Annotated in this window: 397 protein-coding genes, 7 tRNA genes, 3 rRNA genes, 18 pseudogenes and 3 riboswitches (2 of these 428 running past the window's edge); of the genes and pseudogenes, 163 read left to right on the top strand and 262 right to left on the bottom strand. The window is 70.1% G+C overall.

The genetic code is table 11. The features are described from left to right. From J8M50_RS18390 to mug, 10 genes are all read left to right on the top strand, one after another. Positions 1 to 1085 carry the end of an ABC transporter permease gene (locus J8M50_RS18390; protein WP_010360403.1) on the top strand. It extends 1483 nt beyond the left edge of the window, so 1085 of the gene's 2568 nt are visible here — the last part of the coding sequence; its start codon lies off the left edge, out of view; it ends in the stop codon at positions 1083 to 1085. Between the two features lie 78 nt (positions 1086 to 1163). Next, the gene (locus J8M50_RS18385) at positions 1164 to 2090 is read left to right on the top strand and encodes a TIGR03621 family F420-dependent LLM class oxidoreductase (protein WP_010360404.1); all 927 of its coding nucleotides are present in this window, start codon (positions 1164 to 1166) and stop codon (positions 2088 to 2090) included. Positions 2091 to 2097: 7 nt separating this feature from the next. Further along, positions 2098 to 2520: a GNAT family N-acetyltransferase gene (locus tag J8M50_RS18380; protein WP_010360405.1), complete on the top strand. Its 423-nt coding sequence runs from the start codon at positions 2098 to 2100 to the stop codon at positions 2518 to 2520. Positions 2521 to 2723: 203 nt separating this feature from the next. Beyond that, positions 2724 to 4055, top strand: a complete 1332-nt coding sequence (locus J8M50_RS18375; protein WP_010360406.1) for a hemolysin family protein — start codon at positions 2724 to 2726, stop codon at positions 4053 to 4055. After that, on the top strand, positions 4052 to 5071 hold the full coding sequence (locus tag J8M50_RS18370) for a hemolysin family protein (protein WP_010360407.1): 1020 nt from the start codon (positions 4052 to 4054) through the stop codon (positions 5069 to 5071). Before J8M50_RS18375 ends, J8M50_RS18370 begins: the two co-directional genes overlap by 4 nt. A gap of 227 nt (positions 5072 to 5298) precedes the next feature. Then, the gene (locus J8M50_RS18365; protein WP_010360408.1) at positions 5299 to 6927 is read left to right on the top strand and encodes an IS200/IS605 family element transposase accessory protein TnpB; all 1629 of its coding nucleotides are present in this window, start codon (positions 5299 to 5301) and stop codon (positions 6925 to 6927) included. A gap of 23 nt (positions 6928 to 6950) precedes the next feature. After that, positions 6951 to 7739: an SGNH/GDSL hydrolase family protein gene (locus tag J8M50_RS18360; protein WP_010360409.1), complete on the top strand. Its 789-nt coding sequence runs from the start codon at positions 6951 to 6953 to the stop codon at positions 7737 to 7739. After that, on the top strand, positions 7739 to 8080 hold the full coding sequence (locus tag J8M50_RS18355) for a DUF4326 domain-containing protein (RefSeq protein ID WP_010360410.1): 342 nt from the start codon (positions 7739 to 7741) through the stop codon (positions 8078 to 8080). Before J8M50_RS18360 ends, J8M50_RS18355 begins: the two co-directional genes overlap by 1 nt. A gap of 89 nt (positions 8081 to 8169) precedes the next feature. Next, positions 8170 to 9612 (top strand): adenylosuccinate lyase, encoded by a 1443-nt coding sequence (gene purB, locus J8M50_RS18350; protein ID WP_010360411.1) that lies wholly within the window; start codon positions 8170 to 8172, stop codon positions 9610 to 9612. Beyond that, positions 9609 to 10154, top strand: a complete 546-nt coding sequence (gene mug / locus J8M50_RS18345; protein WP_075661415.1) for a G/U mismatch-specific DNA glycosylase — start codon at positions 9609 to 9611, stop codon at positions 10152 to 10154. The genes purB and mug overlap by 4 nt, the downstream gene beginning before the upstream one ends. Positions 10155 to 10175: 21 nt before the next feature. Here the strand turns inward: mug and J8M50_RS18340 are convergent, their stop codons facing one another. Further along, on the bottom strand, positions 10176 to 10859 hold the full coding sequence (locus J8M50_RS18340) for an ABC-2 transporter permease family protein (protein WP_010360413.1): 684 nt from the start codon (positions 10857 to 10859) through the stop codon (positions 10176 to 10178). Between the two features lie 9 nt (positions 10860 to 10868). Beyond that, positions 10869 to 11780 carry an ATP-binding cassette domain-containing protein gene (locus J8M50_RS18335; RefSeq protein ID WP_029184662.1) on the bottom strand — a complete coding sequence of 304 codons (912 nt, stop codon included), beginning with the start codon at positions 11778 to 11780 and terminating at the stop codon, positions 10869 to 10871. Between the two features lie 109 nt (positions 11781 to 11889). Between J8M50_RS18335 and J8M50_RS18330 the strand changes: the two genes are divergently transcribed. Next, positions 11890 to 13038 carry a sensor histidine kinase gene (locus J8M50_RS18330; RefSeq protein ID WP_010360416.1) on the top strand — a complete coding sequence of 383 codons (1149 nt, stop codon included), beginning with the start codon at positions 11890 to 11892 and terminating at the stop codon, positions 13036 to 13038. A 14-nt stretch (positions 13039 to 13052) separates the two neighbouring features. Then, a complete protein-coding gene (locus tag J8M50_RS18325; protein WP_010360417.1) occupies positions 13053 to 13703 on the top strand; it encodes a response regulator in 651 nt (216 codons plus the stop codon). Positions 13704 to 13779: 76 nt separating this feature from the next. Here J8M50_RS18325 and J8M50_RS18320 read toward each other — a convergent pair whose 3' ends face one another. Next, on the bottom strand, positions 13780 to 14217 hold the full coding sequence (locus tag J8M50_RS18320) for an ATP-binding protein (RefSeq protein WP_029184663.1): 438 nt from the start codon (positions 14215 to 14217) through the stop codon (positions 13780 to 13782). Between the two features lie 162 nt (positions 14218 to 14379). Here J8M50_RS18320 and J8M50_RS18315 point away from each other — a divergent pair, with 162 nt between their 5' ends. The 3 genes from J8M50_RS18315 to J8M50_RS18305 are packed head-to-tail and all read left to right on the top strand — an operon-like array spanning position 14380 to position 16712. Continuing rightward, complete coding sequence (locus J8M50_RS18315; RefSeq protein ID WP_010360419.1) at positions 14380 to 15255, top strand: helix-turn-helix domain-containing protein; 876 nt, start codon at positions 14380 to 14382, stop codon at positions 15253 to 15255. Next, entirely contained in the window at positions 15252 to 15494 is a 243-nt protein-coding gene (locus J8M50_RS18310) for a DUF397 domain-containing protein (protein ID WP_010360420.1), read from the top strand. The genes J8M50_RS18315 and J8M50_RS18310 overlap by 4 nt, the downstream gene beginning before the upstream one ends. 48 nt (positions 15495 to 15542) lie before the next feature. Next, on the top strand, positions 15543 to 16712 hold the full coding sequence (locus J8M50_RS18305) for an ROK family transcriptional regulator (protein WP_010360422.1): 1170 nt from the start codon (positions 15543 to 15545) through the stop codon (positions 16710 to 16712). A gap of 1229 nt (positions 16713 to 17941) precedes the next feature. Here the strand turns inward: J8M50_RS18305 and J8M50_RS18295 are convergent. Continuing rightward, the gene (locus J8M50_RS18295) at positions 17942 to 18697 is read right to left on the bottom strand and encodes a GntR family transcriptional regulator (RefSeq protein WP_010353998.1); all 756 of its coding nucleotides are present in this window, start codon (positions 18695 to 18697) and stop codon (positions 17942 to 17944) included. Positions 18698 to 18931: 234 nt separating this feature from the next. Between J8M50_RS18295 and J8M50_RS18290 the strand changes: the two genes are divergently transcribed. Continuing rightward, entirely contained in the window at positions 18932 to 19762 is an 831-nt protein-coding gene (locus J8M50_RS18290) for an alpha/beta fold hydrolase (RefSeq protein ID WP_010353999.1), read from the top strand. A gap of 482 nt (positions 19763 to 20244) precedes the next feature. On the opposite strand, the gene J8M50_RS18285 is transcribed toward J8M50_RS18290, so the two are convergent. Further along, on the bottom strand, positions 20245 to 21162 hold the full coding sequence (locus tag J8M50_RS18285; RefSeq protein WP_050987228.1) for an EamA family transporter: 918 nt from the start codon (positions 21160 to 21162) through the stop codon (positions 20245 to 20247). Positions 21163 to 21209: 47 nt separating this feature from the next. Here J8M50_RS18285 and pdxR point away from each other — a divergent pair, with 47 nt between their 5' ends. From pdxR to J8M50_RS18265, 4 genes are all read left to right on the top strand, one after another. Beyond that, positions 21210 to 22688 carry a MocR-like pyridoxine biosynthesis transcription factor PdxR gene (gene pdxR, locus J8M50_RS18280; protein ID WP_029183897.1) on the top strand — a complete coding sequence of 493 codons (1479 nt, stop codon included), beginning with the start codon at positions 21210 to 21212 and terminating at the stop codon, positions 22686 to 22688. A 152-nt stretch (positions 22689 to 22840) separates the two neighbouring features. Then, on the top strand, positions 22841 to 24427 hold the full coding sequence (locus tag J8M50_RS18275; RefSeq protein WP_010354002.1) for an alkaline phosphatase D family protein: 1587 nt from the start codon (positions 22841 to 22843) through the stop codon (positions 24425 to 24427). Positions 24428 to 24600: 173 nt separating this feature from the next. Further along, entirely contained in the window at positions 24601 to 25827 is a 1227-nt protein-coding gene (locus J8M50_RS18270; protein ID WP_010354003.1) for a GNAT family N-acetyltransferase, read from the top strand. A 127-nt stretch (positions 25828 to 25954) separates the two neighbouring features. Beyond that, positions 25955 to 27643, top strand: a complete 1689-nt coding sequence (locus J8M50_RS18265) for a DUF885 domain-containing protein (protein ID WP_010354004.1) — start codon at positions 25955 to 25957, stop codon at positions 27641 to 27643. A gap of 29 nt (positions 27644 to 27672) precedes the next feature. Here J8M50_RS18265 and J8M50_RS18260 read toward each other — a convergent pair whose 3' ends face one another. Continuing rightward, positions 27673 to 28137 (bottom strand): rhodanese-like domain-containing protein, encoded by a 465-nt coding sequence (locus tag J8M50_RS18260; RefSeq protein ID WP_010354005.1) that lies wholly within the window; start codon positions 28135 to 28137, stop codon positions 27673 to 27675. 93 nt (positions 28138 to 28230) lie between these two features. On the opposite strand from J8M50_RS18260, the gene J8M50_RS18255 reads away from it, so the two are divergent. Further along, entirely contained in the window at positions 28231 to 28677 is a 447-nt protein-coding gene (locus J8M50_RS18255; protein WP_010354006.1) for an Lrp/AsnC family transcriptional regulator, read from the top strand. Here J8M50_RS18255 and J8M50_RS18250 read toward each other — a convergent pair. From J8M50_RS18250 to J8M50_RS18230, 5 genes are all read right to left on the bottom strand, one after another. Beyond that, positions 28671 to 31655: an AAA family ATPase gene (locus J8M50_RS18250; RefSeq protein ID WP_010354007.1), complete on the bottom strand. Its 2985-nt coding sequence runs from the start codon at positions 31653 to 31655 to the stop codon at positions 28671 to 28673. The genes J8M50_RS18255 and J8M50_RS18250 overlap by 7 nt on opposite strands. Then, complete coding sequence (locus tag J8M50_RS18245; RefSeq protein ID WP_010354008.1) at positions 31652 to 32806, bottom strand: exonuclease SbcCD subunit D; 1155 nt, start codon at positions 32804 to 32806, stop codon at positions 31652 to 31654. Before J8M50_RS18245 ends, J8M50_RS18250 begins: the two co-directional genes overlap by 4 nt. 79 nt (positions 32807 to 32885) lie before the next feature. Next, a complete protein-coding gene (locus J8M50_RS18240) occupies positions 32886 to 33512 on the bottom strand; it encodes a YigZ family protein (RefSeq protein WP_010354009.1) in 627 nt (208 codons plus the stop codon). Between the two features lie 24 nt (positions 33513 to 33536). After that, the gene (locus J8M50_RS18235; protein WP_029183898.1) at positions 33537 to 34091 is read right to left on the bottom strand and encodes a SixA phosphatase family protein; all 555 of its coding nucleotides are present in this window, start codon (positions 34089 to 34091) and stop codon (positions 33537 to 33539) included. Positions 34092 to 34147: 56 nt separating this feature from the next. Beyond that, positions 34148 to 34876: a hypothetical protein gene (locus J8M50_RS18230; RefSeq protein WP_010354011.1), complete on the bottom strand. Its 729-nt coding sequence runs from the start codon at positions 34874 to 34876 to the stop codon at positions 34148 to 34150. 182 nt (positions 34877 to 35058) lie between these two features. On the opposite strand from J8M50_RS18230, the gene J8M50_RS18225 reads away from it, so the two are divergent. Both J8M50_RS18225 and J8M50_RS18220 read left to right on the top strand, forming a co-directional pair. Further along, a complete protein-coding gene (locus tag J8M50_RS18225; RefSeq protein ID WP_010354012.1) occupies positions 35059 to 35469 on the top strand; it encodes a CoA-binding protein in 411 nt (136 codons plus the stop codon). 39 nt (positions 35470 to 35508) lie between these two features. Then, positions 35509 to 36708 (top strand): 4-hydroxybenzoate 3-monooxygenase, encoded by a 1200-nt coding sequence (locus J8M50_RS18220; protein WP_010354013.1) that lies wholly within the window; start codon positions 35509 to 35511, stop codon positions 36706 to 36708. Between the two features lie 23 nt (positions 36709 to 36731). Here J8M50_RS18220 and J8M50_RS18215 read toward each other — a convergent pair whose 3' ends face one another. Next, positions 36732 to 37088, bottom strand: a complete 357-nt coding sequence (locus J8M50_RS18215; protein WP_010354014.1) for an ArsR/SmtB family transcription factor — start codon at positions 37086 to 37088, stop codon at positions 36732 to 36734. A 68-nt stretch (positions 37089 to 37156) separates the two neighbouring features. Between J8M50_RS18215 and J8M50_RS18210 the strand changes: the two genes are divergently transcribed. Beyond that, positions 37157 to 38215 (top strand): cation diffusion facilitator family transporter, encoded by a 1059-nt coding sequence (locus tag J8M50_RS18210; RefSeq protein ID WP_010354015.1) that lies wholly within the window; start codon positions 37157 to 37159, stop codon positions 38213 to 38215. 61 nt (positions 38216 to 38276) lie between these two features. Here J8M50_RS18210 and J8M50_RS18205 read toward each other — a convergent pair whose 3' ends face one another. Genes J8M50_RS18205 through J8M50_RS18195 form a run of 3 tightly spaced genes read right to left on the bottom strand, consistent with a single transcriptional unit; the run spans position 38277 to position 40277 of the window. Then, positions 38277 to 38837 carry a YbaK/EbsC family protein gene (locus J8M50_RS18205; protein WP_010354017.1) on the bottom strand — a complete coding sequence of 187 codons (561 nt, stop codon included), beginning with the start codon at positions 38835 to 38837 and terminating at the stop codon, positions 38277 to 38279. A 57-nt stretch (positions 38838 to 38894) separates the two neighbouring features. Beyond that, positions 38895 to 39467: a helix-turn-helix domain-containing protein gene (locus J8M50_RS18200; RefSeq protein ID WP_010354018.1), complete on the bottom strand. Its 573-nt coding sequence runs from the start codon at positions 39465 to 39467 to the stop codon at positions 38895 to 38897. A gap of 45 nt (positions 39468 to 39512) precedes the next feature. Next, positions 39513 to 40277, bottom strand: coding sequence for an acyltransferase (locus J8M50_RS18195; RefSeq protein WP_010354020.1), 765 nt, complete (start codon positions 40275 to 40277; stop codon positions 39513 to 39515). 100 nt (positions 40278 to 40377) lie between these two features. Here J8M50_RS18195 and J8M50_RS18190 point away from each other — a divergent pair, with 100 nt between their 5' ends. Further along, complete coding sequence (locus J8M50_RS18190; protein WP_010354021.1) at positions 40378 to 40908, top strand: gamma carbonic anhydrase family protein; 531 nt, start codon at positions 40378 to 40380, stop codon at positions 40906 to 40908. Between the two features lie 57 nt (positions 40909 to 40965). Here the strand turns inward: J8M50_RS18190 and J8M50_RS18185 are convergent, their stop codons facing one another. Continuing rightward, positions 40966 to 41616 (bottom strand): DedA family protein, encoded by a 651-nt coding sequence (locus J8M50_RS18185; protein WP_010354022.1) that lies wholly within the window; start codon positions 41614 to 41616, stop codon positions 40966 to 40968. A 161-nt stretch (positions 41617 to 41777) separates the two neighbouring features. On the opposite strand from J8M50_RS18185, the gene J8M50_RS18180 reads away from it, so the two are divergent. Further along, on the top strand, positions 41778 to 42065 hold the full coding sequence (locus J8M50_RS18180; protein WP_040836612.1) for a hypothetical protein: 288 nt from the start codon (positions 41778 to 41780) through the stop codon (positions 42063 to 42065). A 3-nt stretch (positions 42066 to 42068) separates the two neighbouring features. On the opposite strand, the gene J8M50_RS18175 is transcribed toward J8M50_RS18180, so the two are convergent. Continuing rightward, the gene (locus tag J8M50_RS18175) at positions 42069 to 44405 is read right to left on the bottom strand and encodes a beta-glucosidase family protein (protein WP_010354024.1); all 2337 of its coding nucleotides are present in this window, start codon (positions 44403 to 44405) and stop codon (positions 42069 to 42071) included. 145 nt (positions 44406 to 44550) lie between these two features. Continuing rightward, a complete protein-coding gene (locus J8M50_RS18170) occupies positions 44551 to 46644 on the bottom strand; it encodes an RICIN domain-containing protein (RefSeq protein WP_010354025.1) in 2094 nt (697 codons plus the stop codon). 428 nt (positions 46645 to 47072) lie between these two features. Between J8M50_RS18170 and galU the strand changes: the two genes are divergently transcribed. Continuing rightward, positions 47073 to 48002 carry a UTP--glucose-1-phosphate uridylyltransferase GalU gene (gene galU, locus J8M50_RS18165; RefSeq protein ID WP_010354026.1) on the top strand — a complete coding sequence of 310 codons (930 nt, stop codon included), beginning with the start codon at positions 47073 to 47075 and terminating at the stop codon, positions 48000 to 48002. 46 nt (positions 48003 to 48048) lie between these two features. Here the strand turns inward: galU and J8M50_RS18160 are convergent, their stop codons facing one another. Beyond that, a complete protein-coding gene (locus J8M50_RS18160) occupies positions 48049 to 48501 on the bottom strand; it encodes a DUF4442 domain-containing protein (RefSeq protein ID WP_010354027.1) in 453 nt (150 codons plus the stop codon). Positions 48502 to 48638: 137 nt separating this feature from the next. On the opposite strand from J8M50_RS18160, the gene J8M50_RS18155 reads away from it, so the two are divergent. Then, entirely contained in the window at positions 48639 to 49751 is a 1113-nt protein-coding gene (locus tag J8M50_RS18155; protein WP_029183899.1) for a DUF8017 domain-containing protein, read from the top strand. A gap of 78 nt (positions 49752 to 49829) precedes the next feature. Then, positions 49830 to 51104, top strand: coding sequence for an MFS transporter (locus J8M50_RS18150; protein ID WP_010354029.1), 1275 nt, complete (start codon positions 49830 to 49832; stop codon positions 51102 to 51104). Here the strand turns inward: J8M50_RS18150 and J8M50_RS18145 are convergent. Together J8M50_RS18145 and tuf are read right to left on the bottom strand one after the other, a co-directional pair. Continuing rightward, complete coding sequence (locus J8M50_RS18145; protein ID WP_050987229.1) at positions 51066 to 51845, bottom strand: spermidine synthase; 780 nt, start codon at positions 51843 to 51845, stop codon at positions 51066 to 51068. The genes J8M50_RS18150 and J8M50_RS18145 overlap by 39 nt on opposite strands. A 144-nt stretch (positions 51846 to 51989) precedes the next feature. After that, positions 51990 to 53162, bottom strand: coding sequence for an elongation factor Tu (tuf, locus tag J8M50_RS18140; RefSeq protein WP_010354031.1), 1173 nt, complete (start codon positions 53160 to 53162; stop codon positions 51990 to 51992). Between the two features lie 320 nt (positions 53163 to 53482). Between tuf and J8M50_RS18135 the strand changes: the two genes are divergently transcribed. Further along, complete coding sequence (locus tag J8M50_RS18135; RefSeq protein WP_010354032.1) at positions 53483 to 54223, top strand: TVP38/TMEM64 family protein; 741 nt, start codon at positions 53483 to 53485, stop codon at positions 54221 to 54223. Between the two features lie 16 nt (positions 54224 to 54239). Here the strand turns inward: J8M50_RS18135 and J8M50_RS18130 are convergent, their stop codons facing one another. Next, positions 54240 to 55409, bottom strand: coding sequence for a thiolase family protein (locus J8M50_RS18130; protein WP_010354033.1), 1170 nt, complete (start codon positions 55407 to 55409; stop codon positions 54240 to 54242). 109 nt (positions 55410 to 55518) lie between these two features. Here J8M50_RS18130 and J8M50_RS18125 point away from each other — a divergent pair, with 109 nt between their 5' ends. Beyond that, on the top strand, positions 55519 to 55986 hold the full coding sequence (locus J8M50_RS18125; RefSeq protein WP_010354035.1) for a winged helix-turn-helix transcriptional regulator: 468 nt from the start codon (positions 55519 to 55521) through the stop codon (positions 55984 to 55986). Between the two features lie 24 nt (positions 55987 to 56010). Here the strand turns inward: J8M50_RS18125 and J8M50_RS18120 are convergent, their stop codons facing one another. The 4 genes from J8M50_RS18120 to J8M50_RS18105 are packed head-to-tail and all read right to left on the bottom strand — an operon-like array spanning position 56011 to position 59483. Beyond that, positions 56011 to 56694, bottom strand: coding sequence for a hypothetical protein (locus J8M50_RS18120; protein WP_010354038.1), 684 nt, complete (start codon positions 56692 to 56694; stop codon positions 56011 to 56013). A gap of 37 nt (positions 56695 to 56731) precedes the next feature. After that, positions 56732 to 57442 (bottom strand): cupin domain-containing protein, encoded by a 711-nt coding sequence (locus J8M50_RS18115; RefSeq protein WP_029183900.1) that lies wholly within the window; start codon positions 57440 to 57442, stop codon positions 56732 to 56734. After that, the gene (locus tag J8M50_RS18110; protein WP_010354041.1) at positions 57436 to 58350 is read right to left on the bottom strand and encodes a DUF6807 domain-containing protein; all 915 of its coding nucleotides are present in this window, start codon (positions 58348 to 58350) and stop codon (positions 57436 to 57438) included. The genes J8M50_RS18115 and J8M50_RS18110 overlap by 7 nt, the downstream gene beginning before the upstream one ends. Beyond that, positions 58347 to 59483 (bottom strand): Gfo/Idh/MocA family protein, encoded by a 1137-nt coding sequence (locus J8M50_RS18105; protein ID WP_010354042.1) that lies wholly within the window; start codon positions 59481 to 59483, stop codon positions 58347 to 58349. The genes J8M50_RS18110 and J8M50_RS18105 overlap by 4 nt, the downstream gene beginning before the upstream one ends. A gap of 334 nt (positions 59484 to 59817) precedes the next feature. Between J8M50_RS18105 and J8M50_RS18100 the strand changes: the two genes are divergently transcribed. Next, positions 59818 to 60693: an undecaprenyl-diphosphate phosphatase gene (locus J8M50_RS18100; protein WP_010354043.1), complete on the top strand. Its 876-nt coding sequence runs from the start codon at positions 59818 to 59820 to the stop codon at positions 60691 to 60693. Positions 60694 to 61509: 816 nt separating this feature from the next. Here J8M50_RS18100 and J8M50_RS18090 read toward each other — a convergent pair. Together J8M50_RS18090 and J8M50_RS18085 are read right to left on the bottom strand one after the other, a co-directional pair. Continuing rightward, positions 61510 to 62382 carry a class I SAM-dependent methyltransferase gene (locus J8M50_RS18090; RefSeq protein WP_029183901.1) on the bottom strand — a complete coding sequence of 291 codons (873 nt, stop codon included), beginning with the start codon at positions 62380 to 62382 and terminating at the stop codon, positions 61510 to 61512. A 129-nt stretch (positions 62383 to 62511) separates the two neighbouring features. Next, positions 62512 to 63102, bottom strand: a complete 591-nt coding sequence (locus J8M50_RS18085) for a helix-turn-helix domain-containing protein (protein WP_010354046.1) — start codon at positions 63100 to 63102, stop codon at positions 62512 to 62514. Between the two features lie 96 nt (positions 63103 to 63198). Here J8M50_RS18085 and J8M50_RS18080 point away from each other — a divergent pair. From J8M50_RS18080 to J8M50_RS18045, 8 genes and pseudogenes are all read left to right on the top strand, one after another. Then, positions 63199 to 64192, top strand: a pseudogene (locus J8M50_RS18080) (NAD(P)/FAD-dependent oxidoreductase). Between the two features lie 126 nt (positions 64193 to 64318). Then, the gene (locus tag J8M50_RS18075) at positions 64319 to 65911 is read left to right on the top strand and encodes an MFS transporter (RefSeq protein WP_010354049.1); all 1593 of its coding nucleotides are present in this window, start codon (positions 64319 to 64321) and stop codon (positions 65909 to 65911) included. Positions 65912 to 66042: 131 nt separating this feature from the next. Next, positions 66043 to 67315 (top strand): annotated as a pseudogene (locus J8M50_RS18070) (IS256 family transposase). A gap of 333 nt (positions 67316 to 67648) precedes the next feature. Continuing rightward, on the top strand, positions 67649 to 68011 hold the full coding sequence (locus J8M50_RS18065) for a MaoC family dehydratase (RefSeq protein ID WP_075693505.1): 363 nt from the start codon (positions 67649 to 67651) through the stop codon (positions 68009 to 68011). A 904-nt stretch (positions 68012 to 68915) separates the two neighbouring features. Then, positions 68916 to 69344, top strand: a complete 429-nt coding sequence (locus tag J8M50_RS18060; RefSeq protein ID WP_078480794.1) for a nuclear transport factor 2 family protein — start codon at positions 68916 to 68918, stop codon at positions 69342 to 69344. After that, positions 69341 to 69895: a TetR/AcrR family transcriptional regulator gene (locus tag J8M50_RS18055; protein ID WP_029183902.1), complete on the top strand. Its 555-nt coding sequence runs from the start codon at positions 69341 to 69343 to the stop codon at positions 69893 to 69895. The genes J8M50_RS18060 and J8M50_RS18055 overlap by 4 nt, the downstream gene beginning before the upstream one ends. A 217-nt stretch (positions 69896 to 70112) precedes the next feature. Next, entirely contained in the window at positions 70113 to 70955 is an 843-nt protein-coding gene (locus J8M50_RS18050) for an alpha/beta fold hydrolase (protein WP_029183903.1), read from the top strand. 126 nt (positions 70956 to 71081) lie between these two features. After that, the gene (locus tag J8M50_RS18045) at positions 71082 to 71534 is read left to right on the top strand and encodes a DUF1569 domain-containing protein (RefSeq protein ID WP_010354054.1); all 453 of its coding nucleotides are present in this window, start codon (positions 71082 to 71084) and stop codon (positions 71532 to 71534) included. A gap of 434 nt (positions 71535 to 71968) precedes the next feature. Here the strand turns inward: J8M50_RS18045 and J8M50_RS18040 are convergent, their stop codons facing one another. From J8M50_RS18040 to J8M50_RS18020, 5 genes are all read right to left on the bottom strand, one after another. Then, on the bottom strand, positions 71969 to 74095 hold the full coding sequence (locus J8M50_RS18040) for a glycoside hydrolase family 2 protein (RefSeq protein ID WP_029183904.1): 2127 nt from the start codon (positions 74093 to 74095) through the stop codon (positions 71969 to 71971). A gap of 245 nt (positions 74096 to 74340) precedes the next feature. Continuing rightward, on the bottom strand, positions 74341 to 77355 hold the full coding sequence (locus tag J8M50_RS18035) for a glycoside hydrolase family 2 TIM barrel-domain containing protein (RefSeq protein ID WP_010354056.1): 3015 nt from the start codon (positions 77353 to 77355) through the stop codon (positions 74341 to 74343). Positions 77356 to 77395: 40 nt separating this feature from the next. After that, complete coding sequence (locus J8M50_RS18030) at positions 77396 to 78337, bottom strand: carbohydrate ABC transporter permease (protein WP_010354057.1); 942 nt, start codon at positions 78335 to 78337, stop codon at positions 77396 to 77398. Next, positions 78334 to 79356 (bottom strand): carbohydrate ABC transporter permease, encoded by a 1023-nt coding sequence (locus J8M50_RS18025; RefSeq protein ID WP_010354058.1) that lies wholly within the window; start codon positions 79354 to 79356, stop codon positions 78334 to 78336. The genes J8M50_RS18030 and J8M50_RS18025 overlap by 4 nt, the downstream gene beginning before the upstream one ends. Next, a complete protein-coding gene (locus J8M50_RS18020) occupies positions 79353 to 80663 on the bottom strand; it encodes an ABC transporter substrate-binding protein (protein ID WP_010354059.1) in 1311 nt (436 codons plus the stop codon). The genes J8M50_RS18025 and J8M50_RS18020 overlap by 4 nt, the downstream gene beginning before the upstream one ends. Positions 80664 to 81159: 496 nt before the next feature. Between J8M50_RS18020 and J8M50_RS18015 the strand changes: the two genes are divergently transcribed. From J8M50_RS18015 to J8M50_RS18005, 3 genes are all read left to right on the top strand, one after another. Next, positions 81160 to 82224, top strand: coding sequence for a LacI family DNA-binding transcriptional regulator (locus J8M50_RS18015; protein WP_178865351.1), 1065 nt, complete (start codon positions 81160 to 81162; stop codon positions 82222 to 82224). Between the two features lie 268 nt (positions 82225 to 82492). After that, positions 82493 to 84550, top strand: coding sequence for an RICIN domain-containing protein (locus J8M50_RS18010; RefSeq protein ID WP_010354061.1), 2058 nt, complete (start codon positions 82493 to 82495; stop codon positions 84548 to 84550). Positions 84551 to 84660: 110 nt separating this feature from the next. After that, positions 84661 to 85965 carry a sensor histidine kinase gene (locus tag J8M50_RS18005; RefSeq protein ID WP_050987227.1) on the top strand — a complete coding sequence of 435 codons (1305 nt, stop codon included), beginning with the start codon at positions 84661 to 84663 and terminating at the stop codon, positions 85963 to 85965. Between the two features lie 69 nt (positions 85966 to 86034). Here J8M50_RS18005 and J8M50_RS18000 read toward each other — a convergent pair whose 3' ends face one another. Genes J8M50_RS18000 through J8M50_RS17990 form a run of 3 tightly spaced genes read right to left on the bottom strand, consistent with a single transcriptional unit; the run spans position 86035 to position 89587 of the window. Then, positions 86035 to 86838, bottom strand: a complete 804-nt coding sequence (locus J8M50_RS18000; RefSeq protein ID WP_010354063.1) for an alpha/beta fold hydrolase — start codon at positions 86836 to 86838, stop codon at positions 86035 to 86037. Beyond that, positions 86835 to 88427: a glycoside hydrolase family 43 protein gene (locus J8M50_RS17995; RefSeq protein ID WP_010354064.1), complete on the bottom strand. Its 1593-nt coding sequence runs from the start codon at positions 88425 to 88427 to the stop codon at positions 86835 to 86837. The genes J8M50_RS18000 and J8M50_RS17995 overlap by 4 nt, the downstream gene beginning before the upstream one ends. An 11-nt stretch (positions 88428 to 88438) precedes the next feature. Then, the gene (locus J8M50_RS17990) at positions 88439 to 89587 is read right to left on the bottom strand and encodes an alginate lyase family protein (RefSeq protein WP_010354065.1); all 1149 of its coding nucleotides are present in this window, start codon (positions 89585 to 89587) and stop codon (positions 88439 to 88441) included. A 37-nt stretch (positions 89588 to 89624) separates the two neighbouring features. Here J8M50_RS17990 and J8M50_RS50090 point away from each other — a divergent pair. Then, positions 89625 to 89696: pseudogene (locus tag J8M50_RS50090) on the top strand (hypothetical protein); the annotation flags it as partial. Here J8M50_RS50090 and J8M50_RS17980 read toward each other — a convergent pair. The 4 genes from J8M50_RS17980 to J8M50_RS17965 are packed head-to-tail and all read right to left on the bottom strand — an operon-like array spanning position 89672 to position 96289. Beyond that, the gene (locus J8M50_RS17980; protein ID WP_010354066.1) at positions 89672 to 93085 is read right to left on the bottom strand and encodes a hypothetical protein; all 3414 of its coding nucleotides are present in this window, start codon (positions 93083 to 93085) and stop codon (positions 89672 to 89674) included. The pseudogene J8M50_RS50090 and the gene J8M50_RS17980 overlap by 25 nt on opposite strands. A gap of 10 nt (positions 93086 to 93095) precedes the next feature. Then, on the bottom strand, positions 93096 to 93962 hold the full coding sequence (locus J8M50_RS17975; RefSeq protein ID WP_010354067.1) for a carbohydrate ABC transporter permease: 867 nt from the start codon (positions 93960 to 93962) through the stop codon (positions 93096 to 93098). Beyond that, complete coding sequence (locus J8M50_RS17970; protein ID WP_006379128.1) at positions 93959 to 94912, bottom strand: carbohydrate ABC transporter permease; 954 nt, start codon at positions 94910 to 94912, stop codon at positions 93959 to 93961. The genes J8M50_RS17975 and J8M50_RS17970 overlap by 4 nt, the downstream gene beginning before the upstream one ends. A 48-nt stretch (positions 94913 to 94960) precedes the next feature. Next, positions 94961 to 96289 (bottom strand): ABC transporter substrate-binding protein, encoded by a 1329-nt coding sequence (locus J8M50_RS17965; RefSeq protein WP_010354069.1) that lies wholly within the window; start codon positions 96287 to 96289, stop codon positions 94961 to 94963. A gap of 378 nt (positions 96290 to 96667) precedes the next feature. Here J8M50_RS17965 and J8M50_RS17960 point away from each other — a divergent pair, with 378 nt between their 5' ends. From J8M50_RS17960 to J8M50_RS17950, 3 genes are all read left to right on the top strand, one after another. After that, positions 96668 to 97681, top strand: a complete 1014-nt coding sequence (locus tag J8M50_RS17960; RefSeq protein WP_029183908.1) for a hydroxyacid dehydrogenase — start codon at positions 96668 to 96670, stop codon at positions 97679 to 97681. Between the two features lie 115 nt (positions 97682 to 97796). Beyond that, a complete protein-coding gene (locus J8M50_RS17955) occupies positions 97797 to 99761 on the top strand; it encodes a glycoside hydrolase family 127 protein (RefSeq protein ID WP_010354071.1) in 1965 nt (654 codons plus the stop codon). A 106-nt stretch (positions 99762 to 99867) separates the two neighbouring features. Next, positions 99868 to 100986, top strand: coding sequence for a LacI family DNA-binding transcriptional regulator (locus J8M50_RS17950; protein ID WP_075693499.1), 1119 nt, complete (start codon positions 99868 to 99870; stop codon positions 100984 to 100986). Positions 100987 to 101430: 444 nt separating this feature from the next. Here the strand turns inward: J8M50_RS17950 and J8M50_RS17945 are convergent, their stop codons facing one another. Continuing rightward, entirely contained in the window at positions 101431 to 102981 is a 1551-nt protein-coding gene (locus J8M50_RS17945) for an endo-1,4-beta-xylanase (protein ID WP_223786310.1), read from the bottom strand. Between the two features lie 215 nt (positions 102982 to 103196). Further along, positions 103197 to 104630, bottom strand: coding sequence for a GH1 family beta-glucosidase (locus J8M50_RS17940; protein ID WP_010354074.1), 1434 nt, complete (start codon positions 104628 to 104630; stop codon positions 103197 to 103199). 384 nt (positions 104631 to 105014) lie between these two features. Here J8M50_RS17940 and J8M50_RS17935 point away from each other — a divergent pair, with 384 nt between their 5' ends. Together J8M50_RS17935 and J8M50_RS17930 are read left to right on the top strand one after the other, a co-directional pair. Beyond that, positions 105015 to 106043 (top strand): LacI family DNA-binding transcriptional regulator, encoded by a 1029-nt coding sequence (locus J8M50_RS17935; RefSeq protein WP_223786227.1) that lies wholly within the window; start codon positions 105015 to 105017, stop codon positions 106041 to 106043. Beyond that, positions 105925 to 106338 (top strand): cutinase family protein, encoded by a 414-nt coding sequence (locus J8M50_RS17930; RefSeq protein ID WP_223786226.1) that lies wholly within the window; start codon positions 105925 to 105927, stop codon positions 106336 to 106338. The genes J8M50_RS17935 and J8M50_RS17930 overlap by 119 nt, the downstream gene beginning before the upstream one ends. A gap of 137 nt (positions 106339 to 106475) precedes the next feature. Here the strand turns inward: J8M50_RS17930 and J8M50_RS17925 are convergent, their stop codons facing one another. Next, positions 106476 to 107123: a TetR/AcrR family transcriptional regulator gene (locus J8M50_RS17925; protein ID WP_006379142.1), complete on the bottom strand. Its 648-nt coding sequence runs from the start codon at positions 107121 to 107123 to the stop codon at positions 106476 to 106478. Positions 107124 to 107391: 268 nt separating this feature from the next. On the opposite strand from J8M50_RS17925, the gene J8M50_RS17920 reads away from it, so the two are divergent. The 6 genes from J8M50_RS17920 to J8M50_RS17895 all read left to right on the top strand — a co-directional run bounded on the left by J8M50_RS17920 (position 107392) and on the right by J8M50_RS17895 (position 116966). Beyond that, positions 107392 to 108666 carry an ABC transporter substrate-binding protein gene (locus J8M50_RS17920; RefSeq protein ID WP_006378806.1) on the top strand — a complete coding sequence of 425 codons (1275 nt, stop codon included), beginning with the start codon at positions 107392 to 107394 and terminating at the stop codon, positions 108664 to 108666. Between the two features lie 71 nt (positions 108667 to 108737). Next, positions 108738 to 109817: a carbohydrate ABC transporter permease gene (locus tag J8M50_RS17915; protein WP_223786225.1), complete on the top strand. Its 1080-nt coding sequence runs from the start codon at positions 108738 to 108740 to the stop codon at positions 109815 to 109817. Beyond that, positions 109814 to 110728: a carbohydrate ABC transporter permease gene (locus tag J8M50_RS17910; RefSeq protein WP_029183909.1), complete on the top strand. Its 915-nt coding sequence runs from the start codon at positions 109814 to 109816 to the stop codon at positions 110726 to 110728. Before J8M50_RS17915 ends, J8M50_RS17910 begins: the two co-directional genes overlap by 4 nt. 127 nt (positions 110729 to 110855) lie before the next feature. Then, positions 110856 to 112691, top strand: coding sequence for a glycoside hydrolase family 3 protein (locus J8M50_RS17905; protein ID WP_006378679.1), 1836 nt, complete (start codon positions 110856 to 110858; stop codon positions 112689 to 112691). Between the two features lie 43 nt (positions 112692 to 112734). Further along, entirely contained in the window at positions 112735 to 115152 is a 2418-nt protein-coding gene (locus tag J8M50_RS17900; protein WP_223786224.1) for a glycoside hydrolase family 3 N-terminal domain-containing protein, read from the top strand. Positions 115153 to 115352: 200 nt separating this feature from the next. After that, complete coding sequence (locus tag J8M50_RS17895) at positions 115353 to 116966, top strand: GH35 family beta-galactosidase (protein WP_006379260.1); 1614 nt, start codon at positions 115353 to 115355, stop codon at positions 116964 to 116966. Here J8M50_RS17895 and J8M50_RS17890 read toward each other — a convergent pair. From J8M50_RS17890 to J8M50_RS17860, 7 genes and pseudogenes are all read right to left on the bottom strand, one after another. Then, on the bottom strand, positions 116960 to 117730 hold the full coding sequence (locus J8M50_RS17890; RefSeq protein WP_010354077.1) for an SDR family NAD(P)-dependent oxidoreductase: 771 nt from the start codon (positions 117728 to 117730) through the stop codon (positions 116960 to 116962). The two genes, J8M50_RS17895 and J8M50_RS17890, sit on opposite strands and share 7 nt — an antisense overlap. 55 nt (positions 117731 to 117785) lie before the next feature. After that, positions 117786 to 120638: a glycosyl hydrolase gene (locus J8M50_RS17885; RefSeq protein ID WP_086759895.1), complete on the bottom strand. Its 2853-nt coding sequence runs from the start codon at positions 120636 to 120638 to the stop codon at positions 117786 to 117788. Between the two features lie 226 nt (positions 120639 to 120864). Next, positions 120865 to 121089 carry a hypothetical protein gene (locus J8M50_RS17880; RefSeq protein WP_075693497.1) on the bottom strand — a complete coding sequence of 75 codons (225 nt, stop codon included), beginning with the start codon at positions 121087 to 121089 and terminating at the stop codon, positions 120865 to 120867. Beyond that, a complete protein-coding gene (locus J8M50_RS17875) occupies positions 120992 to 121240 on the bottom strand; it encodes an alpha/beta fold hydrolase (RefSeq protein ID WP_231885298.1) in 249 nt (82 codons plus the stop codon). The genes J8M50_RS17880 and J8M50_RS17875 overlap by 98 nt, the downstream gene beginning before the upstream one ends. 243 nt (positions 121241 to 121483) lie before the next feature. Then, positions 121484 to 122287 carry an IclR family transcriptional regulator gene (locus tag J8M50_RS17870; RefSeq protein WP_010354078.1) on the bottom strand — a complete coding sequence of 268 codons (804 nt, stop codon included), beginning with the start codon at positions 122285 to 122287 and terminating at the stop codon, positions 121484 to 121486. Between the two features lie 224 nt (positions 122288 to 122511). After that, entirely contained in the window at positions 122512 to 122946 is a 435-nt protein-coding gene (locus tag J8M50_RS17865) for an FAD-binding protein (RefSeq protein WP_306080762.1), read from the bottom strand. A 196-nt stretch (positions 122947 to 123142) separates the two neighbouring features. After that, positions 123143 to 123445: pseudogene (locus J8M50_RS17860) on the bottom strand (FAD-binding protein); the annotation flags it as partial. A gap of 264 nt (positions 123446 to 123709) precedes the next feature. On the opposite strand from J8M50_RS17860, the gene J8M50_RS17855 reads away from it, so the two are divergent. Then, complete coding sequence (locus J8M50_RS17855; protein ID WP_006378900.1) at positions 123710 to 124711, top strand: MarR family winged helix-turn-helix transcriptional regulator; 1002 nt, start codon at positions 123710 to 123712, stop codon at positions 124709 to 124711. Here J8M50_RS17855 and J8M50_RS17850 read toward each other — a convergent pair. From J8M50_RS17850 to J8M50_RS49135, 3 genes are all read right to left on the bottom strand, one after another. Then, positions 124698 to 124994, bottom strand: coding sequence for an oxidoreductase C-terminal domain-containing protein (locus tag J8M50_RS17850; protein WP_006378921.1), 297 nt, complete (start codon positions 124992 to 124994; stop codon positions 124698 to 124700). The genes J8M50_RS17855 and J8M50_RS17850 overlap by 14 nt on opposite strands. A gap of 114 nt (positions 124995 to 125108) precedes the next feature. Then, a complete protein-coding gene (locus J8M50_RS17845) occupies positions 125109 to 125357 on the bottom strand; it encodes a hypothetical protein (protein WP_223786222.1) in 249 nt (82 codons plus the stop codon). Between the two features lie 340 nt (positions 125358 to 125697). Beyond that, positions 125698 to 125823, bottom strand: a complete 126-nt coding sequence (locus J8M50_RS49135) for a hypothetical protein (RefSeq protein ID WP_010354081.1) — start codon at positions 125821 to 125823, stop codon at positions 125698 to 125700. Between the two features lie 102 nt (positions 125824 to 125925). Between J8M50_RS49135 and J8M50_RS17840 the strand changes: the two genes are divergently transcribed. From J8M50_RS17840 to J8M50_RS17830, 3 genes are all read left to right on the top strand, one after another. Beyond that, positions 125926 to 126219: a hypothetical protein gene (locus tag J8M50_RS17840; RefSeq protein ID WP_037727451.1), complete on the top strand. Its 294-nt coding sequence runs from the start codon at positions 125926 to 125928 to the stop codon at positions 126217 to 126219. Between the two features lie 165 nt (positions 126220 to 126384). Then, positions 126385 to 127005 carry an enoyl-CoA hydratase/isomerase family protein gene (locus tag J8M50_RS17835; RefSeq protein WP_010354083.1) on the top strand — a complete coding sequence of 207 codons (621 nt, stop codon included), beginning with the start codon at positions 126385 to 126387 and terminating at the stop codon, positions 127003 to 127005. A gap of 25 nt (positions 127006 to 127030) precedes the next feature. After that, positions 127031 to 127441 (top strand): hydrolase, encoded by a 411-nt coding sequence (locus J8M50_RS17830; protein ID WP_223786221.1) that lies wholly within the window; start codon positions 127031 to 127033, stop codon positions 127439 to 127441. 97 nt (positions 127442 to 127538) lie between these two features. Here the strand turns inward: J8M50_RS17830 and J8M50_RS17825 are convergent. Further along, positions 127539 to 128414: pseudogene (locus J8M50_RS17825) on the bottom strand (helix-turn-helix domain-containing protein); the annotation flags it as partial. Between the two features lie 455 nt (positions 128415 to 128869). Between J8M50_RS17825 and J8M50_RS17820 the strand changes: the two are divergent. Next, complete coding sequence (locus J8M50_RS17820; RefSeq protein ID WP_010354086.1) at positions 128870 to 130009, top strand: IS110 family RNA-guided transposase; 1140 nt, start codon at positions 128870 to 128872, stop codon at positions 130007 to 130009. A 567-nt stretch (positions 130010 to 130576) separates the two neighbouring features. Then, positions 130577 to 131803, top strand: coding sequence for an IS110 family RNA-guided transposase (locus J8M50_RS17815; protein WP_061335571.1), 1227 nt, complete (start codon positions 130577 to 130579; stop codon positions 131801 to 131803). Positions 131804 to 131938: 135 nt separating this feature from the next. Here the strand turns inward: J8M50_RS17815 and J8M50_RS17810 are convergent, their stop codons facing one another. The 4 genes from J8M50_RS17810 to J8M50_RS17795 all read right to left on the bottom strand — a co-directional run bounded on the left by J8M50_RS17810 (position 131939) and on the right by J8M50_RS17795 (position 136292). Next, positions 131939 to 132376 carry a VOC family protein gene (locus J8M50_RS17810; RefSeq protein ID WP_010361140.1) on the bottom strand — a complete coding sequence of 146 codons (438 nt, stop codon included), beginning with the start codon at positions 132374 to 132376 and terminating at the stop codon, positions 131939 to 131941. Between the two features lie 84 nt (positions 132377 to 132460). After that, positions 132461 to 133756 carry an ISAs1-like element IS1629 family transposase gene (locus J8M50_RS17805; protein ID WP_006378747.1) on the bottom strand — a complete coding sequence of 432 codons (1296 nt, stop codon included), beginning with the start codon at positions 133754 to 133756 and terminating at the stop codon, positions 132461 to 132463. Between the two features lie 476 nt (positions 133757 to 134232). After that, the gene (locus J8M50_RS17800) at positions 134233 to 134547 is read right to left on the bottom strand and encodes a hypothetical protein (RefSeq protein WP_223786220.1); all 315 of its coding nucleotides are present in this window, start codon (positions 134545 to 134547) and stop codon (positions 134233 to 134235) included. Between the two features lie 449 nt (positions 134548 to 134996). Next, positions 134997 to 136292 (bottom strand): ISAs1-like element IS1629 family transposase, encoded by a 1296-nt coding sequence (locus tag J8M50_RS17795; RefSeq protein ID WP_006378747.1) that lies wholly within the window; start codon positions 136290 to 136292, stop codon positions 134997 to 134999. A 337-nt stretch (positions 136293 to 136629) separates the two neighbouring features. On the opposite strand from J8M50_RS17795, the pseudogene J8M50_RS17790 reads away from it, so the two are divergent. Beyond that, positions 136630 to 137867 (top strand): annotated as a pseudogene (locus J8M50_RS17790) (IS256 family transposase). A 224-nt stretch (positions 137868 to 138091) separates the two neighbouring features. Here the strand turns inward: J8M50_RS17790 and J8M50_RS17785 are convergent. Beyond that, the gene (locus J8M50_RS17785) at positions 138092 to 138862 is read right to left on the bottom strand and encodes a recombinase family protein (RefSeq protein ID WP_006379225.1); all 771 of its coding nucleotides are present in this window, start codon (positions 138860 to 138862) and stop codon (positions 138092 to 138094) included. Positions 138863 to 138996: 134 nt separating this feature from the next. Then, positions 138997 to 139272, bottom strand: a pseudogene (locus J8M50_RS50395) (zinc finger domain-containing protein); the annotation flags it as partial. A gap of 133 nt (positions 139273 to 139405) precedes the next feature. On the opposite strand from J8M50_RS50395, the gene J8M50_RS17780 reads away from it, so the two are divergent. From J8M50_RS17780 to J8M50_RS17760, 5 genes are all read left to right on the top strand, one after another. Then, entirely contained in the window at positions 139406 to 140221 is an 816-nt protein-coding gene (locus J8M50_RS17780) for an oxidoreductase (RefSeq protein ID WP_010358267.1), read from the top strand. Between the two features lie 82 nt (positions 140222 to 140303). After that, a complete protein-coding gene (locus J8M50_RS17775; protein ID WP_010358266.1) occupies positions 140304 to 141209 on the top strand; it encodes an alpha/beta hydrolase fold domain-containing protein in 906 nt (301 codons plus the stop codon). 74 nt (positions 141210 to 141283) lie between these two features. Next, on the top strand, positions 141284 to 142297 hold the full coding sequence (locus J8M50_RS17770) for an NADP-dependent oxidoreductase (RefSeq protein WP_006378619.1): 1014 nt from the start codon (positions 141284 to 141286) through the stop codon (positions 142295 to 142297). Positions 142298 to 142434: 137 nt separating this feature from the next. Beyond that, the gene (locus J8M50_RS17765; protein ID WP_006378871.1) at positions 142435 to 143025 is read left to right on the top strand and encodes a TetR/AcrR family transcriptional regulator; all 591 of its coding nucleotides are present in this window, start codon (positions 142435 to 142437) and stop codon (positions 143023 to 143025) included. A 182-nt stretch (positions 143026 to 143207) separates the two neighbouring features. Beyond that, a complete protein-coding gene (locus J8M50_RS17760) occupies positions 143208 to 143357 on the top strand; it encodes a hypothetical protein (protein WP_162138053.1) in 150 nt (49 codons plus the stop codon). 8 nt (positions 143358 to 143365) lie between these two features. Here the strand turns inward: J8M50_RS17760 and J8M50_RS17755 are convergent, their stop codons facing one another. The 6 genes from J8M50_RS17755 to J8M50_RS17730 form a co-directional block, all read right to left on the bottom strand. Beyond that, positions 143366 to 144061 carry a Tn3 family transposase gene (locus J8M50_RS17755; protein WP_006378841.1) on the bottom strand — a complete coding sequence of 232 codons (696 nt, stop codon included), beginning with the start codon at positions 144059 to 144061 and terminating at the stop codon, positions 143366 to 143368. 373 nt (positions 144062 to 144434) lie between these two features. Continuing rightward, on the bottom strand, positions 144435 to 146945 hold the full coding sequence (locus tag J8M50_RS17750; protein ID WP_006378563.1) for an ABC transporter permease: 2511 nt from the start codon (positions 146943 to 146945) through the stop codon (positions 144435 to 144437). Between the two features lie 80 nt (positions 146946 to 147025). Next, on the bottom strand, positions 147026 to 147805 hold the full coding sequence (locus tag J8M50_RS17745; RefSeq protein ID WP_006378852.1) for an ABC transporter ATP-binding protein: 780 nt from the start codon (positions 147803 to 147805) through the stop codon (positions 147026 to 147028). 1299 nt (positions 147806 to 149104) lie between these two features. Continuing rightward, entirely contained in the window at positions 149105 to 151396 is a 2292-nt protein-coding gene (locus J8M50_RS17740; protein WP_223786219.1) for a DUF6351 family protein, read from the bottom strand. A gap of 102 nt (positions 151397 to 151498) precedes the next feature. Next, the gene (locus tag J8M50_RS17735; RefSeq protein ID WP_010358260.1) at positions 151499 to 152506 is read right to left on the bottom strand and encodes a Gfo/Idh/MocA family protein; all 1008 of its coding nucleotides are present in this window, start codon (positions 152504 to 152506) and stop codon (positions 151499 to 151501) included. A 456-nt stretch (positions 152507 to 152962) separates the two neighbouring features. Next, a complete protein-coding gene (locus tag J8M50_RS17730) occupies positions 152963 to 154252 on the bottom strand; it encodes a glycoside hydrolase family 1 protein (protein WP_010358259.1) in 1290 nt (429 codons plus the stop codon). Positions 154253 to 154591: 339 nt separating this feature from the next. Here J8M50_RS17730 and J8M50_RS17725 point away from each other — a divergent pair, with 339 nt between their 5' ends. Further along, positions 154592 to 155599 (top strand): LacI family DNA-binding transcriptional regulator, encoded by a 1008-nt coding sequence (locus tag J8M50_RS17725; protein ID WP_010358258.1) that lies wholly within the window; start codon positions 154592 to 154594, stop codon positions 155597 to 155599. Positions 155600 to 155851: 252 nt separating this feature from the next. Here the strand turns inward: J8M50_RS17725 and J8M50_RS17720 are convergent, their stop codons facing one another. After that, a complete protein-coding gene (locus J8M50_RS17720; RefSeq protein ID WP_006379224.1) occupies positions 155852 to 156283 on the bottom strand; it encodes a TetR/AcrR family transcriptional regulator in 432 nt (143 codons plus the stop codon). A gap of 154 nt (positions 156284 to 156437) precedes the next feature. Between J8M50_RS17720 and J8M50_RS17715 the strand changes: the two genes are divergently transcribed. Next, positions 156438 to 156719 (top strand): metal-sensitive transcriptional regulator, encoded by a 282-nt coding sequence (locus J8M50_RS17715; RefSeq protein WP_010358257.1) that lies wholly within the window; start codon positions 156438 to 156440, stop codon positions 156717 to 156719. Positions 156720 to 156831: 112 nt separating this feature from the next. Here the strand turns inward: J8M50_RS17715 and J8M50_RS17710 are convergent, their stop codons facing one another. From J8M50_RS17710 to J8M50_RS17695, 4 genes are all read right to left on the bottom strand, one after another. After that, positions 156832 to 157407, bottom strand: a complete 576-nt coding sequence (locus J8M50_RS17710; RefSeq protein WP_010358256.1) for a rhodanese-like domain-containing protein — start codon at positions 157405 to 157407, stop codon at positions 156832 to 156834. Between the two features lie 136 nt (positions 157408 to 157543). Continuing rightward, the gene (locus J8M50_RS17705; RefSeq protein ID WP_006378575.1) at positions 157544 to 158287 is read right to left on the bottom strand and encodes a sulfite exporter TauE/SafE family protein; all 744 of its coding nucleotides are present in this window, start codon (positions 158285 to 158287) and stop codon (positions 157544 to 157546) included. Then, a complete protein-coding gene (locus J8M50_RS17700) occupies positions 158284 to 158649 on the bottom strand; it encodes a rhodanese-like domain-containing protein (RefSeq protein WP_010358255.1) in 366 nt (121 codons plus the stop codon). Before J8M50_RS17700 ends, J8M50_RS17705 begins: the two co-directional genes overlap by 4 nt. A 35-nt stretch (positions 158650 to 158684) precedes the next feature. Continuing rightward, positions 158685 to 160049, bottom strand: coding sequence for an MBL fold metallo-hydrolase (locus J8M50_RS17695; protein ID WP_006378722.1), 1365 nt, complete (start codon positions 160047 to 160049; stop codon positions 158685 to 158687). Between the two features lie 196 nt (positions 160050 to 160245). On the opposite strand from J8M50_RS17695, the pseudogene J8M50_RS17690 reads away from it, so the two are divergent. Then, a pseudogene (locus tag J8M50_RS17690) lies at positions 160246 to 160634 on the top strand (DUF302 domain-containing protein); the annotation flags it as partial. A gap of 52 nt (positions 160635 to 160686) precedes the next feature. Here J8M50_RS17690 and J8M50_RS17685 read toward each other — a convergent pair. The 5 genes and pseudogenes from J8M50_RS17685 to J8M50_RS17665 form a co-directional block, all read right to left on the bottom strand. Further along, a pseudogene (locus J8M50_RS17685) lies at positions 160687 to 160962 on the bottom strand (hydroxymethylglutaryl-CoA lyase-like TIM-barrel protein); the annotation flags it as partial. Beyond that, positions 160959 to 161411: pseudogene (locus J8M50_RS17680) on the bottom strand (acetaldehyde dehydrogenase (acetylating)); the annotation flags it as partial. The pseudogenes J8M50_RS17680 and J8M50_RS17685, both read right to left, overlap by 4 nt. A gap of 243 nt (positions 161412 to 161654) precedes the next feature. After that, positions 161655 to 162293, bottom strand: a pseudogene (locus J8M50_RS17675) (LutC/YkgG family protein). Beyond that, a pseudogene (locus J8M50_RS17670) lies at positions 162290 to 162882 on the bottom strand (lactate utilization protein LutB domain-containing protein); the annotation flags it as partial. The pseudogenes J8M50_RS17675 and J8M50_RS17670, both read right to left, overlap by 4 nt. Before the next feature lie 180 nt (positions 162883 to 163062). Further along, the gene (locus J8M50_RS17665) at positions 163063 to 165333 is read right to left on the bottom strand and encodes an MMPL family transporter (RefSeq protein ID WP_006379207.1); all 2271 of its coding nucleotides are present in this window, start codon (positions 165331 to 165333) and stop codon (positions 163063 to 163065) included. 242 nt (positions 165334 to 165575) lie between these two features. Between J8M50_RS17665 and J8M50_RS17660 the strand changes: the two genes are divergently transcribed. Beyond that, on the top strand, positions 165576 to 166304 hold the full coding sequence (locus tag J8M50_RS17660) for a response regulator transcription factor (RefSeq protein WP_006378898.1): 729 nt from the start codon (positions 165576 to 165578) through the stop codon (positions 166302 to 166304). Continuing rightward, positions 166298 to 167401: a sensor histidine kinase gene (locus J8M50_RS17655; protein ID WP_010358252.1), complete on the top strand. Its 1104-nt coding sequence runs from the start codon at positions 166298 to 166300 to the stop codon at positions 167399 to 167401. The genes J8M50_RS17660 and J8M50_RS17655 overlap by 7 nt, the downstream gene beginning before the upstream one ends. A gap of 986 nt (positions 167402 to 168387) precedes the next feature. Here J8M50_RS17655 and J8M50_RS49695 read toward each other — a convergent pair. The 3 genes and pseudogenes from J8M50_RS49695 to J8M50_RS17640 form a co-directional block, all read right to left on the bottom strand. Further along, positions 168388 to 168630, bottom strand: a pseudogene (locus J8M50_RS49695) (ArsR family transcriptional regulator); the annotation flags it as partial. 6 nt (positions 168631 to 168636) lie between these two features. Next, a complete protein-coding gene (locus tag J8M50_RS17645) occupies positions 168637 to 169503 on the bottom strand; it encodes a hypothetical protein (protein ID WP_010358250.1) in 867 nt (288 codons plus the stop codon). Positions 169504 to 169612: 109 nt separating this feature from the next. Beyond that, positions 169613 to 171196, bottom strand: a complete 1584-nt coding sequence (locus J8M50_RS17640) for an ATP-binding protein (RefSeq protein WP_010358249.1) — start codon at positions 171194 to 171196, stop codon at positions 169613 to 169615. A gap of 698 nt (positions 171197 to 171894) precedes the next feature. On the opposite strand from J8M50_RS17640, the pseudogene J8M50_RS17635 reads away from it, so the two are divergent. Then, positions 171895 to 172035 (top strand): annotated as a pseudogene (locus tag J8M50_RS17635) (UDP pyrophosphate phosphatase); the annotation flags it as partial. Between the two features lie 718 nt (positions 172036 to 172753). Here J8M50_RS17635 and J8M50_RS17625 read toward each other — a convergent pair. Further along, positions 172754 to 173266: a DinB family protein gene (locus J8M50_RS17625; protein WP_029184415.1), complete on the bottom strand. Its 513-nt coding sequence runs from the start codon at positions 173264 to 173266 to the stop codon at positions 172754 to 172756. A 133-nt stretch (positions 173267 to 173399) separates the two neighbouring features. Here J8M50_RS17625 and ung point away from each other — a divergent pair, with 133 nt between their 5' ends. The 3 genes from ung to J8M50_RS17610 all read left to right on the top strand — a co-directional run bounded on the left by ung (position 173400) and on the right by J8M50_RS17610 (position 175048). After that, complete coding sequence (gene ung, locus J8M50_RS17620) at positions 173400 to 174086, top strand: uracil-DNA glycosylase (RefSeq protein ID WP_029184414.1); 687 nt, start codon at positions 173400 to 173402, stop codon at positions 174084 to 174086. Between the two features lie 144 nt (positions 174087 to 174230). Further along, entirely contained in the window at positions 174231 to 174716 is a 486-nt protein-coding gene (locus tag J8M50_RS17615; protein WP_010358241.1) for a hypothetical protein, read from the top strand. 152 nt (positions 174717 to 174868) lie between these two features. After that, the gene (locus J8M50_RS17610; protein WP_075662633.1) at positions 174869 to 175048 is read left to right on the top strand and encodes a hypothetical protein; all 180 of its coding nucleotides are present in this window, start codon (positions 174869 to 174871) and stop codon (positions 175046 to 175048) included. A 92-nt stretch (positions 175049 to 175140) separates the two neighbouring features. Here J8M50_RS17610 and J8M50_RS17605 read toward each other — a convergent pair whose 3' ends face one another. After that, positions 175141 to 175878: an SDR family oxidoreductase gene (locus tag J8M50_RS17605; protein ID WP_010358239.1), complete on the bottom strand. Its 738-nt coding sequence runs from the start codon at positions 175876 to 175878 to the stop codon at positions 175141 to 175143. A gap of 426 nt (positions 175879 to 176304) precedes the next feature. Here J8M50_RS17605 and J8M50_RS17600 point away from each other — a divergent pair, with 426 nt between their 5' ends. Further along, positions 176305 to 176898 (top strand): hypothetical protein, encoded by a 594-nt coding sequence (locus J8M50_RS17600; protein WP_010358238.1) that lies wholly within the window; start codon positions 176305 to 176307, stop codon positions 176896 to 176898. A gap of 122 nt (positions 176899 to 177020) precedes the next feature. Here J8M50_RS17600 and J8M50_RS17595 read toward each other — a convergent pair whose 3' ends face one another. Further along, on the bottom strand, positions 177021 to 178289 hold the full coding sequence (locus J8M50_RS17595; protein ID WP_010358237.1) for a hypothetical protein: 1269 nt from the start codon (positions 178287 to 178289) through the stop codon (positions 177021 to 177023). A gap of 560 nt (positions 178290 to 178849) precedes the next feature. On the opposite strand from J8M50_RS17595, the gene J8M50_RS17590 reads away from it, so the two are divergent. The 3 genes from J8M50_RS17590 to lnt all read left to right on the top strand — a co-directional run bounded on the left by J8M50_RS17590 (position 178850) and on the right by lnt (position 181852). Beyond that, the gene (locus J8M50_RS17590; protein ID WP_029184413.1) at positions 178850 to 179443 is read left to right on the top strand and encodes a DUF4291 domain-containing protein; all 594 of its coding nucleotides are present in this window, start codon (positions 178850 to 178852) and stop codon (positions 179441 to 179443) included. A 213-nt stretch (positions 179444 to 179656) separates the two neighbouring features. Further along, positions 179657 to 180130 carry a nuclear transport factor 2 family protein gene (locus tag J8M50_RS17580; protein WP_010358235.1) on the top strand — a complete coding sequence of 158 codons (474 nt, stop codon included), beginning with the start codon at positions 179657 to 179659 and terminating at the stop codon, positions 180128 to 180130. A 48-nt stretch (positions 180131 to 180178) separates the two neighbouring features. Then, positions 180179 to 181852 (top strand): apolipoprotein N-acyltransferase, encoded by a 1674-nt coding sequence (gene lnt, locus J8M50_RS17575; protein ID WP_010358233.1) that lies wholly within the window; start codon positions 180179 to 180181, stop codon positions 181850 to 181852. Here lnt and J8M50_RS17570 read toward each other — a convergent pair. From J8M50_RS17570 to J8M50_RS17545, 6 genes are all read right to left on the bottom strand, one after another. Further along, entirely contained in the window at positions 181785 to 182681 is an 897-nt protein-coding gene (locus J8M50_RS17570; protein WP_010358231.1) for a Gfo/Idh/MocA family protein, read from the bottom strand. The genes lnt and J8M50_RS17570 overlap by 68 nt on opposite strands. 84 nt (positions 182682 to 182765) lie before the next feature. Beyond that, positions 182766 to 184337, bottom strand: coding sequence for an ABC transporter substrate-binding protein (locus J8M50_RS17565; protein ID WP_263303528.1), 1572 nt, complete (start codon positions 184335 to 184337; stop codon positions 182766 to 182768). 195 nt (positions 184338 to 184532) lie between these two features. After that, positions 184533 to 185288 carry an SDR family oxidoreductase gene (locus J8M50_RS17560; protein ID WP_010358228.1) on the bottom strand — a complete coding sequence of 252 codons (756 nt, stop codon included), beginning with the start codon at positions 185286 to 185288 and terminating at the stop codon, positions 184533 to 184535. A 10-nt stretch (positions 185289 to 185298) separates the two neighbouring features. After that, on the bottom strand, positions 185299 to 186060 hold the full coding sequence (fabG, locus tag J8M50_RS17555) for a 3-oxoacyl-ACP reductase FabG (RefSeq protein WP_010358227.1): 762 nt from the start codon (positions 186058 to 186060) through the stop codon (positions 185299 to 185301). Between the two features lie 134 nt (positions 186061 to 186194). Next, positions 186195 to 186614 carry a DUF3037 domain-containing protein gene (locus tag J8M50_RS17550; RefSeq protein WP_223786308.1) on the bottom strand — a complete coding sequence of 140 codons (420 nt, stop codon included), beginning with the start codon at positions 186612 to 186614 and terminating at the stop codon, positions 186195 to 186197. A gap of 17 nt (positions 186615 to 186631) precedes the next feature. Beyond that, positions 186632 to 187390 carry a HipA family kinase gene (locus J8M50_RS17545; RefSeq protein ID WP_010358224.1) on the bottom strand — a complete coding sequence of 253 codons (759 nt, stop codon included), beginning with the start codon at positions 187388 to 187390 and terminating at the stop codon, positions 186632 to 186634. 198 nt (positions 187391 to 187588) lie between these two features. Here J8M50_RS17545 and J8M50_RS17540 point away from each other — a divergent pair, with 198 nt between their 5' ends. Beyond that, positions 187589 to 188089 carry a Rieske (2Fe-2S) protein gene (locus J8M50_RS17540; protein WP_010358223.1) on the top strand — a complete coding sequence of 167 codons (501 nt, stop codon included), beginning with the start codon at positions 187589 to 187591 and terminating at the stop codon, positions 188087 to 188089. Here J8M50_RS17540 and J8M50_RS17535 read toward each other — a convergent pair. Continuing rightward, on the bottom strand, positions 188076 to 188696 hold the full coding sequence (locus tag J8M50_RS17535; RefSeq protein WP_010358222.1) for a cysteine hydrolase family protein: 621 nt from the start codon (positions 188694 to 188696) through the stop codon (positions 188076 to 188078). The genes J8M50_RS17540 and J8M50_RS17535 overlap by 14 nt on opposite strands. A 176-nt stretch (positions 188697 to 188872) precedes the next feature. Between J8M50_RS17535 and J8M50_RS17530 the strand changes: the two genes are divergently transcribed. Continuing rightward, positions 188873 to 189337: a pyridoxamine 5'-phosphate oxidase family protein gene (locus J8M50_RS17530; RefSeq protein WP_010358220.1), complete on the top strand. Its 465-nt coding sequence runs from the start codon at positions 188873 to 188875 to the stop codon at positions 189335 to 189337. A gap of 57 nt (positions 189338 to 189394) precedes the next feature. On the opposite strand, the gene J8M50_RS17525 is transcribed toward J8M50_RS17530, so the two are convergent. Further along, entirely contained in the window at positions 189395 to 190297 is a 903-nt protein-coding gene (locus tag J8M50_RS17525) for a LysR family transcriptional regulator (protein ID WP_010358218.1), read from the bottom strand. Positions 190298 to 190371: 74 nt separating this feature from the next. Between J8M50_RS17525 and J8M50_RS17520 the strand changes: the two genes are divergently transcribed. After that, positions 190372 to 191301: a DMT family transporter gene (locus tag J8M50_RS17520; protein ID WP_010358216.1), complete on the top strand. Its 930-nt coding sequence runs from the start codon at positions 190372 to 190374 to the stop codon at positions 191299 to 191301. On the opposite strand, the gene J8M50_RS17515 is transcribed toward J8M50_RS17520, so the two are convergent. After that, on the bottom strand, positions 191298 to 192623 hold the full coding sequence (locus tag J8M50_RS17515) for an aminotransferase class I/II-fold pyridoxal phosphate-dependent enzyme (protein ID WP_029184412.1): 1326 nt from the start codon (positions 192621 to 192623) through the stop codon (positions 191298 to 191300). The two genes, J8M50_RS17520 and J8M50_RS17515, sit on opposite strands and share 4 nt — an antisense overlap. 35 nt (positions 192624 to 192658) lie before the next feature. On the opposite strand from J8M50_RS17515, the gene J8M50_RS17510 reads away from it, so the two are divergent. Continuing rightward, on the top strand, positions 192659 to 193357 hold the full coding sequence (locus tag J8M50_RS17510; RefSeq protein ID WP_029184411.1) for a pyridoxamine 5'-phosphate oxidase family protein: 699 nt from the start codon (positions 192659 to 192661) through the stop codon (positions 193355 to 193357). Positions 193358 to 193878: 521 nt separating this feature from the next. Here J8M50_RS17510 and J8M50_RS17505 read toward each other — a convergent pair. The 4 genes from J8M50_RS17505 to J8M50_RS17490 form a co-directional block, all read right to left on the bottom strand. Beyond that, positions 193879 to 194775, bottom strand: coding sequence for a DMT family transporter (locus tag J8M50_RS17505; RefSeq protein WP_029184410.1), 897 nt, complete (start codon positions 194773 to 194775; stop codon positions 193879 to 193881). Positions 194776 to 194957: 182 nt separating this feature from the next. Next, positions 194958 to 195239 (bottom strand): hypothetical protein, encoded by a 282-nt coding sequence (locus J8M50_RS17500; RefSeq protein WP_141655638.1) that lies wholly within the window; start codon positions 195237 to 195239, stop codon positions 194958 to 194960. Between the two features lie 402 nt (positions 195240 to 195641). Further along, positions 195642 to 196637 carry an EamA family transporter gene (locus J8M50_RS17495; RefSeq protein ID WP_075661843.1) on the bottom strand — a complete coding sequence of 332 codons (996 nt, stop codon included), beginning with the start codon at positions 196635 to 196637 and terminating at the stop codon, positions 195642 to 195644. 171 nt (positions 196638 to 196808) lie between these two features. Beyond that, on the bottom strand, positions 196809 to 197357 hold the full coding sequence (locus J8M50_RS17490; protein WP_029183431.1) for a Clp protease N-terminal domain-containing protein: 549 nt from the start codon (positions 197355 to 197357) through the stop codon (positions 196809 to 196811). Positions 197358 to 197581: 224 nt separating this feature from the next. On the opposite strand from J8M50_RS17490, the gene J8M50_RS17485 reads away from it, so the two are divergent. Next, positions 197582 to 197761, top strand: a complete 180-nt coding sequence (locus J8M50_RS17485) for a hypothetical protein (RefSeq protein ID WP_029183430.1) — start codon at positions 197582 to 197584, stop codon at positions 197759 to 197761. 78 nt (positions 197762 to 197839) lie between these two features. Further along, positions 197840 to 198271, top strand: coding sequence for a type II toxin-antitoxin system Rv0910 family toxin (locus J8M50_RS17480; protein ID WP_010350799.1), 432 nt, complete (start codon positions 197840 to 197842; stop codon positions 198269 to 198271). A gap of 57 nt (positions 198272 to 198328) precedes the next feature. Here J8M50_RS17480 and J8M50_RS17475 read toward each other — a convergent pair whose 3' ends face one another. Next, positions 198329 to 198925, bottom strand: coding sequence for a PadR family transcriptional regulator (locus J8M50_RS17475; RefSeq protein ID WP_029183429.1), 597 nt, complete (start codon positions 198923 to 198925; stop codon positions 198329 to 198331). A gap of 176 nt (positions 198926 to 199101) precedes the next feature. On the opposite strand from J8M50_RS17475, the gene J8M50_RS17470 reads away from it, so the two are divergent. The 4 genes from J8M50_RS17470 (at position 199102) to J8M50_RS17455 (ending at position 204284) form a co-directional block, all read left to right on the top strand. Then, the gene (locus J8M50_RS17470; protein WP_029183428.1) at positions 199102 to 200442 is read left to right on the top strand and encodes a cytochrome P450; all 1341 of its coding nucleotides are present in this window, start codon (positions 199102 to 199104) and stop codon (positions 200440 to 200442) included. 12 nt (positions 200443 to 200454) lie between these two features. Further along, positions 200455 to 201561, top strand: coding sequence for a hypothetical protein (locus J8M50_RS17465; protein WP_010350795.1), 1107 nt, complete (start codon positions 200455 to 200457; stop codon positions 201559 to 201561). Positions 201562 to 201655: 94 nt separating this feature from the next. Continuing rightward, on the top strand, positions 201656 to 201889 hold the full coding sequence (locus J8M50_RS17460) for a hypothetical protein (RefSeq protein ID WP_010350794.1): 234 nt from the start codon (positions 201656 to 201658) through the stop codon (positions 201887 to 201889). Between the two features lie 34 nt (positions 201890 to 201923). After that, on the top strand, positions 201924 to 204284 hold the full coding sequence (locus J8M50_RS17455) for an ATP-binding cassette domain-containing protein (RefSeq protein WP_010350793.1): 2361 nt from the start codon (positions 201924 to 201926) through the stop codon (positions 204282 to 204284). A 52-nt stretch (positions 204285 to 204336) separates the two neighbouring features. Here J8M50_RS17455 and J8M50_RS17450 read toward each other — a convergent pair whose 3' ends face one another. Next, a complete protein-coding gene (locus J8M50_RS17450) occupies positions 204337 to 205224 on the bottom strand; it encodes an NAD-dependent epimerase/dehydratase family protein (RefSeq protein ID WP_010350791.1) in 888 nt (295 codons plus the stop codon). A gap of 80 nt (positions 205225 to 205304) precedes the next feature. Between J8M50_RS17450 and J8M50_RS17445 the strand changes: the two genes are divergently transcribed. Continuing rightward, positions 205305 to 206114 (top strand): PhzF family phenazine biosynthesis protein, encoded by an 810-nt coding sequence (locus tag J8M50_RS17445; protein ID WP_010350790.1) that lies wholly within the window; start codon positions 205305 to 205307, stop codon positions 206112 to 206114. A gap of 1 nt (position 206115) precedes the next feature. On the opposite strand, the gene J8M50_RS17440 is transcribed toward J8M50_RS17445, so the two are convergent. Next, positions 206116 to 206907, bottom strand: a complete 792-nt coding sequence (locus J8M50_RS17440) for a CPBP family intramembrane glutamic endopeptidase (RefSeq protein WP_010350789.1) — start codon at positions 206905 to 206907, stop codon at positions 206116 to 206118. A 146-nt stretch (positions 206908 to 207053) separates the two neighbouring features. Between J8M50_RS17440 and J8M50_RS17435 the strand changes: the two genes are divergently transcribed. Next, a protein-coding gene (locus tag J8M50_RS17435) for an IS5 family transposase (RefSeq protein WP_370516800.1) occupies positions 207054 to 207880 on the top strand; the annotation gives its coding sequence in 2 pieces (ribosomal slippage) (positions 207054 to 207410 and positions 207413 to 207880; 825 coding nt in all). A gap of 201 nt (positions 207881 to 208081) precedes the next feature. Here the strand turns inward: J8M50_RS17435 and J8M50_RS17430 are convergent. Further along, positions 208082 to 209599, bottom strand: coding sequence for a glutamate-cysteine ligase family protein (locus J8M50_RS17430; RefSeq protein WP_010350788.1), 1518 nt, complete (start codon positions 209597 to 209599; stop codon positions 208082 to 208084). Positions 209600 to 210187: 588 nt separating this feature from the next. On the opposite strand from J8M50_RS17430, the gene J8M50_RS17425 reads away from it, so the two are divergent. The 3 genes from J8M50_RS17425 to J8M50_RS17415 all read left to right on the top strand — a co-directional run bounded on the left by J8M50_RS17425 (position 210188) and on the right by J8M50_RS17415 (position 213205). Beyond that, on the top strand, positions 210188 to 210772 hold the full coding sequence (locus J8M50_RS17425) for a hypothetical protein (protein WP_010350787.1): 585 nt from the start codon (positions 210188 to 210190) through the stop codon (positions 210770 to 210772). 283 nt (positions 210773 to 211055) lie between these two features. Next, a complete protein-coding gene (locus J8M50_RS17420; protein WP_050370934.1) occupies positions 211056 to 211262 on the top strand; it encodes a DUF5999 family protein in 207 nt (68 codons plus the stop codon). 761 nt (positions 211263 to 212023) lie between these two features. Continuing rightward, positions 212024 to 213205, top strand: a complete 1182-nt coding sequence (locus J8M50_RS17415) for a LacI family DNA-binding transcriptional regulator (RefSeq protein ID WP_010350786.1) — start codon at positions 212024 to 212026, stop codon at positions 213203 to 213205. 8 nt (positions 213206 to 213213) lie between these two features. Here the strand turns inward: J8M50_RS17415 and J8M50_RS17410 are convergent, their stop codons facing one another. Genes J8M50_RS17410 through J8M50_RS17395 form a run of 4 tightly spaced genes read right to left on the bottom strand, consistent with a single transcriptional unit; the run spans position 213214 to position 217412 of the window. Next, positions 213214 to 214266: an endo-1,4-beta-xylanase gene (locus tag J8M50_RS17410; protein ID WP_010350785.1), complete on the bottom strand. Its 1053-nt coding sequence runs from the start codon at positions 214264 to 214266 to the stop codon at positions 213214 to 213216. Between the two features lie 46 nt (positions 214267 to 214312). Beyond that, complete coding sequence (locus J8M50_RS17405; RefSeq protein ID WP_078480443.1) at positions 214313 to 215077, bottom strand: carbohydrate ABC transporter permease; 765 nt, start codon at positions 215075 to 215077, stop codon at positions 214313 to 214315. Positions 215078 to 215133: 56 nt separating this feature from the next. After that, complete coding sequence (locus J8M50_RS17400) at positions 215134 to 216120, bottom strand: carbohydrate ABC transporter permease (RefSeq protein ID WP_010350783.1); 987 nt, start codon at positions 216118 to 216120, stop codon at positions 215134 to 215136. Beyond that, on the bottom strand, positions 216117 to 217412 hold the full coding sequence (locus J8M50_RS17395) for an extracellular solute-binding protein (RefSeq protein ID WP_010350782.1): 1296 nt from the start codon (positions 217410 to 217412) through the stop codon (positions 216117 to 216119). Before J8M50_RS17395 ends, J8M50_RS17400 begins: the two co-directional genes overlap by 4 nt. A gap of 426 nt (positions 217413 to 217838) precedes the next feature. On the opposite strand from J8M50_RS17395, the gene J8M50_RS17390 reads away from it, so the two are divergent. The 5 genes from J8M50_RS17390 to J8M50_RS17370 all read left to right on the top strand — a co-directional run bounded on the left by J8M50_RS17390 (position 217839) and on the right by J8M50_RS17370 (position 223806). Beyond that, a complete protein-coding gene (locus J8M50_RS17390) occupies positions 217839 to 219794 on the top strand; it encodes an APC family permease (protein ID WP_010350781.1) in 1956 nt (651 codons plus the stop codon). 29 nt (positions 219795 to 219823) lie between these two features. Next, on the top strand, positions 219824 to 220216 hold the full coding sequence (locus J8M50_RS17385) for a TOBE domain-containing protein (RefSeq protein ID WP_010350780.1): 393 nt from the start codon (positions 219824 to 219826) through the stop codon (positions 220214 to 220216). A gap of 139 nt (positions 220217 to 220355) precedes the next feature. Beyond that, positions 220356 to 221168, top strand: coding sequence for a molybdate ABC transporter substrate-binding protein (gene modA / locus J8M50_RS17380; RefSeq protein ID WP_010350779.1), 813 nt, complete (start codon positions 220356 to 220358; stop codon positions 221166 to 221168). Positions 221169 to 221199: 31 nt separating this feature from the next. Continuing rightward, positions 221200 to 222012 carry a molybdate ABC transporter permease subunit gene (modB, locus tag J8M50_RS17375; protein ID WP_010350778.1) on the top strand — a complete coding sequence of 271 codons (813 nt, stop codon included), beginning with the start codon at positions 221200 to 221202 and terminating at the stop codon, positions 222010 to 222012. A gap of 624 nt (positions 222013 to 222636) precedes the next feature. After that, positions 222637 to 223806 (top strand): ABC transporter ATP-binding protein, encoded by a 1170-nt coding sequence (locus J8M50_RS17370; RefSeq protein WP_078480435.1) that lies wholly within the window; start codon positions 222637 to 222639, stop codon positions 223804 to 223806. An 8-nt stretch (positions 223807 to 223814) separates the two neighbouring features. Here the strand turns inward: J8M50_RS17370 and gcvP are convergent, their stop codons facing one another. Further along, positions 223815 to 226697, bottom strand: a complete 2883-nt coding sequence (gcvP, locus tag J8M50_RS17365; protein WP_010350776.1) for an aminomethyl-transferring glycine dehydrogenase — start codon at positions 226695 to 226697, stop codon at positions 223815 to 223817. A 60-nt stretch (positions 226698 to 226757) separates the two neighbouring features. Further along, positions 226758 to 226871, bottom strand: a riboswitch (glycine riboswitch). Next, positions 226872 to 226966: riboswitch (glycine riboswitch) on the bottom strand. It abuts the riboswitch before it with no gap. Between the two features lie 171 nt (positions 226967 to 227137). Here gcvP and J8M50_RS17360 point away from each other — a divergent pair. Next, entirely contained in the window at positions 227138 to 227512 is a 375-nt protein-coding gene (locus J8M50_RS17360; protein ID WP_029183424.1) for a PRC-barrel domain-containing protein, read from the top strand. Here the strand turns inward: J8M50_RS17360 and J8M50_RS17355 are convergent. The 13 genes from J8M50_RS17355 to J8M50_RS17295 form a co-directional block, all read right to left on the bottom strand. Then, a complete protein-coding gene (locus J8M50_RS17355) occupies positions 227509 to 228864 on the bottom strand; it encodes a DNA polymerase IV (RefSeq protein ID WP_010350774.1) in 1356 nt (451 codons plus the stop codon). The genes J8M50_RS17360 and J8M50_RS17355 overlap by 4 nt on opposite strands. A 59-nt stretch (positions 228865 to 228923) precedes the next feature. Next, positions 228924 to 229571 (bottom strand): MerR family transcriptional regulator, encoded by a 648-nt coding sequence (locus J8M50_RS17350; protein WP_075661834.1) that lies wholly within the window; start codon positions 229569 to 229571, stop codon positions 228924 to 228926. A gap of 234 nt (positions 229572 to 229805) precedes the next feature. Then, entirely contained in the window at positions 229806 to 230279 is a 474-nt protein-coding gene (locus J8M50_RS17345; protein WP_004934251.1) for a bifunctional nuclease family protein, read from the bottom strand. 83 nt (positions 230280 to 230362) lie between these two features. Continuing rightward, positions 230363 to 231100 (bottom strand): transcriptional regulator FtsR, encoded by a 738-nt coding sequence (gene ftsR, locus J8M50_RS17340; protein ID WP_010350772.1) that lies wholly within the window; start codon positions 231098 to 231100, stop codon positions 230363 to 230365. A gap of 41 nt (positions 231101 to 231141) precedes the next feature. Continuing rightward, positions 231142 to 232023: an FHA domain-containing protein gene (locus tag J8M50_RS17335; RefSeq protein WP_075693438.1), complete on the bottom strand. Its 882-nt coding sequence runs from the start codon at positions 232021 to 232023 to the stop codon at positions 231142 to 231144. An 82-nt stretch (positions 232024 to 232105) separates the two neighbouring features. Further along, positions 232106 to 232936 (bottom strand): DUF881 domain-containing protein, encoded by an 831-nt coding sequence (locus J8M50_RS17330; RefSeq protein WP_010350770.1) that lies wholly within the window; start codon positions 232934 to 232936, stop codon positions 232106 to 232108. Between the two features lie 4 nt (positions 232937 to 232940). Next, the gene (locus J8M50_RS17325) at positions 232941 to 233273 is read right to left on the bottom strand and encodes a small basic family protein (RefSeq protein WP_003977440.1); all 333 of its coding nucleotides are present in this window, start codon (positions 233271 to 233273) and stop codon (positions 232941 to 232943) included. Next, a complete protein-coding gene (locus J8M50_RS17320; protein ID WP_010350769.1) occupies positions 233270 to 234106 on the bottom strand; it encodes a DUF881 domain-containing protein in 837 nt (278 codons plus the stop codon). Before J8M50_RS17320 ends, J8M50_RS17325 begins: the two co-directional genes overlap by 4 nt. Before the next feature lie 167 nt (positions 234107 to 234273). Continuing rightward, positions 234274 to 236769 carry a mannose-1-phosphate guanyltransferase gene (locus J8M50_RS17315; protein WP_010350768.1) on the bottom strand — a complete coding sequence of 832 codons (2496 nt, stop codon included), beginning with the start codon at positions 236767 to 236769 and terminating at the stop codon, positions 234274 to 234276. A 113-nt stretch (positions 236770 to 236882) separates the two neighbouring features. Continuing rightward, positions 236883 to 237491, bottom strand: coding sequence for a cardiolipin synthase ClsA (clsA, locus tag J8M50_RS17310; RefSeq protein WP_010350767.1), 609 nt, complete (start codon positions 237489 to 237491; stop codon positions 236883 to 236885). A 108-nt stretch (positions 237492 to 237599) separates the two neighbouring features. Beyond that, positions 237600 to 237716, bottom strand: a 5S ribosomal RNA gene (rrf, locus tag J8M50_RS17305). Between the two features lie 86 nt (positions 237717 to 237802). Beyond that, a 23S ribosomal RNA gene (locus J8M50_RS17300) occupies positions 237803 to 240926 on the bottom strand. Between the two features lie 281 nt (positions 240927 to 241207). Then, positions 241208 to 242733 (bottom strand): 16S ribosomal RNA (locus J8M50_RS17295). The 16S, 23S and 5S rRNA genes sit together here, the layout of an rRNA operon. 673 nt (positions 242734 to 243406) lie before the next feature. Here J8M50_RS17295 and J8M50_RS17290 point away from each other — a divergent pair. Both J8M50_RS17290 and ptsP read left to right on the top strand, forming a co-directional pair. After that, positions 243407 to 243856, top strand: coding sequence for a PTS sugar transporter subunit IIA (locus tag J8M50_RS17290; RefSeq protein WP_010360568.1), 450 nt, complete (start codon positions 243407 to 243409; stop codon positions 243854 to 243856). Positions 243857 to 243955: 99 nt separating this feature from the next. After that, positions 243956 to 245626: a phosphoenolpyruvate--protein phosphotransferase gene (ptsP, locus tag J8M50_RS17285; protein WP_010360567.1), complete on the top strand. Its 1671-nt coding sequence runs from the start codon at positions 243956 to 243958 to the stop codon at positions 245624 to 245626. An 87-nt stretch (positions 245627 to 245713) separates the two neighbouring features. Here the strand turns inward: ptsP and J8M50_RS17280 are convergent, their stop codons facing one another. After that, positions 245714 to 246610, bottom strand: coding sequence for a DUF8829 domain-containing protein (locus J8M50_RS17280; RefSeq protein ID WP_010360566.1), 897 nt, complete (start codon positions 246608 to 246610; stop codon positions 245714 to 245716). A 28-nt stretch (positions 246611 to 246638) separates the two neighbouring features. Next, a complete protein-coding gene (locus J8M50_RS17275) occupies positions 246639 to 247913 on the bottom strand; it encodes an MFS transporter (RefSeq protein ID WP_276145586.1) in 1275 nt (424 codons plus the stop codon). Positions 247914 to 247958: 45 nt separating this feature from the next. On the opposite strand from J8M50_RS17275, the gene J8M50_RS17270 reads away from it, so the two are divergent. Then, a complete protein-coding gene (locus tag J8M50_RS17270; RefSeq protein ID WP_040838765.1) occupies positions 247959 to 249278 on the top strand; it encodes an aminotransferase class I/II-fold pyridoxal phosphate-dependent enzyme in 1320 nt (439 codons plus the stop codon). A 21-nt stretch (positions 249279 to 249299) separates the two neighbouring features. Here J8M50_RS17270 and J8M50_RS17265 read toward each other — a convergent pair whose 3' ends face one another. Further along, positions 249300 to 251267, bottom strand: coding sequence for an acetoacetate--CoA ligase (locus J8M50_RS17265; RefSeq protein ID WP_010360562.1), 1968 nt, complete (start codon positions 251265 to 251267; stop codon positions 249300 to 249302). Between the two features lie 179 nt (positions 251268 to 251446). Between J8M50_RS17265 and J8M50_RS17260 the strand changes: the two genes are divergently transcribed. Beyond that, positions 251447 to 253831 (top strand): glycoside hydrolase family 31 protein, encoded by a 2385-nt coding sequence (locus J8M50_RS17260; RefSeq protein WP_010360561.1) that lies wholly within the window; start codon positions 251447 to 251449, stop codon positions 253829 to 253831. Here J8M50_RS17260 and J8M50_RS17255 read toward each other — a convergent pair. Next, the gene (locus J8M50_RS17255) at positions 253822 to 254358 is read right to left on the bottom strand and encodes an NUDIX domain-containing protein (RefSeq protein ID WP_029184680.1); all 537 of its coding nucleotides are present in this window, start codon (positions 254356 to 254358) and stop codon (positions 253822 to 253824) included. The genes J8M50_RS17260 and J8M50_RS17255 overlap by 10 nt on opposite strands. Positions 254359 to 254405: 47 nt before the next feature. Further along, the gene (locus J8M50_RS17250) at positions 254406 to 255206 is read right to left on the bottom strand and encodes a M15 family metallopeptidase (RefSeq protein ID WP_010360559.1); all 801 of its coding nucleotides are present in this window, start codon (positions 255204 to 255206) and stop codon (positions 254406 to 254408) included. A gap of 102 nt (positions 255207 to 255308) precedes the next feature. Here J8M50_RS17250 and J8M50_RS17245 point away from each other — a divergent pair, with 102 nt between their 5' ends. From J8M50_RS17245 to glpK, 3 genes are all read left to right on the top strand, one after another. Further along, positions 255309 to 255746 (top strand): Zn-ribbon domain-containing OB-fold protein, encoded by a 438-nt coding sequence (locus J8M50_RS17245; RefSeq protein ID WP_010360558.1) that lies wholly within the window; start codon positions 255309 to 255311, stop codon positions 255744 to 255746. Further along, positions 255743 to 256933, top strand: a complete 1191-nt coding sequence (locus J8M50_RS17240; RefSeq protein ID WP_010360557.1) for a lipid-transfer protein — start codon at positions 255743 to 255745, stop codon at positions 256931 to 256933. Before J8M50_RS17245 ends, J8M50_RS17240 begins: the two co-directional genes overlap by 4 nt. Positions 256934 to 257452: 519 nt before the next feature. Beyond that, positions 257453 to 258955, top strand: coding sequence for a glycerol kinase GlpK (gene glpK / locus J8M50_RS17235; RefSeq protein WP_010360556.1), 1503 nt, complete (start codon positions 257453 to 257455; stop codon positions 258953 to 258955). Positions 258956 to 259022: 67 nt separating this feature from the next. On the opposite strand, the gene J8M50_RS17230 is transcribed toward glpK, so the two are convergent. The 4 genes from J8M50_RS17230 to J8M50_RS17215 form a co-directional block, all read right to left on the bottom strand. Beyond that, complete coding sequence (locus tag J8M50_RS17230) at positions 259023 to 259628, bottom strand: GTP-binding protein (RefSeq protein WP_010360555.1); 606 nt, start codon at positions 259626 to 259628, stop codon at positions 259023 to 259025. Between the two features lie 379 nt (positions 259629 to 260007). Beyond that, positions 260008 to 260403 (bottom strand): DUF742 domain-containing protein, encoded by a 396-nt coding sequence (locus tag J8M50_RS17225; protein WP_010360554.1) that lies wholly within the window; start codon positions 260401 to 260403, stop codon positions 260008 to 260010. A 1-nt stretch (position 260404) separates the two neighbouring features. After that, the gene (locus tag J8M50_RS17220; RefSeq protein ID WP_010360553.1) at positions 260405 to 260845 is read right to left on the bottom strand and encodes a roadblock/LC7 domain-containing protein; all 441 of its coding nucleotides are present in this window, start codon (positions 260843 to 260845) and stop codon (positions 260405 to 260407) included. Next, positions 260842 to 263517: a nitrate- and nitrite sensing domain-containing protein gene (locus J8M50_RS17215; protein ID WP_010360551.1), complete on the bottom strand. Its 2676-nt coding sequence runs from the start codon at positions 263515 to 263517 to the stop codon at positions 260842 to 260844. The genes J8M50_RS17220 and J8M50_RS17215 overlap by 4 nt, the downstream gene beginning before the upstream one ends. Before the next feature lie 418 nt (positions 263518 to 263935). Between J8M50_RS17215 and J8M50_RS17210 the strand changes: the two genes are divergently transcribed. Beyond that, a complete protein-coding gene (locus J8M50_RS17210; protein ID WP_075662529.1) occupies positions 263936 to 264373 on the top strand; it encodes a hypothetical protein in 438 nt (145 codons plus the stop codon). A gap of 1030 nt (positions 264374 to 265403) precedes the next feature. Here the strand turns inward: J8M50_RS17210 and J8M50_RS17205 are convergent. From J8M50_RS17205 to J8M50_RS17190, 4 genes are all read right to left on the bottom strand, one after another. Beyond that, a complete protein-coding gene (locus J8M50_RS17205) occupies positions 265404 to 269954 on the bottom strand; it encodes a coiled-coil domain-containing protein (RefSeq protein ID WP_059046947.1) in 4551 nt (1516 codons plus the stop codon). A 79-nt stretch (positions 269955 to 270033) separates the two neighbouring features. Further along, on the bottom strand, positions 270034 to 270912 hold the full coding sequence (locus J8M50_RS17200) for a hypothetical protein (protein ID WP_010358007.1): 879 nt from the start codon (positions 270910 to 270912) through the stop codon (positions 270034 to 270036). 18 nt (positions 270913 to 270930) lie between these two features. Next, on the bottom strand, positions 270931 to 272457 hold the full coding sequence (locus tag J8M50_RS17195; protein WP_010358006.1) for a hypothetical protein: 1527 nt from the start codon (positions 272455 to 272457) through the stop codon (positions 270931 to 270933). Positions 272458 to 272528: 71 nt separating this feature from the next. Next, the gene (locus tag J8M50_RS17190; RefSeq protein WP_010358005.1) at positions 272529 to 273233 is read right to left on the bottom strand and encodes a GntR family transcriptional regulator; all 705 of its coding nucleotides are present in this window, start codon (positions 273231 to 273233) and stop codon (positions 272529 to 272531) included. A 135-nt stretch (positions 273234 to 273368) separates the two neighbouring features. On the opposite strand from J8M50_RS17190, the gene J8M50_RS17185 reads away from it, so the two are divergent. Genes J8M50_RS17185 through J8M50_RS17165 form a run of 5 tightly spaced genes read left to right on the top strand, consistent with a single transcriptional unit; the run spans position 273369 to position 277819 of the window. Beyond that, complete coding sequence (locus tag J8M50_RS17185) at positions 273369 to 274628, top strand: MFS transporter (protein ID WP_010358004.1); 1260 nt, start codon at positions 273369 to 273371, stop codon at positions 274626 to 274628. Continuing rightward, positions 274625 to 275512: a putative hydro-lyase gene (locus J8M50_RS17180; protein ID WP_010358002.1), complete on the top strand. Its 888-nt coding sequence runs from the start codon at positions 274625 to 274627 to the stop codon at positions 275510 to 275512. The genes J8M50_RS17185 and J8M50_RS17180 overlap by 4 nt, the downstream gene beginning before the upstream one ends. Next, positions 275509 to 276258, top strand: a complete 750-nt coding sequence (locus J8M50_RS17175) for a LamB/YcsF family protein (protein ID WP_010358001.1) — start codon at positions 275509 to 275511, stop codon at positions 276256 to 276258. Before J8M50_RS17180 ends, J8M50_RS17175 begins: the two co-directional genes overlap by 4 nt. 56 nt (positions 276259 to 276314) lie before the next feature. Then, entirely contained in the window at positions 276315 to 276953 is a 639-nt protein-coding gene (locus J8M50_RS17170) for a 5-oxoprolinase subunit B family protein (RefSeq protein ID WP_010357999.1), read from the top strand. Next, complete coding sequence (locus J8M50_RS17165; protein ID WP_010357997.1) at positions 276950 to 277819, top strand: 5-oxoprolinase subunit C family protein; 870 nt, start codon at positions 276950 to 276952, stop codon at positions 277817 to 277819. The genes J8M50_RS17170 and J8M50_RS17165 overlap by 4 nt, the downstream gene beginning before the upstream one ends. A 133-nt stretch (positions 277820 to 277952) precedes the next feature. Here the strand turns inward: J8M50_RS17165 and J8M50_RS17160 are convergent, their stop codons facing one another. From J8M50_RS17160 to J8M50_RS17140, 5 genes are all read right to left on the bottom strand, one after another. Then, complete coding sequence (locus J8M50_RS17160) at positions 277953 to 278804, bottom strand: SGNH/GDSL hydrolase family protein (RefSeq protein WP_010357995.1); 852 nt, start codon at positions 278802 to 278804, stop codon at positions 277953 to 277955. Further along, positions 278801 to 279943 carry a glycosyltransferase gene (locus J8M50_RS17155; RefSeq protein WP_029184398.1) on the bottom strand — a complete coding sequence of 381 codons (1143 nt, stop codon included), beginning with the start codon at positions 279941 to 279943 and terminating at the stop codon, positions 278801 to 278803. The genes J8M50_RS17160 and J8M50_RS17155 overlap by 4 nt, the downstream gene beginning before the upstream one ends. Before the next feature lie 83 nt (positions 279944 to 280026). Further along, positions 280027 to 281157 (bottom strand): glycosyltransferase family 4 protein, encoded by a 1131-nt coding sequence (locus J8M50_RS17150; protein ID WP_010357993.1) that lies wholly within the window; start codon positions 281155 to 281157, stop codon positions 280027 to 280029. 224 nt (positions 281158 to 281381) lie between these two features. After that, positions 281382 to 282800: a HEAT repeat domain-containing protein gene (locus tag J8M50_RS17145; RefSeq protein ID WP_010357992.1), complete on the bottom strand. Its 1419-nt coding sequence runs from the start codon at positions 282798 to 282800 to the stop codon at positions 281382 to 281384. A 336-nt stretch (positions 282801 to 283136) separates the two neighbouring features. Then, positions 283137 to 283529 (bottom strand): ankyrin repeat domain-containing protein, encoded by a 393-nt coding sequence (locus J8M50_RS17140; protein WP_010357991.1) that lies wholly within the window; start codon positions 283527 to 283529, stop codon positions 283137 to 283139. A 272-nt stretch (positions 283530 to 283801) separates the two neighbouring features. On the opposite strand from J8M50_RS17140, the gene J8M50_RS17135 reads away from it, so the two are divergent. After that, entirely contained in the window at positions 283802 to 283996 is a 195-nt protein-coding gene (locus tag J8M50_RS17135) for a hypothetical protein (protein WP_010357990.1), read from the top strand. 34 nt (positions 283997 to 284030) lie between these two features. Continuing rightward, positions 284031 to 285593, top strand: a complete 1563-nt coding sequence (locus J8M50_RS17130; RefSeq protein WP_010357989.1) for a P-loop NTPase family protein — start codon at positions 284031 to 284033, stop codon at positions 285591 to 285593. A gap of 65 nt (positions 285594 to 285658) precedes the next feature. Here J8M50_RS17130 and J8M50_RS17125 read toward each other — a convergent pair whose 3' ends face one another. Beyond that, positions 285659 to 287158, bottom strand: a complete 1500-nt coding sequence (locus J8M50_RS17125; protein ID WP_010357987.1) for an SCO1417 family PLP biosynthesis transcription factor — start codon at positions 287156 to 287158, stop codon at positions 285659 to 285661. Here J8M50_RS17125 and yczE point away from each other — a divergent pair. The 4 genes from yczE (at position 287157) to J8M50_RS17105 (ending at position 290706) form a co-directional block, all read left to right on the top strand. Beyond that, positions 287157 to 287921: a membrane protein YczE gene (yczE, locus tag J8M50_RS17120; protein ID WP_223786217.1), complete on the top strand. Its 765-nt coding sequence runs from the start codon at positions 287157 to 287159 to the stop codon at positions 287919 to 287921. The genes J8M50_RS17125 and yczE overlap by 2 nt on opposite strands. Beyond that, entirely contained in the window at positions 287918 to 288685 is a 768-nt protein-coding gene (locus tag J8M50_RS17115; RefSeq protein ID WP_010357984.1) for a glycerophosphodiester phosphodiesterase family protein, read from the top strand. The genes yczE and J8M50_RS17115 overlap by 4 nt, the downstream gene beginning before the upstream one ends. Positions 288686 to 288724: 39 nt before the next feature. After that, positions 288725 to 290065 (top strand): MFS transporter, encoded by a 1341-nt coding sequence (locus J8M50_RS17110; protein ID WP_010357983.1) that lies wholly within the window; start codon positions 288725 to 288727, stop codon positions 290063 to 290065. 266 nt (positions 290066 to 290331) lie between these two features. Beyond that, positions 290332 to 290706 carry an RNA polymerase-binding protein RbpA gene (locus tag J8M50_RS17105; protein WP_010357981.1) on the top strand — a complete coding sequence of 125 codons (375 nt, stop codon included), beginning with the start codon at positions 290332 to 290334 and terminating at the stop codon, positions 290704 to 290706. A 123-nt stretch (positions 290707 to 290829) separates the two neighbouring features. Here the strand turns inward: J8M50_RS17105 and fxsA are convergent, their stop codons facing one another. From fxsA to J8M50_RS17085, 4 genes are all read right to left on the bottom strand, one after another. Further along, entirely contained in the window at positions 290830 to 291390 is a 561-nt protein-coding gene (gene fxsA, locus J8M50_RS17100; RefSeq protein ID WP_010357980.1) for an FxsA family membrane protein, read from the bottom strand. A gap of 80 nt (positions 291391 to 291470) precedes the next feature. Further along, positions 291471 to 292295: a polyprenol monophosphomannose synthase gene (locus J8M50_RS17095; RefSeq protein ID WP_010357979.1), complete on the bottom strand. Its 825-nt coding sequence runs from the start codon at positions 292293 to 292295 to the stop codon at positions 291471 to 291473. A 607-nt stretch (positions 292296 to 292902) separates the two neighbouring features. Next, complete coding sequence (locus J8M50_RS17090) at positions 292903 to 294492, bottom strand: amidohydrolase (RefSeq protein WP_010357978.1); 1590 nt, start codon at positions 294490 to 294492, stop codon at positions 292903 to 292905. A 103-nt stretch (positions 294493 to 294595) separates the two neighbouring features. Next, positions 294596 to 295036 (bottom strand): Lrp/AsnC family transcriptional regulator, encoded by a 441-nt coding sequence (locus tag J8M50_RS17085; protein WP_010357977.1) that lies wholly within the window; start codon positions 295034 to 295036, stop codon positions 294596 to 294598. A 265-nt stretch (positions 295037 to 295301) separates the two neighbouring features. On the opposite strand from J8M50_RS17085, the gene J8M50_RS17080 reads away from it, so the two are divergent. Next, positions 295302 to 295763 carry a hypothetical protein gene (locus tag J8M50_RS17080; RefSeq protein WP_010357975.1) on the top strand — a complete coding sequence of 154 codons (462 nt, stop codon included), beginning with the start codon at positions 295302 to 295304 and terminating at the stop codon, positions 295761 to 295763. 215 nt (positions 295764 to 295978) lie between these two features. After that, the gene (locus tag J8M50_RS17075; protein WP_075661823.1) at positions 295979 to 296158 is read left to right on the top strand and encodes a hypothetical protein; all 180 of its coding nucleotides are present in this window, start codon (positions 295979 to 295981) and stop codon (positions 296156 to 296158) included. 60 nt (positions 296159 to 296218) lie between these two features. Here the strand turns inward: J8M50_RS17075 and J8M50_RS17070 are convergent, their stop codons facing one another. The 3 genes from J8M50_RS17070 to J8M50_RS17060 form a co-directional block, all read right to left on the bottom strand. Then, positions 296219 to 296881: a TetR/AcrR family transcriptional regulator gene (locus tag J8M50_RS17070; protein ID WP_010357974.1), complete on the bottom strand. Its 663-nt coding sequence runs from the start codon at positions 296879 to 296881 to the stop codon at positions 296219 to 296221. 106 nt (positions 296882 to 296987) lie between these two features. After that, the gene (locus J8M50_RS17065) at positions 296988 to 297128 is read right to left on the bottom strand and encodes an SCO1431 family membrane protein (protein WP_010357973.1); all 141 of its coding nucleotides are present in this window, start codon (positions 297126 to 297128) and stop codon (positions 296988 to 296990) included. A gap of 46 nt (positions 297129 to 297174) precedes the next feature. Further along, on the bottom strand, positions 297175 to 298503 hold the full coding sequence (locus J8M50_RS17060) for a C39 family peptidase (protein WP_010357972.1): 1329 nt from the start codon (positions 298501 to 298503) through the stop codon (positions 297175 to 297177). A gap of 139 nt (positions 298504 to 298642) precedes the next feature. Between J8M50_RS17060 and J8M50_RS17055 the strand changes: the two genes are divergently transcribed. Next, positions 298643 to 299245, top strand: coding sequence for a uridine kinase family protein (locus J8M50_RS17055; protein WP_050987361.1), 603 nt, complete (start codon positions 298643 to 298645; stop codon positions 299243 to 299245). A gap of 450 nt (positions 299246 to 299695) precedes the next feature. After that, the gene (locus tag J8M50_RS17050; protein ID WP_010357970.1) at positions 299696 to 301558 is read left to right on the top strand and encodes an AAA family ATPase; all 1863 of its coding nucleotides are present in this window, start codon (positions 299696 to 299698) and stop codon (positions 301556 to 301558) included. 110 nt (positions 301559 to 301668) lie between these two features. Here J8M50_RS17050 and J8M50_RS17045 read toward each other — a convergent pair whose 3' ends face one another. From J8M50_RS17045 to J8M50_RS17005, 9 genes are all read right to left on the bottom strand, one after another. Then, complete coding sequence (locus J8M50_RS17045; protein ID WP_010357969.1) at positions 301669 to 302718, bottom strand: hemolysin family protein; 1050 nt, start codon at positions 302716 to 302718, stop codon at positions 301669 to 301671. Next, positions 302715 to 304040 carry a hemolysin family protein gene (locus J8M50_RS17040; RefSeq protein WP_010357968.1) on the bottom strand — a complete coding sequence of 442 codons (1326 nt, stop codon included), beginning with the start codon at positions 304038 to 304040 and terminating at the stop codon, positions 302715 to 302717. The genes J8M50_RS17045 and J8M50_RS17040 overlap by 4 nt, the downstream gene beginning before the upstream one ends. Before the next feature lie 215 nt (positions 304041 to 304255). Beyond that, complete coding sequence (locus tag J8M50_RS17035) at positions 304256 to 304696, bottom strand: PH domain-containing protein (RefSeq protein WP_010357967.1); 441 nt, start codon at positions 304694 to 304696, stop codon at positions 304256 to 304258. Positions 304697 to 304707: 11 nt separating this feature from the next. Beyond that, positions 304708 to 305565: an ATP phosphoribosyltransferase gene (hisG, locus tag J8M50_RS17030; RefSeq protein WP_010357965.1), complete on the bottom strand. Its 858-nt coding sequence runs from the start codon at positions 305563 to 305565 to the stop codon at positions 304708 to 304710. 44 nt (positions 305566 to 305609) lie between these two features. Next, complete coding sequence (locus J8M50_RS17025) at positions 305610 to 305882, bottom strand: phosphoribosyl-ATP diphosphatase (RefSeq protein ID WP_010357964.1); 273 nt, start codon at positions 305880 to 305882, stop codon at positions 305610 to 305612. Between the two features lie 33 nt (positions 305883 to 305915). Continuing rightward, positions 305916 to 306401: a 6,7-dimethyl-8-ribityllumazine synthase gene (gene ribH / locus J8M50_RS17020; protein WP_010357963.1), complete on the bottom strand. Its 486-nt coding sequence runs from the start codon at positions 306399 to 306401 to the stop codon at positions 305916 to 305918. Beyond that, complete coding sequence (locus tag J8M50_RS17015) at positions 306398 to 307789, bottom strand: bifunctional 3,4-dihydroxy-2-butanone-4-phosphate synthase/GTP cyclohydrolase II (RefSeq protein WP_010357962.1); 1392 nt, start codon at positions 307787 to 307789, stop codon at positions 306398 to 306400. The genes ribH and J8M50_RS17015 overlap by 4 nt, the downstream gene beginning before the upstream one ends. Then, entirely contained in the window at positions 307786 to 308409 is a 624-nt protein-coding gene (locus tag J8M50_RS17010; protein ID WP_010357961.1) for a nicotinamide mononucleotide transporter family protein, read from the bottom strand. The genes J8M50_RS17015 and J8M50_RS17010 overlap by 4 nt, the downstream gene beginning before the upstream one ends. Further along, positions 308406 to 309014, bottom strand: a complete 609-nt coding sequence (locus tag J8M50_RS17005; RefSeq protein WP_010357959.1) for a riboflavin synthase — start codon at positions 309012 to 309014, stop codon at positions 308406 to 308408. Before J8M50_RS17005 ends, J8M50_RS17010 begins: the two co-directional genes overlap by 4 nt. Before the next feature lie 159 nt (positions 309015 to 309173). Further along, a riboswitch (FMN riboswitch) is annotated at positions 309174 to 309304 on the bottom strand. Between the two features lie 123 nt (positions 309305 to 309427). Between J8M50_RS17005 and J8M50_RS17000 the strand changes: the two genes are divergently transcribed. Next, positions 309428 to 310162 (top strand): SDR family oxidoreductase, encoded by a 735-nt coding sequence (locus J8M50_RS17000; RefSeq protein WP_010357957.1) that lies wholly within the window; start codon positions 309428 to 309430, stop codon positions 310160 to 310162. Between the two features lie 10 nt (positions 310163 to 310172). On the opposite strand, the gene J8M50_RS16995 is transcribed toward J8M50_RS17000, so the two are convergent. Continuing rightward, complete coding sequence (locus J8M50_RS16995) at positions 310173 to 311396, bottom strand: ROK family transcriptional regulator (RefSeq protein WP_010357956.1); 1224 nt, start codon at positions 311394 to 311396, stop codon at positions 310173 to 310175. A gap of 115 nt (positions 311397 to 311511) precedes the next feature. Between J8M50_RS16995 and J8M50_RS16990 the strand changes: the two genes are divergently transcribed. Next, a complete protein-coding gene (locus J8M50_RS16990) occupies positions 311512 to 312699 on the top strand; it encodes an MFS transporter (protein ID WP_010357955.1) in 1188 nt (395 codons plus the stop codon). A 73-nt stretch (positions 312700 to 312772) separates the two neighbouring features. Beyond that, entirely contained in the window at positions 312773 to 313462 is a 690-nt protein-coding gene (locus tag J8M50_RS16985; protein WP_010357953.1) for a DUF5995 family protein, read from the top strand. Positions 313463 to 313464: 2 nt separating this feature from the next. Here J8M50_RS16985 and J8M50_RS16980 read toward each other — a convergent pair whose 3' ends face one another. The 11 genes from J8M50_RS16980 to fmt form a co-directional block, all read right to left on the bottom strand. Beyond that, on the bottom strand, positions 313465 to 315162 hold the full coding sequence (locus J8M50_RS16980) for a flavin monoamine oxidase family protein (protein ID WP_010357952.1): 1698 nt from the start codon (positions 315160 to 315162) through the stop codon (positions 313465 to 313467). A 14-nt stretch (positions 315163 to 315176) separates the two neighbouring features. Beyond that, complete coding sequence (locus tag J8M50_RS16975) at positions 315177 to 315962, bottom strand: carbon-nitrogen hydrolase family protein (RefSeq protein ID WP_010357950.1); 786 nt, start codon at positions 315960 to 315962, stop codon at positions 315177 to 315179. 184 nt (positions 315963 to 316146) lie between these two features. Beyond that, positions 316147 to 316587 (bottom strand): Lrp/AsnC family transcriptional regulator, encoded by a 441-nt coding sequence (locus J8M50_RS16970; RefSeq protein WP_010357949.1) that lies wholly within the window; start codon positions 316585 to 316587, stop codon positions 316147 to 316149. A 21-nt stretch (positions 316588 to 316608) separates the two neighbouring features. Beyond that, on the bottom strand, positions 316609 to 317109 hold the full coding sequence (locus tag J8M50_RS16965; protein ID WP_010357948.1) for a GNAT family N-acetyltransferase: 501 nt from the start codon (positions 317107 to 317109) through the stop codon (positions 316609 to 316611). Between the two features lie 54 nt (positions 317110 to 317163). After that, positions 317164 to 318606, bottom strand: a complete 1443-nt coding sequence (locus J8M50_RS16960) for a GuaB1 family IMP dehydrogenase-related protein (protein WP_010357947.1) — start codon at positions 318604 to 318606, stop codon at positions 317164 to 317166. A gap of 78 nt (positions 318607 to 318684) precedes the next feature. Then, the gene (locus J8M50_RS16955) at positions 318685 to 318939 is read right to left on the bottom strand and encodes a barstar family protein (RefSeq protein WP_010357944.1); all 255 of its coding nucleotides are present in this window, start codon (positions 318937 to 318939) and stop codon (positions 318685 to 318687) included. Next, entirely contained in the window at positions 318936 to 319343 is a 408-nt protein-coding gene (locus J8M50_RS16950) for a guanyl-specific ribonuclease (protein WP_010357942.1), read from the bottom strand. The genes J8M50_RS16955 and J8M50_RS16950 overlap by 4 nt, the downstream gene beginning before the upstream one ends. 40 nt (positions 319344 to 319383) lie before the next feature. After that, positions 319384 to 320394, bottom strand: coding sequence for a sugar-binding transcriptional regulator (locus J8M50_RS16945; protein ID WP_010357941.1), 1011 nt, complete (start codon positions 320392 to 320394; stop codon positions 319384 to 319386). Positions 320395 to 320502: 108 nt separating this feature from the next. After that, positions 320503 to 321183, bottom strand: coding sequence for a ribulose-phosphate 3-epimerase (gene rpe, locus J8M50_RS16940; protein ID WP_010357940.1), 681 nt, complete (start codon positions 321181 to 321183; stop codon positions 320503 to 320505). A 73-nt stretch (positions 321184 to 321256) separates the two neighbouring features. Continuing rightward, positions 321257 to 322603, bottom strand: a complete 1347-nt coding sequence (locus J8M50_RS16935) for an RsmB/NOP family class I SAM-dependent RNA methyltransferase (protein ID WP_010357938.1) — start codon at positions 322601 to 322603, stop codon at positions 321257 to 321259. A 127-nt stretch (positions 322604 to 322730) separates the two neighbouring features. After that, positions 322731 to 323663, bottom strand: a complete 933-nt coding sequence (gene fmt / locus J8M50_RS16930; protein ID WP_010357935.1) for a methionyl-tRNA formyltransferase — start codon at positions 323661 to 323663, stop codon at positions 322731 to 322733. A gap of 241 nt (positions 323664 to 323904) precedes the next feature. On the opposite strand from fmt, the gene J8M50_RS16925 reads away from it, so the two are divergent. Further along, complete coding sequence (locus J8M50_RS16925; protein ID WP_010357934.1) at positions 323905 to 324438, top strand: hypothetical protein; 534 nt, start codon at positions 323905 to 323907, stop codon at positions 324436 to 324438. A gap of 85 nt (positions 324439 to 324523) precedes the next feature. Here J8M50_RS16925 and J8M50_RS16920 read toward each other — a convergent pair whose 3' ends face one another. Further along, on the bottom strand, positions 324524 to 326665 hold the full coding sequence (locus J8M50_RS16920) for a primosomal protein N' (protein ID WP_029184393.1): 2142 nt from the start codon (positions 326663 to 326665) through the stop codon (positions 324524 to 324526). A gap of 103 nt (positions 326666 to 326768) precedes the next feature. Between J8M50_RS16920 and J8M50_RS16915 the strand changes: the two genes are divergently transcribed. After that, entirely contained in the window at positions 326769 to 327431 is a 663-nt protein-coding gene (locus tag J8M50_RS16915; RefSeq protein WP_010357932.1) for a hypothetical protein, read from the top strand. A 60-nt stretch (positions 327432 to 327491) separates the two neighbouring features. Here the strand turns inward: J8M50_RS16915 and metK are convergent, their stop codons facing one another. From metK to pyrR, 13 genes are all read right to left on the bottom strand, one after another. Continuing rightward, positions 327492 to 328700 (bottom strand): methionine adenosyltransferase, encoded by a 1209-nt coding sequence (gene metK, locus J8M50_RS16910; protein ID WP_010357931.1) that lies wholly within the window; start codon positions 328698 to 328700, stop codon positions 327492 to 327494. A 241-nt stretch (positions 328701 to 328941) separates the two neighbouring features. Beyond that, on the bottom strand, positions 328942 to 330144 hold the full coding sequence (gene coaBC / locus J8M50_RS16905) for a bifunctional phosphopantothenoylcysteine decarboxylase/phosphopantothenate--cysteine ligase CoaBC (RefSeq protein ID WP_010357930.1): 1203 nt from the start codon (positions 330142 to 330144) through the stop codon (positions 328942 to 328944). A 105-nt stretch (positions 330145 to 330249) separates the two neighbouring features. Next, on the bottom strand, positions 330250 to 330519 hold the full coding sequence (rpoZ, locus tag J8M50_RS16900; protein ID WP_010357929.1) for a DNA-directed RNA polymerase subunit omega: 270 nt from the start codon (positions 330517 to 330519) through the stop codon (positions 330250 to 330252). A 68-nt stretch (positions 330520 to 330587) separates the two neighbouring features. Continuing rightward, positions 330588 to 331181: a guanylate kinase gene (gene gmk, locus J8M50_RS16895; RefSeq protein WP_029184392.1), complete on the bottom strand. Its 594-nt coding sequence runs from the start codon at positions 331179 to 331181 to the stop codon at positions 330588 to 330590. 59 nt (positions 331182 to 331240) lie between these two features. Beyond that, positions 331241 to 331564 (bottom strand): integration host factor, encoded by a 324-nt coding sequence (locus tag J8M50_RS16890; protein WP_003977346.1) that lies wholly within the window; start codon positions 331562 to 331564, stop codon positions 331241 to 331243. 247 nt (positions 331565 to 331811) lie between these two features. Further along, a complete protein-coding gene (pyrF, locus tag J8M50_RS16885) occupies positions 331812 to 332648 on the bottom strand; it encodes an orotidine-5'-phosphate decarboxylase (protein ID WP_010357925.1) in 837 nt (278 codons plus the stop codon). Next, positions 332645 to 333745, bottom strand: a complete 1101-nt coding sequence (locus J8M50_RS16880) for a quinone-dependent dihydroorotate dehydrogenase (RefSeq protein WP_010357924.1) — start codon at positions 333743 to 333745, stop codon at positions 332645 to 332647. The genes pyrF and J8M50_RS16880 overlap by 4 nt, the downstream gene beginning before the upstream one ends. Positions 333746 to 333815: 70 nt before the next feature. Then, positions 333816 to 337124: a carbamoyl-phosphate synthase large subunit gene (carB, locus tag J8M50_RS16875; protein WP_010357923.1), complete on the bottom strand. Its 3309-nt coding sequence runs from the start codon at positions 337122 to 337124 to the stop codon at positions 333816 to 333818. Then, positions 337117 to 338259, bottom strand: a complete 1143-nt coding sequence (gene carA, locus J8M50_RS16870) for a glutamine-hydrolyzing carbamoyl-phosphate synthase small subunit (protein ID WP_010357922.1) — start codon at positions 338257 to 338259, stop codon at positions 337117 to 337119. The genes carB and carA overlap by 8 nt, the downstream gene beginning before the upstream one ends. Beyond that, positions 338256 to 338825 carry a PH-like domain-containing protein gene (locus J8M50_RS16865; RefSeq protein WP_010357921.1) on the bottom strand — a complete coding sequence of 190 codons (570 nt, stop codon included), beginning with the start codon at positions 338823 to 338825 and terminating at the stop codon, positions 338256 to 338258. The genes carA and J8M50_RS16865 overlap by 4 nt, the downstream gene beginning before the upstream one ends. Beyond that, a complete protein-coding gene (locus tag J8M50_RS16860) occupies positions 338822 to 340108 on the bottom strand; it encodes a dihydroorotase (RefSeq protein WP_010357920.1) in 1287 nt (428 codons plus the stop codon). The genes J8M50_RS16865 and J8M50_RS16860 overlap by 4 nt, the downstream gene beginning before the upstream one ends. A gap of 4 nt (positions 340109 to 340112) precedes the next feature. Next, on the bottom strand, positions 340113 to 341102 hold the full coding sequence (locus J8M50_RS16855; RefSeq protein ID WP_010357919.1) for an aspartate carbamoyltransferase catalytic subunit: 990 nt from the start codon (positions 341100 to 341102) through the stop codon (positions 340113 to 340115). Positions 341103 to 341188: 86 nt separating this feature from the next. Next, a complete protein-coding gene (gene pyrR, locus J8M50_RS16850) occupies positions 341189 to 341746 on the bottom strand; it encodes a bifunctional pyr operon transcriptional regulator/uracil phosphoribosyltransferase PyrR (protein ID WP_010357918.1) in 558 nt (185 codons plus the stop codon). Between the two features lie 252 nt (positions 341747 to 341998). Here pyrR and bldD point away from each other — a divergent pair, with 252 nt between their 5' ends. After that, positions 341999 to 342499 (top strand): transcriptional regulator BldD, encoded by a 501-nt coding sequence (bldD, locus tag J8M50_RS16845; RefSeq protein ID WP_010357917.1) that lies wholly within the window; start codon positions 341999 to 342001, stop codon positions 342497 to 342499. A 219-nt stretch (positions 342500 to 342718) separates the two neighbouring features. Here the strand turns inward: bldD and nusB are convergent, their stop codons facing one another. The 17 genes from nusB to J8M50_RS16760 form a co-directional block, all read right to left on the bottom strand. Next, entirely contained in the window at positions 342719 to 343144 is a 426-nt protein-coding gene (nusB, locus tag J8M50_RS16840) for a transcription antitermination factor NusB (protein WP_010357916.1), read from the bottom strand. A 2-nt stretch (positions 343145 to 343146) separates the two neighbouring features. Next, complete coding sequence (gene efp / locus J8M50_RS16835; protein ID WP_010357915.1) at positions 343147 to 343713, bottom strand: elongation factor P; 567 nt, start codon at positions 343711 to 343713, stop codon at positions 343147 to 343149. A gap of 46 nt (positions 343714 to 343759) precedes the next feature. Beyond that, positions 343760 to 344851: an aminopeptidase P family protein gene (locus J8M50_RS16830; protein ID WP_010357914.1), complete on the bottom strand. Its 1092-nt coding sequence runs from the start codon at positions 344849 to 344851 to the stop codon at positions 343760 to 343762. A gap of 123 nt (positions 344852 to 344974) precedes the next feature. Next, the gene (locus tag J8M50_RS16825; RefSeq protein WP_029184391.1) at positions 344975 to 345865 is read right to left on the bottom strand and encodes a Pro-rich N-terminal domain-containing protein; all 891 of its coding nucleotides are present in this window, start codon (positions 345863 to 345865) and stop codon (positions 344975 to 344977) included. A 240-nt stretch (positions 345866 to 346105) separates the two neighbouring features. After that, positions 346106 to 347182 carry a 3-dehydroquinate synthase gene (gene aroB / locus J8M50_RS16820; protein ID WP_010357912.1) on the bottom strand — a complete coding sequence of 359 codons (1077 nt, stop codon included), beginning with the start codon at positions 347180 to 347182 and terminating at the stop codon, positions 346106 to 346108. Next, on the bottom strand, positions 347179 to 347694 hold the full coding sequence (locus tag J8M50_RS16815; protein WP_010357911.1) for a shikimate kinase: 516 nt from the start codon (positions 347692 to 347694) through the stop codon (positions 347179 to 347181). Before J8M50_RS16815 ends, aroB begins: the two co-directional genes overlap by 4 nt. Next, positions 347691 to 348875 (bottom strand): chorismate synthase, encoded by a 1185-nt coding sequence (gene aroC / locus J8M50_RS16810; RefSeq protein ID WP_010357910.1) that lies wholly within the window; start codon positions 348873 to 348875, stop codon positions 347691 to 347693. The genes J8M50_RS16815 and aroC overlap by 4 nt, the downstream gene beginning before the upstream one ends. A gap of 168 nt (positions 348876 to 349043) precedes the next feature. Then, complete coding sequence (locus tag J8M50_RS16805) at positions 349044 to 349367, bottom strand: hypothetical protein (RefSeq protein ID WP_010357908.1); 324 nt, start codon at positions 349365 to 349367, stop codon at positions 349044 to 349046. Positions 349368 to 349421: 54 nt separating this feature from the next. Continuing rightward, positions 349422 to 350261: a shikimate dehydrogenase gene (locus J8M50_RS16800; RefSeq protein ID WP_010357906.1), complete on the bottom strand. Its 840-nt coding sequence runs from the start codon at positions 350259 to 350261 to the stop codon at positions 349422 to 349424. 15 nt (positions 350262 to 350276) lie between these two features. Further along, complete coding sequence (mltG, locus tag J8M50_RS16795; protein ID WP_086014061.1) at positions 350277 to 352013, bottom strand: endolytic transglycosylase MltG; 1737 nt, start codon at positions 352011 to 352013, stop codon at positions 350277 to 350279. A gap of 106 nt (positions 352014 to 352119) precedes the next feature. Beyond that, positions 352120 to 352572: a Holliday junction resolvase RuvX gene (gene ruvX, locus J8M50_RS16790; protein ID WP_010357904.1), complete on the bottom strand. Its 453-nt coding sequence runs from the start codon at positions 352570 to 352572 to the stop codon at positions 352120 to 352122. Next, entirely contained in the window at positions 352572 to 355244 is a 2673-nt protein-coding gene (alaS, locus tag J8M50_RS16785) for an alanine--tRNA ligase (protein WP_010357903.1), read from the bottom strand. Before alaS ends, ruvX begins: the two co-directional genes overlap by 1 nt. Further along, positions 355244 to 355576, bottom strand: coding sequence for a hypothetical protein (locus tag J8M50_RS16780; RefSeq protein ID WP_010357902.1), 333 nt, complete (start codon positions 355574 to 355576; stop codon positions 355244 to 355246). Before J8M50_RS16780 ends, alaS begins: the two co-directional genes overlap by 1 nt. Before the next feature lie 8 nt (positions 355577 to 355584). Beyond that, entirely contained in the window at positions 355585 to 356001 is a 417-nt protein-coding gene (locus tag J8M50_RS16775; RefSeq protein WP_010357901.1) for a DUF948 domain-containing protein, read from the bottom strand. Positions 356002 to 356153: 152 nt separating this feature from the next. Beyond that, positions 356154 to 356768 carry a 30S ribosomal protein S4 gene (gene rpsD / locus J8M50_RS16770; RefSeq protein WP_010357900.1) on the bottom strand — a complete coding sequence of 205 codons (615 nt, stop codon included), beginning with the start codon at positions 356766 to 356768 and terminating at the stop codon, positions 356154 to 356156. 314 nt (positions 356769 to 357082) lie between these two features. Beyond that, a complete protein-coding gene (locus tag J8M50_RS16765; RefSeq protein WP_010357899.1) occupies positions 357083 to 358438 on the bottom strand; it encodes a replication-associated recombination protein A in 1356 nt (451 codons plus the stop codon). 43 nt (positions 358439 to 358481) lie between these two features. Next, complete coding sequence (locus tag J8M50_RS16760) at positions 358482 to 359141, bottom strand: vitamin K epoxide reductase family protein (protein WP_010357897.1); 660 nt, start codon at positions 359139 to 359141, stop codon at positions 358482 to 358484. Between the two features lie 145 nt (positions 359142 to 359286). Here J8M50_RS16760 and J8M50_RS16755 point away from each other — a divergent pair. From J8M50_RS16755 to J8M50_RS16740, 4 genes and pseudogenes are all read left to right on the top strand, one after another. Continuing rightward, positions 359287 to 360190: pseudogene (locus J8M50_RS16755) on the top strand (ABC transporter ATP-binding protein). Next, entirely contained in the window at positions 360187 to 361002 is an 816-nt protein-coding gene (locus tag J8M50_RS16750) for an ABC transporter permease (RefSeq protein WP_010357892.1), read from the top strand. Before J8M50_RS16755 ends, J8M50_RS16750 begins: the two are co-directional and overlap by 4 nt. After that, positions 360999 to 362171 carry a sensor histidine kinase gene (locus J8M50_RS16745; protein ID WP_010357891.1) on the top strand — a complete coding sequence of 391 codons (1173 nt, stop codon included), beginning with the start codon at positions 360999 to 361001 and terminating at the stop codon, positions 362169 to 362171. The genes J8M50_RS16750 and J8M50_RS16745 overlap by 4 nt, the downstream gene beginning before the upstream one ends. Positions 362172 to 362180: 9 nt before the next feature. After that, a pseudogene (locus tag J8M50_RS16740) lies at positions 362181 to 362830 on the top strand (response regulator). Positions 362831 to 362839: 9 nt separating this feature from the next. On the opposite strand, the gene hisS reads toward J8M50_RS16740, so the two are convergent. Further along, entirely contained in the window at positions 362840 to 364102 is a 1263-nt protein-coding gene (gene hisS / locus J8M50_RS16735; RefSeq protein ID WP_010357890.1) for a histidine--tRNA ligase, read from the bottom strand. 3 nt (positions 364103 to 364105) lie between these two features. After that, positions 364106 to 364813, bottom strand: coding sequence for an MBL fold metallo-hydrolase (locus J8M50_RS16730; RefSeq protein WP_010357888.1), 708 nt, complete (start codon positions 364811 to 364813; stop codon positions 364106 to 364108). 172 nt (positions 364814 to 364985) lie between these two features. Here J8M50_RS16730 and J8M50_RS16725 point away from each other — a divergent pair, with 172 nt between their 5' ends. Together J8M50_RS16725 and J8M50_RS16720 are read left to right on the top strand one after the other, a co-directional pair. Continuing rightward, a complete protein-coding gene (locus J8M50_RS16725) occupies positions 364986 to 365813 on the top strand; it encodes a peptidylprolyl isomerase (RefSeq protein ID WP_010357886.1) in 828 nt (275 codons plus the stop codon). Positions 365814 to 365959: 146 nt separating this feature from the next. Beyond that, a complete protein-coding gene (locus tag J8M50_RS16720; RefSeq protein WP_010357885.1) occupies positions 365960 to 367189 on the top strand; it encodes a DUF349 domain-containing protein in 1230 nt (409 codons plus the stop codon). 61 nt (positions 367190 to 367250) lie between these two features. Here the strand turns inward: J8M50_RS16720 and J8M50_RS16715 are convergent, their stop codons facing one another. The 16 genes and pseudogenes from J8M50_RS16715 to pgsA form a co-directional block, all read right to left on the bottom strand. Further along, on the bottom strand, positions 367251 to 369839 hold the full coding sequence (locus tag J8M50_RS16715; RefSeq protein WP_223786215.1) for a RelA/SpoT family protein: 2589 nt from the start codon (positions 369837 to 369839) through the stop codon (positions 367251 to 367253). Between the two features lie 247 nt (positions 369840 to 370086). After that, positions 370087 to 370626 carry an adenine phosphoribosyltransferase gene (locus J8M50_RS16710; RefSeq protein ID WP_010351281.1) on the bottom strand — a complete coding sequence of 180 codons (540 nt, stop codon included), beginning with the start codon at positions 370624 to 370626 and terminating at the stop codon, positions 370087 to 370089. Then, complete coding sequence (secF, locus tag J8M50_RS16705; protein ID WP_010351282.1) at positions 370623 to 371726, bottom strand: protein translocase subunit SecF; 1104 nt, start codon at positions 371724 to 371726, stop codon at positions 370623 to 370625. Before secF ends, J8M50_RS16710 begins: the two co-directional genes overlap by 4 nt. Before the next feature lies 1 nt (position 371727). Continuing rightward, entirely contained in the window at positions 371728 to 373494 is a 1767-nt protein-coding gene (gene secD / locus J8M50_RS16700; protein WP_178855046.1) for a protein translocase subunit SecD, read from the bottom strand. Between the two features lie 137 nt (positions 373495 to 373631). Continuing rightward, the gene (gene yajC, locus J8M50_RS16695; RefSeq protein ID WP_010351284.1) at positions 373632 to 374150 is read right to left on the bottom strand and encodes a preprotein translocase subunit YajC; all 519 of its coding nucleotides are present in this window, start codon (positions 374148 to 374150) and stop codon (positions 373632 to 373634) included. A gap of 212 nt (positions 374151 to 374362) precedes the next feature. Next, positions 374363 to 375421 (bottom strand): Holliday junction branch migration DNA helicase RuvB, encoded by a 1059-nt coding sequence (gene ruvB, locus J8M50_RS16690; RefSeq protein WP_010351285.1) that lies wholly within the window; start codon positions 375419 to 375421, stop codon positions 374363 to 374365. 119 nt (positions 375422 to 375540) lie between these two features. Beyond that, the gene (gene ruvA / locus J8M50_RS16685) at positions 375541 to 376146 is read right to left on the bottom strand and encodes a Holliday junction branch migration protein RuvA (RefSeq protein ID WP_010351286.1); all 606 of its coding nucleotides are present in this window, start codon (positions 376144 to 376146) and stop codon (positions 375541 to 375543) included. Then, complete coding sequence (ruvC, locus tag J8M50_RS16680) at positions 376143 to 376673, bottom strand: crossover junction endodeoxyribonuclease RuvC (protein ID WP_029183510.1); 531 nt, start codon at positions 376671 to 376673, stop codon at positions 376143 to 376145. Before ruvC ends, ruvA begins: the two co-directional genes overlap by 4 nt. 117 nt (positions 376674 to 376790) lie before the next feature. Beyond that, complete coding sequence (locus J8M50_RS16675) at positions 376791 to 377543, bottom strand: YebC/PmpR family DNA-binding transcriptional regulator (protein WP_010351288.1); 753 nt, start codon at positions 377541 to 377543, stop codon at positions 376791 to 376793. Positions 377544 to 377590: 47 nt separating this feature from the next. Then, positions 377591 to 378196, bottom strand: coding sequence for a pyridoxal 5'-phosphate synthase glutaminase subunit PdxT (gene pdxT, locus J8M50_RS16670; RefSeq protein WP_010351290.1), 606 nt, complete (start codon positions 378194 to 378196; stop codon positions 377591 to 377593). Between the two features lie 5 nt (positions 378197 to 378201). Next, positions 378202 to 379107, bottom strand: coding sequence for a pyridoxal 5'-phosphate synthase lyase subunit PdxS (gene pdxS, locus J8M50_RS16665; RefSeq protein WP_010351291.1), 906 nt, complete (start codon positions 379105 to 379107; stop codon positions 378202 to 378204). A gap of 111 nt (positions 379108 to 379218) precedes the next feature. Beyond that, a complete protein-coding gene (locus J8M50_RS16660) occupies positions 379219 to 379620 on the bottom strand; it encodes a DUF6210 family protein (RefSeq protein ID WP_010351292.1) in 402 nt (133 codons plus the stop codon). Beyond that, positions 379617 to 380162: a LemA family protein gene (locus tag J8M50_RS16655; RefSeq protein ID WP_075661817.1), complete on the bottom strand. Its 546-nt coding sequence runs from the start codon at positions 380160 to 380162 to the stop codon at positions 379617 to 379619. The genes J8M50_RS16660 and J8M50_RS16655 overlap by 4 nt, the downstream gene beginning before the upstream one ends. Positions 380163 to 380199: 37 nt before the next feature. Further along, positions 380200 to 381384, bottom strand: a complete 1185-nt coding sequence (locus J8M50_RS16650; protein WP_010351295.1) for a glycosyltransferase family 4 protein — start codon at positions 381382 to 381384, stop codon at positions 380200 to 380202. Beyond that, on the bottom strand, positions 381381 to 382289 hold the full coding sequence (locus J8M50_RS16645; protein WP_010351296.1) for a phosphatidylinositol mannoside acyltransferase: 909 nt from the start codon (positions 382287 to 382289) through the stop codon (positions 381381 to 381383). The genes J8M50_RS16650 and J8M50_RS16645 overlap by 4 nt, the downstream gene beginning before the upstream one ends. Further along, positions 382286 to 383012, bottom strand: a pseudogene (gene pgsA, locus J8M50_RS16640) (phosphatidylinositol phosphate synthase). Before pgsA ends, J8M50_RS16645 begins: the two are co-directional and overlap by 4 nt. Before the next feature lie 201 nt (positions 383013 to 383213). On the opposite strand from pgsA, the gene J8M50_RS16635 reads away from it, so the two are divergent. After that, complete coding sequence (locus J8M50_RS16635) at positions 383214 to 385409, top strand: elongation factor G-like protein EF-G2 (RefSeq protein WP_010351298.1); 2196 nt, start codon at positions 383214 to 383216, stop codon at positions 385407 to 385409. A 167-nt stretch (positions 385410 to 385576) separates the two neighbouring features. Continuing rightward, the gene (locus J8M50_RS16630; protein ID WP_010351299.1) at positions 385577 to 387238 is read left to right on the top strand and encodes an AbeC-like domain-containing protein; all 1662 of its coding nucleotides are present in this window, start codon (positions 385577 to 385579) and stop codon (positions 387236 to 387238) included. 19 nt (positions 387239 to 387257) lie between these two features. Here J8M50_RS16630 and J8M50_RS16625 read toward each other — a convergent pair whose 3' ends face one another. The 4 genes from J8M50_RS16625 to J8M50_RS16610 all read right to left on the bottom strand — a co-directional run bounded on the left by J8M50_RS16625 (position 387258) and on the right by J8M50_RS16610 (position 391766). Then, positions 387258 to 387809, bottom strand: coding sequence for an HIT family protein (locus tag J8M50_RS16625; RefSeq protein WP_178855045.1), 552 nt, complete (start codon positions 387807 to 387809; stop codon positions 387258 to 387260). An 80-nt stretch (positions 387810 to 387889) separates the two neighbouring features. Further along, on the bottom strand, positions 387890 to 389866 hold the full coding sequence (gene thrS / locus J8M50_RS16620; protein WP_010351301.1) for a threonine--tRNA ligase: 1977 nt from the start codon (positions 389864 to 389866) through the stop codon (positions 387890 to 387892). Between the two features lie 104 nt (positions 389867 to 389970). Next, a complete protein-coding gene (locus tag J8M50_RS16615; RefSeq protein ID WP_075825335.1) occupies positions 389971 to 391203 on the bottom strand; it encodes a hypothetical protein in 1233 nt (410 codons plus the stop codon). Beyond that, positions 391200 to 391766 (bottom strand): DUF4365 domain-containing protein, encoded by a 567-nt coding sequence (locus J8M50_RS16610; protein ID WP_010351303.1) that lies wholly within the window; start codon positions 391764 to 391766, stop codon positions 391200 to 391202. The genes J8M50_RS16615 and J8M50_RS16610 overlap by 4 nt, the downstream gene beginning before the upstream one ends. 169 nt (positions 391767 to 391935) lie before the next feature. Between J8M50_RS16610 and J8M50_RS16605 the strand changes: the two genes are divergently transcribed. Further along, positions 391936 to 392664, top strand: coding sequence for a 3'-5' exonuclease (locus J8M50_RS16605; protein ID WP_010351304.1), 729 nt, complete (start codon positions 391936 to 391938; stop codon positions 392662 to 392664). Between the two features lie 47 nt (positions 392665 to 392711). On the opposite strand, the gene J8M50_RS16600 is transcribed toward J8M50_RS16605, so the two are convergent. The 10 genes from J8M50_RS16600 to J8M50_RS16555 form a co-directional block, all read right to left on the bottom strand. Continuing rightward, positions 392712 to 392783: transfer RNA gene (locus J8M50_RS16600), tRNA-Val, on the bottom strand. A 39-nt stretch (positions 392784 to 392822) separates the two neighbouring features. Then, complete coding sequence (locus tag J8M50_RS16595; RefSeq protein ID WP_010351305.1) at positions 392823 to 393269, bottom strand: SRPBCC family protein; 447 nt, start codon at positions 393267 to 393269, stop codon at positions 392823 to 392825. A 114-nt stretch (positions 393270 to 393383) separates the two neighbouring features. After that, positions 393384 to 396119, bottom strand: coding sequence for an exo-rhamnogalacturonan lyase family protein (locus J8M50_RS16590; RefSeq protein WP_010351306.1), 2736 nt, complete (start codon positions 396117 to 396119; stop codon positions 393384 to 393386). Positions 396120 to 396235: 116 nt separating this feature from the next. Next, positions 396236 to 396829 (bottom strand): hypothetical protein, encoded by a 594-nt coding sequence (locus J8M50_RS16585; RefSeq protein ID WP_010351307.1) that lies wholly within the window; start codon positions 396827 to 396829, stop codon positions 396236 to 396238. Between the two features lie 5 nt (positions 396830 to 396834). Beyond that, the gene (locus J8M50_RS16580; protein ID WP_050987143.1) at positions 396835 to 397695 is read right to left on the bottom strand and encodes a carbohydrate ABC transporter permease; all 861 of its coding nucleotides are present in this window, start codon (positions 397693 to 397695) and stop codon (positions 396835 to 396837) included. Between the two features lie 8 nt (positions 397696 to 397703). Beyond that, the gene (locus J8M50_RS16575) at positions 397704 to 398705 is read right to left on the bottom strand and encodes a carbohydrate ABC transporter permease (protein ID WP_010351309.1); all 1002 of its coding nucleotides are present in this window, start codon (positions 398703 to 398705) and stop codon (positions 397704 to 397706) included. Beyond that, a complete protein-coding gene (locus tag J8M50_RS16570) occupies positions 398705 to 399994 on the bottom strand; it encodes an ABC transporter substrate-binding protein (RefSeq protein WP_010351310.1) in 1290 nt (429 codons plus the stop codon). Before J8M50_RS16570 ends, J8M50_RS16575 begins: the two co-directional genes overlap by 1 nt. Positions 399995 to 400320: 326 nt before the next feature. Beyond that, a complete protein-coding gene (locus tag J8M50_RS16565) occupies positions 400321 to 401058 on the bottom strand; it encodes a glycosyltransferase family 2 protein (protein WP_010351311.1) in 738 nt (245 codons plus the stop codon). Between the two features lie 63 nt (positions 401059 to 401121). Further along, positions 401122 to 401193 (bottom strand) — tRNA-Val (locus J8M50_RS16560). A gap of 123 nt (positions 401194 to 401316) precedes the next feature. Then, a complete protein-coding gene (locus tag J8M50_RS16555) occupies positions 401317 to 401751 on the bottom strand; it encodes a TIGR02611 family protein (RefSeq protein WP_010351313.1) in 435 nt (144 codons plus the stop codon). A 189-nt stretch (positions 401752 to 401940) separates the two neighbouring features. On the opposite strand from J8M50_RS16555, the gene J8M50_RS16550 reads away from it, so the two are divergent. Further along, complete coding sequence (locus J8M50_RS16550) at positions 401941 to 402354, top strand: SsgA family sporulation/cell division regulator (RefSeq protein ID WP_010351314.1); 414 nt, start codon at positions 401941 to 401943, stop codon at positions 402352 to 402354. Positions 402355 to 402576: 222 nt separating this feature from the next. Continuing rightward, positions 402577 to 403137: a CGNR zinc finger domain-containing protein gene (locus J8M50_RS16545; protein ID WP_010351315.1), complete on the top strand. Its 561-nt coding sequence runs from the start codon at positions 402577 to 402579 to the stop codon at positions 403135 to 403137. Positions 403138 to 403192: 55 nt separating this feature from the next. Here J8M50_RS16545 and J8M50_RS16540 read toward each other — a convergent pair whose 3' ends face one another. Next, entirely contained in the window at positions 403193 to 403345 is a 153-nt protein-coding gene (locus J8M50_RS16540; protein WP_010351316.1) for a hypothetical protein, read from the bottom strand. Between the two features lie 151 nt (positions 403346 to 403496). Beyond that, positions 403497 to 403949, bottom strand: coding sequence for a hypothetical protein (locus J8M50_RS16535; RefSeq protein WP_010351317.1), 453 nt, complete (start codon positions 403947 to 403949; stop codon positions 403497 to 403499). Positions 403950 to 404149: 200 nt separating this feature from the next. Here J8M50_RS16535 and J8M50_RS16530 point away from each other — a divergent pair, with 200 nt between their 5' ends. Continuing rightward, entirely contained in the window at positions 404150 to 404665 is a 516-nt protein-coding gene (locus tag J8M50_RS16530; RefSeq protein WP_010351318.1) for a DsbA family protein, read from the top strand. A gap of 7 nt (positions 404666 to 404672) precedes the next feature. Here J8M50_RS16530 and J8M50_RS16525 read toward each other — a convergent pair whose 3' ends face one another. Genes J8M50_RS16525 through J8M50_RS16515 form a run of 3 tightly spaced genes read right to left on the bottom strand, consistent with a single transcriptional unit; the run spans position 404673 to position 407424 of the window. Further along, positions 404673 to 405509 carry a GNAT family N-acetyltransferase gene (locus tag J8M50_RS16525; RefSeq protein WP_010351320.1) on the bottom strand — a complete coding sequence of 279 codons (837 nt, stop codon included), beginning with the start codon at positions 405507 to 405509 and terminating at the stop codon, positions 404673 to 404675. 52 nt (positions 405510 to 405561) lie between these two features. Further along, positions 405562 to 406383, bottom strand: a complete 822-nt coding sequence (locus tag J8M50_RS16520; protein ID WP_010351321.1) for an aminotransferase class IV — start codon at positions 406381 to 406383, stop codon at positions 405562 to 405564. Between the two features lie 21 nt (positions 406384 to 406404). After that, positions 406405 to 407424, bottom strand: coding sequence for a chorismate-binding protein (locus J8M50_RS16515; protein ID WP_010351322.1), 1020 nt, complete (start codon positions 407422 to 407424; stop codon positions 406405 to 406407). 155 nt (positions 407425 to 407579) lie between these two features. Here J8M50_RS16515 and J8M50_RS16510 point away from each other — a divergent pair. The 5 genes from J8M50_RS16510 (at position 407580) to J8M50_RS16490 (ending at position 408038) form a co-directional block, all read left to right on the top strand. Then, a tRNA-Gly gene (locus J8M50_RS16510) sits at positions 407580 to 407652 on the top strand. Between the two features lie 42 nt (positions 407653 to 407694). After that, positions 407695 to 407768: transfer RNA gene (locus J8M50_RS16505), tRNA-Cys, on the top strand. Between the two features lies 1 nt (position 407769). After that, positions 407770 to 407841, top strand: a tRNA-Val gene (locus J8M50_RS16500). A 21-nt stretch (positions 407842 to 407862) separates the two neighbouring features. Continuing rightward, a tRNA-Val gene (locus J8M50_RS16495) sits at positions 407863 to 407934 on the top strand. 32 nt (positions 407935 to 407966) lie between these two features. After that, positions 407967 to 408038 (top strand) — tRNA-Val (locus J8M50_RS16490). Between the two features lie 48 nt (positions 408039 to 408086). On the opposite strand, the gene J8M50_RS16485 is transcribed toward J8M50_RS16490, so the two are convergent. The 4 genes from J8M50_RS16485 to J8M50_RS16470 all read right to left on the bottom strand — a co-directional run bounded on the left by J8M50_RS16485 (position 408087) and on the right by J8M50_RS16470 (position 410150). Further along, on the bottom strand, positions 408087 to 408380 hold the full coding sequence (locus J8M50_RS16485; protein ID WP_029183512.1) for a TFIIB-type zinc ribbon-containing protein: 294 nt from the start codon (positions 408378 to 408380) through the stop codon (positions 408087 to 408089). A gap of 81 nt (positions 408381 to 408461) precedes the next feature. Beyond that, positions 408462 to 409343 (bottom strand): aminoglycoside phosphotransferase/kinase family protein, encoded by an 882-nt coding sequence (locus tag J8M50_RS16480; RefSeq protein WP_010351325.1) that lies wholly within the window; start codon positions 409341 to 409343, stop codon positions 408462 to 408464. A 158-nt stretch (positions 409344 to 409501) separates the two neighbouring features. Beyond that, complete coding sequence (locus J8M50_RS16475; RefSeq protein WP_010351326.1) at positions 409502 to 409678, bottom strand: hypothetical protein; 177 nt, start codon at positions 409676 to 409678, stop codon at positions 409502 to 409504. 196 nt (positions 409679 to 409874) lie between these two features. Continuing rightward, a complete protein-coding gene (locus J8M50_RS16470) occupies positions 409875 to 410150 on the bottom strand; it encodes a DUF8836 family protein (RefSeq protein WP_029183513.1) in 276 nt (91 codons plus the stop codon). Positions 410151 to 410345: 195 nt separating this feature from the next. Here J8M50_RS16470 and J8M50_RS16465 point away from each other — a divergent pair, with 195 nt between their 5' ends. Continuing rightward, positions 410346 to 411644, top strand: a complete 1299-nt coding sequence (locus J8M50_RS16465) for a serine/threonine-protein kinase (protein ID WP_040835546.1) — start codon at positions 410346 to 410348, stop codon at positions 411642 to 411644. Between the two features lie 196 nt (positions 411645 to 411840). On the opposite strand, the gene J8M50_RS16460 is transcribed toward J8M50_RS16465, so the two are convergent. The 3 genes from J8M50_RS16460 to cobT form a co-directional block, all read right to left on the bottom strand. Then, on the bottom strand, positions 411841 to 412659 hold the full coding sequence (locus tag J8M50_RS16460) for a TrmH family RNA methyltransferase (protein ID WP_010351328.1): 819 nt from the start codon (positions 412657 to 412659) through the stop codon (positions 411841 to 411843). Between the two features lie 65 nt (positions 412660 to 412724). Next, positions 412725 to 413957, bottom strand: a complete 1233-nt coding sequence (cobA, locus tag J8M50_RS16455; protein WP_010351329.1) for a uroporphyrinogen-III C-methyltransferase — start codon at positions 413955 to 413957, stop codon at positions 412725 to 412727. 581 nt (positions 413958 to 414538) lie between these two features. Continuing rightward, positions 414539 to 418612, bottom strand: coding sequence for a nicotinate-nucleotide--dimethylbenzimidazole phosphoribosyltransferase (gene cobT / locus J8M50_RS16450; protein WP_223786214.1), 4074 nt, complete (start codon positions 418610 to 418612; stop codon positions 414539 to 414541). Between the two features lie 96 nt (positions 418613 to 418708). On the opposite strand from cobT, the gene J8M50_RS16445 reads away from it, so the two are divergent. Then, on the top strand, positions 418709 to 419038 hold the full coding sequence (locus tag J8M50_RS16445; protein WP_143569349.1) for a hypothetical protein: 330 nt from the start codon (positions 418709 to 418711) through the stop codon (positions 419036 to 419038). 1245 nt (positions 419039 to 420283) lie between these two features. On the opposite strand, the pseudogene J8M50_RS50085 reads toward J8M50_RS16445, so the two are convergent. The 7 genes and pseudogenes from J8M50_RS50085 to J8M50_RS16410 all read right to left on the bottom strand — a co-directional run. Beyond that, a pseudogene (locus tag J8M50_RS50085) lies at positions 420284 to 420475 on the bottom strand (hypothetical protein); the annotation flags it as partial. 344 nt (positions 420476 to 420819) lie between these two features. Further along, a complete protein-coding gene (gene cbiE, locus J8M50_RS16435) occupies positions 420820 to 422019 on the bottom strand; it encodes a precorrin-6y C5,15-methyltransferase (decarboxylating) subunit CbiE (protein WP_010351334.1) in 1200 nt (399 codons plus the stop codon). Between the two features lie 82 nt (positions 422020 to 422101). After that, entirely contained in the window at positions 422102 to 422740 is a 639-nt protein-coding gene (locus tag J8M50_RS16430) for a GNAT family N-acetyltransferase (RefSeq protein WP_010351335.1), read from the bottom strand. A 131-nt stretch (positions 422741 to 422871) separates the two neighbouring features. Further along, on the bottom strand, positions 422872 to 423687 hold the full coding sequence (locus J8M50_RS16425) for a MetQ/NlpA family ABC transporter substrate-binding protein (protein WP_010351336.1): 816 nt from the start codon (positions 423685 to 423687) through the stop codon (positions 422872 to 422874). 25 nt (positions 423688 to 423712) lie between these two features. After that, positions 423713 to 424549, bottom strand: coding sequence for a MetQ/NlpA family ABC transporter substrate-binding protein (locus J8M50_RS16420; protein WP_010351337.1), 837 nt, complete (start codon positions 424547 to 424549; stop codon positions 423713 to 423715). 77 nt (positions 424550 to 424626) lie between these two features. Continuing rightward, entirely contained in the window at positions 424627 to 425352 is a 726-nt protein-coding gene (locus tag J8M50_RS16415; protein WP_010351338.1) for a methionine ABC transporter permease, read from the bottom strand. Further along, positions 425349 to 426383 (bottom strand): methionine ABC transporter ATP-binding protein, encoded by a 1035-nt coding sequence (locus J8M50_RS16410; protein WP_010351339.1) that lies wholly within the window; start codon positions 426381 to 426383, stop codon positions 425349 to 425351. Before J8M50_RS16410 ends, J8M50_RS16415 begins: the two co-directional genes overlap by 4 nt. Before the next feature lie 392 nt (positions 426384 to 426775). Here J8M50_RS16410 and J8M50_RS16405 point away from each other — a divergent pair, with 392 nt between their 5' ends. Then, positions 426776 to 427135: a hypothetical protein gene (locus J8M50_RS16405; protein WP_010351340.1), complete on the top strand. Its 360-nt coding sequence runs from the start codon at positions 426776 to 426778 to the stop codon at positions 427133 to 427135. Beyond that, the gene (locus tag J8M50_RS16400; RefSeq protein WP_029183515.1) at positions 427116 to 427544 is read left to right on the top strand and encodes a hypothetical protein; all 429 of its coding nucleotides are present in this window, start codon (positions 427116 to 427118) and stop codon (positions 427542 to 427544) included. Before J8M50_RS16405 ends, J8M50_RS16400 begins: the two co-directional genes overlap by 20 nt. Positions 427545 to 427609: 65 nt before the next feature. Here the strand turns inward: J8M50_RS16400 and J8M50_RS16395 are convergent, their stop codons facing one another. Continuing rightward, positions 427610 to 428107, bottom strand: coding sequence for a GNAT family N-acetyltransferase (locus J8M50_RS16395; protein ID WP_010351342.1), 498 nt, complete (start codon positions 428105 to 428107; stop codon positions 427610 to 427612). Between the two features lie 109 nt (positions 428108 to 428216). Further along, complete coding sequence (locus tag J8M50_RS16390) at positions 428217 to 429374, bottom strand: glycerophosphodiester phosphodiesterase (protein WP_010351343.1); 1158 nt, start codon at positions 429372 to 429374, stop codon at positions 428217 to 428219. Between the two features lie 221 nt (positions 429375 to 429595). Here J8M50_RS16390 and J8M50_RS16385 point away from each other — a divergent pair, with 221 nt between their 5' ends. Beyond that, positions 429596 to 430267, top strand: coding sequence for a lysophospholipid acyltransferase family protein (locus tag J8M50_RS16385; RefSeq protein WP_010351344.1), 672 nt, complete (start codon positions 429596 to 429598; stop codon positions 430265 to 430267). 353 nt (positions 430268 to 430620) lie between these two features. Here the strand turns inward: J8M50_RS16385 and J8M50_RS16380 are convergent, their stop codons facing one another. The 6 genes from J8M50_RS16380 to J8M50_RS16355 all read right to left on the bottom strand — a co-directional run bounded on the left by J8M50_RS16380 (position 430621) and on the right by J8M50_RS16355 (position 437354). Then, positions 430621 to 432141, bottom strand: a complete 1521-nt coding sequence (locus J8M50_RS16380) for an MFS transporter (RefSeq protein WP_010351345.1) — start codon at positions 432139 to 432141, stop codon at positions 430621 to 430623. Next, on the bottom strand, positions 432138 to 432689 hold the full coding sequence (locus J8M50_RS16375; protein WP_010351346.1) for a TetR/AcrR family transcriptional regulator: 552 nt from the start codon (positions 432687 to 432689) through the stop codon (positions 432138 to 432140). Before J8M50_RS16375 ends, J8M50_RS16380 begins: the two co-directional genes overlap by 4 nt. A gap of 76 nt (positions 432690 to 432765) precedes the next feature. Then, complete coding sequence (locus J8M50_RS16370; protein WP_010351347.1) at positions 432766 to 433713, bottom strand: aldo/keto reductase; 948 nt, start codon at positions 433711 to 433713, stop codon at positions 432766 to 432768. A gap of 53 nt (positions 433714 to 433766) precedes the next feature. Then, positions 433767 to 434591, bottom strand: coding sequence for a hypothetical protein (locus tag J8M50_RS16365; protein ID WP_010351348.1), 825 nt, complete (start codon positions 434589 to 434591; stop codon positions 433767 to 433769). Between the two features lie 53 nt (positions 434592 to 434644). Beyond that, entirely contained in the window at positions 434645 to 436075 is a 1431-nt protein-coding gene (gene argH / locus J8M50_RS16360) for an argininosuccinate lyase (protein WP_010351349.1), read from the bottom strand. A gap of 85 nt (positions 436076 to 436160) precedes the next feature. After that, positions 436161 to 437354 (bottom strand): argininosuccinate synthase, encoded by a 1194-nt coding sequence (locus J8M50_RS16355; protein ID WP_010351351.1) that lies wholly within the window; start codon positions 437352 to 437354, stop codon positions 436161 to 436163. Positions 437355 to 437578: 224 nt separating this feature from the next. On the opposite strand from J8M50_RS16355, the gene J8M50_RS16350 reads away from it, so the two are divergent. From J8M50_RS16350 to J8M50_RS16320, 7 genes are all read left to right on the top strand, one after another. After that, on the top strand, positions 437579 to 438481 hold the full coding sequence (locus J8M50_RS16350; protein ID WP_059048214.1) for a hypothetical protein: 903 nt from the start codon (positions 437579 to 437581) through the stop codon (positions 438479 to 438481). Positions 438482 to 438640: 159 nt separating this feature from the next. Then, positions 438641 to 443464, top strand: a complete 4824-nt coding sequence (locus J8M50_RS49130; RefSeq protein ID WP_010350229.1) for an HD domain-containing protein — start codon at positions 438641 to 438643, stop codon at positions 443462 to 443464. Positions 443465 to 443472: 8 nt separating this feature from the next. Further along, positions 443473 to 443820, top strand: coding sequence for a hypothetical protein (locus tag J8M50_RS16340; protein ID WP_010350230.1), 348 nt, complete (start codon positions 443473 to 443475; stop codon positions 443818 to 443820). Continuing rightward, positions 443820 to 444434: a hypothetical protein gene (locus J8M50_RS16335; RefSeq protein WP_010350231.1), complete on the top strand. Its 615-nt coding sequence runs from the start codon at positions 443820 to 443822 to the stop codon at positions 444432 to 444434. The genes J8M50_RS16340 and J8M50_RS16335 overlap by 1 nt, the downstream gene beginning before the upstream one ends. 116 nt (positions 444435 to 444550) lie before the next feature. Next, complete coding sequence (locus J8M50_RS16330) at positions 444551 to 445933, top strand: ferredoxin reductase family protein (RefSeq protein ID WP_010350232.1); 1383 nt, start codon at positions 444551 to 444553, stop codon at positions 445931 to 445933. A 64-nt stretch (positions 445934 to 445997) separates the two neighbouring features. Further along, entirely contained in the window at positions 445998 to 447104 is a 1107-nt protein-coding gene (locus J8M50_RS16325) for an FMN-binding protein (RefSeq protein WP_059045713.1), read from the top strand. 49 nt (positions 447105 to 447153) lie between these two features. Next, positions 447154 to 447891: an FAD:protein FMN transferase gene (locus tag J8M50_RS16320; RefSeq protein ID WP_040835225.1), complete on the top strand. Its 738-nt coding sequence runs from the start codon at positions 447154 to 447156 to the stop codon at positions 447889 to 447891. Between the two features lie 106 nt (positions 447892 to 447997). On the opposite strand, the gene J8M50_RS16315 is transcribed toward J8M50_RS16320, so the two are convergent. From J8M50_RS16315 to J8M50_RS16290, 6 genes are all read right to left on the bottom strand, one after another. Beyond that, positions 447998 to 448522, bottom strand: a complete 525-nt coding sequence (locus J8M50_RS16315) for an arginine repressor (RefSeq protein ID WP_010350234.1) — start codon at positions 448520 to 448522, stop codon at positions 447998 to 448000. Between the two features lie 17 nt (positions 448523 to 448539). Further along, on the bottom strand, positions 448540 to 449724 hold the full coding sequence (locus J8M50_RS16310; protein ID WP_010350235.1) for an acetylornithine transaminase: 1185 nt from the start codon (positions 449722 to 449724) through the stop codon (positions 448540 to 448542). Continuing rightward, positions 449721 to 450644, bottom strand: a complete 924-nt coding sequence (gene argB, locus J8M50_RS16305; protein WP_010350236.1) for an acetylglutamate kinase — start codon at positions 450642 to 450644, stop codon at positions 449721 to 449723. Before argB ends, J8M50_RS16310 begins: the two co-directional genes overlap by 4 nt. Next, positions 450641 to 451792 (bottom strand): bifunctional glutamate N-acetyltransferase/amino-acid acetyltransferase ArgJ, encoded by a 1152-nt coding sequence (argJ, locus tag J8M50_RS16300; protein WP_010350237.1) that lies wholly within the window; start codon positions 451790 to 451792, stop codon positions 450641 to 450643. The genes argB and argJ overlap by 4 nt, the downstream gene beginning before the upstream one ends. After that, the gene (argC, locus tag J8M50_RS16295) at positions 451789 to 452817 is read right to left on the bottom strand and encodes an N-acetyl-gamma-glutamyl-phosphate reductase (RefSeq protein ID WP_010350238.1); all 1029 of its coding nucleotides are present in this window, start codon (positions 452815 to 452817) and stop codon (positions 451789 to 451791) included. The genes argJ and argC overlap by 4 nt, the downstream gene beginning before the upstream one ends. 144 nt (positions 452818 to 452961) lie before the next feature. Continuing rightward, positions 452962 to 455832 carry a YfhO family protein gene (locus J8M50_RS16290; RefSeq protein WP_010350239.1) on the bottom strand — a complete coding sequence of 957 codons (2871 nt, stop codon included), beginning with the start codon at positions 455830 to 455832 and terminating at the stop codon, positions 452962 to 452964. A 274-nt stretch (positions 455833 to 456106) separates the two neighbouring features. Between J8M50_RS16290 and J8M50_RS16285 the strand changes: the two genes are divergently transcribed. Beyond that, positions 456107 to 456481 (top strand): VOC family protein, encoded by a 375-nt coding sequence (locus J8M50_RS16285; protein ID WP_010350241.1) that lies wholly within the window; start codon positions 456107 to 456109, stop codon positions 456479 to 456481. A 28-nt stretch (positions 456482 to 456509) separates the two neighbouring features. After that, positions 456510 to 457142 carry a hypothetical protein gene (locus J8M50_RS16280; RefSeq protein ID WP_010350243.1) on the top strand — a complete coding sequence of 211 codons (633 nt, stop codon included), beginning with the start codon at positions 456510 to 456512 and terminating at the stop codon, positions 457140 to 457142. Between the two features lie 96 nt (positions 457143 to 457238). Here J8M50_RS16280 and J8M50_RS16275 read toward each other — a convergent pair whose 3' ends face one another. Further along, a complete protein-coding gene (locus J8M50_RS16275; RefSeq protein WP_040835196.1) occupies positions 457239 to 457829 on the bottom strand; it encodes a CGNR zinc finger domain-containing protein in 591 nt (196 codons plus the stop codon). A gap of 81 nt (positions 457830 to 457910) precedes the next feature. Here J8M50_RS16275 and J8M50_RS16270 point away from each other — a divergent pair, with 81 nt between their 5' ends. Next, positions 457911 to 459143 (top strand): cysteine desulfurase, encoded by a 1233-nt coding sequence (locus tag J8M50_RS16270; protein ID WP_010350245.1) that lies wholly within the window; start codon positions 457911 to 457913, stop codon positions 459141 to 459143. 64 nt (positions 459144 to 459207) lie between these two features. Further along, positions 459208 to 459639 carry a carboxymuconolactone decarboxylase family protein gene (locus tag J8M50_RS16265; RefSeq protein WP_010350246.1) on the top strand — a complete coding sequence of 144 codons (432 nt, stop codon included), beginning with the start codon at positions 459208 to 459210 and terminating at the stop codon, positions 459637 to 459639. Here the strand turns inward: J8M50_RS16265 and J8M50_RS16260 are convergent. Next, positions 459626 to 461373 carry the 3' portion of an alpha-L-arabinofuranosidase family protein gene (locus J8M50_RS16260; protein WP_010350247.1) on the bottom strand. The gene runs 727 nt beyond the window's last position, so 1748 of the gene's 2475 nt are visible here — the last part of the coding sequence; the start codon falls outside the window, past its right edge; it ends in the stop codon at positions 459626 to 459628. The genes J8M50_RS16265 and J8M50_RS16260 overlap by 14 nt on opposite strands.

The raw sequence follows: 461373 nt of genomic DNA, 5'->3' as shown, positions 1-461373 counted from the left end.
CGGCGTCCGCGCTGATGGTGGGCCTCGCGCTGGTCGGCGGGATGTCGGTGGCGAGCGCGTCGATGTCGGCCTCCTTCGACCAGCAGATCGACAAGACGCTCGGCGCGGACTTCGTCGTCCAGAGCGGCAACTTCACCCCGTTCACGAAGGAGGTCACCGACAAGATCCGGGCGACGGAGGGCGTCGGCCTGACGGTCCGCGCCCGCTTCGCGCCCCTCGCGGTCCGCCTCCCGGACGGCAGGCGGGTCGAGACGACGGCCGCGGGCTACGACCCGCAACTGGACGAGGTCGCGCACATCACGTACGCGCAGGGCGACACGGCGGCGGCGCTGGCTGCCGGGCACGTGGCGATGGACGTGGACTTCGCGCGCGAGCACGGCGTACGGATCGGCAGCGTCCTGCCGACCGAGTTCCCGGGCGACCGGCGTACGGAGCTGACGGTCGGCGCGCTCACCGACCAGGACGCCGCGGAGGGCTTCGGCGCGCAGGGCGGGCTGTTCCTGGGGCTCGCGACGGTCGAGCGGTTCGTGCCGGGCGGCCAGGAGTCGGCGGTGTACGTGGACGCGGCGCCGGGGACGGGCGCGGACGCGCTGCGCGGGGCGCTGGAGCGGACGCTGGACCCGTACCCGCAGGTGCAGGTCCGCGACCAGGCCGACTACAAGAAGCTGGTGCACGACCAGATCGCGGTGCTGCTCTACCTCGTGTACGCGCTCCTGGGCCTGGCGATCGTCATCGCGGTGCTCGGCGTCGTCAACACGCTGGCTCTGTCGGTGGTCGAACGGACCCGGGAGATCGGCCTGTTGCGGGCGATCGGGCTGGCCCGGCGGCAGTTGCGGCGGATGATCCGGCTGGAGTCGGTGGTGATCGCGGTGTTCGGCGCGGTCCTGGGCCTCGCGCTGGGGCTGGTGTGGGGGGTGTGTATCCAGCAGGTGCTGGCGTTGCAGGGGATGGGGGTGCTGGCGATCCCGTGGGGGACGGTCGTCGCGGTGGTGGTCGGCTCGGCGGTCGTCGGGGTCGTGGCGGCGCTGCTGCCGGCGCTGCGGGCGTCGCGGATGAACGTACTGGCGGCGATCGCGCACGAGTGATGGGATGCGGATGACCGTTCGAGTTGTTCGACGACACGTCGGTTACGAAGACAAGTCGCTTTTGTACAGGGGGAGTTCATGACGCGTCCGTTCCGTTTCGGGGTCAACCTGCTGGAACCCACACCGCTCGACGCGTGGCGGGCCAAGTGCCGCCGCGCCGAGGAGCTGGGGTACGACATCCTGCTGGTCCCGGACCACCTGGGGATGCCGGCGCCCTTCCCGTCGCTGGTCGCGGCGGCGGAGTCGACGACGCGGCCCCGGGTGGGCACGTTCGTCCTCAACACCGGTTTCTGGAACCCGGTCCTGCTCGCCCGCGAGGTGGCGACGACCGCCGCGCTGACCGGCGGCCGGCTCGAACTGGGCCTCGGCGCCGGGTACGTGGAGGCGGAGCACGAGGAGGCGGGCCTCCCGTGGGGCTCGCCGGGCGAGCGGGTGACCCATCTGCGCAGCACGGTCGAGGAGTTGAGGAAGCGCCAGGACAGCGACGTACAGGTCCCGTTGCTGATCGGCGGCAACGGGAACCGCATGCTGCGGCTGGCGGCGGAGCACGCCGACGTCGTCGCCTTCGCGGGCGCGCGCGTCGTCGAGGGGAGCGCGACGGGGCAGATAACTCCCCTGTCGCCGGAGGAGCTTGACGAACGGGTCGCGAAGTACGACGAGTTGGCGTCCGGCCGCAAGGAAGCGGCGGAACGGAACCTGCTGGTGCAGCAGGTCGTCGTCACGGACGACCCGGAGGCGGTCGTACAGCCGCTCCTCGAACGCATACCGGGTCTCACCGCCGAGCAGGCGCTCGCGCTGCCGATCCTGCTGATCGGTTCGCGGGAGGAGATCGCGGCGAAGGTGCGGGCGCTGCGGGAGCGGTACGGGTTCACGTACTTCACCGTGCTGGAGGCGTTCATGGAGGCGTTCGGGCCGGTGCTGGCGGACCTCCAGGGCAGGGAGCCGGCGGCGCAGGGCCGTCCGGATGCCGGAATGTCCGTCGAGGGGGTGCCCGGCGTGCTGTGATCGCCGTATGCATGATCTGCACATAAGGGCCGCGTCGCCCGAGGACCTCGACACCGTGCTGGCCTTCTGGCGGACCGCCGCCGAGGGGACGAGCATCAGCGACGACCGCGCGGGCGTCGAGCGGCTGGTCGCCCGCGACCCCGAGGCGCTGATCCTCGCCGAGTCCGGCGGCGAGCTGGTCGGCACGGTGATCGCCGGGTTCGACGGCTGGCGCTGCCACCTGTACCGCCTCGCCGTCCACCCCGGCCGCCGCCGCCAGGGCATCGGGTCGACGCTGCTGGCCGCCGCCGAGGAGCGCTTCGTACGGCTGGGCGGGCGCCGGGGCGACGCGATGGTGCTGACGCGCAACGAGACGGCGCACCATGCCTGGGCGGCGGCGGGGTACTCGCCGGAGGAGAAGTGGCGGCGATGGGTGAAGCCCCTGGTCTAGCGGGGTAGCTTTGCCCATCCTTTACTCTTGAGGGAACTGTGCATTCTTGAGGGGGCCGCGCGGCGCGCGGCCCCCTCCGACTCCCACGAAAACGAAAGGTGTGAGCGTCCGCCCATGGGCGAGCCTCCCAGTACCCGACCTCACGGCATGCGACATCGCGCGTCCCTCCCCGCCCTGCCCGATCATGGGACGGAGGTGACCCGATGACCGAAGTGCTCCTCCTGCTGGTGGCGGTCCTGCTGTCGTTCGCGTGCGGTGCCTTCGTCGCCGCCGAGTTCTCGCTGACCACCGTCGAGCGCAGCGAGCTGGAGCGGGCGGTCGAGCGCGGCGAGCGGGGCGCGTCCGGCGCCCTCAAGGCCGTACGGAACCTGACCTTCCAGCTCTCCGGTGCCCAGCTCGGCATCACCGTCACCAATCTGGTCGTCGGCATGCTGGCCGAACCGTCGATCTCGAAACTCCTCTCCGGCCCCCTGGAGTCGGCCGGTCTGCCCGGGAGCGCGTCGCGGTCGGCGGCGCTGGTGATCGGTACGGCGCTGTCGACCGTGTTCCTGATGGTCGTCGGCGAACTGGTGCCGAAGAACTGGGCGATCTCCTCGCCGCTGGCGGTCGCGAAGAGCGTCGGCAACGCGCAGCGCTGGTTCAGCGCCGCGTTCCGGCCGTTCATCACGCACCTCAACAACACGGCGAACCGGATCGTGCGCCTCTTCGGCGTCGAGCCCACCGAGGAGCTGGCCGCCGCGCGCGGGCCGCAGGAACTGGCCGCGCTGGCCCGGCACTCCGCGAAGGAGGGCGCCCTGGAGGCCGACACCGCCGAGCTGTTCGTGCGCACGCTGAACCTGGCCGACCTGACCGCGGAGAACGTGATGACCCCGCGCGTGCAGGTGATGGCCCTGGAGGCGCAGGCGACCTGCGAGGACGTCGCAAACGCGACCCGCGCGAGCGGGCTGTCCCGCTTCCCCGTCTACCGCGGCAACCTCGACTCCGTCGTCGGCACGGTCCACATCAAGGACGCGCTGGCCGTCCCCGCCGAGCGCCGCGCGCGCGTGCCGGTCGCCGAGATCATGCGCGAGCCGCTCCTCGTCCCCGAGTCCCTGACCGTGGACCGCCTCCTGGACCGCCTCTCCGGCAAACGCACGATGGCCGTCGTCATCGACGAGTACGGCGGTACGGCGGGCGTCGCGACGCTGGAGGACATCGTCGAGGAGGTCGTCGGCGAGGTCCGCGACGAGCACGACCCGCACGAGACGTCCGACCTCGCCCCTGCGGGCACCGACGAGGCCGGACGCGCCCTCTACTCGGCCGACGGGGCCGCCCGTACCGATCAGCTCGCCCGCGTCGGCCTCAGGGCCCCTGAGGGTCCGTACGAGACGCTGGCAGGCCTCGTGGCGACCGAGCTGGGGCGCATCCCCGCCGTCGGCGACAGGCTGGACGTCGCCGGGTGGCGGCTGGACGTCGTCGACGCCGCCGGGCACCGCGCCGCGCGCGTCCTGCTGCACGCGCCCCTGCACGACGAGGAAACGGAGGAGGAACGATGACCGCGATCCAACTGCTGATCGGGCTGGCGACGCTGGTCGTCAACGCCTTCTTCGTCGGCGCGGAGTTCGCGCTGATCTCGGTGCGCCGCTCACAGATCGAGCAGTATGTCGAGGGCGCGCAGGGGGACCGGCGTGCGCGCAGTGTGCTGTGGGGGCTCGAACACGTCTCCGCGCTCATGGCCGCCGCCCAGCTCGGGATCACGCTGTGCACGCTGATCCTCGGTGTCGTCGCGGAACCCGCCATCGAGCATCTGCTGGAGCCGGTGTTCCACGCGGCCGGTGTCCCTTCCAGTGCCGGGCACGCGGTGTCGTTCGTCATCGCCCTGGTCGTCGCGACGTATCTGCACATGCTGCTCGGCGAGATGGTGCCCAAGAACATCGCCCTCGCCGAACCCGTGCGCAGCGCGCTGCTCCTCGGGCCGCCCCTGGTGACCCTCGCGCGCGCGTTGCGGCCGGTCATTTTTACGATCAACGCCTTCGCCAACACGCTGCTGCGGCTCCTGCGCATCGAGGCCAAGGACGAGGTGACGGCGACCTTCTCCGGCGCCGAGCTGGCGCAGATCGTCAAGGACGCCGGGGAGGCGGGTCTCATCGACGACCGCGCGCAGGAGCGGCTGCACGACGCGCTCGAACTCGGGCGTCGTCCGGTGCGGGACGTCGTCCTGCCGCTCGAACGCGTCGTCTACGCGCGCGTAGGGGTCACTCCCGAGGGCCTGGAGGAACTCTCCGCGTCCTCCGGCTTCTCCCGCTTCCCCGTCGTCGACGAGGGGCGCCGGATCGTCGGCTATCTGCACGTCAAGGACGCGCTCGACGCGTCGCCCAGGGACGTGCCGTTCCGGCTGCGGGATCTGCGGGCGATCGCGCGGGTGCGGGAGGCTACGCCGTTGGACGATGTGCTGACGGCGATGCGGGGGAGTCGTACGCATCTGGCGGCGGTCATGGAGGATGACGGGCGGCTGGCGGGGATGGTGACGATGGAGGACGTGTTGCGGGAGTTGTTCGGGCAGCAGGCGTGAGGGAGGTTACCTCGGGCACCGGGGTGACCGACTGCCCGGGGTTGTGGACTGCCGCGGTGGAACAGCACGGGAGTGTGTTCTGGCCGCACAGGGGTGTGTCCAAGCCCTGGCGAGTGCTTCACGCGCGAGGGAACAAAGTTTCTTTCGTCGAACGTGTGACCTTTCCCGGTGGTGGTCGTTGAGGGTGATGGGGAAGGTCTTCGGTTCCGGAGGGGAGGGTGATCGGGATGAGCGGGCTGCGGGAGGTGGCGGCTCCGTTCGTGGTGCCCGGCCCCGCCGGTGTGGCGATACGTGCCCGTCTGAAGGGCCTGACGCCGGAGGACGAGGAGGTGCTGCGGCTGGTGGGTGCGCATCTGGGCTCGCTCGCCTCCCGGGATCTCAAGGTGCGGTGTGCTGACGGGCTGGAGCATTCGGCCGAGACGTGGGCGGTCCGTAAGCGGGAGCTGACGCCGTTGTCGTCGTCGCGCTGGGCGGGGGCCATCACGAAGGCCACGCATGATCAGTGGGCACTCGCCCGGCGCGGACAGGCCGCTCACATCCAGTCCCTCGAAGCCGGCATCCGCACGATCCGGCACCGGCTGTCACTCCCCCTCGGGGAGAAGGGCAGCAAACGGGCGCCGGGCGGCTACCGCTCGCAGGGGGAGTGGTTCCACAAGTCCCGCCGCCTGCACGTCCTGCAAGACCGGCTGACCGCTGTGCGTGCTGATCGTGAGGCCGGTGTCGTCCGCGTGGTGAGGGGCGGCAGGCGTCTGCTCGCCACCCGTCACCACCTCGACGCCGCCCGGCTCACCGAGGCCGGGTGGCGTGAGCGGTGGGAGGCCGGGCGCTGGTTCCTCCAAGCGGACGGGGAGTCCGGCAAGCCCTACGGCAACGAGACCATCCGTGTCACCCCGGACGGCGAGGTGAGCATCAAACTCCCCAAACCTCTCGCCGCGCACGCCAACAGCGGGCACGGCCGGTACGTCCTGGCCGCGCGGGTGTCCTTCCCGCACCGGGCAACCGAGTGGGCCGACCGCGTCGAAGTGAACCGGGCTGTCGCCTACCGCATCCACCGGGACACGGTGCGCGGGCGCTGGTACCTGACCGCCGCCTGGACCTTCCCCGTCACCCGGACGATCCCCCTGGCGGCAGCTCTCGCCGAGGGGGTGATCGGTGTCGACACCAATGCCGATCACCTCGCCGCCTGGCGCCTCGACCCCCACGGCAACCCCATCGGCAGCCCGCGCCGCTTCTTCTACGACCTGTCCGGCACCGCCGACCACCGCGACGCGCAGGTCCGCCACGCCCTGACCCGCCTCCTGAACTGGGCCAGGTCATGCGGCGTCAAGGCGATCGCTGTCGAGGACCTCGACTTCACGGCGGAGAAGACCCGCGAGAAGCACGGTCGCAGGAAACGCTTCAAGCAGATCGTCTCCGGTATGCCGACCGGGAAGCTCCGTGCTCGGCTGACGTCGATGGCCGACGCGACCGGCATCGCGATCATCGCTGTCGACCCGGCGTACACCTCGATGTGGGGCGCGCAGTACTGGAAGAAGCCCCTCACCACGAAGAACCGTCAGACCACCCGTCACGATGCCGCGAGCATCGCGATCGGGCGACGCGCCCAAGGGCATCCGATCCGGCGTCGGACGGCACCGCCCCGCGACGACCGGAGTGATCGTCGCGGGCATCGGACCGTCCAGGCCCGACCGGAGACCCTCGGGCGTGAGGGACCCCGCCCCCGCGTTCCCGGACCACGCACACGATGCGAGCCACCGGACGCGGAGCGAACGCGGGCGACCAGGACACCCAACACCGTTCGGGATGTCCGCAGTGATCAAGTTTGGGTCCAAGACCCACTCCTGCTCACTGAATAGGAACGGTTACCATCTCTGACGCCATGCAGACACACCCCACTCCCCCGTACAGCAGCCTCGTCGCGGTCGGCGACTCCTTCACCGAGGGCATGTCGGACCTCCTCCCCGACGGCACCTACCGAGGCTGGGCCGACCTCCTCGCGGCCCGCATGTCCGCCGAGACCTCCGGCTTCCGGTACGCCAACCTCGCCGTACGTGGCAAGCTCATCGGCCAGATCGTCGAGGAGCAGGTGGACGTCGCGGCCGGCATGGGCGCCGACGTCATCACGCTGGTCGGCGGCCTGAACGACACCCTCCGCCCGAAGTGCGACATGGTCCGCGTGAAGGACCTCCTCACGGAGGCGGTGGAACGCCTGGCGCCGAGCTGCAACCACCTGGTCCTGATGCGCAGCCCCGGCCGCGAAGGCCCCGTACTCGAACGCTTCCGCCCCCGCATGGAGGAACTGTTCGCCTGCGTGGACGACCTGGCATCGAAGCACAACGCCCTGGTGGTGGACCTCTACGGCGCCCCCTCCCTGGCGGACCCCCGCTCCTGGGACGTGGACCGCCTCCACCTCACGACGGACGGCCACCGCAGAGTGGCGGAGGCGGTCTGGCAAACCCTGGGCCACACCCCGGAATTCCCGGACTGGCGGGCCCCCATCCCGCCCACGCCCCCACCCACATGGACGTCCCGCCGCCTGGCGGACGCCCGCTTCACCCGCCAATACCTGCTCCCATGGATAGCCCGCCGCCTGACGGGCCGCTCCTCGGGAGACGGCCGCACACCGAAGCACCCGGAACTGCTGCCGTACGAGGGCCCGGCCTCCTGATGCCCACCCGGGTCGTCAACCTGCGGGGCCGTATCCACGAGTACGGCCCCCGCCTGGAACACGCTCCGGCGGACGTGACGTACGTCGGCCGCCGCTGGACCCTCGGCGGCTGGGACCTTCCCCGCCACCCGCTGTACAACCCCTACGCCTACGACACCCCGCAGAAGAAACGCGACGGCACGCGCGCGGAGGTGATGGCGATGTACCGCGCGTACCTGCTGGAACACCCCGGCCTCCTGGGCCTGGTCGACGACCTGCGCGGACGGACTCTGGCCTGCTGGTGCGCGCCGGAGCTGTGCCACGGGGACGTCCTGGCGGAACTGGCCGACAGCTCCCGCTGACCGGACCGTGCCGTGACCCGCGTCTCGTACCTTCCCACCAACCCCACCCCGGCCCTGGCCTGCGTGAATCGACAGTAGAATCCCGTCACGTGACTTCCGCTCCCGCAAAGCCCCGTATCCCGAACGTCCTCGCCGGACGGTACGCCTCCGTCGAGCTGGCCACCCTGTGGTCGCCCGAGCACAAGGTGAAGCTGGAGCGGCAGCTCTGGCTCGCGGTGCTGCGGGCTCAGCGGGATCTCGGGATCGAGGTGCCGGAAGGGGCGATCGAGGACTACGAGCGGGTGCTCGACACCGTTGATCTCGGGTCGATCGCCGAGCGCGAGAAGGTCACCCGGCACGACGTGAAGGCCAGGATCGAGGAGTTCAACGACCTCGCCGGGCACGAGCAGGTGCACAAGGGGATGACGTCCCGGGACCTGACGGAGAACGTCGAGCAGTTGCAGGTACGGCTGTCGCTGGAGCTGATCAGGGACCGCGCGGTCGCGGTGCTGGCCCGGCTCGCGAAGCTCAGCTCGGAGTACGGCGAGCTGGTGATGGCCGGCCGCTCGCACAACGTGGCGGCGCAGGCGACGACCCTGGGCAAGCGTTTCGCGACGGCGGCGGACGAACTGCTCGTGGCGTACGCGCGCGTGGAGGAGCTGCTCGGCAGGTACCCGCTGCGCGGCATCAAGGGCCCGGTCGGCACCGCGCAGGACATGCTGGACCTCCTCGGCGGCGACGCGGCCAAGCTCGCGGACCTGGAGGGCCGTATCGCCGGTCACCTGGGCTTCTCGCAGGCGTTCACGTCGGTCGGCCAGGTCTACCCCCGCTCGCTGGACTACGAGGTCGTCACGGCCCTCGTACAGGTCGCGGCGGCCCCGTCCTCGCTGGCGAAGACGATCCGTCTGATGGCGGGCCACGAGCTGGTGACGGAGGGCTTCAAGCCGGGCCAGGTCGGCTCCTCGGCGATGCCGCACAAGATGAACACGCGCTCCTGCGAGCGGGTCAACGGCCTGATGGTCATCCTGCGCGGGTACGCGTCGATGACGGGCGAGCTGGCGGGCGACCAGTGGAACGAGGGCGACGTGTCGTGCTCGGTGGTCCGCCGCGTCGCCCTCCCGGACGCGTTCTTCGCGCTGGACGGCCTGCTGGAGACGTTCCTGACGGTGCTCGACGAGTTCGGCGCGTTCCCGGCGGTCGTCGCGCGCGAGCTGGACCGCTACCTGCCGTTCCTGGCGACGACGAAGGTCCTGATGGGCGCCGTACGCGCGGGCGTGGGCCGCGAGGTCGCGCACGAGGCGATCAAGGAGAACGCGGTCGCCTCCGCGCTGGCGATGCGCGAGCAGGGCGCCGAGCGCAACGAGCTCCTCGACAAGCTCGCCGCCGACGACCGCATCCCCTTGGACCGCGCGCAGCTCGACGCGCTGATGGCCGACAAGCTGTCCTTCACGGGCGCCGCCGCCGACCAGGTCGCGTCGGTGGTCTCCCGGATCGAGGAGATCGTCAAGCAGCGCCCGGAGGCCGCCGGTTACACCCCCGGGGCGATCCTCTGACCCGCTTCACCCAGGCCGAGCTGGAGGCCGCGCGCGACCGCCTCGTCCCCGACGTGGCCGCGCCCGGCCTCCGCGTACTGTTCTGCGGCATCAACCCCGGCCTGATGACGGCCGCGACGGGCCACCACTTCGCCCGCCCCGGCAACCGCTTCTGGCCGGTCCTGCACCTCTCCGGCTTCACACCCCGCCTGCTGAAACCGGCGGAACAGGCGGAACTCCTGTCGTACGGCCTCGGCATCACGAACGTCGTCGCCCGCGCGAGCGCGCGTGCGGACGAACTCTCCGCCGAGGAGTACCAGGAGGGCGGGCGCGTCCTGACCGCCAAGGTGACCCGCCTGAAGCCCCGCTGGCTGGCGGTCGTCGGCATCACCGCCTACCGCGCCGCCTTCGACGACCGGCACGCGCGCGTGGGACCGCAGGAACGCGTCATCGGCGACACGCGCGTGTGGGCACTGCCGAACCCCAGCGGGCTGAACGCGCACTGGACGGCGGCGACGATGGCGGAGGAGTTCGCGCGGCTGCGGGAGGCGGCGGAGGGCTGACGCGGCTTGGAGGGGAAACGTTCACGCGTCCCTCCTCCGCACCCGCCACACCCCCGCCCCCAGCGCCACCGCGCTCCACAGGGCCGTCACCAGCAACCCCATCCACGGATCGACAGCCGGCTCACTGTGCAGCACCGCCTGTCCCGCCCGGTCCGGGAACCAGTCCGCGACCGTCCCGGACATGTCCCCGACGACGAACGACACGATCAGCAGAAACGGTACGACGATCCCGAGCGTCGTCACCCCACTGCGCAGTACGGCGGTGAGCCCCGCCGCCAGCAGCGCCATCAGCGTCAGATAGATCCCGCAGCCCACAGCACCCCTGATCCCCTCGGCCCACCCCACACCGTCACCGGTCAGAAGGGTGACGGTGCCGGTGAGGAGCCCGACGGCCAGTACGGGTACGGCGATCGCCGTCACCTTCGCCGTGAACCAGCGTGTCCGGTCGGGCACGGCCGCGAGGGACGTCCGCAGGGCGCCGTCACGGAACTCCGCCGCCATCGCGTTCGTCCCGAAGGACACGGCGGCGACCTGGCCGAAGGTGACGCCGAAGTAGGCCGAGAAGAGCGGGTCGTCACCGGAGGCGTCGAGCCCGGCGAGTGCCGAGAAGGCGAGCGTGGTGAGGAGGATCGCGGCGAGGGCGACGAGCTGCGAGCGCAGGGTGCGGATCTTGAGCCACTCGGCGTGGAGAGCGGAAACGTACATGCGGGGCTCCTAGAGGTGTGCCGTGAACTCGGTCTCGCCGGCCGTCAGATCGAAGTACGCCTGCTCCAACGTGCCCTCCTCGGCGGCGAGTTCGAGGAGGGTGACACCGGCGTCGGAGGCGAGACGGCCGACGTCGTCCACGCGCGCGTGCTGCACGGTCCAGTGCCCGTCGGGGTGTTCGTCGGCGCGATGCCCCGCGCGCGCAAGGGCGTCGACGAGCGCGGCCTGGTCGGTCGTACGCACCCGTACGCGCGGGTGCACGCGCGCGTCGACGAACTCCTTGAGCGGCGTGTCCGCGAGGAGGCGGCCCCGGCCGAGGACGATCAGGTGGTCGGCGTAGGCGGCCGTCTCGTTCATGAGGTGGCTGGAGACCAGGACCGTACGGCCCTCCCCCGCGAGGCGGCGCAGCAGGCCGCGGATCCAGACGATGCCCTCCGGGTCGAGGCCGTTGGAGGGCTCGTCCAGCAGGACCGCACCGGGGTCGCCGAGCAACGCGGCGGCGATGCCTAGGCGTTGACGCATGCCCAGGGAGTACGTCCGTACGCGCCTGCGCGCAGCGGACGCGAGGCCGGTCTCCTCCAGGACCTCGTCGACCCGGCGTACCGGGACGCGGTTGCTCGCGGCCAGCACGCGCAGGTGGTCGCGGCCGGTGCGGGCGCCGTGCGCGGCCTGCGCGTCGAGCAGCGCGCCGACGTGGCGCAGGGGTTCGGTGAGCGCCGCGTACGGGCGGCCGTCGAGGGTGGCGCTGCCCGAGGTGGGGTGGTCGAGGCCGAGCAGGAGGCGCAGGGTCGTGGACTTGCCGGCGCCGTTCGGGCCCAGGAAACCGGTCACCCGGCCGGGGCGGACGCTGAAGGTGAGACCGTCCACGGCGCGGCGGGTGCCGTGGACCTTGGTCAGGTCGCGGACGTCGATGCTGGTCATGTCCACCACCCTGGCCTCCGGCCCTGGTCAGGGGCTTCCCCCGGGGGTGGGAACCGTCTCCCCCGCTCGGGGGAGGCCCGTTGTCAGTGGTGCCTGTCACGATGTCCGTATGGCCCGGTTCCTGAGCCCGCTGCTGCGGGGGACGACGTACACACGGCTCCTGCATCTGTGGGTGCCGATGCTCGTGGTGAGCGTGTGGATGTTCATCGATCCCCGGCGGCCGTGGGTGGTCGCCCTGCTGGTGGCCCCGCTCGGGCTGATCGCGGGCGTGCGGACGGGTGAGGGCGTGCAGGCGCGCTGGATGCTCACGCCCGGCGAGGAGGACCCCGGGTTCTCGATCGCCCCGTCGGCGACCTGGCGGGACCGGCTGCGGACGGTCGTCTGGCTCGAAGTGCGGCTGCTGCTGGGGGTGTCGACGACGTTCGTGTGCGTGTGGATGCTGTCGCTCGTGTACGACCTCGTACGGCTGTCCCTGGGGTACCCGAGCGACCTGGTCGCCTGGTACCCGTCCCCGCACTGGTCGTACGCCCTGCTGGCGCCGTTCCCGCTGATCGTGCTGTACGGCGCCGTCGTCGGCCTCGGGCACCTCGTGACCGTCGCCGCGCGCGCCCTCCTGGGCCCGTCCGCCGCCGAGCGGCTCGCGGCGCTGGAGGAGCGTACGGAACGGCTGCTGGAGCGCACGCGCATCGCCCGCGAGTTGCACGACTCGATCGGGCACGCGCTCACGGTGGCCGTCGTGCAGGCGGGCGCCGCGCGCGCGGCGGGTGATCCGGCGTTCACCGCGCGGGCGTTGGAGGCGATCGAGGAGACCGGGCGGGCGGCGCTGGAGGATCTGGAGCGGGTGCTCGGGGTGCTGCGGGAGTCCGAGCGGCCGGCGAGCGGGCGGCCCACGCTCGCGGAGGCGGACCGGTTGCTGGAGTCCGCGCGGGCGTCGGGGGCGCTGGTCGACGCGGAGCTGTCGGGGCCGCTGGAGAAGGTGCCCGGGCCGGTGTCCCGGGAGAGCTACCGGATCCTCCAGGAGGCGCTGACGAACGTGCTGCGGCACGCGGGGCCGGTGCCGGTGAGCGTCCGCGTGGGCGTCGAGGCGGACGTTCTCCGGCTTGAGGTGCGCAATCCGCTGGCCGCGCGCGTCCCCGGGCCCGGGCGCGGCAGCGGACTGCGCGGCATCCGCGAGCGCGCCGCGCTCCTCGGCGGACACGCGTCCACCGGGCCCGATGCCGGGGACTGGCGGGTGCGCGCGGAGCTGCCGTTGGGCTGATCTACGCTGGCCGGATGCCGGTCACTGTGCTCCTCGTCGACGACGAACCGCTGGTCCGCGCGGGGTTGCGGGCCGTCCTTGAGGCCCAGCCCGACATCACGGTCGTCGGCGAGGCGGCCGACGGAGCCGCCGTGATCCCCCTCGTCCGGCAACTGAGGCCCGACGTCGTCGCCATGGACGTACGGATGCCGCTGCTCGACGGCATCTCCGCGACTCGCGCCGTTCTGCGGGGAGTTGACGCGCCGCCGAAGATCCTGGTGGTGACGACCTTCGAGAACGACGAGTACGTGTACGAGGCGCTGCGCGCCGGGGCCGACGGGTTCCTGTTGAAGCGGGCGCCGGCCGCGGAGATCGTCAACGCGGTGCGGGTGGTGGCCGCGGGGGAGTCGCTGCTGTTCCCGGCGTCCCTGCGGAAGTTGGCAGCGGAGTACGGGGATGGGGACGCGCGGGACCGGCTGGAGTCGGCCGGGCTGACCGAACGGGAGGGCGAGGTGCTGCGGTTGATGGCCCGGGGGCTGTCGAACGCGGAGATCGCCGGGGAGTTGGTGGTGGGGGCGGAGACGGTGAAGTCCCATGTGAGCGCGGTGCTGGGGAAGTTGGGGGCGCGGGACCGGACTCAGGCGGTCATCGCGGCGTACGAGTCGGGGTTCGTGGCGCCTCGGTGAGTGGAGCGTACGGCTGCGGCTTTGGTGCGGGCCGAGTTGGAGCCGTCTTCGCAGCCGTACGAGGAGACGGGCGGCGCTATCGGGCGGGCTGGCGGAGGTCGAACTCCGCCCACACCGTCTTGCCGCTCGGTGGATACGGGATGGTCCCCCAGCGGTCCGCCAGCGCCGCGACGAGGACGAGGCCGCGGCCCGACTCGTCGTCCGGGTTCGGCTGCGGCCAGGGGAGCCGGTCCCCGCGCGCGTCCGTGAGCGCCGCGCGCAGGATGCCGGTCGTCTTGTCGAGCGCCAGGCCGACACGGAAGTCGCGTCCCTGGACGCGGCCGTGCAGCGCCGCGTTCGACGCGAGTTCGGCCACGACGTGCTCGATGCGCTCCGTGTGTGACGGGGGGACGTGCCACGCCTGGAGGCGCTCGACCGTGAGGAGCCGGGCCAGCCGGGCGCCCCTGCGCGTGGACGACAGGAGCTGGTCGAAAGTGTGTACGGTGTCGGGGAGTTGGGGAGTCGTGGTGTTCATGAGGCCAAGGTGGAGGGCGCGCGGGGGCGCGTTCCAGACCTGAGGCCCGTACGCTGCGTCAGCGTACGGGGGCATTCCGTAGACGGTACGAGGTTCTTGACGTCACCCTGGGCGGGTCGATCGCGGGGAACAACGCACGTACACACCCGGAGGTGGCCGCGTATGACCGACGGCGGGGAGATCTTGGACGAGGACGGGGTGGAGGCGGTCGACGACGACCACGAACGCGAACCCGATCCCTCCGACAGTCTGAAGACGTTCGGGGCTGTCGTCCAGGGTCTGCGGGAGCATCAGGGGCTCAGCAGGGAACAATTCGGGTTGCTCATCGGGTACTCCAAACACACGGTGGAATCGGTGGAGTTGGGGAGGCGGATGCCGGATGAGACGTTCGTGGACAGGGCGGAGAACAAGCTGGGGAACACGGGAGCGCTGCGGAAGGCGGCGCCGTTCCTGACGCGGGGCGAGGCCGGGTTGGCGGTCTGGTTCCGGAAGTGGGCGCGGCTGGAGAAGAAAGCGGTCAGCCTGGACACGTACGAGTGCCGGATGGTGCCGGGCTTGTTGCAGTCGGAGCCGTACGCGCGGGCCGTGTTCAGTAACAGCATCCCGCCGTTGTCGGACGAACAGGTGGAATACCAGGTCGCGGCCCGGCTGGAGCGTCAGCAACTGCTGTACACCCGGCCGAACGTCCCCTTCAGCTTCATCGTCGAGGAGCACCTGTATCGAAGGCGACTGGGTGGGGTCGAGGTGACTCGGAGTCTTATCGATACGGCGCTGGAACTGAGTTCCCTGCGCAATGTGACGCTCCAGATCGTGCCTCTGGAGGCTGAGTTCCACGCGTGTCTGGATGGACCTCTGCGCCTGCTGGAGAACCCGGCCCGCAAGAGGTTCGCCTACTCGGAAGGCCAGCAGAACGGCCGTCTGATCAGCGACCCGAAACGAGTAAGCCTCCTCTATCAAAGCTATGGCACACTGCGCTCGCAGGCCCGGAACCCCAAAGAATCCCGGGACTTGTTGGAGCGACTGCGAGGAGAGCTATGAGCACGACCGATCTCGCCTGGTTCAAGTCCAGCCATAGTGGGACGCAGGGTGACAGTTGTGTCGAGGTCGCCTTCTGGTTCAAGTCCAGCTACAGCGGCACTCAGGGCGACGACTGCGTCGAAGTCTCCATCGTCGAAGAAGCCATCTGCGTACGGGACTCCAAAGACGTGACCCTCCCCCACTTCTCCGTCGGCCGCGACGGCTGGACCCACTTCGTGGGGTTCATGTCGGAGGCCTGAACCCGGGACGTACCATCCGCCCACACTCGACTGGCAGGGAGGACGCGCGTGGGGCGGCTCATCGGTGGGGATCCGTCGCTGTTGCGGCGGATCAACTCCGCAGTGGTGCTGCATGCGTTGCGTGCGGCGGAGCGGGCGACGTTGACCGAGGTCACGCGGGTGACCGGGCTGTCGCGGCCGACGGTGGAGGGGGTGGTGGAGGATCTGATCGGGGCGGGGCTGGTCGTCGAGGAGGCGGCCGATGTGACGGTCGTGCGGCGGCAGGGGCGGCCCGCGCGGCGGTTCCGGTTCCGGGCGGAGGCCGGGTATCTGCTGGGGCTGGACATCGGGGCGCACCGGGTGTCGGCGGTGGTCGCGGATCTGGACGGGCGGGTGTTGGGGGCGCAGGACAGGGGGGTGGCGGAGAGTGCGTCCGCCGAGGAGCGGTTGGAGCGGGCGCGGACGGTTGTCGCGGAGTTGCTGCGGCGGGCCGGGGTGCCGCGCAGTGCGCTTCGGGCGGTCGGCGTGGGGACGCCGGGGATCGTCGAGACGGACGGGACGGTGCGGCTGTGTGCCGCGTTGCCGGAGTGGACGGGGTTGCGGCTCGGTGAGCGGCTCAGCCGGTCGTTCAAGTGCCCGGTGCTCGTGGAGAACGACGCGAACGCCGCGGCCGTCGCCGAGCACTGGAAGGGCGCCGCGGTCGACTCCGACGACGTGGTGCTGGTCCTCGCGGGGCTGAGTCCGGGGGCGGGTTCGCTGATCGGGGGGCGGCTGCATCGCGGGTACGGCGGGGCTGCGGGGGAGATCGGGGCGCTGCATCTGCTGGGGCGCGAGGTCACTCCCGAGACGCTGCTGTCCACGACTGACGTGCCGCTTCCGCCGCTCGACCATCAGGCGGCGATCGAGGTCTTCACGCGCGCGGGGGACGGCGATCCCGGCGCCTGTGCGGCCGTCGACCGGTTCTTCCGACGCCTGGTCCACGACGTCGCGGCCCTCGCGCTCGCGCTGGACCCGGAGCTGGTCGTCATCGGCGGCGCGACGGCGGGCCTCGCGGACCTCCTCGGGCCTCTGCGCAACGAACTCGCCCGTTACTGCTTGCGCCCGCCGAGGGTCACGCTGTCGTCTCTGGGGGAGGCGGCTGTGGCCATGGGCGCGCTGCGGCTGGCGCTGGACCATGTGGATCAGCAGTTGTTCGCGGTGGAGGGGACGGTGACGGGGAGGCAGGGGTTGGGGTGGTGAGGGGACGGCTGGCGGTGACGGGGTGGCAGGGGCGGGGGTGGTGAAGGGATGGCTGGCGGGGACGGTGACGGGGCGGCAGGGGCTGGGACGGTTGCGGGTGGCGGTGGGCGGGTGGGGCGGCGGCGTGTTGTCCCGGCCGGAAGGGGCTCCTCGCCCGGAGGCGCTCCTGGCTTGAGTGCTCCTCGCTTGTCAGCGGAACGGGCGTCGTCTCGGGGAAGTTCCCGGGGCGTGAGACCGCGGCGGCTGCCGGACACCACGCCGCCTCCGGATTGTCGAAGTTCCCGGGGGGCGTGAGGCTGCGGCCCTGCCGGGTCCGCGCGGCATTCTCCCCCAGGTGAAGTTCCCGGGGGTGTGAAGCCGCGGCAAAGCGTTCGGGACCGGCACGGGCGCGCAAGCCGCAGGGGCCTACTCCCCGGGGAGGCGGCTGTGGCACAGGGGATGGGGCGTGTCCGCGACGACCGCCTGCTTCTTCCCCCGGGGAGGCGGCTGTGGCCATGGGCGCGCTGCGGCTGGCGCTGGACCGGGTGGATCAGCAGTTGTTCACGGCGGAGGACGGTAACGGGCCGCAGGGCCCTCTCCCTGAGCAGCCAACTCCGGGGCCACCGAGCCGTACCGCCCACCCCGCGTCCTGCCACCCGCCCCCACCGACGGGATACCCAGCTCGGCGGGGCACCCGACCCGGCGTTCAGCCGAGAAGCTGGACGCCCCACGCAGGCTCAGGAAACCCTCTCCCCCCGAGCAGCCAACTCCGGGACCACCGAGCCGTACCGCCCGCCCCGCGTCCTACCGCCCGCCCCCAGCGGCGAGGTGCCCGACCCGGCGGGACGCCCGACCCGGCGTTCAGCCGAGAAGCCGGGCGCCCCGCGTCGGCTCAGGAAACCCTCTCCCCCGGCAGCCAATTCCGGGGGCCACCGAGCCGTACCGCCCGCCCCGCGTCCTACCGCCCGCCCCCACCGCCGGGGCACCCGACCCGGCGGGACGCCCAACCCCGCAAGGCACCCGGCCCGGCGGGACGCCCAACCCCGCAAGGCACCCGGCCCGGCGGGACGCCCAACCCCGCAAGGCACCCGGCCCGGCGGGACGCCCGGCCCGGCGGGACGCCCGGCCCGGCGGGACGCCCGGCCCGGCGGGACGCCCGGCCCGGCGGGACGCCCGGCCCGGCGGGACGCCCGGCCCGGCGGGACGCCCGGCCCGGCCTACAGCCGAGAGGCCGGGCGCCCCGCGCGGGCTCAGGAAACCCTCTCCCCCAGCCCTTCCTCGATCTCCACCCCGCCCGCCGCGCCGAACGTCAGGCGGCACGTGTCAGCTCGGTACGTCGCGATCGAGAGCGCGGCGACCCGGTCGGCGGCCATGAAGTGGGTCGTGACTACCAGGACCGGAGCCCCCGGCAGCCGGTCGAGCTGCTTCGCGTCGTCCGCGCGCGCGGAGCCGAGTTCCACGGAGCGGTTCTGGGCCGTGAGGTCCAGGTGGTGGAGTTCGCGGAGCAGGGCACGCGCGCGGGCGGGGCCCGAGAGGGCGTCCGTGGGCGGGAGCGCGGGGACGGAGGTCTCCGGTACGTAGAGGAGTTCCGCGGCGACCGGGTGCCCGTGGGAGACGCGGGAGCGGCGGACGACGTGGACGGCGAGCCCGCGCGGGAGCGCGAGGGCGGTGGAGACGGCCGCAGGGGGCGCCGTCAGGTCGCTGTCGACGGGCTGCCAGGTGTCGTCGCTGGGCCAGGCCCTGCCCTCGGGGCCGACGTCGACGCCTACGCGCGGGGGCGCGACGGTTGTGCCGACGCCCCGTCGGCGGTGGAGCCGTCCCTCCAGTTCGAGTTGCTCCAGTGCCTGCCGGAGTGTCGCGCGGGCGACGCCGAAGCGGGCCGCGAGGTCGCGCTCGTTGGGCAGCACCTCCCCCACCGTGAACTCCGAGTCGAGTGCTTCGCTGAGCACTGTCCTCAGATGCCAGTACTTCGGTTCCGGCACCGTTTCCAGCTGCGTGGTCCCCACCCTGTCCTCCACCCCGCCCCGTGGCTCAGGCCCTTTACGCGCCCTTGTTTATTAAAGGTTGTTTCACTTGTCAGCGACCATAGGGCGGCCCCCAACCTTGGTCAATACCAATGGGGGAAACCGCTTTCGGCCAGGCGGGACTTGGCATCGGCAGCCGGGGTCTACCCGTCGGTAGCAACAACTGACAAGCTGTCCACGGAGTTTCACCGCTGAGCTCAGACGAGGAGCACCCGCATGTCCGCCACCGTCTCCTTCAAGGTCCCCTCCGCGCGCGGGCCACAGCCGGTCACCGTCTCCTACGCGCGCGTAGGTCACGGCGAGCCGCTGCTCCTGCTGCACGGCATCGGCCACCACCGCCAGGCCTGGGACCCGGTGACCGACATCCTGGCGACCGAGCGGGACGTCGTCGCGGTGGACCTGCCCGGCTTCGGCGCGTCCCCGGGTCTCCCGGAGGGCCTCGCCTACGACCTCCCGACGACGAGCGCGGTCTTCGCGGCGTTCTGCGAGACCCTGGGCCTGGACCGGCCGCACGTCGCGGGCAACTCCCTGGGCGGCCTGATCGCCCTGGAGCTGGGCCGCGAAAACCTCGCACGGTCCGTCACCGCCCTGTCCCCCGCCGGTTTCTGGACGGAGGCGGAGCGCCGTTACGCGTTCACCCTGCTGCTGACGATGCGCCGCATCGCGCGCGGGATGCCGCTCCCCCTGGTGGAACGCCTGTCCCGGTCGGCGGCCGGCCGTACGGCGCTGACGAGCACCATCTACGCCCACCCCGCACGCCGTTCACCGGAGTCGGTGGTCGCCGAGACCCTCGCCCTGACCGGCGCGACCGGCTTCGACGCGACCCTGCGCGCGGGCGGCTCGGTCCGGTTCACGGACGACGTCCGGAACGTCCCCGTGACGATCGCCTGGGGCACCCGGGACCGCGTACTCCTGCGGCGCCAGGGCGTACGCGCGAAACACGTCATGCCTGAGGCGCGGTTGATCCGCCTCCCGGGCTGCGGCCACGTGCCGATGAGCGACGATCCGGCGCTGGTGGCGCGGGTGATCCTGGACGGGAGCCGCTGAGGACGGGCGGCCGTCGAGAACGGGCTGTGGCTGGAGGCGGACTGCCGCGAAGCGCAGGCTGTCGCAGGGAGCGGACTGCCGTTGCGCGAGCCTGCCGCTGGGGCACAGGCGGTCAGGGGAGCGGGCCGTCGTCGAGAGCGCCTGTCGCCGGGGGCGGGCTGTCACGGCGAGCCGACTGCCGCCGGGGACTGGCTGTCACAGCGAGCCCGCTGCCGCCGAAAGCTCCCGCCGCCGGAAAGCGGCTGCCGCCGAGACCGGCTGCGGGCCGCCGCCACGAGCGCCTGGCCGCCAGGAGCAGGCTGCCGCCGGGGACGGGCTGTCACCACGAGCCCGCCGCCGCCGAAAGCTCCCGCCGCCGGAAAGCAGGCTGCCACCGGGAAGCGGCTGCCGCCGAGACCGGCTACGGGCCGCCGCCGAGGGCGGGCCTTCGCCGCACGCCGACTGCCGTCGAAGGCCCCCACCCCGGAACCGCAGACCACCCCTCACCCCACCTCCCCCACCCCCGCAGCCAAGCCACCCCTCCCCGCGCCCCCAGACGCCCGTCTGAGCGCTCCGGAGCCCGCCGCCACCCCGAGACCCACCAGCACGCTCCCCAGCGCCTGAGCGGCCCCGTAGGAGCCCGCGCCGACGACGGGTGCCGTCGCGGCGGCGGCGACCGGGATCAGGCCGGAGAAGAGCGTCGCCCGCTCGGCGCCCAGCACCTGCATCCCCCGGTACCAGCACACGAACCCCACGACGGTCACCACGACGGCCTGCCACAGCAGCGCCGCAGCCTCGCCCCCGTCCGGCCACCGCACCCACCCACCCCCGTCGAGCACCACCCCCAGCACCGCCGACTCGACCGCGGCCACCCCGCACACCGTCGCCGACGTCAGCAGCGGCCCGAGCGCGCGTAGCACCGGCGTCGCCAGTACCGCGAACCCCACCTCCCCGACCAGCGCGCACGCGGAGAACACGAGCCCGGCACCGTCCGTACGCCCCCACCCCTGCACGACGAACGCGCCCGAAGCCACCAGCGACGCACCCCACAGGCGGGGCCGGCGCCCCTCCAGGAGCGGCACCAGGACGGCGACGACGACCGGCGCGCACCCGACGAACACCCCGGAGACGGCCGGTTCGGCGGATCGCTCCGCCGCGAGGACGGCGAGGTTGAACCCGACCATGCCGACGCCCGACAGCAGTGCGACACGCAGCCATTGACGGAGGGGCAGACGACGCAGGCGCTCCCGCGCGCCCTGACGGGCCAGGGGCGCCAGCAGCAGGAAGGCGAGGGCGTACCGGAGCGCCTGCCCGCCCGCGTACGGATAGCCGCCCAGCACGCTGTTGGCGGTGAAGGAGGCCCCGACAAGGAGACAGGCGAGCGCGGCGAAGAGCGCTCCGCGCGCGGAAGTGGCGTTCATGAACGGGACGTTAGGGACGGCGGCGGCCCGCATTAAGGTCCACTTCCATGGCGTCATCGGGGACCAGTCCATGGGAGGTGCTGCGGCCTGCGGTCACCGCACCCGCACGCACGCGGGGACGTGCGGTGCAGGAGGCCCTGCGGGAGGCGATCCGCGCGGGACGGCTGGCCGCCGGGACCCGGTTGCCGTCCAGCAGGGACCTCGCCGCCGATCTGGGCGTGTCGCGAGGGCTGGTGACCGAGGCGTACGAGCAGTTGACGGCCGAGGGATACCTCCGCAGCGGGCGCGGCGCGGGCACCTGGGTCGGGGACGCCGTCCGCGCGGCGGCGCCCCGCGCGCGGGACCGTGCGCCGCGCTCACCCGGCGCCCGCGCCGACTTCGTGCCCGGCTCCCCCGACCTGTCGCTGTTCCCGCGCGCCGCCTGGTCCGCCGCCCAGCGTGCCGTGCTCGCCGGACTCCCCCACCAGGACCTCGGCTACCCCGACCCGCGCGGCCTGCCCCGCCTGCGCACCGCCCTCGCCGCCCTCCTGACCCGGCGCCGGGGAGTGGTCGCCGATCCGGAGCGGCTGATCGTCGTCTCCGGCGTCGCGCAGGCGCTCGCGCTGCTCGGCGGGGCGCTCCACGCGCGCGGGATCCGCGAGGTCGGCGTCGAGGCCCCCGGGAGCCCGCCGCACGCGGCCCTGTACGAAGCCGCCGGTCTGGACGTCGTACCGCTGCCCCTGGACGGCGACGGGCTCGCCCTCGGACCGCTGCACCACGCGCGCGTGCGCACGGTCGTCACCACGCCGGCCCACCAGTTCCCCACCGGCATCGCGTACGCGCCCGAGCGCCGTACCCGGCTCCTGGAGTGGGCGCGCGCGGTGGACGGGTTCGTGCTGGAGGACGACTACGACGGCGACTTCCGGTACGACCGCGACCCCGTCGGCGCGCTCCAGGGGCTCGACCCCGAGCGCGTCGCCTACACCGGGTCCGTCAGCAAGTCCCTCGCGCCCGGACTGCGCCTGGGCTGGCTGCTGCTCCCCGAGGCGCTCGCCGAGGACGTCACCGAACGCAAGCGCACCGCCGACCTCGGGCATCCCGCCCTCGACCAGGCCGTCTTCGCCCGCTTCGTCGAACGCGGCGACTACGACCGCCACCTGCGCCGCTGCGGGCGCGCCTACCGGGAACGCCGGGACACCCTCGTAGCGTCCCTCGCGGAGCACTTCCCCGGCACGGAGGTCTCGGGCATCGCCGCCGGGCTGCACGTCATCGCGACGCTGCCGGAGCGGTACGGGCCGCAGGAACGGTTCCTGGAGAGGGTCACGGAGGCGGGGGTGGAGGTGCGGGCGCTGACGGAGTACGGGCACGCACGCGTGGACGACGATTCCCACCTCGCCCCCTCATCCTCGTACCCACGCGCACGCGTACAGAGCGACGTACGCCCCTGTACCGACGTACGCCCCCGTCTCGTCCTCGGATACGCCCACCTCACGCCGATACGCATCCGTACCGGCGTGGCACTGATGGCGCAGGCGGCCGACGGGTGACGCCAGGCCCGTACAGAGCCCCATAAAGCACCCGACCCCCAAGCCACTCCCTGGGGCGTCCCACTGTTCATCCCGCATTTCCGAACCGGCCCTCCGCCCCCCGTAGGTCTGACTGTGCAGCCCGGCCCCTTCCCCTTTCCGGAGGCTCTGTCATGCCGTCCTTCCCCTCTCCCAGCCGTCGCGGCGTCCTGCGCGGCTCGCTCGCCGCGTCGGCGGCGCTGTCCCTGCCCGGTGCGCTGGGCGCCGCGCCCGCGTTCGCCCTGTCGGGGCGGCCCGGCGCGAAGTGGGGTGTGCAGACCGGGGACGTCGGCGCGCACTCGGGGCTGGTGTGGGTGCGGTCGGACCGGCCCGCACGGATGATCGTCGAGACGGCGGCCACCGAGTCGTTCCGCAACCCGCAGCGCTGGCACGGGCCGCTGCTCGGCGCCGGTACGGACTTCACCGGCACGACCCGGCTGCACGGGCTGCCGTCGGGCGAGCAGATCCACTACCGGGTGCTGCTGGCGGACCCGGACGACCCGCGTCGTACGGGTGAGCCGGTGGCCGGGACGTTCCGGACGGTGTCCGAGAAGCGGCGGCAGGGCGTCAAGTTCCTGTGGTCGGGCGACCTGGCCGGGCAGGGCTGGGGCATCAACCAGGACATCGGCGGCTACCGCATCTACGACGCGATGGCGAAGCTGGACCCGGACTTCTTCCTGTGCAGCGGCGACAACATCTACGCGGACGGGCCGATCGCGGCGACGCAGGCGCTGCCGGACGGCCGGGTGTACCGCAACCTGGTGACCGAGGAGAAGTCGAAGGTCGCCGAGACGCTCGCGGAGTACCGGGGGAACTTCCGGTACAACCTGCTGGACGAGAACCTGCGCCGGTTCAACGCGCAGGTGCCGTCGATCATCCAGTGGGACGACCACGAGGTCCGCAACAACTGGTACCCCGGCGAGGTGATCGCCGACACGGACGCGCGGTACACCGAGAAGAGCGTGGACGTGCTCGCCTCGCGCGCGCGTAGGGCGTTCAGCGAGTACTTCCCGGTCTCGACGCTGACGCCGGGCGCGAAGCAGGGGCGCGTGCAGCGTGTGATGCGGCACGGGCCGCTGCTGGACGTGTTCGTGCTGGACATGCGCACGTACCGCAACGCGAACTCGACGGACGTCCAGACGACCGACCCGCAGGGCATTCTCGGCCGGGAGCAGCTGGAGTGGCTGAAGCGGGAGCTGGCGTGCTCGCGCGCGGTGTGGAAGGTGATCGCCGCCGACATGCCGCTCGGGCTCGTCGTGCCGGACCCGATGGAGAACAAGCCGAACTTCGAGGCCGTCGCGCAGGGCGACCCGGGGCAGCCGCTGGGGCGCGAGCTCCAGATCGCAGAGCTGCTGCGGTTCGTCAAGCACCGCCGGATCACCGGGACGGTGTGGCTGACGGCGGACGTGCACCACACGTCGGCGCAGCACTACCAGCCGTCGCGGGCGGCGTTCAAGGACTTCGAGCCGTTCTGGGAGTTCGTCTCCGGGCCGCTCAACGCGGGTGCGTTTCCGGCCAATGATCTGGACGGCACGTTCGGCCCCGAGCGGGTGTTCGTCAAGGCGCCGACGACCGCGAACGTCTCGCCGGCCGACGGGTTCCAGTTCTTCGGCGAGGTCGACATCGACGGCCACAGCGGGGAGTTGACGGTCCGGCTGCGCGAGTCGGACGGAACTGTCCTGTACACGCAGGTACTTCAGCCGGGACGTGTCGGCCAGTAGGGCGCGGGTCCCGTAGGCTCGGCGGTGGGCCGCGTACCGGCGTCATCCCCCGGTGCGCGGTGTCCCTCTTTGGCCGGAAAGAAGCGGTCCGCACCGAAAATACGAAATGGGCTTTTACCCATCGGTCACAGTACGTTCGTGATCACGCAACACCGTTCCCGCACAGTGGATGCATGACTCAGAAGACGACTGCTGTCACCCGTTCCGTCGCGGCCCTCCGAGCCGCCGTGCACGCCTGGCGATCACACGGCCACGATCTGGCGCCGCCCGGGGGTGATACCGGTCCCCGGCCGCTCGCCGGGGACACCGACACCTTCGCGGGCACGCTGTGGCGGATGCGGACGACCGTGACGGACGCGCCCGGCTCGCTGGCCGCGCTGTGCGCCGCGCTCGCCGGGCACCGGGTGGACATCCTGAGCCTCCAGACGCACCCGCTGGGCCTGGAGACGGTCGACGAGTTCCTGCTGCGCGCGCCGGGCGACCTCACCTCCGCCGAGATCACCCACGCGGTCGCGGCGGCGGGCGGCGCCTCGACGTGGATCGAGCGGGCCGACGCGCACGACCTCGTCGACGCGCCCACCCGGGTCCTCGGCCTCGCCACCCGTACCGCCCTGGACGCGGCGGAACTCCCGCTGGCGCTGCGGCAGTTGCTCGGCCGGTGCGCGATCCGTTCGCTGCCGGGCGCGCACGACGTGCCGGCCGAAGGGGTCCTGGAGGAGACAGTGCTGCGCCTGCGGGCGCCGGAAGGCGGAGTGATCACCGTGGAGCGGCCGTACCTGCCGTTCACCCCGACCGAGTTCGCGCGCGCCCGCGCGCTGGTCGAACTGGACACGCGGCTCGGGCCCCGGGTGCCGCGCGGCCTCGACGTCCTGACGCTCCCCGAGGGCGCCGACATCACCGTCGGCCGCGCCGACCAGGCCGATCTGGACGCCGCGAGGGCCATGCACGAGCGGTGCTCCGCGCAGACCCTCACGATGCGCTACCACGGGCCCGTCGGCGACGCCGACCGCTACCTGAACCACCTGCTGAGCCCCCGCTTCGGCCGCACCCTCGCCGTCCGCACCGCCTCCGGCCGCGTCGTCGGCCTCGGCCACCTCCTGTGGGACGGCGACGAGACCGAGATCGCGCTCCTCGTCGAGGACGACTGGCAGGGCCGCGGCATCGGCGGCGAACTGCTGCGCAGGCTGGTGCGGATGGCCGTCGAGACGGGCGGCGAGAGCGTGTACGCGGTGACCCGCTCCGGCAACACGGCGATGGTCGCGGCGATGCGCTCACTGGGCCTGCCGCTCGACTACCAGATCGAGGAAGGCACGCTGGTCATCACGGCCCGCCTGGAGGGGCTGACGCCGCAGACGCTGCCGTTCGAGGTGCGCGCGCAGGAGCGGATCGGGCGGGAGTAGGGGCACGGGGGCGGCGCCGGTCTCTTCGTACGCCGGCGCTCGGCTCTCGGCGAAATCCGGCCTCCCCCGGACCGCTCCCGCACAATCCGGGCTGACGTGACACCGCTATCCGTACGAGGATGTCCGCATGTCAGAGACGAACAGCCCGCTGCCCCGCGAGGTCGCCGACGCGTATGTCGACGGTCTCATCGCCCTCGATCCGGTCACCGGTACCTACCTCGGCGCGAAGGAGAGTTCCCGCCTGATGCCGGACCTCTCGCCCGCCGGTCAGGAGGCGCTGGCGGACCTCTCGCGCCGGACGCTGGCCGCGCTGGACGAGGCGGAGCTCAGGCCCGGCGCGGACAGCGACGTGGAGCGGCGGTGCGCGCGGCTGCTGCGGGAGCGGCTGACGGCCGAACTCGCCGTCCACGAGGCCGGGGAGGGGCTGCGGTCGGTCGGCAACCTGGGGACGCCCGCGCAGCACGTGCGCGAGGTGTTCACGGTGACCCCGGCCGACACGGACGAGGACTGGGCGGCGATCGCCGAGCGGCTGCGGGCCGTGCCCGAGTCGCTGCGCGGCTACCGCGAGTCCCTCGAACTCGGCCTGGAACGCAAGCTGTTCGCGGCCCCGAGGCCCACGGCGACGTTCGTCGAGCAGCTCGGCGAGTGGGCCGACACGGGCGAGGGGAAGGGCTGGTTCGAGGACTTCGCCGCGTCCGGCCCCGACGCGCTGCGTGCCGAACTCGACGCAGCGGCAAGGGAAGCGACCGCCGCGGTCGTCCAACTCCGGGACTGGATCCGGGAGGTGTACGCCCCGGCGATCGAGGACGCCCCGAACGTCGTCGGCCGTGAGCGGTACGCGCGCCTGTCGCGCTACTACAACGGCACCGACCTCGACCTGGACGAGGCGTACGCGTACGGCTGGGCCGAATACCACCGTCTGCTGGGCGAGATGAGGAAGGAGGCCGAGAAGATCCTCCCCGGCGCCGCGACCCCGTGGACGGCGCTCGCGCACCTCGACGAGCACGGCCGGCACATCGAGGGCGTCGACGAGGTCCGCGACTGGCTCCAGAGCGTGATGGACCGCGCGATCGAGTCCCTGGACGGCACGCACTTCGAACTCGCCGAGCGGGTACGGAAGGTGGAGTCCCGCATCGCCCCGCCGGGCAGCGCCGCCGCGCCGTACTACACGGCCCCCTCGGAGGACTTCTCGCGGCCGGGCCGCACCTGGCTCCCGACGATGGGCCAAAGCCGGTTCCCCGTCTACGACTTGGTGTCCACCTGGTACCACGAGGGCGTCCCCGGCCACCACTTGCAGCTCGCGCAGTGGGCGCACGTCGCGGAGAACCTCTCCCGCTACCAGGCGACCGTCGGCATCGTCAGCGCCAACGCCGAGGGCTGGGCCCTGTACGCGGAGCGCCTGATGGACGAACTCGGCTTCCTGGCCGACGCGGAGGAGCGCCTCGGCTACCTGGACGCACAGATGATGCGCGCGGTCCGCGTCATCATCGACATCGGCATGCACCTGGAGCTGGAGATCCCGGCGGACTCCCCGTTCCACCCCGGCGAGCGCTGGACGCCCGAGCTGGGCCAGGAGTTCTTCCTCTCCCACAGCAGCCGCCCGGCCGACTTCGTGGTCAGCGAACTCACCCGCTACCTGACGATCCCCGGCCAGGCCATCGGCTACAAACTCGGCGAGCGCGCCTGGCTGTTGGGACGTGAGAAGGCCCGCGAACGCCACGGCGACGCGTTCGACCTGAAGGCGTGGCACATGGCGGCCCTGTCGCAGGGTTCGCTGGGCCTGGACGACCTGGTGGACGAACTGGCGGCGCTGTAAGGGGTCCTGACGGTTCGCCAAGTCCCCGGTCAGCAGCCACAGTTGTCGGAACCGACAGGTGCGGTCAGCGGATCGGGGACTTGGCGTTCCACCCCCTGCCAGGTCTCGAACGCGAAGCCCTCGCGCACCCAGTACTCGAACCCGCCGAGCATCTCCTTGACCTGGTAGCCGAGTTCGGCGAGCGCGAGGGCGGCGCGGGTGGCGCCGTTGCAGCCGGGTCCCCAGCAGTAGGTGACCACCGGCACGCTCTTGTCGAGGAGTTGCTCCGCCTGCTCGGGGATGAGCGCGGTCGGCAGGTGGACCGCGCCGGGGACGTGCCCCTGGTCCCACGCCTCGGTGGAGCGGGAGTCGATGACGACGAACTCGTCGGTGGGGAGCGCGGCGGCGACGTCGGAGACGTCCGCGTGGAAGGCGAGGCTGGCGCGGAAGTAGGCGGCTGCTTCGGCGGGGGCGGCGGGCGCGGTGCGCAGGACCGGGTTCGTGATCGTCGTCATGGCGGAAAATCTACGGTCGCAGGCGCCGGGCCTGAAGGCCGCTTCCCCGGCCCTGACCTTGATCGGCCGAGGATTCCCCGGCACTCTGACCCCATGACCACGTATTCCCCGGACGCCACCGACTGGCGCATCCTCGACGTCCTCCAGCGCGACGGCCGCGCCTCGTTCGCCGACCTCGCGCGGGCCGTGTCGATGTCGCCGAGCGCGGTGACGGAGCGGGTGCGGCGGCTGGAGGAGGCCGGGGTGATCCAGGGGTACGCGGCGGTCGTCGACCCGGAGCGGCTGGGCCTGCCGATCCTGGCGTTCGTACGGCTCAGGTACCCCAACGGCAACTACAAGCCGTTCCACGACCTGGTGGCGGTCACCCCGGAGATCCTGGAGGCGCACCACGTGACGGGCGACGACTGTTTCGTCATCAAGGTCACCGCCCGTTCGATGCGGCACCTGGAGGAGGTGTCGGGGAAGATCGGCGCGCTCGGGTCGGTGACGACGAGCGTCGTCTACTCCTCGCCCCTGCCGCGCCGCCCGCTCGGTCAGTGACCGCGCCTGCGCAGGGTCGACCCGGTCCGCCCCTTCACCACCTCCAGCTGCGCGTGGATGCGCCGCCGCAGGTCCGCGACGTGGCTGACGATGCCCACGCTGCGGTCGCGCTCGCGCAGTGAGTCCAGGACGTCGAGGACCTCGTCGAGGGTCTGGTCGTCGAGGCTGCCGAACCCCTCGTCGATGAACAGGGTGTCGAGCCGCACCCCGCCCGCCTCGTCGGTGACGACGTCCGCGAGCCCCAGCGCGAGCGCGAGGGACGCGAAGAACGTCTCCCCGCCGGACAGCGTCGCCGTGTCGCGCTCGCGCCCGGTCCAGGCGTCCACGACGTGCAGCCCGAGCCCGCTGCGCCCACGCCCGGAGCGGTCGGCGGAGTGGACGAGGGTGTAGCGCCCGGACGACATGTGCTGGAGCCGTACGGTCGCGGCGGCGGCGACCTGCTCCAGGCGCGCGGCGAGCACGTACGCCTCCAGGCGCATCTTGCGTTCGTTGTCCGCCGAGGTGCCCGCCGTGAGCCCCGCGAGCCGGGCCACCCGGTCGTACTCCCGGCGCAGGGGCGCGAGGGCGCGTACGCCGCTCTCCGCGCGCGTGGAGAGGCGGTCGAGTTCCTCGCAGCGGCGGGCGGCGGCGTCGCGCGCGGAGGCGGCCACTTGGAGTGCCTCGGCGGCTGCGGAGGCGCGGTCGGCGGCGCCGGTGACGTCGGCGGGCGGGCGGCGGGCGGCTGCGGCCGTCCCGGGTTCGGCGAGGACGGCCCGGACGGCGGACTCCTCGGCCTGCCAGGCGTCCAGGCGGTGTTGCAGGTCGCGGTGGACGTCGGGGGCGAGGAGGGCGTCGGCGGCCTCGCGGGGGGTGCCGAAGCCCGCGCGGTAGGCGGCCTCGGCGAGCCGGCCGTCGGCGTCCTTGAGGCGGCTCGCGCTCTCCTCGGCCGTACGGACGGCGTCCGCCGCGCCGGTCAGCAGGTGGGCGCGCCGCTCCAGGTGGGCGGCTCGCGCGGCCACGCTCTCGGCTGTGCCGCGCGCCCGCGCCAACTCCTGTTCAAGGTCGGCCTGTTCGCGCTCCAGGTTCTCGCGGTGGACGGCGCGCGACGCGACGCGTACGGCCGCGTCGCGCTGGACGGCGGTGCGGTGCTCGTGCTCCTGCTCGGCGCGGCGGAGTTCCTCGCGGGCGGGGTGGAGGTCGGACGCCTCGTGGCGCGCGTGCGCGTATTGGCGTTCCAGGTCCTCGAACTCGGCGGTGAGGGTGGCGGTGGGGGTGTCGCCGGCCTCGGCGGAGGCGGCGGCGAGGGCCTGGCGGGTGTCGTTGAGGTGCTGTTCGTCCCGCTCGTGCGCTTCGGCGGCGTGCTGGGAATTCTCGAACGCCTGCTCCTCGGCCGCGCGGTCCACGTGTCCGGCGTCCTTGCGCGCGGGCGCGGGGTGCTCGGTGGCGCCGCAGACCGCGCAGGGGGCGCCGTCGACGAGGCTCGCGGCGAGTTCGGCGGCGATACCGTCGAGGCGCTGCTCCTTGAGGTCGAGCCAGTGCGCGCGGGCCTGCTGGGCGGCTTCGCCGGAGGTGAGGGCTTGCTGTTGGGCGGTGTCGATGTCGCGGGTGAGGCTGTCGCGGAGTTCGGCCGCCGTGAGCCGCCTGCGTGCCGGTTCGCGGCGCTCGGCGAGTTTCTCGGCCCGTGTCGTGGCGTCCTGCGCGGCGTCGATACGGGTCTGGAGGGCCTCGCGGGTCGCGTCCCAGCCGGTGAGCCAGGCTTCCGCGTCGGTGAGGTCGGCGGCGTCGGCGCGCTCCTGGCGGTCCAGGGTCGCGCGGTCGCCGGCCAGTTCGGCGAGCCTGCGTTCCGCTCTGCGGGCGGACTCCAGGCCGCCGAGTTCCTCGGTGGTGCGGCGGGCGGCTGCCGTGAGGGAGGCGGCGTCGGCCTCGCTGTCGGGCTGCGGGAGCAGCGCCCGCGCGCGGGCCTCGTCGCTCGCAGCTCTGGCGTGCTCCGCGTCGGCCTGCTCACGCAGGGCCAGCGCCGGTTGGACCGCCTCCGCCTTCCGCGCGCGGTCCATGCGGGCGCGGGCCTCCTCGTAGGCGCCGGAGCGTTCCTGGAGCAGCGCCGCGCGGGCCTGCGCCTCGCCGAAACGGCGCTGGAGTCCGGCGAGTTCGCGTACGTCGTCCAGCGCGCGTTGTGCCGCGTTCTGGGCCGACTCCGCCGCCGCGCGTCCGCAGTGGGCGATCGTGAGCTGTTCGCGGGCCGTGCTGCGGGCGATCGCTGCCGCGGCGAGGACCTCTTCCGCCAGCCCCGGTTCGCCGGGGGTGAGGTCGGGGAGGTCGAACGTGTCACCGGCCGCCTGCTGCATGCGGTGCGCGTCCGCGAGGAGGGTGGCGTCGCCGTCCTTGACGCGGGCTTCCGCGGTGCGGCGGCGGTCGGCGAGGCGCTGCTCCACCTCGGCGAAGCGCCGGGTGTCGAAGAGGCGGCCGAGGAGCTTGCCGCGTGCTTCCGCGTCCGCGCGCAGGAAGCGGGCGAAGTCGCCCTGCGGGAGGAGGACGACCTGGCAGAACTGTTCGCGGCTCATGCCGAGGAGCTGGGTGATCTCCTCGCCGATCTCCTGGTGGGAGCGGCTGAGGTCCTTCCAGGTGCCCGCCTTGTGCTCCCTGAGCCAGGTCTGGGCCTTGTCGAGGGTGGTGCCCGCGCCGCGCTTCTTGGGGCGCTGCCACGGGGGTTGCCGGGTGATCTCCAGCCTGCGTCCGGCCACGGTGAGGTCGAGGGTGACCTCCGTGCGGACGTCCGGGGCGGCGTGGTCGCTGCGCAGGGTGAGTCCCTGGCCGCTCTGCCGGTCCCCGGGGACGACGCCGTACAGGGCGTAGCAGACGGCGTCCAGGACGGAGGTCTTGCCCGCGCCGGTGGGGCCGTGGAGGAGGAAGAGGCCGGCGGTGGAGAGGGCGTCGAAGTCGACGGTCTGGGAGGCGCCGAAGGGGCCGAAGGCGGTGAGGGAGAGCCGGTGCAGCCTCATCGGACCACCGCCTCTTGCGTGCGCACCGCGTCGAACGCCGCCCTCAGCACGCCCTGTTCGTCCGAGTCCGGGCCCGCTCCGCGTACGTGCGTCACGAAGTCCTCGGCGATCTCCTGGTCCGTGCGGCCCGCGAGGCGGCGCGCGTACGACGCCTCGGGGTCCTCCGGGGTGCGGTCGGGGGCGAAGGCCAGGTTCAGGGTGTGGGGGAAGCGGGTGGTGAGGCGGGCCATGGGGTCGGTGGGGCGGACCGGGTCCGTGAGGGTCGCCTCCACCCACGCGTCCTCGTGCCGGGTCAGCTCCGGGTCCAACAGGAGGTGCTCCAGCGTGCCCCTGATGCGTGCCAGGGCCCTCGGGACGGGGCAGTCCACGCGGTCCGCCGTCACCTCGCCGTCCGCGCCCAGGTCGATCAGCCACATGCTCTTGCGGTGGGCCGACTCCGAGAACGAGTACGGCAGGGGCGAGCCGGAGTAGCGGACGCGGGGCGTGAGGGTCTGGGCGCCGTGGAGGTGGCCCAGCGCGACGTAGTCGACGCCGTCGAAGACGCCCGCCGGGACGGACGCGACGCCCCCGACCGTGATGTCCCGCTCGCTGTCGCTGGGCTGTCCGCCGGTGACGAAGGCGTGCGCGAGGACGACGGAGCGGGTGCACGGCGCGCGGGTGGCGAGGTCGGCGCGGACGCGGTCCATGGCGGCGGCGAGGACCGCTTCGTGCCCAGCCTTCTCGACGCCGAACTCGTCCTTCACGAGGGCCGGTTCAAGGTACGGGAGGCCGTAGAAGGCGACGTCCCCGTGCGCGTGCGGGACGATCACCGGGGTGCCCGCCGACGCGGGGTCCGTGCGCAGGTGGATGCCCGCGCGGTCGATGAGCCCGGCGCCGACGCCGAGGCGGCGGGCCGAGTCGTGGTTGCCGGAGATCAGCACCGTCGGCACGCCGAGGTCGGCCAGCCGGTGCAGGGCGTCGTCGAACAGCTCCACCGCCGCGAGGGACGGGACCGCGCGGTCGTACACGTCCCCCGACACCACCACCGCGTCGACCTCGCGTTCGCGCGCGGTCGCCACCAGGTGGGCGATGAATCCGGCCTGGGCATCGAGCATGTCCACCCGGTGGAACGCCCGGCCCAGATGCCAGTCGGAAGTGTGCAGGAGCCTCATGCTCACCGAGGTTAACGGCCGGGTCTGACATCACGTGCGGCGTCGGTGACACCAGCGCTTTCCGGGGCCCTCACCTGCCTCACACCTCCCCGTACGCCTCCCCGCCCAGTTCGAACCCCGCCGTCCCCGCCGTCGCGTCCGCGAGCCAGCCCCGGAACGCGGGCACATCGGCGTCGGGCAGCCCGATCTCGATGGTGACGGCCTCCTCGTACCGGACGTCGCGGACCTCGCGCCCGGTCGCGCGCAGGTCGTTCTGGAGCTTCCCGGCGCGCTGGTGGTCGACGGTGAGGGTCGCGAGGCGGAAGCGGCGCCGGGTAATCGTGCCGAGGGTGTCGATGGCCTCGCCGACGGCGCCTCCGTAGGCCCGGATGAGGCCGCCCGCGCCGAGTTTGACGCCGCCGTAGTAGCGGGTGACGACGGCGACGACGTACCGCATGTCCCTGCGGGTCAGCATCTGGAGCATGGGGAGCCCGGCGGTGCCGCCCGGTTCGCCGTCGTCGCTGGCCTTCTGCACGGACGCGTCGGCGCCGATGACGTACGCCCAGCAGTTGTGCGTGGCGTCGGCGTACTCCTTGCGGACGGACGCGACGAAGTCCTGGGCCTCGCGCTCGGTGGCCGCCGGTGCGAGCGCGCACAGGAAGCGGGAGCGGTTGACCTCGGTCTCGTGCACGCCCGCGCGGGCGACGGTTCGGTACTCGTCCTGCATCCGGTCAGCCTACGGGGCGGCCGGTCAGGGCTTCTTCCCGCGCGGGACGGTCACCGAGGTCAGGAGCGCCGTCCCGCGCGCGAGCGTGCGCCAGGTCGTCGCGTGCCAGGCGAGGACGGCGATCGCGGAGGTGGGGAACTTCACGGCGACCCGCTCCAGGGTGTCGTCCACGCCGTCGCCCGCGAGGTCCAGGACCAGGTCCTCCAGGCCGGGGTTGTGGCCGACCAGGAGGAGCGTCTCGACCTCGGGCGGCGTCTCGCGCAGGACGTCGAGAAGCTCGGGGACGTCGGCGCCGTAGAGGCGCGGGTCGTGGCGTACGGGAGGCGGGGTGGCCCACTCGCGCGACGCCAAGTCCCAGGTGCGGTGGGCACGTTCGGCGGTGGAGCACAGGGCGAGGTCGGGAAGGCAGTCGGCCTCGGCGAGGGCGCGTCCGGCGGCGGGGGCGTCGCGCAGGCCCCGGGGGCCGAGGGGGCGGTCGTGGTCGGGGACGCCGTCGGGCCAGGCGGACTTGGCGTGCCGCAGGACGACGAGGCGGCGCAGGGGGCCGGTGCCGGCGGGGACGAAGGCGTCCCCGACCACGACCGCCCTCTCGGCCCCCGCGTAGGCGCGCGGCACCTCCTCGCCGCCCCGCGCGCTCACGCCAGGCTCCCGAGGTCGCGTGCGAGGTCGAGGCCGAGGAGGCGGTCGGCGTACGCGTACGTCTCGAAACGGGCGCCGTCGGGGAGGGCGGGGTCGGTCTCCACGTCGCGCAGGACGCCGAGGACCGCCGGGACGTCGAGGTCGTCCTCCCAGGCGTGGCGCAGGCGCGCGCGTACGGCGTCGGGGACCGGGCGCGAGGGTCTGCGGGCCCAGTCGGCGACGGCGTGCCGCCAGCGCGCCAGCGTCTCGCGGGCCTCGCGCACCGCGTCCTCGTCGAGCCTGAGGGCCGTCCCCCGGCGCGCGGCGAGCAGCGCGAGGCGCAGGACGGCCGGGTCGGTGTCCCAGGCCGCCGAGGGGCTCGTCACGCCCTCCACGGGGGCCACGGTGAGCACCAGCCCGTCGGGCCTGGCGCCGTCCTCCCGCGCGACGTGCACCACCTGGGCCTCCCCGAGTCCCGCCCCGACGTCCCGGCTGTCCTCGAAGGGCCGCGTCCCGAGCGCCACCGCCCCGGCCCGCAGCTCGGCCTGATCACGCTCCCCGGTGAGCAGCGTCCACACGGGCGTGCCGCCGAGTTCGAGCGCCCGCACGAGGAGGTCGGCGACGAGCAGCACGCGCAGGGAGCCCGTCCCGTACCCCGAGGCGTGCACCTCGACGCGGGTGAGACCACGGCGGACAGGGGCTGCGGCGACGGGCTGGCCGGTACGGGCGTCGATGATGCGGAGCACGGGGCGAGCGTAGGCGGCCCGGCGCCCGCGCGCAGTGCGATGGAGGGGAACGGCGGGAAAGTCGCGGAAATCAGGACACCGGTGGAGCGCCCCGCGCGCGCGTACGGGCCGCCCGGAATCCCCCGCCCCCTCCGGCGGTTGGCACCAGCGACACTTCTTCCCGCGCCCCTCTGGAGGCCCCCGTGTACGGCGACGAGGCAACGGTCCGCAAGATCCTCACCGAGAGCGGCGACACCTGGGCCGTGGTGGGCCTGTCGACGAACCCCACGCGCGCGGCGTACGGGGTCGCCGAGGTGCTCCAGCGGTTCGGGAAGCGGGTCGTGCCGGTGCACCCGAAGGCGGAGACGGTGCACGGGGAGCAGGGGTACGCGTCCCTCGCGGAGATCCCGTTCGCCGTGGACGTGGTGGACGTCTTCGTGAACAGCGACCTCGCGGGCGCGGTGGCCGACGAGGCGGTGGCGAAGGGCGCGAAGGCGGTGTGGTTCCAGTTGGGCGTGGTCGACGAGGACGCCTACGCGCGTACGCGTGCGCAGGGCGTCGACATGGTCATGGACCGCTGCCCCGCGATCGAGATCCCGAGGCTGGGCCGCTAGGCCGGAGGCGTTGTCGGACCCGGCGTCCATACTGGCGGTGTGAACTCACCGTCCCCCGAACGCGTTCCGGTTGTCGTCATCGGCGCAGGGCCCGCGGGCCTCGCCGTCGGCACGATCCTGCGGGCCGCGTCGGTGGACTGCGTGGTGCTGGAGGCGCAGAGCAGGGCATTCATCGAACAGCGCCCGCGCGCGGGGGTGCTGGAGGAGTGGGCCGTGCGCGCGCTGGTCCGGCGGGGCCTCGCGCACCGTCTGCTGGAGCGGGCCGAGCGGCACTCGGCGTGCGAGTTCCGCTTCGGGGGCGCCGGATACCGCTTCGCGTACGGCGAGCTGACGGGCCGCCACCACTACGTCTACCCGCAGCCGTTGCTGGTCACGGACCTCGTCCGGGAGTACGCGGACGTCCGCGCGGGGGACGCCCGCTTCGGGGTCCGGGACGTCGAGATCGGCGATCTCACGACAGCGCGCCCGACGGTGTCGTACACCGATCCCACGGGTGAACGGCGGCTGCTGCACTGCGACTTCGTGGTGGGCGCGGACGGCGCGCGCGGGGTGAGCCGTCCGGCGATACCGGAGGGCCACGCGCGGGTGGCCCGGCACGACTACGGCATCGGCTGGCTGGCGCTCCTCGCGCAGGCGCCGCCGTCCTCGGACTGCGTGCTGTTCGGTGTGCATCCGGACGGGTTCGCCGGGCACATGGCGCGCAGCCCCGAGGTGACCCGGTACTACCTCCAGTGCCCGCCCGGGGACGACCCGGACAACTGGCCGCCGCAGCGCGTGTGGGCGGCCCTGCGGACGCGCCTGGAGGCGGCCGGTGCCCCCTCGCTCACCGAGGGCGAGCTGATCGAGAAGCGTGTCCTGGACATGCACGACTACGTGGTCGAGCCGATGGCGTACGGGCGGCTCTTCCTCGCCGGGGACGCGGCGCACCTGATCGCCCCGATCGCCGCGAAGGGCATGAACCTCGCGCTGCACGACGCGTTCCTGCTCGGCGACGCGCTGGTGGCCTACCTGCTGCGGGGCGACGGGCGGGGGCTCGACGGGTACTCGGACGCGTGTCTGCGCCGCGTGTGGGACTACCAGGAGTTCTCGCAGTGGCTGTCGGAGGTCTACCACGGCTCCGCGACCGGGGACCCCTTCCGCGCGGGGACCTCGTTCGCGCGGCTGCGGCGGCTGTTCACGTCACCGGCGGCGGCCTCGGCGTTCGCGGAGCAGTACTTGGGCAGCGCCGAGCACTACTGAGCCGAGCACCCCTGAGCCGAGCACTACTGAGGCGCCGGGTCCGGGCCCGTCTCGGTCATCCGGTGGTCCGCCACGTTCAGCGCCTCCGCGACCAGCCGCTCCAGGTGGCTGTGGCGCAGCGAGTAGATCACCCGCCGTCCCTCCTTGCGCGTGCTCACGAGCCCGGCCAGCCGCAGCCGCGCGAGGTGCTGGCTGACGGCCGGACGCGCGGCGCCGCACACCTCCGTGAGCGTCCCGACGTCCGCCTCGCCCTCCTTCAGGGCGTGCAGCAGGGTCAGGCGGGTGCGGTCGCCCAGCAGCGCGAGGAGTTCGGCGGCTAGGGCGAACTGTTCCTCGCCGGGGGTGAGTGGGTGCGCATGGTGTGCAGATGAAAGGTGCATGCGTGCGCTCATACGCACATAATGCGGCGGGAGGCTGGGTAAGTCCAGGGCGAGGGAAGGGGAACGCGATGAGCGGACAGCACCACCAGGGGCACGAGCACCCGCACGAGCACCCGCACGGACATGAGCACGCACACCCGCGCCCCCTCCGCCACCGCCTCGCGCACCTCTTGCGCCCCCACTCCCACGAGACCGCCGACAAGCTGGACCCCGCCCTGGAGTCCTCCGCGCGCGGCATGCGGGCCCTGTGGATCTCGCTCGCGATCCTCGGCGCGACCGCCCTCACCCAGGCCGCCGTCGTCGCCGTCTCCGGCTCCGTCGCCCTCCTCGGCGACACCGTCCACAACGCGGCGGACGCCCTCACGGCCGTTCCGCTGGGCATCGCCTTCGTGCTGGGCCGCCGCGCGGCGACCCGGCGTTTCACGTACGGCTACGGCCGGGCCGAGGACCTCGCGGGCATCGTGATCGTGCTGACGATCGCGGCGTCGGCGGCGTTCGCGGGGTGGGTGGCGCTGGACCGGCTCCTGGACCCGCGTCCCGTCGACCACGTCGGGGCGGTGGCCGTCGCCGCGCTGGCCGGTTTCGCCGGGAACGAGTGGGTGGCCCGCTACCGCATCCGCGTCGGCCGCGAGATCGGCTCGGCCGCGCTGGTCGCCGACGGACTGCACGCCCGCACGGACGGGTTCACCTCGCTCGCGGTGCTGCTCGGCGCGGGCGGCTCCGCGCTGGGCTGGCAACTCGCCGACCCGATCGTGGGGTTGGCGATCACGGCGGCGATCGTCCTCGTCCTGCGCGACGCCGCGCGCGAGGTGTTCCGGCGCGTCATGGACGCGGTCGACCCGGCCCTCACGGACCGCGCGGAAGCGGCCCTCCGGGAGGTCCAAGGGGTGCGTGACGTGGGCGAGTTGCGCCTGCGCTGGATAGGCCACCGCCTGCGCGCGGAGGTCGCGGTCGTGGTGGACGGCGAGGCGACGGTCCGCGAGGCCCACGAGATCGCGGTGGCGGCGGAACACGCGCTCCTGCACGCCGTACCCCGCCTCACCGCAGCCCTGGTCCACGCGGACCCGGCACCACAACAGGGCTTGGCGGACCCGCACTTGGGGCTGGCGCACCATGCGCGGGCGTGAACGCGACGGGGCACGCCCGAGCGGCGTCGAGCGGGGTCTCACCCCGCCCTCCGACTCGCCTTCAGACCCGAACCCCCAACCCCTCCACCACCACAACCCCCGCCAGCTCCCCGAACGCCTTCCCCGGCACCAGCAGCTTCCCCCTCCGCCGCCCGCTCCCCACCAGCACCCACGGCAGCTCCACCACCGCCGCGTCCACCAACACCGGCCACCCGCCCGGCAGTCCGATCGGCGTGATCCCCCCGTACTCCATCCCGGACTCCCCGGTGGCGACGTCCATCGACGCGAACGACGCCTTGCGCGCGCCCAGTTGGCGGCGGACCACCCCGTTGACGTCCACCCGCGTCGTCGACAGCACCACGCACGCGGCCAGGGTCGTCTCCCCGCCCCGCTTCCCCGCGACCACGACACAGTTCGCCGACTGCTCCAGCAGCTCGCGCCCGTAGTGCTCGACGAACACGGCGGTGTCGGCCCACTGCGGATCGGTGTCGACGTACAGGATCTGGTCCGCGGGAACGTTCGCACTCCAGCCGCGTACGGCGTCGGCGACCGGGCCGACCAGGTCGTCGAGGCAGTCGGGGGCAGGGGTCGCGGTGTCGAAGTCTCCGATGGGTGCGCGCATGGCCGCACGCTAACAGCAGGCGCCGCGACCGCCGGACACGCCCGGGATGCGACCGCCTCAGGACACCGGCGGCACCGAGACCGCGAGGACCAGGACAGCCGGTACGGGACCCTGATTGCCGTACGTGTGCGGGTTGTTGGCGTCGAACGTCGCGCTCGCGCCGGTCGGTACGCGGTACTCCGTGTCGTCGACCGTGAGGGTCAGCTCGCCGGAGGTGACGTGGAGGAGTTCGACCGTCCCGGCGGGATGCGGCTCGGACGTACTGCTCTCGCCCGGCATCAGCTTCCATTCCCACAGCTCGACGGGGCCGGGCGCCTCCGTGCCCGCGAGGAGCCGGCTGTAGCTGCCCGCGTCGGTGTGCCAGAGGCGTACCGCGGCCTCGCCGGGGACGATGCGGACCTTCGCGCCCCGCTCGTAGTCGAGCAGCGTCGTGATGCTGACCCCCAGCGCGTCGCCGATCTTCACGACCGTGCCGATGCTCGGGTTGGTGCGGGCCTGTTCGATCTGGATGAGCATCCCCCGGCTCACCCCGGCCCGCGCGGCGAGGACGTCGAGGGTGAAGCCGCGTACGGCCCGCCAGTGCTTGACGTTGCGTGCCAGGTACTGGGTCAGCAGTTCGAGGTCCGCCACGATCCATCCACTTCAGGGCCGGTACTTGGGAAGCGCCGAGTCTACTCAGCGCTCCGGTTCGAGCCGCGCCAGCCCCGCCACGGTCTCCTCGTCGAGACCGGACAGCGCGACGAGTTCCTCGGAGGTGACGCCCTCGGGGATCGGCACGGGCGGGGGCGTACGCAGGGGCGGCTGCCAGCCCTCGGCGGGGGTCCAGCGGCGTACGACCCGCGCGGGCGCGCCCGCGACGACGGCGTGGTCGGGGACCTCGCCCCGGACCACCGCCCCGGCGGCGACGACCACGTTCCGGCCGATCCGCGCGCCCGGGAGGATCACCGCGCCGGTGCCGATCCAGCAGCCGGGGCCGATCTCGACGGGCTCCATGCGGGGCCACTGCTTGCCTATGGGCTCGTGGGGATCGTCGTACGAATGGTTCGTGGACGTGACGTACACGTACGGCCCGAAGTAGCAGTCCCTGCCGATCGTCACCGTCGTGTCCGCGATGACGTGGCTGCCCCGGCCGAGGACGACGCCGTCGCCGATGCGCAGGATCGGGTCGGGGCCGAGGTCGAGGCCGGGCATGAGACCGGCCGTCAGCGTGACCTGTTCGGCGATGATGCAGTAGGAGCCGAGGTGGATCCAGGGCTCGCCGAAGACCGTGCCGAGCGGAAACGCGAGGCGGGTGTGCTCGCCGATCGCGCCGAAGCGCAGGCGGCCGGGGCGCTCGGCGGTCACCGCGCCCGTGCTGCGCACCCACTCCCACCCGGCGTGCACGGCGCGCTGGGCGAGACGACGCCGCCAGGACGAGAACGTGTTCTTGGGCTTCGGCACGCGCCCACCGTAGTCGCCCGCGCACGACCCCGCCCTGTGATCTTCACCCCACACCCGGTGGCGTACGGTGCGGTGACACCAGCGACACGAGGAGGCGTCGATGACGCAGCGGGCTCTGATCACGGGCATCGGGGGCAGGGAGCCGAAGATCGACGGCGAGGCGTTCGTCGCGCCGACGGCGACCGTGATCGGCGACGTGACGCTCGGGGCGGGCGCGAGTGTCTGGTACGGGGCCGTCCTGCGTGGGGACGTCGAGTCCATCGCGGTCGGCGCGGACAGCAACGTCCAGGACAACTGCACGCTGCACGCGGACCCCGGGTTCCCGGTGCGCATCGGGGAGCGGGTGTCGGTCGGGCACAACGCGGTCGTGCACGGGGCGACGGTGGAGGACGACTGCCTGGTCGGGATGGGGGCGACCGTCCTCAACGGCGCGGTGATCGGGGCGGGTTCACTGATCGCCGCACAGGCGCTGGTCCCGCAGGGGATGGTGGTCCCGCCCGGGTCGCTGGTCGCGGGGGTCCCGGCGAAGGTGCGGCGCGAGCTGACGCCGGAGGAGCGCGAAGGGGTCACGTTCAACGGCACGGTGTACGCGGAACTGGCCAAGGAACACAAGGGAGTTCACGAAGCCTGACCCCATTACGGCGCGGGCGCCCAAAACCTCACAGCGCCCGGCCCCCAGCACGCGCCCTCACTCCGCCGCAGGCACCGGCTCCGCACCCTCCGCATCCCCCTGCGCCTGCGCCTTCTTCGCCTTCCGCTTCAGCACCAGCATCGACGTGACCCCGATGAGCAGCGCGAGGACCAGCCCCAGCCACGAGAACCGCTTCAGCCAGTCCTCGGCGACGATCCCGACGTAGTAGATGACGGCGGTGGTGCCCCCGGCCCAGACGATCCCGCCGAGGACGTTCGCCGTGAGGAACTTCCAGTACGGCATGTGCAGCACCCCCGCGAGGGGCCCGGCGAAGATCCGCAGCAGGGCGATGAAGCGGCCGAAGAAGACCGCCCACATGCCCCACTTCTCGAAGGAGCGCTCGGCGGTCGCGATGTGCCCGGCGCCGAAGTGGCGGGGGAACTTCTTGCCGAGCCAGGCGAGCAGCGGCCGTCCGCCCTTGCGGCCGATCGCGTAGCCGATGGAGTCACCGACGACGGCGCCGACGGTCGCGCAGGCGCCGAGGATGATCGGGTTGACCCCCGCGTGCTGGGAGGAGAGCAGCGCGGCCGAGACGAGGATGATCTCGCCGGGCAGCGGGATGCCGAGGCTCTCCAGGCCGATGACCAGCCCCACCACGGCGTATACGGCGGCCGGGGGCACCGAGTCGAGCCACTCCTGGACGTGCACCGCCGGGTTCCTTCCGTTGGACGTCGACGAACTCCGCGAGCCTACCGAACGCGCGGGGTGTAGCGGGCTACACCTCGGGTCCGGGTGCGCGCTCCCTCGTGCGGGCCCCCGGCCGACGGGATCGTAAGGAGCACCACCGACCGAAGGGCTCCTCCGTGATCATGCTCCGCCACCGCCGCCTCGCCACCCTCGCCTCGGCCGCGGCCGTCGTTGCCCTGTCGGCCACCCTGCTCACCGGCTGCGAGTGGGGCGACGCCTCCGACTGCCTGTCCAACGCGGACACGACCAACCACGAGAAGGACTGGGACGGCAGCAAGGCCGACAAGGCGGTGGACGACCTGAACCGCGCGATCCAGGACTACAACCGCGACATCCTCGACGGCGACTCCCCCGACTCCACGGAGATCGACCGAGCCGCCGAACACCTCAAGGACGTCTGCACGAACTGACCCTCACACCTCCGCCCGCCCCCTCAGCCTCAACTCCCCCGCAGACGCCCCCACCCACACCGTCCGCACCCCCGTCCCCAGCACCCACCGCCCCTCCCCGGCGTCCCACGACGACAGCGTCCGCGCCGCCACCTCCACCCGGACCCGCCGCCGCTCCCCCACCCGCAGCGCCACCCGCCGGTACCCGGCCAGCACCCGCACGGGCTGCGCGAGGGCGACGTCCGGCGAGGGACCCACGTACACCTGCGGCACGTCCACCCCGTCCCGCCCGCCCGTGTTGACGACCGTGAACTCCACGCCGATACCCCGCCCGTCGGCGTCCACCGCGAGGTCGGTGTACGCGAACGACGTGTACGACAGCCCGTGCCCGAAGGGGAACAGGGGGCGCACGCCCTGCGCGTCGTACCACCGGTAGCCCGTGTGCACGCCCTCCGAGTACTCGACGACCCCGTCCGCACCGGGGTAGCGCCGCGCGTCCCCGGCGACGGGGTGGTGCGTGTCGTCGACGGGGAACGACTGGGTGAGCCGTCCGCCCGCGTCGCAGTCCCCGGCGAGGACGGCGGCCGTCGCGGCGGCGCCCTCCTGGCCGGGGTAGTACATCTGGAGCACGGCGCCGGTCCGCTCCAGCCACGGCATGGCCGTCGCGGAGGACGTGTTCAGGACGACGGTCGTACGCGGGTTGGCCTGCGTCACCGCCTCGATCAGGCGCTCCTGGTTGCCGGGGAGGGCGAGGGTCGTGCGGTCGAGGGACTCGGTGGCGTCCTCGTACGCGAACAGGACGACCTGGTCGGCGGCGCGGGCCACGGCCACGGCTTCGGCGACGTCCCGCGCGCGGGTCGCTTCCGTGATGTGCCGGAGGCGGAAGCGCTGTCCGCCGGTGATCTTGAGGGTGTGTTCGCCGGGTGCGAGGTGCCGGGTGGCGCGGCGGACGGTGAAGCCGTCGGGGGCGGTGGTCGTGAGGCCGCCGACGAAGTACTCGCTCCAGCCGGGGGCGAGCGGGAAGAGTTCCTCGCCGTCGAGGAGGACTTTCGGCCGTTCGACGGGAGAGCCGGTGAAGTGCAGGACGAACGTGTGCTCGCCCTCGCCGGTGAACACCCCCGGCACCATGTCCTTCCCGAACAGGTCCTCCCCGAGCGCGTACGTCACGTTCCCCATCCGCCGCTCGATCGCCTTGAGCGGGCTCTGTGCCCCCGCGCTCACGACATGCGCGCTGCCCCCGCCGCTGACGAACGGGTAGTCGGCGCTGGCCCCGATCACCGCGACCGATTCACCGGCCCGCAGCGGCAGGGTCCCCCGCTCGTTGCGCAGCAGGGTCGCCCCCGCCTTGGCGACCTCCAGTGCGACGGCCGCGCCCGCCTCGGCGTCCCGCGCGGGCCGTACGGCTCCGTCGAAGTGCCCGAACCGCTCCCGTACGGCGAGTACCCGCCGTACCGCCCGGTCGACGTACGCCTCCGGCACCTCCCCGCTCGCGACCGCCGCCTTCAGCGCGGCCCCGAAGTACGCCCCGTCCGGCATCTCCATGTCGAGCCCGGCCCGCAGGGAGGCGGCGGTGCTGTGCGCGGCGTTCCAGTCGGTCATGACCCAGCCGGTGAAGTCCCAGCGGTCGCGCAGGACGCCGGTGAGGAGGCGCTCGTTCTCGCAGGCGTAGGTGCCGTCGACCTTGTTGTAGGCGCCCATGACACAGCCGACGCGTGCGGCGACGGCGGCTTCGAAACCGCGCAACTCGACTTCGTACAGCGTCTGTTCGTCGACCCTGACGTCGATGTTCTCGCGGTTCGCCTCCTGGTTGTTCAGCGCGAAGTGCTTGACGGTGGCGATCAGCCCCTCGCCCTGGATGCCCTCGATCTCGGCGGCGACGAGGTCGGCGGCGAGCAGCGGATCCTCGGTGAACGTCTCGAAGTTCCGGCCCCCGTACGGGGTGCGCAGCAGGTTGACCATCGGCGACAGCAGCACGTCCTGCCCGAGCGCCCGCCCCTCACGCCCGATGACCTGCCCGTACCGGCGCGCGAGATCCGGATCGAAGGCGGAGGCGAGCAGCACGGGCGCGGGCAGCGCGGTGGCGCTCGCGGCGACCCTCACCCCGGCCGGCCCGTCGGCGAGCCGCAGGGGCGGAATGCCGAGCCGGGGTACGCCGGGGAGGTAGCCGGCCTGCCCGAGGGGGTCGGGGTCGGGGGCGCCGTGCAGGAGGCTGAGCTTCTCGTCGAGGGTGAGACGGGGTACGAGGCTGTCGACGCGACTGTCGGCCACGGCCGCCCCCTCTTCCTCACCGGCCGCGAGGGAGGCGAACCCGGAGACGGCCAGCAGGGTGAGGAGGGTACGCCGGGAGAGAGGGGAGGGCATGAGGGCGCGATTCCTTCAGGGCGGGGGCGTCGGGCAGGGCGTCGAAGCTGATCGTCGGACCTTGCACGGCACTATGCGCCGACACCGGCCCGACGATCAGCCGGACACACCACGAACCCGCCGAACCACCCCGCCCCTCGCCCCGTCAGCCCTTGGCCACCCCGCGCGTCAGCCCGCCGAGCACGTCGGCCACCTGCCCGACGCCCTTGGACGCCTGCCCGGCCACGACGGGGGCCTGCCCCACGTCCCCGGACGCCCGCCTGGCCACCACGGGAACCTGCCCCGTGACCCCGGACGCCCGCCCGACCACCGCGGAAACCTGCCCCGCGAGCTTCCCTACCGGCTCCCGCACGGTCGAGGTCACCCGCTCCACCACCCCGCTCACCGAATCGGGAAGCGAGGCCGGAGCCGAACCCCAACCCTGGCCCGAGCCCGAGTCCACCGTCCCGGGCGCCCCGACCTGGACCACCCGAGTGCGATAGCGCGGAGCCTCATCCCCGCCACCCCCCTCGGACCCGCCCTGCGCACCCGCCCCACCACTCGCACCGGACCCACCGGCCCCTCCGGAAGAAGCCCCGGGAGCCGCAGAATCCCCCTCCGAACCCTGCGACCCCCCGGACCCCTTCCCTTCCGGCCCCACCTGGGGCCGCCCCGTGTCCGGAGCCGTCCCACCGGACGGCCCGGGAGTCACCTGACCGGAGGTCCCGGCGGGCGAGTCGAACACCCACCGCTGCCCGGCGGACCCGTCCCGCCGGGTCACCACGACCCCCATCCCCTCCCGGCTCTCCCCCGGCGCCACCACCAGCCCCCCACTGCGCCGCAGCAACAACTCCCCCCGCACGGTCAGATCGAAGAACACCTCCCCGGAGTGCACGACGCACCCGGCGAGAACGGCCGCCCCCTGATGCCCATCGGCATCGGCGGCCAGGCAGAGGGTCGGCGAGGAAGCACTCCGCAGCAACCCGTCCGCCCGGTACGACCACTGCTGCGAGGCGGCGGCGGAACAGTCGGCCAGCACGGCGCGCGCCCCGTCCCCGACCTGCCCGCCCTCGCTGTCCATGCAGAGCCCGGCGGACGGCGCGAACAACCGCCCGTGGGCGATCTCGGCAGGCTGCTGCTCGACGGACGCGGGCGACGCGGCACCGGAGGCGGACGGCTCGGCGCTCCCCGACGCCGCGGCGAAGCCGGGCCCCCCGACGGGCGCACCCCAAGTGACCTGCGGCCCCGGCCCGTTCCCCCCGCCGGACCACCCCGACCCGACCAGCACGCTCCCGATGAGCACGAGTGAGGTCACCCCCGCCCCGATGAGCACGGCCTTGGCCCGCCGCCCGGCGAGATCGACGATCCTGGCGCTCCGGTGCCTCCCGCTGTGGACCGGCGTCGCGGCGACCCCATGGCCGCCCCCACCCCGCCCGGCCCGCGATTCGAGATACCGCCGCCCACCCCACCCCAGCACGGTCTCCGCCAGCAGAATGTCCAACGCGTCGTCGAAGAAGCTGAGTTGCTCGGCGGCATGCCGGCAGTACCGGCACTCGGCGAGATGATCACGGACATCGGGCAGCAGGGACCCGCCCCGCCGCAGCGGCACATCGAGGAGCCGGTTGTAGAACCGGCATCGGTCGGACGGCGCGAGTTCGCGGTGCGCGCGCACGCAGGCGGTCCGGAATTGGGTCCGCGCCTCCCGCAGCCCGGCGCCCGCCGTCAACTCGTCGACACCCAGCAGACCAGCGGGTATGGATATGGGCTCGGCTTCCACTTCCGCGTGCCACAAGAGGCATTGAGAGGCGGCGGGCAGTGATCGGAAAGCTGCTTCCGCGAGTTTCCGCCTTTCCGGCGTACCGGCCCGGGAGGCCCTGAGGCCCCGCCCGCCGACGGTCTTGCCGAGTTCCGGCAGCGCGGCGGGTACGGCGTCGGCTCCGGCCCATTCCCGCACGATGTCCCGTACGGCGACGAGGAATTGGGGACGCAGCGCGCCGCCGGTACGGCCCGCGGCGAGCCGGCCGAGTACACGATGGAAGGCCGCCGCGGCCACGAGTTGCGGGGACTGGCCCCGGGCGGCGAGACAGATCGCCGCGTACTCGTGGGTGGCGCGCCAGTGCCGGGCGAGCAGCAGGGCGACGGCGCGGGAACTCCCGTCGCCGGCCGCGCCGATCTGGGCCACGAGGTCGCGGTCCGAGTCGCCGGGGTGCCGGCCGGGACGGGGCGGATAGGGCGGACGGGGTGGGTTGGGCGACTGCACGGAACCATTTCCTTCCAAGCCGGCGCCGGCCCACGGAAAAGGGCGCGCCGGAAAAGCAGGTGCGTGATTGGTGCGTACCTGTGGCCGGATCAGCTCGCTTGGCCTGAACCGGCCCCCCTTAAGGGACGCTTACCTTCGCACATACGCCTCATTGGAAACAAGAAGTTCGGATGACCGAAGTTCAAACAGCCGTAATTTCAGATAAGTTACCGCCGGTATCCGCACCGGCATTCGAAAACTTCCGCCACGCTCCCGGAAGGCGGACCTCAACTTGTGCGCGCACCTCGGTGGATGGCACACGAAATCTTCAACCTCCGTACGGCGGCCCGTCGTTCGCCGCTCGTTCCGCATCCACCCCGGCGCGGATCCACAGGTTTCTCCGATCCGGCTCTCGGCGTACTCCCAAACCGGCGGTCCAGCATGGCCGCATGACCACCCCCCGCCGCCCCGCGCCCACCGTCCGCAAAGCCGTCGTCCCGGCCGCCGGCCTCGGCACCCGCTTCCTGCCGGCGACGAAGGCGACCCCGAAGGAGATGCTCCCGGTCGTCGACAAGCCGGCCATCCAGTACGTCGTGGAGGAGGCCGCAGCGGCCGGTCTCGACGACGTCCTGATGGTGACCGGCCGCCACAAGCGCGCGATCGAGGACCACTTCGACCACGCCTTCGAGCTGGAGCAGGCCCTCTCCGCAAAGGGCGACACCGTCCGCCTGGACGCCGTGCGCGACCCGGCCCGGCTCGCCGACATCCACCACATCCGTCAGGGCGACCCCCTCGGCCTCGGCCACGCGGTCCTGTGCGCGAAGCACCACGTCGGCGACCAGCCCTTCGCGGTCCTGCTCGGCGACGACCTGATCGACGCCCGCGAGAACCTGCTCACCGAGATGCTGGAGGTCCGCGAGCGGTACGAGGGGAGCGTCGTCGCGCTCATGGAGGTACCGGCGGAGCAGGTCCATCTGTACGGCTGCGCGGCCGTGGAGCCGACCGGCGAGGACGGCGTCGTCCGCGTGACGGGCCTCGTCGAGAAGCCGGCGCGCGAGGACGCGCCCAGCCGGTACGCCGTGATCGGGCGGTACGTCCTCGACCCGGCCGTCTTCGGCGTCCTGGAGCGCACCCCGCCCGGCCGGGGCGGCGAGATCCAGCTCACCGACGCACTCCAGGAACTCGCGGCGGGCGGCACGGTGCACGGCGTGATCTTCGAGGGGCTGCGCTACGACACCGGCGACAAGGCGGACTACTTGCGGACGGTGGTGCGGCTGGCGTGCGCGCGGGACGATCTCGGGCCGGAGTTCATCGCGTGGCTGAAGGAGTTCGTCGCCGGGTTCGGGGAGGGGGTCGGGGGGAAGCGGCTGGCGGCCTGAGACGGCGGAGGGGTCCGGCTCGGGGCCCCTCCGGCGTCGTACGGCGTCAGTTGTTGGGGCGTAGCGTCCAGACGACCGTCATCTCGCCGGTCACCGCGCCGTCCTCGCGCTGGATCTCGATCGTGACGGGGAACTCGGGGCGTCCGCCCTCGTCGAGTTCGGCGATGACCTCGGTGGCCGGGCGGCCGAGGGTGGCGGTGGCGGTGACGCGGCCCATCGCGAGTTTCTTGTACGCGATCTGGGCGCTGACCGCGAGGGGGACCGCGCGGGAGAGCTGGTCGCCGAAGGCCGCGAGGACGATGGCGCCGCTCGCGGACTCGCCGAGGGTGAACATCGCGCCGGCGTGCGGGCCGCCGACGTGGTTGTGGAAGGCGCCCTGGTCCGGGAGGGCGAGGACGGCCCGCTCCCGGCTGGTCTCCAGGAACTCCAGGCCGAGGGTCCGGACCAAGGGGACGGTGGCGGCGAGCTGCTCGCCGAGGGTTTTCTGGTCAGCGCTCATGGGCGCGATGTTACCCACGAGTAGCGAACGGCGGCCAGGGTGGTACGGGCGTACGAACCGTCCGAGTCGTGATCGAACCGTGAGCGTCCGGGGGTGGTGGCCGAAAGGCGACCCCGGCGCCACTAGGGTTTCTCCGCATGTGGCAAGGACAGCAGCCGCCCGGGGGAGAGCAGAACCCGCAGGCGCAGAACAATCCGTATCAGCAGCCGGGCTTCCAGCAGGGCAATCCGTATCAGCAGGGCGGGTACCAGCAGCCCGGTGCCCAGCAGCCGGGGGCTCCGCAGCCCGGTCCGGCCCAGCCGGGGTACCCGCAGCCCGGTTACCCGCAGCCTGGGGCTCAGCAGCCCAACCCCTATGCGCAGCAGCCCGGTTGGGGTGCGCCGACCGCCGTGGGCGGTCCGCAGGCGCCGTCGGGAGGCGGTGGCGGTGGCCGTAACCGGACGAAGCTCGTCGCGATCGTCTCCGCGTCGGCGGTCGTGCTGACCGCAGCGGTGACCGGGTTCGTGGTGCTCGGCGACGACGGCGGGACGAAGAACGAGGCGAAGAAGAGCGACACGAGCGCCTCCGCCTCGCCGACGCCGACACCGTCCGTGTCCACCGACGCCGGGTCCAACCCGCGCAGCGGTGACAGCGAGGAGAAGCCGACGGTCGCGGGGTGGAAGGTCGTCGTCAACCCCAAGTGGGGCACCGCGTTCGACGTGCCGCCCGAGTGGGAGGTGCAGCCCCCCGGCACCGCGCTCGGCTACGAGTGGGAGGACAAGACCAAGCCCACCGGCTACGACTCGGTCATCATGTCCGGCGCCGCCGCGCTGAAGCCGAAGTGGTGCACGTCCGACCCCGACAAGGACGGCAAGACCAGCGACTCGCGGCTCGGCGTGACCGGCACGAAGGGCGCGTCCGGGGCGAAGAACACCGACGAGATCGCCGTGAACACGCCCGCGTGGTGGGTGTTCGGCGGGTACACCAACCCCGACAAGAAGAGCATCACCTTCGACAAGAAGGGGACGCCGTACACCACCGCCGCCGGGATCGCGGGCAGTTACGGGTGGGCGCGGTCCGCGAACAACCCCACGAAGGGGAAGTGCGCGGCGGACGGCAAGGCGATCACGTTCGGGTTCAAGAACTCGAAGGGCGACTTCGTGTCGTGGACGCTGTCCACGGCGAAGGGGGTCAAGGACGAGGTGCCGGACGCGACGATCATGAAGATTCTGAGCACGGTGCGGTTGCACGGGGATCCGGTGGAGGGCTGACCGCACTGCACGAGGGGATGGTGACGCAGGCCGATAATCCGTTTGTCGGCCTGCATACCCAGCCGCGATAGTCACCCGGTGACCCGAGCCGCCTCCCCCCGCATCCGCAGACCCGCCTGGGCCGGCCGCAACTACACCCTCCTCACCACCGCCACGTTCGTCACGAACCTCGGTGCCCAAGGCGCCCTGATCGCCGCCGCGTTCGCCGTGCTCGGCACCGGCGGCGACGGCGGTGACGTGGGCCTGGTCGCGGCGGCCCGCACCCTCCCGCTGGTCCTGTTCCTGCTGATCGGCGGCGCGGTAGCGGACCGTCTCCCCCGCCACCGCGTGATGGTCGCCGCGAACACGCTCAACTTCCTCTCGCAGGGAGCGTTCGCCGCGCTCGTCCTGCTCGGCGAACCGAAGCTGTGGCAGATGATGCTGCTCAGCGCACTCGGCGGCACCGGCCAGGCGTTCTTCAACCCGGCGGCCGAGGGGATGCTCCTGTCCACGGTCTCCGGCGAGCATGCAGGCCGAGCGTTCGCGGTGTTCCGGATGTCGATGCAGGGCGCGGCCCTCGGCGGCGCGGCGCTCGGCGGCCTCATGGTCGCGGCGGTCGGCCCCGGCTGGGTCCTCGCGGCGGACTCGGCGGCCTTCGCCGTCGCGGGCGCGCTCCGGGCGTTCCTGGACGTCAGTCACATCCCTCAACGCGGCGAGGCCCAGGGCCTGTTGGCGGACCTCCGCGAAGGCTGGCAGGAGTTCAGCAGCCGCCCTTGGCTGTGGGGCATCGTCCTCCAGTTCTCGATCGCCAACGCCCTGGTGGGAGCGGCGGATTCGGTCTACGGCCCCCTGGTCGCCCGCGACCACCTCGGCGGCGCCGCCCCCTGGGGCCTGGCCCTCGGCTTCTTCGGCGCGGGCACGGTCGTCGGCGCCCTCCTCATGATCCGCTGGCACCCTCAACGCCCGCTCCTGGTCGGCACGTTGGCCGTCTTCCCGCTCGCCCTCCCCTCGGCCGCCCTGGCGGTCCCGGCACCGATCGCCGTCCTCTGCGCGGTGATGTTCCTCAGCGGCCTGACGGTGGAGACCTTCGGCGTCAGCTGGATGACCGTCGTCCACCAGGAGATCCCGGAGGACAAACTCTCCCGGGTCGCCGCCTACGACTGGTTCGGCTCGGTCGCCCTGGTCCCGTTGGCGCTGGCCCTGGCGGGCCCGGCGGAAACGGCGTTCGGCCGGACCTCCGCGCTCTGGGGCTGCTCGGTGCTGATCGTCGCGGTGACAGCGGCGGTCCTGTTCATCCCGGACGTACGAAACCTCAGACGCCGTACGCCTGTTGAGTCACCCGACCCCGAAAGCGCCGTCGGGCGGCTCGGGTGAGGCAACGGCTTCCGCGTCCGGCACGGGCCGCGCATCGCCGATCAACTTCCGCACACCGGGCCCGTGTTCAACCCGCGCGGGAAACGCGTCGGAGGCGGTACGCCGGGCCAGCGCGACCAGGTCGAGAGGCTGCCGCGAACCAATAAGAACGACGTTCCCGAACCGCCTCCCCCGCAACACCGCCGGCTCCGCGACCACCGCCAGCTCCTCGAACACCTCGGCGAACCCGGCGAGTTGAGAACGCAGGAAGCCGAAGGGGGCGGAGTCGGCGAGGTTGGCGAGATAGACGCCGTCGGGACGGAGAACGCGGGCGACCTCACGGACGTACCCGGTGGACGTCACTTGCGCAGGCACCCGGGACCCGCCAAAAACGTCGGCGACGATGACATCGGCGGAGGAGTCCGGCGCCGACGCGAGCCACTCCCGAGCATCGGCGGCGTGAAGGCTGAAGTCCCCTTCAGGAAGGGGAAGTTGCTCGACGACGAGGTCTAGAAGCCCCCGATCGAACTCGACGACGTGTTGCCGACACCCGGGCCGCGTGACGGCGAGATAGCGGGGCAGGGTGAGCGCACCACCACCGAGATGGACGACGTCCTCAGGCTCGACAAGAACATCGAGCGCGTGCCCAAGCCGACGGACGTACTCGAACTCAAGGTGCTCGGGCTCGTCGAGATCGACGTACGACTGAGGAGCGTCATCGACGGTGAGCAACCAGGCCCGCTCCCGATCAACGTCAGGCATGAGCTTGGCAAACCCATGATCGACGGACCGGAAGACGGGGATGGGCTCGGGGTTCACCCCTCCATTGTGCCTGGTGCTGCGTGTCTTTTAGGGGCGCGGGGAACTGCGCGACCAGCCACAAACGGCCCGCAGTCCCCCACTCACCTAACCCAACACGGCGGTGATAGTCCCAGCCCCCACGGTCCTGCCACCCTCACGAATGGCGAACCCCAGACCGTCCTCCAACGGCACATCCCGCCCCAACTCGACGGTCATGTCAACCCGCTCCCCCGGCCGCGCAACGGCAACCTCACCAAGGTCGACGTCCCCCACCACATCCGCCGTACGGATATAGAACTGCGGCCGGTACCCGGAAGAAACAGGCGTCGTACGCCCCCCTTCACGAGCCGAAAGCACATAAACCTGCGCAGTGAACCTCCGCCGAGGCACCACACTCCCCGGCGCCGCGACAACATGCCCCCGCCGAACGGAGTCCCGAGCAACTCCCCGCAGCAGCAAGGCGACATTGTCCCCGGCCTGCGCCTCATCCATCGGCTTCCCGAAGGTCTCCACGCCGATGACAACCGTGTCGACCTCCGCACCGAGCACTTCGACCCGGTCACCAACTCGAACGGTCCCCCGCTCAACAGCCCCGGTGACAACGGTCCCGCGCCCGGTGATGGTCAGCACGTTCTCGACGGACAGCAGAAACGGCGCGTCGAGGTACCGCTCCGGCATAGGCACGTACGTGTCGACCGCGTCGAGCAGAGCCTCGACGGAGGCAACCCAACGGGGCTCCCCCTCAAGGGCCTTGAGCCCGGACACCCGGACGACGGGCGCGCTGTCACCCCCGTACCCATGAGTCGTGAGAAGGTCCCGAACCTCCAACTCGACCAGTTCGATGAGCTCTTCGTCGGCGCCGTCGGCCTTGTTGAGCGCGACCACGATGTGGTCGACCCCAACCTGCCGGGCCAGCAACACGTGTTCGGCGGTCTGCGGCATGATCCCGTCGAGCGCGGAGACGACGAGGATCGCCCCGTCGAGCTGCGCCGCGCCGGTGATCATGTTCTTGATGAAGTCGGCGTGACCGGGCATGTCGACGTGCGCGTAGTGGCGCGTGTCGGTCTCGTACTCGACGTGCGAGATGTTGATGGTGATGCCGCGGGCGGCCTCCTCGGGGGCGCGGTCGATGCGGTCGAACGGCACGAACGTGCCGGTGCCGCGGTCGGCGAGGACCTTGGTGATGGCGGCGGTGAGCGTGGTCTTGCCGTGGTCGACGTGACCCATCGTGCCGATGTTGAGATGCGGCTTGGTGCGTACGTACGCGGTCTTGGGCATGGCTGTACCTCGAAGCGTGTCCGTGGGAAAAGAAGGGAACCCCGATCGACCGTCCGACCCTCCCCCTGCGGGGTTCGCCGGACTTTCCGGGGAGGGTCAGCTTCGGGCGCCGTCGACAGCGGCCGTGAAATGGGGGACGGCAGCCTTCGGCGCATCCGCGACTGCGGATGCTGCGAGGTGGAAGGCGTACCGGAACATGTCTCGATCCTCGTCGAAGGAACGTCGTACGTCGAACGGTTTTCCGCGCCGCGCCGTTCAGGGCCGTCCCGGTGAGAAGACCCATACGGCGATCAGACAGCTCCGTGGGCTACCGTCACGGAATGCTCGATGCCACCACCCGCTCTGGCGGCACCGCCACGGCCGCTCCCCCGGTCACCCCCGAACTCGTCGTGCCGGTGTCCCTCGGCACGCGGCTGCTGTCCCCGTGGTCGCGCCTCTTCCTGCTGGTCGTGCTGCTCGCGGCGGCCGGGGCGAGCGTGCTGCTGTTCGAGCCGCAGAGACTCCTCCAGGACGGCTGGCCGCCGCACCTCACGGGCGCGTCGGCCGCCGCCGTGTTCACGGTCGCGTACGGGCTGTGCACGGTCGCGTTCGTACCCCGGCCGCTGCTGAACCTCGCGGCGGGCGCGCTGTTCGGCTGGGAGGTGGGGCTCGTCACAACGCTCGCGGGTACGGTGCTCGGCGCGGGCGTGGCGTTCGGGCTCGGGCGGGTGCTGGGGCAGGACGCGCTGCGGCCCCTGCTGCGGGGGCGGCTCCTGAAGGCGGCGGACGGTCAGCTGAGCCGGCACGGTCTGCGGTCGATGCTCGCCGCGCGCCTCTTCCCCGGGATGCCGTTCTGGCTGGCCAACTACGGCGCCGCCGTCTCCCGTATCGGCTGGTTCCCGTTCCTGTTCGCGACGGCGGTGGGGTCGGTGCCGAACACGGCCGCGTACGTCGTCGCGGGGGCGCGGGCCTCGTCGCCCACGTCGCCGGTGTTCCTGATCGCCGTCGCGGCTATCGCGTTGCCGTCGGTGGCGGGTGCGGTGGTGGCGTGGCGGAAGAGGCATCACCTGCGGGGGAAGTAGTTCTCATACGGAGGTTTCATACGGCCTCCAGGATCATCGCGTTGGCCAGTCCCCCCGCCTCGCACATGGTCTGCAACCCGTACCGCGCCCCGCGCTCCCGCATCGCGTGCACCAGCGTCGTCGTCAGCCGTGTCCCGCTGGCCCCGAGCGGATGCCCGAGCGCGATCGCACCCCCGTTGACGTTGACCTTCGCGAGGTCCGCGCCGGTCTCCTGCTGCCAGGCGAGGACGACACTGGCGAACGCCTCGTTGACCTCGAACAGATCGATGTCCCCGAGGTCGAGCCCGGCCCGGCGCAGCACCTTCTCCGTCGCGGGGATGACGCCGGTCAGCATGAGCAGGGGGTCGGAGCCGGTGACGGCGAAGTCGCGCAGGCGCGCGAGGGGGCGCAGGCCGAGGCGTACGGCCGTGTCGGCGCCGGCGATCAGGACCGCGCTCGCGCCGTCGTTGACCGGGCTGGCGTTGCCCGCGGTGACGTTCCACTCGATCTGCGGGAAGCGTTCGGCAAAGGCGGGGTCGTAGTAGGCGGGCTTGAGACCGGCGAGGATCTCGGGGGTCGTGCCGGGTCGTACGGACTCGTCGCGCACGGCGTCGTCCAGCGGGGCGACCTCGGCGTCGAAACGGCCCCGTGCCCAGGCGTCGGCGGCCTTGTGGTGCGAGGACGCGGCGAACTCGTCCATCCGCGCGCGCGTGAGGGACCACTTCGCGGCGATCAGCTCCGCGCTGACGCCCTGCGGGACGAGGCCCTCAGGGTAGCGCCGGGCGATCCCCGGGCCGAAGGGGTCCTTGCCCTCCGGGACGTTCGACCACATCGGTACGCGGCTCATCGACTCGACGCCGCAGGCCACGACCAGGTCGTACGCGCCCGCCAGCACGCCCTGCGCGGCGAAGTGCACGGCCTGCTGGGAGGAGCCGCACTGCCGGTCCACCGTCGTCGCCGGCACGGACTCGGGGAGACCGGCGGCGAGGGCGGCGTACCGGGTCGTGTTCATCGCCTGCTCGCCGACCTGGTCGACCGTGCCGCCGATGACGTCGTCCACGAGCGCGGGGTCTATGCCGGTGCGGTCGACGAGGGTGCGCAGGGTGTGGGCGAGGAGGTCGACGGGGTGGACGTGGGAGAGGGAGCCGCCGGGTTTGCCCTTGCCGACGGGGGTGCGGACGGCTTCGACGATGACGGCGTCGCGCATGAGGTGCCTCCACGGGGAGTCAGTTTGAAATCCAAACCCACACTAACTCCAGAATGGCGTCCCTGACCAGCTAAGTTGGAAATCCAAACCTTCACCTAAACTGGACCACATGCCCGCCCCCAAGGACCCCCGCCCCTGTTCCATCGCCGACGCTCTGTCCCTCGTCGGCGAGAAGTACACCCTCCTGATCATCCGCGAGGTCCTCCTGGGCAACGGCCGCTTCGACCAACTGGCCCGCAACATCGGCGCCCCCAGGGACGTCCTGTCGTCCCGCCTGCGCCGCCTGGTGGACGAGGGCATCCTCACCAAACACACCTACTCGGACCGCCCCCGCCGCCACGAGTACCACCCCACCCGCGCGGGCCTGGACCTGGGCCCGATCCTCCTCACGCTGATGGCCTGGGGCGACCACCACCTACGCCACGACACCAACCGCCCGATGGTCGTAGAACACACCTGCGGCCACGAACTCCTCCCGGCGGTCACCTGCCGGGAGTGCGGCGTGAAGGTGACGGAAGCGGACATGACCCACCACTCGGAGTCGCCGGGGTGGACGGTGGCGGGACCGGTGGCGTAACACTCCGATGTTCCTGGCGACGCCCTAATCAACCAGCGCTTCAGCCACCCCGAACACCGCCTCGCACTCACCGCAACGGGCCCACCCGAAGAGCCGAGTCAGCGACACCGCCAGTTCGCCCTGCCCACCCTGGAGCGCCAGGGTGTGCAACCGGGCGCCGGTGTCGGAGAGTTCGGCGGGATCCGCCGCGAGGAGTTCGACGCCGAAGTCCTCGTGGTCCTCCCCCACCGACGTGGCCCACTGGTCCCCGCACTCGGGACAAGCGACCTCGAACTCCTCCAGCAGCAGCTCCAGTTCGGTCGACCAGAAGGGGACGCCCTCGAAGGCGAGGAGCCCTTGGAGGTGGTAGACGAAGTCGCCGGGCGCGTCCGCCGGTATGCCGGCGAGGAAGTCCCGGGCCACGGGGAGGAGTTCGGCGATCTGGGCCTCGTACAGCTTCCGTTCGTCAGCCCCGCCCGCGCCGACGACGAGCCCGGCCATGAGGAGCGCTTCGTTGCGGGCTCCGGGCGAGCGGCCCGTGGCGATGTCGGTGAGCAGGGGGAGGGCAGCGAAACTCGCGTCGTAGACGGTCCCTTGGTGGCAGAGGGACGACCAGAGGTCGGCCCAGACGTCCTTGTCACCGGGACCGCCGTCGAGGCGGGCGAAGAGGCCGGGGGTGTCGGCGGCGGAACCGTAGGCGTGGGTGAGCTGGGCCCAGTCGGTAGTCATGGGCCGGGATTCTGCCGGACCCCGGCCCCCGAGCCCCTCACGCCTCCAGCTTGTACACGTCCAACCGTCCGCACATCCCGAACTTCCCCTCCTCGGACGGCTGTTCAGCCCGCACGACCGCGTCACGCAAGTGCGAGGCATCCCCCCGCCCGAGCCGATCGAGCTGGTCCCCCGTGGCCTGGGCCGCCGCCAGCGCCCCCCGCTCCCAGCGCTCCCGCCACTCCCCCAAGCGAGGCCGGACCAGAGCTGCGGCGGACGTATGGAAGGCGGCCAGGGCGTCGGGGGACTCGCGCAGGACCCGGTAGCCCTCCAGTGCCAAGTCCCGGCGTTTGCGGGCTACTTGCTCCTGTTCCTCGCGCGGCGCGTCCACCGGGATGCGGGTCACCGAGGCGTACGTGTCGGGGTCCGTCAGGTACTCGGGGGGCAGCGTCAGGACCGCGTCCCCCGCCTCCGGGAGCCCGCTGTTCTGCATGAGGACGGCGATCTGGAGGTCGTCCTCGTTGACGAGGCGGTGGATCGTGCCGGGCGTGAACCAGGCGATCGTGCCCGGCGTCAGGGGGGTGACCTCGTAGCCGGACGACGTCAGGGACTGGACCGCACCCCGGCCGCCGGTCACGACGTACCCCTCCGAACAGGCCAGATGCATATGGGGAGTTCCGCCGGAGAGCCCGTCGGCGGCAGGCCAGTCGTACACGCACAGCCGCGACACCCCGACCCCACCCGGCAACCCCGCGAAACCACTCACCAGGGCCGCCCCTCAAGGTACTTGGCGATATCGTCCCGCTCCCAGGCCCCGTCGGCGACGACGACACGGTAGCGGCGGGTCAGCGTCTCCCCCGGCGGCAGCTCCAGTTCCTCGTAGAAGGCCCAGGAGGGAGCGATCGCGGCGAAGGGCTCGTTGCGGACGAACCAGTGCGCGGGATGCCCGCCGGCGTTCTCGGGAGCGTGGGCGAAGACGACCGTCGCGTACCCGTCGGCCCCGTCGTGCTCACCGGAGAGCGCGAGCCATTCCCCTTGCGTACCCATGAGTTCGGGCCCCTCCCCGTCGGGCCCGATGATGCGCCCGTCCCGGAAGGCACGGGGCCCGCGCCAGAACAGCCCGGTGTACCCGGCCATTTCACGCCCGGCGGTGGTGGGGCTCCCGAACAGCAGAGGTTCTGTACGCCGGTTGGTGATGGCGCTGGTCCAAGTCAGTGCCCAGGACCGGGAGTCGAGGTCGACGTCGTGGATCTCGACGCGCCGCGTCTCCTCGGCCCACAGCTCACCGTCGTACGGATGCCAGGTGAGCCGCTCGGCGATGACGACGCGCCCGGCGTCGGCGGACACCTCGTCGAAGGCGACGTGCCGCATGGACCCGACGCGTTCGGGGAGCGCGAGGTAACCCTCGCCGTGGACATAGGAGTTGCCGCCCCAGAGGTTCGCGCCGGAGAGGTGCGAGGCGGTCAGCGAGAGCCCCTTGTGCCACCGGTGGTCGTTGGGCCGGTAGTCGGTGACGACGTCGCCGGCGAGCGTGCGCAGGGGGTGGAGGTACGGCTTGGGCGCCTCCCAGTCGGCCTCGGCACGGTAGACGTACGAGAGGAGTTCGACGCCGGTGACGGGCTCGGTGACGGTGATGTGGTCACCGTGCGCGTGGACGACCCGCAGTTCCTCGCTCACGCGGACCCCTCCTCGGGCGCCCAGCCGGCCGCGTCGCCGTGCAGGGCGGTGTAGTACGGGTCACCGGAACCGATCTCGCCGCGCCGGACGGTGACGTCGGTGAACGCCGACTTGTAGAGGGCGCTGATGAGTTCGAGGCTCGCGCGCCCCTCCTCGCCACTGAGCCGCGGCCGTTCACCGGCACGCATGCTGGCGACGAGTTCCCGGAGCTGTTCGAGGTGCGAACTCGGCACGTCCGTACCGAAGTCGAGCCAGTCGGCGAGTTCCTCCTCCAAGACGCCGGGCGCGGGGGTGATGCGCCAGTTCGCGTTGGAGTGCCCGTAGAGGTGGACGAGTTCGACGGTCGCGCGCTCGCAGTCGATGCGGATACGGCTGACCTCGTCGGGGCTGAGGACGCTGTTGACGACGGTCGCCATCGCGCCGTTCTCGAACCGCACGAGCGCGGTGGAGACGTCCTCGGTCTCGACGTCGTGCACGAGCCGTCCGGCCATCGCGCGGACCTCGCTCCAGGGCCCGAGCAGATCGAGCATGAGGTCCATCTGGTGGATGCCGTGTCCCATCGCGGGCCCGCCGCCCTCGGTGGCCCAGCGCCCGCGCCAGGGGACGGCGTAGTACGCGGTGTCGCGGTACCAGGTGGTCTGGCAGTGGACGACGAGCGGCCGGCCGAGCGCCTTCTCGGCGAGGAGGCGACGAATGTGCCGGGTGCCAGAACCGAAACGGTGCTGGAAAACGATGGAGGAGTAGGGACCCGTCTCCGTGCCTTCCTCGGCGGCGACGGCGTCGTACTCGGCAAGGGTGAGGACGGGCGGCTTCTCGCACAGCACCCAGGCGCCACCGCGCAGCGCGGCCTGGCTCTGGGCGCGGTGCAGGGTGGGAGGGGTACAGATGGTGACGAGGTCGGGGCGCTGCTCGGCGAGCATCAGCTCCAGGTCGGTGTACGGATGCGGGACGCCGTTCTCCGTACAGAACTTCTCGACGGCGCCGGCATCGATGTCGACGGCCGCGACGACCTCGACCTCGCCCTCGGCGGCGAGTTCCTGGAGCGCGGGGAGGTGGGAGCCGCGGGCGATGGCGCCGGTGCCGATGACGGCCACGCGGATCCTTCGGCCGGTGAGGGGAGCGGTCGGGGGCATGGGGGTGATCAGCACTCCTCGGTCTGGCGGCCGTACGCGCGAGCGGGAGACGGCATCAACCTCCGCAGCAAGCGCTTTCTCTCGCCAGCAACGTATGCGTCGGTGGCAGGGTGGGTCAACAGGTCAAAGGGGGCGAGAAGGGGCGGACGGGCGCGCTGGTACGACCATCGCACGGGCTGTCCGTGCGGCCCCTGTGCCGGGCCTGTCCGCGCGGGACGCTACGCTGCCCCCTGCACCCGTTGATCTCCGCGCGCGGCACGCTGCCCTGTCGCCGGCAGCCGTCGCAGCCGCGTTCCTCGTCTGTTCCCGATCGCCACTTGGACTCCGTAACCTCATGTCTTGGTTTGAATCCCTCATCCTCGGACTCGTCCAGGGGCTGACCGAGTTCCTCCCCGTCTCCTCCAGCGCGCACCTGCGGCTCACCGCGGCGTTCTCCGGCTGGGAGGACCCCGGTGCCGCGTTCACGGCGATCACCCAGATCGGTACGGAAGCGGCGGTGCTGATCTACTTCCGCAAGGACATCGGGCGGATCATCGGGGCCTGGTCCAAGTCGCTCTTCAAGAAGGAGATGCGCTCCGACCACGACGCGAAGATGGGCTGGCTCGTCATCGTCGGCTCGATCCCGATCGGCGTCCTGGGGCTCACCCTCAAGGACCAGATCGAGGGCCCGTTCCGCGATCTGCGGATCACCGCGACGATGCTCATCGTCATCGGCGTCGTCATGGGTGTCGCCGACCGGCTCGCCGCCCGCGACGAGGCCGACCGCAGGCACCGCGCGCCCAAGCAGCGCAAGGCCCTGGAGAACCTCGGCGTCAAGGACGGCCTGATCTTCGGCCTCTGCCAGGCCTGCGCGCTCATCCCCGGCGTCTCCCGCTCCGGCGCGACCATCACGGGCGGCCTCTTCATGGGCTACAAGCGCGAGGCCGCCGCACGCTACTCGTTCCTCCTCGCGATCCCGGCCGTCCTCGCGTCCGGCCTGTTCGAGACGAAGGACGCGCTGGAGAGCGACCACGTGTCCTGGGGCCCCACGATCTTCGCCACCGGCATCGCCTTCGTCACCGGCTACGTCGTGATCTCGTGGTTCATGAAATTTATTTCAACCAAGTCGTTCATGCCGTTCGTCTACTACCGGATCGCGCTCGGTGTGGTGGTGATTGTGCTGGTCAGCATGGGTGCGCTGAGCCCGCACGCGGGCGAATCCGGCGGCTGAACCAGGGCCGCGCAGGTAGCGTTGTCTAGCATTTCCTAGCGCCTGATTGCAGCACCACGCCATGATCATCTCCCACTTGTCTCCCACTCGTCTCCCACCGGGGAGGCGGGATACGCCCCACCAGGGCGTGTGCGTCCGCAAAAGTAGGGGATGACGCGGAAGGGCCCGCACGTCCGTGTGGGCCCTTCCGTACGGAGGGTGGAGCGGGTCAGCTGGGGTTCATGTCCGGCCTAGGCCGCGACCCTCGCCACGAGGAAACGCAGCCGCTCATCCACCGTGTCCCAGGCATCGCCCGGTGAGGTCATCTTCGAGTTCCGATGGTGTCCCTGAGGAGACATTTTGCTGCCACGGCCGGACGCGACAACGCCACTGATCGCCGAAGCCCCGAGCACGACACCGATGAGACCCGTCGATGCACCAGCCGGGACACGCATCGGCCTCCACCAAGACCCTTGACGGCCTCACACGAGTACGCCCAGTCCCCGACGCGGAACAGCGGCGCGGGAGCGGTCAGCCGGTTCGCCACCAGTACATCGATGACCTGGCCGTGCGTCAGGTCCGCCCGCGAATCCGGTGGCCGCAGCCCGTCGACGATCCCCGCGACGTCCACCCGACGCAGAAACTCGGCAGCGACAGGCAGGGCGCCCAGGCGCTTGGTCACCACGGACGTCACCACCACATCAAGGCGCTGACGCTGAGACCGAGGCCGCGGAGACCGGGAAGTCATCGACACACCCCACCCAACGCCACACGACCGGCCCAGGGCACCCCCGGCCCGGTCAGACCATACGAATCAACGACCCGCGAAGTACGGGACTAGATGCGGCGGGCGGCCCAGACGGTGCGCTCGGTGCGTACCGTCAGGTCGTCGCGGCGCGCGATGCTGTGCGGGCTGCTGGTGTCGAGGAGCTGGTCGAGCGCGGTGAGGTCCTCGGGGGAGAATCTGTCTGCGATGACGCTGCGGATGCGCTGCAGGACGCCGGTGGCGTAGCGGCCGATCGCTTCGTTGCGCGAGCCTTCGAAGTTCACGGCGATGGTGCGTTCGCCCTCGACGGTGAATCCGGCGGCGGTCAGCATCGGGCCCCAGTCGGCGCCGCGGTGGGGCATGTGTTCGGCTTGGCGGCGGTCGGCGGCGGCGTGGACGCGCTCTTCCAGGCCGGGCCTGTCCGCGGGGGCGTTTTCGGGCAGGAAACGGGGGTGGCCGGCCAGTTCGACGACGGCGAACAGGCTGCCGGGCGCGAGCGTGTCGTGGACGTTGCGCAGTGCGCGGTCGGGGTGAGCCATGTGGTGCATCGAGGCCGATGCCCAGACCAGGTTCGGTGAGCCGAGGTCGGGCCAGGCGCGGTCGTCGAGGTCGGTCTGCACGGTGCGTACGCGCTCCTGGACGCCGCGGGTGCACGCCTTGGTGCGCAGGCGCTGCAGGTGTTCGGCGGAGGCGTCGACGGCGGTGACGTGCGCGTCGGGGAAGCGGTTGAGGAGGGCGAAGGTGCCCGCGCCCGTGCCGCAGCCCAGGTCCACGATGTGGTGCGGGGTGGTCTGCAGCGGCAGCCATGCAGTGATGGAGGCGGTGTGCTCGGCGAGGACCTCGGCGTCCAGGTCGAGGATCTCCGCTTGGCCGTCCATTGCGTGCTCGTGGTGGTGACCGTGCGAAGCGCCATGGTCGGGGGTGTGGGTGAGTGCGTGGTTCATGCTCTTCACACTAAAGGTGGGTATGCTCCTGCAGCACGAAGTGTCCCTGTTTACGCAAGATGATGGTCGAGGGCGCTGCCCGACGCGCAAGATGTCACCGCCAGGGAAGGCCGTCGCGCTGCCTCACGATCACTCGGGAGCGCCTTGGGTGTCGTCGTCGCTGTCGCCCTGGTGGCCGCGGCGGGCGTCGCGGTCGAAGATGCCAAGGATCTCGCAGGGTCCGCCGTCGGCGCCGATCGCGTGCGGCATCATCGTGGGGAACTCGGCGGCCTGGTTGGTCTCGAGGCGGAAGCGGCGGTGGCCGAGCATGAGGATCGCGGTGCCGGACAGGACGACGAGCCATTCGCGCCCCGGGTGGGCGCGCATGCGCGCCGGGTTCTCGGGGGGCGGTTCGGTCATGCGCTGCCGCACCACGCTCATCCCGGGGTCGGCCTTGATGGTCCAACGCATCCGACCGTGGGTGCTGTCGATTGTCGGGCTGGTGACGACGTCGTCGGTGGCGGTCTCCACGAGCTGATCGAGCGTGGTGTCCAGGGCGCGGGCGAGGGTGACCAGCTGATCCAGTGCGAGGCGGCGCTGGCCGTTCTCGATGCGGCTCAGGGAGGACTGACTGAGGTGGGCGCGGGAGGCCAATTCCTCCAGGGACCAGCCCTGCGCCACCCGCAAGGCGCGGATGCGTTTGCGTACGAGGCTGTCCAGATCTCCATCTTCTTGCTTCATAGGCAACAGTGTATGCCTATGAAGCAACTCCACTTAGCGTCGTGTGCAGATGGTCCGCAACGTCTGGGACCAGTGCACGAGGAAAGGCAGGAGGCCATGGCTGTGACAACTTCTCCGTACGCGAGTGACGCACTGCCCGAGGGGACCGTCGATGTGGTGGTGATCGGCGGGGGCGCCGCAGGGCTGAACGGAGCGCTGATGCTCGCCCGCTCCCGCCGCTCGGTCGTCGTGATCGACAGCGGCTCCCCGCGCAACGCGCCCGCCGAGGCCATGCACGGATTCATCGTCCTGGACGGCACCCCGCCGCCCGAGCTCCTTCGGCGGGGGCGGGAGCAGGTGCGCCAGTACGGAGGGCGCGTCGTCTTCGGTGAGGTGACCTCGGCCGAGCCCGCCGCTCTGGCGACGGACGGGGATCTGCGGTTCACCGTCACCTTGGCCGACGGACGGAGCATGAGTGCGCGCCGGGTCCTGGTGGCCACCGGCCTGAAGGATGTACTGCCCGAGGTCCCTGGCCTCGCCGAGCACTGGGGCCGGGGTGTGGTGCACTGCCCGTACTGCCACGGCTGGGAGGTGCGCGATGAGCCCATAGGCATCCTCGCCACTGGCCCGGCCTCCATCGGCCATGCGTTCCTGTTTCGGCAGTTGACCGAGGATCTGACCTTCTTCGCCCAGGACACTGACCTGGATGAGGCCACCCGCGTCCGGTTCGCGGCCCGCGGCATCCGCATCGTCGACACCCCGGTGCAGGAGGTCGTCAACAACGAGGACGGCACCGTCGCCGGCGTGCGCCTGGCCGACGGCCATGTCGTGACCCGCAGCGTCCTCGCAGTCGCCACCCAGATGGAGGCCCGTACCGAGGGCCTGGAGGGCCTGAAGCTGCCGATGCACGACCTGCCCGACGACATGGGCCGCGGCTTCGCCTGCGGCATGGCTGGCGCCACCGAGGTGCCGGGTGTCTGGGTGGCGGGCAACGCCACCGACCTTGCCGCGCGCCGCCGCAGCGGCCGGCGCCCACATCAACAGCGTGCTGGCCACCGCGGACACCGACGCGGCTCTCGCCGCAGCCCAGGGCGAAACTCCCGCCCTCTGACATCCGGCGCGGCACCGGCCGCCGCACGCCCCCGATGTGTGCGGCGGCCTGGGCCCCACCCGCCCCTTCACCCAGCGACCGGTCCTGCTCCGGCGCTGACTCGGCATACCGTTATGAGAGGAATCCATGAGTACGAACCAGCCCGTACCTGCCACACCGGCCGGCGGCCGGGGCGCACCCGACGCGCGTCAACTGCGCACGATCCTGATCACCGTCTCCATCGCCCTGATGGCGGTTATCGCCTCGGTGACCGGGCTGAACGTCGCGCAGACCCATATGGCCGTGGAATTCGGCGCTTCCCAGAGCACGGTCCTGTGGATCATCAACATCTACACCCTCGCCCTGGCCGCGCTGCTGCTGCCGCTCGGCGCCCTGGGCGACCGCCTGGGCCGCAAGCCCATGCTCATCGCCGGACTGAGCGTTTTCGGCATCGCCACCGTGGTCGCGGGCCTGGCCCCGACGGCGGAGGTGATGCTCGCCGCCCGCGTGGCCAGCGGCATCGGCGCCGCCATGATCATGCCGATCACGCTCGCCGTCATCACCTCCACCTTCCCCGAAGAGCAGCGCGGCAAGGCGATCGGCGTGTGGACCGGTATCGCCGGAGGCGGCGGCATCCTGGGCATGTTCCTCTCCGCACTCCTCGTCGACGTCGCCGACTGGCGCTGGCTGTTCGTCCTGCCCGCGGTCCTGGTCCTCGTGGCCCTGGCCATGACGCTGAAGTCGATTCCCAACTCCCGCGAGACCTCGGCCCATCGATTCGACACCGTCGGCGCGCTGGTCTCCATCATCGCTGTCGTCGGCCTCATCTTCGTCCTGCAGGAAGGCCCCGAACGCGGCTGGACCGCGCCCGAGACGCTGATCAGTCTGACCGTCGGCCTCATCGCCACCATCGGGTTCGTGGCCTGGGAGCTGCACCGCCGCGACGCCTCACTGCTGGACGTGCGGCTGTTCCGGGAGCGCGGACTGTCGGGCGGCTCGATCACGCTGCTGGTGGTCTTCGGTGTTCAGGCGGGCATCGGCGTGGTCCTCTTCCCGTTCTTCCAGGCCGTACTCGGCTGGTCGGGCCTGCTGTCCACGGTCGCGATGATGCCCATGGCCCTCGCGATGATGATGGCCTCCGGCCTGGCGCCCAAGCTGGCCGCAGGGATCGGCGCACGCTCGACCATGGTCGTGGGCATCGCGCTGGCCGGCGTCGGCATGGCGCTCATGGCCTTGTTCGTCTCCGTCAGCGGCGGCTACCTGTCCGTCCTGCCCGGCCTGCTCGCCATGGGCGTCGGCATGGGCCTGTCGATGACCCCGTCCACGGAGGCAATCACCGCCTCCCTGCCGCGCGAGAAGCAGGGCGTCGCCTCCGCCCTCAACGACGTCACCCGCGAATTCGGCACCGCACTCGGTGTCGCCCTGCTCGGCGCACTCGTGTTCGCCGGCTACCGCAACGCCATCGACGACAAGCTGCACGGCATCCCCCAACGCGCCGCGGAGACCGCCCGCGAGGGCGTCGCCAACGCAGTTGAGGTAGCGGGCACCACCGGACCACACGCACCAGACGTGCTCCACGCGGCGCAGCAGTCCTTCGTCGACGGCTGGCAGCAGGCCATGGGGGCAGGCGCCGTCATCATGGGAGCCCTCTTCATCTACATCACCCTCCGCGGACCCAAGAACACTGCCTCCGCGGTCGCGGACGAGACAGACCACGCTGAGGCTGTCTCCGCCGGCTGACCGCACAAGAGCCGGACCACAGCAAGCAGACCGCCCCGCGAGCGTGTCTGAAATATCGTGTAAGTCCGTGATGTGGCAGCCTGGCCCGGGGCTCGGCCTCGGGCTCTTGGGCCGGGCGGATCGGACGAGTCATGTCAGACAAGACGGAACCGGTTGCCTCTGCGGCCGGGGACGAGTTGGTGAATGAGGTCGCCGGGCGGTTGCTCAACAAGGCCGATGCTTCCGGGGTGGCTCTGCTCGGTGAAGGCGGGCTGCTGACGGAGATCACCAAGGCTGTTCTGGAGCGGGCTCTGGAAGCCGAGATGAGCGAGCATCTTGGCTATGAGCGGGGCGATCTCGCTGGTCACGGGTCGGGGAACTCCCGCAACGGCACCTCGCCCAAGACGGTCCTCACTGACGCCGGCGCGATTGCTCCGGCGGCGCCGCGGGACCGCAACGGCGACTTCGAGCCGCGCCTGGTTCCCAAGAACGCCCGTCGGCTCTCCGGGTTCAACAACCGGATCCTGTCGCTTTACGCCCGCGGGATGAGCGTGCGCGACATCCGCTCCCACCTGGCCCAGATCTACGGGGTCGAGGTCAGCCCAGACCTGATCAGCAAGGTCACTGATGCCGTGGTCGATGAGCTCGTGAGCTGGCAGAACCGGCCCCTGGACGCTGTCTGGCCGATCATCTACATCGACGCGCTGTGGGTGAAGATCCGCTCGGGTTCGGTGACCTCCAAGCCGGTCTACCTGGCCGTCGGCGTCGACATGGACGGCCGAAAAGACGTCCTGGGCCTGTGGGTCGGCGCCGAGGGCGAGGGCGCTAGTACCTGGATGGCCGTCCTGTCAGAACTACGGAACCGGGGCGTCGAGGACGTCTGCATCGTCGCCTGCGACGGTCTGAAAGGTCTGCCGGACGCGATCACCGCGACCTGGTCCAAGGCCACCGTCCAGACCTGCGTGATCCACCTGACCAGGGCCTCGCTCCGGCTGTCCTCGGCGCGGGACCACCCCAAGCTGGTGCCGGCCCTCAAAGCGATCTATGCGGCCCCGACCGAACAGGCCGCCGAGCAGGCTCTCGACGATTTCGAGGCGTCTGACCTGGGGCAACGCTATCCGGCGATCGTCCGGACCTGGCGGTAGGCGTGGCCGGAGTTCACGCCCTACCTGGCGTTCCCGCCGGCCATAAGGACGGTGGTCTACTCCACGAACATGGTGGAGTAGACCAACTCCCGGCTCCGCAAAGCCACCCGCAACAGCGGCCATTTCCCCTCAGAGCAGGCCGCGTTGAAGGTTCTCTACCTCGCGGTCCGCGAGCAGATCAACCCCAAAGCGCGCGACGCGAACCACGTCGCCGCACCACTGGAAAGAGGCACTGAACCAGTTCTCCCTGTTCTTCGAGGACCGGCTCAGCATCCAATGACACCAACCGACTTACACACGATTGCTGACACGTCCTCAGGCCGATGAACAGGGGCAGCCACGCGCCGTGGACCATTACTGGGCATTCCGGGTCAGCGGGTGCGGGCCACCAGTGGCGGTGCTGGTGGAGAAGGCGTCAACACTGAAGGGGCGGCAGCGCCAGGCCACCCAGGCTTCCGGGGCTCGTCCAGCGAGCGGTGCAGCAGGCGCCCAACGTTGTGGACCAGGTACGCGACGACGCCAGCAGCGTCACATTGCTGTGTTCAGGGGACCGCGTCCGGCACCTGAACAGCGGTGGCGGTGAGTGCCGCCGTAGCGCCCGCCCCAGAATGACATCGACCGTTTCGCCGATGTCACCGGCGATCACCAGTGGATCCACCTCGACCCGAACAAGGCCGCGAAGGGCCCGTACGGAACGACGGTCGCCCACGGCTATCTGGTCCCGTCCCTCGTCCCCATGCTCCTGTCGGAAGCCGCGCGGACCGAGGGGCTGACCGCCGCCATCAACTACGGCAGCAACAAGGTCCGTTGCCCGGCCCTCACACCCGTGAACTCCCAGGTGAGGGGCATGGTGGAGCTGACGGAACTGCGGCGCGGACCGCAGGGAGCCCAGGCCGTCCTCCGCGTCACCGTCGAGCGGCGGGGCGGCGACAAGCCTGTGTGCGTCGCCGAAGTCGTTGCAGTGCTCTTCGAGTGAACCCACAGAGGAGAAAGCTGACATGAGAACCCCTCACTCATGGCGGAGGGAGGCATCACCCCGTCGGCGACCTCCTCCCCACGGAGAGCAGCCGCGGCATCTTCCCCTTCGGCGGCGTCACCACCCCACCGTTCGACCCGGTCTGCCTCCGGCCAACCAAGGCAGCGCCCTCCTCGACAAGCGGCGGCTGGGCGAACTGGCCGTCCAGCAAGTCGGCCAACTCCCCGCAGGCGAACTGCCACCCCCTATCGTCCCGATACCAAACTTGGATGTCCGCGGCACGCCGTGACTCACCCTTTACCTCGATCCGGCAGCGAGGTTCGGGCGCTGAGCGACTCGGCGGTTCGCTCGCAATGTCCCCTGCAGTCGGGGGTGGGCCGTCGCGTGACGCTGCGGCTGCGCCGGGCTCCACGGGCCCGGGGTGGTGCGGGTCTCCCCCGTTCTGGTCTTCGTCGGGACAGGACCGACGGTCGGGTGACGGCGGGAAGTTCAGAGAGTCGCCGCCCGCAGGTGGTGAACGCGTTGGCCCAGGGCCAGGTGGCCTCGATACGGAGCAGGCGGCGGGCGTGCTTCGCGATGCGGGCCCGCAGGCGGCAGAGGCGAAAGCGCCTGGTGCCGGGCTCGGCATCGACCAGATCGGCGTGGTCGCGCAGCGCCAGGAGCCTCACCCAGGCGTCGAGGTCGGCAGTCAGGTTGGCGGAAAGCATCCAGCCGCAGTTCCCATCCCAGGACTCGGGCGGGAGGTCGCGCAGGCCCATCGCCTCGTTCGTGGGGCACCCAGTCCTCAGTTCGCTTCGCTGTGGTCGTCATCGCGGAAGATGCCCGAAGGCAAGCCCTCACCTTGGGCCGACCGGCCCTTGCAGCGCTTCTTACTTACTTGTAAGTTAGAAGAATGGTTACCACCGTGGCCGAAGTGGCCGCATCAGACATCAAGGCCCTTGAGGCGTTCTGCGATCGATGGGAGAGGGCTTGGAACGAGCACGACGGCGATGCCGCGGCGGCGTTGTGCGCCGAAGACCTGGTGTACGACGAGCCGGCGCTGGGTGAGACGGCACACGGCCCCGACAGCATCCGCGACTTCGTGACGCAGATGGCACAGGCCTTTCCCGACTACTCGTTCACGCGTATGGGGTTGTACGGGGAGGTGACGCGGCGGGCCGTGCTGGTGGCGTGGCGCTTCTCGGGGACCCTGGCCGGCACGGATCAGCGCGTGGAGTTCCACGGTGACGACCGTCTGGAGCTGGGAGAGGACGGGCTGATCCACGCCTACCGGTGCCTGTACGACCACCGCTTCGTGCTGAGTCAGATCGGCCGCGCGAAGGCCGAGCAGTGACCGAGCCCGGCCGCACTCGTAAGCCGGCGGCGGTGCGGCGGGCTGAGATCATGGAGGCGGCCGACGCGGAGTTCGCCCTGAAGGGACTGTCGGGGGCGGGCATCGAGGCGATCGCCGCACGGGTCGGTATCTCCCATCCCCGCATCGTGCAGATGTTCGGCTCGAAGCGTGATCTGTTCCTTCAGGTCGTACACGCGGCCTACGACGGGATCGAGGCCACCTTCGAGAGCGCCGAACCGACGCTGAGCGCGCTCGGTGACGCCTACCGGCATCTCCTGCAGAGCCGACCCACTGTCGGCCTCGTCCTGTTGCAGGCTTACGCCGCGTCAGGCGACGCGGTGGTCCAGGAGTCGGTACGGCGGCGCCAGCTCGACCTCCAGCAGACCATCACCCGTCTGACGGGCGCCGACCCGATGCAGGTGCGCTCCTTCTTGGCCACCGGTCTCGTCCTGACGGTCTCCACCGTGCTGGACCTGCCTGAACGGCGCGCCGACACGGAGTGGGGCGCCTGGATCATCGGCCGCGCGGACCCACCCACCGACGAGCCATGAGGCGCAAGCGGCGAGAGAACTGATGCGCCCTGGGGGGCACCCGCAGCACCGCGACACCGCGCGATCGACGAGCCGTCACCCTAGGTCGCCGCAGCTGTCGCCGCATCTCCACCCGCCGGCTCGTCCTGGCGGTGGCTCTTTCGGCGCTGCTCGGCAGCGGACCGTTCGTGGGCACGATGCCCCGACGGGGCGCCCACCTTCCCGAAAAGGATGCACCATGACAGAACACCTTGAAATCCCATCGGCTTCAGGCACCTTCGACGCGATCGCAGCAGGACCCGCAGACGGGCGCCCCGTCCTGCTCCTGCACGGCTTTCCCCAGACCGCCGTCCTCTGGGAAGAACAAGTGGCCGCGCTGGGTGACCAGGGCTTCCGCGCGGTCGCGCCCGACACCCGCGGCTATTCGCCGGGTGTGCGCCCGATGCGTGCCGACGCGTACGGGGTGAGCGAACTGGTCGGGGACGTTCTGGCGGTGGCCGACACACTCGCCTGGAACCGCTTCGACCTCGTCGGACACGACTGGGGCGGTGCCATCGCCTGGTGGACCGCGGCCCGGCACGCCGAGCGACTGCGCACGCTCACCGCCGTGTCGACGCCGCATCCCAGCGCGCTGAGGGAGGCACATCGCACCGACGACGAGCAACGCCGTCGCTCCCAGTACCAGCAGGACTGGCGCAGCCCCGGCACAGAGGCCCGCTTCCTCGCGGAGGACGCCGCGCTCCTGCGTTCCCTCTACCAGGGCAAGGTTCCCGACCATCACGTCGACTCATACGTACAGCGTCTGTCCGAACCCGGTGCGCTGAGCGCGGCCCTCAACTACTACCGCGCCGACCGGCCTGACGCCGCGGTCGGGAAGATCCAGGTACCCACGCTCTACGTCTGGGGCACCGAGGACGTCGCGCTCGGGTCCACCGCAGCTCATGCCACAGAAAAATGGGTGAGCGGCCCCTACTCGTTCCACGCACTGCAAGGCATCAGTCACTGGGTCCCCGATGAGGCTCCCGAGGTCCTCACCAGCCTGATCATCGGCCACCTGAACGAGCATGAACCGGCGCTCTGACGCAGTGGTCGGTACAAGTGCTTGCCCAGCGCGCGGGGAGAGTGCCCGGCATTGCGCCTGCCGCCAGGGGCGGGACCGAGGTCGGGGCCCTGGCCGACGACCATGCAGGAAACGGAATCTTGCGATATGACCTCACTCCCCCTCGTCCAGCTCACTGAACGGCTCCGCAAGGACCTCGGTCGCCCCGAGCGTGACCTGCTGGCGCCGGGCAGCGCCTGGAACCTGTCCCAGACACTGCAGCACTGTGCCCAGACCGTCCGCTACTCCGTCTCCGGATATCCCAAGCTCAAGCCCGCCCTGTTCCGGGCGACGGCAGGCCCTCTGGCCAAGTGGGTCTTCCTGCGCCGCGGAGCGATGAAGCACCCGCTCGGCGCGGAGATCGACGGAGCGCCGCCGCTGGACCCGGGCCTGCCGGTGAGAGAGGCCGCGTCCGGCTTCGCGGACGCGGTGGCCCTGTTCACCGGCCACACCGGAGAACACGCCCCCCACCCCGCCTACGGCCGCTGCACACACGACGAGTTCGCGCGGCTGCATACCATGCACCTCGCCGAACACCTCCCGGGACTGGCCCATGCCTGACACTGCTCCCGCCGGTGCTCGTTCATCGTGACGCAGGACGTGCGCGACGCCGTTCTGCGGCCGGGCGAATTTCACCCTCCGCACGAAGCTGACAGTTCCCGTCGAACGGGCCATGGCTCGCCCTGCCGTGATCATGGCCCCGACGGCAGTCGCACGACGCTGACGCCGTGGGCGACTCGGCGTGACACGCGGCGGCGGACTGCACGGCACATCGAAGCTCCGGTCGGGCAGAACGACCTGACAGGTCACCCTGCCCACCGGAGCTTCGTCGCGTACGCCGTGTGCCACCTGGCATCGTCACGCCGCCGAGACCCGCACACCTACGAGATCGTCGCGGTGGTCATACGGCCACCCGAGAACTGTGGCATCGCCCGCCCTGCCCCTGTAGCGCCTGTGCCGCGTGCGGACCGGGCGCGTGTCGAGGGGCGGGGTTCTCAGCCGAGTGTCCAGTTGACGCTGTCGGTATGGGTGGAGCCGTTGATGGTCGCGGTGACCGTCACGGTGTTCTGGCCGGGCCTCAAGGTGATGCTGGGCCATCTGAAGATGTGGTCACTGCTGCTCCGGGTTCCCAGGGAGGTGCCGTTGAGGGTGGCGGTGACCTGGCCCGCGTTGGAGTAGACCTTGAGTTCGGTGGTGGCATCGGTGCGCTGGGTCCACCGACGGCTGGTGATGTGGAGGGTGGGAGTGGCGGCCCAGTTGGCCTTGTACCAGTAGAAGGCGTCCTTGCGGATCTGCCGGTCGCGGGTGACCAGGCCCTTGTCGTTGATGCCGGGCTGGCCCCCTTCGCCCCGGCCGTCGGAGGGGAAGTCGAACATGGCCCAGACGAACGTGCCCCAGATGAAGGGACGGGCGGCCAGCTGCTTCCAGGCCGCTTCGTGGAACAGCGACTGGTACTCCTCGGGGTGCCAGGATCCGCCCGGAGCCGGCTTCGGCGGGTTGAGTTCGTGCTGGGTGGTGCTCGCGCCGACCCCGTACTCCGACATGGCGATCCTGCGGGACGGGGAGTTCGCGTGCAGGTTGTCGGCCCACGCGCCGAGGTCGCCGTCCTTGGAGCCGTAGTACCAGCCGTAGTACTTGTTGAACCCCGTTGTCTGCGTGTGCAGGCCCGCCTGCGCGTTGTCGGGGTCCTCGCCGCGGACCGCGTAGGTGGAGAGCCGGTCCGGGTCCTCGGCTTCGACGATGTCGGCCAGTGACGCGAGCAGCGTGTTCGTGGCGGTGCCGTTGTAGTCGATCTGCTCGTTGCCGATGCCCCAGAAGGCGATCGAGGGGTGGTTGTAGTTCTGCCGGATCAGTTCCCGCAGTTGGTTCTGGGTGCTGGTGGTGAAGGCGGCCGAGTTGGTGACGAGGTCGACCAGGGGGATCTCCGCCCACACGATCATTCCGCGTTCGTCGGCGAGATTGTAGTCCTTCTGGTCGTGCTGGTAGTGCGCCATCCGGACGGTGTTGGCGCCGATCTCGCTGATGAGGTCGAAGTCCTGGGTGTGATCGGCGTCGGATATCGCCCAGCCCTTGCCGGCCCGGCCCTGGTGCAGGTTCACGCCGTGCAGGTGAAGGTGGCTGCCGTTGAGGCGGAAGCCTGTGTTGGCGTCGACGGCGATGGAACGAAGACCCAGGCGTTCGGTCACCACATCCGTGATCTGGTCCCCGCCCCCGGTGACGTCATGGATCTCGACGCCGGCGTTGTGGAGGTAGGGATCCGCCAGGCCGTTCCACAGGTGCGGGTTGCTGATGTGGAGAGTCTGCTGGACCTCCGTGCCGGTGGCCGCGGGGACGGTCTGCGCGGTGCTGCTCGTCTCCGCGACGATGGTCCCGCTTTTGTCCGCGATGACGCTGCGCACGACCACCGATCTGGTGGTGGTGCTGTCGTTCCACAGCTTCGTCGTGACGGTCACCGTGGCCGAGGCCGCGCTCACGTTGCTCTGCCGGAGGTAGACGCCGGGGCCCGCGTAGTCCGTCATCCGGACGTGGAGGTCGTCGACGGCCCACAGGCTCACGTTGCGGTAGATGCCGCCCTGGAAGGTGTAGTCCGCGCTCAACGGGGCGATGCCGGTGTCGCGGGCGTTGGTCACCTTCACCGCGATGACGTTGTCCCCGCCCGGGACGAGCGCGGCCGTGGCGTCGAACCTGAAGCGGGAGTACCCGCCCTTGTGCTGCCCGAGGTACGTGCCGTTGACCCAGACGTCGGCGACCTGGTTGACCCCGGCGAACTGCAAATACAGCCTCTTTCCGGCGAGTTCGGCCGGCACGGTGTAGTGGCGGCGGTACCAGCCCACTCCGCGGTAGTAGTTGTTGCCGCCGTCGGCACCGTCAGCGGCGTTCCAGGTGTGGGGTGTGTTGACCGTCGTCCAACCGGAGTCGTTGAACCCGGGAGCCTGCGCGCCTGCGACATCCGACCTGATGAACCGCCACCCGTTGTTGAGGTGGATCCATACCCGCGGATCCGGCGCCGTGTACGTCACGGCGGCGGACGCGGCACCGGCATGCGGGATCCCGGCCAGCGTGGCCAGTACTCCCGCTGCCGCCCCGCCGAGTACCTGTCGGCGACTGGGCAAACCTGTCATGTCAGAACTCACTGTCCGTGGGGTCGAGAAGGAAATTGACTTGGCGCGGCATTACGCCGACGACCGTGGCGGGCCGGGCAGCACCCGGATCGGGCTGACGGCCTGTCTCAGGCGACCGGGAGGAGTGCCCCGGCCCGCCTCGCGTCCAGTCGGCGCTTCTCCCGGACAGCGGCGCCGTAGCCCGCAGCGCCCGGTCGGCCCGCCGGCCCTCGGCGGGCAGCACCGTCGCCGGCGGGCTCTGTTGCTCAGGCGCCCGGTGTGATGCGCAGCCTGATGGTGCGGGCTTCGGGGCGCAGCACGAACTCCGGCCACACGTCCGGCCCGCAGGACCGGGAGCCGAGTCCGTGCTGGACGGCGTCGATGATCAGGTGGCTCGTGGTCGACTCCGGCAGCTCGAAGGGGTGTGCGGCCCCGGCGATCTGCTGGGGGGTATGGCGGCCGAGGGTGAAGCCGGGGCGCCGGCCGCGGGCGTCGGGGAGGGCCACGAGCCGCAGTACCTCGGTGCCGCCGCTGGTCAGCGTGAGGCGCCGCATCCGGGAGCGGTGGCCGGTCTCCTGGGGGCGCGCGTAGGCGACCGCGAGGTCCCCGATTCCGGAGGAGAAGCGGCCGGTGCGGGCCGCGCGGAGACTGTCGGGGTAGGACTCCAGCGGGCCCAGGCCGAACCAGTCAGCGCCGTCGACGGGTGCCGTCCCGTCGGGCAGTTCGAAGCGCACCCCGATCCGCGGCCACACCGACCGCCAGCCGCGCGACGGCTCGATCTCCACGCGCAGTTCGAGTTCGCCGTCCTCGATCGACCAGACGGACTCCACGGTCACCGAGAGGGCGGAGTCCGCGGCGGAGACCCGGTCCACGGTGCGCAGTGCGTCCGCGGCCTGCTCGACGCCGAGGCGCCGCGTGGTCAGCCGGTCCAGGCCGTCGCGGCGCCACGTGTCGGCGCTGGACACCCCGAGGACGCTGTTGTCGCTTCCCTCCAGCCGGTCGGCCCGGCTCTCGTCGTTGTCGGTGGGCGCGCGGAACAGTTCCAGGCGTGGGCCGGTCACGGGGCGCCCGGCGAGGCGGGTGAGGGAGCCGCCGGTGAACTCGGCGATGCCGAGCGTGAGCGTTCCCTCGCCGGCCCGCCAGTCGCGCCGGGGCCGGGCGACGGGCACCGGCCGCCGTATCGAGCGGTCGAGTTGGGCGGTGGCGATCTCATGCCGCTCCGGTGCCCAGGCGGTCGCCGTCGCCAGCACCGCCTCGACCGTCAGCCAGGTCTCGCCGTCCGGGGCCACTGCGACCGGCGGCAACGGCACCCGCCCCGACTCGCCCGCCGCGAGGACCGGGGCATCCCACTCCCCCGAGTCCACGAGGTTCCCGTCGTGCTCGACTCGCCAGCAAAAGCGCAGGTCGGACGTGTCGGCCGAGTGCCGAAGGTTGGTGATCACGAGCTTGTCGCCGTCGAAGGCGAAGCGGATCGGCTGCACGACCGCCTTGAACTCGTGCAGGCTCGGCGTCGGCACGTCGTCGCTGAGCACCATCCCGTCCATCACGAAGTTGCCGTCGTGCACGACCTCCCCGAAGTCACCGCCGTAGGCGTAGTACGGCGTCCCGTCCCGGGCCGTGGCCAGGATGCCGTGGTCGCGCCACTCCCAGACGAAGCCGCCGTGCAGCCGCGGGAACCGGTGGACCAGTTCCTCGTACTGGTCGAGGGCACCCGGCCCGTTGCCCATCGAGTGGGCGTACTCGCACAGCAGGAACGGCTTGGTGCGCTGCCGGGCGCCCTGCGCGGGGGTGCAGCCGAGCAGCGGCGCGCCGGAACCGTCCGTGCCGATCTGCTCGATCTCCGGGACCGTCGGGTACATGCGGGAGTAGACGTCGGTGTACTCGCCGGTGTAATCACCTTCGTAGTGCACGGGACGCTCGGGATCGCGGGCGTGGACCCAGGCCGACATGGCGGCGAGGTTGACGCCGGTTCCGGCCTCGTTGCCGAGTGACCAGATCACGACGCCGGGATGGTTCTTGTCCCGCTCGACGGTGCGCTGGACACGGTCCAGATAGGCCGCGCGCCAGGCCGGGTCGTCGCTCGGGTTGTCGGCCCAGTCGACCTTCTCGAAGCCGTGGGTCTCCAGATCGCATTCGAGGACGACCCAGAAGCCGAGTTCGTCGGCGAGGTCGAGCAGCCGGGGATGCGGGGGGTAGTGACTGGTGCGGATGGCGTTCACGTTGAACCGCTTCATACGGGCCAGGTCCGCACGGGCGTGCTCCTCGTCGAAGACCCGGCCGCGCTCGGGGTGGGCCTCGTGCCGGTTCATCCCGTGGAAGACGACACGACGGCCGTTGACCAGGAACCGGTCGCCGCGGATCTCGACCGTGCGGAAGCCCACCCGCAGGGCGATGCTCTCCGCGGCCGAGGACACGGTGACGTCGTACAGGCGAGGCTGCTCGGCCGACCACGGCTCCACGCCCGCGATGTCAAGGGGCGCCACGTCGGCCGGGGTGGCCCATACCCTCTCGACGCCGAGTTCGGGGATGCGCAGGGTGACGGGGAACGCGGCCGGGTCGGCGGTGACCTCCGGGTCGATACGGCCGTTTCCATGGTCGTAGCCGGTACGCAGCCATACATCCTCGACGCCCCCCACCGGCCGGGCGAGCAGGGTGACGTCCCGGAAGATACCCGGCAGCCACCACTGGTCCTGGTCCTCCAGGTAGCTGGCGGCCGACCACTGGTGCACCCGTACGGCGACGACGTTGTCGCCCGGTCGTACCGCGGACGTCACGTCGAACTCGTGGGCCAGCCTGCTGCCACTGGCGCTGCCGATCTCGACGCCGTTCACCCAGACCCTGAACAGCGACTCCACGCCGTCGAACCGCAGCAGGACCCGCTCGGCGTCCGACCAGTCCTCGGGGACGTCGAAGCGGCGGCGGTAGTCGCCGGTGGGGTTCTCGTCGGGGACGTGCGGCGGGTCGATCGGGAACGGGTACTGGACGTTCGTGTAGATCGGCCGGCCGTAGGCGCCGTCGCCCTCCAGCACCCAGTGCGCGGGCACCGGGATGCTGTCCCAGCCCCGGTCGTCGAAGTCCTCGGAGGCGAAGTCCTCGGCGACGGCCGCCGTGGGCGACAGACGGAACTGCCAGGGGCCGTTGAGCGACTGGGAGGGGGCGTCGGAGTGCAGCCAGGAGCGGGCCGGGCGCAGGGCGCCCCGCCACGGTGCGGTGTCCGACACGTATGTGGAGAGCTGGGAGGGCAAGGGGCTCAGAACCTTGTTGGGGCGTTCGGTGCTCACAGGTGGTGCTCCGGGGAAGTGTGGGGAACGAGTGGGGGGTTCAGCCCTTGTTGGCGCCCAGCGTGAGGCCGCTGACGAACTGCCGCTGGAGCACGAAGTACACGATCAGCGTGGGGATCGCTGTGAGCAGGGCGCCGGCGGCGACCAGGTTGGGGTCGGTGAAGTACTGGCCGGAGAGGTTGTTCAGTGCCGAGGTGATCGGCATGTTCTCTCCGGTGGAGATCAGGACGAGGGCCCAGAAGAAGTCGTTGTAGATCCAGATGGACAGCAACGTCGCCAGGGCGGCCATCGCCGGCTTGCACAGGGGCAGCACGATCTGCCAGTACAGGCGCCACACCGAGGCGCCGTCGACAAGGGCGGCCTCGGTCAGCTCGTGCGGCAGGGAGCGCATGTAGTTGGCCAGCACAAAGGCGCAGAACCCGGACTGGAACGCCACGTGGATCAGCACCAGGCCCAGCGCCGAGTCGTACAGCTTGCCGCTCATGGTGATGCCGGGCAGGTCGATGAGCAGGTACAGGCGGTACAGCGGGGTGATGATGACCTGCTGCGGCAGCAGGTTGCCGGCCGTGAACACCAGCAGCAGAAACAGATTGACCCGGAAGTCGAAGCGGCTGACGTAGAAGGCGACCATCGACGACAGGAACAGCGTCAGCAGCACCGCGGGGATCGCCACCAGCAATGTGTTGCCGAAGTAGTGCAGCATGTCTGACTGCTGGAAGGCGTTGGTGAAGTTGTCGAGGCTCAGTTTGTCGGGCCAGGAGACGTAGCCCTTGGTGCTGGTCTCGGCGTACGGGCGCATCGCCGCGTACATCGCCCACAGCAGGGGTGCGAGCCAGGCCAGCGCTGCACCGGCGAGGAAGACGCGCAGCAGGATCCGGGCAGGGCGGACTGGGGTGCGCTGCTTGGCCGGCGCGGCAGAGTTCGAAGGGGTGGCGCGAGGCGCCTCGTTCAGGGTGGTGGTGGGCGACGGGTGGGAGCTCATGCGCGCCGCTCCTTCCGGAAGGTCGCGATCAGGTACGGGATGATCACGGCGAGCGAGATCACCAGCAGGACCACGGCGATCGCGGAGCCGTATCCGATGCGGCTGGACTCACCGATGATGTTGTTGGTGACCAGGATCGACAGCAACTCGGTGCCCTCGGCGCCCTTGTTGAAGACGAAGACCAGGTCGAAGGCGCGCAGCGCCTCGATGATCGTCACGACCAGGACGACGGTGTTGGTGGGGCGCAGGGTCGGGAAGATGACGTTCTTGAACGTCTGCCACTCGTTCGCCCCGTCCAGCGAGGACGCCTCCCGAAGCGCCGGGTCGACACCCTTCAGGCCGGCCAGGTAGAGAATCATCATGTAGCCGGTGTGGCGCCACGACGCGGCGATGAGGACGGACCACAGGTTGAGGTCCGGGTCGCCGATCCAGTCGATGTAGTGGCCGGGCTCATTGGCGCCGATGATGCTGTTGATCAGGCCGGTGTCGGGGTTGTAGACGAGCTGCCAGACGAAGCCGATGACCGCCATCGACAGCACGACGGGCAGGAAGAACGCGGTCTGGTACACCTTGCTGAACCGGATCTTCTTGTCGAGCTGCACGGCCAGGAACAGGCCGAGCGGCGTCGGGATCAGGATGAGCACGACGAACCAGACGACGTTGTGCTCGACCGCCGGCCAGAACTGCGGGTTGTTGGTGAGCAGTTCCCTGAAGTTGTCCAGGCCGACCCACTTGAGGGAGTCGAAGCCGATGCCGTCCCAGGTGGTGAAGGCCAGCGCGATCGAGGCCAGCGCCGTGAGCCAGACGAGCAGGACGTGCAGGATCGTCGGCACCCCGGCCATCAGGCCGAGGGTGAGGCGGTCCCGTCGGGTGAGCAGCCGTCGGTGGCCCAAGGGGGCGCGCAGCCGCTTGGTCTGATTCTTGGTCACATTTTTCGGGTTGCCCGGGGGCGGCACTGCGGCCGTCCCCGGGGTGCTGGTGGTGCCGGTCCCGGTACCGGTGTTCGTGGTGACGGTCATGCGGACGCGAAGATCGTCTTCTTCTGGCGCTCGATCGACGCCAGCAGGCTGTCGACGCCCTTGGGGTCGCGGATGAACTTCTGCAGGGCGGGCTGCATCACCGTGGAGGTGAAGTCCGGGCGGCTGTCGCGGTCCATGAACTGGGTGAGGTGCTTGGCGCCGGCGATCGTCTCGTACGCCTTCTTCTGCAGCGCGGTGTACGAGGAGGTGTCGGCCTTGTTGGACGCCGCGACCAGGCTCGGGTCGGACTTCAGGTAGATCTCCTCGGCTTCCGGGGTGCCCAGGAACTCCAGGAGCTTGAGCGCGCCGGCCTTGTTCTTCGGGGCCTTGGAGAGCATGAAGCCGTCGGTGGGCGCCTCGACGGTGTCCTGCCCGTGCGCGGAGTTGATCTCCGGGAAGGGGAAGAAGTCGAGGTCGTCCAGGTCGGCTTTGTTCGTGAACTGCTGTGCCACGAAGCTGCCGAACAGGTACATGCCCGCCTTCTTCGAGATCAGCGTCTGGGCCGCGTCCTGCCAGGTGCGGCCGACCGCGCCCTCCTGGTGGTAGGGCAGGATCTCGGCCCAGTGGTCGAAGGCGGTGCGGACCTTGGCGTCGGTCCAGGACGCCTTGCCGGCCATCAGCTCGACGTGGAAGTCGTAGCCGTTGGTACGGAAGTTGATCTGGTCGAAGGTGCCGAGCGCGGGCCAGGCGTCCTTGTCGCCGAAGGCGAACGGGACCAGGCCGTCCTTCTTCATCTGCTTGCACAGGGCGACGAGTTGGTCCCAGGTGGTGGGGACCTCGTAGCCGTACTTCTTGAAGACGCTCTTGCGGTAGAAGACGCCCCAGAGGGACGTGGAGATCGGCACGAAGTAGTACTTGCCGTCCGCGCCCTTGCTGAGCGCCTTCATCGCCTCGGGGAAGTTGCCGCCGATCTTCTGCCACACGTCGTCGATCGGGCTGGCGAGGCCCTTGGCGGCGAAGAACTGCATGCGGTAGCCGGCGAACCAGTTGAACACGTCGTCCGGGGTGCCCTGGAGGTAGGAGTTGATCTGCTCCTGGAACGTGTTGTGGTCCTTGGTGTTCACGTCGACCGTGATCCCGGACTGCTTCGTGAACGCCGCGTAGATCTCGGCGAACGCCTTCTTCGGCACCGCGTCCGACGCGTTCGACCCGAGGGTGACGGTCTTCGGGTCGGATGCCGTGCCGCTGCCGCCGCAGGCGCTGAGCAGCGGTATGCCGGCGCCGAGGACGGCTGCGCCACCAATACCGCGCAGGACGGTGCGGCGGCTGGCGGCAGGTGTGGGCCGACCGAGGGAGGAAGAGTGCATTTCGGCTCCTGACAGGGCGGCCGTGCCCAGGCGGCACGTCGGCCCGGCGGGGTGTGACGGGGAAGCGGTCGTCCACGCGACCAAGACTCAACACGATCGAACAAATCCGACCGGCGGTTGCGAGGAAGACTGAACGCTCCAGGGAGTCGCTGTCAAGCCCCGTCGACTTGGCCTCAGGGCTGACCGTACATGCCGGCAGGACGGCCGGCCTACCGTCGGACGGGAACGACGACCTCTTTCCATGAGCGGGGCTTGCGAGTGAACTTCTGCAGTTTGACCAGGATGTATACCCGACAGAGGTGACCCCCTCCAGGCGGCTGCCCAACCCGTTGCCGACCAGCCGCCCGCCATCGGATCCGCCGCCGCCCACCGGAATCGACACTGCGGGGACCCTTGACGTACAGCTGTCGGCTACGTAGACATGACCACGCGGTCAGACCGCGTGGTCATACAGTTGACCTCCTTCGATGCAGACGTACGGCCGTCGGGAGACTTCATGGCAGCAGTGGTGGGACGGAGCGAGGGCTCCGCTGTGCCGCGCAGCGCGGACGTGGCCCGCATGGCCGGGGTGTCACGCAAGACGGTGTCCCGGGTCCTCAACAACGAGCCGTATGTGTCCGAGGAGGCCCGCACAAAGGTCCTCGCAGCCGCCGAGGAACTCGGCTACCGGCTGAACCAGGCGGCCAGAACACTGGTCTCCGGGCGTACCGGCTCGATCGGTGTGGTCGCCCTGGGCACCGCCGGGTACGGGACCGCTTCACTACTCGTGCACATCGAGCGGGCCGTGCGCGACGCGGGCTACGCGCTCCGCGTGGTCAACACGCCCGACGGCGACCCGACGGGTATCGCGGGTGCCGTGGAGTCGCTGCTCGAGCAAGGGGTGGACGGCGTCATCGTCTCCGAACCCATCGTGGAAGGGGACGTCAGCGTCCGCGTCGGCGTCCCCGTCCTCTTCCTGGGGGCACCGCCCGCTTTCACCGCCACCCGCACCGTGACCATGGGTGTGGGCGCACACGAACTGGCGCGGGCGGCCACCGAGCATCTGCTGGACCTGGGACACACGACCGTTCATCATCTCGCCGGTCCGCGGCGCTGGTACGCCGCCAAGGACCGCATCGAAGGGTGGCGGGCGGCGCTCGCGGCGCGGGGCGCGCACGAGCCGCCACTGCTCAACGGTGACTGGTCGGCTGCCTCCGGCCATGCCGTGGGCCGGGCGCTGGCGTCGGACAGGTCCGTGACCGCTGTCTTCGCGGCGGGCGACGAGATGGCCATCGGGCTCATCCACGCCCTGCGGGAAGCCGGGCGCCACGTACCCGAGGACATCAGTGTCGTCGGCTTCGACGGCAACCCGGTCTTCGCCTACGTCTCCCCTCCCCTGACCACCGTGCGCCAGCCCTTAGAGGCCGCGGCCCGAGAGGGCATCCGCCTTCTCGTGCACGCGATCGAGAAGCCCGACACCGACCTGCCGCAGGCGAGCGACCCACCGGTCGAACTCGTCGTCCGCGGCTCGACCGCGCCTCCGCCGTCACACAAGGGCCAGAGCCCTTTGCACACCGCCTGAGCACCGCCCCGAGCAACCGGCCGAAGCGGGGAACACGCCGCACGCACCGCGGCACCCCGCGCCCAACGGCCATCGATCCCGCAGCCGTCCCACCCCAGGGCTACCGCGCCGCCGTCCCATCACACGGCCACTGACCATGCCCTTTTGTCGCGAGGTCGCCCGGCCCTGCCGCCGACCGACCCTCCCCTGAACCCCCGCCGCCCCACCTGATCATCCGGGGGGGGCGGCGGGCCCGTAGAAAGAACCACGCCCGCCATCGGAGCCGCATATGTCCCCCATACGAGCAGGCGCCAGACCCGGCGCCGCCCCGCGTTCCGTCCCCGCCACTCTCCTGTTCCTGCTGCTGGCCCTGGCCGTCGCGGCAGCGACGCTGGTCCTGCCCGGCGCGGGCAGGGCGGACGCCCTCTCCCGCCCTGCCCAGACGCTCTACACCCCGCCCTCCGACGCCCTCTCCCCCGGAAGCTACTACCCGCGGGCCATGCGCCTGCAGCACAACGGCCCGGCCAACGGCACCCTGCTCGCCACGTTCGAGCAGTACCGCGTGGACATGCCCGTCTTCCCGATCTACCGCAGCACGGACAACGGCGCTTCCTGGACGAAGATCTCCGAGGTCGCCGACACCCAGAACGGCTGGGGCATGCGCTGGCAGCCCGAGCTGTTCGAACTCCCCAAGGCCATGGGCGGGTTCCCCGCCGGCACCATCCTCGCCGCCGGTGACTCGGTGCCGTACGACCGGAGCGGCAGCAAGATCGACCTGTACGCCAGCACCGACCGCGGCCAGAGCTGGACCTTCGTCACCAATATCGCCACCGGCGGTAAAGCCACGGACGTGAACGGCAACACCCCCGTGTGGGAACCGTTCTTCCTGATCTCCGGCGACAAGCTCATCGTCTACTACTCCGACCAGCGCGACACCGACCACGGCCAGAAGATCGTCCACCAGGTCTCCACGGACGTCCGCAACTGGGGCCCGGTCGTGGACGACGTGGCGATGCCCACCTACAGCCAGCGCCCCGGCATGCCGACCGTCGCCAGGATGCCCAACGGCAAATACATCATGACGTACGAGTTCGGCGGTTCCGCCGCGGGCAACTTTGCCGTCCACTACAAGATCTCCTCCGACCCGGAGGCGTTCGACTCCGTCACCGGCATCCCGCTGCGCACCACCGACGGCCTGGTTCCTCAGGGAACGCCCTACATCACCTGGCTGCCCACCGGCGGCCCCAACGGAACCCTCGTCACCACCGCCCACAGCAGCGACGACCTGTTCGTCAACACGCAGAACGGCGCCGCGGACACCTGGACGCGGATGCCCTCCAACGTCGGTGGCGGCTACAGCCGCGGTCTGCTTCCGCTGGCCGACGGCCACAGTCTGATGGTGTTCAGCGCGGGCTTCGGCGGCGACAACCGCCGCAACCCGGTCACGTACAGCACGGTCGACTTCGGCGGCAGCATCTCCGACGGTGCCACCTACACCATGACCAACGCGAACAGCGCCCTGAACCTCACGATCGTCGGCGGCTCCGCCACCAACGGCACCACCGCCACCCAGCAGAACCCCACCACCTCCACCAACCAGCAGTGGCGCTTCGAGCAGCAGTCCTCGGGCTACTTCAAGATCTTCAACGTCGCCAGCGGCAAGGTCCTCGGCGTCCAGAACCAGTCCACCGCCAACGGCGCCACCATCCCGCAGTGGGATGACAACGGCACCCTCGACCACGAGTGGGCCATCGCACCCCACCCGGCCGGCGGGTACAGCATCACCAACCGCATCAGTGGCAAGCTCCTCGAAATACCCAGCGCCTCCACCACCGTCGGCACCGCCGCCGTCCAGTGGAGCAGCACCAGCTGCGGCTGCCAGCGCTGGAACCTCACCCAGACCGCCCTTCCGCCCCTGGGCACCGGCCAGTACGTCCTGGTGAACAAGAACAGCGGCAAGTACCTCGACATCCCGAACGGCTCCACCACCGCCGGCACCGCCGCCAACCAGTGGCAGAACACGGCCTGCGCCTGCCAGCTCTTCACCTTCCAGTCCGCCGGCAGCGGCGCCTGGACCATCAAGAACACCAAGAGCAACCTCAACCTCGACATCCAAGGCTCCTCCAGCGCCGCGGGCGCGGCCGTCATCCAGAACACCGCCTCCAGCGCCGACTCCCAGAAGTGGACCCTCACCGACGCGGGTGGCGGTTACTACAAACTCCGGAACGTGAACAGCACCCTCGTCGCCGGCGTCGCCCAGTCCTCCACCGCCGACGGGGCAGCCGTCATCCAGTGGGGCAGCGCCAGCCTCGACGACCAGCTCTGGAAGATCGTCCGGATCAACTGACCGTCCCACCGAGCCATGACCAGGCGCGGGAACCGCCGGCGAAGCGGTTCCCGCGCCTGGCGTCCGCCTCGGCCGATCGGCCGAGGCGCGGCTGACCGCTTCTCCCTACAGTGAACGATGTGAATCTCCTGCCTGCGACTGCCTACCCCACCACGACGCGGTCCCGTCGGCAGGGCTGCCTGCGTGCGGTGGGTATCACCACGCTGGTCCTGCTGTCCGCCACGGACGTGCTCATCGCCGTCGTCAACGACAAGACGTTCTGGCCGGTGCTCGTGCTCCTGTCGCTCGGCCTCGCAGCAATTCTCTGGCCCTCCGCCTCTCGGCCCGCGTGGCTCACCCCCCGACTACGCGCCGCCGTACCAGCGGGTGTTTCCCTGGCCTTGACCGCCGTCGCCAGGACGACCGAGCCGATACGCATGTTCGGCCCAGGTGAGGTGGCGGTCCTGCTCTGCCTGCTGATGATCGCCGTCCGTACCTGCCCACCACGATGGGCGTGGCTGTGTGCCGTACTCACCGGCGGGGCAGCCATCGCGGCGCCGCTGCGCTTCTACGCGACCGGCACCCAGGACGACCTCCTGATCCTGGGTATCGCGCTGGTTGTAGCGCTGCTGGCCGGCGTCGTCGCCGGCATCGGCGGCTACCTGCGCTCCCTGGACCACAGACGCGGCGTCGCGGTCGCCGAGACCCGCCGCTTGGAACGCCTCGCCATGGCGGCCGACCTGCACGACTTCGTCGCCCACCACGTCACCGGCATCCTGGTCCAGACACAGATGGCCCGCATGATGGCCACCACCGAACCCGACCGTCTGGACCCGGTCCTGGCGGGAATCGAGCACGCCGCGACCCAGGCGCTCGACTCCATGCGCTTGACCGTCGGCATCCTGCGCGAGGGCCCGGAGCAAACGGCCCCGCTCGAGCCAAGCGGGGGCCGCCCGGTGGGCGACCTGAGCGCCCTCGCGGAACTGGTCGACGGGTTCGGCGGTCCGACCGGTCCGAAGGCCGAACTGCACCGCGACGCCTCAGTGCCCCGGAACCTGCCCCACGAAGTGCAGGCCGCCGCCTACCGCGTCGTCCAGGAAGCCCTCACGAACGTACGGCGCCACGCCGCCGACGCCACCGAAGTCACCGTCGCCCTCGCTCACGCCGACGACACCTTGCGCGTGACGGTGCGCGACAACGGCCGCGCAGGCGCCCCGATGCCATACGCCGCCCGCGGCGGAGGCTTCGGCATCGTCGGCCTCACCGAACGTGTCACCGCACTCGGCGGCACACTGCACACCGGCCCACGCAAGGACCACGGCTGGGAGGTCATAGCACTCCTCCCCACCATGCGACGAGCGGGCCCCGGCAGGGCCGGGCATCGCGAAGGGCGCCGCCAACTCCCGCGGTCCACCCGCCCCCCGGCACCGGACTGAGGTCTGACCGCCGGGGCGAGCAGGTGCTGCGTCCAGTTGCTGGAGCCGGTGAACGGGCGCAGGCACCTCCTACCGGGTCCCTTGTCCAGCCGTCGCCCAGTCCTCCAACAGGCGCACTGTGCGTCCGACATGTTCCTCGTGCAGGTAGTGCCCGGTGTCAGGCCAGTGTTCGACGCGGGAGCCGGGGACATGCAGGGTGCCGCGCTCCCAAGTGGCCGCTTGCGCCGAGGTCCACACGGTGAGCGCGGGCTGGCTGCGCCGGCGCAGATACGCCTCGCTGTGCGGGCGGACGCCGACCGCGCCGGAGTCGGTGTACATGCCGGCGTACGCCTGGGCGATGACGTGGTCCGGGGTGCCGAGCATGGTGCGGACATGTGCCGTACGCAGCCCGGCCGGAGCGCCTGCCGGGAAGGCGCCGGCGATGAACTCGGCCGCGGCGCGCGCCCCGCGCTCCCGGTACTCCGCGAGCCGGGCCGGAATCCCCTCCACTTCCGCCCCGTGCGCGCCGTGAGCCGGATCGAGGGCGACGACCGAGCGGACCAGCTCCGGATGCCGTACCGCGAGCAGGTTGACGACCTGGCCGCCCATGGAGTGGCCCACGGCGATCGCCGGCCCGGTGCCCAGGTACCGGAGCAGCGCGGCGAGGTCGTCGGCCATCTCCGTCGGCGTGTTGCCCTCGTCGGGGACGTCCGACCGGCCGTGCCCGCGCAGGTCGGGGACGATCACACGGAACCGGCCGGCCAGCGCCTCGGCGTGCGCGGACCACTCCCGGCCGTCCCCGCCCCAGCCGTGCACCAGCAGCAGCGGGGCCGCCCGGTCGGGCCCGAATGTGGTGCAGAAGAGGTGGACGCCCTTCAGGTCGATGATCGTCATGCGCGACCGTCCTCAGAGGTCCGGTACGTGGCATAGGCGAAGTCCGCGTGGACACCGGCGCCGTCGAGGTCCTGCACCCACAGTCCCCACATGGCGCCGGTGAAGCCGAGAACGCGCAACTGGCCGTCGTGGAACTCGTCGGCGTGCTCGTCGGACAGGACGGTGGCGTCGAGCTCGATCGGGAGCGCCTGGACTCCCCCACCTGTGTCGTACGTGAAGTGCAGGGCCGGAACGTCGAGTTCGGCGTGCAGGACGACCGGGCGTCCGGGCTCGAGCGGTACGGTCGGCTCGTGTGCGACGAGACGGCCGGCCTCGCAGCTCAGTGCCCGCAGGGCCGGGGAGCCGTCGTCCTCGGCGGTGACGTACAGGTAGTGCCAGTTGCGGGTGTTGTAGTAGGCCGTCAGACCCGCCAGGTGGTCGGGGGTGCGGGGCGAGAAGATCAGGCTGGTCTCGAAGGAGCAGCGCGGGGCGGTCACCCGCCGGGCCAGCAGACTGGGGGTGCGGCGGCCCACCGGCGACTGACCGCCCCGGATGCGCAGCCGCCCCGGTGCCGGCTCGATCCAGTCGTCGCCGGCCGGGCGGCGCAGCGTGGACCAGTCGGGGCCGAGGACGGGAGCGTCGAAGCAGTCGTTCGCCGGTGGTTCGGCGACGGGCGCCGGTGACAGCGCGGGTGCCGGTACCGCGACGGCGGGTACGGCGCCGGGGATGCGGGGCCAGCCGTCGTCGGTCCAGGTCACCGGTTGCAGCGCGGTCTCCCGGCCGAGCACGCACCGGCCCCGCTCCGTGTGGGGGCGGGCGGCGATGTGCGCGGCGTACCACTGTCCCGTCGCCGTCTCGACGAGGGAGCAGTGCCCGGCCTTCTGCAGCTCCAGGGCCGGGTCGTGCCGGGACGTGAGCAGGGGGCCGGCCGGATCGGCTTCGTACGGGCCGAGCAGGTCGCGGGAGCGGGCCACGGCCGCGCCGTGTTCGTATCCGGTGCCGCCCTCCGCGTGCACCAGGTAGTACCAGCCGTCGCGCCGGTAGAGATGCGGGCCCTCGGCGACACCGACGGATGTTCCGGTGGTGATGGTGCGGGGTTCGCCGAGCAGAGCCTGGGTCTTGCGGTCGTACTCCTGGATCTCGATCCCCGCGAACCCCTCGCGGTCCGGACGCCAGTCGAACCGCATGTTCAGCAGCCAGCTGCGGCCGTCGTCGTCGTGGAACAGGGACACGTCGAAGCCCCGGCCGTGCAGCGGCACCGGGTCGGACCACGGCCCTTCGATCGAGGCGGCCGTGGTGACGTAGTTGGGGAGGTCCTTCCAGCCCTCCGCGTAGGTGTCGACGACGGTGAAGACGAGGTGGAACAGGCCGTCCGCGTACGACAGTCCGGGCGCCCAGATGCCGCCGGAGTCGGGGACGCCGGTGAGGTCGAGCAGGCGCGTGCTGTCCAGAACCCCGCCCAGCGACCGCCAGTCGACCAGGTCCCTGGAGTGGTGGATCCGGACGCCCGGATACCACTCGAAGGTCGAGGTGGCGAGGTAGAAGTCGGCGCCGACGCGGAGGATCACGGGGTCGGGTTCGAAGCCGCGCAGCACGGGGTTGTGGATCACGAAAGCTCCGCTCAGAGGGTGAACAGCAGGGTGCCGAAGCCCACGTGGTCACACTGGAACGCCGCGCCCTCCGGGCTGATGTTCCCGATGGCCGCGTACGTCCAGGGGGCGGGCAGGCCGCGGCGTTTGACGTAGTGGTTGAAGGCCATCTCGTAGATCGGGCGCAGATTGCCGCGCTCGATGGTGGAGAGGGAGTTGAACGTGAGCCGGCAGGAGCCCCAGACGGTGTACGGCACGTCGTTGCCGGTGTTGTACTTCGCCGTGTACTCGAAGCCGGCCAGCAGCCGGTTGGAGGAGGCGGAGTACAGGTCCTGGCCCTGGACCCAGGCGATCTCGCAGGCCTCGGCCATGCTGCCCAGGATGAGTTGGGTGTGGGCCTGGTCGCGGCCGCTGTCCACGCACTGACCGGAGTCCCTGATCACCCGGCTGATCTTGCAGCAGTCGTGCAGGTGGAAGGCGTCGACGGCGGCGTTGTAGAGGGAGGTGTCGTTGCAGAACACTCCGAACGCCATCATCGCCTTGATGCAGTTGGTGCCCCAGCCCGCGTCGCCGAACGTCCTCACCAGGGGCACGAAGACGTTTCTGAAGAGGTTCTCGGTCTGGGTGATCTCGGCCCCGGACCAGCTGCCCGAGGGGGCGGTGTACCGCATCAGCTCGGCTGCCGCCGCGAGTTTGAAACCGTAGATGGAGGCCGCGAGCTGGGCGTCCTTGCCGGTGATCGAGGTGAGGGTGGAGGACCATGCCTTGATGATCTGCAGCGCCTTGGTGGCGTGGGCGGTGGTGCCCGTCAGGTTCCACATCAGGGCGTTCTGGTAGGCCGCGTTGCAGTCGTTCCAGAACTCCCAGTTGCCGATCTCGGTGGTGCCGCGGTCGATGGTCGTGAGCGGGCCCATCATGGCGTAGTTCGACTGCGAGTACGCGTTCGACCTGAACACGTGCCAGCCGCTGAGCCAGGGCTCGGTTCCGGCCGCGATCCGGGTCTTCATCCGCTGGATGTCGGAGAGCTTGTGCAACACCCCGGGGTGGATGAAGGAGGTCAGTGCGTCCGCGGTCGGGATCGCGGCGATCCCGGTGGCGGCCGCCGTGGTGCCGACGGCGGTGATCTGCAGGAAACGGCGGCGGCTCGGGGACGCGGGCGTGATGGGCTGTGACTCGGACATGCGTCTTCCTCTTTCACTCGACGTTGAGTGTTAGGGGGTGGCAGATGCGGGGGAACCGGGCATCGGCCCGGCTCCCCCGGGCGGTCAGCCGGCCGCGCGCCGGCCCCGGTACAGGACGAGCGTGCTGCGCGGGCCGACCTTGGGACGCTGTCCGGCGCCGATGTTCTCGCCGGTGGCGAGGTCGCGGGCGGGGCCGAAGTCCTGGCGGGCGGGCAGGGTGTACGTACGGTCGGTGCTGGTGTTCATGGCGATCAGGTAGTCGCCGTATTCGCACAGATAGAACGGCGCGCGTCCGACGAGCATGGTCTCCACGCCCTCGAAGTGGACACCGAGCGCCGGGTCCGGGACGTCCGCGGGGACCGGGGCCAGGTGGAGGACGTCACCGGCCAGCGACTGGTGCAGGGTGTCGCCGGGCGGAGGGAAGCCGCCAGGCGGGATGTGCCCGGCCCCGGGGTCGTTGATCGCGTAGTCCCACAGGATCCAGTCGTTGACCGTGTACGTGTCGTCGGTGGCGCCCGCCGAACGCTGGCGGATCGTCGCGGAGCGCTGGTCGGTGGGGGTGAGGTGGTGGATGCGGGCGTAGTCGTTGACGCCCTGCCGGGCGCGCCAGTACAGGGAGGCGAAGAGGAGTTCCGTGCCGTTCTTCACAGCCAGGACGCCGTTCTCCTCGTCGGTGAAGACGAAGTCGGGCCGGTCCCAGGCGGTGGGGATGCGCCCCGGGCGGGCCGGGAGGGCCTGGAAGGCGTCCCAGTCACGGGAGACCAGGCGCAGCGCGGCGAGGCCGACGCGGGTCCACGTGTGGTGGACGAGCAGATCGAGCTGCCGGTAGAACTGCCCGTCGTCGACCATCTCCTGGGTCCAGCCGACGATGTCCGGGTCCTTGAACACCACCGCCGACATCAGCGGGTGCGAGTCCCAGGCCGTGCGGGAGGCGTAGGCGACCTCACCGGGGTAGACCTCGTTACGCCAGCCGACGACGGTCTCGATGCGGGAGACACGGGCGCCCGTCTCGTCGACGTCAACCACCCGGAACCGCCCCCGGGCCTTGATGATCTTCACCATCTGCTCGCGCAGCTCCGGCGCCTCCTTGCCCCGGTATCCGCGCGTGACCGACTCGTACATCATGACCAGCCAGTCGTGGACCTCGCCGTAGCTGCCCACGTACCCCAGTTCGCGGGTCAGACCGGCCCGGCTGACCTGGTGGTAGCTCTCGCCGAGCGGCTTGGTGGGGTTGCCGTCCTTGTCCTCCTTGCCGAGGTAGGGCTTCATGCCGAGCGACTGGTACATGTAGTCGCGGGCCTTCTCCTCCGGCAGGGCGAGGTCGGGGGCGAGCAGGCCGAGGCCGCGGTTGGCCTGGTAGATGCCGATGGCGCAGATCTGCGACTGGTTGGTGTAGTGCGGGAAGTGCTGACGCCAGTAGTCCCGGCTCGACTTCAGCATGTCGACGTACGCGGCGCACCGCAACGGCTGCTCGGGGGTGCCGGTGTCCGCGGGCGGGGTGACGGTCAGGTCGTCGAACCAGGCGGTGCCCGGGCCGCTCAGCCGGAGATGGAACTCCACCTGGGTGGCGCCGGCGGGCGTCTCCAGGTCGACGGAGATCTGCTCCCAGTCATGGGTGCCGGCGGCGGCGAACTGGCGGTGGTCGCCGCCGACGAGCTTGCCGCTCGCGTCGAAGAACAGCGGGTCGATGTGGGCACCGGCGGCGGTGACCCCGTCGGTCCTGATCCAGGCGCTGTAGGTGTACTTCCCCTTGCCGACCTGGAGCTTCGCCGTGTTGTACGCCGTGACGAAACCGTTTGCCGCGGTGGCCGCCAGCTTCAGCGACGCGGATCCGGACCGGTTGACGGAGGTGTCCCGGGACCAGGAGGCATCGGCGGTCTTCCCCCAGCCCGGCACCTCCCAGCCGGAGGGAGTGCCGGCGCCCTGCTCGAAGCCGGGGTTGCGCAGCTCGGTGGGCCCCACCAGGTCGACGGAGTCGAACCAGGCCGTGCCGGGGCCGGACAGGCGCAGATGCATCTCCATCTGGGTGGCGCCGTCCGGGGTGTCCAGGTCTATGGAGACGTACTCCCAGCCGTGGGTGCCGGTGGTGGCGTACTGCCGGTGGTCGCCGCCGACGAGCTTGCCGCTCGCGTCGAAGAACAGCGGGTCGATGTGGGCACCCGTCCCGGTGACGCCGTCGGTCCGGATCCAGGCGCCGTAGGTGTACTTCCCCTTGCCCACGCGGGTCTTGGGCGAGTTGTACACGGTGATGAAGCCGTTCCCCGCGCTCGCCGTCACCTTGAGCGACGCGGAGCCCGACCGGTTGACGGAGGTGTCCCGGGACCAGGAGGCATCGGCGGTCTTCCCCCAGCCCGGCACCTCCCAGCCCATGGGAGTGTCGCCGCCCTCTTCGAAACCGGGGTTGGAGATCTCGTACGGCGAACCGGTCACCTTCTCGTCCAGGCGGTCGCCCAGGTGCTCCCAGAGCAGCGCCAGCACCAGCCCGACCCGGCCGAAGCCCTGCCACTGCTGGTCGGAGCCGGACATCACGGTCGCGTCGTTCCTCCACGCCATGTACCGGCCGTCGAGCGCGCGCAGGACGCGGTCCAGCGCCGCCGGGTTGTGGTACGCGGGGCTGCCGGACCAGAGGTAGCCCTCGGCGAGCGACTGGAAGGCGAAGGCGTCCATGCCGGCGGGGTTGGCGCCGGTCAGGTAGTGCTTCTGGTCCTTGGCGACCCGTTGACGCACCGCCTCCAGGATCTCGGGGCCCTCGACGGTACGGGCCTTCGGCACCGGCGCGGAGCCCTGCACCTCACCCTTGGGCGGGACGAAGTACGGCTCGGTGTGGGTGTAGAGGCGGTAGATGCCCCGCGACGGCGTGGTCATCTTGTAGTACAGCTGGTCGACGTTCTGGCCGTAGGACCAGATGCGGCCCATCGAGCGGATCTCCAGCTTCACCTTCTTCCTGCCCCGGGTGAGCCGCTCCGGAAGCGGCAGGGTGTGGAAGAAGAACCGGCCCGGGGTGCGCGGCGCGGTGTCCAGGATGTCGAGGCTGTCGACGGCTCCCTCGTCCTGGTAGCCGACCTGCTTGCCGTCGCAGAACAGCTGCAGCCGCCACATGTTCGTGCCGGAGCCCGCCTGCTGCGAGGTGGTGTCGTAGTCGTCGCCCCACAGGCGAACGGTGACGTAGGTGGTGTCGGTCGGGCTGACGACTACGTCGAACTCGAGCGTGCCGCCCCAGTACGTGGCCGGCTCGGTGGGGTTGAGGACACGGGCCTTCTGGCCGAGGCCTCCGGTTACCGTGTCGGAGAGCGTGGCAGTGAGACCGTGCGCCGACTCGGAGCTCTCGTTGCCGAAGACGACGATGTCCAGGGGCTTGCAGACGGCCGGCTCGAAGGCGGCGTCCGCGGCCGGGGCCGCGGCGGCGGACGGGGAGTTCAGCAGGCCGAGGCCGGCCGCGGCGACGCCGGTGGTGCCGGCGTACTTGAGGACATCACGTCTTCTGGGTGCGTTGGGCACGGCTGATCCTTTACTTGAGGCTGCCCATGAGGATTCCGCTGCGCCAGTACTTCTGGAGCGCGAACATGAAGACCGCGAGCGGAACGATGGACAACAGGGACCCGGTGAGGACGAGGGTGTTCATGTCGCGGGCGGTCTGCGCCTGCTGGAGCCAGGAGTACAGCCCGAGGCTCACAGGGAACGTGCGCTCACCGGTGAGCATGAACAGGGGCAGGAAGAAGTTGTTCCAGATGTTGATGAATTCGAGCATGAAGATGGTGATGCCGCCGGTCCGCATCAGCCGCAGCGCGACCGACCAGAAGATCCGCAGCTCCCCGGCGCCGTCGAGACGGGCCGCTTCCATCAGTTCGGTGGGGACGGAGCTGTCCGCGTACACCTTGCCCAGGTAGACCCCGAACGGATTGATGAAGTACGGGATGAGTACCGACCAGATGGTGTTGGTCAGGCCGATCTGGGCGAAGACGAGGTACAGCGGGAAGGCCAGCAGGGTGCTCGGCAGCAGCGAGGCACCGACGATGACCGCGAAGAACGCGCCCCGGCCCCGGAAGTCGAACTTCGACAGCCCGTACCCGGCGGCGAGCGAGACCAGGGTGGAGCCGGCCGCGCCGAGTGTGGAGTAGAGGATCGAGTTGCCGATCCAGCGGTTGAACACCCCGTCGTGGTAGGTCCAGATCTCCTGGACGTTGTCCGCCAGGTGGTTGGAGGAGAACCACAGTCCGAAGGTGGAGTACAGGTCCGTCTGGTTCTTGGTCGCGGAGACGATCAGGAACCACGTCGGGGCGAGTGAGTAGATCAGGAAGAGGACCAGCAGGCCGGTGGTGAGCGCCACCGCGCGGCGGGTGGGGCGCACGCCGCCCCCGGATACGACAGCGCTCATGACATCTTCCTGTTCGTGGCCCGGTAGAAGACGAAGGCGAGGATGCCGGTGACCACGGCCAGGACCAGCGACTCGGCGGCGGCGTACTGGTAGTCACCGGTCTTGAACGCCTTGTCGTAGATCTCCATCATCGGAGTGAAGTCGGTGTTGATCGACTCCGGCGCGATCTGCCGCAGCAGCAGTGGTTCGGCGAACAGCTGCAGCCTCCCGATGAGGGAGAACATGCCGGTCAGCACCAGGATGCCGGTGATGTTGGGAATCTTGACCGACCAGGCGATCCGCCACTCTCTGGCCCCGTCCAGCCGGGCCGCCTCGTACAGCTCGCGGGGCAGCGCCTGTAGCGAGGCGGAGATCAGGATCATGTTGAAGCCGATCCCCTGCCAGGTCAGCAGATTGCCCAGGGAGAGGTAGGTGTTGAGGCCGCCGAAGAAGGTGATGTCCGTGCCGGCGCCGTGCGCGAGGTCGAGCAGCGGAGAGCCCGTCGGGCTGTAGAGGAACAGCCAGATCACGGTGGACACCACGGCGGGCACCACGTACGGGATGAGCAGCGCCGCGCGGAAGAACCGCACCGCACGGGCGGCCACCCCGTCCAGGAGCAGGGCGAGCAGCAGCGACAGGCCCAGCATCACCGTGATCTGAGCCGCTCCGAACAGCAGCGTGCGCAGCATGCTCGACCAGAAGGCGCCGTCGCCGAGGATGGAGGCGAAGTTGGAGAAGCCGGTGAAGACGACCCGGGTCGGGCCGAAGCCCAGCCCGCTGCTCTTCTTCTCCCTCAGGCTCTGGCTGAAGGCATAGCCGATCGGCACGACGTACGTGGCCAGGAAGCCGAGCAGGAAGGGCAGTGCGAACAGCAGTCCCTTGTGGGCTCCCCGGCTCCCGGCCCGGCGGGGGGAGGGCCGCCGGGCCGGGGAGTCGGTGGCGACCTTGGGGGGTCGCGTCAGGGTGGACACGGGTGTCTCCAGAGGTGGGTCCTACAGAGGCGGGGCCTACAGGGGAGGTCAGCTGCCGGCGACGGCCTTGATGCCCTTGCGGTTGAGGTCGTCCACGGTCCACTTCTGCAGCGAGGTCAGCATGTCCTTGACCGTCAGCTGCTTCTTCATGACCTTGCCCCACTGCTTCTGCATCTCGGAGTACATCGCCGCGTAGTTCGGCCCGTACTGCCACTGCTCGCCGACCCGCGAGGCCGCCGTGGTAATCACCTGCGCGCTGTCCGACTTCCCGTTGAACATCCCGGTCGGGATGATCTTGTCGACGTACGGCGAGACGTCCTTGACGGCGGGGAACAGGCCCGACTTGGAGTCCGGGTCGGTGAGCGCCGTCAGTGACTCCTTGCTGCTGCTCAGCCAGGCGGCGAACTCGGCGGCGCGGTCGGGGTACTTACAGCCCTTGAGGACGCCGGTGGTGTCGAAGTTGCTGGAGGTCTGCGGCTTGGCGGTGTCGAAGGCCGGCGAGTCGGCGAGCTGCCACTTGCCCTTGGACTTGGGGAAGTTGGTGTCGTAGATCGGCAGCTGCCAGGTCGAGCTGGTCATCGCGATGGTCTTGCCGAGGTCCCAGGTCTTGAAGACACCCGGGTCGGCGTACGACGCGTTGGAGGCGAGGTCGTTGTCGACGAGCTGCTGGACGATGTCACCGGCCTTGAGCGCCTCGGGAGAGGCGAAGTCGATGACCCAGTGGTCGCCGTCCACCTTGTACCACTGGGCGCCGGCCTCCCAGGACAGGTCGACGAGCGAGCTCGGGTCCTCCCCCGCCATGTTGTAGATCTTGACGTCCTTGTCCTTCTCCTGGACCTTCTTGCCCGCGGCGATCAGGTCGTCCCAGGTCTTCGGGGCCTCGATCCCGTACTTCTGGAACAGGTCCGCGCGGTAGGCGGTGAACAGCGGCGCCGACCCCATCGGAATGCCGAAGGTGGTGCCTCCGGGGCTGACCGCGTTCCACGCGGCGACCGTGTACGCGTCCTTGTGCTTGGCCGCGACCTCGCTGATGTCGGTCAGCAGTCCGTCGGCGGCGAAGCTCGCCAGGTTCATCCCGTCCATCTTGGACAGACAGGGCGCGGTGCCCGCGTTCACCGCGGCCCGCAGCTTCTGGTAAGCGGTGTCACCCGCAGCGTTGACGAACTTGATCTGCGTCTCGGGGTGCTTCTTGTTCCACACCTCGGCCTGCGCCTCGATGCCGTCCGTCCAGCTCCAGAACTCCAGCGTGACGTTGCCCTTCGTGGCCGCCGAGGCGTCGGTGCCGGAGTCGTCAGAGCAGGCGGTCAGCAGCAGCGAGAGAGAAGCGGCGGCGGCCACCGGGACAAGGACCCTGGGGCGCATACCGGACTTGGACATCGGTCCTCCACGAAAGGAATGGGACGGCGCCTGCACGTGGGGGAACGGCGCGGTCGGGGCGACGCGAGGGAAGAGAAACGGGTACCGCGCGGCGAGGCAGTAACCGTTTGTTGTCCTGGACGGTACGACCGCAGGAACCAGATCCACAAGAGGAGGCGCAGGATTGTTTCGCTCGACTTTCAAGGACGTTACCTGGCGAGGTGCCTGACCATGAGGGTTCGCGTCACCTCGGAGCAGGAAGGCGGACTCTCTGCGACGTACCCGTGTCGCAGAGGGGGCCATTGACCCGGGCCCTCTGAGGCTTCTAGCGTGGAATACGTTTACTGTGACGCTCAGGCTTGTCGCCAGCCGATCCCGGCACCCTTCCCCAGGAGCACCATGCATACGTCAGTGCCGCCGCCTGCCCTCTTCGCCATGAATCCAGTACATCTGCCCGAACTCTTCCCGCCTCCGCTGCTGACCCGCCTTCAGCAACTGGCGCGGGTCGACCCCACGCTCGTCGCCCAGGACTTCTCCGACCCCGCCGTGGCCGAGGCCCTGGGCCGCGCCGAGGTGCTGGTCACCGGCTGGGGCTGCCCGCACCTCGGCGCGGAGGTACTGGCGGCGGCGCCGCGACTGCGCGCCGTCCTGCACGCCGGCGGCAGCGTCCGCCACCTCGTGGGTGAGCCGTTCTGGGAGCGCGGTCTCACCCTCTCCAGCGCGGTGCGGGCCAACGCCCTGCCCGTGGCCGAGTACACGCTCGCCGCGATCCTGCTGGCCGGCAAGGACGCCTTCGGGCTGCGCGAACGCTTCCGGGCCGAGCACGTCTACCCCGCTGCGACGGAGTACGCGACGGTCGGCAACCTCGGCCGCCGGGTCGGTCTGATCGGCGCCTCCCGGGTGGGCCGCCGGGTCCTGGAACTGCTGCGGCCCTTCGAGCTGTCGGTGAGCCTCCACGACCCCTACGTCGACGCCGCCGAGGCCGCGGAGCTGGGCGCGGTCCCGCTGGGCCTCGACGAGTTGCTGCGCACCAGTGACATCGTCAGCGTGCACGCCCCCGACACCCCGCAGACCCATCACATGCTCAACCGCGAGCGGCTGGCGCTCATCCCCGACGGCGGCGTCCTCATCAACACCTCACGGGGCGCCCTCGTCGACCACACCGCGCTCACCGAGGAACTGGTGAACGGCCGGCTCAGCGCGATCCTGGACGTCACCGACCCCGAGCCGCTGCCCGCGGACTCCCCGCTCTACCGCCTTCCGAACGTGTTCCTCACGCCGCACATCGCCGGCTCCCTCGGCAACGAACTGGCCCGCCTCGGCGGCACGGTGGTGACGGAACTGGAACGCCTGACGACGGGGCTGCCGCCTGCCCACCCGGTCCACCGGGCCGAACTGGCGATCAGCGCCTGAGGACTTCGACGCCCACCCGACGGCCGAGGACGGCCCGCCGGGCTCCCGCAACGCCGATCCCGTCGCACCCCACCCCACCCCACCCCAGCCCGTCCCTCTTCCCTCGGAGACACCCTTGAACACCACCCAGGCCGGACCGGTTCTCCCCTCCCCACGTGCCGTCTCACCCCTGCGTCCCGCCTCCGCGGCCCGCATCGAGGGCGGCTTCTGGGCCGAACGTCGCCGGGTCAACGCCCGGATCTCCCTCGCCGAGGGCCCGGGGCGGCTGGAGCAGGCCGGCAACCTGGCCAACTTCCGTGCCGCCGCGGCCCTGCGCACCGACGGCGCGGACACCCCGTCCGGCACCGGCTTCTCCGGCGACTTCCAGTTCCAGGACTCCGACGTCTACAAGTGGCTGGAAGCCGCCTGCTGGCAGCTCGCGGACACTCCCGACGAGACACTCGCCACCGAGGTCGAAGCCATCGTCGAGCTGATCGCCGCCGCCCAGCGCGAGGACGGCTACCTCCAGACGTACTACCAGCTCGGCGGCGGCACTCCCTGGACCGAGCCGGGCTGGGGACACGAGCTGTACTGCGCGGGACATCTGATCCAGGCCGCCGTGGCGCACCACCGGGCCACCGGTTCCGACCGGCTGCTCGCCGTGGCCCGCCGGCTCGCCGACCACATCGACTCCGTCTTCGGCCCTGGCAAGCAGGTGGAGACCGTCTGCGGCCATCCCGAGGTGGAGACCGCCCTCGTCGAACTCCACCGGACGACCGACGAGAAGCGGTACCTGGACCTCGCCCGCTACTTCCTGGAACGCCGCGGCCACGGCACCCTCTCCTCCGGCGCCGACCGGGGCCACGACCGCGACCCGGGGCCCGAGTACTGGCAGGACCACACGCCGATCCGCGCGGCGGACGAGGTCACCGGCCACGCCGTACGCCAGCTCTACCTCCTCGCCGGAGCCGCCGACCTGGCCGCGGAGACCGGCGACACGGAACTCCGCACGGCGCTGGAGCGGCTGTGGCGGGACATGGTCACGACCAAGACCTACCTCACCGGCGCCGTCGGCTCCCGGCACGACTGGGAGGCCTTCGGCGACGCCCACGAACTGCCGGCCGACCGCGCCTACGCCGAGACCTGCGCCGCCATCGCCTCCGTCCACTTCTCCTGGCGCATGGCCCTGCTCACCGGCGAGGCCCGCTACTCCGACCTCGTCGAGCGCACCCTGTTCAACGGCTTCCTGGCCGGCGCCGGTCTCGACGGCCGCACCTGGCTGTACGTCAACCCGCTTCATCGACGGGCCCGTTCGCACGAGCGCCCCGGCGACCAGACCGCCCACCGCACCCCCTGGTTCCGCTGTGCGTGCTGCCCGCCCAACGTCATGCGCCTGCTCGCCGGGCTCCCGCACTACCTGGCCACAGCCGACGACAGCGGTCTGCAACTGCACCAGTACGCCACGGGCGTCTACGGCGGCGACGGCCTCACCGTACGGGTGACGACGGAGTATCCGTGGGAGGGCACGGTGACCGTCACCGTCGACGAGGCTCCCACCGCCCTGCCGCGCACGCTCTCCCTACGCCTGCCGGCGTGGTGCGCCGACCACACCCTGACCGTGAACGGCACCACCGTCGAAGACGGGGCCGACTCCGGCTGGCTGCGCATCACCCGGGCGTTCACCCCCGGCGACACCGTCCGCCTCGACCTCGCGATGCCGGCCCGGCTCACCGTCCCTTCCTCGCGCGTCGACGCTGTCCGGGGCTGCGCCGCCGTCGAACGCGGTCCGCTGGTCTACTGCCTGGAGCAGACCGACCAGCCGGGGCGCCTGGACCCGGACGCGATCGCTGTGCAGCCGGACACGCCACTGACCGTGCGCAGCCGCCCCGAACTGCTCGGCGGAGTACGAACGGTGAGCGTCGCGGGGAACCGGCTCCGCGCCGACGATACGTCCGGCGACTGGCCCTACCTGCCGTACGCGTCGGCGACTTCCGGCGAACCCCACGAGAGCGTCGAGCTGACGGCGGTGCCGTACTACGCCTGGGCCAACCGCGAGCCGGGCGCCATGCGGGTCTGGCTGCCGCTGGCCGCTCGCGCGTAGACGTCGATGCGGTCGACATGCACAACAGTAATCGTTTACTGAAATTCGTGAACCGGTCCCCCCCATCCGCTGTCCGCGAGGAGGCGCAGTGCAGTAACGTCAAGGTGTGACAGCGAATGGAAACGGTTCTCCCACAACGCCCGCCTCCCCGGCTTCCAGGCGTCGGCGCAAGAACCAGGCAGGTGAAGAGCGCCCCAGCACGATTCGCGATGTCGCCGAACGGGCGGGGGTGTCGGTAGCAACCGTTTCCAGGGCTCTGGCCGGCAACTATCCCGTGTCGGCCGCCACCCGGGAGCGCATCATGGCTGCCGTGGAGTCGCTGCACTATGTGGTGAACGTCCACGCCAAAGCCCTCTCCGGGCGGGTGGCCGGTCCCGTCGCGCTGGTCCTGCGGGACATCACCGGGCCGTCGCTGGCCCATGTCGCCGCCGGGGTCGAGCAGGAGGCGGCCCTGCGGGGCCGGCTGAGCCTGGTCTGCGCCACTCACGGAGACACTGCCCGCGAGGACGACCTGGTGCAGTTGATGCGCGAGCAGCACGCGGCCGCGGTGGTCCTCGTCGGCGGGGCAGTGCAGGACGAGGTCTACTTCCAGCGCATGACCGAGTACGCGCGCGCCCTGGACGCCGCCGGGTCACGTCTGGTCCTGGTCGGCCGCCCGCCCCTGCCCGGGGATCACCCGGTCACCGTCGTGGACTACGACAACCGCGGAGGCGCCTTCCAGGCCGCAGACCATCTGTTCGTCCAGGGCCACCGGCGCGTCCTCTTCCTGGGCGGCGACCCACAGCTCAGTACGGGGGTGCAACGGAGGGAGGGCTACCTCCACGCCCTGCGCGCGCACGGCGTGGAGTACGCGGAAGAGCTGGACGTCCCCGGTCCGTACACCCGCGTCTCCGGCTACCAGCGCACGAGGGACGCGCTGAAGGCGGGGGTCGACTTCACGGGCGTCCTCGCGGGGACGGACATGGTGGCCCTCGGTGCGTTGGCCGCGCTCCGCGACGCCGGCCTGAACGTCCCCCGGGACATCTCCCTGGTGGGCTTCGACGACGTCCCCTTCGCCGCGGACCTGACCCCGTCGCTCACGTCGGTCCGGGTGCCGTACGAGGATCTCGGCAGAACAGCGGTCCGGCTCTCCCTGGAACGCAGCGAACGCATCAGCGGCGACGACCATGTCGTCCTCAGTACGCAACTGGTGATCCGTCAGTCCGTACGCCGCCCGCGTCCGTAAGGCCGGTGAGACTCCTCGTCCGTTCGGTCGGGAACCCTGGACGGCGGGAACAACTCCGCAGATCCCGCCCTGGGTCACTCCGCCCCCGCCAGGGCAATATCACCCAGTCCCGCAGTCCTCTTGGCAACCTCCCACTTCGTTCATGCCGACTTCCACTCCAGAAAGAGGCCCGCAGCGGTGTACTCCCGCAGCCCGGACCACCACCCATCCACAATAGCGAGGGCAACGACCAACGCAGCACTTCGTGCGCAAGTCGCAGCCGGGGCGAGTGCAAACCCTCCGTCAACGCATCGGGTGCCCGTGTCACCAGCCTGCCGGTGGCCCTTCGTCCTCTCACCCGGCGGAGGAGTTGGACAGCACGCGACGCAGACGCCCGGCGCACCCTGTCGTGAGCGCGCCGGGCGTCTATCCCCCGGTTGACCGTAGACGAGAAACTACTTGACGTCAGGCGACCGTCACGTCCACGGGATCCGATTCGGTCGATCCCCTCGCGTTGGTAAGGACGACCTTCAGGCTGTGCTTGCCCTTCGGAACCCCGGACAGAGCTACCTGAGGCGACTGTGCGTTCGGCGAATCGGCGGCCAGCTGGCCCTCACCGACGACTGCCCCGTCGAGGTAGAAGGTGTACGAGGTGGCGTTGGTGCCCCACCACAGGTTCGCGGTGGCGGTGAAGGTGCCGTCCTTGTCCCAGTTGTCGTGGCTGACCACGGGCTTGCCCGGGGCGGCATCCGTGACCGTGACAGTCGTGGTGTTCGTGGACGTGGTGCCCTTCGAGTTGATCAGTTCGGCCCGGTACGCGTAGGTGCCGTTGGGCTTGTCCTTGAATTCGGTCACGACTGACTGCGAGGTGCCGCTGACTGTCGTGGGCACCCGCGCGGCGACGAGCTTGTCGTTCTCGTAAAGACGGAAGAAGCTGCCTGGCGTGCCGTGCCAAAGGTTCATCTTCACGCTGTAGTTGCCGTCATGGAGGCCGTGGGTCCACCCGCTGGTGTTCGACAGGGTGCCGGCGCCAGCAGCCGAGGAAGCGGAGACGAAGTTCCGCAGAGCGTCGCGCGTGGCGTAGTACGCGGGCTTGGGGTTGTACTCCTCGTCGAACATGAGCGGCTTCGCGCCCGGCAGCCACGTGTAGGCGTGCTTGTCGGTGAAGCCCCAGAAGCTGATGTCCCGGATTCCGGCCGCCAGCGCCTCGGCCATGACGTCCCCGTAGATCTGCGTCTGCTGATCCACGTCGTAGGTGTGCACGTCGAGTTCGGTGATCGCGACTTCGAGTCCGAGCTTCTGGTAGGACTTCGTCATCTCTGTGATGACTCCGGGCTCGGGACCCGCCTGTGTCTCGTGCATCTCGAAGCCCACCCCGTCGATGGGCACACCGTCGGCGACCATGCTGGCCACTAGGTCGTAGAGCTCCTGGCGCTTCGCCGGGTAGAACTCCACCAACGCCTCGTTGATGAACAGCTTCGCCTCGGGGTCAGCGGCGTGCGCGATCCGGAACGCTTCCGCGATGTAGTCCTCGCCGAGCACCTCGTAGAAGTGGTTCGGCGCGAGGCCGGTGCCGCCGAAGGTGGAGAACGGCTCGGTCATCACGTCCCACCGGTCCATCTTTCCGGCGTAGCGGTCCATGATCGTGTTGAAGTGAGTCTTCATGACCGCGCGCAACTCGTCCGGGTCGGTGACGTCGGTCACGTATTCCGGGTTGCAGCACTGGGAGATGAGCCCGTGTCCCTTGACTACCATGTCGTTGTCTTCAACGAAGTCGACGAGCCGGTCGAGGCCCCCGAACTCGAAGTCGCCCTCCGTGGGCTGGACGAATTTCCACTTCAGCTCGTTCTCGGGAGACAAGCTGTTGAACTGTTCCGCCAGCACCTCGCCGAACTTCGGTTCGTCGAGATAGGTGGGGTTGGTCGCCCCCGAGCCGATGAGGATTCCCTCCTTCGCTGCCAGTTCGCGGAGGGTCGCGTCTGAATCAGCTGAGGCGCCGGTGGTGGGGAGGGCCACGGTCAAGAGCCCTATGGTGACAGTTGCGAGCGCCGCGCCGATGCGGTGCATTCTCATTGAATGGTGTCTCGCTTTCCTGTTGAAGGATGGTCCGAGGGCACGCTGCGGTATCCGGACGACGTGGACCGTACGCTGTCTCCCGGCGGCCCACGAACGCGGCTCGGCCCGAGACCGCCTCTGCGGGTGTGCAGAATGCGGAAATTGAGGGTGGTCGCTCAGCGGCCGGCGAGGGCCGGGACGACCTTCGTGGCACACAATTCCGCGAACCAGTGCGCGCTCAGTTTCGGAATGCGCTCGTGGGTGTCGTAGTCGACCCGGATGATGCCGAACCGCGGGCCGTATCCCATGACCCATTCGAAGTTGTCGAGCAGCGACCACACGAGGTACCCGACAACGCGGGCGCCCCTCTCGCGAGCACGATGAGCCGCCGTGACGTGATCGATGAGGAACTGTGTTCGGTCGCGGTCGACGACCACGCGCCGGCCACCCGAGTCGTCGACCACGTCCTCGAAGGCCGCGCCGTTCTCCATCACCATGATCGGCAGTTCGGGGAACTCCTTGGAAAGGGCGACCAGATGATCCTCGAGGCCTCGTGGTTCGATCCCCCAGTCCATCACCGTTCGCGCCAGCTCGTCGCGGCGGACGAACTCGATGCGCTCCGAGCCCGGGAAGGGCGTGCCGCCGGAGCTTTCGGCGCTGGGGTCGAAGTCCTGATTCAGACGTACGTGCATGACCTCGTAGTAGTTGACGCCGAGCAGGTCGATGGGCTGGTGGCAGATCTCCAAGTCGCCCGGCAGAACGAAGCTCCAGTCGGTGAAAGCCCGGGTGTCTTGCAGCAGATCGGCCGGATAGTTCCCGCGGAGCATGGGCCCTGTGAACACGCGGTTGGCCACAGCGTCGAACCGACGCGCGGCTTCGGCGTCCTCGGGGGTCTCGGCTTCGATGCGGAAGATGTTGAGCACCACGGAAATCTGTGCTTCGGCATTGGTCACGGTGCGCCGCAGTGCTGCCACCGCGAGTCCGTGGGAAAGGTTGAGGTGGTGCGCAGCCTTGAGCGCATCTGCATGGCTCTTACCGCCAGGCGCGAACACGCCATTGCCGTACCCGGCGAAGGAGTTGTTCCACGGCTCGTTGTGGGTTGACCAGACGGCGACCCGGTCCCCGAGGGCCGCCCCCACGATCTCCGCGTACTTCTCGAAGGCGAATGCGGTTTCCCGCCCTCGCCAGCCGCCGTAGCGATCCTCCAATGCCTGCGGGAGGTCCCAGTGGTTGAGCGTCACGATCGGCTTGATGCCGCGTGCGAGCAGTCCGTCGACGAGGCGCGAGTAGAACTCCAGACCCTCCGGATTCGCTTCGCCCTCGCCCGTGGGCATCACGCGCGGCCAGGAGATGGAGAACCGGTAGGCGTCGAGGTGGAGCGAGGCCATCAGGTCGAGATCGACCTCGACGCGGTGATAGTGGTCCGCGGCGACGTCCCCGGTCGCCCCCTCAGCAGTCTTCCCCGGGGCGTGGCTGAACGTGTCCCAGATGGACGAGCCTCGACCGCCCTCCCTCGCGCCACCCTCGATCTGGTACGCGGCGGTCGCGGCGCCGAGGATGAAGTCGGGCGGGAACGCCAAGTGCCCGCGGTCGATGGAGTCGCGATACATGGATCAGCCTCTCTGGTGACGTGGCGCCAAAACCTATCACCTGAACTGTTATCGGCACAGGGTTGCGTCAAGGCGAACTGCGACTTCACATTCGCGATGACTTCCGCTGCCGAACATCCACGTTGACCTGAGGGGAAGACGGCGATCGACTCACGATGGGCGTGCTTCTGCAGGGATCGACCAATCGGCGCACTTCGGACCAAGCCGTTTCGCCGTCACGGCAGTTGCGGGTGCGTACGGCAACGACGGCAGCCGACGAGGCGCTTGCCAACGCTGACCAGCGCAGGGCTGCCTGAACGCCACAGGTCCTGACCGACCATGGCCGGTGTCGGTGCGGTCCCTGGGCTGGTGCCGTCAGGCAGAGCGCCCCAGGTCGGGCGTAAGGTGGCCGTCGGGTTGCGGCTGGACGGCTCCGGCAGCCGGCGCTTGGAGGGTCTCGGTGGTGCGTCGCGGGTGACGAGCGCGGATGTCGCGCGGGAGTCAGGCGTGTCGCGGTCAACGGTGAGCTTCGTACTCAACTACGTGCCGAAACAGACCATCCCGGAAGCGACGCGACAGAAGGTTCTGGCGGCTGCCGAGCGGTTGGGTTACACCCCGAACGGGCCCACGCAGGCACTGTCGCGAGGACGCGGCAGCACTGTGCTGCTGCGCCTGCCGGACTTTCCGCCCAGCTCGATCGTCGCCGAGCTCGATCGGGGATTGGCCTCGCAAGGATTGATGCTGGTGACCCATACGGCCAGCCCGGGCCGCCAGCCGGCTCTATCGCTGGCCGCCCCGGTCGCGGTACCGGGACTGACCCCCTTCGACGCAAGGCAAGTCGTCGCATTTCAGGCACGCGGCGCCCGGGTGGTACTGCCAGGACCCGACGACCCGCCGCCTCCCCGTGACGACGCGGGCCGCGTCGTCGGCGCGGCCCAGGCGACCCACTTGGCCTGGCGCGGCACCGTCCGCATCGGCTACGTCCACCCCGCCGATCCCCGGCTCGGACCGATGTCCGACCGGCGCCACGCGGGCGCCGACGAAACAGCGCGCCGGCTCGGCCTGCCTATGGTGCCCTCGCGTCGCATGCCCGACGACGGGGACTTCACGCCGATACTGCGCAGTTGGCCGGCACAAGCGCCCGTCACCGCGATCGCCGCGTTCAACGACGACGTCGCCCTGGCGATCTTGAACGCCGCGTGGGTTCTGGGCGTGGAAGTTCCCTCCGAGCCGGCCGTGATCGGCGCGGACGACATCGCGGCCGCCCGGTACGCCTGCCCACCGCTGACTACGATCCGCGGCTCCAACAAGCCCTTTGGGGCCATGCTGGCCGGGTGGGTTCTGCAGCGGCTCGACGCCGGCGGAGTCGCGCCCCCCAGCTCGGACGAACCTCCGGTGTGGACACCGGACATCGTGGCCCGAGCGTCCGCCTGACCGGTTCTCCAATGTCGGAGTCTGCAGCCAAGGAGCCCTCACGGGTGCGGCCACCGTGGCCGTCATACCCGGCGCCACAGAGCCGAAGGTCAAGGCAGTTGTGCTCTTCGGCAACCCCATCCGCGGGTTCCCGACCTACCGTCAGGTGACCGGCACCTACCAGGCACGCACGCTCGACGACTGCGCGACCGGCGACCCGATCTGTGGCGGCGGGACGGACTCCGCCGCCCACGGCGCCTACTCCCAACCGCAACACAACGACTCCGCCGCGGAGTTCATTGCGGCACGCATGTGACGCAACATCCACAGTCCGACAACGGATGCGAGTCATGAGCACCGCTGAGACCGCCGCCTGACGGCCGCTTGCGCCTCCGGCTTCGCGCGCGAGCGGAGCCGGAGGTCTTCATCAACCCGGCGGACCGTGAACGACGCTCAGTCGGAGTCGTCGTCGCGGCGGTTGGAGTCGTCCGAAGCCGCCTGCTGCACCCAGTGCGCCCGAGCAGCAGCCACGAGCCGCCAGAAGGCGTCGATGGCCTCGACGACATCCAGGTCGTCCCGGTATCGCCGCTGGATCTGGAGCCCGTCCTGCAGGGCGGTCCCCAGCGTGGCGATCATCTCCGGGCTGATCCCCATCGGGGCACCTTCGGGCGCCTCAGGGCCGGGGTCGAGCGTGAGTGTCTGGGCTGCCTGGTAGTGCTCGACGAAGTACGGGTGCGCCGGATGATCGCGATCAATCGCCTCGGCCGAGAGGATGATGTACAGGGACGTCAGTCCCTCGTGCTCCGCGGAGTGACGCGCGACCTCGCGGGACCGCGTAGCGACATCGGTGGCGTGCTGCTCCGACAGGTAGTCGGCAACGGACGAATCGCGCAAGTTGAGCACTTCGACCAGGAGTTCTTCCTTGTCGGCGAAGTGGTGGAGAAGCCCTGTCTGTGTCAGGCGCATCCGCCTGGCGAGCTCACGCATCGACGAGTGTGCGTATCCGGATTCAGCAAAGAGCTCGGCTGCAGCGGCGACGATCTCCCGGCGGCGCTGGAGCCCCTTGCGATAGGGCCCCCGAGGCCCGGTGCTTTCCGCCATGCCTTCAACATACAGCGACGCGGCGGCCCGTTTGACCTGGGTGTGGGCGTGACGATGAAAACTCCACGAAAACTTGTCAGGTGAACTGTGTTACGTGATACTGACGGCCACCGCCACTCCGAGACGACATCTCAGCCGGGGACGCAGCGGCATACACGACGTTCGGGTGACGGGGTTCGCGCACGTCTCAGGAGCGTGGTGCGGCCGGGGGGGGCGGCTCCTTGCCGCCGCAACATCGCGGCACACCGCCTGGAAATAAGGAGTACAGATGCGATCCATTCGAAGGTCCCTCGCTGTGCTTGCAGCGGTCGCATTGACCGCCGTCACCGCCGGGTGCGGATCCAGCGACGAGGGCGATGCCGGCGGCAAGATCACCCTCAACGTCTCGACGTTCAGCGAGTGGGGTTACAGCGGCCTGCTGAAGGAGTACCAGAAGCTCCACCCCGACATCACGATCAAGCACAACCGCTTCGCCACGAGTGATGAGGCCAAGGAGCAGTTCCAGACCGCGCTCGGCGCGGGCTCGGGTCTCGCCGATGTCATCGGTGTCGACAACAGCTGGATGCCGCAGATCCTCAAGTACCCGGACAACTTCGTGGATCTCTCCTCACCGAAGGTCGAGGGCCGCTGGCTGGACTGGACAACGAAGATCGCCACCACGGACGACGGCAAGCTGCTCGGATACGCGACGGACCTGGGACCGCAGACGATCGCCTACCGCGCCGACCTGTTCAAGGAGGCCGGTCTGCCGAACGACCGCGAGGAGGTCGCCAAGCTCTTCGGTGGCGACAACGCGACATGGGACGACTTCTTCGCCGTCGGCGAGAAGTTCAAGGCCGCCAAGACAGGTCCGGCGTTCTACGATGCGTCGGCCTCGGTGGCGACCGGCTGGACCGACCAGTACGAGGTGCTCTGGGAGGACCCCAAGAACGGCGAGATCATCGCCGGCGAGAACAAGGACCTCCGGAACATCTACGACACCGTGATGTCGCATGAGGGCCTGTCCGCAGACCTCGCGCGGTTCAGTGAGGACTGGGTCAGCGCATTCCAGAAGGACAAGTTCGCGGTGATGCTCGCGCCTTCGTGGATGCTCGGCGTCATCAAGGGCAATTCGGCCGGGGTCAAGGGCTGGGATATCGCCGACGTCTTCCCCAACGGCGGTGTCAACAGCGGCGGTTCGTACCTCAGCGTGCCGAAGCAGTCCAAGCACCCCGAGGAGGCGCAGGCGCTGGCGGAGTGGCTCACCGCCCCGGAGCAGCAGATGAAGGCGTTCAAGGCGTCGGGCAACTTCCCCAGCCAGGTCGAGGCCCAGAAGAGCCCTGAGATGCAGAAGGTGACCGAACCCTTCTTCAACGATGCGCCCGTAGGAAAGGTCCTCGCCGAGCGCGCGTCGAACATCAGCGTGGTCCCGTACAAGGGTGACAACTACTTCGCGATCACAGCGGCATTCAACGACGCGGTCAACCGTGTCTCGGTCGACAAGACCCACTCCGCCAAGGAGTCATGGGACATGTTCGTCGAGGGACTGGACTCGCTGAAGTGATCGGTTCGTCCGCGCGCTCGGGGGCGCCCTCCGCGGACGGCGCCCCCGATTCACCATCGGAGGAAGAGCGCATGGTCCGTCCGGCAGGGAGCGCGTCACCCCGTGGTGATGCCTCACCTCCACACACGCCCTCGCCCTGGCATCAGCGTCTGGGCCGCTGGGACATGAAGGCGTCGCCGTACGCCTATATCTCCCCGTTCTTCATCCTGTTCGGGATCGTCGGCCTGTTCCCGCTGCTGTACACCGCCTACGTCTCGCTGCACGACTGGGACCTCATCGGTGGGCAGAGCGAATTCGTCGGGCTCGACAACTTCACCTTTATCCTCGACCAGCCGGTCTTCTGGGATGCGATGGGCAACACCGTCAGCATCTTCCTGCTCTCGACGGTCCCCCAGATTCTGATCGCCCTCGTACTTGCCAGCCTCCTGCACGCGAACATTCGTGCGCGCACCTTCTGGCGGATGGGGGTACTGCTGCCGTACGTGATCGCTCCGGTCGCCGTGACGCTGATCTTCTCGCGCATGTTCGCGGACCAGTCCGGTCTGGTGAACGCGCTTCTCGAGCAGCTGGGCATGGATCCGATCGGATGGCACCGGGACAGCCTTCCGGCGCACATCGTCATCGCAAACATGGTCAACTTCCGGTGGACCGGCTTCAACACCCTCGTGCTGCTTGCGGCGATGCAGGCGATCTCCCGTGACCTGTACGAGGCGGCGATCCTCGACGGCGCGGGGCGGATTCGACAGTTCTTCTCCGTCACGGTGCCGTCCGTGCGTCCGACGCTCATCTTCGTCGTGATCACGTCCACGATCGGCGGGCTGCAGATCTTTGACGAGCCGCGTCTGTACGACACGCAAGGGCTCGGCGGCAGTTCAGGGCAGTGGAAGACGATCACTCTGTACCTGTACGAACTCGGCTGGAACCAGCAGCGACTGGGCCGTGCAGCGGCCGTCGCGTGGCTGCTCTTCCTGCTGATCATCGCATTCGCTCTGGTCAGCAACTGGCTGTCGCGCCGCATCGCTTCCGGAGACGACGCCACGGCCGGCTCCCGGCAGACGCGCCGTGCCGCCCGACGCAGCGCACCGAGCGCAGCAGCTCGTACGCCCGACTCCTCCGCACCGTCCGGTGCCACGCCCGGGAGCAGCACGTGACCCCTCCTTCCATCCCGTACATCGAGCAGACGTCCGGTCGTGGAGCCGCCCGTGCGGCGCGCCGTCGGCGTGGACGGAACGACGGCGCTGTGCGCCGACCGGGAAAGACGACCTACGTCATCCTCACTCTGGTCGCGCTCATTTCGATCTTCCCGCTCTACTACGCGCTCCTGCTCGCGTCCTCGACGTCGGCAGAGGTCGCGCAGAACCCGATCCCCTCGCCGATCCCGGGCGGGCAGCTGGCCGACAATCTCACGCGGGTCTTCGAGTCGGACATCGACCTGCCGCGCGCGGTCTGGAACTCGGTCTTCGTCTCGGTGACAACGGCCCTCGCCGTCGTGTTGGTGTCCACGTTGGCCGGCTTCGCCTTCTCGAAGCTCCGGTTCAAGGGACGTGCCGGCCTCCTCACATTCGTGGTGGGCACCATGGCGGTACCCACTCAGCTCGGGGTCGTGCCGTTGTTCATCGTCATGCGCGAGATGGGCCTGACGGGAAGCCTCTGGGCGGTCATCATCCCCGGTATCGCCTCCGCCTTCGGCGTGTTCTGGATGACGCAGTACCTCCAGTCGGCGCTGCCCTATGAGCTCATCGAGGCAGCCCGCATCGACGGGGCATCAACGTTCCGGATCTTCCGCTCCATCGTGCTGCCGGCCGCCAGGCCCGCGGCCGCCATGCTGGGCCTGTTCACCTTCATCGGGGCGTGGACCCAGTACTTCTGGCCGTCGATCGTGCTCGGCACGACCAATCCGACACTCCCCGTCGCGCTGCAACTGCTGCAGGCCGGGTTCTTCAAGGACATCCCCCTCATCATGACCGGCGTTCTCGTGTCCGTGGTGCCGCTTCTCGTGCTGTTCGCCGTACTCGGCAGGCAGTTGGTCGCAGGCGTCATGCAGGGAGCCGTCAAGGGGTGACCCGCCCGCACCGCACTGCCGGACCGGGACATGTGCCGGTGCACTGACACGGTGCACGGCCCCGACCGCCCCGAGGGGGCCTGCACCCAGGCCCCGGGAACGAAATCGAGAGGAACTCCCACCACTCATGCCTGCGACGACTGCATCGGGCAGTACCACCTTCCGCGATCTCAACGGCAACGGGCGCATGGAGCCCTACGAGAACCCGCGGCTCAGCGCCGAGGAACGCACGGAAGATCTGTTGACCCGGCTCTCGCTCGAAGAGAAAGTCGGTCTGCTCTTCCACACAGTCATCGAGATGGGCCCGGGAGGCACCGTCCTCGAAGAGCCCGGTGCGATCAGCAAGTCACCCACCAGCGAGGTGATCCTGGGCAGGGGGATCAGCCACTTCAACACGCACCGAATCGAAGACCCTCGGGCAGCCGCACGGTGGCACAACGCGATCCAGCGGCTCGCAGAGAAGACCCCGCACGGCATCCCGGTCACGATTTCCAGCGACCCTCGACACGGATTCCTGGAGAACATCGGGGCTTCCTTCACTGCAGGTCCGTTCTCGCAGTGGCCCGACGCCCTCGGCCTTGCGGCACTGCGCGACCCGGACACCGTGCGCGAGTTCGCGCGCCGGGTGCGCGAGGAGTACCGCGCCGTCGGCATCCGCATGGCACTGCATCCTCAGGTCGACCTCGCCAGCGAACCCCGCTGGGCACGCCAACTCCAGACGTTCGGCGCCGACACCGATCTCGTGGTCGCCTACACGCGCGCGTACCTCGAAGGTTTCCAGGGCGCGGCGCTCGACTCAACGAGCATCGCCTGCGTCACCAAGCACTTCCCCGGCGGCGGCGCGCAGCTGGACGGCGAGGATGCGCACTTCCCGTACGGTCGCGAGCAGGTCTACCCGGGTGGTGCGTTCGAGGAGCACCTCCGTCCGTTCGTCACCGCCGTCGAGCACGGCACCGCCGCGGTCATGCCCTACTACGGCATGCCGGTCGGTCTTGAGATCGACGGCGAACCGATCGAGGAGGTCGGGTTCGGGTACAACAAGCAGATCCTCACCGGGCTGCTGCGCGAGCGGCTGGGCTTCGACGGGCTGATCGTCACGGACTGGGAGCTGGTGAACGACAACCACGTCGGGGACCAGGTCCTGCCCGCACGCGCGTGGGGGGTTGAAGAGCTCGACGCCCGCGAGCGCATGGTCAAGATCCTCAATGCCGGCGCGGACCAGTTCGGCGGTGAACAGTGCACGGATCTCCTGCTTGAGCTCGTACGGGATGGCGTCGTCCCGGAGAGCAGGATCGACGAGTCGGCGCGCCGCGTCCTGCTGATCAAGTTCCGGCTCGGTCTGTTCGACAACCCTTTCATCGACGAAGATGCCGCCGTGGCCGTTGTGGGCAACGCCGAGACCCGGCGGGTCGCCCTGGAGACACAGTCCCGTTCCGTCACCGTCCTGAAGAACTCCGTGGTCGAAGGAAGGCCAGTGCTTCCGCTCGCCGTGGGCGCGCGCTTGTACGCGGAGGGGATCGATCCGGAGGTCCTCGGCCGGGAGTTCACCCCCGTGACGACGCCGCAGGAGGCAGAACTGGCCATCGTGCGCATCGACGCACCGTTCGAGCCGCGGGACGACCTGTTCCTGGAGTCGTATTTCCACCAGGGGTCTCTTGACCTGCCCCCCGGCCTCGTACACCGACTGCGTAGGATCGCCCACTACGCCCCGCTGATCGTGGATGTCGCCTTGGACCGCCCGGCCATCCTCACGCCGCTCGTCGACGCGCTCGCCGGACTGACCGTCACCTTCGGTGTCTCGGATGACGCTCTGCTCACCGCCCTCACCGGCCGCATCGCTCCGGAGGGCAAACTTCCCGTCGAGCTTCCGCGGTCGATGCAGGCCGTACGAGAGTCCGCGCCGGACGCGCTGGCGGACACCGCCGACCCGCTGTTCCCCCTGGGATCGGGGCTGGAGATCTGATGTCCCGTTCGTGGAACCCGCACTCGCACAGAAGGATCACGTCATGACCGACGCACGTTCCCGCGCCATCGAGTTGCTCGGTCGCATGACCCTGCACGAAAAGGTCGCGCAGCTGACGTCGCTGATCCCGACAATGCTCTTCGACGCCAAAGGCATCCGCCCGGACGTCGCCGCGGCCAAGCTGGCGAATGGCATCGGCTACATCGAACCGCACATGGGGGGCTTTCCGGCGAACGCGGCCGAACTCGCCCGGCTCAACAACGCGGTACAGCGCCACCTGGTCGAGAACACCCGCCTGGGCATTCCCGCGATCATGCACATCGAGGCGCTGAACGGTGTGAACGCCCCCACCTTCACATCCTTCCCCACCGCGATCGCCCTCGCGGCCACCTGGGACACCACCGGGGTGGGCGAGATGGCCGCACTGACCCGTCGGCAGATGCGATCCGTGGGCCTGCACCACGCCCTGTCGCCGCTGCTCGACATCGCCCGCGACGCGCGATGGGGCCGAGTTCACGAGACGTACGGCGAGGATCCATACCTGGTCAGCGCGCTGGGAGTGTCCTTCGTACGCAATCTTCAAGGCGAGTCGCTGCTGGACGGGGTCATCGCCACCGGCAAGCACTTCCTCGGCTACGCAATGAGTGAGGCCGGTCTCAACATGGCGACCGTGCCGATGGGAGCGCGCGAGCTGCGGGAGGTGTACGCGCGCCCCTTCGCCGCCGCCATCCAGCTCGCGGGACTGGGCTCGATCATGAACTCGCTCGCCGACTGGGACGGAGTGCCCGCTGCCGCCGACCCTCGGGTGTTCCGCAAGATGTTGCGCGACCAACTCGGGTTCAACGGCACCGTCGTGTCGGACTGGCTGTCGATCGAGAACCTCGTGACCCATCATCGCGCCGCGCGCGATGCACGCGAAGCGGGCGTGCTCGGCATGCGGGCCGGCATCGACGTGGAAATGCCCGAGCCGTTCGGCTACGGCGACAACCTCGTCGAGGCCGTCCGCGACGGCGAGATTCCCGAAACGACCGTCGACGAGTCGGTCCTCCGCGTACTGACGCACAAGTTCCAACTGGGCCTGTTCGAGAACCCCTACGTGGAAACCGACCCGGTGGAGATCATGTCCGTGGCGCAGGAGGGCCGCGACCTCTCCCTGCGTCTTGCGCGCGAGTCCGTCACGCTCCTCAAGAACGACGACGGGGTGCTCCCACTCAGCGGCGCCCCGCGCATCGCGGTCGTCGGACCTCATGCCGAGGCTGTGGGCACGGCCTTCGCCCCGTACACCTTCCCCTCCTTCATCGAGCTGACCCGAGCACTGCTGAACGGCAAGACGAGTTCCATGGTCGGTGTCGAAAACCTCGACTCCTTCGGCCCCGACGACGCCTACGTGCACGAGGAGATCGGCGACCTGCTCGCCATGAGCGAGGACGAGTTCGCGAGGTCGCGCTACGAAGCGGTCTCCCTGGCGGACGCCCTCCAAGCCGCGCTACCCGACTCCGAAATCCTCGTCGCAACTGGATGCGGAGTCACCGACGGGGCCGAGGGGATCGGCGCGGCAGTCGACGTCGCGCGTGATGCGGATGTCGTGGTCCTGGCACTGGGCGGCGTGGCGCGATGGTTCTTCGGTGAACGGACGGAGGGTGAGGGTGCGGACACCGCCGATGTGACGCTGCCGGATGTACAGCGTCGGCTCGTGCACGAGATCGCCGCGCTCGGCAAGACGACCGTCGGCGTGATCTTCTCGGGCCGCCCTCTCGCCCTTGGTGACGTCGAGCCCGAGCTCGACGCCATCCTGCTCGGGTACTACGGCTCGCAGTTCGGCACACCTGCCGTCGCGGAGATCCTCAGCGGCACGGCCGAGCCGCAGGGCCGCCTGCCGTACACGATCCCCCGCTCCAGCGGTCAGGTCCCCCTCCATGCGGGCCAGCGGTTCGGCAGCGGATACCGCCGTCGGGAAGGCGATCCGCACGGCGGATACGTGGACGAGTCCGCGGCACCGCTCTACCCGTTCGGGCACGGCCTGACGTATACCGAATTCGTCTACTCCGACCTCCAGCTGAGCAGCACGTCGATCGCACCCGACCGCACCGTCGAGGTCACCGCGACCGTCACGAACACGGGCGACCGCCCAGGCGTAGAACTCATGCAGCTCTACGTCGAGGACGATGCGCCCGGCGTGTCGAGGCCGGCGCTCCAGCTCGCGGGGTTCCATCGCCTCGAACTGCAGCCAGGGGATCAGGCGACGGTGAGATTCGCTCTGGAACTCCCGCTGCTGGCCTACCTGTCCCTGGACGACAGATGGGTCGTGGATCCGGGCCCGATGTGGATCTCGGTCGGCTCGTCGTCGAGTGACCTTCGCCTGCGCGGTCGCCTGGACGTCGTCGGTGACACCGTGGACGTCACGCGACGGAGGGTGTACCTGACCCACTCTGCACGGACCGCTCCTACGACGGGAACGTGACACGCGAGACCGCCGCCCCGCCAGCAGCCCGTGGGGAGCGGACCTGACACCGCTCCCCACGGGCCTTCGCCTGGCCAACTATCCGGCATCGCGCCGCACCCCTGGGACGGCGATGGCTGAGAGCGCCGGCAGCGACCTGGCGCCGTCCGCCGCCCTCGCCCGAAGACACCGCTCAACCGGAAGACATCGATGGGAGCCCCTTGCAACACCACGGCATAGACCAGGCCACGGGCCAGCTGATCGTCGGCGGTACGCCGTACCTGATCCGCGGCATCGAGGTCCACAACTCCACCTCGTCCCACGCCGACTACCTGGAACCCGTGTGGAAGCGGTGTGCGGACGCAGCGGTCAACACCGTTCTTGCACCGGTCAGTTGGGAGCTTGTGGAACCGACGGAGGGAGAGTTCGACTTTCACTTGGTCGACGCCATGCTCTCCGGTGCGCGCGACCACGAGCTCAAGCTGGTGCTTCTCTGGTTCGGCAGCTGGAAGAACGCTTCGTCGAGCTACGTGCCGGCCTGGGTCAAGCTCGATCCGGTCCGTTTTCCGCTGCAGGTCGACGAGGCCGGCGATCCGCTGGACAACCTCAGCCCGTTCTCCACGAACAACCGCGACGCCGACGCGGCCGCTTTCGCGGCCTTCATGGAGCACCTCGCACGCGTCGACGGCCGCGAGAAGACCGTGATCATGGTGCAGGTCGAGAACGAGGTCGGGCTGCTCGGGGCACCGCGCTCCTACGGAGCGGACGCGGCAGCCGCATGGGCGGCTCCCGTTCCGGCAGCCCTTGCGGAAGCACTGCGCAACGGAGCCTCCCCGTACGTCCAGGCCCCGGACGAGCCGTCCACCCCGACGTGGGACCTCCTGACGGGCGACTCCGACCGGAAGGCCGAGTTGTTCATGGCCTGGCACTACGCCTGCTACATCGAGCACGTCGCCGCCGCAGGCCTGGCCCGCTACGACATCCCGCTGTTCGCCAACGCCTGGCTGGACTCGAGCGTGCCGAACGGATCGGAGTCCGCGAACATCGCCGTCGCCGGCGGCAGCGCGCCGGGGGTGTTCCCCAGTGGGGGGCCACTACCGCATGTCAGCGCTGCCTGGAAGCTGGCCGCTCCCTCGCTCGCGTTCCTCGCCCCAGACGTGTACTTCGGCGACTTCGACATCCCGTTCAAGCGCTACGCGGACACGAACACCACCTTGTTCGTGCCCGAGATGCGCGCCGACTGCCACGGGGTCTCGCACAGCTTCCTCGCCATCGGACAGTACGGTGCCATCGGGGTCTCGCCGTTCGGCTTCGACTCCCTCGACGATGACCGCACGGTGGAGCTGCGCCGTATCTATGCGCAGCTCGCGGCGCTGGAGAACGACATCCTTGCCGCACAGCCGCGAGGGCGCGTGCGCGGCTTCCGGGTCCCGGCCTCCAAGGAGGAGACGTTCGCCCTCGGCAAGTACGAGTTCGTGATCAGGGCCTATCCGGAACACGGCAACGGCGAGCGGTTCGGCTATGGGCTCCTGCTGCAGTTCGACGACGACGTGTTCATCGCCGTCGGCGACAACTTCACGGTCTGCCCGCGCTCGCCGGACGGCCGGCCGGTGGCCATCTTGCAGGCGGACGAACTCGTGGCAGGCACGGGCCGGCTCCGTCCGCGAAGGCGCCTCAATGGTGACGAGACGTTGTCCGGCACCGGCATCAGGATCGCGGAGCACCCGGCCCCGATGCACGGTTTCATGGCGACCAGCGGGATCCCGTCAGGGGTGGTGAGGTTCTCGCTGTACTTCCCCGGGGCGCCGAGGGGCACCGCCGCCCCGGACTACTGATGGGTGCCGCCGTCAATACGGATCTCCGTGCCGGAGATGAAGGCGCCGTCGTCGGAGATGAGCGTGGCCACGACTGCTGCCACCACCTCCGGCGACCCGTAGCGCTCCCGGACTGCGGGAGTGAGCTTCGCGAAGAGGCTCCAGTCGGTGTCCTCCGGCACCAGTGACGCGAAGTTCTCGGTCATGGCGCTGACGATGCCGCCAGGGCAGATGTTTACCGCGCGCAAGCCCTGCTTGGCGTACTCCTGGGCGATGCTGTGCGTGAAGGACAGGATCCCGCCCTTGCTGGCGGAGTACGCGGCCAGGAACGGATGGGCGAACTGGGCTGACGTGGAGCTGAAGTTGACCACGACGCCGTTACCCGTCTCCAGCAGCGCGGGCAACGCGGCCCGGGTGACCAGGAACGTGCCCGTGAGGTTCACGGCAAGGACGCGGTTCCACAGCTCGAGCGAGCACTGGTGTGTATGCGCTCCGCGCAGCATGCCGGCGATGTTCACGAGCGCGTCGAGCCCGCCGAGGGTGGCAATCGTTTCACCCACGACGTCGACGACCGCGTCCGCGTCCGCCACGTCCAGCGCCGCGGTGACGAGCCGCTCGCCGGTGCCGGCCTTCGCGGCCAGGCCGGCGGTCCCGCTGAGCCCCTCTTCCTCGATGTCCGTCGCGACGACCGCCGCTCCTTCCTCGAGCAGCCTCAACGTCGTCGAGCGTCCGATGCCCGAAGCGGCTCCGGTGACGAACACGCGTCTGCTGCTGAGTCGTTCCATGAGGTTCCTCCAGGTCTCGACGGTGCGCTTGCCCTGGCCGCGAATCGCCGCCCGCTCATTCCGGGATCGGTACCTGGCGGTACGGCGCGATACGGACCGGCCCCATGAGGCCGTATTGCTGCCGGGGCTTCTCGGCCTGACCCGGGAAGCCTTCCGTGACCCGAAGGCGATTGCGCAGCGGTGTCGCCACCCGGACCGTGATGCTGTTGTCTCCTTGCTTCACGTAGCCACTGAGATCGATCCGCCGGCCGACCTGGTCGGACGGTGGCAGCGTCGTGCCGTTGACCGTCACCTCGAAGGTGTCGGTGACCTGTCCGAGGTCGAGGTAGGCCCCGTCCAACCGCACGAGCCGTACCGTGGTGCGATAGGTGCCGACCCCGGAGACGTCCTCAAGGCCGGGGATGGCGGACCAGGGTGCAAGGCGGTTCAGGTGATGCTCGTGCTCGCTGACTTCGAGCTTGCCGTCCGGGCCTCGGTGCCAGTCCTCGACGGAGAGCTCCCACACGTTCAGCTCCTGGGCTGCCCCGGTGGGAGGAACGGTCACCCTCCGTTCGGAGCCGTCGTCAAGCTTCACGGTGTACGAACCAGCCGTTGAGCCCCGCAGGAGCAGACCGCCACCGGGCGCCGTCACGACCTCTCCGCCCGTGGTGGCGACCACATGACGGGCACTGCCCGGTACGAGAACGATGATGGTGGATTCGCCGGGTGCGAGCCGCACCGGGACTGTGATCCGCCCGCGTTCTGTTCGGTACTGGGCGACTGAGGTGACCGTGCCCGTCCAGGCATCCAGTTCGTAGGGGGTGCCTCGGCCCTCCAGGGCGACCTCCTCGGACACGGCTCTTTCCGAGGAGTTGTGCAGGTGATACAGCGCGCCTCGCGACAGTGTGCGACGCAGGGCGAGCACGGCGGGAGCGACGCGCGTGTCCGCTGCGGGACGGATGCCGAGCACCTCGAAGACGGCGGGCAACCCGCTCGGTTCGGCGACGTGGCGTACCGAGGCCTGCTTGAGCAACAGGTCCATCAACTCGGCCAGTGCCGCATCCTGCTGTGCCGCCCGGTGGGCGCCAGGCGTGCGGGTCGGCGGCGCACCGACGATCACTACGGGCAGGCCGCTGCGGGCGTGCGACAGCAGCAGTCGGGCGGTGGCTATGGGCAACGTGGGCTGGCGGTCGAGGATCAGCGCACGATAGGCGGGTCCTTCCGGGGCAAGGCGCCGGTCACGTACGCGGGTTCCGTCGAGTTGTGCCGGGCCGGCGAAGTCGTAAGTGAAGCCGTCCAGCCCGGCCGGGATGCGCATGCCGGTCCCGTAGGCGTGGCGGTAGACGACCAAGTCCACCGAAGGCCTGCCCTGGCGCAGGGCGAACTGCGTGCGCGCAGTCCAGTCGACGATCTTGCCGGTGTCGTTCCACGTGGGCTGGCGCGGCCCCCATGCCTCGGAGAAACCGTTGCCGCCCTGGAGGGTGAACGGTGAGAAGCCGGGCCAGGTGGTTCCCAGGCCCGCCTCGGTGGCGAAGCCGTGATAGACGACCTGGTTGACACCGTGGGCGAAGGCGGCGTTGAAGTGCTTGAGCATCTGCGGCCAGGTCTGCGCGTACGCCTCGCCGTAGATCGCGCAGCCTTCGAGCGAGAAGACGCGCTGCCCGGACAGGTGCACCGCACCGGACGAGAGCCATCGGTATGGCTCGTCGGTGTAGTCGGGCGCCGCGCCGAGCGACTCGGTCTCGTTGATGTCGAGGGCCGCGCCGATCGTGGGAACGTCGGTGGTGGTGCCGTAGGGCTGGGCCCGCAGTCTCAGGCCCATGGCGTGCGCCCAGGACTTCAGTGGCTCGACGTGCTCACTGATGTACAGGTCCGTGAGCGTGTGATAGTAGTCGTCGCGGACGCGGGCGCCACTGTCGTCGGTGAACGCGAAGTCCGGGGTGTCGTCGGGTGTCACGCTCGTGTACTGCCGGTGGATCCGGTCGATGAACAGCACCGGCAGGTTGTCGATCAAGGAGTAGCCGCGCAGCTTCTTGAAGCGCGCCGGAAGTTCCCGGGACCAGTGCTGGGCGGAGTCCAACTCCAGGGAATCTTCGAAGAGATCCCCTCCGTTGTCCTGCAGCAGACTGCGCAGGCGGGGCGTCAGGACGCGCTCGTCCCAGTAGCTGGTTACTGCCCGGGTACCGGCGGCACTGAAGTGGTCGACGACATACGCCGCCTCTGTCGTGGCGGCCTGGCCGACGACGGCGGCCTGGCCGGTGCCGCGCTGCCAGAACGCGAACAGCAGCCACTGCCCATCCGCTGGGGCGGTCCAGGCGAGGGTGCCGTCGCTCACCCGTCCTGTGAGGTCGATCCGGGAAGCCCGCTCGAGCAGTACGGGCTTCGCGTCGGTTGGGCCCGCGCAGCGAAACGCCTGGACCGCTATCAGGGTTTGCTCGGTGACGCCCGCGTGCGGCTGCGGGGCCGCCGGCACGGGCCCGTCGTATGCTTCGCCGCCCGCAAGGACCGCACGCCCGTAGGCGATCTCCTGGGCTGCTTCCGGGCTGTCCGGCGACAGCCCGGGGGCCACCAGCGGCCAGGCCGGGCCCACGGTGAGATCGATGCGCACCCCGTGCCTGTGACCGGCGGCGACCGCCTGCTCCAGGCGCTCGGTGAGCACAGCGCTGCCCCAGCCGTACTGCTGAGCGTCGGCGGTGACGATGCACTGGATCTCGACTGCGCCGAAACCTCGGCCTGCGATCGCCTCGATCTCCGCGTCGATGGTTTCCGCCGCGATCTCTCCGCACGGCCACCAGTAGCGGATCTTCGGCCGGGCATTCGCAGGCGGGTGAGCGAACCGCCGGACGAAGGCGCTGTCCAGCCCGGTCGACGAAGAGGCGGCAGCGCTCTTGGCCCCGGCCCACAAGGTCCCCGTGGGTGCCAGCGTCACCGCGGCCGCGGTCGCACAGAACTGTCTGCGGGAGAAACGGGACACAGCGGCTCCAGATGAAGTGATCCCCGGCAGTCGGGAGTTGGTGTGCCGGGCACCCTTTCATCGCCTGGGCCGTTCGGTGTCGGTCGATCCCGGTGACCGGGAGCGCCTCACGTGGTCCCTCAACCCTCAAGAAGAGGCAGCAGTCCCGCCGTCAGCAAAGTTGCGCCATCCGGCGGGGCGTTCAATCACCCTCGCCGCCGTCGAGCACCTGGTGCAACCAGGCGCGTTCGGCCTGGCTGATGCTGCGGACCATGAGCAGCATGCCGCGGCGGTAGGGATCGGCGGTCTCCTCCGCGGACAGCGGACGATCACCCTCGTAGAAGAAGCTCGCGGAAGTCTCCAGGAACTCCAGCCGGCGCCGCAGCACGGCGTGCTCGCCGGAAGAGCTCCGGTTTGCCGATCGCAAGCTGAAGTGCGACGACTCCGCCCATAGAGTTGCCGACAACGTCGGCCTGCTGCAGTCCGAGCCCGTCGAGCAGCGCTCGCACGGCCCGCGGCGCGGCCAGCATGGGGTGCCTGTCGGTCGGATCGCTGATACCGAAGCCAGGGAACTCCAGGACGAGACAGCGGAATTGCCGCGCAAGCGTCGGCAGGTTGTGCCGGAAGTTGCGCCAGCCGGTGACAACCGGGCCCCGACCCGTGCAGCAGGAGCGGGTCAGAGCGATCCAGAGAAGCGCTTCCTCCCGGGCGTGAACGCCCGGGGTTCCGCGCTAGATCAAGCTGAACTCCCCGGTCGCCGGCAGGGGGACCGGCGACCGGGGTCTGTACAGGGACCAGGAATCTACGCGCAGAGGCGCCGCTCAGGCCGTGCCTACGCGTGCCGTGCGCAGTGCGCTTTCGCCGAACAGGTCCAGAGTGATCCGCTGCGCCATGTCGTACACCAGCGGCGCGATGCGCTCCAGTGGCGACGCGTGCCCGGCGACCAGGGAAATAGCGCCGACCGGACCCTCAGGTCCCCGGATCGCCACGCCGACGCACGCGATCCCCTCGACGCACTCCCCCCGTTCGACGGCGAGCCCTCGGTCACGCCGGATACGGCCGAGTTCACGGTGAAGTGCGGGAAGGCCGTCGACGCTCGCGCCCGTCGCGGCCGGCACCCCGTCGGCGTACAACTCGTCGATCTCTTCCGGCGGCAGCCAGGCGAGCATCGCCTTGCCGAGCGCCGTGCAGTGCGCGGGTGCCCGGCCTCCGACACGGGAGGCGACAGCGGCAGCCCGGCGGCCGCCGACCTTGTCCAGGTACTCGACATACGTCTCGTCGAGGGTGCCCAGATGTACGACGAGGTCAGTCATGACGGCGAGCTCGTGCAGCCACGGCGCGGCGGCCGCGCGCAGATCCGAGTGCCCGCTCTCCCGCGCCCCCCAGGTCCGCACTCGCCGCCCGAGGTGGTAGCCAGAGCGGGTGTGCTCGACCCACTGCAGCCGCACGAGCTGGTCGAGGATGCGGTGCGCGGTCGACCTCGGAAGTCCGGTGCGGCGGGAGACCTCCTCCAACAGCAGCCGGGTCTTCGGTCCCTCGAAGCAGTCCATGATCAACGTCATTCGCTCGACCATCGAGGGCGGTCGCACCGCGACCTCCGGTCGTGACGACAGCGCCAGCGTCATTGTCAGCACCCTTCGGCCACTGGAATTGATTTCAATTCTAGTGACGCCACGGTTACTGCCAAGAGATGTGCATGCCTTTTATCAAGTAATTTTGAGCCCGCTTTCCTCCGCTACAGAATGGAGGAATCGGGCGAAATGGCCCCAACTTGAAGGACAGCTCGGACAGATGACTGTATGCAGCCAAGTAAGGTGTGCGCCCCTCGGGGAGTACCTTGGCAGGGCACTCAGCCCGCGGCGCTCTTCGCCGCGTGCTCCATCGCCAGGTAGCTGAACACCATGGCGGGACCAATCGTGGCTCCTGCCCCGGCGTACTCGTTGCCCATCACCGCGGCCGATGCGTTGCCCGTGGCGTACAGACCAGGGATCACGCTGCCGTCCGGCCGCAGCACGCGGCCCTGAGCGTCCGTCAGTACGCCGCCCTTGGTGCCCAGATCCCCCGCCTCCGATCCGGATCGCGTAGAAGGGTCCGCCGTCAATCGTGTCGAGATTGGGGTTCGGCAGTGAGTGGTCGCCGTAATAGTTGTCGTACGGACTGTCGCCGCGCCCGCAGTCCTCGTCCCTGCCCTTGGCCGCGAAGCCGTTGAAGCGAGCGACCGTGGCCTCCAGGGCGTCCGGCGGGACCGCGATCTTCTCGGCGAGTTCGCGCAGCGTGTCCGCATTCGCCACCAGGCCGCTGCGTAGAACGAGCAGCCACGGCGCGGCGGCCGCGCGCGAGACGACCCGCCAGGCCGCCACGCCCAGCATCCGCCGGGCCTTCCACTCGCGCCGGATCATCATGAGGTTACGCGCTTCGTAGCCCGTGAACCACAGACCGAGCGGCATGGGGACGTCCAGCGCTAGCAACTTCCGCTCCTCGTCCCCCAGTTTGCGGACGTCGATCGGACGCGGCTGGATGGTCCTGCCCGCCGCCCTGCCGCCGGGCAGCTCAGGGTGATAGTCGGAGTAACCGGGACACCAGGAGAACTCCATGTGCCGACTGACGCGATGCAGCATCTCGAGCACCTCGAGCCCGCAGTCGACGTAGGCGTCGATCCGATCGGCCGCGACGCGGTCGCCGACGACAGCCCGCAGATAGTGCCGCACGTCCTCGACATCGTCCGTCTGCCCCTCCTTGCGCGGGGTGGGATTGTTGGGGATCCAGATCCCTCCGCCGGACATCGCGGTCGAGCCGCCGATCCCGGCCGCCTTCTCGACCACGAGCGACGTGAGCCCGAAGGTGTTGGGCCGTGATGGCCCCGACCATTCCGCCGGCCCCGCTGCCGCCGATCAGTACGTCGACCTCGTGGTTCCAAATGGTCCCGTCAGTGCTGGGCACCGCTGCCGACTCTCTGCCACCCGCATGGATGTGCAATGCTTGATAGATGTCCCGTATCTCGGCATACGGGCTGCCGTTCATGGAGTGGTGGGGGAAGGGGAGTCCGCGTGGACCGGGTGCCCGAGGAGCTCGCGCTGGAGAGGGCGACGCTCAGACTCATCAACACGGTCGCCTTCATGTCCGGTACGCGGGCGCACAGCCGCGGGTTGCGAGCGGTGACCGGAACCGAACTGTCGCCCTCCGACCTGCGCTTCATCGAGCTCCTCGGCAGCCGTGGCGCGGTGCCGACCAGCACGGTGGCACGCGAGCTCGGCATCGATCTCGGCCAGACGAGCCGACAGGCGGCCCAGCTCGAGGCTGCCGGACACCTCGTACGCAGCACGGATCCTGCGGATCGCCGCCGGACCCTGTTGGAACTGTCGGAGCCGGCCGCGGCGACGCTCGACCGGTGGCTGCTCGCATGGAGCCGCGACTACCTGGTGGCGGAACCCCGGTGGTCCGCTGACGGCATCGCGGCGCTCGCCGAATGGTTCACGCTCGTGTATGACCGGCTGGTGACGGCGCTGCCCGACAGCCCCCGGTCCGCGGCCGCTGACCGCTGGACGGAGCTTGCGGGTGACGACTACGACGCCGGAACCCGCGCCTTCTTCCGCCCAGTCATCGGAATCGTCACCTGGGTCGGCCAGTCCAGCGGGTTCAACGATCTGCTGGAACTCATCGACGCGCCCGTACGGCAGACCGGGCTGTTCGCCCTCCAAGTGATCCAACGCAGCGGCCCTCTCCCCGTCGCAGAGGTCGCGGCCCGGCTCGCGATCGACCCTTCGCAGGCGAGCAAGCGCCTGCGCCAGCTCACCCAACTGCGGCTGGTGGACCGCGCGGTGGACGGGTTCGACCGCCGCAGCACACTGGTCCGCATCTCGCGCAAGGGGGCGGCGCTGCTCACGCGCGTGCTCGAAGTCCAGCTGACGGTATTCCAGAAGCTGATCGACGACCTCAGCTCCGAGGACCGACAGCGCTGGACGCCCTTGGTCGAGTCGTATGTCACCACGCTGCTCGACGCTCGGGGCTCGACCGGCCCGTCCGGAGGAGATCTGTTCAGCCGGAACTGACCGCATTCGCGGTCACCGCCTTGATGAGCGTCTTCAGCGATACGTCCGGATCCATGAGATCGGAAGCCGCGATCTCCGTTCCGGAGGCCAGCGCCTTCTTCAAGGCCATGAAGTCGGCGGTCGCGTTGACGGCCTCGACAGCCGCCAGTCGCCCGTCCCGGTAGTAGCCGACGAGGCATCTGTCGCGATCGCCGAATTGGCGTGTGACAGCAGTGTCGTCGCTCGCACGCAGTCCGACGATCCGGATGCGCAGGCTGCCCTGATCCGACCAGAACCACGGCACGCACGTGTACGGACGACGCTCGCCGAGGATCGTGGCGGCCGCGGCATCGGGCCGGGCCCTGCGCGGCGAGTTCCACCACGCGCACGCCCGCCAGCGGTCCGCTTCCGGTCGCCATCAGAACCCCTCGGGAGCGGTGCCGACGACGCCCTGCTCCACCAGGCCGGCGTACGCCTCCTCGGTCAGCCCCAGTTCACCGATCAGCACCTCGCGATTGTGTTCGCCCAGGGTCGACGGGCGCCGAGTGAGCCAGGCGGGCCGGCCTCGGTGGCGGAACGGGAGAGTCGGCAACGGAACCGTGCCGGCATAAGGCAGTTCGGCCGTTTCGTACGCGCCTCGTCCTGCGAGGTGAGGGTGCTCGTGCACCCACCGACTGTCGATGGACACGGCGGCGGGGACACCGGCCGCGAGGAGCAGACCGACGACTCATCGGCCTCACGCTCCGCGACCCAGGCGCCGATTCGGGCCTCCACCTCGTCCGCAGCCTGCCGGCCGTCACGGTCGGCTAGGGTTGGATCGGTGCGCCAGTACGTCGCCCGGCTTCCATGCCCGTCTCGACGGCCGCACCTGGCGGGTCGACGGCGCGATGTCGCACGATACGCGCGTGGCGCCGGGCGAGCGCCTGGCGCACCGAAGGGTCGTCCAGGACATACGAGCCATCAGGCGCCTTGGTCTCGGCGGCCCACGCCCGCACACTCGCGAGGATCTACTCGAAGGGCGCCGTGGCCACCACGGCGACGCGTTCGGTGTTGAGCTGACCGGTGATCATGGCCCAGCCGTTGTTCTCCCCACCGATGCAGTTCTCCACCGGCACCCGGACGTTGCGGAGCACTTTCTCCTTAGGGGAACAGGTCTTACTGTGTGGGACACATAACCGCTTCGCTGTTCGCAGGACACCTGCCAACAGCGCAGATGCGGGAGAACTAACGGCTTCATGACAAGCAAATTCCTGATGAGCGGCCGCCTGGAACTCACCGCAGCGGGCGCCCCGGTGACGCCGCTTCATGTCGTTCCGCTCGACGGCATGGACTGGGACGACCCCTTGCTCCCGCCTCGCGTAGCTCCTGCTCCGCTGCTCGTGGGCGTTGCCACCGCGCCGCTCCCACCCGAAGCGGTGCCGGTCGTCGAGCAGCTCACGGTCACCCTCGGCGGCGGACTCGCCCCGTACTGCGCGGGGACTGCTTCGGATGTCGACGCCGTCCGTGCCACGGTCGCCGGCGCTCCGTAGGCTGCGCTGACGCTGGACGAAACGCTCCGAGCGACGCCCAAGGCGACGGTCGCCGAAGGACTGCTCATCGAGTCCCTCTCATACTCGATACTGCTCGGCGCCAGGGAGTTCGCGGCTTGGCGATCGCGCTCCAAGCCGCGCCCCACGGCGGCCTGTGCGGATCCGGTGCTCCTCGACCGGGACGACGGCACGCTACGGATCACTCTCAACAAGCCCAAACGGCATAACGCGTTCGGCCACGCCGTGCGCGACGGGCTGCTCGAAGGGCTGGAGTTAGCGCTCCTCGATCGAAGCGTGGAACACGTTGTGGTGAGTGGCGCAGGCCCGTCGTTCTGCAGCGGTGGCGACCTGGACGAATTCGGCACGGCGCCGGACATGGCGACCGCTCACCTCCTCAGGCTGCACCGCTCCGCCGCGCGTCATGTCGCCGCTCTCGGCGACCGAATCCGCTTCGAGGTGCACGGTGCCCGCGTCGGCGCGGGCGTCGAAGTACCGTCCTTCGCACCCCGCGTGACGGCGGCAGACGACGCGTACTTTCGGTTGCCCGAGCTGGAGATGGGCCTGATCCCGGGAGCCGGGGGCACGGTTGGCGTCACACGCAGGATCGGGCGGTGGCGGACGGCGTATCTCGCGTTGACCGGGCACGCCATCGATGCGACGCCGGCGCTGGACTGGGGACTGGGGGACGCACGTGCCGAGAGAGGGGATCCGCACCGGCGGAGCATGGAGGAACTCCCGTGCCGACACGGTCTTCCGCGACGTCGAGGTCGACGGCCGAAGGGTTGACGTCCACGTACGCGGTGCGACCGTCGTGGCGGTCGGTTATATCACCCCCGTCGCAGGGGCAGAGGTGGTCGAGGGTCATGGCGACGCTCTGCTGCCCGGGCTGCACGACCACCATCTGCATCTCCTCGCGATGGCGGCCGCCGCGTCCTCCGTCGACTGCGGTGTCCACGCGGGCGACCCTGACGGGCTGGCCGCCGCGCTGCGCTCGGCCCCCGGCACCTGGGTGCGCGCCGTCGGCTACCACGAGCGCACAGCGGGCCACCTCGACCGGCAGGGTGCTCGACGCATGGGTGCCCGACCGGCCGTGCGTGTCCAGCACCGCAGCGGGGCCCTGTGGATTCTCAACTCCCCTGCGCTGGCTCTCGTCCACCACATCCTGGACCACTCACCCGAAGTGGAACGCGATGCCGTCGGCCGCCCCACGGGCCGACTGTGACGCTACGACGGCCCTGTTCTCGTATAGCTACGGCGAGGGGGCAAGTAGCTCAGTGTGATTTCAGGGCCTCTGCACGGAAGATTTCAAGTCCAGTGAGACGGTCGTACACCGGAGGGCCGGCGGCTTCTTGCATCCGCTTGGCTGCACTCCGCGCGTGCTTGATCCGGTCCTTCGCTTCAGCCTTGCGACCACCGCGCGCGGCAGAGACAGCAGCGCGCAGTTGCAATGTCCCCCAGGCCCGAACAGCCAGCGGGTCACCGCGGTCGTACTCTCGCTGCACGCTGCGAATCGCCTTGTCGGACAGGGCAACAGAGTCGTCCCAGTCTGCCGTTGCCCACATGTCCCACACGCGCATCCAGTCGGCGACGGCAGGCATCACCGGGTCGCCCGACAGCCGCGCAGACCAAGCAGCTCGTTCGCATGCCATGGCCACCAGCTCCGGGTGTCCAAGCGCGTGCGCGGCAGTGTGGGCGAACTTGCAGCACACCGCGTAGATGGCATACGCCTCTTCCTGCTCATGGCCCGTGGCGACTTCGGCCAGGGCGCGCGCCTCACGGAACAGGTCGGGGAGCACCTGCACGATCGCCACGTTCGCGGCAGCGTCGCGGAGGCGATGCAGGCGGGTGGTTTCCTGCCACAGCTGACCGGCTGTACGGGGCGTTCCGTCGAAGACGGGAGCGAGGTCGTAGCGGCGCAGCTCGCGCATGATCGCGGCGGCAGACACCTGCCACTGGTTCTCGGCCGGTGCGGTGTTGTTGTACGGACGCCCGATCAGGTCGTTCGGGTGTACATGCAGTTCCGAGGCGAGCAGGTTGAGCAGGCCGACGCGGTCGAGTTCGATGTGGCCGCGTTCCATCTTGGACACCCAACCCTGTGTTTTGCCCAGGGCGGCAGCGAGGTCGGCTTGCGTCATGCCAAGGCGGAGCCGTGCGCGACGTGCGCGACGGCCGATCTCTTCGGCTTCTTCCAGCATCAGCGCGCCCCCCTGGGGGTGAGGCGCCAGCGTTCGAGAGGGCGGCGAGGCATCGTGCTCCATCCATCAGGGCTTGTCCCCTTGACGGTACCGAGGTCGCTGGGCCGAGTGTGGAGTGCCCAGGGCAGGAGGTGACTACTTGTGGTGCCTGGGTCAGTCCAGCCCCGACGAACCGGCGGCTGGCTGCCATGGCTCCAGCCCAGCCTGCCGGGCTGCACTCAACAGTTCCCTACGTTGTCTGCGGGACAGGGCGAGCCCTTCGTATGGTTCTTCCACCCAGGGGCGTCGGGCGTGGCTTTCAAAGTTCTGCCGCTTGGGGCAACCAGCGATTGGCCACCCGACGCCCCACGACGACTCGGCTGCCAATTAGGAATTGCGAATGATCGCTCCGTAGGGAATCGACAGCGAGGTCGTCCGTCGGGAGGCACCGAGCACACCCACCGCACGGAGGCACCATGGCCGCGATCTGGGCCGGCATCGACGCAGGCAAAACCCACCACCACTGCGTCGCGATCAACGAGAGCGGCCACCGGCTGCTGTCCCGGCGCGTCGCCAATGACGAGCCCGAACTCCTAGAACTCCTCACCGACGTCCTAGCCCTTGGCGACGAGGTGACCTGGGGCATCGACCTGGCCGACGGCGGAGCCGCCCTGGCCATCACAGTCCTCTTCAACCACGACCAGCAGGTCCACTACATCTCCGGCCGCGCCATCCACCGCGCCTCCGAGAGCTACCGCGGCGAAGGCAAGACCGACGCCAAGGACGCCGCCGTCATCGCCGACCAGGTCCGCATCCGCCGCGACCTGAACCCCTTACGCACCGGCGACGAGACCGTCACCGACCTCAAGATCCTCACAGGTCGCCGTATAGACCTGGTCGCCGACCGCACCCGCATCGTCAACCGGCTCCGGGCCCAGCTGCCCGGCATCTTCCCCGGCCTGGAACGGGTCCTGGACCTCACCAACAAGGGCCCGCTGACCCTGCTGACCGGCTACCAGACCCCCGCGGCCATCCGCAGACTTGGCGCCAAGCGCCTGGAGACCTGGCTGCGGAACCGCAAGGTCCTCCGAGCCGACCAGCTCGCCGAGGCCGCGGTCGAAGCCGCCGAACGCCAGCACACCAGCCTGCCCGGCGAGAAGCTGACCGCCCAGATGGTGCACACCCTGGCGAAGGAGGTGATGGCCCTCAACGAGCAGGTCGCCGAGCTCGGAAAGCTCATCGAGGCCCGATTTCGCGATCACCGACACTTCGAGGTGATCACCAGCATGCCCGGCCTCGGCATCATCCTCGGTGCCGAGTTCCTGGCCGCCACCGGCGGTGACATGGCCGTCTTCGGAACCCCCGACCGCCTCGCCGCCTTCGGCGGCGTCGCCCCGGTCCCGCGCGACTCCGGCAAGATCAGCGGCAACCTGCGGCGCCCGCAACGCTACAACCGCCGGCTCCAGCGCGTGCTCTACACCTCCGCGCTGATCAGCATTCGGCGGTCCGAGGCATCCCGGCGGTTCTACGACCGCAAACGCGCCGAGGGCAAGCGCCATACCCAGGCCGTCCTTGCCCTCGCACGCCGCCGCGTCAACGTCCTAATTCCCCTGTAAGGAACTCACCGGCTCTCGCCAGTCGGCGAGTTGGTTCGAACAGGTTGTGACGCCTGCACTCCACCGGGCCGTCAAGGTCTCCGACGAGCACGGCTGCGCAACCCAGCTGGCGGGTGGTGGCCTCGTGAGTTCCGGATACCTCTCAACGTCACGGCCAAGATGCCTTCCCAGAGAGCGGTGCCATCGGGTGCCCTCGTGTCCGCCACCCACCCAGCGCTGACGCTGCTGTTGGTTGTGTGGGCTCCGGACGCACGCCTTCTTTCAGCCTGGCCATGATGCCTCCGCCAAGATCGGCGGCGTTCGGCGCCTTCACGACCACCAGCGGCGTCAACACCGTCTGCTTGATCACTCGTTGGAGTTGGTGGTGCGAGCCCGTCGCACGGTGATCTCTCGCTTACCCCGAGCGCCTGAGCTCTGGGAACAGACCGGGGCCCGTGCGGTGAGCTGGTGCCACGAACGGCTAGTGAGGTGTCGGCCCGATCCGTGATCGAGGCCTGGAATTAGGTCGCTGCGTGGCCCCGCATGCGCTCGTGACCAGCGCGAACACCCGCACATAGAGGAGGGAAGTTGATCTACTGCGGCATCGACTGGGCCGAGAAGACGCACGACGTCGCCCTGGTCGACGACGACGGCAAGCTCCTGGCCAAGCGCCACATCACCGACGACGCAGCCGGCTACAAGATCCTCCTGGACCTGCTCGCTGAGCACGGCGACACCGAGGACGATCCCATTCCGATCGCCATCGAGACCTCCCGCGGCCTGCTCGTCGCCGTGCTCCGGACCGGGAAGCGGCAGGTCTACGCGATCAACCCGATGGCCGCCGCCCGCTACCGCGACCGCCACGCGGTCACCCGGAAGAAGTCCGACCCCGGCGACGCCCTCGTCCTGGCGAACATCCTGCGAACCGATATGCACGCGCATCGGTCGCTGCCGCAGGACAGCGACCTTGCCCGCGCCATCGCCGTCCTCGCGCGCGCCCAGCAGGACGCAGTCTGGAACCGGCAGCAGCTGTCCAACCAGCTCCGCTCGCTCCTGCGCGAGTACTTCCCCGCCGCCCTCGACGCCTACCTGCACTGGCAGAACGGCCTCTGCCGCCCCGAGGCCAGAGTCCTGCTGGAACTCGCACCCACCCCGACGAGAGCCGCCAGGCTGTCGATCGCGCAACTGCACTCGGCGCTCAAACGCGCCGGCCGCCAACGCCGGATCGGCACCGACGCCGAACGCATCCGCGAGGTTCTGCGGGCCGACTACGCGCACCAGCCACCGTTGGTCGAGGACGCGCTCGGCAAGCAGATGCTCGCCCTGCTGCGGCAGCTCGACGCCGCCTGCATCGCCGCCGACCAGCTCGCCGAGGCGGTGGAAGAGGCTTTCCCTCAGCACCCGGACGCCGAGATCATCCTGAGCTTCCCCGGACTCGGAACCCAGCTCGGCGCCCGGATCCTCGCTGAGATCGGGGACGATCACACCCGCTTCACCACCGCCCGCGGCATGAAGGCCTACGCCGGCGCATCCCCGATCACCAGGGCCTCTGGGAAGAAGTCCAGCATCACCAGACGCTGGGTGAAGAACGACCGGCTCAACCACACCGGCTACCTCTGGGCCTTCGCAGCCCTAACCGCCTCCCCCGGGGCCAAGGCACACTACGACCGACGCCGCGAGGCCGGGGACTGGCACGCCGCCGCTCAGAGGAACCTGTTCAACAAGATGATCGGCCAGCTCTACCACTGCCTCCAGAAACACATCCTGTTCGACGAGACTCTCGCCTTTCGCATCGAACTACCCGCCGCTGCTTGACACGTTGCAACCGTGAGGTGTCTCTGGGCCCTCCTCCGCGACGGACGGCGCTACGAGCCCGCTCCGCCGACAAGGGCTGCCGCATAGGAAGGGACGCGACACGCTGCGCGCGGCCAATTGGCCTGACCGACCCCGTCAGACCAGGCAAAACTCGTTACCTTCCGGGTCTGCCATCACCACGTGATCCGGCCTGCCCTGCAACTCGTCCTCGCGGACCACGGTCGCGCCCGCAGTGGTCAACCGCTGCACCGCCTCGACCACGCGCGGCCAGCGCACCTCCCACGGGGTTTCACGGCCGCCACCAACTTGCACGTCGATATGCAGCCGGTTCTTCGCCACCTTCGGCTCCGGCACCTTCAGGAAGGACAAGGTGGGGCCCACGCCATCCGGATCTGACAGGTACGCCCCGTCATCCCACTCGTCCTCCGGAACCTCATGATGCGAGAACCACTCCTCCCAGCTCCCGAACCCTGCGGGCGCGGGCTTCTCCGCGTAGCCCAACGCCAGCGCCCAGAACGCGGCCAGTTTCCCCGGGTACGCACAGTCGATCGTCAAGCTCCACTTGGTCGCCATGAGCCCTCCCCAGTCGGATGAACGGACTGTACCCCGCACCTCCGACACCAGGGCCCCGGCGTTTGCCCGGGTCGTCCGGTTTGATCATGTGATGCCGTAGAGGCTGAGGACGAGGGTGCGTTCGGTGTGGGCTCGGCGGCCGGCGGCGGTGTTGACGTACCCGGCAAGCTTGAGCGCACCGCGGATCAGGTCGCGGACGGCGGCGAGGACTGAGGGCGTGTTGTGGGTCCTGACCTGGGACTTGTCCTCGTTGAAGGTCACATCCCGACACCAGTGGACGGTGTTCTCCACGGTCCAGTGCCCGCGAGCCCATGAAGCGATCTCGGCGGCACTCGCTTCCTCGGCGGGCAGGTCGGTGATGGCGTAGACGGTCTCGCTGGACCACTTCTTCGCTCCGTAGAGACGGCGTCTGCGCTGGATGCGCAGGACCTGGGCCGCGTGGGGAAAGAGCAGGCCGTTGACGGTGACGACCTGGACGAGACGCTGTTCGTGGCGGCCGTGGCCGCGGGCGTCGTCACGGTGGATGACGGGGATCTCCTTCCAGGGCAGGGCGTGGAGCTGACGGGCTTGGCCGCGCTGGTTGTTCTTGATGGTCAGCAGGTAGTGGGCGCCGCGTTCGTGCAGGTAGGTGGCGTGGTCGCGTTGGGCGTGGAGGGCGTCGGCGGTGACGACGGCCCCCTTGAGATCGGCGTCGTCGAGCTGGTCGAGCAGGGGTTGGAACTCGGGGATTTCGTTGGTCTTCGCGCCGATCTCGCGGGAGGCGAGGGTGATGCCGTCGCCGTGCCGGACGGCGGAGAGCACGAAGACGCGGCTGCCGTCCGGGCGCTTCGCACTGCGCAGGCACTTGCCGTCCACCGCGATGGCCCGGCGCCGGGAGCGCACCGGTTCGGCGCGGGCGGCCGCCCGGTGGGCGCGGCGCTGTTCGCGTTCGATGCCGCCGTCGGGCATGAGCGGCTCGGGAGAGTGGGACACCGTGGACAGCAGGGGCCGCAGGTGGTCGTAGCCGGCCGCGCTGACCTCACCGGGATCGAGCCGCCCCAGAACGGTGCGCAAGGTCTTCTCGCTCGGGATCCGGTAGCGGCCGCGCAACGGATGGTAGGGCAGACCGAAAGCGGCCAGTTCCTCAGGCGTCGCACGTCGGCACCACTCCGCCGCCGCGGTGATGGAGTCATGGCCCGCCGGGGTCATCGCACAGACCACCAGGGCCAGCAGCGAGGAGACCCGGTAGCGCACCCCGCACGCCCCGCGAGGATCGGTGACCGACTCGAACTCGGCAACCAGGCCGCGGACTTGGTCTCGCGCGGCATCCGAGCCGAGGGCCTCCAGGCGGGGCGCCGGAGAGACGGGAACGACGGCAGGGGATGATGGAGGAACGAACACGGCACCTTCGTGGATCTTGCAGCGTAGAGAACTCCATGATCCACAGGTGCCGTGTTCATCTGCTTCCGAGGCCCGCCAGCATGATCAACCGGCCCAGGCCGGGGCGATCCGGGCAAACGCCGGGGCCCTGCCTCCGACACCTCCTGCCCGCTACCTCAGGCGTGCGCCACGGCTTGACGAACGGCATTAGGAATCGCCGACCGCAGCCCCCGTTTTTTGGGGCCCCGGCCACGTGCTGAGATCCAGGGCTTGCCGTCGGCCCTCACTCGTGTCGTGGTTCTGAGCGCGCCAATCCGGCATGACTCGGTTCGGTGGCAAAAAGACTAAGTTCAATTTCGAAACAATGAAATCCGGAGCTCACCCGAGACACCAGCCGGACTATAGATTTGCCCACCAAGAGCCACGGAAAGCGAAACGACCTGCCAACGGAGTCGGCAGGTCGTCACGAAGGATCGAGCTTCTTTAAGGCCAGTCAGCTACTTTCTCGTTATCCATATAGCAACCGACGACACCTGGTCATTCCACGGCAAATTGGGTATGCCTTGATCGAAATTGAAGCGCTGGGCATTGTTGGAGCTGCTCGCCCTGAACCGTGTTTCGTACTCTCCGAGCGGCACCTGCCCGCCATTGTCTCGATAAAATTGCTGATGAATCGTGACTGTTTCATTCGGGTGATTGGCGCGCGACATCACACTCCCGAGAATGCGAAAGGAGGACATGGTGTCGCTCTGGTCGCGGTACAGTTCATGGAGGTCAATTGTCGATACCGTCGGCCCGTCATCGAAATTCACTGACCATCTGCTACTCGAGCCACTACCTCCCGCACACTGGTAATTCGTGTCGCAATACCCCACAGCAGTGAAGGTGGAATTGGCGAACGCAGCGGAAGGATTTGCGACCACAACGCCCGACGCGGCGAGAATAGTCGCAAGGCTCGTAAGAACGCGACGCTTTGGCGAACTTGATTGAGTCTTTGGCGTCACTCCAGAGGTTCGCATGAGATCTCCAAGAGTGCGAATTTTCAGATTCACTACACGTCCTCTCTGCAGGCGAGGTGTTTTAAAAGGCGCTTTCAGGAAGAAGCATACCGGCCCAAGCACTGGTTGGCCCCCGTTACGTCCGGGGCTTCCGTTCGCGCTCATCTTCGCGCTGTCTCGGCGTGGGCACCTCGACCGAAAGGCCAGAAACCTGCAGACCTTGACCCCAGGGCCCCGGCGTTTGCCCGGGTCGTCCGGTTTGATCATGTGATGCCGTAGAGGCTGAGGACGAGGGTGCGTTCGGTGTGGGCTCGGCGGCCGGCGGCGGTGTTGACGTACCCGGCAAGCTTGAGCGCACCGCGGATCAGGTCGCGGACGGCGGCGAGGACTGAGGGCGTGTTGTGGGTCCTGACCTGGGACTTGTCCTCGTTGAAGGTCACATCCCGACACCAGTGGACGGTGTTCTCCACGGTCCAGTGCCCGCGAGCCCATGAAGCGATCTCGGCGGCACTCGCTTCCTCGGCGGGCAGGTCGGTGATGGCGTAGACGGTCTCGCTGGACCACTTCTTCGCTCCGTAGAGACGGCGTCTGCGCTGGATGCGCAGGACCTGGGCCGCGTGGGGAAAGAGCAGGCCGTTGACGGTGACGACCTGGACGAGACGCTGTTCGTGGCGGCCGTGGCCGCGGGCGTCGTCACGGTGGATGACGGGGATCTCCTTCCAGGGCAGGGCGTGGAGCTGACGGGCTTGGCCGCGCTGGTTGTTCTTGATGGTCAGCAGGTAGTGGGCGCCGCGTTCGTGCAGGTAGGTGGCGTGGTCGCGTTGGGCGTGGAGGGCGTCGGCGGTGACGACGGCCCCCTTGAGATCGGCGTCGTCGAGCTGGTCGAGCAGGGGTTGGAACTCGGGGATTTCGTTGGTCTTCGCGCCGATCTCGCGGGAGGCGAGGGTGATGCCGTCGCCGTGCCGGACGGCGGAGAGCACGAAGACGCGGCTGCCGTCCGGGCGCTTCGCACTGCGCAGGCACTTGCCGTCCACCGCGATGGCCCGGCGCCGGGAGCGCACCGGTTCGGCGCGGGCGGCCGCCCGGTGGGCGCGGCGCTGTTCGCGTTCGATGCCGCCGTCGGGCATGAGCGGCTCGGGAGAGTGGGACACCGTGGACAGCAGGGGCCGCAGGTGGTCGTAGCCGGCCGCGCTGACCTCACCGGGATCGAGCCGCCCCAGAACGGTGCGCAAGGTCTTCTCGCTCGGGATCCGGTAGCGGCCGCGCAACGGATGGTAGGGCAGACCGAAAGCGGCCAGTTCCTCAGGCGTCGCACGTCGGCACCACTCCGCCGCCGCGGTGATGGAGTCATGGCCCGCCGGGGTCATCGCACAGACCACCAGGGCCAGCAGCGAGGAGACCCGGTAGCGCACCCCGCACGCCCCGCGAGGATCGGTGACCGACTCGAACTCGGCAACCAGGCCGCGGACTTGGTCTCGCGCGGCATCCGAGCCGAGGGCCTCCAGGCGGGGCGCCGGAGAGACGGGAACGACGGCAGGGGATGATGGAGGAACGAACACGGCACCTTCGTGGATCTTGCAGCGTAGAGAACTCCATGATCCACAGGTGCCGTGTTCATCTGCTTCCGAGGCCCGCCAGCATGATCAACCGGCCCAGGCCGGGGCGATCCGGGCAAACGCCGGGGCCCTGACCTTGACCCGCAGTCTGGCCGAATGGCTGAGGCGATTGGCGATCTGAAGTGCTAGCAGTTCGCTCCCGCCGTGGTTGCGTCCATGGAGATGGTGTACGGGTTCGACCTGATCCGGGGGTTTGCTCCGGCGTCGGGATGAGGCCCGCATAGATGAACGGCCACCGGCTGATCTTCGAGGTGTCGAAGCCTCGAAGGAGATCAGCACGATGACCGCATCCGACAGTCTGCCCCTGCACGCCCTCGCCGAAGACAACCTCGCCGCGGCGAGTCCCGATCTGCTGCGCGCGATGGTCAAGACGTTCGCTGACGCGCTCATGTCCGCGGAGGCGGATGCCCTCTGCAATGCTGAATACGGGCAGGTCAGCGAAGAGAGAGTCAACCACCGGAACGGATATCGCCCGCGCGAGTGGGACACGAGGGCCGGCACCGTCGAACTCGCCATCCCCAAGCTCAGGAGCGGGAGTTACTTCCCGCACTGGCTGCTGGAGCGACGTCGCCGGGCCGAGCAGGCCCTCATCTCGGTGGTCGCCACCGCCTACCTGCTGGGCGTGTCCACCCGCCGTGTCGAGAAGCTCGCCGAGTCCCTCGGCGTCACCCAGCTGTCGAAGTCCCAGGTCAGCGCGATGGCGAAGCACCTGGACGAGCAGGTCGCCGCTTCCGCAACCGGCCCCTGGATCAGGGCCCTTACGCGTTCGTCTGGGTGGACGCGCTGACCCAGAAGGTCCGCGAGGGCGGCCGGATCATCAACGTCCACGCCTTGATCGCGGTCGGCGTCAACGCCGACGGGCACCGCGAGATCCTCGGCATCGATGTCGCCACCGCCGAGGACGGCGCCGGCTGGCTGGCCTTCCTGCGCTCGCTGATCGCCCGCGGCCTGTCCGGCGTCCAGCTGGTCATCTCCGACGCGCACGCCGGCCTGATCGACGCCATCGGCGCGGTCCTGCCCGGCGCGAGCTGGCAGCGATGTCGCACTCATTACGCCCGCAACCTGCTCAGCCAGGTCCCGAAATCGGCCCAGCCCTGGGTGGCCACGCTGCTGCGGACCGTCTTCGAACAACCCGACACCGACGCCGTGAAGGCCCAGATGCAGCACGTCCTGGACGCGCTGGAGGCCAAGTTTCCCAAGGCCGCAGCCCACTTGGACACCGCCCAGCACGACCTGCTGGCCTTCACCGCCTTCCCACGCGAGATCTGGCGGCAGATCTGGTCGAACAACCCGCAGGAACGGCTGAACAAGGAGATCCGCCGCCGCACCGACGTGGTCGGCATCTTCCCCGACCGCACCGCCGTCATCCGGCTCGTCGGCGCCGTGCTGGCCGAACAGAACGACGAGTGGACCGAGGCCCGCCGCTACATGGGACTCGACCTGCTGGCCAAAGCCTGCCTCCACCCGATCGAGTCAGAAACCCACGAGACCGACCTGCCCACCGAACTCACCGCATAGCCTCAAAAGGAGATCACCGAGTGGCCGTCAATACACCACTCCAGCGGACGTGACCCCCGCCGTGGTCGCCAGTCAGGGGCATTGCGTGAACGAGATCTGTCTGGGCGCGGCGATGTAGGTCTGGCGTCCGGCTGTCCTGGCGGAAGACGCTGATGGCGAGGTTGCGCAGGGAGGCCATGGCGCGGGGCAGCTTGCCGATTTCTCACACACACCGAGGGACCCTGCTATCCAGGCAGGGCCCCTCGAAGCAGCTCAGTCACCCAATTCGATACCCAAACTGTCCGCGAGTTCGCGGAGGTCTTCAACCGAGATCTGGGGGGCTTTCGCCGCTTGCCGAGATGCCCAACGCTCCAAAATTTCGTCCATGGCGGCTCTGACCTGCACTTTCTCCAAGTGTCTTGACTCAAGTATCTGACGGAAGGCTTGTGTCCCTTGCGCTTGCCGGTGGGGATGAACAGGTCGGGCTGGATCTGCCCGACGGACTCGCCGCCGGCCCGGCGCCGGAGCACGGTGTGCAGCATGTCGTCGGTCATCGCCGGGGGCCGGCCGCCGTGCTTGCCCTTGCGGGCCGCGGTGTCCAGGCCCTCCAACGTGGACTCGCGGATGTTCTCTCGCTCGGTCTCCGCCATCGCCGCGAAGTACGCGAACAGCAGCTTGCCCGGGCCAGTGGGGTCGTAGATGCCGGGCAGGGGTCCGGCGAGCATCTCCAGGACCAGGCCGTGGGCGGTGAGGTGGTCGGTGAGCGCGGTGAGTTCGGCGGCGTCGCGGCCGAGGCGCTTCATCTCGTACACGGTGAAGATGACCCGGCAGTGCGGGGCGTGCGCCTTGACCTCCCGCGCGGTTCGCAGCGCCTTCTCGAACCGGGGCCGGACCCGCACCCGGGTGCTGATCTTCTCGCTGAAGATCTTGCCCCTCGGGATGCCGTGCTTGCTGAGCGCGTCGAGCTGGGAGTTGAGCGTCGAGCATCGCGCGTTAGCCGATGTGGATGTCCGCACTCGGCAGGTCCGGGTCGATCGGCGCCGGTGGCGGGGTGCCGGGCCGCCACGGCCGACCCCGGCCCACGGTCGGCCGGGGTCGGCACCCGCAGCGCCTTCTTCAGCCGGGGCACCTTCGTGAAGCGGCGGGTGTGGTAGGCGGAGGCGACCGCGCCGCCGCGCGAGCGGCACGGGGAACCGGGCTGGGCGACGCACTTCGGACAGGCGTGCTGTTCGGCGTCGTCGGCGTCCGACCGGTCGGTTGAGGAAGGAAGCCGAGGGTCCGTCACGGGCCCGGATCTTCGCACAATGCAAGTCTCAGAAGGAGGCCCGTCCTGCTTCTTAGTGAGAACGGGTTCTGCGAACGAACCCGGGATCGGCGGGGGTCCGGCGGCCCGCGATTGATCTTGCTCGCGCAAAGGACTGTTCATGAGAGAGCTCTGGATGAGACGGGCAGGCCGGAGATGCCGGCGCCTTCGGAGCGGCCTTGCCATCCACTCCGCCCCGCAATAACATTACGACAGTAAGCCATACGATCGAAATTCAATGTGTAAGGAGTCCGTCATGGCGACACAACGGCCGGTAGCACTCGTGACGGGGGCGTCATCGGGGATCGGTAACGCAACCGCTCGGGCCTTCGTCACAGCCGGGTTCGAGGTGATCGGAACCGGACGGAACACCTCGGGGCTCACCCCGCCCGCCGGTGTGGCCTTCCTCGACCTCGACGTGACCAGCGACGAATCCGTCACCGCCGCGGTCCGGGAAGTGATCGAACGGTTCGGACGGATCGACGTCCTGGTCAACAACGCCGGTCTGGGCTCGGCCGGCGCCGCCGAGGAGAGCTCCGTCGCCCAGGCCCAGCGCCTCTTCAACCTCAACTTCTTCGGTCATGTCCGCATGGCGAAGGCCGTTCTGCCGCACATGCGCACCCAGGGCCGTGGACGTATCGTCAACGTCTCGTCCGTCCTCGGCGTCATCCCGCAGCCCTACATGGCCCTCTACGCCGCCGCGAAGCACGCCGTCGAGGGCTACTCCGAGTCCCTGGATCACGAGGTCCGCGAGCACGGCGTCCGCGTCCTGCTCGTCGAGCCCGGCTACACCCGGACCGCCTTCGATGCCAATGCCGCGCAGCCCGACACCCCGCTGCCGCTGTACGCGGAGCGGCGGCGTGTCTTCGACGAAGTGGTCGCCGCGGCGATGAAGACCGGCGACGACCCCGCCGTCGTCGCCAAGGAGATCGTCACGGCAGCCACCGCCTCGAAGCCGAAGCTGCGCTACACCGCCGGACCGCTCGCCTCACGCATCACCACCGCGCGACGCCTCGTCCCCGCCGGGATGTTCGACAAGCAGATCCGCAGGTTCAACCGGATGCCCGGCTGAAACGTCGCACCCGGCCCATCGACCCGCAGCGCGCGCGAGAGGCGCGTTCAGCTCTGACCTGACAAGGAGCATCACCATGGGAATGAGCACGGAAGCGCAGCAGTTCGCGCAGTTCCTCGACAGCGTGCGTGCGAAGGCGTCGACGCCGGGACTCGATCTGGCCGTCGTCCGCGACATCGTCGACACACATGCTTCGGCATCGACCGAGCCGGAAGGCGTCACCTACGCCGACGTGGACGCGGACGGCGTCCCCGCCCTGTGGGTCATCCCCGAGGGCGCCGACCCCGACAAGGCGCTGCTTCACTTCCATTTCGGCGGATCGGTCGCCGCCTCGATCGCATCGGACCGCAAGGCCGCCGGCCACATCGCCAAGGCGGCCGGAATCCGCTCACTCGTCGTGGGCTTCCGCCTGGCGCCCGAGCATCCCCACCCGGCGCAGATCGACGACGCCGAGACCGCCTACCGGTGGCTGCTCGCTCAGGGCTACGCGCCGCGGAACATCGGCAGCACCGGCCACTCCATCGGAGGCACCCTCGCGATCGCGCTGCCGCTGCGCCTGCTCGCCAAGGGCGAGGCAGTCCCCGGCGCGGTCGTCAGCATCTCGCCCTGGACCGACCTCACCATCAGTAACCCGAAGGTGGACGAGAACGAGGAACTCGACAGGATGCTCAGCCGGGGCATCCTCGAGCTGTTCCGAGCGGCTTGGCTGCAGGACCCCGGCGTGGACTTCACCGACCCCGCCATCAGCATCGTGAACGCCGACCTGACCGGCCTGCCGCCCACGGCCCTCCACTACGGCGAGCACGAAACGCTTGCCGGCGATGGCGCCGATTTCGGCCGCCGACTGACCGACTTCAAGATCGTCTCTGAGGTCCGCCCGCTGCCGGAGGGCCAGCACTCGTTCATCCTGGGCGCGGGACGCGTGCCCGAGGTGGACCGGGCGATCGAGCAGATGGGCCAGTGGCTTCGACGGCACCTCGGCCGCTGAGGTGGAAGCTGCCCGGACATGCGCATCGTCCGCCGAGAAGACAACCGAGAAGATCACGCGAAGGGACGGCTGACATGAAGGCGTTCGTCGTCGAGAAGTACGGCAAGGGCGGCCTGCGCGCCGCTGATGTTCCCGAGCCCACCGTCGGGGCCGGCGACGTCCTGGTCCAGGTGAGCGCTGCCAGCATCAACCCGCTGGACAAGATGGTCCGCAACGGGGAGTTCAAACGACTCCTGAAGTACGAGCTTCCGTTCGTGCTCGGCCATGACGTCGCCGGGATCGTGACGCAGGTCGGGCCGACCGTGCGCGGCTTGACGGTCGGCGACGAGGTCTACGCACGTCCCCGCGACCTGCGGGTCGGAGGCTTTGCCGAGTTCATTGCGGTCGACCAGGACGACGTCGCGCCCAAGCCGGCGTCACTCACGCTCCGCGAGGCGGCCGCGGTGCCGCTGGTGGCCCTGGCCGCCTGGCAGATCCTCGTGGAGCGCGCCCACGTGGTGCCGGGCCAGAAAGTGCTCGTCCACGCCGGTGCCGGTGGCCTCGGATCGACGGCCATCCAGCTCGCCAAGCACTTCGGTGCCACGGTGGCCACGACCACGAACTCCCGCGCCGAGGAGATGGTCAGGAGCCTCGGCGCCGACACCGTCGTCGACTACACGAAGGAGGACTTCTCGCAGGTGCTGTCCGGCTACGACCTGGTGCTGGACTCCCTTGGCGGGGCGAACCTCGAGAAGTCGCTGACTGTGCTGAAGCCGGGCGGCCTGGCCATCGGTGTCGCCGGCCCGCCGGACTCCGGGTTCGCCAGGCAACTCGGCGCGCCCTCGTTCATGGGCGTGGCCATGAACGCGCTCAGCCGCAAGGTGCGCAAGCAGGCCAAGGCCCTGGGTGTGCGCTATGAGTTCTTCTTCATGCAGGCCAGCGGCGCCCAGCTCCGTGAACTCGGCGCCCTGTACGACAGCGGACGGCTCCGCCCGGTCATCGACCGGACGTTCCCCTTCGACCGGACGCTCGAGGCGATGGCGTACGTCGAGCAGGGGCGTACCACGGCCGGAAAGGTCGTGATCTCGATGACGCCCGGCGACGACTGAACCAGGCCGGCCGCGCAGAAGGCGTGGCGGTGCTCCAAGACGCCGCCCGCACACCATTAGAGTGCGTTCGTAATCCAATATGATGGCGAGGCCGGCGGAAAGCGGGCGACCCTTCCGGCGCACGAAGGAGCGAGCGCGTGACTCGTTACGGGAAAGAGCACAAGCAGGCGACCAGGCAGCGGATCATCGAGACCGCCGGCCGCCGGTTCAAGCAGGACGGTATCGATGGCTCGGGCATCTCGACGCTGATGGCGGACGCCGGACTGACCAACGGTGCCTTCTACGCCCACTTCGCGTCCAAGGACGACCTCGTGGCCGCCTCGGTCGCGGACCAGCTGCGCACGCAGTACGCCAACGTCATCGACCAGGCGGCCCCCGGCATCGCAGGACTCGAGCAGATCGTGCGGTGGTATCTGTCGCCCCAGCACCGCGACAGCCCCGACGACGGCTGCCCCTCCGCCGCACTCCTCGATGAGATCGGGCGCTGCCCGCAGGAGACCAAGCAGGCGTACACCGACGGGGTGCTCGCCGTCATCGACGGCATCGCCGCCCGCCTGGCGCCCGCCGATCCGCGCTCGGCGCACACGAAGACCCTCAGCGTCTACGCCATGATGGTCGGGACACTGCAGCTCTCCCGCGCCCTGTCTGACCCGCGACTCTCCGACGAACTCCTCGAAGAGGGCATCCGCAACGCCCTCACGCTGCTCAGCGCACAGGAGTCCCGCTGACACGCCGCAGCAGCCTCGCCGAGCCGGCCCGGCGAAGCCGACATCCGAGGCAGCGGGCGCGCGCCCGAGACCGAACGGGCGGGAGAGACTTCGCCGGCTCATCGACACCGCCTGATCGATGAGCGGCCGTCCCCGCTCCGAGCGGTTCCCGGCGTCGGCCCGGCTCTCCCCACCGCCCGGCCGTGACCACGGGATTCTGGGTCGAAGCCGCAGCCGACGGCTTCGACCCGGAATCGCTGGCGCTACCGCTGCGCGGCGCTCTCCCCGGCGGGCGCCGACTGCGGTTCGTCCGCTCGCTGGCCCGGGACGACTACAGCCGACTGGAGATCTAGCCGGTTGCTCATGTCCAGCTCGAACCGGCCGTAGGGGTTGACGTGAGTCCAGAACAGCGGGGACAACGCGCGCCGATCGGCATCGCCGAGGCGCTCGACCCCCTTCGGCTCGGCCAGGACCTCTGCAGCAGCAGGGTGTTGACGTGGACAAGGGCAGCCTGCAGCAGGTGCAGGGCGAGCATCGAGATCTCCTGGCTCTCGCGGTCGGCGCCGGTCAGGTCCCCGTCCTTGCCGTAGAACAGGTCGTGGTTGGCGGAGTTCCAGTTCTCCACCACTTGCAGGCCCTCGTGGATCTCCCGCCGTAGTTCGGGGCTGGCCAGGTAGTCGCAGACGAACGCTGTCCGCACAGCGCGGCCGAGCTCCTCGATCGCCCGGTAGGTCGGGTGCTTCGGGCCGCCGCAGGTGAAGCGTCGTAGCACCTGCTCGGCCTCGGCCGTGCCCAGGCGGAGCGCGGTGGTGTATTTGACGATCTGGTCGTACTGCTGGCGGATCAGCTCCCAGTCGATCGTCTTGCTGGACAGCACCGGGGCCAGGTGCGGCCACGTCTCGTCCTCGCCGGCAACCGGCCGGTACAGCCGGGCCGAGCCCACGTTCTTCAACCGGGGCAGCAGGTTGAAGCCGAGCATGTGCGCGAAGGCGAATCCGACGAATGGACGGGCCGGGCGCTTGACGATGCGGTCCTGAGTGGTGTGGTCGACCGCCACGAGCCCGTGCTTGGGGCGGTAGCCGTCCCAGCACTTGAAAGTGGACGTAGCCGGTGACGGGCAGTCCGTCGTCGATCAGCCGGTGCACGACGCGCAGACCTGCTCGGATGTAGTCGATACGCTTACGTGCATCGCGGGATCCCGTCAGCGGGTGCGGGTGCGTCTTCCGCCAGTGAGACGACTTCCGCCTGGCGGTGCAGGGGCGGCAGGGCGAGCGACTGCGTCAGGCGGGGGCTGCGCAGGATGTGTGCAGGAGGAGTCAGTGGACCCACCGAAGACTGACCTGTTGGGCCTGGGGGCCCCGTGCTCGCCACACAACCGTACGGCCGTAGGCACATCGATGTGCCTACGGCCGTACGGCGATTCCCTCCGTCTAGTCGGTCTTGATGGCCATGAGCATGTTCAGTCGGGACGCGTTGCGGGCCGGCCACATGGCGGCCAGGAGTCCGACGAGCGCTGCCAGCAGCAGGAAGAGCGCGAACCGGCCCCACGGCAGCACCAGCGCGTACCCGGGGATGTCCGCCTTTACGATCTCGCAGACGGCCCAGCCCAGGAAGGAACCGACTCCGATGCCGATGACCGCGCCGAAGAGGGAGATGACCACGGCCTCCAGCTGGATCATCCGCGTCACGCCTCGCCGGTCGAGTCCGACGGCTCGCAGCATGCCGACCTCGCGCTGTCGTTCGAAGACTGACATCGCGAGGGTGTTCACCACTCCCAGCACCGCGATGGCCAGGGAGATCGCGAGCAGTGCGTACAAGACGTTGAGCGCAGCATCGTATGTGCCGCTGAACTCGTTGCGGATGGCCTGCTGGTCGTCGATCTTGATCCCCGGGCGCCCGGGGAGGGCGTCAGCGAGCGCCTTCCTGTCCGTGCTGCCGTCCGTCTTGACGTAGATCTTGGAGAGGGACGCCGCGAGGGTCGATTCGATCACGTCCGCGGAGACGACGACAGGGAAGACGACCTCGTTGGACTCGAAGATAGCCCCGACGGTCACCCTGCGCTTCTTGCCGGAGTCCCCGTACACCGCTGGCAGGGTGTCCCCCACCTTCCAACCGTGGGATCGCGCTTCGTCCTCGGCAACGGCGATCTGCCCCTTGGCGAGCGTGCCCTGTGAGCCGGAGACCACCGGAAGGTCGAGTGCCTTGTCGAACTCCGCCGGGGCGATGGCTGTTACATCCTCCTGGATGCCGTCGATCTGCATCCACGACTGCTGCTCTGGCGACACGGCCCTGACGCCGGGGAGCTTGCGCACGGCGGCGACCGCCGAGGTGTCCAGGTCCACAGCAGTGGTCGTGATCATATAGTCGGCCTTGACGATGTCCGTGGTCATCCTGTCCATGGACTGACCGACAGTGACGCCGAGCACGGTCAGAGCACTGACCAGTGTGAGGCCGATGGCCAGTGCGGAGGCGGTGGCGCCGGTACGGCGCGGGTTGCGTACGGCGTTCTGGCCCGCGAGCGTGCCGGAGACACCGAAGCCCCGCCGCAGCAGCGGCCGTACGAGCGCGATCACCGGCCGGGACAGCAACGGGATCAGCACGAGGACACCGATCACCGCGAGGAAGGCACCGAACCCGACGATCATCGCGCCGCGCGAGCCGCCGGTCCCGGCGCCCGCGACGACGACCGCCGCGCCGAGCAGCGTGAGGATGCCGCCGAACACGTTCCGCAGGATCAGGGACCTGATGGTGGAGGGCAGGTGTGCGCTGCTGATCGCCGCGACCGGCGGGATCTTCGCTGCGCGACGGGCCGGCAGCCAGGCGGCCACCATGGTGACCAGCACACCGACGAATGCTGAGACCAGGACAGTCGTCGACGTGACGATCAGCGGCCCGTCCGGGAGCTTCCCTCCGCCGAAATCGACCACTGACTGTGCTATGGCGGCCATGACGGCACCGAGCCCGAGCCCAGCGACCGCACCGGCCGCGCCGACCACCATCGCCTCGATCAGCACGGAACGGGTGACCTGCCTGCGGGAGGCGCCGACCGCACGCAGCAGAGCGAGTTCCCGGGTGCGCTGGGCAGCCAGCATGGTGAAGGTATTGGCGATCAAGAAGACGCTGACGAAGAGCGCGACACCGGCGAAGGCAAGCAGTATCCCACTGAGCAGCGAGGCGTCTCCCTCCGCCAATTTTGCCTCGGCGTCGGCGAGTTGTTGACCGGTCTCGGCCTTCGCGGAGTCCGGAAGTACCTTGCCGATGGCGGCGGCGAGCTTGGTGCTCGAAACGCCGGGGGCGGCGGTGACGGTGACGTTCTCGAAGAAGCCCGGCTGGAGGTAGAGCCGCTGTGCGGACGGTGTGTCGAACAGCACCAGGCTGCCGCCTCCTGCCACCAGCTGGTCCTCGGTGGTGAAGATGCCGGAGAGCTTGTACTTCTTGGCCGGACCCGTCAGAGCGACAGGCACGGTGTCGCCGACATGGTAGCCACCCTTGTCGGCGCTGTCCTTGTCGAGCGCGATCTGCATGGCCTCTGTGGGACCGCCACCCTCGGTGAACGCGTAGAGCGGGTCCTTGCCGTTCTTGCCCGGCGCGTAGTTGGCGCCCGAGTTGAACGCGCCGCCGATGAGTCCGCCGTCTCTGTCGGAGACGTAGGCGAGTCCGTCGACCCGCCCGGCGGCTTCGGCGACCCCGTCCACACGGGCGACCTCTTCGAGCGTCTTCCGACTGATGCCGGGGGAATCGGAGTAGTGGTTGGGGTCCGGGTCGACCTGGACGTCCACGTGGGCGAAACTCTTGGCTTTCTGGCTGCTGGAGGAGTTCGTGTAGGTGTCGGTGAAGATCAGAGTGCCGGAGACGAACGCGACGCCGAGCATGACGGCGAGCACGGTCATCAGCAGTCTGGCCTTGTGCGCGAGGACGTTGCGCAGCGCTGTGCGGAACATGGTGGTGTGATCCCGGTGAAGTGAGGGGAGCTGAGGACGGAGGGGGTGCGTACCGGTTGGTCGGCTCTGCTGCGGGCCGCTCAGCTCGTACGGAACGGGGTCTCGAACGACTTCATGAGGTCGAGGACCCCGTCCGCGGTGGGCTCGTACATCTCGTCGACGATCCGGCCGTCGGCGAGGAAAACGACCCGGTCCGCGTAGGAAGCGGCGACCGGATCATGGGTGACCATGACGACGGTCTGGCCCAGCTCCCGTACCGAGTCACGCAGGAAGCCGAGGACCTCGCCGCCCGAGCGTGAGTCCAGGTTGCCGGTCGGCTCATCCCCAAAGACGATGTCCGGCTTGGAGGCGAGCGCACGGGCGACGGCGACGCGCTGCTGCTGGCCGCCGGAGAGCTGGGCGGGGCGGTGGCTGAGCCGGCCCGACAGACCGACCATCCGAATGACGCTGTCCAGCCACTCCTTGTCCGGTGTCCGGCCCGCGATGTCCATCGGGAGCGTGATGTTCTCCAACGCGGTCAGGGTGGGCAGCAGGTTGAACGCCTGGAAGATGAAGCCGACCTTGTCCCGGCGGAGTTTGGTGAGTTGCCTGTCCGTCAGTGACCCGAGCTCGACATCACCGACGCGGACCGAGCCGGAGGAGAAGCTGTCCAGCCCCGCGACACAGTGCATCAGCGTGGACTTCCCGGACCCCGAAGGCCCCATGATCGCGGTGAACTGGGACTGCCCGAAGCCGACACTGACCTGATCGAGGGCCACCACATTGGTGTCGCCCTGTCCGTAGACCTTGGAGAGCTCAGTGGCGCGGGCGGCGATGGCAGGGGCGGCGGCGCGGGGGCCGGTGGACGGGCTAGTGATCATGGGTAGCACTCCGATCGGGATAGAGACAGCGAGGGGCACGTGCCACGGGCCGTGCAAACGGCCACAAGAGGCCCATGGACGCGAGAGTCCGGGTCCATCCCGCTGGGAACCTCTCTATCGTCCGGTTCCCACAGATCCTGCGGATCAGCTGAATTGCCGACCACCTGAGGCTGATGCGAGAAAGGGTTTCGTCAGCCTCAGGTATGTCGTCGCATCAGCTCCTGGGATGACGCCCAGCGAAACAGCCTGAGAAACTGGCACGCGGTAGGGATGGTGTCCCTGGATTGGCACGGCGTGCATGCCTGCACCCCGGGACGTTAGGGCGCAGGTCAGGTGCCAAACTCACCTCGAGCTCACTGATGCAAGGCAGATCCCCGCACAGGAGACGCGCCAGAGGCTGCGACCTACGCGCGCGGGGTATCAGCCTTTCGGCCGAGGACGCTTGCGACCGCTTCGTTTCCTGGCCGTTCGGCCGAGGTGGGGCGGTTGGGCGGGCAAGCGGGCTCCCTGCCATGTCTACCGCACACCCAACTGCCCTCGTCGTCAGCCTGTGCATTCCCACGGCCCACACCGCAGTGGTCGCCTCTTCGGCCCGGACTCGGTGGATTGGCCGTCATCGCCCTTGATGATGGCAGACCGACCCTTGACTCTATAGGGGATCACCGCGCCTTCTGCTTCGCGCTGGCCGAGCACCTCTATCAGGACCTGTTCGGACCCGGCCAGGCGGAGATCCTGGTCCGGTTGCGTGCCGAGCACGCCGTCTGCTGGCCGCACGGGGTACCGGGGCGGCGGCGAAGCAGGGCTCCTGTGGGCCGAGGGGCGTGGGCTTGTGGTAGCACAGTCCGGTGCCGTGCAGACAGATGACCAGCAGGCGCGGCTGGCGTCGGCCGGTGCGCGTCTCCACCACGGGTTGCAGATGGTTTCCTCGGCGAGGACGGCGGCAGTTCGACCGGGCGCTTGCCGGGGCTACGGAGCCTACTGCGATCCGGGCCGATGTTGCTTGACGGGATGGTGCTGCGCGCGGACGTCCACCGTCTGGGTGGGACGGGGCCATGGCCGGTGCTGCCGAGTCGGCTGCTGAACGGCAAGCAGACCTCCTTCATGGCCAGGCCTCTCAATCTGTTGCCGCGGCCGAGCGCGGGCTCATGGCGATCATCCAGGACACGCGTGGCCGCTTCGTCTCCGAGGGCGAGTAGTACACCGGGTGGGACATCGAGACGTACAGGGTGCTGGGCGCCCACGGTGTAGCGCTTAGCTGGGGATGCGGGACACCGTGGGCACCGGATGAGGGGAAGCCTTTCAGGGTGTAGGGGCGGACTCCGGCGGAGCGCCCAGTGGCTGTCCGCCCGGCCCGCCGGAGAAGGTCAGCCACGGCAGAGAGGGTTGCTGGGCCACGCCTGGCTCGCGGTAGTCGCACACCCCCTCGGGGAAGGCCTTCCGCAGTCGGCCCCATTGGGCGTTGGAGAAGTCGACGGTGTAGTCGTCCCGGTTGAGTTCCTTGAGTTGGCACTTGAGGATGTTGTTGGCCGTCGGGCCCCCGGCCGCAGTCCGGGGCACACCGAAGTAAGGGTAGGTGGCGCGGCAGACGGACATATCGGAGATCTTGCGGTTGCCGATCCAGCACGCGTCGACAGCGTCGGCCGGCTTGTCGCGCACCACCTTGGTCTCGATCGGGTCGTTGGACGTGTCGGCTTCGATGCGGGTCAGCCATCTGTCCATGAGCAGGAACGCCTTCTCGCGGGCATCGCCGTCGGTTTGCACCGGAGGCACACCCGTCCAGATGATCTGATTGTCATGGCCACCGTTGGCCTGGTCGAAGCGGGCACGCATGGCGTAACTGTGGAAGTCGCTGTGGATCTCCCAGTTGCCGGGAGAGCGCAGATCGATGACGGGGACCTTGGCCGCCTCGCGGGGGTAGGTCACCCGACCGGAGCGGTATGCGACTTCCAGCGCCGCAGGGTCGGCTTCACTACGCTCCGGCTGCCACTTCCAGTCGATGTCGAGCCCGCCGACGCTCTCGTTGAGGTCGACGAACTGCTCAGCGGTGATCGTGCCGGACTCGACGGCCTTCAGGCCGTACTGGACACCGGTGTTGTCGTACGGCCGGTTGGCGAAACCGCGTTGGATGCGTTGTTCGACCGGCCCCCATGAACTCGCGGGCCTTCGGCCCCAGACGGCCACGGCGTAGTCCTGAAGAGTGCACCGCTCACCGGCAGGATTTGCCTCGGCGTCGTACACCCACGAGCGATTGGGCTCCAGAGTGGTGTGGCCGGCCAGGAATCCGCCGAGGCAGCCGGCCCCGTTGTCCGGGTCCAACCAGGTCTTGGAGTACTGCCCGTTGCCTGTCGGGTTGTCCCAGAGTGTCCGGCACACCGTCTCGAACGCGTGGCCGGTCACCGCGGTTCTGTGGGTGGTCAACGCCCACAATGGAGACCTGTCGAAGTGGTGGTCGAGTACGTGACAGTCCTCGGCCTCCTGCAGCGTGGACCAGACGTCGGGGAAGCTGCAGGAGGGCAGGATGCCGTCCAACAGACCGGGGTAGTTGGAGGTGATCCAGTGCTGCTGCATGGAACCGCCGGAGCAGCCTTGCCCGATGGTGTAGCGGATCGGGCCGTAGTTCTCGACGAAGTGCTCCTTGAGCATCACCAGCGCTTCGGTGGAGACCACGTCGTTGCAGTTCTGCCCCAGCATGTTCAGGTTGGACACCGCGACGGCGAACCCGCGGGACAGAGCCGTGTCGTTGAGAACGTTCTCCATGGGTGCGTCCTGTGAATGCCGCGGCGTGCAGTCGCCGCCGAACGGCACAAGGAGTTTTCCGTTGAAGCCGCCTTGCGGTGCCCACGGTTGCCACGGCTTGGCCGGGTCGTACAACACCGCGATGTCGTAGATGCCACGGTCCATCACGCCGCGTTCCCGGCGTACGACGTACGCGACCCGCTTGCCCTGGTCCGTCGTTGTGTATGCGAGGTCTGCGGGCGGTCTTTTCGGATCATATGCGGTGAACTGGCCGGTCAGCCAGGACTTGTAGAAGAGCTTGTACTTCGCTGGAGTATTGCACGCGACATCCTGCGGCTTCCCGAGGCCGTTCTCCTCGGTCGCGCACACCCACGGCTGTACCTGTGGCCCGGCGAACAGCGGTCCGCCGATGGGATGGCCGGTGATGGTAAGGCTTGCCGCGCCCCCCTGTGTCCGGGCCGTCATCCTGTTCTCGCCGACCTGGAGGCCGGTGACCAGGCCCAGGAAGCGGCCGTCCGGCCGGACGGCGAAAGCGGATGTCACATCCCGGCCGTCCACGTCCACGCGCACATTCTCTGGTGTTCCCCCGGAAGGCAGGGCCACCTCGACGAGGGCGTCGCCCCCGGACACCAGATCCGCGCGATTCGACAGCACCCTGATCTGAGGCGATTCCCCTGAGGCGGAGTACGCGATTCCAGTCAGCATGAGATCGAAAGCCATGACGAAAACAACCAGCCATCTGGTTCTGGCCCGTGGCGTGAGCCTGCCTGGGGGCCGTTCTGCACTGTGAGCCATCGGCTTCTCCGGCTTCGGTTGAGTAGCGACGCCGCAAGCGGCTCCACGGGTGCGGGCCACATCAGGCGGCGGAGATCCGTACCGATCCCCTCGGACGCGGTTACGGCAGCGGAGTGGCCGTAACCCCGAACGCATCCGTATGGCTGGCTGGTTGCGGGAACGTCAGTGAGTGGTGTAGCTCAGGCCGATCTGGTCGCGCACGGTGTCGAGCGTGCGCATCACCGCCACGGTCTCGTCCAGAGGCATGATCTCGCTCTCCAACTCCCCTGCGCGTAGCCGCTCCTGGACGTGCCGGATCTGGCGGTGCAGGCCGCCGCCCGCCGTGTCGTCGCCGTCGCCCTCGCGGGCGGCGGGCAGACTCAGGCGTTCGGTGGTGCCCCGCGTCTGCACGGTCAGTTCGTCCGGGCAGTGCATCAGGAACGGCAGTTCGATGTGACCTTCGGTGCCGGTGATACGGGCTGTGCAACCGAGGTTCGCCCGCATGGAACTCTGGGCCAGCGCGACCGCCCCACTGTCGTACCCGGAGAGGACAGCGACATGCTCGTCGACGCCGGTCGAGCCGAGTGTGCCGTACGCCGTGACCCGGTCGGGCGTACCCAGCACCATGCTGGCCAGCGATAGGGGATACACACCCAGGTCGAGCAGGGAACCGCCACCCAGCGCGCGATCGAACAGACGGTGTTCGGGGTCCGCCGGGAATTGGAAGCCGAAGTCGGCCTCCAGGGACTGGACTTCACCGATGACGTCCTCGGCGAGCAGTTCTCTGACTTTGACATAGGCCGGCAGGAACCGGCTCCACATCGCCTCCATCAGGAACAGGCCCCGTTCCCTGGACACAGCCACCATTTCAGCGGCCTGCTCCGCGTCCAGCGAGAACGCCTTCTCGCACAACACTGGACGCCCCGCGTTCAGGAACAGCAACGTGTGCTCGTGATGGTGGGAGTGGGGCGATGCGACGTAGACAATGTCGACAGTGTCATCGGCGGCCAGATCTTCGTACGAAGCGTGCCGGTGTCGCGCGGCGATGCCGTGCTTCTCGCCGAACGCGTCGGCCCCTTTCCGACTGCGGGAGCCGACGGCGACCAAGTGGGCGTCAGGCAACCGGCCCAACGCGTCCGCAAAACTGTTTGCTATGACACCAGTGCCGGCGATGCCCCAGCGGAACGACATGAGAACTCCTTGTTGCTGTGATGGTGATCATGGGATGGCGCTGTGGGCACCGGAACCACGAGGTGGGTGCGGCCTACGGCGGCGACGAACCGCCACCTGGCGTCGTTGGCTCTGATCCAAGGCCGACCGGGCGGTTGTCCTGCGGTACGGGGATGGTGGAGCCAGGCCAGGTGCGTTCGCCACAGTCCATGACGTTCATCGAGACGCCTGCTCCGCAGCCGCATGCAAATTAGGTCGCCCGCCTGACGCGCGCAGTGACCTGGACCGTGCGTGGCGCGATCTGGTCGTTCAGCGCCGCCGATATTCGTATGCGACGCTCGCCCTGGGCCAGTTGCGTGCATGTGGTATCGAAGACCTCAAGGCCTGTCGGCGCCGCTTCGAGGGCGGACTCGGCCACGCCACCCAGCGGGCGAACGGCTCATGCCGAGGTAGCCGTACCGTGTCCCAGGCGGCGGCTCATGTTGGCATCCGGTTGATCCGGGCCACGTCGCCATACCAATGTGCCGATGGTTTGACGACCCGCTCCTGAGTGCTGCGGTCGACCGCCACGAGCCCGTACTTGGGGCCGTAGCCGTCCCACCACTCGAAGTTGTCCAGCAGTGACCAGTGGACGTAGCCGGTGATGGGCAGTCCGTCGCCGATCAGCCGGTGCACGACGCGCAGACCTGCTCGAATGTAGTCGATACGCTCGCTGTCGACGTCGGTCGCGACACCGTGCTCGGTGAGGACGATCTCCTTGCCGGGGAAGAGGCCCGCCACTCGCCGGGTCGTGGCCTCGACCGCCTCAGGAGCCCACAGATATCCCATCTGGGTGCGGCGGCCCTCGCCGACGGGTGCTCCTTCCGCAGACACGGCTGCCGCTTGGCGGCGCAGGTACGGCAGGGCGAGCGACTGCGTAAGGCGACGGCTGCGCAGAAGCGCCGCGCTGAGGGGTTTGGTGATGCGGGGGGCGTTGACGTCGAGGCGGGTGTAGGTCTGGACGCCGATGAAGTCGTCGTCGGCGGTCTCGGCGAAGAACCTGTCTTCGTGGAGTTCCCGAGCCCATTCCATCGCTGGGACTCCGCCGGGATTGGCGTGCCAGTCCTGCAGCGCATGGGCCATGCCGACCTTGACGCCGGGTGCGAGTTCACGGATGACCTCTCGGGCATTGCGGTGTGCGGCGATCACTCCTGAGGCTGCGGCGTCGAACGCGTCGAGGTTCCGGACGAAGGGCGGAGTCGGGAAGGTGCCCAGATACCCCCGCGTGATCATGTTGCCGGGCTCGTTGATCGTGCAGATGTAGGGAGCACGGTTCTGTAGATGTTCCATCACGTGCCTGGTGTAGCGCGTGAACCAGGCCGGGAGTTCGGCATTGGTCCAGGCTCCGGCGTGGGTGACCCAGGCCGGCAACGTGAAGTGCTGCAGCGTGATCATCGGTGTGACGCCGTGGGTCAGGCAGGTCTCGACCATGTCGGCGTAGTGTTGGAGCGCCTCGCGGTCGAATTCTCCCTGGCGGGGCTCGACTCGTGCCCACTCCACGGAGAAGCGGTAGGTGTTCAGTCCGAGTTCCGCGAGCAGCGCGATGTCGTCCTTGTAACGGTTGAAGTGGTCGCACGCCATGCCGGAGGGCCCTGCCATGGGCGCCTTGGGCGCTGGGTCGGTCTCCCATTCCCACCAGTCGCTGTTCGCGTTGTTGCCTTCGACCTGATGTGCGGCTGTCGCGGCCCCCCAAAGGAAGCGCTCGGGGAAGATCAACGGTTCGGGCACGATCAGCAGCTCCTGAGGTTCTGAGTTCGTAGGGATCAGGCGCGCGGTCGTCGAGCAGAACGAATCTGCATGTCTGCGGACGACCTCGAACCCCGCACGGGCTGCGTGGGTTCTGCTCCGCCGGAACACGGAGCAGAACCGATCGTGCCCCTTCAGGGGTAAGCCGTGGATTGGCACCGGCCCCTCTCAGGGCCCTTAGGGGGTGGTTGTCGGAGCGGCATGACGAGTCCCCGTGGCCACGGGGACGCCCTACCGACTATTCATTCACTAACGCGCGTTAGTGAGTGCGGGTACAGTACATCAGGCGTGGTACACCCACAAGAGCGGAAGGGGCGATGGATGGCGGGCGAGGCCGCTGCTCGGCCGGAGGGCCGGGTCACCAGTTCCGACGTCGCCCGGGAGGCCGGAGTCTCCAGGGCCACTGTCAGCTTCGTGCTCAACGGCACCAAGGGGCAGACGATCTCCGAGTCGACGCGGCAGCGCGTCCTCGAAGCGGCGGCCCGGCTGCGCTATGCCCCCTCGGCGGAGGCCCGGACGCTCAGCCGCGGCCGGAGTGACGTCGTGCTCCTCTATCAGCCCCCTCAGTTGCCGCTGCCCGACCTGGGCACACTGGTCGAGTTTCTCTCGGCGGAGTTCGCGGCCGTCGGGCTCACTGCGGTGATCCATCCGTGGTCCCGCAGGCCCGATGGTGATGTGTGGACCGTCATCACGCCCGTGGCCGTCCTCGCATGGGACCTGCCCGATAATGACGTCGCCGCGATGCGGCGCAATGGCGTACGCGCCGTGGTCTCTCTCACCGCCGAGTCCGACCCCGTCGCGCAGTGGATCTGGGGAGCCCGGGAAAACAGCATCGCCCGGCTGCAGGTCGAGCGACTGCTCAGGGCGGGGCACCGTCGGCTCGGCTACGCCCGCCCGCACGACGAACGCCTGGCCGAGGCGAGCGAGATGCGCCTGAAAGCACTGCAGGGAGCCTGCGCCGAGCACGGTGTGCCGGGCCCGGTGGCTCTGGCTGTTCCCTGCGACGAGGTGGGAGCCGGAGCCGCTGTCGAGGCATGGCGTGGGATGACCCCCGCCGTCACCGGCGTGTGCGCCCACGACGATGTGGCAGCCTTGGCCGTCCTCGCGGGTCTACGCGAGCAAGGACTAGCCGCGCCGTCGGACCTGGCCGTGATCGGCGCGGTCGATTCGCCGGCCGCACGCCTCGCAGCCCCGCCGTTGACGATGGTGGCAGTAGATATGCGGGACACCGCACGACATCTCGTCGAGGCGATCATCAGTCTCCTCGACGGACGGCCCGTCCCTATCGGTCCTGAGGTCACCCGGGTGATCGAGCGTCGCTCAGTCTGATCTCGGATCACGCCCCGCCGCGCCGCAGCAGGCTGGATGCTGTCTCCTCCGACCGCGGTGAGGGCGTAGGATGGCGCTTGCGCGCGCTACTAACGCGCTTTAGTTATTGTGGATGATGAGATCGAGACGGCAATGCCTCGTCGGCGCGAGGACCCGGGCGCGACTGGTTACTGCGGATCCGGCGACACGATGCGACGGTCAGGCGAGGCGCAGTCGTTGAGCCGGTCACCTCGCTGATCGCCACAAACGCCCTCACGGAAATCGTCTCCCTAAAGGCGGCCTAGAGGCGTCCCGGCCCAGGGTGTGTAGCACTGCCCGGCACAGCCTGTCCTCGGCGAACCGAAAGTGGTAGTCGGGGTTGACGGAATAGTCGACGGCGATGGCCCGTACCATCGCCGAGCACAGCAGGGGCCGGTCCAGCAAGGACCGGGTCAGGGCCACCAGCCGATCGCCGACGGTGGCGCCCGGATCGTTCCCAGGGGATTGCCAGCAGTCCTCAACAAAGCCGTCGATATGCGTCTTCCACAGCGCTGCGAACAAGTGCACCTTGGAGGGGAAGTAACGATAGAGCGTGCCGAGTGCCAGGTCGGCGGCCTTGGCGACCTCCTGCATCTGCACTCGTTCGTAGGCCACATCGGCGCCCAGCTCGGCAGCGACTTCCAGAATGCGTTCGCGCCGTGCCACCTCCGTCGATGACGGTCAGCTCGTACGGGCGGGCGTTGGCCTGATCGGCACTGAGGGCGGTGGTGGTGGAGCGACGGGGATTTTCCTTTGCCCGGGTGAGGTTACTCCTTCGGTATGATACCCAAGGGGGTATCTTACCGAAGGAGTGTGGGTTGTGGAACTGGCGATGGCGGCTGAGGAACTGAAGACGGTGGTCAACCGGCTGCGCCGGGCGCAGGGTCAGATCGCCGGTGTGATCAAGATGATCGAGGAGGGGCGGGACTGCGAGGACGTCGTCACCCAGCTCGCCGCGGCGTCCAGGGCTTTGGACAAGGCCGGTTTCGCGATCATCGCCACGGGGCTGCAGCACTGCCTGACCGATGCGGACATGGCTGCTTCCGGTGACCGGGAGCAGATGCGTACTCGGCTGGAGAAGCTGTTCCTTTCTCTGGCCTGAGCTGTGGTGCCGCGACGCCGGATCACCCGCCCGGTTCGGAGCTGTTGGCCACATGGCCTGGATACGAAAGGGGAGGGATCCGGAGCCAGGTCCCTCCCCTTTGTGGTGTGGTTCAGCGGTTGCGTAGTGCGGCCAGTGTGTTGTCGAGGTCGGCGGCGCGGGGGCGGTTGTGGGGGAGCTTGGCGAGCATGGCGGCCATGCCGCAGGTGTTGGTCAGGGCGGAGTAGACCAGACCGCCCGCGATGCCGGCGGAGATGAGCTGGAAGGCGGGGTGGACGACGAGCCCGAGCAGCAGGCCGAGCAGCACGGTCACTCCTGCGGTGAGCCTCACCTGTCGCTCCATTCCCCAGGTGGCGCGGGAGGCGCCCTGGGGGCGGTGGAGCTCGTGGCCGTCGGCCGCCCAGGCACCGGTGCCTCCTGACAGGGTGGCGGTGGTGACGCCGTTCTCTGCGAGGATCTTGCAGGCGTTCTCGGAGCGGGCGCCCGAGGCGCAGACGACCAGGACGTCGCCGCGGTCGGTGGCGTGACGGATGTCGGGCAGCGCGCGCCGGATCTGGTCGAGGGGGATGTTGAGCGCGCCGGGGAGATGACCGCCGGCGTATTCGCCCGGGGTGCGCACGTCGATGATGGTCAGTTCGTGCAGGCGGGTGCGCGCCTCGTCGGTGGCGAGGGCCGTGGGTGTGGTCATGGCAGATGTCATCCTTGTGTGTCGGAGTGTGCTGAGCTTGATCTGGCGGGAGCCGGACTGAGGGCGGTCCTGAGATGCGCGGTGGGGCTGGAGAAGCTCTCCTGGTCCTGGTCTGAGCCGGTCGCGGCCCTCGTGTTCAGACGATCACGTCAACGAGCATGAAGGCCGCCACTGCCAGCAGTACGCCGGCGAAAACTCTCTGAAGAGTGGTGCCGGAGATCTTCGTCGCGAGGCGTTTGCCGTCCCAGGCTCCGAGGATCGCGGCTCCGGTGAAGGGGCCGATGACCTCCCAGTGGAGCCCGCCACCGGTGCCGGTGCGAGCGGCGAGCGCGGCGAGGGAGTTCACCGTGATGACGAGCAGGCTGGTGCCCACCGCCCGCCGCATGGCCAGTCCCAGGACGCCCACCAGGGCGGGCACGGCGAGGAATCCCCCGCCGACCCCCAGAAAGCCCGTCACGGCGCCGAGTCCGGCACCGGCGCCAGCCGCCCTGCCGGGACGGATCCGGTCCGGCGGCCCGGACGCGGACGGACGCAACATACGCAGAGCCGCCAGCGCGGCGATGACCGCGAACGCCGCCGTCAGCACCGCTTCGGGCAGGCGCCCTGCAACAGCTCCGGCGAGAAAGGCGGGGACGATGCCCGCCGCAGCGAACAACGCCCCTGTCTTCCATGCCACGTTCCCGCCGCGGGCGTGGGCGTACAGGGCGGTGGCGGAGGTGGCGGTGACGATGATCAGGCTGGCGGTGGTGGCGGCGGCCGGGGTGAAGCCGAGCAGATAGATCAGTGCCGGTACGGCAAGGACGCTGCCACCGCCGCCGAGGGCCCCGAGCGCGAGACCGATGACGGCCCCGGCGATGAGGGCGAGAACGAGTACGGTCACGCTATCCGGCCGCTGTTCCCGCGTTCGTCGACGACCGGGTGCCCGGCGGCGGCCCACGCGTTCATACCGCCCTCGACGTCCACCACCTGCGCTCCGCGGTCGGTGAGGAGCTTCGCGGCCTGCTGGGAGCGGTGTCCACTGCGGCAGATCACCACCAGCGGACGGCCCTGCGCCTCGGCGGGCAGGATGGCGCCGGCGACCAGGTTCGTCAGCGGTACGTGGATGGCGCCCGGGGCGTGGCCCGAGTTCCATTCGGGCTTCTCGCGGACGTCCAGCAGGACGGCGTCAGGCCGGTCGCCGCTGGTACGGCTGTGTGCCTCGTCGACCGTGACACGGGGCCCGTTTCGGCGAAAGAGGAACATCACACGCTTCCTTCCTTGCGGGAGATCGGCCGAACTCAGGCGGAGGCCAGGGGCAGCCCGGCATCCGCCGCGGCGTCGAAGGCGTCGTCGACGGCGACCACCTTGCGGCCGGCGGCATCGAGGAGGGAGGCGGCGATCGCCGCGCGCATCCCGCCGGCGCAGTGCACCCACACCGTCCCGTCCGGCACCTCGCCGATACGGCCGTGCAGCTCGTGGATCGGGATGTGGACCGAGCCGTCGATGTAGCCGCCTACGCGCTCCGAGTCCCGGCGCACATCCAGGACGACCACCTCGTCGCCGCGCTCGCGCACCTGGGCAAGGTCGGCGAAGCGGGCACGCGGGAAAGAAGCGAGCCTCTCGCCCTCATGGACCCAGCCGGCCGGGTCGCCGGTGGCGGCGGCGGCCGGGCGGTCGATGCCTACCCGCGCGAGTTCCCGCTGCGCGGCGCTGATCTGCTCCGGGGTGTCGGCGAGCAGGGTGACGGGCTTGCCCCAGGGGATCAGCCAGGCCAGGTAGGTGGCGAGCTTGCCCTCGCCCTCGAAGTTGAACGAGCCGGCCACGTGCCCCTCGGCGAAGGCCATGCGGCTGCGCAGGTCCACCACCCACTCACCGGCGGCCAGCCGGGAGGAGATTTCGCCTGCATCCGCACGCCTCGGCGGGGTGAGGTCGACGGGGGCGGGGCCGGCGGCGTTGGCCGGGCCCATGTGCGCGTAGTAGGCGGGCACGTCCTCCAGCCCGGCGAGCATCCGCTGAACGAAGGTGTCCACGTCCAGGGTGAGCGCGTCGTTGCTGGTGCGTTCCTTGCCGATCGTGGTCGCGTCCCCCTCGGCCTGGGCGGAGGAGCAGAAGCTGCCGAACCCGTGGGTGGGCAGCACCGGCACCTCGTCGTCCAGCTCGGCGGTCAGGCGGTGGGCGGAGGCGTGCTGGGCCCGGGCCAGCTGCTCCGTCAGCCGAGGCTCCACCAGGTCAGGGCGGCCCACCGTACCGATCAGCAGCGATCCGCCGGTGAACGCCGCCACGCCGCGCCCGTCCTGCTCCAGGACGTAGGAGGTGTGGTGCGGGGTGTGCCCGGGCGTGGCGATCGCACGCAGGACCAGACCCGCGTCCACGTCCACGGTGTCGCCATCGGCGACCGGGGTGCGGGCGAAGGACACGTGCGCCGCGGCCGGCACCAGATAGGAGGCGCCGGTGACGCGGGCCAACTCCAGGCCACCGGTGACGTAGTCGTTGTGCACGTGGGTCTCCGCCACGTACGCGATGCGCACCCCGCGCCTGGCGGCGGCGGCGATCACCTGGTCGATGTCGCGCGGCGGATCGATAACCACCGCGGCAGCGGCCCCGCCGGCCAGGTAGCTGCGGTTGCCCAGACCCTCGAACTCAAGAGTGTCGACGAAGAACACGACTGCGGCTCCTCCACAAGAACGGTGTACCCCGGGGGGTATTCGGCACCTACCCTAACAGGGGTACCCCGGGGGGTATTCCTGTGGTCCTGGACGTCCCCCATATCTCCGGGTGCGGCATTGCGTCCGCTGCGCCGGGTACCCGGCGGGGTATCAAGGAACCGGGTTTTCCGCCTCACCGAAGGAGCAGCGCACCGTGTCCTACGACCGCACCGTCCGACTGGCCGTCACCGACTTCGACGCCGCCACCGCCGCCGTCCGCCAGGCCTTGGCCGACCAGGGGTTCGGCATCCTCACCGAGATCGACGTCCAGGCCACGCTGAAGGCCAAGCTCGGCCACGACATGGAGAACTACCTAATCCTGGGCGCCTGCAACCCGCCGCTCGCCCACCACGCCCTGGAGGCCTACCGCTCCATCGGCCTGCTCCTGCCCTGCAACGTCGTCGTCCGCCGCGACGGCGACCACACGCTCGTCCAGGCCCTCGACCCGGACACCATGGTCACCTCACCGGCCTGGACGCCCTCAAGCCCGTCGCCGACGAAGCCACCGCCCGACTCGACGCCGCGCTCAGCGCCCTGGCCGCCACCTGCCCTCTCCCCGGTTCGGCATCTGGCCGACCCCGGCACGCGGTGCGCGGATCGTGCCCACGCCTGGCAGCAGGAGAGTGGTGAGCCGGGCCCGTTTCAGTACGGAGGCCGCGGTCTCGATCCACTCCCAGTCGGTGTGCGAGCCGGGCCCGTAGTTGACCGAACTGCCCGCCAGACCGTCGCCGTGTGCGATCTCGATCGCGTCCACGCCGGCCTCGTCGAGCGCTGTCACGATGCGGGCGACATCGACAGGGCTGATGCGGTGGCGAACGGCGTGCATGCCGTCCCGGAGGGTGACGTCCTGGACGTAGATCTGCGTGGTCATCGGCTGTCCGCCTTCGCTGCGGCGATCCGCTCGGCGACTTGGAGTCCCGCCGCGGTCATGATGTCGAGGTTGCCTGCGTAGGCGGGCAGATAGTGTGCGGCGCCCTCGACCTCCAGGAACACCGACACCTGATGGGTGGGGCGCCGGGTGCCGGCTTCGAGCAGGGTGTCCAGTGGCTGGTCGCCGGGGATCTCGGTGATCTGCGTCTGCTGTTTGAGCCGATACCCCGGGACGTAGGCCGCCACGTCGGCCACCATCTTCTCGATGCTCTGCCGGATATCGGACCAGGCGGCCGGGTCGGGGGCGTCGACCAGGACGAAGACCGTGTCACGCATGATCAGCGGCGGCTCGGCGGGGTTCAGGACGATGATCGCCTTGCCGCGCTGTGCGCCGCCGACCTTCTCGATCGCTCCGGCGGTCGTCGTGGTCTCGGATCGCACGAAGGCGCGGCCTGCTCGCGACTTTGGGTGAGCGAGCCGTGGCGGAGGCACGGCTGATGTTCCCGCATCAGCCTCCAAGCGCACGAGTCCGGCTGGACGCCCTCGGACCGAGCCTGGCGGACGAACTGGCACGGATGCACAGAAGGGCTCCGTTCCGCGGCAGCACGGCTCTCAGATCGTCGTTCTCCACGGACCTCAGACGATCCTGCTTTCCTACCGCAGGAGGTGAGCAGAGCCCGATGCGAGCATTTCCTACTCGCCATTCCTGTTCACCGGGATCACTTCCAGGGTGCGCGAACCGTGCACCCCCTCGACCCGGTCCAGCCCGACGTCGCTGGTCGCTGAAGAACCGGAGATCCACGTCAACGGACTTACCGGTTCGAGGCGTTCGAGGCCCTGCGGCACCGCGGAGACGACCTGGTCCGGGACCCGTACGACGCAGATGCGCTGGTCGGGCATGAGCGTGATGCGGCGGCGGCCCTGGCCGGGGGAGCCGTCGAGGACGACGGTGCCGGACTCGGCGACGGCCACCGCGCACGCCGTCACCACACTGTCGATCCGGTCCAGCTCGTGCGGGGTGCTCGGCCCGGTCCGGGACCTGCTCGGCGTCGGCGTCCGCGAGCCAGGACTGCTCCAGCCCCGACGGCACCAGGACCGTCTGGAACCCCGCGCCGCCGGCATCCCGGCGAGCGTCGCGGGCAGGTCCGCTGCGGTGCAGTGGTGCACGATCGCCCGGTAGTCGGCGAGGTTCTCGGCCAGGAGGTCCGCCGTCTCCTCGACGCCGCGGTCCCCGTGCTCCCGCAGATACGTCCGCTCGATCGGAGCGTCCTCGCCCGAGACATCGGACAGCGCGCGCCGCACCCGGCCCAGGATCCGCTCCCTGCTGCTCACTTCGAGCCCCCCTTCTCCGAGCGGCCGCCGTCGGTCCGCGGCCACCAGTCGCGGAACGGCTCCACGGGTAGGGCCGGAAGATCCCGGGTACCGCTCCAGGCCTGCCCGGCCCCGGAAGCGAACGCGGATGCAGCCGCCGGGTGCGCGAGGTCGGCCGCTGTCCGGTGCGCAGGACACCGGGGCGGGCGAACGCCCAGCGGGCCGCCCGCATCGCCGCCCGCTCGGCCGCGTGCCCCTTGGCGGGCTTGAGCACCACCTTGTTGCCCTCGCGGACCACCAGCCCGCCCTGAACGACCCGTTCCCGCAGATGCACCAGCACCTCGGGGATGTCGATGGCGACCGGGCAGACCTTGTAGCAGGCCCCGCACAGCGAGGAGGCGTACGGCAGCGGGGCGTCGATCTCGCTTTCCGTGCCGCGCAGTTGGGGGCTGAGGATCGCACCGATCGGGCCCGGTTAGACCGAGCCGCAGGCGTGGCCGGAAGCGTGGCCGCAGGCCCACTCGTAGACCGGGCAGACGTTGAGACAGGCCGAGCAGCAGATGCAGTGCAGGGCCTGGCGGCCGACCTCGTCGGCGACGGAATCGGAGCGAAGCGGCCGACTTCGAAGAATCGGCACGCTCAACAGGAACCGGGTCCAACGCCCGCGCGGATCACCCCCTGCAGGAGACAGGCATACTCGAATCCCGAACGTTGATAGTTTTCTGATGTGGACCACTTCCAGATCGGCGTGCGGTCAACTCCTGGCGCCGCCCACACGCCGATGGGCTCCTCAGTACCGTCGTGCACCCGCGCCGCTCACCGGGGCTGCCGCCCGGTCGGCGTCGCGCGGCTGCCGTGCCGCCCGATCCCATCCCGCCGGCCCGGACGCCTGCGTCAGCCTGCTCGTCAGTCGCTCCCCCTCGATGTCCATGTCCGGCAGCGCTCGGTGCAGGAACCGGGGCAGCCACCATGCCTTACGGCCCAGGACCGCCATCACGGCGGGGACAAGCGTCATCCGGACAACGAACGCGTCCAGGAGCACGCCGACGCCGAGCGCAAAGCCCATGCCTTTGATGACCTGCATGTCGGCGAAGACGAACGACCCGAACACCGCGATCATGATCAGCGCGGCAGCGATCACGACCTTCGCGCCGTGCCCGAATCCGCGGACCATCGCCTCGACCGGCGGCAGCCCATGGGCGTACTCCTCCCGCATCCGGGAGACGAGAAAGACCTCGTAGTCCATAGCGAGGCCGAAGAGGATGCCCACCAGCAGCATCGGCAGGAAACTCAGGACCGGGCCGGTGGTCTTGATGCCGAGCAGGTCGGAGAGCCAGCCCCACTGGAACACCGCCACCAGCGCGCCCAGCGAAGCACCGAGGGACAGCAGGAACCCCAGGGCCGCCTTGAGCGGGACGGCGAGGGCGCGGAACACCACGACGAGGAGGAGGAGCGCCAGGCCCATCACCAGCAGGCAGTACACGGGCAGGGCGGAGGAGAGCTTGTTCGCCACGTCGATGTTGACGGCGGTGGTGCCGGTGACATTGATCTCGGTGCCGCTGTTCTTCTCCACGGCGCCTCGGGCGTTCCGTATCTCTGCCAGGACCCGCTTGGTCGTCTCGGTCTCCGGGCCACCGGTGGATGTGACGCTGAGCAGTGCCGCATGACCGGACTCGGCACGGACCGCGGGGGTCACGGAGGCCACCCCAGGCAGGTCCCGCACCACACCGGCCATGCGCTCGGCGGCCGGGACGACCTCCGTCCTTTCACCCTGTACCAGCACGACCAGCGTGCCGCTGTAGCCGGGGCCGAATCCGTCGTCCACGAGCTTCTGTGCCCTGCCCGCGGAGGTGTCGGGATCCTGCGTGCCGCCGAGCCCCAGTCGGAGATCCGCCGCAGGGACAGCGAGGACGCCCAGGCCCACCAGAGAGACGAGCAAGACGCTCCACCGGCGGCGGGCCACCATGGCCGCCCAACGCTGCCCTGCGGGCTGACGTGCCGAGACGGGGGCGCGCTCGACGGAACGACGCAGGACGGGGACCGTGCTGGTGGCGATGTTCCGTCCCATCAGGCCGAGTACGGCCGGCAGCAGTGTGACGGCGATCGACACGGAGACGACGACCGTCGCCGCAGCACCCAGTCCCATGACGGTAAGGAACGGGATGTTCACCACGGAGAGCGCGGCCAGTGCGATGACGACGGTCGCGCCGGCGAAGACGACCGCTCCACCGGCCGTCCCGGTCGCCAGGCCGGCCGACTCCTCTGGTTCCATGCCCGCCCTGACCTGGGTCTGGTGCCTGGAGACGATGAACAGGGCGTAGTCGATGCCCACGGCCAGGCCCAGCATCACGGCGAGGATCACCGAGGTGCTGTCCATCGTGACGACGCTGGTCAGACTCAGCAGGCCGAGCACACCCACGGCAACCCCGACGAGCGCGGTCGCGACGGGAATGACCGCGGCACGCAGGGAGCGGAAGACGAAGACCAGAATGCCCAGGGCGATGAGCACGCCCACGGCTTCCCCGGGGCCCATCACCTTGACCTCGACCTTGGAGAAGGCGTCTCCGCCGATCTCCCCGGTCAGCCCCTCGCGACGTGCCTCGGCCACGAGTCGCTCGACGCCGTTGGTGGTCGCCTCGGAAAGGGTGCCGGTCTTGTCGGTGGTGAAGGTCAGTGCGGCGATGCCCGTCCGGCCGTCGGCCGAGACCGTCCCCGACGACGCGGAGGGTGCGGTGACCGACCTGACGCCCAGAACATCCGCCGCCTCATCGACCGTTCGCCGTACGATGCGGGCCACGTCGCCGGTCGTGAGGGTCTCACCGCGTGGGGCCCGAAAGACGATCCTTCCGGTGAGGTGGGACTGGTCGCTGGGGAACTCTGCCTGCACGACGTCGAGCGTGCGCTGGGCCTCGGTACCCGGGATGGTCGTCGAGGTGGTGAACGGCTTCATCAGGCCGAGGGCCGCCAGGACCGCGACGAGCAGCAGTACGGACCAAGCGCCGATGACGGACCATTTCCGCCGGTAGGCGAAACGGCCCAGGCGGTACAGCAGGGTGGACACGCGAAGACTCCCGATGGCCGGGGAATGGGAAATGAGCAGTGCCCCGACCGGTGGAGGACGCCAGTCGCCGAGGCCTGCCTTATCCACCGTAGGAACGCCTCCGGGCCACACTCCGCGAAACGGCCCTTCGGGACCGCTGTTCACACACAACTCCCATGGAACGCGCCACGCGGGTCGGAGACGATCAATTGAGCACCGAAGGCGGGCAGGGTCCCGCGGCACTGAGGAAAGGGTTGACGCGCATGCCCGACGAGAACGCCGCAGCCGTGGCGGAGTCCGAGCCACCGCTCGGGCGATTGCTCGTCGTCGACGACGAGCCGGCGATCCTGGACACCGTCGGCCGTTTCCTGCGGTTCATCGGCTACGAGGTCCGGACGGCCGCCACGGTGAAGGAAGCCCTTGCCGAGGCCCGCGACCACCTTCCCGAGCTCATCCTGCTGGACATCATGCTCCCGGACGGCGACGGCATCGAGGTCATGCGGCGGTTGCGCGCCGACGGCCTCCCGCACGCGGTTGTCTTCCTCACCGCACGTGACACACGTAAGGACCTGGTCAAGGCACTCGCAGCGGGTGGTGACGACTACGTCACCAAACCGTTCGGTCTCGACGAGGTGGCCGCCCGGATCGGTGCTGTGCTGCGCCGCACCCGCAGACCCGAGCACGAGAGCTCCGTCCTGCGGGTCGCCGACCTCGAACTCGACCCGGCCACCCACTCCGTACGCCGCGGCGGCACTGCGATCGGTCTCTCCCCGACCGAGTTCCGGCTGCTGCGCTACCTGATGCTGCACAGCGGTCGGATCGTGCCCCGGGCCCAACTCCTCGAACACGTCTGGTCGTACGACTTCAACGGCGACGACACCGTGGTCGCCACGTATATCAGCTACCTGCGCCGCAAACTCGACGCGCTCGGTCCACCCTTGATCCACACCCAGCGGGGCATCGGCTACGCCATCCGGGAGCCGGGATGCTGAAGCGGTTGCGCCGGTCGCCGCTTCGCGCGCGCCTGAGCATGGTCGTCACGGTGCTGTGCGCCGGCGCCATGGCAGCCACGGCACTCAGCTGGATTCTCAGCGGCGATCCGGCCGTGATCGTGCTCGTGGAACTGGCAGGGCTGACCGGTGTGGCCCTGGTGAGCACTACTGTCGTACGGCGGGAACTGCGCCCGCTGGAGCGGGCTGCGGACACGGCCGACACCATCGCCGCCGGCGACTTCGCCCAGCGGTTGACCGTAGCCGCCTCAGCACCCACCACGGAGGTCGGACGCCTCGCGGACGCCTTGAACGGGATGCTCGACCAGATCCAGGCCGCGCTCACCGCCCGCGAGCAGTCCGAGGAGCGGATGCGTCAGTTCGTGGCGGACGCCTCGCACGAACTGCGCACGCCGCTCCAATCCCTGCGCGGCTACGCCGAGTTGTACCAGAGCGGGGCGCTGCCGGACCGGGCCGCGGTGAACGAGGCGGTGGAGCGGATGCTCTCCGAGATCCATCGCATGACACGGCTGGTCGAGTCGCTCCTCGGGCTTGCCCGGTTCGACGAGCAGGACGAGGCAAGTCTTGAGCCGGTTGACCTGAGCGGGCTCGTACGCGACTGCTGCCGCGACGCCAGGGCAGTGGAGCCGTCACGGCCGACCGGGGCGTACATCGAGCCCGACGTGACAGTCAGCGGGGACGAGGCCCAGTTGCGGAGCCTGCTCAGCAATCTGCTCGGCAACGTCCGTATGCACACGGCACCGGATGTTCCCTGTCGGGTCACTCTGAGCACGTCGGGCGACGAGGTGATGCTACGGGTGGAGGACTTCGGCCCGGGTATCCCCCATGAGTCGCTCACCCACGTCTTCGACCGGTTCTATCGCGCCGACAAGGGCCGCAGCCGTGTCGACGGAGGCAGCGGGCTGGGACTGGCTATCGTGGCGGCGATCACGGACCTGCACCACGGCAGGATCCGTCTGGACAGCGTCCCCGGCCGTGGCACGCGGGTGGACGTCCTTCTGCCCGCGTCCCGCACCGGGTCGGTATCGGTCGATCGGGACACACTGCCGCGCTCGTCGGCAGATCGCGCTGAATGCTGACTTCGGCGGCCTGTCCCGGGGGCCCGCTCGTGACGAGCGGGCAGACCCGTCTGTCGGACACGGCCGTCCAAGGCCGCGAACTTCTTCTCCAGGTCAGCGAGGAAGCTGTCGCCACCGGGCAGCATCCCGGCGATGGCCCGGACCGTAGTGCCTGTGGAGCCCCTGAGCCGCCCTCGATGAAGGCGGCGGCCTCCGGGACGTATGCGGTCATCAGTTCCTTGAAGGCACGGGCCGCCTCTTCGCGGTCCAGCAGGTCGTCCATGCTCATGTCCACCGACAGGGGCGTTCGTTCGGCGGGGTCGGCGTCGAACGGAACCGTCCAGGTGTGGCGGCCCGAGCCCACCTCGACGCCGTCGCTGTCGCCGGGCAGGACAACCTCGGCGGTGGTGTTGGGCGGGGCGAGGGCCGTGACCGTCAGTTTGTGGTTCCCCTCGTACGGTGGAGACCCTGACAGCAGGGGAAGCTCACCACACGACGAGTTTCGCCAGGAACCAGTGGTTCTTGGCGGGAGCGATCAACGAGACGCTCTCGCAGTGATCACTTCCAGGGCCTGCCGCAGGGCGCCCCACCGGTGATCGAGTTCAGCCCGAGCTGGTCGACAAGAAGACACCTCGTACATGTACTTGTGAACCTGTCCGGCGCCTGGATGTCCACTACAGACCGATGCCGGACCACCTTCAACGCCCGGAATGACCGCATCTGCCGCATGTCGGTGGGACGGGAACGACAATACGCGAACCCGAATTCGACCCGGATTCGACCCCAAGTGTTTGTTTATCAATTAAACATAGCCTCTGACGCGTAAATACGGACCGGCGTGGGCAAAACCGCAGGTAGCTGACCTCGCCTCCTGCGTTGCCTCCCCGCGGCGCGGTGTTGATCAAGGGCTACGGGGCGTTCGCCCTGCCCATTTACCCGCCCCACGGCGGGCGGTGAAGCCGCCCTGGGTCGCTGACCTGTGGAAATACGGGGCGGCAGACGAGTCAGGCTGTACGCCGGGTACTGGCCGGGGCGTCCAGCGCCACCAGCAGCCGGGCTCGGGCCCGGCCGACCAGAGCGGTCAGCGCGTCCGGTTGAGGGACGGTCTCCTGTTCGCCCCGCAGGGCGGCGGTGCCGCGGGCAGGGTAGATCAAGGTCCTGGGCCAGGGGTCTTCCAGGTGGGCGGCGATATTCCCGACGAAGACCGAAGGGATCAGCAGGAGACCGTCGCCGGCGAGGCGGACAGTTCCGCCCTCTCACACCGGTGCGGTGGCCGGGAAGTGCGTGGCGCGGAACTCGGCGAGGGTCTGCTCCACACCGGCGATGGTCAGACGCCAGAAGTCCCAGCCGTCGATCTTGTTGCTGCCGGTCGCGGCCCTGGCGGCGGTGGTCGGGGTGCGCCAGGGGCGGCCCAGGACGTTGATCTGGCCCTCGTGGTTCAGGACCGCCTGGTGCGCCTTCTTCTCGCGTCGGCCGGTGAGGGTGATGCCGGCCTTCAGGTCGTCCGGGTCCAGATGTTCCAGCAGGTCGTGCAGGTCGACTCGGGAGCGTGTCGGGTCGATGGTGGGTGTGATGCCGGGCGTCGTTGCGGCCGGTGTGGGCGCGGCGGCGGGCCCGTCGCAGGCGCGCTGCAGGGCCAGGGCCATGGCGGCTGCTGAGCTGTATGGCGCCTTGGGCCCCACCTTGTCGTCGATCAGCTGCTGGATGGCGGGATCGTCCCCGTAGCGGGCGAGTACGGTGACCGCCCGCATGAGGCGGCTGCGGAGCGGGACGAGGTGGGAGTCGTTGAGCGCGAGGATCCGTATGGTTTCGTCGGCGCGGCACAGGCCGCGTTTCGCTTCGGCCTGCGAGTAGGGGGTGCTGCTGCGCCGGGCGTAGCCGGCGCTGTCGAAGCCGAGCAGGTCGGGGTCGCTGTGGTGGGCTGGGAGCAGCGGCTGTTCGCGGTCCAGGTCATCGGCTGATGCGCGGGCGCGGGTACCGCCTATGACCGGGAACTGGCTGCCCTTGGCGCGGCCTTCCCGGACACCGTTGTAGCGGGCTCCGCCGCTGTTGCAGTGTCTGCAGGCGATGCCGTAGTTCGACACGTCGCAGGCCAGCCACCAGTGACCCGGGTGGCCGGGCACGTCGCGTACTGGGCACCGAAGATCTCGGCTCCCGCACCGAACCCGTGCTGCTCCGGGAACACGGCCACGGGAGGAAGATCCGGGGGCGCTCCTGGCTGACTCCCGGCCGTCAGGCGCGCAGCAGGGTGACGGTGCGCCCGGAGGGCGTGGTCTGCTGCGAGAAGGCGGTGCGCTCGTGGACCGTGGCTGCTTGCGGGCGGGTGTCGAAGACGACGAGGGTGCCCGTGGACAGCTCCATGCGGTCCAGGTAGTCGTCCAACTGTGCCAGCCCCTCGGCGAGTGGGTCGGTGCGGCCCTGGCGCCACACCTTCAGCTCCAGCGCCTCGCGCTGCACCGCCCGCGAACGGTCGGCAGCGGTGTAGGGCTGGCGGATCAGCAGGTCCACGCGCCGCCGGCCGATCCCGTACTCCCGGTCGATGAAACCCGCCCCGTTCACGATCCGGTGCAGGTAGGCCATCATCACCAGCTGTGCCGCGGCCTCCGGGTAGGTCGAGGCGGTGGCCAGGATCTCGCCGTTCTCCCGCCAGAACTCGGCGAAGGAGCGCAGCAGCTTGTCCATGTCGATCCGGCCGTCCGGCAGCCGGAAGCTGCTCGGGGCGGCGACGACCTGGCCCTCCGTGTTGTTTCCCAGGACCCGGACAATGACCTCCTGGTAGATCGGATTGGCCACCCGCACCGGCGCGTCCGGAGCGACCAGCCCCAGGTCGCGCACGTACGCCAGATCGTCGTCGTACGTGTCCGTCGGCAGGAGCAGCTCGCCCGCGATCACCGGCTGGATCACCCGCCGCACCCGGTCCTCGCCCAACCTGGCGGCCAGCGAGTCCAGATGCGTCGCACGCGCCAGGATCAGCCGCTCCTTCGCCTCCTCCATGTGCTCGGCCGTGATCGGCGTGTCCGACGGCACCCCCATCTCCTCGACGACCTCCCGGGCCAGCGCGTTGACCAGCCACGGCTGTCCCTGGGTAAAGCTGAAGGCACGCTCCAGCGCATCCACCGTGAAATCCTGGCCCGTCTGCGTGGTGTGCTGCCCGTACAGCTCGGCGACCTCGGCCGCGGTGAAGTCGCCCAACCGCAGCGACGCCACCTTGATGTTGAACGGACTCGACGTACCAAGGCGCCCCGGATCCCCGCCCGAGGCCGCCTTGTAGTCACGCACATCCCGCAGCCCGCACAGCACCACCGCATGCGGGAAGCCGCCACGGCTGACGGTGAAGCCATCGCGCAACTGGCGCAGCACACTGCGCAGGCTCTGCCCCCGCAGCGCGTCGATCTCGTCGAAGAACAGCACCAGCGGACGCGGACAGCTCCGCACCCACTCAGCCAGCCCCCGCGTGAGCCGGGACCCGGGCACCGCGTCGGGCCAGGATGCGGGGGGCGCGAGCTCATCAGGAAGCCCAGCGGACTCCGCGGACCGCCGAATCGCCTCCAGCACCAGCAGCTCGGCCTGGCCGTAGTCCTCCCCGGCCACCTCCCCGCTCTCGCACGAGAAGTGCAGCGCCGCGTACCGGCCCGATGCCGTCAGTTCCCGGGCCATCGCCGCCAGCACCGTCGTCTTCCCGGTCTGCCGTGGCGCGTGCACCACGAAGTACTGGCCCTGCTCGATGTACCCGCGGGCCCTGGGCAGCCGCTCTGGGGCCGGCACCATGTAGTGACGCGTGGGGACGCACGGCCCGGCCGTGTTGAAGTAGCGCATACCTCGCACGCTAGCCGACGGCACCGACAACCTGAGACGACCGTGCACCCGACCACCGGCTACACCGCCCCCTACGGGCACGAGTGCCACAGCAGCGGCGCCCCGGTGCAGGGATCACCCGGCGGCCCGACGCAGAAACGCGGCCAGCACCCGCTGGGGTGCGGTGACCGCTGGAACGCCTCCGGCGACCGCCAGGGCATGCAGGTCACCGCGGCACAGCTCTTCGCTTGCCGATCAGCCCATCGGGGCACATTGTCGTCCTCATCGTCCCAGTCGGCCTCATGCATCCTGCCCTTGCCGAAGATCTCATCCGGGCTGGTGAGCGACCGAGGCGCGCACTGCGGCCAGTGCCTCGTCGGACAGTTTGGCCGCGGGCCAGGGGCCGGTTCCCCGCGACCACGAACGCCGGGAAGCAGCTGTGCCTGCTTCGTCACGGCGGCAAGGAGTGGCTGGACGAAGATCGACACAGTCGCATCGCCGTGGAGACCCGCACGGGCCGCGAGGCCGCCGACGTGGATGGTCTCTTCTCGCCCGTTGCTCTGGCCATGGAGCAGAAGATTGCAGGTTCGCTGCACACCAGGTGGCTGCGCTTCGTGGCCAGCGAAAGCGAGCACTGGAAGGTGCCATCTCCCAGTGCTCTCACATTCGATCTTGAAAAGTGGTGGAAACCCGCAGGTCAAGTCCACTCCGTCAAAGTCGTCATAGGTTTGTCTATGAAGTTCATCAGCACGAAGTCGTTCATGCCGTTCGTGTACTACCGGGTGGCGCTGGGGATCGTGATCATCGCACTGGTGACGGCGGGAGAGCTGAGCCCGCACGCGGCGGAATCGGCGGGCTGAGCGGGTTCTTCACCTGAGAGCCGACGGGGACCCAACGCTTTTAGGGGCGCGGGGAACTGCGCGACCAGCCACGACGGCGCCGCAGCCGCCACACAACCCCACACCCCCCTTCGGCTGGCGCTACCTCCCGTACGCCTCATCACAAATCCGGGCCTCGGGACTACCTTCCCGCCACCCCCCGTACTGCCGCCCCAACGCACACACATCCGCCCGCCGCCGAACCTCCGACTCCACATCAGGAATCTCAATCCGGGGCCCAGCAGGCTCATGCGGCACGGCGGACCGCCGAGGATGAACCTTCTCCCGACCCCCCACCTCCTCCCGCCCCCGCGCCGCAGGCACCGGCACCGGCTCCACCCCCTTACGCCGAGCCGGAGCCTCCGTCCGAGCCGGCGCCACCATGTCCAACGCCTCCCGAGCCGGCGCCTGAATCACCCGAACCCTCCCCTTCCCGTCGGGACGGGGCAACGGCGGCACAGCGGGCGCAGGCACAGGCACGGCGGAAGCCCCCGGCGCGGTCGGATGATGCTGGACGGTCACGCATCCGGTGAGAGCGGACGCGGCGACAGTCACCAGCAGGGTCGCGGTAGTCGTCGTACGGTGCACCCGCGCAACTCTGTCGGCTCCGGCGCCCGAAGGGGCCACGGACGAGCGGAGGTTGCCCCGCAAGGGTGATCTCCTGCCCCGTACGGACGGTTCACGTCAGCCGGAACTGACGTCACTCCCCGGTGGCCCCGTCGATCAGCTCGCGCAGCAGATCCGCGTGCCCGTTGTGCCGCGCGTACTCCTCGATCATGTGCGTGTAGATCCACCGCAGGTTGAACGGCTCCCCGCTGGACCGGCCCTTGCCCAGGGACAGTTCGTCGAGCCCGTACCGCGCGGCGTTCTCGCGAGCGACCGCGATCTCCGCCTGCCAGGTCCCGTACGCCTCGGCCCAGGTGTCCGCCTCGGTGAGGTGGAACTCCCCGTCGGGGTCGGCGTCGGTGAAGTAGATCCCCGGGATGTCCTCCCCCACGAGCACCTCCCGGAACCACCCCCGCTCGACCTCCGCCATGTGCCGCACCAGTCCCATCAACGACAATTCCGACGGCGGCACGGCGGCGGTCCTCAACTGCTCATCGCTGAGCCCCTCGCACTTCAAGGCCAGAGTCTGCCGGTGATACTCCAGCCACCCCTCCAACATCTCTCGCTCGGACGCGTCCTGCGCGGGCTCGGTTCGCTCAATGCTCATGCCGGGCATGATCCCCCACCTCACCCCACCTGACCACGCCTTTTCGCTCGCCGAACATCCCCCGGGACCAATTGTCAGTGGGCGGCGGTAAGTTCTGGAAGTGGAAGACATCGCACGACCGAAGGACGATGACGTGACCGACACCGCCATGCTGCCCGAGTCCTGGCGCGGGGTCCTGGGGGACGAGCTGGAGCAGCCCTGGTTCAAGGAGCTGGCCGAGTTCGTGGAGGAGGAGCGGGCGAAGGGTCCCGTCTACCCGCCCCGCGAGGAGGTCTTCGCGGCGCTGGAGGCCACGCCGTACGACCAGGTCAAGGTGCTGATCCTCGGTCAGGACCCGTACCACGGCGAGGGGCAGGGGCACGGGCTCTGCTTCTCCGTCCGGCCCGGTGTGCGGATTCCGCCGTCCCTGCGCAACATCTACAAGGAGATGAACTCCGAGCTGGGGGCGCCGATTCCGGACAACGGGTATCTGATGCCGTGGGCCCAGCAGGGCGTGCTGCTGCTCAACGCCGTGCTGACCGTTCGCGCCGGTGAGGCCAACTCCCACAAGAACAAGGGGTGGGAGAAGTTCACGGACGCGGTGATCCGCGCGGTGGCCTCTCGGCCCGACCCCGCCGTGTTCGTGCTGTGGGGGGCCTACGCGCAGAAGAAGGCCCGGCTCATCGACGAGGAGCGGCACGTCGTGGTGCAGGGGGTGCATCCCTCGCCGTTGTCCGCCAAGGGGGGGTTCTTCGGGTCCCAGCCGTTCACGCAGATCAACGAGGCTGTGGCCGCGCAGGGGCATGCGGCCATCGACTGGACGATTCCCAACCTGAAGTGAGGCCGTGAGTGCTTCGGCCGGTCGGCGTTGTGTGGGGGGGGTACGCGTCGGCCGGTCGCGCCGGGTGCGGTGTCGCCGACCGGGATCTTCGGTCCGTGCGGTTAGCGTCGTGGGTGGCATGGACGACCTGGCACGGAGGACGCGGTGGCGGAGCAGCGGGAGCAGGAGGTCGCGGACGCGTTGATGACGCGGATCGGGCAGGTCGTGATGCTGCATCACGGGGGTGACCGGGAAGAGGCGCGGGACCGGTTGCTGGAGATGTGGGTGGAGATGGGCGAGGAGGGGGAGCCGGCGCATCGGTGCACGCTCGCGCACTACCTCGCGGACACGCAGGACGACCCCTCCGACGAGCTGGCCTGGGACCTCCGGGCGCTGACCGCCGCCGACGAGACGCCGTCCGCCGTCCGCTCGCTCTACCCCTCCCTGCACCTCAACCTCGCCGCCGACTACGAGAAGCTGGGGCGTCCCGACGCGGCACGCACCCATCTGCGGGCGGCCCGGGTGGCGGCCCGGGGGCTGGGCGAGGACGGGTACAGCTCGGGGGTGCGGGAGGCCATCGAAAGGCTTGCGGGGAGGCTGGGGGAGGGCGAGGGGGAGGTGTGGGGGTTCTGGGGGCCGGTCGGGCGGTGAGGTTCGCGGGTGAGCGGTGTGCCGCGTGCGGCGTCGGGCGTCAACCCTCCTGAGCCGTACGGGCGTTGATCCACAAGGCCGTGACCAACCCCATACGGTTCGGGTAGCCGGGCGGTAGCGGACTGTCAGCGCTTGCCCCTAGGCTTGTCCGCATGTCCCCCGATCCTGGTGCCCCTGGTTCCGTGCGGTCCGCTGCAGAATTGAACGAGCGGATCAGGTCGTTGTGGCTGCGCGCGGGCGGGTCGCTGTCGGCGCACGAGCGCGCGGAGTACGAGTTGCTGGTCGTGGAGTGGGCCGAGGCGATACGCGGCGAGGTGGTCGAGGCGGCGTAGCGCTCCGCGGGGAGAGCGGTGAGGGCGTTCGTCGTGTCGGCGTGAGTGTGCGCGCACGATCTACGCCAGTTGCCGCCAAGGCGTTGCCCCCCTCATCTCCCGCCCGCCACCCGCAGCACCGCCCCCGTCGTGTACGCCGCCTCCCCCGACAGCAGCCACGCCACCGCCCCCGCGATCTCCTCGGCCCGCCCCGGTCGCCCCAGCGGGATCGCCGACGCCGCCCGGTGTGCCCGATCCGGGTCCCCCATTGCCGCGTGCATCTCCGTGTCGATCATCCCCGGCGCGACCGCGTTGACGCGGATACCGTCGGCCCCAAGTTCCTTGGACAGCCCGACGGTCAGCGCGTCGACGGCCGCTTTGCTCGCGGCGTAGTGCACATAGTCCCCGGGGCTCCCGAGTGTCGCCGCGGCGGACGAGATGTTGACGATCGACCCAGCGCCCCGAGGGGCCATCAGCTGCGCCGCCCGGCGTGAACACAGCAGTACGCCCAGGAAGTTGACGTCCACGACGCGCCGCAGATCCACGGGGTCGGCGTCCGCGAGGCGACCCAGCGGGCCGGTGACCCCCGCGTTGTTCACGAGGCCGGTCACCGCGCCGAGTTGCCCCTCGGCGACCTCGAACAGCCGCTCCACGTCCGCCTCGACGGAGGTGTCGACCCGTACGACGACGGCGCGCGCACCGGCGTCCCGTACCGCGCCGGCGACCTCCTGCGCCGCGCCGGCGTCCCGGACGTACCCGATCGCCACGTCGTGCCCGTCGGCAGCCAGCCGACGACAGACCGCCGCGCCGATGCCACGGCTCCCACCGGTGACGACAGTGACAGGGGACATGCGGGCCTCCGGGGTGTGCGACAGCGGACCTCACCATAGATCCACGGCGTGGGACCCGGCATACCGGTTGTCCGTCCGGCAACGGCGAGACGGGCGGGGCCAGTTCCCCATGCAGTTCCGGCACATGATGCGAGAGGCAGGGTTCACAGCTCTTCCGCTCGCCCCCTGGAGCCGCCCTGAGCTTCAAAACCCACGCCTCTTCCAAGCGGACGATCTACCGTGTTGCTCACTGTCTTGAGCCGGGGCTATGGGCTCGCGTCACAGAATCAAACGGGTGGAGAAACAGTGGTTCGCCAGGCACGTTCCGGCATCGTGATTGCCATGCTCATGACTTCATTGGTGCTTGGCGGATGCGGAACCGGGCAGGACTCCCGGGCAGGTGCAGCATCGGAGCCGACCGGGACGTCCGGTGTAGAGGACAAGCCGTTGAGCAAGGCGGACCTGGAGCGGGCGACGATCACCGGCGCAGATCTCGTCGGCTACGAAGTGGAGCGGGAAATCGCTGCCACCTTTGCGTCCCGCAAGACGGCGGACCCTGCCGAATGCGCGCCTGCCATGCAGGCGGTGGGCGGCAGCAGTGGGTTCGCGGCCACCGCGCGCATCGCCCGGCTCATTTCTCCCAAGGAGCGCGGATCCAGTGCGCACATGACCCTCTCGTCGCACAGCCCAGGAGATGCCAGGCAGGTGATCGACGCGTTGCGGACAGCCGCCGAGCGGTGCAAGACCTTCAAGGACATTCTGGTGGACTTCGACTACGACGCGGTCCAACTCCAACCCGACCCTGGCTACGGCGATGAATCCGTGTCCCTCCGGCTCACACAACTGGCGTCGTACGGCGAGGGCGACGAGCCGGTCCGGGTTCCCTATGCGGTGGTGGCTGTTCGACAAGGGGCCACGGTTGCCATGTTCACCACCTCCAACCGTCCCGGCGGGCCGAACGGCAAGGCGCCTGCCGGCGTACCGAAAGCGATCATCAAGGCACAGCTGGACAAGCTCAGCAAGCCGACGGCTGCCAAGTAACGACGTACGACTGACCGCACAGGTCCTGCCCCCCTCACACATCAGGACCATGCCACCAACGGCATGGATGAGAGCTGTGAATGCGGCTTGATGATCCATATCAAGCCGCATTCACAGACCTTTCACGCCTGGAGGCGATCGGGGTCCGACAGCAGAAGATCCTTATGCTGCAACGCAAGTTGGAGTATCCCTGCGGCAGGGGACGACATACGGTTCGAAGGGAGATCGTCAACACTGGCCGAGTCGAGCGGCAGGCCAGTGATGGTCCCGTTTGAACGTGGTCCGCCCACCACGATGCCTTCTTCGTTCCGCTCGACCGTCTCGGCGAAGATCGTGTCGAACACGTCCGCTTCGAATACCGCCACGGTCAGAACGCATACAGCAAGATTCAATGGCTCCAACGCCATGCCCAGACACCACACACGCAACGAGCCCTCCGCTACGGCAGCGTTGAGCGAGCTGTATGGGGGCTGGCTGTAGTCCACTTCAGCGCCCGAGTCCCCTTTGGCCTCTGGCGCTCCGAGCAACTCCTCGTTGTATTCGCGCATGACGGTGCGCCATAGATCCAGGTCCTGACGGTGCGCAAGAGGCGAGAACGATGCAGGCTGAACCATGCCGGCGGGGATCGGGCCGTAGGTTCCCTCTCCCGTAGCGACGTGCCCGGGTTCTCTGTAGAGGAGAAAGAACGTGCCCTGTCCGTCAGGCGTACGTCGCAGAGTCAGTGTGGCGACGGCAGGGAGCACAATGCGTTTCTCCAGCGAAAGCGGATCGTCAGCCAGGAGCCTACGCATCGGCACCGCTCGCCAGGGAGGCCTCTCTTCGGGTGCCCGTCGCGTGGCCACGACCAGTTCGTGAGCCACAGCCTCGTTTTGGTCGATGAGATCGAAGTACCGGCCAGTGCCGAAGACCAGACGAGGCCCTCCCGGGTGAGACCAGTCGGCCCGCGCAAGGCGAAAGGACGGGCGATCCTCGAAGAGATTAGGACGCGCCAGGGCGCCCATGGCGGAGGAATAGCGCTCGTATCGGTTCGCTTTCGACTCCTTTGGCAAGCAGCGTCGCGCCGCCTGCAACAACGGCAGGTTGACGGGTGGCAACGTGTCTTGCCATTCCAGCATCACCGCTGACAAGGGGACAGGGGTAGGCGGGCGCATGTCCGCCTCCCACAACAAGGACGTTCCACCGATGCGCTCCAGCGAAGGGCGGGCGAGAACATGCATGTCAGCAGCCAGTTCGCACAGCTGGACAAACCGTTGACGCAGGTCTGTCCGTTCCTTGACGAACTTGGCCCGAGACTCTCCGACGACAGCCTGGTCCAGGGCACGCCACGCGTAGTACGACCCGCCGGCGGCTATCAGCGCGCCCACCAGACCCAGCCACAATTCCGCGTCCACACACGCCCCCTCGCCAACGACACGTCAGGACAGAGCCCTACCCTGCTGGCCAACCGGACAGTCCAGGAGCCGCGTTGCCCAGACCATGCTGAGCGACAGCGCCGATCCGAGGAGACTGTCCGGTGAGGGCGGCCCTACTGGACTGGCTAGGATCACTCGCCTAAGACGCCGACGACGAGTGCCTTGCCGTCGCCGAGCGTCATGCCAACGCTGATGACCTCGACGAATATCCAGAAGTGCGTGTTTTCGACCGTGTCGTTTCAGCTTCCTCCTTGCCACCAGTACCAACCGCTACCACCGCAACCGCTGTCTGGACGCACTCAAGAGCTGGGGCTACGAGATCACCGCCTTGGAGAGTCCCGCTGACATTGCCGCACACGCTCGATACGCCCGTGGAGTCTGGACCGGCGGCTGCACGGAGGAACCGCCGTTCTGACCCCGGACGCAACGTGGCCCGCACAGGCGACCGTCTGCCGCTTACGGCCGACGTGCTGCGGCGGATCGAGCAACGGGTCGAAAATCGGTGGTCACCTGAGCCGACCGAGCCCACGCTGTACGCCATGGAAGAACCGCTCCACAGGATCCGCGCGCTCCACACAGCGTCCACGATCACCGTCTACCAGGCGTACTCCTCCGAGATCGGACTGCCCGCGATCCGAGACGGCCGTTTTCCGGCCGCGTGGAAGCCTGGCCGCATGACGTGGATCAAGCCCAGTTTCATGTGGATGATGTACCGATCCGGCTGGGGCACGAAGGAGAGCCAGGAGACCGTCCTCGCCGTCGAGATCACTCGCGACGGCTTCGACTGGGCGCTGCGCCATGCCTGCCTGTCGAGTTACGTCCGCGGACTGCATCCCGATCGCGACACCTGGCAGCGTGACCTCAAGCGCGCACCGGCCCGTGTGCAGTGGGATCCCGAACGTGATCTGCACCTGCGTCCCCTGCCGTACCGCTCGCTGCAACTGGGGCTCTCGGGTGAGGCATCGTCGCGTTACGCGGACGAGTGGATCGTGTCCATCAGCGATGTGACTCCGCTCGCCCGCGAGATCCACGCACTCGTCAGGGACGGCCAACTGGACTCAGCTGCCCGATTGCTCCCCCAGGAGCAGGAGTACCCCGCCGGAGCAGAACTTCTGGCCCACCTGTCTCCCTGACCACCTCCAGGCCGCCGGGAGGCCGGTCTCCGGGCGGTACGCCTGGTGCACGGTGAGGGTGGTGTCGGTGTGCCGGGCTCGGATCTGGTGCTTCGGATGTTCCACGCGGCAAGCCTCGCCGGTCGGGCAGGGGCGGGGTCATCGAATATCAACTCAAGGACGGTTTGTCGTGGGCTCTTGGATCTGTCCCCGTGATCCCCAAGACTCGGTGGTATGACCCAGCGTGTGGAACTTGCCACCGTGATGGACCGGTTGGCCGTCGACGAGTTGATCACCGACTATGCGAGGGCCGTGGACGACGCCGATTGGGGGGCGTACGAGGCGTTGTTCGTGGGGGACGGGCGGGCCGACTACACCTCGGCCGGGGGGATCGAGGGGGGTGTGCGAGAGGTTGTCGCGTGGCTGGCGGAGAGCATGCCGTTGTTCGTGATGCGGCAGCATCTGATCGTCAACCGGCGGGTCGAGTTCGGGCAGTTGGAGCAGGATCTCGGGGACACGGCCCGCGTGCGGGCGGACTTCGTCAACCCGATGCGGTTCGCGAACGGGGAGGCGCCCGGGACGGTGCCGGACTTCGTCGCCGGGGGACGGTACGCGTTCACGCTCGTGCGGACGTCCGCCGGATGGCGGTTCACGGAGGTCGTCGTCGAGGAGAAATGGCGCCGACTGGCCGAGCCGCCCCTGTCGTAGACCGCCGGGCCCGCGCACACTGGACGCACATCGACAGGGAGGCGCCGTATGACAACCCGCTGGTCGACCTCCCCCCGTACCCGTACGGCGCTCGCCGCGCTCGCCGGCGCCCTGCCGGTGCTCGCGTTCCCCGCGCCGGGGCTGTGGTGGTGGGCGTACGCGGCGCTGGTGCCGTGGCTGCTGCTCGTGCGGACCGCGCCGACGGGGAAGCGGGCGGTGTACGAGGGGTGGGCCGGGGGGTTCGGGTTCATGCTGGCGATGCACCACTGGCTGCTGCCGAGCCTGAACGTGTTCACGTTCGTGATCGCGGGGTTGCTGGGGGCGTTGTGGGGGCCGTGGGGGTGGTTGGTACGGAGGCTGCTGGGTACGGGGCTCGAAAGCGGCGGGTCGGATGATCACACCGGACGGGGCCGGGGCGAGCCCGGTGGCGAGGTGCTCGGCGCGGAGGAGCCAGGCCGAGGCATGCCCGGCGAGGAGGAGCCCAGCCGAGACGCCCTCACCCCAACACCCCCCACCCGCAAACAAACCGCAACCGCCCTCCTCGTCCTCCCCTCCGCCTGGCTCCTCGTCGAACTCGTCCGCTCCTGGCAAGGCCTCGGCGGCCCCTGGGGCATGCTCGGCGCCAGCCAATGGCAGGTCGAACCGGCATTGCGGCTCGCCTCCGTCGGCGGCGTCTGGCTGCTCAGCTTCCTCGTCATCGCCGTCAACACGGCCCTCGCGATCCTGATCGCCGTACCTGCCTCCCGTACGCCCGCCCTGGCCGCGCTGCTGGCCACGGCGACGGCGACCTCCGCCGCGTACGTCGGCGCGCCGCGCCCCGAGACCACCGGCCGGACGAGGATCGCCGTCGTTCAGGCCGGCGTGATCGACGGCCCCGACCGCCGGTTCGACCGCGAGGAGCAGCTCACCCGGCAGCTCATCGGACAAGATGTCGATCTGATCGTGTGGGGCGAGAGCAGTGTCGGGTACGACCTGAAGGACCGCCCCGACCTGGCCGGACGCCTCGCCGCACTGTCGGGCGCGACCGGCGCGGACATCCTCGTGAACGTGGACGCGCGCCGCTCGGACCGCCCCGGCATCTACAAGAGCTCGATCCTGGTGGGCCCGGACGGCCCGACCGGCGACCGGTACGACAAGATGCGGCTGGTGCCGTTCGGGGAGTACATCCCGGCGCGCTCGCTGCTCGGCTGGGCCACGTCCGTCGGGAAGGCGGCCGGCGAGGATCGCAAACGCGGCACACGCCAGGTCCTCATGGACGTAGGGGACGACCTACGGATCGGCCCGATGGTGTGCTTCGAGACCGCGTTCCCCGACATGAGCCGGAGCCTCGCCCGCAAGGGCGCCGACATCCTCGTGGCCCAGTCCTCGACCTCGTCGTTCCAGCACAGCTGGGCCCCGGCGCAGCACGCGTCCCTGGGCGCCCTGCGCGCCGCCGAGACGGGCCGGACGTTCGTCCACGCGACGCTCACGGGCGTCTCCGCGGTGTACGACCCGTCGGGCCACCACGTCGGCAGGACCCTCGGCACGAGCACGAGCGCGACGGCCGTGTACGAGGTCCCGCTGGCCAACGGCCGTACGCTGTACGCCCGTTACGGTGACTGGACGGTGTACGCGGCACTCCTGACGCTCGCCGCGTACGCCGTCACCCTCAGGCTCAGGCGGACACCTCGCGCACGACCCGCTCGCACAGCTCATGCGTCGCCAGCGCGTCCCGTGCGCTGAGCGTCTTGCCCGCGCGCACGGCGTCGAGGAACGCCAGCACCACCTGCTCGATGCCCCGCTGCCGGGCCACCGGCACCCAGTCCCCGCGCCGCCGTACGCTCGGCTGGCCCTTGTGGTCGATGATCTCCGCGAGGTTGACGACCTGCCGCTTCGTGTCCTGCCCGGAGACCTCCAGGACCTCCTCGTTCGACCCGCTGAGCCGGTTCATCACGCCGAGCGCGGTGAAACCGTCGCCCGCGAGTTGCAGGACGACGTGGTGCAGGAGCCCGTCCTCGACGCGCCCGCGCACGGTGACGTCCTCGACCTCGCCCGGCACGAGGAACCTCAGCGTGTCGACGACGTGGATGAAGTCGTCGTACACCATCGTGCGGGGGTCCTCCGGGAGCCCTATGCGGTTCTTCTGCATGAGGATCAGCTCGCGCGGATGGTCGGCGCACTGCGTGTACCCGGGCGCGTGACGCCGGTTGAACCCGACGGCCAGCGAGACGCCGCGCGCCTCCGCGAGTTCCACCAGCCGTACGCAGTCGGCGAGTTGATACGCCAGCGGCTTGTCGACGTACGTCGGCACGCCCGCCTCCAGCAGCCGCGTCACGATCTCCGGGTGCGCGGCGGTGGGCGCGTGCACGAACGCGGCGTCGAGATCCTGGGCGAGCAACTCATCGAGTTCGCTGTGCCGTTGGGCGACCGGCACCCGGAACGCGTCCCCGACTTCCTTCAGCGTCGCGGGAGTTCGGGTGTGCAGGTGCAGTTCGAGCCCCGGCGACCCGCCCAGCACCGGAAGATACGCCTTCCGCGCGATGTCCCCGAGCCCGATGCAGCCGACCTTCACGCCTACTCCTCACGTCGCCGTCCGCTTCGCAGCATACGGGGGCGCGGGTCCGGCGACCGAGAGCGCCGCCCCCGGGAACCCCTCTCACCAGCTAGTCTTCCGCGACAGCTCCCACACCATCATGATCGTCGCCGGGTCCAGCGACCGCTCCCCGCCCGCGATGTCCTCGCTCGCGGCGAGATACTGCTTCCCCTGCCACAACGGCAGCAGCCGCACGTCCTCGACGAAGAGCTGCTGGGCCGCCTGGAAGTCCTTGACGACGTCGGCGCGGTCGCTCTGTTCGCGGGAGCGCGGGAGCAGTACGTCGGTGATCTGCTTGATGTCGTAGGGCGTACCGAGCGCGTTCTGCCGCCCGACGAACGGCGCGACGAAGTTGTCGGGGTCGGGGAAGTCCGGCTGCCACCCGCGCCCGAACACGGGGTACTCCCCCTTCTGGTACCCGAGGACGTAATCGTTCCAGGGCCGGCTCTTGAGCGTCACCCGGAACAGCCCGGACGCGTCCAACTGGGCCTTGATCTCGTTGAATTCGAGCCCGGTGTCGGAGCCGTACCGGTCGGTGGTGTACCAGAGGGTGAGCGGTACGGGCGTGGGGACGTCGGCCGCGTTCAGGATCTTGCGCGCCTTGCCGGCGTCGGGTTCGCCGAAGACGTCGAAGTACGGCGTCGTGTGCCCGGTGAGGCCCTGCGGGACCATGGAGTACAGGGGCTCGACGGTGTCCTGGTAGACCTTGTGGGCGATGGCGCCCCGGTCGATGGTCTGGGCGACGGCCTTGCGTACGGCGATGTTGTTCGCGGCCGGGTCCTTGGGGTTGAAGACGAGGTAGTTGATGGCGCTCCCGGCGCCGTCGTGCAGTTCGAGTCCCTCGTTCTCGTCGCTCTTGTTCTCCAGGGAGACGACGTCGTCGGCGGCGAGCCCCTGGTAGGTGATGTCGATGCCGCCGCCGCGCAGGGACTTGACCATGCTGGCGGAGTCCTGGAAGTAGCGGATGGTGACGGCGTCGTTCTTGCGGTCGGCGGACCCCTTGTACGTCGGATTGCGGACGAGGACGGCCTCTTTGCCCTGGTCGTAGGCGTCGAGCCGGTACGGCCCGGAGCCGATGACCCGGGAGTCCTTGCGCAGCGAGTTGTCGGGGTAGGCGACGGCGGGTACGAGGGAGAGCGCGGGGGTGGCGAGGACGAACGGGAAGGTCGCGTCGGGCTTGTTGAGCCGGAAGACGACGACGCGCTCGCCCTTGGTCTCGACCTTGTCGAGGGAGCCGAGGAGCCCGGCGGGACCGGTCTGCGCGTTGATCGCGCGGATGCGGTCGACGGAATGCTTGACGGCCTCGGAGTCGAGCTTGTCGCCGTTGGAGAACTTCAGCCCGGGTCTCAACTCGCAGCTGTAGACGCGGTGATCGGCGCTGAAGGAGCAGCTCTGGGCGGCGTCCGGCTCGGGCGAGGTCGCCCCGTTGGGGTAGGAGAGCAGCGTCTGGTAGACGTTGCGGAACAGCTCCCAGGAGCCGTCCCAGGCTCCGGCCGGGTCGAGAGTGCTGGGCGCGCTGGTGGTGCCCACGACGATGGGCCCCTTGTCCCCGGAACCGCTGTCGGAGAGGTAACCGCAGCCTGCGGCCATCCCGAGGGAGGCGATCGCCGCCACACCCCGCAGGCTTCGCTTCATGAACACGCGCACGCTCCTCGATCAGCCGTACCAAGGGGGGTTGGCGCGAGACCCTACCGCAGTGCGGCGCGGCGTGAACCGGTTCCTCGTACACGTATTCGTACGAGGAGGAGTACGCCGAAGGCGCCGCCCCCGGTCAGGAGCGACGCCTTCACAAAGAGGCCCAGCAAGAAGCCCGGATGGGCCCAACCCCGCTTATCCCACAGCCGCGTTGAGGAAGATCCCCCCGTCGACCACGAGCGTCTGCCCGGTGATCCAGTCGGACTGGTCGGACGTCAGGAACGCGGCCGTCCCCCCGATGTCGGACGGCACACCGAGCCGCCCGAGCGGGTACGCCGCAGCCGCCTCCTCCTCACGCCCCTCGTACAGCGCCTCGGCGAACTTCGTCTTGACGACGGCCGGCGCGATCGCGTTGACCCGCACCTTCGGCGCGAACTCGTGCGCGAGCTGCTGGGTGAGGTTGATCATCGCGGCCTTGCTCATGCCGTACGCGGCGATGAACGGCGAGGGCGCGATCCCGGACACGGACGCGATGTTGACGATCGCGCCGCCGTTGTCCTTCTGCCAGGCGTGCCAGGTCTTCTGCGCGAAGCCGAGCGCGGAGATCACGTTGGTCTCGTAGACCTTGCGGGCAACGTTCAGGTCGAGGTCGGCGAGCGGCCCGAACACCGGGTTGGTCCCTGCGTTGTTGACCAGGAAGTCGACGCGCCCGAAGGCCTCCATCACGCGGCCGACGACCTCGGCCTGGTGGTCGAGGTCGTGCGCCTTGCCCGCGACGCCGATGACCCGGTCGGCGCCGAGCCGGTCGACGGCTTCCTTGAGGGCGTCCTCGTTGCGGCCGGTGATGCACACGCGGTCGCCGCGCGCGACGAGCGCCTCGGCGACGCCGTACCCGATGCCTCGGCTGGCGCCGGTGACCAGCGCGACCTTGCCGGAGAGTTCAACAGTCATGGAGGGCTTCCTAGTTGAGCGGTCCGCCGGCGACGTACATGACCTGGCCGGAGACGAATCCGGCCGCCTCGCCGGTGAAGAAGGCGATGGAGTTGGCGATGTCCTCGGGCTCGCCGACGCGCTGGACGGGGATCTGGGTCGCGGCGGCCTTCTTGAAGTCCTCGAAGTCCATGTTGACCCGGTCGGCGGTGGCCTTGGTCATCTCGGTGGCAATGAAGCCGGGCGCGACGGAGTTGGCGGTGATGCCGAACTTGCCGAGCTCGATGGCGAGGGTCTTGGTGAAGCCCTGCAACCCGGCCTTGGCGGCGGAGTAGTTGGCCTGGCCGCGGTTGCCGAGCGCCGAGGAGGAGGAGAGGTTGACGACCCGGCCGAACCCGGCGTCGACCATGTGCTTCTGGACCGCGCGGGTCATCAGGAACGAGCCGCGCAGGTGCACGTCGAGGACGGTGTCCCAGTCGGACGCGCTCATCTTGAACAGCAGGTTGTCGCGCAGCACGCCCGCGTTGTTGACGAGGATCGTCGGGGCGCCCAGCTCGGCGGCGACGCGCGCGACGGCGGCCTCGACCTGCGCCTCGTCGGAGACGTCCGCGCCGACGGCGATGGCCTTGCCGCCGGCCGCGGTGATCTTCTCGACGGTGTCCTTGCAGGCGGCCTCGTCCAGGTCGATCACGGCGACCGCGCGGCCCTCGGCGGCCAGCCGTACGGCGGTGGCGGCGCCGATGCCGCGCGCCGCGCCGGTGACGATCGCGACGCGCTGTTCTGTGGTGGACATGTGCTGCTTCTCCTCGCCCTTGAGAAAATCCGCGGCCCTGAGATTCAGTGAGCAACCGCTTAGTACCTTCGCCACCCGTGACGCTAGAAGCCCCGGCACTCCGTGTCAACGGGCCACCCGGCCACTGTGATCGATTACCTCACCAGCAGATCCAGCAACCGCTCCGCCTCGGCCGCCGGGTCCCCGGTCAGCCCCGTGTGCACGGGCCCCGGCTGCACGATCGTCGACCGGGGCGCGACGAGCCACCGGAACCGCTTCCCGGGATCGTCCCCGGCGCTCTGCCCGGCGGCCTCGCAGACCCGCTCCACGGCCCCCAGCGCCGCCCGCACACCCTCGACGTCCGCCCGGGGGTCCAGCGCGAGCAACCGCGCCTCGTCGAGATGCGTACGGGCCCCCACGTACCCCTTGGCGCGGCAGTACACCAGCACGCCCGCGTTGACGCACTCACCGCGCTCCACGCGCGGGACGATGCGCAGGAGCGCGTACTCGTAGACGTCCCCGGCGGAGTTGTGCCCGTCCCGGGTGATGTGCCGCTCGGTGAGCTGTCCGGCCATGTGGGTGAGGTGCTCGGTCATGCGCTGATCCCCTTCACGCGCGTGTGGATGTCGGCCGCCCGCGCCAGCAGCGGCGTCGTGTACGCCCGGCGCAGCGCGTCGGGGTCGTCGAAGCCGGTCTCGCCGGTCAGCCACTCGTCCGGGATCTCGGCGGTGACCTCGGCGAGGAGTTCCTCGGTGACCTGCGGGGCGAGGTCGGCGGCGGCGCCCGCGACGTCGGGCGCGAAGGTCGCGAGGGCGTGGTCGGAGGCGTCGTAGGGACGCGCGGCGGAGGCTTCGGCGGACGGCCAGTTGTGGTGCCAGATCATCGTCGCGCCGTGGTCGATGAGCCAGAGTTCGTCGCGGTGCATGAGCAGGTTCGGGTTGCGCCAGGAGCGGTCGACGTTGTTGATCAGCGCGTCGAACCAGACGATCCGCCCGGCGTCCTCGGCGCTCACCTCGAAGGCCAGCGGGTCGAAGCCGAGCGCCCCGGAGAGGAAGTCCATCCCGAGGTTGGTGCCGCCGCTGGAGCGGATCAGGTCCTGCACCTGCTGGTCGGGCTCGGCGAGTCCGAGGACCGGGTCGAGCCGTACGGTGACCAGGCGCGGCATACGGAATCCGAGCCGCCGGGCCAGCTCGCCGCAGACGACCTCGGCGACCAGCGTCTTGCGGCCCTGGCCCGCGCCGGTGAACTTCAGGACGTAGGTCCCGAAGTCGTCGGCCTCGACCAGACCCGGCAGCGAACCGCCCTCCCGCAGGGGCGTGATGTAGCGGGTGGCGGTGACGTCCTTGAGCATCCGCCCAGGTTACCGAGGACGGACCGACAGCTCGACGACAGCTCTGGCTTACGCCCGCCCGACCGCCCGCACGCGAGTATCGCGGGACGTCCGGATCGGGGACGTCCGGATCGGGGGCCGCGCTGAACGGTTCGCGGCCAGGAACCGTACCCGTGTGCGTATCCCGAGAGTCCCACCCCCACGAAGGGAAACCTCAGCATGACCAGCGGACCGCTCAAACCCCTCGCAGGACCCGCTCGCCGCACCGTCGTCACGGCGGCCGGAGCCGCAGGGCTCGCCGTCGCGCTGACCGCGTGCGGAAGCTCCGACGACTCGTCGCCGGCGGCCGGCTCGAACGACAGCGGCACCACGGGCTCGACCGGTTCGACGGGTACGTCCGAGACCCCGGCGGCGACCGGCGGTTCGGCGGGCGGCAAGGCCCTCGCCGCCACCGCGGACATCCCCGAGGGCGGCGGCAAGGTCTTCGCCTCGGAGAAGGTCGTCGTCACCCAGCCGACGGCCGGCACCTACAAGGCGTTCTCCGCCGTCTGCACCCACCAGGGCTGTGCGGTCAAGAGCGTGGCGGACGGCGTCATCAACTGCCCCTGCCACAACAGCAACTTCTCCATCGAGGACGGCAGCGTGAAGAGCGGCCCGGCCCAGAAGCCGCTCCCGTCGGTGAACATCGCGGTCAGCGGCACCAACATCACCCTGGCGTAGTACGGGAGTTGAACCCCGCCACCACCTCGTCCGTGGTCGCGACCGTAGCGACCAACGCGAGTGTGTGGCGGACCATCGCGGGGGTGTACTCCGACGGCACCCCCGCGATCGCGTCCGACGCGACGACGACCGTGTAGCCCAGGTTCACCGCGTCGAACACCGAGTTGGGGATCGCGACGTTCGCGGACACCCCCACCACGATCAGCGTCCGGCACCCCAAGTTCCGCAGCAGCGCGTCCACTTCGGTCCCGTGCAGCGGAGACAGTCCGTGCAGTCTCCGTACGACGATGTCGCGCCCGTCGACCTCGACCGGCGCCGCGACCCGCACCGCGTGCGAACCGGCGAGCTGCTGGACGGGGAGCCGCTCGGCGGCCCGGAACAGCCGCGCGTTGCGGCTCGCGCCCTTCCCGTCCGGCCGGCGTTCCGCGACCGCGTGGACGACCTGTACGCCGACTGCGTGTGCGGCGGCGACCAGCCGGGCGACGTTGTCCAGCGCGCCCGACTTCCTTGCCTCTGCGGCGAGTTGAGGCAGGGCGGCGTCCTCTCCGACGACCCCCTCCTGGCACTCCACCGTGAGCAGAACCGTATTCTCGATGTCGAGAATCACATCTCCTCCTGGCTTCCGGGTCGCCCGAGAGGGTAGCCACCATTGCGTCAGCCCGGAAGGCGGCCCATCCTGGTTTCTGACGGTCCGTCAGAGGATCTTTCGGTGTCCTGTGAGGAAACCCAGCGGGGCCGGACGTAAGGAAAGACAGAACGAGCCAACAGAAAAAGGGGGGCCGCATGACTGCCACTCAGCGCCGGGGCCGCAAGATCATGATGACGCCGGGGGAGCTGGACGAGTTCCTCGACACCCAGCGCACCTGCCGGGTGGCCACGGTGTCGACGGACGGCGCTCCGCACGTCAGCGCGCTGTGGTTCCTCTGGGACGGGACCTCGCTCTGGCTGTACTCGGTCGTGCGCAGCAAGCGGTGGACCCATCTGCGCCGGGATCCGCGCGTCGCGATCGTCGTCGACACGGGCGAGGAGTACGACCAGCTCCAGGGCGTCGAGCTGTCCGGAACCGTCGAGTTCGTCGGCGAGATCCCGCGCACGGGGGAGCTGTGCGCCGAACTCGACGCCGTGGAGACGCGGTTCGCGCGCAAGAACTTCCGGGTGGACTCGATGCCGCACGACGGGAGGCACGCGTGGATACGGCTGACGCCGGAGAAGGTGGTGTCGTGGGACTTCCGGAAGCTGGGTTCCTGAACGGGGGTTGCGGGAGGCCGGGCGGCCCGAGGTCCGTTCAGGGGATCTGACACCCGCTCAAGACACCTTCTCCGACGCCGACTTGAGCGCCTCCACCGCCGCCCTGATCGACGGGCGGCGGTCGGCGTCGGCGCGCCAGACCACGTACACGTGCCGGCGCACCCCCTGCCGCAGCGGCACGGTCACCACACCCTCGGGCACCGGGTTGCGGCCCAGCAGAGGCGCGATGCAGACACCCAACCCGGCCTGGACGAGCCCGAGTTGGGTGTGCGTCTCGCCGGCCTGATGCGCGATCAGCGGCTCGATGCCCCGCGCCCGCAGCGTGAACTTGAGCCACTCGTGGCAGAACTCCCCCTCGGCCCACATCACCCACCCGTCCTCGGCGAACTCCCCGAGGTCGGCCTCGTCGCGCCCGGCGAGCGGATGGTCCGCCGGCAGCGCGACGGCGACCGGGTCGTCGAGGAGGTGCGCCTTGGCGAGGCCGTCCGGCAGCGGCATCGGCTTGTTGTACCAGTCGAGGACGACGGCCAGGTCCAGGTCGCCGCCGACCACCCCGGCGACCCCGCGCTCGGGCTCCAGCTCCCGCGAGCGCACCCGCAGCGCCGGATGGTCCCGCCGCAGGGCGCCCAGCGCGGCCGGGAACAGTCCGCGCGCGGCCGTCGGGAACGCCGAGATCCGCAGCTCCCCGGCGACCTCCCCGCGCTGCGCCTCCAGATCGGCCTCGGCGACCTCGACCTGCGACAGGATGCGTCGCGCGTGCTCGGCCAGCAGCACCCCGGCGTCCGTCAGCCGCACCCCGCGCCCGTGCTTGGCGAGCAGCTGCCGCCCCGTCTCGCGCTCCAGTTTGGCCATCTGCTGGGAGACCGCCGAGGTCGTGATGTGCAGGGCCAGCGCGGCGGCGCTCACCGAGCCGTGCCGGGCGAGGGCGTCGAGGGTGCGCAGGCGCTCCAGGTTCAACATGTAAGCAATACTACGAGGTACCTCGCTCGAATTCTCGATTGTGCTACGAGGTCGGCTCCCCCACAGTTGGCCTCATGAGCCACCTGGACTGGCGCCTTCGCTTCGCCGCCCTCTCCCTGATCTGGGGTTTCAGCTTCCTGTTCATCAAGGTCGGCACGGACGGCTTCGCCCCGCTCCAGGTCACCCTGGGCCGCCTGGTCTTCGGTACGGCGGTGCTGGCGATCGCGCTGGCCGTGAAGCGGGAGCGCCTCCCCCGGGACGCCCGCACCTGGGGCCACCTGACGGTCGCCGCGTTCCTCCTCAACGCCCTGCCGTTCTCGCTGTTCGCGTACGCCGAGCTGACCATCCCCTCCAGCCTCGCCGGGATCTGCAACGCGACGACGCCCCTGTGGGGCATGGCCCTCTCCCTGGTCGCCCTCTCCGAGGACCGCCCCACCCGCGTCCGCTTCGCGGGCCTCGCCCTCGGCTTCCTGGGCGTCCTCACGGTCCTCGGCGCGTGGCAGGGCTTCACGGGCCTGGAGCCCCGAGGCACGTCCCTCGCCCTCGCGGCCTCCCTCAGCTACGCCGTCGGCTGGATCTACGTACGCCGCACGCTGTCCACCCGTACGGAGTCGGCGCTCTCGATGACCGGCGCGCAACTCCTGCTGGCGACGGTCCAGTTGGCGCTGATCACGCCGTTCCCGCACAGCTTCCCGACGCCGTCGCTCCTGTCGGTGGCGGCGCTGGGGGCACTGGGCACGGGCCTGGCGTTCCTGATGCAGTACGGGTTGGTGGCGGAGGTGGGGCCGACGACGGCGCAGATGGTCACGTACTTCACACCGGTGATCGCGACGGTGGCGGGAACGGCGTTCCTGGGAGAGAACCTCACATGGTCGACGCCGGTGGGAGCGGCAATCGTCCTGGCGGGAGCAGCTCTAACGCAGGCCAAGCGTGTGTCTTTTAGGGGCGCGGGGAACTGCGCGAGCAACCACGAAGCACCCGCACCCGAAAAACAAACAACCTAAACCACACCCCAACTGGAAGCGGGTCGAACAGCCTCAGCCACAGCATCCGCAAAATCCCCAACCTCCTCCTCCCGCAGAGAAGAAACAGTCACCCGAACCCCAGGCCCGGAATTCACCCGAAACCTCCCACCGGCAGCAACAGCCCACCCCTCCCGCAACAACCGAGCCACCACCCCCGTCTCATCCTCAACGGGAATCCATACCCCCAACCCACTCCGCCCCCGAGCCTCGACTCCCCTTTCCCGCAAAGCCCCGATCAACATCTCCCGCCGCCTCCGATAAACCCCACCCACCACAACCGGATCCACACCCCCACGCTCCCACAACCACACCACAGCCCGCTGCACCACCAGACTCACCCACCCCGCCCCCAACCGCTGCCGCCCCCGAACCCGATCCACGGTCACCGCATCCCCGGCCATCACGGCAACCCGCAGATCAGGCCCATAAGCCTTGGCGACAGACCGCACAAATGCCCAATGCCGAGTAACCCCGGCCAACGGACAAAGCGGCAGATCCACAATCCCGTCCCCATGATCGTCCTCGATCACGACAACCTCGGGATACTCCCCCAGCACCCGGCGCAATTCCCGAGCCCGCCCGGCACTCAAAGCGGCCCCCGTAGGATTCTGCGCCCGATCGGTGACGACAACAGCGCGCACCCCGAATTCCAGAGCGGCCCGCATCCCCTCGACAACAGGCCCTTCATCATCAACGGCAACAGGAAAAACCCGAAGCCCGAGCGCCCCCACAAGATCAAGCATCCGATTCCACCCAGGATCCTCGACGGCGACAGAATCCCCGGGCTTCAGATGAACCCCCAGCACCCGCTCAACCGCGTCCAACGCCCCTGAGGCGACGACCAACTCCCCCGCAGGCACCCCGTCCGCATCGAACGCGGCCCGAGCCAGTCGCCCCAACTCGGCGTCGACGGGCGCCTCCCCGTACAACACCGGCGCCCGACCAGCCGTAGCCGCGACGAACGCGGGCCCGAGCGCGGGCAACAACGCCGGATCAGGGTTCCCGTCGGCAAGATTCCGCACCCCCACCGGCACGGAGACGACCGCCCGCTCCCTCCCGGTCGTAGCGGGCCGCGCCCGCACCCGGCTCCCCCGCCGCCCCTGCGTCTCGATGACCCCCCGCTCCCGCAGGATGCGGTACGCGGCGGCGACGGTATTGGGATTGACTCCGAGCGTGACAGCCAACTCCCGCATGGGAGGCAGTAGTTGACCGGGCTCCAGCGCCCCCTCCCCCACCGCACGCTCGATGCTCGCGGAAATGTCCACCGCACGCCGACCCTGGATCGGATACTCTCCTAGCACAAACATGAGTATGCACTAGTGCAATGGAGAACGCCATGCAGGGAACCACCGCGCAGGAACCGGCCACCCCTGGCACGACGCCCCCGCCCTACCCCCGGACCGACCGCACGATCCCCACCCGCTCCCCCCAACGGGCCTCGTACGACAGGGACTTGGTCCACGCGATACTCGACGAGGCGTACGTCTGCCACCTCGGCTTCGTCCGCGACGGCGCCCCCGTGGTCCTCCCCACCCTCTTCGGCCGCGTCGGCGACCGCCTCTACGTCCACGGCTCCACCGGCTCCCGCCCCCTGCGCATGACCGGCCAGGCCCCCGAGGGCCTCCCGGTCTGCGTGACCGTGACCCATGTCGACGGCCTGGTCCTCGCCCGCTCCGCCTTCCACCACTCGATCAACTACCGCTCGGTAATGATCCACGGCCTCGCCCACGACGTCACGGACCCGACCGAGAAGCGCGAGGCCCTGGACGCCCTGGTGAACCACGCGATCCCCGGCCGCGCCGCCGACTCCCGCCCGGCGAACAAGAAGGAGCTGGCGGCGACGGCGGTGATCCGCCTGGACCTGACGGAGGTCTCGGCGAAGGCCCGCACGGGCGGCGTGAACGATGAGCCCGAGGACCTGACGCTCCCCCACTGGGCGGGGGTCATCCCCGTCCACCGCACCTACGGCACGCCGCTCCCGGACCCGGACTTGGCGCCCGGCACCGAACTCCCCGCCTATCTCGGGGAGTTGTGACGCCGATTCACCTCGGGGAAGTTGCGCTGCCGACGCACGGCCCACACGATCAAGGCCCCGGCCAACGCATGGCCCGCACGGTCGAGGCCTCGACCGACGCACAGCCCACACGACCGAAGCCCCGACCGACGCACGGCCCGCACGACCGGGGCTCCGACCGACGCACGGCCCGCACAACCGAGGTCAGGCCAACGCGCAGCCCGTACAACCGGGGCCCCAGTCGACGCGCAGCCCGTACAACCGGGGCCCGGCCGACTCGCGACCCGTACAACCGGGGTGCCCAGCCGACGCGCAGCCCGTACAACCGGGACCCGGCCGACTCGCGACCCGTACAACCGGGGTGCCCAGCCGACGCGCAGCCCGTACAACCGGGACCCGGCCGACTCGCGACCCGTACAACCGGGGTGCCCAGCCGACGCGCGACGCGCACAACCGAAACCCCGACCAACGCACGGCCAGCACGATCGAGAACCCGGCCACCGAGTCCCCCACCCCGGCCGCCAAGTCCACCCCGCCCAGCCCTACTCACCCCCTCCCCGAGCCTCCGCCACAGCCAGCCCCGCCACCGACCCCAGCATCAGCACCGTCCCCACCACCGTCGCCCCGGTGACCCGCTCCCCCAGCACCGCGACCGCCAGCACAGCCGCGCTCACCGGTTCGAGAAGCATCACCACGGACACGGTCGCCGCACGGACGACAGCCGCACCGGCGAAGTACAGCGCATAGGCAAGGGCCGTAGGAACAGCGGCGATGTACACGACGAGCCACACCACCTGCCCCAGATCGGCCGTGTGCGGCATCAGCCCCTCCCCCACCGCGAACGGCAGCAGGCACAGCGAGGTCACCGCGAACGCCCCGACGGTCGTGTCCGAGGCGTCCTCCGCGCTCCCCCACCGCCGGGTGATCAGCGTCATCACGCAGTACCCGGCGGCGGAGACCAGCCCGAGCAGCACCCCCGAGGGCCGTACGACCCCGCCCCCACCTCCGGCGAACAGCACCCCGAGCCCGGCGAGCGCCCCGGCCACAGCGAGCACACCGCTCCGCCCGAGCCGCTCACCCAACACCAACCTCGCGCCGAGCGCGATGAAAACGGGCCCGGCACCGAGGGTGACGACCGTCCCGACGGCGAGTCCGGTCGCGGACACGGCCGCGAAGTACGTCGTCTGGAACACGGCGAGCGCAACCCCGCTGGCCAGCGTCAACACCCACCACCGCGCACCCCGCGCCCGACGGCCGGGCCGGCGCCGTACCGCCCGCGCGACCAACAGCAGCACCAGCCCGACGACACAGCGCCAGAAGGACAGCGACACAGCGCCCAGATCACTGACCCGGAAGACCAGCGAGGCGGCGGCCCCGGCGGTCCCCCAGGCAACCCCGGCGACGATCAGAAAGAAAAGCCCACGGCCGACCGGCGACATGGGCAGAGAAAAAGTAGACACGCGTTCTCCGCAGCAACACACGAGATCCGAAGTCTGGACTTCGTCTGCGGGCAACACCGTTCAGCCCGGCGGCGTCACAGCCAAGCCGGGCTGATCACTCCGGAGGCCCGCCTCAGGCGGCCGGAGGCGGAAGAACGAGCGTCGAAGGCATGATCAGGACCCTATACGGCGGTGTCGCGGGCGACCAGGCCGGGCCCAGGACACGGCTGCCCGGACGTCTTCGCGCGCAGCCAGGCCGAGTTCGCCACCAACTCCGCGAACGTCTTCGCACACGGCCAGGCCGGGCTCAGGACGCGAGCCCGCCCCAGCTCCCCGGACGCCTTCGCGAGCGGCCAGTCCGATTCAGGACGCGAACCCGCCACCAGTTCCCCGGACGTCTTCGAGCGCGACCAAGTCGAGTTCAGGACGCGAGCCCACCACCAGCTCCGCGAACGCCTTCGCACGCGACCAGGTCGAGTTCAAGACGCAAGCCCGCCAGAACGTCCCGCGCACGGCCAGATCCGGTTCCGGACGCCCACCACCGGCTCCCCGACGCCTTCGCGGACGGCCAAGTCCAGCTCAGGACGCGAACCCGCCACCAGCCCCCCGAACGCCACCGCGCGCGACCAGGTCGAGTTCAGGACATAGCCCGCCATCAGCCCCCCGAACACCTCCGCGCGCGACCAGATCCGGTTCCGGACACCCGCCCGCCACCAGCTCCCCGACGCCTCCGCGGACGGCCAAGTCCAGCTCAGGACGCGAACCCACCACCAGCCCCCCGAACACCTCCGCGCGCGACCAGATCCGGTTCCGGACACCCGCCCACCACCAGCCCCCCGACGCCTTCGCCGGCGACCAAGCCCAGCTCAGGACGCAAGCCCACCACCAGCCCCCCGAACATCCCCACGCACAGCCAAGTCCGGCTCCGGACGCCCACCCGCCACCGGCTCCCCCGACACCTTCGCAGGCGTAGCCGACTGCGCGACGAACGCCCCCAGCAGCACAACCACGCCACCCGCCAACTGCGCCGCACCGAGATGCTCCCCGAGCAACACCCACGCAAGAACCGTCGCGACAACCGCCTCCGAACACGCCAAGACGGTCGCGACCTGCGGCGACAGCCGCCGCACCGAGACGACCCCGGTCGTGTACGCCACCACGGTCGCCACCAGCACGACCCACCCGAGCAACAGCCACGCGGGCACCCCGACACCATTCATCTCGGCGTTGCGCCCGAGCACGGCCCAGTCGAGGTCCCAGGGCCGCGCAACGACCGTGAGGACAGCCGCGCCGACCAGCAACCCGTACGCGATCACCCCGAACGGGTCCGGCGCGTCCTCGCCGGTACCCCCTCGGTCGGACAGCACGAAGTAGCCGACCTGGCAGCAGGCGGCGCCCAGCGCGAGCAGCACCCCGACCGCGTCGAACCTCATCCCGGCCCACACCTCGACGACGCAGGCGAGCCCGCCGACCGCCAGCACGACCCCGACCACAGCCCGCCGGCTCACCGCACGCCGCTGCACGAACCGCACCCAGCCCAGCACCAGCGCGGGCGCCAGATACTCCAGCAGCAGCGCGACCCCGACGGGCAGCCGCGAGATGGCCCCGAAGTAGAACGCCTGCACCCCGGCGACGCCGAGCAGCCCGAACCCGGCGAGGAGTCCGGGCCGGCGCCGTACGAGATCCCGGTGCCGCCAGGCGACCGGCACCATCACCAGCGCGGCGAACCCGACCCGCAGCCACACCACGTGCAGCGGTTCGAGCCCGCCCTCGATCAACGGCTTCGCCGCGACCCCGGACCCCCCGAACGCCACGGCCGACACCGCCGCCAGTCCCAGCCCCACACCATTCGCCTTAGCCACGCGGACATGATGACAGCAGCAGACAGCACCGTCACCCCGCCAAGCTCCTGTCTCGCTCTGTGAGCAGCACACTTCGGACGACGTGAGGAAATCGGTGGCATGACGGTCGTACGTCTACGGCGGTCCCGCCTCACGCGTACGAGGCTCACGTGTACGAGGCTCCCCGCCCCGTCACTCCCACCCCGCCTCCCCCACGTCCCCGCCCTCCCCCTTCTCCACCCGCTCCAACAACTCCCCCGCATCCACCCCCGCACGCCCCAGCACCTCCACCGCCCGGGACCGTGGATCCGCCAGCACCGCCGCCAGCAGATCAACCCCTTCCGCCAGCGCAACCCCCCGCCGCACAGCCCGCACCCGAGCCCCCTCCACCGCAACAGCCGCGACCGGCGAGAACCCCTCGGCGACGGCGACGACCGGCACCTCCCCCGAGTCCTCGACCCCGCCCTGCCACCGCAGCCCGTACCCGATGCTGCGCTGGACGAGATACCCGAGCACCCGCGAGATCCGGGGCTCCTCCCCGAACATCCCCCGCACCTCGGCATCCGACTCCAGCAGCGAGTGCAGCAGATGCGCGCTGTCGATCTGCCGGTCGGCACTCCGCACCGCCCTGCGACGCGCACCGGCGACCGCCGCCACGAGCTCCGCACTGAACCCGGCGACGTCGTCCACGGTGGGCGGTACGGGTTCATGGACCGTTGGCCGGGGAATACGGGGTTGCACCCCCTCACCCCATCAGTCCCGGACGCCTTGGGTCATCCCCGGTGCGAACCATTTCCGCCTCCCACGCAAAGGGGACGAGGCGGCGCAGAATCTCCTCCTTACGGATGACATCAGGCGACCCCCCATCTAAGGGGGCGCGCGGCGCACTCCCGCACGCCCTGTACGCAACCACGAGGTGAACGGTCACGTCACAGTAGTGGGAGAGGGGATTCCGTTTGATGACCGTGAGCTGGCTGGTGGCGCTCCCGTCGATCGACGGCCTGCAATACGTGTACCGCGTCTACGCCCCCGAGGACGCCCTCCCCGCCGACCTGTTCTGGGCGGCCTGGCACTGCCACGACGAGGGCCCGCACCCGCGCGCGTGGGACGTCTTCGACGCGGCGGTGATACGACGCCTGCGGTGAACGGCGGCCCGTGTCTTGCAAGTTGAGGGCCCCGGGGCTACGTTCCGCGCACCCTGGCCGATTCGAAGAGGTGGTCGCATGGCCGAAGTGAGCGCCGAGGCACGCATCGAGGCACCGGCGGAGCAGATCTGGACCCGGCTGACGGACTGGCCGGGGTACGGCGAGTGGAACGCGACGCACACCAACTTCCCCCAGGGCGGGCCGGCTTCACTGGAGACGGGCGCGACGTTCCAGGAGAACATGAAGCTCATGGGGTTCCCGGCGGAAGTCGAGTGGACGATCGGCGAGCTGACGCCCGCGCGCACCTTCACGATCACCGGCAAGGGCCCCATGGCGGTCGCCCTCCTCACGCGCTACACCCTGACGCCGGACGGCCCCTCGGCGACGACGGTCCGCATCGACGGCGAGTTCACGGGCGCGGCGGTGTCCCTGATGGCGGGCAAGCTCAAGGACTCGGCGACGGCGGCGCTGAACGAGTCACTGCGGAAGCTGTCGACGCTGGTGGCCTGACGCGGACAGGCGCCCCACGGAATCCGCAGGGCGCCTGCACAGCCGTACGACGACGGCTCAGTCCTCGTCGGCGAGGATCAGATACAGCTTCTTACGAGCATCGTTGACAACAGCCAGAGCCTTCTCACGCTGCTCCTTGTTCCCGGTCCGCCAGACCTGCCCGAACGCCTCGAAGAGCCCGGCCCCGGCCTGCCTGATCTCGTGCAGAGACTCCCAGTCGACCCCACGCGTGGCCTCCTCCCAGGGCGCCTCGGCGACGTCCTCGGCAGCCGCGCGCCCGGCCTCGGTGAGGGAGAACAGCTTCTTGCCGCCCTCGCTCTCACTGCTGATGAGCCCTTCGTCCTCCAGCAGCTGAAGGGTCGGATACACAGACCCCGGACTCGGCTTCCAGGCCCCGCCACTGCGCTCGGCGATCTCCTGGATCATCTCGTACCCATGCATCCCCCGTTCCTTGAGCAGAGCAAGAATCGAAGCCCGCACGTCCCCCCGCCGAGCCCTCCCCCGAGGCCCCCCACGCCCCCGCCCACCCCAGGGCCCAGGCCCAAACCCAGGCCCTCCGGGCCCGAACGGCCCAAAGGCAGCCCGCCGCCCCTCAAACCCACCACGCTCACGCGGGTCCTGACCATGCCCACGCTCAAATCCATGCATACGCATAAAACCCACTCCACTCGACTCCCAGATCGACTGATCTTCTTAAACCGATCGCGATACGCCAACGATATATCGGAACCGATCGCCCGACAACCCCCACGCGAAAATCCGCCTGTACACCCGGAACCTTGCCGTCGCTAAAACGTTCGAACACGCCTGGCATCGGGGAGAGCTCGGATGTGAGCGAGACAGAAGCGGTTGGAGTTCCTCTCGCGCCAGGTGGAGTGCCCGTGGTCGGGCATCTGCTCAGGATGTCGCGAGGGCGGGCGATGTTCCTGCAAGGGCTGCGGGGGTCCGGCGACATCGTGGAGATGAAGCTGGGGCGGCGTTCGTTCTACGTGCTCAACGCCCCCGAGGCCATTCACGACGTGCTCGTGGCGCAGAGCGGCAAGTTCAGCAAGGGCATGCTGTTCGACCGGGTCCGGCCGTACATCGGCAACGGGCTGGCGTCGTCCGACGGGCCTTTCCACCTCCGGCAGCGGCGCGCCTTGCAGCCCGCGTTCCACCGGGAGCGGGTCGCCCGGTACGCGGAGACGTTCGTGGAGATCGCCGGGGCGCGGGTGGGGAGCTGGCCGGCGGGGCCGGTCATGGCCATGGAGCGGGAGATGCGCGAGCTGGCCGTCGCCATGCTGGTACCGGCACTCTTCCCCTTCGCCGAGGGGTCGCAGACCAGGCGGGCCATCGAGGGACTGGGCGCACGCGTCAGCACCGACCTCGAAATTCTCGTACGCGGCGTGCTCCGCGCCACCATCCTGCCGCCCGCGCTGGCCGACATACCGACTCCGGGCCGACGAAAGTTCCTGGCCTCGGCGGCGGCCCTGCGCCGGCTCGCCGAGTCGGCCGTACGGCAGGCCCGCAGCAGCCCGGAGAGCCACGGTGTCCTCGCCCTCATGCTCGCGCACGAGGACGGCATGTCGGACGAGGAGGCGTGCGACGAGGTCCTCACCTTCCTCGTCGCCGGTGTCGAGACCACGTCCACCTCGCTGTCGTGGGCCCTGCACGTGCTCGCCCGCAACCCCGGGATGGCCGACCGGATGAACGAGGAGGCGCGGACGGCCGGGCCGGGCGAGGTCACGCCCGCCGCGCTGCCGTACACCGCGCGGTTCGTCCAGGAGGTGCTGCGCCTGTACCAGCCCCTGTGGTTCATGGGGCGGCGTGCGATGGAGACCGTACGCGTCGGGCGGTACGAGATCCCGCGCGGAGCCGAGGTGGTCTACAGCGCCGCGACGCTGCACCGCGACCCCGCCTGCTTCCCCGACCCCCTGCGCTTCGACCCCGACCGGTGGCTGACCCGGCCGGAGAAGAGCCTGCCGCGCGCCACCTACCTGCCCTTCGGCACCGGCAACAGGAAGTGCATCGGCGACGGCTTCGCATGGGCCGAGATGCTCGCCGTGCTCTCCGCCGTCACCACGCGCTGGCATCTGCACCCGGCGCCGGGACACAGGGTCCGAGCGGTCGCGGACGCGCAGATCCACCCCCAGGCCCTGCCGATGTCCGTCACTCCGCGCGCGGCAAGCTGACCAGGAGAGTCGATGCTGGAGTTCCACCTGAGCGAGATCGGCCTGTTCGACACCGCGCGGGCGCGGGACGCTCAGCTGCGGGGGCTGGCCCGGTTCCTCCCGGAGACCGGCCCCGAGCCGCTGGACAAGGCGGAACTGCTGGAGATCGAGGGCGAGTGCCGCCAAGGCCGGCTCGCGCTGCTCGACGCCACGGACGAGGCGTACCGGAGCAGTGCGCAGGGGCGCGCCTTCGCGGCGTGGCTGGCCGGGGCGGAGCCGGCGGAGCTGATCTGTACGCGCAAGGGCGACACGTCACTGGAGGACGTGCACCGGTACATCGTCCGCGACTCCGTGCAGTGGCTCACCCTGTGGCTGGCCGGTTATCGCCGGGATCCGCTGTGGCACGCGCTCGCCAAGGCCGTGGCGCTGATGGCGGTCCTGGACGACATCGTCGTCCCGCCGCAGGACGTGGCCGGCGGCGTACACCGGATCGGGGACGAGAGCCTGGGGGAGGTACTGGACCGGGTGAAGGCACTCGGCGGCGACCGGGACGCGCGGTGGCTCGCCCACGCCTACCAGGAGACGCTGTTCAGCGCACGGATCCAGTTCCACGAGAAGTGGTCCACCGCCGGACCGGGCATGGCGCCGGAGGGCCGCTTCGACGCCATCCAGGCGTACGTCCGTGAGCCGGACGTGCTGCGCGCGAGCATCGTGCGGACCTACGCGGCGGAGACCCTGCCCGTCCTGCACCTGATCGCCTACTACTTCCGCCTCCCCTTCGACGACTGCGACTGGGCGTCCTTCGTCTCCGCAGGCGTGGCCCAGACCCTCGGCATGGACATCGCCAAGGACCAGCACGGCGTAGGCGTAAAGGAACCGACCAACTTCGGAGTCCGCCCCGACCGCCACGAACAGCAGAACGCACAACACCGCACCCGACTCCACCGCACGTTCCTACGCCTGACCGCGTACTTCCAAGACGCCACAGACTTCCCCAGCACGATCTACGACCGCTACTCCCGGGTCTCCCTCTCCTACGCCAGATTCGTGGACCGCTACATAGAACGCCACAACATGACCCGCCTCCCCATGACCGGCACCCTGCCCACGGCCGTGAACGCCGTCCTCACAGGCCGCTGACCACAGCCCGGCACGGTCCCCGCCGCACCCACATGAACTGGCCCCCAGCGCTCCTCCCGAACCCGGAAGCCCCGAGAGACCCTGCGAGACCCCGATGATGGAACCCCCCGCCCGGCTCGCCCGCTGGCAGCAGCTCCCCGAAGCCACACGCCGCCAGATCGACCAGGACATCCGCCGAGGCGCCACGATCGCCGCGATCCACACCCTCGTCGCCGAAGCCGCCCTGAGCATCCCCGACGCCCAACTCGTCCTCGCCGACCGGCACGCCGCCCTCTCCCCACCCCACCGGTCAGGAATCGAGAAGCGCACACCCCCCTCCCCCACCTAGCCTGACCTCACCCCCGCCCACACAAGGAGCCGCGATGACCAAGCCGTACGCCGCTGACAGTCACGATCTGATCCGGGTGCACGGCGCGCGGGTGAACAATCTGCGGGACGTCAGTGTGGAGATCCCGAAGCGCAGGCTGACGGTGTTCACCGGCGTCTCGGGGTCGGGGAAGAGCTCGCTCGTATTCGGGACCGTAGCCGCCGAGTCGCAGCGGCTGATCAACGAGACGTACAGCGCGTTCGTCCAGGGCTTCATGCCGAACAACGCCCGCCCCGACGTGGACGTCCTGGAGGGCCTGACCACGGCGATCATCGTGGACCAACAGCGCCTCGGCGCGGACCCCAGGTCGACGGTCGGCACGGTCACGGACGTCAACGCGATGCTGAGGATCCTCTTCAGCCGCCTCGGCACACCGCACATCGGCCCGGCGAAGGCGTTCTCGTTCAACGTCGCCTCGATCAGCGGCGCCGGCGCGGTGACAATCGAGCGCGGCGGCCAGACCGTGAAGGAGCGCCGCTCGTTCAGCATCCAGGGCGGCATGTGCCCCCGCTGCGAGGGCCGGGGCGCGGTCACGGACTTCGACCTGACGCAGCTCTTCGACGAGGAACGCTCCCTGAACGACGGCGCGCTCCTGGTCCCCGGCTACAAGACGGGCGGCTGGAGCTACCGCCTGTATTCGGAGTCGGGCCTGTACGACGCGGACAAGCCGATCAAACGCTTCACGAAGAAGGAACTGCACGCGTTCCTGTACCTGGAGCCGACCCGCATGAAGATCGCGGGCATCAACATGACGTACGAGGGCCTGGTCCCCCGTATCCAGAAGTCGATGCTCGCGAAGGACCGAGAGGCGATGCAGCCGCACATCAGGGAGTTCGTGGACCGCGCGATCACGTTCACGACCTGCCCGGACTGCGACGGCACCCGCCTGACGGAGGCGGCCCGCTCCTCGAAGATCGGCGGCATCAGCATCGCGGACGCCTGCGCGATGCAGATCAGCGACCTGGCGGAGTGGGTCCGCAAGCTGGACGACCCTTCGGTGGCCCCCCTCCTGACCGCGCTCGGCGAGACCCTGGACTCGTTCAACGAGATCGGCCTCGGCTACCTCTCCCTGGACCGCCCCTCGGGCACGCTGTCGGGCGGCGAGGCCCAGCGCGTGAAGATGATCCGCCACCTGGGCTCGTCGCTCACGGACGTGACGTACGTCTTCGACGAGCCGACGACGGGCCTGCACCCGCACGACATCCGCCGGATGAACGACCTCCTGCTGCGCCTGCGCGACAAGGGCAACACGGTGCTGGTGGTCGAGCACAAGCCGGAGGTCATCGCGATCGCCGACCACGTCGTGGACCTGGGCCCGGGCGCCGGCACGGCGGGCGGCACGGTCTGCTACGAGGGCACGGTCGAGGGCCTGCGCGCGACGGACACCCTCACGGGCCGCCACCTGGACGACCGCGCGAAGCTGAAGGACGAGGTCCGCGAGCCCACCGGCAAGCTGGAGATCCGGGGCGCGACGCGGCACAACCTGCGTGACGTGGACGTGGACGTCCCCCTCGGCGTCCTGACGGTCGTCACCGGCGTCGCGGGCTCCGGCAAGAGCTCCCTGATCCACGGCTCGGTCCCGCGCACGGCCGGCGTCGTCTCGGTGGACCAGACCCCGATCAAGGGTTCCCGCCGCAGCAACCCGGCGACGTACACGGGCCTCCTTGAGCCCGTCCGCAAGGCGTTCGCCAAGGCCAACGGCGTCAAACCGGCCCTGTTCAGCGCCAATTCGGAGGGCGCCTGCCCGACCTGCAACGGCGCGGGCGTCGTCTACACCGACCTGGCGATGATGGCGGGCGTCTCCACGACCTGCGACGACTGCGAGGGCAAGCGGTTCCAGGCGGCCGTCCTCGACTACCACCTCGGCGGCAAGGACATCAGCGAGGTCCTGGCGATGCCGGTCGCCGAGGCGGCGGAGTTCTTCGCGACGGGCGAGGCGAAGACCCCGGCCGCGAGCCGCATCCTGGGCCACCTCGCGGACGTCGGCCTCGGCTACCTCACCCTCGGCCAGCCCCTCACCACCCTCTCGGGCGGCGAACGCCAACGCCTCAAGCTGGCCACCCACATGTCGGACAAGGGCGGCGTCTACGTCCTCGACGAACCCACCGCCGGCCTCCACCTCGCGGACGTCGAACAACTCCTCGCCCTCCTCGACCGCCTCGTCGACTCCGGCAAGTCGGTCATCGTCATCGAACACCACCAGGCGGTCATGGCCCACGCCGACTGGATTATCGACCTCGGCCCCGGCGCCGGCCACGACGGCGGCACGATCGTCTTCGAGGGCACCCCGTCCGCCCTGATCGCATCCCGCACGACCCTGACGGCCGAACACCTCGCGGAGTACGTGAACGCCTGAGCGCCCCCTCGTACGGCAACCACCAAGTCGTACGAGGATCAGGGCCCCCAAGTCACCACCCCCGCCCCCTCGGCTCGCACCCGGCGACCCGCCAGACCTCCTCGCTCACGTACCAGTGATCCCGCCCCACCAACGCGAACTGCCGCTCACTCGCCCGCCCTTCACTCGCCCGGAACCGCTCCAGACACTCCTCCCAGCTCCACTCCACCGCAGGCACCGGCGGCAGCTCCCCCCGCGCCACGAGCCCGGCGATCAGCTCCCCGATCCGCACCGGCACGGGATGGCTGGCGTGGTACACCCCACCGGGCACCACCCCCTCCGCCAGGGCCAGCGAGGCGATCAGCCGCCCCAGATCGGCGACGTCGACGACGGACAGCAGGGCCCGGCCGCCGTCCCACACCCCCGGCACCCGGGCCACCAGCTCCCGCAGCCCCGGCACCACCCACCGGTCCCCCTCTCCCAGCACCAGTCCCGGCCGCAACACCACACCTCCCGCCTCCAACGCGAACCCTTCCCCGACCAGCCGGCTCCGGCTCACCGCCGACACCGGCTCGGCGACGATCTCGCCGACCTCGATCCCGCTGTGCGGCCCGGCCCCGTACACGGCGGCGGTCGACAGGTGCACCACCCGCCGCACCCCGCCCCGCCGGGCCTCGGCCATCACGGCCCGGGTCCCGTCGACGTTCACGGCCCGGCACATCGCCTCGTCGCCCCCGATGTACGAGGCGAGATGGACGACGGCCCGCGCGCCCTCGCACACTCCCGACACCGCACCGGGCTCGGTCAGATCACCGGTCACCCACTCGACACCCGCCACCACCTCCTCCGGAACCCGTCTCACCACCGCCCGGACCCGCGCTCCCCGAGCCAGCAACTCCCGCACAGCCGCCGTCCCGACGAACCCGCCGGCCCCTGTGACCACAACAACGTCCGACCTCATACGCCAGTTCCCTCGCACCCGTCCAGTTTTCCCGGATTGGCCTTGGTCCCCCGCCTCCGCCACCCCCTACTGTCACGTCCATGCAGATCAGAATCGTGGACGCGTTCACCGACCGCCCCTTCTCCGGCAACCCGGCGGGCGTCCTGCTCCTGGACTCCTACCCCGACGACGACCGCCTCCAGAACATCGCGCTGGAGGTCAACCACGCGGAGACGGCGTTCGCCCACCCGACGCCGGACGACCCCGAGGCGGACTGGGCCCTGCGCTGGTTCACCCCCGCCACGGAGGTCGCGATGTGCGGCCACGCCACCCTGGCGACCGCGCACGTCCTGCACACGACAGGCGCCCACGAGGGCGCCGTACGCTTCCGCACCCTTAGCGGCATCCTCACCGCCACCCCCGCCGAGGACGGCTCGATCACCCTGGACTTCCCGACGGCCCCGCTGACGGAGGTGGCGATCCCGGACGGCGTCGCGGAGGCACTCGACGCGCAACCGCTGTCCGCGTACGACACGGGCGCGAACGTGGGCGACCTGGTCGTGGAGCTGCCCGACGAGAAAACCGTCCACGCCCTGCGCCCCGACCACAAGGCCCTCGCCGCGTACTCCACGCGCGGCATCATCGCCACGGCCCGCGCCGAGAACCCCGCCCTCGGCTACGACTTCGTCTCCCGCTGCTTCTTCCCGAACGTCGGCATCGACGAGGACCCGGTCACGGGCAGCGCCCACACGGCACTGGCCCCCTTCTGGTCCCAGCGCCTCGGCAGCCCCGACCTCACCGGCCTCCAGGCATCCTCGCGCGCGGGCCGAGTCCGCACCGCCCTACGCGGCAACCGCACCCTCCTGACCGGCCGCGCGGTCACGGTCATCGAGGGCGAGCTCCTCGCCTGACTCAGGGAGTCGGCAACCAGTCGACTTTCCCGGCGAGAAGGGCGTACCCCACAAAAGCCCCGATATCGAGCAGTGAATGCGCGACAACGAGCGGCCCCACACGCCCCCACCGCCGATACAGATAGACGAACACCACCCCCATCACCATGTTCCCGATGAACCCCCCGATCCCCTGATAAAGGTGATAAGACCCCCGCAACACAGAACTGGCAACAAGCGCAGCCCCCGCCCCCCACCCCAACTGCCCCAGCCGACGCAGCAGATACCCCACGACGATGACCTCTTCGAGGATCGCGTTCTGCAAGGCGGACAACACCAGCACGGGGTACTTCCACCACACGTCGGGCAAAGCCTCAGGCACGACGGTCAGATTGAACCCGAGCCCTCGCGCGGCGAGATAGAACGCGATCCCACTACTCCCGATCACAGCGGCGACACCGGCCCCCCGCCCCAGATCGGGCCAGGGCCGAGTCCGATCAAACCCAAGCACCCGCAACGAAGCCCGCTCCCGCATCAAAAAATGAGCGACAAGCACCACAGGCACCAACGAACTACTGATCCCGAACAACTGCCAGGCAAGATCCAGCCAGGGCCGCCCAGGAGCAGCGGACCCATTGAGGGTCGCAGTCTGATCCTTGAGCCCCCCAGGCTTGGTAACAGACCCAACAAAACTAATGAGCGCGGAAACCCCACTGGCCCCCAGGGACACCCCCAGCACCAGCAAGGTCTCATCCCGCAACGCCCGCCGAGAAACCCGCCCCAAGGGCTGCTCCTCAGCCGCAGAAGACACCACGCACCCACCCACTTCCTGTCCGGCCCCCCATCTTCCCCCAGCCGGAACGCGCCGCTGCTGCTGAGGAACGCGGGACAGGTGTGAAACACACGGCTCCCCTAGTCTTTTAGAGGTTGTCTCATGTGGCGTGATGTTCGTGCGGCATGATGTCGGTCGTGACTGCCGATCTGTCGAAGCGGCTGGTTCCTGATGAACTCTGGGAGCTGGTCGCCCCGTTGCTGCCGTCGTTCGTCGCTCGACCGCAGGGAGGCGGGACCGCTCCGCGTGATGAGCGGGCCGTGTTCACGGCGGTGGTGTACGTACTGACCAGCGGGTGTGCCTGGCGGCACCTGCCGCCGACGTTCGGTACGTCCCCGGCGACAGCGCACCGCCGGTTCACGGCCTGGACCGAAGCCGGCCTGTGGCGCCGGCTGCACCGGGCCGTGCTCGACCGACTCGGCGCCAGGGGTGAGCTGGACTGGACCTCGGCGATCATCGACGCGGCCTCCGTCCGTGCGAAAAGGGGGGATCACTGACCGGGCCGAACCCGGTCGACCGCGGCAAGAAGGGCAGCAAACTGCACGTCCTGTCCGACGCCCAGGGCATCCCGCTCGCCCTCGCGGTGTCCGGCGCGAACCTCCACGACAGCCAGGCGTTCAAGCCGCTGATCCGGGCGATACCCGCCGTCCGCTCGCGGCGCGGACCACGAAGACGACGTCCCGTCAAGATCCGCGCGGACAAGGCGTACTTCTCCGCCGACCACCTGGCCTGGCTCCGTGAACGGGGCCTGGTCCCGCGCATCGCACGTCCGGGCATCGAGTCCGGCGAGCGACTCGGCCGGCACCGCTGGAAGATCGAACGGTCCATCGCCTGGCTGCTCGGCTACCGCCGCCTCACCGTGCGATACGAGCGGAAGGGATCGCACTTCCTCGCCTTCCTCGGCCTCGCAGCCGCCCTGACCTGCTACAAGAAGCTCGCGAAACTCACCACGTGAGACAACCTCTTAGTCTTTTAGGGGCGCGGGGAACTGCGCGAGCAACCACAACGCACCCGCACCAAACCACGCACCCGGGGGGCCCAGGGGGCGAAGCCCCCGGCTGGGGTCGAAGGGGCGGAGCCCCTTCAGGATGTGGGGGTCCCCCCTGCTCGAAGAGCTTGGGGGAGGGTAGGGGCGGCGGGGGCGAAAAACCCCACGTCACCCCAACGCCGCAACCTCCCCCACCCCCACAGGCCACAAATGCACAGGCTCCCCCGCCCGCATCAACTCCCCATACCGCCGGGTAGTAGCGGCCAACGCCTCCTCACGGGACACCCCCGCCTCCAGCGCCCCATGAAACGTAGCCACCTGCCAGGTAGCCCCATTCACCCGCAACCGACACCGCTCCTCGATCACCCCGAGATAGAAGTCCCGATCCACGGCCTCCACCCCCCACGCATCAAGCCCAGCAGCAGCCAACGGCAACAACTCATCCCGCACCAGACTCACCACGTCCACCTCCCCCACCCCACCCAGCCGCCCCCGCCGAGGCCACAACACCCGAGCCTCGATCCCGTACCGACAAGCGGCATCGAAGTTGGAGGCAGCGGCCTCGAAGGGCAACCGCGCCCACACGGGCCGAGACTCCTCGGCAAGGGCCCGCACGACGCCGTAGTAGAACGCGGCGTTGGCAAGCACATCGGTGATGGTGGGCCCGGCGGGAAGCACCCGATTCTCGACCCGCAGATGAGGAACCCCGTCGGCAACCCCGTAGACGGGCCGGTTCCACCGGTACACGGTCCCGTTGTGAAGGACGAGTTCGGCGAGCTTGGGAGTCCCCCCGGCATCGATGACCCCGAGCGGATCCTCTTCGTCACAGATGGGAAGGAGCGGAGGGAAGAACCGAAGATTCTCCTCGAACAGCTCGTACGCGGAGGAGACCCACCGCTCCCCGAACCAGGTCCGGGGCCGCACCCCTTGGGCCTGAAGCTCGGGCGGCCGGGTATCGGTGGACTGAAGGAAGAGCGGAGGCCGCGACTCCCGCCACAACTCCCGCCCGAAGAGGAACGGCGAGTTGGCCCCGACGGCGACTTGGACGGCGGCAACGGCCTGAGCGGCGTTCCAGACATCGGCGAACCGCCCGGGCGTGACCTGGAGATGGAGCTGTACGGAGGTGCAGGCGGCCTCGGGGGTGATGGACTTGGCGGTGCAGGAGAGCTGCTCGACCCCGTCGATGTCGAGGGTGAAGTCCTCGCCGCGGGCGGCGACGATCTGATCGTTGAGGAGGGCGTACCGGTCGACCTCGGAGAGGTTCGCGGAGACGAGATCCTCGGCAGCGAGGGTGGGCAGAATCCCGATCATCACGATTCCGGCGTCGACTTCCCGGGCCTTACGGTGCGCATATGCCAGGGAGGTACGGAGTTCCTCGGCGAGCTGGTCGAATACCCGCCCACCGAGCCGGTGTGGAGCTATGTTGACTTCCAGATTGAACCTGGCGAGTTCTGTTTGGAAATCACGGCTCGCGATACGTTCGAGTACCTGCCCGTTCAACATTCTCGGCGCACCGTCGGCACCCGCGAGATTCAGTTCGATCTCCAGCCCCATGAGGTTCTTGGGGCGGTCGAAGCGCTGCTCGGCCAGCAGCCGCTCCAGCCCCGCGAGGCACTGCCGGAGCTTGTCGCGGTAGTGCTGCCGATCGGACAGGTCGAACGCGCCTGCCACGACCTTCTCGCCCATACGAAGCGTCCCTCCTCGGCCGACGGCCCGGTCTCCCGGCCGCCGGGGGTCGTCCCGGGTCAGGAAAGATGATGCCCAGCGGAACGATCGATAACGCCCCCGGCGCCGACCGGGGCCCGCTAGGCTGGGTCCAGTCCCTCGTAAGCACCCCATAAGTGACCGGCGACACATTCGACGAAGCCCGGCGCGGAACTCTTTTTCCGGAACTCGGCTGCTCGTGAAAAACACCGACGGAAATACGCCGACCGCGCGGCGGAGACTTTCCCAGGTGGACGCCGGTGAGGGTGTTCTGAATCGGGAGGATTCAGTCGTTTCGCCGACCGAATAGATGCTTGCGGCGGGGAAACGGATCGGGTAGCCGAAACCCACCCCGAACACGCGTCGTATAAACTCCGCGACAGGCGGAGAAGGCGGGAGCCCGGCCGAAGGAACTGCCGTTCAGGCCGCGGACGACAGATCGCACGCACCCGGCACACCGGCCACGGCGCTGCCTCTCCGATCGCACCGCCCCGAATCCGAGAGCTGACAGCGCCGTCCGCCCCCGCCCTCGCGCCACACCCTTGCCTGTCGAATGAGAGGCGACCCACCATGCCGCTGCATGTCCCCCCGGCACCCGCGCCCGCCCTGCGCTCCGTCCTCACCGCCCTCGGCTCCCCGACGGCCGTCCGTGAGGCCCGCACCCCGTCCCTGAGGACCGCCGAGGGTCCGGCGGTCCCCGAACTCCCGCTCCCGCTGCACGTGTTGGAGCGGATCAGCGCCGCGGGCGTGCCCGAGACCCGGCTGGCCGGCTGGCGGTTCCTGATCCGCTGCCAGGAGCGGGCCGTGGCCGCGGCGGAGACCCGTCTCACGGCGGACGGCTGGACGTTCTCGCATTTCTTCGAGGGCCCGTACATCGACTCGACGGAACGGGCGCTGCGTCAGGCGGAGTCCACCGAACTCGACGTCCAGGCCCGCCTGTTGTCCGTCCCCGGCCTGTACATGCTGACACTCTGGCTGCACGGCGACTGGGCGTCGGACGGCACGACCGGGCACCCCGCACCGGCGGACGTCCTGATCCCGCTGGCGCCGGCCCCGCCCGGCATCGCGGCCCACCGCCCGCACCGCGTCGCGGAGTTGCTCCCGGCGCTCACCCACCGGGTCACGCCGGCGCCCCTGTTGAGCTCACCCGCGTGACGTCATCCTGCCGGACTAGCCCGTTGTGACCAGCTCGAACCATCCGAAGTGACCGGGCGGCGGGACTGAACCGCCCGTGCGAGTGACGCGTCATGAACCTGTGAGGAGCGGTACCGCGAAATCCCTGCGGATCCATGCCCGTAGAGCAACACTGGGTTCCTACCGACTTATCACAACGGGGGCGGCCATGAACGACGCTTCGCGCCGCGAGAACGACACGACACACGATCCACACATCGCACCGGTCACTTCATCCGTCACGACAGAGCGAAAGATCCCTTCCATGTGCCAGCACCAGCCACCGTGTCCGCCAGCCGACTCCACAGCCCGGGACTGCGCCCGGCTGATGGCACACCACCCGGAACAAGGCTGGAGCCTGCTGTGCAACGGCGTCCTACTGTTCGAGGACACAGGTGAGCTACTGCCGGACGGCAGCGTGATCGCCCCCCACCGCCCGCCCGGCCCCGGCCGAATCGTGGCAGTGGCCTGAAAGACCCAAAACCAGACCCAAAACCAGGCACCCCCAGGGCCGGAGACACACCACTGTCCCGGCCCTGACGCACGCGCGCCGCTCTACTCAGCCACACACCGAACGCCTTCCGTACGTCCACCCCGGCACGCCCTCTCACCACGCGCCCGACGGCCACCCCACCTCACTCGACCGCACGCCGGACGCTTCCCACCCCCTCCGCACGTCTGCCCCGGCCGACCTCCTCACCCCGCACCCGACGCCCCCACCTCTCTCGTCCGCGCGTCGGACACCCGCCCACCAGCTCCCTACACGTCTGCCCCAGCCAGCCTCCTCACCCCGCACCCGACACCCCGCCCCTCTCAACGGCACGCCGAACACCCTCCCCACCCACCCCTTGCGCGCATCTGCCCCTCGCACTCTCGCCGGACACCCCCGGCCCACGCCTCCCCTGCGCACGCACCTTCCACCAATCCACCCCGCCCCTCCGAACCCCGGCCAGCCCGCCCCCCGCCGCGCGACCCGACGCCCACCCCGCCGCTCTCGGCCACGCGTCGAACACCCCCGGCCCACCACCGGCAGGCACCAGCACTGTCGCCGCCCCCGGAGCTCGCCCTGCCCCTCCTGGTGCGCACCCACCCCGCACCCCCAAACCCGGTCAACCCACCCCCACACGCCCCGCACCTTCCCCAGCCCACACCCCAAAACCCCTCCCCTCCCCACCCTTTTTCCGGAAGACTCCTGGAAGTTTCGGCTCGGGTACCGGAAGCAGAGGCGGGCACATGGCACCACAGAACACCGAGGCACAGGGCGTCGAAGCAAGCAGCGTGAAGGCGCACAGCGTCGAGGCCCACACCCCCGAGACCCCCCTCGCCAAGCCACCCGGCACCACAACACCCCGTATCGGAACCCCCAGCACCACAACACCCGCCACCTCCCCCAACACCTCACCCCCCACCAAAATCACCATCACCGAAATCGCCCGCCGCGCAGGCGTCTCCGTCCCCACAGTCTCCCGCGTAGTCAACGGCCGCTCCGACGTCTCCCCCGCCACCCGCGCCCGCGTAGAGGACCTCCTCCGCCTGCACGGCTACCGCAAACGCCCCCCAACCGCCCCCACCCACACCCCCGCCCTCCTGGACCTCGTCTTCAACGACCTCGGCAGCCCCTGGGCAGTGGAGATCATCCGCGGCGTCGAAGAGGTCGCGCACGCGGCCGGCATAGGCACAGTCGTCTCGGCGATCCACGGCCGCACCGGCGACGCCAGAGAGTGGATGCGCAACCTCAGAGCCCGAGCCTCAGGCGGCGTCATCCTGGTCACATCCGACCTGGAACCCACACTGCACGAGGAGTTGAGGATCCTCGGCGTCCCCCTGGTGGTCGTCGACCCGACAGGCACGTACGCGGACGGCGTCCCGGTGATCGGCGCCGCCAACTGGTCCGGCGGCCTCGCCGCGACGGAACACCTGCTGGCCCTGGGCCACCGCAGGATCGGCCTGATCGCGGGCCCCCCGAGACTCCTGTGCTCCCGCGCCCGCTACGACGGCTACCGCGCGGCGCTGGAGGCGGCGGGCGTCCCGGTGGACGACGCCCTCGTCGTACCCGGCGACTTCCAGTCCGCGTCGGGCTTCCGGGGCGCGGGCACCCTCCTGGACCTCCCGGCCCCGCCGACGGCCCTGTTCGCGGCGAGCGACCGGATGGCGCTCGGCGCGGTGGAGGCGCTGCGCCAACGCGGCCTGCGCGTCCCGCAGGACATGAGCGTCGTCGGCTTCGACGACCTCCCCGAAGTCCGCTGGTCCGCCCCGCCGTTGACGACGGTCCGCCAACCCCTCGCCGACATGGGCAAGTTGGCCGTCCGCACGGTCCTGCGCCTGGCGCACGACGAGCATCCCGACTCCCCGCGCGTCGAGTTGGGCACGGAACTGGTGGTGCGGTCCAGCACCGCACCACCAGCCCGCCCCTGAAACCCGACCTACTTCAGCGCGTTCCGGAGCGCGAAGTAGGCGGGTTTCGGCTTGAGTTGCTCATCCCAGGGGAGAGCGGCGCCTTCACCGGGGAAGACCGCCGGGATCCACGAATACTTGTCCGTGTAATCCCAGATCGTGATGCCAACACACCGGCGCACCGACAGGCACGCGTCGGTCATGTCGGCGTACCACTGGGCCTGTTCGGCGAGCTTCTCCTCGGTCGCGGGCACGAACATCCGCACGTCGACTTCGGTGAGCGCGGTGTCGAGCCCCAGCCGGGAGAAGCGGCGGAGGTTGTCCTCCAGCGTCGTCGGATAGCCGTACTGGAGGGCCAGGTGCGCCTGGAGGCCGATGCCGTCGAGCGGCACGCCCTGCGCCTTCAGCTCCTTGGCGAGCTTGTAGTAGGCGTCGCTCTTGGGGCCGACGGCCTCGATGTTGTAGTCGTTGAGGTACAGCTTCACGCGCGGGTCGGCCTGCCGCGCCCAGCGCAGCGCGTCGGCGATGTAGCCGGGGCCGAGGGTCTTGTAGAAGACGGTCTCGCGGTAGGTGCCGTCCTCGTTGAACGCCTCGTTGACGACGTCCCAGGCGTACAACTTCCCCCGGTAGTGCCGGACTTCGGTCTGGATGTGGTTCTTGAGGACGGCCCGCAGCTCGTCCGCCGTCCACTCCTTGCCGGTCAGCCAGCCGGGGAGCTGGCTGTGCCAGACGAGGGTGTGGCCGCGCACCTTCTGGTGGTTGGCCCGGGCGAGGTTCAGGATCTCGTCGCCCGCGGTGAAGTCGAAGACGCCCTGCTGGGGTTCGGTGGCGTACCACTTCATCCCGTTGCCCGGGGTGATCATGTCGAACTCGTGGCCGAGGATCTTCTTGTAGGGGGCATCGGTGAGTTCGGGGTTGTCGGTGGCGCTGCCGAAGTAACGCCCGTGCCGCTGGGCGAGGTCGGCGAGTGTCGCCTTGTGGTGCTGTTCCCCGGCCTGGGCGGCGGGGCCGCTCGCGACGCCGGCGGCGACGAGGGCGGCGGCGAGCGCCCCGGCGAGTCTGAGACGGGTGCGGACGAGCATGCTGCGACTCCTCAAGGGGGGTGAGCCGTACATGAGTTGGGCCGGTTCAGCCTTTGGAGGCGCCGGCCGTGAGCCCGCCGACGAGCTGCCGCTCGGCGACGGAGTAGAACGCCAGGGCGGGCACCATGGCGAGGACGAGGTAGGCGAAGACCCGGGCGTACTCCGACGAGTACTGCCCCTGGAACTGCTGGACCCCGATCGGGATCGTCCACCAGCTGGGGTCCGTGAAGACGAGCAGCGGCAGCAGGAAGTTGTTCCAGCTCCCCACCACGGCAAGGACGGAGACGGTTCCGAGGGCGGGCCGGGCCATCGGCAGCAGCACCCGCCAGAAGAACCCGAGCGGCCCGCAGCCGTCGAGGGTCGCCGCCTCCTCCAGCTCCGCCGGGATCTCCCGGAAGAACCCGCGCAGGATGACGATGGTCACCGGTATCCCGAACGCGGCCTGCGGCAGGATCACCCCGAGCGGGTTGTCCAGCAGGCCGATCGAGCGCAGCAGCAGGAACAGCGGCAGCGCGACGACCGCGAAGGGGAACATCAGCCCCATCGTGAACAGCGTGAACAGCGCCTCCCGCCCCTTGAACGCGAACCGCGCGAAGGAGAAGGCGGCGAGCGCCGACACCGCGACCACCGCGAGCGCCGTGGCGATGGCGATGAAGGTGCTGGACCCGACCATCTGCCAGAAGGAGCTGGACTCCAGGATGTCGGTGTAGTTGGAGGTCACCCACTTCTCGGGCAGCCCGACGGGGTTGCGGGAGAGTTCGTCGGTGGTCTTGAACCCGGACAGCACCGCGTACAGCAGCGGTACGGCCATCAGCGCGCCGACCGCGACGAGTACGACGTGCACCGGCAGATTGCGCAGGTTCTTCTTCACGAGCCGCCTCCTCGCATGGTCGTGGTGGCTCCCTCCAGGTCGCGGCGCATGACGTAGCGCTGGTAGACGACGGCGAACACGAGGCTGATGACGAACATGGCGACGCTGATCGCGCTGGCGTAGCCGACCTGGTAGCGCTTGAAGCCGTACTGGAACAGCGTCACGGCCATGGTCTCGGAGTGGTGATCGGGTCCGCCGCTGGTGGTGACCCAGACCAGGTCGAAGAGCTGGATCGCGCCGATCACCGACAGGAACACGCTGATCCGCAGGGTCGGCGCGAGCAGCGGCAGGGTGATGTGGCGGAACCGCTCCCAGGGCCCGGCCCCGTCGATGAGCGCGGCCTCGGTCAACTCGGCCGGGATGGACTGGAGTCCGGCGAGGTAGAGCATCATGTGGAAGCCGAAGTACTTCCACATCATGACGAGGAACAGCGTCGCGAGGACGGTCGAGGGGTCGGAGAACCACTTCCCGCCGAGCCCCTCGAGACCGATACGGCTGAGGACCTGGTCCGCGAACCCGGCCTCGGGCGCGAACAGCATGCCGAACAGGATGCCGGTGATCGCCTCGGAGAGGATGTACGGCGCGAAGAACAGCATCCGGTAGACGGCGCGCCCGCGCAGTTTCTGGTTGAGCGCGACGGCGAGGGCGAGCGCGAACGGGAGTTGCAGCACGACCGACAGCCCGACGAGCAGGCCCCCGCGCCACAGGTCGCCGAGGAACACGTCGTCCTTCAGCAGCCGCGTGTAGTTGTCGAACCCGATGGCCTCGGAGGGCCAGCCGAACCCGCCCCAGCGGAAGAAGGACGCGTAGACGGCGAACAGCATCGGCAGCAGTACGAGGACGCCGAACAGCACGAGCGCGGGCACCTGGAAGGCGAAGGCGGTGAACCAGTGCGTGATCCGCCGCCGGGACCGCGCCTTCCCGGCGTCCGGCGGCTCCTGCACCGCCGTCCCCCGCTCGTCCTCGACGAACGTCGAGGTCACTGCTCGTCCTTGGCGGTCTTCGTGATCGCCTCGGTGACCTGCTTCGGTGACTTGGACCCGGCGATGAGCCCGGCGACGCTGTCGTTGACCTGCTGCCCGACGGCGGGCGCGTACGCCTGGTCGAGGTAGAGCTGGAACCCGGTGGCCGCCTTCAACTGACCCTGTACGGCGAGGAGGTTGGGATCCTTGAGCCCGGACTCGGCGCCGGGCACGATCGGCAGCGAGCCCGTCTTGGTGACGAGTTCGAGGTCGGTGGCCTGCGAGGCGAAGAACTTGAGGAAGTCGACGGCCGCCTGCGGGGCACCCTTGCGCAGCGCGTGTCCGCCGCCCCCGCCGAACACCTCGGTGATCGCGCCCTTGCCGCCCTCGACCGCGGGGAAGGGGAAGAACCCGAGGTCGGCGCCGATGCCCTTGCCCGCGTCGGCCTCGACGGTGGGCGCCCACTGGCCCATCAGCTCCATCGCCGCCTTGGCGTTGCCGACGGCCGCGGCCTGCCCGGTCGGGCTGGAGTAGGCGGCCCCGAGGAACCCCTTCTGGAACGGCTGGAGGTCGATCAGCTCCTGGAGATGCTGCCCGGCCTGCACAAACCCGTCGCCGGTGAAGTCCTTGCCGGCGTCGGCCTTCTGGAGCGCGTCGAGCCCGGCCGTACGCATCGCGAGGTACGCCCAGTAGTACATCCCGGTCCAGCTCTCCTTGCCGGCGAGCGCGAGCGGGGTGATCCCGGCGGCCTTCAGCTTCCGTACGGCGTCCAGGAATCCGGACCAGGTGGTGGGCGGGGCGGCGATCCCGGCCCTCTTGAACAGCGCCTTGTTGTACCAGAACCCGATCATGCCGATGTCGAACGGGATGCCGTACACCTTGTCGTCGATCAGGTACGCCGCCTTGGCGACCGGCAGCAGGCTGTCGGACCAGGGCTTGGTGCGCTCGCTGAGGTCCTCGACGAGTCCGGCGTCGACCTGCTGCTTGAGGACGCCACCGCCCCAGGTGTGGAAGATGTCGGGGAGCTTGCCGGAGGCGGTCTGCGCCGTCATCTTGGATTTGTAGGCGTCGTTCTCCAGCTGGACGATCTTGATCTTGACACCAGGGTTCTGGCTCTCGAACTTCTTGGCCAGAGCCGCCCAGACGTCCTTGGCGGGCTGAGTGGTGGAGATGTTCCACCACTCGATCGTGGTTTTACCCCCGGCCGAGTCCCCGTCCGAGTCACCGCCGCAGCCGCTCAACGCCGTCATGCCCAGACCGGCCGCGGCGGAGGCCCCCAAGAAGCCTCGGCGGGAGAGTGCCGGGTCGCCCATCATGCTCTCCTCGATAGATCGAAAGTTTCGGAGCCAATCCAGAAAGCTTCGCTGCTGCCGCACCCTAGAGACAGCCTCCGAGAGGAGGCAACCCCTTGAACACGGTCAATTCGAAGGCCAGTTGAAGAAGGGTCCCTGGCTCGGCACACAGAGACCCCTCAAGGCGGTTCGAAACATTCGACTCAAAGGGCGAACATTACGAAATCGCAGCCCTCGCCGACCATGACACTGGGTGTCCACTCCCCCGTACGGCCCAGTCCACCCCGACGCCCTCACACCCGCCCCGACCAGGCCAGTCTTAACGCAAGCTTGACGCCCTCCACCCCCCGAACCCCAGGCCCCCGTGTCACTCTCTGCTTACGCTGTACCCGCCGTCCGCGTGATGGCCGGAACCGCACCCGAGCCGCACACCTGGAGACCCCGCCGATGGCCACGACCGAACAACCGGCACCCAGCCGCCTACGGGCCTGGATGCTGGAGGGCCTGTCCGACATGGGCAAGGGCCGGCCGGCCGAGGACGAGAGCGAGCAGAAGCCTCAGGCCCACGTCGGCCAGCGCTGGTACCGCGTCATGTGCCTCACCGGCGTCGACTACTTCTCCACCCTCGGCTACCAGCCCGGCATCGCCGCCCTCGCCGCCGGGCTCCTCTCCCCGATCGCGACGATCGTCCTCGTGATCGTCACCCTCGCGGGCGCGCTCCCCGTCTACCGCAGGGTCGCCGAGGAGAGCCCGCACGGCGAGGGCTCGATCGCGATGCTGGAGCGCCTGCTCTCCTTCTGGAAGGGCAAGCTCTTCGTCCTCACCCTGCTGGGCTTCGCCGCGACCGACTTCCTCATCACCATCACGCTCTCCGCCGCCGACGCCTCCACCCACCTGGTGGAGAACCCGCACCTCACGAACGCCCTGCACGGCCGGCAGATGGTGATCACCCTGGTGCTGGTCGCGCTGCTCGGCGCGGTCTTCCTCAAGGGGTTCCTGGAGGCGATCGGCGTCGCGGTCGTCCTGGTCGGCATCTACCTCACGCTGAACGTCGTGGTCGTCGCCGTCGGCCTGTGGCACGTCATCACCGCAGGACATGTGATCACCGACTGGTCCAGCGCGCTGACCACCGAACACGGAAACGTTTTTGCGATGGTCGGCGTCGCCCTGCTCGTCTTCCCCAAGCTCGCCCTCGGCCTCTCCGGCTTCGAGACCGGCGTCGCCGTCATGCCGAACGTCAAGGGCGACCCGGACGACACCGAGGAACGCCCCACCGGCCGCATCCGCGACACCAAGAAGCTCCTCACCACCGCCGCCCTCATCATGAGCGGCTTCCTCATCGCCACCAGCTTCATCACCACCCTCCTCATCCCCGAGAAGGAGTTCAAGACGGGCGGCCAGGCCAACGGCCGCGCGCTCGCCTACCTCGCGCACGACTACCTCGGCAGCGCCTTCGGCACGGTGTACGACGTGTCGACGATCGCGATCCTCTGGTTCGCCGGCGCCTCCGCGATGGCGGGCCTGCTCAACCTGATGCCGCGCTACCTGCCCCGGTACGGCATGGCCCCGCACTGGGCCCGCGCGGTGCGCCCCATGGTCATCGTCTTCACGCTGATCGCCTTCCTGGTGACCTGGATCTTCGACGCCGACGTCGACGCGCAGGGCGGCGCGTACGCCACCGGCGTGCTCGTCCTCATCAGCTCGGCCGCGATCGCCGTGACCATCGCCGCGCACAAGGCCGGCCAGCGCAACTGGACCATCGGCTTCGGCGTCATCTCGGCGGTCTTCCTCTACACGACGGTCGCCAACGTCATCGAACGCCCCGACGGCGTCAAGATCGGCGCCTGCTTCATCGCCGGCATCATCCTGGTCTCCCTCCTGTCCCGCCTGGCCCGCGCCTTCGAGCTGCGCGTCACGAGCGTCTCCCTCGACCCGATGGCGGAACGTTTCGTACGGGACATGTCGAGCCGCAAGATCCGCCTGATCGCCAACGAGCCGGACCGCCGCGACGTCGCCGAGTACCGCGACAAGATCGAGCAGATCCGCGAGGACAACGACATCCCCGGCCAGGAGGACTACGTCTTCGTCGAGGTCACCGTCACCGACCCCTCCGAGTTCGAGGCGAGCCTCACGGTCCGGGGCGAGGTCCTGCACGGCCGCTACCGGGTCCTGACCCTGGAGCACTCCTCGATCCCCAACGCCCTCGCGGCCCTCCTCCTGCACATCCGCGACTCCACCAACTGCACCCCGCACATCTACTTCGAGTGGACCGAGGGCGGCCCCTTCACCAACTTCCTGCGCTTCTTCCTCTTCGGCCAGGGCGAGGTGGCCCCGGTGACCCGCGAGGTCCTCCGCGAGGCGGAACCCGACCGCGCCCGCCGCCCGAGGGTCCACACCGGCTGAGGAGCCGTACGGCGACCTATCGTGACCGCATGCACTCCTACACCATCGGCCAGGCCGCCCGCCTCCTGGGCGTCAGCCCCGACACCGCACGCCGCTGGGCGGACGCGGGCCGCTTCACCACCCACCGCGACGACGCGGGCCGACGTCTCGTGGACGGCACCGACCTGGCCGCGTTCTCGGTCGAGCTGGCCCGCGCCGACGGCGACGAGACCCCCTCGCACACGTCCGTCCGCAACGCCTTCCCCGGCATCGTCACGGCCGTGAAGCTCGGCGACGTAGCGGCCCAGGTCGAGATCCAGGCGGGCCCGCACCGACTGGTCTCGCTGCTCACCCGGGAGGCGGTGGAGGAACTGGGCCTGGAGGTGGGCATGGAGGCGACGGCCCGGGTGAAGTCGACGAACGTCCACATCGACCGGGCCTGATCGTCCTGGACGAACGCACATGCCAGCCAGATCTTGCATAGTCCCAGCTCATGCAATGAGACAAGATACTTACGGCTCGCATATGCGGCAGTATCATCATCACGGCCGTCAGCCGAACCGTCCCCGAGGAGTACCCGTGATGACCCGTCCCGCGCCCCGCCCCCACCGGCTGCTCCAGGTGACCGGCGCGGGGGTCGCCGCGCTGCTGACGCTGAGCGCGTGCTCCTCGGACTCCACGCCGGACGCGGGCGCGACGCCGTCCACCTCCGCCGGGGTGTCCGGCCCGGTCACCGTCTTCGCCGCCGCCTCCCTCAAGGAGACGTTCACCGCGCTCGGCGAACAGTTCGAGAAGGCCCACCCCGGTACGAAGGTCACCTTCAACTTCGCCGGCAGCGACAGCCTCGCCGCGAGCATCACCAACGGCGCCCCCGCCGACGTGTTCGCCGCGGCCAGCGCCAAGACCATGGCCATCGTGACCGGCAAGAAGGACAACGCCACGGCGCCGGTCACCTTCGTCCGCAACCAGCTGGAGATCGCCACCCTGCCGGGCAACCCCGACAAGATCACCGGCCTCAAGGACCTGACCAGGTCCGGCCTCAAGGTCGTCCTGTGCGACAAGACGGTGCCCTGCGGCGCGGCGGCCGACAAGATCCTCACCGCGACGGGGGTCAAGGTGACGCCCGTATCGTACGAGCAGGACGTCAAGTCGGCGCTCACGAAGGTCGAGCTCAAGGAGGCGGACGCGGCGCTCGTCTACAAGACCGACGTGCACGCCGCGGGCACCAAGGTCCAGGGCATCGACTTCCCCGAGTCCTCCCAGGCGGTGAACGACTACCCGATCACCCTCCTCAAGGGCGCCCCCAACGCGGCGGCGGCCAAGGAGTTCATCGCCCTCGTGCGGTCGGCGGAGGGCCGGAAGATACTGACGGAGGCGGGCTTCCTCCAGCCGTGACCCGCCCGAACGTCCCGAGGGAGAACGCACCGTGACGGCGCCGAAGACTCGCCCCGCAAAACTCCAGAGGCCCGTCCCCCTCCCCCTCCTGATCCCGGCCCTCCTCGGGGTCACCTTCCTCCTGCTCCCCCTGCTGGCCCTCCTGATCCGCACCCCCTGGAGCAGCCTCCCTTCCCTCCTCACCACCCCCGAGGTCTGGGAGGCCCTCCGCCTCTCCCTCTTCTGCGCGACGGCGGCAACAGCGGTGAGCCTGGTCCTGGGCGTCCCCTTGGCCTGGCTCCTGGCAAGAACGGACTTCAGAGGCAGAGCGCTCCTAAGAGCCCTGGTAACCCTCCCCCTGGTCCTCCCCCCGGTGGTAGGAGGCGTAGCCCTGTTGATGGCCCTGGGCCGAAACGGCATAGCGGGCCAATGGCTGGACCGCTGGTTCGGCATCACCCTCCCGTTCACCACGACAGGCGTAGTAATAGCCGAGGCGTTCGTAGCGATGCCTTTCCTGGTGATCAGCGTGGAGGGCACCCTACGAGCAGCGGACCCCCGCTACGAGGAAGCAGCAGCAACGTTGGGAGCAACACGCTTCACAGCATTCCGCAGAATAACGCTCCCGTTGATAGCCCCTGGCATAGCAGCAGGAGCGGTCCTGGCCTGGGCAAGAGCTTTGGGAGAATTCGGCGCAACAATAACGTTCGCAGGAAACTTCCCAGGCAAAACCCAAACAATGCCGCTGTCGGTCTACTTGGCCCTACAAAGCACCCCAGAATCAGCAATGGCGCTGAGCCTGGTCCTCCTAACGGTCTCCATAGCAGTCTTGGCGGCCCTAAGGGAAAACTGGCTAACAACAACCTGAACGCAAAACGACAGGAGCATAAGATGACCACCCACCTCACCCCCCAACTAACGGCCCCCATCCCTACCTAAGGGGCGCGGGGCTGTATCTGATATGCGGCTACCGCCGCGTGGGCGCGCCCAGCCACAAACAACCCGCACCCGGCACCCATCAGCACCCACCCCCACAACCTCCGAACCACCCACACACTCCCCGCAGCCGACCACCAAACAGCACCCTGCCTTTCAGAGGGCGCGGGGCTGTATCGATGTGCGGCTCCACCACGTGGGCGCGACCAGCCACGACGCACCCGAAAAGCTACGGCGACCGTCGTTCTTTTAGGCGCGCGGGACTGTATCGATATGCGGCTCCGCCGCGTGGGGCGCGACCAGTCCTCGTAGCGGACGGCGACTGCCGGTCTTTTAGGGGCGCGGGGCTGTATCGATATGCGGCTCCGCCGTGTGAGCGCGAGCAACCACAACGCACCCGCACCCGCCCGACCTCCTGAGCCCCGCAGGCCCATCGACGCAGCTCGCACCCAAAAGCTACGGCCACCGCCGGTTCTTTAGGGGCGCGGGGAACTGCGCGACCAGCCCCACACAACCCGCACCCGGCCCCAAACCGAACCCACCCCCACCACCCCCGATGACGCCCCACCCACCCTCCAGCCGCCAACGACGCCCCACCCCCACAAGAACCACCCGCACCCAAAATTCAAACCCGCACGGGTGGGCGGGCGGGAAACCAAACCCAGGACCCCCATTGACCACTAACCAAGGCCTACACACCCACCTAGTAGTAACCCACCCCCCAACCTTCCACCTGAACATCACCCTAAAAGCCACCCCCGGCGAAGTCCTAGCCCTCCTGGGCCCCAACGGCGCCGGAAAAACCACCGCTCTCAGAGCAATGGCCGGCCTACTCCCCCTGACCTCCGGCCACCTCCATCTGGACGGCCACCCCCTGGAGAACACACCCCCCGAATCCCGCCCAGTAGGCGTCGTCTTCCAGGACTACCTCCTCTTCCCCCACCTGACAGCCTTGGACAACATCGCATTCGGCCCCAGATGCCAGGGCGCCACAAAATCCGAATCCCGAGCCCAAGCAAAAGAGTGGCTGACCCGCATGGGCCTGACGAACCACGCCACCACAAAACCCCGAAACCTCTCAGGCGGCCAGGCCCAACGAGTAGCGCTGGCAAGGGCACTGGCAACAAACCCCCGCCTACTGCTCCTGGACGAACCCCTAGCGGCGCTGGACGCAAGAACCCGCCTGGAGGTAAGAGCCCAACTCCGCCACCACCTAGCAGACTTCGAAGCGGTAGCGGTCATAGTCACCCACGACCCCCTGGACGCAATGGTCCTGGCAGACCGCCTAGTGGTAATAGAACAGGGAACGATAGTCCAGCAGGGCACCCCCGCAGACATAGCCCGCCACCCCCGCACGGACTACATAGCGCAGCTGGTAGGCCTGAACCTGTACAAGGGAACGGCGGAAGGCACAACAGTAACCCTCCAGACAGGCCAACAGATCACCACGTCGGAACACCTGACGGGCCCGGCATTCGTAGCGTTCCCCCCCTCCGCGGTAACCCTCCACCGAACCCGCCCGGAAAACACCAGCGCCCGCAACCTCTGGCACTGCCAGGTCGCGGGCCTGGAATCCCACGGCGACCAGATCCGAGCCGACCTGAAAGGCGACCTCCCCTTGACGGCGGACCTCACCACAGCAGCGGCAGCAGACCTGCACCTCCACCCGGGCACGGACATCTGGGCCTCCTTGAAGGCGACCCAGACACACGCGTACCCGGCGTAAAAGAACCCTTACTGGTAGGACTCAAGCGGAGGGCAGGAACACACCAGATTCCGATCCCCATAAGCCTGATCGATCCGCCGAACAGGAGGCCAGTACTTCTCGGAGACAGCCCCCTCACCGGGGAACACAGCCTCTTCCCGCGTATAGGAGTGAGCCCACTCCCCACTCAACGCGGCAGCGGTATGCGGAGCGTTCCGAAGCGGATTGTCATCCACCCCCCACTCCCCGGCCCCCACCTTCTCGATCTCCCCCCGAATAGCGATCATCGCCGCACAGAACCGATCCAGCTCGGCGAGATCCTCGGACTCGGTGGGCTCGATCATCAACGTCCCCGCAACGGGGAACGACATGGTCGGCGCATGGAACCCGTAGTCGATGAGCCGCTTGGCGACATCATCGACGCTCACCCCGGTCGCCTTGGTCAGAGGCCGCAGATCGATGATGCACTCGTGGGCGACAAGCCCCCCGGGCCCGGTGTAGAGCACGGGATAGTGAGGCTCAAGCCGCTTGGCGATGTAATTCGCGGACAACACGGCGACTTGGGTGGCCCGCTTCAGCCCTTCCCCGCCCATGAGCCGCACATAGGCCCAGGAAATGGGAAGAATCCCGGCAGACCCCCAGGGCGCGGCGGAAACAGGCCCCACCCCGGTAGCGGGCCCGGCCTCACTCTGCAAGGGATGGTTGGGCAGATAAGGCGCAAGATGAGCCCGCACAGCCACAGGCCCGACCCCAGGCCCACCCCCACCGTGAGGAATACAGAACGTCTTGTGCAGATTCAGATGGGAAACGTCCCCACCGAAATGCCCCGGCTTGGCCACCCCGACGAGCGCATTCAGATTGGCCCCGTCGACATAAACCTGCCCACCGGCCTCATGGACGAGCCCGCAGATCTCCCCGACATGCTCCTCGAACACCCCGTGGGTGGACGGATAGGTGATCATCAGCACCGCGAGCTCGTCCCGGTACTGCCCGATCTTCCCGCGCAGATCCTCGACGTCGACCTCCCCGTCCTCGGAGGTCTTGACGACGACGACCTTCATCCCGGCCATCACCGCACTGGCCGCGTTGGTCCCATGGGCGGACGACGGAATGAGACACACGGTCCGCTGAAGATCCCCGTTGGCCCGGTGATAGGCCCGTACGGCGAGCAGCCCCGCCAGCTCCCCCTGCGACCCGGCGTTGGGCTGGAGGGACACCTTGTCGTACCCGGTGACCTCGGCGAGCTGATCCTCCAGCTCACGGATGAGCGTGAGGTATCCCCCGGCCTGCTCGACCGGCGCGAAGGGATGCAGCTGCCCGAACTCGGGCCAGGTGACCGGCTCCATCTCGGTCGTCGCGTTGAGCTTCATCGTGCAGGACCCGAGCGGAATCATCCCCCGGTCGAGCGCGTAGTCCCGATCGGCGAGCCGCCGCAGGTACCGCAGCATGGCGGTCTCGGACCGGTGCTGATGGAACACGGGATGAGAGAGAACCTCGTCCCGCCGCAACACCTCGTCGCCCAGCCCCTCCCGGGCCGAAGCGTCGAACGAGTCCACATCCCCGGAAACCCCGAACGCCTGCCACACGATGTCGAGTTGCGCCCGGGTGGTGGTCTCGTCACAGGCGATGGACACATGGTCCCCGTCGACGAGCCGCAGGTTCACCCCGCCGTCCCGAGCGGCGTCGACGACCTGAGCCGCGCCGCCGGGCACCCGCGCCAGCACCGTGTCGAAATAGGCCTGGTGGACGACGTCGACGCCCCCGATCCGCAGCCCCTCGGCGAGGACGGTGGCGTACCGATGCGTCTTCCAGGCGATCTGGCGCAGCCCGTCGGGCCCGTGGTACACGGCGTACATCCCGGCCATGACCGCGAGCAGCACCTGTGCCGTACAGATGTTGCTGGTCGCCTTCTCCCGCCGGATGTGCTGCTCGCGCGTCTGGAGCGCCAGCCGGTACGCCCGGTTGCCGTCCGCGTCGACGGACACCCCGACGAGCCGCCCGGGCAGGCTCCGCGCGAACTTCTCGTGCACAGCCATGTATCCGGCGTGCGGCCCCCCGAACCCCATCGGCACCCCGAACCGCTGCGTGGTCCCGACGGCGATGTCCGCCCCCAGCTCCCCGGGCGAGGTCAGCAGGGTCAGCGCCAGCAGATCGGCGGCGACGGTGACGAGCGCCCCCACCGCGTGCGCCTGCTCGACGAGCGGCTTGATGTCCCGTACGACGCCGGAGGCGCCGGGGTACTGGATCAGCACCCCGTTGATCTCCCGCCCGGCGACCTCGGCCGGGATCCCGTCGCTGAGGTCGGCGACGACGACCTCGACGCCGGTCGGCTCGGCCCTCGTCCGGATCACGGCGACGGTCTGCGGGAACGCGTCCGCGTCGACGAGGAAGAGGCCCTTCTTGTTCTTCCCCATCCGCAGCGACAGCGCCATCGCCTCGGCGGCGGCCGTCCCCTCGTCCAGCAGCGAGGCCCCGGACGTCGGCAGCCCGGTCAGATCGGCCACCATCGTCTGGAAGTTGAGGAGCGCTTCGAGGCGCCCTTGAGAGATCTCCGGCTGGTACGGCGTGTACGCGGTGTACCAGGCGGGGTTCTCCATCACGTTCCGCAGGATGACGGGCGGCGTGAACGTCCCGTAGTACCCGAGCCCGATCATCGACCCGAGCACCTGGTTGCGGCCGGCCAGCTCGCGCAGCTCGGCGAGCACCTGGGCCTCGCTCCGCGCGCCCGGCAGGTCCAGCGCGGCGACGTTCTTGATGGCGTCCGGTACGGCGGCGGCGGTCAGCTCGTCCAGCGAGCCGTACCCGACCTGCGCGAGCATCTTGGCCTGGGCCTCGCGGTCGGGCCCGATATGGCGCTGTTCGAAGGGAACGCCCTGCTCCAGGACGCTGAGCGGGGTACGGGGAGGGGTCATGAGGGGGCCTCCTGGCCGAGACGACCTTCGGTGGCACCACGGCTGTGGGGTGCCCGAACGGCCTCCCCCTCTGTCATCTCGACCTGAGAGCTTCACCGGCCGCCCGAGAGCGCCCGGCTTTCACCGTCGGTGAGAGCGGACGCCGTCGACACCCGCCCTGCTTTCCAGAGTGACCTCGCCCGTGCGGTACGTGAGCCTGAGAGATTCCGGGGAGGAGTTGCTCCTTCGGCGCCTCCGCACGATCCGGAGGACTCTCCCGCACAGGGTCGACAGCCACTTTCACCTTACCAGCGAGGTCAACGCCCCAGCCTTCGAGTGGCCACCGGGCCCGAAGTGCTCTTTCGTAGTCCTTACGACGACACGACGACTTTCCGGTGACGACGACCGACGACGGCTTCGGCCGCCCCGCGACCAGCCGCCCCGCGACCAGTGGAGGGCCCGTGCAGACCGACATCGATCCGCGCAACCTGATCGGCCGCAAGGCGTACGACCGGCACGGCGCGAAGATCGGCACGATCGACGAGGTCTACCTCGACGACGCGACCGGCATCCCGGAGTGGGCCGCCATAAGGACGGGCCTGTTCACCCGCGACGCCTTCGTCCCCCTGGAGACCAGCGAACTCGTCGAGGGCACCCTCCACGTTCCCTACGACCGCGCCCTCATCAAGGACGCCCCCGACTTCGGCGTGGGCCGCCACCTCTCCCCCGCCCAGGAACTCCAGCTCTACCACCACTACGGCATGGACACCGTCGCCCCCACCCCACCGGAGGACCGCGACTTCGGCACCATCGCCGGCGACGACCCACCCGCCTAGACCCCCTGCGTACAGGCACCCCCCGCCACCAACGGCAACGCCTCCGCCTGCTCCAACTCAGGATCGTCGACCCGGAACGTCCGCACCCGCCCCGGCACCACGTCCCCCGGCGTCTCGAACCTCACGGTCACCCGCCCCACCCCGCTCCCCTGCACCCACCCCGGCCCGAACCCGGCATGCCGCACATCCTGCCCCGGCCGCCACCGATGCTCGACGGGCACCGCCTCCACAACCGTCTCCCCCGGCACCTGAGGCACCTCCTCCTCGACCCGTACCTCCTCCGCGGCCTGCGCGAACAGGTCCTCCTGCGTGAAGTCGGCGAGCCCCGACACCCCGACCCCGAGCAGCCGCACCCCGCCGGTCGTGTCCACGGACTCCAGCAGCCGCGCCGCGGCCTCCCGCACGACCGCCGGATCGTCGGTGGGCCCGCGCAGCGTCTCGGACCGGGTCAGCGTCGAGAAGTCGTACCGCCGCACCTTCAGCACGATCGTCCGCCCCGACAGCCGGGCCTCCCGCAGCCGGTGCACGCACCGGTCCGCGAGCCGCCGCACCTCGAACCCGACCCGCAGCCGGTCGTGGATGTCCACGTCGTACGTGTCCTCCACGGACACCGACTTGGTCTCCCGCTCGGCGACCACGGGCCGGTCGTCGCGCGCGAGCGCCATCGCGTACAGCCCCTGGCCGTGCGCCTTGCCGAGCAGCCGGACGAGTTCGTCCTCGCCCGCCCCGGCGATCTCGTCGACCGTGGTGATCCCGGCCCGGCGCAGATGGTCGCCGGTGGCCGGGCCGACCCCGGGCAGCGTCCGCACCGGCATCGGCCCGAGCAGCGCCCGTTCCGTACCCGGCTCGATCAGCAGCAGGCCGTCCGGCTTGGCCCGCTCGGAGGCGATCTTCGCGAGCATCTTGGACGCGGCGAGCCCCACCGACCCCGTCAGGCCCGTGACGGCCCGTATGTCCGCCCGCAGCCTGCTCCCCGTCTCCCGCGCCGACGCGCTGTCCCGGGCCGCCCCCTCGGCCTCCAGGTCCACGAACGCCTCGTCCAGGCTGAGCGGCTCCACCAGCGGCGACAGCTCCCGCAGCAGCCCCATCACCTGCTCGCTGACCGCCCGGTAGACCCCGAACCGCGGAAAGAGATACGCCGCGTTGGGCGCGAGCCTGCGCGCCTGCGCCATCGGCATCGCCGAGTGCACCCCGAACACCCGGGCCTCGTACGACGCGGTCGCCACCACCCCGCGCGGCCCGAGCCCGCCGACGACGACCGCCTTCCCGCGCAGGCTCGGCTTGGCCGCCTGCTCCACCGAGGCGTAGAAGGCGTCCATGTCGAGGTGCAGGACCGTCGGCGCGTTTCTCACATCTCCGATGCTGCACCACGCCACTGACAACGGGACCGAACACGCGCCCGAGAACGCCATCAGACCGCTTTGTGCCGCCGCCTCGCCAGCTCGTCCGCCGGGTTGTGCCCGACCAGGGTCTCCCCGGTGTCGACCCGCTCACCGTGCAACTGCGACAGCGCGCCCTCCACGTCCCGCCAGACCACGCCGACGGCGATCCCGAAGACGCCCTGGCCGCCCTGGAGCAGCGCGTGGACCTCGTCCGGCGAGGTGCACTCGTACACCGTCGCGCCGTCGCTCATGAGCGTCATGCGCTCCAGGTCACGGAAGCCCTGTTCCCTCAGATGCAGCACCGCGCCGCGGATGTTCTGGAGGGACACGCCGGTGTCGAGGAAGCGCTTCACGATCTTCAGGACGACGACGTCCCGAAAACTGTAGAGGCGCTGGGTCCCCGACCCGTGGGCGGGCCGCACACTCGGCTCGACGAGCCCGGTGCGTGCCCAGTAGTCCAGTTGCCGGTAGGTGATGCCCGCGGCGGCACACGCCGTCGGACCTCGATAGCCGATCTCCTCGGACGCCATCGCCGCCGCCCCCTTGCTGCTGCTCGGCACGGCCGCCGGGCGCTGAGGAGCGTGATCGGCCGCGCTGCCGTGAAGCCGGTACGGGCCATTTCCCCCGAACCCTCGTCCGGGGGCACCCCCAGCCGTACCGTCGCCGCTGCTTCTCACGCCGACCTCCGTCCTTGACCTGCCTTCTCGACGGTAGGCAGTCACCAGGGGTGCGTCAACGATCGCCACACTCGGCACGCCGAGTGATAATCACCCTGGGAGTGGTTTCCCGTGCCCCACCGCGGGGAAAGGCTAGCCGAATGCGCTGAGACCATGCCGTAGGACGCTCTCACTGGCCGCTGGCAATTGCCGAACCGAGACGCCATCGTCACCGACGAGTGTCCGGCGCGCGGGTCACTGGTTGCTGGTGCCGAAGTCCTCGGGCGAGATCTGGTCGAGGAACTCGCGGAACTTCTCCACCTCGTCCTCCTGCTCGTCCGGGATGGCGATGCCCGCGTCGTCGAGCACCGTGTCGCTGCCGTAGATCGGCGTGCCGGTGCGCAGGGCGAGCGCTATGGCGTCGGACGGGCGGGCGCTGACCTCGACACCGCTGGCGAAGACCAGCTCGGCGTAGAAGACGCCTTCCCTGAGGTCCGTGATGCGCACTTCGGTCAGCTCCTGGCCGACGGCCTCCAGCACGTCCTTGAACAGGTCGTGGGTGAGGGGCCGGGCGGGGGCCATGCCCTGCTGGGCGAAGGCGATCGCGGTCGCCTCCCCCGGTCCGATCCAGATGGGGAGGTAACGGTCGCCTCCCACTTCGCGCAGGAGCACGATCGGTTGGTTGGAGGGCATTTCGACCCGGACACCTACGACATCGAGCTCGTTCACACAGCAACCCTAGGCCGTGCCCGGGACGTTTGGGTAGTCGGGCCCCTACCGGACGGCCGATCCGCCCAGGGCGAACGCCCGTGTCAGGGCAGCCGCACCCCGAGGGCGGTCTGCACCAGCGCGGAGTGCAGCCGGACCGTCAGCAGGGCGAGTTCCTTCGTACGGGCCTGGGCGAGGGCCCGCGTCTGGGGGTTGCGGTGCAGCCGCAGCGGGGCGACGACCTGGTCGACGAGCCCGGCCTCACGATCCGCCGCCGCCTTCATCACCCGAAGGTGTCGCGGCTCGATCCCGAAGCGCCCGAGTTCCACGACGAGCGCGGCGACGGTGGCCGTCTCGGCGTCGTACACGCCGTCCTCCAGGGGGACGACGAGGCCGTAGGACTCCCACTCGGCGAGTTCCCGCTCGTCGATGCCGGCGGCGGCCAGCAGCTCGGCGCGGCCGATGCGCGCGACGGTGGGGGTGTCACCGGGGTCGGGGACGGGTTCGCCGTCCCGCTGCCTGCCCACGGTCGGCAGGGGGACGGCCTCGCCGCGCTCCAAGGCCTCCAGGTGCTCCCGGATGACCTTGAGCGGCAGGTAGTGGTCCCGCTGGAGCCGCAGGATGCGAGCGAGCCGCTCGACGTCCCGCGGACTGAACTTGCGGTACCCCGAGGGGGTCCGCTCGGGCTCGACGAGCCCTTCCGACTCCAGGAAGCGGATCTTGGAGACGGTGACTTCGGGGAATTCGTCCCGCAGCACGTTCAGCACGGCGCCGATGCTCATCGGCCCGGCCTCCGTGGCGGCGGTGCCGTCTCCGGCACCGCCCCTCGGTGTTCTCAGCATGGACCTTCCCTGGGAGAACCCCCGGACGAGTCCGGGGCGGGTCAGTAGCCGCGCTGGCTCGCGTAGAAGACCAGGCGGTACTTGCCGATCTGCACCTCGTCGCCGTTGTTCAGCGCGACCTCGTCGATCCGCTCGCGGTTGACGTAGGTGCCGTTGAGACTGCCGACGTCCGCGACCTTGAACGAGCCGTCCTGGCCGCGCCGGAACTCCACGTGGCGGCGCGAGACCGTCACGTCGTCCAGGAAGATGTCGCTCTGCGGGTGACGGCCGGCCGTCGTCAGGTCGCCGTCCAGCAGGAAGCGGCTGCCCGAGTTGGGACCCCGGCGGACCACCAGCAGCGCCGAGCCCAGCGGCAGCGCCTCGACGGCGGCCTGCGCCTCGGGCGACAGCGCCGGGAGCGCGGTCTGGCCGGTGACCTCGGAGTCGTACGCCTCAAGGCCGGAGATGGAGATGGTGGAGGTCGTCTCCGAGGCGCGCTCGGGCGTCACACCCGGACGCAGCGGAGCGCCGCAGTTGGAACAGAAGCGACTGTTCTCCGCGTTGCGGTTACCGCACCTCGAACACACCAGGGCCGACATAGGGGAAAACCCTCCACCCGCACTTGAGGCTGACGGTTGCCCGAAACCTATGTCGCCGGACTGCGCAGGGTCAACAGACGCCGCGCCCTGACCTCCGGGAATGTCACCCCCAGCCACCTGGTCGCGGAACAGCGGACGCTGACCCTCGTCGCCTGGCTGTGCGCGATGGCGGGCGGTGGCGTTCTCGCCGCCCTCTCCTCGCGCGCTCTTGCCGAACAACTTCGCAAACAACTTCACGGGCGATTCCCCTTGACCGAAACAGACCCGCCCGTGGGGCAGGACGAACCCTGACTCAATACACCGGCCGACCCGGACACCTTCACAACGTCCGTATCCACCAGACAGTTTCCACCACCGACCACCCGATCGGTGCGCCGACCCCCCGCAGCCTCATGCCCCTGCCGGACGGCCCCCATGCACCCCCGGTTCACCGGGACGACGACCGAGCGTAGTCAGGCTGCTTCGCCGCCCGCAAGGCGTCCACAACGATCTTGTCGGATCGCTCCACGGTGACCGTGGCCTGCTCCTTCTCCAGGGTCTGCACCACACCTCCCGGGATGTTGAGCGCCGGTTCCAGATCCTCGGGCTTGCCGATGACCTGGAAACGATACGGAGTGCGGATCTGGTTCCCGTCCACGCTCACTCCGTTGTCGCCGTCCGTGAAATACGTCCCGGCGACGACGCGTACGCCGTTCACCTGGATCGCCTCCGCCCCGGCCGCGCGCAGCTCCTGGATCGCGTCGAGCAGCATGTCCGCCTCGACCGTCCCCTTCGTGTCGTCGATGGTCATCGTGATACCCGGCCCCTGGGCCGCCACCGTGCCCGCGAGGATGCCGAGTTGCCTCTCCTTCTCGATCGTCTGCTTCCGGGCCTCCTCGGCCTGGTCGGAGCTGTTCTCCAGCTCCTGACGCTGCTTGTCGAGCCCGGTCTTCTCGTCCTCAAGACGCCGGCTGCGGTCGTCCAGTTCATCGAGGATCCGTACGAGGTCCTCCTGGCGCGCGCCGCGCAGCGCGTTGTCGCTGTCACTGTTCGAGGCGACCTGGACGGCGAGTCCGAAGCCGAGGCCGAACAGCAGCAGGGCGACGATCAGCTGAGCGCGCGTCACCCGGGGCGGCCACAGCCCCTGCGCGAGGCGCTGACGGCCGGTCGCCTCGGGCCCGGCGGGCGGCTCGTCGGCCTCGCGCGCGGGCGCTGCCTCGATCTCCTGCGGAAGTTCCCTGCGCAGCCGGTTGCCGGGTTCCCTGTCTTCTTCACTCATCGCGTCACGCCCGGAAGACGTGCCGGCGGATCGCCGCGGCGTTCGAGAAGATCCGGATGCCGAGGACCACCACGACACCCGTCGACAACTGGGCGCCCACGCCCAGCTTGTCGCCCAGGAACACGATCAGCGCGGCGACGACCACGTTCGACAGGAACGACACCACGAAGACCTTGTCGTCGAAGATGCCGTCGAGCATGGCCCGCAGCCCGCCGAAGACGGCGTCCAGCGCCGCCACCACGGCGATCGGCAGATACGGCTCGACGGCCGCCGGAACCTCGGGCCGGACCAACAGGCCGGCCACGACTCCCACGACGAGGCCCAGTACGGCGATCACGATGTGCCTTTCTCACTTCTCGGCTGTGCGGTTCGGACGATCACACTCGGCGCCGCGGGAAGCCGCAGGTCCTTCTCCGTGGAGATGGCCGTCCGAATGCCGTAGTTCTCCTGGAGAGCGTTCAGATACAGGCCGTCCGCGCTGTTCTGGAACCGGGTGCTCAGCTTGTCCCCGTCCCCCACGGCGAGCACCGTGTACGGCGGCACCAGCGGCTTGTTGTCGACCAGTATCGCCTCCCCCGCGGCCCTGATCGCCGACAGCGCCGTCAGCCGCTGCCCGTTGACGGAGACGGCCTCCGCGCCGGACTCCCACATGCCGTTGACGACCCGCTGCAGATCACGGTCGCGCACCCGCCCGGTGTCCGAGAAACCGGACGTCTCGCGCGGGTCGGTGCCCCCGCCCGTGGTCGCCTCCTTGGCGTCGTCCACGACGAGCTTGACGCCGGGACCGTGCACGGCGACGGCTCCCGACAGGATGCCCACCAGGTCCGCCCGGCCGCTGCCGCCGCTGTTCTCCAGGGCCTGGCGCTGACGGGCGCTCACCTCGTCCCGGAGGGTGTCCACGGTCTTCTCCAGCTTGTCCGCGGTCTCCGTCTCCCGGTCGATCCGGTCGATCAGCTCCTGGCGCTCCTTGGCCACCACAGGGGCCGACACCCGCGCCTGGGCCGCGCCCACGGTCACGACGAGCGCCGCGAGCACCAGCCCGCCGGCCAGCCCGAGTTTCGCCTTCAGCGTCTTGGGCAGGCCGCCCGTCCCCTCGGCCTTCCGGCGCGCGGCGGCCTCGGCGTAGCCCTCGTCGAGGCTGTGGTCCATGACGTTGGTGAGCAGCGACATGGAGGCGTCCGGACGCGACGCGCGCGCGGGTGTGCTCCGAACGGGGGGCTGCTGCGGCATGCCGCACATCGTCGCACGTCGCGGCCACTGCTTCCGAACGGCCCCACCGGCGTGCCGGACAGGCCCCCTTGGGGACACTTGTCCGGCACGCGCGCGGGTGCCCGGCTTCAGCTGCCGGCGCCGTCCACCACCGACGACCACTCGTCCAGCAGGGCCTGCGCTGAGGCGTCGTCCGGCCCTTCGGCCCACAGATGGGTGACCGCCTCGGCCGGATCGGGCAGCACCATCACCCAGCGCCCGTCCGTCTCGACCACCCGCACGCCGTCCGTGGTGTCCACGAAGCGCTCTCCGGCCTCTTCGACGACCCGCCGCATCACCAGCCCCTTGACGGCCCACGGGGTCGCCACATCGCGCTTCAGGACATGCGCCCGCGGAATCCGCGCATCGATCTGACTCAACGTCAACTGCGTCCGCGCGACCAGCCCGATCAGCCGTACGAAGGCGGCGGTCCCGTCGAACACCCCGCTGAACTCCGGGATGATGAACCCGCCCTTGCCGTCCCCGCCGAAGATCGTCGCCTCCTCGCGCCCGACCCGCGTCAGGTCGTCCGGCGACGTCGTCGTCCACTCGACCTGTGTGCCGTGGTACGCCGCGACCTGCTCGGCGATCCGCGTCGTCGTCACCGGCATCGCCACCCGCCCGCTGCGCCGCTCGGCGGCCACCAGGTCGAGCATCACCAGCAGCGCCCGGTCGTCCTCGATGATCCGCCCCTTCTCGTCGACGAGCGACAGCCGCTCACCGACGGGGTCGAACCGCACCCCGAACGCGGCCCGCGACGACGCCACGATCTCCCCGAGCCGCACCAGCCCGCCGCGCCGCATGTCCCCCGTCTCCGTCGGCCGCGCCTCGTCGAGCCCCGGATTGACGGTCAGCGAGTCCACCCCGAGCTTCCCCAGCAGACTCGGCAGAACGAGCCCGGCGCTCCCGTTCGACGCGTCCACGACGACCTTCAGCCCGGACTCCGCGACCCCGGACGTGTCGACGTTCCGCAGCAACGACCCCGTGTACGAGTCGAACACGCTCGCCGGAAAATGCAGGTCCCCGATCTCCCCGGGGAACGCCCGCCGGTACTCCTGCCGCGCGAACACCCGGTCCAGCTTCCGCTGACTGGCCTGCGAAAGATCGGCCCCCTGCCCGTCGAAGAACATGATGTCCACCGAGTCCGGCACCCCGGGCGAGGTCCGGATCATGATCCCGCCCGCACTCCCTCTCGCGGTCTGCTGCCGCGCCACGGGCAGCGGTACGTTCTCCAGGTCCCGTACGTCGATGGCGCTCGCCTGCAACGCGGAGATCACCGCCCGCTTCAGCGCCCGCGCGCCACGCGAGTGATCGCGGGCCGTGGTGACGGTCGCCCCCTTCTTCAGGGTCGTCGCATAGGCCCCGGCCAGCCGTACGGCCAGCTCCGGGGTGATCTCGACGTTCAGGATCCCCGACACCCCCCGGGCGCCGAAGAGATGCGCCTGACCGCGCGACTCCCAGATCACCGAGGTGTTGACGAACGCGCCGGCCTCGATCGTCTTGAACGGATAGACCCGTACATTCCCCTGGACGATCGACTCCTCGCCGATCAGGCACTCGTCCCCGATGACCGCGCCGTCCTCGATCCGCGCGGCCCGCATGATGTCGGTGTTCTTCCCGACGACACAGCCCCGCAGATTGCTCTGCTGCCCGACGTACACGTTGTCGTGCACGACCGCCTTGTGCAGAAACGCCCCGCTCTTGACGACGACGTTCGACCCGACGACCGTATGCTCCCGGATCTCCGCCCCGGCCTCGACCTTCGCGTAGTCCCCGATGTACAGCGGACCGCGCAGTACGGCGTCGGGATGTACGTCGGCGCCTTCGGCGACCCAGACGCCCGGCGAGATCTCGAACCCGTCGATCTCGACGTCGACCTTGCCTTCGAGGACGTCGGCCTGGGCCTTCACATAGCTCTCGTGCGTCCCGACGTCCTCCCAGTAGCCCTCGGCGATATAGCCGTAGACCGGCTTGCCTTCCTTCATCAGCTGCGGGAAGACGTCACCGGACCAGTCCACCGGCACATCGGCCTCGACATAGTCGAAGACCTCGGGCTCCATGACGTAGATCCCGGTGTTCACCGTGTCGGAGAAGACCTGGCCCCAGGTCGGCTTTTCGAGGAACCGCTCGACCTTGCCCTCCTCGTCGACGATCGTGATCCCGAATTCCAGCGGGTTGGGGACCCTGGTCAGACAGACCGTGACCAGCGCCCCCTTCTCCTTGTGGAAAGCGATGAGGTCGGTGAGGTCGAAGTCGGTCAGCGCATCGCCGGAGATGACGAGGAAAGCATCGTCCTTCAACGCCGCTTCGGCGTTCTTGACGCTCCCGGCGGTACCGAGTGGCTTCTCCTCGTTGGCATAGCTGAGCTCCATTCCGAGCTCTTCGCCATCACCGAAGTAGTTCTTGACCAGCGATGCCAGGAACTGGACAGTAACGACGGTCTCGTTGAGACCATGCCTTTTGAGCAGCCTCAGAACGTGCTCCATGATCGGCCTGTTGGCCACCGGCAGGAGCGGTTTGGGCATGCTTGAGGTCATGGGACGAAGGCGTGTGCCCTCGCCTCCGGCCATCACGACGGCCTTCATGTCGGAAGCGTCCTCCTTGAAGAAACGACGGTCTAGCCGACTTCACCCGTCCAGATTGTCCCGCAGATCTCGGCCGCGGGCCATCGAGGCACTGCTGACGCCCATCGGCGAGCTCAGTCGGCCATGGCGTCCGCACGAATCAGGCGGCGGACCTGTACCACGTAGAGGACTCCTGCCCACCAATACAGCGTTGTACCCCACCCTGCGAACGCCCAGCCGAAAATCGCACCGAGTGACGCGAGCCAGCCACTTCCGTCACTGAGCAGCAACAGCGGGAAGGCGTACATCAGGTTGAAGGTCGCGGCCTTCCCGAGGAAGTTCACCTGCGGCGGCGGATAGCCGTGCCGCCTGAGGATGCCCACCATCACCAGGAGGACCAGTTCTCGCGCGAGAAGTACAGCCGTCAACCAGAGCGGGAGAATCTCGCGCCAGGTGAGGCCGACGAGCGTCGAGAGAATGTACAGCCGGTCCGCCGCCGGATCGAGCAGCCGGCCGAGACTGCTGATCTGGTTCCACTTCCGGGCGAGCTTGCCGTCCAGGTAGTCGCTGATACCGCTCAGCGCGAGCACCAGAAACGCCCAGCCGTCGCTCTTCGGCCCCCCGAACTCGGGCCTGAGAATCAGCCACAGAAAGATCGGCACGCCGACAAGACGCGCCATGCTGAGGATGTTCGGGATGGTGAGGACCCGGTCAGTCTGGACACGGGTCTCCTGGACCTCCACCCGGGGGCCTCCAGTAGAAAATGAGCCAACGATGCACCTTGACCCTACCTCAACGCAAAAAAGCTCTGGCTCCTGGGCATGTGCCCAAGAGCCAGAGCTATAAAAGGAGTTCGGCGGCGTCCTACTCTCCCACAGGGTCCCCCCTGCAGTACCATCGGCGCTGTAAGGCTTAGCTTCCGGGTTCGGAATGTAACCGGGCGTTTCCCTCACGCTATAACCACCGAAACACTATGAAACACATCAACCGCACCGTATATGGCCATACGGGGTTGTTCGTGGTTTCAGAACCAACACAGTGGACGCGAGCAACTGAGGACAAGCCCTCGGCCTATTAGTACCAGTCACCTCCACACCTTACGGTGCTTCCAGATCTGGCCTATCAACCCAGTCGTCTACTGGGAGCCTTACCCTCTCAAGGAGGTGGGAACACTCATCTCGAAGCAGGCTTCCCGCTTAGATGCTTTCAGCGGTTATCCCTCCCGAACGTAGCCAACCAGCCATGCCCTTGGCAGAACAACTGGCACACCAGAGGTTCGTCCGTCCCGGTCCTCTCGTACTAGGGACAGCCCTTCTCAATGTTCCTGCGCGCGCAGCGGATAGGGACCGAACTGTCTCACGACGTTCTAAACCCAGCTCGCGTACCGCTTTAATGGGCGAACAGCCCAACCCTTGGGACCGACTCCAGCCCCAGGATGCGACGAGCCGACATCGAGGTGCCAAACCATCCCGTCGATATGGACTCTTGGGGAAGATCAGCCTGTTATCCCCGGGGTACCTTTTATCCGTTGAGCGACGGCGCTTCCACAAGCCACCGCCGGATCACTAGTCCCGACTTTCGTCCCTGCTCGACCCGTCGGTCTCACAGTCAAGCTCCCTTGTGCACTTACACTCAACACCTGATTACCAACCAGGCTGAGGGAACCTTTGGGCGCCTCCGTTACTCTTTAGGAGGCAACCGCCCCAGTTAAACTACCCATCAGACACTGTCCCTGATCCGGATCACGGACCCAGGTTAGACATCCAGCACGACCAGACTGGTATTTCAACGACGACTCCACAACCACTGGCGTGGCCGCTTCAAAGTCTCCCAGCTATCCTACACAAGCCGAACCGAACACCAATATCAAACTGTAGTAAAGGTCCCGGGGTCTTTCCGTCCTGCTGCGCGAAACGAGCATCTTTACTCGTAGTGCAATTTCACCGGGCCTATGGTTGAGACAGTCGAGAAGTCGTTACGCCATTCGTGCAGGTCGGAACTTACCCGACAAGGAATTTCGCTACCTTAGGATGGTTATAGTTACCACCGCCGTTTACTGGCGCTTAAGTTCTCAGCTTCGCCACACCGAAATGTGACTAACCGGTCCCCTTAACGTTCCAGCACCGGGCAGGCGTCAGTCCGTATACATCGCCTTACGGCTTCGCACGGACCTGTGTTTTTAGTAAACAGTCGCTTCTCGCTGGTCTCTGCGGCCACCCCCAGCTCAAGGAGCAAGTCCTCTCACCAGTGATGGCCCCCCTTCTCCCGAAGTTACGGGGGCATTTTGCCGAGTTCCTTAACCATAGTTCACCCGAACGCCTCGGTATTCTCTACCTGACCACCTGAGTCGGTTTAGGGTACGGGCCGCCATGAAACTCGCTAGAGGCTTTTCTCGACAGCATAGGATCATCCACTTCACCACAATCGGCTCGGCATCAGGTCTCAGCCTTGATGAGCGGCGGATTTGCCTACCACTCGGCCTACACCCTTACCCCGGGACTACCATCGCCCGGGCTGGACTACCTTCCTGCGTCACCCCATCACTCACCTACTACCAGATCGGTTCAGCGGCTCCACCACTTTCCTTTCCCCGAAGGGTCCGGAACGGCTTCACGGCCTTAGCATCACTGGATTCAATGTTTGACGCTTCACAGCGGGTACCGGAATATCAACCGGTTATCCATCGACTACGCCTGTCGGCCTCGCCTTAGGTCCCGACTTACCCTGGGCAGATCAGCTTGACCCAGGAACCCTTAGTCAATCGGCGCACACGTTTCCCACGTGTGAATCGCTACTCATGCCTGCATTCTCACTCGTGAACCGTCCACCACTGCCTTCCGGCGCAGCTTCACCCGGCACACGACGCTCCCCTACCCATCACAGCAGGCGTTGGCCCTATATGCTGCAATGACACGACTTCGGCGGTACGCTTGAGCCCCGCTACATTGTCGGCGCGGAATCACTAGACCAGTGAGCTATTACGCACTCTTTCAAGGGTGGCTGCTTCTAAGCCAACCTCCTGGTTGTCTCTGCGACTCCACATCCTTTCCCACTTAGCGTACGCTTAGGGGCCTTAGTCGATGCTCTGGGCTGTTTCCCTCTCGACCATGGAGCTTATCCCCCACAGTCTCACTGCCGCGCTCTCACTTACCGGCATTCGGAGTTTGGCTAAGGTCAGTAACCCGGTAGGGCCCATCGCCTATCCAGTGCTCTACCTCCGGCAAGAAACACACGACGCTGCACCTAAATGCATTTCGGGGAGAACCAGCTATCACGGAGTTTGATTGGCCTTTCACCCCTAACCACAGGTCATCCCCCAGGTTTTCAACCCTGGTGGGTTCGGTCCTCCACGAAGTCTTACCTCCGCTTCAACCTGCCCATGGCTAGATCACTCCGCTTCGGGTCTTGAGCGTGCTACTGAATCGCCCTGTTCGGACTCGCTTTCGCTACGGCTACCCCACCCGGGTTAACCTCGCAACACACCGCAAACTCGCAGGCTCATTCTTCAAAAGGCACGCAGTCACGACGCACCGAGTAAACTCGATGCGCGACGCTCCCACGGCTTGTAGGCACACGGTTTCAGGTACTATTTCACTCCGCTCCCGCGGTACTTTTCACCATTCCCTCACGGTACTATCCGCTATCGGTCACCAGGGAATATTTAGGCTTAGCGGGTGGTCCCGCCAGATTCACACGGGATTTCTCGGGCCCCGTGCTACTTGGGTGTCTCTCAAACGAGCCGTTGACGTTTCGACTACGGGGGTCTTACCCTCTACGCCGGACCTTTCGCATGTCCTTCGCCTACATCAACGGTTTCTGACTCGCCTCACAGCCGGCAGACTGTGAAAGAGAGATCCCACAACCCCCACGACGCAACCCCTGCCGGGTCTCACACGTCGTAGGTTTGGCCTCATCCGGTTTCGCTCGCCACTACTCCCGGAATCACGGTTGTTTTCTCTTCCTGAGGGTACTGAGATGTTTCACTTCCCCTCGTTCCCTCCACATACCCTATGTGTTCAGGTATGGGTGACAGCCCATGACGACTGCCGGGTTTCCCCATTCGGAAACCCCCGGATCAAAGCCTGGTTGACGGCTCCCCGGGGACTATCGTGGCCTCCCACGTCCTTCATCGGTTCCTGGTGCCAAGGCATCCACCGTGCGCCCTTAAAAACTTGGCCACAGATGCTCGCGTCCACTGTGCAGTTCTCAAACAACGACCAACCACCCATCACCCCCGGCCTTGGCCGAAGTTCACTGGGGTCGGCATCATGAGGGGGTTCATTCCCTCAGACACCCAACAGCGTGCCCGACCAGACCCTCGTCCGGAGATCATGCTTTCCACGCCCTTGCGGACAGTACCTGCAATGCCTCCGACCCAGAACCTGGCCGAATAATCAACGTTCCACCCATGAGCTGACCGTGCAGAACATCTGCCTGCAATCGGTACTGTGCTCCTTAGAAAGGAGGTGATCCAGCCGCACCTTCCGGTACGGCTACCTTGTTACGACTTCGTCCCAATCGCCAGTCCCACCTTCGACAGCTCCCTCCCACAAGGGGTTGGGCCACCGGCTTCGGGTGTTACCGACTTTCGTGACGTGACGGGCGGTGTGTACAAGGCCCGGGAACGTATTCACCGCAGCAATGCTGATCTGCGATTACTAGCAACTCCGACTTCATGGGGTCGAGTTGCAGACCCCAATCCGAACTGAGACAGGCTTTTTGAGATTCGCTCCACCTCACGGTTTCGCAGCTCTTTGTACCTGCCATTGTAGCACGTGTGCAGCCCAAGACATAAGGGGCATGATGACTTGACGTCGTCCCCACCTTCCTCCGAGTTGACCCCGGCGGTCTCCTGTGAGTCCCCGTCACCCCGAAGGGCACGCTGGCAACACAGGACAAGGGTTGCGCTCGTTGCGGGACTTAACCCAACATCTCACGACACGAGCTGACGACAGCCATGCACCACCTGTACACCGACCACAAGGGGGCGACCATCTCTGGCCGTTTCCGGTGTATGTCAAGCCTTGGTAAGGTTCTTCGCGTTGCGTCGAATTAAGCCACATGCTCCGCTGCTTGTGCGGGCCCCCGTCAATTCCTTTGAGTTTTAGCCTTGCGGCCGTACTCCCCAGGCGGGGAACTTAATGCGTTAGCTGCGGCACCGACGACGTGGAATGTCGCCAACACCTAGTTCCCACCGTTTACGGCGTGGACTACCAGGGTATCTAATCCTGTTCGCTCCCCACGCTTTCGCTCCTCAGCGTCAGTATCGGCCCAGAGATCCGCCTTCGCCACCGGTGTTCCTCCTGATATCTGCGCATTTCACCGCTACACCAGGAATTCCGATCTCCCCTACCGAACTCTAGCCTGCCCGTATCGAATGCAGACCCGGGGTTAAGCCCCGGGCTTTCACATCCGACGCGACAAGCCGCCTACGAGCTCTTTACGCCCAATAATTCCGGACAACGCTTGCGCCCTACGTATTACCGCGGCTGCTGGCACGTAGTTAGCCGGCGCTTCTTCTGCAGGTACCGTCACTTTCGCTTCTTCCCTGCTGAAAGAGGTTTACAACCCGAAGGCCGTCATCCCTCACGCGGCGTCGCTGCATCAGGCTTCCGCCCATTGTGCAATATTCCCCACTGCTGCCTCCCGTAGGAGTCTGGGCCGTGTCTCAGTCCCAGTGTGGCCGGTCGCCCTCTCAGGCCGGCTACCCGTCGTCGCCTTGGTGAGCCATTACCTCACCAACAAGCTGATAGGCCGCGGGCTCATCCTTCACCGCCGGAGCTTTCGACCCCCGCCCATGCAGGCAGGAGTGATATCCGGTATTAGACCCCGTTTCCAGGGCTTGTCCCAGAGTGAAGGGCAGATTGCCCACGTGTTACTCACCCGTTCGCCACTAATCCACCCCGAAGGGCTTCATCGTTCGACTTGCATGTGTTAAGCACGCCGCCAGCGTTCGTCCTGAGCCAGGATCAAACTCTCCGTGAATGTTTACCGGTAATCCGGTGCACAACACAGAAGAGCGGAACGATCGGAGGAATGATCCGACCGTTCACAGCGTCCTCGCTGTGTTTGTTTCAAAGGAACCTCATCCTCGGCCATCGGCCGGGGACGGGGTATCAACTAATCTGGCGTTGATTTTTGGCACGCTGTTGAGTTCTCAAGGAACGGACGCTTCCTTCGTACTCACCCTCTCGGGCTTTCCTCCGGGCTTTTCCCTTCGGTCTTGCGTTTCCGACTCTATCAGATCTTTTTCCGATCCGATTTCCTCGGTGCTTTCCAGGTTTCCGCTTTTGTTTCGCGGTTTCCTTTCCGGCGGTTCCGACTTTATCAGGTTCTCCGGGTCCCTCTGACCACCGTTCTGCGAGCATGCAGAAAGAAGCCTTAGGAAAAGGAGTCTGAGCTAGTTGGAAGCTACTCGGAGCGATACGCGAGACCGCGTCACTCGCCCTCAAGCAGGGGTACGACTGTACACGCGGCGCCAGACGGCACGCAAATCGATTAGGGTCAGGTCTGGACCAGTGGTCTAGACCGCAGATCGGGAACTCTCGTGCGGAACTGGTACTTCATATGACATACGCTGCTGCACAGTGCGCTGCCGGAGACAGGCAGTGACGATCCATGTACAGCTCCATCCCCTCCACCCTCTGGGAGGCACTCCGTGACCACCGTGACGTCCCCGCTCGCAGGACGCGCCATCGGACTGGCCGCCGTGCCGGATCCGGTCTTCTCCGGTGCCATGGTCGGCCCGGGTACGGCGATCGACCCGGTGCGTGAGCCCTCCGAGGCCGTCGCTCCCGTGGACGGTGTCGTCGTCTCTCTCCACCCGCACGCGTTCGTGGTGGTCGACGCCGAAGGACACGGTGTCCTCGTCCACCTCGGCATCGACACCGTGCAGCTCAACGGGCAGGGCTTCGATCTGCTGGTGAACAAGGGCGACACCGTCACGCGCGGACAGGCGGTCGTGCGCTGGAACCCGGCGGCCGTGGAAGAGGCCGGCAAGTCCCCCGTGTGCCCGGTGGTGGCGCTGGAGGCCACGGCCGACTCCCTCGGTGACGTACGCGAGGATGGCGATGTGAAGTCCGGGGACGTTCTGTTCTCCTGGCAGTGACACAACAGCAGTGACACACCGGCTGTAGGCCGACGGCCGGTGGACAGGCACGACCATCGCGGCGGCGCGCGTGCCGTCGCAACTATCGGAGACGGTGAGATGGAGACAACGCTGCGAGGCGTCGGTGTGAGCCACGGTGTGGCGATCGGCCAGGTAAGGCACATGGGGACGGCGGTCCTGGAACCGCCCGCCAAGCAGATCCCGGCCGACGAGGCGGAGCGCGAGCAGGGCCGCGCCCGCCAGGCCGTGGACGCGGTGGCGGCCGATCTGACCGCGCGCGGCAACCTGGCCGGCGGCGAGGCCCAGGCGGTCCTCGAAGCACAGGCGATGATGGCGCAGGACCCCGAGCTGATGGCCGACGTGGACCGGCGGATCGCCGTCGGCAGCACGGCCGAGCGTGCCGTGTACGACGCCTTCGCCTCGTACCGCGAGCTGCTCGCGGGTGCCGGGGAGTACCTCGCCGGGCGGGTGGCCGACCTCGACGACGTACGGAACCGGATCGTCGCGCGGCTGCTGGGGGTGCCGATGCCCGGTGTGCCGGACAGTGACGAGCCGTACGTGCTGGTGGCGCGGGATCTGGCGCCGGCCGACACGGCGTTGCTGGATCCGGCGCTGGTGCTCGGGTTCGTGACCGAGGAGGGCGGGCCCACCAGTCACAGCGCGATTCTGGCACGGGCGCTCGGGGTGCCGGCCGTGGTGGCGCTGCCGGGGGCCGGGGAGCTGGCCGAGGGCACGGTGATCGCCGTGGACGGGAGTTCCGGTGAGGTCTTCGTGGAGCCGGGTGAGGAGCGGAAGGCCGAGCTGACGGCCGCTGCCGCCGCGCGTAAGGCCGCGCTGGCCGCGTCGACGGGTCCGGGGCTGACCGCCGACGGGCACAAGGTGCCGTTGCTGGCGAACGTCGGTGGTCCGGCGGACGTACCGGCTGCTGTGGAGGCGGGCGCGGAGGGCGTCGGGCTGTTCCGTACGGAGTTCCTGTTCCTGGACGACAGCAAGAAGGCGCCGTCGCGGGAGAAGCAGGTCGAGGCGTACCGGCAGGTGCTGGAGGCGTTTCCCGAGGGCCGGGTCGTCGTGCGGGTGCTGGACGCGGGCGCGGACAAACCGCTGGACTTCCTGACGCCGGCCGACGAGCCGAACCCGGCGTTGGGTGTGCGGGGGCTGCGGTCGCTGCTGGAGCACCCCGATGTGCTGCGGACGCAGCTGGCGGCGTTGGCCGAGGCCGCCGAGGGGTTGCCGGTGCACCTTGAGGTGATGGCGCCGATGGTGGCGGACCGGGCGGACGCGAAGGCGTTCGCGGACGCATGCCGTGCGGCGGGGCTGCGGGCGAAGTTCGGGGCGATGGTGGAGATCCCTTCGGCGGCGCTGCGGGCGCGGTCGATCCTCCAGGAGGTCGAGTTCCTGTCGCTGGGCACGAACGACCTGGCGCAGTACACGTTCGCCGCCGACCGGCAGGTGGGTGCGGTCTCCCGGCTCCAGGATCCGTGGCAGCCGGCGCTGCTGGACCTGGTCGCGCTGTCCGCGGAGGCGGCGCGGGCCGAGGGCAAGAGCTGTGGCGTCTGCGGTGAGGCCGCGGCGGATCCGCTGCTCGCGTGTGTGCTGACCGGTCTGGGGGTCACCTCGCTCTCGATGGGGTCGGCTTCGATTCCTTATGTGCGGGCGGCGCTGGCGAAGCACACGCTGGCGCAGTGCGAGCGGGCCGCTGCGGCGGCGCGGGCGACGGACAGTGCCGAGGAGGCGCGGGCCGCGGCTCAGGCGGTGCTGTCGGGCGAGTAGTCGAGGGGCCTGCTCCTCTGGTCCGGGTTCAGGGGCGTCCCGCCTTCGGGTGGGGCGCCCCTGGCGTCGTCCGGTGTCTTGTCCTGGTCAGTGGTGGTGGTCGGTCGGGGGCAGGGGGTCGTCTCCGAGGTCGGGCGGGGCGCAGTAGTCGACGTCGGACTCGGGGGAGATCAGGTCGCCGGACTCGGCGTCGGTGCAGTAGGCGTCGAAGACCTCGGCGGCGGTGAGGGGTTCGAGGTCCTCGCCGCGCAGGCGCCAGCCGTGGACGCGGTCGCGGGTGCCGGGGGCGGTGACGCGCAGGACGAGTCCGCCGGGGCTGTGGGTGGCGATGCCGAGGGCCAGGATCGTGGTGAACTCCAGGGCTTCGGCCTCGTCGAGGCGGGTGGTGCCGTCGGGGACGGATTCGGCGTGCAGGACGGCGATGAGGGTTTCGGGTGCGGTGGAGACGCTGCACACGAGGTGACGGTGGCCGGGTGGTGCGCTGTCGAGGATGCGGGTGAGGAGGGCGGAGGCGCGGGTGAAGGCGGCCCGGCCGATGTCCTCGCCGCAGGAGGCGCAGGCGCCGAGGCGGGCGAGGAGTGTCGCGGCGTACTCCCAGGTGGCGCGGCGGACCGCTTCGTCGACGAGGGTGGGGACGAGGTCGGCGAGGGGAGCGCCGTCGTAGGCGATGACGGGGCCGGTGGCGGCGAGTTCGGCCGTGTAGCGGCCTCGGGTCTGTGGGGTGTCGGGGTCGAGGCCGTGGTCGGCGCAGTATTCGGCGTAGTCCTGGGGGTCGAAGAGGGCGAGGCTGGTGTGGGTGCCTTCGGCGGCGCGGGTCTTGAGGACGGCTTCGACCTGGCGGAGGTAGGTGGTGTGGTCGTCGAAGGTGAAGGTGCGGTAGCGGCGCATGGCGCGGAAGTCGTGCTCGTCGGTGAGGAGGCCGATGGTGCCGGCGATCTCGCGGCGCAGGTCCCGGCGCAGGGTCCGCTGGTCGGTGTGGGTCATGGTTTCCCCCTGTGTGCAGAGCGTTCGGTCAATGCTCACTCACAGTAACCGGCGGCACTGACAACGGGGTCTGCGCGAGCCTGGCTCGTACGAGTCGGTGCTGGATTCCGCAGGTCAGGGCGATGACGGTGCCGAATGAGGCCCAGCCGAGGGGGCCGGTGGCGATAGCGGCGGTGACGGCGAGTGGTCCGACGGCGCGCTGGGCGGACTGGGCGAGGCCGTGGACGCCGAGGTAGGCGCCCTGGACGGTGTCGGGGGCGAGGGCGACGGAGAGTTCCCAGGAGACGGTGGCGTGGAGGATCTCGGCGAGGGTGAAGGCGGTGGCCGCGGCGGTGAGGAGCAGGGTCGCGGTGACGGCTCCGCCGCCTGCGGCCAGGGCCATGGCGGCGCCGCCCGCGGCGAAGGCGGCCGAGAGCGGGAGGAGGAGGGCGCGGGCGGCGGCGGTGGTCGCGCCGAAGCGGGCCATGGGGACCTGGAGGGCCACGACGAGGACGTTGTTGAGGACCATGAGCAGGGGTGCGAGGCCGTGCGGTGCGGTGTCGAGGTGGACGATCCACAGCGGGAGGCCGACCTTGAAGACGGCGTCGTCGAGGAAGAGGACGGCTTCGGTGGCGACGTACACGAGGTAGGTGCGGTCGCGCCAGGGGCCTCGCGGCCGGGCCGGCTGCGCCGGGGTGCCGGAGCCGGCGACGGTGCGGGCGGGTGAGGCGGGTTCGCCGCAGCGCAGGGTGAGCAGGGCGACGGCGGTGAAGGAGAGGGCGTCGCCGAGGAGGAGCCAGCGGTAGGCGGCGGTGCCGCCGAGGGCGAGGCCGACTGCCGCCACGAGGCCGCCGATGGCCCAGCCGGCGTTGGCGACGGTGCGTTGGACGGCCTGGTAGCGGATGCGGTCGGGGCCGGCGACGCGGGTGGCGTAGAGCTTGGTGAGGACGCTGCTCGCGCGGTCGCCGAAGCCGCCGAGCGCGGTGAGGGCGAGGAGGAGGGCGAAGTGGTCGGTGGTGAGGAGGCCGAAGGAGGCTACGGCGCGCAGGAGTTGGACGGCGACGAGGACGCGGGTGAGCGGGAAGCGGTCGGCGAGCAGGCCGCCGCTGGGGGCACCGGCGATGCCGAGGGCTCCGGCGACGGCGGCGAGGGTGCCGACCTCGGTGAGGGAGAGGTGGGCGACGTAGGTGAAGTACAGGACGGAGACGGTGGCCCACAGGCCGCTGCCGATGCGGTCGACGAGGGCGATGACGACCATGCGGCGGCCGTCGGGGCCGCCGGGTATGCGGGGTTCTCCAGTGGTTTTTCGACGCGTCAGCGCCACGATTCCCCCTTGCGTCGTTTTTTGTATTGATACATAATGTCGAATGTGGCAACACAATATGCGATCACGGGGACGACGGCCAAGGAGATTGCCGCGTCCGTGGAACGGGGCGTGTCCGACGGCTCCTTGGGGCCGGGCGCCGCGCTGCCCCCGGTACGGCGGCTCGCGGACGGCCTCGGGGTGAGTCCCGGGACGGTCGCCACCGCCTACAAGGAGCTCCGCGCGCGGGGCATCGTCGTGACCCGGGGGCGGGGCGGGACGGTGGTGGCGGAGGTGCCGTCGGTGGCGCCGCGCCGTCCGCCGAAGGTCCCGGAGGGCCTGCGGGACCTCGCCGGCGGCCATCCCGATCCGGCGCTGCTCCCCGGTCTGGTGCCGCCCTCGCGCCTCTCCCCCGGCGCCCGCTCCCACCGCTCGATGCCGAGGCTGGCCCGCCTCGAAGAGGCCGTACGGGACTGGCTCGCGCCGGACGGTGTGCCGGTGGAGCACGTGACGTTCGCGCACGGGGCGCTCGATCTGATCGCCCGGCTGCTCTCCGTGGAGCTGCGCCCCGGCGACGCCGTCGCCATGGAGGACCCCGGCTACCACCACCTCCTGGACCTGGTCGCCGCCCTGGGCCTGCGGGTCGTGCCCGTCGCCGTGGACGACGAGGGGGTGCGGCCCGAGGCGCTGGAGGCGGCGTTGCGCGCGGGGGTGCGGGCGGTGGTGTGCAGCCCGCGCGCACAGAACCCGTACGGCGGGTCCTTCACGCGTGCGCGCAGGGACGCGCTCGCCGGGATGCTGCGTACGGCGCCGGACGTGCTGGTCGTGGAGAACGACCACGCCTCCGAGGTGGCCGGCGTGCCGCTGTGGACGCTCGCCGACGGCGGGCCCGCGCGCTGGGTGCACGTGCGGACGGTGAGCAAGTTCCTCGGCACCGACCTCAGATGGGCGGCGGCGGCCTGTGACGCGACGACGCTGGCCCGGCACGACGGGCGGCTGCTGCTGACCTCGGGGTGGGTGAGTCACCTGCTCCAGGAGACCGTGCACGGTCTCCTGACCGACGACGCGACGCGCGCCCTCGTCACGCGTGCGCGCGAGGCGTACGCACTGCGCAGGACGGCGTTGCTGCGGGAGCTGTCCGCGCGCGGGATCGCCGCGTACGGCGTGAGCGGGATGAACGTGTGGGTGCCCGTGCGCGACGAGTCGGCGGTCGTCAACGGGCTGCGCTCGCGCGGCTGGTGGGTCGCGGCCGGGGCCCGGTTCCGGCTGGCGGCCGGGCCGGGCGTCCGGATCTCGGTGGCCGGCCTCGAACCCGCTGACGGGGTGCTGCTGGCCGCGGACTTCGCCGGGGTCCTGGGCGAGTCCGAGGCCACCTACGGGGGCTGAGAGGGGCCGTCAGGGGCTTTCTCAGGCCCGTTTGCGGGCGAGGTCCTCGTAGAAGCCCAGCAGGTCGAGGTTGTCGATGGAGCCCGGGTTGACGGCCTTCTCCAGCGGGGTGCCCTGGAGGAGGCGTTTGACGGGGACCTCGATGCGCTTGCCGGTGAGGGTGTGCGGGATGCCGGGGACCTCGATGACCTCGTCCGGGACGTGGCGCGGGGAGAGCTGTTCGCGGATGGTGCCGCGGATGCGGCCGAGGAGGGCCTCGTCGAGGACGGAGCCGGGTGTCAGGTGCACGAAGAGCGGCATCCAGTAGCCGCCGTCGGCCTGTTCGACGCCGATGACCAGGGATTCCCTGATCTCGGGGAGGCGTTCGACGACCTCGTAGATGTCGGCGGAGCCCATCCGTACGCCCTGCCGGTTGAGCGTGGAGTCGGAGCGGCCGTGGATGATCACCGACCCGCGCGCGGTGACGGTGATCCAGTCGCCGTGCCGCCAGACGCCGGGGTAGGTGTCGAAGTAGCTGTCGTGGTAGCGGCTGCCGTCGGGGTCGTTCCAGAAGCGGATCGGCATGGACGGCATGGGGTTGGTGACGACGAGCTCGCCGACCTCGTCGATCACGGGCCGTCCCTGGGGGTCCCACGCCTGGAGGTCGGTGCCGAGGCCGGGGGCCTGGAGTTCGCCCGTGTACACCGGGAGCGTGGGGACGGCGCCAGCGAAGCAGGAGCACACGTCGGTGCCGCCGCTGACGGAGGCGATCCAGGTGTCGGCGCCGACCTCGTCGTGCAGCCAGCGGAAGCCGTCCGGGGGCAGCGGGGAGCCGGTGGTGGCGACGCACTGCACGCGCGTGAGGTCGTAGTCGCGCGCGGGATGCACGCCGGCCTTGCGGCAGGCCATCACGTACGCCGCCGAGGTGCCGTAGAGGGTGGCGCCGGTGCGTTCGGCGACACGCCACTGCGCGCCCGTGTCGGGGTATCCGGGGCTGCCGTCGTACAGGACGACCGTCGTGCCCGTGAGGAGGCCGGAGACCAGGAAGTTCCACATCATCCAGCCGGTGGACGTGAACCAGAACAGGACGTCCTCGGGGCCGAGGTCGCAGTGCAGGCCGAGCTGTTTGAGGTGCTCGACGAGGATGCCGCCCTGGGACTGGACGATGGCCTTGGGCAGGCCGGTCGTGCCGGAGGAGTACAGGACCCACAGGGGGTGGTCGAAGGGGACCTGTTCGAAGACGGGGTCCTCGTCGCCGTCCGTGAGGGAGGCCCAGTCGAGGGCTCCCTCGGGCGTGTCGGTGCCCAGGAGGGGGATGTGGACGACCGCGCGCACGGTGGGCAGTTCGCGGCGCAGTTCGGCGACGGCCTCACGGCGGTCGTGCTCCTTGCCGCCGTAGCGGTAGCCGTCGACGGTGAACAGGACGACCGGTTCGACCTGCTGGAACCGGTCGAGGACGCTGCGGGCGCCGAAGTCGGGGGCGCAGGAGGTCCATACGGCGCCCACGGCGGCCGTGGCGAGCAGAGCGACCACCGCCTGCGGAACGTTCGGGAGATAGCCGCTCACGCGGTCTCCCGGGCGTACTCCGAGGCGGCGCAGGGCGGCGGCCAGGGAGCCGACCTGGCGGCGCAGCTCGGACCAGGTGACCGGGCGGGGCTCGTGGGTCTCGTCGACGTGCAGGAGGGCCGGTTCGTCCACGCGCGTGGCGGCGTGGCGCAGGGCGTGTTCGGCGTAGTTGAGGGTGGCGCCGGGGAACCACTGGGCGCCGGGCATCGAGCGGTCGCCCAGCACGCGCGCGTAGGGCGTCGAGAAGCGGACGTCGAACCATTCGGCGACGGCCGTCCAGAACGCCTCGGGTTCGGCGACCGACCACGCGTGCAGGGCGGGGTAGCCGCCGTCGGCGGGTGCGCCGTGCTGCCGTGCCGCCCAGGTCTGGAACTTCGTGACCTTCGCGCGGGCGATACGCTCGGCGTCCGGCTGCCAGAGCGGCCGAGGGTTCGAGGTCGACATGGGGCGGCTCCCGGGCGGTGCGCGTGAGGGTGGCGGCTGACACGGACGATGCCATGTGATCGACTTCTGCACCAGGGTGCGCTCCGCCGCGGCGGTGTCGTGACGTCGTGATCCCGTCGCGGGTGAACGGAAGTTGAACGGCACGCGCGCGGGAAGCGGCAAATGGCAGGGTGAGCAGCATGAACGGTCGTGACCTGGTGCGTTCGATGAAGGCGGTCGGTTCGGTGGGGGCGGCCCAGGGGTTGCGCACCGTACGCGCGGCGTGGCGCAGGAGGCGTACGGACGCCTCTGGGCTGCCGCCGAGGGGCGCGGAGCGGGCACGGGTGCCCGGGCCCGTGCGGGAGGCGCGGCCGGGGCCCGGCGGGGGCATCGTGCGGTTCGAGCGGTCCGAGCTGCGGATCATGGTCGCGGTCAACGGGGCGGTGTTCTGGGGCTGGGACGGCGCAGAGCCGGAGCCGTCGTACGCGCTCGCAGGGACGCCCGAGCCCGACCCGCGCGCGGTGCTGGAGCCCGACAAGGACGGCGGGTGGCGGGTGGTCTCCGAGCGGGCGACGGTCTCGGTGTCGCGGCACGGTGCGATCGAGGTGTGCACGCCCGGGGGCGTGGTGCTGCGGCGCGATCTGCCGCCGCGCTGGTGGGAGCCGGTGGACGGGGGGCCGGCGCGCTGGATGCAGCGTTCGGAGGTGGCGGCGGACGCGCGGTTCTTCGGGCTGGGCGGGCGCGCGGGCGGGCCACGCCTGCGCGCGGGGACGTACCGGCTGTGGAACACCGACCCGGGCGGCTCGTTCGGGCCCGGGGACGATCCGCTGTACCTGACGATGCCGGTGCAGGTGGTCGTCGCGGACGCGGGCACGCACCTGGTGTTCCACGACACGTCCTGGGACGGCACGGTGACGCTCCGGGAGGGCGAGGAGGGGGCCGGTTCGGGGCACGACCGGGCGGGGTCGTGCGAGGTGCGGGCGGAGGGCGGTCCGCTGCGCTGCTGGGTCGTCGTCGGCACTCCCGCGCGCGTGCTGCTCGGCTGGGCGTCGCTGACGGGCGCGCCCGCGCTGCCGCCGTCCTGGGCGCTCGGATACCACCACGCGCGCTGGGGCTTCGGCAGCGAGCAGGAGGTGCGGCGGGTCGTCGCCGGCTACCGGGAGCACGGGCTGCCGCTGGACGCGGTCCACCTGGACATCGACCACTTCGACGGCCATCAGGTGTTCACGGTCGACCAGGAGCGGTTCCCGAAGCTCCCGAAGCTCGCGCAGGAGCTGCGGCGGGACGGGGTGCGGCTGGTGTCGATCGTCGACCCGGCCGTGCGCGCGGAGCCCGGCACCGAGGTGTACGACGCGGGGACGGCCCTGGACGCGTTCGTGCGAGACGCCTCCGGGCGGGTCGTGCGGAGCGTCGTGTGGCCCGGGGAGTCGGTGTTCCCGGACTTCACGCACGCGCGGGTGCGTGCCTGGTGGGGCGAGCTGTACGCGGAGCGGCTGGCGCAGGGGTTCTCGGGGTTCTGGCACGACATGAACGAGCCGACGTCGTTCGCGGCCTTCGGGGACACGACGCTGCCCCGTTCGGCGCGGCACGACCTGGAGGGGCGCGGCGGCGACCATCGCGAGGCGCACAACGTGTACGCGCTGTGCATGGCCAGGGCGGGCTACGAGGGCCTGCGGGCGCTGGTCCCGGATGAGCGGCCGTTCGTGTTCTCCCGGTCCGGCTGGGCGGGCTTGCAGCGGTACGGCGGGACCTGGTCGGGGGACGTCACCACGGGCTGGCCGGGGCTGCGGGCGTCGCTGGCGCTGGTGCTCGGTCTCGGCCTGTGCGGGATCCCGTACTCGGGCCCTGACGTCGGCGGCTTCGACGGGAGTCCCTCGCCGGAGCTGTACCTGCGCTGGTTCCAGCTCGGCGCGTATCTGCCGCTGTTCCGTACGCACGCGGCGATCAGGGCGGGGCGCCGGGAGCCGTGGGAGTTCGGTCCCGAGGTGCTGGCGCACGCACGCGAGGCGCTGCTGGAGCGGCGTCGGCTGTCGCCGTACTTCGTGACGCTGGCGCATCTGGCGCGGCGTACCGGGGCTCCATACGTGCGCCCCCTGTGGTGGGGCGCGCCGGAGGACCGGGCGCTGCGGGACTGCGAGGACGCGTTCCTGCTGGGTGACTGTCTGCTGGTCGCCCCGGTGCTGGGGCCGGGCGTGGACCGGCGCGCGGTGCAGCTGCCGAGGGGGCTCTGGTACGACACGGCGACGGAGCGCGCGTACGAGGGGCCAGGGCAGGTTCTGGTGGACGCGCCCGCGGGGCGGATCCCGGTGCTCGCGCGCGCGGGTGCGGTGATCCCGGTACGGGGCGCGGACGGCGGCCTGGAGCTGGAGGTGTGGGCGCCCGCCCGGGGGCGGACGGGCGGCGGCCTGGTGGTGCGGGACGCGGGCGACGGCTGGGACGAGCCGGAGATCGAGCGGTACGTCACCCGTTGGGAGGGAGCGCGGGTCGTCGTCGAGCGGGAGAGCCGTGAGGACGAGGACGGCGTGCTCGAACCGTCCTGTCCGGTGCGGCTGCGGGGGCCGGGCGGGCCACCGGCTCAGATGTAGCGGCCCTCGAAGAAGGCCCGTACGGCGATCGTGTGCAGCGGGAAGGCCAGTTCCTCGGGGCGCCGCAGGAGCTGCCAGCCGTCCGTCTCGTCGGTGGCGGCGGACGCCGGCAGGCGGTCGGCGGGGCGCTCGGGGAGCAGGCCGAACAGCAGGAGGTGGCCGTCGGGGGAGCTCATGGCGTCGGCGAGGCGGACGTCACGGCTCGCCGCGTCGATGCCCGTCTCCTCCTTGAGCTCGCGGATGACGGCGTGCTTCCAGTCCTCGCGGTCGTCGACGTAGCCGCCGGGCAGGGCGATGCCCCCGCGCGCGGGTTCGATGGTCCGCCTGATGACGACCAGGGCGGTGCCCTGGGTGTCGTACACGGGCTGGAGGGCGATGCCGACCGGCAGGGGGTTGCGGTAGTGCACGGTGGAGCAGGCCGGGCAGATGCGGGGCCAGCCGGTGACGCCCTCCCCGTAGGGGGCTCCGCAGCTCGAACAGTGGCTGTCCCGTGCGGAGTTCGAAGTGGTGTGCTGAGTTTGTGACACGCGGCGGACTGTATCTGATCGCGGGGAGGGCGTCTCGTCGACCGGTTTCAATCCCCTCTGGTGAGCGATGCGGTGGCCACCGGGAAGTCGAAGTACGTGTCCGGATAGGGCTCCGGCTTGAAGGTGTAGTGCCACCATTCCTCGGCGAGGTTCACGAAACCGAGGCTCTCCAGGGTGCTCTTCAGGAGCAGCCGGTTGGCGCGCTGGACGCCCTGCACGCGCGGGTCGAGCGTGTGGGAGAGGGTGTCGAAACAGTCGAATCCGGTCCCCATGTCGACGGAGTTGTCGGGAAATCGCTCCCTTCGGGGCGCGTGACAGGACACCAGGGGTTCGCCGGGGACGTAGGGGCGGGTCGGGAACGCCGGGAGCTTCACGAGGGTGAGGTCCAGGGTGGAGCCCCGGCTGTGGCCTGACTTCTCGGCGATGTAACCGTCCGTGAAGAGGCGGGTCTTGTCGACCTCGGGGTAGAACTCGGCCTTCATCGCCTGGTCGTCGAGGTCCTCGGCCCAGCGCACGAAGTGGTCGACCGCGCGCTGCGGGCGGTAGCAGTCGTAGACCTTGAGGGTGTAGCCCTTGCGCAGCAGGCGCGCCTGCGCGCGGTGGAGGGCCTCGGCGGCGGGGCGGGTGAGGATGCACAGGGGTTCGCGGTAGCCGTCGATGCGCTCGCCGACAAAGTTGTGGACGGTGGTGTAGCGCATCTCCTGGCGGATCGTCGGGTCGACCGCGCGCAGGGCGACGAAGTCGGCGGGGGCCTTCGGTTCGGTGGCGGCCGAGGCGGGGGTGGGGGCGAGGGCCGCGGCGAGCAGGGTGGTGAGCGCGGTGAGGGCGGCGCGGAAGGGTCGTCTCATGCCGTGCACACTTCCCCTGCCGGGCCCTGCCCATTTGCGGGCGGCCGTGTCAGACTCCTGACGTTCCGTCAGATCATGGTGCGGGGAGGTCGCGTGACACGCGTGCGCAGGCCCGCGGTGGACGGCTGGTTCACCGGGGACGGGGGCGATTTCAGACTGCTCGGGACGCGCTGCGGCGCGTGCGCGTCGGTGTTCTTCCCCCGGGAGGACGTCCACTGCCGCAACCCCGGCTGCGAGGGCGGCGAGCTGGCCGAGGTGCCGCTCTCGCGGCGCGGCCGGGTCTGGTCGTACACCGACTGCCGCTACCGGCCGCCGTCACCCTACGTGAGCGACCGGGAACTTCCGTGGGAGCCGTACACGTTGGTCGCGGTAGAGCTGGAGGCGGAGCGGATGGTGGTGCTGGGGCAGGCGGCGCCCGGGGTGGGAGTGGGTGAGCTGGCGGTGGGGACGGAGGTCGAGGCAGTGGCGGGGGTGCTGAGCGAAGAACCCGGGACGGTGTGGACGACGTGGAACTGGCGGCCGGTGGAGGTGGGGTCATGACGGCGGAGGTGGCCGTGCTCGGCGCGGGCATGCACCCCTGGGGCAAGTGGGGGCGCGGCTTCACGGAGTACGGCGTGACGGCCGCGCGGGCGGCGCTCGCCGACGCGGGGCTCGACTGGCGGGACGTGGACACGGTCGTCGGCGCGGACACGGTGCGCGGCGGCTATCCGGGGTTCGTCGCGGGGGCGACGTTCGCGCGGGCGCTGGGCTGGCAGGGAGCGCGCGTGACGAGCGTGTACGCGGCGTGCGCGTCCGGTGCGCAGGCCATCGACGTGGCGCGGGCGCGGATCCTCGCCGGGCTCTCCCGGGTGGTGCTCGTGGTGGGCGCCGACGCCGCGCCCAAGGGGTTCTTCCGCCCGGCCGGGGGCGATCGCCCCGACGACCCGGACTGGCTGCGCTTCCGGCTCCTCGGGGCGACGAACCCGGCCTACTTCGGCCTGTACGCGCGCAGGCGCATGGCCGTGTACGGCGACACGCTGGAGGATTTCACCCGGGTCAAGGTGAAGAACGCCGCCCTCGGGGCGCTGAACCCGAACGCCCGCTACCGCGCGCGGGTGACGCCCGAGGAGGTCGAGGCCTCCCCCGTGGTCGCCGACCCGCTGCGGCTGCTGGACATCTGCGCGACCTCGGACGGCGGCGCGGCCCTGGTGCTGGCCGGGACGGAGTTCGCGCGCCGGCACAGCAGCCGCAGGCCGGTGCGCATCCGCGCGGTGTCGACGGTGACGCCCCGGTACCCCACGCGGGTGCTGGACCTGCCGGACATCGCCACCGACTCCGCGGCGGGCGCCGAGCCGTCCGGCGAGACGCTGCGGGCGTCCATCGCGCGGGCCGCGTACGAGGAGGCCGGCATCGGGCCCGGGGACCTGTCGCTGGCGGAGGTGTACGACCTGTCGACGGCCCTGGAGCTCCAGTGGTACGAGGACCTCGGGCTGTGCGGCGAGGGCGAGGGCGCCAAGCTGCTGCGGGCCGGGGAGACGGCGCTCGGCGGCCGGACGCCGGTGAACGTCAGCGGCGGGCTGGCCTCCTTCGGGGAGGCGGTGCCGGCGCAGGCGATCGCCCAGGTGTGCGAGCTGACCTGGCAGTTGCGCGGCGAGGCCGGTGAGCGGCAGGTGGCGGGCGCGCGCGTGGGGATCACCGCGAACCAGGGGCTGTTCGGGCACGGGTCGGCGGTGGTGGCGGTGCGGTGAGCGGGCGCGATGTGGCCGGAAACCCGCGTGAACGTCTCATCGACCTGCGCGCGCCGGGAGGCGCTGCCGGCGCTGCACGTCGACGTGTTCGCGGGCACGCCGGCCGGCCGGTCACCCTGTCGCTCTCCACGGCCCGGTCCGGGCCCGGCAGCGTCGCCGGCCTCGTACACATCCCGTGCCCGCCTTCTTGACGGTCCCTCAGGGGCGGTGAAAACTTCCCGGTGTCGGGTGACATCGCCGTACATTCTCGGCGTGTCCCGGCATGCCGCCGTGTGGGCGCTGTCCGCACTCCCCCGATGCGACGGCACGCTCGTCACGGACACCGGGCGGGGAGCGGGAACCTGCCCAGGCCGGAGCACCGGGCCCGGGAGACGCCATGCGCAACGGAGAGGTCGGTACCGCCGGGGACCGGCGCGCGGGACGCCGTCCGAAGCGACGAGGAGCCGTCCTCCCCGCAGGCCTCCGGCGGGAGTCACGCCGCCGGGATCGTCCGCAACGCGGCCCCCTGAGGAGGCAGCCATGACGGAGCGGTACGTCGCCGCGATCGACCAGGGCACCACGTCCAGCCGCTGCATCGTCTTCGACCACGACGGCGCGATCGTCGCCGTGGACCAGCGCGAGCACCGGCAGATCTTCCCGAAACCCGGCTGGGTGGAGCACGACGCGACCGAGATCTGGGCACGGACCCAGGCGGTGGTCGCCGGGGCGCTCGCCAAGGCGGGACTGCGGGCCGATCAGATCGCGGCCCTCGGGATCACGAACCAGCGCGAGACGACGGTCCTGTGGGATCGAGGAACGGGCAAACCCGTTCACAACGCGATCGTCTGGCAGGACACCCGCACCGCCGACCTCTGTACGCAGCTCGGCGGCACGGACGGGCAGGATCGTTTCCGTGACCGCACCGGACTGCCGCTCGCGAGCTACTTCTCGGGCCCCAAGGTCGCCTGGCTCCTGGAGCACGTCCCCGGACTGCGCGACCGCGCCGAACGCGGCGAGATCGCCTTCGGGACGATCGACTCCTGGCTGATCTGGAACCTCACCGGCGGCCCCGACGGCGGCCGGCACGTCACCGACGTCACCAACGCCGGCCGCACGATGCTGATGAACCTGGAGACCCTCCAGTGGGACCCCGCCCTGCTGGCCGCGATGGGCGTCCCCGAGGCCGTGCTCCCGGAGATCCGCTCCTCGGCCGAGGTGTACGGCACCGCCGTGGGCCGGCTGGCGGGCGTACCGGTCGCCTCCGCGCTCGGCGATCAGCACGCGGCCGTCTTCGGCCAGGCGTGCTACGCGGCGGGCGACGCGAAGAACACCTACGGCACCGGAAGCTTCCTGCTGCTCAACACCGGCAACCGGCCGGTGCCCTCGAAGCACGGGCTGCTGACGACGCTGGGCTACAAGATCGGCGGCGAGGCCCCGGTGTACTGCCTGGAGGGCTCGATAGCCATAACGGGCGCGCTCGTCCAATGGTTCCGCGACCAGCTCGGCATCATCCACAGCGCCGACGAGATCGAGCCCCTCGCCGCGAGCGTCGAGGACAACGGCGGCGCCTACGTCGTACCCGCCTTCTCGGGGCTGTTCGCGCCGTACTGGCGCTCCGACGCGCGCGGGGTCGTCACCGGTCTGACCCGGTACGTCACGAAGGCGCACCTCGCGCGCGCGGTGCTGGAGGCGACGAGCTGGCAGACGCGCGAGGTCGTGGACGCCATGCGGCAGGACTCCGGGGTCGCCATCACGTCCCTGAAGGTGGACGGCGGGATGACCCGCAACGGCCTGCTGATGCAGCACCAGGCGGACGTCCTGGACGTCCCGGTGATCCGCCCGCGCGTGTCGGAGACGACGTGCCTGGGAGCGGCGTACGCGGCCGGTCTCGCCACCGGCGTCTGGGACGGCCTCGACGAACTGCGCGCGCACTGGCGCGAGGACGCGCGCTGGACGCCGGCCATGGACGCGTCCGTACGCACGCGCGAGTACCGCAACTGGCGCCGCGCGGTGGACCGGAGCCTGGGCTGGCTGGAGGAGTGACACCCCCTCATGAACCGCGGCCCGTACCCCGGTCGGCGGGGGTACGGGCCGCTCAGGTCCGCACGGCTCAGGTCCCGACGGTGTGCCGGCGGCGCGTGCCGAAGTCCATCGCGTGCTGGACGACGCCGACGAGGATGTCCTTGACGGAGCGCCGGTCGCGCGCGTCGCACAGGAGGACCGGGATGCTGTCGTCCAGGTCGAGCGCCTGGCGGACCGCCTCGATCGGGTAACGGGCCGCGCCCTCGAAGCAGTTGACGCCGATGATGAACGGTATGGAGCGCCGTTCGAAGTAGTCGACGGCGGCGAAGCAGTCCTCCAGGCGGCGGGTGTCCGCGAGGACCACCGCGCCCAGCGCGCCCTCGGTCAGCTCGTCCCACATGAACCAGAACCGCTCCTGGCCGGGCGTCCCGAACAGGTACAGGGTGAGGTCCTCGCGCAGGGTGATGCGCCCGAAGTCCATGGCGACGGTGGTGGTGTGCTTGCTCTCCACCCCGGTGGTGTCGTCGACCGGGCGGCCCGCCTCGGTGAGGATCTCCTCGGTGCGCAGCGGCCTGATCTCGCTGACCGCGCCGACGAGGGTGGTCTTGCCGACGCCGAAGCCGCCGGCGACCAGGATCTTGAGCGTGACGGGCTCGACCGGCGGCTTCCCGCGCTCAGAACGCCCGAAGATCATCGTTCACTTCTCCTGCTTGCTGGGATGGGGGGAGGCGGTCGGCCGTGGCCCGTGCCGCCGGGTCTCTCGCTGCCGCCGGGTCCGACGACCGTGCCGAAGGGGTTCGTGGACCGGCCGAGGGCCGTCGCGGGGATCCGGGGACGGCTGCGCCGGGCGGCCTGCGCCGCGCCTGTACGACGCACGCGCGCGGGAGGGCGGTTCCGGAACCGTACAGGAGTCGTGGAGAAGGGGGGACCCGTAACGGGCGGGGAATCCCGGAGGCGGCCGGGAGAGCGTCGTACGGCCGTGTCGGGCGGCGCGGGGCCGGGGCGGGCGCGCCGCTCGCCCGGTCCGCCGGCGGCTGCCTGCTCACGTCCTCACCCCGTTGTTCCCGCACGGTTCACAGCGCCCGCAGGCCGGTGATCACGTCGCGGAGGATGCTCTCGTCGGGAAGCTCGGCAGGCGGCACCGGACGGTTCACATGGACGAACTTCTTGTCCACGAGGTCCCCGATGAGCACCCGGACCACGCCGATCGGCAGGTCGAGTTCCGCGGCGATCTCCGCGACCGACTGCGGGGCGACGCGGCACAGGCCGACGATGTCCACGTGCTCCGGGGAGAGCGCGTGGTCGTCCTCCGGGTCGCCCGCGTCGGGTTCGGCGACGACCACGGCGATGAGGTCGAGGCGGTGCTGACCCGGGCTGCTCGTGCGCCCGCGCGTCATGGCGTACGGGCGCACGACGGGGCCCGCCTCGTCGTCGAACCAGTGCTTCGTTCCCTGACCGTCTGTGCTCATGTCATCCCACAGGCCCGCCGGACGGCAGGTCGGTGCGCGGCGCGGTCCCCAGGTGCACGCCGACCCGCTTGACCAGCAGGGTCATCTCGTACGCGACCTGGCCGACGTCGGAGTCCGCGTCCGCGAGGACGGCGAGGCAGCTGCCGTCGCCGGCGGCGGTGACGAACAGGAACGCGTCGTCGAGCTCGACGAGGGTCTGGCGGACGCTGCCCGCGTCGAAGTGCCGGCCGACGCCCTTGGCGAGGCTGTGGAAGCCGGAGGCGACGGCGGCCAGGTGCTCGCTGTCCTCGCGGGTGAGGTCCTGGGAGACCCCGGTGGGCAGGCCGTCCCCGGAGAGCACGACGGCCTTGCGGATGCTGGCGACGCGGCCGACGAGCTCGTCGAGGAGCCAGTTCAGCTCGCGCTGCTCGGGCGTGTGGCCGCTCGTCTTCGGTGCGGTCATCGACCGTCCCCCTTTGTCGTTCCTCGTGGTGCTGTGCCGTGGGCGTCGTCGCCCTCGGCGTTCTCCTCGCGCCCGCGCTGCCAGCCGCGCTGGAGCGAGGCCATACGGTTGCGTACCTGGTCGGCGTCGCGGTCGGCGAGGTCGGTCCGGTCCTCGGTGCGCGAAGCGGAACTCTGGCGGAGCTGCGGGGCCAGGTTGGCCTGCCGGACGCGGCGCGGCAGCGGGCCCGTTCCGGGGGCGGCTTCGGGGCGCGTGCCCGGGGTCTCCGGACGCAGCGGCGTGACGGCCTCCGGGCGCGGGAGGGCCGTCTCGGGGAAGTGCCGGTCGCTCTCCCCGAAGCCGCGGCCGGGTACGCCCGGCATCGGCTCGTCCTCGCGCGGCTGGTGGCTGGAGGCGCCCCTGCGGCGCGAGGGCAGCGGGGTGAGGGAGTCACCGGCTCCCTGGTCCCAGGGCGACTCGTGGGACGCCGGGTAGCCGTTGTCGTCCGTACGCGTGCGCGGGTCCTCGCCGACCGGACGGCCGTGCGAGCTGACCAGTTTGGGCGTACGGCGCGAGGGCAGCTCCGCGACGGGAGCGGGCTCGCGGTCGGCGCGCCGGCGGCCGAAGGGGGCGTCGTCCTCGGCCAGCGGGAAGTCCAGGCCGACCGGCGCCTCCAGCTCGACGGGGCCGTCCAGGACCGGCGCGGGCATGCCCGGGAGCTGGACCGGGAGTTCCTTCTTGTCCTTCGGCGTGCGCGGGCGGTCGAGGCGGAAGCCGATGCCGTTGGTGTCCGGGACGTCGTCCGTGAGGAGCGTCTCCGGGATGAACACGACGGCCGTCGTCCCGCCGTACGGCGACATCTGGAGGGAGACGCGGACGTTCTGCCGCTGGGCGAGCCGGCTGACCACGAACAGGCCGAGCCGGTCGGTGTCGGACAGCTCGAACTCGGGGGTCTCCGCGAGCCGCAGATTGGCGTCCAGGAGCGCCTCCGGGGTCATGCCGAGGCCCCGGTCGTGGATCTCCAGGGTGAAGCCGTTGGCGACGCGCTCACCGAGCACCTGGACGGCCGTGTGCGGCGGGGAGAACACCGTGGCGTTCTCCAGCAGCTCGGCGACGAGGTGGGTGAGGTCGGCGACGGCGGGCCCGGTGACGGCGATCCGCGGCAGGCGGCGTACCTCGATGCGCTCGTAGTCCTCGACCTCGGCGACGGCCGCGCGCACGATGTCCATGAGCTGGATGGGCTTGCGCCACTGCCGGGAGGGGGCGGCGCCGGAGAGGATCACGAGGCCCTCGGCGTGCCTGCGCATGCGCGTGGTGAGGTGGTCCAGGCGGAACAGGTCCGCGAGTTCCTCGGTGTCCTCCGTACGGCGTTCCATCGTGTCGAGCAGGGTGAGCTGCTTGTGCAGCAGGACCTGGCTGCGGCGGGCGAGGTTCACGAAGACCTCGGAGACGCCGGAGCGCAGTTCGGCCTGTTTGACGGCGGCCTCGACGGCCGCGCGCTGGAGGGTGTTGAGGGCCTGGCCGACCTCGCCGATCTCGTTCTTGTCGTACTCCAGGTGGGGGACCTCGGTCTCCACGTCCACCTGCTCGCCCGCGGACAGCCGGCGCATCACGCTGGGCAGCCGTACGGCGGACGCCTCGTGGGCCTCCAGGCGCAGCTGGCGCAGGTCGCGGATGAGGGCGCGGCCGATGCGGACCGACAGGAAGAGCGACAGGAGCAGCGCGATCAGGCCGAAGACGCCGGCGACGACGGCCTTGACGATGACCTCGACGGCGACCGGGCGGACGCGGTCCTGGTAGCGGTCGTTGGCCTGTTCGTCGAGCGTGCCGAGCTGCTCCAGGACGCCGCCGGCGGCGGTGTCCCAGCTGCGGGCGGTGACGCCCTTGGGGACGCCGCCGTCCTCCATCGCGTCGATGGCTTCGCTCTCGGCGCTGCGCAGGGGCGCGGTGCCGGCGCCGGACCAGAAGCTCTCGTAGCGGTCCTGCTCGGCGTCCGGCAGCTGCGGGAGGCTGATCTGGTAGATGACCTGCCGCTGGGCCTGGAGGTCGGAGACGACCCGGCTCTCCTCGTGGCCGATCTTGCCGCTCACGAGGGCCGAGCCGAGGAGGGCGTCCTCGCGGGAGAGCAGCTCCCGCGCGCGGGCGACGGCGACGAGGGCGCGGTACTGCTTGTCCATCTCGACGCTGTCGACGACGTCCAGCTTGGCCAGCAGCGTGTAGCAGGGGTCGATCAGGCGGTTGTACTGGTCGAGGGCCTGGCCGCGGTCCAGGGTGCCGTCCTCCACGCCGCGGCGCAGGGAGGCGACGCCGTCGAAGGCGTCCAGGACGGTGGTGAGGCTCTCGACGTCGTCCTGGTCGAGGCTGTCGCGCAGGTCCGGGTCCTCGGTGTTGCTCCGGATCTCGGTGAACGCCTCGTCCGTCGCCGAGCGCGTACGGCGCAGGGCCGCGAGGGCGTTCTCCGCGTCGGGGTCGGCGAGGTAGACGAGGGTCTGGCGGCGTTCCTGCTGGATGACCCTGACGGTGTCCTCCAGGGGGTACCCGACCTTCTCCATTAGGAACGAGACCGTGAAGAGACGGCTCGCCTCACGGCCGGTGAGGACCGTGGCGAACCCCCAGACCGCCGTCAGGGAAACGAGCGGCACGAGGAGAAGCGCCACGATCTTCCTGCGGATCGACTTCCCGCGAAAGCGCATGGCCTCCCCCAGCTCGGACCCCGTCTGACCGGGGTACGGATGTGCGTCAACAAACGCCGCGAGCCTACTACCGACCCATAGGCAACTCGAAGACGAGTCCGGGGGCCGAACTTCCGCTCCCAGGTCGGGGCGTGGGGAGTTGTCCGGGCATTGCGGGAGATTGCCGTCAGGAATCGGACGCCGGTGACGCGGCCGTGGCCAAACTGTTCCCTTCCGGGGTTGGCGAGAATTTGTCGGCGCTTGGGAATCTTTCGGGCGTCTCGTTCGTCCTACTCATCGGGAATGGGGAGCGGAACCGGCCACATGGGCCGCATGCCGCACCTCGGCGGCGTAAATGAGCGCAAGCCGGGCAACCACTGGGGAACCCGGTCTTCGGACCGGGCGAGGGGTCGGCCGGCGGTGGGGAGTGTGACACGTGATGGGCACGGCGCAGAGCAGTCAGAACCGACAACAGCGGCCCCGGGCGCGGTCGTTGTGGGTGGAGGAGCCCGCCAAGCGGCGGCGGATGCCGGATCCGGTGCGGACGGCGGCGGTCCGGGCGGTCCTGATCATCGCCGTGACGATGCTCCAGGCGATGGTCGCGTTCTTCTGCACCATGGCCGAGTCCTGGCTGGCGTTCCCCATGGTGATCAGCAGCGTCGCCAGTACGGTCGTCGCGACCTGGGCCGCCCTCGACGTCTGGGTGACCCGCCAGGTCTGGAACCAGCGCTACGGCGTCGTCTCCGCCCCCAGCAGCACGGCGCGCTCCCTGCGCCGCGAACGCCGACTGGCCCGCCGCGAGGCGCGGGCCGCGGAGCGGGCGCAGGAGCGGATACGGCGGCAGCAGGGTGGGGCGGGGCAACTGTCGCATCCCTGAGGGGAGTTCTGGCGGGGCGGGGGTGCGACGGGCCTGTGCTCCCTTACGCGGGGCGCAGGGTCGGCTCCCGCAGCGCCGGGGGCGGGCTGGCGGGGCGAGGATGGGCGCGTCGGTGGTTCGTGTCGGCCTCTGGGGAGGTGGGGACCTCGTTCGGCGGAGCCGGGAGGGGTCTCATCTCGGCCGATCCTGAGGGGGTGTCTCAACTGGCCGCCCCTGGAAGGGGTTTCCTTAGAGGCGGTTCCTGGGCGGGGTTTCCCGCGTGTGGGCGGTCCGGCGGGGGCGCGCGGCTCGGGTCGGATCCCGGGGAAACGGCTGGTTTCAGGCTTGGGGTCCTGGTGCGGGCGGGCTAGCGCAGGGCGCGTCTATTCAGCCGCTTCGGCTGTCGGGAGGGCGTCGGGCTTGGCGGGTTCGGTCTCAACAAGGGGGTGCCCGAGAGGGCGCCGTGCTAGGCCGACCTGGTCCCGGGGAGGACGTCCTTGAAAGGCTCGCCGATCCCCTGGAGGGTGTCGCGCTCGGCGGGGTCGATCTCACGAGGTGCGCTCGGCCGGTCCGCCCCCCCCAGGAGGGCGTCCCGCTGGGCTGGTTCGGCCCCCGCCGGGAGAGTGTCCCTCTCGGTCGGCCCGCCCAGGAAACACCCCGCTCCCAGAACGGTTCCTGGCACCGCCCGGGAGCCCAGAGACAACACGCTGACTGGCTCCCCGGGCCGATCCCTGAGCAAGCCCGACTCCGGCCCGGGACAAGGCTCTTGCTTCCGCACGTCCTCCAACAGCCGCGCCTTCTTCCGCCCAGCGCCCGCCCCCGGACCCCCCTCTTGGGCAGGGCTCCCCACCAGAGCCGCCCTCTCCCACCCCAACCAGCTGTGCCCGAACCACATCTTGTCCACGGCGCCCTCCAACAGCCGCGCCCGAACAACCCCTTGGCCACAGCTCTCCCAACAGCCGTGCCCGCCCCCCCCTTGACCACGGAGGGCCCCCAACAACCGCGCCCGGCCTCTTGCCCCCCCTCCCCAGGCCCACCGAAGAACGCCGCCCTACCCCCCGCTCGCCACCGGCCTCTTGTACATCCGCGTAGCCGTGATCTCCGTATGCGCCGCCTCCCCCGCAGGAGTCTCCCGAGGCAGCCCGGGCCGGAGGTGTTCCTCGACGGTGATGTACTTCAGTCCGGCCCTCAGGTCGGCGTCGTTGCGCAGTCGGATGACGAGCGGGAACTCGGCGAGGGCGGTCGTGTCGAACAGTCCCGTCGTGTAGAGGAGCTGGACGCCTAGGGCGTCCGAGACAGCGCGCTGGAGCTCCAGCAGGTACGTCGCGTTGGCGCGGCCGATCGGGTTGTCGAGGAAGAGCGTGCCGGCGTACCGGTGCTTGTCGCGGCCCCGGTCGTTGGAGCGCAGTGCGGCCATCGTGCAGTACAGGGCGATGGCGGCGGTGAGGAGCTGCCCGCCGGAGAAGACGTCGCCCATCTGCCCGACGGGCACCCGCTCGGCGCGCAGGACGGCGTCGGGCTTGAGGATCTCGACGGCGACCCCCTTGGGCTGGAGGGCGGCGCCGACCCCGCGCAGGAGCAGGGACATGCCGTCGCGCCGCAGGTCGGAGTTCTTCTTGACGGCGGCCCGCGTGGCGTCGTCCACGACCTCGCCGAGGCGTTCCGTGAGCGTCGCCTGGTCGGGCTCCTCGAACCGGATCCGCAGGAACTCCTGCCCGGACCACTCGCCGAGCCCCTCGGGCAGCCGGGAGAGCCGCTGAGCCGACCGCAGGGTCGCCAGCGCGGACTCCACGAGCCCGCGCAGCCGGTCCACGATGGAGTCGCGGTTGCGCTCCAGCTGGGCCAGTTCGTCGGTGAGCACACGCAGGCGCGGGGCGAACGCGTCGGCCCACTTCTGCGCGTGCTCGGGCAGCGCGGACGCGGGCAGCTCGCGGATCTGCTGGCGCGCGGGCGTGCGTACCTGTTCGTACCGCGTGGAGTTGGCGTGCCGGACGAGGACATCGCTCGCTTCGCGTACGGCGGCGTCGGCGGCGGACAGGTCGCCCGCGCAGCCGCGCAGGGCGCGCCGGGTCTCGGCGGCCGACGCACGGGCGTCCTCCAGCGACCCGGGATAGGGCTCGGGCGTCTCCTGGTCGTCGTCGGAGACGTGTTCGCGCAGCAGGTCGCGGAGCATCGCGGCGACCTCGTCGAAGCCGCCGGCGCCGTCCTCGGCGGTGCGGTGCGCGGCGAGGAGTTCGGCGTGCGCGTCCCGCGCCTGGGCGAGCGCCTCGGTGCGGGCGGCGAGTTCGGCGGTGGCCGTGCGCAGCAGTGCCTGCGCGTGCTCGGCGGCGCGCGGGACGAGTTCCTCGGACAGTCCGGTGTGTTCCTCGCCCTCCTCGGGGGCGAGGCGTTCGTGCTCACCGCGCAGTCGGCCGAGCTGTTCGCTGGCGGTGGACACGCGGGTCTCCAGGAGCTGGACGAGCTCCTCCGCGCGCGCGGAGGCGGCCTGCCGGGAGGGCCCGTCGGAGCCGTCGGGCGACTGGAGGAGTTGTTCCGCGCGCGTGCGGACCTTGTTGCTGAGCCGGTCGAGTTCCGCGCGGGCGGCGCTCTCGTCGCTCTCCGCGCGCGCCTGTTCGGCCCTGAGGTCGGCGCCGACACCGACCTTCTCGTACAGCTGCGAGGCGGCCCGGTAGGCCTCCCTGAGCGCCGGCAGAGACGCTTCGGAAGCCTGGGAGCCGTCCTCGGGGACGTCGTCGGGGGCGCCCGCGATCTCGGAGCGTTCGGCGCGCAGCGCGCGGGCGGTACGGCGGGCGTCGTCGGCGGCGCGCTGGGCGCCGCGCCGGTCCTCGTCGGCGGCGCGGGCGCGTTCCAGGCACGTCTGGGCGCGGGCCTCGGACTCGGTGGCCTCGTCGGCGAGTTCGCGCAGCCGTACCTGCCAGCCGGCGCGCTCACGCAGGCGGAAGGCGAGCCCGGCGAGGGCGTCGGCGGCGCGGCGGGCCTTCTGGGCGGCCTCCTGCTTCTCGTCGCGGACCTGGGCGGCCTCGGCGGAGGTCTCCTCGGCCTCCGCGCGCGCGACGCGTGCCTCGGCGAGTTCGGCTTCCGACTCCTCGGCGAAGGCGCGGGCCTCCTCGGCGGCCCGTTCCATCTCGACGAGCCGTCCGGCGGGGCAGCCGGTACGCCAGGACGCGAGCCGCGCGGACAGTTCGCGGTCCTTGCCGAGGCGGGCGGCGAGGGTGCGGATCTCCTCGTCGCGGGCGGTGGCCCGTGCGCGCAGGGCCTGCCGTTCCTCGTCGGCGGCGTGCTCGTCGTGCATGGCGGGGTTCGGGGGGACGAGGAAGACGCTGTCGTCCTGGCCGGAGGGCGTGGGGGCGAGCAGGGCGGCGGCGGTGCCGACGGCGACCGTGGAGCGGGGCAGCAGGGCGGCTTCGGAGAGCGCCTCGCGTGCGCGCAGGTGCGATCCGGGGTCGGTGATGATGACGCCGTCGACGAGTTCGGGGCGGGCGCCCAGCACGCGCGCGTGGTCGGTGGGGTCGACGGACTGCGCGAGGTAGCGCCAGCCGGGCAGGGCGGGGATGCCGTGCTCGCCGAGGAACTCGACGGTGGCCAGCACGTCGGGGCCGGGCGGCAGAAGGCCGCCGTCGCCGAGGGCGCCGAGGATGCGGGCGTCGTCGGCGGCGGCCGTGCGCAGGTCGAAGAGGTGGCGTTCGGCGGAGGTGACGGCGTCGTCGAGGAGTCCGCGCAGTTCGTCCGCGTACCGGTCGAGGTCGGCGGCGGACAGCGGTTCGCTGCTGAGGAGTTCGGCGAGCCGTTCCTCGGCGGCGAGCGCCTCGGCGATGCGCTGTTCGGCCTCGTACGAGCGTCCGGCGGCCGTGGAGGCGTCGGCGGCGCGGGCGGCGGTCAGTTCGGCGCGGGACTCGGCGGAGGCGGTCTCGCGGGCCGTCTCGGCGGCCCGGCGGGCGGCTTCGCGGGCGGTGTCCCAGGCGGCGACGGCGCTCTTCTCGGCGTCGCTGGCGGCGAGGGCGGCGCGCGCGGGGTCGGCGTCGGGGGAGCTGTCGTCGAGCCAGCCGGCGCGGACGGCCTCGGCGATCTCCTGCTCGACCTCGGTGAGGCGCTGGCGCAGGTGCTGGGCCTCGCTGCGGGCGCGCTGGGCCTCGGTGGCGGCGGTGGTGTTGTCCCGGTAGGCGGTCTCGCTGACGTCCTGGAGGGCCGCCGAGCGTTCCTCGCCCTCGTTGGCGAGGGCCTCGGCGCTCTCGGCGGCGGCGTGCAGGGCGCGGACGAGGTCGACGGCGGCCTTCGCGCGCGCGGCGAGCGCCGGGGCGGCGTCCCGTTCGGCCTCCTGGATCGCGGCGGACACGCGCGTGACGCGGTCGGTGGCGGCGCGGTGGCGCAGGGCGGCTTCGGCGGCCTGCCAGGCGGAGTACAGGGTGCGGGCGTCGGCCAGTTCGCGCTTCTGGGCGGCGGCTGACTTCTCGGCGGCGGCGAGTGCCAGGGAGGCGTGCCGGAAGGCGAGTTCGGCGGCGGTCAGCGCGCTGCGTTCGCGGGCGCCTTCGGAGTGGGTGACAGCGTAGGCGGCGGCCGTCACCCGCTGGGCGAGGTCGGCGGCGCGTGCCCGTTCCTGGACGCCGCGCGCGGACAGCCGGCGCGCCAGCGCGCGCGTACGGCGCTCGGCGGCGGAGTGGACCTCCCGCGTACGCGCGCGGGTGTCGGCGGCCTCGACGATCCGGCCGAGGAGGTCGACCGACCCAGCGGTGAAGTCGCGTTCGGCGATGAGTTCGGCGCGTCGGCCGAGCTTGTTGCCGAAGCCGCCGACGAGGTCGGCGAGGCCGTCGGTGTCCCGGGTGTCGGTGACGGCGCGCAGCAGCAGGTCGGTGAAGTCGGAGTCCTTCTTGACGGCGAAGAGGCCGGCGGCCTCGCCCTCGTCGGCGTTCATCTCGCGCTGGTAGCGGAAGAGTTCGGGGTCGAGGCCCAGCTCGGTGAGGTGCTCGACCCACCGGTCGTGGATCTCCTCCCAGTGGACCTCCAGGTGCGGGTACGCCTTGTCGGCGTCGGTGACGGCGTCCCGGAACCCCTTCATGGTCCGGCGGCGTCCCTGCGCCCCGGAGGCGCCCTCCACGGGCGCGCGTACGGCGGTGGACTCGGCGACCGGCAGGCTGTCCAGGGAGAGGCCGGGGCCCGGCCGGAAGGAGTACCAGGCCTCGGCGAACTTGCGGGGGTCGTTGGAGACCTGCCGTCCGCGCCATTCGCTGACCTTGCCGACGACGACGCACTCGCCGGTCAGGACGTGCTGCCACTCCAGGGCGACGTGTCCGCAGTCGTCGGCGAGCAGGAACTTGCGCAGGACGCCGGAGGAGGCGCCGCCGAGGGTGTTGCGGTGGCCGGGCAGCATCACCGAGAAGATCAGCTTGAGCAGGACGGACTTGCCGCCGCCGTTCTCCAGGAACAGCACGCCCGCGGGTGCGGGGCGGCGCGGCGGGCCGATGGGCTCGTCCTGGAAGAACTCCGCCTGGGTGGGCGCGGGGTCGGGCACCACGTCGCCCACCCCGCGCAGGTCGAGCACGGTGTCGGCATAGCGCGCACCGGCTGGGCCGATGGAGTAGAGGCGGACCCGGGACAGCTCGTACATGGCGGCTCTCGTCGTTGAATCTCGGTGGTGGATCGTCGGCAGGGTTTGTCAGTGGATCGTTTTCGGAGGCACAAACGGTTCACGCGTGGAACGGCAGTCCGGCGTCGGCCACCAGGTCCAGGTCCTCGGTCTCCTCGGCGGGCATCAGCGTCGGTGTGCCGTCGGTCACCGGCACGACGCCGAGTTCCAGCAGTTCGGCGAGGGCGGCGCTGCCGGCCATGTCCCGTACCTGGAGCTGATAGCGGGCGGTGGTGCGGTAGGTGCCGCCGTTGTCGTCGCCGGTGCGCTGGAGGAACCCGGAGTCGGTGAGGAAGGCGACGGCCTTGCCGACGATGCCGGTGGTGGACCCGGCGAGGCGGCGGGCGTCCTTCGTGGCGCCGGTGGCGCTGCGGCGCGTCCACACGCGCCAGGCGGACTCCAGGCCGGGCGCGTCGGTCGCCGGGTCGGTGTTCTCGCCGTCCTCGGCGGCTCGCTCCTCCAGGCGCCGGCAGGCCTGCCGTACGAAGGCGTCGACGCCGTGGACGCTGACGCGGCCGATGTACACGTCGTCGGCGAGGTCCTCCGGGCGGGGGAAGGCCAGGGCGGCGACGGCGAGGTGGGCGAGGCCGTGCAGGAAGCGGTCGCTGCCGTCGGCGGAGGTGCGACGCGCGTAGTCGCCCATCCGGATCGCGAACACGGAGTCCTCGCCGGCGGTGACGGCCATCCCCGCGCGCGGGGACACCTCCAGGACGACGAGGCCGAGTCCGGTGGCGACGGCGTCGGAGAGCCGCGCGAAGGCGGGGTCCTCGCGGTAGCGGCGCAGCAGTTCGGCGTACTCCTGGTCGCGCGCGGGCTGCAGTTTCGGCTGGAGCCCGAAGGCGACGAGCCGGGCGGCGTCGGCCGCGTCGGCGGGGGTGACGGGGGCGGGTGCCTGAGGTGCGGGAGTTTCCGGTTCACTCCACTCGACGGGCTCATTCACGACAAGAACTCCAGAACATCAAGCCGCCTCGGTCCGATCCGCGGCCATTCCAACAGCGTCCAACAATGCGGTTCCGACGATCAGGTCCGCGCCACCGAATTCGGGGTCGTCCAGTTCCGTGCCGTCGTCCACGGCGAACAGCAGTTTCTCCTCGCCCTGCCGGTAGGCCGTCCCCACCGCCGGGCTGGCGGCGTGCACGGCCAGCAGGGCGACCAGGTACGGCAGTTCGGTATCGGCGCGCCGGGCCTCGGCGAGCAGGCCGGAGAGCCTGCGGGGGGCGTCGGCGGGGAGGTCGAGGAGCGCCTTGGCGGCGGTCAGCTGCTCCTCGCTGAACCGGCTGTCGTCCGGGGTGGCGATGAGGTCCGGCTCGGGCATCTCCGCGCCGAGGTTCTCGCGCTCGACCGGGGGCGTGAGCAGGATCTCGACGAGGTCGGCGACCCGTACCGAGACCGGCGTGCGCATGCCGGCGCCCTTGGCGAAGAACGCCCCGGTGACCCGGCTCGCCTGTTCCAGCGGCAGCGGCAGCACGGGCGCGACGAGATGGCCGTAGAGGTCTATCCCGGAGGACGTCATGGGCGTCGAGAAGGCCTGCCGGTCCTGTTCCGCGCGGAACAGCGGGCCGGCCTCCAGGAGCCGCGACTGCAACTGCGTGTGGCGGCGGATGCAGTCCTTGACGATGTCGACGAGTTCGGCGGCGCGGCGCTTGTTCTCGGCGTCCTCGATCTCGTCGCGTGCCTTGCGGATGTTCGTGAGGATCGCGTTCTCGTGGCGGTACCGGTCGGCGACGTGGTCGAGCGCCTCCGCGATCATGTCCGGTACGGCGTTCAGCCAGTCGACCGCGCGCACGTTGCGCCGGGTCGCCTCCAGGGCGCGGCGGAGGGTCTCGGAGTACTGCACGGTGCGGTAGCGGGCCTGCTCGGCGGCGAGCTGCGCGTCGGCGAGCCTGCCGCGCCGGACGAGGACTTCGAGCTTGACCTCGGCGGCGATCTGCGCGCTGGTGACGTCCGTGTCGAGGGCGCCGACGAGGACGTTGACCGCCTCGTCCGTCGTCCGCAGGTAGACGGCGCCGTCGAAGCCGGGGACCTCCTCGACGAGCTTGAAGTCGTAGTCGCGGCGCACATAGCTGCCGTCGGCGGCGAACGTGCCGTACACCGCGCGGAAGCCGCGGTCGACGCTGCCGACGTTGATCAGGTTCTCCAGGACCCAGCGGGCCACGCGCTCGTGCTCGGCGGCGGGGCGCTCGGGGGCCTGGGCGGCGATGCGGGGCAGCAGGCGGGCGACGACGTGGTCGTGGTCGGCGCCGGTGTCGAAGTCCATGTTCAGGGTGACCAGGTCGATCGCCGAGAGGGCGATCTCCGCCATGCCGTACACCGAGTACTCGCCCGCGAGATTGGCCTTGCGGGCGTCCAGGTCGTGCAGCGGGGCCGTGCAGGCGAGCGCACGCAGCCGACGCGCCAGGCCCTCGTCAGCGGCCGGGCCCGGTGCGGGACGCGGCGCCGCGCTGAGCTGGGGCGGAACGCGGTCCGTCGATGCAGGCGAAGTCACGGTGCACAGCCTAGGTCCTCGGTCTGACAACGACCCAAACGCCGGGGTGCGCCGGTGGATCCCAGGGCGTACTAGGGCATGTCAGACACGCGGCGTTCGTACGCCTCCGTCACTCGTTCGCGTGAATCCCGGAGGTAGACCGCCAGCAGCCGCTGCGCGCCGTCCCGGTCGCCCGCCCGGAGCGCCTCAAGGATCTGATGGTTGCGCGTCAGGTACGGCTCGTGCAGCGCGCGCGGGTCGTCGACCAGATGGAAGGCGAGGCGGAGTTCGGCGAACACGCCGCGCATGAACTCGTCGGTGCGCTCGCTGCCCGCGAGGGCGACGAGGGCGCGGTGGAAGTGGATATTGGCGGTGCCCAGCGATTTCCAGTCACTTTCGCGCAGCGCCGACTCCCCCGCGGCGACCCCTGCGGCGAGCGCGTCGAGCGCGTACGGCGGCTCGCCGAGCCCTCGGACGACGGCGCACTCGATCAGCGCGCGCGTGCGGTAGATGTCCTCGACGTCCTCGACCGTCAGCACGCGCACGAAGACGCCCCGGTTGAGTTCGTGGACGAGCAGCCGCTCGTGGGTGAGCAGCCGGAACGCTTCACGCAGGGTGTTGCGGGACACGCCGAGGGCGCCGCCGATGCTGTCCTCGGAGAGCCGGGTGCCGGGCAGGAAGTAGCCCTCGGCGATGCGGCTGCGGAGGATGTCCGCGACCCGCTCGGCCGTGCTGGTGCGCCCCAGGAGCGCGCGATCGTCCGCCAGTCCCGTCAGTGGTTCCGCCCGCTCCGTCATGCCCGGAATTCAATCGCAGACATCTGAACGAAACAACGTGGGTATTGAAGGATCGTTCAACGATCCTCTACCTTGCTATGCATCTTGGCCAGGTCCCGCACGGCTCATCCCCACGCACTCCCCGCGAGGTGACCCATGAGCACGACCGACACGCACTCCCCCACGACCGGCACCGACAACTGGCTGCGCGCACTCGGGCCGAAGGGCCGACGCGCCTTCGCAGGCGCCTTCGGCGGCTACGCCCTCGATTCGTACGACTACTTCACCCTGCCGCTGAGCATGGTCGCGCTGGCCGCGTACTTCGGCCTGGACAGCGGCCAGACCGGTCTGTTCACCACCGTCACCCTGGTCGTCTCGGCGGTCGGCGGCGCCGTCGCGGGCGTGCTGGCCGACCGCATCGGGCGCGTACGCGCGCTGATCATCACCGTCGTCACGTACGCCGTGTTCACGGTCGCCTGCGGCTTCGCGCCCACGTACGAGACGCTGCTGGTCTTCCGCGCCCTCCAGGGCCTCGGCTTCGGCGGCGAGTGGGCGGTCGGCGCGATCCTGGTCGCCGAGTACGCGAGCGACAAGCACCGGGGGCGCACGCTCGGCGCGGTCCAGTCCTCCTGGGCCGTCGGCTGGGGGCTCGCCGCGATCGTCTACACGCTGGTCTTCTCGGTCGCCGACGACGACCTCGCGTGGCGCGTGATGTTCTGGACGGGCGCACTGCCGGCCGTCCTCGTGCTGTGGATGCGCCGCCGCGTCGAGGACGCCCCCAAGGCGGTCGCCGTACGCAAGCAGAGCGTCGGCAGGGGCTCGTTCAGGACGATCTTCAAGAGGCCGCTGCTGCGGACGACCCTGTTCGCCGGGCTGCTCTCCACGGGCGTGCAGGGCGGCTACTACACGCTGGCGACCTGGGTGCCGACGTACCTGAAGAACGACCGGAACCTGTCGGTCGTCGGGACGGGCGGCTATCTGACGTTCCTGATCTCGGGCGCCTTCCTCGGCTACCTGACCGGTGGTTACCTCACCGACCGGCTGGGCAGGAGGCGCAACATCTGGGTGTTCGCGCTCCTGTCGGCGCTCTGCGTCCTGGCGTACGCGAACATCCCGCACGGCGCGAACACGCTCCTGCTGGTGCTCGGCTTCCCCCTCGGGTTCTGCATGTCGGCCATCTTCAGCGGCTTCGGCTCCTACCTCGCCGAGCTGTACCCGACGGCCGTGCGCGGCGCCGGGCAGGGCTTCACGTACAACACCGGCCGCGCGGTCGGCGCCGTCTTCCCCACCACCGTCGGCTTCCTCGCCGACAGCTGGGGCGTCGGCGGCGCCCTCGTCTTCGGCGCGATCGGCTACGGCATCGCGGCACTCGCCCTCCTGGGCCTGCCGGAGACCAAGGGAAGGACACTGGCGTGAAAGCGACTTCGTACGACCGCCCTGTGGCCGCCGTCGACCCGCGCGCACACGCGTGGAGCCCGAGGACCGCCCGCGCCCGCTTCCGGGAGGGTCTCGCGGGGCCCACGGCCGGCGTGTCGGCGGGCCACACCCAGGCCAACCTGATCGCCGTCCCGGCCGACTGGGCCTACGACATGCTGCTGTTCTGCCAGCGCAACCCGAAGCCGTGTCCCGTGCTGGACGTGACGGACGCGGGCTCCTGGACGACGCCGCTCGCCCCGGGCGCCGACCTGCGGACCGACCTGCCGCGCTACCGGGTGTGGCGGGACGGCGAGCTGGTGGACGAGCCGACGGACGCCCGCGCGTACTGGCGCGAGGACCTGGTGGCGTTCCTCATCGGGTGCAGCTTCACCTTCGAGTCGGCGCTGTCCCGGGCGGGCGTCCCGATGCGCCACACCGAGCAGGGCCGCAACGTCCCGATGTACGTCACCGAACGCCCCTGCCGCCCCGCAGGGCGCCTGTCGGGCCCCCTGGTGGTGTCCATGCGCCCGGTGCCCGCCCAGTACCTGGAGACGGCCGTACGGGAGACCGGGCTGCTGCCCGCCGTGCACGGCGACCCCGTCTACCTGGGCGACCCGGCGGGGCTCGGCATCGCCGACCTCGGGCGGCCCGACTTCGGCGACCCGGTGGACGCCGGGCCGGACGACATCCCGGTGTTCTGGGCCTGCGGCGTCACCCCGCAGGCGGCGGTCATGGCCTCGCGCCCGCCGTTCGCCCTCACGCACGCGCCGGGACAGATGTTCCTCACGGACGCGCGCGACGATCATTACCGCGTGGGCTCCCCCGACCTCGACCTCGACCTCGACCTCGACCCCGGCCTAGGCCTCCGGCAGGAGACAGCATGATCGATCTGAACGCCGACCTCGGCGAGGGCTTCGGCCGCTGGCGGCTCACCGACGACGAACAGCTCCTGACCGTCGTCACCAGTGCCAACGTGGCCTGCGGCTTCCACGCCGGGGACCCGGTCACCATGCGGCGCGTGTGCGCGCTGGCGGCCGAGAAGGGCGTGACGATCGGTGCGCAGGTCTCCTACCGGGACCTCGCCGGGTTCGGGCGGCGTGCGATGGACGTGCCGGCCGACGAGCTCGCCGCCGAGGTCGCGTACCAGATCGGCGCGCTCGACGTCTTCGCGCGGGCAGCGGGCGCGCGCGTGGCGTACGTCAAGCCGCACGGCGCGCTCTACAACCGGATCGTCCACGACGAGGAACAGGCGCGCGCGGTCGTCGACGGCGTCCTCCTCGCGGGCTCCCTGCCGGTGCTCGGCCTGCCGGGCTCCCGCTTCCTGGAGCTGGCCGAGCGGGCGGGCCTGACCGGGGTGCCGGAGGCGTTCGCGGACCGCGCGTACACGGACGCGGGGACGCTCGTCCCGCGCGCGCAGGAGGGGGCGGTGATTCACGACCCCGAGACGGTCGTCGAGCGTTCCCTGGCGCTGGCCACCTCGGGGCACGTGGTCTCCCGGACGGGGGGTTCCGTCGCCGTCCGGGCGCGGTCGTTGTGCCTGCACGGGGACACGCCGGGGGCGGTGGACCTCGCGCGCAGGGTGCGGGGGCGGCTGGAGGAGGCGGGCGTGCGGGTGGGGGCGTTCGCGTGAGGAGCGTTACGGTCGAGGGGAGAGGCGCGAGTACGGGCCGGTCGGGAGACGCACCCATGAACACGAACCTCCGCATCCTCCCCGTCGGCGACGACGCGCTCCTCGTCGAGGTGTCCTCCGGCGCCGAGGCCGAGGCGCTGCACGCCGAGCTGAGCCGCCGCCGGGCTGCCGGACTGCTCACGGTCCGTGAGCTCGTCCCCGCGGCCCGTACGGTCCTCCTGGACGGCCTCACGGACCCTTCCAGGCTCGCCGCCGAGCTGACGGGCGCCGAGATCCCGCCGGTCGCCACGCGGACCGAGGCGGCCGTGGAGATCCCGGTGCGCTACGACGGTCCGGACCTGGCCGACGTCGCCGCGCACTGGGGCGTCACCGAGGAGGAGGTCGCCCGCATCCACGCGGCCACCGAGTTCCGCGTCGCCTTCTGCGGCTTCGCCCCCGGCTTCGGGTACCTCACGGGCCTGCCCGCGCGCTACGACGTCCCTCGGCGCGACACCCCGCGCACCGCCGTCCCCGCCGGCTCGCTCGCCCTCGCGGGCCCGTACACCGGCGTGTACCCGCGCTCCTCGCCGGGCGGCTGGCAGCTGATCGGCACGACGGACGCGGTGCTGTGGGACCACACGCGCGTGCCGGCCGCGCTGCTGTCGCCGGGCACGCGCGTGCGGTTCGTTCCGGTGGACCGGGGAGCCCGTACGTGACCGATCGCGCTCTCGCCGTCGTACGCGCCGGTGTCCTCACCACCCTCCAGGACCAGGGCCGCCCCGGTCACGCCCACCTGGGCGTGCCGCGCTCCGGCGCGCTGGACCCCGGTACGGCCGCCCTCGTCAACCGGCTCGTCGGGAACCCCTCCTCCACGGCCGTCCTGGAGACCACCCTCGACGGCTGCGCGCTGCGCCCCCGCTGCACGGTCGCCGTGGCCGTCGCGGGCGCGCCCTGCGCGGTGACCGTGGACGGGCGTCCGGCGCCCTGGGGTGCCCCGGTCCACGTCCCGGCCGGAGCCCTGCTGGAGGTCGGCGCGGTGACGTCCGGTGTCCGCTCGTACGTCGCCGTCTCGGGCGGCTTCCTCGTCGAACCGGTCCTCGGCAGCCGCTCCACGGACCTCCTGTCGGGCCTGGGCCCCCCTCCCCTCACGAACGGCATGGTCCTCCCCCTGGGCAACCCGTCGCCCCCCTCCGCGCGCGTGGACACGGCCCCTCTACCGGCGCCGCCCACCGAACTGGTCCTCCACGTCACCCCGGGCCCCCGCGCCGACTGGTTCACCCCCCGGGCCCTCGAAACGTTCACCACGCGCGCGTACCGCGTCTCCCCGGCCAGCAACCGCATCGGCCTGCGCACCGAGGGGCCCGTCCTGGAGCGGGCCCGGCCCGGTGAACTCGCCAGCGAGGGCATGGTCCTGGGCGCCGTACAGGTCCCGCCCGACGGGCATCCGGTCGTGTTCCTCGCCGACCACCCGACCACCGGGGGGTATCCGGTGATCGCGGTCGTCCGCGCGGGGGACCTCACGGCGGCGGCTCAGGCGGTGCCAGGGACGCCGGTGCGGTTCGTGGAGGTACGGCGGCGGTGAAGGATAACGGCGGGGGCGCTCACGGGGCGCCGAGCTTCATGCCGTGAACGTTCACGAGGCCCGGCAGACCGCCGCCGTGAACGTTCACGAGGCCCAGCTAACCGCCGCCGTGAACGCTCACGGCCCCGCCCACTCAAGCCGCATCCACCCGCCTCTCCCCCACCGAAACCGCCCCCAACGCCGCCGAAACCGCAGCAGCGGCCCGCAGATCCAACCGCGCACTGGTCCCCCGCGCGCGGTGGCGCAGTTCGTCGGCGGCCAGGGTCAGCAGCTGGGGCAGCAGATCGGTGCACCGCCGGGCCACCCACGCACTGCCCTGGGTGGCGAGCCACCACAGGCCGGCCGACCGGGTCGGCACCGGGAACTCGGGGTCCGGGGACGGCGCGGGCCCCGTCGCCAGCCCCGACTCGCAGAGCAGCGCGTGGAACCGTGCCGCGAGCTGCCGGTGCCCCCGTTCGCCGGGGTGCAGCCGGTCGGCGCTCCACATCGTCCGGTCGCTGATCCAGGCGCCCTCGGCGGCGTGGAGATGGACGGCGCCGTGCCGTTCGGACAGGGCGTGCACGACCGCGTTGACGGCCCGCTGGCGCCGGGCCAGGGGGCGGGCGAGGGCGCCCGGCAGGCCCAGCATCTCGCCCGGGTCGGGCAGGCACGCGGTCAGCAGGGTCACGCCCCGGCGCGCGAAGGCGCCGTACACCGTGTCGAGCCGGGCGGCGACGGCGTGGATGTCGAAGGTGCAGCGGAGGGTGTCGTTGACGCCCACGACTACGGAGGCGACGTCGGGCCGCAGCGCCAGGGCCGTCGGGAGCTGGCGCTCCACCACGTCCCGGGTCTGCGCCCCGCTGACCGCGAGGTTGGTGAACGTGACCGGCTCCCCGCCGAGCCCGCCCGCGAGGAGCGCCGCCCAGCCGCGCCAGCCGTCGCCCACGGGGTCGCCGACACCTTCGGTCAGCGAGTCCCCGAGGGAGACGAAACGGACGGGGTTCACGCGAGGCTCCGGGAGACGCCGGAACGGGACGGGACCGTCGCATCGTGAGCGGCGAGGAACGCGTCCACCGCCCCCTCCCACCCGAAGCACTCCGCCCGCGCCCGCGCCTCCCCGCGCCGCTCCCCCTCGCCCCGCGCGAGCAGCGACTCGACGGCGTCCGCGAACGCCTCCCCCCGGTCGGCGGCGACAGCCCCCGCGCCCCCGATCACCTCGGGCAGCGCGGACGAGGCGCTGACCACGACCGGCGTCCCGCAGGCCATGGCCTCCAGCGCGGCGAGCCCGAAGGTCTCGGCGGGTCCGGGGGCGAGGCACACGTCGGCGGACGCCTGGAGCGCCCCGAGGACGCCCCGGTCGCCGACGTGCCCGAGGAACGTCACCGGCAGCCCCTGGGCCCGCTGTTCGAGGCGGGCCCGCAGCGGCCCGTCCCCGGCGACGACGAGCCGGGCCGGGACGCCCCGCGCGCAGAGCGCCTCCAGGGCGTCCAGCGCCGTACCGGGCCGCTTCTCCACGGACAGCCGGGTGCAGGTGACGAGGAGCACCTCGTCGGCGCGCGCGTACAGCTCCCGCAGGGCGGGGTCACGCAGCGAGGGGTGGCGCTGGACGAGGTCGACGCCGAGCGGGGCGCGGACGACGTTGCGGGCCCCGATGCGGACGAACTCCCGCTCGGCGAACTCGGTGGTGCACACCACGCGCGCGTAGGTGTGCGCCGTACGGACGTTGAGGGCGTCGGCGGTACGCCGGGCGGCGCCCTCGGGCAGGCCCCAGGTGCGCAGGACGCCGTCGGCGGTCTCGTGGGAGACCATCACGGCGGGCACGCGCGCGCGGCGTGCCCAGCGGCCGGTCCACCTGAGGGTCGTCCGGTCGGAGACCTCCAGCCGGTCGGGGCCGAGGTCCTCCAGGAGGCGCGCGACGCGGCTCTTGTCGGTGAGCACGCGGTACCCGCCGGTCCCGGGGACGACCGGTCCGGGCAGGGTGATGATCCTCCCCTGTTCGGTGTCCTGGTCGGTGTGGCGGGGCCCGGGGACGACCAGGACGGGTTCGTGCCCGGCCTCCCGGAATCCCTTGCCCAGCTCGCGCAGAGCGGTGCGCAGACCGCCCGACGCGGGAGCGACGAAGTTGGCGAGCCGGACGATGCGCAGCCCTTCACCGTTACGGACGACCCGAGGCTCACCCTTGCGGACGACCCGAGGCCCGTCACCCTCACGCACGCGCGAAGCCCCGTTCACGCCGCCACCGCCTGCCGGCGCCGCGCGGCCAGCACGTCCGCGTAGTGCCCGATGAGCTGGTCCCCGACGGCGGCCCAGGTCCGCCCCTCGACCATCGCGCGCGCGGCGGCGCCGTACGACGCCCTGCGCGCGGGGTCGGCGGCGAGGGCGGCGACGGCGTCCCGTACGGCGTCGCGGTCGCCTGCCGGGAAGAGCAGCCCCGTACGTCCGTCGGCGACGAGGTCGAGCGGTCCGCCGGCGGCGGGTGCGACGACCGGGACGCCGCTGGCCATGGCTTCCTGGACGGTCTGGCAGAACGTCTCGAAGGGACCGGTGTGGGCGAAGACGTCGAGGGAGGCGAAGATCCGGGCGAGTTCGTCGCCGGTGCGGCGGCCGAGGAAGACGGCGCCGGGGAGCTGCTCGGCGAGCGCGGTCCTGCTGGGCCCGTCGCCCACGACGACGACCTTGACGCCGGGCAGTCCGCAGACGCCGGAGAGGAGTTCGATGTGTTTCTCGGGGGCGAGCCGGCCGACGTAGCCGACGATCGTCTCGCCGTTGGGGGCGAGTTCGCGGCGGATCGCGTCGTCGCGGAGGTCGGGACGGAACCGCACCGTGTCGACGCCACGGGGCCAGAGCTTCACGCGGGGCACCCCGTGGGCGGCGAGGTCGTGCAGGGAGGCGCTGGAGGGCGCGAGGGTGAGGTCGGCGGCGGAGTGGACGGAGCGGATGCGGCGCCAGGCGGCGGCCTCTCCGGCGCCCATGTACGTGCGGGCGTATCCGGCGAGGTCGGTCTGGTAGACGGCGACGGCGGGGACGCCGAACTTGGCGGCGGCGGCCATGCCGCGCACGCCGAGGACGAAGGGGCTGGCCAGGTGGACGACGTCGGGCTGGTGCTCGACGATCGTCGCGGCGAGGCGCCGGCTGGGGAGGGCGACGCGGACCTGGGGGTAGCCGGGGAGCGGGAGGGAGGGGATGTGGACGACGGGGCAGGGCGCCGAGGCGTCCGGCCGGTGTCCCGGCGCGGGGGCCGGGGCGACGACGACGGGGGCGTGACCGCGATCTACGAGGTGCCGGGCGGTCTGGAGCGCGCAGTGGGCCACGCCGTTCACGTCGGGGGGAAAGGATTCGGTCACGATGACGACACGCATACGGGTGTTGTCTCCGCGCCGGACGTGAACGCGTCAAAGTGGATCTTTCCGAACGACGAACGCCGCGTGAGCGTTGAGCTGCACACCCGAGCAGGTCAGACGGTGTCCATGTCCGTCTGACCCGAGGGTCGTCGCCCGTTCACCCAGCGGGCGGAAAGGGGCCCGTTCCGATCACACCGGGGAGCCTGTTCCGGTCAGGAACGATCACGCGAAAACAGGAGCGGTCACATGGTGGCCGGGTCCGGCCCGATCCGGCTCCGTACGGCCGTCTGGACCTCCGCCTCCTCGGCGGGGTCGGCGGCGAGCCGGCGCAATCGCTCCACCACGCGCGCGTCGCCGGTCTCGGCGTGCCGGGCGGCGACCTCCCGGGTGCTCTCCTCGCAGTCCCAGAGGCATTCGACAGCGAAGCCGGTGGCGAAGGAGGGGTCGGTGGCGGCGAGCGCCTGTGCGCAGTGGCCGCGCAGATGGGAGGAGGCGGTCTCGCGGTAGATGTGCCGCAGGACGGGGGCCGCGCAGACGATGCCGAGCCGTCGGGCGCCGTCGATCAGGGGCCACAGGGTGCTCGCGTCGCACCCCTCCCCCCGTACGGCTTCGCGCAGGGCGCCGAGGACGAGGTCGCTGTCGCGGGTGGCGCCCCGGCAGGCGAGGACGCGTCCGGCGGCGGCGCCGAGCGGGTCGGGCCGGTGGACCCACCCGCGCGCACGGTCGACGGCGGCGACGCTGCGCATCCGCTCGAAGGCGTCGACGGCGGCCTCGACGACGGGCGTCGTACCGGTGGCGACGGCCTGTTCGACGAGGTCGAGGACGTCGGGGTCGTGGCTGTCGGCGAGATAGCGCAGAGCGGTACAGCGAGCGCCCTCCGTGCCGTCCTGGGCGGCCCTGAGGATCTCGGGACGGTCCTCGGGACCCGCGACGGCCGCGAGGCAGCGAGCGGCGGGCACATGGAGCGCGGCGCCCCGCTCGACGCCCTGCTGGGCCCACTCGAAGACGGCGGCGACGCTCCAGCCGGGGCGTGGCCCGCCGGGACTCATCTGGCGCTGCCAGCGGTCGAAACAGCCGGTCTCCTGGGCGGCGCGCACCCGCGCGGAGACGTACTCGCGCGGATCCTCGGCCCACAGGCGCCAGGGCCGGGGCTCGAAAGCGTCGCGGACGGTCGCGGCGAGTTCGGCCTCGCCCTCGGCATCGGTGGCGAACCGGGCGAGCACGGGCATGGCGAGGGCGCGCAGGCCCGTGTCGTCGTCGCGCAGGGCGAGTTCGTCGAGCGCCCAGGCCCAGTTGGCGCCCGAGGTGGCGTACCGGCGCAGCAGCCACAGGGCGTCGCGCCTGCCGTACGAGGCGAGGTGGCCGAGGACGGCGAGGGCCAGGCCCGTACGGGACTCCTCGGTGTCGAAGGCGTCCTCGGCGTCGAAGAGATGCGCCTCGATGTCGTCCAGCTCGCCATTGAGGTCGAGGTAGAGACGGGCGTAGTACAGGGAGCGGTTCTCCACCTGCCAGTCGTGGCGGGGATCGCGCAGCACACAGTAGTTCAGGGCCGCGAGCGCTTCGGCTCGCGGTGCGGTGAGCGCGTGCAGCGTGCCGTCGCCGCGACCCCTCTGGAGGAGGCCGAGCAGGGTTCCGCTGGGCGCTATGACCGGATCGAACATGGGAAACAGCCTCACATCAAGCGTCGACGCAACCGGGGATCGTGCATTACCTGGCCGCGTGACAACACGTCGGGGCGCCCGCCGTCTCTTGCTTGCTGTAGACCATCTTCCTCTGCCTCTCGTCGGTGGCCCATGTGGGCCGCATCACGGCCCACGCGGTGCGGCAACACCTGCCCAGCCATCATGTCCGTGAATCACGACGTCATGATGACCCGGCCGTTCTGCCTGCCGCGACCGAAATATCCGGCGGCCTTGTACCGCCTCCCCCGTTGCGGTCGATCCATCTGCTGAAAATTTGTTTATCACCTGGTGAACAGGCGCCCTCAGGGCCGCTGTTCACCCAACGCCGAACAGCTCCAGAAGCTCCGCACGGCCGAACATGCGGGCGGTGTCGACGGCCGAGGGGGTGCCCTCGGCGGGGTCGGCACCGGCCGCCAGGAGGACCCGTACGACCTCCGTCTCACCCTTGAACGCGGCCCCCGCGAGCGGGGTCTGGCCACGGTCGTTGACGTCCCCCGCGGGCGCGCCCCGGTCCAGGAGGGCCCGGACGGCGTCGGCGTGGCCGTGGTAGGCGGCGAGCATCACGAGGGAGTCGCCGCGGTCGTTGGTGAGGTTGGCCGGAACGCCCGCGTCCACGTACGCCACGAGCGCCTCGGTCCGACCCTGCCGGGCCAGATCGAAGATCTTGGTCGCCAGCTCCACGACCTCGGGGTCGGGGGCTTCAGCCATCGGTTCGGACCGCCTCTCGGATGCCGGCGCTGTGCCGTACGGGTGAATCGACAGGGTACTGGCTCGTCACGCACATGGGCGGCACCCGCTGAGGCAAAGATCACGAACAGGACCGTTCGAGGCAATCATCCACTTCAGGTGACGCAAGCCGGGTTACCCCGAACGGGGGAAATTCTCACCAATTCACCCTTTTGCACCTTTTATCGTATAGATACATCCTGTGAGCCTGGAAGTACTCATGGTGACTGTCCCCCCTAGCCAGGAGAACTCAAATGATCCTGTCCATCTCAGGCGTGGTCCTGCTCGGCATCATCGTCTTCCTGTTCTTCAAGAAGGACGGGCTCAAGGCGTCCCACGCGCTGGTGGCCGCGCTCTTCGGCTTCTACATGGCCTCCACCGCCATCGCCCCCAGCATCAAGGCCGGCGGCGAGAGCCTCGCGAGCCTGCTCGGCGGCATCAAGTTCTGACCACCCGTCCCGTACCCACCTCCAGGAGACAGCAGTGGCCCGGCGCCCCCTCCCCCGCATTCTGAGCACAGGCAGCGCGCAGATCGCCCGGAGCCGGGAGCTGGCCCGGACGGCGGCCGACAGCGCCACCGACGTCCTCCACCCGCTGATCACGATCTCGCGCGGGCTGCGCCGGCTGGCCTCGGCCGGGCGGCGCAGATGGACCGAGACCCCCAAGGACAAGCGCGGGCCGCTGCTGTTCCTGGTGGCCTCGGTGGTCCTGGTCGTGGCGTTCGTGCCGTACGGGCCGCTGCTCGCCGTCGTCACGCTGATGGCGGCGGCGGCCTGGCAGGGCCGGGACCGCACCCCACCGGCCCCGGAAGGCCCCGACGAGGCCCAGACGGCCCGCCTGGGCTCCCTGTACGAAGCCCTCGTCCCGTACTTCTCCACCGCCGAGGACCCCGCCCCCCTGTACGCCCACGGCGGCGACTGGGAGAAGGCGTTTCCGGCGTACGACTTCGACGACTCCGGGCGCGTCTCGCGCCTGCGCATCCGCTACCCGGCGTACTTCCCGGACGGCGAGCCGCAGGCACGCACGCGCGTGGAGCAGCTCCTGTCCGCCAAGGCCGGCCGGGGCCGCGAGTACCTCTTCGCCTGGGACGAGGAGGGCAACGAACTCGGCGTCGACGTCCTCGACCCGCTCCCCACCGACCTCGCCGCCCAGCGCTTCGTCACCTCCCCCGGCGAGACGGTCCTCGGCTTCACCGACCCCTCCCACACCCAGCGCACGCTCCCCCTCACCCACGGCGAGGAGCAGCGCGACGTCCCGCCGGTCGTCTGGCGCACCGGCATCCGCTCCACCGAGCCTCACCTGCTGGCCGTCGGCCAGCCCGGCACCGGCACCTCCACCCTGCTGCGCTCCATCGCCCTCCAGGCCCTGCGGTACGGCGACGTCCTCATCGTCGACGGCGGCGGCACCGGCGAGTACGCGTGCCTGACCGGCCGCGACGGCGTCCTCGGCATCGAGGTCGGGCTCGCCGGGGCACTGACCGCGCTGGAGTGGGCGGCGCAGGAGACGGAACGGCGGCTGATCGCCGCGAACCGTGCCCGGCAGGAGGGCCACCCCCCGCCCGAGGACACCAAGCGCCCCCTGTGGCTCCTCCTGGACCGCCCCACCGCCTTCACCCACCTGGCGGCCTCCGACGGCCAGAAGGACCCCCAGACCCACCTCCAGACGCCCCTCAGACACGGCCGCGCCGCCCAGGTGACCGTGGTCGTGACGGAACAGTTCGACGCGCTCGACGCCCTCGGCGACGCCGTACGGCAGCACACGCGCGCACGGGTGGTCCTCGGCCCGGCCTCCCCCCACCAGCTGGCGGCCGTCCTCGGCGCACCCCCGCACACCACACCCGTCGACCACATGCCCCCGGGCCGCGGCTACGCCCGCCTCGGCACCGGCCCGGTCCACCGCCTCCAGGTCCCGGCGACCCCGGACCCGTACGACGACGCCACCAGCGACGCCGACCGGCAGGCGGTCCTGGACCTCCTGCCCCCGCGCAGCGCACCGCTGAACGAGGACACGGTGTCGGTGGAGACGGTGCCGCTGGAGAAGGCGTGACGCTCCAGGGCTAAGAGGTAAGGGGCGCTCTCCATGGAGAGCGCCCCTTACGTCATTCCCTCATGTCACGCCACGAACGTCCGAGGCGCCTCCCCGCCCCCCGACCGCCCGCTCTCCACCAGCCGAGCCGCCGCAGCGAGCCGCGCCACCGCCTCGTCCGCCACCGCACCCCCCACGGTGAACGGCAGCCGCACATACCCCTCGAACGCCCCGTCCACCCCGAACCGCGGCCCGGACGGCACCCGCACCCCGACCCGCTCCCCCGCCTCGGCGACCCGCGACCCGGACAGCCCCCCGGTGCGCACCCACAGCGTCAGCCCGCCCCGGGGCACCGAGAACTCCCAGCCGGGCAGCTCGGCGCGCAGGGCACCGACGAGGGCGTCGCGGTTCTCACGGGCCTGGATGCGCCGCAGTTCGACGGCCTGCGCCCAGCCACCGGTGGAGAAGAGCCAGTTGACGGCGAGCTGCTCCAGGACCGGCGTACCGAGATCGGCGTACGCGCGCGCGGCGACGAGGCTGCGGATGACGTCCGGGGCGGCGCGCACCCAGCCGATGCGCATCCCGGCCCAGAACGCCTTGCTGGCCGAGCCGACGGTGATCACAGTGGACCCGGCGGGGTCGAACCCGCAGACGGGGCGCGGCATCGAGACGTCCTCGTCGAGCCACAGCTCGGTCATCGTCTCGTCGGCCACCAGCACCGTCCCTGCGGACCGGGCGGCCTCCACCAGTTGGCGCCGCTGGTCGTCGTCGGCGAGCGCGCCGGTCGGGTTGTGGAAGTCGGCGACCACGTAGGCGATGCGCGGCGCGGCCTCCCTGAGCACCTGCCGCCAGCGGTCCATGTCCCACCCGGCGAGCCCCTCGGCCATCGCGACGGGCACCAGCCGCGCGCCCGCCTCCCGCATGAGCTGGAGGATGTTGGCGTACGACGGCGACTCGACGGCGATCCGCTCGCCGCGCCCGCCGAAGAGGTGGCAGATCGCGTCGATGGCGCCCATCGCGCCGGTCGTCACCATGATCTGCTCGGGCATGGTGGGGATCCCGCGCGCGGTGTACCGCTCGGCGATCATCGCGCGCAGGGCGGGCAGTCCCGCCGGGTAGTCGCCGTGCGTGTGCGCGTACGGCGGCAGCTCCTCCAGGGCGCCCTGGACGGCCCGGGTGAGCCACGGCTCGGGCGCGGGCAGGGCCGCGCAGCCCAGGTCGATCATCGACCCGAGGTCCTCGGGGGCGAGCGGTTCGAGCCCGCGCGCGGGCAGGGGGTTCCCGGCGGGCACGACGGTCCAGCTGCCCGCCCCGCGCCGCGACTCCAGGAACCCCTCCGCGCGCAGCGCCTCGTAGGCCGCCGCGACGGTCGTACGGCTCACGGACAGCGCGAGGGCCAGTTCGCGTTCGGCGGGCAGGCGCGCGGCGACCGGGACACGGCCCTCCAGGACGAGGAGGCGTACGCCGTCGGCGAGCGCCCGGTAGGCGGGCGGGCGGCGGGTGCCGGGCCCGGCCGGACGCTCCTGCTGGGACGTCAGCAGCCGTGCGAGCTGCGCGGGCCCCACCGCCGAGGTCCACTGCGACATGAAGATCAGTCCACCTTCCCCGAATTGGCCATGGAAGCACCGTCCTTCCCGCCCACAGAGTGACACGCACCAGTCCACTTCCACTACCAGGGGGTCCCCCTTGTCCGCCTCACCCGGGCGCCACCGTCTAGGACGCCGCCTAGTCCAGCTCTACGTCGGTCTCGCGCTGTACGGCGCCAGCTCGGCGCTCCTGGTGCGCGCGGGGCTCGGTCTGGAGCCCTGGGGCGTGCTCCACCAGGGCCTCGCGGAGCTGACCGGCCTGACGATCGGCGAGGTGGCCATCGTCGTGGGCGCGCTGGTGCTGCTGCTGTGGATCCCGCTGCGCCAGCGCCCGGGGCTCGGCACGGTCTCCAACGTCTTCGCGATCGGCCTCGCGATGGACGCCACCCTCGCGCTCGTCCCCGACGCGCACGGCCTCGCCGTACGCATCCCACTGATGGTCGGGGCGATCGCCCTGAACGGTGTGGCGACCGGGCTGTACATCGCGGCGGCGTTCGGTCCCGGACCCCGGGACGGGCTGATGACGGGGCTGCACCGGCGTACCGGCCGGTCGATCCGGCTGATGCGGACGGCGGTCGAGGTGACCGTGGTGGCGACCGGATTCGCGCTGGGCGGGACGCTCGGGGCCGGGACGGTGCTGTACGCGCTGACGATCGGGCCGCTGGCGCAGGTGTTCCTGAAGGTGTTCGCCGTCGGGCAGGCACCGCGCGGCAGCGCGGCCGTTGCCACCGGGACACCGGAGGGGGCCATACTGCCGCGGTGACCACGCCCGTACGCCACCCGTACCTCGACCACCCGGGACCCATCCCGTTCGCGCACCGCGGCGGCGCCGCGGACGGCCTGGAGAACACCGTGGCGCAGTTCCGGCGCGCGGTGGAGCTGGGCTACCGGTACATCGAGACGGACGTGCACGCCACGCGCGACGGCAAGCTGGTCGCCTTCCACGACTCCACGCTCGACCGGGTCACCGACGGCGCCGGACGGATCGCCGACCTGCCGTGGAAGGACGTCGCGCTCGCGCGCGTGGGCGACCGGGAACCCGTACCGCTCCTCGAGGAGCTGCTGGAGACGTTCCCGGAGGTCCGCTGGAACGTCGACATCAAGGCCGAGCCCGCGATGCACCCGCTGCTCAACCTGATCGCCCGCGCGAACGCCTGGGACCGCGTCTGCGTCGGCTCCTTCTCGGAGGCCCGCGTGATCCGCGCCCAGCGCCTGGCGGGCCCGCGCCTGGCGACGTCGTACGGCACCCGTGGGGTACTGAACCTGCGGCTGCGGTCCTGGGGCGTGCCCGCGGCCCTGCGGCGCTCGGCGGTCGCCGCGCAGGTGCCGGAGGTGCAGTCGGGCATCCAGGTGGTGGACCGGCGCTTCGTGCGCCTCGCGCACGCGCACGGCCTCCAGGTCCACGTATGGACGGTGAACGAACCCGCGCGCATGCACCGGCTTCTGGACCTCGGCGTGGATGGCATCATGACCGATCACATCGACACGCTGCGCGAGGTCATGGAGGAGCGGGGCGTCTGGGTCTGAGCCCCCCGCGCGGCGGTCCGACGGGGAAGCGAGGCACGGGTGGGGAGCACCGGCACCCTGGTGGCCGACACCACGGACCGGCGGCGCGAGCAGCGCGGCTGGTACTTCTACGACTGGGCGTGCTCGGTCTACTCGACGAGCGTCCTCACGGTGTTCCTGGGCCCCTATCTGACGTCGGTCGCGGAGCGGGCCGCCGACGCCGACGGGTACGTCCATCCGCTGGGCGTGCCCGTGCGCGCGGGGTCGTTCTTCGCGTACTCGGTGTCCCTGTCGGTGATCGTGGCCGTGGTCCTGATGCCGCTGGTGGGTGCGGCGGCCGACCGCTCGGGCCGCAAGAAGCCGCTCCTCGGGATCGCGGCGTACACCGGGGCGGCGGCCACGCTGGGGATGTTCTTCCTGGACGGCGACCGCTATCTGCTGGGCGGGCTGCTGCTGATCGTCGCGAACGCCTCCCAGGCCGTGTCGATGATGCTCTACAACGCCTACCTGCCCCAGATCGCCGGCCCCGAGGAGCGCGACGCGGTCTCCTCGCGCGGGTGGGCGTTCGGGTACGCGGCCGGGTCGATCGTCCTGGTCGTCGACCTGGTGCTGTATCTGGCGCACGACTCGTTCGGGGTGTCCGAGTCGACGGCCGTACGGATCTGTCTCGCCTCGGCGGGCCTGTGGTGGGGCGGGTTTACGCTGATCCCCCTGCTGCGGCTGCGCGACCGGCCGTCGGCCCCGCGCGCGGGCGCGTCCGCGCCGGGCCTGAGGCAGTTCGCGGCGACGATCCGCGACATGCGCCGCCACCGGCTGACCCTCGCCTTCCTGCTGGCCTACCTGGTCTACAACGACGGCATCCAGACGGTGATCTCCCAGGCGTCCGTGTACGGCTCCGAGGAGCTGGGCCTGAGCCAGTCCACGCTCATCGTGGCCGTCCTGCTGGTGCAGGTGCTCGCGGTCGCGGGCGCCCTCGGGATGGGCCGCCTCGCCCGGACGTACGGCGCCAAGCGGACGATTCTCGGCTCACTGGTCGCCTGGACGCTCACCCTGGGCGCGGGCTACTTCCTGCCCGCCGGGAAACCCGTCGGCTTCTTCCTGCTGGCCGCCGCCATCGGGATGGTTCTCGGCGGCAGCCAGGCCCTGTCCCGCTCGCTCTTCTCCCACCTGGTGCCGCCCGGGAAGGAGGCCGAGTACTTCTCCGCGTACGAGATGAGCGACCGCGGGATGAGCTGGCTGGGCCCGCTGCTCTTCGGCGTCACCTACCAACTGACCGGTAGCTACCGGGACGCGATCATCTCCCTCGTGGCCTTCTTCGCCATCGGGTTCGTGCTGCTCGCGAGGGTTGCGGTGGGGCGGGCGATCCGCGACGCGGGGAATCCCGTACCCGAGAAGATTTAGCGCTCAGGGCGAAAGGGCGGTAGTGTACGCGTTTGGCCTGCCAGGCGTACCGTTACTGCGCGTCAAAGATGCCGAAACGCTGGGTTCTATCTCTGAACAGATGTGACAAAGCGGGCGCTGGTGGGTATTGCACTGATTGAGAAGGCTGCGGCTACGACGGCGACGCATGACCCGGAACGGGAATCTTTACCGCCGACCGGACGTTGACCGGATGACGACGACAGCGACACCTGTCCTGTGGGCGACAAGCCCGGGAGGCACGATTCATGAGTGAGCGAGCTCTTCGCGGCACGCGCCTCGTGGTGACCAGCTACGAGACGGACCGCGGCATCGACCTGGCCCCGCGCCAGGCCGTGGAGTACGCATGCGAGAAGGGGCATCGCTTCGAGATGCCCTTCTCGGTCGAGGCGGAGATCCCGCCGGAGTGGGAGTGCAAGGTCTGCGGAGCCCAGGCACTCCTCGTGGACGGTGATGGCCCTGAGGAGAAGAAGGCCAAGCCTGCGCGTACGCATTGGGACATGCTGATGGAGCGGCGCACCCGCGAGGAACTCGAAGAGGTTCTTGAGGAGCGGCTGGCTGTACTGCGGTCCGGGGCGATGAACCTTGCGGTGCATCCCCGGGACAGCCGTAAGTCGGCGTAGCTCTGCGAGGGTCGGGCCGACTTTTCAGCGTGCGTCAGTTTCGATGACCGCGGGCGCCGTACGTGAGGTTGCGTACGGCGCCCGCGGTCTTTCGGCTGCCTGTTTCGTCGTGGTGCGTGAGGCTCAGTACGTCAGCGGCGGGCGCTCGTCCCTCGGGGTGTCCGGCTTCGTGCCGTCCTCCCTGATCACCTCGCCCTGGACCACCTTGCCGTCGGGGCGGTGGATGCGGGCCTGCTGGAAGGCGTCGCCCAGGGTGCCGGGGGTGGTCGTGCTCAGTCTGCGGGTCACTGTGCGTTCCGCGTAGGCCGAGAGGGCCTTCTGGACCGGGGGGATCAGCAGGAGGAGGCCCAGGGCGTCGGAGATCAGGCCGGGGAGCATCAGGAAGAGGCCGCCCAGCATCATGAAGCCGTTGCCGCCGCCGGTCTCCGCGGGGGAGCCGCCTCGCTGAAGGGCCTCGTTCAGGGCCCGGAAGGCCCTGCGGCCCGCGCGTTTGATGACCGCGGCGCCCAGGACGATCCCGGCCACCAGCAGCAGGAAGACGACGAAACCGCTCGCCGCCTTCGCCACCACGGTCAGCAGCCAGATCTCCAGCACCAGCCAGGCCGCGATCCCGAGCGGCAGGAACGTCCGCAGGCGGGAGCGTGGGGGCCGGACGGGGGACGTGGGGGTCGATGCGCCAGTCATGCCTCCAGTGTGCCTGGAAGCGGCTCAGAGCGGCATAAGGGCAAGGATCGACCCAAGCCGACCCACCCCCACGGCAGCGGTTACGGCTGCTGCCCCTCCACCCGGCGCGCGGGCGCCGGCTTGCCGCCCTTGCCGGTGATCTTGCCGACCCGCTCCGACGCGCCCCACGCCGTGACCCGCCACAGCGCCTCGACCATGATGTCCCGGCTCATCTTCGAGTCGCCGAGTTCGCGCTCGACGAACGTGATCGGGACCTCGACGACGTGGAACCCGGCCTTCACCGCGCGCCGGGCCAGGTCGACCTGGAAGCAGTAGCCCTGGGAGGCGACCTCGTCGAGGCCGAGCCCTTCGAGGGTCTCGCGGCGGAAGGCGCGGTAGCCGCCGGTGATGTCGCGCAGCGAGAGGTCGAGCGCGAGGCGGGAGTAGAAGCTGCCGCCGCGGGAGATGAACTCGCGGGACTTCGGCCAGTTCACCACCCGGCCGCCGGGGACCCAGCGGGAGCCGAGGACCAGGTCGGCGCTCTTCAGCGCGGTCAGCAGGCGGGGCAGCTCCTCGGGCTGGTGGGAGCCGTCCGCGTCCATCTCGACCAGGACGCCGTAGCCGTGCTCCATGCCCCAGCGGAAGCCCGCGAGGTAGGCGGCGCCGAGGCCCTCCTTGCCCTTGCGGTGCATCACGTGCACGTGATCGTCCTCGGCCACCAGCTCGTCCGCGAGCTTTCCGGTGCCGTCGGGGCTGTTGTCGTCCGCCACGAGGATGTGGGCCTCGGGGACCGACTCGCGGACCCGGCCGACGATGCGCTTGATGTTCTCCGCCTCGTTGTAGGTCGGAATGATCACCAAGGTCTCGCCCAGCGGGCCGAACCGCTTGCCGCGGTCCTGTGCCGAGGTCCCGTCGCCGTCGTTCACCGCTACCCCTTCAAGTCGTACGCAGGGGACCACCATAGTGGCCGCTGTCTGCGGCGACATGCCGGATCATGCATACAGTGGTGTCGAATCCCCAAGAGTGGGGTAAGACTGCACGCCCGCTCGCCCCGCTCCCCGACTTCGCGGTGTACGCGGGGGATGCGCGAGGTTAACTCTGCGGGTGGAGGCCCGGCGCCCTTCGGGCCGACCAGGGGCCCGCTGGCTGCGGGTCGACCGAAAGCCGTTGTCTACTGAACGCCGGGCCCCACCCGGGTCGCACCTCCCCGTTCGGCGGAACGTTCCGTCGCCGCTGTGCGAGCGCTGGGCCTGGCTCCCAGTGGCGGTGCCCTCGGCAGTGCACCGTCCCTGACCCAGTGGCGCCGCGGCGAGTCCCGGAGGTTCTCCGAAGGGGCGTCCGGCAGTGGACTCGGCCGAACCTACCGGTCCCCCGCCGCCCACTGTCAACACCCGCTCGACCTGCGCTTCTCTCCTCAACGCGCTGGTCAGAGGGGAGATGGCCACCATGGGGCGAGCCCGCGCAGACGGGTGATCTTGGGGCGGGGAGGGGGGCGGGGTCACCCGGGCGGGCGCACAGCCGTACGGAGCCCCCTCACCTCTCGAACACCGTCCGGCCCCCGACCACCGTCCGCAGGCAGACCGGCAGGTCCCGGCCCGGGGTCAGGTCCGGGAGGCCCGGGGTTCCCGAGCGGGGGTCCGTCGACCAGCGGGCCACGCGGTCGTCGGGGGCCTGGACGATCAGTTCGTCGGTCTGCCAGACGGCGTAGTCGGCGGGGGCGCCCGGGACGAGGGTGCCCGCGTCGTCGCGGCCCGTGGCTCGCCAGCCGCCCCGCGTGTGGGCGGTGAAGGCGGCGCGGACGGAGACGCGGTGGGCGGGGGTGTGGTGGAAGGCCGCGGCGCGGACGGTGCCCCAGGGGTCGAGGGGGGTGACCGGGGAGTCGGAGCCGAAGGCCAGGGGGACGCCGGCGCGCAGGAGCGCGGCGAAGGGGTTGAGGCTGCGGGCCCGCTCGGCGCCCAGGCGGTGCGCGTACATGCCGTCCTCGCCTCCCCACAGGGCGTCGAAGGCGGGCTGGACGGACGCCGTCAGGCCCAGCTCCGCGAACGCGGTGATCGTGTCCGGCGTGAGCATCTCCGCGTGCTCGACCCGGTGCCGGGCGGCGCGGACGCGCGCGAGGCCGACCTTCTCGGCGGCCGTGCGGAACCCCTCGACGACGGCGGTGACGGCGGCGTCGCCGATCGCGTGGAAGCCCGCCTGGAGCCCCGCCTCGGTGCAGGCGACGACGTGCGCGGCGACGGCGCCCGTGTCCAGGTAGGCGAGGCCGGTGCCGGTGTCGTCGGCGTACGGCTGGTGCAGGCAGGCCGTGTGGGAGCCGAGGGCGCCGTCGACGAAGAGGTCACCGGCCGCGCCGATCGCGCCGAGTTCGCGGGCCTTGGCGACGTCCTGCTCGGCCCAGTAGCCGACGACACGGGGCCCGGCGAACTCCCCGGCGAGTTTCAGCAGGCCCGTGAAGTCGTCCTCGGAGGAGATCTCGGGGCCGGCGCACTCGTGGACGGAGCCGATGCCGAGGGACGCCGCGTGCGCGAGGGCGGCGCGCTGGGCCTCGGTGCGCCGGTCCGGCGTCACGGCCGCGAACGCCGCCGCGCGGACCGCGTGGTGCGCGTCGGCGGTGAGGGGGCCCTCGGGGCGGCCCAGGGTCGTGAGGTCGAGGAGCGCGGTCGTGGCGACGGCCGAGTGGACGTCGATGCGGGACAGGTACAGGGGCCGTCCGCCGGTCGCCTCGTCCAGCTCCGTACGCGTGGGCGGGCGTCCGTCGGGCCAGCGGGAGGCGTCCCAGCCGTGTCCGAGGAGGACCTTGTCGGTGGGGCGGGCCTCGGCGAACGCGCGTACGCGTGCGAGGGCATCGGCCAGGGAGGGGGCGTCGGAGAGGTCCAGGCCGGTCAGGGCAAGGCCGGTGGAGGTGGTGTGCACGTGGGCGTCGGTGAACGCGGGGGTGACGAGCCCGCCGTCCAGGTCGACCACCTCGTCGACCCCGTCCGCGAACGCGTCCGCCGCGCCCTCCGAGCCGACCCAGGCGACCTGCCCGCGTTCGACGACCATCGCGGTCGCGAACGGGTCGGCGGGGCTGTGGACCTCTCCTCGGCGGAGCAGGACGGTCTGGGGGTCGGGGGTGCGCTCACTCATGGGGACAGTGTCCCGCCCGGCACTGACAGCGCGGCACGCAGGGGGCGGGCCGAAGAGCCGTAGCCCGTACGACGATCAGATCGTCCGCCGTACTGGTGCGCCCTCAGATCCGCGGCGGCCGGGCCTCGTACGGCGTCGACAGCACCACCGTCGTCCGCGTCGACACCCCCGCGAGCGCCCGCAGCCTGCCGAGCAGTTCCTCCAGCTCGTGCGGCGTGGCCACCCGGACCTTCAGGATGTAGTTCTCGTCCCCCGCGACGCTGTGGCACGCCTCTATCTCGGGCACGCCGGAGAGCCGGTCGGCGATGTCGTCGGGGGCGCTGGGGTCGAAGGGTTTGACCGAGATGAAGGCGGTCATGGGCAGCCCGACGGCCTCGGGGTCGACGACGGCCGCGTACCCGCGGATCACGCCCCGCTGCTCAAGCCGCCGCACCCGCTGGTGCACGGCAGACGTGGACAGGCCCGTGGCCTTGCCCAGGTCGGTGTAGCTCATCCGCCCGTCCTTGACGAGCAGCTGCACGATCTGTCGGTCCAGCTCCTCCATGCCGCTGAACCTACAGTGCGCTTGAACTCTTCGTATACCTATACGGCGCAGGTCATAGCCTGTTCGTGATGTACGGGTGGGGCGGCGGGGGCCCCTGGGGCGGTGTCCGGCCGACCTGACATCTCCCGGTGGCATGTGACGAATGCCACACCACTCGAACGCGCTCCGTGATGCCGCCGTGATTACCGCCGAGACGGACTGGGAAGTGCTTGCTGTGGTCGAGGCCGCAGCGCCTGAACGGCCCCAGCCCGAGGGGGAGAATCCCATGCAGAGTGCCAACCGCCCTGGTCGTACCGCGCCCAAGCGGCTCCAGCCCGTCGTCGAGCTCGTTCCGGAGGGTGTCGATCCGGACGAAGACGGTTACGGGGACGACGAGTTCGACGCGTACGACGACGCCGACCTGCTCCGGGTGGTCTGCCCGGACTGCGTGCAGCCGATCGCCCTGCTGGCGGACCAGGAGGTGTTGCCGGAGCACGCGCTGTGCGCCTCGCCGTGGAACCCGTTCGGGCTCACCGTCTGCGCCGGGACCGGCCGCGCGGCGGCGGACGCCCGGTCCGCGGACGAGGTGTTGCAGGAGCGGACGCAGGACATCGCGCCGGTGCTGACGCTCCCCCAGGGGCTCGACTGGCGTACCCAGCCGTTCTCGCACGTCGGTGGGCCCGGTTCGCGTCCGGTGTACCTGGTGCGGCCCGCGCAGGTGTCGGCGACGGTCCGGCGCGCCGCCTGATCTCAACGCGCGTCGCTCTCAAGGGAGTTGACGGTTCGTCGCCGCCCCGGTCGCCGTACCCGGACCGGGGCACCTCACGAACTGACGCCCGACCGGCGCGGCCGTGACCTCCACGCGGCTCGCGGCGTTGCCAAAGTATGACTCCCACATATTCGACACCGGGCCGGCATCGGCAGCGGTTCGCTCCTACGCCCTTCGAGTTCTTACCGGCCGGTGTGGAGTCACCGTCACCGCCGGACCCGCCCATCTACCTCGCGCTGATGCGGACTTGGGCCGACCGGGGGCGGACCCTGCCGGGCCACCACGACCCGGAGTGGAGCAGGCTGGCGGCGCCGCAGGTACGGCCGGGGCAGTTCGGCGGACTGCCGGGGGACGAGTTCCCTGCGGGGCGGTAGGCGAGGGGTGTTCAGCGCGCGGTGGCTTCAACTCCCCGCCCCGCGAGCCCAGTTGCCCCCTCAGTCCTCCCGCCGGGCCTCTTTCGGTGCCGGGCAGGACGGGGCCAGTTCCTCGATCGCGCGGAACACCCCGCCCAGCGTCTTCACGAGCAACCCCCGCATGTCGTCGCGGGACAGGGGACCCTCGCGGTCGATCCAGTCGAGTGCGGCGCCCTCGACGCTGCACACCCAGGACAGCAGCCCCATGCGGGCGATCGGCTCGATGTCGATGCGGCCGTACGCGCCCTCGGCGATGGTCGCGACGATCGCCTCGCGCACCCCGTCCCGGATGCCGTGCACCTCGGCGTCGAAGCCGACTCCGCCGCTGACGATCGTCCGGTAGGCGGCCTGGTTGTGCTCGGCGTAGCGCAGGTAGCTGTCGATCGTGCGGTGGACGCGGTCCACCTGGGGCAGTTCGATGCCGCTGGCGGCGAAGGTGACCAGGTCGGCGACGGAGTCCTGGATGATCGCCAGGTAGTAGCCGCGCTTGGACTGGAAGTAGTAGTAGATCAGCCCCTTGGCGACGTGCGCCTGGCGCGCGATGTCGTCCATCGAGAGCGCGTCGTAGGACGTGTCGGCGAACAACTTCCGCCCGATGGAGATGAGTTCGGCGCGGCGCGCCAACGAGCGTTCGGTGCCGCGGGCCTTGGGACGGGCGGCGTCGCGCTGTGCACTGATGTTCAAGACTCGACCCTGGTCTCGGGCTGTGGCGGGACCACCGCAGTATGTCAGGTCAAGCGTGGGTCAGGTCACACCGGCTAACGCATCCGGCATACCCCACCAGCATGTGTCACAACAGGCCCAGCTGGGTGACCAGCATCGCGACGACCGCGACGAGGACCCAGCCGAGGACGTGCTCGACGACCTTCGGGCCGTCCTCCCGGGGACCTCCGGTGCGGACCTGAGCGGTGGTGGCAGAGTTCGCTGTCATTCGTCCACCTTGACATTGTTCAGGGCATTTGCGGCCGAGAGCTTGCTCACACGGTGACGCCGACCGCCGCGAGGGCCGCACGCTGCCGGCCGTCGGGCCGCGCGGGGAAGTACAGGTAGCAGACGCCCCCGCTGCCGGAGGAGACCTTGCCGTCGGCGGCGTACCGCTTGGTGCGCAGCCAGATGTTCTCCCACTCGCGCCGCCGGTAGACCCGCCGCACGGCCTGATCCGTGGGCGAGGCAGGGTCGTTGGCGATCACGTCACCGTCCGGCGTGAACCCGATCACCGTCATCAGATGCCCCGCCGTCCCGTACCCCGCGCCGGTCAACTCCTCTTTCCTGAACGACTGCGAGGTGATCGCCGGGATGCCGGCCGCGATCAGGGTCTCCAGGTCGGTGAGGGAGGTCAGCCGGGTGACGACGGACTGGAGTCCGGCGTACGTGGCCGCGTAGGCGGCGTTGAAGGGCCAGTTGCCGCAGCCCTCGTACTGGAAGTCGTAGGTGTGGCGGGCGGCGTGGCAGACCTGGGGGTCGGTGAACGACGGGTCCACCCAGGCGAGTTGCTCGGCGGTGGGACGTCCGCCCCAGTACTCGACGATCATCTGCGAGGAGGTGGGGCTGCACCAGGCCTCGCCGCCGCCGTCGTATTGCGGGTACTGGCCCCGGTGGATGTCCTGGGAGTAACGCGGGACGATCAACTCCCTTGCCAGTCCGGGAGTTGAGGCCGGGACGGTGAAGCGGTCGGGTACGTCGGAGCCCATCGCGCCGGCGCGCCAGACCGTCGGGGTGAGGCGGGTGCCCGGCCTGCGGTGGAGGGTCAGGCGCAGGCGGTACGCGGTGAGGCGCGGGCCGCTCGCGGGGTCGTCGATCGCGAGGGTGTCCGTCCAGACGGTGCTGCGGCCGTCCTTCTGGCCGTCGACGGAGGTCCGTCTGATGTCCTGGTCGCCTGAGGCCCAACGGCCCATGACATACCAGGGAGTTGGCGCGCCGTCGGAGTACGTGCAGGTCAGTTCGGTCTGGAGCCAGGTGCCCGGCGGGGTGTCGGCGTTCCAGGAGGCGATCACCTCGGTCGCGGGCACGGCGAACCGGTACGCCGGTGAGGTCCAGGTCGCGTACTCCCAGTCGGCGGTGGTCCCGGTGTGCGGGTCGGTGTACGGCGCCGTACCGGCCGCGTCCCCGATCACGATGCCGGGCCGCGCTCCCCCGGCCACGGCCACCCCGTCCGCGTCCCCCGCGCACCAGTCGCCGTGCGACACCCACCCCCGGAAGTCGACCGTGCGCGGCGAGGGTGGGGAGGCGGCGGCCGTCACGGTCGCGGCGGCGGTGACGACGGCCGCGAGGACGGTCCGGCGGGACGGCTGCTCGGCGTTGCTCATGGGACGGCACCCCCGGGGATTCGGCGGACTGTCCGCCCACTATGACCCCGTGCGTCCGCGGTGTCCGGCACCGACATGGGCGCGACCTAGACTGACCTCCCCCCTACTCCCCTACTCCGTACGACACCCGGGACCCGCCATCCACCAGCTCGCCGCACTCCTGCGCCGCCTCCCGCCCTCCTGCGGGCCGGTCCGGCTGGTCGGCGTGGACGGGCACGCGGGGTCGGGGAAGTCGACGTTCGCGGGGTGGCTGGCCGGGGAGCTGGGCGGAGCGCCGGTGCTGCGGATCGACGACGTCGCGAGCCACGAGGAGCTGTTCGGCTGGACGGAGCGGGTGCTGACGCGGGTCGTCGGGCCGCTGCGCCGGGGGGAGGACGCCTCGTACGCGCCGTACGACTGGCGGGCGCGCGCCTTCGGGCCGCCTCGCGCGTTGCCCGCCGCGCCCGTGGTGCTGATCGAGGGCGTCGGGGCCGGGCGGCGGGCGCTGCGGCCGTATCTCGCGGCGGTGCTGTGGATGGAGCTGGAGCAGGAGCGCGCCTGGGCGCGGGGGCGGGCGCGGGACGGGGTGGAACAGCGGGAGTTCTGGGACGGCTGGGTCGGCGCGGAGCGGGCGCATTTCGCCGAAGACCCCACACGACCTTCCGCGAATCTCCTGGTACGGCAGACATCTCAGGGGTACGAGGTGCTGCCGGGGCCCTCGGGAGCGCTTGGTCCGTACCGGGATGTCACACAGCGTAGCTAAACGCCCATGTTGTGGTGAAACGGTGAAGGGCCTTGCGGAAGAATGCGTCTCACTGCTTCAACTCGGCTTGACCGAGGGGCCGTACAGGACTTACGTTCTCAATGTGCGGCATTCGAAGCCGCCCGAAGACGCGAAGCCCCCGGTTGTTCCCCCGTGATCGGGGGCTTCGTTCTGTCCTCCCCCGGTCCGTGAGCCTCTTCTCCGGCCGTGGAACGGCGCCTTCCGCTCACCCAGGGTCACCGTCCCGGATGCGCCCCATCTGCTCCCACCTCGTCAAACGTCCGGTGCGGCACCCTACGGCCGACCCCTCCCACGCGGGTACGATGCAGGCGGTGCGACCTACCGGCGGATGCTCTCAACTCCGGTCTGATGCACAGCGGTTCGGCTCTGGCAGCCGGCGGGCGACGGCCCACCGGCCATCCGACGGGGGCACGGTTTGTGGGGGACGTGATGGATTTCGGCACCCGGGGCCCCGACGCCCCGGCCGACCTCGCCTGGCTGCGAGGCGTGGACGCCTACACGATGGGCGCCTATCCGCAGGCCGAGGAGGAGTTCCGCACCGCGGTGCGGATCGACCCCGGCATGGCCGACGGCTGGCTCGGGCTGCACGCGCTGCGCGTGGACACCACCACCGCGCTGCTGCGGATGTTCCGGCACCGCGACCGCTTCGGCGAACAGCGCACCCGGCACCGCCGGACCCTCAACTCCTGGTACTGGCTGGGCTGGTGGGTGCAGCCCGTGCTGGAGAGCCCGCGCGATCTACTGCTCGCGCACGCCTCGCACTGGCTCGACGGACGCCATGTCCCCGAACTGGACCGGGCGCTCGCCGGACTGCCGCCCGTCGACACCGACCACCAGGTGCGGTTCCTGCACGCCTGCCGGGCCTATCTGGTCAAGGACTGGGAGCAGTTGACGCGCCACACCGACCCGCTGCTCGACGATCCGCTGCTCGGCATCGAGGCGGGGCTGTTCGGCGGGATGGCCCGCGTCCGGCTCGAAATGTACGGCCAGGCCGAGCCGTTGCTCTCCACCGCGCTCATGCGCTGCCGCAGCGAACAGCCGCAGCGCAAGGAACTCCGGTACTGGCTCGCCCGCGCGCACGAGGGCACCGGGCGCTCCGCCGCCGCGCTCCCCCTCTACCGCGCCGTCCACCGCGTCGACGCCGCGTTCATGGACACGTCCGCGCGGCTCGCCGCGATCTCCGAGGGCGACGGGTACGACGACTCCGCCGACCTCGCCGCGATCACCCTCACCGGGTTCGGGCAGGACAGCGTCGACGCGGCCGACGGGTTCGATCCGCTGTTCGGCACGGAGGGGCGGGACCTGAAGCTCACCGACCCCGGCGAGCTGCCTCCCGTCGTACCGCTGCCGCCCGTCTCCGAACCCGGGGCGCGGGAGAAGTCCGTCGCCTCCACGCTGCCGCCCGGACCCGCCGACCCCGTCTTACTGGAGGAGGCGCTCGCCGAGCTGGAGCGCATGGTCGGGCTCGAACCCGTGAAACGGCAGGTCAAGGCGCTCTCCGCGCAGCTCAACATGGCCCGGCTGCGCGCCGGTCAGGGGCTGCCCGTCCAGCCGCCGAAACGACACTTCGTCTTCTCCGGGCCCTCCGGCACCGGCAAGACCACCGTCGCGCGCATCCTCGGGCGGGTCTTCTACGCGCTCGGGCTCCTCGGCGGGGATCACCTCGTCGAGGCCCAGCGGGCCGACCTCGTCGGGGAGTACCTCGGGCAGACCGCCGTCAAGGCGAACGAACTCATCGACTCCGCGCTGGGGGGTGTCCTCTTCGTCGACGAGGCGTACTCGCTCTCCAACTCCGGGTACGGCAAAGGGGATGCGTACGGGGACGAGGCGCTCCAGGTGCTGCTGAAGCGGGCCGAGGACAACCGGGATCACCTCGTCGTCATCCTCGCGGGGTATCCGGAGGGGATGGACCGGCTCCTCACGGCGAATCCCGGGCTGTCGTCCCGGTTCACTTCTCGCGTCGACTTCCCCTCCTACCGACCGCTCGAACTCACCTCCATCGGGGAGGTGTTGGCGGCGGAGAACGGGGACGTGTGGGACGAGGAGGCCCTCGACGAGCTGCGGTCCATCGCGGGGCATGTGGTGGAGCAGGGGTGGATCGACGAGCTGGGGAACGGGCGGTTCCTGCGGACGCTGTACGAGAAGAGTTGTGCGTACCGGGATCTGCGGTTGTCGATGTATACGGGTCCGCTGTCGCGGGACGATCTGTCGACGTTGCGGTTGGCCGACTTGATGCAGGCGTATGGGGAAGTGTTGTCGGGGAGAGGGCCCCAGGATCCGTCGGCGATGTGACCGTGCCTACCGGGCGGGGAGGTTCCGTCGTCGGGCGGCTGCGGGTGCGCTGTGGCTTGTCGCGCAGTTCCCCGCGCCCCTAAAAAACAGGGCGCGGGTCCCTGTCTGCGTCAGCCTGCCAGCGCCTTCTCCGGCACCTCCCTGTGCGCCGGGTCAGTTACCTCCCCCACCAGCGTCTCCAGTACGTCCTCCAGCGCCACCAAACCCAGCACCTTCCCCGACCCGTCCGCCACCTGGGCCAGGTGCGTTGCTGCTCGGCGCATCACCGTCAAGGCGTCGTCCAGCGGGAGTTCCGAGCGCAAGGTCGTCATCGGGCGCCAGAGGTGTTGGGGGACCGCCGCTCGTTCCGAGTCCTCCAGGTCCAGGACGTCCTTCACGTGCAGGTAGCCCATGAAGGCGCCGTTCTCCGCGGCTATCGGGAAGCGGGAGTACCCCGTACGGGCCGTCAGGGCGACGATCTCGCCCGGGGTGACCGCCGGGGTCACCGTCACCAGTGCCTCGCGTTTCAGCAGGACGTCCGTGATCGGGCGGGAGCCCAACTCCAGGGCGTCTTCGAGGCGTTCACGCTCCTCGGGGCCGAGGAGGCCCGCCTGGCCGGAGTCCTCCAGGAGGCGGTTGAGCTGCTCGCTGGTGACGACCGCCTCGACCTCGTCCTTGGGCTCGACGTGGAAGAGGCGCAGGATGCCCTGGGCGACCGCGCCGAGGGCGATGGTGATCGGCTTGCAGAAGCGGGCGAACCACACCAGGCCGGGGCTCAGCCAGAGCGCCGCCTTCTCGGGGGCGGCCATCGCGAGGTTCTTCGGGACCATCTCGCCGATGACGAGGTGGAAGAAGACGACCGCCGCGAGGGCGATGACGTACCCGAGGGGGTGGATCATGCCGTGCGGGAGGTGGACCCACTCGAAGACCGGCTCCAGGAGCTGCGCGACGGTCGGTTCGGCGACCGCGCCCAGGGTCAGCGAGCACATCGTGATCCCGAACTGGGCCGCAGCCATCATCTGGGGCAGCCGCTCAAGCCCGTACAGCACCTGGCGGGCCCGCGCCGTGCCCAGCGGTTCGATCTGGGAGCGGCGTACGGAGACGAGCGCGAACTCGGCGCCGACGAAGAAGCCGTTGGCCAGCACGAGGAGCGCGGCGAAGAGGAGTTGCAGGAGGCTCATCGCGCGACCTCCACGACGACGCCCGTCCGCACCACGCGCACCCGCTCGGCCCGGTAGTGGCCCACGCGGCGTACCGACAGGCGCCAGCCGGGGAGTTCGGTGCGGTCGCCGACGGCGGGGATACGGCCGAGGAGGTCGGCGACGAGGCCGGCGACCGTCTCGTACGGCCCCTCGGGGACCGTGAGCCCTATGCGCTGGAGCGTGTCGACGCGGCAGCTGCCGTCGACGTCCCACGCGGGCCGTCCGTCCTCCGGCGGGGCGGCGGCGAGTTCGGGCGTGTCCTGCCCGTCGTGCTCGTCGCGGACCTCGCCGACGATCTCCTCGACGATGTCCTCCAGGGTGACCACCCCGGCGGTGCCGCCGTACTCGTCGACGACGACGGCGATGGGCTGCTCGCGGCGCAGCCGGCCCAGCAGGGGCTGGACGGGGAGGGTCTCGGGGACCAGCAGGGCCGGGCGGGCGATACGGCTCGCCGGGGTGCGCAGCCGGTCGTGGACCGGGACTGCGAGGGCGTCCTTCAGATGGACCATGCCGACGATCTCGTCGATCTTCTCGCGGTAGACGGGGAAGCGGGACAGGCCGGTCGCGCGGGTCAGGTTGACGACGTCCTCGGCGGTGGCCGACGCCTGGAGGGCGCTGACCTTCACGCGGGGTGTCATCACGTGCTGCGCGGTCAGCTCGGCCAGGGACAGGGTACGGACGAACAGGTCGGCCGTGTCCTGCTCCAGGGCGCCCGCCTGCGCGGAGTGCCGGGCCAGGGAGACGAGTTCACCGGGGGTACGGGCCGAGGCCAGCTCGTCGGTGGGCTCGACGCCCAGCGCCCGTACGAGGCGGTTGGCGACGGTGTTGAGGGCGGCGATCACCGGGCGGAAGAGCCGGGAGAACGCGTGCTGCGGTCCGGCGACGAACCGGGCGACCTGGAGCGGCTTGGAGACCGCCCAGTTCTTCGGCACGAGTTCGCCGATGACCATCTGGATCGCGGAGGCCAGGAGCATGCCCACGACGACGGCGACGCCGGAGACGGCGCCTTCGGGCACACCGATCGCTGCGAGCGGGCCGTCGAGAAGCTGCGCGAGGGCCGGTTCGGCGAGCATGCCGACGACGAGGGACGTGATGGTGATGCCGAGCTGGGTGCCGGAGAGCTGGAAGGAGAGTTCCTTCAGCGACTCCACGACCGTACGGGCGCGTTTGTCGCCCTCGGCGGCGGCCTTCTCGGCGTCCGGACGCTCCACGGTGACGAGTCCGAACTCCGCGGCCACGAAGAAGCCGTTGGCCAGGATCAGGACGAACGCAGCCGCCAGGAGCAGCAGGGGGGTGGTCATGATGCCGCCGCCTCCGGGGGGAGGGGGAAGGGGGCGGCGCAGGTACTACAGGACGATCCGTCCATTGCCGGAGGGAGTCACTCCTCGGATAGCAGGTGTCCCCCTGTCCACCGGGGCACGGTACGACAGGGGCGGAGACGCGAGGGATGTGTCTCCGCCACCAGATTAATCAAGACAGGGGCCTCAGCGGCAGGCCCGGCGACCCGGATGTCGCCCTAGGAGTTCTCGGGGTCCCGGATCGAGCGGGCCTCGGACAGTGCGCGCAGGGCGCTCGCGTCGGTGATGGCCTGCTTCTTGTCGAAGCCCGGCTGGATGCCGAGCGCGGGCAGGCTGGTGCCGTCGCTGAGGTTCAGGAACACCCACGGGTCGCCCGGCCGGAGGTTGACCTGGAGGATCTCGGCCCAGTCCAGGCGCCGCCTCGACACGATGTTGACGACGGTGACCCCGGCCTCGTCGGCGACGACGCGGACCCGGGAGAGCATCGCGAGGACCCAGAAGACGAGGCCGCCCGTGACGATGAAGCTGAGCCGCTCCCCCGGGCCGAGCTGTTCGAGCAGCAGGGCCACGGCGGAGATGGTGAGGAAGATCATCACACCGGACCCGAGCAGTACCGCGCGGGTTCGGCCGGGCCGGAAGGTGACGGGCAGATCAGGCATCGTGCGGTCCCTCAGAGCCGGCAGGCGTGGATGGCCGTCGTGAGGATCGCGCGCGCGCCGATGTCGTACAGGTCGTCCATGATGCGCTGCGCCTCCTTGGTGGGGACCATCGCGCGGACGGCGACCCAGCCCTCGTTGTGCAGCGGGGAGACGGTCGGGGACTCAAGGCCCGGCGTGAGCGCGACGGCCTTCTCCAGCTGCTCGACGCGGCAGTCGTAGTCCATCATCACGTACGTCCGGGCGACCAAAACGCCCTGGAGGCGGCGCAGGAACTGCTGGACCTTCAGCTCAGCAGCGTCCTCGGTGTCGGCGCCGCTCCGGCGGATCACGACCGCCTCGGACTTCATGATCGGCTCGCCGAAGACCTCAAGTCCCGCGTTCCGCAGGGACGTTCCGGTCTCCACGACGTCGGCGATGACCTCGGCGACGCCCAGCTCGATCGCCGTCTCCACGGCGCCGTCGAGGTGGACGACGGAGGCGTCGATGCCGTTGTCGGCGAGGTACTTGGCGACGATCCCCTCGTACGAGGTGGCGACCGTCTTGCCGTTCAGGTCCGCCACGGACGTCGCCGTACCGGGCTTGGCGGCGAAGCGGAACGTGGAGCGGGCGAAGCCGAGCGGGAGGATGACCTCCGCGTTCGCGCCGGAGTCGACGAGGAGGTCCTCGCCGGTGAGGCCGATGTCGAGGCGGCCGGAGGAGACGTAGATCGCGATGTCGCGGGGGCGGAGGTAGAACAGCTCCACCTCGTTGACCGGGTCGACGACCCGCAGCTCCTTGGACTCGCGGCGCTGCTGGTAGCCGGCCTCATGCAGCATGTCCGCCGCAGGGCCGGAGAGGGAACCCTTGTTGGGGACGGCGATGCGCAGCATGAGGTCGGCTTCCTTTGCTCGGGTGGGTGGTGGGGTGACGCGGTTTACAGGTGGCTGTAGACGTCGTCCAGCGAAATTCCGCGGGCGACCATCATCACCTGGACGTGGTACAGGAGTTGCGAGATCTCCTCGGCCGCCGCGTCCTTGCTCTCGTACTCGGCGGCCATCCAGACCTCGGCGGCCTCCTCGACGACCTTCTTGCCGATGGCGTGAACGCCCTTCTCGACGAGTTCGGCGGTGCGGGAGGTGGCGGGGTCGCCGGTGGCGGCCTTCTGCTGGAGCTCGGTGAACAGCTCCTCGAACGTCTTCTTGGACATGGTGAGGTCACTCTAGCCCGAGGCTCTTTCGGGTCAGTGCCACGGTTCGGATACTGAACGCAGGACGGCCGCCGTCGCGAGCGCCGCGGTCACCGCCTCGTGGCCCTTGTCCTCGTTCGAGCCCGCGATCCCGGCGCGGTCCAGGGCCTGGTCCTCGGTGTCGCAGGTGAGGAGGCCGAAGCCGACCGGGACGCCGGTCTCCACGGAGACCTGGGCGAGGCCCTGGGTGACGCCCTGGCAGACGTACTCGAAGTGGGGGGTGCCGCCGCGGATGACGACGCCGAGCGCCACGATCGCGTCGTAGCCGCGGCCCGCGAGGACCTTCGCTGCGACCGGCAGCTCCCAGCTGCCCGGGACCCGGATCAGGGTCGGCTCGTCGATGCCCAGGTCGTGCAGGGCGCGCAGAGCGCCGTCCACCAGGCCGTCCATCACCTTCTCGTGCCACTGCGCCGCGACGACGGCGACCCTCAGGTCACCCGCGTTGCGTACGGACAGTTCCGGTGCGCCCTTGCCGCTCACTTCTCTCCTCCGGTCGCTTTCTGGTCGCCGCCGGCCGCTTCCAGCCAGGGCAGGTCGTGTCCCATCCGGTCCCGCTTCGCGCGCAGGTACCGGATGTTGTGCTCGCCGGCCTGCACGGGGGCCGGTTCCCGGCCGCTCACGGTCAGGCCGTACCGGGCGAGCGCGGCGGTCTTCTCGGGGTTGTTGGTCATCAGGCGTACGGTGCGGACGCCGAGGTCGGTGAGGATGCGGGCGCCGGCGCCGTAGTCCCGGGCGTCGGCCGGGAGGCCGAGTTCCAGGTTGGCGTCCAGGGTGTCGTGGCCCTGTTCCTGGAGTTCGTACGCCCGCAGTTTGGGGAGCAGGCCGATCCCGCGTCCCTCGTGTCCGCGCAGGTACACGACGACCCCTCGGCCCTCTTCCTGGACGCGCTTCAGCGAGGCGTCCAGCTGAGGGCCGCAGTCGCAGCGCCGCGAACCGAAGACGTCACCGGTGAGGCACTCCGAGTGGAGGCGGACCAGTACGTCCTGGCCGTCACCGATCTCGCCGTGCACGAGGGCGATGTGCTCGATGCCGTCGGCGGCTCGGTAGCCGTAGGCGGTGAAGGTGCCGTGGGGGGTGGGGAGGGGGGTCTCGGCCTCGCGGTGGACGAGGGGGGTCTTCTCCGGGGCGGGTGTGAGGGTGTTCAGCTCGCTGAAGCCGACGCTCGTGAGGCCGGTGGTCTCGGCGAGTTCCCTGGCCCTGCGGTACTCGACCAGATCCTCGATGGAGATGATCGTCAGGCCGTGCTTACGGGCGAACGGGATCAGCTCGGGCAGCCGCAGCATCCGGCCGTCCTCCCCGGCGATCTCGACGATCGCCCCGGCCGGCCGCAGCCCCGCGAGGCGGGCGAGATCGACGGCGGCTTCGGTGTGCCCGTTGCGGACGAGGACGCCGCCGGGGCGGGCGCGGAGGGGGAAGACGTGGCCGGGACGGACGAAGTCGTCGGCCTGAACCTGGCCACTCTCCTGAGAGTCGCCTGTGCCCTGCGCCAGCAGCCGGAGGGTGGTGGCGCGGTCGGAGGCGGAGATGCCGGTGGTCACGCCGTGCGCGGCGGAGGCGTCCACGGAGACCGTGAACGCGGTCTTCATCTGCTCGGTGTTGTCCTCGACCATCTGCGGGAGCTTGAGCCGGTCCAGGTCCGGTCCCTCCATCGGCGCGCAGATCAGTCCCCGGCACTCGCTCATCATGAACGCGACGATCTCGGGGGTGATCTTCTCGGCGGCGACGACGAGGTCGCCCTCGTTCTCGCGGTTCTCGTCGTCGACGACCACGATGGGGCGCCCAGCGGCGATGTCCGCGATGGCCTGGGCGACCGGGTCGAGGGTGAGGTCGTCCGTGTCGGTGTCGTAGAGGACGGTTGCCGTGCTCATGCGGGGACTCCTTCCAGCGCGGTCCGGCGTGAGCGCAGCCACCAGTCGCGCATGCCCCACAGGACGAGGGCGCCGTAGATGACGTAGACGAAGCCGGAGAAGGCGTAGCCGTTGGCGAAGTTGAGGGGGACGCCGACGGCGTCGACCAGGAGCCAGGCGAACCAGAACTCGACCATGCCCTTGGCCTGCGCGTACATGGCGACGAGCGTGCCGACGAAGATGTACGCGTCGGGCCAGGGGTCCCAGGAGAGGCTCGGGTTGGCCTTGAAGATCAGGGCGACGGCGACCGTGCCCGCCGCACCGGCCACGATCATCGCGCCGCGTTCGTTCCAGGAGGCGAAGCGGGGGACGATGCGTCCCTGGGCCCGGTTGCGGCTCCACTGCCACCAGCCGTACGCGGCGACCGCCATGACGACGACCTGCTTGCCGGCGCTGCCCGCGAGGTGCCCGTAGAAGGCGCTGAACAGGATGAGGCCGGAGGCGAACTGGACCGGCCAGGTCAGCAGGTGGCGGCGCCAGCCCAGCGCGAGGGCGACGAGGCCGAGGATATTGCCGATCATGTCCGACCAGATGATGTGCTGGTCGAACAGGACGAACGCCTCGGAGTTGAGCCCGTTCACTTCTCAGCTCCCGGAACCCGGTCGCCCATCAGGCGCTCGACGTACTTCGCGACGACGTCCACTTCGAGGTTGACCGGCTCGCCGGGCTGCTTGCGCCCGAGCGTGGTCAGGTCGAGGGTCGTCGGGATGAGGCTGACGGTGAAGTAGTCCGAGGCGGCTTCGACGACCGTGAGGCTGATGCCGTCGACCGTGATCGAGCCCTTCTCGACGACGTACCGCGAGAGCTCGGCGGGCAGCGAGACCTTGACGATCTCCCAGTTCTCGGACGGCGTACGGGCCAGGACCTGGCCGGTGCCGTCGACGTGGCCCTGCACGATGTGCCCGCCGAGGCGTGCGCCGAGGGCCATCGGGCGTTCCAGGTTGACGCGGGAGCCGACGGTGAGCGCGCCGAGGCTGGAGCGGTCGAGGGTCTCGGCCATCACGTCGGCGGTGAACTCGTCGCCCTCGTGCTCGACGACGGTGAGACAGACCCCGTTCACGGCGATGGAGTCGCCGTGCTTCGCGCCGTCGGTGACGACAGGGCCGCGCAGCCTGAACCGGGACGCGTCGTCGAGGGTCTCGACGGCGGTGACCTCACCCAGCTCTTCAACGATTCCGGTGAACACTTCCCGGGTCCTCCTGCCACGATCGGGCACGGACTCCGGGGCCTGTCGAGAGACGACAGAGAACACGGGCGCAAGCACACAGGGGGACGCCGGACACACGTACGCACTCGTCCTCGGACGAGCGCACGTACGGCGGCGCACCAGAGGTGCGTAAACCCGCCGCGCACTGCCTCCCATCCGGACTTTAACCGTCGGTCCAGGAATTCCACCTGGTCAACCGATCACTGGAAGCGATCGGGTCGCGGACTGTAACCGCCGGTTCGGACTTTCACCGACCCCGGAGTGCGCTGCTTTAGGTACACGGTCAGTGTGCCACGGCGGACCGTCGTCCATACGGGTGAAGCGTGTGGGGTGGCTCACAGGAAGCATTCCGGCACTCTGGGTATGGAACGCCCTGTCGAAGGAGTTGATGCATGTCCACGATTCTGGTGACCGGCGGGACCGGAACCCTGGGGCGGCCCGTCGTCGAGCGGCTGCGGGCGGGGGGTCACGAGGTGCGGGTGCTGAGCCGACGCGGGCCCGGGTACGCCGTCGATCTGTCCGTCGGCGGGTCCGGACTGCGTACGGCGCTGTCGGACGTCGACACGGTCGTGCACTGCGCGAGTTCGCCGCGCGGGGGTGACGAGAAGGCCGCGCGGAATCTGATCGGGGCCGTGCGCGAGGCGGGGGTGGGGCATCTGGTGTTCATCTCGATCGTGGGGGTGGACCGGGTGCCGCTGGGCTACTACCGGTCCAAGCTCGCCGTCGAACGCCTGGTGGAGGAGTCGGGGGTGGGCTGGACGGTCCTGCGGGCGACCCAGTTCCACGACCTCGTCGCCCAGGTGCTGGGCACGCTCGCCAAGTCCCCCGTGCTGCCGGTCCCCGCCGGGGTGAGCGATCAGCCCGTCGAGGTGACCGAAGTCGCCGAGCGGCTCGCCGAGTTGGCACTGGGCGAGCCGCAGGGGCGGGTTCCGGACATGGGCGGACCCGAGGTACGGACGTTCGACTCGCTCGCCCGGTCGTACCTCAAGGCGCGGGGCAGGAGGCGCCGACTGGTCCGGGTCCCGCTGTGGGGCGCGGCGTACGGGGCGTTCCGCGCGGGCGGGCATCTGACGCCGGGGAACGCGGTGGGGAGGCGGACGTTCGAGGAGTACTTGTCGGGCAAGTAGAGCCCCGGCCCTACGACGCCCCGAACAACTCGTCCTGCGCGGCTTCCCGAGCGGTCAACAGGGCCCCGCGCAACACGGCCCCGCCCCCCAACGCACTGGCCCTGACCTCGGTGACCAACGGCGCCATCCGCCTGATCCGAGCCTCGACCTTGCCGGCGAGGAGACCCCCTCCGGCCTGCCCGACCTCGCCACCGAGGACGACGCATCCAGGGTCGAGGACGGCTACGACGGAGGCGACACCGAGGGCGATGCGGTCGGCTAGGGCGTCCAGGAAGAGGGCGGCGGGTTCGGGAACGGGGATGCCGGCCGGGCTGGTGGCCTCGTCGCCGGGGGCGTCGGCGGCTTCGGGCGCCGCCACCGCCTCGACCGCCCCCCGAACCACCCCCGCAGCCCCCTCCCCCACCACCCCGAACTCCCCCGCCAACCGCTCGACAGCCCACCCCCCGGCCACGGAATGGAACCCGCCCTCGCAGTCCGTCGCCGACGGCAAGCCCACCCCCGGCACCGGCAGGAACCCGATCTCGCCGGTACCACCCGAAGCTCCCCGCCGCAGCGCCCCGTCCAGCACCACCGCCGCCCCCACCCCCTGCCCCAGCCACAGCAGCACGAACGTGTCCCGGTCCCGCGCCGCCCCCTCCCCCCGTTCCGCCAGAGCCGCGAGGTTCGTCTCGTTCTCGACGAGTACGTGAGCTGCGGGGAAACGTTCCTGGAGTACCGCCGTCAGGCGCCGGTGCCACATGGGGAGCCCGTTGGAGTCGCGGAGGTCCCCGGTGGACGGCTCGATCAGGCCCGGCGCCCCGATGCACACCGTGTGGAGCGTGTCGGCGCCCGCCTCCTTCGCGGCCCGCTCGACCAGCGTCACCGCCTGATCGAGGGCGAGGTCCGTCGCGAGATCCCCGGCGATGGGGACGGCAGCCTCCGCGAGCACCCGCCCCACCAGGTCGGAGACGATGACGGCGACCCCGTCGGTACGCACATCGAGCGCGGCCAGCGAAGCCCGGCCCGCGACAATCCCGTACAACTTCGCGTTGGGCCCCCGCCGATGCGCCCCGGACTCACCGACGACCTCGATCAGGCCAGCGGCGGTGAGGCGTTCCGCGAGGTCCGCGACCGTCGGCCGGGAGAGCCCCGTGAGCTGCTTCAACTGCCCTGCCGTCAGCGGACCTTCGCGCTGGAGCAGGCGCAGGGCGAGCCGGTCGTTGATGGCTCGGGCCGTGCTCGGTGATGCGGGCATGGCGGGATCCTCCCATGGCCGGGACCGCCCCGAACCGTAAGCGCCCTCTATTTATCAGGAAGGGTCCCTGATAGTTTGCGGCGCGACACGAGGCGGCTCGACAGATGGGGTGGGCATGGGGACGGACGTACGCCGGGGCCGGTACGCCATCTCGGCGGTGTTCGCCGTGCACGGCGGGGTGACGGGGTCGTTCGCGACCCGCATCCCGTGGATCCAGGACCACGCGGGCCTCGGCGCGGGCCAGCTCGGCTTCGCGCTGGCGTTCACCGCGTTCGGCGCGGCCTGCGCGATGCCGCTGGCGGGCTGGATCACACACCACCTGGGCACGCGTACGGCGCTGCGGACACTGCTCGCGCTGTGGACGCTCTCCCTGGTCCTGCCGTCCCTCGCCCCGAACCTGCTGACCCTGTGCCTCGCGATGTTCGCGTACGGCGCGGCCTCGGGCATGGCGGACGTCGCGATGAACGCGATGGGCGTGGAGATCGAGCACCGGCTCGGCCGGTCGATCATGTCGGGCCTGCACGGCATGTGGAGCGTGGGCACGCTGATCGGCTCGGGCGCGGGCACGCTCGCCGCACACCTCGGCGCGGACGCCCGTATCCACCACGCGATGGCGGCGGGGATCCTGACGGCGCTGGGCCTGACCGCCTGCCACTGGGTCCTGGACCTGCGCCCGACGCAGGGCGAGGAGGCACCGCCCCGCTTCACCCTGCCGCCGCGCTCGGCGCTGCTGATCGGCGCGGTCGGCTTCTGCGCGGTGTTCGCGGAGGGCGCCAGCATGGACTGGTCGGCGGTGTACCTGGAGGACCGGCTGACGGCGTCGGCGGGGCTCGCGGCGGCCTGCACGACCGGTTTCATGCTGACGATGGCGATCGCGAGGCTGGCCGGGGACGCGGTGGTCGACCGCTTCGGGGTCGTACGGACCGTGCGCGCCGGCGGGGGTCTCGCCGTTGCGGGCGGCGCGCTGGTCGTCGTGGCCGGTCATCCGGCCGTGGCGATGGCGGGGTTCGGCCTGATGGGGTTCGGCATCGCCGTCGTCATACCGCTGTGCTTCGCGGCGGCGGGACGCTCGGGCCCGAACCCGAGCCAGGCCATCGCGGGGGTCGCGACGATCACGTACACGTCCGGCCTGATCGCGCCGAGCCTGATCGGCGGGGTGGCGCACGCGACCAGCCTGACGGTGTCGTTCGGGGTCGTCACGGCTCTGTCGTGCGGGCTGCTGCTCTTCGCGGGCGTCCTGCGGGGCGCGGAACGTGTGAAGGCCGGCTCCGAGGCCGCAGCGGTGCCGGACCCGCGTCCCTGACGGTGTCCCTCGTTCTGGGGAAGCCGGGCCCGTCCGTCCCCCGAACCCCCGGCGGGCCTGCCACCCTTCCCCCATGCCGGAGTTGCAGCGCTACACGTCGTCCGCCGTAGACACGGTGATCGCCCGGATGCGGGCCCTGGACGCGGAGTTGCCCGCGCGGGACGGGGTCGCCGTGTTCAACCGGGTCTATCTGGCCGTCACCGAGGAGGTGGACCGGCGCATCGACACGGGCCGCTTCGCGCAGCCCCGCGCGGCGGCCACCCTGGACGTGCGGTTCGCGCTGCGGTACCTGGACGCCGTCGACGCGGAGCTGAACGACCGCCGTACGCCCGCCTGTTGGCGCCCGCTGTTCCAGATGCGGCGGCATCCGGGGGTACGGCCGCTCCAGTTCGCGCTGGCCGGGATCAACGCGCACATCGGGCACGACCTGGCGCTGGCCGTCGTGGACGCGTGCCACGAACTCGGGTGCGAGCCGGCCGAGTTGGAGGACGAGTTCGACCAGGTCGGAGACATCCTCGTCGCGTTGGAGGAGCGGATCAGGGAGGAGCTGATGCCGGGTCCGGACCTGCTCCAACTCGCCGATCCGCTCACGCACTTGCTGGGCTCATGGAGTCTGGAGCGGGCGCGGTCGGCGACCTGGTCGGCGGCTCGGGCGCTGTGGGCGCTGCGGCGGTTCCCCGAACTCACCGAGGAGTTCGGGGAACGGCTGGACACGGGGGTGGGGTTCGCGGGGCGGATGCTGCTGACGCCGCTGCCCGATTAGGTTCAGTCCTCCGGGAGTTCGACCGGCGCGATCTCGTCGTACACGTCCCCCGGGCCCGGGTTGCTCGGGTCGGTCTCGCCGCCGAAGTGGTGCATCACGCCCCACACCGCGTTCAGCGCGGTCTGTACGGCGCCTTCCGCCCACCCGGCGGTCCAGGAGATGTCGTCCCCGGCGAGGAACAGGCCACGCCGGTCGGCGGGGAGCCGGTCCTGCATGAAGTGGGTGAACAGGCGCCGCTGGTAGCGGTAGTGGCCGGGGAGGTTGGCCTTGAACGCGCCCATGAAATACGGCTCGTTCTCCCAGGAGACGGTCACCGGGCTGCCGATGACATGGCGCCGGATGTCGACGCCCGGATAGATCTCGCCGAGCGACTTCAGCATGACCTCCATCCGCTCGTTCGCGGACAGCGGCAGCCACTTGAGGCTGTCGTCGCACCAGGTGTACGACAGGCAGATCACGGCGGGTTTGTCGGGGCCGTCGTCGAGGAGGTACGTCCCGCGCGTCATCCGGTCGGTGAGGGTCATCGACATGACGTCACGGCCGGTCGCCGGATCCTTGTCGAGCCAGAACGGGCGGTCGACGGGGACGAACAGCTTGGAGCTCTCCATGTAGTGGGTGCGCTCGATGGCCGTCCAGTGGTCGACCGGGAAGAGGTCGTCGTCGCACACGACCTTGGACAGCAGCATCCAGGACTGCGCGGTGAACACGGCCGCGCGGTACGTGCGGATCGCGCCGTCCGCGTCGGTGACGGTGATCCGGTTCCCGGCGGTGCGGTGCAGGCGGGTGACGGCGGGACGCGGTTCGCCACCGGCGTGCAGCGTCTTGAGGGAGGTGCCGTACGGCCAGTGCACGAGCTTCTCGGGCTCCGACTCCCAGAGCCGCAGCGGGAGTTGCTGCGAGCCGCCGACGATCCCCCGGTGATGGTCGTCCGCCTCCGTGTAGACGACCCGCAGGATCTCCAGGATCGAGTTCGGGAAGTCGGTGTCCCAGCCGCCCGTGCCGAAGCCGACCTGGCCGAAGATCTCGCGGTGCCTGAACGACCTGAACGCCTCGGAGGCGCACAGGAATCCGTAGAACGTCTGGTTGTCGAGCTGCTCGACGAGCCGCCCCCAGATCTCGCGGATCCTCGGTATGTCCCGCTCCCGCAGCGCCCGGTTCATGTCCGCGAACTCGGCGCCTTCCTCAAGGCACTTGGACCACGCCTCGGCGACATCCCGGTAGACCTGCGGGAGATCCTCGATCGTCTCCGCGTAGTGCGACTCCCCCTTGAGGTCGACGACCGTCGAAGGGGTCACCTCCGCAAGGGGGTTGGGGAAGGGGCGGGTCTCCAGCCCGGCCAGGTCGATGTAGTGCTGGAGGGCCGTGGAGGACGGCGGGAAGCGCATCGCGCCCATCTCGGCGGTCAGCGAGGGGTCGCAGCCCTCGAAGCCGACGGTCCGCAGCCGCCCGCCGATCTGGTCCGCCTCGTACACGACCGGCTTGAGGCCCATCCGCATCAGCTCGTACGCGGCGACGATCCCCGACAACCCGCCCCCGATGACGGCGACTTCGGCGCCGTGCTCGGTCGCCGGGATCTGTCCGAGGCCCGCCGGGTGGGCGAGGAAGTCGTCGTAGGCGTACGGGAAGTCCGGCCCGAACATCGTGATCGGCGGCTGCTGCGCGTCGGTGTGCTCTACGGCGTTGGGCACCATGGACGTCATGGGGGTACGGACTCCTAGCGGGCCACGGACCGGTAGAGGTCCGGGCGGCGGTCGGCGAGATAGGGGTTGGCCTCGCGGGACGCGGCGAGGAACGCGGGGTCGGCGTCCGCGAGGAGCAGTTCCTCGCCGAGGCCCGCCCGGGCGCGGGCGACTCCGTCGGGGCCGGCCAGCACGGAGAGGCCGACGAAGTCGAACTCCCCTTCCTCGCCGACCCTGTTGACGTACGCGATGTAGAGCTGGCTCTCGAACGCCCGGACCGGGATCATCGCCTCCGCGACGAACTGGAAGGGGTGCATCTGGGCCGTCGGCACGATCAGCAGGTCGGTGCCGGCGAGGGCGTGCTCGCGCACGTTCTCCGGGAACTCCACGTCGTAGCAGATCATCAGGCCGACGGTCAGCCCGCCCAACTCCGCCTGCACGACCGGCTGTTCACCGGGCGTGAAGTGGTCGCGCTCGAAGGGGCCGAAGAGGTGGGTCTTGCGGTAGTTCGCGAGCCGGTCGCCGGTCGCCGAGATCACCTGCGCGGAGTTGAAGACGGCGTCGCCGGCCCGCTCGGGATATCCGTACGCGATGGCCAGTCCGTGCCGCGCGGCCAGCTCCGCGACCGCGTCCGCCGACTCGCCGTCCGCCGGCTCCGCGAGCCCCTCGACGTCGACCGCGTACCCCGTCAGGAACAGCTCCGGCGCCACCAGCAGCTCCGCCCCCGCCTCGCCTGCCCGCCCGGCCGCCTCGCCGAGCATCTTGAGGTTCCCCTCGACCGAGCCGGGACGTCCGGAGCTCTGGAGCAGGGCGATGCGCATACGTGTCCTCACCTGGGCGGAAGGGGGGTGCCGGGGGCCAGATAGACGGTACGGTCGGCCGGGCCGAGCGGACAATAGGCACCCATTGCGGGCAGGTGAGCGATTCGTTGCGCGAAGTGGTGGCACCCCGGCGATTCGTTGCGTACGACCCTGACGCGGACGCACGCCTCAGCAACGTCGGCTCTTACGCGGGCGCACGCCTCAGCAGCGGTGACAGCACCAGCACCGACTTGGTCCGCTCCACGAACGGCTCCCCCGCGATCCGCTCCAGCACCCGTTCGAAGTGCCGCATGTCGGAGGCGAAGACCTGGGCGATGGCGTCGGCGTCGCCGGTGACGGTGGAGGCGGCCACGACCTCCTGGTACCGCTCAAGGCCGCGCCGGATGGTCTCGGGCGACGTGTTCCTGCGGCAGTGGATCTCGACGAACCCCTCGGTCTCCCACCCGAGCGCGACCGGATCGACCCGCACCGTGAACCCGGCGATGGCCCCGCTCTCCCGCAGCCGGTCCACCCTGCGCTTCACCGCGGGCGCGGACAGCCCGACGATCTGCCCGATGTCGGCGTAGGACCGCCGGGCGTCCTCGGCGAGGGCGTGCACGATACGTTCGTCCAGGTCGTTCAACACATACGGCAGTAGACCACGCCCTCAGTGGCTCAGCTCCCGGGTGAGGAACCGGCACGGATCGGCGTGCTCCCGCAGGACGCCGTTCACGTCGCGGTAGGACCAGCGGTCGATGTACCGCACGCCGGGCCGGTACCCGAGCCGCTCGTACAGCGCCGCCGCGCGCGGGTTCCTGTCGTCCACCCCGAGCCCCATGACCTCGACGCCCCGCGCGAGCGCCCACTCCTCGGCGGCGCGCACCAGCGCCGTCCCGATGCCCTGCGAGCGCAGGTGCTCGGGCCACACGTACAGGCCGTTGATCTCGGGGCAGCCGGGGTGCGCGGCCTGCACCTCGGGCGCCTCGCAGCCGGTCCAGAGAACCTCCGCGCGACCGACGGGCCGGCCGTCGAGCCACGGGATCAGATACGTGCTGCCGCCCGCCTCCTGGCGGGCGAAGCGCATGGGGTGGCTGCCGTCGAAGCTGTCCGACGGCATGACACGCTCCAGCACGACGAGGTCCTCGCGGCGGCAGGCCATGATCTCCATGGGGACGACGCTAGAACGCGTCGCCCCCGGCCCGCCGCCCTTTTCCCGAAGTGCCTAGTTCCAGCTCGCGTGCAGCGGCTTTCCCTCGGCGTACCCGGCCGCGCTCTGGATGCCGACGACCGCCTTCTCCTCGAACTCCGCGAGGGACCCGGCGCCCGCGTACGTGCAGGACGACCGCACCCCGGCGATGACGGAGTCGATCAGGTCCTCCACCCCCGGCCGGGCCGGGTCGAGGAACATGCGGGACGTCGAGATGCCCTCCTCGAACAGCGCCTTGCGGGCGCGGTCGTACGAGGACTCCTCGGACGTGCGGTTGCGGACCGCGCGGGCCGACGCCATGCCGAAGGACTCCTTGTAGAGGCGCCCGTTCGCGTCCTGCTGGAGGTCGCCCGGCGACTCGTACGTACCGGCGAACCAGGAGCCGATCATCACGTTGGACGCCCCGGCCGCAAGGGCCATCGCGACGTCGCGCGGGTGGCGGACACCGCCGTCGGCCCACACGTGCTTGCCGTGCTTGCGGGCCTCGGCCGCGCACTCCAGGACGGCGGAGAACTGCGGCCGGCCGACGCCGGTCATCATGCGGGTCGTGCACATCGCGCCGGGACCGACCCCGACCTTGATGATGTCCGCGCCGGCCTCGATCAGGTCCCGTACGCCCTCGGCGGAGACGATGTTGCCGGCCACGATCGGCACCCGGGGGTCCAGCGCACGGACCGTACGGATCGCGCTGATCATCGACTCCTGGTGGCCGTGGGCCGTGTCGATGACGAGCGTGTCGACGCCCGCGTCGAGGAGCTGCTTGGCCTTGCCGGCGACGTCGCCGTTGATCCCGACGGCGGCGGCGATGCGCAGCTTGCCGTTCGCGTCGACGGCCGGGGTGTAGAGGGTGGCCCGCAGCGCGCCCTTGCGCGTGAGGATCCCGGCGAGCTTCCCGTCGCCGTCGACGGCCGGCGCGTACCGCCGGTTCGCCGAGTCCAGCGTCGTGAACGCCTCGCGCGGGTCGATGTCCGCGTCGAGGAGCAGCAGGTCACGGGACATGACCTCGCTGAGCTGCGTGAACCGGTCGACGCCGGTGAGGTCCTGGTCGGTGACGACGCCGACGGGCCGCCGCTCCTCGTCGACGACGACACCGGCGTTGTGCGCGCGCTTGGGCAGCAGCGCGAGCGCGTCGGCGACGGTCTGCTGGGGCGACAGCACGATCGGGGTGTCGAGGACGAGGTGGCGGCTCTTGACCCAGGAGACGACGTCGGTGATGACGTCGATCGGGATGTCCTGCGGGATGACGACCAGCCCACCGCGCCGGGCCATCGTCTCGGCCATCCGGCGCCCGGCGATCGCGGTCATGTTGGCGACGACCAGCGGGATCGTCGTACCCGTCCCGTCCGGCGAGCGCAGGTCCACCGCCTGGCGGGAGCCGACCGCGCTGCGGCTCGGGACCATGAAGACGTCGTCGTAGGTGAGGTCGTACGCGGGCTTGATGTCATTGAGAAAACGCACGTACTTGATTCTCCCACGTGGGTCCCGGAACAGCCCCGGGACAATCGTCCAGCCTGTACGGGAACGTCCTGGAGCTTCCTACAGGGCGAGCAGGACCGGCACCCGCGCCTCCTCGAAGATCTCCAGCGCGATCTCCCACTCGTCGGGCCGGGCCTTGGCGTACGGCCGCCAGTCCCGTACGACGATGCGCCGTTCCTCCTGGTCGCGCAGGACGTCGGCCAGCGCGTCCCAGTTGCGGCCGAACCAGTCGGGCAGCCGCAGCCCCTGCGCGAACCGGTCCATCAGTGCGGCCCTGTCCGTGACCCCGTCGAGGTCGATCGCGATGTCGGTCATCTCAGTACCGTCCGGAACGAGTCGTAGTGATCATCGGTGTAGTAGATCTCGCCGCTCTGCCCCGTGACAATGCGCCGGGCGCCCCGGTCGCGCGAGCCCGGGGTCTTCACGGTGTATTCGTGGTAGTAGCCGCGCTTCTGTTTCGGCAGCCGTCCCTCGAAGTTCCCGAAGACGACGCCGTCGCGGGAGTAGGGGTAGGGGCCGCCCTGGTCGATGAGGGCGAGGGTCTTGCGGGCCTCGGCGGGGAGGTCGGCCGCCTTGACGGTGGCGAGGCCGTTGGAAGGCCGACTACTGGAGGCACTCGCCTGCACGTCGTTCGTACGATGATCCGACGAGCATCCGGCGACACCCCCGATCGAGACCAGCACACACAGAAGCACCCGGGAGACGAACCGCAGCAGCATGCCGTAGATGCTGCCACGGCCGTCGCCGAGGAGCCGTCCGTCAGGGGCCGTCCGGGTCGGACCGGTTCAGCGCCGACTTGGGCGTGGGCCCGGCGGTCATCAGATAATCCGCCGCCGATGTGTCCGTGACGAGGCTGGTGACCAGCCCCGACCTGAGCACCGCGTCGATCGCCGCCGCCTTGCGCTGCCCGCCCGCGATCGCGACGACCTCGGGGATACGGCGCAGCTGGTCCGCCTTGACGGTGATGCACCGCTCGCCGAGGTCCCGGCCGACCCGGCGCCCCTCGGAGTCGAAGAGGTGCGCGGACATCTCGGCCGCGACGCCGAGGGAGGAGTAGTGGGCCCGCTCCTCGTCCGTCAGCATGTCGTGGACCGTGGAGACGCCCGGCTCCCAGGAGCCGATGGAGACGCAGGCGACCGTGACCTTGTCGAAGTACTCGAAGGCCCGCGCGATCCCGGTCTGGCTGCGCAGCGCGGCGGCGGTGGCCGCGTCCGGCAGCAGCATGGGCGCGTAGATGGGGTGGGCGTCGCCGCCGGACACCTGAGCTGCCCGGCGGACCGCCTCGACCGAGCCGCGCTCGGCCGTGCCCGCGTCGTACACACCTGTCAGCTGCACCACCGTGCAGGGCGGCAGCCGGTCGAGGGCCGCGGCCATGTTGATGGTGGAGCGGCCCCAGGCGAGGCCCAGGACGTCCCCCTCGTCGAGGAGTTCGCCGAGCAGGTCGGCGGCCACCTCGCCCAGGTTCTCGGGGTCGGGGGAGTCCTCGGCGTCGGCCGGGGACTCGACGACGACCGCGTGCCTCAGGCCGTAGCGGGCGCGCAGCGCGTCGGAGCGCTCGGCGTCCAGCTCGGCCGGTACCCGGATCTCGATGCGTACGAGATCCCGTTCGAGAGCGGTCTCCAGGACCCGGGCCACCTTGAAGCGGCTGACGCCGAACTCCTCGGCGATCTGGATCTTGGACTTGCCCTCCAGGTAGAAGCGGCGGGCCATGGCCGCCGCCTGCACCAGCTCCGCGGGTCCCATCCGCATGGCCGAACGGCCCGCCGACATACCCGACACGGCGATCTCCTCACTGCTGTTTCACACTCTGGATTCGCCTTCATCCTCGCAGATCCGGCGGTCTTGATCAGCCCTGAAGGGCTCTGTCGCAGGGTTCGTTCACTTGCCCGTGGCCCGGTGGCCGCATGCCGCCTCGGCCTGGGCGCGCAGTCCGCGTACGGCGGCGGCGGGGTCGTCGGCGCCGTACACGGCCGAACCGGCGACGAAGACGTCCGCGCCCGCCTCGGCGCAGCGCTCGATCGTGCTCGCGGAGACGCCGCCGTCGACCTGGAGCCACAGCTGGAGGCCGTGCCGGTCGATCAGCTGCCGGGTGCGGCGGATCTTCGGCAGCATGATGTCGAGGAACGCCTGACCGCCGAAGCCCGGCTCGACCGTCATGATCAGCAGCATGTCGAGTTCGGGGAGCAGGTCCTCGTACGGCTCGATGGGGGTCGCGGGCTTCAGGGCCATCGACGCGCGACCGCCCTGGGCGCGGATCTCGCGGGCCAGGCGGACGGGGGCGGCGGCGGCCTCGACGTGGAAGGTGACCGAGGAGGCGCCGGCCTCGATGTACTGCGGGGCCCAGCGGTCCGGGTCCTCGATCATCAGGTGGCAGTCCAGCGGGGTGTCCGTCGCCTTCGCCAGGGACTCCACGATCGGGACGCCGAGGGTGAGGTTGGGGACGAAGTGGTTGTCCATGACGTCGACGTGGAGCCAGTCGGCTCCTTCGACGGCCTTGGCTTCGTCGGCCAGGCGGGCGAAGTCGGCGGAGAGGATGCTGGGGTTGATCTGCACGGCCATGGGGCTAGCCTCCCACGCCGGGGCGGGGCGGCGAGCACCGGTGGGGGAGGCGGGGCGAAGTTTCGTACGATGATCATCCGATCCGGCGGATCAGCGCCAGGTACATCGCGTCCGTGCCGTGCACATGCGGCCACAGCTGTACGTCGGGACCCTCGCCCAGCCCCGGCACACCCGGCAGCAGGGGGCGCGCGTCGATCAGGTCGGCGGCCGGGAACTGCTTGAGCGCGTCGGCGACGACCGCCCGCGTCTCCGCGAGGTGCGGTGAGCAGGTCGCGTACCCGACGACGCCGCCGACCCGCACCGACTCCAGCGCGGTCTTCAGCAGGCCCCGCTGCAAGGGCGCGAACCCTTCGAGGTCCTCGGGACGGCGCCGCCAGCGGGCCTCCGGGCGGCGGCGCAGGGCGCCGAGGCCGGTGCAGGGGACGTCGACGAGCACGCGGTCGAAGACCCCCGGCTGCCACGGAGGCTGGGTCCCGTCCGCCGCGATCACCTGGTACGGCCCCGGGTTGCCGGCCAGCGCCTTCGCGACCAGGCCCGCGCGGTGCGGCTGCTTCTCGGACGCCAGCAGGGTCGCGCCGCGCTCGGCGGCGAGGGCGGCGAGCAGTGCGGCTTTGCCGCCGGGGCCCGCGCAGGCGTCCAGCCAACGCCGGTCCGGGCCGTCGACCGGCGCGTTCGCGAGGGCCAGCGCGACCAGCTGACTCCCCTCGTCCTGCACACCGGCGCGCCCCTCACGGACGGCGTCGACGGCACCCGGCTCCCCGCCTTCCGTCAGCCTCGCGGCGTACGGCGACCAACGGCCGGGCAGGGCCGCGTCCTCCTCCAGCAGTTCCTGTACGACCGACCTGCCCGGCCTCGCCACCAGGGTCACCTCGGGGCGCTCGTTGTCCGCCGCCAGCAGCTCCTCGATGCCGGCCCGGCCGCCGCCCAGCGAGTCCCACAGGGCCGAGACGATCCAGCGGGGGTGCGAGTGGACGACGGCGAGGTGCTCCTCCGGGTCGTCGTCGTAGGGCGGGGCGACCTTCGCGGTCCAGCCGTCCAGATCGTCCTGCGCGATCTTCCGGAGCACCGCGTTGACGAACTTGGCGCGACCGTCGCCGAGGACGACGCGAGCGAGTTCGACGGAGGCGGACACGGCGGCGTGGGTGGGGATCCGGGTGCCGAGCAGCTGATGGGCGCCGAGGCTCAGCACGTCCAGCACCGGCGGGTCGACCTCGCGCAGCGGCCGGTCGATACAGGCGGCGATGACCGCGTCGTACGTCCCTTGCCGCCTCAGCGTCCCGTACACCAGCTCGGTGGCGAGAGCGGCGTCCCGACTGTCGAACTCCCCTTTTTCCCGGGCCTTCCTGAGCAGCGGCGGCAACACCAGATTCGCGTACGCATCCCGCTCGTCCACCGCCCGCAGCGCCTCGAACGCCAGCATCCGGACGGGGTCCTTCTTGGGCCGCCGATACGGCTTGCCGGTCTTACGGGGCTGCGCAGAGGTGTCGCTCACGAAAAGGTGCTCCGGGTCATCAAGAAAGGACAGACCTCAAGCGTACGCCGCGTGGCTACTGCCCCAGCGTCTCCCCGTCCGCCCCCCGGACGCCCCGCGCCCAGTCCGCCGCCCGCATCGGCTTCTTGCCCTGTGCCTGGACCCACAGCAGCTCCACGGCGTACGAGCCGGTCCCGACGTACACGTTGTTCTTGCCCACGGCCAGCTGTCCCGGCGCCAGACCGCCCCGGTCGGGCAGCGGGGTCACCTGGATCAGCTTGAGGCGCTCGCCGCGGAAGGTGGTCCAGGCGCCGGGCGCGGGGGTGCAGCCCCGTACGACGCGGTCGACGCGCAGCGCCGGGGCCTGCCAGTCGACGCGGGCGTCCTCGACGGTGATCTTCGGGGCCAGGGTGATGCCCTCGGCGCTCTGCGGCACCGCCTCCAGCGTGCCGTCCTCGATGCCGTCCATGGTCGCCGCGAGCAGCCCGGCGCCGGCGAACGCGAGCCGGGTCAGGAGGTCGCCGCTCGTGTCGGTGGGCCGTACCGTCTCGGTGACGGTGCCGTACACGGGGCCGGAGTCGAGGCCCTCCTCGATGAGGAACGTGGACGCCCCGGTGATCTCGTCGCCGGCCATGATCGAGTGCTGTACGGGCGCGGCCCCCCGCCAGGCCGGCAGCAGGGAGAAGTGCAGGTTGACCCACCCCCGCGCGGGCACGTCCAGCGCGACCTTGGGCAGCAGGGCGCCGTACGCGACGACGGGACAGCAGTCGGGCCCGATCTCCCTCAGCCGCTCCAGGAACTCGGGCTCCCGGGGCCGGCCCGGCTTCAGCACCTCGATCCCGGCCTCCATCGCCCGCTCGGCCACCGGCGACGCGACGAGCCGCCGCCCCCGCCCCGCCGGCGCGTCCGGCCGCGTCACCACGGCGACGACCTCATGCCGCCCGGACCCGATCAGAGCGTCCAGAGCGGGAACGGCGACCTCGGGGGTACCAGCGAAGACAAGCCTCATGGAAGGACGGAACCTCTCGGACAGACGGAAGACGACCAGCACAGCAGTCTAATGAGCCGTCGGGGAAAGCCGCAGACGGCGAGTCCCCCCTCTCCCCAAGGCCCCTGGACGAACCGGAAGCGAGCCGGGGGGCGTACGCATATGCCCATACGCCCCCACCCCGTGACCCGCGGAGCGAATCCGCGTTGGTCAAGAAAGAGTTGACCCCCTATCTCTTAACGCCGGTTCGAGAGGCTTGTTCATGGCCGACCACGCAACCCACGACGCCCAGGCCCGGGCCAGCCTGCACTTGCTGGTGCGGGACATCGAGCGGGTCCGCCGCCAGGTGGACGCACTCCGCACGCTCACCGCCCAGCTGGGCAACGTCTACCGCCCCCGCCGCTCCGGCCCCTCCACGGGCTTCGTGGTCTACGGCCGCGCCCCCGCCCCCACCGTCCGCCTCGCCCAGGAACTCCGCGACAGCGTGGAGACGCTGGTGACGGCGGCGGTCGAGTTCGACCGCTCCCTCGGCTTCTCCTGGGACGCGGTGGGCTCGGCGCTGGGCGTGACGAAGCAGGCGGTGCACCGCCGCTACGGCGCTCGCCGCACCCCCACCTCGGCCCCCGAACCGGCTCTCCCCCCGGACCCCGCCCGCGTCCTGAACGTGGGCGGCGGCATCACCACGGTCCCCACCGTCCCGGCGGCCCGCTCCATGCCCACCCAGCCCACGGCAGGCAGCCCCGCCCTGCGGGAGGACGCCCGCCCCGCCCCCTTCCCCGGCCCCCGCAACGGCTGACCCCACCCGCGCGTCCCCGACATCCCTGCCCTCTCGCCCGACCACGAGAGGGCAGCGGCATTCCCCCCGACAAACCTCGCCTCCATCACCCGATGTCCGCCGGGTCGACGCGAATCCAGACCCGCCCTTCCTCCCCCCCACCGCCCCGGGCCATCCGCGCGGCCTGCGCCGCCTTCAACGCCGCGGCCAGCGCCCCGCCCCGCCCCTGCGGCACCCGCACCAACGCCCGCTCCCACCGCTCCCCCGGCGGCGGCCCCCCGACTCTCCGGGGCCGCCCGACAGGAGTGACCGGCACGGGGACAGGCCCCAGCACCTCGGCCTCGGCGGGCAGTTCGGCGACGGCCAGGAACCCGGTGACAGCCTCCGCGGTCCCCGCCACCGAGGCCATCCGGGAGACCGGCGGGAACCCCAGCTCCGCCCGCTCGGCCAGTTCACGCACCGCGTGCCCCACGGGATCCCACCGGACCAGCGCCTGCACCGGCCGCAGGGTCGGCTCGGCGACCACGACGACGGTCCCCCCCTCCCCCTGGGGCCGCACCAGGGCCGCCGCGGCGATCCACCTCCGCAACGCCTCCTCCCCGGCCCGCAGATCGGGCCGCCCGAGCATGGCCCACCCGTCGAGCAGCAGGGCAGCCGCGTACCCCCCGTCGGCGACGGGCTCGGCGCCGGGCGTGCTCACGACGAGCGCGGGCGCCCCCGGCACGGTGTCCAGCACCTGCTCCCGTCCGGACGTCCGCACGGGCACGGCGGGAAACGCCCGCCCCAGCTCCTCGGCGGTCCGCCGGGCCCCCACGACCTGTGCCCGCAGCCGCACGCCCCCGCAGGCGGGGCAGCTCCAGGAGACGTCCGCCCGCCCGCACCACCCGCAGGAGAGCCCGCCCCCGTCGGTCCCCTCCAACGGCCCGGCGCAGTGCCGGCACCGAGCGGGCTCGCGGCACTGCGCGCAGGCCATCCGGGGCACGTACCCCCGCCGGGGCACCTGCACGAGCACGGGCCCGGACTTCAGCCCCTCCCGTACGGCCTGCCAGGCGAGGGTCGGCAGCCGGGCGGCCCGCGCCGCCTCGTCCCGCGCGAGATCCTGGTCCCCCACGGTCCGCACGAGCGGCGCGGCCGACCGCACCTGTTCCCGCCGGGCGACGATCGGCCGGGCCCACCCGCTCTCGACGAGCTGGGCGGCCTCGACGGTGCAACTCCAGCTCCCCAGCAGGAACGCGCACTTCTCCTGGGCGGCCCGCAGCAGCAGCACGTCCCGCACATGCGGCTGCGGGGCATGCGGTTCGCTGTGGCTCCCGTCCCCGTCGTCCCACACGACGACGAGCCCCAGGTCCCGCACCGGCGCGAACATCGCGGCCCGGGTCCCCACGACGGCCCGCACACTCCCCCGCAGGACGGCGAGCCACTCCCGGTACCGCTTCTCGGGCCCGGCGTCGGCGGTCAGCACGGCATGCCGCCCCTCCCCCAGCACCCGCGTCAACGCGGCATCGACCCGCCCTACGGCCCGACCGTCGGGTACGACGACGAGGGCCCCCCGCCCCGAAGCGAGCGTGGCCCCCACGGCGCGGGCCACTTCCTCGCTCCACGTACTCCCCGGCAAGGCGTTCCACACGGCCCGGGGCACCCCGCCCCGCCCGAGCGCCTCGACGAACGCCCCGCCGGCCTCGTACCGCTCCCAGGACCCGGCCGACGGCAGCGCGGGAGGCTCCAGCGGCGCGGGCGAAGCCTTCTGCTCGGCGCGGGCGCTGCGCGGCGGGACGGCGAGCTGCAACACGTCGGCAAGGCTCCCGGCGTACCGGTCGGCGACCCCCCGGGCGAGCGCCAGCAGTTGGGGCCCCAGCACGACTTCGGGCGAGACGACCTGCGCCAGCGCGGCCAGGGGCCCGGAGTACTCGGACCGGGCGACCCGCTCCACCAGAAACCCGTCGATCAGCGCACCCCCCTCCCGCCGCCCGCCCCGCACCTTCCCCCGCCCGGCCCCGAACCGCACCCGCACCCGCACCCCGGGCTGAGCCACCTCATCCAGCTCGGCAGGCACGGCGTAATCAAAGAGCCGGTCCAGATGCAGCACCCCTTTGTCCACCAGAACCCGAGCCACCGGCAGCTCCCCCGCCAGCGCGGCCCCCCGCCAGGTCCCCGGCTTGGCCCGCGCCTTCTTCACCCCTTCCCGCATAAAAGCCAACTGCTCAGCCCCCACCTCGCCCCCACTCCCCGACCCGTTCCCACTGCTCACACCCTCATAGATACCAAACCCCACTGACAACGCCCCTCCGCCCTGGCAGCGGGCCGTGAAGTCGGCGGTTCCGTTTCCCGGGAAGAGGCGCTTGGATGTTCGGATGACCGCACACGACGTCGCCCAGGGTCTGCCCGACATCACCGCGCTGCGTGACCACTGCCGCTCGCTGGCCGTGCTGGAGGCGGTGCTGAGCCCGGAGTGGGGGAATCGCTGCCACTCCTTCGACACGGACTGGTCTCAGAGCGAGGAGGCCGCGTCGATGCGCAACGGGTCGGGGGACGAGTACTCCATCGTCTTCTCCCCGGCCGGCGCCTATCTGCGCGGCTTCGCCCACGAGTCGCCCATGAGCCCGTACGGGAACGACGGCCCCTGGCCGGGGGTTCTCGACGAGGTCCCCGAGGATTTCGCCCCGTACGTCGACGAGCCCGCGTTCAGCGACGACGGCATGCCCGTCGTCACCGTCTGCCTGTGGCGGCGGACCGGGGACGAGGGCTGGTCGGCGGGCACCATCGACTACCCGGAGTCGTTCCACGGGGACCCGGACGGCGCCGAGTCCCTGTTCGCGCTGCTCACGGACCGCAGCGCGGAGGCGTTCCAGGAGTGGGCCGAGGACTACTACGAGACCGAGGTGGACCTGGAGGCGATACGCCACGTCCTCGCCTCACGCCCGCTGACCGAGGAGGTCGTCACCCGGCTGAACCCGGAGGTGACCCTCGCCGCCCTGACCAAGGAGCTGGCCGGGGCGGGTTACCCGAAGGCCTGACACGCACCGAGGCCCGGCGCCCCACCGGGACACCGGGCCTCGCGCGAAACAACCAGGGACCTACAGCCCCGCGGCCTTCTTCAGCGCCTCCACCCGGTCCGTCCGCTCCCACGTGAAGTCGGGCAGCTCGCGGCCGAAGTGGCCGTACGCGGCGGTCTGGGCGTAGATCGGCCGCAGCAGGTCGAGGTCACGGATGATCGCGGCGGGACGGAGGTCGAAGACCTCGTCGATGGCCTTCTCGATCTTGTCCGTGTCGATCGTGTTCGTGCCGAAGGTCTCGACGAAGAGACCGACGGGCTCGGCCTTGCCGATGGCGTACGCGACCTGGACCTCGCAGCGGGAGGCGAGGCCCGCGGCGACGACGTTCTTGGCGACCCAGCGCATCGCGTACGCGGCGGAGCGGTCGACCTTCGACGGGTCCTTGCCGGAGAAGGCGCCGCCGCCGTGGCGGGCGAAGCCGCCGTACGTGTCGATGATGATCTTGCGGCCGGTGAGGCCGGCGTCGCCCATCGGGCCGCCGATCTCGAAGCGGCCGGTCGGGTTCACCAGCAGGCGGTAGTTCTCGGTGTCGAGCTTGATGCCGTCGTCCAGCAGGGCCTTCAGCTCGGGCTCGACCACGAACTCGCGGATGTCGGGCGCGAGCAGGGACTCCAGGTCGATGTCGGAGGCGTGCTGCGAGGAGACGACGACCGTGTCGAGGCGGACGGCCTTGTCGCCGTCGTACTCGATGGTGACCTGGGTCTTGCCGTCGGGGCGCAGGTAGGGGATGGTCCCGTTCTTGCGGACGTCCGAGAGGCGCTTGGAGAGGCGGTGCGCGAGGAAGATCGGCAGCGGCATGAGCGTGGGCGTCTCGTCGGACGCGTAGCCGAACATCAGGCCCTGGTCGCCGGCGCCCTGCTTGTCGAGCTCGTCCTCGTCGCCCTCGACACGGGACTCGTAAGCGGTGTCGACACCCTGCGCGATGTCCGGGGACTGCGCGCCGATGGACACGGAGACGCCGCAGGAAGCGCCGTCGAAGCCCTTCTTCGACGAGTCGTAGCCGATCTCCAGGATCTTCTCCCGGACGAGCTGCGGGATCGGCGCGTACGCCTGGGTGGTGACCTCACCGGCGACGTGCACGAGGCCGGTGGTGATCAGCGTCTCGACGGCGACGCGGGACGTGGGGTCCTCGCGCAGCAGCGCGTCGAGAATCGTGTCGCTGATCTGGTCAGCGATCTTGTCGGGGTGACCTTCGGTCACGGACTCCGAGGTGAACAGGCGACGGGACACAACGCTCCCTGTGGTTGCAGCGGCTGCTGGCTGATCATTGGCGGACCCGCCGGGAGCTGCGCCCGGAGTGGTCCAGGAACAGCTTATCGGTCGTGCCTCGCCACCGGCCCACCTGTCTCGCCTCTCGGGAGCGCCGTGAGCTGCGGCACGGGCATTCTGACCGATGTCCAGCGACCTTGGCCAGAGCCGCCGCTCCCGATTCGAGCGAGTCTCCAGTGGTTCCGGGGTGCGCATCCAAGCGTTACTCGAGGCGCCGCGTCACCAGGTCCCACACGATTTCGGCCAGCTCCTCCTTGGGCCCGTGGGGTACGGCGGTCTCGCTGCCGTCGGCGCCGAGGACGACCGCCTCGTTCTCCTCCGAGCCGAAGGTGCGGCTCTCCCCCACCTCGTTCACGACCAGCAGATCGCAGCCCTTGCGGGCGAGTTTCGCGCGCCCGTTGGCGAGGACGTCGTCGGTCTCGGCGGCGAACCCGACGATCACCTGTCCGGGGCGGGAACGGCTCCGGGAGATCTCCGCGAGGATGTCCGGATTCCGTACGAGAACGACGGGCTCCGGTTCCTGGCCGTCCTTCTTCTTGATCTTCCCGGCCGCGTAGGTCTCGGGCCGGAAGTCCGCGACGGCCGCCGCCATCACGACCGCGTCGGCGTCCGTTGCGTGTTTCAGCACCGCCTCCCGCATCTGGACGGCCGTCCCGACGGGTACGACGTCGACGCCGGCCGGGTCGGGGAGGCTCGCGTTCGCCGCGATCAGCGTGACGCGGGCGCCGCGCGCCGCCGCCGTACGCGCGAGGGCGTAGCCCTGCTTGCCGGAGGAGCGGTTGCCGAGGAAGCGCACGGGGTCGAGGGGTTCACGGGTGCCGCCGGCGGTGACGACGACGTGGCGCCCGGCGAGGTCGGGTTCACGGACGCCGCGCGCCAGGACCCTTCGGCAGACCTCGAAGATCTCCGCCGGGTCGGGGAGGCGGCCCTTGCCGGTGTCGACGCCGGTCAGGCGGCCCACGGCGGGCTCGATGACGACGGCTCCCCGGCGGCGCAGCGTCGCCACGTTCTCCCGCGTCGCCGGGTGCTCCCACATCTCCGTGTGCATCGCGGGGGCGAAGACCACGGGACAGCGGGCGGTCAGGAGCGTGTTGGTGAGGAGGTCGTCCGCGAGGCCGTGGGCGGCCTTGGCGAGCAGGTCGGCGGTGGCGGGGGCGACGACGACGAGGTCGGCGCCCTGGCCGATGCGGACGTGCGGCACCTCGTGGACGTCGTCCCAGACCTCCGTCGAGACCGGGTGGCCGGAGAGCGCGGACCAGGTCGCGGCGCCGACGAAGTGCAGCGCGGAGGCGGTGGGGACGACACGGACGTCATGGCCCGACTCGGTCAGTCTGCGCAGCAGCTCGCACGCCTTGTACGCGGCGATGCCACCGCTGACCCCCAGGACGACCTTGGGCTTGTCCACGTCACTACCCCTCTCGGAAATCCGTACGACCCCATGACACACCACAGGCCCGGCAAGGTGCTTGCCGGGCCTGTGGATAAGTCAGTCGCGAGCTGACAGTCGTACTTACGCCGGGTCCGGAACGGCCTCGGACGTCAGCAGACCCGCGTTGATCTCGCGCAGCGCGATCGACAGCGGCTTCTCGTGGACGTGCGTGTCGACGAGGGGGCCGACGTACTCCAGGAGGCCCTCACCGAGCTGCGAGTAGTACGCGTTGATCTGACGGGCGCGCTTGGCCGCGTAGATCACGAGGCTGTACTTCGAGTCCGTGGCTTCGAGGAGCTCGTCGATCGGAGGGTTGATGATGCCCTCGGGCGCGGAGATGGAAGAGGACACGCTCTACCTTCCGTGGATGGGAAAGAATCTCAGACTGTGTTGTCCAAAGATGTTGGTGACCGTAACGGTCACACCACATCCATCAAGGCTAGCAGCTCACGCGCCACATCCTCGACAGAGGTGTTGACCAGCGTCTCGTCGAACTCGGGCTCGGCCGCGAGCTCGACCTTGGCGGCGTCGAGGCGGCGCTCGATCACGTCGGGCGCCTCGGTGCCCCGCCCGGTGAGCCTGCGCACCAGCTCCTCCCAGGAGGGCGGCGCGAGGAACACGAGCTGGGCGTCCGCCATGGACTCGCGGACCTGCCGGGCACCCTGGAGGTCGATCTCCAGGAGCACCGGCTCGCCGTTCTCCAGCCGCTCCAGCACGGCCGTACGGGGCGTGCCGTAGCGGTTGCCGGCGAACTCGGCCCACTCAAGGAGTTCGCCGTTGGCGATCAGCTTGTCCATCTCGTCGTCGCCGACGAAGAAGTAGTGGACGCCGTGCTTCTCACCCGGACGAGGCTTGCGGGTCGTCGCCGACACCGACAGCCACACCTCCGGGTGGGCCTTGCGCATATGGGCGACGACCGTGCTCTTGCCGACCCCTGAGGGGCCGGAGAGCACGGTCAGCCGCGGACGTACGTCCGGGGGCTCGGGGGTCGTCCCCCGGAATGTTGCAGCCATGCAGCGATTATTCCAGCAATCCCGGAGTGCCCGGGACGCCCTGCCCGGCGGCGCCGGGTTCAGGAACCGGTGCTGCCGAACTCACGCTCCAGGGACGCGATCTGGTTGGAGCCGAGGCCGCGCACACGGCGGCTCTCGGAGATGCCGAGTCGCTCCATGATCTGCTTGGCGCGGACTTTGCCCACGCCGGGCAGCGACTCCAGCAGTGCGGAGACCTTCATCTTGCCGATGACGTCGTTCTCCTGGCCCTGCTTGATGACCTCGTGCAGGGAGGCGCCGGAGTGCTTGAGTCGATTCTTGACCTCGGCCCGCTCCCGGCGAGCCGCGGCGGCCTTTTCGAGCGCGGCTGCGCGCTGTTCGGGGGTAAGGGGCGGAAGAGCCACGCCTACGTCACCTCGGATGTCGAACTGTCGGATACGGACCGGTGAGGAACCTAGTCGCCCCACACCTGACGAGCGACGAGCAACACGCTTGCCCGTTCACTCTCCGTCGGAGACTAGCGGCCAACTCCGCCTGAGTCAGCGAGAACAGCGGAAAAGTCCTGGTCAGCCTCTACGGGACCGGACATATGCCGCGAAACTCCCCGGATTTGAGGCTGTATCCATCCTCAAGTCGGCGAGAACCGGCCGGTCAGACCGACCCCACCGCTTCCCGGACCTCCCCGGAAAACCGCTCGACGGCCTCCCGCAGCGCCTTCACATCGGGTCCGAACCGCAGAACGCCCCGGCTCACGTTCGGTACGACGCGAGGCAGCGCGGCCCCGAACACGCGGGGCAGATCGGCGGGCGTCGCCCCCTGCGCCCCCACGCCGGGCGCGAGCAGCGCACCGCCCATGTCGAGGTCGTACGAGGACAGGTCGCCCAGCGTCGCCCCGACGACCGCCCCGAAGGAGCCGAGCGGCTCCTCGCCGGCGTTCTCGGCGGCGAGGTGGGACAGGATCGTCGCCGCCACGCTGCGTCCGTCGGCGCGGACCGCGTGCTGGACCTCGCCGCCCTCGGGGTTGGAGGTCAGCGCGAGGACGAACAGCCCGCACCCGTTCTTCCGCGCGAGCGCGACGGCGGGCGTGAGGGAGCCGTACCCGAGATACGGCGAGACGGTCAGCGCGTCGGAGAACAGCGGCGAGTCCGGCGAGAGGAACGCCTCGGCGTAGGCGGCCATCGTGGAGCCGATGTCCCCGCGCTTGGCGTCCATGACGACCAGCGCGCCCGCCGCGCGGGCCTCGGCGACGGACTTCTCCAGGACGGCGACCCCGCGCGAGCCGAACCGCTCGAAGAACGCGCTCTGCGGCTTGAGGACGGCGACCCGGTCCGCGACGGCCTCGACGACGGTCCGGCTGAACCGTTCGAGCCCGGCGACGTCGTCGTCGAGCCCCCACTCGGCGAGCAGCGAGGCGTGCGGGTCGATGCCCACGCACAGCGGGCCCCGCTCGTCCATCGCCCGGCGCAGGCGCGTACCGAAGGTGCTCATGCCGTCTTCCTCACGTCGGCGCCGACCGCGTCGGCGAGGGTGGCGTACGGGCTCGTGCGCAGGCGCGCGGCGAGCCCCTTGTGGATCGCGCGGGTCCAGAAGGGCCCTTGGTAGATGAACGCGCTGTAGCCCTGGACGAGCGTCGCACCCGCGAGGATCCGCTCCCAGACGTCCTCGGCGCTCTCGACGCCCCCGACCCCCACGAGGGTGATCCGGTCGCCCACACGCGCGTACAGGCGCCTCAGGACCTCCAGGGAGCGCGCCTTGAGGGGCGCGCCGGAGAGCCCGCCGGTCTCCTCGGTCAGCGACGTCCCGGAAAGCAGCCCTTCGCGCGCGATGGTGGTGTTGGTCGCGATGATCCCGTCAAGACCCAGTTCGACGGCGAGGTCGGCGACGGCGTCGACGTCGTCGTCCGCGAGGTCCGGCGCGATCTTCACGAGCAGCGGCACCCGGCGACCGGGGACGACACGGTCGGCGGCCTCGCGCACGGCAGCGAGAAGCGGTCGCAAGTGATCAACGGCTTGCAGATTCCGCAGCCCGGGCGTGTTCGGCGAGGACACGTTGACGACGAGGTAGTCGGCGTACGGGGCGAGCCGCTCGGCGGACTTCACGTAGTCCCCGACCGCCTCCGCCTCCGGTACGACCTTGGTCTTGCCGATGTTGACGCCCACGACGGTCTTGAAAACCGTTTCCCGGGAGGCGAGGCGCGCGGCGACGCGCAGGGAGCCGTCGTTGTTGAACCCCATGCGGTTGATCAGCGCGCGGTCGGGCACCAGCCGGAACAGCCGCTTCTTGGGGTTGCCGTCCTGCGCCTCCCCCGTCACGGTCCCGATCTCGACGTGGTCGAACCCCAGCATCGCCATTCCGTCGACCGCGACGGCGTTCTTGTCGAACCCGGCGGCGAGCCCGAACGGCCCGTGCATCCGCAGCCCGAACGCCTCGGTGCGCAGCTCCTTGAAGCGGGGCGCGAGCGCGGCGGCGAGGAACGTCCGCAGCACGGGCACGCGCACGGCGAGGCGGATCCACCGGAAGGCCAGGTGGTGGGCCTTCTCGGCGTCCATGCGCTGGAAGATCAGTCGGAAGAACAGGTTGTACATAACTCCCCAGAGGGTCCCCATACGGAGGGGGACACCGTTCCCGGTGTCCCCCCTTGTGGCTGCCTGGCTGCTAGTCCCGTGCCGCTGTCAGCTGCTCGGCGTGTTCCTGGAGCGAGCGCACGCCCACGTCGCCGTGGTTGAGCGCGTCGATGCCCTGGACGGCCGCCGCGAGCGCCTGGACGGTCGTCAGGCAGGGCACGGAGCGCGCGACAGCCGCCGTACGGATCTCGTAGCCGTCGAGCCGGCCGCCGGTGCCGTACGGGGTGTTGACGATGAGGTCGACCTCGCCGTCGTGGATGAGCTGGACGATCGTCTTCTCGCCCGCCGGGCCCTCGCCCTCGCTGAACTTGCGGACGATCGTCGCGTTGATGCCGTTGCGCTTGAGGACCTCGGCCGTGCCGGACGTCGCGAGGAGCTCGAAGCCGTGGGCGACGAGTTCGCGCGCCGGGAAGATCATCGAGCGCTTGTCGCGGTTGGCGACGGAGATGAACGCGCGGCCCTTGGTGGGCAGCGGCCCGTATGCGCCCGCCTGCGACTTGGCGTACGCCGTGCCGAAGACGGAGTCGATGCCCATGACCTCGCCGGTGGAGCGCATCTCCGGGCCGAGGACCGTGTCGACGCCCCGGCCGTGGATGTCGCGGAACCGCGACCACGGCATGACGGCCTCCTTGACGGAGATCGGCGCGTCCATGGGCAGCTCGCCGCCGTCCCCGCGCGCGGGCAGCAGCCCTTCGGCGCGCAGTTCGGCGACGGTCGCGCCCAGGGAGATCCGGGCGGCGGCCTTGGCGAGCGGCACGGCGGTCGCCTTGGAGGTGAAGGGGACCGTGCGCGACGCGCGCGGGTTGGCCTCCAGGACGTACAGGATGTCCCCGGCCATCGCGAACTGGATGTTGATCAGACCGCGCACCCCGACCCCGCGCGCGATGGCCTCCGTGGAGGCGCGCAGCCGCTTGATGTCGTGGCCGCCGAGGGTGATCGGGGGCAGCGCGCACGCCGAGTCGCCGGAGTGGATGCCGGCCTCCTCGATGTGCTCCATGACGCCGCCGAGGTACAGCTCCTGGCCGTCGTAGAGCGCGTCCACGTCGATCTCGATGGCGTCGTCGAGGAACCGGTCGACGAGGACCGGCCGCGAGGGGCTGATCTCGGTCGACTCGGCGATGTAGGACTCCAGCCGGGTCTCGTCGTACACGATCTCCATGCCGCGCCCGCCGAGGACGTACGAGGGCCGTACCAGGACCGGGTAGCCGATCTCGTCGGCGATGGCCTTGGCGCCCGTGAAGGTGGTCGCCGTGCCGTGCTTGGGGGCCGGCAGGCCCGCGTCCGCGAGGACCTGCCCGAAGGCACCCCGGTCCTCGGCCGCGTGGATCGCCTCGGGGGGCGTGCCGACGATCGGTACGCCGTTGTCCTTGAGCGCCTGCGCGAGGCCCAGCGGCGTCTGCCCGCCGAGTTGGACGACGACGCCCGCGACCGGCCCGGCCTGCGTCTCCGCGTGGACGATCTCCAGGACGTCCTCCAGGGTGAGCGGCTCGAAGTAGAGCCGGTCGGAGGTGTCGTAGTCGGTGGAGACGGTCTCGGGGTTGCAGTTGACCATCACGGTCTCGTACCCGGCGTCGGACAGCGCGAAGGACGCGTGCACGCAGGAGTAGTCGAACTCGATGCCCTGGCCGATGCGGTTGGGGCCCGAGCCGAGGATGATGACGGCCGGCTTCTCGCGCGGGGCGACCTCGGTCTCCTCGTCGTAGGACGAGTAGAAGTACGGGGTCTGCGCGGCGAACTCGGCGGCGCAGGTGTCGACCGTCTTGTAGACCGGGCGGATGCCGAGCGCGTGGCGGACCTCGCGGACGACGTCCTCGCGCAGGCCGCGGATCTCGGCGATCTGCTGGTCGGAGAAGCCGTGCCGCTTGGCCTCGGCGAGCAGGTCGGCGGTGAGCTCCGGCGCCTGGGCCAGCTCGTCGGCGGTCTCCTTGATCAGGAAGAGCTGGTCGACGAACCAGGGGTCGATCTTCGTGTACGCGAAGATCTCCTCCGGCGTGGCGCCCGCGCGGATGGCCTCCATGACGGTGTTGATCCGGCCGTCGGTGGGGCGCACGGACGCTTCGAGCAGCTCAGTCCTGTCGCCGACCGGGCCGACGAACGTGAACTGGCTGCCCTTCTTCTCCAGCGAGCGCAGCGCCTTCTGGAACGCCTCGGTGAAGTTGCGGCCGATAGCCATGGCCTCGCCGACCGACTTCATGGTCGTCGTCAGGGTCGAGTCGGCCTGCGGGAACTTCTCGAACGCGAACCGGGGCGCCTTGACGACGACGTAGTCGAGCGTCGGCTCGAAGGACGCCGGGGTCTCCCGCGTGATGTCGTTCGGGATCTCGTCGAGCGTGTAGCCGACGGCGAGCTTCGCGGCGATCTTGGCGATCGGGAAGCCGGTCGCCTTGGAGGCCAGCGCCGAAGACCGCGACACGCGCGGGTTCATCTCGATGACGATGACCCGGCCGTCCTCGGGGTTGACCGCGAACTGGATGTTGCAGCCGCCCGTGTCGACGCCGACCTCGCGGATGATCGCGATACCGATGTCCCGCAGGATCTGGTACTCGCGGTCGGTCAGCGTCATCGACGGCGCCACCGTGATCGAGTCGCCCGTGTGGACGCCCATCGGGTCGAAGTTCTCGATGGAGCAGACGACCACGACGTTGTCGTTCTTGTCGCGCATCAGCTCAAGCTCGTACTCCTTCCACCCGAGAATCGACTCCTCAAGGAGCACCTCGGTGGTCGGCGACAGCGTGAGGCCCTGTCCGGCGATGCGGCGCAGTTCCTCCTCGTCGTGCGCGAACCCGGAGCCTGCGCCGCCCATGGTGAAGGAGGGGCGGACGACGACGGGGTAGCCGCCGAGGGTGTCGACGCCCGCGAGGACGTCGTCCATGGAGTGGCAGATCACCGAGCGGGCGGACTCGCCGTGCCCGATCTTCGCGCGGACGGCCTCGACGACGCCCTTGAACAGGTCGCGGTCCTCGCCCTTGTTGATCGCCTCGACGTTGGCGCCGATCAGTTCCACGCCGTACTTCTCCAGCACACCCTGCTCGTGCATGGAGATCGCGGTGTTGAGGGCCGTCTGGCCGCCGAGGGTCGGCAGCAGGACGTCCGGGCGCTCCTTCGCGATGATCTTCTCGACGAACTCGGGGGTGATCGGCTCGACGTAGGTCGCGTCGGCGATCTCCGGGTCGGTCATGATCGTCGCCGGGTTGGAGTTGACGAGGATGACCCTGAGGCCCTCGGCGCGCAGGACGCGGCAGGCCTGGGTGCCGGAGTAGTCGAACTCGGCGGCCTGGCCGATGACGATCGGGCCGGAGCCGATGACCAGGACGGACTGGATATCGGTGCGCTTAGGCACGCTGGCCCTCCAACAAAGTCACGAAGCGGTCGAACAGGTAGGCGGCGTCGTGCGGGCCCGCCGCCGCTTCGGGGTGGTACTGGACGGAGAAGGCGGGCTGGTCGAGCAGCCGCAGGCCCTCCACCACGTCGTCATTGAGGCACACGTGGGAGACCTCGGCACGCCCGAACGGGGTCTCGCTGACCCGGTCGAGGGGCGCGTCGACGGCGAAGCCGTGGTTGTGCGCGGTGACCTCGACCTTGCCGGTCGTGCGGTCCTGCACGGGCTGGTTGATGCCCCGGTGGCCGTACTTCAGCTTGTAGGTGCCGAAGCCGAGGGCGCGGCCGAGGATCTGGTTGCCGAAGCAGATGCCGAACAGCGGCGTCTTGCGCGCGAGGACGGCCGTCATGAGGGCGACGGGGCCTTCGGCGGTGGCGGGGTCGCCGGGGCCGTTGGAGAAGAACACGCCGTCGGGGCTGACCGCGTACACGTCCTCCTCGGTCGCCGTGGCGGGCAGCACGTGCACCTCGATGCCGCGCTCGGCCATGCGGTGCGGGGTCATGCCCTTGATGCCGAGGTCGATCGCGGCGACGGTGAACCGCTTCTCGCCGACCGCGGGGACGACGTACGCCTCCTTGGTGGCGACCTCCTCGTACAGGCTCAGGCCCTTCATCGGGGGCTGTGCCTGGACGCGTGCGACGAGGTCGGGTTCCGGTGCGATCGTCGCACCGGAGAAGATCCCGGCGCGCATCGAGCCGCGTTCGCGCAGGTGGCGGGTGAGGGCGCGGGTGTCGACGCCGGAGATGCCGACGACGCTCTGCGCCACCAGTTCAGCGTCCAGCGAACGTTTGGCGCGCCAGTTGGACGGCACGCGCGAGGGGTCGCGGACGACGTAGCCGGAGACCCAGATGCGGGACGACTCGTCGTCCTCGTCGTTCCAGCCCGTGTTGCCGATCTGCGGGGCGGTCGCGACCACGATCTGGCGGTCGTACGACGGGTCGGTCAGGGTCTCCTGGTAGCCGGTCATGCCGGTGGAGAACACCGCTTCGCCGAAGGTCTCCCCCACGGCCCCGTAGGCGCGGCCCCGGAAGACCCGGCCGTCCTCCAGGACGAGTACGGCGGGAACCTTGGCGGTTCCCCTGGTGGAGGTCGTCATCTTTCGGCGCCTTCCGTCTGGTTGTTCTTGATCATGGAGTTGATGGCCTCGACCCAGTCCGTGTGCTCGGCCGCGTGGTCCGAGCGGAAACCGGAGTCGATCAGCTTGTCGCCGTGCGCCCAGGTCACCACGAGGAGGCCGCCCTCGCTGAGGACCTTGCCCGCGATGCCCTTGCCGAGCAGCGCCTCGCGCAGGGCGTCGGCCGGTACGAAGAAGTCGGTGGCACCGGGCCGTACGACGTCCAGGCCGGCGTCCGTCAGGGTCAGCTCGACCCTGCTGCGGGTGCCCAGGCCGTGGGCGACGATGCGGTCCAGCCACTGACCGGCGGTGGTGGAGCCGTGGTAGCGGCCGGTCATCGTCAGTCTCGGCTCACCGGGCTCGTCCGGCGCGGCGGGGAGTTCCGGCAGGTCGCCCTGGAGGGTGCCGCGCCACTTCCAGCCCTCGCGCATCAGCCAGTAGACGAGCGCGACGAACAGGCAGAGTCCGACGACCCAGCCGATCCGCGCGGCCCAGTCGGTCACCGCGGCCGATTCCTTCTCGGCGGCGATCAGGAGAGGTGATGTCACGTGAGCTTCCCGTCGACGAGCGTGGCCTTGCCCCGCAGCCACGTGTGCGTCACGCGGCCCGGCAGCTCGCGCCCCTCGTACGGGGTGTTCCGGCTGCGCGAGGCGAAGCCCGCGGGGTCCACGGACCCACGGTATGCCGTGTCGACGAGCGTGAGGTTGGCGGGCTCACCTGCCGAGACAGGGCGGCCGTGGCCGGTCGCGCGGCCGATCTCGGCCGGCTTGGACGACATGCGCTCGGCGACCCCGGCCCAGTCCAGCAGGCCCGTCTCCACCATGGTCTCCTGCACCACCGACAGCGCGGTCTCCAGGCCGACCATCCCCATCGCGGCGGCGGCCCACTCGCAGTCCTTGTCCTCGTGCGGGTGCGGGGCGTGGTCGGTGGCGACGATGTCGATCGTGCCGTCGGCGAGCGCCTCGCGCAGGGCGCGGACGTCCCGCTCGGTGCGCAGCGGCGGGTTGACCTTGTAGACCGGGTCGTACGACCGGACCAGTTCGTCGGTGAGGAGCAGGTGGTGCGGGGTGACCTCGGCGGTGACGTCGATGCCGCGGGACTTGGCCCAGCGGACGATCTCGACGGACCCGGCGGTGGAGAGGTGGCAGATGTGCACGCGCGAGCCGACGTGCTCGGCCAGCAGCACGTCCCGCGCGATGATCGACTCCTCGGCGACGGCGGGCCAGCCCCCGAGGCCCAGCTCGGCGGAGACGACGCCCTCGTTCATCTGGGCGCCCTCGGTCAGCCGGGGCTCCTGCGCGTGCTGCGCGACGACCCCGCCGAACGCCTTCACGTACTCCAGCGCGCGGCGCATGATCACCGCGTCGTCCACGCACTTGCCGTCGTCGGAGAAGACCGTCACCCCGGCCGCCGACTCGTGCATCGCGCCCAGCTCGGCGAGCTTCCTGCCCTCCAGGCCGACGGTGACCGCGCCGATCGGCTGGACGTCGCAGTAGCCGTGCTCCTGGCCGAGCCGGTAGACCTGCTCGACGACGCCGGCCGTGTCGGCGACGGGGAACGTGTTGGCCATGGCGAAGACGGCCGTGTAGCCGCCGGAGGCCGCCGCGCGCGTGCCGGTGAGGACGGTCTCGGAGTCCTCGCGGCCGGGCTCGCGCAGGTGGGTGTGGAGGTCGACGAGGCCGGGGAGCAGCACCTTGCCTGCCGCCTCGACGACCTCGGCGCCGTCCGCGCTGAGGCCCGTACCGACGGCCTCGATGAACGAACCGTCGATCAGGACGTCCTGCGGCTCGCCCCCGAGCACCTTCGCACCACGGATCAGGATCTTGCTCATGGTCTTACTTCTCCTCGGAACCGGTGGTGGGGCGGGTGTGCGTGACGGCGGGTTCGTTGCCGCCCAGAAGCAGGTACAGGACGGCCATCCGGATCGACACGCCGTTGGCGACCTGTTCGACGACCGTGCAGCGCGGGGAGTCGGCGACCTCGGCGGTGATCTCCATGCCGCGGACCATCGGGCCGGGGTGCATGACGATCGCGTGCTCCGGCATCCGCGCCATCCGCTCGCCGTCCAGGCCGTAGCGGCGCGAGTACTCCCGCTCGGTCGGGAAGAAGGCCGCGTTCATTCGCTCCCGCTGGACGCGCAGCATCATCACCGCGTCCGACTTGGGCAGCACCGCGTCGAGGTCGTACGACACCTCGCAGGGCCAGTTCCCGACGCCGACCGGCACCAGGGTGGGCGGGGCGACGAGGGTGACGTGGGCGCCGAGCGTGTGCAGCAGGTCCACGTTGGAGCGGGCGACCCGGCTGTGCAGGACGTCACCGACGAGGGTGATCCGCTTGCCGGCCAGGTCCTCGCCGAGCCCGGCGTCGCGGCCGATGAGCCGGCGGCGCATCGTGAACGCGTCCAGGAGGGCCTGGGTGGGGTGCTGGTGGGTGCCGTCACCGGCGTTGATGACGGCCGCGTCGATCCACCCGGAGGTGGCGAGGCGGTACGGGGCTCCCGAGGCGCCGTGCCGGATGACGACGGCGTCGACGCCCATCGCCTCCAGCGTCTGCGCGGTGTCCTTCAGGGACTCGCCCTTGGAGACCGAGGAGCCCTTGGCGGTGAAGTTGATGACATCGGCCGAGAGGCGTTTCTCGGCGGCCTCGAAGGAGATGCGGGTGCGCGTGGAGTCCTCGAAGAAGAGGTTCACGACCGTGCGCCCGCGCAGGGTGGGCAGTTTCTTGATGGGCCGGTCGGCGACCCGGGCCATCTCCTCAGCGGTGTCGAGGATCAGGACGGCGTCGTCGCGGGTGAGGTCGGCGGCCGAGATGAGATGACGCTGCATCTGTCAGGCTCCGTAAGCAGGTTTAATTCGGGAGATTCCGGGCAAGCGCGCGCACGCCGACAGATCGGCGTGCCATCAAGCGCCTGCTACTGGTCCGGCTTCGCGCCGAGCAGCACGGTGTCGCGACCGTCCTCCTCGGCGAGCTGGACCTTGACCGTCTCCCGCAGCGACGTGGGGAGGTTCTTGCCGACGTAGTCGGCGCGGATGGGCAGTTCCCGGTGGCCCCGGTCGACGAGGACCGCGAGCTGCACCGCGCGCGGGCGCCCGATGTCGTTCAGGGCGTCGAGGGCGGCGCGGATCGTGCGGCCGGAGAAGAGCACGTCGTCGACGAGGACCACGAGGCGGCCGTCGATGCCGTCACCGGGGATCTCGGTGCGGGCCAGCGCGCGCGGGGGGTGCATGCGCAGGTCGTCGCGGTACATCGTGATGTCCAGCGAGCCGACCGGGATCGGGCGTTCGGTGATCTCTTCGAGCTTCTCGGCGAGGCGCCGGGCGAGAAACACGCCGCGGGTCGGGATGCCGAGGAGCACCACGTCGTCGGCGCCCTTGGCGCGTTCGACGATCTCGTGGGCGATGCGGGTCAGTACCCGCGCGATGTCGGGGCCCTCGAGAACGGGCCGCGCATCGGACGATCGGATGTCCATACGGAAGGGACCTCCTTCTCCGCCTCACGGGACGGACCTTAAAGGATGTCGGGTTTGCGCCATCAACCGTAGCAGGCCGGGGCTGCGCCCCTGATCACCCCCCTGGAGTAATCGGCCATCGATACCACGGAAGGGTCGGTGTGGACCATTCGGCTTGACGCAGGAGAATCACGCTGCGTAACCTCACAATGAGTTACCAGCCGAGCGGCACGGCAACACAGCCGTCCGCGTCGACACAGCGCCGGGAGCTATATGTCCAGCGAATACGCCAAACAGCTCGGGGCCAAGCTCCGCGCGATCCGCACCCAGCAGGGCCTTTCCCTCCACGGTGTCGAGGAGAAGTCCCAGGGCCGTTGGAAGGCGGTCGTCGTCGGGTCGTACGAGCGCGGAGACCGCGCCGTCACCGTGCAGCGCCTCGCCGAACTGGCGGACTTCTACGGCGTCCCGGTGCAGGAACTGCTGCCGGGCACCACCCCTGGAGGCGCCGCCGAGCCTCCGCCGAAGCTGGTCCTGGACCTGGAGCGCCTCGCCCATGTCCCGGTCGAGAAGGCGGGCCCCCTCCAGCGCTACGCGGCGACGATCCAGTCCCAGCGCGGCGACTACAACGGCAAGGTCCTCTCGATCCGCCAGGACGACCTGCGCACCCTCGCGGTCATCTACGACCAGTCCCCCTCGGTCCTCACCGAGCAGCTGATCAGCTGGGGCGTCCTCGACGCGGACGCGCGCCGCGCGGTGACCCACGAGGAAGGCTGACCAAGCCCACAACGCTTGCCACGCCTGAGCAGAAACGTGCCGCCGGGTTGGCCAGAACCGAATCACTCGGTTCCAGCCACCCGGCGGCACGTTTCTGTGAAGCCACGGCGCTTGGGGAACGCAAAAGGCCCGCAAGGGCCTTTGCTTTTTAGGGGCGCGGGGAACTGCGCGACAAGCCACGACGCAGCCGCAGCCGCCCGACCGCAGAACCCCCCACAACTACCGGCGCAACGAACCCTTCAGCTCCTTGAACCGCCCCAGAAGCCCGTTCACGAACGCCGGAGACTCCTCCGTGGAGAACTCCTTCGCGAGCTGAACCATCTCGTCCAGCACCACCGCGTCCGGCGTAGCATCCACCCAGATCAGCTCGTACGCACCGAGCCGCAGGATGTTCCGGTCGACCACCGGCATCCGGTCGAGCGTCCACCCGACCGAGTACTGGGAGATCAGGGAGTCGATCCGGGCGGCATGCTCCGCATACCCCTCGACCAACTGCATCGTGTACTCGCTGACCGGCGGCTGACGGTCGTCGGACCGGGACAGCCGCACCCAGTCCGCGAGCACCGTCAGGACATCGGCATCGCGCTGGTCCCCCTCGAAGAGGATCTGGAAGGCACGCTTGCGAGCCGTGTTGCGAGCAGCCACGGTTAGCTGTTCACCCGGCCGAGGTAGTCGCCGGAACGGGTGTCGACCTTGATCTTCTCGCCGGTGGTGATGAAGAGCGGGACCTGCATCTCGTACCCGGTCTCCAGCTTGGCCGGCTTCGTGCCACCGGTGGAGCGGTCGCCCTGGAGACCCGGCTCGGTCTCGGCGATGACCAGCTCGACGGCGGCCGGCAGCTCGACGAAGAGCACCTCGCCCTCGTGGCGCGCGACGGTCGCCTGGAAGCCCTCGATGAGGAAGTTCGCGGCGCTGCCGACGGCCTTGCGGTCGACCATCAGCTGGTCGTAGGTCTCCATGTCCATGAAGACGAAGTACTCGCCGTCCATGTACGAGAACTGCATGTCGCTCTTGTCGACAGTGGCCGTCTCGACCTTGACGCCGGCGTTGAAGGTCTTGTCGACCACCTTGCCGGAGAGCACGTTCTTCAGCTTGGTGCGCACGAAAGCCGGGCCCTTGCCGGGCTTGACGTGCTGGAACTCGACGACGGTCCACAGCTGGCCGCCGTCGAGCTTGAGCACCAGGCCGTTCTTGAGGTCGTTCGTGGAAGCCACGGTTGCGGAATCTCCTGGACTGACGTGGACGACCCCGGCGCAAGCGCTACAGCGCGAGCAGCTCCTTGGTCGTGATGGTGAGTAGCTCGGGTCCGCCGTCCGCCTCGGGGCGTACGACGAGCGTGTCATCGATCCGGACGCCGCCCCGGCCCGGGAGGTGAACCCCGGGTTCGACGGTGACCGGCACGCAAGCGTCCAGTTTACCCATGGCCGCGGGGGCGAGCTGCGGGTCCTCTTCGATTTCCAGTCCGACTCCGTGTCCCATGAGCTTCGGCAGCCCCTCGGACCACCCCGCGGCCTCCAGGACCTGACGCGCCGCGCGGTCCGCGTCCCGGTACTCGACGCCGGGCGCGAGGGCCTCCCGACCGGCCCGCTGAGCGGCGAAGACGGCGTCGTACAGCTCGATCTGCCAGTCCGCGGGCGCCGTGCCGATGACGAAGGTACGGCCGATCTCGCAGCGGTAGCCGCGGTACGCCGCGCCCAGGCAGACGGAGAGGAAGTCGCCCTCCTCCACCCGCCGGTCGGTGGGGCTGTGGCCGCGCAGACCCGCGTGCGGGCCGGTCGCGACGGACGTCGGGAAGGCAGGGCCGTCGGCGCCATGGTCGACGAGGCGGCGTTCCAGCTCCAGGGCGAGGTGGCGTTCCGTGCGGCCGACCAGGATGGACTCCAGGAGTTCGCCGAGGGCCTGGTCGGCGATCTCGGCGGCGACGCGCAGGCAGGTGATCTCCTCCTCGTCCTTGACGATCCGCAGCTGCTCGACCGTGCCCGCGAGGTCGGCGAGGAGGAGGTGGGGGGCGACGGAGTGGATCGCGCGGTGGCGGGCGACCGTGAGGTGGTGCTCCTCGACGGCGAGGGTGTCGATGCCCTGCGCGGTGAGGAAGTCGGCGGCGGCGACCGCCGGGTCACCCCCCTCGCCCGGCAGGACGTGGACCCGCAGCAAGTCGTCGGGACGGTTGTCCGGGGGCTCGGTGCACAGGAGGAGGTCCTCCCGCGCGCCGACGAGAAGCACGGCGTTCTCGGGGGCCGCGCCGGAGAGGTATCTCACGTTGGCCGGGCGGGTGACGAGCGCGGTGGCGCTGCCCGCCGCGGCGCACCGGTCTCTGAGGCGGGTTCGGCGGGTTGCGTACGCGTCTGACATGAGTCGAGCGTAGGAGTCTGTGGCGAAATATGCCGTTTTGGGGAGTGCCGTTCGGGGGACCAAGGGGGGCTCCTGAGCGACTGCCTGGGTGCGGGATGCCGGATACGGGTTACCTGTGTTCGGCTACCACTTCGGCGGACTTGCAATCGCCCTCGCCAGCACCTCGTCCAGAACGCGTGCCGTCGACTCCACGTCGAGCTGCGAGTTGTCGATGATCGGCAGGCCCGATCCGTACCAGCCCGCCATCCGGCCGTGGATGCGCGCGACCTCCTCGTCCGTGAGGCGGCGGTTGCCGGAGCGCTCCGCGTTGCGCTCCAGGACGACCTCCAGGCCGGGCAGGAGGACGACCGGGAGCAGGCCGGGGCCCACGTGCCGTTTCCAGCCGCCGAGGCCCACCGCGGGGCGGTCCGGGAAGATCGCGTCGTCGAGGATGCAGGAGATGCCGTTGGCGAGGAAGTTGCGGGCGGCGAAGCCGCAGGTGCGGCGGGCGAGGCGGTACTGGGCCTCGGAGTGGTCGTTCCAGCCGCGCTGCGGGTCGGCGAAGCCGGAGCGGACCCACTCGCGGACGTCGTCGAGGCTGATGTGGGCCGTGGGGGTGCGGCGGTGCTCGGCCCAGTACTTGGCGACGCTGGTCTTGCCGGCTCCGGCGGGGCCGATGAGCAGCACCGCGAGCATCGTGGCCGCCGGGGCGATGACGGGCTCGCCGGCCGGCAGCGGGACATGGCCGGTGACGTCACCGGGGGCCTGCCGGGGCGGCGGGGAGTACTGCGGCACCGGGGGCTGGTGGATCGGCGGGCCCGGCGGCTGGTGGACCGGAGGATGGGCGGCCGGCGGAGCCGGGGGTACCGGCGGGACCTGCGGTTGCGGGACCTGCGGCGGTGTGAAGCCCGGCTGCGCCTGCGGGTGGGGATGGGAGGGGTACGGTCCCGGATGCTGTGCGGCCGGCGACCAGCCGACCGGACCGTGCCCCCACTGGTGGGGCGGCGGCAGCGGAGAACCCACTGCGTGCTGCATCCGGTGCCACTCCGTCTCGTTCTGTGCGGGCTCGGTTCGCCTCCGGGGCGCGAAGCTGATCGGGCGGGCCCGCTCCCCCACCGAACGGTACCGCCCCCGGCCGTCGTTTGGTGAACGACCGGGGGCGGTCCGAAGTGCCCGCTGTGGAAGCCGAATCGGGCGACGATGATCTAAGGCCCTGTCGTCACATTCCCGCCTGCCGGGCGGACGACGGGAATGTGACGACAGGGCCTCGGCGCCCTACTGCCCCACTTCGCCGTACGCCGCGAGCAGTACCGCCGGGTCGGGGCCCTCCATGACGGTCGGCTTGCCGAGGCCGTCGAGGACGATGAACCGCAGCAGGTCGCCGCGCGACTTCTTGTCGACCTTCATCGTCTCCAGCAGCTTGGGCCACTGGTCGTAGCGGTAGTGCAGCGGCAGCCCGACCGACTCCAGAACGGTCCGGTGCCGGTCGGCGGTCGCGTCGTCCAGCCGCCCGGCGAGCCGCCCGAGTTCGGCCGCGAAGTGCATCCCCACGGATACGGCGGCGCCGTGCCGCCACTTGTACCGCTCGTTCTTCTCGATGGCGTGCGCGAGGGTGTGGCCGTAGTTGAGGATCTCCCGCAGCCCCGCCTCCTTGAGGTCGGACGACACGACGTCCGCCTTCACACGGATCGACCGCTCGATCAGCTCGGCGGTGTGCGGCCCGGCCGGCGTACGCGCCGCCTCGGGGTCGGCCTCGATCAGGTCGAGGATCACCGGGTCGGCGATGAACCCAGCCTTGATGATCTCCGCGAGCCCCGACACGTAGTCGTTGACCGGCAGCGACTCCAGCGCGGCGAGGTCGCACAGCACCCCGGCCGGCGGATGGAACGACCCGACCAGGTTCTTGCCCTCGGCCGTGTTGATGCCGGTCTTCCCGCCCACGGCCGCGTCGACCATGGCCAGCACGGTCGTCGGTACGGCGATCCAGCGCACCCCGCGCAGCCAGGTCGCCGCGACGAACCCGGCGAGGTCGGTCGTCGCCCCGCCGCCGACGCCCACGATGACGTCGGTCCGCGTGAACCCGGACTGCCCGAGCGCCTTCCAGCAGTACGCGGCGACCTCGACGGTCTTGGCCTCCTCGGCGTTGGGCACCTGGATGGCGACGGCCTCGTACCCCTGCTCGGCGAGGTCGGCGCGCAGCGCGTCCCCGGTCTCGGCGAGCGCCTCGGGGTGGACGACGGCGACCCGCTTGGCCCTCGTACCGATCAACCCGGCGAGTTCGCCGAGCAGCTGATGGCCCACCAGCACCTCGTACGGCGTGTCGCCGCCGACGTGGATCCGCGTCGTCGTCATACGTCCTTCAACTCCAGTGCGTCCAGGGCGGCTTGGGCGACCTCTTCCGGCGTCCGATCATCCGTCGCGACGACGGCCGTGGCGACCCCCTCGTACAGATGACGGCGAGCCTCCATCAACTCGCGCCACTGTTTGCGCGGGTTGACGGCGAGGAGGGGCCGGGCGGCGTTGAGGCCGGTGCGGCGGGCGGCCTCCTCGACGTCCATGGAGAGGTAGACGACCCGGCGCCCGGCGAGCAGGTCGCGCGTCTCGGCGTCGAGGATGGAGCCGCCGCCGAGCGCGAGGACCCCCTCGTGCCCGGCGAGGGCTGCCTGTACGGCGGCCTTCTCGATCGCGCGGAAGGCGGGCTCGCCCTCCTCGACGAAGATGTCGGCGATGGCGCGGCCCTGCTCGGTGACGATGTCGTCGTCGGTGTCCCGGTAGGGCACGCCGAGGCGCTCGGCGAGGAGCTGCCCGACGGTGGACTTGCCGACGCCCATCGGGCCGACCAGGACGACCAGTGGTCCGCTCATCGGATCGTCAGGCTGTCGAGGTACGAGCGGACGTTGCGCCGCGTCTCGACGACGTTGTCCCCGCCGAACTTCTCCGCGACCGCGTCCGCGAGGACCAGCGCGACCATCGCCTCGGCGACGATCCCGGCCGCCGGCACCGCCGACACGTCGGAACGCTGGTGATGCGCCTGCGCGGCCTCACCGGTCGCCACGTCCACGGTCTTCAGGGCACGCGGCACGGTCGCGATCGGCTTCATGGCCGCGCGCACGCGCAGCACCTCGCCGGTCGTGAGGCCGCCCTCGGTGCCGCCGGAGCGCCCGGAGGTGCGCCGCAGACCCTCGTCGGTGCTCACGATCTCGTCGTGCGCCTGCGACCCCGGCACCCGTGCCAGCTCGAAGCCGTCGCCGACCTCGACACCCTTGATCGCCTGGATGCCCATCAGGGCGCCCGCGAGCCGCGCGTCCAGCCGCCGGTCCCAGTGCACGTGCGAGCCGAGGCCCACCGGCACCCCGTACGCCAGCACCTCGACGACCCCGCCCAGCGTGTCGCCGTCCTTGTGGGCCTGGTCGATCTCCGCGACCATCGCCTTCGACGCGTCCGCGTCCAGGCAGCGCACCGGGTCCGCGTCCAGCTTCTCGACGTCGCCGGGGACCGGGTAGACGCCCAGCGGCGCCTTCGCGGACGCCAGCTCGACGACATGGCTGACGATCTCGATGCCGGCCGTCTCCTTCAGGTACGACCGGGCGACCGCGCCCAGCGCCACCCGCGCCGCCGTCTCACGCGCCGAGGCGCGCTCCAGGATCGGGCGGGCCTCGTCGAAGCCGTACTTCTGCATCCCGGCGAGGTCCGCGTGGCCCGGACGCGGGCGGGTCAGCGGCGCGTTGCGCGCCGAGGCCGCCAGCTCGGCCGGGTCCACCGGGTCGGCCGACATGACCTTCTCCCACTTCGGCCACTCGGTGTTGCCCACCATCACCGCGACCGGGGAACCCAGGGTGAGGCCGTGGCGGACACCGCCGAGGAAGGTCACCTCGTCCCGCTCGAACTTCATCCGCGCGCCCCGCCCATAACCGAGCCGCCGCCGCGCGAGATGGTCCGCGACCATCTCCGTGGTGATCGGCACGCCGGCGGGAAGACCCTCCAGCGTGGCGACGAGTGCGGGACCGTGGGACTCCCCCGCGGTCAGCCAACGCAGCCTGCTCAACGATGCTCCTCGGTGCTCGCGCCTGGTACCGCTGCGCCGCCACGCGTCCACGCGGACGGCACGGGCGACCCCGGGTGCGCGTCCCGGCCCCGCCGCCCTCGATCCTCCCACGTCCCCCGCCCGAACCCGCTCTCCGGTCCACGAAGCGGACTCACCGGGAGGAACGAGTCAGCCCCGCTCGGACCGGTTCTGCGGCGCGTACGACCCCAGGAAGTCGGCGCCCCGGGGCCCTTCGGCCTGCGGCTGCTGGGGTGCGTACGCGCCCAGGAAGTCCGCGCCCCGCGTCCCGTCCCCCTGCTGCTGGACGACAGCCCCCTGGCCCGCGCCGACCTGCCGCAGCGCCCGGCGCAGCAGCCACTTGCGGCGCAGCTTCAGGACCCAGGACAGCACCACGAGCCCGATGATCAGGCACAGGACGGGAATCTGGATCCAGTCGGGCAGGAACTGAAGGACGAACTGGAAGATCTCACTCTTGCCGGACGCCAAAGTCATGGCGGTACTCCCCCCGATGCGCGCCCCGCCCCCTGCGCGACGCCCCCGGGAACCTTAGCGGGAGGCGAGCGCGTGTTCGCCCGCTTTTCGCATCGCGTCCACGGGAGCGGGCCTGAGCCCGGTCATCTGCTCGACCTGGAGGACCGCCTGATGGACCAGGAGGTCCAGTCCGCTCACGACGGCACCCCCGTACATCGACCAGCGCGCGGCGAGTTCGGTCGGCCAGGGGTCGTACAGGACGTCGAAGAGGGTCGCCGGGCGCTCGGGTACGGCGTGGGCGAGCGCGTCCGTCGCCCCGGCCGGGGTCGTCGCGACGACCAGCGGCGCCCGCAGCCCCTCGGCCGCGTCGCCCCAGTCCGCGGTACGGACCTCGACGTCCAGCCGCTCCCCCCACTGCCGCATCTCGGCGGCGCGCGCCTCGCTGCGGACGTAGACGACTACCTCGCCGGCGCAGATGCGGGAGAGCGCGGCGAGGGCGGAGGACGCGGTGGCGCCGGCGCCGAGGATCGCGGCGGACTCGACCTGTTCGATGCCGCGTTCGCGCAGGGCCGCGACCATGCCGGGGATGTCGGTGTTGTCGCCGACCTTGCGGCCGTCCTCGGTGAACACCAGCGTGTTGACGGCCTCGACGGAGGCCGCCGCCTCGCTGATCTCGTCCAGCAGCGGGATGACGGCCCGCTTCAGCGGCATCGTCAGCGACAGCCCCGCCCACTCCCCGCCGAGCCCGGCGACGAAGTCCGCGAGGGAGTCCTCGTCGACCTCGAAGCGGTCGTACGACCAGTCCGTCAGCTCCAGCGCGTCGTACGCGGCGCGGTGCAGCACCGGGGAGAGGGAGTGCGCGACCGGTGAACCGAGCACGGCGGCGCGGCGGGCTGCGGCGGCCCGTTCTGTCATGGGGACCTGTCCTTCTCAGGAGCCCTTGCGGGACTCGTTGAACTCGGCGACCAGTTCCTCGTGTTCGGCGAGGGTCTTGGTGAACCTGCTGGTCTTGCCGTCCAGCGAGATGAAGTAGTACCAGCCGTCGTCGGTCGGGTTGAGGGCGCCCCGCAGCGCCTCGTCACCCGGGTTGTCGATGGGGCCGGGCGGCAGCCCCTTGACGTAGTACGTGTTGTACGGGTTGTTGAACCGCTTGAGCTCGGCGATCGTCAGGTCGATCTTGCTCTGGTTCTTGATGTAGTTGTACGTGGAGTCGAACTCCAGCGAGCCGTACGTCTGGGGGTTGCCGGGCTTGAGGCGGTTGTAGACGACCTCGGCCATCTTGCGGAAGTCGTCGTGGCTGGTGCCCTCGGCCTGCGCGAGGCTCGCGACGGTGAGGAGCTGCCAGGGCCCGTCGAGCCCGAGCTTGTCGGCCTGCTTCTCCAGACCGAGCTGCTCGTACTTCTGGTTGGCGCGAGTCACCATCTCCTTGAGGAGGGTCTCGGGCTTGTCCGCCTTGGCCACGGCGTACCGCGACGGGTACAGGAACCCTTCCAGCGGGTCCTTCACGTTCGGGTGGTTCAGCGCCCAGTCCGGCAGGCCGAGGTCCTTGTACTTCGCCTTCGCGACGCCCGCGGTGGTGCCCTCGGAGAGGTCGAGGCGCTTGTCGATCTGCGCGTAGACCGCGACGTTGCGGGTGCCCTCGGCGATGATCAGGTTGCTCTGGCTCTTGGGGTCGAGCATCATCGCGACGGCCGCCTGGGCGGACATCTCCTTGTTCAGGACGTACGAACCCTCTTGGATGCTCCCGGACTTGGCGTTCTGCGTGAACGCGGACACGAACGCGTCGACGCTCTTGACGACGCCCGCGGCCTTCAGCTCACGCCCTATGGCCGCGCCCCCGGCGCCCTTCGGGATGGTGACGGAGACCGTCTCGTCCGTGCCGTTACCCGCGTAGTCCGGGGACGCGCCGTAGCGGTCCTGGTAGAACTGCATGCCGAAGTAGGCGACCCCGGCGATACCCCCGCCGAAGACGAGCACGACGACAAGGCACGCGGCGCCGTTGCGGCGCTTCTTCTTGCCGCTGTCCCCTTTGCCCTTGCCTCCTTTGCCGCCGCGCCGGCCGCGCTCCTCGGGAGCGGCCTCGGCGAGCGTGCCCTCGTCGTCGACCGGGTCGGCCGGCTCGGGCAGGATGCCGCCGAGCGGCTCGGGGTCGAGGTCTGGCTCGGGCTCCGGCTCGCGGCGGCGGGCCGGGGGCTCCGGGGGCGGGTAGGCGTCGGGGGTGCCGTAGAAGTCGGGCTGTTCGGCGCCGTACGCGGCGGGCTGCTGGCCGTAGGGGTCGCCGGGATCCGCCGCGTAGGGGACGTGCGCGTGGGTGCCGGTGCCGTCCCAGCCGCCCTGATGATAGGACTGCGGCTGGTTCGGTTGGGGGTACTGCTGCTGGTCGTACTGGGGGTAGACCGGTTGACCGTACTGGTCATATTGCTGCTGGTCGTACTGCTGTTGGTCGTACTGCGGCTGCGGGTTCTGGCCGTATCCGGGCTGCTGGCCGCCGTCGGTCCAGCCGTTGTACGACGTCTGCTGCTGCGGCTCCTGCGGGTACTGCTGGTGGCCCCCGTAGGCAGGCTGGTGCCCCATGGGCGCCTGCTGCCCTTCCCATCCGCCGTCCCCGAACAACGGGTCCTCCGGATGCCACGGTGCGGGGCCCGGGCCCCGGCCATACTCAGTCATCGATCCCCTAGAGCCGCGAGGCTGCGGTTCCGCCTCTGTTGTGCGGAGGCTGTTCGAACACCTCCGCATCGCGCGGAACGTTACCGTATCGCGATCAGATGACCACTTAGACGCCCTCTCCGGGTGCTTTACCTGACACCCGTTCGGATTCCAGGGCCTGCTGAAGGATGATCACAGCGGCGGCCTGGTCGATGACGGAGCGTCCCTTCTTCGACTTCACGCCCGAGGCGCGCAGCCCCTGAGCGGCCGTCACGGTCGTCATCCGCTCGTCCACGAGCCGAACCGGAATCGGGTCGACCGCCTTGGCCAGCGCCTCCGCGAAGCCCCGGACCTTGACCGCCGCCGGCCCCTCGCCCCCCTTGAGGGAGCGCGGGAGCCCGACGACGATCTCGATCGGCTCGTACTCGTCGGCCAGTTGCTTCAGCCGGCGCCGAGCAGCCGGTACGTCCTTGCCGGAGACCGTCTCGACCGGGGTCGCGAGGATCCCGTCGGGGTCGCACGAGGCGACCCCGATCCGGGCGTCCCCGACGTCGATCGCGAGCCGGCGTCCTCGGCGCATCAGTTGGCCGTCTCGGCGACCAGTCGCTCGACCGCGTCCACGGCCTCGCCGACGGCGGCCGGGTTCTGGCCGCCGCCCTGGGCGACGTCCGGCTTCCCGCCGCCACCGCCGCCGAGCGTCTTGGCGGCCGTGCGGACCAAATCGCCCGCCTTGAGACCGCGCTCACGGGCGGCCTCGTTGGTGGCGATCACGGTCAGCGGTTTGCCGTTGTTCACGGTGAAGATCGCTACGACGGCGGCGCGGCCACCCTGGATACGGCCCCGCACGTCGAGGACCAGCTTGCGCAGGTCGTCCGGAGTCGTCCCGTCCGGCACCTGCCCGGTCACCAGGGCGATCCCGCGGACGTCCTTGGCGGACTCGGCGAGTCCGGCGGCGGCCTGGAGGACCTTCTCCGCGCGGAACTTCTCGATCTCCTTCTCGGCGTCCTTCAGCTTGCCGAGCATGACCGAGATCTTCTCCGGCAGCTCCTCCGGACGCCCCTTGACCAGCTCCTGGAGCTGGGCGACGACCGTGTGCTCACGGGCCAGGAAGTTGTAGGCGTCGACGCCGACAAGGGCCTCGATGCGGCGCACCCCCGAACCGATCGACGACTCGCCGAGCAGCTTGACCAGACCGAGCTGCGAGGTGTTGTGGACGTGCGTCCCGCCGCACAGCTCCTTGGAGAAGTCCCCGATGGTCACGACGCGCACCCGCTCGCCGTACTTCTCGCCGAACTCGGCGATGGCGCCCTGCTTCTTCGCCTCGTCGATGCCCATGACCTCGGCGCGCACGTCGAGGTCGTGGGAGAGCACCTCGTTGATCTTCTGCTCGACGTCGGTCATCACGGCCGTCGGGACGGCGGACGGCGAGCCGAAGTCGAAGCGGAAGCGGCCCGGCTGGTTCTCGGAACCGGCCTGGGCGGCCGTCGGGCCGAGCGCGTCGCGCAGGGCCTGGTGGGTGAGGTGCGTGGCGGAGTGGGCACGGGCGATGGCCGTGCGGCGCCGGGAGTCGATCGAGGCGTGGGCCTTGGCACCGACGGTCACCTCGCCGACCTGGACGACGCCCTTGTGGACGTACACCCCCGGCACCGGCTTCTGGCAGTCGCGGACCTCGATGACGGCGCCGCCCTCGACCCGGATCTTCCCGGTGTCGCCGATCTGGCCGCCGCCCTCGGCGTAGAAGGGGGTGCGGTCGAGGACGATCTCGACCTCGTCGCCCTCGCCGGCGGCCGGGGAGGAGACGCCGTCGACGAGGATGCCGACGACCGTGGTCTCGCCCTCGGTGAAGGTGTAGCCGATGAAGTCGGTCTCACCGGCCTTGTCGGCGATCTCCCGGTAGGCACCGGCACCGGCGTGGCCGGTCTTCTTGGCCTGGGCGTCGGCCTTGGCGCGCTCCCGCTGCTCCTTCATCAGGCGGCGGAAGCCGTCCTCGTCCACGGACAGGCCCTGTTCGGCGGCCATCTCCAGGGTGAGGTCGATGGGGAAGCCCCACGTGTCGTGCAGGAGGAACGCCTTGTCGCCGGCGAGGACCGTGCCGCCGGACGCCTTGGTCTCGGTGACGGCCGTGTCGAGGATGTTCGTGCCGCCCTTGAGGGCCTTGAGGAAGGCGTTCTCCTCGGCGACGGCGACCTTCTCGATCCGCTCGCGGTCGGTGATCAGCTCCGGGTACTGCTGGCCCATCATCCGGATGACCGTGTCGATGAGGTCCAGGACGACCGGGCCGGTGGCACCGAGGAGGCGCATGTTGCGGATGGCACGGCGCATGATGCGGCGCAGGACGTAGCCCCGGCCCTCGTTGCCGGGGGTCACGCCGTCGCCGATCAGCATCACCGACGTACGCATGTGGTCGGTGACCACGCGCAGGGAGACGTCCGAGCCGTGGGCGTCGCCGTAGCGGACGCCGGTCAGCTCGGTGGCCTTGTCGATGACGGCCATCGAGGTGTCGATCTCGTACATGTTCTGCACGCCCTGCAAGATCATCGCGAGGCGCTCCAGGCCGAGGCCCGTGTCGATGTTCTTGCTGGGCAGCTCGCCGAGGATCTCGAAATTGTCCTTGCCGATGCCCTGGCCGCGCTCGTACTGCATGAAGACGAGGTTCCAGATCTCGACGTACCGCTCGTCGTTGACGGCCGGGCCGCCCTCGACGCCGAACTCCGGGCCGCGGTCGTAGTTGATCTCGGAACAGGGGCCGCAGGGCCCGGGGACGCCCATCGACCAGTAGTTGTCCTTCATGCCGAGGCGCTGGATGCGCTCCTTCGGCACGCCGACGACCTCGTGCCAGATGCGCTCGGCCTCGTCGTCCTCCAGGTACACGGTGATCCACAGGCGCTCGGGGTCGAGGCCGTAACCGCCCTTGTCCTGGGGGCTGGTGAGCAGCTCCCAGGCGTACTTGATGGCGCCTTCCTTGAAGTAGTCACCGAAGGAGAAGTTGCCGCACATCTGGAAGAAGGTGCCGTGCCGGGTGGTCTTGCCGACCTCTTCGATGTCGGGGGTGCGCACGCACTTCTGCACGCTGGTGGCGCGCGACCACGGCGGCTTGACCTCACCGAGGAAGTACGGCTTGAAGGGAACCATGCCGGCCGGGACGAGGAGCAGAGTCGGGTCGTCCGCGATGAGCGACGCCGAAGGCACGACGGTGTGCCCGCGCTCCTCGTAGAAGCTCAGCCAGCGGCGGCGAATCTCGGCCGACTCCATCAGTGGTCCTCATTCCGGTTGTACGTGTACGTCGTGTTGGGATACGTCGTGTTCTCGATGGCGGCGATGCGCCGGGGTGCGGGGAGTTCGGGCGCGCTCTCGATGCCGAGCGCGTCCTCCAGCTCGGCCTCCCGCTGGGCCATGCCGTCCCGGACGTCGAGCGCGAAGCCGACCGCGCGGTCCTTGATCCGCGCGCCGGTCTCCAGCGCCTTGTTCGCCGCGGTCGCGGCGAGGCTCTCCGGGGTGAGCTGCTTCAGTTTGCGGTTGACCTTGGTGGTGGCCCAGACACCGGCTGCGACGCCGGTCGTGAACCAGAACGTACGGCGGAACATCGCTGCTCTCAGTCCCTCTTCCCACGGACGCGGCCCACGATCACGGTACGGCGGGGTGCCTTCGCCGGCACGGCGGCTTCTTTACGGCCGCCGAGTGCGCGGCGTACGCCGTACCCGAACGCGGCGACCTTCACGAGAGGTCCGCCGAACGTCGAGGCGACCGTCGTCGACAGCGCGGAGGCGTTGGAGGTGACCTCCTGGACGTCCGAGGCGATCGCGTCGACCCGGTCGATCTGCGTCTGCGCGGAGCGTACGGCCGTGGAGGCGTCCGCGAGCAGCGGTACGGCCTGGTCGGTCACGTCCGCCACGAGCTTGGTGGTCGCCTTGAGCGTCTGGGCCAGCCTCACCAGCGCGACGGCGAGGAAGGAGACCAGGATCGCCCAGAAGACGGCCACGATGATCCCGGCTACCTCGCCTCCGGACACCTGACACCCACTCTCTGACGCGTAAAACTTGCCTCCTGTCAGGGGAGCCTATCGCGCCTCGGGGAGCGCTCTGTACCGCATTACGGGCATGCGAAAACCCGCCGCCCCCAAGGGGACAGCGGGCTCCGAGTGGTACTACGGCCGATGAAAGATCAGCGGGCGTAGTACTCGACGACCAGCTGCTCGTCGCAGATGACCGGGATTTCCTTGCGGTTCGGCTCGCGGTCCAGGCGGAACGCCAGGGCCTTGAGGTTGACCTGAAGGTAGCGCGGGGTCTCACCGTCGGGGGCGAAGCCACCCTCGCGGGCCACGGTGAAGAGGGTCTTCTCGCGGCTGCGCTCGCGGACCATCACGACGTCGTCGGGACGGACACGGAACGAGGGCTTGTCGGTCTTCTGACCGTTGACCTCGATGTGGCCGTGGACGACCATCTGGCGGGCCTGGTAGATCGTGCGGGCGATGCCCGAACGCAGGACCAGCGCGTCGAGACGGCGCTCCAGCTCGATGATCAGGGCCTCACCGGTCTTGCCCTGGACCTTGGAGGCACGCTCGTAGGCGCGGACGAGCTGACGCTCGGAGAGGTCGTACTGCGCGCGCAGACGCTGCTTCTCCAGCAGACGGACCTTGTAGTCCGAGTTCTGCTTGCGGCCACGGCCGTGCTCGCCCGGCGGGTAGGGGCGGGCCTCGAAGTACTTGACGGCCTTCGGGGTCAGCGCGATGCCGAGGGCACGCGACTTCTTGACCTTGGGGCGGGACTGGTTCGCCACTTTGTTGTCTCCGTAATGTTTCTTCGGCTTGTCAGCAGCAACGAGAGGTCGCAATCCGCAGCCGGGGAAACCCTCGTCGTCCTTGTCCGCGAGAGACAGGACGGTTCGGGCAGCCGCTCCCCTGGTCTGGGCACATACGTGCAGCACGCGAGTGGCCCACCGACCGGTTCTCGCCTCGCGGCGGATGGTGGTGGGCTGCCCGCGACACCGTTCGACGGTGCGCGACGCTCCTGGAGCCCCCTTGCGGGGGTTCCGGCCGGTCGTCCCGCTCTGACAGCGCGGGACACGGCACTTCGGGCGAGTTTACAGGGTGCTCAGGACCGCTTGCGACCGAGGTGCTTCCTGGTCCACTCGACGGCGTCCGCGTACCGCGCCTCCGCGCCGTGTCTGGTCGGCGTGTAGTACTCGCGGTCCTTGATCTGGTCCGGGGCGTACTGCTGCTCGGCGATGCCCTCGGGCAGGTCGTGCGGGTAGACGTACCCCCGCGCGTGCCCCAGCTTGGCGGCGCCCTTGTAGTGGCCGTCCCGCAGATGCGTCGGCACCGATCCGGCCAGGCCCTTGCGGACGTCCTCCAGGGCGGCGCCGATCGCGGTCGTCGCCGCGTTGGACTTCGGCGCCAGCGCGAGCGCGATGGTCGCGTGGCTGAGGGTGAGCGCGGCCTCGGGGAAGCCGATCATGGCGACGGCCTGCGCCGCGGCGACGGCTATGGGGAGGGCGTTCGGGTCCGCCAGCCCGATGTCCTCGCTCGCCGAGATCATCAGGCGGCGGGCGATGAAGCGGGGGTCCTCGCCGGCCTCGATCATGCGGGCCAGGTAGTGCAGGGCGGCGTCCACGTCGGAGCCGCGGATGGACTTGATGAGGGCGCTGGCGACGTCGTAGTGCTGGTCGCCGTCGCGGTCGTACTTGACCGCCGCGCGGTCGACAGTCTGCTCCAGCGTCGCGAGGGTGACCTCGGTCTCGCCCTGGTCCAGGGCTGCTCCGGCGGCGGCCTCCAGGGCGGTGAGGGCGCGGCGGGCGTCTCCTCCGGCGATACGCAGGAGGTGGTCCTCGGTGTCCTCGGGGAGGGTGACGGCGGCTTTGAGGCCCCGGTCGTCGGTGACGGCCCTTCTGAGGAGGGCGCGCAGGTCGTCGTCCGTGAGGGGTTCGAGGGTGAGGAGGAGGGAGCGGGACAGGAGGGGGGAGATGATCGAGAAGTACGGGTTCTCGGTGGTCGCCGCGATGAGGGTGACCCAGCGGTTCTCGACGGCCGGGAGGAGGGAGTCCTGCTGGGCCTTGCTGAAGCGGTGGATCTCGTCGAGGAAGAGGACGGTCTCCTTGCCGTACCCCCCGCTGGCGCGGCGCGCGCCGTCGATGACCGCGCGGACCTCCTTGACGCCTGCGGTGATCGCCGACAGCTCCACGAACCGCTTGTCGGTGGCCTTCGAGACGACGTACGCGAGGGTCGTCTTGCCCGTGCCGGGCGGGCCCCAGAGGATCACCGAGGAGACTCCGGCCGGACCGCCCGCGCCCTCGCCGACCAGGCGGCGCAAGGGGGACCCCGGCTTCAGGAGGTGCTGCTGGCCCACCACCTCGTCGAGCGTGCGCGGGCGCATCCGGACCGCCAGGGGGCTCCCCGTCGGGTCCTTCTCCTGGCGGTCTTCGGCGGCTGCGGTGAACAGATCGGGCTCCACACGGAAACCCTAAAGGACGCCACTGACAACGCCCTACGAAGCCTCAGCTGGTCCAGAAGTCCCACCAGCGGGTCAGGATCAGCATCCCGATGATCCCGATGTGCACGGCCGGCAGCACCCACGTGAACTCGCCGAAGAAGCTCTTCAGCCAGGCCGGCCCCGGCAGGAAGCCGTTGCGCACGTTGAACGAGGTCACGTACCAGAACATGATGATCGTCGCGACCCAGGCCAGCGAGCACCACAGGCACAGCGCGTTGATCCGGTACAGCGACTGGAACTGGAGCCACGTACAGAACCCGACCCCGAACAGGGTGCCGAAGTTGAAGGTCAGCCAGTACCAGCGCGGGAACCGGGCGCGGCCCAGCAGGGTCATGCCGACGGCGATGACGATGCCGTAGCAGACCAGTCCGAGCATCGGGTTGGGGAACCCGAAGGCGGCGGCCTGCTTGGACTCCATGACGCTGCCGCAGGAGACGACCGGGTTGAGGCTGCACCCGGGGACGAACGTCTTCCCCTCGACCTTGGCTTCGAGCAGCTTGAACTTGTCGATGGTGATGACCCAGGCGGCGAGCAGTCCCGCCGCGCCCGTGATCACCAGCATCAGCGCGAACGCCCGGCTGCCGCCCACCGCGCGGGACGCGTCGGCGGTGGCGCGCTCCGGCTCGTGGTCCATGGAGACCTCTTTGACTGTCGTCTTGCTCATCACGCCGATCCGTCACATCGCGAGGGGACGTTCTTCTGGCAGCGCTCATTGTGCCGCACCGTCCTGTGCGTCCACCGTTCGATGGACATAAGCGTGTACGAGCGGAGGTCCCCCGGCCGAACGGTCTCGGACGATGCTGTGCGGCATGACAGCACACGGGGAAAAACTCGCGGTGACCGTCCGGGGGCTGCGCAAGCGCTACGGCGGCACGACCGCGCTGGACGGCGTCGACCTGGGGATTCGTACCGGCGAGGTGTTCGGTCTGCTCGGCCCGAACGGCGCGGGCAAGAGCACGACGGTGGAGATCCTCCAGGGGAACCGGAAGCGGGACGCCGGTGAAGTACGGGTCCTGGGCTCGGATCCGGCGACGGGAACGCGTGCGTGGCGTTCACGTATCGGAATCGTCTGGCAGGACGAATCCGCGCCCGCCGAGTTGACGGTTCGTGAGACGGTACGACATTTCGCGCGCTACTACCCGCGCCCGCGCGACCCGGAGACGGTGATCGGCCTGGTGGGTCTCGCGGAGAAGGCGGACAGCCGTATCAAGGCGCTCTCGGGAGGCCAGCGGCGGCGGCTCGACGTCGCGCTCGGGGTGATCGGCGGCCCGGAGCTGCTGCTCCTGGACGAGCCGACGACCGGTTTCGACCCGGCGGCCCGCAGGCAGTTCTGGGACCTGATCCGCGCGCTGGCCGACGAGGGGACGACGATCCTGCTCACCACCCTCCCCCACTCTCGGCTTCGCTCGAGCGGGGGGGACCCCCATCCTGGAAGAGGCCGAGACCCTCGCCGACCGGCTGGCGGTCATCGCGCACGGCCGGGTCGTCGCCGAGGGGGAACCGGCCGCGCTGCGGGAGCGGTACGGCGCGGGTGCGACCGTCGCGTGGACCGAGCCGGACGGCACCCCGCACGCGGAGCGCACCGACGCTCCCACGCGCGTGGTGAGCGAACTGGCGTCCCGTTTCGACGGCGAGATACCCGGCCTGACGGTGACCCGGCCGACCCTGGAGGACGTCTATCTGTCCCTGACCGGACAGGAGGGTGCGCGATGACCGCGACAGAGGTACTTCCTCGCGCGTGGTCGCTCGGACTGAGCCGGGGCGCTCTCGAACTGCGGCAGTTCTTCCGCCAGCGCGAGCAGGTGGTGTTCACGTTCGCGTTCCCGGTGGTGTTCCTGTTCCTGTTCGCGTCGATCTTCCAGGACGACGTGGAGGGTGCCGGGATCACCGCCTCCCAGCTCTACGTCCCCGCGATGATGGCCGCCGGCCTCATGTCGACCAGCTTCCAGTCCCTCGGCATCTCCATCGCCATCGAGCGGGACGAGAAGGTGCTGCGCCGGCTGCGGGGGACGCCGATGCCGCCGGCCGCGTACTTCCTCGGCAAGATCTGGCTGGTGCTGGTCACGGGTGCGCTGGAGACGGCCGTCCTGCTGGCCGTCGGGACGACGCTGTACGGGGTCGACCTGCCGTCGTCGGCGTCCCGGTGGTTCGACTTCGCGTGGATCTTCGTGCTCGGTCTCACCGCGTGCGCGCTGCTCGGGATCGCGGTCAGTTCGGTGCCGGGGTCGGGGAAGAGCGCGACGTCGGTGGTGGTGCTGCCGTTCCTGGTGCTCCAGTTCATCTCCGGGGTGTACATCGCGGTCGACACCGTCCCCGGCTGGATGCTCGACATCGGCGCGCTGTTCCCGCTGAAGTGGATGTGCCAGGGGCTGCGCGGGGTGTTCCTGCCGGACTCGGCGCGCGTCGTGGAGCAGGCGGGCGACTGGGAGTTCGGCAGGATCGCGCTGGTCCTCGGGGCGTGGTGCGTCGGAGGATTGGTGCTGTGTCTGCTGACCTTCCGGTGGAAGAGCCGGCGCGACGGATGAGCGAGCGGTCCGGCGCGGACGTCTGGGACGGTCCGTTCCGGCTGTGGGACGTGTACTTCGCGCTGGTGTGGCTGGTCACCCTGGTGTCAGTCCTCGCCGCGGACCGCCCCGGGTGGCCGGTGCGCGCGCTCGTCGTCGCGCTCCTCGTGCCGCTGGTGCCGTGGTACGCCCTGGCCGGACGGCCGCTGCTGACGGGTGCGGACGGCCGGGCGCTGCCGTTCCTCGCCGGGGAGACGGCGCTGTTCCTGCCGTCCGCGGTGCTGGTCGGTGAGACCCGGCTGATGACGTTCGTCCTGGTCCCGCACTGCTACATGCTGCTGCGGCTGCGGCTCGCGCTGGCCGTGGTGACGGTGCTCAACGTGGTGCCGGTGGCCGGGTGGATCCTGCTGTGGCGTCCCGGCCGGCAGCAGCTCGTCGTCACCTCGCTCTCGGCGGTGGTGAGTCTGCTGTTCTCGGTGGCCGTCGGGAGCTGGATCGTGCGGATCATCGAGCAGAGCGCGGGCCGGGCGGAGCTGATCGCCGAGCTGGACGCCAGCCGGCACGAGGTGGCGCGGCTGTCCTCGGCGCACGGCGCGCTCGCCGAGCGGGAGCGAATGGCGCGGGAGATCCACGACACGCTCGCGCAGGGGTTCACGAGCCTGCTGATGCTGATCCAGGCGGTGGAGGCCGAGCTGGACGCCGATCCGTCGCGGGCTCGCCGGCATCTGCGGCTCATGGACGAGACGGCACGGCGCAATCTCGCGGAGGCGCGTGCACTGGTCGCCGGAGGGGCGCCGGCCGATCTCGACGGGGCGACGCTTCCCGACGCGCTGCGGCGGCTGGCGCTGCGGCACTCCAGCGAGCTGTCCGTCACCGGGGTGGTGCGGGTGCTGCCCGCCGGGTGCGAGGTCGTCGTCCTGCGCGCCTGTCAGGAGGCGCTCACCAACGCACGCCGGCATGCGGGGAGTTCGGCGCGGACACGGGTGCGGCTGGTCTACACGGACGCGTTCCTCACGCTCTCCGTCCACGACGACGGGTGCGGTTTCGACCCGCTGCGGGCCGACGGTTACGGTCTCGCCGGACTGCGCGCGCGGGCTGCGGAGGCCGGCGGGGTCAGCGAAGTGCGGAGTACGCCGGGTGAGGGGACGACCGTGACGGTACGGCTGCCGGTGCCGTCCCGGAAAGACTAGGGAGACGCTGTGATCCGTATCCTCCTCGCCGACGACCATCCCGTCGTCCGCGAAGGTCTGCGCGCGATGCTGAGCGTGGAGCCCGATCTGAAGGTCGTCGCGGATGCCGCCGGCGGTCCCCGTGCCGAGGCTCTCGCCGCCGCGCTGCTTCCCGACGTGATCCTGATGGACCTCAGGATGCCGGACGGGGACGGGGTCGCCTCGATCCAGCGGATCACCCGTGCGGGCCTCCCCTGCCGGGTCGTCGTCCTCACCACCTACGAGACCGACCGTGACATCCTGCGCGCGGTGGAGGCGGGTGCCGCCGGTTACCTCCTCAAGGACATGCCCCGGGCGGAACTCGCCGACGCGATCCGGGCCGCCGCCCGGGGCGAGACGGTCCTGGCCCCCTCGGTGGCCACCCGCCTCATGGACCAGCTCCGCACCATCCCCACCCGCCCGCACCTCTCCGAGCGCGAGAAGTCCGTGCTGCGCCTGGTCGCCGAGGGCTGTACCAACGCGGAGATCGGCCGCCAGCCCGCGCGGCGGTAGCCGCATATCGACAGGGCATCGGCGAGTCGACGGTGAAGACCCACTTGCTGCGGGCCTTCACCAAACTCGGCGTGGACGACAGGACGGCGGCGGTCACGAGCGCCCTGCGTGCGGGCCTGCTGGACTGAGCGGACGGCTCAGGCCAGGCGGGTCCTCAGTTCCTGGACGACGTCCGGCAGCGGAACAGCCGTCTGTTCCCCGGACTCCATGTCCTTGAGCTGGACGACGCCCTCCGCGAGGTCCCGCTCGCCCGCGACCAGCGTGTACCGCGCGCCGGAGCGGTTGGCGTTCTTCATGGCGCCCTTGAGGCCCTTGTTGCCGTAGGCGAAGTCGGCGGCGACGCCGGCCTTGCGGAGTTCGGCGACCTTGGTGAACAGGACGCGGCGGGCCTCGTCGCCGAGCGGGACGGCGTAGACCGAGGTCGTGGCCGGGAGGTCGAGGACGATGCCCTCCGCCTCCAGCGCGAGGACCGTGCGGTCGACGCCGAGGGCCCAGCCGATGGACGGCAGCGCGGGGCCGCCGAGCATCTCGGAGAGGCCGTCGTAGCGTCCGCCGCCGCCGACCGCGGACTGGGCGCCGAGGCCGTCGTGGACGAACTCGAAGGTCGTGCGCATGTAGTAGTCGAGGCCGCGCACCAGCTTCGGGTCGTCCTCGAAGACGACGCCCTCGGCGTTCAGCAGGGCGCGGACCTCCTCGTGGTACGCCTTGCAGGCGTCGCACAGGTAGTCCTGGAGGAGCGGGGCGTCCGCGAGCTGCTTCTGGACGTCGGGCCGCTTGTCGTCGAGGACGCGCAGCGGGTTGATCTCGGCGCGGCGCAGGGTCTCCTCGTCGAGGTCGAGGCCGCGCAGGAACGTCTGGAGGGCCTCGCGGTAGACGGGGCGGCACTCCTTGTCGCCCAGGGAGTTCAGCAGGATGCGGAAGTTCCGCAGACCCAGCGAGCGGTACGCCTGGTCGGCGAGGACGATCAGCTCGGCGTCGAGGGCGGGGTCCTCCGCGCCGATCGCCTCGGCGCCGATCTGGGAGAAGTGGCGGTAACGGCCCTTCTGGGGGCGCTCGTAGCGGTAGTACGAGCCCGAGTACCAGAGCTTGACGGGCAGGTTGCCGGCCTTGTGGAGGTTGGCCTCCAGCGTGGCACGCAGGGTGGACGCGGTGCCCTCGGGGCGCAGGGCGAGCTTGGAGCCGCCCTTGGTCTCGAAGGCGTACATCTCCTTGGTGACGATGTCGGTGGACTCGCCGACGCCGCGCGCGAAGAGGTCGACGCTCTCGAAGCCGGGCGTCTCGATGTACTCGTAACCGGAGACACGCAGCGGCGCGGCGAGGGCCTCGCGGATCGCGAGGAAGGCGGCGGAGCTGGGCGGCAGCAGATCGTAGGTGCCCTTGGGGGCCTGGAAGGTACTCACTCGTCACATTCCTCGTCGGGGGGCGCCGGGCGCTCCCTGGCCGTCGGCCACCTGCCTGAGGTAGGCGTTGGTGGCGCGTTCGCGGCCGATGGTGGTCTGGGGACCGTGTCCGGACAGGACCACGGTGGAGTCGTCGAGCGGCAGGCACACGCGCGCCAGGGAGGCGAGCATGTCGTCCATGGAGCCGCCGGGCAGGTCGGTGCGGCCGATGGAGCCGGCGAAGAGCAGGTCCCCGGAGAAGAACACCGACGGGATGTCGGCGGCCTCGGGGAGCCGGAACGTCACCGACCCCTTCGTATGGCCCGGCGCGTGCGCGACGGTGAGTTCCAGGCCTGCCAGCTCCAGCCGCGCCCCGTCGGTGAGTTCACGGACGTCGTCCGGCTCCCCGATGGTCAGCCCGCCCAGCAGCGGCATCCCGATGGACCGGCCGAGGGCCTTCTCGGGGTCGCTCATCATGTAGCGGTCCTCGGGGTGGATCCAGGCGGGCACGTCGTGCGCGCCGCACACCGGGACGACCGAGGCCACGTGGTCGAGATGGCCGTGGGTGAGGACGACGGCGACGGGCTTGAGCCGATGTTTCGCGAGCGTCTCCTCGACTCCGGGGGCCGCCTCGTGGCCCGGGTCGATGATCACGCACTCCTCACCGGCGGCCGGGGCGACGAGATAACAGTTCGTCCCCCAGGCTCCGGCGGGGAACCCGGCAATGAGCACGGTCGTCCTTCGGTTCGTCTCGGTGTTTGTGGCGATAAGGGGGGCTTGCGCAGGGCGCCGCCCACGTCAGAGCCTACCGGCGCTGCCGATTCCTCAGCGAACCCATATACGGTACGGGGCACACGCAGCGCGAACCGGCGTACGAGACACGAAGCCCTCAAGGAGAAGACCGGTGGTCACCCAGGAACAGCGGAAGCGGCAGCTCGCGCGGGAGAAGTTCTTGCGGCAGCAGCAACGGCGCACCGCCGCCCGGCGCAAGGCTCTGATGCGCAACTCGGTGATCGCGTCGGTCCTCGGCGTGGTCGTGATCGGCAGTGTCGCGATCTACACGACCGGTGTCCTGAAGGACGACGACAAGAAGAAGTCGGACGACGTCGCCGCCTCCCCGTCGCCGCAGCCGAGCAAGGGCCCGGACCCGTGCGGGAAGCCGGCGGCCGGGTCGGTCAAGACCCAGACGTGGAAGACCGAGCCGAAGCTCGCGATCGACAAGTCCGCGAAGTACACGATGAAGCTCGACACCACCTGCGGCGAGATCGGCATCGACCTCAAGGCGTCGGCGGCCCCGCAGACCGTCAACTCCTTCGACTTCCTGGCCGGAAAGGGCTACTTCGACCACACGAAGTGCCACCGGCTCACCACCGAGGGCATCTACGTCCTGCAGTGCGGCGACCCGACCGCGCAGGGTTCCGGCGGTCCCGGCTACACGATCCCGGACGAGAACCTGAAGGACGCCTCGCTGAAGAACAACATCTACCCGGCGGGCACGGTCGCGATGGCGAACACCGGCCAGCCGCACACCGGCGGCAGCCAGTTCTTCCTCGTCTACCAGGACAGCCAGCTCCCGCCGCAGTACACGCCGTTCGGTACGGTGACGGCCGACGGGATGAAGGTCCTGAAGAAGATCGCCGCCGCAGGAGCGCAGGCCGCCGACCCGACGACCGGCAATACGGCACCCAACGCGACGGTCGTGATCGACAAGGCGACGGTCGCGAAGTCCTGACGAATCCGAGGCGGCGGCCAGCGGAATTTCGGTCGTGCTGGATGCGGACAGGCGTACCGCCGGTCGCCTATGTTGGCCAAGACGAAACTGTGGACGATGCCCGGGGGCGCGCAAGCCTCGCGCAGGCATCATGTGGAGGAGGCGCTGTGAGCAGCGACCCGTGGGGCCGCGTCGACGAGACGGGGACCGTGTACGTGCGTACGGCCGACGGCGAGCAGGTCGTCGGTTCCTGGCAGGCCGGCTCTCCCGAGGAGGCGCTGGCCTACTTCGAGCGCAAGTACGAGGGCCTGGTGGTCGAGATCGGCCTCCTGGAGAAGCGCGTGCGCACCACCGACCTGTCGGCCAAGGACGCCCAGCTGGCGATCGACCACTTGCGCGAGCAGGTCGACGCGCATCACGCGGTCGGTGACCTGGCCTCTTTGCGGGTGCGGCTGGACGCGCTGGTCTCCTCGGTCGAGTCGCGGCGCGAGGAGCGCAAGCAGCAGCGCGCCAAGCAGTCCGAGGAGGCCCGCAAGTCCAAGGAGGACCTGGTCACGGAGGCGGAGCAGCTCGCGCAGTCCGACCAGTGGCGGGCGGCCGGTGAACGGCTGCGGGCGCTGGTGGACACCTGGAAGGGCCTGCCGCGCCTGGACCGCAAGTCGGACGACGAACTGTGGCACCGCTTCTCGCACGCCCGCTCGGCGTTCTCCAAGCGGCGCAAGGCGCACTTCGCGCAGCTGGACGCGCAGCGCGAGGACGCCCGCCGGCTCAAGGAGCGGCTGGTCGCGGAGGCCGAGTCGCTGTCGTCGTCCCAGGACTGGGGTCCGACGGCGGCCCGCTACCGCGAGCTGATGGCGGACTGGAAGGCCGCGGGCCGCGCCCAGCGCGAGCACGAGGACGACCTGTGGAACCGCTTCCGCGGCGCCCAGGACGTGTTCTTCGCGGCGCGCAGCGGGGTCTTCGCCGAGCGGGACGCCGAGCAGACGGAGAACCTGAAGCTGAAGGAGGAGCTGGCCGAGGAGGCCGAGAAGCTCCTGCCGATCGGCGACCTGAAGACGGCGCGTTCGGCGTTCCGCGCGATCAACGAGCGCTGGGAGGCCATCGGCCACGTCCCGCGCGACGCCCGCCCGAAGGTCGAGGGCCGGATGCACACGGTCGAACGCGCCCTCCAGGACGCCGAGGAGACCGAGTGGCGCCGCACCAACCCGGAGGCCCGTGCCCGCGCGGCCGGTCTGACGGGCCAGCTCCAGGCGGCCGTCGACAAGCTGCGGACGCAGATCGACACGGCTCGCGCGCAGGGCAACTCGTCCCGCGCGGACAAGCTGGAGCGTGAGCTGGAGGGCCGTCAGGCGCTGCTGGACCAGGCGCTGAAGGGCTTGCAGGAGTTCGGCGGCTAGACCCAAGCCGTACATGGAGAAGGGGCCGGGCATTCAAGCCCGGCCCCTTCTCCCTTGCCGTTTAAGGTCTGCGCGCCGACGTCACCCGGTACACGTCGTACACGCCCTCCACGCCCCGCACCGCCTTCAGGACGTGCCCGAGGTGTTTCGGGTCGCCCATCTCGAAGGTGAAGCGGGACGTCGCCACCCGGTCGCGGGAGGTCTGGACGGCGGCGGAGAGGATGTTGACGTGCTGGTCGGACAGGACGCGTGTGACGTCCGACAGGAGCCGGGAGCGGTCGAGGGCCTCGACCTGGATCGCGACCAGGAAGACCGAGGACTGGGTGGGCGCCCACTCGACGTCGAGGATGCGCTCGGGCTCGCGGGAGAGCGAGTCCACGTTGACGCAGTCGCTGCGGTGAACCGATACGCCACTGCCCCGGGTGACGAACCCGATGATCGGGTCGCCGGGCACGGGCGTGCAGCAGCGGGCCAGCTTGACCCACACGTCGTCGACGCCCTTGACGACCACACCGGGGTCGTTGTTGCTGCGCCGCTTACGGCCCCGGCCGTGGGACGGCGGGACCTCCTCGTCGATCTCCTCGGTGGCCGCCTCCTCGCCGCCGAGCGCCTGGACGAGCTTCTGGACGACGCCCTGAGCCGCGACATGGCCCTCGCCGATCGCGGCGTACAGGGACGAGATGTCGGGATAGCGCATCTCGTGCGCCAGGGTGACCAGGGAGTCGCCGGTGAGGATGCGCTGGATCGGCAGGTTCTGCTTGCGCATCGCGCGGGCGATGGAGTCCTTGCCCTGCTCGATCGCCTCGTCGCGGCGCTCCTTGGAGAACCAGGCGCGGATCTTGTTGCGGGCGCGCGGCGACTTGACGAAGCCGAGCCAGTCCCGGGAGGGCCCGGCGCCGGCCGCCTTAGAGGTGAAGACCTCGACCAGGTCGCCGTTGTCCAGGGTCGATTCGAGCGGGACGAGGCGGCCGTTGACTCTCGCCCCTATCGTGCGGTGGCCGACCTCCGTGTGGACGGCGTACGCGAAGTCCACCGGGGTGGCGCCCGCCGGGAGCGCGATGACGTCGCCCTTGGGGGTGAAGACGAAGACCTCGTTGCGGGACAGGTCGAAGCGCAGGGACTCCAGGAACTCGCTGGGGTCCTCGGTCTCCTTCTGCCAGTCGAGGAGCTGGCGCAGCCACGCCATGTCGTTGATGGCGTCCTTGTTGCCGGCGGCTGCCTTCGGGGCGTCGGTGCGGACCTTGGAGGCGCCGGCCACGGCCTCCTGCTTGTACTTCCAGTGCGCGGCGATGCCGTACTCGGCGCGGCGGTGCATGTCGAACGTACGGATCTGGAGTTCGACGGGCTTGCCGTTGGGGCCGATGACCGTCGTGTGCAGCGACTGGTACATGTTGAACTTGGGCATCGCGATGTAGTCCTTGAACCGGCCGGGGACCGGGTTCCATCGCGCGTGGACGGTGCCGAGGGCCGCGTAGCAGTCGCGGACGGTGTCCACGAGGACGCGGATGCCCACCAGGTCGTAGATCTCCGCGAAGTCGCGGCCTCGTACGATCATCTTCTGGTAGACGGAGTAGTAGTGCTTCGGCCGGCCGGTGACCGTCGCCTTGATGCGGGCGGCGCGCAGGTCGGACTGGACCTCGTCGGTCACTATGGCCAGGTACTCGTCGCGCTTGGGGGCGCGCTCGGCGACCAGGCGGACGATCTCGTCGTACATCTTGGGGTAGAGGATCGCGAACGCGAGGTCCTCCAGCTCCCACTTGATGGTGTTCATGCCCAGGCGGTGGGCGAGCGGCGCGTAGATCTCCAGGGTCTCGCGCGCCTTCTTCTCCTGCTTCTCGCGCTTGAGGTAGCGCATGGTGCGCATGTTGTGCAGGCGGTCGGCGAGCTTGATGACCAGGACGCGGGGGTCCTTGGCCATCGCGACGACCATCTTGCGCACGGTCTCGGCCTGCGCCGCCTCGCCGAACTTGACCTTGTCCAGCTTGGTGACGCCGTCGACGAGGAGGGCGACGACGTCGCCGAAGTCGCGGCGCAGGTCGTCGAGGCCGTACTCGGTGTCCTCGACGGTGTCGTGCAGGAGGCCCGCCATCAGGGTGGCCGGATCCATGCCCAGCTCGGCGAGGATCGTCGTCACCGCGAGGGGGTGCGTGATGTACGGGTCGCCGCTCTTGCGCTTCTGGCCCCGGTGCCAGCGCTCGGCGACCTGGTAGGCCCGCTCGATCTGGCGCAGGACCGCCGTCTCGGTCTTCGGGTCGTTGCTGCGGACTATCCGCAGGAGCGGCTCCAGCACCGGGTTGTACGGGTTCGCGCGCTGTACGCCGAGGCGGGCCAGGCGGGCGCGGACGCGGTTCGAGGAGCCGGTGCGGGCGGGCTGGGAGGCCGTGGCGGGGCGGGCCGTGGAGGCGGCGGCGGGCGCGGGGCCGGTCTCGGGGCCGGGCGCGGGGGCCGGGCCGGAGGCGGGGGCCGGGGCGGGCGCGGGCGCCGGGCGCTCGGGCGGGGCCGGCTTGGGGCGCGGCTGCTCGGGCTGGCGGTCGGCGGGCGCCGTACGGTCGTGCTCCACCGGCGCGGCGGTGCCGTTCTGGCCACGCGACGCGGGTCCCGAACCACTCTCGGGCTTGGCGGCGGTCAGGTGTTGGGCCTCGTCTGGCAAGAGGACTCCTCGTGCGCGATCCGGGTCCCCGGTCAGGCTCCGGAGCCCCCATCGTAGCGATCCCACGGCCCGGCATCGCCTCCAGCCGCCTGTGAGAGCCGTACACCGGAGGAACACGAGGGGTGGACAGGGGCTTGTCCGCAGGGGTACGCGGGAGGAACAGGGGCGGGGAAGAGTTTCGGCCACCCGCGTGCGGAAGGCGGGCGCCGGGAGGTTCCCGGGCCCGCCTTCCGTGGACGGACGGTGCTCAGACCGTGAGCAGCGACTCCAGCGGGGCGCCGTTCAGGGCGGCCTCCAGGCGGGGGCGGCCGTTCAGGAACGTCAGTTCCATCAGGATCGCCACGCCGGAGACCTGGGCGCCGGCGCGGTGGATCAGCTGGATAGCCGCCTCCGCCGTGCCGCCGGTCGCGAGGACGTCGTCCACGACGAGGATGCGGTCCTCGGGCGTGAGGTCCTCGGCGTGGATCTCGATCTCCGCCGAGCCGTACTCCAGGTCGTACGACTGGGAGAGGGTCGCGCCGGGGAGCTTGCCGGCCTTGCGGACCGGGACGAAGCCGAGGCCCGCGCGGACGGCGACGGGGGCGCCGAGGATGAAGCCGCGCGCTTCGAGGCCGACGATCTTCGTGGCCCCGGTGCGTACCGCGATCTCGGCGAACGCGTCGGTGAGCGCCGTGAACGCGGCCGGGTCCGCGAGCAGCGGGGTGATGTCCTTGAACATCACCCCGGGCTCGGGGTAGTCCGCTACGTCACGGATACGGCTGAGCAGCAGTTCCTTGATGTCAGTCACCGGCGCTTCCCCGAGGGACGGCCACGGCCCCGGCCACGGGACGCGGGCTGGGTACGGGGGCCGACGACAGCCGCGGCCTCGTCGTCCTCGTACTCCTCGGTGTTCGTCTCCGGGTGCTGCTCCGCCTCGGTGGCGGCCTGCGCCCGCTTCGCGAGGACCCGCTTGCGCATCGCCTTGATCTGCGGCTCGCGCTCCTTGAGGTCGGCGACCAGCGGGGTGGCGATGAAGATCGACGAGTACGCGCCGGCCGCGAGGCCGACGAACAGCGACAGGGAGATGTCGTTGAGCGTGCCCGCGCCGAGGAAGCCACCGCCGATGAACAGCAGCCCGGCGACCGGGAGCAGGGCCACGACGGTCGTGTTGACCGAGCGGACCAGCGTGCCGTTGATGGAGCGGTTCGCGATGTCGCTGTACGTCCACCTGGTCTGCTTGGTGATCTCCTTCGTCTGCTCCTTGAGCGAGTCGAAGACGACGACCGTGTCGTACAGCGAGTACCCGAGGATCGTCAGCAGACCGATGACCGTACCGGGCGTGACCTCGAAGCCGACGAGGGCGTAGATGCCGACGGTGATCGTGATGTCGTGGATCAGCGCGACGAGCGCCGCGATGGCCATCCGCCACTCGAAGGCGATCGCCAGGTAGATCACGACGAGGACCATGAAGATCGCGAGACCCTGCCAGGCCTTGTTCGCGATCTGGTCGCCCCAGCTCGGGCCGACCAGGTCGGCGGCGATCTTCTCGGTGTCGACCTTGAAGTCCGAGGCCAGCTTGTTCTTGATCTGGTCGGACTGCTGGGTGTCCATGCCGGCGATCTGGATGCGCAGCGAGCCGTTGCCGAGCTTCTGCACGACCGCGTCGTGGCCGGACGCCTCCTTGGCGTAGTCCTCCGCCTGCGAGACGGAGACGCTGGTCTTCGGGGTGGTGAAGACCGCGCCGCCCTGGAAGTCGATGCCCATGTTCAGGCCGCGTACCGCGAGGCCGACGATCGCCGTGATGGTGATCAGGATCGAGACGCCGTACCAGATCTTGCGGTGACCGATGAAGTCGTAGGAGATCTCACCGCGGTGCAGCCGGGCGCCGATGTTCCCGAGTTTCGACATCTCACGCCTCCTTCGGGTCTACGGGGCCGGCGAGCGGGCCGGAGGGACGGCGGGTGCGGCGCAGCGGCGGGTGGGCGCCCAGGCCCTTCGGGTCGAGGCCGGACCACTTGTGGCCGCCGCCGAAGAACTTGGTCCGCGCGACGAGCGTCATCAGCGGCTTGGTGAAGAAGAACACCACGACGACGTCGAGGACGGTGGTCAGACCGAGGGTGAACGCGAAGCCCTGGACCTTGCCGACGGTGACGACGAACAGCACCGCGGCGGCGAGGAACGACACGAAGTCGGAGACCAGGATCGTGCGCCGGGCGCGCGGCCAGGCCCGCTCGACGGCGGGACGCAGCGAACGGCCCTCGCGGACCTCGTCCCGGATGCGTTCGAAGTACACGATGAACGAGTCCGCCGTGATCCCGATCGCGACGATCGCGCCACAGACGGCCGGCAGGTTCAGCGCGAACCCGATGGCCGGGCCGAGCAGCGACATCAGCAGGTACGTCAGCGCCGCGGAGCACAGCAGCGAGGCGAGCGCGATGAGCGACAGGCCCCGGTAGAAGGCGACCAGGTAGATCACGACGAGGATGAGGCCGATGGCGCCGGCCAGCAGACCGGCGTGCAGCTGCTCACCGCCGAGCGCGGCCGTCACGGTCGTCACGCTCTGCTCCTTGAAGGAGAGCGGGAGCGCGCCGTACGACAGCATGTTGGCGAGGCTCTGCGCCTCCTCCTGCGTGAAGGAGCCGGAGATCTGCGCCTGGCCGCCGGTGATCGCGGACTGGACGTAGGGGCTGGAGACGACCTCGCCGTCCAGGACGATGCCGAACTCGTTCTGCGGCTGCTGGTTCTGCGCGAGCTTGCCCGTGATGTCGGCGAACTTCTTGGCGCCTCCGCCGGTGAAGTTCATCGTGACCTGCCAGCCGGCGGCGGTCTGGGTGTCGAAGACCGCGGCGGCCTTCTTCACCTCGGTGCCGTCGACACCGGCCGGGCCGAGCAGGTACTTGTACCAGACCTTGCTGATCTCGCCGCAGGCCACGATCGTGTCGGTGGGCTTGGCGCCCTCGCCGGCCTTGGCGCGCTGCTCGGGCTTCGAGCAGTCCAGGGCGGCGTACGTGGCCTGGAGCTTGGCGGTGTCACCCGCCGGCTGGGGGGCGGGCGAGGCCGCCGGGGCCGGGGACTCCTTCGCGGACGCGGACGGCGACGGGGTGCCGTCGGCGCGCAGCGAGTCGGTGACCGCGCGGCCCTGCGTCGTCGAGGACGTCGACGGGGACGGGCTCGCCTTCTCGCCGGTGGAGGCGCTGGACGAGGGGGACGCCGAAGGGCTCGGGCTGCCGCTGGGCGACGCCGAGGGGCTCGGGGACGGGTTCGCCGCGGCGCCGGTGGCCTCCTGGGCCAGGACCGGGCGGAAGTACAGCTTGGCGGTCGTACCGACCTGGGCTCGGGCTTCCTCGGAGTTGGTGCCCTTGGGGATGTTCACGATGATGTTGGAGTTGCCCTGGGTCTGCACCTCCGCCTCGGACACGCCCAGACCATTGACACGGCGGTTCATGATGTCGACCGCGGTGTCCATGTTCGCCTTGTTGATCGCCGAGCCCTGGTCGGCCTTGGCCTCCAGCGTGATGCTCGTGCCGCCGGCCAGGTCGATGCCCAGGCGCGGCTTGGTGTCCCCGGTGGCGAACATGCCGCCCGTGAGGCCCACGATGGCGATCAGGATCAGGGCCAGTGAGCGCCCCGGCTTGCTCTGGGCGCTCGCGCTCCTGCCCTTTTTAGGTGCTGCCACCTTCTCGTACTCCCTCTCGGGCCGCCCGCACGCCCTGGTCGGCGTGGCGCGGCTGCCATGACTGGTGTCGGGAATCCCCCGCGAGAAGCGCACACCCCGGGAGGCGCGGGAGCGGCCCGCGCGCCCCGGGGGCGTGACTACTTCTTCGCGTCGGACTCGCCGTCGGTCTTCTTCGGCTCCTCGGCGCTCTCGGACTCGTCCTTCTTGCCGAGGTCGACGGGCTTGTCGTCGGAGGCGGCGGCAGCGTCGGAAGGCTCGTCGGCGTCGGCGGTCCCGCTCTTGGCGGTTCCGGACTCGGTCTCGGCGGTCTCGGTCTCGGTGAGGGAGGAGGCGTCGTCCGGAACGATGTCGGAGTCGGACTTCAGGTCGGCCTCGACGCCGTGGACGATGCGGTTGTACTCCTCGTCCGACAGCACCGCGCCGACGGCGTTCTTCGCGAAGAGCAGTTCCACACCCGGGCCCGCGTCCAGCAGGATCGTCTCCTCGTTGACTTCCTTGACCGTCGCGTACATCCCCCCGATCGTGCGGACGCCACTGCCGGGCTGCATCTGGTTCCGCATGTCAGCCGCCTGCTGCTGCTTCTTCTTGGCCGACCGGGTCATCAGGAACATGGCCCCGATGAGCACGACGAACGGGAGGAGGGTCACGAGACTCACGGGTTCGGAACTTCCTTCACGTGACCGCGTATGTTGAGCGGCCTGATGGATGGGGATCTGTGAATGCCGCCGACAAGGGCGGCATCGGCGGAGTCTAAGCGAGTCCGCGTACAGGGAACAACGTTCAGCATGGCACCTGGGTTCCTTACCCACTCAATACCTCCACCGGTGACCAGGCCGTGTCTCACCTGTGATGTGGCGGAGGGGCGGGGTCAGGCGCCGAACAGGTTCTGCTGGGTGCCGTTCTGGGGCTGGTTGGGCGGGGTCAGGCCCAGGTGGGACCAGGCCGCGGGGGTCGCGACCCGGCCTCGGGGGGTGCGGGCCAGCAGGCCCTCGCGGACCAGGAAGGGTTCGGCCACCTCCTCCACCGTCTCGCGCTCCTCGCCCACCGCCACCGCCAGGGTCGAGAGGCCCACCGGGCCGCCGCCGAAGAGTTTCAGGAGCGCTTCCAGCACCGCGCGGTCGAGGCGGTCGAGGCCCCGCTCGTCCACCTCGTACACCTTCAGGGCCGCGCCCGCGATGGTCCTCGTGATCGTGCCGTCCGCCTTGACCTGGGCGTAGTCGCGGACCCGGCGCAGGAGGCGGTTGGCGATGCGGGGGGTGCCCCGGGAGCGGCCGGCGATCTCCGCGGCGCCGGCCGGGTCGATCTCCACGTCCAGGAGGTCGGCCGAGCGGTGCACGACCCGCTGGAGTTCGGCCGGTTCGTAGAACTCCATGTGCGCGGTGAAGCCGAAACGGTCCCTCAGGGGCGGCGGGAGGAGGCCGGCCCGGGTGGTCGCGCCGACCAGCGTGAACGGCGGGAGTTCCAGGGGGATCGCCGTCGCGCCCGGGCCCTTGCCGACGATCACGTCGACCCGGAAGTCCTCCATCGCCATGTACAGCATCTCCTCCGCCGGCCTCGACATCCGGTGGATCTCGTCGAGGAACAGCACCTCGCCCTCCTGGAGCGAGGAGAGGATCGCGGCGAGGTCGCCCGCGTGCTGGATCGCTGGGCCGCTGGTGATGCGGATCGGCGCGGCCATCTCCGCGGCGATGATCATCGAGAGGGTGGTCTTGCCGAGGCCCGGTGCGCCGGAGAGGAGGACGTGGTCGGCGGTCGCGCCTCTGGCGCGGGCTGCCCTGAGGACGAGGTCCAGTTGTTCCCTGACCTTTTCCTGGCCGATGAACTCGCCGAGGTCCTTGGGGCGGAGGGCGGCTTCTACCGCTTGGTCCTCGCGGTCCGCTGACGCGGCGACGAGGCGGTCTTCGTCGGTCGTGTCGTCCCAGTTCATTTCGTGCGCCTCAGGGGTTGGGGGGTGATGTGTGGTGGCGGGTGCGGGTAGTTCGTGGCTGGTCGCGCTCACGCGGCGGTAGCCGCATATCAGATACAGCCCCGCGCCCCTAGGTCGGTCTACCTAGCTCTGTTCAAAGTCTGGAGCGCCGCCTTCAGCAACTGGCCCACCTGCGGCGTGCCTTCCGTCGCCTCCGCCTGCGGGGTTACCGCCGCTACCGCTTCGTCGGCCTCTCTCGTCGCGTACCCCAACCCCAGTAGCGCCGCGTGGAGTTGGTCCCGCCAGCCCAGTGATACCGGTGCGCCGATCGCCGCTTTGCCCAGCGGTTCGCCCAGTCTGTCCTTCAGTTCGATCAGCAGTTTCTGGGCGCCCTTCTTGCCGATGCCGGGGACGGAGATCAGCGCCTTCTCGTCGCCCGTCGCCACCGCTCTGCGCAGCGCGTCCGGTGTGTGGACCGCCAGCATTGCCTGGGCCAGCCTCGGTCCCACTCCGCTCGCCGTCTGGAGCAGTTCGAACACCTGGCGTTCGTCGTCGTCCGCGAACCCGTACAGCGTGAGGGAGTCCTCGCGGACGACCAGGGACGTCGCGAGTTTGGCGGGCTGGCCGATGCGCAGGCTTGCGAGCGTGTTCGGCGCGCACTGGACGGCCATGCCGACCCCGCCGACCTCGACCACGGCCGCGTCGGGGGCGAGTGCGGCGACCGTGCCGCTGACGAAGGCGATCATGTCGTACGGCCTTTCGAGGCGTGCAGGGCGACGGCCTGCTGGAGTCGGTTCTGGGCGGGGGCGCGCCAGATGTGGCAGATGGCGAGGGCGAGGGCGTCGGCGGCGTCGGCGGGTTTCGGGGGCGCATCGAGCCGCAGCAGACGCGTCACCATCGCCCCGACCTGTGCCTTGTCCGCGCGCCCGCTGCCGGTGACGGCGGCCTTGACCTCGCTGGGCGTGTGCAGCGCGACGGGGATGCCGCGGCGGGCGGCACACAGCATCGCGACGGCGCTGGCCTGCGCCGTACCCATCACGGTCCGGACGTTGTGCTGGCTGAACACGCGTTCCACGGCGACGAATTGGGGCCGGTGCTCGTCGAGCCACTGCTCGATGCCCTGCTCGACGGCGAGGAGGCGTTGGCTCAACTCGGCGTCGGCGGGGGTGCGGACGACACCGACGCCGATCATGGTCAACGGCCGTCCCGCGACGCCCTCAACCACCCCCACACCGCACCGGGTCAGTCCGGGGTCGACCCCAAGTACCCGCACATCGCCCTCCCTTCGCTCACCTGTTTGTGCAGGCTATCCGCTGCCACTGACAACGGCCGACATGACGACGGGCCGACGGGGTGTGTCCCGTCGGCCCGTTCGTGTACCGAAGTCGGATCAGGCGTCGACCTTTTCCATGACCTCGTCGCTCACGTCGAAATTCGCGAACACGTTCTGCACGTCGTCGCTGTCCTCAAGCGCGTCGATCAGCTTGAAGATCTTGCGGGCGCCCTCTTCGTCCAGTTCGACCTGCATGGTCGGGACGAAGTTGGAGTCGGCGGAGTCGTAGTCGATGCCGGCGCTCTGGAGAGCGGTGCGGACGGCGACCAGGTCGGTGGCCTCGCTGAGGACCTCGAAGGACTCGCCGAGGTCATTGACCTCTTCCGCGCCCGCGTCGAGGACCGCGTCGAGGACGTCGTCCTCGGACAGCTCACCCTTGGGGACGATGATGACGCCCTTGCGGTTGAAGAGGTACGAGACGGAACCGGGGTCGGCCATGTTGCCGCCGTTGCGGGTCATCGCGACGCGTACGTCGGAGGCGGCGCGGTTGCGGTTGTCGGTGAGGCACTCGATGAGCACCGCGACGCCGTTCGGGCCGTAACCCTCGTACATGATCGTCTCGTAGTCGGCGCCACCGGCTTCGAGACCGGCGCCGCGCTTGACCGCGGAGTCGATGTTCTTGTTGGGGACCGAGCTCTTCTTGGCCTTCTGGATGGCGTCGAACAGCGTCGGGTTGCCGGACGGGTCGGCGCCGCCGGTACGGGCCGCGACCTCGATGTTCTTGATCATCTTCGCGAAGAGCTTGCCGCGCTTGGCGTCGATCACGGCCTTCTTGTGCTTCGTCGTAGCCCATTTAGAGTGGCCGGACATCTGCCTGTCTCCTTCGCGTAACCCATCTACCTACCAACGCAGAGATCCTACAAGGACTCCGCCGCCCGGTTCGCGCGGACCATGTCGACAAAGAGCGCGTGCACGCGGTGGTCGCCGGTCAGCTCCGGATGGAACGACGTGGCGAGCGCGTTGCCCTGGCGTACGGCGACGATATGACCGTCGTACTCGGCGAGCACCTCCACGCGCGCGCCCACGGACTCGACCCACGGGGCGCGGATGAAGACGCCGTCCACGGGGGCGCCGTCGACACCCTGTACGGCGATCTTGGCCTCGAAGGACTCGTTCTGGCGGCCGAAGGCGTTGCGGCGGACGATCATGTCGATGCCGCCGACCGTCTCCTGGCCCGAGCGCGGGTCGAGGATCTTGTCGGCGAGCAGGATGAGGCCGGCGCAGGTGCCGTAGACCGGCATTCCCGCGCGTACGCGCGCGCGGAGGGGTTCCAGTACGCCGAACAGGACGGCCAGTTTCGAGATGGTGGTCGACTCGCCGCCGGGCAGGACGAGGCCGTCGACCTCGGCGAGCTCCTCGGGGCGGCGTACCGGGCGGGCCAGGGCGTCGGCCGCGGCCAGGGCGACGAGGTGTTCCTGTACGTCGCCCTGGAGCGCGAGCACTCCGATCACGGGAGTGGTCATCGGTGCTACCAGCCGCGGTTGGCGTAGCGCTCGGTCTCGGGGAGGGTGTCGCAGTTGATGCCGACCATGGCCTCGCCGAGGTTGCGGGACGCGTCCGCGATGATCTTCGGGTCGTCGTAGAAGGTGGTCGCCTTGACGATCGCGGCGGCGCGCTTGGCGGGGTCGCCGGACTTGAAGATGCCGGAGCCGACGAAGACGCCCTCGGCGCCGAGCTGGCGCATCAGCGCGGCGTCGGCGGGGGTGGCGACGCCGCCGGCCGAGAACAGGACGACCGGGAGCTTGCCGAGTTCGGCGACCTCCTTGACCAGTTCGTACGGGGCGCGCAGGTCCTTCGCGGCGGCGTACAGCTCGTTGTTGTCGTAGCCGCGCAGGCGGGCGATCTCGTTCTTGATCTGGCGCAGGTGGCGGACGGCCTCGACGACGTTGCCGGTGCCGGCCTCGCCCTTCGAGCGGATCATCGCGGCGCCCTCGGCGATACGGCGCAGGGCCTCGCCGAGGTTGGTGGCGCCGCAGACGAAGGGGGTCGTGAACGCGAACTTGTCGGAGTGGTTGACCTCGTCCGCCGGGGTCAGGACCTCGGACTCGTCGATGTAGTCGACGCCGAGGGACTGGAGCACCTGGGCCTCGACGAAGTGCCCGATCCGGGACTTCGCCATGACCGGGATGGAGACGGCCTCGATGATGCCCTCGATCATGTCCGGGTCGGACATACGGGCCACGCCGCCGTCCTTGCGGATGTCCGCCGGGACCCGCTCCAGCGCCATGACGGCGACGGCGCCCGCGTCCTCCGCGATCTTCGCCTGCTCCGGCGTCACGACGTCCATGATCACGCCACCCTTGAGCTGCTCGGCCATCCCACGCTTCACGCGCGCGGTGCCGGTCTCGGGGGCCTGGTTCTCGCTGCTGGACACGTACGACCTCGCTGAAGTGAAGGGGGTTTCCTGGAGGGGGGTACTCCCGAGGAAACTCCCGCCGACCAGTCCACATCAAGGGCCAATGAGCAGGCGGTGGATCTTTTCGGGTCAGTCGGAGTTCTCCCAGACGACGATGCCGGGGCCGTCGGGGGTGAGGACGGGGATCCATGCCTCGTCGGCCTCGGCGAGCCGCGCCTCGTCCAGCGCGAGGCGGGCGGGCCAGGTGTCGTCACGGTTCGCGGAGCCGTACAGGCGCAGATCGGCCACGGCTGTCCGCAGGCGGTCTCGGAAGGCGGGGTCGTGTGCGTCCCCGCCTTCGGTGAAGAGGCGTTTCAGGTCGCTGTCGGCGTCGGGGGCGAACAGGGGGATCAGGTAGCCCTCCTGCTCGTACGGCACGCATGCGTGGCCGCCGCCCTGCACCTCGTAGACCACGCCGGTCGACGCCGCGACGATCACGCAGAGCCAGCCGGTGCCGGAGCCCTCCGGGTCCAGGACGATCCGCCGGGTCACCTCTCCGCCAGCGCCGCCGGCGGCTCGTCGTCCATTTCGAAGGCCATCGGGAACGCGGCGTGGCCCGCGAGGTGGAACCAGCGGACCTTGCGGTGTTCGCGGAGGCGGCGGGCCGCTCCTACGGCGTCGTTGTGGAAGCGGCGGGCCATCGGGACGCGGCGTACGGCTTCGGTCAGTTCGTGTGTCGCCGCCTCGCCGCCGGGGGCTTCCTTGATCTCGTCCACCTGCTGGTGGTCCGCGAAGATGGCCCTCAGCGCCTGGCTCAGCTCGCTCTCCGCGACCTCCCGCTGCTCCTCCTCCGCCTGCCTCGCCGCGTGCGCGGCCTCGTACAGCACGATCGAGGCGGCCGGATCGAGCACCCCGGACGTCGCCAGCTCCTGCGCGACCGAGGCCCGCCGCAGCAACTGCGCGTCCAGCGCGGCCCGCGCCGCGTCGATACGGGTGTGCAGCCGGTCGAGCCGCCCCGCCGTCCAGCTCAGATAGAGGCCGATCGCGACGAGAACGACGAGGGTCCAGATCAGGGTTGCGGTCACGGGCGGCAAGGGTAGCGGGGTCCCCCGGCCCTCAGTCCCCCGCCTCTCAGTCCCGCGCCAGCCCCAGCCGAGCCCGCAGCCCCCCGCCCCCCGCCCGCTCGTCCGCCGCCACAGCCGCCGCCCCCGCTGTCACCGTCTCGTACACCGACAGGATGTCCGCGCCGACCACCGACCAGTCGAACCGGCGTACGTGCGCGCTCCCCCGCTCCCGGAGTTCGGTGCGTCTCGCCGGGTCGTCCAGCAGGCGGATCGCCGCCTCCGCGAGCGCGTCCGCGTCCTCGTTGGCGAACAGTTCCCCGGCGGCGCCCTGGTCCAGCACCTGGGCGAACGCGTCGAGGTCGGAGGCCAGCACCGGCGCCCCCGCCGACATCGCCTCGACCAGGATGATCCCGAAGCTCTCGCCGCCGGTGTTGGGAGCGACGTACAGGTCGATGCTGCGCAGCAGACGCGCCTTGTCCACGTCGGAGACCATGCCGAGGAACTCCACCCGGGACCGCAGCTCGGCGGGGAGGTCGGCGACGGCCTCCTCCTCGTCCCCGCGCCCGGCGATCAGCAGCCGCGCGCCGGGACGCTCGGCGAAGATCCGCGGGAGCGCCTTGACGAGCACCGGCAACCCCTTGCGGGGTTCGTCGATCCGCCCGATGAACCCGAGGGTCTCGCCCCCGGCCCCGCTCCCCTGCCACTGCGCCCGAGGCTCGGCGCGCGCGAAGAAGTCCACGTCGACCCCGTTGGGAATCACCACCGCGTCCCCCCCGAGATGCTCCACCAGCGTCCGCCGCGCGTACTCGCTCACCGCGATCCGCGCGCTGATCTTCTCCAGCGCGGCCTGGAGGATCGAGTACGCGGCGATCATCGCGCGCGAGCGCGGGTTGGACGTGTGGAACGTCGCGACCATCGGCCCCTGCGCGGCCCAGCACGTGAGCAGCCCCAGCGACGGGGACGTCGGTTCGTGGATGTGCACGACGTCGAAGGCCCCGTCGTGGAGCCACCGGCGTACGCGCGCGGCGCTGAGGAAGCCGAAGTTGAGGCGGGCGACGGAGCCGTTGTACGGGACGGGGACGGCGCGGCCGGCGGAGACGACGTACGGCGGCAGGGGCGTGTCCTCGTCGGCGGGCGCGAGGACGGAGACCTCGTGGCCCAGGCGGATGAAGTACTCCGAGAGGTCCCGGATGTGGAACTGGACGCCGCCCGGCACGTCCCAGGAGTACGGGCACACGATCCCGATCCTCACGCGGGCCCCCTCGCGGGATCGAGGTCCGCGAGCCACAGCCGTTGCAGCATGTGCCAGTCCTCCGGATGGTCGGCGATTCCCGAGGCGAAGGCATCTGCCAGCGCCTGTGCCATGACAGACGTCTTCTCGGCCCGGGTACCTGACGCGGGTACCTCGATCGGGGGATGCACCCGTCCGCGCATGACGGGCGAGTCGTCGTACCAGAGGGTCACCGGCAGCAGCAGCGCGTCCGTCTGCTGGGCCAGCAGGGAGGGCCCGGCCGGGATACGCGTCCGCTCGCCGAAGAAGTCGACCTCGACGCCGGACGAGGACAGGTCGCGCTCGGCGACGAGGCACACCAGCCCCCCGTCGCGCAGACGCCGCGCGAGGGTCCCGAAGGCGGTGCCGCCGCTGTGCGGCAGGACCTCCATGCCGAGCCCCTGCCGGTAGGCGACGAACCGGTCGTACAGGGACTCGGGCTTGAGGCGTTCGGCGACCGTCGTGAACGGGGTGTCGAGCCGCGTCGTCACCCACGCGCCCGCGAGGTCCCAGTTGGCCATGTGCGGCAGCGCGAGGATGACGCCCTTGTCCGAGGCGAGGGCATCGGTGAGGTGGTGGACGTCCTTGGGGTCGAACCCGCCCTTGACGCGCTCCTCGCTCCACGCGGGCAGGCGAAACGATTCCATCCAGTACCGCAGGTACGACCGCATGCCCGCGCGGGACAGCTCCCTGAGCTGCTCGGGGCTCGCGCCCGGCCGTACGCGCGCGTAGTTGCTCTCCAGCCGCAGCACCCCCTTGCCGCGCCTGCGCCAGGCGACATCGGCGATGGCCTGTCCGAGGCGTACGGCGACGGGTTCCGGGAGCTTCTTGACGGCCCCCCAGCCGGCGCCGTACAGCGCGTCCGTCAACCGGTCCCGGGCGTTCACCCGGCCGTCTCCTGCTGCGCGGCGTCGGCAGCAGCCGCGTCGGCCTCGGCGGACTCGCGGCGGACCGTGACGACACGCTGGATCAGCGTCACGAGGCTGCCGACGGCGACGAGCCACAGCGCGACCGGCAGCAGGTACTGGATGCCGGGCACACCGAACTTGTGGAGCCCGGCGAGGCCGGCGGCGACCAGCGACACCACGAGCCGCTCGGCGCGCTCCACGAGCCCGTTGACGGCCACCGGGAGCCCGATCGACTCGCCGCGCGCCTTCGTGTACGACACGACCTGCCCGCTCGTCAGGCAGAAGATCGACACGGCGCACAGGACGTTGTCGTCGCCGCTGCCCGCGTACCAGAGCGCGAACCCGCCGAAGATGGCGCCGTCGGCGACCCGGTCGAGCGTGGAGTCCAGGAAGGCGCCCCAGCGGCTGGAACGGCCGAGCTGGCGGGCCATGTTCCCGTCGACCAGGTCGGAGAACACGAACAGCGTGATGACGATCGTGCCCCAGAAGAACTCGCCCCGGGGGAAGAAGACCAGCGCGCCCGCGATCACACCCGCCGTGCCGATCAGCGTGACCGTGTCGGGGCTGACGCCCCGCCTGATCAGAAACGTGGCGAACGGTGTGAGGACACGCGTGAAGAACGCACGCGCGTACTTGTTCAGCATGGCTTTCCCGACAGTCGTAAGGCGCCGCGCGGCCCTTGCTGGCCACCGGCTGGCCCATCGTAGCCACGCGCGCGCCTGTACGACGGTCGGGCACCCGCACCCGTCCTTTGGCGCGAAGGGTTCGCGTCCGCCGTATGGACGCCCCGTGACGGGAGTGGAAAGCTCGAAGGACCGCGGGCGTCACCGGAGCCGCCGCTGGTCGCGGATCCGTGTGTGCCCGCGTCCCAGGGACCTCACCCGATGCTCGGGAGGCAAGGACATGGGCGACAAGGCGAACGCACACCTCGGGGCCGCCGGCAGGGCTACGGCGGCCGGCCACCCCGCGTCCGTACGGAATGTGGTGCTGGTCGGCCACTGCGGAGCGGGCAAGACGACACTGGTGGAAGCTCTCGCGCTGACGGCGGGGGCGGTGAACAGGGCGGGCCGGGTCGAGGACGGCGGGACCGTCTCCGACTACGACGAGATCGAGCACCGCCAGCAGCGGTCCGTACAGCTCTCGCTGGTGCCCGTCGAATGGGACGGCATCAAGGTCAACCTCCTCGACACACCCGGGTACGCCGACTTCGTCGGCGAACTGAGGGCCGGTCTGCGCGCGGCGGACGCGGCCCTCTTCGTCGTCTCGGCGGCGGACGGCGTGGACGGCGCGACGCGCATGGTGTGGGACGAGTGCGCGGCCGTGGGCATGCCCCGCGCGATCGTCGTCACGCACCTGGAGTCGGCCCGCGCGGACTTCGAGGAGATGGTCCGCACGTGCGCGCGGACGTTCGGCGGGGACGACCCCGACGCCGTCCTCCCGCTCTACCTGCCCCTGCACGGACCCGCAGGACCCGACGGCCACGCGCCCGTCACCGGCCTCACCGGGCTCCTCACGCGCACCCTGTTCGACTACGCGTCCGGCGAGCGCAAGGAGTCCGAGCCGGACGAGGCACAGCTCCCGGCGATCGAGGAGGCCCGCAACCGGCTCATCGAGGGGATCATCGCGGAGAGCGAGGACGAGACCCTCATGGACCGCTACCTGGACGGCGAGCAGATCGACGTCCAGACGCTGATCGACGACCTGGAGCGGGCCGTCGCGCGCGGGACGTTCTTCCCCGTCCTCGCGGGCGCACCTGCGGCGGACGGCGCCCGCCAGGGCATCGGGACCGTCGAACTCCTCGAACTGATCACGCGCGGGTTCCCCACCCCGCTGGAGCGCGAGGCACCGCACGTGACGACCATCGACGGCCGTACGCGCGCGCTGAAGCCCTGCGACCCGAGCGGACCCCTCGTCGCCGAGATCGTGAAGACCACCTCCGACCCGTACGTCGGCCGGGTCTCCCTCGTCCGCGTCTTCTCCGGCACCCTGCGCCCCGACGAGACGGTGCACGTGTCCGGGCACGGGCTCGCCGACCGGGGGCACGAGGACCACGATGTCGACGAGCGGGTGGGCGCCCTGTCGGCGCCGTTCGGGAAGCAGCAGCGGGTGCTGTCGCACTGCATCGCCGGGGACCTCGCGTGCGTCGCGAAGCTCGGCCGGGCCGAGACCGGGGACACGCTGTCCGCGAAGGACGACCCGCTGCTGATGGCCGCCTGGCGGATGCCCGACCCGCTGCTGCCGCTCGCCATCGAGGCACACAGCAAGGCCGACGAGGACAAGCTCTCCCAGGGCCTCGCCCGGCTCGTCGCCGAGGACCCGACGATGCGGCTCGAACACAACGCGCACACGCACCAGGTCGTCCTGTGGGCGCTCGGTGAGGCCCACGCGGACGTCGCGCTGGAGCGGCTGCGCAGCCGGTACGGGGTGCAGGTCGACGTCGTCCCGCACAAGGTGTCGCTGCGGGAGACGTTCGGCGCGCGCTCGGGCGGGCGCGGACGGCACGTCAAGCAGTCCGGGGGGCATGGGCAGTACGCCATCTGCGAGATCGAGGTCGAGCCGCTGCCCGGGGGTTCCGGGATCGAGTTCGTCGACAAGGTGGTCGGCGGCGCGGTGCCCCGCCAGTTCATCCCGTCCGTCGAGAAGGGGGTGCGCGCGCAGGCCGCGCGCGGGGTCGTCGCCGGGTACCCGCTCGTCGACGTCCGCATCACCCTCCTCGACGGCAAGGCCCACTCCGTGGACTCCTCCGACGCCGCGTTCCAGACGGCCGGCGCCCTCGCCCTGCGCGAAGCCGCCGCCGACGCGACGATCCACCTGCTGGAGCCGGTCGCCGAGGTCAGCGTCCTGGTCGGCGACGACTACGTGGGCGCCGTCATGAGCGACCTCTCCAGCCGCCGGGGCCGCGTCCTCGGCACGGAACAGACCAGCTCCGGCCGCACGCTGGTGCGCGCCGAGGTGCCCGAGATCGAGATCGGCCGGTACGCGGTCGACCTGCGCTCCCTGTCCCACGGCACGGCCCGCTTCGACCGCGTGTACGCACGGCACGAGGCGATGCCGGCGCATGTGGCGGAGAAGGTGCGGGGGCAGGAGGAGAACCCGTAAGGGGAGTCGGGGGCGGGCCCGGCCGCTCGCCCCCAACTCCCCTTCCCCTACTCCGGGTCCGGATGTCAGTGGGGGCGGATACCCTGATGACCTGATCAACAGGTGTGCGGAGCACGGAAGTCGGGAAAGCCGCAGGAGCGGGTCCGGGCGGCGATGGGGGCGGTTACATGACCGTTGACAGTGTGTACGGCGACATCTTCGGCCCACAGGTGCCGCTGATGGGCGACGGAGGACAGACGGCGACGTTCGCGCTGGCCTCGGCCGCCTACCGGGACAGCCCGGCGGAGGAGATAAAGAAGGCCGACAACGAGTGGCACCAGTCGTCGGTGAGCACGGGCCGCAAGTGGGCCAAGATCTTCCGGCCCAACCTCGGCGAGGCGTTCTCCCAGGCCGTCATCGACCGCATGCTCGGCGTCGGCCGCAAACCCCTCATCCAGTCCTTCGGCGCGGAACCCGCGGTCATCGTCGAACACTGCCTCGCCGCGAACAACATCCGCCGCGAACGGGACCGCAAACTCGGCGCCATCATGTTCCTGTGCGGCGTCGTCTTCCTGCCCGGCCTGCTGCTCTGGCTCGGCGTCTTCCAGCTCCGCGCGATGACAGGCAAGAGCACCAACAAACGCGCCTCGGGCCTCGCCACCGCTCTCCTCGTCGTCGTCGGCATCCTCGCCGCGATCCTCCTGGTCAAGCTGCCCTTCGGCGGCATCCTCGGCTGGTACGTGCGCGGAGCGATCGTCGCCCCCGTAGCCGGCTGGTTCCTCGCCCGCCGCATCTGCGAGTCCACCGCCAAGGACCTGCGCGAACGCTGGGACAGCCTCCTGTCCGGCGCCGGCGTCGGCGCGAAGATCCCCGAGGCCGTCCCCACCAGCCCCGACCAGGCCGCCGCCGAACAGCTCCGCCAGTCGCTGGCCCGCCTCTCCGCCGAACAGCAGTCCAACGGCGTCTTCTACGCGGGCCCCAAGGGCATCCTCGGCATGGGCACCCGCTGGGGCTCCTGGCACCTCGCCGAGGAACTCGTCCCCCTCGACCCGGTCAAGGGCGTCCACGAGTTCCGCAGCTGGACCGTCGCCCGCGCGATCAGCGACCAGCTCAACCTCCTGCAACGCCAGAGCCTCAAGACCGGCGGCTTCCCCGCCCCCTCCGTACGGCACTGGGTCGTCTCCCACGTCGGCGAAGGCGCCAAGGCCGTCACCCGGCCCGAGGGCACCGACGTCGAGGCGTACCAGTTCAAGCCCAGGGCCATCGAGGACATCTGCAACAACCAGCAGTTCGGCGGCGGCAACCGGCACTACCTCGGCGTCCAGTGGACCACCTGGGACGGCCAGCTCATCATCACGATGATGATCACCGTCACCGTCCTGCACGAGACGCTGCGCATAGAGGTCACCGGCCACGCCCTCGGCCCCGTCAACGGCCTGTTCATGTCCAAGCCCGAGGCCCCCACCAAGGAGGTCGCCAAGACCGTCCGCTTCTGGGAGACCCGCAAGATAAAGCTCCCCCTCGTCACCACCGACGAGGTCGTCCGCCTCGGCGCCCGCGCGACGATCAGCTGGTACCCCCCGCTCCTCCAGTGGCTCGGCGGCTCCATCAGCCTCCCCGAACCCTTCGGCCTGCGCCACGCCTGGGCCGACCAGCCCTGGAAGAACCGCTTCATGGCCGACGACGCCCTGCGCACCGCGACCCCCGTCCTGCGCGTCGTCCACGCCGCGACGATCAAGGTCCTGCGCGAACACGACGTGGACGTCGAGAAGTTCCTGGCCCGCTCCGGCGTCCTCAGCGGCGGCGTCCAGAGCGCGGAACCAGGCAAGTCGGACACCTATAACGCGTGAACCCGCGCCGACCGGGTCCTCACGACTCGGTCGGCCACGCCTCCGCCAGCATCTTCCGCGTGTCCGCCAGCAGTTGCGGCAGCACCCGCGTGTGCCCCACCACCGGCATGAAGTTCGTGTCCCCGCCCCACCTCGGGACGATGTGCTGATGCAGGTGCGCCGCGATCCCCGCGCCCGCCACCGCGCCCTGGTTCATCCCCAGGTTGAACCCGTGCGCCCCCGACGCCTTCCGCAGCGCCGTCATCGCCTGCTTCGTCAGCAGCGCGACCTCCGCCGTCTCCGGCTCCGTCAGGTCCGTGTAGTCGGCGACGTGACGATACGGCACGGCCATCGCGTGACCGCCCGTGTACGGGTACAGGTTGAGCACGACGTACGCCAGCTCCCCCCGCCTGACGATCAGCCCGTCCTCGTCGGACTTCGCCGGAATCGAGCAGAACGGACAACCGTCGTCGGCGCCCGGACCGGTCGGCTTGCTCTCACCCTGGATATAGGCCATCCGATGAGGCGTCCACAGGCGCTGGAACGCGTCCGGCACGCCCACTCCGATCTGCTGCTCCGGCTCACTCGTCATGGTGAGCAGCATATGGCGTAGGGCTGGGGGCAGGGGAAAGGCCCCCGGAGCGAACTCCGGGGGCCCTCACCGTCGTACCGTCACACCTGGACGCGACGCTCCACGACGTCGACGAGCTTCGCGAGGGCCTCGTCGCGGGGGATGCCGTTCTCCTGCGAACCGTCCCGGTAGCGGAAGGAGACCGTGCCGGCGTTCATGTCCTCGTCGCCGACGATGATCATGAACGGCGTCTTGGCGCGCTGTGCGTTGCGGATCTTCTTCTGCATCCGGTCCGACGAGGAGTCGACCTCGACCCGCAGGCCCTTCTTCTTCGCCTCGGCCGCGAACTCCGTCAGGTAGTCGATGTGCGCGTCCCCGATCGGGATACCCACCGCCTGCACGGGCGCCAGCCACGCCGGAAACGCCCCCGCGTAGTGCTCAAGCAGCACGGCGAAGAACCGCTCGATGCTGCCGAAGAGCGCGCGGTGAATCATCACCGGACGCTGCTTCGAACCGTCCGCCGACGTGTACTCCAGGTCGAACCGCTCCGGCAGGTTGAAGTCGAGCTGGATGGTCGACATCTGCCAGGTGCGGCCGATGGCGTCTTTGGTCTGCACGGAGATCTTCGGCCCGTAGAACGCGGCACCGCCCGGGTCCGGCACCAGCGGCAGCCCCTGCTTCTCGGCCACCTGCCGCAGCGTCTCCGTGGCCTCTTCCCAGACCTCGTCGCTGCCGACGAACTTTTCGGGATCTTTGGTCGACAGCTCCAGGTAGAAGTCGTCCAACCCGTAGTCCCGCAGCAGCCCCAGCACGAACGTCAGCGTCCGGTCCAGCTCATCGGACATCTGCTCACGCGTGCAGTAGATGTGCGCGTCGTCCTGAGTAAAGCCACGCGCACGGGTCAGGCCATGCACGACACCCGACTTCTCGTACCGGTACACAGTCCCGAACTCGAAGAGCCTCAGCGGCAGTTCACGGTACGACCGCCCCCGCGCATCGAAGATCAGGTTGTGCATCGGGCAGTTCATCGGCTTGAGGTAGTAGTCCACGCCCTCGTCGAGCTGCATGGGCGGGTACATACCGTCGGCGTACCAGTCGAGGTGACCGGACTGCTCGAAAAGCTTGCCCTTGGTCGCGTGGGGCGTGTAGACGAACTCGTACCCCTCCTCCTCGTGCCGCCGCCGCGAGTAGTCCTCCATCACCCGGCGGATGATCCCGCCCTTGGGGTGGAAGACCGCGAGCCCGGAGCCGATCTGCTCGGGGATGGAGAAGAGGTCCAGCTCGCTGCCGAGCTTGCGGTGGTCACGCTTCTCGGCCTCCACAAGGAAGTCGAGGTGCGCCTTCAGCTCGTCCTTGGAGGGCCAGGCGGTGCCGTAAATCCGCTGGAGCATCGGGTTTTTCTCGCTGCCCCGCCAGTACGCGGCGGCGTTCCGCATCAGCTTGAACGCCGGGATCTGCCGGGTCGACGGCAGGTGCGGACCGCGGCACAGGTCCTTCCAGCACAGCTCGCCGGTCTTCGCGTCGAGGTTGTCGTAGATCGTCAGCTCACCGGCCCCGACCTCGACGTCCGCGCCGTCGTCGGAGGACGCGGACCCCTTGAGGCCGATCAACTCCAGCTTGTACGGCTCGTTCGCGAGCTCCTCGCGGGCGGCCTCGTCGGTCACCACGCGGCGCGCGAACTTCTGGCCGCGCTTCTGGATCTCCTGCATCTTCTTCTCGATGGCCTTGAGATCCTCGGGCGTGAACGGCTTCTCAACGTCGAAGTCGTAGTAGAAGCCGTCCTTGACCGGCGGTCCGATACCGAGCTTGGCCTCGGGGAAGATCTCCTGCACGGCCTGCGCCATGACGTGGGCGGCGGAGTGCCGCAGGATGTTGAGGCCGTCCTCGGAGGAGATCTCGACCCCCTCGACCACATCGCCGTCCGCGACGGAGTACGCCAGGTCCTTCAGCTCACCGGCCACGCGCGCGGCGATGATCGAGCGCTCGCCGGCGAAGAGGTCGGCAGCCGTGGTCCCCGTCGTCACCACGCGCTCTTCCCGCTCGGAATCGCGTTGGATGGTCACACGGACGTCTGACACCGGTCTCTCCTGCCTGAAGGTGAAATGCGGCGCCATACGAGGAGCGCGCGCAAGAGGGGATCGTACCGACCCGGGAGCACCCACCGCGAAACAAGCCCCCCAGGTCAGTCGTCCAGCTCGCCCCCACACGCCTCCTCGAAGAAGTCGAGGTTCTCCTGGAGCGACTTGAGCAGCCGGTCCCGCTCCTCGTCGTCGACTTCGACGGGTACGACGCCGTACCCCTCCGCCAGCCGCCGGAACCCGCCCCGGCTCTCCAGCCGCCCCCGCACCCGGACCGGCAGCCCCAGCAGATGCGCCTGCCCGGCGATCCGGTAGTCCTCCTCGTCGAGCCGTACCCGCACCTGGGCCACCTCGGCGCCCGCGAGGACCCGCAGCCGCACGCTGCCCTCCCCCCGGGGCCCGGACCGCCGCAGCCGCAGGACGGCCCCGGTCACCGTGACCGGCACGGACGGCTCCTCCCGCAGGTACCGCGCCCCGGCCTCGCGCAGCACGGGTACGTCCCCCGGCGAGAACTCGACGGCCTCCCCGGACCCTGCGCACCCCTCGGGCACCCCGGCGCCGGGCGCCCACGCGACGGCGATGCGCGCCCCCTCCGTACCCCGCACGAGCGAGATGAGCGCCTCGGTCAGCTCGCGGCTGACGCCGGCCTCGACGGCGCCGTCGAAGGCGTCCATGCCGCCGGTGGCCCGCTGGTAGTCGACGGCCTCGCGGGCGGCGTACAGGGCCTGGTGCAGGCGTACGGCGAGGGGGCGGGCGGCGCGGACGGGGGCGAACGCGGTGAGCCGGCGGCCTCCTTCGGCGGTGCCGACGAGGACGTCGTCGAGGAGGGCGGCGGCGCTGTGGCGGTGGCGGGCGCCGTGGTAGCCGGCGGGGGCGCGGGTCGCGAGGGCGGCGGCGAGGAGGGTGCGGCGGGCGGCGGCGCGCAACTCGTCGTCGGCGTTCCAGGAGGCGGCGTTCCAGGAGACCGCGTTCCGGGCCGCGGGGCCCTCGGGGATGTCGCGCCACCAGCGGATCTCGTCGCTGGGGACGGCGAGCCCGAGCAGGACTTCGCGTGCGGCGGGTGTCCCGGTGCGGGTGAGTGCGGTGAGTGCCTCGGTCAGCAGGTCGTCGCTGTCGGGGTAGGCGCGGGTCTCGGGGACGAGGAGGCTGGTCGTGGTGCCGGGTCCGGGCGGGGTCCAGCGTCCGTAGCGGCCGGGTGCTCCGCCGCGCCGCTGCCAGCCGTGCCGGCGCAGGAGGGCGGCGAGGACGGCGGGGTCGACGTCGGCGGCGTCGGGGACGCGGTACCAGCCGTCGTGTTCGGGGTGGGGCCGTAGTTCGTCGAGCGGCCGGTGGCTCATGGTCGTCCTCCCGTCCCGACCCGCGTCATGATCTCGCACAGCGCCCGGTCGTCGAAGATGCGTGAGGTCGGTATCCGTACGGTGGTGCGGGTGCGGCCGGTGATCGGCCGGCCGGCGAGGTTGACCCAGTAGCAGCAGTGCCGCAGGTCGAGGCGGTCGTGGCCGGCGCGCAGCCAGTCGTCCGGGGAGCGCGGGACGAGCATCACGACCAGGATCTTGTGCACGGACACCGGGGTGCGCGCGAGTTTGCGCAGGTGGTCGTTTTCGAGGGTGAAGGGGAAGGTGCGGCCCGGCGGGTGGGGCGGGAGCTGGTACGTCGCCTTGAGCTGGACCTTGATGGTGACTTCGTCGTCGACGGTGTGGCCGGGTGAGCCGTGGCTGACGTGCCAGTCGATGCCGTTGTCCGGGAACGGCTGGGACAGCGAGCAGCCGGCCGCTGCGGCGACGGCGTGCAGATAGCCGACCTGCAAGGTCTCCATGCAGGCGGTGGTGGCGAGCGTGCCGCGATGGGGGCCCGTGCGTTCGGGCAGCAGCCCGCCCCGCTCGGGCTGCGCTATCGCCATGACCAAAAGCCTTCCCCGTTATTGCGAGTTCTTGGTGCGGCCGGGCGAACTCCCAGCTCCCGCACTCCTGTTGTGTCCTTCCGGCGTACGGCGCAAACAGCCCGGGTATCACCAAACAGGCAGAAGACGGCATGTCATCGGCCGTGCGCGAACGAGGGGTTGTGAGGATATGACGTGCTGGTACGAAGGCCCCCTCGCGGCCTTCGACACGGAGACGACAGGAGTGGACGTCGAGTCGGACCGGATCGTGTCGGCCGCGCTCGTCGTGCAGGACGCCACGGGGACCCGGCCCCGGGTGAGCCGCTGGCTGGTCAACCCGGGCGTACCGGTGCCGAGTTCGGCGACGGCGGTGCACGGGCTGACGGAGGAGCACCTCCAGCGCAACGGCCGCTGGCCGGCGCCGGTGATGCACGAGATAGCGGAGCTGCTGGCCGAACAGGCGGCCGTGGGGCGGCCGTTGGTGGTGATGAACGCGCCGTTCGACCTGACGCTCCTGGACCGCGAGCTGCGCCGGCACCGAGCGTCGTCCCTGGACGACCGGCTGGAGCAGTCCTCGCTGCGCGTCCTGGACCCCCGGGTCCTGGACAAGCACCTGGACCGCTACCGCAAGGGCCGCCGCACGCTGACGGACCTGTGCGAGCACTACGGCGTGACGCTGTCCGAGGCGCACGACGCGGCGGCGGACGCGCTGGCCTCCCTTGAGGTCGTACGAGCCGTAGGCCGCCGCTTCTCGGCCCGCCTCGAACGCCTCTCCCCCGGCGAGCTGCACACCCTCCAGACGGGTTGGCACGCGGCCCAGGCGCGCGGCCTCCAGGCGTGGTTCGCGCGAAGCGGCCAGGAGGAGACGGTGGACCCGGCCTGGCCGGTCCGCCCGCCTGCTCTCCCGGCGGCGGCATGAGGGCAAGCAAAAGGCCGGTCAGCTAAGGCTGACCGGCCTTTTCCCGGTGGGCGATACTGGGTTCGAACCAGTGACCTCTTCGGTGTGAACGAAGCGCTCTCCCACTGAGCTAATCGCCCGGGAACGCACTGAACAATACAGTCCCGCGCGCGGTTCCTTCAAACCGCGCGCAGAACCCGGACGAGCCCACGCCGCCCACCACGCATCATGAGCCGATGGTTGAGCCGAAACACGGGCCGCCCGGGAACGGCGAGCACCCGCAACAACGCCTTGTTCACGACGACGACTTGCTCGTAGACCGCAAGGGTCCCACCCCCCTGAGCCTCCAGCGTCCACCGAGCCCACCCCTCAAGATCCCCACTCATGGAGATCTCCAGCACCCCGGCACCGGGATCACGCCGAACCTCGCGCGCGGTGAAGGTGAGGGTGTAGGGAAGGGTGGCGCGGATGTGAATGAGACCGGTGGTGTCGTCAATGGGGGTGACCGAGCGAACTTGGGGCCACCAGCGGGGATACTCCTCGGCGCGTTCGAGGGCGGAGTACACGACGTCGGTAGGCGCAGGCAGGCGCCACAGGCTACGAAACCGATAGCGCGTCCAATCCACAAGCGGCAAGTCTAGGTCTTTCAGGGGCGCGGGGCTGTGTCGATTTGCGGCTACCGCCGCGCGGGCGCGACCAGCCACAACGGGCCCACAGTCCCCCACCACCCGAACCACCCCCTACGAAGGCATCTTGTTCCCCAGAAGCGCCAGGTTCTCGATGGCCGCCAACCCATACAACGCGGTGTCGTTGGTCGACACCCACGTCGCCTCGCTACCGGCGACCAGAGCCGTCGGTCCCACCACCTTCTCGGTCCTCCACGGCGCCGACTCCTTGTACCCATCGGAGTTGTAGAACTTGTCCCAAGCCCGCTTGGCCAGCTTCTCGTCCCCAGTCTTCACCGCGGCATACGCATCAAGCCGCGAGTGCCCCTGGAACAACAGCAACGTCCCGAAGTTGGCCCCATACCGAGCCGCCTGCTCAGCCTTGGTCGCATTGAAGTACCGGCAGTAGTCGAAGTACGCCTCATTGAACCGAGGCATGTCGACGAGATGGATCAACTCAGCGCAGAGCTCGTTGAGCCCGAAGACGGCGGACAGATGCGACACCCCCACGACCGGCGAGGACGCCACCGCGAACTTCCCGGTGTCGAGGTCGTACAGCCCACTCCCCTGCACGAACCCGTTGGGCTGCGCGGCGATGGTCTCCATCGTGGACAGCACCCGAGCCTTCGCCTTCTCCCACTTGGGCCCACGCCGCTCCCACTCGGTGAGCCACGCGGAGACGAGCCCGCTCCAGTCGGTACCGAACCCGATGGACAGGGCGTGCCGGTCGGGCGTGTAGGGCTCGGTGCGGATCTTGCGGATGGGGTCGAGGACGAGGAACGTCTCGTCGGAGTCGACGTTCGCGTGCATGAGGTCACCGACGCGTTCGTCGGCGGTGAGGAAGTAGTAGAAGCGCCGGTACGTGGTGTTGGCGATCCGCTGCTGCTTCGCGCTGTCGGCGTAGTGCTGGACGCCGTGCCGGGTACCGAGCCCGGCCCACTTGCCGAGGTGGTACACGTCGACCTCCCCGGTGTGCCGGGTCATGGCCTCGGCGAACCGGAAGATGTCGGAGCGGCCGGAGCGCAGATACGCGTACCAGAGCCAGAGGTCCGGCGACAGCTCGGAGTTGTCCCACGCGTACCCGCCGATGTCGTACCGCCACTGGTGCCGGACGGTGTCGTACGTGTGCATGATGTCGCCGTAGTCCCAGAAGCCGTACCAACGGCGCTGCTCCACCTGGTCCTTGTAGTACGTGAAGAGGAAGTCGAGGTGGTCCTCGATCTTCGCCTTGGCCGGCGTGGAGCGGTCGGGCTCGGAGTACAACCCCGGCCCGAAGACACCGGCTTTGATCAACTGCTGGGGCGGCGCAGCCAGTTGCGGCAACACCCGGACGGCGTCGACCTGTTGGGCGAGTGTTTCCGGCGTCGGTGTGGACTCGTTGGCCCAGAAGAGGAGTTCGGAGGTACGCGCGATGCCGTAGGGCGTGCCGAACTCGGGTTCGTAGTCCTCGTACGTGATGTTGAGGCCTTCGAGCTGTTCGGGGAACGTGTCCTGGCCCATGCCGTCGTGGTAGAAGCGCAGGTCCATCGGCTGGGCCTCGGGCGACCAGAGCCAGAGGGTGACCTCGGCCTCGTCGGTCTGGGCGTCGCGGATGTCGAGCTGGGAGGGGTGGCGCTCCCAGAAGTCCCGCAGCCCGAAGGAGAATCCGCCGCTCGCGCCGCCGACGTACCCGAACCCGGAGGCCCGCTTGCCGCCGCCCGCGCCGATCCAGCCGTGGCCCTTCTTGGTGCGCTTGCGCACGGTGAAGCCGTCGGAGGAGAGCTGGGAGAGGGTGTAGTCGCCCCACTCGGGGATGTACTGGAGCCGGGTGGTGACCCGCTGGTCCCAGGTCGACGGGTCGGGCAGCTTCTTCCCGGCGAACTGGGCTTCCTGGACGGCGATTCCGGGGTCGCGGCGCAGGCCGGTGATGCCCTTGACGGCCTCGCGGAGCAGGCCCGTGCCCTCGCCGCCGATGCGGATGTGGCGGTCGTACGCCTGGTCGCGCATCGGCACGGTGAACCGGACGCCGAGGCCGCGGATGAAGTCGCCGCTGGCCTTGCCGGGTTCCTGGGTGCCGTCGTAGGTGATGGTGTGGACCATGCGGAAGGAGTCGGCGCCCGCGTAGAAGTAGAGGCGGATTGAGAAGGGGAGCCAACTCCGGTTGCCCTTGCGGTGCTTGCCGTCGATGCGGACGACCGCGCGGACGGGGCCGTCCTGTTCGACGGTCACCTCGGAGATGGCGCCCTCGAAGCGTTCGGTCTTGACGGTGCCCTGGTCCTCGTCCTCGATCTCGGGCTGGCGGATGAGGACGAGGCGGCCGTTCTTGGCGATCTCGGTGGAGCCGCGTTTCACGGATTTGATGAGCGTGGCACCGGACTTGCCGATCTTCACGTCGACGACGCCGGTCGACACGTCGATGGTGCCGCCGCTCTTGTAGACGGTGACCTTCTTGCCGGGCGCGGTCGGCGTACCCGGCGCCAGCGTGAGCTTGCCGTCGCCCGAACTCACCGCGTGCGCGGTCCACTTGAGGGAGCCGTCGGGCCAGTAGGCGATGGGCCAGGACTGGACGGGGACGTCCTTGCCGTCGGCGTCGGTGACCGCGAAGGCCTGGTCCTCCTGGAAGGCGCCCATCGGCCAGGGCACGCCGAGCGTGGAGCCGGGGGCGGCGCCGAGGCCGCCGTCCTCCAGCCAGTCCAGGGTCACCGGGTCGGCGGCGCCGCTCGGGGCGTTCGGCGCGGCGGAGGCGTTCGAGCCGAGCGCCCAGCTGAACTGCGCGGCGACTCCTGCGACGGCTGCCGCCTTGAAGAGGGATCTGCGGGGAAGGGGGGACATGGCCGTTCCTTTCCGTGCGGGGAAGCTTCGGGCATGACAGAGGAAGGCACGGGGACACCGGCCTTGGTTGCGGTACGACGCCGGGGGCGCCGGCGCCGTACCGGTAAAGCGACAGCTCAGCGGCGCCGGTACCGCTCCTCCACCGCCAGCGCCGCCGCGACGACGGCGCCGAGCACGGGAACGCCCAGCGGCGCGATGAACCACGCGGACATGACGACCACCGCGAGCCCGGCGACGACGAGGAAGGAGCCGGCCGGGTCGAGGACCGTCCGGCGCCCGGCCCCGGCGAGCAGCTCGCGCCAGCGGTCGCCCGGCGTCCAGACGGCCGCGGCCCGCAGCAGCGCGACGGCGGCCCCGATCAGGGCGAACACCCCGATCGCGCCGATCAGCGGCCCGCCCGGCAGCCCCGCGCGCACGGCCCACACGTCGACCCAGACCGCCACGACGGCCGCCCACCCGGCGAGCCCGACGGCCCACCCGCCGCGCAGCGCCGTACGGAAGTCGGCGATGAACTCCCGCAGTCCGCCGTCCACATGGGCGATACGGCGGGCCAGATGGCGGCTGCCTGCGGCGAGTGCGGCGGGGTAGGTGACGACGCCGAGGCAGGCGACGGCGATCCAGACGCCGGTGAGCAGGCACTCGGCGAAGACGGCGAACCGCTCGGCGAACACGGACTCCTTGCGGGGCTTCACCCGCGTCTCGGTGGCCATCGGCGTCAGCCCTTGAGTCCGGAGGTCGCCATGCCGTCGATGAGGTAGCGCTGGAAGGCGAGGAAGAACGCGAGGACGGGCAGCAGCGCGACGAGGGACATGGCGATCATGCCGCCGTAGTCGGCCACGCCTTCCTGGTCGACGAACATCTTCAGGCCCAGGGAGACGGTGTACTTGTCGGGCTCGTTGAGGTAGATCAGCGGGCCCATGAAGTCGTTCCACGAGTTGATGAACGTGAAGATCGCGCTGGTGATGAGGGCCGGGCGGCACAGCGGGAGCACGATCGACCAGTAGATGCGCAGGTGTCCGCAGCCGTCGAGGCGGGCGGCCTCGTCGAGTTCCTTGGGCAGGTTGCGCATGAACTGGACCATGAGGAAGACGAAGAACGCCTCCGTGGCGAGGTACTTGCCCAGCAGCAGCGGGGTGTACGTGTTGATCATGTCCATGTTGCGGAAGAGCACGTACTGCGGGATGAGCAGGACGTGGTACGGCAGCAGCAGGGTGCCGATCATCAGCGTGAAGAGCAGGTTGCGGCCCGCGAACTTGATCCGCGCGAACGCGTACGCCGTGAGCGAGCAGGAGATCAGGATGCCGATCACGGAACCGAGGGCGAGGGTCAGCGAGTTGACGAAGAACGTCGAGATGGAGATGTCGGCGATGCCGTCGCTGAGCCGCTCGTAGTTGGTGGTGATCGGGTCGGACGGGAAGAGGTCGAGGCTCCCGACGATGTCCTCGCTCTTCTTGAACGAGCCGCCGATGACCCAGATCACGGGGTAGAGGATCACGGCAAGAATCGCGAGGGAGCCGAGGTGCCAGGCGAGGGAGCCAGCGCGCCCCCGTCCGGTGCCGGACGACTTCTGAACCATGGTGGCGCTCACCGGGCACCCTCCTCGTAGTGCACCCACTTCTTCTGCGACCAGAAGAGGACGGCGGTGACCAGCGCGACGGCGACGAGCAGCAGCCACGCCATGGCGGAGGCGAGCCCCATCCGGCTGTTCTCGAAGCCCTGGACGTACAGATAGCAGGTGTAGACCATCGACCCGTCGGCCGGTCCGCAGGCGTTGCCGCCCGCGCCGCCGCCGACGATGTACGCCGAGCTGAAGATCTGGAAGGAGTGGATGGTCTCCAGCAGGACGTTGAAGAAGAGGACGGGGGAGATCATCGGCAGGGTGATGTTCCAGAACCTGCGCCAGGTCCCGGCGCCGTCCATCTCGGCGGCCTCGTACAGCTCGCGCGGAACCTGCTTGAGGCCTGCGAGGAAGATGACCATCGGCGCGCCGAACTGCCAGACGGTCAGGGCGACGAGGCTGTAGATGATCAGCTCGGGGTCACCGGTCCAGCCGCCGGCGTTGATGCCGAAGAACTGCTGGGTCTGGTCGACGACCGCGTCGTCCGAGAAGATCGCCTTCCAGACGATCGCGATGGAGACGCTGGCCCCGATCAGGGAGGGCGCGTAGAACGCGGCCCGGTAGAAGGCCTGGCCGCGCCGCTTCTGGGCGAGCAGCAGGGCGACGCCGAGCGCGGCGAGCAGCTTGAGGGGCGTACCGACGACGACGTACCAGAGGGTGACCTGGACCGAGTGGCGCCAGCGGGGGTCGCCGAACATCTCGGAGAAGTTGTCGAGGCCGATCCACTTCGGCGGGTCGAAGAGGTTGTAGTCGGTGAACGCGAAGTAGAGCGAGGCGACCATCGGGCCCGCGGTGAGCAGCAGGAACCCCGCGATCCACGGCGACATGAAGAGGTAGCCGGCCAGGTTCTCCCGGCGCATACGGCGCTTGAGCTCGGGGGGTTTCGCGGGCCGCTCCGGGCCGCGGGGCGGCCCGGAGTCCAAGGTCTGGCCCTCCAGTGCGGGGGCGTGTGTCACGGTGGTTCCCATCAGGCCTTGAGGGCCGTCTTCGACTCGGTGAAGAACTGCTTGACGGCGTCGTCCACCGACCGGGTCCCGAGCGCGAGTTCCTCGGCGATCCGCAGGAACGCGGACTCGCAGATGTCGGCGCCGCTGGGGTGCGGGGTGATGGGTTCCAGGACGCCGGAGGCGACGAGGGACTCCTCGTAGGCGGCGATCGACTTGTTGACCTCGTCGGTCGGCTTGAACGCGTCGTACTGCGCCTGGGTGGCGGGGATGCCGCGGTCGTAGCCCATGATCTTGGCGACCTCGGGGTCGTGGACCATGAAGCTGATGAACTGGGCGACTTCCTTGGGGTGCTTGGTGCGCTTGGAGGCGCTCAGCATGAGGGAGCCGAGGTACTGGCCGGTCTTCTTGCCGTCCGTGGTGGGGATGGGGGCGAGGCGGTACTCGCTCTTCCCCTCGGCGGTGTAGCGGACGGTGAAGTTGTCCCAGGTGAACTCACCGGCGGCGAGTTCGGCGGCGACGGCGGACTTCGGCTTGATCTGGGCGACCTTCTTGGCGTCGGCGAACTCGCCCTGCTCCAGGCCCTGTTCGGCCTTGGTCCACCAGTCCTTGAGGTCCGACTCGGTGAATCCGAGGCCGTCGGCGGTGAAGAACGCCTTGCCGTTCTGGCGGAGGTACAGGTCGTAGAGGTACATGACGCCGTACATGCCGGAGTCGCCCGCGCGGCCGGTCTTCTGGTGGATCTTCAGCATCGCGGCGTGGAAGTCGTTCCAGGTCCAGCCCTGCTTCGGGGTGATGCCGGAGCGGGTGTAGACGGGCTGGTCGATGACCAGGGCCATCGAGTTGGAGCCGACCGGGACGCCGAGGAGCTTGCCGTCGACCTCGCCGAACTTGTCGAGTCCGGCGCGGAAGCCGTCCATGGACAGATTGCCCGCCTTGACCTGTGAACTCAGGTCGAGCAGAACGTTCTTCGCGTCGTATTTCCGCAGGAATCCGATGGCGTTCTGGAAGACGTCCGGCGGATTTCCCCCGGAGGCCTGGGTATTGAACTTCTTCCAGAAGTCGCCGTACGGCTGGAAGTCCGTTTTCACCTTGATCTTCGGGTACTTCTTCTCGAAGAGCGCGATGGTCTGGTTGATTCTCTTCGCGCGGTCGTCGGCTCCCCACCACGCGTAACGGATCGTCACCGTCCCGTCGGAGGACGAACCGCTGTCCCCGCCGCATCCCGTCGTCGCCGCCAGCCCGAGTGTGGCTGCCGTCGCTCCGGCCGCCTTCAGGATCGTTCGCCTCTCGATATTCCTGCTGGTTCCCACAGTCGGGCCCTCCCCGCAGCGTCGTTGCCGCTTGCATGAATCGTTTCAAGAAAGCGCTTGCTGGCACAAGGTACGAGGGGGGTGAGAGAGCGTCAATGATTCGGACAGGATTTTCTTGTGAGACGGCTTGGGGACGGCCCCGTGCCTCAAGTGCCGTTCACGGCCATCGCGTTGACATACCCGCAGGTGAGCGAGGCCGGTTCGAGCACCCGAACACCGGATGCCCCATCGAGCGGCGGCGGGCACGGGCCGAAATTCGCCGGGGTGGTTTGAACGGGCTCTTGGGGTGGTCTGGTACGGGTACGGCGGGTTAGTGCTGTCTGTCCCTAGTCGAACAGCGCGGCGAGCTGCTGGGCCCGCTCGTCGATCAGGCGCATGCGCAGGGCGCGTTCGGCCGGTTCGGAGTGGGCGTCGCCCGCGGAGACCTGGCCCGGCCACTTGCGGTACAGCAGGCCCGGTTCGCCGGTGAAGTGGCCCGGCGCGATCGTGCTGGCCGCGATGAGGAGGCCGGTGTCGTCCGAGCCGGGTACGGCCATCCAGCCACCCAGGGCCACGGCGAGGGTGCGGCGGACGCAGAGGGTGGTGGGGTGGACGGGGAGGCGGTGGCCGTGGGTGCGCCAGTAGGCGGCGACCTCGCCCCGGGGGATCGGGCCGGGGGCGGGGTCGTTGTCGTTGGCGGCTGTCGTGCCGTCGGGGAGGAGGTCGAGGGCGCGGGAGGTGGCCCAGCCGGTCGCCGGGTCCTGGAGGGCCTCGATGTCCCTGGTCAGGGCGCCGGGGGTGAGGACGTCGTCCTGGTCGAGGTTCTTGACCAGGGTGCCCTCGGCGCGGGAGAGACCGAGGTTGCGGGTGATGGCGACGCCGCCCCGGCGGCCCCGTGCCGTACGGATCCGGGGGTCCTGCGGGAGCAGCGTCTCGGCGATGCCTGTCCCGCCGTCCTCCTGGACGATCCACTCCCAGGACCAGCCGGGCGGGAGGGTCTGGGCCGCGAGGGAGGCGTGGGCGGCCTTCAGGTGCTCGGGGTGGGGGTCGTAGATCGGCGTGATGATCGATATCAGGCTGGTCATGTGCGTCCCCCCTGGGCATGCACCAGGGGCCGCTCCGGCTTCCGGAACGGCCCCTGGATCGGGTGGGCGATACTGGGTTCGAACCAGTGACCTCTTCGGTGTGAACGAAGCGCTCTCCCACTGAGCTAATCGCCCGGGTGCGGGGTGAACATTACCGCATGTCAGGGGGTGGGTCGGACCGGTGAGGGTCGGGCCACCGAAGGGGGAGGCGGTCGGTGGCGGAGGGTGACCGGCGGGGAGGCGGTCAGACGGCCGGACTCACTGGTTCTTGATGTTCCACGGCATCTCCAGGCCGTACTTCCAGAGATAGATGCCGGCCAGGACGCCGATGATCACCAGCGCGATCGACGTCAGGATGATGTTCCGCCGGCGCACCTCCGGATCGAGGGCCCGCTGGGCGGCCTCCGTGACCTTGCGTTTCGTCCAGCGCAGGACCAGCTGCGCCCAGACGAACTCGGTGGCCCAGATCGCCATGCCCGCGAAGATCACGACCCAGCCGGGCCCCGGCAGCGGCAGCATGACGATGCCGAGCCCCACGACCGCGAGGCCGACGACGAAGACGCCGACCTGCCAGCTCAGGTGCAGTGTCCTGCTCTTCTTGATGAACGCCGGCGCCTTGGATCCGAGACCTTCGGGTTTCGCACTGTCCGTGACCACGGTCGCCTCGCCGGGCTCGTCACTCCCCGTATTCATACCTGAACCTTACCGGAGAGAATCCGGTCACCGGAATGGTGGTACCGGGAGAAGAGGGTCTCGGCCGGAAGAGTTACGTAAAGACGCACAAAACCCTCAGAGGGGTTTACAACGGCACCGTAGGTGGCATGTCGATTTCGCCGACGTGCGAATCCCCGAGCGCACACTGAGCGAAAGGCCCTGGCGCTTATGAACACCACGGTCAGCTGCGAGCTGCACCTGCGCCTCGTTGTGTCGAGCGAGTCCTCCCTGCCTGTTCCCGCAGGTCTGCGGTACGACACGGCCGATCCCTACGCCGTGCACGCCACCTTCCACACCGGAGCCGAGGAGACCGTCGAGTGGGTGTTCGCCCGCGACCTCCTCGCGGAGGGCCTCCACCGGCCCACCGGCACCGGCGACGTCCGCGTATGGCCGTCGCGCAGTCACGGTCAGGGGGTCGTCTGTATCGCCCTCAGCTCCCCTGAGGGCGAGGCCCTCCTGGAGGCACCTGCGCGGGCACTGGAATCCTTCCTGAAGCGCACCGACGCGGCCGTGCCACCTGGCACGGAGCATCGGCACTTCGACCTCGATCAGGAGCTGTCGCACATCCTGGCGGAGAACTAGCCAGGGACATCTCCACCCGCCCGACGCCGTCCACTCGGGGAGACGGACCGGGCAGACACGAACGCGGGCCGTACCAGTCCGCGACCGACGCCGCCCACCGGTTCTCCGGTGGGCGGCGTCGGTGTTGGGCGCGGGTCCGTGGGCCCGGGTCCCCTGGGCGGGGCGGCTACCATCGGCCAGCATCGGCGGGCGCGTGGCCCGTCCTCAGGCAGGGAGCGAAATGTGCTGATCCCCCACGACACCCGGTGTGCGCTGGACGCGGTGGTGGGCCTGGTCAACACCGCGCCGGAGGACGAGACGGCGGTGGACGGGCTGCTGGACGTCCCCGCGCTGGAAGAGTTCGTACGTTCCAACGAGATCAGCGGCGTCGAGGCGCTGTCCCAGGCCGATCTGGAGTCGGTCCGCGCTCTGCGGGAGCGGTTCGCCGAGATCTTCGCGGCGGCGGATGCCCGCAGCGCGGCGGAACTGATCAACAAGCTGGTCGCGGGAGCGGGCACGACTCCGCAGCTCACCGATCACGACGGGTACGACTGGCACGTCCACTACTTCGCCCCCGGCGCCTCCCTCGCCGACCACCTCGCCGCCGACTGCGGGATGGCCCTCGCGTTCTTCGTCGTCGCCGGTGAGCAGGAACGTCTGCGCCGCTGCGAGGCGCCCGACTGCCGCCGGGCCTTCGTCGACCTCTCCCGCAACCGCTCCCGCCGCTACTGCGACAGCAGGACGTGCGGCAACCGCTTGCACGTGGCGGCCTACCGGGCACGGAGGAAAGAGGCCACGGGGTGAGGGCGGGGGGAGTGTGCGCGCGCCCCGGCGGATGGCGCCGGGGAGCGCGGGACGGTCACAGCAGCAGCAGGTCGTGCAGGGCTGCCATGAGGAGGAGGGACCCGATCACCGCGAGGAAGATCATGAGCGGTGGCTGGGATAGGGCGAAGAGGCATCCGCGCGGCTCGTCCTGAGGGGGCGCGGCCTCGCTCTGTGTCGTGTCCAGCATCTCGCGGGCGATGATGGCGCAGGTGGGACCCCTGTTGCGATCAACACGCGCGGGTTGAGCGGGAGTTCGCCGAAACCGTCGAGGTCCGTTTCAGGGTGTGATCGTTTCCGCACGGCCGGGGGACCACTTGTGTCGTTTCAGACGGGGTGCCTCAAATGCCGCGCTTCTTGAGAATCGCCTCGATTTCGCTGAAGTCATCGCCGGCGGAGGCGGGTTCCGTACGGCGGCTCGCGGCGGGCCGGGACTGGCGGGGCGCCGCCGCGCCGAGCGTCGGCGTCGAGGCACCCGGCGCCACGGCCTCCCGGTTCGCCGCCCGCGCGGTCGCCCTGCGCTCCTTGCGGGTGCCACCCCGGTGCCGCTCCACGGAACGGGTCAGCGCGAACAGCCCCCAGGCGCCGCCGAGTACGGCGAAACCCGCCCAGGCGACCGGGCTGAACGCCGTGTCCGCCGCCCACTTGACGACCCCGGTCATCACGAGGCCCAGCGGCACCAGCGCGTAGGCCGCCAGGCGGGCCGCCGCCAGGAAGCGTTTCCGGTACGCCGTCACCGCCGCGATGCCCAGGCCGGCCGCGGCGACAGCGGAACAGACGGTCTCGGCAATCATCCGGTCCTCCAGACTCGGTGTGCGCAACTCGCACGGGCCGGCGCACCCCGTCCTCCCGGTCCGCGCGTCCCGTCCTGTCTCCATCGTGCACCTCCCGCCCCCGTCGCGGCCACGCCCCGGCAAGGACATCAGGGACATCTCCGGGTCGGCCTCCGCCCCACGGGTTGGGATCCCCCGCCCCGGACTGGGAGACTCCCCCCATGAACGATTCCTCCCCCTCCCCCGCCTCCCCCGTCGTCCTCGACGTCTGGTGCGAGTTGCAGTGTCCCGACTGCCGGTCCGCGCTCGGGGATCTGCGGCTGCTGCGGGAGCGGTACGGGGACCGGGTGGACGTGCGGCTGCGGCACTTCCCGCTGGAGAAGCACAAGCACGCGTTCGCCGCCGCGCAGGCAGCGGAGGAGGCGGTGGAACAGGGGCAGGGGTGGGCGTACGTCGAGGCGGTGCTCGGGCGGGTCGAGGAGTTGGACCGGCGCGGTGAGGCGTTCCTCGTCGACATCGCGCGTGAACTCGGGCTGGACGCCGAGGAGTTCGAGACGGCGCTCATCGACGGCCGGCACATGCTGATCGTGGACGCGGACCACGCCGAGGGCAAGGCGATCGGCGTCACCGGCACCCCGACGTACGTCATCGACGGCGAACGCCTCGACGGCGGCAAGAGCCAGGAGGGGCTCCGGGAGCGCGTCGAGGAGATCGCCGACCGGCTGCTCGGCGCGTGAGCCCGGTTCAGAGTGCCTTGTACATGCCGTGCCCGACCGTTTCGTAGCCCAGTGACTCGTACAGCCGCTCCGCCGGTGCGTTGTCCGCGAACACGTTGAGGCCGATGACCGTGCTGCCCCTCTCGATCGCGCGCGCCTCCGCGAGGTGCATCAGCGTGCGGCCGTACCCCTTCCCCCGGAACTCCTCGGTGACCTCGATGTCGTAGATGTAGGAGTTGTCGCCGTCGGGGGCGAGCCACAGGGTGCCGAGGCGGCCGTCGGGGTGTTCGAGGGCGTCGATGGTGGTGCCGGGGAGAGTGAGGTGTGCGCCGGGGAGTTCGCGGGCGACGCGGGTGTCGGCCTCGGCGCGGGTGATGCCGCGTTCCACGCACTCCTGCGCGAAGTTGCGGTAGCTGCTCTCGATGAAGGGGCGGAACTCCGTCTCGGCTATGGGGCGGACGGTGAGGCCGGGCGGGAGGGGCGGGGCGGTCGTGCCGAGGGGTTTCTCCATGCCCCGGTTGCGCAGGACGTAGCCGAGGGCGGTGGCGAGGCGGATGCCGGGGGAGGTCGCCGGGTCGGTGCCGCGCTCGACGGGGACGTACACCTCGATGGACCGGCAGCCCCACCCGCGCGCCACCTCCTCCGCGGCGAGCGCGGCGACCGTCGCGCGGCCCCGGCGGCGGTCGGCCTCGTCGATGCGGAGTTCCTCGATGCGGGCGATGGTCGGGCCGAAGCCCGGGTGCGTGCCGAGGTGGAGCGTGCCGACGGGGCGGCTGTTCACGCACACCTGGTAGCGGCGTGAGAGCCGTCCGGCGGGGCCGGGCTCCCGCTGGAGCGGCTCGGTGGGGCGCAAGGTCGTGGTCATGCCGCGTTTCTACCCTGTGCGGGCCCTCCGAGCAGCCCGATAACGGCACCGCTCACGGATCGAGGTCGTCCGCCGCCCGCTCCGTGAACACCCGCATCGCCTTCGCCGTCACCGGCCCCGGCGCCCCGGGCAGCTCGCGCGCGTCCACGCGGTGGACCGCCTGGACGTCCCGGAGGGTGGACGTCAGGAACACCTCGTCGGCGCGGTCGAGGACATCCAGCGGGAGGTCGGTCTCGTGGGCGCCGGTCCACTCGACGACCAGCTCGCGGGTGATCCCGGCGAGGCAGCCGGAGGCCAGCGGCGGGGTGTGGATCTCGCCGTCGAGGACGACGAAGACGTTGGAGCCGGTGCCTTCGCAGAGCGCGCCGACCGTGTTGGCGAAGAGCGCCTCGGTGGCGCCCTGGTCGTGCGCGCGGGAGAGGGCGACGACGTTCTCGGCATACGAGGTGGTCTTGAGGCCGGTGAGGGCGCCGCGTTCGTTGCGGGTCCAGGGGACCGTGACGGCAGCGGTCGTGTCGGAGCGGCGGGCCGTCTCGCCGAGGGCGACGACGAGGGTCGTGCCGTGGGCGCCGCGGTCGGAGCCGAGGGGGCCCTGGCCGCCGGTGTAGGTGATGCGCAGGCGGCCGAGCGGCATGGGGTTCGCGGCGAGGACGGCGGCGCAGGCCGTACGGATCTCGTCGTGGTCGGGGTCGGGGAGGCCGAGGCCCCGGGCGGAGCGGGTGAGGCGGTCGAGGTGGCGGGTGAGCGCGAAGAGGCGGCCGTCGGTCGCCTTGACCGTCTCGAAGATGCCGTCGCCCACGGTCAGTCCGTGGTCGAGGACGGAGACGCGCGCGTCCTCGATGTCCTTCAGTCCGCCGTCGAGCCAGAGTTTCACCGGTGCCACCTCGGGGGTTCGTCAGCCGTCGTACTCCCCCGACGCTACCGCGAGCAGCCGGGACGCCTTCAGTTCGGTCTCCCGCCACTCGCCCTCGGGGTCGGACCCCCAGGTGATCCCGGCGCCCGTACCGAACTTCAGCAGGCCCCCGTCGATCCAGAACGTCCGGATGCCGACGGCGAGTTCACCGGTCCCCCGGTCGGCGTCGACCCAGCCGACGCCGCCGCAGTAGGGGCCGCGCGGCGCGGTCTCCAGGGCGTCGATGATCCTGAGGGCGCTGGACTTGGGGGCGCCGGTGACGGAGCCGGGCGGGAAGGCGGCGGCGAGGAGTCCGGGCCAGCCGGCGCCGGGGCGCAGCTCGCCGGCGACGGTCGAGACGAGGTGGACGAGGCCGGGGTGCTTCTCCACCGCGCACAGGTCGGGGACGGTGACGCTGCCCGTCGTACAGACCTGGCCGAGGTCGTTGCGGACGAGGTCCACGATCATGACGTTCTCGGCGTAGTCCTTCTCCAGGAGGTCGGCCTCGGTGCGGCCGGTGCCCTTGATGGGGCCGGAGAGGACCGTCCGGCCGTCGCGGCGCAGGAAGAGTTCCGGGGAGGCGGTGGCGATCTGCACGCCGTGTCCGGGCAGGCGGATCGTGCCCGCGTACGGCGCCGGGTTGCCGAGGGCGAGCAGGGCGGTGAGGGCGTCGACGTCGGCGTCCCCTGGGACCGGCGCGGACAGGACCCGGCAGAGGTTGGCCTGGTAGACGCGGCCGGCGGCTATGTGCTCGCGGATACGCCGGACACCGGCCGTGTACGCGGCGCGGTCGAGGGACGACGTCCAGTCACCCGTCGCCGGTCCGCGCCAGGCGCCCGGCACCGGCGCGGGGACCGGGGCGCGGTGTACGTCGGCGAAGCGGGCGCAGGTCAGACGGCCCTCGAAGTCGGCGGCGACGGCCCAGAAACCGCTGGACTCCAGGGCGGCGGGGTCGCTCGTGACGTCCAGGAGACCGGTGGCGACGCGGGTGCCGAAGCGGGCGAGGGGAGGCAGGTGGGGCACGCGTCGAGTCTAGGTCGGGTGTCGGCAAGGGGGCCTGAGCTGGGCGGTTCGGTGATGTGGGGCGGCATGCTGCGCAAACGCGTTTTTGTACTGGCCCGGGAATCGGCTAGAGTTCACCACGTCGCCGGGACGCGCAAGCGGGCCGGGAAAGACAAGCGGACGTAGCTCAGTTGGTAGAGCGCAACCTTGCCAAGGTTGAGGTCGCGAGTTCGAGCCTCGTCGTCCGCTCGAAGGAAAGCAAGGGGATCTTCCCGAACCCCTGCAACTCCTGGTGGAGTGGCCGAGAGGCGAGGCAACGGCCTGCAAAGCCGTCTACACGGGTTCAAATCCCGTCTCCACCTCCAAGGACGATTAGCTCAGCGGGAGAGCGCTTCCCTGACACGGAAGAGGTCACTGGTTCAATCCCAGTATCGTCCACTGGAGCCGCAAGGCTTCCCCGCGCGATTAGCTCAGCGGGAGAGCGCTTCCCTGACACGGAAGAGGTCACTGGTTCAATCCCAGTATCGCGCACTGATCATGGTCTTCGGATCATGGTTTCTCCCGGACGATTAGCTCAGCGGGAGAGCGCTTCCCTGACACGGAAGAGGTCACTGGTTCAATCCCAGTATCGTCCACAGCTGCCGAAGCCCCCGGTTCCCACCGGGGGCTTCGTGGCGTTCCGGCTAGCTGGAGAACAGCATGTGGCCGAAGCTCTTGTGACGCTGGTGGTGTCCGCCGTGGTGACCCCCGTGGCCGCCGTGGTGCTGCGGGGCGCCCCAGGCCGGGCCCGGCGGGGGGACCGGCGGCGCCGCCGGGTACGCCTGCGGTCCCGGCTGACCCCACTGGCCTTCGAGGCGGGTCAGAGCCTCCAGCTCGCCGTAGTCGAGGAAGATCCCCCGGCAGTTGCTGCACTGTTCGATCTGGACGCCGTTGCGGTTGTAGGTGTGCATCGCCGCGTGGCACTTCGGACACTGCATCATCGGCCCCAATTCCTCACTGTTCGTTCCTGTTTCGCGTTACCCCAGGACAGACTCCGTCCGGGGCCGGCCGGTTGCACCCTACGGCGACATCCGCGCGCACGCGTCCACCAATGCCTCCTCCACCTCGTCCAACCGCCGTTCCTGCGCGGCCGACTTGGCGATCGCGCGGGCGGCGGTCTGGACGGTCAGGGCGCGTGCGACGACGTCCAGGGCGGGCCAGGGGTCGTCGTACCCGTCGAGCGCGGGGCCGGCCGCGTCGCGGTAGGCGTCGAGGAAGCGGTTCCACTCCTCGGGCGGGAGGAGGCCGCAGGCGTACCAGGCGGCGGGGCGGGCGAGGTCCCAGGTCTGGACGCCGGTGCCGAGGTCGTCGACGTCGATGAGGCGCCAGTCTCCGGCCGGGGTGCGGACCAGCTGGCCGAGGTGGAGGTCGCCGTGGCAGAGGCCGGTGGCGGGCATGGGGGCCTCGGCGCGGGCCCAGGCGGGGAGGTGGTGCCAGGCGCGGCGTACGGGGGTGGTCGCCGGGTGGGTGACGGCGGCGAGGCGGGCGATCGCCTGGGCGGCCTTCGCCGGGCCGCGCATCGGGGGGAGGTCCGGGGGCGGGGTGGCACGGTGGAGGCGGGCCAGGAGGGCGCCGGCGGCCTCCCAGGGGGCCTCTTCGGGGGCTTCGGGGTCGACGGGGGTGCCGTAGGGCCAGAACGTGACCAGGCGGTCGTGCAGGGGGGCCGGGGTGGGGGTGAGGGGCGGGAGGAAGACGTCGGGGAGGTGGGCGGCTGTGCGCAGGCGCGGGAGGAGGGTTTCCGGGGGTGTGCCGGGGGCGTGGGCCTTGGCGACGGTGTCGGCGTGGCGTACGACCGTGGCGTCCGGGCGGTCCGCGAGGGTGCTGGTGGGGCAGGCGCAGGGTGGGGGGCCGGGGTGGGTGCGGGTGCGGAGGGTGAAGGTGAGGGCGGTGAGCAGGGTCACGGGGGTGGGGTCCTTCTGTTGCGTGCGGGCAAAGGTAATGCCGGCGCAGCTCCCCAGCTGCGCCGGCATTGTTGCCGTCCGCCGCACCCCCGTCCCCACGGGGTTTCATGGGTGGGATGTCCCCGCCCGGACCGCTCTTCCGGGCCTGGGGTCGCCGCTCAGCGCCCCAGCATCACGCCCACGGACGACGCCTGTGTGGCCACTGTCTCCCAGCCGCCGAAGACGACGAAGAGCAGGACCGCGAGAGGGAGGACCATCAGGGTCGCCGTCAGAGGGTGACGACGGCCGGGCTCGGGCTGGTCGCGGTAGGTGTTCCGCGGTGCCGTGTAGGCCATGGCTCCTCCTTCCCAAACCAGGTAGTCGTTGGCAGCGGCGGGTGTCTGACCTCGGGGGACGAGTGCTGCACCCGCCGCTTGACCTCTAACTTAGGCGGGTGGCGGCTCGCGGGCGTCATGCCCTCGTACCGATTGGCGGGCCTCCCGGAGGATGAGCCACGACCTGCCGAGTACTCCCCTGGGTGGAGACGGGGTCCTACGACTCAGGGTCTTCCCGGAAGGGCTGTCCGGTCCGGGCAGATTTTTCCGATTCCGCTTCCCGGGGGACCGGCTGTTCGACGAGCGCCAGGACCCGGTTCGCCATGAAACGGGCGGTCCGGATCACCGTCCCGGAGCGCGTGACTTCGCTCACTTCCACCACCCCCCTGCGGACCGCCGTCTCCACCCTGCGGCCCGCCCTGCTGGCCACCACCTCGTACGTCCGCGTCGTGTCCCCGGCGTCCACGACTATCTCCACTCGGTCACCCTTCACAGTGCCAATCCCCCTTCTGTGATGGCTGGTTGAGATCAGGTCACGGCCGAAAACCGTTGCCCCGCCGCCTTCCTGACCACCTCTCAAGTCTCCCACCCGGCACTGACAATCGATCGGGCCGAGAGGGCGCGGCTCCTGCACACCGGCGGTCGGGGAAACGTAAGCTGTGGCACGTCACACGGACCGGCAGCGGGGATGAACATGGCGATGATGCGCCTGAGGCGCGAGGACCCGCGCGTCGTCGGCTCGTTCAGGCTTCACAGACGGCTCGGCGCGGGCGGGATGGGCGTCGTCTATCTCGGCTCCGACAAGAAGGGGCAGCGCGTCGCGCTCAAGGTCATCCGGCCCGATCTGGCGGAGGATCAGGAGTTCCTCTCGCGGTTCGCGCGCGAGGTGTCCGCCGTGCGGAGGATCCGGGGCGGGTGTACGGCTCGGCTCGTCGCCGCCGATCTCGAGGCCGAGCGGCCGTGGTTCGCGACGCAGTACGTTCCCGGGCCTTCCCTTCACGACAAAGTCGGTGACGAAGGGCCTATAGGGGCCGCCGAGCTCGCTTCCATCGGGGCCGCGTTGTCCGAGGGGCTCGTCGCCGTTCACGAAGCCGGGGTCGTCCACCGGGATCTGAAGCCGTCCAACATTCTGCTGTCGCCCAAGGGGCCCCGGATCATCGACTTCGGGATCGCCTGGGCCACCGGTGCGTCCACGCTCACGCATGTCGGGACCGCTGTGGGGTCGCCGGGGTTCCTTGCGCCCGAGCAGGTTCGGGGGGCCGCTGTCACGCCGGCCACCGATGTGTTCTCGCTGGGGGCGACTCTGGCGTATGCGTCCACCGCCGACTCGCCCTTCGGGCACGGGAGTTCGGAGGTGATGTTGTATCGGGTCGTGCATGAGGAGCCTCAGCTTCAGGGGGTGCCCGATGCGCTTGCTCCGCTGGTTCGGGCCTGTCTTGCCAAGGATCCTGAGGAACGGCCCAGCACGCTGGAGTTGTCTCTGCGGTTGAAGGAGATCGCCGCTCGGGAGGCTCAGGGGGCGGTTGCCGAGGGGCGGGTTGCTGGGCCTCGGGTCGCTGAAGGGGAGCGGGGGGTTGGGCGGGGGGCTGATACCGCCAGTTATACCGAGCGGAGTGTTCGGGCTTCTGGGGTTACTCCGCCGCCTCGGCCGTCCCGGGGGGCGCCGTCGTCCCGGCCGTCCGGGAGTGCTCGGCCTACGCCGTCTGGGAGGGGGGGTCGGCCCAGCGGTAGTCGGCCTGTGCCTCGCGGTGGGACCGGGGCTGGTCGGCCGCCGGGGACTCGGCCTCGGCCCACTGGGACTGGGCGGCGGCCTGCTAATCCCCGGCTGTTGCGGCAGCGGTTGTTCGTGTTTGTTGTGGTGACGTTGTTGGTGGCGTTGGGGATTGGGCTTGTGCAGGCTTGTCAGGGGCCTGCTCGGGGGTTGGGTGGCGGGGGCGGGAGTGTTGTGTGGCAGGAGCGGGGGCAGGAGCGATCGTCGGGGGACTGATGGTTGTGGGGCGAGTGCGGGCCTGTTGTGGCTGGTCGCGCAGTTCCCCGCGCCCCTTAAGGGCGTTGGTCATCGCGGCGTTCCGAGGGAACCCGCCCGTGCAGCGTTCCAAGGGAACCCGCCCGTGCAGCGTTCCGAGGAAATCCGCCCGTGCAGCGTTCTGGGGAACCGCCCCTGCGGCGTTCCCCAGAGGGCGTTAGTTTTCCGGGCGGCCCGTTGCTACCGCGTAGAACGCCACCGCTGCCGCTGCTCCTACGTTCAGGGAGTCCACCCCGTGTGACATCGGGATGCGTACCCATTCGTCCGCTGCCATCAGGGCCTGGGTCGACAGGCCGTCTCCCTCTGCTCCCAGCATCAGGGCCACTCTGTCCATCTTGTGGGGGGCCGCCTCGTCCAGGGAGCGGGCCTTTTCGTCCGGGGTCAGGGCCAGGAGGTTGAAGCCTGCTTCTCTTACCGAGTCCAGGCCCTTTGGCCAGGTTTCCAGGCGGGCGTACGGGACCGAGAAGACTGCGCCCATCGAGACTTTTACGCTTCGGCGGTATAGCGGGTCCGCGCAGTCTGGGGACAGGAGGACCGCGTCCATTCCCAGGGCCGCCGCTGAGCGGAAGATGGCGCCGATGTTCGTGTGGTCGTTCACCGATTCCATGATGACGACTCGGCGAGCCGTGCTGAGGAGTTCCTCTGCCGTCGGGAGGGGTTTGCGTTGCATCGACGCCAGGGCGCCTCTGTGTACGTGGTAGCCCGTCACTCGTTCCGCCAGGTCCGGCGTTACCGCGTAGACGGGGGCCGGGAGTTCGTCGATGACGTCTCTCATGACGTCGATCCACTTGGCGGACAGGAGCATCGAGCGCATCTCGTAGCCCGCCTCCTTCGCCCGGCGGATGACCTTCTCGCCCTCGGCGATGAAGAGGCCCTCGGCCGGTTCGCGTCTGCGGCGGAGTTCTACGTCGGTCAGGCCCGTGTAGTCGCGCAGGCGGGGGTCGTCGGGGTCGTCGACGGTGATGAGATCGGCCACAGAAGTGATACTGCCTTGTCCTGGGTGCGGTGCCAACGGCTCGGGACGGGTTGTGTTACCCGGGGTTACGCCACGGTGTCGGGGCCTACGGTGACGACCTCGCCGATGACGATCACCGCCGGGGACTTCACGTCCTGCGTACGGACCGTCTCGCCGACGGTCGCGAGCGTCGCGTCGACCCTGCGCTGAGCCGCCGTCGTCCCCTCCTGGACCAGGGCCACCGGGGTGTCGGGGGACTTGCCGTGGGCGATCAGGGTCTCGGCGATCCGGTCGATCTTCGTGACGCCCATGAGGACGACCAGCGTGCCGGTCAGTTTCGCGAGGGACGGCCAGTCGACCTTCGAGCGTTCGTCGTCGGGGGCCACGTGGCCGCTGACCACCGTGAATTCCTGGGCCACGCCCCGGTGGGTGACCGGGATGCCGGCCGCGCCCGGGACCGAGATCGAGCTGGAGATGCCGGGGACGACCGTGCAGGGGATGCCGGCCGCCGCGAGGGCCTGGACCTCCTCCATGCCCCGGCCGTACACGTACGGGTCGCCACCCTTCAGACGTACGACCGACTTGCCCGCCTTCGCGTACTCGATCAGGGCGTTGTTGATGGCCTCCTGGGCCATGTAGCGGCCGTACGGGAGTTTCGCCGCGTCGATCACCTCCACGTGCGGGGGGAGTTCCGCGAGGAGGTCCCTGGGGCCGAGGTGGTCGGTGATCACCACGTCCGCCTCCGCGAGGAGGCGGCGGCCTCGGACCGTGATCAGGTCCGGGTCGCCCGGGCCGCCGCCCACCAGGGAGACGCCGGGGGTGCGGGTGCGGTGGTGGGGGGCGACCAAGGTGCCGTCCCGCAGGCCTGCCAGGACCGCGTCCCTGATCCTTGCCGTGTGGCGGGGGTCCCTGTTCTTCGCGTCCGTCGTCAGGACCGCGATCGTGACGCCCTCGCTGGTGCCGGTAGCCGGGGTCCAGGCGGTGGCCTGGTCCGCGTCGTCCGAGCGGACGCACCAGACGCGGTTCGCTTCCGCTTCCGCCGAGGCTGCGGCGTTGGCTTCCTCGTCGTTCGTCGCGATCAGGGCGTACCAGGCTGTTGTCAGGTCGCCGGGCTGGTACGGCCGCTGCTCCCAGGTCAGTTCGCCCGCCGTTGCCATGGCCTCTACCGACGGGGTTGCGTGCGGGGAGATCAGGACGATGTCCGCGCCTGCTGCGAGCAGGGCCGGGAGGCGGCGTTGGGCTACCTGGCCGCCGCCGAGGACGACCACTCGGCGGGCGGCTAGGCGGAGGCCCACGGGGTAGGCGGGGTGTTCGGCCATGGGGCGGCTCCTGGGTGGGTGGGCTTTGACGTGCGGATTTTACGGGGTGGGGTTCGGGGGGTGGGGGTGCGAGGGGGGTGGGGTTCAGGGGGTGGGTGGTTTCGGTGGTGGGGCTGGTGCGGGTTCGGTGGGGGGCTGGGGTGGGGGCGTTGGAGCTTGCCCGCGCTTGCGGGGTGCCGCTGCGCCCACCCGTGCCGCCCCATGGGGGCAGCTCCCAGGCCCTTCGGGCACTGGGGGAGGCACGACTGCCCGCAGCTGGGTGGGCGGTGAGGCAAGTGGGCGGGTGCGGGTTCGTCGTGGCTAGTCGCGCAGTTCCCCGCGCCCCTAGGTGAGTGGGGGGCAGCGTGCTTCGCCAGGTGCGGGTCCGTGGGGGTGGCGCGGCTAGCCGTAGCTGGGTGGGCGGGAGTGGGCGGGTGCGGGGCCGCTGTGGCTGGTCGCGCCCACGCGGCGGTAGCCGCAAATCGATACAGCCCCGCGCCCCTGGGTGAGTGGAGGGAGCGTGCTCGCCAGGTGCGGGACCGTGGGTAGCTATGCAGCAAGGGGGGCCTGTGGTGTTCTCAGGTCCCCCTTGCTGCCGCGTTCTACTTTTCCGTTACCCCTGCCGAGTCGAAGGTTGCTACCTCGTGCATGGCCCTTGCTGTGCTTTGGACCAAGGGGAGGGCCAGGAGGGCTCCTGTGCCTTCGCCCAGTCTCAGGTCCAGGTCCACCAAGGGGCGTAGGCCCAGTTTGTTCAGGGCCGCTACGTGGCCCGGTTCTGCGCTTCTGTGGCCTGCGATGCAGGCTGCCAGGACTTCTGGGGCGATTGCTCGGGCCACCAGAGCCGCCGCTCCCGCGCTTACTCCGTCCAGGATCACCGGGGTGCGGAGGGAGGCGCCGCCCAGGAGGAGGCCCACCATCGCCGCGTGTTCGAAGCCGCCCAGGGCCGCCAGGACCGTGATCGGGTCCGCGGGGTCCGGCTGGTGGAAGTCCAGGGCCCGGCGGACCACCTCGGTCTTGCGGGCGAGGGTTTCGTCGTTGATGCCTGTGCCCCGGCCCGTCACCTCGGCGGGGTCCGCGCCGGTGAAGACCGCGATCAGGGCCGCGGAGGCGGTCGTGTTGGCGATGCCCATCTCGCCGGTCAGGAGGGCCTTGTTGCCTGCCGCCACGAGGTCGCGGGCCGTTTCGATGCCCACCTCGATGGCCTGCTTGGCTTCCTCGCGGGTCATCGCGGGGCCCGTCGTCATGTCGGACGTGCCTGCGCGAATCTTGCGGGGCAGCAAGCCCGGCGTCGCCGGGAGGTCCGTCGCCACGCCCACGTCGATCACGCAGACCTCGGCGCCGACCTGGTTCGCGAACGCGTTGCAGACCGCGCCGCCGCCGAGGAAGTTGGCGACCATCTGGGCCGTCACCTCCTGGGGCCAGGGCGTGACGCCCTGCGCGTGGACGCCGTGGTCGCCCGCGAAGATCGCGACCGCAGCGGGCTCCGGGATGGGCGGCGGGCACTGACGGGACAGGCCGGAGAGCTGCGCGGAGATGATCTCCAGCATGCCGAGGGCGCCCGCCGGTTTCGTCATCCGCTTCTGGCGCTCCCACGCCTCGCCGAGCGCCTTCGCGTCCAGCGGGCGGATGCTCGCGACGGTCTCCGCGAGGAGGTCGTGCGGGTCCTCGCCGGGGAGGGCGCGGCGGCCGTACGTCTCCTCGTGGACGACCCACGAGAGGGGGCGGCGCTTGGCCCAGCCCGCCTGCATCAGCTCGGGCTCGGGCGGGAACTCGTCGACGTAGCCGACGCAGAGGTACGCGACGACTTCCAGGTGTTCCGGCAGCCCCAGGGCCCGGACCATCTCGCGCTCGTCGAAGAAGCTGACCCAGCCGACGCCGAGGCCCTCCGCGCGGGCCGCCAGCCACAGGTTCTCGACCGCCAGTGCGGAGGAGTACGGGGCCATCTGCGGCTGCGTGTGCCTGCCGAGGGTGTGCCTGCCGCCGCGTGTGGGGTCTGCGGTGACCACGATGTTCACGGGGGTTTCGAGGATCGCCTCGATCTTCAGTTCCTTGAACTGCTTCGCACGGCCCTTGGGGAGGGACTGGGCGTACGCGTCCCGCTGGCGCGTCGCCAACTCGTGCATCGTCCGGCGGGTCTCCTGCGACCTGATGACGACGAAGTCCCACGGCTGGGAGTGGCCGACCGACGGCGCGGTGTGCGCGGCCTCCAAGACCCTGAGCAGGACCTCGTGCGGGATGGGGTCGCTGCGGAAGCCGTTGCGGATGTCCCGGCGTTCCCTCATCACCTTCAGTACGGCTTCGCGTTCGGCGTCGTCGTACGCGGGGGCTGCTGGGCCGGTGTACTCCTCCGTCGTCGCCAGGTCCTCCGCGCTCTGGGTTGTGCCGGGGTCGTCCGTGTCCCGCTGGGGCGGGAGGGGGACGTGGGCTTCCGCCGGGGTGAGGTCGGGGGTTTCGGCCGGGGTGGGCTGGGGGTCAGCGTGCACGTGTACGGGTTCTTGGGTCGGGGGTACGGGGGGGTCCGCGAGGGGGTTGTTGAGGTGGGCAACCGTTTCCGCAGGGGTGGAGCCGTGGGTGGGGTGGGGGTCGTCCATCGGGGAGGCGGAGGTGGGGGGAGGGGTGGCCTCGGTCGGTTGGGGGATTGGGGTGTTTTCGAGGGTGGGAGAGGTGTGCTGGGCCGCAGCGGTGTCTTGAAGGGGGGGCTGGGCCGGGGCGGTTACCTCGGTCGGGGGTGTCTGGGGGGATGCGTCGGGCTGGGGAGACGCGTCGGTCCGGGTTTCCGCCTGGGGCGGGGTTTCCGCCTGGGGCGGGGTTTCCGCCTGGGGCGGGGTTTCCGCCTGGGGCGGGGTTTTCACCGGGGGCGGGGTGTTGTTCTTTGCCCTCGCTCTGGCACGGGCCCGGGCTCGGGGGCCGGGCTGTGGTGCGGGTTGGGCGGGGGTGGGGGCCTGGCCTGACGGGTCGGGGTGAGCGGCGAGTTGTTCGGGGGTGCCGGGTTCTGCCGACGGGGTGAGGAACTCCGGCGTGCCGGGGTGGGGCGTGGCTTGCTCGGGGGCCTCGGGCTGGGTGGGAACGCCGGGTTGGGTCGGGGTGGTGGGGTGCTCGGCGGCTTGCTCGGGGGTGGGGGCTCCGGGGTGCTCCAGTGCCTCGGGCTGGGCCGAAGTGTTGGGCTGGGCTGAAGTTTCCGGCTGGGCGGGGGTCTCGGGCTGGCCGGAGATGCTGGGGTGCGCCCCGACCTGGTCGGGCGTGGGGGCTTCGGGCTGTTCCGGTGCGTCGGGTTGGACTGCGGTACTGGGCTGGGCCGCAGTGTCGGGCTGGCCCTCAGCGCCGGGTTGGGCTGCTGCGTCGGGGTGGGCTGCTACCCCGCGTTGAGCCGATGCCTTGGCCTGGGCTGCGCCCTTGGGCTGAGCTGATGCTGTGGGCTGGGCCGCGGTGCCGGGCTGGGCTGAAGTGCCCGGCTGGGCGGGGGTCTCGGGCTGGCCGGAGATGCCAGGCTGCGCCGCGACCTGGTCGTGCGCGGGGATTCCGGCCTGCTCCGGCGTCTCGGGCTGGCCTGAGGTGCCCGGCTGGGCGGACGTCTCGGGCTGCCCCAACGCTTCGGGCTGGCCCGGAGTCCCCGGGTGGGCAGACGCCTCGGGCTGCCCCAACCCCTCAGGCTGGCCCGGAGTCCCCAGATGGGCGGAGGTACCGGGCTGCGCCGCATTCTGCTCCGGCTGGGCCGAGGTCTCCGGCTGCTCCGAAGTCCCCGGCTGGGCCGAAGTCCCCGGCTGGGCCGAAGTCCCCGGCTGGGCCGACGTCCCCGGCTGGGCCGACGTCTCCGACTCGGCCTGCTGGACCACGACTTGCTCGGGTACGGGAGCCCCGGTCTGATTCGACGTCTCGGGCTGGGCCGCAGTACCGGGCTGGGCTGCTGCGTCGGGCTGAGCCGACGTCTCGGGGTGACCGGAGGTGTCGGGCTGCGCCGCAACCTGGTCCGCGCCTTCGGGGTGACCCGAAGTGCCCGGCTGAGCAGACGACTCGGGCCCGCCAGGCTGAACCGCACCCTCGGGCTGGCCCAAGGTTCCCGGCTGAACGGACGCCTCGGACCCGCCGAGCTGAGCCGCGTCCTCGGACTGACCCGAAGTACCCGGCTGAACGGACGCCCCGAGCCCACCGAGCTGAACTGCGTCCTCGGACTGACCCGAAGTACCCAGTTGGACGGACACCTCGGGCCGGCCAGGCTGAGCCGCCCCTTCGGGCTGGCCCAAAGTCCCCGACTGCACGGACGTCTCAGGCCCGCCCGGCTGAACCGCGTCCTCGTACTGACTCGAAGTCCCCGGCTGAACGAACGCCTCGGACCCGCCAGGCTGAGCCGCCCCTTCGGGCTGGCCCAAAGTCCCCGACTGCACGGACGACTCGGACCCGCCCGACTGAACCGCACCCTCGGAAGCAGAGACCTCGGGCTGGGCCGACATCTCGGGGTGGTTCAGCGTTCCCTGCTGGTCCTCGCCCTGCTCGGAAGTGGAAACCCCGGGCTGACCTGGCGTCTCGGAGTGCACCGGCGTTCCCTGCTGGGCCACACCCTGCTCAAAACCGGAAACTCCCGCCTGCTCCGACGCCTCGGAGTCCACCGGCGTTCCCTGCTGAACCTCACCTTGCTCGGAAGCGGAGACCCCGGGCTGACCCGGCGTCTCGGAATCCACCAGCGCTCCCTGCTGGGCCACACCCTGCTCAGAACTAGAGACTCCGGCCTGCCCCGACGCCTCGGGGTGCACCAAATCCCCAGCCTGCGCGGCAACTTGCCCGGCATCAGAAGCACCGCCCTCTACCGAGCACTCGGAGTGCCCCGGCATGCCGGACTGAACCACGCCCTCTCCGACGACAGAACCCCCGGCCCGCTCCGAAGCACCGGCCTCCCCCAACACACCGACCTGCCCCGCAACTTGCCCAGCGTCGAAAACCCCGCCCTCCGACACCGACTCAGAGCGCCCCGCCACGCCGGTCTGAACCACACCCTGAACGCCACCGGAAACCCCGGCCTGCCCGGAAACCCCGGCCTCCCCCACCGCACCGACCTGCGCCGCGACCTGCCCAACAGCAGAAACCCCGCCCTGCCCCAGCGCCCCTGAATGCACCAAATCCCCCGACAGCCCCGCCGCCTCACCCTCACCCAACTGAACTGCAACGCCCTCAGACCCCGAGATCCCAGGCTCACCCGACATCTCAGACTGCCCCGAACCCACAGAACCCACCAACGCCTCGGCCTGCTCCGAAACCCCGGCACCACTCAGGCCGTCAACCTCACCCAAAACCCCGGACTGCACCGCACCTTCAAGCTGCTCTGCACCCTCAGGCTGCACTACTCCCCCGGCCTGATCCACACCTCCGGACTGACCGACACCCCCAAGCTGACCCGCCTCCTCAGACTGCTCCACAGCCCCAGGCCGGTGCGCACCCTCAGGCTGGCCGACAACGCCGGTCTGGTCCGAACCCTCGGCCTGGCCAGCAACTCCACCCTCGCCCCCGGACTGGTCCGCACCATCAACCTGGCCCACAACCTCAGCCGCGCCCCCGACCTGGTGCGCATCCTGAGACTGATCCGCGCCATCAGCCACAACCCCGGCCTGCCCCGCATCCCCAGCCACGATCCCGACCTGGTCCACACCCTCAGCCACGATCCCGGCCTGGTGTGCCCCCTCAGACTGCTCCACACCATCAGCCGCAACTCCGACCTGACCCGCAACCTCAGCCACATCCCCGGCCTGGTTCACCCCCTCAGACTGACCCGCACCCCCAGCCACAACCTCGTCCACAACCCCGACCTGAGCCAGCGCCTCCCCCTGAGGCAACCCCTCAGACTGCACCAGCCCCTGAGCCGAGCCCTCCGACACAACCGCCGCCCCCCACGGCACCGCCCCCTGCGGAGCCCCCTCATGCCCCGACTGAGCATCAAGGTACTCAGCCCCACTCACCACAGCCGCCGCCTGCCGCAACGACGCATCAGCCGGCCCCCGATCCGCAAGCGACCGCACCGGACTCGCCGACGCATCCGGAATCGGCGGACCGAGATGCAACGGCCGCCGAGGCGTGATCGGCGGAATCGGCGTCGTAGGAGCCGTCCGCCGAGGACGACTCATCGCCGGCCGCCGCACAGCACCGAGATCGACAGAACCGGTGTCCCGCCCACTGACCTCATGCGGCCCGGGCTCGCCCCCGTGAACGCCGGCCACGGACTCACCAACCCCCTGCTCCCCCACACCCACACCGAGCCCCTCACTTCCCTGACCCCCGGTCACCTGTCCCCCTTCGCCCACAACACCGGCAACCGCCTCGCCAACGCCGTACCCCGTAACAGCCTGCTGCGCATACCCCGCATGGACCGTCTCCACCACCGGCTCCGGCGCAGGGGGTGCCACCTCGTTGCCCCAGGCGCTCTGCGCGCCCGGCATGAGGAGTTGCTCCTCGTCCTCGGTGGGGGTCTCGGAGAGGTAGGCGTACGCGGGCGGCTGCTCCACCGTGCCCGCGTTCTCCGGCCCCTCGCCCGGGATCTGGCCGGTGTCGGTCATGCGTACCCCTCGCCCATCGGTTAGTGCTCCTTCGGCCGGCTCACCGGAACGGCGCACCGTCCGCCCCGCTGTGAAGAACGAGCCTCGGCGCTCAGCGGCACGAACGACCCTCCCGAAAAAGCGACAAAGCCATTCAGTGGCATTGTCCCGGTCATGGTCGTGACGCGACAGGTCGCCCCGCGACGCCCCGCTGTGGACTGCGCCACGTTGCGCGGCCCTCCGGTTCGTGTCGTACCGCACGTGTCCAAAGCGGACACGCTTTCCGGACATTGGCGATGAACTGCCGGGTGCCGGAAAGCGGTACGACGATCGGCCAGCCTACAGCGCGCAGTACGACAACAGGATCACAGCCCGCGATCCGGAAGCACCCCGCTGAGCAGGAACGCGACGCTGCGGCGGCGCTCCGTCCAGGCCCGGGTGTCGAGTTGGACGGACTGGAGGAGGGCGCACTCGACGTGGTAGCCGTGTTCGGTCAGGTCACGGCCGAGGCGTTCGGCGGCGTCGCGGGTGAGGGCATGGGTGACGATGCGTTCGGGGCGGCGGTCGGCGACGGCGGAGACGACCGCGGGGCCGCCCCCGCCGACGCGGACGACGTCGGGTTCGGGGAGGTCCTCCAGGACGTGGGGGGCCTGGCCCCGGACGATCTGGAGCTGGACGCCGAGGTGCCGGGCCGCCGCGTCGGTGCGGGCGCAGGCGTCGATGTCCTGGTCGACGGCGAGGACGGCCGCTCCCGTGCGGGCGGCCTCCGTCGCGAAGGCGCCGGTGCCGCAGCCGATGTCCCAGACGAGGTCGCCCACGCGCGGGCCCAGGCGGGCCAGTTGGGCGGTGCGCAGGAGCTGGGACTCGCCCTCGCCGCGGCCGTCGGCGTACACATGACCGCGCGGCCCCACGGCCGGGTCGCGGCCCGCGATCCACTCGCCCTGGCCACCCGCCGTGGCGGGTCCGCCGATCACGATGACGACGTTGGGGTCCCGCCAGCTGCGGTCGGCGGCCTTGTCGGACGACAGGACGCTCACGCGCTCGCGTTCGGTGCCGAGTTCCTCGCAGACGACGAACGTGCGGTGCACGCCCGCCAGGAGCAGGCCGAGTTCGGCGGGGCCCGCGCCGGGTGAGGTGAGGACGGCGACCTTGGTGTGCGCGCGGCAGACGTTCACCGCGCGGCGCAGGGTACGGCGGTGGGCGACGACCACCTGTGCGTCGTCCCACGGCATCCCGGCGCGCGCGAAGGCGGCGGCGACCGAGGAGACGGCGGGGACGACCTCGACCTCCAGGCCGAACTCCGGTGCGCGCAGGGCCCGTACGACGCCGAAGAAGCCGGGGTCGCCGTCGGCGAGGACCACGGCCGTGCCTCGGTGGTGGCCGGCGATGCGGCGGGCGGCGAGGGCGACGCTGCCGAGGCGGATGCGTTCGGCGCCGGGGGGTACCTCGGGGAGGGCCAGGTGATGGGGGGCGCCCGCGACGAGGTTGGCGGCGGCGAGAGCGGAACGTGCCGCCGCGTTCAGGGGCGAGCCGTCCCAGCCGATCACCGTGACGCGGTCGGCCATCGTCGTCAGTCTCCCGGGGATTCACGCAGGCAGCGGGCTCCGTGAGGGTACCTGGTCCCGCCTGGCCGGGGGTCTGCCGGGATCAGTTCCAGTCGGCGTACGTCGGATAGCCGCCGCTCTCCGCGAGCCGCTCCCCCGCGCCCTCCAGGTCCTCCGGGAGGAGGCTCCAGACGATGTAGTCGGTGCGGGCCTCGGTCCAGGTGCCGTCCTCTGCGCGGACTCTGACTATGGAGGCGCCGCGCAGGACGCCCTCGCTGATGCAGCCGATCTTCTGGGCGACCTGCTGGGAGGCCGTGTTGTCGGCGGCGGTGCGCAGTTCGATGCGTTCGAGGCGCTGGTCGGTGAAGAGCCAGTGCGCGGTGGCGAGGGCGGCCTCGGAGGCGTAGCCCTCGCCTCTGGCCCAGGGGGCGACGACGTACGACATCTCCGTGGAGCGGACGTGCCAGTTCGTCTTCGTCAACTGGAGTACGCCGACGAGGCGTTGGGTGAGGAACTCCGTGACCGCGAAGTCGATGCCGCGGCCGGCGGCGCGTTCGGTGGGGGCGTACTCGGTGATCCAGCGCAGGGCGTCGGTCTCGCCGAAGGGGTGGGGGACGGACGTCCAGGCCGTGACCTGCTCGTCGGCGGCCATCTCGATGAGCGCGGGGACGTCGTCCTCGTCGAGGGGGCGCAGCACCAACCGCTCCGTGCTGATGGAGACGTTGGGGAAGGTGCTCGTCATTGCGCCGCTCCGTAACTTCGGGAGAAGCCTTGTGGGTTCCTCCGCTGAACTGCCCAGCATGCAGTATGCGGGCCGCGTGACACACCACGGGGTCCGTACCCGTCAAGGTACGGACCCCCCGTGCCGGTTGCTCAGCCGGAGGTCACCGGCAGGACGGAACCCTGGTACTTGTCCTTGAGGAACTGGTGCACCTCGGGTGAGGTCAGGAGCTTCGCGAGTTTCTGGACGCGCGGGTCCTTCTCGTTGCCCTTCTTCACCGCGAGGAGGTTGGCGTACGGGTTGTTCGCCGCCGACTCCAGGTACTTCGCGTCCTTGGCGGGGCTGAGGCCCGCGTCCTGGGCGTAGTTGTTGTTGATGACGGCGATGGTCACGTCGTCGAGGGAGCGCGGGAGTTGAGCGGGTTCCAGCTCCTTGATGACGAGTTTCCTCGGGTTGGCGGTGATGTCGGCCGGTGAGGCCGTCGTACCGGCGCCCGCCTTGAGGGTGATCAGCCCGGCGGAGGCGAGGAGTTTGAGGGCGCGGCCCTCGTTGGTGGTCTCGTTGGGTACGGCGACGGTGGCTCCGTCGGCGAGCTTCGAGATGTCCTCGATCTTCTTCGAGTAGACGCCCATCGGCGGCAGGTACGCCTTGACGACGGAGACCAGGTCGGTGCCCTTGGTCTTGTTGAACTCGTCGAGGAAGGGCTGGTTCTGGTACAGGTTGGCGTCCAGCGAGCCTTCCTGGAGAGCGGTGTTCGGCAGGACGTAGTCCGTGAACTCCTTGATCTCCAGCTTGAGTCCGGCCTTGGCGGCGAGGTTGTCCTTGATGTACGTCAGGACTTCGCCTGCGGGTACGGCGGTGGCGCCGACGACGAGGCGATCGTCATCGGCGCTCGTCCTCTTGTCGGCACCGCACGCCGTCAGGCCCAGCGCCAGCGCCGCCACCGTCACAACTGCCTTGCGCAGCATGTCTGTTCTCCCCCGGTCGGGCTGGTCAGAAGGACGGGATGACGGAACCCTTGTACTTGTCCTCGATGAACTTCTTGACCTCGGGCGAGGTGAGGAGCTTGGCGAGCTTGACCACGCGCGGGTCCTTCTCGTTGCCCTTCTTCACCGCGAGGAAGTTGCCGTACGGGCTGTCCTTGGCGGACTCCAGGACGATCGCGTCGGTGGCGGGCTTGAGGTCGGCCGCGATGGCGTAGTTGCCGTTGATGACGGCGGCGTCGACGTCGTCCAGGGAGCGGGCGGTCTGGGCGGCCTCGACCTCCTTGAACTTGAGGTCCTTGGGGTTCTTGGCGATGTCCTGCGGGGTCGCCTCGCTGCCCGCGCCGTCCTTGAGGGTGATGAGCCCGTTGGCGGCGAGGAGCTTGAGGGCACGCGCCTCGTTGACCGCGTCGTTCGGGACGGCGATCGTCGCGCCGCTCTTCAGCTCGTCGGCCTTCTTGACCTTGTGGGAGTAGAGGCCAAGCGGCTCCAGGTGGACCGTCACGACGGGCACGATGTGGGTGCCGCGCTTCTTGTTGAAGTCGTCGAGGTACGGCTGGTTCTGGAAGTAGTTGGCGCCCACCGAGCCGTCCTCGGTCGCGGTGTTCGGGACGATGTAGTCCTGGAACTCCTTGACCTCCAGGTCGAGTCCGGCCTTCTTCGCGAGGTTGTCCTTCACGTAGTTCAGGATCTCGGCGTGCGGGACGGGGCTCGCGGCGACGACGAGGGGGCCGCTGTAGTCGGTGGCCGAGGACGCGTTGTCCTTGTCCGAACCGCAGGCACTGAGCGCGAGGGTGAGCGCTCCGGCGGTGAGGACAGCGGTGGTGAGTTTGGCAGTGTTACGCACGAAAAGTGCCTTTCCTGAGGGTGTGACGACCCCGCGAAGGGTGGTGCGGGGAAAATTGAGGGGTGTTCCTAGACCGGTCAGCCGGCCTTGCTCGGGGCCGGTGCCGTCTTCAGCAGCCGCAGTTTCGGCGCCGGGCCGGAGCGTCCGCCCCGCCGGTGCAGGGAGCGCGCCGCGTAGTCGCCGGCGAACTGGATGACGGAGATGACGACCGCGAGGATGAGGACGGTGATCCACATCAGCTCGGTCTCGAAGCGCTGGTAGCCGTAGCGGATGGCGATGTCGCCGAGGCCGCCCGCGCCGACCGTCCCGGCCATCGCCGAGTACCCGATGAGCGCGACGATCGTGGTGGTCGTCGACGCGATCAGCGACGGCAGCGACTCGGGGACGAGGACCTTGCGGACGATCGTCCAGGTGTTGCCGCCCATCGACTGCACGGCCTCCACGAGCCCGCCGTCCACTTCGCGGACAGCCGTCTCGACGAGGCGCGCGAAGAACGGGATCGCGCCGATCGCCAGGGGCACGATCGCCGCCTCGCGGCCGATCGTCGTACCCGTGATCGTGCGGGTGAAGTTCATCAGCGCGACCATCAGGATGATGAACGGCATCGAGCGGGCGACGTTCACGATCTGGCCGATGACCTTGTTCGCGACGACGTTCTGGAGGAGGCCGCCCCGGTCGGTGAGGACGAGGAGGATGCCGAGGGGGAGGCCGCCGACGACGGCGATCAGGGTGGACCAGCCGACCATGTAGAGGGTGTCCCAACACGCCTGCGACAGCAGGGGCTGCATCTCGGACCAGGTCACTGCGCACCGTCCTTCACCAGTACGGGCGCACTGCCCACGACGTCGATCTGGAGGCCCTGTTCGCGCAGGAAGCCGATGGGCACCACGTTGTCCTCGTACCTGCCGGGCAGCTCGATGCGCATCCGGCCGACCTGGAGGCCGCCGACGGTGTCGATGGCCGCGCCCAGGATCGAGATGTCGATGTTGTAGGTCCGCGAGAGCTGCGAGATGACCGGCTGCGTCGCGGCCTCGCCCTGGAAGGTGACGTCGACGACGGTCCGGTCCGCGTCCGTCGACTCACCGCTCACCGGGAACAGCGCGGACGCCAGTTCGGAGCCCGGCGTCGCGAGGAGTTCGCTGACCGTGCCGGACTCGACGATCCGGCCGTTCTCCATCAGCGCGGCGGAGTCGCAGATCGACTTCACGACGTCCATCTCGTGCGTGATGAGCAGGACCGTCAGGCCGAGCTGGCGGTTCAGGTCGCGCAGGAGCCGCAGGATCGAGCGGGTCGTCTCCGGGTCGAGCGCGCTGGTCGCCTCGTCGGAGAGGAGCACCTTGGGGTCGCCGGCGAGGGCGCGGGCGATGCCGACGCGCTGCTTCTGGCCGCCGGAGAGCTGCGCCGGGTACGCCTTCGCCTTATCGGCGAGACCGACCAGGTCGAGGAGTTCGAGGGCCTTCGCCGTACGCGCCCGGCCGCTGATGCCGAGGATCTCCAGCGGGAGTTCCACGTTGTCCTGGACGGTCCGCGAGGAGAGCAGGTTGAAGTGCTGGAACACCATGCCGATACGGCTGCGCGCGCGGCGCAGCTCCTTGCCGGCGCGGGGGCCGCGGCCCGCCAGCGCGGTGAGGTCTTGGCCGTCCACGGTGACCGTCCCGGCGGTGGGGCGCTCCAGGAGGTTGACGCAGCGGATCAGCGAGGACTTTCCGGCGCCGGACTGGCCGATGACGCCGTACACCTCGCCTTCGCGGACGTGCAGGTCGACGCCGTCGAGGGCGGTGACCTCTCGGCCTCGGGTTCGGTAGACCTTGCTCAGGCCCGTTGTCGTGATCACTGGGGTTCCGTCGCTGTCGAGTACGGGCGTGGGTGTGCCCTGGTACGAGAGGGGGGGCGGGCGCGCGCGGTCACGTGCGGATGGTTCCGTACGGAGGTGGAGCGCGGCGGCGCGGCTCGCTTCAGGGGCGCGAGCGCAGGGGGATGGTGCGGGGGCCCTCTAGAAGGCGCGCATTCGACACAGACAACGAGCACCGGGCGTCATGGTCGCCTCGGTCGCAAGGGTGCGGCTGCTCGTCGTGGTCATGCGATCAGTAAAGCAGACGTATGGTGCTGACCGGGAGCGGGGTGTCCGGATGCTGGACAGACGTGGACACGACGTGGACACCTTGGCGCCGGGTGCGTTCGTGGCCCGGCGTCCGTGGGCTGATACCGGCGTAATAAGGTCGCCGCATGCTTGTTGCCCTCACCGTGGTGACGTCCGTCGCCGCGCTGCTGCTCGCCGCGTGGTGCGGCCTGGCGGCGTATCGAGATCAGCCGACCAAGGACTGGCACTTCATCGGGATGGCCGTGGTGGCGGTGCTGGCCGTCGTCCAGCTCGCCGTCGGGGTCGTGCAGCTCTCGCGCGGCGACAAGCCGGAGCAGGGGACGACCATCTTCGTCGCCTATCTGCTGGGGGCCTTCGCGTGTGTGCCCACCGCCGCGTTCATGTCGTTGGCCGAGCGGACGCGGTGGGGGTCGGTGACGGTCGCGGCGAGTGGTGTCGTGCTGGCGGTGCTGGAGGTGCGGCTCTATGACATCTGGGGAGGCTGACGTGGTGAGTGGTCGCCGGTTGATCAGTGGGCCGGGGATGCTGCTCGTGTGGTTCTACGGGGTGATGGTCGTCGGGGCGGTGTCCCGGTCCGTCTATCAGATCGCCACGGAGTTCGATCGGGCGCCGCTTGCTTACTCCTTGTCCGCGGTTGCCGGGGGCGTGTACGGGTTCATCACGTACTCGCTCGTGCGGGGTGGGGAAGCGGCTCGCAAGGCGGCGCAGGTTTGCTGCGCCGCTGAGCTTGCGGGCGTGCTGGTTGTGGGGACGTGGACGCTTTTGGATCAGGCGGCGTTTCCAGATTCGACCGTGTGGTCGGACTACGGGATGGGGTACGTGTTCATCCCGGTGCTTCTTCCTGTGTCCGCCTTGTACTGGCTGAGGAAGGCGCCTTCTCAAAGGGGTGCTTGAGGTTTGGTTGCGACCGCTGCGCCGTCGTGGCTGGTCGCGCAGTTCCCCGCGCCCCTAGAAAACGGCTACGCCGTTTTTGCGTATTCGCCCGCCTGTTTTTCCAGCACGATCATCGGTACTCCGTCTGTGCCCTCCGACGTGCCTACCGTTTCGTAGCCCACCTTGCGGTAGAGGCGGAGGTTGCCCTCGCTGCGGTGGCCTGTGTGGAGGCGGAACTTTTTGGCTCCTCGCTCCTCCGCCAGTGCTGCTTCTGCCGCTCGCAAGAGCCTTGCTCCGATTCCGTGGCCCTGTAGGCGGGGGTGGACGCAGAGTTTGCCGATCGAGGCCGCGCCGTCGTCCGTGATGTGGCCACGGACGGAGCCGACCACCTCGTCGCCCAGGCGGGCTACGAAGACGCAGTCGGTGGTCAGCTCCTCGCGGACGGAGTCCAGGGACTGGACGAGCGGGTCGATGTGATAGTTGCCGTACAGGGCGGCCTCACTCTGGAAACACAGGTACTGAAGCCTGAAGATCTGCTCGGCATCCTGCTCGGTCGCGCCCGAGATGGTCACGCTCATGCCCATGTGCGCACGCCTCCCGCTCATCTGATCGTCGGTGGTTCTCCACTCCTATCCCCGCGCTTGCCGGGTCGCAACCTCCCGGACACTCAGTAGTGCTGTGACATACCCGACGTCACGCGTTCCGGAAGTCCTCGCGGGCGAGCACGCCGGTGTCCGCGTTGTCGGTGAAGACACCGTCGATGCCGGTCGCGAAGTACGTGCGGAACGCGCCGAAGGGGTCGCCGTACCCGTCCGCGTCCGTGCCCTTGCGGTACTCCGCCGGGAGGAAGGGGTTCTCGTTGCGCATCGTGTAGGGGTGGAGGATCAGGCCGGCCTGGTGGGCGTCGCGGACGAGGGCCGTCGGCGTGGTCAGCCTGCCGTTCGCGTCCTTCGGGATGACCAGGTCGAGGGTCGGGCCGATGCCCTGCGCGTACCCGGCGATCTCCCTGAGGCCCTTGGGGGTGATGAGGTCGGCGGTCGTACGGGGGTCGCCGTTCTCGACGAAGTCCCAGGGCTTCGACTCCGCCGAGGAGAGCAGGACGACGAGAGGGTTGCCGACGAGCTTGTTCAGGCGCTGGATGCTGGTCGGCTCGAAGGACTGGAGGATCACCGGGGAGTTGTGGCGGTCCTTGCCGTGCTTGCGCAGGAGCTTCGCGACGCGCTCCTCCAGGCCGAGGCCCAGCTTGCGGAAGTACGTGGGGTGTTTGGTCTCCGGGTAGATCCAGACCTGCTTGCCGCGCTTACGCGTCTGCTCGTCCTGCCACTTCAGGACCTCTTCGAAGGTCGGGATCTCCCAGCGGCCGTCGTACAGCGTGTTGTGCGGGCGGTTCGCCGGGATGCGCTCGACTGCACGCAGCCGCTTCAGCTCCGCCAGCGTGAAGTCCTCCGTGAACCAGCCGGTGACCGTGACGCCGTCCAGGACCTTCGTGCGCTTGCGGTCCTTGAACTCCGCGTGCGAGGCGACGTCCGTCGTGCCGCCGATCTCCGGTTCGTGGCGGCAGACGAGGTGGCCGTCCTTCGTGGGGACCAGGTCACCCGCCTCGACGATGTCCGCGCCCATGTCCAGGGCGAGTTGGTAGGAACCGAAGGTGTGCTCGGGGCGGTAGCCGCTGGCTCCCCGGTGGCCGATGATCGTCGGTACGGGGAGGGACTTGAGGCCTGCGCCGTGTCCCTGCGTCGTTGCTCTTGCCGTGCCCGGTATTCCTACGACCGTTCCTGTCGCGCCCAGTACCGCCGCGCCCAGCAGTGCGCGCCGTCCCGTACCCCTGGTGCCCTCGTCCTGCGTCGCCATGGACTACTCCCCTGCGTCGTCGGCTCGTGCGTGCGCGCTGATCGTAGAGGCGTGAACATGGCTACCGGGAGAACACGAACGGGTTTCGCAGCCGTCCCGCAGGTAAACCCGTGTCAACACTGCGTAAGACCTCGGTGCCCGATGTGCGTCACCCGGGTAGCCGAGAGTAACGTGCCTACCTGCACGGACTTATACACAATCCCTTGACATCGGAGGGCCAGTTGTCCCGCTTCTCGCTCCTTAAGGCAGTCCTCGGACCGGTCATGCGTCTGTGGTTCCGGCCGCAGGTGGAAGGAGTCGAGAACATTCCCGGGGACGGGCCCGTCATCCTCGCGGGCAATCACCTCACGTTCATCGACTCCATGATTCTGCCGCTGGTCTGTGATCGGCAGGTGTTCTTCATCGGGAAGGACGAGTACGTGACGGGGACCTCGTTGAAGGGTCGGCTCATGGCCTGGTTCTTCACCGGGGTCGGGATGATTCCCGTCGATCGTGACGGGGGGCGTGGGGGTGTTGCAGCGCTCATGACCGGGCGCCGGGTGCTCGAAGAGGGCAAGGTGTTCGGGATCTATCCCGAGGGGACCCGGTCTCCCGACGGGCGGTTGTACCGGGGGCGGACCGGGATCGCTCGGCTGACACTGATGACCGGGGCGCCGGTGGTGCCGTTCGCGATGATCGGGACGGACAAGTTGCAGCCGGGGGGTGCGGGGATTCCTCGGATGGGGAAGGTGACTGTGCGGTTTGGGGAGGCGATGGAGTTTTCCCGGTATGACGGGATGGGGCGGGATCGGTATGTGTTGCGGGCGGTGACTGATTCGGTGATGGCTGAGGTGATGCGGTTGTCGGGGCAGGAGTACGTGGACATGTACGCGACCAAGGCGAAAGCTGCGTAGGGGTTCGCTCCGAAGGGGGTGGCTAGGGGCTTCTCGCGGCTGCGGGTACGTCGTGGCTTGTCGCGCCCACGCGGCGGTAGGCGCAAATCAATACAGCCCCGCGCCCCTGAAAAGACGTGGCTTGGCGCCGCTGCTCCGCGTACGAGGGTTGAGAGCGGCGAGATGTGCGGCTATCGCCGCGCTGGCTCATCGCGCCCGCGCGGCGGTAGCCGCATATCGACACAGCCCCGCGCGGGAGGGTTGAGATGTGTGGCTCCGCCCCGCAGGCTCGTCGTGGTTGATCGCGCCCGCGCGGCGGAGCCGCATATCGACACAGCCCCGCGCCCCTTAGAGGCCGACAGCCACCCGCGTTTTTATGCGCCGTCCAGCTTTCCGTCCCGTAGCAGCACCCATGCCGCCACCGACGCCGCCAGCAACACCGCCGCGCCCACCCCCGACGCCAGCGCCAAGCCGTCCATGAAGGCCTCCCTCGCTGAGGTCAGTAGCGCTTCTGCTGTGTGGGGCGGGAGCGTTCTTGCTGCTTCTGCCGCGCCTCCCAGGGATTCGTGCGCCGCCTCGGGTGTGCCTGCCGGTGCTTCGAAGCCTCTGTACACGCCCGTCACTATTGAGCCCAGCGCCGCGATGCCCAGCGCCGCGCCCAACTCGTACGCCGTTTCCGAGACCGCCGAGGCCGAGCCTGCTCTTTCCTTCGGGACCGAGGACAGGATGACGTCCGCTGTCACCGTGAAGGAGAAGCCTGCGCCTACACCTACGACCAACAGGGCTGCGCCCAGCAGGGGGTAGCCCGTCGAGGCGTGGAGTTGGGTCAGGGCTGCCAGGCCGATGCCTATTGCCGCCAGGCCTCCTGAGACCACCGCTCGTACCGAGTAGCGGCGGGCCGCTCTGCCCGCTAGCAGGCCTGCCGCCACCGCGCCTATCGCCGCAGGGAGTTCGGCCAGGCCCGCTTCCAACGGGCGGCGGTCCTGGACCAGTTGGAGGTACTGGGAGAGGAAGAAGACCACGCCCGAGAGGCCGAGGATCGTCAACAAGTCGGCCAGGACCGCTCCGCTGAAACCCCGGTTGCGGAACAGGTGCATGTCCAACAGCGGTGTGGGGAGCGTCAGTTGGCGGCGTACGAACGCGTACAGCGCGACCGCGCCCAGGACGCCGACCGTCAGCGCGACCGGCGTCACTCCGTGGACCGCCGCCTCCTTCACGCCGTACACCACCGCGACCATGCCGACCAGGGAGAGCAGGACGCTCGGGAGGTCCCAGGGGCCGGGGTTCGGGTTGCGGGACTCCGGGAGGAGTTTCGCGCCGATGAGGACCAGGGCCGCCATCACCGGGAGGTTGATGAGGAAGACCGAGCCCCACCAGAAGTGTTCGAGGAGGAAGCCGCCGACGATCGGGCCGACTGCCGTACCGGCGGAGGCGGTTGCTCCCCAGATGCCGACGGCGAGGCTGCGCTCGCGGGGGTCCGGGAACAGGTTGCGGATCAGGGCGAGGGTCGCCGGCATGAGCGTCGCCCCGGCCACGCCCAGCAGCGCGCGGGCCGCGATCATCAACTCCGGTGTCGTGGCATAGGCGTTGAGGATCGAGATCAGGCCGAACGCGGTCGCGCCGACGAGCAGGATCCGTTTCCGGCCGATGCGGTCACCGAGGCTGCCCATGGAGACGAGCAGGCCGGCGATGACGAAGGAGTAGACGTCGCCGATCCACAGCAGCTGCGTGCCGGACGGCTTGAGGTCCTCGCTGATGTACGGGGTCGCGAGGCCGAGGACGGTGGCGTCCACGGCCACCAGCAGTACGGCGAGTACGAGGACGGCGAGGCCGAGCCAGCGGCCCGGGCGGTTCGCCGCCTCCGTCGTACCCGTCGTCCGCATGGTGCTGGTCATGATTCCTCTCTCCTCAGCGCGCCGCCGAGCAGCAGCTCGACGGTCATGTGGTGGAAGTCCTTGGGGGCGCCTTTTCCGCACTGGACCATCCAGGCGGCGGACCCGAGCAGGCCGTACAGGGCCTCGGTGAGCCAGACCGGGGTGAGGTCGATGCGGAACTCGCCGGCCAGCTGGCCGCGTCTGAACAGCGCCGCGACCTGTTCGTCCATCCGCTCCCAGCCCTCGTGCAGGCCCTCGCCCTCGAAGAGCTGGTTCTCCGTGTAGAGGAAGGCGATCAGGGCGGCGGAGGGTTCGAGTTCGCGGACCAGGCGGCTCACGGCGTCCCGTGCGGTCCCCTCGCCGAGCCGTGCCTTGGTCAGCGCGGTCTCGCACTCCTCGATGCCGTGTGCCTCCAGGGCGCGGATCAGGGCGTCGCGGCCCGCGAAGTGGCGGTGCAGGGTCGCTCTGCTGATGCCGGCCGCTTTTGCCACCTCGTCCATCGTGGCGGTGGCTCTGCGGGTCAGGAGGGCTGCGGCGGTGCGCAGTACGTGGTCACGGTCGACGGCCATGAGACGACCATAGCCTACTTGAGACACTCTTGTCTCATTGGGGGCGTGGTCGTCTCATGGCTTCCTGCGTGAGGGGTCAGTGCCAGGGCAGGGCGCTGCGGGTCGCCCAGTACGTCGCCGGGGGCTCCGTGAGTGTCGCCAGCGTCGCCTTCTGGGCGTCGTCCAGGGTGATCTTCTCGGCCTTCAGGTTGGCCGTGAGCTGGGTGGTCGTCGCGGCGCCGGAGAGGGCGAAGCCTGTCCAGGGCTGGGCGAGGATCCAGGCCAGGGCGATCGCGTCCGGGGCGGTGCCGGTCTCCTCGGCGATCTTCCGTACGGCTTCTGGGGCCTGGTCGCCCGCGAGGCGGCCGTTCGCCATGCCCTCCTTGACGATCACCGTGAGGCCGGCGGCGTGTGCCTCCGCGAGGGCGTTGGCCGCCGAGGTCTCCAGCACGTTGTACGTCGACTGGACCGTGCTGAACAGGGGGGTGCCGTCGACCGTGATCGCGAGGGCCGCTCTGATCGCGTCCGCCTGGGCGGGGCCGCTCGTCGAGAAGCCGACGGGGGTGCCGGACTCTGCGAGCCTCTGGTGCAGGGCCTTGTCCGTCAGGGCGGGGCTGTCCGGGGTGACCGAGTGGATCTGGTAGAGGTCGAGGCGGTTGCCGAGCAGGGTCGCCGTCTCGGCGCGCTGACGGTCGTACGTCGTGAGGGTGTGGTCCTTGACCTCGTGCTTCTCGGCGTTCGTCGTCCAGTCCGCCGTGTACGTGTAGCCCCATTTGCTGCCCACGGCGACGTCGTCGATCTGCGGGTTCTCGGCCAGCCAGGTCGCCAGGAACTCCTCCGATCTGCCGTACGAGCGGGCCGCGTCCAGGTAGCGGATGCCTGCGGTGTGCGCTGCGGTGAGGAGGGCGTGCGTGCGGGCTCGCAGGGCGTCGACGCTTCTGTCCTCGCCCAGGTCTCGGTCCCGGCCGAGGTTGATGTAGCCGGGGCGGCCCACGGCGGCCAGGCCCAGGCCCAGGCGGGGGGTGGGGAGGGTGGTCAGACGCATGGGGGGTCCTGTTCGGGGAGGCTCGTGTTACCCCGCCAACGTAACCCGGCCCGTCACGGAGCGGCCTCGCGGCTGTCCTCCAGGGCCTTTCGGGCGTACGTCACGTACCGCGCGAAGACCTCCGGGCGGGCGGTCCGGGTGATGTCCAGCACCGGGGAGTCGGCTCGGCGGACGCCCGGGAGGTAGGGGGAGGTACGGCAGCGGCCCGTCGTGTCGTCGGGGTCGACCAGCGCGACGTATCCGGTGGGGAGTTGCCTCGTGTAGCGGACGGTCATCCGCCCGAGGTGTCCCTCCGCCGCGAAGTCCGCCGCGACCCGGGAGAGTTGGCGGGCCGCGTCGGCCGCGCGGGCGGGGAGACCGGGGTCGCCGAGGCTGTCCGCGTACGCGGTGAGCAGTGGGGAGTCCGGGTCGGCGACCAGGTAGGTGATGTGCACGCCTCGGCGCAGCAACTGCCGTACGGGGTCGGTGAAGTCGCGTTCGGGGCGGGAGACGAAGTAGCCGGTGAGGCTGCGCAGGGTGACACCCACCTCGATGATCTCGGTGCGGGCCTCGGCGATGAACGCGGTCTTCTCGGCGGGTGCCGGACGGCCGTGTGCGTGGACGCGCAGGCCGCCGGTGCCGTCGCGGGTGTCCAGGGCGGCCGTCAACTCCCGGAGGAATCCCTCGCGTTCGGCGTCCCTGAGGAACAGCTCGTAGTAGAAGGGAACGGCCACGCCCGCCGCCGCGAAGAGGGCGAGTTCGTTGAGGACGGCCCAGCCGAAGCCGTCGCGGCCGTTCGAGAGCAGGGCCAGGGACAGGCCCGCCAGCAGGACGCAGAGTGCGAGGGCGACGCGGAATCTGCGGAGCAGGCCGCGGGCGCCGGTTGTGCTGTTGTCCATGAGTCCCCCCGCCTCCCTGTCTGCCCGGGGAGGCGGGGGTTCATGTGGTGCGGCTACTGCTTCTTGGCGTCTGCCCAGGCGTGTTGTTCCGCCACGTCCGACTTCAGTTCCGTCAGCTGGATCGCCACCGCGCTGGGGGCCGTGCCGCCTCGGCCGTTGCGGGAGGAGAGGGCTCCGGGGACGTTCAAGACCGTGCGGACCTCTGGGGTTAGGTGGGGGGAGATCTTTGCGAACTCGTCGTCTGTGAGGTCGTTCAGTTCCTTTGACTGGGACTCCGCCGCCTTGACGCATTCGCCCGCCACCTCGTGGGCAACGCGGAAGGGGACTCCCTGTTTGACCAGCCATTCTGCGATGTCCGTGGCCAGGGAGAAGCCTGCGGGGGCCAGTTCTTCCATGCGGTCTCGGTGGATCGTCAGGGTGGCGATCATTCCGGTGAACGCGGGGAGGAGAATCTCCAGTTGGTCGCAGGAGTCGAAGACCGGCTCCTTGTCCTCCTGGAGGTCGCGGTTGTAGGCCAGCGGGAGGGCCTTCAGGGTGGCCAAGAGGCCCGTCAAGTTGCCGATCAGGCGGCCGGACTTGCCACGCGCCAGCTCCGCGATGTCCGGGTTCTTCTTCTGCGGCATGATCGAGGAGCCTGTGGAGAACGCGTCGTGGAGCGTGACGAAGGAGAACTCCTTCGTGTTCCAGATGATGATCTCCTCGGCGATGCGGGAGAGGTTGACGCCGATCATCGCCGTGATGAAGGCGAACTCGGCGACGAAGTCGCGGGACGCCGTGCCGTCGATCGAGTTGCCGACGCTGCCGTGCTCGAAGCCGAGGTCCGCCGCGACCGACTCGGGGTCGAGGCCGAGGCTGCTGCCGGCGAGCGCGCCGGAGCCGTACGGGGAGACCGCCGTCCGCGCGTCCCACTGGCGCAGGCGTTCCGCGTCGCGGGTCAGGGGCTGGACGTGGGCCAGCAAGTGGTGGGCGAACAGGACCGGTTGGGCGTGCTGGAGGTGCGTGCGGCCGGGCATCGCGACGTCCGGGTGTGCCTCCGCAAGGCCGATCAGCGCGTCCTGGAGGTCGGCGATGAGGCCGCCGAGGATCCGGGCGTGGTCGCGGAGGTACATGCGGAAGAGCGTCGCGACCTGGTCGTTGCGGGAGCGGCCCGCGCGGAGCTTGCCGCCGAGGTCGGCGCCGAGGCGCTCCAACAGGCCGCGTTCCAGGGCGGTGTGGACGTCCTCGTCGGCGATCGTGCCGACGAACTCGCCTGATTCCACGTCCACTTCGAGCTGGTCCAACCCGGCGATCATGCGCTGGAGTTCGTCCGCCGTGAGGAGGCCCGCCTTGTGCAGGACGCGCGCGTGGGCGCGGGAGCCGGCGATGTCGTAGGGCGCCAGCCGCCAGTCGAAGTGGACGGACGCGGACAGCTTCGCCAGGGCCTCGGCGGGTCCGTCGGCGAAACGGCCGCCCCAGAGCCGTACGTCACCGCTGTTGCTGCTCACTGCACTTGCTCCTCAGAAGTCCGGATGTACGACCGCCTCCCCCACCGGGCACCGGTCGGGGAGGCGGTCGCTGTCACGCTATCGGTTACGCGAGGTCCCGCTTGGCGGCGATCTTCGACGACAGGCTGTAGATGTCGATGAAGCCCTTGGCCGCGGCCTGGTCGAACGAGTCGCCCGTGTCGTACGTGGCCAGGTTGAAGTCGTACAGCGACGTGTCCGAGCGTCGGCCCGTGACGACCGCGCGGCCACCGTGGAGGGTCATCCGGATGTCGCCGTTGACGTGCTGGTTGGCCTCGTTGATGAAGCCGTCCAGGGCGCGCTTGAGCGGGGAGAACCACTGGCCGTCGTAGACCAGTTCGCCCCAGCGCTGCTCGACCTGCCGCTTGTAGCGGGCGAGTTCGCGCTCGACGGTGACGTTCTCCAGCTCCTGGTGGGCCGTGATGAGGGCGATCGCGCCCGGAGCCTCGTACACCTCGCGGGACTTGATGCCGACGAGACGGTCCTCGACCATGTCGATCCGGCCGATGCCCTGGGCGCCGGCGCGCTCGTTGAGCTGCTGGATGGCCTGGAGGACGGTGACGGGCTTGCCGTCGATGGCGACCGGGACGCCCTCCTTGAAGGAGATGACGACCTCGTCGGCGTCGCGGGCGACCGCCGGGTTCTGCGTGTACTCGTAGATGTCCTCGATCGGGGCGTTCCAGATGTCCTCCAGGAAGCCCGTCTCGACCGCGCGCCCGAAGACGTTCTGGTCGATGGAGTAGGGGGACTTCTTGGTGGTCGCGATCGGGAGGTTCTTCTCCTCGCAGAACGCGATCGCCTTGTCACGGGTCATCGCGTAGTCGCGGACCGGGGCGATGCACTTGAGGTCGGGGGCGAGGGCGACGATGCCGGCCTCGAAGCGGACCTGGTCGTTGCCCTTGCCGGTGCAGCCGTGGGCGACCGTGGTGGCGCCGTGCTTCTGGGCGGCGGCGACGAGGTGCTTGACGATCGTCGGCCGCGAGAGCGCGGAGACCAGCGGGTAGCGGTCCATGTAGAGGGCGTTGGCCTTGATCGCGGGGAGGCAGTACTCCTCGGCGAACTCGTCCTTCGCGTCGGCCACTTCGGCCTCGACGGCGCCGCACGCGAGGGCGCGCTTGCGGATGACGTCCAGGTCCTCGCCGCCCTGGCCGACGTCGACCGCGACGGCGATGACCTCGGCGCCCGTCTCCTCGGCGATCCAGCCGATGGCGACGGAGGTGTCCAATCCGCCTGAGTAGGCGAGTACGACGCGCTCGGTCACGGGTTTCTCCTCACAGTGCATTCGCTGACATGCATGAGTATGCAGAACTCTGCATGGTTCGTCAATCTGGGTCTTGAGTGCGTTCACTCACCCGACCCGGCTGTGAAGATCTCTTGGGGTGCGTTTGAGGTGACGTTGAACAACGGCAACCGCTTGCTCGTACTTCCCGACGAACGCAGGCGCCGCGTTGAACACCCACTTCCTGACCCAAGTGAGGCATCTCCATGTCCAGGGCTCTCCCCAAGTACAACAAGCGTCGCGTCGGCCTCATCGGCGGCGCCGCCGCGGTCGTGCTCTCCGGCGCCGTCATCGCGGGTACCGCCCTCGCCGGGCAGGACTCGTCCGACAACAACGCAACGAACGCCAAGACGCTCGCGGCGGCCGGCCCCGGCTCGATCTCCTGCCCGGACGTCGCCTCGCAGCTCCCCGCGATCCCCGCGTCCGCGCAGGCCGAGGTCACCCGTAACCTCGAACTCCTCCAGACGCAGATCAACGAGGCCAACGAGCGGCTCGTCAAGACCGTCGGCCAGGGTGGGCCCAACTTCGTGCAGAACGCGATCAACGGTCCGCTGGAGGACAAGCGCATCGCGACGATCAACCGCATCGCCACCGCAATCGGCCGCACCGCCGAGAAGCCGGTCGGCCTGGACGCGCTCGCGCCCTGCACCGTCAACGCGGGTGGGGCTGGTGCTGAGGCCGGGGCCGGAGCCGGGGCTGAGGCCGGAGCGGGCGCCGAGGCCGGGGCTGAGGCCGGTGCCGGTGGTGAGGCCGCTGGGAACGGTGCCGAGAACGGCGCCGAGAACAACAACGCGGGTAACGAGAACGCCGGTGCCGCCGGCTCGATCTCCTGCCCCGACGTCGCCTCGCAGCTCCCCGCAATCCCCGCGTCCGCGCAGGCCGAGGTCACCCGTAACCTCGAACTCCTCCAGACGCAGATCAACGAGGCCAACGAGCGGCTCGTCAAGACCGTCGGCCAGGGTGGGCCCAACTTCGTGCAGAACGCGATCAACGGTCCGCTGGAGGACAAGCGCATCGCGACGATCAACCGCATCGCCACCGCGATCGGCCGCACCGCGGAGAAGCCGGTCGGCCTGGACGCGCTCGCGCCCTGCACTGTCAACCAGTGACGTGACAGGACGCAGTGGCCGCCCCGAGGCAACGCCGGCCGGGGCGGCCACTGCAGTGTTTGTGGGCGGGTGAAGTGAGGCCGGGGTTCCCGGTGTTGTCGCTCGGTGTGGTGTGCCGTTTGCCATCATGTTCTCTCTGCTCGGGGAGGGGACGGGGACATGGCACAGGCGCGCAGGGCTCTGCTCATCGGGGTCGGGGAGGCGCCCGACACCGTGGAGGTGCTGGAGCCTCTGGGGGAGACTGTCGGTGCTGATCTGCGGCTGCTTGAGGCGACGTTGCGGGCGTCGGGGTACGACGTCGAGGTGCTGGCTGACGCCGGGCGCAGTCGGATCAAGGTGACGATCGACCAGACGGCTCGTCAAGTTCCGGCCGGTGGAACGCTGTTGGTGTACTTCAGCGGGCACGGTGTACGGGTCGGGGGTGCCGACTATCTCGTTCCCGCCGATGCGATCGCCCCGGCGGACGGGGTGTGGAGCGAGGTGCATCTCGACTCGCTGGTGTCGGCCAACATCAGTCCCCTGCTGAAGGATTGTGCGGCCGAAACCGTTCTGTGGTTCGTCGACGCGTGCCGTAACGAGCTCGACGGTGATGCCTTCGCCAATCAGGCCGACAGCGGTCCTCCTCGGGGCGGGTTCGCCGTCATGGCCGGGTGTTCCGCCGGGGAGTTCAGCGGGTTCACCCCCGAAGGGAGCTTCTTCGCGCGGGGGTTGGCGGAGGCGTTCAGTCCCATGACGTCGGCTCGGACCGTCGAGGACGTGTTGGCCGCTGCTCGTGCCGCTACGGTCAAGGCCGCTCGGCGACACGGGGTGCGGCAGCGTCCTTGGTTCCGGTACGGGGTTCTTGAGGAGGAGCGGACCAAGAGGACGGAGGTCTGTGAAGGGCGCGCGCTACTGGAAGCCTGGCAGGAAGCCGTTCGGGGGACGTACCTGTGGGAGCACGTCGGTGCGGGTGAACGGGCCTCTCTCGTGGGGGTGTTGGAGGAGTTCGTCGAGGACTGTGCTCGGCGTGTGCATCTGGCTCAGGAGCGGTGGTCCGAGGTCGATCCGTGGGGGGACGACTCGTTTCCGGTACGGGTGTTGTGTGATCGGCTGCCCTCGCTGTTGCCGCCGGGTGTGTCCTTGTCCGTCGTTGAAGTCGTTGCTCTTATCGCCTCGCCGTTTCTGCATGAGGTGGCGTGGGCCGAGCGGTTGAGTCAGGCCGTTGAGGTGGATCCTTACGACGTTGCGCGGCGGGGTGGGAGTGCTCATCGGCTGCACTACGAGCAGATCGTCGAGCAACACGGGCGGGTTGCGCGAAAGTTGGTGGACTGTCGGGGGCGGGGGCGGGTCGAGGACGTTGCCGCGTTGACTATGTGGCTCGTTCATCGGTGGGTTGCGGATCTGTTCGAGACTGATGACGAGGTTGTGCCGGTCGCTGCCGTGTCGCTCGCTGGGCGGTTGGGGCTTGCGGAGGATCGGGCGCAGGATCTTGGGGAGTTGTTGGGGGTGGTGGCCTCGGGGGTGGGGTCCGATGAGGTGTTCGAAGCTTGGGGGGCGTCTCGGCAGGTTCTGTTGCCGGGGAAGGGGCATCAGGTGCTGCGGGTCGGGGAGTTGGGGGTGTTGTTGCGGCTTGCCGCTCTGTTGGCCGTGGATGTTCGGGTGTTGCCTGATGTGGTGGCGGATCATCTTGCTGTTTCCGATGCGGTGTTGCCTCAGCAAGTGGTGGGGGTTGCGCGGGAGTTGAGTTGGCATCGGGAGGGGGGCTCGTTGCATCTCGATGCGTTGTGTCCTCATCAGGCTGTGCATGCTGCGCTGGCCGAGGTTGTGGAGGAGGCTGATCGGGTTGCCGGGCGGGTTTTTCGGAGCGGGCTTCTGGTTGACGTGCCTGGGCGTGTTACCGACCGGGGTCTGCGGCCGTCTCGGGTGGGTGGGAGGGAGTCTTACGAGGTTCCTCTGCTGCGGTTTCATCTTGCGCAGACCGAGGTGCGGGATTTGTTGATGGGGGAGCAGCTTTATGGGGGTGAGCCTGAGTTGGCTCTTCGGGAGCTGTATCAGAATGCGATGGATGCTTGTCGCTATCGCGGGATGCGGTGGAAATATCTGGACAGTGTCGGGGCTCATCCTGCTGCGTGGAGTGGGCGGATCGTTTTTACGCAGGGGGAGGATGAGCGGGGGCGGTATGTGGAGTGTCGGGACAATGGGGTGGGGATGAGTGCGGAGCAGCTTAAGCAGACGTTCACTCGGGCGGGGAGTCGGTTCGAGAGGTCCACTTCGTTTCGGCGGGAGCAGTCGAAGTGGTTGCGGCATGATCCGGAGTTGCGGCTGTATCCCAATAGTCGGTTCGGGATTGGGGTGTTCAGTTACTTCATGCTTGCGGAAGAGATGAGCATTGTCACGCGGGTGGTGAGTGCGGAGGGGATTCCGGCTGACCGTGCGCTTCGGGTTGAGATTCCGAGTAGTGGGAGTTTGTTTCGGGTTCAGCGGCATGATGGGGGTGATGATGGGATGGCTGAGGGGGGTACTCGGGTTCGGTTGTATTTGCGGGATGAGGAGCGGCTTCGGGGGTTGTCGTGTGTGGGGGTGTTGCGGGATCTGGTGTGGGTGAGTGAGTTTCGGTTGGAGGCTCGGGATGGGGGTGGGCAGGAGCATGTTTGGGGGGCAGGGGTATTGGAGGCGGGGGTGCTTCCGGCGGTGGAGGCGGTTCCGGGGGCGTTGTGGTGGGTTGATGGGAGCGGGGCAATCCTGTGTGACGGGATTGCTACTAATCAGGGCCCGTTCGGGTATGTGGTCAATCTGAGTGGGGCACATGCCGGGAAACTCAGCGTGAGCCGGAAGGAGTTGCAGGGGTACGACAGGGGGTGGGTGGAGTCTCTGTGGCGGCTTGGTGCGAAGGCGCTGGCCTCCTCTTCAATTCCGTCGCTCCGGTGGACGTGGCAGGTGGACAAGCGGAGTCCTGCGCTGGCGCGGGTGTTGGACTCGGAGTGGCGAGGGAAGGGGGTGACGGTCGGGAGAGTGGAGGGCGAGTCAGCATCCTTGGACCAGGTGGGCTGGTTCTCCCAGGATGAGGCGTTGGTGAACAATCCGAAATCGACAGCGGGCCATGAGACGTACTTGCCCTGGCGTGCCAGAGTCTTCGAAATGTCACGGCAGGGTCAGGACATGGCGTTGCCGACCAGCCTTGTCGGCCATCCGGTTCCCCTTCCGGGCGACGCCGATCTCATTCAGCATGTTCCTTCCCGCTGGCATCACGTCCTGTATCAGTCTGCGGTACAGGAGACGAGCCCGGAAAAGGTGCAACGCCAGTTGCGGAAACTGCGTATCGCGCACCCTCTTTATGCTCCCCTGCCCAGTACTGGCAACACCGTGAGCCATGTTTCGGAGAACGCGACTTTTCTCAGGATCCTCGATCCAGGCACCGGGGCCTTGGATCAGGTGCCTGGCGGCGACGGAGTCTCCCATTGGGGTTCCCTCGTCCCACTCTCGGCTCGATCCTCCGTTCCCCTGGGGGAGTTGGTACGACAGCTCACCCCCTTCCAGCCGCTTCTCCCGTCCCCTCTGCCACAGGTCCCGGAACACCACCAGGACTACGTGTGTACGAACACCGACCTTCAGCGCCTCTTCCATCCCTCGCCCGACCGGAACTTCTGGAGCCTCCCCACCACGCCCCTGGACCTGAGAAAGGTCGCCGAGAACACGGGGGCGGGCATGCTGGACGCACTTCATATGCTCGCCGACTTCTCCTGGCTGGGCTGGACAGTTCCGTCAGAGGACGAGATACGTCCCTGGACCCTCCTCGACGAGGACGTCCAGGACGTGGTGAACGTCTTCGTCCGTGACGATCTGCTGCCGTGGGCGGCAACCGTGGACTACGCCGACACACTGGACACCGACCTCGCGACGGCCGAGGAGAAGCTCGCGCTGGTGGCCGAGAAACTCCGCCTGCGCTACGAACGCCGTTACCCACCCAACAACAAGGCGGGCGGCACCCGGCCCTCAGTAGATACGGCCAACCTGGTCAGACGCCTGGCGTTCCTCAACGTGGACCTGGAGGACGGGATGACCCTCGAATCCCTCTCCCCCGCCGTGCAAGGAAACTCCGACGCCGAGGCCCTGACTCTCGTCGTGGAGGATCTCCGAAAGGCAGGCGTCAGCATTCCGGACATCTCCCTCGTCCTCGACTGGGACAGCCTGCCACTCCACGACCGCTACATCCTGTCCGGCAAGGAGCCAGCCCTGTCGGAGGAGGACTATCCCGCCTACGAAGTGACATCCGCCGTTCTGTTCAATGCGGCGGAACACCTCAACGAACGGCTGCTGGACGTATGGACGACAGCGGCGGCGTACGGCGACCGCTACGGGTTCGCCGTACCCGAACTGCCCGAGTACCTGGGGGACTTCCGCCCCAACAAGGCCATGGTGCCCGCGCTGGTCGCCCACCTGGACAACCCAAACCAGACGCTCGGCACCCCGATCTGGAGCCCTCTACGTCCCCAGGATCTCGCGATCTACGCCCACCGCCGTGTCCTCGACCCGAGCACGGCGTACGAACAGCTCCTCATCCTGTGCGCGATCGGCGCCTCCGTACCCGAACTCACCCCCGAGGAGCTGGCCGCCCTCCCCACCCAAGTCCCCGACCAGCACGACCTCCTGGCCCTGGCCGACGCGCACCGGGTTTCCCCACCCGACTCCCCCTACACCCCCCTCGACCTCCTCAGCATCGCCGCCCGCCTAGGCGAACCCCTCCCCCGCACAGCCGCCCGCATCACCCCCTACCTCCCCCTCACCGAAACCCCCACCCCTCTCCCCCCAGTCCCCGACCTGATCCCCCTCTGGCAAGACCTAGCCATCCTCACCCCCCACCTCAACGGCCTCCTCCCCGCCCTAGAAGGCCAAGTCCCCCAAGCCCACATCACCCGAGCCGCCGAAGCCACCGACATGGACGAAGCCTGGGTCCGAACCCGCCTCTCCCTGTACGCCGACATGTTCGCCCTGACCCTGGACTGACCCCCCCCATGACGAACCACGTACACAGCACCCCCTACGCCGAAACCGACACCGGCCCGACCGCCCTCTCCTTCACCCACCACACCTCCCCCGACGGCGAAACCCTCACCCTCCAAGGCACCTGCCCCCGCTGCCAAGGCCCCACCACCTCCCACTACACCTACGGACTCCCCGGCACCGGCACCAAAGGCATCTTCACCCGCCGCACCCCACCCCCCACCCCCGAATCCGCCCTCCTCCAGGAGATCCACTATTGCGAGTGCGGCCACCCCCACCCCCAACTCCCCCCGGACGCCCCCTTCACCGGCTGCGGAGCAAGCTGGACGGTCACCAACCTCCAGGCAGGGAACCCCTGATGGCGAACCCCGTCGACAGACGCAACCGGCGTTGGGCCGAGTTGGCCCGCGAGCTGGAGTTCACCCAGCTCCCCGAACTCCGCCGCCAGGCAGAAGGCTGGCGCGCCGGGCTGACCGGCCTCACCGCGCTCCTCGCCATCCTCGTCACCCTCAAGGGCAGGGACGACCTCACCAAGACCCCCGACTGGTCCCGCTACACAGCCGGCGCCCTCATAGCCACCGCGTTCGTCCTCCTCCTCGCCGGATCGATCCTCGCCGTACGAGCCGCCCACGGCAGCCCCGACCACCGCATCCTCCTGGCCGGCCAGTCCCTCCGTACCTGGACGAGGACAGAGATCACCCGAGTCACCCGATATCTCCGGTACGCGGCAGCGTGTTGCTTGGCCGGAATCGCCCTGTCGGCGACCGCAGTGATCGTCGTATGGGCGACAACCGCGGAAGACCCCGCCCCCACCCACCTGATCCGGGTCACGACGACGACCGGCGAGCGGTGTGGCGAGATGCTGGGCGCAGGCCCGGACGGCGTACGTATCAAGCCGGGCGGCGGCAAGGAGACCTTGCTCCCCGCAGCGCAGGTGACCTCGGTGATGCCGGTCGCGAGCTGCACCTCGTAGGACCCCCCTACAGAAGGATTGCGTAGAAATCTCGGAGCCGATATCCGCCACCGGCTGAACACTCTCCGCCTCCGCCGCGTATCTGTGGGCCAAGGGTCAAGTCCCACGGAGGAACCGTGACCACCACGATCGCAGGCGGACGCGCCGCCCGCCGCCAGACGATGCGCCGCATCCGCCCGCGCCGATCCCCGGCCGTCCCTCTGCTGCTCGCCGTGTGGGCGGGTGCGGTGGGTGTGCTGTGGCTGTGGTGGGACAACACGCCGAACGTCGCGAACACCGACAGCATGATTCTCAACGCGGGCCGTATCACCGGCCTGTTGGCGGGATATCTGATGGCGCTGGTCGTGCTCCAGATGGCGCGGGTCCCCGTGCTGGAGCGCTGGGTCGGCTCCGACCGGGTCGCGCGATGGCACGCGATGAGCGGCCGGTACACGCTGTGCCTGACATTCGCGCACGTGTTCCTGATCGTGTGGGGCTACGCGCTCCAGGCGGGCAAGACGCTCGGCGACTTCGTCCAGCAGACGCTGGACCTCGTCAACCAGCTGCCGGACATGGGCAAAGCGGCGATCGGCACCGGCCTGCTGGTCCTGATCGGCGTGGTCTCGGTGGGCGGCGTGCGCAAGCGGATGCCGTACGACACCTGGTACCACATCCATCTGATGACGTACGCGGCCGTGTTCCTGACGTTCTGGCACCAGCTCACCACGGGCAACGAGTTCGTCGTCAACTCGACGGCGAAGACGGTCTGGTACGGCCTGTACGGCACCGTCACCGCGCTGGTGGTCTGGTACCGGGTGCTGACGCCGATCCGGCTGAACCTGCGCCACCGCATGTACGTCGAGGCGGTCGTCGAGGAGGCACCGGGCGTCGTGTCCGTGCTGATCGGCGGGCGCAAGCTGCACCGGATGGGCGCCGAGGCGGGCCAGTTCTTCCGCTGGCGGTTCCTCTCCCCCGGCATGCGGTTCAGCTCCCACCCGTACTCCCTGTCCGCCGCGCCGCGCCCCGGCATGCTGCGGATCACGGTGAAGGCGAACGGCGACCACAGCTCGGCCCTGCGCGGTCTCACACCCGGTACGAAGGTGTGGGCCGAGGGCCCGTACGGCGCGATGACCGCGTCGCGCCGCAGCCGGGGCAAGGTGCTGCTGGTGGCCGGCGGGGTCGGCATCACCCCGATGCGCGCCCTGTTCGAGACGCTGCCCGGCGCCCCCGGTGACCTGACCCTGCTCTACCGCGCCAACAGCACCCAGGACCTCGCCCTGTGGGACGAGTTGGCGAAGATCGCCGACGAGCGCGGCGCCCGCCTCATGTACGCCGTGAACAGCCCCGACGGCGAGCGTCCCGACATCTCCGCCGAGTCCCTGGAGCGGAAGATCCCGGACATCGCCGAGCACGACGTCTTCATGTGCGGTCCGGGCGGGTTCGCGCAGTCGGTGTACGAGTCGCTGCGCGGCGCCGGGGTCCCGGCCCGCCGTATCCACCACGAGTCGTTCGAGATGTAGCGCCGGCGCTCCCTCAGCGCCCCCAGACCTCTCCTTCCACGGATATTCAGGAGCCCAGAAACAGATGAGGAAGAGCCACCCGCTTCGGCGTGTCGTGCTGGCCAGTGCCGCCACCGTGTCCGGGATCGTGCTGCTGCTGACGCTCAAGCCGTCCTCCGACCCCGGTTCGTCCGCGCAGGCGTCCGGCTCGGGCGCGAAGGGGCAGGAGGCCGCCCAGGGCGGCGCCGGTGCGCCCGTCACGGGCACGGTCACCGGGGACGCCATCCAGACGCAGTACGGCAACGTCCAGGTCAAGCTGACGATCGACAACAACCGGATCACCAAGGCGGAGGCCGTCCAGGCGCCCACGGGCGGGACGAGCACGCAGAAAACCGCGGACGCGGTGCCCAAGCTCAACGCGGCCGTCGTCGCCAAGCAGTCGCCGGCCATCGACACGGTGTCGGGGGCGACGTACACGTCCGAGGGCTACAAGAAGTCGTTGCAGTCGGCCATCGACAAGGCCAACTCGGGCGGTGCGCAGGGCGGTTCCGGGAAGGGCGGCGGTCAGGCGCAGGCGTCCGGCTCGTTCACCGGTGACGTCGCTCAGACTCAGTACGGCGACGTCCAGGTGCGGATCACCGTCGCGGGCGGAAAGATCACCAAGTCCGAGGCCGTCAAGGCGCCCACGGGCGGGACGAGCACGCAGAAGACCGAGCAGTCCGTCCCCAAGCTCAACTCCGAGGTTCTGGCGAAGCAGTCGGCGGACGTCGACACGGTGTCGGGGGCGACCTCCACGTCGGAGGGGTACAAGAAGTCCCTCCAGTCGGCGATCGACAAGGCCAACGCCGGTTCCGCGCAGGGTGGTTCGCAGCAGGGCCAGCAGCAGGGCCAGGGGTCGGGCGGCGGTCAGGCGCAGGCGTCCAAGACGTTCACCGGGGACGCCGCGCAGACGCAGTACGGCGACGTCCAGGTGCGCGTCACCGTCGCCGGGGGCAAGGTCACCAAGGCCGAGGCCGTCAAGGCGCCCTCCGGCGGGACCAGCACGCAGAAGACCGAGCAGTCCGTCCCCAAGCTCAACTCCGAGGCGGTCGCCAAGCAGAGCGCGGACATCGACACGGTGTCGGGAGCGACGTACACGTCCGAGGGCTACAAGAAGTCGTTGCAATCGGCCCTCGACCAGGCCGGAGTCTGACCCGGTGACTCCCGAAGCTCCCGCCGCGGTACGTCACGTGGAAGAAGTCATGGGGACTGTCTTCTCCTTCGACGTCCGCGGCGGGGACCCCGTCCGGATCAGCGCGGCGCTGGAGGAGGCGGTGGCGTCCCTGCACCGGGTGGACGAGGTCTTCAGCACGTACCGCGAGGACAGCGAGATCTCACGGCTGGCGCGGGGCGAACTGGCCTTGTCCGGCTGCTCCCCCGAGGTGACGGAGATCCTCGAACTGGGCGCACAGGCCGAGGAGTTGAGCGGCGGCTGGTTCAGCATGCGCTACGAGGGCCGCCTGGACCCGACGGGGATAGTGAAGGGCTGGTCCACGGAAAGGGCGGCCCGCATGCTCGCGGAGGCGGGAGCGACGGGGGTGAGCGTCAACGGAGGCGGAGACGTACAGCTGTTGGGGACACCGGGCCCTGAACGCCCGTGGCGGGTAGGGGTGTCGGACCCGTTGCGCCCGGGAGGCTTGGCGGCGGTGGTATCAGCGGCAGGCGCACCGGAGTTGGCGGTGGCAACGTCGGGCACGGCGGAACGAGGCGCACACATAGTAGACCCCAAAACGGGCCACTCAGCGGTAACGGACCTAGTAGCGGTAACAGTTGTGGCCCCCACCCTCACCTGGGCGGACTCCTGGGCAACAGCGGCATTCGCGATGGGTTCGAGGGAGGCGCTGGCATGGCTGGAGGACCTGCCGGACGTAGAGGCTTTACTGATCACGGCAGGAGACGAGGTCAGATGCACGGGGGGCTTGGCAGCAAGATTGGGTTGATCTCTCAACTCAGGGCCGCTGAGGTGCTTTTGTTTTTAGGGGCGCGGGGAACTGCGCGACAAGCCACAGATCACCCGCACCCGGCACACCCCCGCAACCACCCCACTCAGTTGCCGTTCTGAGCCAACCGCAACAAGTGATCAGCGAGCGCCTGCCCCCCACTAGGCTCCCGACTGATCAACAGCAACGTGTCATCCCCGGCGATGGTCCCCAGAATGTCGTGCAACTCGGCCTGATCGATAGCGGAGGCCAAGAACTGCGCAGCCCCCGGCGGCGTACGCAACACCACCAGATTCGCGGAAGCCTCCGCAGAGATCAGCAACTCGGAGGACAGCCGCCGCATCCGCTCCTCTTTCGCGGACTCACCCAGCGGAGCACGCGGCGTACGGAACCCCCCCTCGCTGGGCACGGCATAGATCAAGTCCCCATCGGTATTGCGGATCTTGACCGCGTTCAGCTCATCGAGGTCACGCGACAACGTAGCCTGCGTAACACTCAACCCGTCATCGGACAGCAGCTTCGCCAGCTGGCTCTGCGACCGCACCGGCTCACGGTTGAGGATGTCCACGATCCTGCGATGACGCGCTGTACGCGTCTGGGGAACGGCCGGCCCAGCGGCAGCGTCACTCATCGTCGTCTCACTCCGGCTCAGTCCCCGTTCACGGCATCGAGGATGCCGGGCAACGCCCGGAGAAACGCGGCCACCTCGTCGTCGCCGAGATTCAGCGGCGGCATGAGCCGTACGACGTCGGCGGCGGGCGCGTTCACCAGGATCCCGGCCTCCTGGGCCGCCTGCTGCACCTGCGCGGCGTACGGCCCGGTGAGCACGATACCGAGGAGAAGGCCCGCGCCCCGGACATAATCGATCATCGGATGCCCGAGACCGTCGATCCCGTCCCGCAACTTCTCGCTCTGCGCCTTGACGTTCTCCAGCAACCCCTCGTTCTCGATGGTGTCGAGGACGGCGATCCCGGCGGCGCAGGCGACGGGGTTGCCGCCGAAGGTGGTCCCGTGCTGACCGGGTCCCAGGAACTCGGCGGCCCGCCCGAAGGCGACGGTCGCACCGAGCGGCAGCCCGCCACCGAGTCCCTTGGCCAGCGTGACCACATCGGGCAGCACGCCTTCGTGCGCCTGGTACTCGAACCAGTTCCCGGTACGCCCGATCCCGGTCTGCACCTCGTCCAGCACCAGCAGCGCACCGGTCGCGGCGGTGATGGCGCGCGCGGCCTTGAGGTACCCGGCGGGCGGCACGACGGCGCCGTTCTCGCCCTGCACGGGTTCGATGATGACGAGCGCGGTCTCGTCGGTGACGGCCGCCGCGAGGGCCTGCGCGTCGCCGTACGGGACGTGCGTGACGTCGCCCGGCAGCGGGTGGAACCCGTCCTGCTTGCCGGGCTGTCCGGTGAGCGCGAGGGCGCCCATGGTCCGCCCGTGGAAACCGCCGGTCGTGGCGACCATGTGCGTACGGCCGGTGAGGCGCCCGATCTTGAACGCGCCCTCGTTGGCCTCGGCGCCGGAGTTGCAGAAGAACACCTTGCCGTCGCGCCCGAACCGGGCGAGGAGCCGTTCGGCGAGGGCGACGGGGGGTTCGGAGACGAAGAGGTTGGAGACGTGGCCGAGGGACGCGATCTGCGTGCTGACGGCCTCGACGATCGCGGGGTGCGCGTGGCCGAGCGCGTTGACGGCGATGCCGCCGACGAAGTCGAGGTACTCGTTGCCGTCGGCGTCCCACACCTTGGCACCGGCGCCGCGCACGAGCGGGAGCCGGGGGGTGCCGTAGTTGTTCATGAGCGAGCCCTGCCAGCGGGCGGTCAGCTCCTGGTTGCCGGTCATGCCGTGTCCCCCTCCTGCTCGTCGTCGTCCTGCCCGTCGGGTACGACCATCGTGCCGATCCCGTCATTCGTGAAGATCTCCAGCAGGATGGAGTGCTGGACGCGGCCGTCGATGACGCGCGCGGTCTGCACGCCGCCGCGCACCGCGTGCAGGCAGCCCTCCATCTTGGGGACCATTCCGGCGCTCAACTCCGGGAGCAGCTTCTCCAGTTGGGAAGCGGTGAGGCGGCTGATCACCTCGTCGGAGTTGGGCCAGTCCTCGTAGAGTCCCTCGACGTCCGTGAGGACCATGAGGGTCTCGGCTCCCAGTGCCGCAGCGAGTGCCGCAGCAGCCGTATCAGCATTGACGTTGTAGACATGTCCGTCGTCCTGGCTGCGCGCGATCGACGAGACGACCGGGATCCGGCCGTCCGCGAGGAGCGCTTCGATGGCGCCGGTGTCGATCGCGGTGATCTCGCCGACGCGTCCGATGTCGACCAACTCGCCGTCGATCTCCGGCAGATGCTTGGTCGCGGTGATGGTGTGGGCGTCCTCGCCGGTCAACCCGACGGCGAGGGGCCCGTGTTGGTTGAGGAGGCCGACCAGCTCGCGCTGGACCTGCCCGGCGAGGACCATCCGTACGACGTCCATGGCCTCGTCGGTGGTGACGCGCAGGCCGGCCTTGAACTCGCTGACGATGCCGTGTTTCTCGAAGGCGGCGTTGATCTGCGGGCCGCCGCCGTGCACGACGACCGGCTTGAGTCCCGCGCGGTGGAGGAAGACGACGTCCTGGGCGAACGCGGCCTTCAGCGCCTCGTCGACCATGGCGTTGCCGCCGAACTTGATGACGACCGTCTTGCCGTTGTGCCGGGTGAGCCAGGGGAGCGCCTCGATGAGGATCTGCGCCTTGGGCAGGGCCTTGTGCTTGCGGGTTTCACTCATGACGAGTACGCGCTGTTCTCGTGGACGTAGTCGGCGGTGAGGTCGTTGGTCCAGATGGTCGCGGTCTCGGTGCCGGCGGAGAGGTCGGCGACGATGTGGACCTCGCGGTAGCGCATGTCGACCTTGTCGCGGTCCTCGCCGACGCCGCCGTTCTTGCAGACCCAGACGCCGTTGATGGCGACGTTCAACTCGTCGGCCTCGAAGGCGGCTTGGGTGGTGCCGATGGCGGACAGGACGCGGCCCCAGTTGGGGTCCTCGCCGTGGATGGCGCACTTGAGGAGGTTGTTACGGGCGATGGACCGGCCGACCTCGACGGCGTCGTCCTCGGTCGCCGCGTTGATGACCTCGATCTTGATGTCCTTGCTGGCGCCCTCGGCGTCTCGGATGAGCTGCTGCCCGAGGTCGTCGCAGACCTGGCGGACGGCTTCCGCGAACTCCGCGTACTCCGGCGTGACTTCGGAGGCGCCGGAAGCCAGCAGGAGGACGGTGTCGTTGGTCGACATGCAGCCGTCGGAGTCGACACGGTCGAAGGTGGTCCGCGTCGCATCGCGAAGTGCCTTGTCCAGCAGGTCACTTGAGAGGTCGGCGTCGGTGGTGACGACGACCAGCATGGTGGCGAGGCCCGGCGCGAGCATCCCCGCGCCCTTGGCCATGCCGCCGACGGTCCAGCCGTCCTTGGTGACGACGGACGTCTTGTGGACGGTGTCGGTGGTCTTGATGGCGATGGCGGCCTTCTCGCCGCCGTGCTCGGACAGTTGGGCGGCAGCCGCTTCAACTCCCGGCAGCAGCTTGTCCATCGGGAGCAGCACACCGATAAGTCCCGTGGAGCAGACGGCCACTTCGCCCGCGCCGACGTTCAGCACCTCGGCGACCTTCTCGGCGGTCGCGTGCGTGTCCTGGAACCCCTTCGGTCCCGTACACGCGTTGGCGCCCCCGGAGTTGAGGACCACGGCCGCCAACTGGCCGGTCTTGAGGACCTGTTCGGACCACAGCACCGGCGCGGCCTTCACGCGGTTGGAGGTGAAGACACCGGCGGCGGCCCGGCGCGGCCCGGTGTTGACCACGAGGGCCAGGTCCGGATTGCCGCTCTCCTTGATCCCGGCGGTGATGCCCGCCGCCGTGAATCCCTTTGCTGCCGTCACGCTCACGGTGCGACTCCGATCGTGGAAAGACCCAGCTCCTCGGGGAAACCGAGGGCGATGTTCATGCTCTGTACGGCACCGCCGGCGGTGCCCTTGGTGAGGTTGTCGATGGCGCTGATCGCGATGATCCGGCCCACGGCCTCGTCGAAGGCGACCTGGATCTGTACGGCGTTGGAACCCTGGACGGACGCCGTCGCGGGCCACTGCCCCTCGGGCAGCAGGTGGACGAACGGCTCGTCGGCGAGGGCCTTCTCGTACGCGGCACGGACGGTCTCGGCGGTGACGCCGGGCTTGGCCTGTGCGCTGCACGTGGCGAGGATGCCCCGGGACATCGGCGCGAGGGTCGGCGTGAACGAGACGGTGACCGGCTCGCCCGCCGCCGCGCTGAGGTTCTGGATCATCTCGGGGGTGTGGCGGTGGCCGCCGCCGACGCCGTACGGGGACATGGAGCCCATGACCTCGCTGCCGAGGAGGTTGGCCTTGAGCGCCTTGCCCGCGCCGGAGGTGCCGGAGGCGGCGACGATGATCGCCTGGTTCTCGGCGAGGCCGGCCGCGTACGCCGGGAACAGGGCCAGGGAGACGGCCGTGGGGTAGCAGCCGGGGACCGCGATGCGCTGGGACCCCTCCAACGCGGCGCGGCCACCCGGGAGTTCGGGGAGGCCGTACGGCCAGGTGCCGGCGTGCGGGGAGCCGTAGAACTTCTCCCAGTCACCGGCCTCCTTCAGCCGGAAGTCGGCGCCCATGTCGACGACCAGGACATCCGGGCCGAGCTGCTCGGCGACGGCGGCGGACTGGCCGTGCGGCAGCGCGAGGAAGACGACGTCGTGCCCGGCGAGCGTCTCGGGCGTGGTCTCGGCGAGAATCCGGTCGGCCAGCGGCAGCAGGTGCGGCTGGAGCGATCCGAGGCGCTGGCCCGCGTTGGAGTTCCCGGTCAGCGTGCCGATCTCGACCTCGGGGTGCGCGAGGAGCAGGCGCAGCACCTCACCGCCCGCGTACCCGCTCGCTCCGGCGACTGCCGCACGTACCACCATGGACTCCTCCTCCTGAATGGCATGACTATACGTCTCGCTGCACGTTTATGCAATCGATTGCATACGTCGACGCACGGCGGCCGGGGGAAGTCCTCCCCCGGGCCCGGAGCGGGAAAACCGTGGCGTACCTCTCGTGGGTGGGGCTCAGGACGCCATGACCAGGTCCTCGTGGGGTTCGGCGCGCGCCTGGGTGCGCCGTCGTCTGGCGCGCGCGGTCCACGCCGCGAGCAGCAGGGTGCCGGTCAGCGCAACGCCCCCGACACCGAGTCCCAGGCGTAGGCCCGGTGTGTGGAACGTGCAGGTCAGGGTGGACGAGGTGGGGTTCAGGGGGGCCGCGATCAGGCCGTGGAAGTCCTGTGCCGGTACGGCCGGGGCGTCGCCGATCGCGCAGCGCCAGCCTGCGATGCGGGGGGCCGCGATCACCGCGAGACCCCGGCTGCCCTGTGGGAGTTCGGCTCGGATCGTGCCGTCGTCGACGGTCACCTTCGTCGCGCCGGTCGCCCGGAGGTGGTCCGCTGCGGCGTGCAGTCTGCCCGTGTCGAGGCAGCCGATCGAGCCCTGGCCCGGCATACGGCTCACCCTGTTCGGGGCGAGGGTGATGCGGACCTCGCCCGAGGGCGGGACCTGGCCCAGTCTCGCCATCGCCGCGATCTTCTTGCGCAGGTCCGAGCGGGACCTGCCGGTGAGGTCGCTGCCCTCCAGGCGGGCGGTGCCCGCGTAGCGCGGCGCGTAGAGGTACGCCTCGCTGCCCGCCGGGCACCGCGCGGTGAGGCTCGTGCCGCGCAGGGTGACCCTCGGCACGGTATAGACCGTCGTCCCCAGCAGCAGCTCCTGGTTGCGGTACGGCGACGTACCGAACTCCGGCCGTACGGTCCTCGGCCGTACCGTCACCAGCGGCGGTACGTCCTGCCTGGTCACCGTCTCGCCGGTGCCGTCCTGCGGGAACCAGTCCTGGTGCGGGTCCGGCGGGGAGTGCACGCGCGCGCCGACGGAGAAGACCGTGTCGGTGACGGCGTTGTCGAGGCTCTGAAGACTGCGCCCGCCGGAGGTCCAGCCGTCGCCGAGGGCGGTGAGGGTGCGGTACAGGACGTCGGACGTGTGGCTGCTGTAGTACTGGGCGCCCTGCCCGCCGACCATCAACGGATCGTTCCCGACGGTCTGTTCGCGACCGGGGTCGGTGCGGTAGCCGGGCCAGCCGTCCGCCGATGCGACGGCCTCGGCCTGCGCGGTCTGGCGGGCGCCCCAGGGGGCGTAGTTGTCGAAGTGGGCGAGCCGGAGCCGGGTGGTGACGGCGGAGGTACCGGTGGCTTCGCCGAGTTGGAGGGTGAGGAGGAGGGCGATGGCGAGGGTGGCGGGGAGGGGGCGGGGGAATCTCTTGCGGGGCTTCAGTGCGGGCGTGGCTGCCACGGCTTCGCCGGGCGCGGCGGCTCTGGCGAGGGCGGCTGCTTCGGTCAGTACCGCAGCTTCGGTGGGCGCGACTGCGGCTGCGGCGGCTGCCACAGCTTCGCCGGGCGCAGCGGCTCCGGCGAGGGTGACCGCTCCGGTCGGTGCCTCAGCTTCGGTGGGCGCGACTGCGAGTGCGGCGACTTCGGTCGGTGCTGCGGCTGCGGCTGCGGCTGCGGCTGCGGCTGCGGCTGCGGTGTGATCATCGGCTTCTTTACGGCCGCCCGCACCCCTTTCCTCCTCCTTATCGCCGCCCGCGTCTCCTTCCCTTTCCTTACGACCACCCGCGCCCCCGTCCTCCCCCGCAGCCCTCCCAAACAGCCACAACCCCACCAGCACCCCCACCGCCACCACCCCCGCGATCGGCAGCACGAACGGCCGGACCAAGTGGCTTCCGCTCGCCACCGCCCCCATCACCACGAAGATCCCACCCGCCATCCCCAGCGCCCGCACCCCCGGCACCCCGTACGACACCCCGTACCAAGCCGCCAGCACCAGGAACCCGCACAGCACGAACGCCTCCCGGTACCCCGAGCCCTGCGGTGTCGTGAAGCCGTGCCAGGCCAGTTGTGTCGGTTCCCACTGCATCGACGCGAACATGAGGGCGATCAGGCCGGACCAGGCCCACCGCACCCGGGACGGCACCGCGCGGTGGAACGGCAGGGCGAGCGCGAGCAGCAGTGCGGTCGTACCGACGTACAGGCTCGGCGTGGCGAAGCCGTACGTCGTCGGCATCAGGCGGGCGAGGACGTCCTCCGTGTCGGAGGGGACGAAGCCGCTGAAGTGACCCGGCGAGGCGTGCTTGCTGCCGAAGTAGACGACGGTGACGAGGGGCGCCGCGAGGCCGATGCCGAGGGCGACCGTGAGGGCGGCGCGGCCCAGCGTGGCGAGGGTCTCGCGGCGCGGCGGGGCGAGGAGGACCAGCCGTACGGCCAGGACCAGCGCCGCGCCGAGCGTCGCCATGTACGCCGTGTAGAAGTTCGCGGTCCACGCGAGCGCCACGACCAGGACCCCCACGACGTACCGGCGCCCGGCGAGCAGCCACTCCCCCACCAGGCACAGCACCGGCAGCGCGATCAGCCCGTCGAGCCACATGAGGTTGTACGACGCGTCGGCGAGGCTCCAGCCGCACAGCGCGTACGAGACGCCGAGCAGGACGGCGGCCCAGCGCGGGCCGGGCCGGAGCCGGAGGAGGAGCCAGGTCATGGCCGCCGCCGCGCACGCCGTCTTCAGCACGGTGATGACGTACACCGCGAGGTCGATCTCGTCGCGCGGGAACACGCCGACGAGGAGCGCGAAGGGGCTGCTGACGTACGTCGCGAAGTCGGGCAGGAAGCTCGCGCCGAAGCCGGACTGCCAGTTCATGACCAGGCCGCCGTCGGCACGGCCGTGCAGGAGGTCCCAGAGGTGCGCGTGGTACGGCAGGTACTGGTTGCCGAGGTCGTTGACGTTGCGCGTGCGCGGGCCGAACGGGAAGCTGCGGGCGATCGCGTCGGCCGCGCAGAAGACGGCGAGCGTGAGGAGCGCGGCGATGCCTGCGACGGTGCGGCGGGTACGGGTGGTCGTTTCCACGCAGGCTCAGAGTCGGGCGGGGGTCCGGGGGTTGTCGGGGTTCCGGAAGGTTCACCGGGTTGTCGACGGCTGTTCCCCTTGATTGCGGGTTGTCGGCCGCCGTCGCCCTTGGCTAGGGTCACCCTCATGAACACCGGATCGGCGCGCAGGCGCCACTCACGGATCGGCTACCCGGTGGCCGACTGATCCTCGGGCGGGGTCGAGCCCCGCCGCACGCTCGGAGACGACGACGCGTTCCGCAGTTTCCGTTCCGAGCGAAGAGGTCGACCACTTCATGCCCGCTTCTTTCAACCACACGATCATCGTGTCCAAGGACCGCCAGGAGTCCTCCCGGTTCTTCCGTGAACTCCTCGAAGTCGACGAGGCCCCGTCCTGGGGTCCGTTCGCGAACATCCTGCTCGCCGACGGCACACTGCTCCAGTTCGCGGAGCCGCCGGTCGAGATCCAGATGCAGCATTACGCGTTCCTCGTGGACGACGAGCTGTTCGACCGTGCGTACCAGCGGCTGTGCGAGGCCGGTATCACGCACTGGGCCGACCCGCAGATGACCCGCCCCGGTGAGACGAACACCGAGCACGACGGCCGTGGCGTGTACTTCAAGGACCCGTCGGGCCACGCGATCGAGCTGCTCACGAGGCCGTACCTGTAAACCCGTCCGACCTGCGAGGATGACCGGCGTGAACATAGCGAACACGCCGGTCACCGGGCTCGGCCTCACCGGTTTCACCGAGGTCGAGTCCGGCCTGTGGCAGGACGGGGCGGGGCTGCTCCTGTCCGTGCACTTCTTTCCTCTCGTCCCCGATCTCCCGGCGCCCCTGAGCGACCCCGCGCGTCTGCGTGCCGGTGCCGCGCAGGTGGTCGCCGGGAGCGGGGGCGGGCTCATCGAGGCCGAGTCGGGGGCGGTCGACGGGGTGCCGGCGGTGTGGCAGCTCGTGAAGATGCCGCTGGGGTCGCGGCCGGGTCAGGCGTTCCTGGCGTCGTGGACCGTGCCGAGGGACCGGTGCAGCGTCGTGGTCAAGGCGCAGGCCGCCGAGGGGGCGATGACCGGGATGCGGGAGGCGATGATCCTGGCGGAGGTGGGGCCCGAGGAGTACTTCCGGCCGCATCCGTACGGGGCTCAGGGCGGACTCCCGTACCACGTGGGCGACTTGGAGCAGTGGGACGCGCGCTTCCCGGACCATCCGCTGACGCGGGTACGGGAGGTGTTGCGGCGGGTGACGCCTACGGTGACGCTGGACGAGGAGTTCAAGGGGTTGCCGGGGTTCGGGGAGGAGCGCAGGCGGGGTTGGTTCCGGCGCAGGAGCGCGTAGGCCCCGGGGCCCTTCGAACTCCGCGCCCCTCAAGGCTCAGCACCTCTTCGGCTCCGTGCCGCTCAAGGCTCAGCGCCCCTTCAACTCCGCCCCCTTTCAGACCCCGCGTTCCTTCTTCGCCGCATACGCCCGCGCCGCCCTGACCCGGTTTCCGCACTTCGTCGAGCACCACCGCCGCGCCCCGTGCGACCGCAGGAACCAGCGCGCGCACCCCTGCGCCGCGCACTCCGTGAGCTGATCCGCGTCGGGACCGGTGAGGAGGTCGACGGTGTCCTCGGCGAGGAGCGCGAGGGAGGCTGCGGCCGGGTTGCCGGTGTCGGGGTCGGTCGTGCGGCGGGGCCCCGCTGCGGGCCAGGTGAGGCGGGGCGTCGAAGGGGCGGCGGCGAGCGCGGAGTTGAGGGCAGCGAGGCCGGTCTCGGGGGGCGGCGTCCGTGCGGCGTACGCCGTGAACGCGTCCCGGACCGCGTCCCGTACGCCGAGCAGCCTGCCGAACTGCCTCCCGTTCAGGGCGATACGGTCGGGCAGCAGGGCGTGCCGCACGAGCCACAGGTGCGCGGCGTCGGGGTCGGCGAGCAGGTCGACCGGGCCGTGGGTGAGCGCGTACCGCGTGTTGACCAGGGCCAGCGACACGTACCGCTCCTCGCCGGGCACGGGCGTCTGATGCAGATGGACAGGCACGGCTCTCATGCTAACCGGCAGGGTTCTCCGTGAGGAAGAGTTACCATCCTCACGGGGGACGAACTCCGAAACCGTGAGAGGTGGCCGACCGTGAGCTTCGACGTGGACGTGGTGCGCGAGGACTTCCCGATCCTGCGCCGGACCCTGGACTCGGGCGCCCCGCTGGTCTATCTGGACTCGGGCGCGACGACCCAGAAGCCGCTGCAAGTCCTGGACGCGGAACGGGAGTTCTACCTGACCCGCAACGCCGCCCCGCATCGCGGCGCGCACCAGCTCTCGGTGGAGGCGACGGAGGGGTACGAGGACGCGCGGCACACGGTCGCGGCGTTCATCGGCGCCGAGGACGACGAGATCGTGTTCACGAAGAACACCACCGAGGGCATCAACCTGGTCGCGTACGCGCTCGGCAACGCCGGCCGCCTCGGTCCGGGCGACCGGATCGTCGTCACGGAGATGGAGCACCACGCGAACCTGGTCCCCTGGCAGCAGCTCGCCCAGTGGACGGGCGCCACGCTGGACTGGTTCGGCCTCACGGACGACGGCCGCCTCGACCTGAGCCGCGTCGACGAACTCCTCGACGAGCGCACGAAGGTCCTCGCGCTGACCCACCAGTCGAACGTCCTCGGCACGATCAACCCGGTCCGCGAACTCGCCGACCGCGCACACCGGTTCGGCACGCTGGTCGTCGTGGACGGCGCCCAGTCGGTCCCCCACCGCCCGGTCGACGTACGGGAGTTGGGCGCGGACTTCCTCGCCTTCTCGGGCCACAAGATGCTCGCGCCGAACGGCATCGGCGTCCTGTGGGGCCGTGGTCAACTCCTCGCGGAACTCCCGCCGTTCCTCACCGGCGGCTCGATGATCGAGATCGTCGAGATGGACCGCTCGACGTTCCTGCCGCCGCCGCAGCGCTTCGAGGCGGGCGTGCCGATGACGTCCCAGGCGGTCGCGCTCGCGGCGGCCATCGACTACCTCACGGCCCTGGACATGCGCGAAGTCGCCGCGCACGAGGACCAGTTGACGGCGTACGCGCTCCAGGAACTCCAGCAGGTCGACGGCGTACGGATCATCGGCCCCACCGACCTCGCCGACCGGGGCGCGACGCTCTCCTTCACCGTGGAGGGCGTCCACCCGCACGACGTCGGCCAGATCCTCGACGAGCGCGGGGTCGCCGTACGCGTCGGGCACCACTGCGCGCGGCCGATCGTGAAGCGGTACGGGATCCCGGCGACGACGCGGGCGAGCTTCTACGTGTACAACACGGCGGCGGAGGTCGACGCGCTGGTGGAGGGCGTGCGGGCGGCGCAGAAGTACTTCGGCGTCTGAGGAGATCCCGACACGGGGAAACGCGCTTGCGCTGGAGCGCGCTCCAACTCCTACGGTCTGACTCATGACGAACAACGAGACGGACAAGAACGAGAGCACCACCCGCGAGGAGCGTTTCGCCCACGGCCTCGAAGTCCTGCGCGCGGTCGACGGCGAGGCCGGCCAGCGGGTCATCGACTCGCTGGCCGACATCAACCCCGAGTTGGGGCACCAGATCGTCGCCTGGGGCTTCGGCGAGATCTACTCCCGCCCCGAACTGGAGCCCCGCGACCGCCAGTTGGTGACGCTCGGGATGCTCACCGCGCTCGGCGGCTGCGAGCCCCAGCTGGAGGTGCACATCAACGCCGCCCTGAACGTCGGCCTCACGCCGACGCAGATCACGGAGGCGCTGATGCACGCGGCCGGGTACTGCGGTTTCCCGAAGTCCCTCAACGCGACGTTCGTCGCGAAGAAGGTCTTCACGGAGCGGGGGATCCTGCCGGCTACCTCTGCTTGATCCGCAGGAACGTCACCGAGTTCGCCGGGAAGGTGTACGTGAACTTCCTGGCGATCCCGTCGACGGTGGACGTCACGGGCGCGACCGGCGTGGCCGTCTCCGTGTTCACCGCGTCGGCGGCAGCGGCCAGCGTGGTGACGTGGGCCCTAGACGCGACCCGGGACGTGCCGAGGTCGATCGCCGTACGGGCGTCCGTGGCCTGCGCGTTGACGACCTTGACGATCAGCTCGCCGGTCCTCGCGTCGCGCGTGACGACCTGGCGGAACGGCTCGGCCGGCTTGTCGTCGGCGAAGCTGCCCCACTCCTTGCCGTCGATGGAGAGGGTGACCTGGCGGCCCCGGACCTTGACGTCGACGTCGTAGGCGCGGCCGGTCTCGACGCTGCCCGGCTTCGAGATCAGCGTCGACTTGCCGCCGTCCACGGCCTGTTCGACGGCGGTCTGGGTGTTGTTCCAGCCGCCGATGTTGAACCAGTAGAAGTTCCCGGTGTCCTTGACGCCGAACGCGACCAGGAACCCTTCTTTTCCTGCCTTCTTGGTGGCCTTCACATGCAGGTCGTAGTCGTGCCAGCTCGGGTCGCCCGCGCTGACGAGGGTGTTCTCGGCGGCCGTGTCCGTCTGGACGTAACTCCCGTCCTGGACGCTCCAGTTCCCGGCGCCCGACGGGGTCCACTTCGAGGCGTCGCCGGAGAAGTCGTCGCTCAGCAGGGTCGTGCCGTCGGCGCCGGTGACCTTGACGTCGTCGTACGCGGCGCTCGTCGCCCACGTCGAGAGGCCGACCGCGCCCGTGATCGGGCCCTGGAGGGACGGGGTGTTGGTGGCCGTCGAGGGGATGACGCGGTCACCGACGTTGGTCATGAAGAGCTTCTGAACCTCGTAGTTGGCGGAGTTCCAGGAGGCGTGGTTGTTGAACCAGATCAGGTCGGGGCGCCACTGGACGTAGTCCTCGTTCGCGAACAGCGGTGCGTACGAGGCGAGTTTGACGACGTCCGCGTTGCGCTCCAGGCCCGTCATGAACGCGGCCTCACTGAGGCCGTTCTTGAACGCGTTGCCCCAGGAGGCGTATTCGCCGAGGAAGACCTTCGGGCCGCTGCGGTCGTACGTGTCGTAGCGGTCGTTGTTCTGGAGGAACCACTCGGGGCTGTTGTAGTAGTGCTCGTCGACCATGTCGACCTTGGCGTCCTTGTTGAGCTGCCAGGCCGTGTCGAAGGTCGAACCCGAGTCGTCCGGGCCGGAGTTGGAGATCACCGTCATGTACGGGTACTTGGCCGCGATGGCCGCCCGGAACTGCTTGAAGCGGTCGAAGAACTCGACGGGGAGGTTCTCCTCGTTGCCGACCTCGATGTGTGTGAGGTGGAACGGCTTCGGGTGGCCCATCTGCGCGCGGAGTTTGCCCCACTTGGAGGTGACGGGTCCGTTCGCGAACTCGATGAGATCCAGGGTGTCCTGGATGTGCCGCTGGAGGAGCGCGGGGTCGTCGATGACCTGGTTCTGGCCGCAGCCGGTCACCAGCGCCGGGACGACGGGCAGCGGCATCGCGCCGATGTCCTCGGAGAAGCGGAAGTACTCGTAGTAGCCGAGGCCGTAACTCTGGTTGTAGCCCCAGACGTTGGAGTTGGTGGCGCGGGTCTCGACCGGGCCGACCGTGTCCTTCCACTGGTACGAGCGGGCGCGCTGCCAGCCGGACGCCGCGCTGTAGTCCTGCATGGAACCGGTGTTGACCAGGCAGCCGCCGG

It is taken from the genome of Streptomyces acidiscabies (assembly GCF_020010905.1).
Lineage (GTDB): Bacteria > Actinomycetota > Actinomycetes > Streptomycetales > Streptomycetaceae > Streptomyces > Streptomyces acidiscabies.
Note: the sequence above shows the minus strand (reverse complement) of the source record. Positions and strands in the feature narration are given on the sequence as shown.

What these genes read in the sequence shown, in the direction of transcription:
- J8M50_RS18385 (WP_010360404.1), top strand. Translation starts at nt 1,164, where the DNA reads ATGACGCGTCCGTTCCGTTTCGGGGTCAACCTGCTGGAACCCACACCG.
- J8M50_RS18380 (WP_010360405.1), top strand. Translation starts at nt 2,098, where the DNA reads ATGCATGATCTGCACATAAGGGCCGCGTCGCCCGAGGACCTCGACACC.
- J8M50_RS18375 (WP_010360406.1), top strand. Translation starts at nt 2,724, where the DNA reads ATGACCGAAGTGCTCCTCCTGCTGGTGGCGGTCCTGCTGTCGTTCGCG.
- J8M50_RS18370 (WP_010360407.1), top strand. Translation starts at nt 4,052, where the DNA reads ATGACCGCGATCCAACTGCTGATCGGGCTGGCGACGCTGGTCGTCAAC.
- J8M50_RS18365 (WP_010360408.1), top strand. Translation starts at nt 5,299, where the DNA reads ATGAGCGGGCTGCGGGAGGTGGCGGCTCCGTTCGTGGTGCCCGGCCCC.
- J8M50_RS18360 (WP_010360409.1), top strand. Translation starts at nt 6,951, where the DNA reads ATGCAGACACACCCCACTCCCCCGTACAGCAGCCTCGTCGCGGTCGGC.
- J8M50_RS18355 (WP_010360410.1), top strand. Translation starts at nt 7,739, where the DNA reads ATGCCCACCCGGGTCGTCAACCTGCGGGGCCGTATCCACGAGTACGGC.
- J8M50_RS18340 (WP_010360413.1), bottom strand. Translation starts at nt 10,859, where the DNA reads ATGTACGTTTCCGCTCTCCACGCCGAGTGGCTCAAGATCCGCACCCTG.
- J8M50_RS18335 (WP_029184662.1), bottom strand. Translation starts at nt 11,780, where the DNA reads ATGACCAGCATCGACGTCCGCGACCTGACCAAGGTCCACGGCACCCGC.
- J8M50_RS18330 (WP_010360416.1), top strand. Translation starts at nt 11,890, where the DNA reads ATGGCCCGGTTCCTGAGCCCGCTGCTGCGGGGGACGACGTACACACGG.
- J8M50_RS18325 (WP_010360417.1), top strand. Translation starts at nt 13,053, where the DNA reads ATGCCGGTCACTGTGCTCCTCGTCGACGACGAACCGCTGGTCCGCGCG.
- J8M50_RS18320 (WP_029184663.1), bottom strand. Translation starts at nt 14,217, where the DNA reads ATGAACACCACGACTCCCCAACTCCCCGACACCGTACACACTTTCGAC.
- J8M50_RS18315 (WP_010360419.1), top strand. Translation starts at nt 14,380, where the DNA reads ATGACCGACGGCGGGGAGATCTTGGACGAGGACGGGGTGGAGGCGGTC.
- J8M50_RS18310 (WP_010360420.1), top strand. Translation starts at nt 15,252, where the DNA reads ATGAGCACGACCGATCTCGCCTGGTTCAAGTCCAGCCATAGTGGGACG.
- J8M50_RS18290 (WP_010353999.1), top strand. Translation starts at nt 18,932, where the DNA reads ATGTCCGCCACCGTCTCCTTCAAGGTCCCCTCCGCGCGCGGGCCACAG.
- J8M50_RS18285 (WP_050987228.1), bottom strand. Translation starts at nt 21,162, where the DNA reads ATGAACGCCACTTCCGCGCGCGGAGCGCTCTTCGCCGCGCTCGCCTGT.
- pdxR (WP_029183897.1), top strand. Translation starts at nt 21,210, where the DNA reads ATGGCGTCATCGGGGACCAGTCCATGGGAGGTGCTGCGGCCTGCGGTC.
- J8M50_RS18275 (WP_010354002.1), top strand. Translation starts at nt 22,841, where the DNA reads ATGCCGTCCTTCCCCTCTCCCAGCCGTCGCGGCGTCCTGCGCGGCTCG.
- J8M50_RS18270 (WP_010354003.1), top strand. Translation starts at nt 24,601, where the DNA reads ATGACTCAGAAGACGACTGCTGTCACCCGTTCCGTCGCGGCCCTCCGA.
- J8M50_RS18265 (WP_010354004.1), top strand. Translation starts at nt 25,955, where the DNA reads ATGTCAGAGACGAACAGCCCGCTGCCCCGCGAGGTCGCCGACGCGTAT.
- J8M50_RS18260 (WP_010354005.1), bottom strand. Translation starts at nt 28,137, where the DNA reads ATGACGACGATCACGAACCCGGTCCTGCGCACCGCGCCCGCCGCCCCC.
- J8M50_RS18255 (WP_010354006.1), top strand. Translation starts at nt 28,231, where the DNA reads ATGACCACGTATTCCCCGGACGCCACCGACTGGCGCATCCTCGACGTC.
- J8M50_RS18250 (WP_010354007.1), bottom strand. Translation starts at nt 31,655, where the DNA reads ATGAGGCTGCACCGGCTCTCCCTCACCGCCTTCGGCCCCTTCGGCGCC.
- J8M50_RS18245 (WP_010354008.1), bottom strand. Translation starts at nt 32,806, where the DNA reads ATGAGGCTCCTGCACACTTCCGACTGGCATCTGGGCCGGGCGTTCCAC.
- J8M50_RS18240 (WP_010354009.1), bottom strand. Translation starts at nt 33,512, where the DNA reads ATGCAGGACGAGTACCGAACCGTCGCCCGCGCGGGCGTGCACGAGACC.
- J8M50_RS18215 (WP_010354014.1), bottom strand. Translation starts at nt 37,088, where the DNA reads ATGCACCTTTCATCTGCACACCATGCGCACCCACTCACCCCCGGCGAG.
- J8M50_RS18210 (WP_010354015.1), top strand. Translation starts at nt 37,157, where the DNA reads ATGAGCGGACAGCACCACCAGGGGCACGAGCACCCGCACGAGCACCCG.
- J8M50_RS18205 (WP_010354017.1), bottom strand. Translation starts at nt 38,837, where the DNA reads ATGCGCGCACCCATCGGAGACTTCGACACCGCGACCCCTGCCCCCGAC.
- J8M50_RS18190 (WP_010354021.1), top strand. Translation starts at nt 40,378, where the DNA reads ATGACGCAGCGGGCTCTGATCACGGGCATCGGGGGCAGGGAGCCGAAG.
- J8M50_RS18180 (WP_040836612.1), top strand. Translation starts at nt 41,778, where the DNA reads ATGCTCCGCCACCGCCGCCTCGCCACCCTCGCCTCGGCCGCGGCCGTC.
- J8M50_RS18175 (WP_010354024.1), bottom strand. Translation starts at nt 44,405, where the DNA reads ATGCCCTCCCCTCTCTCCCGGCGTACCCTCCTCACCCTGCTGGCCGTC.
- galU (WP_010354026.1), top strand. Translation starts at nt 47,073, where the DNA reads ATGACCACCCCCCGCCGCCCCGCGCCCACCGTCCGCAAAGCCGTCGTC.
- J8M50_RS18160 (WP_010354027.1), bottom strand. Translation starts at nt 48,501, where the DNA reads ATGAGCGCTGACCAGAAAACCCTCGGCGAGCAGCTCGCCGCCACCGTC.
- J8M50_RS18155 (WP_029183899.1), top strand. Translation starts at nt 48,639, where the DNA reads ATGTGGCAAGGACAGCAGCCGCCCGGGGGAGAGCAGAACCCGCAGGCG.
- J8M50_RS18145 (WP_050987229.1), bottom strand. Translation starts at nt 51,845, where the DNA reads ATGCCTGACGTTGATCGGGAGCGGGCCTGGTTGCTCACCGTCGATGAC.
- tuf (WP_010354031.1), bottom strand. Translation starts at nt 53,162, where the DNA reads ATGCCCAAGACCGCGTACGTACGCACCAAGCCGCATCTCAACATCGGC.
- J8M50_RS18135 (WP_010354032.1), top strand. Translation starts at nt 53,483, where the DNA reads ATGCTCGATGCCACCACCCGCTCTGGCGGCACCGCCACGGCCGCTCCC.
- J8M50_RS18130 (WP_010354033.1), bottom strand. Translation starts at nt 55,409, where the DNA reads ATGCGCGACGCCGTCATCGTCGAAGCCGTCCGCACCCCCGTCGGCAAG.
- J8M50_RS18125 (WP_010354035.1), top strand. Translation starts at nt 55,519, where the DNA reads ATGCCCGCCCCCAAGGACCCCCGCCCCTGTTCCATCGCCGACGCTCTG.
- J8M50_RS18120 (WP_010354038.1), bottom strand. Translation starts at nt 56,694, where the DNA reads ATGACTACCGACTGGGCCCAGCTCACCCACGCCTACGGTTCCGCCGCC.
- J8M50_RS18105 (WP_010354042.1), bottom strand. Translation starts at nt 59,483, where the DNA reads ATGCCCCCGACCGCTCCCCTCACCGGCCGAAGGATCCGCGTGGCCGTC.
- J8M50_RS18100 (WP_010354043.1), top strand. Translation starts at nt 59,818, where the DNA reads ATGTCTTGGTTTGAATCCCTCATCCTCGGACTCGTCCAGGGGCTGACC.
- J8M50_RS18090 (WP_029183901.1), bottom strand. Translation starts at nt 62,382, where the DNA reads ATGAACCACGCACTCACCCACACCCCCGACCATGGCGCTTCGCACGGT.
- J8M50_RS18085 (WP_010354046.1), bottom strand. Translation starts at nt 63,102, where the DNA reads ATGAAGCAAGAAGATGGAGATCTGGACAGCCTCGTACGCAAACGCATC.
- J8M50_RS18075 (WP_010354049.1), top strand. Translation starts at nt 64,319, where the DNA reads ATGAGTACGAACCAGCCCGTACCTGCCACACCGGCCGGCGGCCGGGGC.
- J8M50_RS18050 (WP_029183903.1), top strand. Translation starts at nt 70,113, where the DNA reads ATGACAGAACACCTTGAAATCCCATCGGCTTCAGGCACCTTCGACGCG.
- J8M50_RS18045 (WP_010354054.1), top strand. Translation starts at nt 71,082, where the DNA reads ATGACCTCACTCCCCCTCGTCCAGCTCACTGAACGGCTCCGCAAGGAC.
- J8M50_RS18040 (WP_029183904.1), bottom strand. Translation starts at nt 74,095, where the DNA reads ATGACAGGTTTGCCCAGTCGCCGACAGGTACTCGGCGGGGCGGCAGCG.
- J8M50_RS18030 (WP_010354057.1), bottom strand. Translation starts at nt 78,337, where the DNA reads ATGAGCTCCCACCCGTCGCCCACCACCACCCTGAACGAGGCGCCTCGC.
- J8M50_RS18025 (WP_010354058.1), bottom strand. Translation starts at nt 79,356, where the DNA reads ATGACCGTCACCACGAACACCGGTACCGGGACCGGCACCACCAGCACC.
- J8M50_RS18020 (WP_010354059.1), bottom strand. Translation starts at nt 80,663, where the DNA reads ATGCACTCTTCCTCCCTCGGTCGGCCCACACCTGCCGCCAGCCGCCGC.
- J8M50_RS18015 (WP_178865351.1), top strand. Translation starts at nt 81,160, where the DNA reads ATGGCAGCAGTGGTGGGACGGAGCGAGGGCTCCGCTGTGCCGCGCAGC.
- J8M50_RS18010 (WP_010354061.1), top strand. Translation starts at nt 82,493, where the DNA reads ATGTCCCCCATACGAGCAGGCGCCAGACCCGGCGCCGCCCCGCGTTCC.
- J8M50_RS18000 (WP_010354063.1), bottom strand. Translation starts at nt 86,838, where the DNA reads ATGACGATCATCGACCTGAAGGGCGTCCACCTCTTCTGCACCACATTC.
- J8M50_RS17990 (WP_010354065.1), bottom strand. Translation starts at nt 89,587, where the DNA reads ATGTCCGAGTCACAGCCCATCACGCCCGCGTCCCCGAGCCGCCGCCGT.
- J8M50_RS17975 (WP_010354067.1), bottom strand. Translation starts at nt 93,962, where the DNA reads ATGAGCGCTGTCGTATCCGGGGGCGGCGTGCGCCCCACCCGCCGCGCG.
- J8M50_RS17965 (WP_010354069.1), bottom strand. Translation starts at nt 96,289, where the DNA reads ATGTCCAAGTCCGGTATGCGCCCCAGGGTCCTTGTCCCGGTGGCCGCC.
- J8M50_RS17960 (WP_029183908.1), top strand. Translation starts at nt 96,668, where the DNA reads ATGCATACGTCAGTGCCGCCGCCTGCCCTCTTCGCCATGAATCCAGTA.
- J8M50_RS17940 (WP_010354074.1), bottom strand. Translation starts at nt 104,630, where the DNA reads ATGTATCGCGACTCCATCGACCGCGGGCACTTGGCGTTCCCGCCCGAC.
- J8M50_RS17925 (WP_006379142.1), bottom strand. Translation starts at nt 107,123, where the DNA reads ATGGCGGAAAGCACCGGGCCTCGGGGGCCCTATCGCAAGGGGCTCCAG.
- J8M50_RS17920 (WP_006378806.1), top strand. Translation starts at nt 107,392, where the DNA reads ATGCGATCCATTCGAAGGTCCCTCGCTGTGCTTGCAGCGGTCGCATTG.
- J8M50_RS17915 (WP_223786225.1), top strand. Translation starts at nt 108,738, where the DNA reads ATGGTCCGTCCGGCAGGGAGCGCGTCACCCCGTGGTGATGCCTCACCT.
- J8M50_RS17905 (WP_006378679.1), top strand. Translation starts at nt 110,856, where the DNA reads ATGCCTGCGACGACTGCATCGGGCAGTACCACCTTCCGCGATCTCAAC.
- J8M50_RS17900 (WP_223786224.1), top strand. Translation starts at nt 112,735, where the DNA reads ATGACCGACGCACGTTCCCGCGCCATCGAGTTGCTCGGTCGCATGACC.
- J8M50_RS17890 (WP_010354077.1), bottom strand. Translation starts at nt 117,730, where the DNA reads ATGGAACGACTCAGCAGCAGACGCGTGTTCGTCACCGGAGCCGCTTCG.
- J8M50_RS17870 (WP_010354078.1), bottom strand. Translation starts at nt 122,287, where the DNA reads ATGACGCTGGCGCTGTCGTCACGACCGGAGGTCGCGGTGCGACCGCCC.
- J8M50_RS17865 (WP_306080762.1), bottom strand. Translation starts at nt 122,946, where the DNA reads ATGCGGACACGCTGCGCGAACTCGCCGAGAAGATCGCGGTCCCGCCGG.
- J8M50_RS17840 (WP_037727451.1), top strand. Translation starts at nt 125,926, where the DNA reads ATGACAAGCAAATTCCTGATGAGCGGCCGCCTGGAACTCACCGCAGCG.
- J8M50_RS17820 (WP_010354086.1), top strand. Translation starts at nt 128,870, where the DNA reads ATGGCCGCGATCTGGGCCGGCATCGACGCAGGCAAAACCCACCACCAC.
- J8M50_RS17810 (WP_010361140.1), bottom strand. Translation starts at nt 132,376, where the DNA reads ATGGCGACCAAGTGGAGCTTGACGATCGACTGTGCGTACCCGGGGAAA.
- J8M50_RS17780 (WP_010358267.1), top strand. Translation starts at nt 139,406, where the DNA reads ATGGCGACACAACGGCCGGTAGCACTCGTGACGGGGGCGTCATCGGGG.
- J8M50_RS17775 (WP_010358266.1), top strand. Translation starts at nt 140,304, where the DNA reads ATGAGCACGGAAGCGCAGCAGTTCGCGCAGTTCCTCGACAGCGTGCGT.
- J8M50_RS17770 (WP_006378619.1), top strand. Translation starts at nt 141,284, where the DNA reads ATGAAGGCGTTCGTCGTCGAGAAGTACGGCAAGGGCGGCCTGCGCGCC.
- J8M50_RS17750 (WP_006378563.1), bottom strand. Translation starts at nt 146,945, where the DNA reads ATGTTCCGCACAGCGCTGCGCAACGTCCTCGCGCACAAGGCCAGACTG.
- J8M50_RS17745 (WP_006378852.1), bottom strand. Translation starts at nt 147,805, where the DNA reads ATGATCACTAGCCCGTCCACCGGCCCCCGCGCCGCCGCCCCTGCCATC.
- J8M50_RS17735 (WP_010358260.1), bottom strand. Translation starts at nt 152,506, where the DNA reads ATGTCGTTCCGCTGGGGCATCGCCGGCACTGGTGTCATAGCAAACAGT.
- J8M50_RS17725 (WP_010358258.1), top strand. Translation starts at nt 154,592, where the DNA reads ATGGCGGGCGAGGCCGCTGCTCGGCCGGAGGGCCGGGTCACCAGTTCC.
- J8M50_RS17710 (WP_010358256.1), bottom strand. Translation starts at nt 157,407, where the DNA reads ATGACCACACCCACGGCCCTCGCCACCGACGAGGCGCGCACCCGCCTG.
- J8M50_RS17700 (WP_010358255.1), bottom strand. Translation starts at nt 158,649, where the DNA reads ATGTTCCTCTTTCGCCGAAACGGGCCCCGTGTCACGGTCGACGAGGCA.
- J8M50_RS17660 (WP_006378898.1), top strand. Translation starts at nt 165,576, where the DNA reads ATGCCCGACGAGAACGCCGCAGCCGTGGCGGAGTCCGAGCCACCGCTC.
- J8M50_RS17655 (WP_010358252.1), top strand. Translation starts at nt 166,298, where the DNA reads ATGCTGAAGCGGTTGCGCCGGTCGCCGCTTCGCGCGCGCCTGAGCATG.
- J8M50_RS17640 (WP_010358249.1), bottom strand. Translation starts at nt 171,196, where the DNA reads ATGCGCTACTTCAACACGGCCGGGCCGTGCGTCCCCACGCGTCACTAC.
- J8M50_RS17625 (WP_029184415.1), bottom strand. Translation starts at nt 173,266, where the DNA reads ATGAGCATTGAGCGAACCGAGCCCGCGCAGGACGCGTCCGAGCGAGAG.
- J8M50_RS17610 (WP_075662633.1), top strand. Translation starts at nt 174,869, where the DNA reads ATGTCCCCCGATCCTGGTGCCCCTGGTTCCGTGCGGTCCGCTGCAGAA.
- J8M50_RS17605 (WP_010358239.1), bottom strand. Translation starts at nt 175,878, where the DNA reads ATGTCCCCTGTCACTGTCGTCACCGGTGGGAGCCGTGGCATCGGCGCG.
- J8M50_RS17590 (WP_029184413.1), top strand. Translation starts at nt 178,850, where the DNA reads ATGGAAGAACCGCTCCACAGGATCCGCGCGCTCCACACAGCGTCCACG.
- J8M50_RS17580 (WP_010358235.1), top strand. Translation starts at nt 179,657, where the DNA reads ATGACCCAGCGTGTGGAACTTGCCACCGTGATGGACCGGTTGGCCGTC.
- lnt (WP_010358233.1), top strand. Translation starts at nt 180,179, where the DNA reads ATGACAACCCGCTGGTCGACCTCCCCCCGTACCCGTACGGCGCTCGCC.
- J8M50_RS17565 (WP_263303528.1), bottom strand. Translation starts at nt 184,337, where the DNA reads ATGAAGCGAAGCCTGCGGGGTGTGGCGGCGATCGCCTCCCTCGGGATG.
- J8M50_RS17560 (WP_010358228.1), bottom strand. Translation starts at nt 185,288, where the DNA reads ATGACTGTTGAACTCTCCGGCAAGGTCGCGCTGGTCACCGGCGCCAGC.
- fabG (WP_010358227.1), bottom strand. Translation starts at nt 186,060, where the DNA reads ATGTCCACCACAGAACAGCGCGTCGCGATCGTCACCGGCGCGGCGCGC.
- J8M50_RS17550 (WP_223786308.1), bottom strand. Translation starts at nt 186,614, where the DNA reads ATGGCCGGACAGCTCACCGAGCGGCACATCACCCGGGACGGGCACAAC.
- J8M50_RS17545 (WP_010358224.1), bottom strand. Translation starts at nt 187,390, where the DNA reads ATGCTCAAGGACGTCACCGCCACCCGCTACATCACGCCCCTGCGGGAG.
- J8M50_RS17540 (WP_010358223.1), top strand. Translation starts at nt 187,589, where the DNA reads ATGACCAGCGGACCGCTCAAACCCCTCGCAGGACCCGCTCGCCGCACC.
- J8M50_RS17530 (WP_010358220.1), top strand. Translation starts at nt 188,873, where the DNA reads ATGACTGCCACTCAGCGCCGGGGCCGCAAGATCATGATGACGCCGGGG.
- J8M50_RS17525 (WP_010358218.1), bottom strand. Translation starts at nt 190,297, where the DNA reads ATGTTGAACCTGGAGCGCCTGCGCACCCTCGACGCCCTCGCCCGGCAC.
- J8M50_RS17520 (WP_010358216.1), top strand. Translation starts at nt 190,372, where the DNA reads ATGAGCCACCTGGACTGGCGCCTTCGCTTCGCCGCCCTCTCCCTGATC.
- J8M50_RS17510 (WP_029184411.1), top strand. Translation starts at nt 192,659, where the DNA reads ATGCAGGGAACCACCGCGCAGGAACCGGCCACCCCTGGCACGACGCCC.
- J8M50_RS17505 (WP_029184410.1), bottom strand. Translation starts at nt 194,775, where the DNA reads ATGTCGCCGGTCGGCCGTGGGCTTTTCTTTCTGATCGTCGCCGGGGTT.
- J8M50_RS17480 (WP_010350799.1), top strand. Translation starts at nt 197,840, where the DNA reads ATGGCCGAAGTGAGCGCCGAGGCACGCATCGAGGCACCGGCGGAGCAG.
- J8M50_RS17475 (WP_029183429.1), bottom strand. Translation starts at nt 198,925, where the DNA reads ATGCGTATGCATGGATTTGAGCGTGGGCATGGTCAGGACCCGCGTGAG.
- J8M50_RS17465 (WP_010350795.1), top strand. Translation starts at nt 200,455, where the DNA reads ATGCTGGAGTTCCACCTGAGCGAGATCGGCCTGTTCGACACCGCGCGG.
- J8M50_RS17460 (WP_010350794.1), top strand. Translation starts at nt 201,656, where the DNA reads ATGATGGAACCCCCCGCCCGGCTCGCCCGCTGGCAGCAGCTCCCCGAA.
- J8M50_RS17455 (WP_010350793.1), top strand. Translation starts at nt 201,924, where the DNA reads ATGACCAAGCCGTACGCCGCTGACAGTCACGATCTGATCCGGGTGCAC.
- J8M50_RS17450 (WP_010350791.1), bottom strand. Translation starts at nt 205,224, where the DNA reads ATGAGGTCGGACGTTGTTGTGGTCACAGGGGCCGGCGGGTTCGTCGGG.
- J8M50_RS17445 (WP_010350790.1), top strand. Translation starts at nt 205,305, where the DNA reads ATGCAGATCAGAATCGTGGACGCGTTCACCGACCGCCCCTTCTCCGGC.
- J8M50_RS17430 (WP_010350788.1), bottom strand. Translation starts at nt 209,599, where the DNA reads ATGGGCGAGAAGGTCGTGGCAGGCGCGTTCGACCTGTCCGATCGGCAG.
- J8M50_RS17425 (WP_010350787.1), top strand. Translation starts at nt 210,188, where the DNA reads ATGCCGCTGCATGTCCCCCCGGCACCCGCGCCCGCCCTGCGCTCCGTC.
- J8M50_RS17420 (WP_050370934.1), top strand. Translation starts at nt 211,056, where the DNA reads ATGTGCCAGCACCAGCCACCGTGTCCGCCAGCCGACTCCACAGCCCGG.
- J8M50_RS17415 (WP_010350786.1), top strand. Translation starts at nt 212,024, where the DNA reads ATGGCACCACAGAACACCGAGGCACAGGGCGTCGAAGCAAGCAGCGTG.
- J8M50_RS17410 (WP_010350785.1), bottom strand. Translation starts at nt 214,266, where the DNA reads ATGCTCGTCCGCACCCGTCTCAGACTCGCCGGGGCGCTCGCCGCCGCC.
- J8M50_RS17405 (WP_078480443.1), bottom strand. Translation starts at nt 215,077, where the DNA reads ATGGCCGTACCGCTGCTGTACGCGGTGCTGTCCGGGTTCAAGACCACC.
- J8M50_RS17395 (WP_010350782.1), bottom strand. Translation starts at nt 217,412, where the DNA reads ATGGGCGACCCGGCACTCTCCCGCCGAGGCTTCTTGGGGGCCTCCGCC.
- J8M50_RS17390 (WP_010350781.1), top strand. Translation starts at nt 217,839, where the DNA reads ATGGCCACGACCGAACAACCGGCACCCAGCCGCCTACGGGCCTGGATG.
- J8M50_RS17385 (WP_010350780.1), top strand. Translation starts at nt 219,824, where the DNA reads ATGCACTCCTACACCATCGGCCAGGCCGCCCGCCTCCTGGGCGTCAGC.
- modA (WP_010350779.1), top strand. Translation starts at nt 220,356, where the DNA reads ATGACCCGTCCCGCGCCCCGCCCCCACCGGCTGCTCCAGGTGACCGGC.
- J8M50_RS17370 (WP_078480435.1), top strand. Translation starts at nt 222,637, where the DNA reads ATGACGCCCCACCCACCCTCCAGCCGCCAACGACGCCCCACCCCCACA.
- gcvP (WP_010350776.1), bottom strand. Translation starts at nt 226,697, where the DNA reads ATGACCCCTCCCCGTACCCCGCTCAGCGTCCTGGAGCAGGGCGTTCCC.
- ftsR (WP_010350772.1), bottom strand. Translation starts at nt 231,100, where the DNA reads ATGCTGAGAACACCGAGGGGCGGTGCCGGAGACGGCACCGCCGCCACG.
- J8M50_RS17330 (WP_010350770.1), bottom strand. Translation starts at nt 232,936, where the DNA reads ATGAGTGAAGAAGACAGGGAACCCGGCAACCGGCTGCGCAGGGAACTT.
- J8M50_RS17320 (WP_010350769.1), bottom strand. Translation starts at nt 234,106, where the DNA reads ATGTCGCTGCTCACCAACGTCATGGACCACAGCCTCGACGAGGGCTAC.
- J8M50_RS17315 (WP_010350768.1), bottom strand. Translation starts at nt 236,769, where the DNA reads ATGAAGGCCGTCGTGATGGCCGGAGGCGAGGGCACACGCCTTCGTCCC.
- ptsP (WP_010360567.1), top strand. Translation starts at nt 243,956, where the DNA reads ATGGAGACAACGCTGCGAGGCGTCGGTGTGAGCCACGGTGTGGCGATC.
- J8M50_RS17280 (WP_010360566.1), bottom strand. Translation starts at nt 246,610, where the DNA reads ATGACCCACACCGACCAGCGGACCCTGCGCCGGGACCTGCGCCGCGAG.
- J8M50_RS17265 (WP_010360562.1), bottom strand. Translation starts at nt 251,267, where the DNA reads ATGTCGACCTCGAACCCTCGGCCGCTCTGGCAGCCGGACGCCGAGCGT.
- J8M50_RS17260 (WP_010360561.1), top strand. Translation starts at nt 251,447, where the DNA reads ATGAACGGTCGTGACCTGGTGCGTTCGATGAAGGCGGTCGGTTCGGTG.
- J8M50_RS17250 (WP_010360559.1), bottom strand. Translation starts at nt 255,206, where the DNA reads ATGAGACGACCCTTCCGCGCCGCCCTCACCGCGCTCACCACCCTGCTC.
- J8M50_RS17240 (WP_010360557.1), top strand. Translation starts at nt 255,743, where the DNA reads ATGACGGCGGAGGTGGCCGTGCTCGGCGCGGGCATGCACCCCTGGGGC.
- glpK (WP_010360556.1), top strand. Translation starts at nt 257,453, where the DNA reads ATGACGGAGCGGTACGTCGCCGCGATCGACCAGGGCACCACGTCCAGC.
- J8M50_RS17230 (WP_010360555.1), bottom strand. Translation starts at nt 259,628, where the DNA reads ATGATCTTCGGGCGTTCTGAGCGCGGGAAGCCGCCGGTCGAGCCCGTC.
- J8M50_RS17225 (WP_010360554.1), bottom strand. Translation starts at nt 260,403, where the DNA reads ATGAGCACAGACGGTCAGGGAACGAAGCACTGGTTCGACGACGAGGCG.
- J8M50_RS17220 (WP_010360553.1), bottom strand. Translation starts at nt 260,845, where the DNA reads ATGACCGCACCGAAGACGAGCGGCCACACGCCCGAGCAGCGCGAGCTG.
- J8M50_RS17215 (WP_010360551.1), bottom strand. Translation starts at nt 263,517, where the DNA reads ATGCGCTTTCGCGGGAAGTCGATCCGCAGGAAGATCGTGGCGCTTCTC.
- J8M50_RS17210 (WP_075662529.1), top strand. Translation starts at nt 263,936, where the DNA reads ATGGGCACGGCGCAGAGCAGTCAGAACCGACAACAGCGGCCCCGGGCG.
- J8M50_RS17205 (WP_059046947.1), bottom strand. Translation starts at nt 269,954, where the DNA reads ATGTACGAGCTGTCCCGGGTCCGCCTCTACTCCATCGGCCCAGCCGGT.
- J8M50_RS17190 (WP_010358005.1), bottom strand. Translation starts at nt 273,233, where the DNA reads ATGACGGAGCGGGCGGAACCACTGACGGGACTGGCGGACGATCGCGCG.
- J8M50_RS17185 (WP_010358004.1), top strand. Translation starts at nt 273,369, where the DNA reads ATGAGCACGACCGACACGCACTCCCCCACGACCGGCACCGACAACTGG.
- J8M50_RS17175 (WP_010358001.1), top strand. Translation starts at nt 275,509, where the DNA reads ATGATCGATCTGAACGCCGACCTCGGCGAGGGCTTCGGCCGCTGGCGG.
- J8M50_RS17170 (WP_010357999.1), top strand. Translation starts at nt 276,315, where the DNA reads ATGAACACGAACCTCCGCATCCTCCCCGTCGGCGACGACGCGCTCCTC.
- J8M50_RS17150 (WP_010357993.1), bottom strand. Translation starts at nt 281,157, where the DNA reads ATGCGTGTCGTCATCGTGACCGAATCCTTTCCCCCCGACGTGAACGGC.
- J8M50_RS17145 (WP_010357992.1), bottom strand. Translation starts at nt 282,800, where the DNA reads ATGTTCGATCCGGTCATAGCGCCCAGCGGAACCCTGCTCGGCCTCCTC.
- J8M50_RS17140 (WP_010357991.1), bottom strand. Translation starts at nt 283,529, where the DNA reads ATGGCTGAAGCCCCCGACCCCGAGGTCGTGGAGCTGGCGACCAAGATC.
- J8M50_RS17135 (WP_010357990.1), top strand. Translation starts at nt 283,802, where the DNA reads ATGATCCTGTCCATCTCAGGCGTGGTCCTGCTCGGCATCATCGTCTTC.
- yczE (WP_223786217.1), top strand. Translation starts at nt 287,157, where the DNA reads ATGAAGATCAGTCCACCTTCCCCGAATTGGCCATGGAAGCACCGTCCT.
- J8M50_RS17125 (WP_010357987.1), bottom strand. Translation starts at nt 287,158, where the DNA reads ATGTCGCAGTGGACCTCGGCGGTGGGGCCCGCGCAGCTCGCACGGCTG.
- J8M50_RS17105 (WP_010357981.1), top strand. Translation starts at nt 290,332, where the DNA reads ATGAGTGAGCGAGCTCTTCGCGGCACGCGCCTCGTGGTGACCAGCTAC.
- fxsA (WP_010357980.1), bottom strand. Translation starts at nt 291,390, where the DNA reads ATGACTGGCGCATCGACCCCCACGTCCCCCGTCCGGCCCCCACGCTCC.
- J8M50_RS17090 (WP_010357978.1), bottom strand. Translation starts at nt 294,492, where the DNA reads ATGAGTGAGCGCACCCCCGACCCCCAGACCGTCCTGCTCCGCCGAGGA.
- J8M50_RS17085 (WP_010357977.1), bottom strand. Translation starts at nt 295,036, where the DNA reads ATGGAGGAGCTGGACCGACAGATCGTGCAGCTGCTCGTCAAGGACGGG.
- J8M50_RS17080 (WP_010357975.1), top strand. Translation starts at nt 295,302, where the DNA reads ATGCAGAGTGCCAACCGCCCTGGTCGTACCGCGCCCAAGCGGCTCCAG.
- J8M50_RS17065 (WP_010357973.1), bottom strand. Translation starts at nt 297,128, where the DNA reads ATGACAGCGAACTCTGCCACCACCGCTCAGGTCCGCACCGGAGGTCCC.
- J8M50_RS17060 (WP_010357972.1), bottom strand. Translation starts at nt 298,503, where the DNA reads ATGAGCAACGCCGAGCAGCCGTCCCGCCGGACCGTCCTCGCGGCCGTC.
- J8M50_RS17050 (WP_010357970.1), top strand. Translation starts at nt 299,696, where the DNA reads ATGGATTTCGGCACCCGGGGCCCCGACGCCCCGGCCGACCTCGCCTGG.
- J8M50_RS17045 (WP_010357969.1), bottom strand. Translation starts at nt 302,718, where the DNA reads ATGAGCCTCCTGCAACTCCTCTTCGCCGCGCTCCTCGTGCTGGCCAAC.
- J8M50_RS17040 (WP_010357968.1), bottom strand. Translation starts at nt 304,040, where the DNA reads ATGACCACCCCCCTGCTGCTCCTGGCGGCTGCGTTCGTCCTGATCCTG.
- J8M50_RS17035 (WP_010357967.1), bottom strand. Translation starts at nt 304,696, where the DNA reads ATGCCTGATCTGCCCGTCACCTTCCGGCCCGGCCGAACCCGCGCGGTA.
- hisG (WP_010357965.1), bottom strand. Translation starts at nt 305,565, where the DNA reads ATGCTGCGCATCGCCGTCCCCAACAAGGGTTCCCTCTCCGGCCCTGCG.
- J8M50_RS17025 (WP_010357964.1), bottom strand. Translation starts at nt 305,882, where the DNA reads ATGTCCAAGAAGACGTTCGAGGAGCTGTTCACCGAGCTCCAGCAGAAG.
- J8M50_RS17015 (WP_010357962.1), bottom strand. Translation starts at nt 307,789, where the DNA reads ATGAGCACGGCAACCGTCCTCTACGACACCGACACGGACGACCTCACC.
- J8M50_RS17000 (WP_010357957.1), top strand. Translation starts at nt 309,428, where the DNA reads ATGTCCACGATTCTGGTGACCGGCGGGACCGGAACCCTGGGGCGGCCC.
- J8M50_RS16995 (WP_010357956.1), bottom strand. Translation starts at nt 311,396, where the DNA reads ATGCCCGCATCACCGAGCACGGCCCGAGCCATCAACGACCGGCTCGCC.
- J8M50_RS16990 (WP_010357955.1), top strand. Translation starts at nt 311,512, where the DNA reads ATGGGGACGGACGTACGCCGGGGCCGGTACGCCATCTCGGCGGTGTTC.
- J8M50_RS16985 (WP_010357953.1), top strand. Translation starts at nt 312,773, where the DNA reads ATGCCGGAGTTGCAGCGCTACACGTCGTCCGCCGTAGACACGGTGATC.
- J8M50_RS16980 (WP_010357952.1), bottom strand. Translation starts at nt 315,162, where the DNA reads ATGACGTCCATGGTGCCCAACGCCGTAGAGCACACCGACGCGCAGCAG.
- J8M50_RS16975 (WP_010357950.1), bottom strand. Translation starts at nt 315,962, where the DNA reads ATGCGCATCGCCCTGCTCCAGAGCTCCGGACGTCCCGGCTCGGTCGAG.
- J8M50_RS16965 (WP_010357948.1), bottom strand. Translation starts at nt 317,109, where the DNA reads ATGGAGATCATGGCCTGCCGCCGCGAGGACCTCGTCGTGCTGGAGCGT.
- J8M50_RS16955 (WP_010357944.1), bottom strand. Translation starts at nt 318,939, where the DNA reads ATGACCGACATCGCGATCGACCTCGACGGGGTCACGGACAGGGCCGCA.
- J8M50_RS16950 (WP_010357942.1), bottom strand. Translation starts at nt 319,343, where the DNA reads ATGCTGCTGCGGTTCGTCTCCCGGGTGCTTCTGTGTGTGCTGGTCTCG.
- J8M50_RS16945 (WP_010357941.1), bottom strand. Translation starts at nt 320,394, where the DNA reads ATGTCGGCGGGCCGTTCGGCCATGCGGATGGGACCCGCGGAGCTGGTG.
- rpe (WP_010357940.1), bottom strand. Translation starts at nt 321,183, where the DNA reads ATGGCCGTGCAGATCAACCCCAGCATCCTCTCCGCCGACTTCGCCCGC.
- J8M50_RS16935 (WP_010357938.1), bottom strand. Translation starts at nt 322,603, where the DNA reads ATGCTGGCGTTCGAGGCGCTGCGGGCGGTGGACGAGCGGGATGCGTAC.
- fmt (WP_010357935.1), bottom strand. Translation starts at nt 323,663, where the DNA reads ATGAGGCTTGTCTTCGCTGGTACCCCCGAGGTCGCCGTTCCCGCTCTG.
- J8M50_RS16925 (WP_010357934.1), top strand. Translation starts at nt 323,905, where the DNA reads ATGGCCGACCACGCAACCCACGACGCCCAGGCCCGGGCCAGCCTGCAC.
- J8M50_RS16915 (WP_010357932.1), top strand. Translation starts at nt 326,769, where the DNA reads ATGACCGCACACGACGTCGCCCAGGGTCTGCCCGACATCACCGCGCTG.
- gmk (WP_029184392.1), bottom strand. Translation starts at nt 331,181, where the DNA reads ATGGCTGCAACATTCCGGGGGACGACCCCCGAGCCCCCGGACGTACGT.
- pyrF (WP_010357925.1), bottom strand. Translation starts at nt 332,648, where the DNA reads ATGAGCACCTTCGGTACGCGCCTGCGCCGGGCGATGGACGAGCGGGGC.
- J8M50_RS16880 (WP_010357924.1), bottom strand. Translation starts at nt 333,745, where the DNA reads ATGTACAACCTGTTCTTCCGACTGATCTTCCAGCGCATGGACGCCGAG.
- carA (WP_010357922.1), bottom strand. Translation starts at nt 338,259, where the DNA reads ATGACGACCTCCACCAGGGGAACCGCCAAGGTTCCCGCCGTACTCGTC.
- J8M50_RS16860 (WP_010357920.1), bottom strand. Translation starts at nt 340,108, where the DNA reads ATGAGCAAGATCCTGATCCGTGGTGCGAAGGTGCTCGGGGGCGAGCCG.
- J8M50_RS16855 (WP_010357919.1), bottom strand. Translation starts at nt 341,102, where the DNA reads ATGCAGCGTCATCTCATCTCGGCCGCCGACCTCACCCGCGACGACGCC.
- pyrR (WP_010357918.1), bottom strand. Translation starts at nt 341,746, where the DNA reads ATGGACATCCGATCGTCCGATGCGCGGCCCGTTCTCGAGGGCCCCGAC.
- bldD (WP_010357917.1), top strand. Translation starts at nt 341,999, where the DNA reads ATGTCCAGCGAATACGCCAAACAGCTCGGGGCCAAGCTCCGCGCGATC.
- J8M50_RS16830 (WP_010357914.1), bottom strand. Translation starts at nt 344,851, where the DNA reads ATGTCAGACGCGTACGCAACCCGCCGAACCCGCCTCAGAGACCGGTGC.
- J8M50_RS16825 (WP_029184391.1), bottom strand. Translation starts at nt 345,865, where the DNA reads ATGCAGCACGCAGTGGGTTCTCCGCTGCCGCCGCCCCACCAGTGGGGG.
- aroB (WP_010357912.1), bottom strand. Translation starts at nt 347,182, where the DNA reads ATGACGACGACGCGGATCCACGTCGGCGGCGACACGCCGTACGAGGTG.
- J8M50_RS16815 (WP_010357911.1), bottom strand. Translation starts at nt 347,694, where the DNA reads ATGAGCGGACCACTGGTCGTCCTGGTCGGCCCGATGGGCGTCGGCAAG.
- J8M50_RS16805 (WP_010357908.1), bottom strand. Translation starts at nt 349,367, where the DNA reads ATGACTTTGGCGTCCGGCAAGAGTGAGATCTTCCAGTTCGTCCTTCAG.
- J8M50_RS16800 (WP_010357906.1), bottom strand. Translation starts at nt 350,261, where the DNA reads ATGACAGAACGGGCCGCCGCAGCCCGCCGCGCCGCCGTGCTCGGTTCA.
- mltG (WP_086014061.1), bottom strand. Translation starts at nt 352,013, where the DNA reads ATGACTGAGTATGGCCGGGGCCCGGGCCCCGCACCGTGGCATCCGGAG.
- ruvX (WP_010357904.1), bottom strand. Translation starts at nt 352,572, where the DNA reads ATGCGCCGAGGACGCCGGCTCGCGATCGACGTCGGGGACGCCCGGATC.
- alaS (WP_010357903.1), bottom strand. Translation starts at nt 355,244, where the DNA reads ATGGAGTCGGCCGAGATTCGCCGCCGCTGGCTGAGCTTCTACGAGGAG.
- J8M50_RS16780 (WP_010357902.1), bottom strand. Translation starts at nt 355,576, where the DNA reads ATGTTCCGCCGTACGTTCTGGTTCACGACCGGCGTCGCAGCCGGTGTC.
- J8M50_RS16760 (WP_010357897.1), bottom strand. Translation starts at nt 359,141, where the DNA reads ATGAGCAAGACGACAGTCAAAGAGGTCTCCATGGACCACGAGCCGGAG.
- J8M50_RS16750 (WP_010357892.1), top strand. Translation starts at nt 360,187, where the DNA reads ATGACCGCGACAGAGGTACTTCCTCGCGCGTGGTCGCTCGGACTGAGC.
- J8M50_RS16745 (WP_010357891.1), top strand. Translation starts at nt 360,999, where the DNA reads ATGAGCGAGCGGTCCGGCGCGGACGTCTGGGACGGTCCGTTCCGGCTG.
- secF (WP_010351282.1), bottom strand. Translation starts at nt 371,726, where the DNA reads ATGTCGAAACTCGGGAACATCGGCGCCCGGCTGCACCGCGGTGAGATC.
- ruvB (WP_010351285.1), bottom strand. Translation starts at nt 375,421, where the DNA reads ATGAACTGGGACGACACGACCGACGAAGACCGCCTCGTCGCCGCGTCA.
- ruvA (WP_010351286.1), bottom strand. Translation starts at nt 376,146, where the DNA reads ATGATCGCCTTCGTCAGCGGCACGGTCGCCGCACTCGCCCCCGACGCG.
- J8M50_RS16675 (WP_010351288.1), bottom strand. Translation starts at nt 377,543, where the DNA reads ATGTCCGGCCACTCTAAATGGGCTACGACGAAGCACAAGAAGGCCGTG.
- pdxT (WP_010351290.1), bottom strand. Translation starts at nt 378,196, where the DNA reads ATGACCACTCCCGTGATCGGAGTGCTCGCGCTCCAGGGCGACGTACAG.
- J8M50_RS16635 (WP_010351298.1), top strand. Translation starts at nt 383,214, where the DNA reads ATGGGCGACAAGGCGAACGCACACCTCGGGGCCGCCGGCAGGGCTACG.
- J8M50_RS16630 (WP_010351299.1), top strand. Translation starts at nt 385,577, where the DNA reads ATGACCGTTGACAGTGTGTACGGCGACATCTTCGGCCCACAGGTGCCG.
- J8M50_RS16625 (WP_178855045.1), bottom strand. Translation starts at nt 387,809, where the DNA reads ATGACGAGTGAGCCGGAGCAGCAGATCGGAGTGGGCGTGCCGGACGCG.
- J8M50_RS16615 (WP_075825335.1), bottom strand. Translation starts at nt 391,203, where the DNA reads ATGAGCCACCGGCCGCTCGACGAACTACGGCCCCACCCCGAACACGAC.
- J8M50_RS16610 (WP_010351303.1), bottom strand. Translation starts at nt 391,766, where the DNA reads ATGGCGATAGCGCAGCCCGAGCGGGGCGGGCTGCTGCCCGAACGCACG.
- J8M50_RS16605 (WP_010351304.1), top strand. Translation starts at nt 391,936, where the DNA reads ATGACGTGCTGGTACGAAGGCCCCCTCGCGGCCTTCGACACGGAGACG.
- J8M50_RS16590 (WP_010351306.1), bottom strand. Translation starts at nt 396,119, where the DNA reads ATGTCCCCCCTTCCCCGCAGATCCCTCTTCAAGGCGGCAGCCGTCGCA.
- J8M50_RS16585 (WP_010351307.1), bottom strand. Translation starts at nt 396,829, where the DNA reads ATGGCCACCGAGACGCGGGTGAAGCCCCGCAAGGAGTCCGTGTTCGCC.
- J8M50_RS16580 (WP_050987143.1), bottom strand. Translation starts at nt 397,695, where the DNA reads ATGGTTCAGAAGTCGTCCGGCACCGGACGGGGGCGCGCTGGCTCCCTC.
- J8M50_RS16575 (WP_010351309.1), bottom strand. Translation starts at nt 398,705, where the DNA reads ATGGGAACCACCGTGACACACGCCCCCGCACTGGAGGGCCAGACCTTG.
- J8M50_RS16565 (WP_010351311.1), bottom strand. Translation starts at nt 401,058, where the DNA reads ATGACCAGCCTGATATCGATCATCACGCCGATCTACGACCCCCACCCC.
- J8M50_RS16555 (WP_010351313.1), bottom strand. Translation starts at nt 401,751, where the DNA reads ATGAATACGGGGAGTGACGAGCCCGGCGAGGCGACCGTGGTCACGGAC.
- J8M50_RS16550 (WP_010351314.1), top strand. Translation starts at nt 401,941, where the DNA reads ATGAACACCACGGTCAGCTGCGAGCTGCACCTGCGCCTCGTTGTGTCG.
- J8M50_RS16540 (WP_010351316.1), bottom strand. Translation starts at nt 403,345, where the DNA reads ATGCTGGACACGACACAGAGCGAGGCCGCGCCCCCTCAGGACGAGCCG.
- J8M50_RS16535 (WP_010351317.1), bottom strand. Translation starts at nt 403,949, where the DNA reads ATGATTGCCGAGACCGTCTGTTCCGCTGTCGCCGCGGCCGGCCTGGGC.
- J8M50_RS16530 (WP_010351318.1), top strand. Translation starts at nt 404,150, where the DNA reads ATGAACGATTCCTCCCCCTCCCCCGCCTCCCCCGTCGTCCTCGACGTC.
- J8M50_RS16525 (WP_010351320.1), bottom strand. Translation starts at nt 405,509, where the DNA reads ATGACCACGACCTTGCGCCCCACCGAGCCGCTCCAGCGGGAGCCCGGC.
- J8M50_RS16485 (WP_029183512.1), bottom strand. Translation starts at nt 408,380, where the DNA reads ATGCAGTGTCCGAAGTGCCACGCGGCGATGCACACCTACAACCGCAAC.
- J8M50_RS16475 (WP_010351326.1), bottom strand. Translation starts at nt 409,678, where the DNA reads ATGGCCTACACGGCACCGCGGAACACCTACCGCGACCAGCCCGAGCCC.
- J8M50_RS16465 (WP_040835546.1), top strand. Translation starts at nt 410,346, where the DNA reads ATGAACATGGCGATGATGCGCCTGAGGCGCGAGGACCCGCGCGTCGTC.
- cobA (WP_010351329.1), bottom strand. Translation starts at nt 413,957, where the DNA reads ATGGCCGAACACCCCGCCTACCCCGTGGGCCTCCGCCTAGCCGCCCGC.
- cbiE (WP_010351334.1), bottom strand. Translation starts at nt 422,019, where the DNA reads ATGGCCGACCGCGTCACGGTGATCGGCTGGGACGGCTCGCCCCTGAAC.
- J8M50_RS16430 (WP_010351335.1), bottom strand. Translation starts at nt 422,740, where the DNA reads ATGACGAGCACCTTCCCCAACGTCTCCATCAGCACGGAGCGGTTGGTG.
- J8M50_RS16425 (WP_010351336.1), bottom strand. Translation starts at nt 423,687, where the DNA reads ATGCTGCGCAAGGCAGTTGTGACGGTGGCGGCGCTGGCGCTGGGCCTG.
- J8M50_RS16405 (WP_010351340.1), top strand. Translation starts at nt 426,776, where the DNA reads ATGCTTGTTGCCCTCACCGTGGTGACGTCCGTCGCCGCGCTGCTGCTC.
- J8M50_RS16400 (WP_029183515.1), top strand. Translation starts at nt 427,116, where the DNA reads ATGACATCTGGGGAGGCTGACGTGGTGAGTGGTCGCCGGTTGATCAGT.
- J8M50_RS16395 (WP_010351342.1), bottom strand. Translation starts at nt 428,107, where the DNA reads ATGGGCATGAGCGTGACCATCTCGGGCGCGACCGAGCAGGATGCCGAG.
- J8M50_RS16390 (WP_010351343.1), bottom strand. Translation starts at nt 429,374, where the DNA reads ATGGCGACGCAGGACGAGGGCACCAGGGGTACGGGACGGCGCGCACTG.
- J8M50_RS16380 (WP_010351345.1), bottom strand. Translation starts at nt 432,141, where the DNA reads ATGACCAGCACCATGCGGACGACGGGTACGACGGAGGCGGCGAACCGC.
- J8M50_RS16375 (WP_010351346.1), bottom strand. Translation starts at nt 432,689, where the DNA reads ATGGCCGTCGACCGTGACCACGTACTGCGCACCGCCGCAGCCCTCCTG.
- J8M50_RS16370 (WP_010351347.1), bottom strand. Translation starts at nt 433,713, where the DNA reads ATGCGTCTGACCACCCTCCCCACCCCCCGCCTGGGCCTGGGCCTGGCC.
- J8M50_RS16365 (WP_010351348.1), bottom strand. Translation starts at nt 434,591, where the DNA reads ATGGACAACAGCACAACCGGCGCCCGCGGCCTGCTCCGCAGATTCCGC.
- J8M50_RS16350 (WP_059048214.1), top strand. Translation starts at nt 437,579, where the DNA reads ATGTCCAGGGCTCTCCCCAAGTACAACAAGCGTCGCGTCGGCCTCATC.
- J8M50_RS49130 (WP_010350229.1), top strand. Translation starts at nt 438,641, where the DNA reads ATGGCACAGGCGCGCAGGGCTCTGCTCATCGGGGTCGGGGAGGCGCCC.
- J8M50_RS16340 (WP_010350230.1), top strand. Translation starts at nt 443,473, where the DNA reads ATGACGAACCACGTACACAGCACCCCCTACGCCGAAACCGACACCGGC.
- J8M50_RS16335 (WP_010350231.1), top strand. Translation starts at nt 443,820, where the DNA reads ATGGCGAACCCCGTCGACAGACGCAACCGGCGTTGGGCCGAGTTGGCC.
- J8M50_RS16325 (WP_059045713.1), top strand. Translation starts at nt 445,998, where the DNA reads ATGAGGAAGAGCCACCCGCTTCGGCGTGTCGTGCTGGCCAGTGCCGCC.
- J8M50_RS16320 (WP_040835225.1), top strand. Translation starts at nt 447,154, where the DNA reads ATGGGGACTGTCTTCTCCTTCGACGTCCGCGGCGGGGACCCCGTCCGG.
- J8M50_RS16315 (WP_010350234.1), bottom strand. Translation starts at nt 448,522, where the DNA reads ATGAGTGACGCTGCCGCTGGGCCGGCCGTTCCCCAGACGCGTACAGCG.
- J8M50_RS16310 (WP_010350235.1), bottom strand. Translation starts at nt 449,724, where the DNA reads ATGACCGGCAACCAGGAGCTGACCGCCCGCTGGCAGGGCTCGCTCATG.
- argB (WP_010350236.1), bottom strand. Translation starts at nt 450,644, where the DNA reads ATGAGTGAAACCCGCAAGCACAAGGCCCTGCCCAAGGCGCAGATCCTC.
- argC (WP_010350238.1), bottom strand. Translation starts at nt 452,817, where the DNA reads ATGGTGGTACGTGCGGCAGTCGCCGGAGCGAGCGGGTACGCGGGCGGT.
- J8M50_RS16285 (WP_010350241.1), top strand. Translation starts at nt 456,107, where the DNA reads ATGCCCGCTTCTTTCAACCACACGATCATCGTGTCCAAGGACCGCCAG.
- J8M50_RS16275 (WP_040835196.1), bottom strand. Translation starts at nt 457,829, where the DNA reads ATGAGAGCCGTGCCTGTCCATCTGCATCAGACGCCCGTGCCCGGCGAG.
- J8M50_RS16265 (WP_010350246.1), top strand. Translation starts at nt 459,208, where the DNA reads ATGACGAACAACGAGACGGACAAGAACGAGAGCACCACCCGCGAGGAG.